Raw genomic sequence first — 329,759 nt, 5'->3', positions numbered from 1 at the left:
GTCGCGCCGACGCCGGACCCGCGGCTCCCCGCGGCCCTCTTCGTCGGCGCGGTGGGCCTCGACGCGGTCGACGGCGCGGTCGCCCGCCGCACCCGCGAGACGGTTCTCGGCGCGCGCCTCGACGGGGCCACCGACGCGCTGGCCGTCCTCGTCGGCGCCGCGGTCGCCGTCGCGCTCGGCGCGCTCCCCCCGTGGTACCTCCTCGCCGGCGGGGTCTGGTACGCTTACGCCGGGTCGCTGTGGCGGCGACGACGCGCCGGGGCGTCGGTGTACGAGCTCCCGCCGAGCCGAGTCCGGCCGTTCGTGGGCACCGCGCAGTTCGCCGTCGTCGCGCTCGCGCTCCTCCCGAGCGTCGGCCGCGGGGGCGGAATGGCCCTCCTGACCGCGTTCGCGGCGGTCGCGCTGGCGGCGCTCCTGGCGAGCTTCGCCCGCGACTGGGCGGCCGCGACGGGGCGGCTCGGCCGCGACGACCCGCCGATCGCGGCCGGCCGAGACGGCGAGTGAGGCGGTGAGCGAGCGGTCCGAACCGGGCGGTGGCGGGATCGCGGCGTCGAGGAGGGGACGGCGAGCCGCGGCCGCGCGTTACGACTCCCTGGAGAGCAGGACCGCGAGGACGGCGATCAACGCGATCTGCGCGACCTTGTCGACGGCGCCGTACACCCCGACGTCGGCCGGGAACGAGTACGTCCCGGTGACGAAGTTGATCACGTACCACAGGACGATCTGACCGCCGGTGAACGGGATCCCGACGGCGTACATCATCCGGCGCCGGTATCCGGCGACTATCGCCGCCACGCCCGCGCCGAAGCCCAGGGTTGCGACGAAGAAGGAGATTCCCAGCGCGCCCCCGACCTGAACCCCGAGAACGGCGTGGACGATCCCGGACACGGTCGCGGCGAGGATCCCGATCCAGTGGAGCGGGGTCAGCGATTCGACGTCGGCGCCCGCGTCGGAGTGTGCCATGGATACGCTACGCACGGCCTCCGCTGGCTTATGCTTACTCCCCGGCGGGCGCGACCGCGACGGGCGGCGCCGCTCGGTCGGGCGGTCGTCGCCGGCGGGGCTTTATGTTGGATCGGCCCGTGCGATCGGTAATGTCGACTCCTCTCGGTCGTCGGCCGCGGACGGGTGAGTCCGCGTGAGCGACGGCGCCGCCCACCGCGCGGTGGAGTTCACCGGCCCGGAGCGCGTCGAGGTCGTCCCGGTCGACGACCCAGCCCCGGCCCCCGACGAGGTGGTCGTCTCCGCGTCCGTCTCGGCGGTGAGCGCGGGGTCCGAGCTGCTCGCGTACCGCGGGGAGCTCGACCCAGAGACCGTCGCGGACGAGGAGCTCTCCTCACTCGACGGCGACCTCTCGTACCCGCTCCGCTACGGCTACGCGGTCGTCGGGCGGGTGGCCGCGGTCGGCGAGGCGGTCGACCCGTCGTGGCGCGACCGGACCGTCTTCGCGTTCAACCCCCACGAGAGCCGGTTCGCCGTCTCCCCGGACGCGCTCTTCCCGGTCCCGGACGGGATCGACCCGGAGACCGCGACGCTGTTCGCGAACGCGGAGACGGCCGTCACGCTGACGCTCGACGCGGCCCCCCGGCTCGGCGAGCGCGTTGCGGTGTTCGGGCAGGGCGTCGTGGGGCTGCTCACGACCGCCCTCCTGGCGCGGAGCGGCGCGGAGACCGTGGTCGCGGTCGAACCGAAGGACGGGCGGCGCGAGCTCGCGGCCGAGTTCGGCGCCGACGCCGTCGTCGACCCGACCCGACACGACGGGCGCGCCGGCGTCGTCGACGCCGTCCGCGACCGCACCGGGGGGGTCGACCTCGCGGTCGAGGTCTCGGGGCGGCCCGAGACGCTGGAGACGGCCGTCGAGACGACGCGGTTCGACGGCCGCGTCCTCGTGGGGTCGTGGTACGGCACAAAGCGCGCCGACCTCGGCTTCGGCGACCACTTCCACCGCGGGCGGGTCACCGTCCGGAGCAGCCAAGTCACGACCATCGCGCCGGAGCTCCGGGGTCGCTGGGACCGGGAGCGCCGCCGCGAGACCGCCTGGCGCCAGCTCCGGCGGCTCCACGGCGAACTGGACGTCACCGAGCGGCTCGTCACGGACCGCGTCCCGGTCGACCGCGCGCCGAGCGCGTACCGACGCCTCGCCGACGAGGGCGAACCGACCCTTCAGCTCCTCTTCACCTACCCATGTACGAACTGACCGTCTCCGAGACGTTCGTCGCACAGCACTACCTCACCGTCCCGAACCCGCCGGCCGGCGAGGCGGAGCTCCACTCGCACACCTTCACCGCGGAGGCGACGTTCCGCGGCCCGGAGCTCGGCGAGTACGGCTACTTGCTTGACATCGACCTCGCGCTCGACGCCCTGGCCGACGCGGCCGACCGCTACCGGGACGAGACGCTCAACGAGCACTTGGAGGGAAACCCCAGCGCCGAGCGGCTGGCCCGGGCGCTGTTCGACGACCTCGCGGCGGTGGACGCCCCGGCCGCGACCCGGCTGACCGTGACCGTCCGCGAGGACGACGCCGCGAGCGTCTCCTACGCCGGCGAACTGCGGTGACGCCGCGATGCGCGTCGCCCTCGTGCTGGCCGGCGACATCGAGTCCGAGTCCGGCGGCTTCTACTACGACCGGCGGCTCCGCGACCGCCTCCGCGAGCGCGGCCACGGCGTCGAGGTGGTCTCGCTGCCCCGGGGATCCTACCGGGAACGCCTCGCGCCGAACCTCCGGGCGGGCCGGCTCGCCGACCGCCTCGACGAGTTCGACGTGGTCGTCGAGGACGGGCTGGCGCACCCGTCCGTGCTGTGCGCCAACCGGCGGCTCGACGCGCCGACCGTCGCGCTCGTCCACATGATCGCGTGGCGTGCGCGGGCGGCGCAGGGGACGCCGGACGGCGAACGGGGAGCCCTCGACCGCGCGCGCTCGGCGCTCGAGCGCCGCGGAGTGGCGGCCGTCGAGCGCCGGTTCCTCCGCGGCGTCGACGCCGCGGTGTACAACGCCGAGACGACCCGCCGGAACGCGGCCGTGCTCGGTGGCCCGGCCAGGAGCGCGGTCGCCCCGCCGGCCGGCGACCGGTTCGACCCGGTGACCTCCGCGTCAGAGATCCGCGAGCGCGCCCGGTCCGGCTCGCTGGAGGTGACCTTCCTCGGGAACGTCGTCCCGCGGAAGGGGCTCGACGCGCTCGTCGACGGCCTCGCCCGGCTGGACGGTCGCGACGTGGACTGGCGGCTGACGGTCGTCGGGGACCGGACGGTCGCGCCGGCCCACGCCGAGGCCGTCGCGGAGTCGGTCGCCGCGGCCGGGATCGGCGACCGCGTCCGCTTCGCCGGGCGCCTCGACGACGAGGCGGTCGCGGCGCGGCTCCGCGAGAGCCACGTCCTGGCGGTGCCGTCGAGATACGAGCCGTTCGGCATGGTGTACCTGGAGGCGATGGGGTTCGGCTGCGTGCCGCTGGCGACGACCGCGGGCGGTGCGAGCGAGTTCGTCCGGGACGGCGAGTCGGGCGTCCTCGTGCCCCCGGGCGACCCGCGCGCCGTCGCCGCGGCCCTCCGCGACCTCGACGACCGCGACCGGCTGGCGGCCATGGGGACCGCCGCGCGCCGCGACTACGAGGCGCGGCCGGGGTGGCCCGAGACGCTCGACCGCGTCGTCGACTTCCTGGAGGGCGAGGCCGGACGACGAACGGAGATTCCGGATCGCGGAGGTGACGCCGCGTGACCGACCACGCGACGTACCTCGACGCGAAGCGCGCGCTCGACGACCGCTCGCTGAACCGGGCGGTCCTCGACCGCTTCGCCGCCGAACTCCCGCCCGAGCCAGAGGTGCTCGAAGTCGGCGCGGGCACGGCGACGATGGTCGAGCGCCTCGTCGACTGGGGCGTGATCGACGCCGGCCGGTGGGTCGCGGTCGACGCCCACGAGGCGGCCCTGTCCGCGGGCGAAGCGCGGATCGGCGACGCGGTCGGGGACGTGGCCGTCGAGTTCCGCGTCGCGGACGCCTTCGACTTCGCGAGCGAGGCGGCGGCCGCCGGCGAGCGGTTCGACGCGGTCGTCGGCTGCGCGTTCTTCGACGTGGTCGACGCCGCCCCGGCGGTCGACGCCCTCGGCGAGGTCGCCCCCGTCGCGTACGCGCCGATCACCTACGACGGCGAGACGCGGTTCGCGCCCCCGGACCCGGACGACGAGGCCGTCCTCGACCGCTATCACCGCCACATGCGGGAGTTCCGCCCCGGTGGCCCCGACGGGGCGGCGGCGCTGGCCCGGGAGGCGACAGCGATCGCCGAGGGGCCCTCGCCGTGGGAGATCGAACCACCCTACGAGTCCGGCGAGCGGACGGTCCTCGCGCACCTGCTTGACACGGTCGAGACGGCCGTCGGCGAGACCGGCTACGACGCGAGCGACTGGGCGGCCAGGCGCCGCCGGGCGCTCGACGACGGGCGCCTGCGCTACGAGGCCGCGAACCGCGACCTGCTGGTGCGGTTGGAGTGAGCGGCTCGGCGGTCCCGGTTCACGGCCCGAACGGCTCCCCCGGAACCGGGTCCGGGAGCCCCTCCAAGACCAGGGTCGTGTAGTGGAGGAACACCGCCAGCGCGGCGAGCGAGAGGAGCAGTAGGAACAGCAGGATCAGCCGCTCGTCGCTGCGGACGACCGCGGCGGTGTCCGCGAGGAACGTCCGGGCGCGACGACCGGTCATCGTCCGTCGTTGCGCTCGCGCGCGGTTAAAAGTAGCCGCCGGAGTTCGGGGTCGGCCGGCGCGTGCGGTCCTATCGCGCCGTCAGTCGTCCGACGGCGACGGGCGGGTGCGGCCGAGCGGCTCGCCGTCGACGGGCTCGTCCGGGTTCGCGTCCACGGCGGCCTCCGAGAGGCCGAGCTGCGCGTCGACGTCCACGTCCTCGCGCACGTGGACGGTCCCGCGGTGGACCGCGATGGCGTCCGCGAGGTGGAGCCGGACCGCGTCGAGCAGGACCTCGGCCTCGAGGGGCTGTCCCCGGCGCTTGATCTCGTCGACGTCGGCGCCCGGGGGCACGTCGAAGGCGCGCTGGGCGATGACCGGCCCCTGGTCGAGGTCGGTCGTGACGTAGTGGGCGGTGACGCCCGCGACCCGGACGCCGGCGTCCTTGGCCTGCCGGTACGCCTCCGCGCCGGGGAACGCCGGCAGCAGCGAGGGATGGACGTTGACGATCCGCCCCTCGTACCGGAAGACGACCTCGGGCGAGAGGATGCGCATGTACCGCGCCAAGGCGATGAGGTCCACGTCGTACTCGGCCAGCAGGTCGAGCAGGCGCTCCTCGTCGGTGTTGCCGTTGCCGTCGCCCACGTCGTAGAACGGCTTGTCGTAGCGCTCCGCGAGCGACCGGAGGTCGCCGCGGTTGCCGATGACGACCGGGATCTCGGCCTCGCTGTCCTCGGCCAGCTCGCCGCGCGCCTCCGCCTCCAACAGCGCCTCGGGCGCGTGGGTCTCCTTCGTGACGAGCAGCGCGACGCGCCGCGCGTCGCGGTCGCTCGGGAACCGGACCTGGATGTCGACGTCGAGCTCGCGGCCGAGCTCGGCGAGCGCGCGGCGGAGCTCGCCGCGCGATGTCTCCATCTCCGAGGTGTCGACGCGGGTCGTCATCCGGAAGACGCCCTCGCGGACCGCCTGGTCGAGGTCCTCGATGTTGATCCCGCGCTCGAACAGCAGGGAGGTGACCCGCGCGATGAGTCCGGTCTTGTCTCCTCCGACGACCGTGATTTCGGTCAGTTCGCGGGTCATGCGACGATCACCTCCGCGGGTTCGAGCGGCTGCATACACCCTCCCCAACAGCCGGAGGGGTTTGCCCCTTTCGCTCGGTGCCGTCCCTGCCTCCCGCACGAACGACCGCAACATATCCACGAATATGCGTATAAACGTCGTTCCAAAACGGTTTTTACACACGACTCCGCACCAACGGGTATGACCGCGTACACGGCGACGGTGACGGTCCGACTGAAGCGGGGCGTCCTCGACCCGGAGGCCGAGACGACCCAGCAGGCCCTCGAACGGCTCGGGTTCGAGCTGTCCGACCTCCGCTCGGCGGACCGCTTCGAGGTCGACCTCGACGCCGCCGACGCCGACGAGGCGGCCGACCGCGCCGGCGAGATGGCCGAGCGGCTGCTCGCGAACCCCACGATCCACGACTACGACGTGGCGGTCGCGGAGCGATGACGGTCGCCGTCTCCGGGACGACGCCGACCGTCACCGGCGCGACCGCCGGCGATGCGAGCGTCGCGGCCGCCCACGCGGGGTGGGCGGCGTGACGGTCGCCGTCGTCCAGTTCGGCGGCTCGAACTGCGACCGCGACGCCGTCCGCGCGCTCGACCACCTCGGCGTCGACGCCGAGCGCGTCTGGTACGACGACGGCCTCCCCGCCGACCCCGACGGGGTCGTCCTCCCCGGCGGGTTCTCCTACGGCGATTACCTCCGCGCCGGCGCGATGGCCGCCCGCGACCCGATCATGGAGGAGGTCCGCGCCGCCGCCGACGCCGGCGTCCCCGTGATCGGCATCTGTAACGGTGCGCAGATCGGCTCGGAGTCGGGGCTGACGCCCGGCGCGTTCACCACGAACGCCTCCGCGCGGTTCCAGTGCGAGCCGGTCCACCTGCGCGTCGAGCGCGCCGATACCCCCTGGACCGCCGCCTACGAGGAGGGACAGGTCATCGAGGTCCCCATCGCGCACGGCGAGGGGCGCTTCGAGATAAGCGAGGCGGCCCACGCCGACCTCGTCGCCGAGGACCGCGTCCTCTTCCGCTACTGCGACGCCGACGGGAACGTCACGGACGCCGCCAATCCGAACGGCTCGACCGACAACGTCGCCGGCGTCCTCGGCGAGCGCGAGACGGTCGCCGTGCTGATGCCCCACCCCGAGCGCGCCACGCTCCCGGACCTCGGCCGCAGCACCGACGGCGCCGGAATCCTGCGCGCGTTCGCCTGACCGGCCGCGACGACCGACCTTCTTCCCCCGACTTACCGCGCCCGCGCCGCCTCCCCGCTCGATTCGGTCTCGTGCGTCGGGCTCGACCCGGTCCCACTGGTCACCTCCCGCTCCAGTTCGCGCTCCAGCGCCTGCTCGAATTCCGCTTCCGTGAGATCGCCCTCCGCGTACCGTCGCTGAAGGCGCTCGACCGGATCCTCGTCGGGCTCGTTCTGCGTCGAGCCGTCGTCGGTCTCGTTCGCGAGCGCCCTGATTCCGACGACGCCCACGGCGAGCAGCGCCGCGACGGTGAGCAACGCGAGAAGCGGGAAGAGTAACATCCAGCCGCCCATCCCGCCCGCCATCCCCGAACCGGCCATGCCGCTCATCTGCGGTGCGACGGTGCCGAGAGCAGTCATGTGTTGTTATCACATTTCTATGAATAAATAGCTCCCGAACGTTCGCGGGTCGCGGGACCGCGGTCCGCCCCCGCGGTCGCCAGTCGAGACAACCGTTTGTCATATCCGAAAATAATATGAGTATATTTCTATAATACATTCTGTGAGATACCAATGTGTTCTCGCGGTGGCCGCGGTGGTCGTCCTCGCGGGCTGTGGCGGACTGGCCGGTGGCGACGAGGCCCCCGGAGCAGGGATCGAGACCGAGGGCGCCGCGAACGCGAGCGGCGTCGACACCGAACCCGAGGAAACCTTCCAAATCGACTCGTTCAACCCCACGTACCTGCTAGACTACAACGAGTCGCAGGCCGGGACCGTGCGGATCACGAACGTCGGAAGCGACGTCGACACCGGCACGGTGACAGTCACGTTCCGCGGCCGCGAACTGCTAAACGAGTCCGTCTCGCTGGAGCCCAACGAGTCCGTCGAGCGGTCGTTTCGCTCGGAGCCTCTCAGGCTGCCAGAGGGGGAGCACGAACTCGAAGCACGGATCGGCGATGAGAACGTGACGCGGAGCTTCTCGGTCGACGAACACCCGAGTCCGTACGGGAAGACGAACGTGAGCCTCTACGTCAACGACACGCGGGTCGACAGGAACATCACCGAAATCGTCCGGAACAGCACGGCTTTCTGGGAACGGAACGCCGAGGACACCGCCGGGTATCCGATCGAATTCCGATTCGTCGACAACAGGTCGGCGGCCGATCAAGCCCTCGTGTACCGAGACGTAACCGAATGTGGCGATATTACGAATCAGTCGCTCAACGGCTGTGCGAATCTCGCCACTGGGTACCGGGGGACAGTGTGGGGGTCCGTCCAGTACAACCTCTCGAATCCCGAACTCGAGTACACGACGACGCACGAACTTGGGCACATGCTCGGGCTCGACCACGACGATCCCCCGGATTACGTCATGAACATCAGCCGGATATCGTGGACCCCGAACACGACGAGGGTCGCGTTCCGCGACGCGGACGGCGGCGACCTCGACGCGCAGACGAAGCAGGAGGCCGTCGAGGCGCTCGACGAATTGACGCGGCGGGACGTCGACGCGATGTACGGGTTCCGCTGGCGGGAGGTTTCGAGCCCCGAGGAGGCCCACATCGTCATCGCCGGTAACGACAGCGTGTGTTCCCCGGGTTTCGAGAGCGCTGCCATCAACAACAGTAGCGTGCGTCCTTCGGACGCCGGGGGCGCGTCCTGTGTCGGGGAACTCGATTACGAGAATCAACTGACGATCGCGCTCGACGACCTCGACGCCGAAGTGGTCAGCTGGCACGTCGCACACCAGCTGGTGCCACTGACGTACCACGAAGCCCCGCCGGACCTCAAATCCGATACGGACCGTCGCGAGCGCGAGGACTGGCCCGGAAGTGTGTCTGACGACGACGCGACCGATGCGCTCGTCGGGGTGGCTCCCCCTCCGGCCCGCGCTTAGGTCCCCCTCTGGTGACAACAGCCCGTGCGAGACGCACGCCGTCGCCTCGGGATCCCACTCTCCGACTCCGTAGCGTTCCGACCGAGCCGTTTTCCCTGCCGACGCCGACCGTGACACTATGCGAGCGCGACACATCGACCACGTCAACCTTCGAATTCCCGAAGACGGCGCCGACGAGGCCCGCGAGTTCTACGGCGAGCAGCTCGGATTCGGCATCGAGGACGCGCTGTACGCGGCCGACGAGAAGCCGTTCTTCGACGTGCGGCTCTCGGCGACCGCCGTGATCCACCTCTGGCCGACCGACGAGTTCGAGGCGCCGACGAAGACGAACTACGACCACGTCGCGGTCGTCGTCGAGGAGTCGGCCGACGAGATCGAACGCGAGCTGGCGGACGCCGGCGTCGAGGTCGAGAAGAGCCTCGACTCGCCGCTCGGCGCGACCGGTGAAGCGGGCGCGGTGTACGTCAGGGACCCGTTCGGCTACCGGGTGGAACTGAAGTCGCGGGTGTGATAGCCCGGCGACGACGACCGATCGACCCTCGCCCCGAACCCGTTCGCCCCGCCGAGCAACCCTCGCCCCGACGCGGTCGTTTAAGACCCCCGAGCGACAGGGTCGCGTATGAGCGAACAGCAGCCGAGGTCCGACGACGACGAGCGGCGTCGTCGCCGGGCGGACGCGGACCGATTCGCCGGGAAGAAGGACGGAGACCTGCGCAGCCGCGAGGTGACGGAGGGGCCGGACAAGGCACCGCACCGCGCGATGTTCCGCGCGATGGGCTTCGACGACGAGGACCTCTCGTCGCCCATCGTCGGCGTCCCGAACCCCGCGGCCGACATCACGCCGTGTAACGTCCACCTCGACGACGTGGCCGACGCCGCGCTCGACGGCATCGACGCCGCGGGCGGGATGCCGATCGAGTTCGGAACGATCACCATTAGCGACGCAATCTCGATGGGGACGGAAGGGATGAAGGCGAGCCTCATCTCGCGGGAGGTCATCGCCGACTCCGTCGAGCTGGTCTCCTTCGGCGAGCGCATGGACGCGCTCGTGACCGTCGCGGGCTGCGACAAGAACCTCCCCGGGATGATGATGGCCGCGATCCGGACGGACCTGCCGAGCGTCTTCCTCTACGGCGGCTCGATCATGCCCGGGCAGCACGACGGCCGCGACGTGACGATCGTCCAGGTGTTCGAGGGCGTCGGCACGTACGCGCAGGGCGACATGGACGCCGACGAGCTCGACGACCTGGAACGCCACGCCTGCCCCGGCGCGGGCTCCTGCGGCGGGATGTTCACAGCGAACACCATGGCGTCGCTCTCGGAGGCGCTCGGGCTGGCGCCGCTCGGGTCGGCCTCGCCGCCCGCCGAGGACGAGGCGCGCTACGCGGTCGCCGAGCGCGCCGGCGAGCTGGCGATGGACTGTATCGAGAACGACCGCCGGCCCTCCGACATCCTCTCGCGGGAGTCGTTCGAGAACGCGATCGCGGCCCAGACCGCGATGGGCGGCTCGACGAACGCCGTCCTCCACCTGCTCGCCTTGGCGGGCGAGGCCGACGTGGACCTCTCGATCGAGGACTTCGACGAGATATCGCGGCGCACGCCGAAGATCGCGGACCTCCAGCCCGGCGGGACGCGCGTGATGAACGACCTCCACGAGATCGGCGGCGTGCCGGTCGTGCTCCGCCGCCTGCTGGAGGCGGACCTGCTCCACGGCGACGCGATGACGGTGACGGGCAACACCCTCGCCGAGGAGATCGCGGCGCTGGAGGAGCGCGGCGAGCTCCCGGGCGAGTCGGACATCGAGGCCGACTTCCTCTACCCCGTCGACGATCCGAAGGAGGAGGAGGGCGCGATCAAGATCCTCGACGGCAACCTCGCGCCGGACGGCTCGGTGCTGAAGGTGACCGGCGACGACGAGTTCTACCACGAAGGGCCGGCCCGCGTGTTCGAGAACGAGGAGGACGCGATGGAGTACGTCCAGTCCGGCGGGATCGAGTCCGGCGACGTGATCGTCATCCGCAACGAGGGCCCCCGCGGCGGCCCCGGGATGCGCGAGATGCTCGGCGTCACCGCCGCGGTCGTCGGCGCGGGCCACGAGGACGACGTGGCGCTGCTCACCGACGGCCGCTTCTCGGGCGGCACCCGCGGCCCGATGATCGGCCACGTCGCGCCCGAGGCCGCCGTCGGCGGCCCGATCGGCCTGATCGAGGACGGCGACCACGTCACCGTCGACATCCCCGAGCGCGACCTCACCGTCGACCTCTCCGACGAGGAGCTGGAGGCGCGCCGCGAGGCGTGGGACGCGCCCGAGCCGCCCTACGAGGGCGGCATCCTCGCGAAGTACGGCCGCGACTTCGCCTCGGCCGCCGACGGCGCGGTGACGAACCCGCGGCTCACGCGGGACTGATCGCGCCGCCGCCCACCGACCGCGCCGGGCCCTCCGTCAGCGGACGAGCACCACGGGCACCGGGGCGCGCTTGGAGACGGTCTCGGCGACGTTACCGACGAGGAACCGGCGCGTCGCACGCCCGCGGTCCGCGCCGTGGGCCCCGATCACGACCGTGTCGTACCCCTCCGCCCGGTCGACGATGTTCCGCGCCGGGTGGCCGACGCCGACGACCGTGTCGACCTCGCGGCCGCGGTCGGTCGCCAGTGCGCGGGCGCGCTCGAAGACGCCCTCCGCGCGCTCCGCGGCCGCCGCCTCGAAGTCGTCCGCGAGCGCGAGCGACGCGGCCTCGCCCATCATCATCGACGGCGCGCCGACGACGTGGACCACGGTGACGTCGGCGTCCGGGAAGTTCTCCAAGGCGTATTCGAGGGCCCGCTCGGCGTGGTCCGAGTCGTCCATCGGCACGAGGATGCGGTCTATCATACCCGATCTACGCCGCGCACCCTCCTAACTGCTCCCGTCAGCGCGGCGTCGTCAGGCGACTCCCGGCAAGAGGACGAAGAACGCGTACGCCAGCGCGGTCGACACCGACGGGCCGATAATCCACATCGAGACGTACTTCAGGACCGCCCGGGGGTTGAACAGGTCGCCCGCGTTCAACACCACCGCCGGCTCCGCCTCCCCGATCGGCGACGACTGCCGTCCCTCGGTGTCGCCGACGGTGATCGCGCCGGTGACGATCTCGTTGTCGCCGGTGTCGCGCGTGACCGCCTGCCGGACCGTGACCGGGCGCGTCGCCCGCCCCCAGCCGATGCCGACGATCGTCATCACCGTGCCCATGACGAGGCTGATCGGGATGCCGATCCACGAGAGGACCGTCGTGATCGTCGAGGCCGTGGTCATCACGAACAGCGCGGCGAGGAGCGGGATGTCGCTGAGCTCGCCGCCGACCGACTCCATCGTGCGGCGGGCGATCGTGAACCCGCCGAGCCCGATCGCGAGCGTCGCGAGCAGGATCGCGGTATCGTCGGGGAGGCCGCCGACGCCGCTGACGAGCGGCGCGGCGGCGTTCGGGACGTTGCTCGCACCGGCGCTGAACGCCATGTAACAGCCGATGACCAGGACGACGACCGTGCTGATCAGCTCCGAGTACGTCGTGTTGGGTCCGAGCGCGACCGTCGGCACGGCCCCGTCGCGGTCGAGTCTGAGCAGCGGGCCGGGCGACTTCTCGACGCGGACGCGCCGGTTCACGGCCGGGTAGACGTACCGACCGATGACGACGCCGATCCAGAAGCCGATGATCGGCGTCACGATCCACCAGGAGACGATCCGGGTGATCGTGGCGTAGTTGAGCGTGTCAGTCGCCAGCCCGAGCCCGGCGATGGCGCCCACGGTCGTCATCGAGGTCGGCACCGGGACGCCGAAGACGTTCGCGATGAGGATCCCGAGCCCGATGAAAAACAGGACGGCGACGCCGGCCGACAGCGAGAGTTCGGTCGTGATGATCCCGCCGCTGAGCGTGTCCATCACGTTCCGTCCCACCGTCCACCCGCCGAGGAACACGAACACCGTCATCAGCGCGGCCGCGGTCGTCTTCTTCAGGATGCCGGCGCCCACCGGCGGCCCCCACGCGATGCCGGTCGAGGAGCCGCCGATGTTGAAGCCGACGAACACCGAGGCGACGATACCGACAGCGAGCAGCGTCTCGACCATCTCCTGCCCCTACCGGCATCGGTGGCAAATACCTGTCGTCATCGGGAAAGCGGACGGCCGTGAGGCGGACGGCGAACCGCGAAAGAGAGGGACGAAGCGGACCCGCGGGAACCGGACTGCGGAGTCGAGCGGCGCGCTCCCGACCGGTGACGGAGCGCGGAGTGCGGCGCCGCTTACCGGCGCTCTCCCCCGTCGGTCCGGGCCGTCGTGACCGACTCGGCGCACCAGACGTTGCTCCGGCGACCCGCGCGGGACAGCTCCATCCGCACGACGGACCCGACCGGGAGGTCCGCGACCCGTTCGCGGGCGTCCTCGTCGGCGTAGTCGACGATGTGGAACGTCTCGTTGCGGGGATGGGCACGTACCGTGGTACATTCGTGATCGTTCTGTGCGGAAATGACGGTGTACGCGTTCGATTGTGACATCTTATCCCGTTATTGCTGGACACCTTACTTCAAGCCTCCGTATATTCACTACGGACGTGAGGGAAGTCGTAATATCGATATAAGGTCTTGAATTTCGACGGCGTTCGCCGAAGAGTGTCGATAATTCGCGGACGATCATTCCGATCACTTGATCACGAGTGACTCGGGCGACGACGGACCGTCGCGGGGGACGACCGGCGACTGACGAGGGCGGACCGCGAGCGCGCGGATCACCATACCTATCTCCGGCGACGGCGAAGGCCACCCATGGACCGAGGCGAGGGCCCGGAAGCCGAGACGACCGCCGAGGGCGTCGCGAGCGCGGCCGCGGAGACGGATCCGGACGCCGGCGGCGTGGCGCTGTTCGTCGACGGCCCGAACGTGCTGCGCGAGGAGTTCGACGTGGACTTAGACGACGTGCGACAGGCCGGCGAGGTGGAGGGGCCGCTGGTGACGACCCGACTGTACCTCGACGAGCACGCGACGCCGGGGCTGATCCAGGCCGCGGAGGCCCGCGGCTTCGAGGTCATCGTCACGAGCGGCGACGTGGACGTGAAGCTCGCGGTTGACGCCGCGCGGTTCGCGGCCGAGGGCCGGATGGAGACGCTCGCGATCGCCTCCCGCGACACGGACTTCAAGCCGGTCGTCGAGATCGCGAACGGCTACGGGATCCGGACGCTCGCCATCGCGCCCGGGGAGTTCGGCCGGTCGGACGCCCTCCGCAACGCGGCGAACGGCTCCGTGACCCTCGACGGCGACGAGGTCGACGCGACCGAGGCCGCGGACGATACGGGGAGCGAACCGACCTGGCACCGGTAGCGCCCGGGACTGATCGACGCCCGACTCACCGCCGCCGTTTCCACCGGATCCGTCCGAGCAACAGCGTCCCGATTCCCCCCGCGAGCCCCGCGGCGCCGACGAGGACGACGCCGGTCGCGACCCCGCCGTAGCGCGCGGCCGCCGCGTCGACGCCCACCCGTATCCAGCCGAGGTTCGGCACCGCGAACAGCGCCTTCCCGGCGATCCACTCGTCGGGGACGACGGGCGCGATGCCCGCGCTCTGGTCGTACAGCTCGTTCGCGTCGCCGTAGGTGACGTACCCGTCGTACGGCGCCGGGCACGTGGCCAGCTCCGCGCAGTCAGCGGCGAGGAGCGCCGGGTCGGCCCGCTCCGTCCAGTCCTCGCCGGCGTCGACCGCGAACGCCAACCGGTGGAACACCGGTCTCCCGTCCGCCCCCGGGACGGTGTAGACGACGACGTCGCCCGTCTCGCCGAGCCGCGCCGGCGCGTTCGGGTCGGCGGCGGTCGAGAGGTCGCCCCACGGCGCCCGGTCGGCCGCCGTCACGACGACGAGGTCGCCGCGCTCGACCCCGGGCGCCATGCTGCCGCTCTCGACCGCGACGAACGGCGGCCAGGTCCCGACGAGCGCGAACAGGAGGACCGCGGCGACGACCACGGCGACCGCGGGGGCGAGCGGACCGGGCCGGTCGGGGCGACGGCTGCTCACGCCGGAGTGAGGGGCCGGCGACCGCTTGAGGCTGTCGGCCGAGTCGACGACGGGCGCGACCGCGGCGGGGGGCGCCGCCGACGCGGACCGCCGATGTCACAAAGCCTTAGGTTCGTCCCGGAGAGGTGCGGGTATGACCGATCGCCTCCCTCCGCTCCACGAAGCCCACGACGAGCGCGGCGCCAAGTTCACCGACTTCGGCGGCTGGCAGATGCCCGTCGAGTTCGACTCGATCCGGACCGAACACGCCGCGGTCCGCGAGTCGGTCGGCGTCTTCGACGTGTCGCACATGGGCGAGATCGAGGTGTCCGGCCCGGACGCGACGGAGCTGCTGAACCGACTCACCACGAACGACGTGCGCGCGCTCGACCCCGGCGACTCGCAGTACGCCGCCATCACGGACGACGAGGGCGTGATGCTCGACGACACGGTCGTCTACCGGCTCCCCGACGGGACCGCAGCCGGCGAGGCGGCCGCGTCGCTCGCGGACCTCGACGCGACCCACGACGGCGACCTCGACGCCCCGAGCGGCGACCCCGCGTACCTCTTCGTGCCGAACGCCGGCCACGACGGGCAGATGTACGACCGCTGGACCGCGCACCGCGACGAGTGGGGCCTCGACGCGACCGTCGCGAACGCCACCGACGACTGGGCGATGCTCGCAGTTCAGGGCCCCGACGCGGCCGACGCGCTCGACGAGGCGACGCCGCGGGACCGGGTCGTCGGCCTCTCGAAGTTCGAGGCGGCGGTCGCGGCGGTGGCCGGCACGGAGTGCTGGGTCGCGCGCACCGGCTACACCGGCGAGGACGGCTTCGAAGTGATGTGTCCGGCCGACGCCGCCGAGTCCGTCTGGGCGGCGTTCGTCGACGGGCCGCTGGAGGCCCAGCCCTGCGGGCTCGGCGCCCGCGACACGCTCCGCACCGAGATGGGCTACCTGCTGTCCGGACAGGACTTCGACCCGGAGAGCGAGCCCCGGACGCCGTACGAGGCTCGGATCGGCTTCGTCGTCAAGCTCGACACGGAGTTCGTCGGGCGCGACGCCTTGGAGGCCCAGCAGGAGGAGGGAGTCGACGAGAAGTTCGTCGGCGTCCGCCTCCGCGAGCGCGGCGTCCCCCGGAACGGGTACGCCGTCACCGACGGCGACCTCACCCGCGTCGGGAAGCTCACCTCCGGGACGATGAGCCCGACGCTCGACGAGCCCATCGGCTTGGGCTACCTCCACGAGTCGTACGCCGACGCCGGCACCGAAGTGAGCGTCGTCGTGCGCGGCGACGAGAAGCGCGCCGAGGTCGTGATCCCGCCGTTCCTCGACCGCTGAACCTCCCCCGCGACCGCGCAGCAGTCGGCGACTACTCCCCGACCGGGTCCTTCCGCTTTTCGACGACCTCGACGTCCGAAATCCGCGTGTCGGGATACCCGCCGTCGGCGTCCTTCTCGGCGGCCTTCACCATGTCCCAGACGGTGTTGAGGCCGGTCGTGACGCCCTCCAGCGCCTCCATCTCGCAGCCCGTCTTGCCGGTGGTCTCGACCGCGACGGTGAGTTCGATCCGGTCGTCGCCGACCGCGAACTCGGTGTCGACGTTCGTGATCGGGATCTGGTGGCACATCGGGATCGTCTCCCAGGTGTGTTTCACGGCCTGAACCGCGCCGATACGGGCGGTCGCGAGCACGTCGCCCTTCTCGACCGCGTCGGCCTCGACCGCGTGGATCGTCTCCGGGGTCAGCCGGATCTCGCCGCAGGCGACCGCGCGGCGCCTGCTGTCGGGCTTCGCGCCCACGTCGACCATCTGGACGTCGCCCGCGTCGTCGGTGTGGGTCAGCGCGTCCGCGCCGGCGGGGTCCGCGCTCGCTCCGTCGCCCGCCGCGCCGTCGCCGGGTCCGTCGTCACTCATTACGCATCGCCTCCGGCAGCCGGTCGGGTAAGTCCGTCGCCACCAGGCCGGCGCCGTTCGCGTCGGCCGCTGCGTCCCCGGCGCGCCCGACGACGTACGCGCCGACCGCGGCCGCTCGGAACGGGTCCGCGACGGCCGCGAGCGCGCCGACCGTCCCCGCAAGCACGTCGCCGGTCCCGCCGACGGTCATCCCGGGGTTGCCGGTGCGGTTCAGCCGCAGGTCGTCGGCGTCGGCGATCACGTCGACCGCGCCCTTCACGAGCAGGACGTGGGCGAGGTCGGCGGCGAACTCCCGGACCAGTTCGGCTCGCTCGTCGGAGTCGGCCGCCGTCTCGCCGCCCATGTCGACCAGTTCGCCCTGATGCGGGGTACAGATCAGGTCGGCGTCCGTGTCGACCTCGGGGACGACCCGGAGCGCGTCGGCGTCGACGACCGCCCGCCCGTCGTAGGCCGTCAGGAACTCGCGGACGAACTCGCGGGTCCCGTCGCCGTCACCCAGTCCGGGACCGAGGACGACGGCGTCGTTCTCGGCCGCGAGCGACGCGACCCGGTCCGCGTGCGCCGGGCCGACCCGGTCGCCGGGGAGCGGCCGGACGATGAGGTTCGGCGAGAAGCCCTGGACCGCGTCCGCGACCGATTCCGGACACGCCACCCGCACGAGGTCCGCGCCCGCGCGGAGGGCGGCGAGCGCGGACAGCGTCGGCGCGCCGGTGTACGGGCCGCCGCCGACCACCAGCACCTCGCCGTTGTCGCCCTTGTGGGAGTCGGGGTCGCGGTCGAGGCCGAGGAGGTCCCCCGGGCCCGTGTACCGCTCCGCGGCGGCCGGGATCCCGATGTCGGCGACCGTGACCGCGGCGTCGAGCGCGGCCAGCCCGGGCTTCTCGTCGTGGAACGTCACCACGCGGTCGGCGTCGACGGCGACCGCGTCCGGTCCTCCCGTCGGGTCGCCCGTGTCGGCGTCGATCCCGGAGGGCACGTCGACCGCGATCACCGTCGCGTCGCTCGCGTTGATCGCGGCGGCCGCGGTCCGCTCCGGTTCGCGGAGCCCGCCGGATATCCCGGACCCGAGCATCGCGTCGACGATCACGTCGGGGTCGTCGCCGTCGGGCGCACCGAGGTCGAGATCGCGCGAGTCGGTTACCGTCTCCCGAGGAATCTCCGCGTTCTCGAGCGCCGCCCAGTTTTCCCGCGCGATGTCGGTCCGGATCGTCTCGGTGCGGCCGAGCAGGTGGACCCGGACGGCGTACCCCTTCAGGAACCGCGCCGCGACGAGGGCGTCGCCGCCGTTGTTCCCGCGGCCGCAGACGAGCGCGACGGTCGCGCCCGGGTCCGCGACGGCCCGCACCTCGCGGGCGACCGCGTTGCCGGACGACTCCATCAGCTGCTTGCGCGGCACGCCGAGCGCCGCCGCGTTGGCGTCGACGGCCGCCATGCGATCGGTCGGTATCATGGTCGGCGGTTCGGGCGCCCGGGGATTAAGCGAGTGGGGTCCGGCGGGGCGGGTCCGGCGGGCGGGCCCGGGGTGTTCGCCCGCGTCGCCCGCCCAGCCGAGTCGGCTCGGGAAATGAAAATGTTGAAGCGGTCCGGTAGTGAAGTCGGCGAATGACCGTGGTACTCGCAGTAGCCGTCGGCGCGGACGACGAGCCGAGCCCCGCCCCGACCGGCGCGTCCCCCGCCGGTCGGCCCCTCCGCGGCGGTTCCGGCCGCCGGCAACCCCCCAACCGTCAGACGCGACCATGAACATCGGCTTCTTCACCGACAGCTACTTCCCCGGTATCGACGGCGTCACCTACACCATCCAGTCGTGGCGCGACCGGCTCGAATCCCGGGGACACGACGTCTACGTGGTGTATCCGGAGAGCAGCCACGAGCCGGACGACCACGAGATTCCGGTGCCGTCGCTGCCGAACCCCTTCTACCGTCAGTACCGCCTCCCCACGTTCCGCCGCCTGTCGTCGCTCCCCGACCTCGACGTGGTCCACTGCCACGGCCCGGCGTCGACCGGGCTGATGGGCCTCCGGTACGCGAAGCGGTACGGCGCGACCTCCGTGTACACGCACCACACCCCCGTCGAGGACTACTTCGTCCAGGGGCTCAAGTCGGAGCGGCTCGCCTCGCTCGTCGGGCGGGCGTACGTCGCCTACGAGAACCGCTTCCTCAACGCGTTCGACTGCGTCACGGCCTCCACCTCGCGGATCCGACGGGACGTGGAGCCGTACCGGCTCCCGGTCGGGATCGAGATGGACCGGTTCCGGCCGCGAGAGAACGCCCGCGTGACCGCGACGGCGACCGACGGCGGGCCGACGGCCGTCGACGCGCCGGTCGTCGGGTACAGCGGCCGGATGACCCGCAAGAAGAACGTCGACGAGATCCTCCGGCTCGCGGACCGGCTGCCCGAGGTGCGGTTCGAACTCGTCGGCGAGGGGCCGGTCCGCGCGGATCTGGAGGCCGACGCGCCGGGGAACGTCCGGTTCCACGACTTCCTGCCGCGCGAGGATCTCCCCGACTTCTACGCCGCCCTCGACGTGTTCGTCACGGCGTCGACCTGCGACACGCTCGGGCTCTCGACGCTGGAGGCGAACGCCTGCGGCACGCCGGTCGCCGCCGCGGACGTGGCGCCGTTCGACGAGACGATCGGCCCCGAGAACGGGGCGCGCTTCGCATTCGGCGACCTCGACGACATGGAACGCGCGGTCCGCGACTGCCTCGACGGCGACCGGGACACCCGCGACGCGGTCGAGCGGTTCTCCGTGGAACAGACCGTCGACGAGCTCGAATCGATATACGGGGTGACGGCGTAGATGGGCGCGGACAACGTCGACGCCTTCCAGCGGTTCGTCTTCTCGGTGCCGCCCCTCCGGATCCAGGCGGCCGCGCTCGTCGTGCTCAGCGCCGTCTACGGGGTGGGCACGTTCGGGGGCATCTGGCTCTTCACGCCGTTCGCGCCGGACCCGTCTCGGATCGTCCCCGTCGCCGCCCTCATCTTCCTGATCCCGTTCGTGGTCGCGGCCGAGCTGTTCCCTCGCGTGCTCGACGGCTATCCGCGGTCGTGGAGCTACTTCCTCGCGCTCACCTCGCAGTTCGTCCTGTTCGTCTACGCGCTGGTTCTCTCCGGGGCGGACAACGTCGGGAACGCCTGGAGCATCATCTGGCTCAGCTTCATCACGCTGTACCTGATCAACATCCTGGTGCTCGTCGTCTCGACGGGGATCGACCGCTCCGACCGGATCCTGCTCGTCTCGCTCGCCGAGCCGGCGGCGCTCATCGCCGCCTTCTACGCGCTGGGCGGGAGCGAGCTCGGCTTCTCGACGTACCGGCACGTGTTCGCGTTCGCCTCGCTGCTCATCGCGGCGGGCTTCCTCGTGCTGGTCCTCGTCGTCGTCGACTACCTGATCAAGAGCAACACCGACGTCTCCGCGTTCGCGCTCACCTCCGGCCTCCTCCGGAACGACCGCGAGTCGCTCGACCTGGGGGTCGAGGCCCGCCCGGCCGTCGAGACGTTCGCCGTCGACAACGGGAGCCGGCTCACGGTGGCGGCCCCGTGGGTCCACCCCGGTCCGCTCGGCGGGTTCGGCGGCGGCCAGCTGAGCGGGAACCTGATCGAGGCGCTGAACGAGGGGCGCGGGGTCGACGGGACGGAACGCGCCGCGGCCCCGGCCGCGACCGACGGCGGCGCCGCGGCCGAGGACGCGGCCGGCTTCTTCTTCCACGTCCCGTGTACGCACAAGGAGGACCTCTCGAACCCCGCGGACGCGGAGCGGATCCTCGACGCGGTCGCGGACCCGGACCGGACCGAGCGCGTCTCGCGGCTCGTGACCGAGTCGTACGGCGAGCGGGACGGCTACGCGGACGTGCGGTTCCACGGCCGCCGGATCGGGGACAAGGAGGTAATCGTCCTCCACGGCGAGGGGATCGACGACTACGACACGGGCGTGTTCATGCGCGACGTCGACCACGACGAGGTGCTGTTGATCGACCAGCACCGACACGACATCCAGAACGGCCCCGACGTGGAGATCCAGTACGGCTCCGCGACGGCCGACCGCCTGAAGCGCGCGTTCGACGACTTCCGCGACCGGCTCGCTGACGCCGACCTCGTCGAGGACTACGCCGCCGGGTTCTCCGTGACGCGGACCGGCCAGGACGCGCTGGCGATGGTCGAGCGCGTCGACGGCCAGGAGGTCCTCTGGATCGGCGTCGACACCAACGGGCTCACCCCCGACGTGCGGGCGACCGCCGACGAGTACCGCGCGGAGTTCGACGCGGTGATCCCCTTCTCGACGGACACCCACGCGTCGATCCACGAGCTGGCGAACATGCGCGAGTCCGACATCGACGCCATCGAGGGCGCGGTCGACCGCGCCGTCGACGACGTCGCGCCCGCGACGGTCGGGTTCGAGAGCAACCGGACCGAGCCGGTGAAGCTCCTGAAGAACGACTACAACGGGCTCGTGTTCAGCGTCAACATCCTCATCCGCCTCACGCTCATCTCGCTGGTGATCCTGTACGCGCTGCTCGTGCTGTGGCTGTTCTTCTGAGCGGCGCGGCTTCGCGGGGGTCGGCGTGACTCGCCGCGCCGGCGCGGCGCTCGCTCTCAGTTCACCTGCCCGGAGAGCTCGGCGCCGGCCTTGAACTTGACCTCGTTCTTCGCCGCGCTCTCGGTCCGCTTGCCGGTCTGCGGGTTCCGCCCCGTCCTGGCGCTCCGCTTCGAGATGCTGAACGAGCCGAACGCCTCGCTCACCACGACCGTTCCCCCGCTCTGAAGGCCGTCGGCCGTCACGGTGACGAGCGCGTCCAGCAGCCGCGCCGCCTCGCGCGCCGCGAGCCCCTGGTCGGAGCTGCGCCCGGTGTCGCTCGCGACGGACTCGGCGTCGATCCGCACGTCGGCGTCGCGACACTTGGCGCTCGCCACGTCGCCGCGGCCGGGGTTGAGATCGAGCGCGGCCGCGAACGCCGGACACGGGTCGAACGTCACCGGCGAGCCGTCGCCGCCTCGGTCCGACCGCGGGTTTCGCCCGGTCCGAGCGCTGCGCTTCGAGATACTGAACCGCCCGAAGTCCTCGACCCGGGCGCTGTCTCCCCGCCGTAACGCGGCGGTGACCGCGCCGGTGATCGCGTCGAGCCCGCGGGCCGCGTCCCGCGGCGAGAGGCCGCTCTCGACCGCGATCGCTTCGACCAACTCTGGTCGCTTCGACGCCGCCACCCCGCCGCCGCCCGCCGCGACGCCGAGTCCGAGCGCGGCCGAGACGAGCGCCCCGCGCCGCAGGACGGTGCGCCGATCGATGCCGTTTTCCGTTGTTTTCCTCCCGTTCATGCCACTTATACGCCCTTTCAGGAGATAATGGTATCTGAGGGATCGGCCGGATCGTATCCGCGGCCTCGTGGACGGCCGTCTCCGCGTCCCCGCGAGCGAAAGTCAGCGGCGGCGATACGCTCGGGAGCGCGGCGTACGCGCTCGGCGCGTCGCTGCGGGGGCGAGGTGAGCGGTCCTGACGCGGTGCGCTACTCGAACGCCTTCACGCCCAGCGCGGACGCGGAGGCGCCCCCGATCACCATCGGCACCCAGTAGACGGCGCCGCGGAAGACGAGGACTGCGGCGGTGATCGCGGAGGCGGCGACGCCGGTCGTCGGGACGAGCAGGCCGACGAGCGCGGCCTCGATGCCGCCCAGCCCGCCGGGGAGCGGTGTCGCGCCCGCGACGTACGACAGCGGGACGACGAAGACCGGGATCACCGGCGAGATCGGGTGGCCGACCGCGGCGAACGCGGCGGTGAGCGCGGCGGCCTGGAAGAGCCAGCCGAGCAGCGAGAGCGCGACGATCCCGAGGAGGCGCGGCCGGTCGGTGCCGACGCGCTCGATGTCGGCGAAGAAGTTGCCGAGCCGGTCGGCGAGGCCGGCCTCTATCGTCTCGGCGTCGAAGCGGTCGAAGCGCCCGAGGAACGGGCCGACGGCGCCCGGGACGCGGTCGACGACCGCGACGCGGTAGCGCCAGACGAACGCGATGGCCGAGACGATGGCGGCGATCAGCGCGACCGCGCTCGCGACGGCGAACCCGACGCGGTCGCCGACCGCCGTGGTGGCCGCGTACGACCCGACGCCGAGGAACACGAGCGAGACGGAGGGGACGACGTTGAGCACGTCGACGCTCGCGATGCCGACGAGCCCCGTCTCGTACCGCGCCTCGCCCACCTTCGAGATGAGCGCCGCGGCGACCGGCTCGCCGCCCGCCTGGCCGAACGGGGTGACGTTGTTCGCGAAGGCGGCGCCGCTGTACACGAGGAACGCGGTCCGGACGGACATCTCGACGTCGAGGGCGCCCAGCACGGCGCGGAGCATGAGGCTCCAGGCCGCGAGCCAGCAGAGCCCGAGGCCGAGCGTCACGGCGACGAGGCCCGGGTCGGCGGCCGCGAGCGCGTCGACGATGCGGTCGACGCCGACGACGACGAAAAGCACCGCGAGGAGGAGGACGGCGCCGCCCGCACCGAGGATGAGCGCGCGCCGTTGTGGGCCGTCCATAGACTGGGTGGGGCGGTAGCGAACTTGAAACGTCTGCTTCGCGCCCGCCGGCGCGTGGCGTCTCTGAGCCCCGGCCACGCTCGCGGACCGCCGGTCCGGGGGCGAGAATGAGAATACATACGTACCGCCGGGCCGACGGCCCACCTAATGGAAGATCAGCGGTTCCTCGAGTCGGAGTGGGATTACTGTCTGGTGCTCGACGCGTGCCGGTACGACGTGTTCGCGGACGTGTACGACGAGTACCTCGACGGCACGCTCGAGAAGCGGCGCAGCGTCGGCTCGTCGACGCCCGAGTGGGCCTACCGCACGTTCACCGACGACCACGACATCGCGTACTTCTCCGGGAACCCCTTCATCAACGACCTGGGGATCCCGCTGAACGAGCTGAAGTGGGGCGCCAGCTGCGACTACGAGTGGACCGCCTCCGAGCACATCAGCGACATCCACGACGTGTGGAAGACCGACTGGGACGACGACCTCGGCACCGTCCCGCCGGAGGGGCTCGCTGACGCGTTCCACCGCAACCAAGACGCCGTCGAGCGCGCCGACCGCACCGTACTCCACTACATGCAGCCGCACGCGCCCTACCTCTCGCGCGGGAAGGGGCAGAAGCTCAAGCAGATCCAGAAGGGGATCAGAGAGCAGGGGGAAGCGGAGGAAAACGATGGGAGCGAGGACGACGGCGGGCTGCTCTCCTCGCTCAGCGACTCCGTCCGGCCGAAGATCGAGAGCCGGCTCGACGACAGCGAGTTCGCCCAGAAGGCGGGCCTGTGGCTCGAACTCGACCCGAAGGACCTCGTCAAGGACGGCACGCGCGTGACCGCGCTGTCGATGTACGAGGAGAACCTCCGGATCGCCTTAGAGAGCGTCTCGGAGCTCGTCGACGAGCTCGACGGCGACGTGGTCGTCACCGCCGACCACGGCGAGGCGTTCGGCGAGGAGGGCGTCTGGGAGCACCACATCGAGACGTACATCCCCGCGCTGATGGAGGTCCCGTGGCTGGAAGTCGAGTGAGCGACGGGGGTGGGGCCCGAGACGCGACCGCCGCGCGGCCGCGACCGTCGATCCGCCGATGAAGGTCAGCCACTACTTCGAGTTCGCGGAGCACGTCACCGGCGGCGTGGCGGCCTCGGTCGACCACCAGCGCAAGATGTTCGACCGGGTCGGCATCGACTACACGACGGAGCCGACGCTCGACGCCGACGTGCTCCACCTCAACCTGATGGGCCCGCGCTCGGTCTGGTACGCGCGCCGCGCCCGGAAGGCGGGCGTCCCCGTCGTCGCGCACACCCACGTCACCGCGGAGGACTTCGGCGACAGCTTCCGGTTCACGAACGCGCTCGCGCGGCCGCTGAGGCCGTACCTCCGGCGCGCGTACGGGCTCGCCGACCGGCTGATCTGCCCCTCCGAGTACAACCGAGCGGTGATCGAGGAGTACACCGACGCGCCGACGACCGTCGTCTCCAACGGCGTCGACCGCGGGAAGCTCGACGGGTTCGAGTCGCTTGAGGCCGAGTACCGCGACCGCTACGACCTGGACCCGCCGACGGTGTTCATGGTCGGCCACGTGATCAAGCGGAAGGGGTTAGAGACGTTCGTCGAGACGGCCCACCGGATGCCGGACGTCGACTTCGTCTGGTTCGGCCCCATCGACCGGTCGCTGAAGGGCCGCGAGACGAAGCGGCTCGTCGACGAGGCGCCCAGGAACTGTACGTTCACGGGGTTCGTCGACGACATCCGCGGCGCGTACGCCGCGGGCGACGTGTTCTGTTTCCCGACCCACGAGGAGAACGAGGGGATCGCGCTGCTGGAGGCGATGTCCGCCGGCAAGCCGCTCGTCGTGCGCGACATCGAGACGTTCTCGTGGCTGGACGACGGCGAGGAGTGCCTGAAGGTCGGCGACGCGGACGACGGGGCGCACGCCGCGGCCGACGCTCGCGGGGACAACGTCGAGGGGTTCGTCGAGGCCATCGACGCGCTCCGCGACGCCGACCGCCGGGCGGAACTCGGCGCGCGGGCCGCCGAGCGAAGCGAGGCCTTCTCGCTCGACGCGATCGCCGACCGCTACCGATCGCTGTACGCGGATCTGGTGTAAGCGGCCGCGAAGGGAACGGAATCGACCGTTCCCGGAAAATTGCGAAAACCGCAGTTGGTATGTCCGCCCGACGATTCCGTAGGGCCAAATGACTCGAGTGAGCGTTATCGGCTGCGGGAACATGGGGGGTGCCCTGCTCAGGGGGCTCGCCCGCGTTGATGGGTACCACCTGACGGCGATCGACCTCGATCCCGAGGCGCTCGCCGCGATCGAGGACGCCGTCGACGGGACGACCGAGGACGTGGCGGCGGCGCGCGACGCCGACATCGTCGTCCTCGCGGTGAAGCCGGACGTGGCGCCCGCGGTCCTCGACGACCTCGACCTCCGCGGGGACCAGCAGCTGGTGACGCTGGCGGCGGGGCTCCCCCGCGAGTTCGTCGCGGCGCGCACCGACGCCTCCGTCGTCCGGATCATGCCCAACCTCGCGGCGGAGACGGGGAACATGGCCGCGGCCGCGACGCACGAGGGGCTCACCGACGAGGTCCGCGCGATGCTCGACGCGGTCGGCGAGTTCGTCGAGGTCGACGAGTCGCTGATGCACGTCTCGACGGCGGTCAACGGCAGCGGTCCCGCGTTCGCGTTCTACCTGATCGACGCGATGAAGCAGGGCGGGATCGACAGCGGGCTCGACCCCGAACAGGCGGAGACGCTGGCCGCTCAGACCTTCAAGGGCGCGGCCGAGACGGTGCTGCGCGACGACCGCAGCGTCGACGAGCTCATCGACGCGGTCTGCTCGCCGAACGGCACGACGATAGAGGGGATGGACGTGCTGTGGGACAGCGAGGCCGACGCGGCGGTCGAGGACGCGGTCGCGGCCGCCGAGCGCCGGTCCCGGGAGCTCGCCGAGGCGTTCGACGATGGCTGAGGACGCGAGCGTGGAGCGGGTCGGCGCGACCGACGCCGACCGCGTCGCGGCCGCGCGACGGGAGGCCGCCGCGGCCGACCGCGTGATCGTCAAGGCCGGAACGAACTCCCTGACCGACGACGACTCGCGGCTGGACCGGGTGAAGCTGGACAAGCTGGTCGCGGACGTGATGGACCTCCGCGAGCGCGGCACCGAGGTCGTGCTGGTCTCCTCCGGGGCGGTCGGCGCCGGGACGGGGCGGCTCGACACGGGGCCCGAGTCGCGGGACGGCGTCGAGTCCATCGCGGAGAGCCAGGCGCTCTCGACCGTGGGCCAGGGCCTGCTGATGCGTCACTACACGCAGAGCTTCGAGCGGTTCGACCAGGACGTGGCGCAGATCCTCGTGACCGGGACCGACCTCGACGCGCCGGAGCGGTTCGACAACTTCACGAACACCGTCGAGACGCTGCTGTCGTGGGGCGTCGTCCCCGTCGTCAACGAGAACGACGCGGTCGCGACCGACGAGCTCCGGATCGGCGACAACGACATGCTGTCGGCGTCGATCGCGATCGGGCTCGACGCCGACCTCCTCGTGACGCTCACCGACGTGGACGGCGTCTACACCGGGAACCCGAAGCGCGACGGCGACGCGGAGCTGATCGAGGCCGTCGACGACGGCTACGAGCGGCTGCGGGAGATCGTCGGCGACGGCACGGAGACCGACTTCGGCGGCATCCGCACGAAGGTGGAGGGCGCCCACGACGTGAGCCGCCACGGGATCCCCGCGATCATCGCCGGGTCGGCCGAGCGCGACGTGTTAGCGCGGATCGCAGCGGGTAAGCCGACGGGCACGCTATTCGTGCCGGAGACGGGTGACGACGATGAGTGAGAGCCACACCACAGACGTGGAAGCGGACACCGACGAACTGGCCCGGCGGGCCGAGCGCGCCGCGCTGCGGCTCGCGAACGCCGACGAGGCGACCCGCGACGAGGCGCTCCGGTCGATAGCCGACGCGATCCGCGAGCGCGAATCGGAGATACTGGAGGCGAACGCGGTCGACGTGGAGGCGGCCGAGGCGATGCTCGCGGACGGCGAGTACACGCAGGCGCTGGTCGACCGCCTGAAGCTCGACGCGACGAAGGTCGAGGAGATCGCGTCGATGGTCGAGTCGGTCGCCGAACAGGACGACCCGCTCGGCGAGACGCTCGCGGCGCGCGAGCTCGACGAGGACCTCGAACTGTACCGTGTCGCGGTGCCGATCGGAGTCGTCGCGACGGTGTTCGAGTCGCGGCCCGACGCCCTGGTTCAGATCGCCGCGCTCGCGTTAAAGTCCGGGAACGCGGTCGTCCTCAAGGGCGGCAGCGAGGCCAGCGAGTCGAACCGCGTCCTCCACGAGACGATCATCGAGGCCACCCCCGACCTCCCCGACGGGTGGGCGGCCCACGTCGAGGCCCACGAGGAGGTCGACCGCCTCCTCGAACTCGACGACCGGGTCGACCTCGTGATGCCGCGCGGCTCCTCGGAGTTCGTCTCGTACATCCAGGAGAACACGCAGATCCCCGTGCTCGGTCACACCGAGGGTATCTGTCACGTGTACGTCGACGCCGACGCCGACCTGGAGATGGCGGAGGACGTTGCCTTCGACGCGAAGGTCCAGTACCCCGCCGTCTGTAACGCGGTCGAGACGCTGCTCGTCCACGAGGCAGTCGCCGACGCGTTCCTCCCGGACCTCGTCGCGCGCTACGAGGACGCCGGCGTGGAACTGCGCGGCGACGAGCGCACGCGCGAGGTCGTCGACGTCGACCCCGCGGCCGCCGACGACTGGGACACCGAGTACGGCGACCTCGAACTGTCGATCAAGGTCGTCGACGACGCCTACGACGCGATCGACCACGTCAACGACCACGGCTCGAAACACACGGAGTCGATCCTGACCGAGGACGCCGAGACGGCCGAGACGTTCATGACCGGCGTCGACGCCGCGAGCGTCTTCCACAACGCCTCGACCCGCTTCGCGGACGGCTACCGCTACGGCCTCGGCGCGGAGGTCGGCATCTCCACGGGGAAGATCCACGCCCGGGGTCCGGTCGGGCTTGAGGGGCTCACGACGTACAAGTACTACCTCGAAGGCGACGGCCATCTCGTCGCGAGCTACAGCGGCGAGGACGCGGTCCCGTTCACGCACCGCGAACTCGACGGCGCCGAGTGGACCCCCGGTCGCCTGTCGACGGAGTGACTCGCGAGTCGCGCTGACTCGCCTTCTCGTTTCGACTCACCCCCGGTAGACCGCGTCTCGCTTCTATTTTCCCGGGTTTCGCGGATCGAACTCGCTCGCGCGGTGCGCGGCAATTTTGTATAGCGGTATGCGATTTATTTGTGGCGTCCGCGACAGAAATCCGTCGTCGCTGTTCCGACACAACTGTCCGCGATCCGGCGAACTCCGGAATAATTACCCCCGCCGCTTCCGCATCGCCGTCCATGGTCGACTCCGACTGGGGCGACTGGCTGCCGCGCGCGGTCGCGGACGCCGACCCCGACACGGTGGCGCTGTGGTACCTGGGCTGTAACGGCTTCGCGATCAAGGGGAGCGAGGGGACGGTCCTCTGGATCGACCCCTACGTCGGCACGGGCGACCCGCCGCGGACGATTCGGATGATTCCGGTCCCGTTCGACCCCGCCGACGTCGAGGTCGCTGACGCGGTGCTTGCGACCCACGAGCACACGGACCACGTTCACGGGCCCTCGCAGGCGCCGATCCTGGAGAACACCGACGCGGACCTCGTGGCGCCCGACGACTCGCTCGCGGTCGCGCGCGAGGAGGAGCGGTGGACCGAGGAGTACGACGTGAGCGAGGCGGCGTTCACCGAGGTCACCGAGGGCGACGAACTGCGCGTCGGCGAGTTCACCGTTCACGTCGTCGAAACGCACGACGCGGACGCCACGCACCCGGTCGGCTACGTGATCGAACACGACGCGGGGACGGTGTTCCACGCCGGCGACAGCAAGCCCTCGCCGTCGTTCACGGGGCTCGCGGAGCGGTTCGACATCGACCTCGGAATCCTGGCGTTCGGTTCCGAGGGCACGATACCCGACAAGGAGACGGGGGAGCCGGTTCGGACGAAGTGGTACAGCGACGAGAACGAGGTCGCGACGGCGGCGAACGATCTCGGCCTCGACCGCCTGGTGCCGACCCACTGGGATATGTGGAAGGGGCTGACCGCCGACCCGACCGCGCTCCACGACCACGTGCGGAGCTACGAGTCGCCGGACCGGCTGGAGATAGTCGAGATCGGCGACCGGATCGACCTGTAAACGGGAGTCGAGCGGCCGTTTTCTCGACGTTTCGGTTATCAACCACGAAACGCGGCCCGTGGAATTTAAGCCCTTGCTCCGGGACGTGCGGGTATGAGCGAACGGACGGCGGAGGCGGCCACGACCGTCGACGAGGACGGCATCCGCGTCGAGAAATCCTTCACTGACGACGCGTTCCCCGTGCCTGCGGTGATGTACACCCTCTCTTCGCACCGCGAGGACCCCGTACGGGTGCGCATCGTCGACCGGATCCCGGAGTCGTTCCCGATGGACCGGGTCGGGTTCCACCCGGAGTACGAAAGCGAGAACTGGACGGCGTACAAGGACCACCGCGTGGAGTTCGAACGGGTGATAGACCCGGACGAGACCGTCGAGACGGTGTTCGGGATCCGCGACGAGGACCCCGACCTCGACGGGTTCCTCGGCACGCCGGTGATCGAACACGTCCCCGTCGGCGAGGAGATAGAGGACGTTCTCGGCGCCGGCGACACGGACGCGGTCCGCGAGGTGCTCTCCGGCGACCGCGCGACGCTCCCGGGAATGGCGGAGGACGACGAGCTGCTCCCGGACGACCCGGCCGAGGAACCCGCAGACGAGCCCGCATCCGAGGCCGAGGAGGACGACGCGGAGCCGACCGAGCCGCCGGAGGCAGACGCCGAACCGGAGGCCGACGCCGAGCCGGAAGCCGACGCGGCCGACGAAGCCGACGACGAGCCGGAGTCCGCGGCCCCCGAACCGCGGACCATCGAAGCGGGGACGGCCGCCGTGACGGCGCACGAGGGAGAGCCCGTCGGCGCAGCGGTGGCAGAGAGCGAGTCTGCCCCGGACGAGGAAGCCGAGCCGGCGGCCGACGACGTGCCCGAGGAAGCGCCCGAGGCGGACGACACGGACGCTGAGGAGCCTCACGAGGACGAGACGGACGAGGAGGGACCGGTCGAGGACGACGACGAGGCGGCGAGGCTGCCGGGCGAGGGCGGCCTCGCGGCGGCGCTCGCGGCCGAGATCCGCACCGGCGCGGCAGACGAGGAGGACATCGCGACCATCGAGGAGGCGTTCGAGGCCGACGTGCCGCGCAGCGTCGACGTGCGGATCGCCCGCCTCCAGTCGAGCGTGGCCGACATCGAGGCGTACGCCGACGCGCTCGCGGAGTTCATCGACGGCGAGGGCACGGCGCGGGAGATCCTCGACGGGATCGACGACCGCGTCGACGCCGTCGAGGCGGAGGTCGACGCCCTCGACGACCGCCTGGACGATGCCGACGACGAGCGCGAAACGCTCGCCTCCGACGTCTCGCGCGTCGACGCCGAAGTCGACGCCGCCACGGACGCGGTCGACGAGGTGGAGGACCGCGTGGACGCGGTGGCGGACGATGTCGAGACGGTCGAGAGCGACGTTCGGGCGGTCGAGGACGACGTCGCGGCCGTCGACGACAGCGTCGAATCGGTCCGGGGCGCCGTCTCGGCCGTCGAGAGCGACGTCGACGACCTCGCCGCCGACGTGGACCGGGTCGAGGGAGAGGCCGACGCCGTCGCGGAGTCGGTCGACGACCTGGGAGACGACGTGGAAACCCTCTACGAGGAGGTCGACAGGGCGGCCGAGCGCGCCGAGAACGCCGAGGAGACGGCCGAGAGCGCGGAGGACCTCGCCGCCGACGCGACGGAGCGCGTGGACGAGGTCGAGTCCGGGCTCGACCGCTTCGACGAGGAGTTCGACGACCTGTGGGACGACCTCGCGGAGGTCGACTCGCGGCTCACCGACATCGAGGACCGCCTCGGCGAGGACCTCGACGACGTGGCGGCCGAGATCGAGGAGATCAACGACCACCTGGACGAGCTCGACGAGTTCCGGACCAGGCTCAACGAGGCCTTCGGCCCGTAAGTCGGCCGCTGCCGACGCTGCGCCGTCTTTTTCGAAGGGCACGGCAGCGAGCCGTGGTCCCGGTTCAAAAACGCAACCCGTTTTACGCGCCCGGCCGCAGATCGCTCAATGACAGATCCGGTTCCGGTCGCGGTCCCGCGCAAGGGACGCCCGCTCGAAGCGGTGTTAGAGCGGATCGCGGCCGTCGCGGACGGCGACCGCCTCGACCGGCTCGCGGACGGCGTGAGCAACACGCTCCGGTACGAGAAGGCGGTCACGAAGGGCTCCGTCGACGCCGACGCGGGCCCGTACGAGCGGCTCGCCGAGTACTCGGACCCGGCGACCGCCGCCGAACCCGAGTTCACGCTGCTTCGCGACGACCGAAACGGGAAGCCGCGTCGGATCGTGTTCGACGCCGCGACGGTCGACCTGGGCGACGTGACGGTCAAACTCGTCGGCCGCGAGGAGCCGTTCCGCGCGCTCCGGACCCACGAGTTCGCGCTCGGATTCGACTCCGCGGACCTCGTCTTGGAGGAGGTGGTCGGCATCCGAGAGGGCGGCCTCGGCGACATCGCGGACATCAACGACCGCATCGACCCGGTCGACACCGACGTGCGCGTCGTGTCCGGCCTCGGAGACACCGTGTATCACACGCTGATGGGACGCGAGGACCGACGCGCGCCGAACACGACGTTCGACCGCGCGTACCTCGCCGACTACGAGGGCCTGCTGTGTATCTCGCCGCGGTACGAGCGCCTGGTCACCGCGGTGTTGGGCACCGACGCGCTCGACGGCGTGGAGTTCGTCTATCCCGACGCCGACGAGGAGGAGGAGGCGGCCATCGCTCGGGTGGGCCTCGGCGTCTACCTCACCGTCACCGGCTCGACGGCCCGCGAACACGGCCTCTCCGTCGGCGAGCACCTCTTCCCGAGCGAGACGGTCCTGATGCGTAACGCCGCCGAGACGGACGAATCGGTCTCTCGCGTGCTCGGGGCGTTCGAACGCGAACCGACCGACTCGGAGATACGGGTCTGAGTCCGGGTATGGTATAGCGGCATGAAATATACTCGTCGCGTCTGAACGGGGTCCGGCCACGTCGCGCTGGTCTCGGTCCGTGTTTTCGCACCGGCAGTGGCAGGAACTCCAGTCGATACGTCTCGGCGGTAACCCCTTGTCGACGAAGTCCGACCAGTTCGTGTCGTGTTCTTGAACGGTCCGACAGAATCGGGTAGCCGACTCCCTGGGCTGGCGTGTCCTAGTGCCCCCCGCATGGAAGTGATCATGGAAATTGTATATCCGGGGAAGTAGTACCACACACCTCAGATAGCAGTACTACAAAACAAGATATTTACTCAATAGCGGCGAGAACAGAGGACCACATACCGAGATAAAGTCACTTATCCGGAAATCTGGGATAGATTGAAGTTGAGAGCGCGAGAACGCTCGTTCCACAGATGGGGGGCGATCGACAGTCGGTGAAGACGTACGTGCCGACGGAGCAAAAAGAGATCTGGCGCGATCACGCCGACGAGCTCGACATGTCGCTGAGCGAGTTCGTCAGGACGATGGTACAGGCCGGACGCAGGGGCTTCGCGCCGAGCGAGTCGGCGACCGACGAGGAACCCGCTTCCGAGGGCTCCGACCCCGGGGGTCACGACCTCGAAAGGCGCGTCCGCGCGGCTCTCGAATCCGGGCCCCGATCGTGGGACGAACTGGTCCAGGCCGTGGTCGGTGACGTGGAGGACGAACTGGAGGCGACGCTCGACGATCTCCAAGATCGAAACCGGGTTCGATACAGCGGGCGTGACGGGGGGTACGTGTTGACCGATGAGTAGCGCGCGCGGGGCCCCCGAACCCGACGACCCGGTCGGATACTTCCTCGAGGACCTCACTTACCACGGCAAGACGGACCGGACCAGGGCGGCGTACGAGCGCGTCCTCCGCCGGTTCGAGGCGTTCCTCGACGGGACCGAACCGGCGTCGGCGACCCACCGCGACTGTATGGCGTTCGTCCACTCGCTGCGCGGCGACGTGGCCGACAGCACGGTCGCGACGTACGCCGCCTACCTCCACCGGTTTTACGGGTACATGACGGAGGTGGGCGCCTTCGACGGCAATCCGATGACGCTGGTGATGGAGGAGATGGACGAGACCGTCGACAAGGACCCTGCTCGGCGCGACGTCTCTATCCCGGCCATGCGGTCGTTCCTCGCCGGGATCCGCCACCCGCTCCATCGGGCGCTCGTGGTGACGCTTTTGAAGACCGGGATGCGGGTCGGCGAGCTCTGTAACCTCGACTTACGTGACCTCTCGGTCACGGATCCGGACTTGGAGGCCGCCTACGCGCTCGGAGACCGACCGGCGCTGTCGGGGCGCCCCGACTCCATCTACGTGACCGCGGAGGCGACCGTCGGCGAGGAGCTGAACGGTGAGGTGCGCACGGCCGCGAACAAGCGGAAGCGCGGGACAGTGATCCCCGTCGACGACGAGCTCCGACGGGCGCTGAAGGCGTGGCTCGCGGTTCGACCGGACTCGCCGTCGCCCGCGGAGCCGCTGTTCGTCGGCACCGCGGAGGGCTGGGGCGAGCGGCTGCGACCGCAGGCGGTCAGACACGTCGTCGAGCAGTACGCCCGCGAGGAAGGGTGGTATCGGACCGGCGGCGGCGCCGACGAGAACGTCACGCCCCACTACTTCAGACACTTCTTCACGACGCACCTCCGCGACAGGACCGGGGACCGCGGCGTGGTGAAGTACCTGCGCGGCGACGTCGCCGACGACGTGATCGATACCTACACTCACAACTGGGGCGATCAGGTGCGCGAGGTCTACGAGGCGAACGTCTACCAACTGCTCCCGTGACCGACTCGAATTCAGTCGGGTAAGAAGCGACACATTTTGTTCGAGAGCGAGTGAGTAAATCGTATGTCGCTATACCGAAATACCCCGGTCGATCTCGCTCAGGTCCAATGGACAAATCACCACTGTCGCGGCGGGTGATCACCAACGGAGCGGGAGGGGTAGCGGCGCTGGCGGCCGTTCCCTTTTCCTGCCGTACCGGCCTGCTCGGATATCGTGTCACTCATGTATCGTGAAGGCGGTGGGGAAACGACTATGGCGCTCCTCAGAGTGACCGCCCTCACCGGCCTCTCGGTTGCCGTCGGGTCGGCGGTCACAGCCCTCCTCTGTGTCGGGCCTCGACAGGTGTCCCACGCGACGAACGACCTCGGCCGCCGCGCTCGCGACATCGCGCCGTACCTCGCGGCGGCGCTGGGGTTACTGGCGGTCAAACAGCTTACCCAGGGATACCGGATCCGGATCTCCCGCGCGCTCGACTGGCGCATTACGGACGAGCTGTACGCTATCGAGGGAGAGTTCGTGGCCGCGCTCCAGCGCGCGACGCCGGACGCGACGCTCGAGCTCTTCTCGGCGGCGTACATGCTCGGGTTCGCGGTCCTGCTCGTCGCCGGACCGGTGGTGTACTTCCTCGCCGGGGACGGCGGACAGCGACACCTGAAGGAACTGCTCGTCGCCTACATGCTGAACTACGCGGTCGGGACGCTCTGTTACACGCTGTTCGTCGGCTACGGGCCGCGAAAGTACCTCGACTCGGTCGACGGGCTGCTGTATCAGTTCTACCCCGAGACGCAGGAGCTCACGGCCGCGGTCGCGTCGAACACGAACGTCTTCCCCTCGCTCCACGCCTCGCTCTCCGTGGCGGTGGCCGCCGTCGCGTGGCGCTCTCGTCGACGGTTCCCGCGTTGGGCCTGGATCGCCGGCGCCCTCGCCGCGACCGTCGTCTACTCGACGATGTACCTCGGGATCCACTGGGGGACCGACGTCGTCGCCGGCGTCGTCCTCGGCGTGGGTTCGGCGTCCGTCGGGGCGCGGATCGTGACTCGCGTCGAACGGCGGGCGGCCGGCGAAGCGCCCGATCCGGTCGACGGGCCGGCGTCAGAGCCGGAGCCGAAGCCGGGCGACGACTGATCGAGTCGCGAGATCGGGCTTCGTCGACCCGGCGGAGCGACGGGCGCGTCCCCTGAGCCGCGGCTCGTGAGACGTAACGAGCCGGAAGGAACCGGCGGGATCGGGTCGGCTGCCCGTTACTCCTCGTCGAGCAGGCTCTCGACGAGGTCCTCGGGATCGAACAGCGTGATGTCGTCGTACCCCTGTCCGGTACCTAAGAAGAGGATGGGCTTGCCGGTGACGTACGCGACCGAGATGGCGGCGCCGCCCGAGGAGTCGGCGTCGGCCTTCGTCAGGATGGCGCCGTCGATCGCCGCGGCGTCGTCGAACTCCTTCGCGCGGTTCACCGCGTCCTGGCCCGCGACCGCCTCGTCGACGAACAGCGTCATGTCCGGGTCGACGACGCGGTCGATCTTCTCCAGTTGGGCCATCAGGTCGTCGCTCGTGTGGAGCCGGCCCGCCGTGTCGCCGAGCACGACGTCGACGCCGTTCGCCTCGGCGTACTCGACGCCGTCGTAGATGACGGCCGCCGGGTCGCCGCCCTGGTCGTGGCTGATCAGGTCGCGGTCGAGCCGGTCGGCGTGTTCGCGGATCTGCTCGTTCGCTCCCGCGCGGTAGGTGTCGCCGTTCGCGAGGACCGAGGAGTAGCCGCGGTCGGCGAGCCACTCGGAGAGCTTCGCGATGCTCGTCGTCTTGCCCACGCCGTTGACGCCGGTGAAGACGATGGTGACCGGCTTGTCGGCCTCGGCGATGCGCTGCTCGAAGTCGAACTGGCCGACGGCGATCACGTCGAGCAGGGCGTCGTGGAGCGCCTCCTCGACGAGCTCGCCGGTCGTCTCGACCTGCTTGCGCGACTCCCCGAGCATGCTCTCGCGGACGCTGTCGAGGATCTGTTCGGCGACGCTCATCTCCACGTCGCTCTCGAGTAAGGCCATCTCGAGGTTCCACAGCGGCTCCTCTAAGTCCTCCTCCTCGATGATGATCCGGCCCGTCGCGAACGCCTTCGCGCGCTGGAAGGTGCTCGGCTCGTCGTCCGAGGCGTCGGCGTCGTCCGTCTCGCTCGCGTCCGCTTCGGACGCGTCACCGACGGCCGCCGCTCGGGCCTCGTCCGCGTCGGCGTCGCTCTCGGCGGTCGCCGCCTCGTCGTCGTCGGGCGCTTCCTCGGCCTCGGTCGACTCCTCGACGTCCTCGCGGAAGCCGGAGAGCTTGTCTTTCAGTCCGTCGAACACGGTCGGATCCCCGTCTTACTCCCCGTCGTCTTCCTGCGCCTGCTGCATCTGCTGCATCTGCTGTTGCTGCATCTGCTGTTGCATCTGCTGGGCCTGCTGTTCGAGCTCGTCGCTCTCGGACTCCAGCTCAGCGACCTCGTCTTCGGTCTCTTCGATGCGGTCGTCGAGCGCCTCCTGCTTGCTCCGGAGGACGTCGATGGCGTCGTCCTGCTCCTGCTCCGCGGAGTAGTTACCGCCGAGCGAGACGATGACCTCGTCGATATCCTGGACCTCGGCGCGGAGGTAGGCGCCGCCGCCGAGCGGGACCTGGACCGTCGAGCCCGTGTCGAGCGTCTCGATGGCCTCGATCGCGTCGTCGATGTCCGCCTTCTCCTCGCGGTAGTCGGCGATCTCGGCCTCGAGCGCCTCGATCTCCTCGTCGAGCGCCTGGATCTCCTGCGAGAGCTGCTGAAGCTGCTGTTGTCCGCCGCCCATCATGCCTCGGACACCTCCTCGATCTCGATCTGGGTGCGCTTGCGGTTGTGCTGGCTCCCGACCGTGGTGTAGATGCGCTCGCGGGCGAGGTCCTCGTTCTCCGCTTCGACGTCCTTCGTGAACGGCTGGTCGCCGTCTCGGCTCTGGAACCGTCCACTCACCGTGTAGGTACTCATGTTCCTCGATCCGGCAGGGACAGGGAAGTATCTTCCTAAAAGGGGACAGGCGACCACGACGGCGCTGACGGGCCGGAGCGGCCGCGAAAGCCGGGTCTCACCCCGTCAGATCCGCGAGTCGGAACCGAACGGCGGCGAGCGCGACGAGGGCGGTCGTCGCCGCGAGCAGGACCGCGGCGCCCGTCAGGTCGTACTCGCCCAACACGAGGACCGCGGAGGGGTCGTAGTGGGCGGTCGGGCTGAGGTCGCCGACCTCCGCGTAGTCGGTGCTCGCGACGACCGACTCGAACATGAACAGCGCGAACAATGCGCCGAGCGCGACCCGTTGGGCGATCCCCGGCCGCGAGGCGAGCGTCGACACGGCGATGCCGAGCGCGACGCAGGTCAGGTGGTACGGGACCGCGAGCGCGTGGACCGCGACGAGCCGCTCGACCGCGATCGTCTCCCCGACGGCGAGGACGCCGACGTACGCGACTACCGGGATCACGAGGTTCAGGAGCGCGACGAGCGGGACCAGTCCGAGGAACCGCCCGATCACCACGTCGCGGCGCGCGACCGGCGCGGAGAGCGTGAGGTCCATCCGGCCGGAGGCGACGTCGTCGGCGATGGTCCCGCCGGCGAGGTACGCCAGGTAGAGGCCGACGAGGAGCAGCCACGCGAACTGGTAGAACTCCACGGCGAGGAACCCCTCGATGGAGGAGATGGCGATGATCCCGAACGCCTCCTGGAACGCCGGCGGGAACGCCTCGACGTACGCGTCGAGGTCGATGCCGGCGGTGGTCAGCGACGGGAAGAAGGCCAAGAAGAGGAGCATGAACGCGGAGAGGAGGCCGGCCACCACGAGCGATCCGCGGGCGCGGCCGGCGGCGTCGTACCGCGCGATGGCGAGCCACGGCGCGGGGCGACCGCTCATCGGGCGTCACCCCCCGACTCCGCGGCGACGCCGGTCGGCGCGCCGTCGCCCGGCGCTTCGCCCGTTCCGCCGCTCCCGGTCGGTCCCGGCGCGTCGCCGTCGTAGAAGGTCATGAACGCCTCTTCGAGCGGCGCGTCGACCACGTCGAGGTCCCGGACGGTGTACCGCGAGAGCAGGTCGATCAGCGCGTCGTACTCGCCGGTCCAGGTGAACGACACCGCCTCGCCGACGCGGAGGTTCATGATCCCGCGGACCTCGAAGTCGCTCCGGTCGACGTCTTCCGCGACGCGGACGCGGACCTGTTTCCCGCCCCGTGAGCGGAGGTCCGAGACGGACTCAACCGCCACGAGGTGACCCTGCCGGAGGACGCCGACGCGGTCGCAGAGCGCGGCCACCTCGCCGAGGACGTGCGAGGAGAGGAGGACGCTCGCCCCGTCGTCGACGCGCTCGCGGACGAGGGCGGCGAACTCCTCCTGGAGGAGCGGGTCGAGCCCGGAGGTCGGCTCGTCGAGCAGCAGCAGGTCCGGGTCGTGCATGAACGCGGCCACCAGCGCCACCTTCTGCCGGTTCCCCCGAGAGAGGTCCCCGATCCGGCGCGACTCGTCGAGGCCGAACCGCTCGACGAGGTCTTCGCGGCTCGACTCCCCGCGAAGCGCCGCCTGGTGATCGAGGAACGCCGCCGCGGTGCGGTCGCGGTCGAGTCCCGGGTCGCCCGGGAGGAACCCGATGCGCTCGCGGGCGCGGCGCGACTCGACCGGGTCGGTCGCGTCGTGACCGAGCAGCGTGGCGCCGCCGCTCGTCGGCGAGAGGAACCCCAGCATGGTGCGGATCGCGGTCGTCTTCCCCGCCCCGTTCGGGCCGAGGAAACCGAACACCTCGCCGTCCTCGACGGCGAAGGACACGTCTTCGATCCCCCGGACGTCGCCGTAGTACTTGGAGAGGCCGCGGCACTCGATAGCGGGCATACCGACCGCAACACGGCTGCGGCTCTTAAATGTGGGAGTGCGACCGGAACGGAGGAGAACGGAGCGCGGGTCGGCTCAGTCGATGAAGGCGAGCGTCTCCTCGATGCGGCCCAGCTCGGGGCCGGTGGTGTCCTCGCCGACGACGTACCCCTCGTCGGTGGCGACGAGGCCGGAGCCGACGAGCGGCGCGCCGTAGTTGACGGTGCCGAGGTCGGCGCGCACGTCGAGCGCCTCCTCGACCGCCTGAAGCTCCGACTCGGTCGACTGGGGGTGACAGAGCACGCCCGTGTTGTTGGCGACCGCCGCGGTCCCGACAGTTCGCACGTCGCCGAGGTCGCCCCGCGTCACCGGGACGTCGAGGGCGTCGGCGACCGTCCGGACCGCCTCGCGCGAGAGGTCCGGGTGGACGTACGCGCCGGCGTCGTTCGCGAGGACGACGTTCCCGGCGGCGTTGATCTCGCCCGGGAGCTCCCGGACCGGAACGCCGGCGGCGTCGGCGATCCGGTCCTTCTCGCGCTCGGTCGCCCGCGCAGAGACGAGGACGCCGTTCTCGTTGCCCGTCGCGAGCGCGCCGACCGTGTTCGACCCGCCGACCGTCGTCGGCAGCGGCTCGGCGCCGAGCTCTGCCGCGAGGTCCTCGGCGAGCCCCTCGTCGACGTCCGGCCGGACCAGCAGGAGGTCGTCGACGGCGCGGGCGAACACGCCCACGTACGACGAGCCGGTGAAGGTCGCCCGTAACACGTTACTCCGCGTGTTCCGCCTCGACGACCGGCTCGCCGTCCTCGACGAACCGAGCCGCGCGGACCCGCACCGAGCTGGGCGGGTTCTGTCGCCCGTTCGCCCAGACGGCCTCGTTGACGGAGCCGTCGATGATCACGTCGCCCTCGTCGACGGAGAAGTGCTTCGCGAGGTGCTGCCGCGTGATCTTCATGGCGTAGTCGGCGCGCTGCTGGACGGGCTTGTCCTTGGCGTCGCGGAGCGGGACGGTGACGACGCGCTCCTCGAAGTCGTTCGTCGACATTTACTCGTCCAGGTCGTTCCGGCGCCAGTTGCGCCGCTTGGGGTTTCGCGTCACGTTCATGTCAGTCTTCATCATGACCCACGCGGGGACGCGGGTGTTCTGGCGCTCCGCCTTCGCCAGACGCTTCTTTTGAGCCTTCGACTTGTCTCCCATAGTGGCGCACACTTTCCGCGGAGCGCATAAAACCCCTTCCATACGGGGCCGCGCGGGGCCCGCGGGAGCCGGACCGAGGCCGGCGTCGCGACGGCTACAGTTCCCGCTCGGCGATCCCGGCGTAGATCCGGTAACAGCGGTCCAGCGCGTCGAGGCTCGCGCTCTCGGTGTCGGTGTGAGCCTCGCCGGGCTCGGAGGCGCCGCAGACTAAGCACTCGGTGCCGGCCTCCGCGAGCCACCCCGCGTCGGTCGCGTGCGGCTTGGTGACGTGTTCGGGCGCGTCGAGGCCGAGGTCGTCGTGGACCGCGCGGGCGACGTCGAGCGCGGCGTCCGCGAAGGCGGCGTCGCCGCAGGCCATCGGCGGGAGGTCCTGGTCGACGACGAGCTCGACCCCCGGGGTCGCGTCCGCCACGCCGGCGAGGTCGGCGCGGCCGCCCGGCACGGTCCGCTCGTCGACCGTCGCCTCGCAGCGCTCCGGGATCACGTTCCACGTCTCGCCGCCGTCGACTATCGTGACCGCGAGCGACCCCGACACGTCGTTGCCGAGGACCGTCGTCCGCGGGGCGTCGAGGTCGCGGACCGCGTCGATCGCGTCGCAGGCGCGGTAGATGGCGTTCTCCCCCGCCTCCGGCTCCGAGGCGTGCGCGGCCTCGCCGTGCGCGACGAGCCGCGAGCCGCGGCGCCCGCGGTGCGCGACGACCACGTCCGTGACGCCGGGCTTCGAGTAGTTCGTCGACCCCTCCGCGACGACCGCCCGGTCCGGCGCGAACCCGGCGTCGATGGCGTGTCTCGCGCCCTCGCCGCCGACCTCCTCCCCGACGAAGGAGGCGAGTATCAGCTCCCGGCCCGCGGGCGGCGTCGCGTCCCGGAAGGCGCACATTGCGGCCGCGACCGACCCCTTCATGTCGGCGGTCCCGCGGCCGTAGATCCGGCCGTCCCGGCGCTCGACGACGTAGTCGCCGTCGAGTCCGTCGCCGGTCGTCTGCTCGGGGGCGGGCGGGACCACGTCGTGGTGGCCGACCAGCGCGAGCGAGTCGGCGTCCGGATCGTCGGTCGCGCCCGTGGACGCGAGGACGTTACCGGCGTCGTCGCGCTCGACGGTTGCGTCCGTCTCCGCGCGCAGCCACTCCTCGACGGCGTCGCCGGCGGCGGTCTCGTCCTCGTGCGACGGGATCGAGACGAGCCGCTCGGTCAGGTCCGCGAGTTCGTCCATGCCACCAGTGGCGGCCGTCGCCGCTTAAGCGCGTCCCTCGCGGGCGCTCCGGGCGCCGGGTCGCGGCCTCACGTCGTGAACAGCTCGGTGTCGTCGGGCACCGCGAACAGCCCGAGCCGCACCCCGGCGTCGAGCCAGCCGTAGCCGTACGAGTACGACGCGAGCGCGTTCACCGGGTCGCCGTCGGCGCGGAAGTGGCGCCCGTCGTCGAGGTACGACTCGGCCATCTCGGTCACGTCGGCGGCGGCCTCGCCGAGCGGCGTGTCGGCCGGGGGCCGGGGCTCCGCGACCGCCAGCGCGTCCGCGAGCATCCGCTCGTAGCGGTCGGTCTTCTCCTCTAAGTCGGCGGCCATACGCGAGTGTCCCGGCGGGCGGACAAAAGCGGCCGGGTCGGGCGGGGGAAGAACGAGACGCTGGCGGGGTCGCCGGAGCGTTTACCTACCGCTCGTCCGTTGATCGATCCGAATGAACCCCCGCACTCGCCCTCCGGCGGGGAGCCGTTCGGCCCTCGCGCTCGTCGTCGCGACGAACCTGCTCCCGCTCGCCGGCGTGGTCGCCTTCGGCTGGCGCGTCGGCGAACTGCTCGCGGTGTACTGGATCGAGGTGGCCGTCCTCGTCCTCGCGCACGCCGCCGCCGCGATGTTCGCGGAGCGACCGATCGTCTTGGAGGACCGCTCGTTCTACATCACCGGGTACGACGAGGACGCCGAGCGCGACGAGGTGTGGGAGCGCGAGCCGGAGCCGACCCGCCTCGTCTCGTGGCTCCCGCCGATCTACCGGCGGAACTTCCGCGTCGTCCGCCGCTCGCTCGGGGTGTTCGCCTTCCTCCTGTTCCCGCTCGTGCCGGTCGGCTGGGACGCGCTCTCGTATTTCACGCCCACGGTCGCGCTCGCGACGCTCGGCGTCTGCGGCGCGCAGGTCGCGGAGGTCCGCCGGGAGTTCTTCGCCGAGCGCGCCTACGAGGAGCAGTCGCCGTACATGGTCGTCGAGGCCGCCCAGCGCGTCGTCTTCTTCTACTTCGTCATCGGCATGCTGACCGTCGTCCCGGTCACGTTCGGCATCTTCGTCGTCGAGGCCGCCCTCGCACCCGGACTGCTCGACCGCGTCGGCGACGCGTTCTGCGTCGGGGCCGTCCTCCTCCCGTACCTCCTTCCGATCACGCTCGCAAAGGCGGTCGTCGAGTGGGGGCGGCGACGGGCGTTCCGCGAGGACGACCCCGACGGCGTCGCGACGTGGTTCACCGGGGAAGATCCCAGGCGCGAGTGGAAGAAGGAGGAGGAGTCCGCCGGAGAGGGGTGACCGGCCGACGGGGCGCGGCGCCGAAGCGCAACGCGGATACGCGCGGCCGCGAAATGAGGGCGCATGTACGAGGCCGTTCACGCCGCCCCCGACGGGGAGGCGACCGCCGCCCGCCAGGCGGCGACCGCCGCGCGACACGGCTACGACGGGATCGTCGTCCGGTCGCGCGACGCGCTGGACCCGGCCGACGACGGCTCCGCCGCGGCCGGCGACGCGAGGGAGTCGGTCGGGACGGGCCGCGCCGAGAGCCCGGTCCGCGACCCGACCGCCATCGGCGAGAAGTACGGGATCGACGTGGTCGACGCGGCCGAGGTCGACGCCGACGACCCCACGAGCGCCTCCGGAGCGGTCGGGAACTACCGCTCGGACCGCACGGTGGTCTGCGTCGTCGGCGGCGACGACGCCCTGAACCGGTTCGCGGTCGAGCAGCCGCGCGTCGACGTGCTCGTCCGCCCCATGGCGGCCGGCGGCGACTTCAACCACGTCCTCGCGAAGGCGGCGCGCGACAACGGCGTCCACGTCGAGTTCGACTTCGGGCCGGCGCTCCGCGAGACCGGCGGGAAGCGGGTCCGAGCGCTCGCGGACCTCCGGAAGCTCCGCGAGATCGTCGGCCACTACGACGCGCCGTACGTCGTGAGCGCGAACGCCCGGTCGCACCTCGAACTCCGCGCGCCGCGCGAACTCGTCGCGGTCGGCGAGGCGATCGGGTTCGACGCCGAGGCCGTCCGCGAGGGGCTCCGGGCGTGGGGCGACCTCGTCGACCGCAACCGCGAGCGCCGCTCCGAGGGCTTCATAGAGCCGGGGGTCCGACGTGGCAGGTATGAAGAAGACGGTCGCTGAACACGCGGAGCGGTTCTCCGAGAAGGCCGCGGAGTACGACGACTCGAAGAGCGAGGAGTACCACGCCTGCGCGAGCCTCGTGATCGACCGCGCGGCGCCCGAGCCGGACGACGTGGTCCTCGACCTGGGCGCCGGCACCGGCGCCATCGCGCTCGCGGTCGCCGAGGACGCCGAGCGCGTCCTCGCCCGCGACATCAGCGAGGGGATGATGGACGAGGGGCGCCGGAAGGCCGACGAGCGCGGGCTCGACAACGTCGAGTTCGCGTACGGCGAGTTCCGCGATCCCGAGGTCGACCCGGAGCGGGGAGTCGACGTCGTCACCTCGAACTTCGCGCTCCACCACCTCGCGGACGACGAGAAGCGCGAGGCGATCCGGGTGATGGCGGAGACGGGCGCGCGCCGGATCGTCCTCGGCGACGTGGCGTTCTTCGAGGCGCCCGACCCCGACGAGCCGTTCTACAGCCCCGAGGTCGACGACCCCGCGACCGTCGGCACGCTCGTCGAGGCGTTCACGGCCGAGGGGTTCGCGGTGACCGCGGTCGAGCGCGTCCACGACCAGGTGGCGGTGATCGTCGCCGAGCGGATCCGGGAGCTCCCGGCGTGAGGGGCCCGCCGTGAAACACCTCCCGAAACACCTGCGGCCGCGGTGGCGCTACGTCGCGGTCGGCATCGAGTCGTGGGCGGGCGCCGAGGTCGGTCGGCGGGCGTTCCAGCGCGCGCTGTGGTACAGCGCCGGCAACCTCCTCGGCGACGCCGGCAGCGCCGACGCCGACCTCACGCTGCTGTCGTTCGACCACGCGGACGGGAGCGGCGAGGCCGTCGTCCGCGTCAGGCACGGCCACGTCGACGACGCTCGCGCCGCGATAGCCTGCGTGAGCGAGGTCGACGGCGAGCCGGTCGGGATCCTCGTCAGGGGGATTTCGGGGACGGTGCGTGCCTGTGAAGAAAGATATATGGGTCGCGCGACCGCCAGTTCGACACAGCGAGACGTCGCGTTCGAGGGCGCCGAGCGGACCGCGACCGTGCGCGGAGACGCGTGCGACGTGCGGACCGAGTCGGGTCGCGTCGGCGCGACGACGTTCGACACCGAGTGATATCATGCAGGGCCAATCCCAACAGCAGGCGTACGACCGCGGCATCACAATCTTCTCTCCGGACGGCCGACTCTACCAGGTCGAGTACGCCCGGGAGGCGGTGAAGCGAGGGACGGCGAGCGTCGGCGTCCGCGCCGAGGACGGCGTCGTCCTCGCGGCCGACAAGCGCGCCCGCTCCCCGCTCATGGAACCGGAAAGCATCGAGAAGCTCCACAAGGCCGACGACCACGTCGGCGTCGCGAGCGCCGGTCACGTCGCCGACGCGCGCCAGCTCATCGACTTCGCGCGGCGGCAGGCGCAGATCAACCAGCTCCGCTACGGCGAGCCCGTCGGCATCGAGACGCTGACGAAGAACATCACCGACCACATCCAGCAGTACACGCAGGTCGGCGGCGCGCGCCCGTTCGGCGTCGCGCTCATCGTCGGCGGCATCGAGGACGGCGAGCCGCGCCTCTTCGAGACCGACCCCTCGGGCACCCCCTACGAGTGGCAGGCGCTGTCGATCGGCTCGGACCGCAACGACCTCCGCGACTACCTCGAAGCGGAGTACGAGGAGGGCATCTCGACGGACGAGGCGGTCGGGCTCGCGCTCGACACCCTCGCGCAGTCGAACGACGGCGAGCTCTCCCCCGACGGCGTCGGCGTCGCGACGATCACCGTCGACGACCCCGAGTACGCCGAGCTGCCCGCCGACGAGGTCGAGGGGATCCTCGACGAGCGGGACCTCCTCGCGACCGACGAGGACGCGGCGGACGACGCCAAGAGCGACGAGGAGTAAGTCGTCGGCGCCGCGGGCGCGAGGGCCGGCGCGTCCCCGGCTCGACCGCCATCGGTCGGGAGAGTTATGCCGTCGGAGACTGACCGGAGACGCGTGCAGAAGACGGTACTCATCACCGGCTGTTCCTCGGGCATCGGCCGCGCCGCGGCGCACGCGTTCCTCGACGAGGGATGGACCGTGTACGCCACCGCGCGGAACCCGGCGGACGTCGAGGCGCTCGGCGAGGCGGGCTGTGAGCTCGCCACGCTCGACGTCACCGATCAGGACGACATCGACCGCGTCGTCGAGCGGATCTTAGACGAGGAGGGCGCGATCGACGCCCTGATCAACAACGCCGGCTACGGCCAGTTCGGCCCGGTCGAAGACGTCACCACGGACCGCGTCCACGACCAGTTCGACGTGAACGTGTACGGGCCGCATCGGCTGATCCGCGCGGTCCTCCCCGCGATGCGCCGCGAGCGCGACGGGACCATCGTCAACGTCTCGTCGGTCGCCGGCCGGGTGCCGATCCCCGGCGGCGGCGTGTACAGCGGCTCGAAGTTCGCTCTGGAGGCGATGTCGGACGCGCTCCGCAACGAGGTGGCCGACCTCGGCATCGACGTGGTCGTCGTCGAGCCCGGCCCCGTGAAGACGAACTTCTCCGAGCGCGCGGAGCGGGAGGCCGACCCCGAGGAGCGCGAGGGGATCGAGCGCACCGACGCCTACGAGGCGTTCTACGCGATGTTCGAGGACGCGAAGCTGATGGGCGGCGACGGCCCCGGCGCCGTGGAGCCGGAGCTCGTCGCGAACGCCATCTACGACGCCGCGAGCGCGACCCAGCCCCCCGCCCGGGTCCAACCCGGGACGGTCGCCCGCGTCGGCGTGCTCGCGCGGTTCGTCCCCGACGCGCTGCTCGACCGGGTGTACGCCCTCGTCAGGAACGTCACGTCGTAGACGGCCGCGCGTCCGTCACTCGCTACCCCCCGCGTCGACCGCGAACGGGCTCGCTCCCTCCCGCCAGTCCCAGCCCGGCAGCCGCGTCTGGAACCCCGCCGCGAGCGCTGCGTCGAGGTCGTCAGTGCCCGCGGTACCGGCGCCGGCCCGGTCCGTCTCGGCCGTCGCGTCTCGGTCCACGTGAACGTCGGCGACGTGGAACGTGGCCTGCGCGAGCAGCGAGAGCGGGCGCCCGCCGGCGATCGTCGCCGCCAGCTCGCGGCCCAGCACCTCGTCGACGACGAAGCCCGGGTAGTCGCCCTCGACGTCGAGGTCGCGTAAGAGCGCGACGCAGCCCGCGACGTTGACCGCGACCTCGCCGTCGGCGAAGACGGCGTCGACCTCGCGGCGGTACGCGTCCGGCGCGACCGCGTCCACCTCCGTCTCGAAGAGGCGACCGAGGCGGTCGCGGGTGTCGTTGAGTATCGGGACGACCACGTCGGCGCGGTCGCGGACCCAGGCGTGTTCGTCGCGGACCGTCTGCGGCGTGACGCGCATGGCCCGGCTTGGGCCGGCCGGGGCTTGCCCTTTGCGAAGGCTTTTATAACGGCGGGGCAGTACCGTGATCCAAGCGGGTTTTCGCTGGCTGTTCCCGCGTACGGAACCAGTACGGACAGTACTTCCACTATGCCTACCCCGTCACGGTCGATCGATCGGCGCCGAGTCGCCGCGCGACGCGATTCGACGACGACGGCGGCCCCGACGACCCGCAGTGAGATATGAGTCAAGTCGACAAGCAGCTCGATACGTTGAAATCAGAGATCGAACAGGAGATTCCGAACGACATCACGGTCACCGACGTGAAATACGAGGGGCCGGAGCTGGTCGTGTACACGCGCGACCCGAAGCGGTTCGCCGGCGACGGCGACCTCATCCGGCGGCTCGCCTCGAAGCTCCGCAAGCGGATCACGGTCCGACCGGACCCGAGCGCCCTCTCGCCGCCGGCGCGGGCCGAAGACCAGGTCCGCGAGGTGATCCCCGAGGAGGCCGGCGTCACGGACCTCGACTTCCACGAGGACACCGGCGAGGTCGTCATCGAGGCCGAGAAGCCCGGTATGGTGATCGGCCGCCGTGGCTCGACCCTCCGCGAGATCACCCAGGAGGTCGGCTGGACCCCCGAGGTCGTTCGGACGCCGCCGATCGAGTCCTCCACCGTCTCGAACGTCCGCGGCTTCCTGAAGAACGAGCGCGAGGAGCGCCGCGACATCCTCGAACGCGTCGGCCGGCAGATCCACCGCGAGGAGATGTCCGACGACGAGTGGGTCCGGATCACGACGCTCGGCTGCTGTCGCGAGGTCGGCCGCGCCGCCTTCATCCTCTCGACGCCCGAGACCCGGATCCTCATCGACTGCGGCGACAAGCCCGGCGCCGAGGGGGAGGTGCCGTACCTCCAGGTCCCCGAGGCGCTCGGCGCGGGCGCGGCGACCCTCGACGCGGTCGTGTTGACCCACGCCCACCTCGACCACTCGGCGCTGGTCCCGCTCCTCTTCAAGTACGGCTACGACGGCCCCATCTACACGACGGAGCCGACGCGCGACCTGATGGGCCTGCTCACGCTCGACTACCTCGACGTGGCGGCGAAGGACGGCCGGACGCCGCCGTACGAGTCGGCGCAGGTCCGCGACGCGATCAAACACACCATCCCGCTGGAGTACGGCGACGTGACCGACGTGGCGCCTGACGTGAAGCTCACGTTCCACAACGCGGGCCACATCCTCGGCAGCGCCGTCACCCACTTCCACATCGGCGACGGCCTCTACAACGTCGCCTTCTCCGGCGACATCCACTACGAGGACACGCGGCTGTTCAACGGTGCGGTCAACGACTTCCCGCGCGTGGAGACGCTCGTCTTAGAGTCCACCTACGGCGGCCGCAACGACTACCAGACCGACCAGGAGGACTCCGAGGAGGCGCTCAAGCGCGTCATCAACGAGACGTACGAGCAGGGCGGGAAGGTCGTCATCCCCGCCTTCGCCGTCGGGCGCTCGCAGGAGATCATGCTCGTCTTGGAGGAGGCGATGCGCGAGGGCGAGATCCCCGAGATGCCCGTCCACCTCGACGGGATGATCTGGGAGGCGACGGCGATCCACACCACCTACCCCGAGTACCTCCGCGACGACCTCCGCGACCGCATCTTCCATGAGGACGAGAACCCGTTCCTCGCCGACCAGTTCAACCACATCGACGGCGGCGAGGAGGAGCGGCAGGACGTCGCCGACGGCGACGAGTGTATCATCATCTCCACGTCGGGGATGATCGAGGGCGGGCCGATCATGTCGTGGCTCCGCCACATCGGCCCCGACCCGGACTCGAACCTCGTCTTCGTCGGCTACCAGGCGCAGGGGACGCTCGGCCGCCGGATCCAGAATGGCTGGGACGAGATCCCGGTCGACGGCTGGGGCGGCGGGAGCCGCGGCGACACGCTCACCCTGGAGATGGACACCGAGGTCGTCGACGGCTTCTCCGGCCACGCCGACCGGCAGGGGTTAGAGAACTTCGTGAAGACGATGAACCCGCGCCCGGAGAAGGTGCTGTGCGTCCACGGCGACGAGAGCTCGGTCCAGGACCTCTCGTCGTCGCTGTACCACGACTACAACATGCGGACGTTCGCGCCGAAGAACCTGGAGACGTTCCGGTTCAAGTAAGCGCGGTGGCGCGGGGCGCCCGTTTTCAGGCCACGATCAGCAGCGCGACGCCGACGAGCGATAGCCCCGCTCCGAGGACGCGGTTGAGCCTCACCGCCCACTCCTTCGGTTCGCTCTCGGACCCGGACCGTCGGCTGCCGATGGCGTCGATCCGTTCGCGGAGCTTCGCGGCTTCGAACGGCCAGATCGCGTGCGGGACCCCGACGACCACGAGGAGCAGCGCCGCGAGCGACTCCATGGGCCGATCAGCGAGACCCGCGTAATAGGTTTTCCGCGCGGCGGGGGGCGACCGGACCACTCCGGGACGGCCTCGTCCCGGTCTCGGTCGCCGCGGCTCAGTCGTCTCGCTGCTCCGTGGCGGCGGCCTCGTCAGGTGGCTCCGTGGCGTCGGCGTCACTGTCAAGGAACGTCGCCAGCGCGCCGGTGCGAGCGGTCCGCGAGCGCGCGTACGCCAGGTACCACGCGAGGCTTCCGAGGGTGATCCCGACCGCGCCGAGGATCGAGAGGCGCCCCATCTGAACGATCAGCACGGCGCCGCCGATCACGCCGAGTGCCTGTAGCACCGGGTACCCGGGAGACCGGAAGTCCGGGTCGTAGAAGTCCACGTCGGCCTCCCGGAAGACGATCACGGAGAGGTTCTCCAGCGAGAAGACGAGGATGAGGAAGGCGCTCGCCAGCTTCGCCAGGTCGACCACCGGGACGAACGCGATGAGCGCGAGCAGCAGCGCGCCGGTGACGAGGACGGCGTTCACCGGCGTGAGGAACCGGGGGTTGATCCGGCCGACGCGGGCGGGGATGAGCGAGTCGCGGCTCATCGCGAGCAGGAACCGAGAGGTCCCCAAGACGCCCGCGTTCGCCATGCTGGTGAGCGCGAGGACCGCGGTGACCGCGACGACGGTGACGCCGGCGCCGCCGAACACCCGCGCCGCGCTGTCGGCCATCGGCGTGAGGGAGGTCCCGCCGCCCGGACCGCCGGTGACGAGGGTCTCGCCCGGCACGACGCCGACGACGACGGCCACGACCGCCGTGTAGATGGCCATCATCACCCCGATGGAGACGAGCATCGCGAGCGGGATGTTCCGGTCCGGGTCGGCGATCTCCTCGGCGACGGACGCGACCTCGCCGATCCCCGCGTACGAGACGAACACGAAGGCGGCGGCGGTCGCGATCCCGCCGACGCCGTGGGTCGTGAACGGGACGTACTGCGCCGACTCCGCCGGCCGGATCCCGCCGACGACGTAGGCGCCGAGCACGAGCACGACGAAGGTGACGAGGACGCTCTGCACCTGCCCGCTCTTCTCCGTGCCGACGACGTTGAGCAGGATGACGACGACCCCGAGGACGAGCGCGACCGCCTTCACGAGGCCGACAGGGATGTTCACGAGCAACAGCAGGTAGGCGCCGAGGCCGACGAGCGCGAACGCGCTCTTGAACACGAGCGAGAACCAGACGCCGACGCCCGCGATCGTTCCGAACAGCGGACCCATCGCGCGGTCGATGTAGATGTAGGTCCCGCCGTCCTCGGGCATCGCCGTCGCCATCTCGGCCTTCGAGAGCGCGTTCGGGAGGACGATCAGACCGGCGATCAGGTACGCGAGGATGACCGCCGGGCCGGCCTTCTCGTAGCCGACCGCCGGGAGGACGAAGATGCCGCCGCCGATCATGGCGCCCATGCTCAGCGTCACCGCCGAATAGAGCCCGAGGTCCCGGCTCAGGTCCCCTTCACCCATTACATACCGCTTGGAATACCCACAGTTAATCCTTCGCTATCGGTAATACAGGACTCGCGGATTTCGGGGTCGATAACGCGGCGGACGGCGGCCGCTCACTCCCGCCGGTCGTCTGCGGTCCCGTTGTCGCTCGCGTCGACCTTTCCGTCGCGCCGGTCTCGCTCCCGCGCCTCGGGGTCGCGCTCGGCGGGGTCGCCGTGCCCGCCGCCGCCCGGCGTGCGGACCGAGACCGTCGTGCCGGCCGGGACGTCGACGGACGCCTTCGCCGCGACCGGCTCCCCGTCGATCAGGTTCTCGCCGAGCGCGCCGTCGTCGCCGCCGTCGAGCCCGCGCGGCGCGGTCCGGCGTCGCTCCGTCAGCAGCGAGACGGTCGCGTCCGCTTCGACGGTGAGGCTCCGCACGACGCCGAGGCCGCCCCGGTGCCGGCCGTCGCCGCCGCTCGACGGGCGGAGGGCGTAGCGCTCGACCCGGAGCGGATACGCCGCCTCCAGCGCCTCGACGGGGGTGTTGAGCGTGTTCGTCATCCCGACCTGGACGCCGTCCATCCCGTCCTTGCCCGGCCGGGCGCCGAAGCCGCCGGCGATGGTCTCGTAGTAGGTGAACTCGCCGGCGCGGTCGCCGATGATCAGGTTGTTCATCGTCCCCTGGCCGCCGGCCGGGACGACCTCAGGGACCGCCTCGGCGAGCGCCGCCAGCGTCACGTCGGTGACGCGCTGGCTCGTCTCGACGTTGCCGCCGACGACCGCGGCCGGCGGGCGCGGGTCGAGCAGCGACCCCTCGGGCGCCGATATCGACACCGGCTCGTAACAGCCGTGGTTCGGCGGGATCTCCGGGTCGGTGACCGCGCGGACCACGAAGTACACCGCGCTCTTCGCGACCGAGAACGGGGCGTTCAGGTTGCCGTCGACCTGGTCGGCGGTGCCGGCGAAGTCTACGTCGAGCGACGCGCCGTCGACGGTGACGGTCGCCTCGACTGGGATGTTCCCGTCGGTCACGCCGTCGCCTTCGAGCGCGTCACGGGCGCGATAGGTCCCGTCCGGGAGGTTCCGGATCTCGGCCTCGATCCGGTCGCGCGAGTAGTCGATGACGGCGTCGAACGCGTCGAGGAGCGCGTCGCCGTGCTCGTCGAGCAGCTCGCCGACCCGCTCCTCGGCGCGCGCGTTCGCGGCGCGCTGCGCCCGGAGGTCCGCCGCCCGCTCGTCCGGCGTGCGGACGTTGGCGAGGATCAGGTCGCGGACGGCCTCGTTCGGCTCGCCGCCGTCGACGAGCCGGACCGCCGGGAGCCGGAGCCCCTCCTCGTATATCTCCCGCGCGCCGGGCGGCATGCTGCCCGGCGCGCTCCCGCCCACGTCGGCGTGGTGCGCGCGCGACACCGCGTAGCCGACGACCTCGCCGCGGGGCGCGACCGTCGAGACGAGCGTCACGTCCGGGAGGTGGGTCCCGCCCGCGAACGGGTCGTTGACGACGAACACGTCGCCCGGCTTCGGGTCCTTCCCGAGGACGGCGTCGACGGCGTCCGGCATCGCCCCGAGGTGGACCGGGATGTGCTCGGCCTGCGCGACCATCCGGCCGTCGGCGTCGAACAGCGCCGTCGAGCAGTCCTGGCGCTCCTTGATGTTCGGCGAGTACGCCCCGCGGATCAGCACGTGGCCCATCTCGGCCGCGACGCTCTCAAGCTGGTTCCGGAGGATCTCCAGCGTGACCGGGTCGAGGTCGGCGCCCGTCACGCCTCGCTCACCTCCGCGACCAGCGCGCCGTCGCCGCGGAGCCGCACGCCCCACCCCGGCGGGACGACGACCGTGCTCTCCGGCCCCTCGACGACGACCGGCCCTTCGACGGCCTCGCCGAGCGGGAACCGCTCGCGGTCGTAGACCGGCGTCTCCCGGGCGCCGTCGGGGAACACCGCCTCCCGCGTCGTCCGCGGGCCGGGGTCCTCGGGCGCGTCGACGCCGACCGCCGGGGCCGTCCGCGGGACGGTCGCCGTCGCGCGGCAGTTCACCAGTTCGACCGGCTCGTCGGCGCGGTAGCCGTACGCCGACTCGTGGGCCGCCGCGAACCGCTCGCCGACCGCCGCGGGGTCGAACGGTCGGTCGACGTCGACGGTCAGTTCGAAGCTCTGTCCGGCGTAGCGGCAGTCCGCCGCGTACTCGACGCGCGCGGCCGCCGGGTCGCTGACCTCGTCCGACAGCCCCTCGGTCAGCTCCCCGTAGACGGCCTCGACCGCGTCGGGGTCGACCTCGGCGAGGGGGGCCTGCCGGGTCCGCACCGCGTCGCGGGTCTCGTCGGCCGCGAGCAGGCCGTACGCCGACAGGACGCCGGAGGCGCGCGGCACGACGACGCGCTCGACGTCGAGGGCGTCGGCGATCGCGACCGCGTGCATCGGGCCGGCGCCGCCGAACGCGACGAGGCCGAACCCGCGCGGGTCGTGGCCGCGTTCGACCGTGACGGAGCGGATCGCGCGGGTCATGTCGGCGTTCGCGACGCGGTGGACGCCGAGCGCGGCCGCGACCGGGCCGTCCATCCCCGCCTCGTCGGCGAGGTCGGCGAGCGCCTCGCGGGCGGCCGCCGCGTCGAGCGACAGGTCGCCGCCCAGGTCGGTGTCCGCGCCGACGTACCCCAACACGAGGTCCGCGTCGGTGACGGTCGGCTCCGTGCCCCCCTTCCCGTAGCAGGCCGGGCCGGGGTCCGCGCCCGCGGAGCGCGGGCCGATGCGGAGCGCGCCCCCGGCGTCGACCCACGCGATCGACCCGCCGCCGGCGCCCACTGTCTCGACGTCGACCATCGGGGTGCCGATCGGCCGGTCGGCGATCGTCGACTCCGTCGTCCGCTCGACCTCGCCGTCCCGGACGAGGCTCACGTCGCTGGAAGTGCCGCCCATGTCGAAGGTGATCAGCCCGTCGCGCTCGGCGTCGGTCGCGGCCGTCGCGCTCGCGCCCACGACCCCGGCGGCGGGCCCGGAGAGCACGGTCGTCACGGCGTTCCGCCTGACCGTCTCGGCGTCGGTGACGCCGCCGTTGGCCTGCATGATCCGCGGCTGGGGCAGCCCGAGGTCCCGCGCCCGTTCGGTGAGGCGGCCGACGTAGCCGTCGATCGCCGGGCGGACGTAGGCGTCGACGACCGTGGTGGAGGTGCGCTCGTACTCGCGGAACTCCGGCAGCACCTCGTTGGAGGCCGAGACGGGCGTGTCGAGCGCGTCGCGCAGCGCCTCGGCGAGGCGGTCCTCGTTCTCTGGGTGGGCGTAGGCGTGGAGCAGGCACACCGCGACGGACTCGACGTCGGCGTCGCGGAGGTCGGCGACGAGCGACTCGATTGCCGCGTCGTCGACCGGTCGCTCGATCCCGTCGACGGTCGCGCGCTCGGGGACCTCGAACCGGCGGCGCCGGGGAACGAGCGGCGTCGGCTTCTCGGCGTCGAGGTCGTACAGCGACGGCCGGGTCTGTCGCCCGATCTCCAGCACGTCGCGGAAGCCCTCGGTCGTCACGAGCGCGGTCCGCGCGCCGTCGCCCTCCAGGAGCGCGTTGACGGAGACGGTCATCGCGTGGGAGAACTCGGTCACGCTCTCGGGGTCGATCCCGGCCGCCTCGCAGGCCTTCTCGATGCCGGCCGCGACGCCCTCGCTCTGGTCGTCGGTGCTCGGCACCTTCGCGGTGACGAGTCGGTCGTCGAGCGCGAGCGCGACGTCGGTGAACGTCCCGCCGACGTCGACGCCGACGGCTCGCGCGCCCGTCGCCCGGCCGTCCGCAGTTCCGCCGCCCATCTACGACACCTCCGCGGCGTCGCGGAGCGTCCGGACGCCGAGCGGCGACGTGGCTCGGTCGCGTGGCATGGAGCCCCTTCGTTACCGGACGGACTTAAGACCGCCCCGTTCGACGGCCCGACGCTCTCGGTCCGCTCGCCACCCGGCGCTCGGGAATCGGGTTCCCGCGAGGCGACGAGCGCGCGAACATCTTCGGGAACAGGCGGAGGGCGGCGGGAATCCGTGATCCGTGTATGGGAGCAGTTCCGGGCGGTATCGACGCGGAGCGGGGCCCGCCGATGACGGTGCCGCTTCGGCACTTCCTGGTCGGGCTAGCCTTCCTCGGCGCCGCCCTGCTCGTCGGGATCGGTCTGCTCGTCAACGCGGTCCCGGGGCTCGGCGGCCTCGTCCACGTCCACCTACTGTTAGTCGGGTGGGTGTGCGTGACGATCATGGGCGCGATGACGCAGTTCGTCCCGGTGTGGTCCGGGACGACGCTCCACTCCCGGCGGCTGGCGAGCGCCCAGCTCGGCTTGGTCGCCGTCGGACTCGTCGGCTTCGCGACCGCGCTCGCGCTGGGGCGGCTCTCGTGGCTGGCCGGATTCGGGGCCGTCATGCTCGCCGGCTTCTGGGCGTTCGTCTACAACGTCGGGCGGACGCTCGCGACCGTCGACGACCTCGACGTGACCGAGCGCCACTTCGCCGTCGCGCTCGCCTGTTTCGTCGCCCTGACCGGGCTCGGCGTCCTGCTGGCTGCCGACCTCGGTTCCGGCCTTCTCACCGGGCTCGGGGTCTCACACGCCGGGGTCCGCGGCGCGCACATCACTCTCGCCGTCTTCGGCGCGGTGCTCACGACCGTCTACGGCGCCCTCTACCAGCTCGCCACGATGTTCACGCAGACGGAGCTCCGCGGGGTCGACCACCGGCTCCGCGCGGTCGAGGAGGTCGGCCACCCGGTCGGCGTCGCCGCGCTCGCGGGCGGGCGACTGCTCGGCGCGGCCGCGCTCGCCCGCGTCGGCGCCGCCTTCGTGCTGCTCGCCGCGCTGGCGTTCGCCGCCGTCCTCGCCCGCCGGCTCTTAGAGATGCGCGTCGAGCGGACCCCGATGCACACGCGGTACGCCGTCGTCGCGCTCGCGCTCGTCGGGTGGGCCGCGACGGCCGCGCCGGCGTGGCTCCGGTCGCCGCTCGCCGCCGAGACCGTCCTCGGCGGACCTGGCAGCGCGCCGCTGCTGCTTCTCGGCGCGGTCGCGTTCGTCGTCCTCGGCACGCTGTACCACGTCGTTCCCTTCGTCGTGTGGGTCGAGCGGTACAGCGACCGGCTCGGCTTCGAGGCGGTGCCGATGGTCGACGACCTCTACGACGACCGGCTCGCGGCCGCCGACGGCGCACTCCTGTCCACCGGTACCGCGCTCGTCGTCGGCGCCGACGTCGCCGCCGGCGCCTCGGGGACGGCACTCGCCGGCGCGGCCACGCGCCCCGCGCTCGTCGGGCTTTCGCTCGCGACGCTCGGGGTCGCGGTGTTCGCGACGAACGCCCTGCTGGTGATCCGCCGGCACAGCCCCGGGACGCTGGCCCGCGTCGCGCTCGGCCGGTTCGGGGCGCCGTTCGCGTCCGGGGGAACCGACGGCGGCGACGGGGATGGCGCTGGCGACGGGGACAGCCCGAGGGACGGCGACGGTCCGGGCGACGGCCCCGCGGCGGTGGAGTGACCGCCGCGGCGAGGCGAGCGCTTAAGCGACGCCGGAGCGAGCGCCACGTATGCGCATCGCGCTCATCGCACACGACGAGCTGAAAGACGAGATGGTCGCGTTCGTCGAGCGACACACCGGCGTCCTCGACGAGTGCGAACTGGTCACCACCGGGACGACTGGCAAGCGCATCGCGGAGGCGACCGGGCTCACCGTGAACCGACAGGCCTCGGGGCCGTACGGCGGCGACCTCCAGATCGGGGGGATGATCGCGGACGACCGGATCGACGGGGTCGTCTTCCTCCGCGATCCCCTGACCGCGCAGGCGCACGAGCCCGACATCTCGGCGCTGCTGCGGGTCTGCGACGTGAAGGACGTGCCGCTGGCGACGAACGTGGCGTCCGCGGAGCTGCTCGTCGAGGGACTCCTGGACGGCGATTCTCTCGACTGATACCGCGGACCGCGGTGCTTTAACCCGGGCGGCCGAAGGGGCGGGCGATGACGCGCCCGCGACGGACCCGCGCCCTCGCCCTCTCGCTGCTGCTGCTCGCCGCGAGCGTCGGCGTCGGCGTCGGCGCTGTCGCGGGCCAGCCCGCGGCGTCAGGGGCGGACGACCGCGCACCGGGGGCGACCGTCCAGTCGGTCGGGGGCGCGCCCGCAGACGGTCCGGCGACCGTCGGCACCGGTGCCGACGCGAACCGGAGTACGGCGCCGCCGATCACGCGCTGTTTCACCGGGCGGGGATACCCCATCTCGATCGGCGACGGCGGGAGCGGGGCGACGATGGAGACGGTGGTTCACCTCTCCGTGCTCACCGACCCCGCCGCGGGCAACGAGTTCGGCGTCGAGACCGCCGGGCGGCTCGACGGCGAGCCGATCGTGACACTCGCGGCGGGAGTTAGGCTGACCGGGCGGGAGGCGATCGCGAACGGCTTCGACCCGCTCGCGGCGTTCGACGTGCTGTACACCTACGAGATGCGGCTCCCGATGTTCGCCGGTGCGGTCGGCGACGCGGACTACGAGGACGACGGGTCGCCGATCGAGTCGAGCGCCGGCGCGGTCGCCTGCTGACCGGGCCTCACGAGCGCTCGACCGCGTCCGACGCCGCCGGCGGCCGAACGCCCCGGACCAGCCGCAACACGTCCTGACGGGTCGCCTCGAACCCGTCGCCGGTCGGGTAGGCGCCGCCGGCGAGCAGGTACTCGCCGGCCTCCCACACCGCCAGCAGCGCCTCCACCGGGACCCGCTCGCCGTCGACCGCGCAGCGCCCGTGGAACACGGTGAGCGTGGCGGGCGACGCCGCGGGGTCGTCGACGTCGAGGCGCCGCTCGTCGCGGCGCGCGAGGTCGCCGATGCGCCGGTCGGCGAGGCGGTCGCGGAAGCCCTCGCGGGCCCGGGACTCGACGAGCCGCGTCAGGGCGGGGTTCGGCCCGGTGTCGGGCGAGATGCGGAGTCGGCTCGCGAAGAAGAACGGCCGCGGGGGCGGGGTCTCGCGCTCGTACCGCGCCGTCCCCGCCGTGACCGAGACGGGGCCGGCCTCGAACGGGCGTTCCGTCGCCTCCGCGACGAGCGTCCAGCCCTCGAGGCGGTCGCGGGGGACGACGGGCGGCTCCATGGTCCCGCCTCTCTCCGGACGGGAATAAAACGGACGGGCGAGGAAGAGGCGAGCGGGCGGGCGCGTCGGTGCTCAGTGGTCGTCTTCGCGCCACTTGTGCTCGCACTCGGTACAGACGAAAAAGCGGGTCTCGGACTCGTCGGCCGCGCGGATCTGCTGCATGTACCAGTACGCCTGGTCGTTGTCGCACTCGGGACACTGGGCCGTCGTCGTCGGGAGCCCCTTGTCCTCGGCGTCGCTCACGTCGACGATCTCCGACTCCACCTGCGACTCGGTCGTCCACTCGTCGTCGCCCTCGTCGCGCCCGATCTCGTGGCCGCAGGAGTCGCACACCCAGTGGTCCTCGCCCTCGCCGGACTTCATCATGGATCCGCACTCGTCGCAGAACTTCATGCCCGAACCTACCGCGGATCGTATTTAAACGGCGGGATCGCGGGCGAGCGGCGGACGCGCCCGCGGGGCACCCGCGCCGCCGTCAGTCCGCGTCCACGTGGTCGGCGAGCGCGAAGCGGACGCGCTCCTCCTCGGGGCCCTTCGTCTCCCGGCCGGTGACGACGACCTCCCCGATGTCGGCGGTGTTCGCGACGTGGGTCCCCGCGCAGGCGGTGCGGTCGTACGGCTCGTCGTCCGCGTCCGCGCCCGCTATCTCGACGATCCGGAGCTCCTCGATCGAGTCGGGGAGGAGATCGATCCGCGTCCGGTCGGTGTCTAGCGTCGCCTCCGCGGTCTCGCGGTCCATCGTGTAGCTCGACACGGCTCGCCCGTCGGCGACGAGCTCGTTGAGCCGAGCCTCGATCCGGTCGAGGTCGGCGTCCGTGAACCGGTCGTACTCGGCGTCGAGGCGCGCCCGGTCGCGGTACAGCTGGTTGCCGGTCGTCGGCGCGTCGAACTCGTCGAGCAGCAGCGCCGACAGCAGGTGCTGTGCGGTGTGGTACCGCGAGTGCGCCGCGCGCCGGTCGGCGTCGACCTCGCAGGCGACCGCCGTCCCCGGTTCCGGGAGCGAGGCCGACTCGGTCGCGTCGTCCGCGCCGCCCGTGCCGCCGATCGGTTCGACCTCGTGGTACACCGTGTCTCGCATCTCGACGTCGACGACGCGCCAGCGAGCGCTCCCGTCGCCGTCGACGGCGCGAATCGTCCCGGTGTCGTGCGGCTGGCCGCCCCCGGTCGGGTAGAAGTGCGTCCGGTCGAGGACGATCCGGTGCGGGTCCGAGAGGACGCGCTCGACGGTCGCCTCGAACGTCGTCACCGCGTCGTCCGCGAGGTAGAGTCGCTCGGTCACGGGTCCGGGAAGGGGCGCCGGCGAGATATATCCCCGGTCCGACGCAGTCGCGGCCGACGCCCTCGGAGCGGAGCGAGCCGGGATACACGGCTATCGGGACTGATAGCCGGGAGTCCACGTTTATCAGCGCGGGCGGCCTACGGGCCCGCATGAACGGAGGCGAGCGCGGAGCGACCGCCCAGCGCGCCCAGAGCGAAGTGCTCGGGACGGTCCTCCTGTTGGGGCTGACGGTCGCCGTCGTCGGCACCACCGTCGCGCTCGGCGGCGCCGCGCTCGACGACTCGCAGGCGTCGGCGGACCTCCAGCGCGTCGAGGGCGCGATGACGCAGGTCGACTCGAAGGCCAGCCTCGTCGCGCACGGCGAGTCGCCCGCCCAGCGCGTCCGCCTGGACGTGGGCCGGAGCGCCGACTTCCGGGTCGACGGCGACGCGGGGTGGATGCGCATCGAGGTGACGACGAGCGAGAACCCGAACGCCACGAACAGGACCATCCCGCTCGGAGCGGTGACCTACGAGCGCGACGGCGAGACGATCGCGTACCAGGGCGGCGGCGTCTGGCGGTCGCGCGGCGGCGGCTCCGAGATGGTCTCGCCGCCGGAGTTCCACTACCGCGGGAGCGGCGGGACCGAGACGCTCACCCTCCCGCTCGTGACGATCGGGAACGGCTCCGCGCCGATCGGCGACGCGGTCCGCATCACCGACACGGGCGGCCGGTCCGAGCGGGTGTTCCCCTCGCCGAACGGCTCGAACCCGCTCCTCGGCGGCAACGTCACGATCACGGTCCAGAGCGACTACGCGGACGCGTGGGGACGCTTCTTCGAGACCCGGACGAGCGCGTCGGTGACCGACGTCAGCGACCGACGGGTGGAGGTCCGGCTCCGGACCACCACGGTCCATCCCACGCTGAGCGCCGGGGTCTCCGCGACGGGTCGATCGACGTTCGACACCGGGGGCATCGACGAGCTGTACGCCGACAGCTACGACTCGGGGCTCGGCTCCTACGACGACCAGTCGCCGAGCGACGGGGCGGTCATCCAGACGCGCGACCAGTTCCGGCTTACCGCGGGCGGGGGCGGTAACACCCAGTCGATCACGATCCGCGGGGACCTGATCGCCGAGTCCTACAACATCCCGCCCGGGCAGGAGGACAAGCTGAACGTCACCGGAGAGCGGCGCACGGAGACGGCGTTCGACGACGTGGCGTCGGTCGACGGCGCCATCAGCCAGCGGATCGAGGGCGTTCGGGACCGGGACCTCGCCGCGAACGGCGACTACCGCGGGGGCGACATCGACCTCTCCGGCACCCAGACGGAGGTGATAGAGAACGACACGTACGTCGACGGCGACGTATCGGTCGCCGACGGCGCGACCCTCACGGTCACCGACGGCGCGACGCTCCACGTCGCGGGCGGCCTGAGCGTCTCCGCGGACGCGGGCGGCGTCGACCTCGACACCGGCGGCGGCGAGGTCGAGGTGCTGGTCGAGGAGTCGACGACCGTCAGCGGTGACGCGACGGTCAGGGCGACGGGCGGCGGGCAGGCCACGATCTACGTCGACGACACGCTCGCCGTTCGGAACACCGCGTCGGTAACGAGCGCCGCCGACACGCGGTTGGAGGTACAAAACACCGCCGGGATCGACCTCGAAGACAGCGCCGTGGTCGCCGCCGACGAGGACGTGGCGGGGAACCTGTGGGTGTACTCCAGCGGGGACCGGATCGACGTGACGGCCGACGACACCGATCCCGTTCGGTTCGGCGGGGTGTTCTACGCGCCCCAGAGCACGACCGAGCTCGCCGGCAACATGACGATCAAGGGGTCGTTCACCTTCGAGCTCTTCGAGTTCGACGACGCCGAGATTGCGATCCACTACGACGAGTCGCTGGAGACCCAACAGCCGTTCGAGGGCGACTCGGTCCCCGTGGTGAGCCACCTCCACGTCTCCGTCCACGAGGTCGCCATCGAGTCCGAGTGACCCCGGCCCGCCGCCTCAGTCGGAGAAGTCGATCCGCGTCTCGGTGCGGTGGACGACGAACCGCTCGTAGTGGTCCGCGTCGAACGTCACCGTGAGGTCCGGCCCGCCGGCCGTCGACACCGAGACGTGGTCGTGTTCCGCCGCGAGCTCCGAGTAGTACCGCTCCCAGACCGTCGCCTGCGACGAGTTGATCGCCAGGGTGACGTTGTCGGTCGCCGCCCGGTCGTCGAGCGCGGCCTCCCGGGCGCCGAGCTGCCCGATCACCAGAACCGTTCGGTCGCCGCTCTCGGACTGCGCCGGCCCGCCGAGCCCGTACAGCGAGTAGACGACGGTGTCGCCGAGCAGGAGGTCGGGCTCGTTGAGCATGACCCCGTTATCCCCCCGCATGCGGAAGACGGCGCCGTTCTCGTACACGATGCGCGTGCCGCCGGCGCCGCGGTACGTGAGCGACCCGGTCTCGACTATCGTCCCGGGCGTCGCCGTGTGGTTGAGCCGGAACGTCGACTCCTGTTCTAACACCAGCTCGCCGCCGCCGAGCTGGATCTCGGTGGCCCGGCTCGGCACGCCGTCGCGGCTGACGTCGTCGAGGTTGTCCTGGAGCACGTCGAACGCGCGCTCGACGTTGTTGTCGCGCTCGGCGAGCTGCGCGTCTTCGAGCCCGCCCAGCCCGACGGTGAACGTGACCGCTATCGTCGACGTGATCAGCGCGAACACCAACACGAACCCGACCGTCTCGCTCACGCCGCGGTCGTCCGAGCCGAGACCGGCGACGGCGTCGCGGAGGCTCACGCCGCGCTCACCACCACTTCGCCGTCGGTTCCGGCGTCGGGGTCCCACCAGATCCGGAGGTCGCCGCCGTCGACGGTCGCGTTCCGGACCGCCACGTCCTCGCTCGATCGGAACGGGACCTCGACGACCGTGTCGCTCCGGTCGCTTTCGAGCGCGACCGTCCCCTCGGTGCCGTTCGCGCTCACTCGGATCCGATAGCTGGTCCCGGACACCCTGTCCGGGAGCGTCAGGGACCGGTTCACCGTGAGATCCCCTCGGGACGCCCCGCTCGCGACGAGCCTGTCGACGGTGCCGAGGTCGGCCGCGACGCGCTCGCCGACGACGGTGAGCTCCCCCTGCGCCGCGCGTTCGCGCTCCGACTCGACGAACGATCCCCCGGCGACGAACAGGCCGGAGAGCAGCAGGGTCGAGACGGCGAGCGTCATCACGTAGCCGACGGTGACCGACACCGCGCGGTCCGTCCCGCCAGGGCCGTCACGCATCGCGCTCACCCGGCGCGAGCCGGACCGTGTCGCCGTAGGTCAGCCCCGGCGTCCGGTGGAGGACTTCGACCTCGACGCTGTATATCCCCTCGACGACGTACGGGCGCGAGGAGTCGGTGAGGGGGGAGGTCCCGTCGCGCTCGTCGACGACGAGGTGGTACGTCCCCCGCGCCTCGGTGCCGTTCTCGTACCGGACGTCGTACGAGTCGTACGGCTCGCTCCCGTTCTGAACGCCCTCCGCCCAGACGAGTGCGGGGAACCGCTGGCCGTCCACCGTGCCGGCGGTCAGGTCGATCGTGACGTTCTCGCCCGAGTCGTGGAGGAAGGTCTCGGAGACGGTGTCGGTCTCGTTGCGCACCGTCACGTCGATGGCGTCGGCCGCGTCGTTCGACAGCGAGACCGACCAGTTCCCGCCCGCTCCGTCGGCCACGACGGTGAACGCGCCCGCTGCGCTGGTCGCGACGGACGTCGAGTCGACGGTCAGCCGGTAGTTGCGCGTTCGATTAACCCCGCCCGCGACGGTCCAGTCGGCGGTCGTCCCGTCCGGCGCCGTCATGTTGCGGAACCCGGCGTCGGTCTCGTTCTGCGCGATGAAGTGCCCCGAGTCGACGGTGGAGGCGTTCACGCGCACGTCGGCGACCACGCCGTCGCGCGCCCGGAGGCCCCCGACCGTCCGGCCGTAGCGCTCCGCGCTCGCGAGGAAGGGGGCCGTCGCGTTGGCCGAGCCGTTCCGGTGCTCGCGGTACAGGATCCCGGCGAGGTCCTCCACGGAGCCGTCGCGGAACTCGACCGCCTCCGCCCCGCCCGCGTCGACCCCGCGGGTCGCGAGGTTCTCGGTGTAGATGACGGTGTTCAACAGGAGGACGACCGCGACGAACAGGACAGCGAGGGTCAGCCCCGTGATCAGGATGATCTGCCCGCGGTCCTCGTCTGGGCTCTCCCCCACGTCGCGGCCGCGGCGCCCCCAGTCGGCGCGGTCGGGGGGCGTGCGCCCGGCGGACGCGCCGCTCTCGGTCGTCGCCCCCATCGTCGCGTCGCTCCGGTCGCCGCCGGAGCGCGTTCTCACATCTGCCATGCGGTGATGCGCACCTCCACGACCGTGTACAGCGTGTCGCCGGCGCCGACGGGCGCGGCGAAGTACCCGCCGGGGCCGTCGTCGGCGAGGACGTACTGGTCCGAGTCCCCGAAGCGGTCGTCGCCGTACAGCGCCACCCGCGTGCTCGCCGTCGCCGCGTTGTCGCTCGGCGACCCCATGTCGACCATCCGGGTCCGGTCGAGCCCCTCCCCGTCGGCGGCCGGGTAGTAGACGTCGACGTCGAACGCGATCCGCCTGTTGTCGAACGCCTCGCGGAGCTGCCCGTGGAGCGGGTGCGACGCGTTCGGGAGCCCGGTGTAGTACTCGTCGTCGGCGCCCACGAAGCCGTCGTCGTAGTACAGCAGCGCCGCCCTTAGCTCACCACTCGCCTCGGCGGTCGTCAGCACGTCCTGGGCCGCGATCGCCGCCTGATTCTCGACGTGCTGGTTCGACGTGCTCGCCGAGAGGGGCGTGACGGCCGTCGCCTGCGTCGCGAAGACGAGCCCGGCGACCAACAGCAGCGCCGCCGTGAACGCCTCTAAGGTGTGCGCCTGCCCTCGGTCGTCCGGGAGGTGTTCGACGAACATCGTCACCACACCCGCAGCGTGAGACGGTGCGTCTCTCGGCCGACGTCGTCCTCGGGGTCGACGTCGATGGCGACGATGCGACTCGCGGCCGCGACGCTCCGGTCGCGCGGCGGCGCGGGGCCGGCGCGCATCGGCACGGCGGCCCCGCCCGGGTCAAGCGTCCGAACGGTCCCGTTCCGCGTCACGGTGAGGTTGAGCCCCCGGAAGTCGTCGACGCCGAGCTCCGCGTGGAGGTCGTCGGCGTTGGCCGCCCAGTCGCAGCCGGACTCGGCGGCCGCCGTCGCCGGGTCCGTGCCGTCGAAGAACGCGAGGGTACACGCGTGCGACAGCGTCGCCGTCGAGCCCGCGCCGGCGAGCGACGACTCGGCGAGCCGCGCGGCGCCGCGCTCCGCGACGATGACGGTCGCCCCCTCGCCGACGGCGTACGGTTCGAGCAGCGACGGGACGAACGCGAAGGTGAACCCGACCGCGACGAGGAACACCGACATCCCGACGACGAAGTCGAGGACCGTCTGCGCGCGGTCAGCCGACATAGATCCACACCCCCAGCGCCAGCGTCATCAGGACCACGGCGTACTTGACGCCGGATATCAGCTCCGCGTCGCGGATGTAGCCGCTGATGAACCCGGAGAGGACCGCCTGGATCGTCACCGCGTGGAAGAACAGCATCGAGAGCACGTCGGGGTCGATGCTGCCGCCGCCGCCGAACCCGGCTCCGCCGGTGCTCCCGGCGCCGTCGCTCTGCGCGACCAGGTCGCCCATCACGTCGATGAACTGCGTCTGGAGGATGGCCATCACGCCGAGCAGCGTGACGTACGTCATCACGATGATCGCCACCTGCATCCGGGTCCGCGACTTCCGCTCGCGCTCGATGTCGTCCTGGTTCTCCGAGGCCTGCGCGGCCGTCGTGAGCACGTCCGTGATCTGCGAGGACGCCTCCTGCGCCTCGGTGATCAGCTTCACCGTCCGCGCGAGCCGCGGCACCGCGTAGGCGTTGTTGAACTCCACGAGGGCGTCCCGCAGGCTCATCCCGTAGTTCACCTTCGCGTGGATCACCTCGAACTCCTCGGCGAGCTTCCCGGTCGAGGTCTCCGAGACCGTGCGAACCGATTCGAGCAGCGTCTGGCCGGTGTCGTTCGCCGAGGAGAGCTTCCGGAGCGTCTCCGAGAGCTTCCCGGTCACCGCCCGCCGCGAGCGCTGGTGCCACTCGTAGAACACGCCGAGCGGGACCAGCACGACGTAGAGGGGCACGTAGACCCAGACGAACGCCGACCACACCGGGCGGGCGATCCAGCCGTCGACCGTCGTCGGCGCCGACCCGGCCGCGGCCGCGACGACGACCAGCGCGAGCGCCGCGGGCACGGTCAACGCGAGGGTGTACAGCGGGTTCTCGCGGAGGAAGAGGTGCGGCGCCGAGAGGATCTCCATCGTCTTGTGGGTCCCCTCGCGGTCGCGGATGCGGTCGAAGACGCCGAACGTCCCGACGAACGCCTCCACGAGCCCGAAGTGGAAGAGCCCCTCTTGGCTCGTCTGTCGGAGGCGCTCGCTGCCACCGTCGGGCTGGAGGTAGCCGTCGCCGGGGTCGTCCTGTTTCACCGTCGAGACCAGCACGAGGAAACCGACGCCGACCAGGGGGATGAGCAGGTACACCGTGACGTACAGCAGGCGGTCGTCGGCCTCGCCCATCATCCCCATGATGACGAGGATGATGATGAGCAGTAGCGGGAACAACGAGAGCGTCATGTACATCTCGCCGAACAGCTCCAGGGTCTCCAGGGTCATCTCGCGCTCCTGTTTCGACGTGCGGAGGTGCTTCTCCTTTTTGTCCTTCAGGAAGCCCTCCATGTCGCCGCCGGAGTTGACGATGGAGAGCATGTCGGCGAGGAACTGCGAGAGCTCGTCGGAGGGGGTCTCCATGGACTGCTGGCGGATGGCGTTCCGGTAGTCGGTGCCGAAGTACTCCGTCTCGTTGACGATGCTCTGGAACTCGCGGGACACCTCGCCGTAGGTGTCCTCCGCCGTCGCCATCGCGCGGAGGATCTCCAGCTGGTTCAGCCCGCCGACGGAGAGCGCGTACATGAACGACACCGAGTCCGCGAGCAGGAGGTTGATCTCCCGCTTCCGCGAGGAGGCGCGCGAGTACGGGACCGCGACGAGGCCGCCGAACCCGATCGCGAACCCGAGCGAGCCGAAGACGAGCCCGCTGAGGAGCACCGCGGTCGGCACGACGAGCGAGCGGAGCAGCTCCTGGATCGCCGTCGTCGGCGCCGGCACGCCGAGCGACAGCGTCGACGGGTCGATCAGCCCCAGCGAGAACACGCCGTAGCCGATCAGCGTGCCGAGCGCCCAGAGCAGCCCGCCGACCAGCAGGCCGACCGCCAGCGCCAGCGAGACGTACATCTCGACCTGGTCGGGCATCCGCGCCTCCGCGAGCTTGCGCTCCACGTCCGCGACGAAGTCGCCGTCGGGGTCGAACAGCAGCTCGAACACCGGGTAACACAGCTCCGCGAGTACGTTCGCGTCGACGCCGCCGTCGCCCGCGTCCACGTCGAGACTCACGGGACGGCCCTCACGAGGAACACGGCGTCACCCGTCCTCCGCGGGCTCGACGGCGTCGAACCCCCATTCGTCGATCTCGTCCGCCGATCCGTCGTCAGCCTCGTCGGGGTCGTCACCCTGCTCGGTCTCGTCGGCATCCTCCGCTTCAGCCGCTGTGTCTGCCGCGTCAGGCTCGTCCGGCGCGTCAACCACTTCCGGTTCGTCAGGCTCGTCCGGCCCGTCCATCTCGTCCGTGTCGAGCGCCTCGCCGTCGTCGGCCTCCGCGGAGGGCTCGCCCTCCACGGGCTCCGCGGCGCTGAATCCCTCGCTCACGTCGGGGGCCTCGTCGTCGCCGCGGGGCCCCGCGCCGGCGTCGGGCGGGGCACCGGGCTCGGAGGGGCCCGCGGGCGAGGAGAGCACGTCGACCCCCTCGTCGAACGGCTCGCCGAAGTCGATCCCGTCGAGGTCGCCCGAGCCGTCGCCGGCCGCCTCCGAGACCCCCTCGAAGTCGCCGTGCGCGGGCTCCGGCGACGGCGTTCCCGAGGGGCCCGCGCCCTCCGGCTCCGGGGGGACCCCGTCGTCGTTCCCGCCGTCGTCCGCGTCGGTCGCGCCGGGCGCCGGTTCGGGGCCGGCCGGCTCGTCGTACGCCGCGTCCGCCTCGCGGGCCGCCTCCGCGAGGGCCTCGTGGTCGCTCGCCGGGGCGGCCTCCACGTCGCCCGCGTGGTTCATCTCCAGGAGCGCGTCGGCGACGGAGTCGGGGACCTGCCCGCGGTACGTCTCGAAGAGGTCCTCGGCGGCGTCGAGTATCTCGGCGGCCTCCGCCTCGCCGTCCGCGTCCGGCGTCGGGCGGGGGACGAGCGCCTCCTTCTCGCGGTCGACGTTGATCAGGACCGACTCCATCTCGCGGAGGTCCTCCAGCGAGCGCTCCAGCTCCTCGTTGGCCATCAGCGCGAGCACCGTCTCCGGGTCGTTGATGAACGCCTGGAACGTCGCCGCCACCTGCGCGTAGCTGTTGAGCCCGCGGTCGATGAGGTAGGCCAAGACGACCCGGCGCTTCCGCAGCTCCTCGTCGAGGGTCGCCCGGCTCCAGCCGCGGTCGAACATGATGTCTTCGAGCGTGTTCGAGTCGCCCATCTGGAGGAACTCGTCCGTCTCCGCCTGCCACTGGAACACGTCCTGGACGTTGATCTCGTCGTTCTCGGCGTCGTAGTGATTGATCTCGGTGATCGACTTGTTCCGGCGAACCTTCTTGCCCTGTACCCTGGTCGAGGTCTGGATCGAGACCAGGTCGAGCGCGGTGAACATCGTCTTCGAGACGTTGATCGGGTCGGTGGTGAACCGCTTGAGCACCTCGCCGACGGAGTCGGCGTGGAACGTGGTGTAGGTGGTGTGACCGGTCGACATGACCTGGAACGCCGTCCGGCCCTCCTCGCCGCGGATCTCGCCCATCACGATGTAGTCGGGGCGCTGGCGGAGCGCGGCCTCCAGCAGGTCGAACTCGTCGATGTCGCCCTTGTCGTCGTCCGAGAAGGAGGGGCGCGTGACGGAGGCGATCCAGTTGCGCTGCGGGAGCTCGACCTCGCGGGTGTCCTCGATGGAGACGATCTTCGCGTTCGAGGGGATGAAAAGCGAGACCGCGTTCAGGCTCGTCGTCTTCCCGGAGGCGGTGCCGCCGGCGAAGATCAGGCTCTTGTGGTTCTCGATGGAGAGCCAGAGGAACGCCATCTCGTCGAGCGAGAACGTCTTCCAGTTGATGAGGTCGATCGGGGTGAAGGGGACGTCGTTGAACTGGCGGATCGTGTAGTTGGTCCCGTGGTCGGACACCTCGCGGCCGAGGGTGAGCTGGGCCCGGGACCCGTCCGGGAGCGTGGCGTCGACCTGCGGCCGGCGCTTCGAGATCCCCTTGCCGGAGCGCTGCGCGAGCTTCACCACGAAGTCGTCGAGCTCGTCGGTGCCGTGGTAGACGTTGGTGATGATCTGCTCGTACTCGGAGTGGTAGACGAAGACGGGGGAGTTGTACCCGTCACACGAGATGTCCTCGACGTTGATGTCGTACTTGATCGGGTCGATCCGCTCGTAGCCGACGAAGTCCCGCTTCAGGTAGTACAGGAGCTTCTCGACCTGGTGAGCGGACAGCGTGCGGGCGTCCTCCGCGAGCACAGCGGGCTCGGGCCGGGCGCTGATCTCCGGCGGGTCGTCGGGCTCCTCTGTCGGCGGCTCGTACCCGAGCGACTCCGCGATCCGCCCGGCGATCCCCTGCGTCGGGTCGATACCGAAGCGGTCGACGAGCGTGTCGGCGATGCCCCGCTCGTCCTCGTCGTCCTCGTAGAGCCCGTAGCGGTCGAGGAGCGTGCGCGCCTCCTCGACGATCACCTCCTCGCGGAACGCCTCGTCGCCGCCCGCGATCGACTCGTCGGCGTACTTGATCGACGTCCGGAGCTTCCCGGTGAGGAACTCCGTGAGGTCCGTCTCGATCTCGGTGCGGTACGGCTGGACGGCGTAGTACTTCGCCTCGTTCTCCTTCCGCGACCGGAAGACGATGACGAACGCGTACGGCTTGTTCACCCAGTAGCGCTCCTCCTCCCGGAAGTGGGTCTTCTTCTGCATCGGCACCGCCTTCTCCAGGTCGTACCGGTTCGTCAGCGTGGTGTGGCCCTCGTCGGTCGAGAAGAACGCGTCCTCGTCGACCTCCGGGTTCACGTCCACGGTCCGCTCGTCGACGAGGTCGGCGAGCTCGGCCGCGGCGTTCCCGCCGGCGCCGAGCAGCTCCTCGGTGCGGTCCGGGTCGAACCCGAGCGCCTCCGTCTTGTCCTCGTGGGTGAACTCCAGCGGGACCGGCTCGCCTTCCTCGTTCTCCTCGGTCGGCGGGTTCCCGTCCTCGTCCAAGAAGAACTCCTCGCGGTAGTTCTCCCACGTGTAGTACCCCTTCAACACCGGGACCGAGTACGGGTCGTAGCGGGCCGCGCACATGTCCCAGAGGATGTCGCCGACCGCGGCGGCCGCGCGGAACCGGTAGTCGGTCTCGCTCGGGTCGAACCCCAGCAGCGTCGCCGGGTCGAACTCGACCCGGTCCCACTCGTCGGGGGTCGGCGCGCGAGAGGGCACCGACTCGACGCCGTCGCCGGGCGCGACGACGACCCCCGAGACGCCCTCCCGACCGACCGGACGGTCGAAGACCGTCTCCGGGCCGGCGTCGGCGGGTTCGGCCGCCTCGGAGTCGGAATCTCCGCCGGCGTCCTCGTCGCCGTCGGCAGTCGGGGCATCGCTCTCCTTAGCGTCGTCTTCCGGGGCGTCTTCCGCGTCTTCCGGGGGCGCCGAGTCCGCGTCGCCATCGGCCTCATCCGCGTCGTCCGCTTCGTCTACATCGTTCGCCTCATCCGCGTCGGACTTCGTCTCGTCCGCGTCATCGGCCTCGTCCGTCTCTTCGCCGGCTCCGCCGCCGTCCGCTGTGTCGTCTTCGCGCTCGCCGGCCTCGACGGGGTCGGGCGTCGGCGGCGCCGCCACCCGCTCGCCGGTCGGCACGACGGCGGCGCCGCGCAGGACCACGGCGTCCGGGCCCACCACGAGCGTGCCCCGCTCCGGGGTGCCGTGGCCGGGGACCTCGGTCTCGCCGTCCGCCTCGAACGGCTCGTCGACGCCCGCCGCGCGGAGCACGTCGGTCGCACCGTTTGGGAGGTGGAGCGCGACGGCGTCCGCCGGGACCGCCGGCGCGTCCGGCACGTCGGCGTAGACGCGCTCCGCGGCCGCCTCGTGTCCCCGGTCCGTCAGCAGCGACCGCCACGTGTACCGATCGGTGACGACCGGGAAGCCCGCGCTCGTCTCGTCCCGCTCGGCGTCCTCCGAGCGGTCGAGCGATCCCTCTCGTAGGTCGTCGGGATCCGCCCGCGGCGCCGACTCGACCTCGCCCCCGTCCGCTTCGGTCGGGTCCGCGTCCGGGTCCGTTGCGTCGGACTCGGCCGCGTCGGACGCCGATCGATCGCCCTGGGGGGCGGATCGGTGGGCGGACCGCTCGGCGTCCTCGTTGGCCATAATCGCGAGAACGGTGCGTCCGTTGAAAAAGGTGTCTCGCTAAACACCGTGATTGATAATCGTCGGCGACGGGCGGATTTTAGGCCCCCGCGCACCGACCGGGTACCGTGTCACGCGCCGAACGGCTCCGACGGCTTCGACGGCTCCGCCGCCCGGCGGTCAGGCGGCGCGTCCGGGCGGCGATAGCGGCGGAGCTGCTCGGGCGTCCGCGGAGCCTCGCCGTCGTCTGCGCGTTCACCGCGTTCATGCTCGCGGTGGGGGTCGCGTACTACGCGCCGACCGCGGGCGAGGTGCCGGTCCCCCTCTGGCCGCTGTACGCCGACTCGGCGGTCGCTGTCGCGCTCGGCGGCGCCGTCCTCGCGAGCCTCGTCGCGACCGTTCGGCGCGGCGGCGATATCACCGCGGACGCACCGGCGTCGCGGCCGCTGGCGTACCTCCACACGCTCGCGTTCGTTTGGCTGGTCACGTTCGGCCTCTGGCCGCTGGTCTCGCTGAACCTCGCGTTCGGCGAGTACGTCGCCGCGCCCGACGCCTGGATCTACTACTGGGGCGTGATCGGCACGCACCTGCTGTTCGTGGGGCTCGCGCTGCTGTTCCCGGCGTTCGGCCGCACGACGCGCGGCGCGCTCGCGACGGCGCTGGCGCTCGGCGTCGCGAACGTCGTCCTCGACTACGGGCTCGGCTATCACCCGCCGCTCCTGTACGATCCCGGCCCGCTGCTGGCGGCCGCGACGCTGGCCATCGCGGTCGGAGCGGTCGCGCTCGCGGCGCGGTCCTTCCCGCGACTGAGCGAGGACACGGGCTGAGAGGCGGGCCGGACCGGAACGTCAAATAAGCGGACACCGATCGGCCGACATGGCCGAGGAATACGACAAACTGGTCCGAGACGAGATCCCGGAGATCATCGAGGCGGACGGCGGGCGAGCGCAGACGCACGTCGCCGGCGGGGACGAGTAGGCGGACCGGCTCGCCGCGAAGCTGGTCGAGGAGACCGCGGAGTACCGAGAGAGCCGCGATCCGCGGGAGCTGGCGGACGTGCTCGAAGTGGTCCACGCGCTCCGCGAACTGAACGGACTCTCCGCGGAGGAACTGGCGGAACTACGCGCGGAGAAGGCCGAGCGACGGGGGCGGTTCGACGAACGGATCGTCCTCGAACGGGTCGAAGAGTAGTCGCCCTCAATGCGTTACCGGCGGTCGCGACGGGATTCATGCGAGACTAACGCAGTGGGTCTCGCTTGGTTCGAGTCCCCGGACCGCTACTGCTCACTTCGTTCGCAGGTAGCGGGCACGGCGGGATCCACGCGAGCGAACGCAGTGAGCGAAGCGAAGTCACGGGCGCGACGGGATTCGAACCCGCGATCGAGAGGTTAGGAACCTCTCGCCCTGTCCGCTAGGCCACGCGCCCAGAACGGGTGGAGAAAACGGTACGGCGGGGATCGGTCGGCGTCGGGGCCGGCTTACGCGCTCGTTTCCTTCTCGGTCTCGGTCTCCAGCTCGTCGAGGTCGTCGTCCTCGTCGTCGAGCGTCGAGTCCGCGCTCTTGCCCTCTTGCATGTCTTTCAGCTCCTCTTCGACCTGTTCGCGGCCCTTCTTGAACTCACCCATCGCCTGGCCGGTCGACCGAGCGAGCTTCGGGATCTTGTTCGCCCCGAACAGCAGGACCAGCACGAGCAGGATTATGAGGAGCTCCGGCCCCGCCGGAATGCCGCCGATCAGTGGAATCGCACTTATCATCTCTGTCTCGCTGTAGCCCTGTGTCGATTATAGTCTTTTTGCCTCGTCGGGTCGTCGCGCGGCGCCTCGCACGGCGCGACGGGCCGAACGGACGGCGTCGCCGCTCGGGCGCCGATCGGCCGGCAGTGGTCGTCCGCACGCGAACGGACCGAGTCAGTCGGGGCGAGCGAGTTGCGCGAAGTACCAGTCGCCGTCGTAGCGGACGAGCGGGGCGACGCCGTCGCCAGTCGAGACGGCGTCGACGACGGCCGCGAACGGATCGGAGAGCGGCGGGGCCTCCGCGTACTCGGAGTCGATCGCCGCGTCGAGGACCGCGCGCTGGTCCTCGGTCGGGTTGTCGAGCGAACGGCCGCGCTCCTCGCCGACGGCCTCGCGGAAGCCGCGCTGCGACGAGGCGACGCGGTCGGCGCGGACGGCGACGGTCCGCACCTCGACCGACCGCTCCTCCTCGAACGAAAACCGGAGGAGTTCGCCGTCCCACGCGACCCGCTGACCGTCGTTCTCGGGGACGAAGCGGGAGCGCTCCCGCCGCTCGGCGGACGGGTACGCGAAGGTGACCTCGAACGGCGGGTAGTGTGGCGCGTGGACGAGCGACGCGTCGCCGAGCGCGTCGAGGACGGTGTCGCGGTCGTGGGCCGGCAGCTCCGCGAACGACGTGCTCTGCGGGGGACCGAACAGGAACGAGTCGAGGGCGTCGACCGCCACCGTGTACGCGTAGCCCGGCGCCGAGACGGATCGGACGGTCTCCGTCGCGATCCGGTAGTACTCGGGGTCGTCGGTGACGACGTACGGCGCCGAGACGTCGGGGCCGTAGTACCCGTCGACGGTGCCTTCCTCGCCGCCGATCGCGGTCCTGACGGCGGCCCGCCCCGCGTGCCCGACGGCGTCGACCGGGGTGCTGAACTCGTTCGAGACGCCGACCGGCGAGGCCTCGTCGAGTCGCAGCACCGTCCGCGAGCGACCGTCGTCCGCCGAATAGTCCGTGAGACAACCTGACAAGCCGGTCAGCGATGCGGTTGCGGTCAGCAGCGCCACTTGTCGACGGGAGGGGCCGCGTGGAGGGCGGGACATCGGCGGCCCTTCGTCGGGGGCGCACTTGATTCCGTCCCCGAGCACGGAACGCGTTGCCCGGGCTGCCGACTGGAGGCAGGCAGGAGGTGGGGAGTGCGGGATTCCGGCCCGGGTTCCGCCGTCGAAACGGTGATACGCCCGGCCGACGAGGTGCCGGTATGCCAGACGTCGGCGACGACGCCCCAGACTTCACCGGATCGCTCGTGGACGGCGACATCGCGCCGTTCGAACTCTCCGACCACCTCGGCGACGAGCCGGTCGTCCTCGCCTTCTTCCCGGCGGCCTTCTCGAACACCTGTACCGACGAGATGGAGGCGCTCCGCGACGGGTTCGACCGCGACGACTGTACGCTGTTCGGCGTGAGCACCGACCTCCCGCACGCGCTCGGCGCGTACCGGGCCCAGTACGACCTCCCGTTCGCGCTGGTCGGCGACCCCGACCACCGCGCGATCGAGGCGTACGACGTGATCGAGGACTTCGAGCACTACGGCGTCGAGACGGTCGCGCAGCGCGCCGTGTTCGTGATCGACGCGGACGGGACCGTGACGTACCGCTGGCTCGCGGACAACGCCGGACAGGAGCCGGACTACGACGAACTGGCCGCGGCGGTTGCGGACGCGAGCGCCTGACGGGCGCGACGCCCGGGTCGGCGCGGGCCTCGCTCAGGCCGGATCGCGGAGCGAGTCGAGCGCCTCGGGGTTCTCCATCGAGGAGAGGTCTCCCGGGTCCTCGCCGACGTACACCGACTCGATCGCGCGGCGGATGATCTTCCCCGACTGCGTCTTCGGGAAGGCGTCCACGAACAGCAGTTCACGCGGCCGGAACGGCTTGCCGTGTTCGTCGCCGACCAGCGCGCGGAGCTCCTCGCGGAGGTCGTCGCTCGGGTCGACGCCCGGTTCGAGCACGACGTACGCGACGACCGCGGTGCCGGTGGTGTCGTCGGGCACGCCGACCGCAGCCGCCTGGTTGACCGCGTCGTGGTCGATGAGGACGCCCTCTATCTCGGCCGGACCGACCTTCCGGCCCGCGACGTTCAGGGCGTCGTCGGCGCGGCCGTGGAGGAACCAGAAGCCGTCGTCGTCCTTCTGCGCGAAGTCGCCGTGGTCCCACAGGTCGGGCCACGTCGACCAGTACTCCTCGAGGTAGCGCTCGTCGCCCGACCACAGCGACTTCGTCATCGATGGGCAGGAGTCGCGCGCGACGAGGTAGCCGCGCTCGCCCGACTCCCTGACCGACTCGCCGGTCTCGTCGACGATATCGATGTCCATTCCGAGGCCGGGGCCGCCGAGCGTACAGGGCTTCAGCGGCTGGTTCGGCATCGGCATGAGGAAGCAGCCGCAGATCTCCGTGCCGCCGGAGATGTTGATTATCGGGCACTCGCCGCCGCCGACGGCGTCGTGGAACCACCGCCACGACTCGGGGTCCCACGGCTCGCCGGTAGAGCCCAAGATCCGGAGCGAGGAGAGGTCGTGGCCCTCGACCCACTCGTCGCCGTGTTTACGGAGCGCGCGGATCGCGGTCGGCGAGATGCCGAACTGCGTGATCGAATGCCGGTCGATCATCTCCCAGAAGCGGTCCGGCTCGGGGTGGTCGGGCGCGCCCTCGTACATCACCACCGTCCCGCCGAACGCGTGGTTGCCGATCAGCGTCCACGGGCCCATCATCCAGCCGATGTCGGAGACCCAGAAGAACCGGTCCGCGGGCTTCTGGTCGAAGCCGAAGTGGATCTCCTTCGCGCACTGCGTGAGGACGCCCGCGTGGGTGTGGACGATCCCCTTCGGAGTCCCCGTCGTCCCCGAGGAGTACAGCAGCATGGACTCCTGGTCGCTCGGGAGGTGCTTCGTCTCGTAGGTCCCCGGCTGCGAGCCGACCGCCTCGTCCCACGTCCGGTCGCGGTCGTCGTCCCACGGGACGGGATCGGCGTCGGTTCCGCCGTCACCGTCGCCGGCCGGCGTCGCCCCCAGCCTGTCGTACACGACCACCTCCTCGACCTGCCCGGCGTCGGCGATCGCGTCGTCCGCGGTCCCCTTCAGCCGGACCCCGTCGCCCCGTCGGTAGAACCCGTCGCCGGTGAACAGCACCGCGGGCTCCGCGTCGTCGATCCGCGTCGCGGTCGCCTCGCGGCCGAAGCCGGAGAAGATCGGGACGGCGACCGCGCCGACCTTCAGGCACCCGTAGAGGATCGAGACGACCTCGGGCACCATCGGCATGTAGAGGCCCACCGTGTCGCCCGTCTCGATCCCGGCCTCCGTCAGGTAGTTCGCGACGCGGTCGCTCTGCCGGCGGAGCTCGTGGAACGTGACCTCGCGGACGTCGCCCGGCTCGCCCTCCCAGATCAGCGCGACGCGGTTGCGGTTCGGGGAGTCGACCGCGGCGTGGCGGTCGACGACGTTGTGCGCGACGTTGATCTCCCCGCCGGGGTACCAGTCGGAGAACTGCGGGCCCTCCGCGTCGTCCCGAACGGCGTCGTAGTCGGCGTAGAAGTCGATGTCGAGGTAGTCGACGATCTCGTCCCAGAACCAGTCGACGCCGGACTCGAACTCGCCCGGGACCTCGGAGGTGGTGCGTTCGATGAGCGCCTCGTAGTCGTCGATCCCGTACTCCCGCATGAACGCGGCGACGTTCGTCGACTCGGCGAACGCCTCGCTCGGTTCGTGTACGACCTCGTCTATCCCCTCGTACTCGTCCATCTCGACCGGTGATTTTCGCGGCGACAGTAAGTAATTTTCCTGAAGGACTACCGCGGCTCGGCGCACTCGCCCGCGACCTCGACGGCCTCGGCGTCGACCGCGACGCGACCGTCGTACAGGGCGCAAGTGCCCGCGTCCCACGCGAGTCCGCCCTCCCAGTCGGTACCGGTCACCGCGGCCTCGTGTCGGCCCGCCGCGCCCACGGTGACCTCGAACGCGCGGGCGACCCCCGGCTCCACGCGGTCGGACTGCTCGGCGTAGGTCGACCCGTCGTCGCCAGCAACGACCACGTCCACGTCCACGGGAGCGTCGCCGTCGTTACGGACCGTGAGGTCGAGTCGGCTCGGCTCGGGATCGCCGAGACACCCGGCCGCCGCGCCGGCCAGCGCGCCGGCACTCGCGGCGAGGAGGCTCCGTCGTTCCATGCTAGCCGGTGGTCGGGGCGGGACTTCAACCCCGCACACCCCAGCGGTGTGAGTCCGCGAGGAGAAAGTCGGTGTCCGGCCCGCTATTCGTCGTCGCTCTCCCCGTCGTCACCTTCGTCGTCCGCGGCCGCGTGGACCGACTCGGGGACGATGTCGACGGAGGCGACCTCGTCGTCGGGGTCGAGGTTCATCACGATGACGCCCTTCGTGTTGCGGCTCACCGTCGATATCTCCTCGACGCGGGTCCGCATGATCTGCCCGGCGGCGCTCATCGCGACGAGGTGGTCGCCGTGGGTGACCGCCTCGATGGCGACAACCTCGCCGTTGCGGTCGCCGGTCTTGATGTCGACGAGGCCCTTCCCGTTCCGGGACTGCGGGCGGTACTCGTCGAGGTCGGAGCGCTTCCCGTACCCGTTCTCCGTGACGGTGAGCACCCAGTTGTGGTATTCGTCGTCGATGGCGGCGACGCCCGCGACGGCGTCGCCCTCGCGGAGGTCGATGCCGATCACGCCGCGGGCCGTGCGGCCCATCGCGCGGGCGTCCGACTCGTCGAAGCGGATCGCCATCCCGTCGCGGCTCCCGATGACGATGTCGCGCTCCCCGTCGGTCACCTCGACGTCGACCAGCTCGTCGCCGTCTTCCAGCCGGATCGCGCGGATCCCGGTCGAACGGATGTTGCCGAACTCCTCGACCGCGGTCCGCTTGATGTACCCGTCGCGGGTGACCATCGTGAGGAACTCGTCGTCGTCCAAGTCCTCCGTGTTGACCACCGACTCGATCTCCTCGCCGTCGTCCAGATCGAGGAGGTTGACCGCGGACTTCCCGCGGGCCGTGCGGGACATCTCCGGGATCTCGTAGGTCTTCAGCTCGTAGATCTGGCCGTGGTTCGTGAAGACGAGGAGGTAGTCGTGGGAGTTGGCCGCGAACACCGAGGAGACGCGGTCACCCTCCTTGAGCCCGGTGCCGATGATCCCCTTGCCGCCGCGGTTCTGCGCGCGGAACTCGTCGAGGGGCATCCGCTTGATGTAGTCGTCCTCGCTCATCACGACGACCTGCTCTTCTTCCGGGATCAGGTCCTCGTGGGTCACGTCGCCCGCGTCCTCGATGAAGCTCGTGCGGCGCTCGTCGTCGTACTCGGCCTTGATCGCCTGTAGCTCGTCGACGATCACCTGGTCGAGCTCGTCGGGGTCCGAGAGGATGGTCTCCAGCCGCTCGATACGGGCCTTGACTTCCTCGTACTCTTCCTCGATCTCGGCCGTCTCCATCGAGGTGAGCGAGCCGAGCTGCATCCGGACGATGTGGGCCGCCTGCGCCTCGGTGAAGTCGAACGTCGACTCCAGCGCGGCCTTCGCGGCGTCGCGGTCGTCGGAGTCCTGGATCGTCTCGACGACGTCGTCGACGTTGTCGAGCGCCTTCAGGCGCCCTTCGAGGATGTGCGCGCGGTCCTCGCGCTCGGCGAGCTCGTGCTCGGAGCGGCGGCGCACGACCTCGCGCCGGTGGTCGACGTAGTGTTCGAGCGTCTGCTTGAGGTCGAGCACCTGCGGCGAGCCGTCGACCAAGGCGAGGTTGATGACGCCGAACGTGCGTTCGAGGTGGCTCTCCAACAGCTGGTTTTTCACCACGTCCGCCATCGCGTCGCGCTTCAGTTCGACGACGATCCGGATCCCGTCGCGGTCGGACTCGTCGCGGAGGTCGCGGATGCCCTCGATGGCGCCCTCGTTGACATCCTCCGCGATGCGCTCGACGAGCCGCGACTTGTTCTGCTGGAAGGGGAGCTCGCTGATGACGATCCGGCCCTCCTCCTCGTGGACCTCGAACTCGGCGCGGACCCGGATCCGGCCGCGACCGGTCTTGTACGCCTTGTGGACCGCGTTCCGCCCGACGATGTTCGCGCCGGTCGGGAAGTCCGGCCCCTTGACGTGCTCCATCAGGTCCTCGACGCTCGCGTCGGGGGTCTCGATCAGCTCGACGGTGGCGTCGACCACCTCGCCGAGGTTGTGCGGCGGGATGTTCGTCGACATCCCGACGGCGATGCCCGACGAGCCGTTGACGAGCAGGTTCGGGAACGCGGCCGGGAGCACCTCGGGCTCTTCCAAGCGGTCGTCGTAGTTCGCCTGGAAGTCGACGGTGTCGCGCTCGATGTCCGCCATGAGCTCCTCGGCGATGGGGGACATCCGGGCCTCCGTGTACCGCATCGCGGCCGGCGGGTCGCCGTCGACCGAGCCGAAGTTCCCCTGCCCGTCGACGAGCGGGTAGCGCATCGAGAAGTCCTGGGCCATCCGCGCGAGCGTGTCGTAGATGGCGCTGTCGCCGTGCGGGTGGTAATCGCCCATCGTCTCGCCGACGACGGAGGAGGACTTGCGGTGCGCGGAGTTGCTCGTCACGCCCGCCTCGTTCATCGCGAAGAGGATGCGGCGGTGGACGGGCTTGAGCCCGTCGCGCACGTCGGGGAGCGCCCGTCCCGCGATGACGGACATCGCGTAGTCGATGTACGACTGCTCCATCTCGTCCTCGATGCGCGCGTTCGTCACCTGCGCGGCGCGTACGTCGCCGGGGTCGGCGTCTGGCGTCTCCGAGCTCATATGTCCACCCACTCCGCCTCGGTCGCGTGCTCCTTGATGAACTGCTTGCGCGGCTCGACCGCGTCACCCATCAGCACGTTGAACATCCGGTCCGCCGCGGCCGCGTCGTCGATGGTGATCCGCTTGAGCCGGCGGTTCTCCGGGTCCATCGTGGTGTCCCACAGCTGGTCGGGGTTCATCTCGCCGAGCCCCTTGAACCGCTGGACCTGCGTCGGGTTGCCGTCGCACTCCTCCTCGACGATGCGGTCGCGCTCCGCCTCCGTCATCGCGTCGTACGTGTTCCCGCGGTAGCGGACGCGGTACAGCGGCGGCTGGGCCGCGTACACGTAGCCGGCCTCCAGGAGGGGCTTCATGTGGCGGTACAGCAACGTGAGAAGCAGCGTCCGGATGTGGGCGCCGTCGACGTCGGCGTCCGTCATCAGGATGATCTTGTTGTACCGCACGTCGTCGATGTCGAACTCCTCGCCGATGCCGGCGCCGATCGCGGTGATCAGCGCGCGGATCTCGTCGTTCTCCAGAATGCGGTCGAGGCGGTGTTTCTCGACGTTGAGTATCTTCCCCTTCAGCGGGAGGATCGCCTGGTTCTCGCGGTTGCGCCCCTGCTTCGCCGAGCCCCCGGCGGAGTCGCCCTCGACGACGAACAGCTCCGCCTCCTCCGGGTCGCGGGTCTGACAGTCGGCGAGCTTCCCGGGTAAGGCGGTGGATTCGAGCGCCGACTTCCGGCGGGTGAGCTCCTCGGCCTTCTTCGCGGCCTTCCGAGCGCGCGCGGCCTCGGCGGCCTTGTGGACGACCTTCTCGGCCGTGTCCGGGTTCTCCTCGAAGAAGGTGCCGAGCTTCTCGTGGGTCGCGGACTCGACGACGCCGCGCACCTCGCTGTTGCCGAGCTTCGTCTTCGTCTGCCCCTCGAACTGCGGGTCGGGGTGTTTCACCGAGACGACCGCGGTGAGGCCCTCGCGCACGTCCTCCCCTTTGAGGTTCGCGTCGAGGTCGTCGACGAGGCCGTGCTCGTTGGCGTAGTCGTTGACCGTCCGGGTGAGCGCGGTCTTGAACCCGGTGAGGTGGGTGCCGCCCTCGCGTGTGTTGATGTTGTTCGCGAACGCGTGGACGGAGCCCTGGAGCTCCTCGGTCGCCTGCATCGCGACCTCGACGTGGACGCCGTCGGTCTCGTCCTCGAAGTAGATGACCTCCTCGTGGATCGGCGAGCGCGTCTCGTTGAGGTACGCGACGAACTCGCGGATCCCGCCGTCGTACTTGAACGTCTCCGCGGTGTCGTCGCGGTCGTCGACGAGCCGGATCTCGACGCCGGAGTTGAGGAAGGCGAGCTCGCGGAGCCGGTTCGCGAGCGTCGACGTCTGGAACTCCGTCGTCTCGAATATCTCCGCGTCGGGCCAGAACCGGATCTCCGTCCCGGTCGACTCGTCGCCGTCCATGTCGCGGACGCGCTCGAACCCGTCCTCCGCGGGCTCGCCCCCGGCGAACCGGTGGCGGAAGACGCCGCCGTCGCGCTTGACCTCGACCTCCAGACGCTCGGAGAGCGCGTTGACGACGCTGACGCCGACGCCGTGGAGCCCGCCCGAGACCTGGTACGACTTTGAGTCGAACTTCCCGCCGGCGTGGAGGACGGTCAGGATGACCTCCAGCGCGGGCCGGTCGTACTCCTCGTGTGTGTCGACCGGGATCCCGCGCCCGTCGTCGCTGACGGAGACGGAGCCGTCCTCGTGGATCCGCACCTCGATCTCCTCGCAGTACCCCGCGAGCGCCTCGTCGATGGAGTTGTCGACGACCTCGTAGACGAGGTGGTGGAGCCCTCGACCGTCCGTGGACCCGATGTACATCGCCGGTCGCTTACGGACGGCCTGTAGGCCCTCGAGGACCTGGATTTGGCCGGCTCCGTATTCACTCTGCTCTGACATAGGAACTTACTATCGCTAATCGCTGTCGGCTTATAAAGCCGGCGCACGCGCGCGGGCGTGAGCGGCGTCCTGGATGGACCGAGGAGACGCGATCGGCACCGCCGACGGACCGACGAGACGCGCCGGAGCGTGGGTAGTGTTCCCACAGTTACAAGCCGCGTCCCCGCGTACCGATCGCCGAATGCTACCGATCGCGGACTCCTTCGAACACGTTCACCGCGGCTGCGAGATCCGGTACGGACGGGGGCGAATCGCCGACCTCGGGGGCTGGCTCGCCGAGCGCGGCCTCGACGACGCCCTGGTCGTCTGCGGCTCGAACACGGGCGCGAACGACGCGCTGATGGACCCGATACGGGCCGGGCTCGGCGACCGGCTCGCCGGCGTCTTCGACGGGACGACCCCCGACAAGCGGGTCGAGACCGCCTACGACCTGCTGGACGCGCGCGAGGAGGCGGGCGCCGACGTGCTCGTCGCGGTCGGCGGCGGCGCGAGCCTCGACGTCGCGCGGCAGGCGACGCTGCTCGCCGCCGACGGCCGCGACCTCGACGACCTCCGCGCCGACGCGGAGGCGGGGCCGGACGCGCTCGGTGACCTCGCACCCGAGAGCGGTCCGGCGGTCCCGTTCGTCGTCGTGCCGACGACGTTCGCGGGCGCGGACGTCTCCACGGGCGGGTCGCTGGAGATCTTCTCCGCCGACGAGTCGCCGACCGGCCAGCCGGTGACCGTCAGCGGGAGCGGCGCGTGGCCGATCGCGGACGTGGCCGACCCGGCGCTGTTCGAGACGACGCCGACCTCGGTGCTGGCCGGGTCGGCGATGAACGGCTTCGACAAGGGGATCGAGACGCCGTACGCCCGCGACGCCGACCCGGTGAGCGACGCGGCCGCGGTCCACGGGCTCCGCCTCCTCTCGGACGCGCTGCCCCGCGTGGCCGGCGACCGACCGGGGGGCGAGGACGCGACGGACCGCGCGGTGGTCGGGTCGCTGCTCGTCCAACTGGACCGCAAGATCAGCGTGATCCACGCGTTTGGACACGGGTTCGCCCGCCGCTACGATGTCCAGCAGGGAGCGATCCACGCGGTCGTCGCGCCGCACGCGCTGGCGTACCTCTTCGACGAGGTCGACGCGAGCCGCCGGGCCCTCGCGGCCGGGCTCGGGGTCCCGACCGACGGGCGCGACGACGGCGCGATCGCCGAGGACGTGGTCGAGGCGGTCGCCGCGGTGCGCGACGCGCTCGACGTGCCGAGCAGGCTCCGAGACCTCCCCGAGACGGACGAGGCGGACCTCCCGGCGATCGCCGAGTTCGTCGCCGAGGACCCGCCGATGGAGCGCGCGCCGGCCGACCTCGACGCGACCGCGGCGGGGATCCTCGGCGTGTTGCGCGCGGCCTGGTAAGGAGGGGCCGCCTCAGTCGTCCGCCGCCGCGTACGTCTCCAGCGCCGTCAGCCGTCCGCCCGCCGCGTCGAACACGTCGACGAACGCGAACAGGACCTCGCCGTCGGCGTCGAGCAGCCGGCCGCGGACGGCCACGCCGGGGCCGGAGGGGTACACGCCGTCGACCGCGTGGGTCGTGTCGGTGTTCGGCCGCTCGTCGCGCATGAACGCGACGAAGCGCTCGCGCCCCTCGAAGGTGCGGTCGGGGCGCCGCTGGACGAAGTCCGGATCGAGTAGCGACGCCAGCCGGTCGTACTCGCCCGCGTCGAGCGCGTCGTAGTAGGCCCGCGCGAGGGCGGCCGGGTCCGAGGGCGTCGCCTCCGCTCGCTCCCCGCCCTCACGCCGCGAGGGCATGGAACTCCTCCGCCGAGGTCCGGGTCCCCTTCGAGATGATCACGTCGCCGCCCCTGAGGGTGGTGTCGATGTCGGGACCGACCAGCCAGCCGTCGTCCGGGCGCCGGATCGCGAGGACGCTCGTCGAGATGTCCGTCGCGGGCACGCCGTCGACGACCGCGGTCCCGTCGAGGTCGCTCCCCGCGCCGACCTCGGTCCGGGTGATGATCTCGTCGGACTCCTGGACCGCCATCTCCACGACCGGGTGGACGTCGAGGTCGCGGCGGACCCCCTCGGTGATCGCCAGCGCGGCGTCGGAGATCTCCTCGGTCGCGACGCCGAGGTGGATGAGCCCGCGCAGCGACACCGGGTCGTCCGCCTCGGCCGCGGCGCGGAGCGTCCACGCCTCGAAGCGCGACTGGAGCGCGTCGACCTCGACCTCGAGGTTGCTCACCTCCTCGGCCAGCTCCTCGTTGTCGAAGAGGACGGAGCCGTACGCGAGGTCGACCGCGAGCTCCGAGAGGTTCTTCATCAACACGATCGAGCCGACGGCGCGTTCGAGGTCGTCGATCCCCGGTTCGGCCTCGGGCTCCGGCTCGTACGGCTCGCCGCTCAGCTCGGGGACCACGTCCGCGACGCCGGCCTCGGGGCCGCGCAGCAGCGTCACGTCGCCCGCCTCCAGCCGGGTGGTCGGCCCGGGGTTGAGGATCCAGTCGTCGTCCCGCCGGACCGCGATGACGCGGACGCCGGTCTCCGATTCGAGGTCGATGTCGTCGAGCGTGCGGCCGGCGTACGCCGAGTCGGCCGCCGCGGTCGCGCGGACGAGCGTCTCGACGCCCGCCGAGAGCGCGCCCCGCATCGCGTCGGGGAGCCCGATCTCCTCGGTGACGATCTTGGCGATGTCGCCCGCGGCGTCGGCCACCTTGTCGGCGGCGGCGATGACGCCGAGGACCGGCGCGAGCGTCTCCGCCTCGCTCGGGTTCCGCGCCGCGAGCATCAGGCTCATCCGGGCGCGCAGCTGGAGCACGTCCATCCGGTGTTCCAGTTCGACGACCTCGTGTGCGACCGTCGGGCTCCCGTGGAGGACCGCCGAGTACGACAGGTCGATCAGGAGCTCCGCCGTGTCCTTCATCTCGACGAGCAGGTCCTTGACGCTCGTCGGCTCGTAGCGGACCGTGCGCCCGTCGAAGCGTCCCATGCGACTCCCTCTCCGGCGGCGAGTAAAAGGCTTGTTGCGGGGACGACGGGGCGGTCAGAGGACTTTCAGACCGCCTCAGAGCGCGTCGCCGGCGACGTACCCGGCGTCGGTCCCCGAGGCGTCCGGGTCGCCGCCGACCGGCGCGGCGAGGTCGACGAGCGCGAGCCACCCGAGGAGGCGGGCGGCGCGGTCGCGCCACGCGGCCTCCCAGTCGGGGTTGCGGGCCCTGTCGTGGCGCGGGACCCCGTCGCGGGTGGCCGCGAAGAGGTCGTCGGGCGTCAGGGCGGCCTCCGGGGAGGCGTCCCGCAGCGCGGCGAGCGCCTCCGGGGCGAGGAGGACCCCCTCGCGGAGCCCCTCGCGGACGCGCTCGGGGGTCGGCTCGGCGTCGGCACGGACGAACCCGCGCGGGGTCTCCTCGACCAGGTCGAGCGCGCGCAGGAAGGCCAGCCAGTCGTTGGCGGTCTGCCGGTCGGGGAGGTCGCGGCGCCGCCGGAGCCGCGCGCAGCAGTCGTCCGTGTCGCCCGGCACGAGCGGGACCGCCCGCTGGTACTCGCGGAGCGCGTCGAGGTCGGCCGGGGGGTCGGGGACCGGTTTGAGTCGCATCGATCGGCGTCGCGGGCGCTCAGCGGTAGCCGAACGACTCCGCGAGCAGTTCCTCGTCGGTCTCGCCGACGGTGTAGACGGGGCCGTCCACCACGTCGACGGTGACCTGCGCCGGGGCGAAGACGCTCTCGGGCACGTCGTAGAAGTCCCAGTCCGCGTCCTCGAACACCTCCACGAAGGGCGTCCCGTACTCCTCGCCGGCGGTCGAGACGATCTCGTCGAAGCGGTCGTCGTCGCGGGCGACCTGGAGGTGGACCTCGCCGCCGTACGCGAGCGCGTCGTTCGTCCGGCCCATCGCCTCCGTCTCGTCGCGGGTCGCGGGCGCGAGCGGCGCGGACCCCGAGGCGTGGAGCACGTCCGTGGGCTCGTAGCCGATCTCCAGCAGGCGGAAGACGGCGAGCTCGGCGGCGCGGGCCGCCGTGGTGACGGATCCGGCGGTCGAGCCGGTGGCGAACGCCGGGAGGAACACGCCGTCGGTGTCGACCTCGGCCAGCTCCGCGACCTGCTCGGCAACCGCCTCGTCGGGCAGCGCCGTCGACTCGACCGCCAGCGTGGCGAACTCCGAGGAGTCGTAGTAGCCGACGCGCTCGAACTCGGTCTCGCGGCCGACCAGCGCGCGGGCCGGCCCGGAGCCGAGCCCCTCGAAGCCGTCCTCGGTCGTGATCTCCCAGCCCGCCTTCTGCGAGCACAGCAGCGCGACGGCGGGGTGGTCGGTCGACAGCTCGACGTACTGGCGGGGCGCGCCCGCGAGCTCGCCCATCCGGGTCTGGAGGTTCGCCAGCCCGGCCGTCTGTATCTCCGCGAGCAGCAGTCCCGCCTCGACGCCGCCGGCCGCGTCGACACCGAAGTCGACGACCGTGGCGCCGTTGTCAAGCTCGTAGCCGACGACGTCCAGCTCGCCGGCGAAATCGAGCGCCTCGTCGACCAGCTCGATCGCGGTCCGGTTGATGCTCTCCATGTCCCGGCCTACTCGCTCACCGTTTAAGGCGTTTGGCTGTTCGGCTCGGGAACCTTCGTGACGCTGCGAGATGGTTCGCACAGCTGAAAGAGGCGGTGGCGCGTGCCTCCGAGTGGCCGCCGAAGGCGGCCGCGAGGAGCACGCGCGAGGGAGCCGGTGAGCGCTCGAAGAGCGCGAACCGCGAGGCTGGGGAGGAGTGAGGCTGCGGTACGGTCGCGGTCGGGCGGGACTCAAAGGGGCAGCCGGGAGGACGGCGCAGGCGATGTAAGCACCGCAGCGAGGGAGCGAACGAAGTGAGCGAGCGAGCGAGGCGCACAGCGAGCGTGCGCCGTCCTCCCGGCTGGGGCTTTGGAGGTGTTCACCGCCGAGTCGTGGTCATCAGTCCACAAGGAGACAACTACGTAGTCACCAGAAGCCGCCGTCGGAGTCGCTCGGTCCGCCGGCCTCGCCGGGGCCGGACGGGCCGCGGGGCCCGCTCGGGCGCGGGTCGGGGTTGATCGCGACGGGCTCAGACTCCGCTCGGGGGTCGACCTCGCGGCCCTCCTCGTAGCGGACGAACGAGAGGTAGAATGGCTCGCCGCAGCCGACGCCGTCCGCGTCCGGCTCCCGATACGGCTCGTCGCCGCCCACGTCGGTGCCGCGGACGCCGTCGTGGGGGTCCCAGTCGACGCCGTCGCTCTCGCCGCAGACGAACCGGACGCCGTCGGCCTCGACCGCGTCGTCCCCGTCGACGGCGTCCTCGTCGCCGTCCGCACCGCCGTCGTCTGCCTCCGCGTCGAACGGCTCCGTCGGCGCGACGTACGTCCACCCTTCCAGCGGGTACGGGGTCACCGACTTGTCCGCGAGGTACCCCTCGCGTTCGAGCGCGACGAGCGTCCCGCAGTGGGGACAGTAGTACGTGACCGGGTAGCTCATACCCCTCGTAGGGGAGCGACCGATAAACAGCCGTCGCCGCCGCGTCAGCTATTTGATCGTTCGGGGCGACGGATCGGTATCTCCTCCAACACCTCACGGGACGGCGCCGACGACGCGGGCGGATCAACCGACGCGGGCGAGACGACCGACGCGGACGCGGCGGAGCGCGCGCACGACGATTCGGGCGGCCTCGTCACCCGACGCCGACTCCTCTACGGCGTCGCGGGCGGGGTCGGGCTTCTCGGCGGCGGCGGCCTCTACGTCGCGAACGCGCTCGACGGCGACTTCGGCGGGTACGACGCGCCGGAGACGCAGCCGATGGTGTCGACGCGCGGGCGCCTCGACGCCGCCGAGCCGACCGAGCGCTCGGGGTCGTGGGGCTTCAACGGCGCCGACTCCGTGGTCCTGTACGTCCACGGGCTGGGCGCGGACGCCGAGTCGGCGCGCGACCAGGCGTACACCGCTCGGCTCGCGCTCGCCGCGGCGACGGGCGAGGAGTCGGGGACCGACGCGACGGCAGAGGGCGACGCCGCGGTCGACGAGGCCCGCCCGGTGATCGGCTACTCGTGGGCGTCGAACGTCGACTGGGGGCCGGCGAAGGAGACCGCCGACGCCAACGCCGCGCCGCTCGCGGACTGGCTGACGGCGTGGGCGGACGAGGACGGCCGGCCGGTCCACCTGTTCGCCCACTCGCTCGGCGCCCGCGTGACGGGGGCGACGCTCCGGGAGCTCGCGGCCCGCGGGCGGACGGGCGTCCTCGCCTCGGCGTCGCTGTTCGGCGGCGCGATCCCGGACGAGAGCGCCGCGGCGGACGGGCGGTACGGCGAGGCGATCGCGGCGCTCGACGCCCCCGTCTACAACTTCCACAGCCGGAACGACCGCGTGCTCGGCTGGGTGTACCGCGCGTCGGACCGGACCCGGGCGGTCGGCCACGGCGGGCTCCCGGCGTCGGCGACCGCGCCGGACGGCTACGTCGACGTCGACGTCACCGACCTGGTCGCGGACCACTACTCGTACGTCGAGCCGGAAGAGGGGTGCGTGCCGCGCGCGACCGACCGTCTCGGGCTCGAATAGTCGGCGCGCCGACGCGTCCCCGGAACCCCTTTTACGAGCGCGGTCGACCGTTGGGGCATGATCGACGAGACCGTCGCCGAGATCCGGGCGATGCGGACCCACAGCACGTCCGCGGTGGCCGTGAAGGCGACGCGGTCGCTCGCGGACCTGCTGGACCGCGAGTACGTGACCGTCGACGAGTTCGAGCGCGACCTCGAACACAACGCGGGCGTGCTGCGCCGCTCGAACCCCTCCCACGCGGCGCTCCACAACGCGATGCGCGAGGTCGAGCGCTCCATCGTCGGCGAGGCGACGAGCGTCGAGGGCGCGAAGCAGCTGCTGGAGGACGTGATCGCCCGCGTGGTCGACGACATCGAGACGGCCAAGGGGGAGGCGGCCGCCAACGCGGCCGAACACCTCGACGACGGCGACACGCTGCTGGTCCACGACTACTCGACGACCGTGCTCGAAGCCATCGAGGACGCCGCCCGCGACGGCGCCCACCTCACCGTCTACGTCACCGAGGCGCGCCCGCGGACGCTCGGGCGCAAGACCGCGCGCGTCCTCGCCGGGATGTCGCGCGTCGAGACGCGGATGGTCGTCGACAGCGCGATGGGCTACGCGCTCCGCGACTGCGACCGCGTCCTGCTGGGGATCACCTGTATCACCGGTGGGACCTACTACAACCGCATCGGCACGTTCCCGCTGGTCGTCACCGCCCGCGAGCTCGGCGTCCCCGTCACCGCGGTCGGCTCGGGCGCGAAGACCATCGAGGAGTTCCGGTTCGAGAACGAGTTCCGCGACGCCGTCGAGGTGATGCGCGAGCCCGTCGAGGACGTGGAGATCGAGAACCCGAGCTACGACGCCACGCCGATCGGGATGATCGACACCGTGATCACCGACGACGGCGTCCGGAACTGACCCCGGATCCGGGACAGAAACCGCCGTAACCCGGCCAACGCCGCCGACGAGACCAAAGCGCTTTGTGTGTGTACCGTGTTAACAGACCCAAATGACTGTTCAGCCGGGTTCGGCGGCGGTGTTCCAGATCCCCGATCGGGGACTGACGGAGGGGTGTTCGAGCGGCTGGTGCGAGCTGGGCGCGATCGCGACTGAGCCGGGAGTCGTCACGGCGGTCGCGCTCGTCGGGGTGCTCGCGCTGCTCGCGTTCGCGTACGTGCGCGACGCCGAGTCCGCCTGCCGTCGCGAGCGCCGCCGCGTCCTCGACGAGCGGGACGCGTTCGAGTCGTTCGCCGACCGCGTGGCGCAGATCGACGCCGTCTCCGTCGCGGCGGACGCGACGCCGACCGGGGTGCCGGCCGGCGCCCTCCGTCGGATCGACGGCGACGGCGGCGGCCCGCCGGGCGGGGGGCCGAGCGGCCGAAGCGTCACCCTCAGGCGGGTGATGGCCGCGTACCGCGACACGGTGCTGTCGCTGCCGCACTACCGGGCCGAGTACGACGAGACGCCCGCGGAGAGCCTGGCGGCCGAGCTCGGGCCCGACGCGGCGACCGCGCTGGCGACCGACGGCGCCCTGTCGAGCGGCGCACAGTCGGCGCTCGTCGACCGGAGCCGGCGCGCCGCGGACGCCCGCGAGCGGCTCGCCGACGCGATCAGCACGGAGATCGACGAACTGGACGACCGCGAGGCGGCGCTGTCGGCGATCGACCGCCGCCGCCGGTGCCTGGTCGGCCACCTGGACGGGATCCGGTCCGAGGGCGAGACCGGCGCGGCGATCGACGTCTGGAACCGGCTGACGGAGCTGGAACGGGAGTGCGACGAGCTCGCCGCCGACCGGCAGCGCTCGCTCGACGACCCGCCGCTGACCCCGGAGTCGCCGCTCGACGGCGAGAGCGACCACCCGTTCCACGACTACCTCTACGGCGCCGAGGACGGCCCTCGCTACCCGGTGTTGGCGCAGATCGCGGAGATGGCCGACGACGTCCGCGCGGACAGGGACCGCGTCGGCAGGCGCATCGCTGGCGGCAACTGACTGCCGCCCCTGTGAGGCGGATCGACGGCGGCGACTTACTGCCGCCCCGGCGAGGCGGATCGACGGCGGCGACTTACTGCCCCCCGGCGAGACGGATCGACGGCGGCGACTTACTGCCGACCCGGCGAGGCAGACCGACGGCGGCGACCGACGGCCGACGCGGGAGGCGACCGGCGCCGCGGCGAGAAACTACAAACTACCGGTTTGTTTATGATGGTAGGGTGGGACTGAGGGTGTATGAGTTGGCAAGCGGCGGAACGAGCGTTCACGGACGAGGCCATCGCCCGGGAGACGCTCCCCGAGATGTTCGAGCGCACCGCGGAGCGGCACGCGGACCGGATCGCTCAACGATATAAGGGCGGCACCTACGACCGGTCGCTCGTCGCCGCCGGGGTGGTTCCGCCGGCGCCGGCCGGCGACTACGCCGACCTGACGTACGCGGAGATGCGGGGGATCGTCCGGAACCTCGCGGCCGGGCTCCGCGAGCTGGGCGTCGACGGCGACACGCGGGTCGCGATGTACTCGCAGACCCGCATGGAGTGGGCCCAGACCGACTTCGCGGCGCTGGCCGCGGGCGCCGTCGTGACGACGGTGTACGCCTCGTCGTCGCCGAGCCAGCTGCGCTACCTGCTGGAGGACCCGGAGGCGACGGTCGTCGTCGCCGAGAACGGCGAGATGCTGGAAGACGTGCTCGCGGTGCGCGGCGACCTCGACCACGACCTCGACGCGATAGTGACCGTCGACGAGGTCGACGCCGACGCGGTCGAGGCCGACGACCTCGAAGACGTGTACGGCCTCGGCGAAGTCCACGAACTCGGCGCCGAGGCGTTCGACGAGGCGACCTACGAGGGGTGGGTCGACGCGGTCGAGATCGGCGACCTCGCCAGCCTGATCTACACCTCGGGGACCACCGGGAAGCCGAAGGGGGTCCGGCTGACGCACGCGAACTTCCGCGACAACGTCTCGCAGTGCTACCGGCGCTTCGCCGACCGGCCCGACCGCGACCCGTCGGTCCCCGGGATCTCCGCCGAGTCGACCACGCTCTCGTTCCTCCCGCTCGCGCACGTCTTCGAGCGGATGGCCGGCCACTACATGATGTTCGCCGCGGGCGCGACCGTCGCGTACGCCGAGAGCCCGGACACCCTCCGCGAGGACTTCGGGCTCGTGCGCCCGACGACGACGACCAGCGTCCCGCGCGTCTACGAGAAGCTGTACGACGCGATCCGCGAGCAGGCGAGCGAGTCGCCCGTCAAGGAGCGCATCTTCGAGTGGGCGGTCGACGTGGGGCGCGCCCACCACGAGGCCGACAATCCCGGCGCCCTGCTCGACGCCAAGCGGGTGATCGCCGACCGGCTCGTCTTCTCGTCGGTCCGCGAGGCGATCGGCGGCAACATCGAGTTCTTCATCTCGGGCGGCGGGTCGCTGTCGGCCGAGCTGTGCGCGCTGTACCACGCGATGGACCTCCCGATCCTGGAGGGGTACGGGCTGACCGAGACCTCGCCGGTCATCAGCGTCAACCCGCCCGAGGAGCCGAAGGTCGGCACCATCGGGCCGCCGGTGGTCGACACCGAGATAGCGATCGACGGCTCCGTCGTCGGCGAGGAGGTCGCCGACCTCGCCGGCGACGTCGGCGAGCTGCTCGTCCGCGGCCCGCAGGTGACCGACGGCTACTGGAACCGCCCGGACGCGACAGCGGAGGCGTTCGTCGACGCGGACGAGCTCCCACCCGACGCCGTGACCGCCGGGACCCCGGCCGACGAGCGCATCGGCGTCGACGGCGACGGGTCGGACGACGGGGGCGACGCGGAGGCCGCCGCGGAGCCGTGGTTCCGCACCGGCGACATCGTCCAGCTCCGCCCGGACGGGTACGTCGCCTTCCGCGAGCGCGCCAAGCAGCTGCTCGTGCTCTCGACCGGGAAGAACGTCGCCCCGGGGCCGATCGAGGACCGCTTCGCCGCCAACGAGTTCGTCGAGCAGTGCGTCGTCCTCGGCGACGGCCGGAAGTTCGTCTCGGCGCTCATCGTCCCGAACTTCGAGCGGGTGGCGGCGTGGGCCGACGAGAACGGGGTCGACCTCCCCGAGGACCGCGCGGCGGTCTGCCGCGACGACCGCGTCCGAGAGCGCATCCAGACGGAGGTCGACCGCGTGAACGAGGAGTTCGAGTCCTACGAGAAGATCAAGCAGTTCCGGCTCGTCGAAGAGGAGTTCACCGAGGCGAACGACCTGCTCACGCCGACGATGAAGAAGAAGCGGCGGAACATCTTAGACCGGTTCGCCGACGAGGTCGAGATGATCTACGACGACGGCTGATCTCGGCCGTCGCGCCCGCCCCGCTGGGAAACCCATAAGCCTCGTGGCGGAGTACGGGTCCCGATGGCCTCTCTCGTCACCCCCCGAGTCGGGTTCGGCGCGCTCGGCACGCTCTGTGCCGGGCTCGGCGTCGGTCACCTGGCGTTACAGGGGGGAGACGTGGGAGCGCTGCTCGAATCTGCGCTGATCGTCGGGCTCTCCGGGTTCGTCTTCTACACCGTGTACGACCTGCCGGACTGGGGGATATCCCCGCCGGGCCGGTGGCGAGCGGTCCGGATCGCCGCCCTCACCGCCCTCTCGTTCGCCTCGCTCGCGGGCGTCGTCTGGCTCATCTGGCTGCTCGACCACCACGCGTTCAAGCTCTCCTTCCTGATCGCGTTCGCCACGAGCCTCGGCGCGGCAGTCGGGTCCCGGGCGGGGCCGTACGCGGTGAAGGCCGACGAGCAGCTCGCCGAGGCGCAGGAGCTGGCGACCCTGCTCTCGATCAACGACCGCGTGCTGCGCCACAACATCCGGAACGAGCTGTCGGTCGCGCTCGGCTACCTCGACGGGATCGAGGACGTGGAGGACGACGCGGAAGTCGCGGAGCGCGCCGCGATCGTTCGCGAACACCTGTCGGAGCTCTCCGAGACGAGCGAGCGGACCCGCCGCATCGCGTCGATCTGGCGGACCGAGTCGCTCCAGTCGTTCGACCTCGTGCCCCTCGTTCGGGAGCGGGTCGACCGGGTGACCGCGGAGGACCCCGAGGCGGCGATCGAGACGGAGCTACCGGACCGGCGCATCGTCCGCGCACACCCGTCGCTGCCGCTCGCGTTCGAGGAGGCGCTCCGGAACGCGGTCGAGCACAACGGGGACGACGTGACCGTCACGGTGCGCGTGGGACGCGACGGCGACGCGACGACCCTCGTCGTCGCGGACACCGGGCGCGGGCTCCCCGCGACCGAGCGGGAGACGCTTCGGAACGCCGAGGAGACGCCGCTCGAACACACCGAGGGGCTCGGGCTGTGGCTGATCTACTGGACGGTGACGCGCGGCGGCGGGACGGTCGAGTTCGCGGAGAACGACCCGCGCGGGACCGTCGTCCGGATCCGGCTCCCGGACCGCCCCGAATCCGACGGCCCGAGCGGGCCCGTCCCGGAGGCCGCCGAGCTCAGGAGGCGAGCGAAACGGGCCGCGATGTGGGGGGACCCGGACGTCGCGGGCGCCGGGACGGCGGATCCCGAGGCGGACGAGTCCGCCTGAGTCCCGCATCGCCCGGTTAGAACGAGGTGGCTCCGACCCTCACGCGGACGAGGCCGTCGACTCGGGTCGGTCGTCCCGCTCGACGTCGCCGTCGACCGGGTCGCGCCCGGTCACCACGGGGTCGCCGAACGCGTACACCGTGTTGTGCCCGGTGACCTCGACCGTGACGAAGTCGCCGACCTCGACCCCGCGCTCGGCGGCGTTCTGGACGATGATCTGTCGGTAGGCGCCGTCGCGGCACTTCACGGAGTCGCCGGTTCCCTCCTCGACGACGAGGGCCTCGAACGTCTCGCCGACCATCGACTCGTACGCCTCGCCGACGACCTCCATCTTCAGCTCGGACATCGCCTTCGAGCGCTCCTTCTTGACCGTCCCGCCGAGCCCCTTCATGTCGGCGGCGTCGGTGCCGGGGCGCTTCGAGAAGCGGGTGACGTTGATCTTCTCTGGGCGGACCTCGGCCAGGAGGTCCATCGACAGCTCGTGGTCGGCCTCGTCCTCGGTGGGGAAGCCGACGATGAAGTCCGTCGAGAGCGTCCAGTGGTCGAGCCGGTCGTCGAACGTCGCGACGATCTCGCGGAACTTCTCCACCCGGTGTTGCCGGCGCATGTCCTCGAGCACGTCGTCGGAGCCGGACTGGACCGGCGCGTGGATGAAGTCGTACAGCTCCTCGTTCGCGGCGAACACGTCGGCCAGCTCCTCGTGGATTCCGTGGATGCCGCCGGGGTTCGCCATCCCCAGCCGGACCCGGAAGTCGCCGTCGATGTCGCAGATCCGGTCGAGCAGCTCCGGGAGCTTCCGCTCGCCGTCGTCCCAGCCGTAGACGGCCGTGTCCTGGCCGGTGACGCGGATCTCCTTCGCGCCGGCGTGAACGAGGGCGCGGGCCTTCTCGACGTTCTCCTCGACCGACGGCGAGTCGACGCGGCCGGTGGCGAACTTGGTGATACAGTACGAGCAGTTGCTCATACAGCCGCGCGCGATGGGGAGGATGCCGACGACGCCGTCGAGGACCGGCTCCGCGTCGGGGGTGACCGTCGGGCACTCCCCGTTGAGCACGTATTCGGGGACCTCGTCCCAGTGGAGGATCTCGGCGTCGACGTCCGCCTCGTCGAACAGGTCGCCCTGCGCGAGCGCCATACAGCCGGTGACGACGAGTTCGGCGGTCGTCTCGGCCAGCTCCTCCGCGCGCCGGAGCATGTTGCGCTCGGTCTTCTCGACGACGGTACAGGTGTTGAGGATGGCGACGTCCGCTTCGTCGGGGCCGTCGGCCGGTCGGTGCCCGCCGTCGCGGAGGGCACGCTCGATCTCCCGGCTCTCTCCCCGGTTCGAGCTACAGCCGTAGGTTTCGATGTGGTACGTCGCCATCGGAGTGCGCTCACTACCGGTCGCGGGGGCAAAAGCGCGACGGATCCGGGCGTCGGTTCGGCGGGGGTGCGGTGGCGGTGCGGCGTCGGTTCGGCCGCGGTGCGGACCGGGCTCAGTCCTCGGCGACCGCGGCGGCCGGGGCGTCGGCCTCGGTGGCGGAGTCGGCGGTCGCCTCGGGCTCGTCGACGGGGTCGCGCTCCGCGGGCGGCACGGCCTGGTAGACGGAGCGGCGGGCGTCGCGGGGGCACAGGCCCTCCTCGACGAGGCCGACCTCGGTGAGCTTCTCGACCGCGAACCGGACGGTGCGCGTCGAGAGGCGCGTCTCCTCGGCGAGGCCGGTCTGGTCGAACCGGCCCTCCGCGTCGAGCACGTAGTAGACCAGCTTGGCGCTCGGCGGGAGCGGTTCGAGCAGCTCGCGGGTTCCTTCGTCCATACGTTATATACAGTGGCGATTCGCGCATAACCGTGGCCCGCCTGTGCGCCGCCGGCGCACGGCAACCGGGTTTTTATATAGCGGTTTGGTTTCTGAACTCGAAGCGAGCGCCGTCGTCGCCCTCGATCGAGAGCTCCCAGCCGTGTGCGGCCGCTATCTCGCGCACGATCGCGAGGCCGAATCCGGTTCCACGCTCCGTGCTCGAGCTGCCGTACTTCGTCGCCTCCTCCGGGTCGATCCCGAACCCGTCCCCGTCGTCCGCGACGTAGAACCCGTCGGGGAGGGAGCCGACGGTCACGGTGAGTCCGTCGTCGCCCTCGGTGTCACTGTCCGAGCCGCGTTCCACGCTGTCGTCGGACTCCGTCCGACTGCTCGTGGAACCGTGTTCCACGCTGTCGCCGGACTCCGTCCGGCTGCCAGTCGAGCCGTGCTCGACGCTGTCGTCGGACTCCGTCCGACTGCTCGTGGAACCGTGTTCCACGCTGTTCGTGAACAGGTTCTCGAACAGGGTGCGGAGCCGCTCCGGGTCGGCCTCGACCGTCGACGCCGCCTCGGCCGCGTCGAGCGTCGCGTCCCCCGTGTCGACCGTGCGCCACGCGCGTTCGGCCGCCTCCTTCAGCGGGACGGACTCCAGTTCGTCGACCGTCCGGCCCTGCCGCGCCAGCGCGAGCAGGTCGTCTATCAGCTGGCTCATCCGCTCGTGGGCGTCCTCGACCCGGTCGAGTTCGCCGAGGACCGCCTCGTCGTCGGTCAGCGAGCGCGCCAGGTCGGTCCGGCCGGCGGCGACGTTGAGCGGGTTCCGGAGGTCGTGCGAGACCAGGCCGGCGAACTTCTCTAAGCGGTCGATCTCGCGCTGGAGCGCGGCGTCCCGGTCGCGGAGCTGTTCGGTCCGCTCGGCGTGATCCAGCGCGACGGTGACGTTCGCGGCGAGGACGCGCGCCAGCTGGAGGTCGCTCTCGTCGAAGAAGCCCGGTTCGCGCGACCCGAGGGGCATGACCCCGTGCTCGCCGAGGGGTACGACGAGGAGGCTCCGGAGGTCGCCGTACCCGACCGCGGTGTCGACCGCGTCGAGGTCGTCGACGACGATCGGCTGGCCGGACTCGAACGCCTCCCAGATCCGGCCGTCGCCCGGCCCGAACGGGGGTCGGTCGCCGAAGGCCGCCGTCGCCTCCTCGCTTATCGCCGTCGGGAGGAGCACGTTCGCCTCGGGGTCGTACAGCCGGACGCCGCTGTTCGGGAACTCGAGGATGTCGATGGCGGCGCGCGCGGCCACCGCGGCGATCTCCTCGCGGTCGTCGCCGCCGAACATCTCGCGGGTCGTCGCGTGGAGCCGGCGCAGCGTCCGCTCGACGTGTTTCTGATCGTCGATGTCGGCGTAGACGCTGTAGATGACGGTCTCGTCCGACTGCTTGACGGGGATCACGTGGAGGATGAAGTCGCGCATCCCGTCGGGGGTCCGGCGGCGCACTTCGAGCCGCGAGGGCTCGCCGCGGTCAAGCACCGCTTCCCGGTCGGGCGTGTCGGCGTCGTCCGGAATGATCGCCTCGCGGACCTCCTCGTACCCGCTGTCGGCGCCGTACCCGAACGTGTCTTCGAACGCGTCGTTCGCGGCGTCGAGGCGGCGCTCGCCCTCCCCGAGCGCGACGGTGCGCACCGCGGGGAGCGGGAGGTCGTGGAACAGCGCCGTCAGTCGGTCGCGCTCCCGGCGGAGCGCGGTCTCCGTCTCGATCTGCTCGATGGCGTTGGCCGCGTGGGACGCGAGCAGCTCCGCGAACTCCACGTCGCGGTCGTCGAACGCGGCGTAGCCGTTCGAGACCGCCTGTAACACCCCGTGGGAACCGATCGGGACGCTGATCGCCGACCGGATGTCGTCGGCGACCGGGTCGGCGACGTCCGAGCCCTCCCGTCGGTCGGCCCCGCCGGCGGTCCGTCCCGGGGAGGCGGGGTCCTCCAGTTCGTCGGGGTCCGCGGGGTCGACGCTGAGGTTGTCGACCACCATCGTCTCCTGCTCGGCGACCGTGGTCCCGACGACGCCCTCGCCGACGTCGAACGTCCGGACCTCGTCCTCGGTGACGCTGTCGGAGAGGACGGCGGGGACGACCCGGTCGCCGCGGCGGCGGGCGGTGACGCAGCGGTCGAACTCCAAGATGTCCTCGGCCGCGTCGACCGTGCGGTCGAACACCGTCCCGACGTCGCTCACGGATGCCAGCGCCGTCGCGAACTCGTGGATCGCCGTGACCTTCGCGTTCACGTCGCGGAGGTCGCGCTCCGCGCGCCGCCGGCCGAGCGCGTTCGCGACGCTGTTGGCGAGCATCTCGTAGCGGTCCTTGCCGGCGCCCTTCTGGAGGTAGTCGGTGACGCCGGCGGAGATGGCCTCGCTCGCTATCTCCTCGCTCCCCTTCCCGGTGAACAGCACGAAGGGGAGGCCGGGGTCGACCTCGCGGACCGCTTCGAGGAACGCCAGCCCGTCCTTTCCCGGCATGTCGAAGTCGCTGACGACGCAGTCGACGCGCTCGCTCCGGACGACGTCGAGCGCCGCCTCCGGGGACATCCGGGTAACCGTCTCGACGCCGTCCAAGAGGCGCTCCACGTGGGTGGCGGCGAGGTCCGCCGCGCCGGGTTCGTCGTCGACGAACAGGACGCGACTGCCGGCGTCGGTCGGTCCCGACGCGCCTGCGGCGGCCGAGTCGACGTCCGTCGGCGGGTCGTCGGGACCTGAATTCATATGCGTACGTGTTACACTACCAGTAATTTTAGCTTTCGCCCCGGCTACCGATACTGAAAATCGGACCGCTACCCGTCTCGAACGACAAAAACGAGGCAGTGAGGGTCGAGTCGTCCTTACAGGAAGTCCTCGACGTGGTCGGCGACCTCCTCGGGAGTGTCGCCGACGGGGACGCCGGCCTCGTTGAGCGCGTCGATCTTCGACTGCGCCGTGCCCGTCCCGGAGCCCGAGACGATGGCGCCCGCGTGGCCCATGCGCTTGCCCGGCGGCGCGGTGCGGCCGGCGATGAAGCCGGCGACCGGCGTGTCCATGTGCTCGCCGATGAACCTCGCCGCCTGCTCCTCGTCCTCCCCGCCGATCTCGCCGCACATCACGACGGCGTCGGTGTCGGGGTCGGCCTCGAACGCCTCGAGGGCGTCGACGAAGGAGGTGCCGATGATCGGGTCGCCGCCGATGCCGATGGCGGTCGACTGGCCGAGCCCGCGCTCGGTGAGGTTGTCGACGACCTGGTAGGTGAGCGTGCCGGAGCGGGAGACGAGCCCGACGTTACCCTCGGAGAAGATGTTCCCCGGCAGGATGCCGAGCTTCGCCTCGCCCGGCGTGATGATCCCCGGACAGTTCGGGCCGATGAGGCGTGTGTCGGTCTCGCCGAGGCGCTTGTTCACCTTCGCCATGTCCTGGGTCGGGATGCCCTCGGTGATCGCGACCGCGAGGTCGAGGTCGGTGTCGAGCGACTCGAAGACCGCGTCGGCGGCGAACGCCGGCGGCACGAAGATCACGGAGGCGTCCGCGTCCTCGGCCTCGACGGCCTCGTCCACGGTGTCGTAGACGGGGACGCCGTGGACCTCCTGGCCGCCCTTGCCGGGCACCGCGCCGGCGACGACGTTGGTGCCGTACTCGATCATCTGTCCGGCGTGGAACTTGCCCTCCCCGCCGGTGATCCCCTGGACCACCACTCTGGTGTCGTCGTCGACGAAAATGCTCATTGGGGCACCTCCTCGGCGTTCGCGACAGCGCGCTGGACCGCGTCCTCCAGCGTCTTCTCGACCTCGACGAGGTCGGTGTTCAGAATCTCCATCCCCTTCTCGGCGTTCGTCCCGGCGAGCCGGACGACCACCTTCTTCGGGATCTCGTCGAACTGTTCGAGGGCCTCGTTGATCCCCTTCGCGACCTCGTCGCCGCGGGTGATCCCGCCGAAGATGTTGAAGACGACCGCGTCGACGTTGTCGTCGGAGAACACCATGTCGAGCGCGTTCGCGACGCGCTCGGCCTTCGCCCCGCCGCCGATGTCGAGGAAGTTGGCGGGCGCGCCGCCGTAGTAGTCGACTAAGTCGAGCGTCGTCATCACGAGCCCGGCGCCGTTGCCGATGATCCCGACGTTCCCGGAGAGGCGGACGTAGTCGAGGCCGTACTCGCCGGCCTTGCGTTCGAGGTCGTCCTCGTAGGACTCCTCGGCCATGTCGGCGAGGTCGGGCTGGCGGAACAGCGCGTCCTCGTCGATGTTCATCACGGCGTCGGCCGCGATCACGTCGCGGTCGCTCGTGATCATGACGGGGTTGACCTCGATCTCGGAGGCGTCGTTCTCCTCGTAGAGCTCGTACAGCGTCGAGAGGATCGACGCCACGTCGAGCGCCACGTCGGCGTCGACGCCGGCCTCGTAGACGACCTTCCGGGCCTGGTACGGGTGGAGTCCGAACGCGGGGTCGACGTGTTCGCGCGCGATGGCGTCGGGGTTCTCCTCGGCGACCTCCTCGATGTTGACGCCGCCCTCGGTCGACACCATCAGGACCGGCTTGCCCTCGCCGCGGTCCATCGTGACGCCGACGTACAGCTCGTCGACGAAGTCGACGCCCGCCTCGACGAGGACCTGATCGACGGTGTAGCCCTTGAGGTCCATCCCGAGGATCTCGTCGGCGTACTGCTCGGCCTCCTCGCGGTCGGTCGCGATCTTGATCCCGCCGGCCTTGCCGCGGCCGCCCACGTGGACCTGCGCCTTGATCGCGGCCGGGTAGCCGATCTCGTCGACGGCGTCGAGCGCGTCCTCGACGCTCGTCGCGAGCCGGGAGTCCGGAACCGGGATCCCGGCGTCCGCGAAGAGAGACTTCGCTTGATACTCGTGAAGTTTCATCCGTGTGGGATCGGTACCGACACCGGCTTAAATGGTTCCGATTCGGCGCGAATCGCAGCGACCGCGGGACGGAGCGCGCCGGTCGCGGCGGGGTCGGCGGACGACGCGCCTTTTTGTCTCGCGGGCGCCTGCGACCCCCATGGATCCGGCCGATTTCCTCGACGGCGGCGCGGTCAGCGTGTCGGACGAGACGTACGCGGTCTGCCGGACCGACCGGGGACACCCGGACGCGTTCGCGACGGTCCGCGCGGACGGCGAGACGACGGTCGTCGTCGAGGAGGGCGATGTCGACGCGGTCGACGCGGACGCGGTCGAGCCCGGCTGGAGGCGCCTGACCTTCGAGATGGAGCTCCCCTTCGAGCTCGTCGGGTTCCTCGCGGCGGTCGCGACGGCGCTCGCCGAGGTCGACGTCTCGGTGTTCGTCATCTCGTCGTACGCGACGGACCACGTGTTCGTCGGAGACGAGGACCTGCCGGCCGCCGTGCGGCGGCTGGAGGCCCTGGGCTGCGAAATCGTCGACTGACGGGGAGGAAACGGAGGAGGCCTCTCGGGGGGACGCTCGACCCGGTCAGTCCTCGTCGCCGAGGATGACGCGGTGAGTCATCGCCTCGGGGTCGAGGACCTCGTCGGCCTCCTCCTCGGTGAGGTAGCCGGCCTCGACCGCGGCCTCGCGGACGCTCTTGCCCTCCTTTAGCGCCGTCTTCGCGACCGTACTGGCCTTGTCGTAGCCGATCGCGGGGTTGAGCGCCGTCGCCAGCGCCATCGACTGCTCGACGCGCTCGCGGGCGAACTCCTCGTTGGCCTCCAGCTTCCCGACGAAGCGCTCGCCGAACGTCTCGGCGACGTTCGAGAGCAGCTCCGCCGATTCGAGGAAGTTGTGCGCGATGACGGGCTTGTAGAGGTTCAGGTCGATCTCGCCGCGCGCGGCGCCCGCGGAGACGGCGGCGTCGTTGCCGACGACCTGCTTGTGGACCTGGTTGACCGACTCGGCGACGACCGGGTTGATCTTCCCGGGCATGATCGAGGAGCCGGGCTGGTTCTCGGGCTGCTCGATCTCGCCCAGGCCGTTCCGCGGCCCGGAGGCGAGGAGCCGGAGGTCGTTGGCCATCTTGTTGAGGCTGCCGGCGATCGTCTTGAGCGCGCCGTGGCCCTCAGCCATCGCGTCGTGGGCCGCCTGCGCCTCGAAGTGGTTCGCCGCCTCGCGGAACTCGGTCCCGGTCTCGTCGGAGATGTACTCCGCGGCGAGCTCCGGGAAGTCGGGGTGGGTGTTGAGCCCGGTCCCGACCGCGGTGCCGCCGAGGGCGAGCTCGCGGAGGTTCGACTGGACGCCCTCGGCGCGCTCGATGCCCTTCGCGACCTGCGTGCGGTAGCCGCCGAACTCCTGGCCGAGCCGGATCGGGGTGGCGTCCTGAAGGTGGGTTCGGCCGGTCTTGACGACGCCGTCGAACTCCGCCTCCTTCGCCTCCAGCTCGGCGTGAAGCGTCTCTAAGGCCGGCACGAGGTCCTTCTCGACCGCCTCCAGCGCGGCGACGTGCATCGCCGTGGGGATCACGTCGTTCGACGACTGGCCGTAGTTGACGTGGTCGTTGGGGTGGACGACGCGGTCGCCAATCTCCGCGCCCGCGATCTCGGCGGCGCGGTTGGCGATCACCTCGTTGGCGTTCATGTTCGAGGAGGTGCCGGAGCCGGTCTGGAACACGTCGACCGGGAACTGGTCGTCGTGGTCGCCCGCGATCACCTCGTCGGCGGCGGCGACGATCGCCTCCGCGGTGTCGTCCTCGATGAGCCCGAGGTCGCGGTTCGCCTGCGCGGCCGCCTTCTTCACGACGCCGAGCGCGCGGATGAACCGTCGACTCATCGGGATCCCCGAGACGGGGAAGTTCTCGACGGCGCGCTGGGTCTGTGCGCCCCAGTAGGCGTCCGCCGGCACCTGCATCTCGCCGAGGCTGTCCTCTTCCGTGCGGTAGTCGTCACCCATGCGCCGACCTTCCCGCGAGACGCTGTAAAAGGTACTGGAAGCCGGCAGCGCGCGGGATCGTGCGGACTGCTACCGAGGCAATTGCTACCGCGAGACGATGACGTAGCGAGGCGTTAACCCGAGCGAAAACGGCCGAAAATCGGCGCAAACGCTTCCGGCTTATATGCCGGTCCGTCCGCAACGGCCGGGCGCACATGAGCTCGAACGACTCAGCGATCGGAACGGCGCTCGACCGCGACACCGTCCGGTCGACGAGCAAGCTATTGATCGGCGCGCTGGCGATAGTCGGCGTCCTCGCGGTCGTCACACTGCTGCCGGGCGTCGACCGGCTCGTCCCGTTCGCGCCCGTGACGTTCGCCGCCGTCGCGACGGCGGTCGTCGCGCTCGCGGTGGCGGGCATCCTCCTGTACGCGGCGCCGAAGTTCGCGCTGCTGACGCGGCTGGCGCTGGGCGAACCGGAGTCGGAGGGTGACGCCCGATCGGACCGGATCGTCGAGAACGCGGGCGGTGTCGTCCACTGGCTCGTCGTCTTCGGGGCCGTCCTCGTCGCGTACCGCGGGCTCGCGGGCGTCGCGGTCCCCGTCCTGGACGGCGCCGCGTGGGCGTACGACGCCGCGTTCCTGTTCGTCGCGCTCGTTCCCGTGGTGTTCCTCGTCGCCCGCCTGACGGTCACGGTCGACCCGCTGGCCGAACTGGTCGCCGACCGCGTCGCGGGGGAGGCGGACGCCGACGCCGAGTCGGGCGCGAGGGACGCGGCGTCGACCCCGACGATGGGCGACGACGACGCGGAGGGCGGCGGCGACGCGGAGGACGGCGACGGCGGTCAGTAGGCGATGAGGACGACGGCGAGGACCGCGGCGCCGATGCCAGCGACGTCGCTGAGCGCCAGCGACTCGCCGAGCACGGCGACCCCGAGGACCGCCGCGACGACGAAGTACAGCGCGGTGACCGTGGTCGCGATCCCCGCGGCGCCGGCCTGGAGCGCGGCGTAGTACGCGACCGCACCGACGCCGGAGGCGACGCCGGCGAGCGCCGCGATGCCCAGCGCGGTCGGGTCATTCCCCAGGACGGTCGACCCGCGGTAGAGGACGTACAGGGAGGCGACGCCGATCCCGACGGCGTAAGAGACGATCATCGCCGCCTCCGGCGCCATCGACCGCGTGGCGACGTCGGCGAGCACCGCCCAGCACCCCCACGCGACGGCGCCGATGAGGGCGAGGCCGACGACGGCGTTCACGGGTCCATCCTCACTCGCTCCCGGCCGGGAGCAGCCCGGCCTCGGTGAGCTCGTCGTCGAGGGTCCCGTCGCCGTGTTCCGCGTACGCCTCGGGGGTGTACGTCTTGATCTCCAGGGCGTGGACGGACCGCGTCATGTGGTCGCCGACCGCGTCGTACACCAGCTGGTGCTGGTCGACGAGCGACTCCCCCTCGAAGGCGGGCGAGACGACGACGGCCGCGAAGTGGGCGTCCTCGTCCTCGTCGTCGTGGACCCGCGGCGCGGTCACGCTGGCGACCGCGTCCGGGAGGTGCTCCTCGATGAGGTCCGCGACGTCGTCGGGTGCGATGGTCATGGTCCCGCTCTGACGCGAACGGGCAAAAGTCGACCGGCCCGGTCCGACCGCGCTCGGGGCGAGAGACGGTGTCGGGGCGGCGTCGGGCCCGGTCGAGGCGTCAGGCCCGGTCGAGCCTGGAGAGCCCGTGCCAGATGGCGTCCACGAGTCGCGTCTCGGGGTCGCCGTCGCCGTCGGCGGCCGCCCAGCCGCGCGAGACCGCGTCCTCCAGCACCGCGAGCGAGTGGTTCTCGAAGTTGTTCATGCCGCGGAACGACTCCAGGGCCTCGCGGGCGTCGTCGCCGAACTCCGCGCTCGGCTCGCCGTCGTAGAAGCCGAGGTCGGCGAGCGCCGACTGGACCGCGACCGCGGTCTCCCCGGAGAGCTCGCGGGTCTCGTCTGGGGCCTCGCGTTCGAGGAGGGTCACGTCGTATATCTTGAACACGCGCTCCAACTCGTCGATCGGTCGCTCGTGGTCGTCGACGCGCACGTCGACCCAGCGGTCGTTCTTCCCGTCGTAGCCGCCCTCGGGCTTGGCGACGTACAGCGCCGCGGACTGCTCGCCGCGCTTGTCGCCGCCGGCCTCGTTGCCCGCGTGGAGTGCGGCGATGAGCCGCTCCGGGAGGCCGCCCTCGGTCTCCTCGAACGCCTCCGCCATCGCGTCGAGGGTGTCGGCGTTCTCTAAGATGTTCCCCTGGACCGTGTAGTGGTCGCCCTGCCGGTCGCCGGCGTGGTCGTGGCACTCGTCGCCGGTGAACGCGGCGGGCTCGTCGTCGGGGTCGACGCCGACGACGCCGACCTGTCGCGACGGCGCCTCGTCGTCGGCGGCCGTGAGCCGGTCGATCGCCTCGGCCGGAGCGCGGCCCTCGCGGAGGAGGTCGAGCCCGTCGGGGCCGTAGGCGACGTTCGCGAAGCTCTGGGTGGCCACCGCGCCCGCGTCCGCGCTGACGAACGGGACGACGGCGCCGACGCCGACGAACTTCGACTGGACCGCGACGCCGACCGCGTCGGTCTCGGGGTCGCGGGCGGCGATCGAGAAGGTCGAGGGTCGAGGTGGCATGCGGGACCGATCGACGGGCGCCGCCAGCATAAATCCGCCCGCCGCGCGACGGGGTGCGACCGCGGGCGCCCCGCCCGCCCTCACTCCGCCGGTTCGGCCCCGCTCACCGGCGCGGCCCCGGTCACGCGGATCCGGTCGGCCTCCACGTCCTCGTAGGTCGCGCCCCAGCCGCCGACGGTCCAGCGCGTTTCGCCGTCGTCGACGACCATGGAGGCGGTGCCCGTCAGCGCCATCACCGTGGGGGCGCTGTCCGCGTCGCCGTCGGCGTCCGAGAGGTGTTCGGCCTCGACGACCTCGCCGGAGAGGGTCACCGACCGGTCGCCGTCGGTCTCGCGCCCCTCGACCTCAACGTGGAGCGGCTCGTCGCCGCGGATCCGGTCGCGGTTCTCCAGCAGGAACTGCCGGATGTCGGCGTACCGCTTCGGGCCCGCCTCGTCGGCCTCGTACGCCACGGGCGAGGGGAGCCACATGAAAAGCAGGGAGTGCCAGAAGAAGACGTAGGTGAACGAGCGGTTACGGAGGATCAGCCCGTAGTCCTCGACCGCCGCGGGGTTGGGCGCGAACGCCGTGCGCCGGAGGTCGGAGGTGAGGACGAACGGGGCGGGGCGGGAGAGCCGATGGGCGACGGTCACGGCGCCCTCGAAGTCGTCGTCGTCGAGGGGGTCGTCCCCGTCTCGGGCGAGGATCGTGACGTTGACCGTGACGCCGCGGTCGCGGGCGTCGGAGAGGTCGCCCCGGAGCGCCTCGAACTGGTCGCGGGTGAGCGTCGCGTGGACCTGCGTGTCGGCGTCGCGGACGAACGTGCGGGCCGCCTCCAGCACCGTGTCGAACCGCTTGACGATGCTGACCGTCTGGGTGTCGAGGGTCGGTCGCTCGTAGCGCTCCTCGATCTCCTCGGCCGCCGACTCGAACGCGCTCGCCCGGTCCGTGAGCCCGGCGACGATGGTCTCGGGGTCGGTCGCGCGCGCCTGGAACGTCTCCTGTTCGTACAGCTCCACGTACCCGAGGTCGTCGAGGTCGCGGAGCACGTCGTAGATCCGCGCGTCCGGCACGTCGCTGGCCTGCGCGACCTCTGTCGCGGACGCGGTCCCCAGCTCAAGCAGCGTGACGTACGCGTTCGCCTGATAGTAAGAGAGATCGGCGGCCTGGAGCGTCTCCAGGAGTTCCTCGGTGTCCATGACGATCAATTAACTACTTCGGTGTATAAAAATCACCGAGTCCGAGACGCCCGGGCCGCGAGGCCCCCGGCGCCGACGACCGACCGGCGGCGAGCCGCTCACGCCACGTCGGGGTACGGGACGGGGCCGTCGAGGAGCGGGTCGTCGGTCGCCTCCATCCAGGCCTCCAGTTCGTCGCGAAGCCGGTCGAGGGCGTCGGCGTGGTCGGGGTCCGGGTCGCTTGCCTCGGCCGCCGCCTCGAAGGGCTTCTTGTCCGACGCGAGGTTCTCCGACTCCGCGGGGTCGGCCGCCAGGTCGTACAGCTCCTCGGTCGGGCGCTGCGGGACGTGGAACTCCTCGTGGACCTCCCGGCCCGAGGCCGTCGGCGCTACGTCCATCGGGACGAACACCCGCGGGAGCACGGAGAAGTTGCGGACGTACTTGTACCGCTCCGTCCGGACGACGCGGATCGGGTTGTACCGGTCGTGCCACGTCATCTCGGCGAAGACGCGGTCCCGGCCGTCGTGCGGCTCCCCGCGGAGCAGCGGCGCGAACGACTCGCCGGAGACGTCCGTCGGCGGGTCGACGCCGAGCAGGTCCAGCATCGTCGGTGCGAAGTCGACGTTGGTAACGAGCGCGTCGTGGACGGCGCCGCCCTCGACGACGCCCGGCTGGTGGACGAGGAGCGCGGTCTCGATGCCGGGGTCGTAACAGGTGCCCTTCGCGCGCGGCATCGCGAGCCCGTGGTCGGTCGTGAAGACGAACACCGTCTCCTCGGCCAGCCCGTGGTCGGCGAGCGACTCGCGGTAGCGGCCCACCGCCGGGTCGAGCACCTCCGAGATCACCGACCGGAGGTCGGCGACGTCCTCGCGGACGCCGGGCGCGTCCGGGAGGTACGGGAAGTCGTCGAGCGGGACTTCGTCGGGGTCGTACGCGTCGTACGTCTCGTCGGAGAGATACTCCCGGCGGAAGGGGCGGTGCGGTTCCTCGATCCCGACGGAGACGAAGAACGGCTCGTCGGCGTCCGCGCGCTCGGCGAAGAAGTCGTCGACGACGTCGACGAGATCGAGCGCACGCTTGGTCCCGCTGTCGACGTACTCGTAGCCGAGCCGCTCGGGGTCGTCCGGGACCTCGTGCTGGAAGCCGAGCAACGCCGTCTCGTAGCCCGCCTTCCGGAGGCGCTTCGGCAGCGTCTCCCACTCGTCGCCCAGCGCCCAGCCCATGTGCGCGAGCCCCATGACGCCGTTCTCGTGGGGGTAGTAGCCCGTCATCATGCTGGACCGGCTCGGCGAGCACTGCGGGGCCGAACAGAAGCTGTTCGCCAGCCGCGCGCCGTCGGCCGCGATCCGGTCGATGTTCGGCGTGTCGACGTCGGCCCCGTAACAGCCGAGGTGTTGACCGAGGTCGTGACAGTGAACGAGCACGAGATTCGGGCGGTTCGAGGCGGCGGAATCGGGGGCGGCTCCGTCCGTCATATCCCCCACTACCCCGCGATACGCCCATAAATAGCCGTGATCGCGTTCCGGGCCCGTTCGATTTTGGTTAGTAACTATAGCGGTAATTAATAAGCAAATTTGAAGTAAGTGGGACCAAAGAATCCGGACGACATGTCCGATGATCGATCCTGTACTACGCGGCGGGACGTACTGAAGACGACCGGCACCGCGTCGGTGCTCGGGAGCGTTGCGCTCGCGGGCTGTTCGGGCGACGGGGGCGGCGGCGACGGCGGGGACGGGTCCGACGGGTCGGACGGCTCCGACGGGGGCGACGGCGGAAGCGGGAGCGGCCTCGAAATCACGGGCGTCTGGTCGGGCGGCGAGCAGGAGTCGTTCAGCAAGGTGATGAGCTTCGTGGAGGAGGACACCGGGATGAGCATGGAGTACTTCCCGCGCGACACCGACAGCCTGCTCACCGGGACCCTCATGGACTACGAGTCCGGCGTCGCCTCCGCGGACATCGTCGTGATGCCCTCGCCGGCGCGGATCATCTCCGACGCGCAGAACGGCCACCTGGCGCCGGTCGGCGACGCCTGGAACGCGGACGACTTCGCGGTCGACCCCTCGCGGGTCACCGTCGACGGCGACGTGTACGCCGCGCCGTTCAAGATGGACCTCAAGCCGGGCTTCTGGTACCGGAAGTCGTTCTTCGACGAGCACGGCCTCTCCGAGCCCGAGAGCTGGGACGAGTTCATGACGCTGCTCGACGACATCGCCGCCATCGACGGCGTCGACGCGCCCATCGCCTCCGGGAACGGCACCGGGTGGCCGCTCAGCGACATCACCGAGGGCTTCTTCATGCGGCAGGAGGACGGCGCCTCCCTCCAGCAGGGGCTCATCAGCGGAGACGCCTCCTTCACGGACGACCGGGTCGCGGCGGCGTTCGACGAGATCAAGATGCTCCACGACGAGGGGTACTTCAGTCAGACCCGCGACTTCGGCGTCCAGTACGAGTACTTCTGGGACAACAGCCTCCCGCTGTACTTCATGGGCTCGTTCACGCCGGCGCAGGACGCGGTCGAGGACCCCTCGGACCTCGGCGTGTTCCGGCTGCCCGGCGTCGACGGCATCTCCTCGTCGGTCAACTGGTTCACGGTACCGAAGTACTCGGACAACGTCGACGCCGCGCGCGACGCGCTGAGCTCGTTCGTCTCCGCCGAGGGCCAGCAGGTCTGGGTCGAGGAGGGCGGCTTCATCGCGTCCAACACGCAGGTCCCGGACGACGCCTACGAGATCCAGGTGATGGCGAACCTGCCCGACCTCGCCGACGAGGTGACGGTCGTGCCGGACCTCGACGACGCGCTCGGGAACCCGTTCCAGCAGGAGTTCTGGTCGGTCCTCAAGGGCCTGTGGGCCACGCCCGACACGCCGACCGAGGACATCGTCGGGCCGCTCGACGACGCCCACGAGGAGACCCTTAGCAACTGACGATGGAGTCGCCCTCGACCGCGGACGACCGAGGCGACCGGCGCGGGTCGCTGGCGCGGATGTTCGACCCCGAGGAGCTCCGCCGACGGAACCTCGTCTCGCTCGGCATGGACGTGCTCATCCTCGCGACGACCGGCCTCCTCGCGATCCTGTTCACGATGGGCCTCTGGCCGGCGGTCATCGGCGCGGTCCCGATGGCTGCGCTGCTGTACTTCGGCTGGGCCTCCTCGAAGGCCTTCTTCGTCGCGCAGGCGCTCGCCGTCGCGGTCGCGCTGCTCGGCACCGTGACCGGCGTGCTGCCGTACTGAAGCGGCCGCGCCTCGCGGTCGGCGCGTCTCGCCGCGGACTCGGGTCGCCGCCGGGGCGACCGTATTTCTCGACCGTTCGTCAGAAGAGCGCCTCGCTCTCGTCGAGGACGCGCGCCGGGCCGCCGACCTCCCAGATGTCGGTGTCGATCCCGACCTCCGCGATCCGGCTCTCCACCTCGTCGGCGTGGGCCGCGGGCGTGTTCACGTACACCGACGCGCCGGTGTCCGTCGAGAAGTAGACCGGGACGCCCGACTCGCGCAGCTCGCGGACCGCGTTGAACACGGCGATCGTCTCGGGCTGCCAGTACACCCACCCCGCGGGCCCGGTCATCGTCGTGGCCGTCAGCGACAGCGAGTCGTGCTCGGCGGTCTCGAAGATCCGCTCGAAGGAGCCCGCGCGGAGCGCGTCGGTCATCTCGACGAGTTGGTCCTGGACGTGCGCGGTCCGCGCCTGCATCATGTGGCTCGCGGCGGCCTCGCGGTGCGCCTCCTCCGTCTCCTTGTACGCGGGGACGTGGGCGGCGACGATCCGGAGGTCCTCCTCGGGGTCGAAGCCGGCGTCGCTCACGCCCACGTCGAGCCGGTGCGAGCGGCAGTCCTCGTCGTTGAGCCCGGCGTCGAGCCGCGAGTACGCGCCCGTCACCGAGCGCGCCGCCGACGAGGAGCCGCGGCGGGCGACCGTGGAGACCTCGGGGAGCGTCATGTCGAGCCCGGCGGCCTCGGTCAGGGCGAGCGCGGCGGCCGCGAACCCGGACGACGAGGAGCCGAAGCCGATGTTCGACGGGAAGGAGTTCTCGCTCTCCAGCCGGACCGCGGCGTCGACCCCGGCCAGGTCGCGGACGTGGTCGACCACCATGTCGATGCGCTCGGCGGCGCGCCCGTCGACCGCCTCGCCGCCGATGACGTAGGTGTCCTCGCTCGCGTCCGGCTGCCACTCGACGGTGGTCGTCGTCGCGGTCGGGGCGGTACAGAGGCTGATGCTGTCGTGGTACGGGAGCCGAAGCTCCTCGTCGCGCATGCCGTGGTACTTCACGAGCCCCTGGATCGGGTGGGCTCGCGCGGTGGCCTTGCCGGTCATACCTCGGGAAGCGTCCGGCGGGGGATTAGTCGTTGCGATGGTCGCGTCGGAGCGTCGCCGCCCGCGTCTTTCGTCCCCGCGACGGGGACGAGATAGAGGGAACCCTTTTTGACGGGGCGGCGGGTACTCGGCGCCATGACCGAGTACACCGTCGAGTTCGTCGGCACCGGCGAGACGATCGAGGTGGCCGACACGGAGACGATCCTCAGCGCCTGCTTCGACGAGGGGATCGCTCAGGAGTACTCCTGCCGCGTCGGGATGTGTCTCGCCTGCTCGGCGGAGATCGTCGAGGGCGAGGTGACCCAGCCCGCGGCCCGCGGCCTCACCGACGACGAGGCCGAGGAGTACGCGCTCACCTGTATGGCCCGCCCGCAGTCGGACCTGAAGCTCGACCGCGGGAAGTACCCGCCGAGCATCGAGGACGACGCGGCGACCGCCGCGGGGGAGGGCGACGGCGCGGCCGCGGACGACGACTGAGCCGGCTCGGCGGCGCCGGTCGCGTCGCTACTCGTCGACCCGTTCGAAGCGGTGTCGCACCACGTCCGCGTCGTCGTCCCACTCGAAATTGCCGCCGTGCGCGCGGACCATCCGCTCTTTGTACGCCTCCAGCGAGGGCGACCCCTCGCGCTTCGCGTCTTCGTCGGTCATGTCGCCGAGCGTGCGCTCTGTGACCTCAGTCAGTTCGAAGGTCGCGCCGTCGACCTCGAAGGTGTCGCCCTCGTCGCCGTAGCGGTTCCCGCGGTGGAGCTGCGTCACGTCGCCGTCGAGCGCGCTCTGCTTCACGCGGTCGTTTGGGAGCAGGTCGGCCGGGTCGTTCTCGCTCATACGATCCAGTTCGGGCCGCGGCGGCTTATGATCGGCGGCGGTCGGCGCTCGACCCGCTCTCCGGGCCCGTGCGATCGGGGCGGCGTTACGGATATCGAAACGGTCGTCTCGGCGGTGCCCACGTCCGTGAATACCCGCGCTGCGGCCGGAGCCGAGGGATTCAAGATACTGCCGAGTCCCATCTCAGACGATGCGACAGGACCACCTCATCACCGCGACCCAGCTCTCGCGGGATGACATCGAGGCCGTGCTCGACCGGGCCCGAGCGGTCGCCGACGACCCCGCCGCCTACGCGGACCGGCACGCCGGTCGCGTGCTCGCGCTCTGTTTCTTCGAGCCCAGCACGCGGACGCGGATGAGCTTCGACAGCGCGGCGAAGCGCCTCGGGATGAACACCATCGACATGGGCGACGTCGACTCCTCGTCCGTCTCGAAGGGCGAGTCGCTGTCCGACACCGTCCGCGTCATCGAGGGGTACGCGGACGCCCTCGTCCTGCGCCACCCCAGCGAGGGCGCCGCGACGCTGGCCGGCGAGCGCGTGGACGTGCCCGTCGTCAACGCCGGCGACGGCGCTGGCCAGCACCCCTCCCAGACGCTGCTCGACCTCCACACGATCCGCGAGGACCACGGGCTCGACGACCTCACCATCGGGATCATGGGCGACCTGAAGTACGGGCGGACGGTCCACTCGCTGGCGGCCGCGCTCACGGAGTTCGACGCCAACCAGCACTTCATCAGCCCCGAGTCGCTGCGGCTCCCGCGGTCGGTCCGGTTCGACCTCCACGAGACGGGCGCGCAGATCCGCGAGCACGAGGACTTAGCGCCCGTCCTCGACGAGCTGGACGTGCTGTACGTCACCCGGATCCAGAAGGAGCGGTTCCCCGACGAGAACGAGTACCACCGCGTCGCCGGCGAGTATCAGATCGACGCCGAGACGCTCGACGCGGCCGACGACGACCTCACCGTCATGCATCCGCTCCCGCGCGTCGACGAGATCGCGCCCGACGTCGACGAGACCGAGCACGCGCGCTACTTCGAGCAGGCGCACAACGGCATTCCCGTGCGGATGGCGCTGTTGGACACCCTCTTAGAGAACGCGAACCACGACGGCGACGAGGGACTGGAGGTGGACCGATGAGCGACCACGAGCTCCGCGTCTCGAAGATCCGCGACGGCACCGTCATCGACCACGTTGAGGCCGGGCAGGCGCTGAACGTCCTCGCCATCCTCGGCATCGACGGCGCCGAGGGGTTCGGCGTCTCCGTCGGCATGAACGTCCCCTCGGACCGGCTCGGCCGCAAGGACATCGTGAAGGTCGAAGACCGGGAGCTGTCGCAGTCCGAGGTCGACGTGCTCTCGCTCATCGCGCCGGAGGCGACGATCAACATCGTCCGCGACTTCGAGGTGGTCGAGAAGAACCGCGTCACCCGACCCGACGGCGTGACCGGGGTGCTCTCCTGTCCGAACCGCAACTGTATCACGAACGCCGGCGAGCCGGTCGAGACGCGCTTCGACGTGGTCGCCGACGGCGTGCGCTGCGACTACTGCGCGACGATCCTCCGGTCCGACATCGCCGAGCACATCGACGTCTGAGACGCCGACCGGGGGTCGGCGTGCGGCCACCGTTCGCGATCGCTCCGGTAAGTTTTAGCGCCCGCCGCACGAACCGTGGGACATGAGCAAGAAAGCCAAGCTCGTCCTCGTGCTGTCGCTCGTCGCGCTCGCGTACTTCCTCTTCGCCGGCGACAAGCAGCCGGTCGAAGTCGAGTGACTTCTCTCACGACTAAAGTCGTGGGCTTCCCTCACTGAGGGTTAGCCCCACGTCTTCGGGAGAGTTCGCAGGTTCCATCTCACCGCTGGTTCCTTCGAGTACGACCTGCGTTTCGGGCTGAGCCACGACAGCCCCCGCCGTCGATAGCGGGCTCGTGATGTCCTTACCGACGGCTCGTTGCCCAATATTCGACGCCCCGTTTTTATCCGCGTTGTCATCCAACCCACAGTCGTGACACTCCAGACGCCCCTGTACCTCACGACTCGTGTTCTTCGATCCACACCGCCAGCACGTCACGGACGTATTGTGCTCCTTTACTGAGATACACTCGCGTCCATCGAGGTGGGCTTTGTATGTGAGAATATTCGCCATTTTCGCGTACGGCATCTTGTGGGTCTTATCGTTCACGTACCGCCCCTCATCATTGTCGACTCGCAACCCAGTCATATCACCGAACACGATGACGGCGTTGCGCTCCTGAGCGCGAGCGATCAGTTCGTTCGCCACCTGATACAACTCGTGTTCGACCGTTCTGGATTCCTTGTCACCGAGGCGCTCCATGACCTGCGCTCCGGAGCGCACCTTCCTCTTTCCGATGGATTTGCGGAGTTGCTTGTAGTGTTCGCGGACGCGACGGACTTCTGCGCCGTGGAACGTGGTGTCACGGTCAGAGAGGAACGTGCTGACGGCTATCCATTTCGCACCCATATCGACGGCGAGTACGTCGTCGTAGGCGTCTGCGACGGCCACAGACCGTTTACAGACGAGGTGGACGTACCACTCGCCGTCTCGCTGGACGAGTTCCGAATCGCGGATACACTCGTCGGTGAACAGATGCGTGTCTTTTTCGGGGACGCGAACGGGCACCCAGACGCTATCCCCGTGTTCCTTCTCGGGGTTGTAGACTGGGAGTTTGAACCACCACGACGAGAGAACAGTGTCTTCGTCGTGTTCGATGGTGATACAGTCGTTACGAAGGACGACGGGTTGGTCGGTGTCCGCTCGCGGGTTCTTGTTCGACCGGACTTTGCCCGCCTGTTGCTTGGTGGCGGAGTAGAGGTTCGCGTCGTCGTCACCGTGAACGGCGTCTTGAAACGCGGTGTACTCGCGTTCGACGAGGCGGGCTTTCCGCTCGGTGAGCGAGTGGAGTTTGACCCGTACCGTAGTGGTGACTTCTCGACGCATCGTCATCGTCCGGTCTGTGATTCGATGTACTCCTCGATGGCCTGGCTGGACACCTCGCCCGCGCTGGAGACGAAGTACGAGCGCGTCCACAGCGAGGGGAGGCCGAAGTCGAACTCCTCGCGGAGGTTCCGTGAGGTGTAGCCCTTGACCTGCTGAATGATTTTGTTCGGTGCGAGTTTCGGACTCCCCGTGATGAACAGGTGTACGTGGTCGGGTTGGATTGCCAGTTGGAGGATGTCGAGATCGAGCTCGTCGGCTTTCTCGCCGATGAGTTGGTCAAGACGGTTGGCAACCTCATCCGTCAGCACCGGCTTGCGGTACTTCGAACACCACACGAAGTGGTAGTGGAGGTTGCGTACCAATGTTCGCTCTCGACTGTACCCTCGTGGCATACGATTAGATAAATATCACTCTATATTAGGTCTTGTTCTTATATCAACGCTCGGTCGGCTATCGCGGATGGATTGTGTCATGTGTAGTCGGATTCATCTCACCACTGAAGTCGTGGGCTTTCTCCTCGAATTTCTGTAACGCGGCCGGACTCGCGCCCTCCTCGGGCCGTCTCGCGTACCGGACCGCACGAACCGCTGAGTCGCATCGCGATCGATCGCCGCGAGACCGTCCGTTTTTACCGACCAGCCACGTAGCCGAGGCCATGTACGGGGTCGTCACGCGCAACGCCGACGAGGTCGAGATGGAGCCGTTCGACCTCGGCTTCTACGAGGTGAAAGACGTCACGGGCCGGGCGGCCGAGCCGCTGCCGAACGCCGTGAACATGGTGTCGTGTTTCGGCGACAACGCCGCCGCGAGCGAGAACGAGGACCTCGTCCCGGTGGACGAGCGCGGCGAGCCGGCGACCCGCGACCGCGACTACTTCGACTGGGCGTACATCTGCCCGACGCACCCCGAGTACCGCGAGGGGCTGTTCGAGATCATCGCGGACTGCGCGGACGCGAACGGGGACGTGCGCCTCGACGACGTGGGGTTCCCCCGCGAGGGGTTCTGTCACTGCGACCGCTGCGAGCGCCTGTTCGCCGAGAGCGACCGCGACGACTTCGCCGACTGGCGCGCCGACGTGATCACCGAGTTCGTCGCCGAGGCGGCCGACCTCGTCCCCGGGCGGCTCCTGCTCACGCTGTACCCCGACCCCTACCCCGACCACCTCTACGAGCGCGCCGGCCTCGACCTCGACCGGCTCGCCGACCACGTCGACGAGTTCGTCGTCCCGCTGTACGACACCGAGTACGCGACGACCTACTGGCTGGAGACCATCGCCCGGGGGTTCCGCTCGCGGCTCGGCGGCGACTACGACCTCCACGGCGCGCCGCCGGAGACGCCGTTCTCGCTGGAGCTGTACGCCGTCGAGGTCGACGTCGACGACCTGATCCACGCCGCCGAGGTGGCCGAGACGTACGCGAAGGACGTGTTCTTCGGCTACGACGCGAACAACGCCGCCGCCGCGCTCCGCCGGAAGGACGCCGACTCGCGCGACGGCGAGGTCCACCGCCCGGAGTAAACGAGGGGTTATATACCCGGCCGGCCGAGGACTACTCGACCGGCCGCCGGCGTGCGACACCACCGGTCGTCTCGCGTTCGCGCGAGGCGGTCGCCTTTCAACGTCCGCGCCGTAGCGGCGGTCGCCCTACACCGCCGAGCCGCCGGCTCGTCGCTCGGACGGCCTCACCGGTCGACCTCGCCCATGATCGTGTCTAAGCTCCCCAGCGACGCGATCAGGTCCGGGATCGACTCGCCCTCGGCCATCTCGGGGAGCGCCTGGAGGTTCGAGAACGACGGGCCGCGGATCTTGAACCGGGCGGGCTCGTCTGTCCCGTCGGCGCGGATGTAAATTCCGAGTTCGCCCTTCGCGGCCTCGACCGCGCGGTAGACCTCCGTGTCGTCGTCCGGACGGATCGTCCGCGGCACGTTCGCCTGGACGGTCCGTTCGCCCTCGGGCCAGCCGTCGAGCAGGTCGACGCACTGCTCGACGATCTTCGCGGACTCCTCGACCTCCCGCATCCGGACGAGCAGGCGGCTGTAGTTGTCGCAGCCGTCCTCGGTCACCACGTCCCAGTCGAGCTCGTCGTAGTAGCCGTAGGGGTCGTCGCGGCGCAGGTCGTAGTCGACGCCCGAGCCCCGGAGGACCGGCCCGGTAGTCCCGTACTCCTTCGCGACCTCGGGCGGGAGCGTCCCGGTGTCGACCGTGCGGATCTGGAGGATCTCGTTCCGCGTCAGGAGGTCGTGGTACTCCTCGATCCGGCGCGGGAGCCCGTCGAGGTACTCGCGGACGCCCCGGAGGAACTCCTCGCGGGGCTCGGGGAGGTCCCACGCGACGCCGCCGAGCCGGAAGTAATTGAACATCAGCCGCTGGCCGGTCAGGTCCTCCAGCAGGTCCTGGACGCGCTCGCGCTCCTGGATGGCGTACATGAACGTCGCCGTGAAGTCGCCGATCACGTCGAGCGCGTACGCCCCCATCGCCAGCATGTGCGAGAGGACGCGACTGAGCTCCGCGGCCATGGTGCGGATCACCTGCGCGTACTCGGGCACCTCGATGTCCGCGAGGTCCTCGGCGACGCGCGCGTAGGCCCACTCGTTGAGCAGGCCGCCGCCGCCCCAGTCCCAGCGGTCCGGGTACGGCATGATCTGGTGGCGGTACGTCCCCGACTGGGCCATCTGCTCCTCGCACCGGTGGATGTAGCCGATGTCCGGCTCCACGCCGACCACGTCCTCGCCGTCGAGCGTCACCTGGAGGTGGAGGACGCCGTGGGTCGCGGGGTGATGCGGCCCGATGTTGAGGAGCATCGTGTCGCTCCCGGCCGCCGCCGAGGAGCCGGGCTCGATCGGCTCGTTCTCGGAGAGCGAGACGATCTGCGGCCGGTCTCTGTCGTAGTCCGCCGAGAGCGGGTGACCCTGCCACGTCTCCGGCAGGAGGATCCGGCGCAGGTCGGGGTGGTCGTCGTACTCGACGCCGACGAGGTCGTACGCCTCGCGCTCGTGCCAGTCCGCCGTGCGGAACACCGGCGCCGCCGACTCCGAGACCGGCTCGTCGCCGTCGGCGGGGACCACGACGCTGAGCTCCCGCGTGGGGTCGTCGTACGACCGCAAGTGGTAGATCGACTCGTAGCGGCCCTCGTACTCCTGTGCCGTGACGCAGGCGAGGTGGTCGTACCCCGCCTCGGACCGCAGCGCGGAGAGGGCCTCCTGAACGTCGTCGGGCCGGACCCTCGCGGCGGGGGCGTTCAGGTGCTCCTCTCGCGCCGTGACCAGCTCGCGGATCGGCCCGAACGGGCCGTCCGTCCCGTGCTCGCCGTCGCGCGGCAGCGCAGTCGACATACCCGAAGTGAGGCGGGCGCGCGACCCGAGGCTTCTGCCGGCTCCATGCGGGTATTTATAAGATCGGCGGCGGCAGTGTCCCGCGTGAAGTACCTGCGCCTCGAACTCCGGTACCCGCCGGCCCTCATCCATCCGATACACCGGCTGGTCGACGAGTCGGACGCCGTCGAGCGGGACGTGCTCCTCCACGGCAGCCTCTTCGACGAGACGGCCGACACGTTCCTGTTCTACGTCGAGGGCGACATCGACGTGTACGCAGACGCGCTGCGGTCCGTCGACCGCATCCGGGAGTTCGAGATCACCCGGATCGACGAGGCGGGCTACTACGTCTTCCTCACGCAGCGACGCGACGCGGTCGACGAGACGATGTTCGGGTCGCTCCGGCGGACCGGCGTCGTCGTCGTCCCGCCGATCGACTTCCGCCCGGACGGGGTCGCGAGGCTCACCGTCCTCGGGGACCAAGGGCCGCTTCGAGACGCGCTCGCCGGGCTCCCGGACCGGATCGACAGCGAGGTCCTCCGGATCGGGGAGTACGACTGGCGACAGCACCTCTTCGACCCGGAGCTGACGGACCGGCAGTTCGACGCGCTCGCGGCCGCCGTCGAGTGCGGCTACTACGAGTCACCGCGCGCGGCGTCCGTCGAGGACGTGGCCGACCGGATCGACGCCGCCCCGAGCACCGCGTCCGAGCACCTCCGGAAGGCCGAGTCGGCGATGATGAAGTCGTTCATCGACCTTCGCGACGTGGCCTGACCGGCGACGACGGCGAGGCGAGCGAGAAAGGGGTGGGCGGACAGACCCAGGTCGCGCCCGGCCGGCGCCGGCTCAGTGGACGGTCCGGTCGTCGCTCGTGTCGATTTCCTCGACCGGGTCGGCGTTGCCGAACTCGGGCGCGGGGCCGTCGCCCGGCGCCGCCCACTCGACCGCGTTCCGAAGGACCTGCCGAACGTCCTCGTCGTAGTATATCGGGTACGTCTCGTGGCCGGGCCGGAAGTAGAACACCTTCCCGCTCCCGCGGCGGTAACAGCAGCCGGACCGGAACGTCTCGCCGCCCTCGAACCAGGAGGTGAACACGAGCGTGTCGGGCGCGGGCACGTCGAACCGCTCGCCGTACATCTCGGTCTCCGCCAGCTCGACGTACTCGCCGATCCCGTCCACGATGGGATGCCCCGGTTCGATCGTCCACAGCCGCTCGCGCTCGGCGGCCTCGCGCCACTTCAGCGAGCAGCTGGTGCCCATCAGCCGCTTGAATATCTTCGAGTAGTGCGCGGAGTGGAGCGCGATCAGGCCCGTGCCGTCGAGGACGCGCTCGTGGACGCGGTCGACGACCTCGTCGCGCACCTCGTCGTGCGCGGCGTGGCCCCACCAGACGAGCACGTCGGTGTCGTCCAAGGCGGCCTCGGTGAGCCCGTGGTCCGGCCCCTCGTCGAGCGTCGCGGTGCGGACCTCGTGGCCGCCCTCGCGGAGTGCGTCCGCGACGACGGCGTGGATCCCGTCGGGGTACACGTCGGCGACGACGTCGCTCTCGCGCTCGTGTCGGTACTCGTTCCAGACCGTGACACGTGCCATACGCCGCGTGGACGCCGAACCGACTTGAGCGATCGGCCGCGGCGCGGAGCGCGGACCCGAAGGCACTTGTTCCCCGTCCGACAGGATGAGATATGGCCGGTCCCCGACAGTTGTACCGACGATTCGACGACTGGGCGCGTGGTCTCTCCAGGCTCCGCTACGCGCTCCTCACCGGCGCGTTCGCGACGGTGTCGGTCCTCGCGGTCGGCGTCCTGTTTAATACCTCCATGACATTTCAGGCGGTCACGATGGGCGTCACGATGGCCGCGCTCTACTACGCGTTCGACATGAACGCGAGATTCGACTGAGCGGCGGGAAAAGGGTCAGGCGGTCGCTTCGGCGTCCGCGAGCCGCTCGGCGAGGTACTCCGCGATGGAGACCTCCGCCTCCTCGACGAACCGCGCGAGCTCCTCGCCCTCGGGCGACTCGACGACGACGGTCGGGATCAGTTCGATCCCGTACTCCGCGACCAGTTCGCCCTCCTTGCCGTCCGGTCCCTTCGTCACCGGGAACGCCTCGATGCGGTCGTCCGGGACCCCGGCGGCCGCGAGCGCGGCGCCGAACTCGGGGAGCTGGCGCTGGCAGTCGCCGCACCAGTCGCCGCCCCACACCTTGAACACGTACTCCTCGGCCGCGAGCGCGTCGAGAACCGCGTCGTCGAACGCGTCCGCGTCGGCGTCGGCGGGCGCGAGCGTTTCGAGTGTCATTGCCCGACTGTAGGTCGCGGAGGCACGTAAACGGCGCGTCGGTGGCAATACGAGGTTTCGGTCTTCCCCGACCGGAACGTTTCGGCGTCTCGCCGTAAGGTCGATCTGACCGTTTATAACTCATCGGTCGTCACGAACGCCCCCGAAGCCCCAGCCCCTTCGAGTCCCGCCTCGCACAGGGACCGCACCTCACACCACCCCAGCCTCGCCGCTCACGCCCTGCGGGCGTTCGCGGCGTCCCTCGCGCGTGCTGCTCGGCCGCGAGGCGGCCTCGCAGGCACGCGCCACCGCGTCGGTGTCTTACGCCGGCCGCTCATTTATGAATAAAACCGGTCATTGCGGCCGACATCGATTGCCGCAGTCCGCGGGGCCTTTGCGTCGCGACCGCCTCCGTCCGGGTAATGGACGACGACATCCTGTCGACGCTCGGCTCGCCGCTGGTGCGGGTCGACGCGCCCGCGGGAACGACCGTGGCGGCGAAGGTCGAGTCCCGGAACCCGGGCGGCTCGGCGAAGGACCGCCCCGCGCTGTACATGATCGAGGCGGCCGAGTCGGCCGGCGAGATCGAGCCGGGCGACCGCATCGTCGAACCCACCTCGGGCAACACCGGCATCGGGCTGGCGATGGCCGGCGCGGCGCGCGGCTACGACGTCACGCTCGTGATCCCGGAGGGGAAGTCGATCGAGCGCCGACGGCTGATGAAGGCGTACGGCGCGACCGTCGAGCTCGTCGACGGCGACATCTCCGACGCCAAGGACCGCGCGGACGAGCTGGAGGCGGAGCCGAACACCGTTCAACTGCGGCAGTTCGAGAACCCCGCCAACCCCCGCGCGCACTACGAGACGACGGGCCCGGAGATCCTCGATCAGGTGGGCGATCGGACCGTCGACGCCCTCGTCGCCGGGGTCGGTACCGGCGGCACCCTCTCCGGGATCGGCCGTCGACTGCGGGAGGCGTTCCCGGACGTGCGCATCGACGCCGTCGAGCCCGCAGACAACGCCGTCCTCTCGGGCGACCCGCCGGGCGACGACCGCTTCCAGGGAATGGGTCCGGGGTTCGTCGCGCCGAACCTCGACGTCGACCTGATCGACGAGGTACACACGGTCGAACTCGCGGACGCGGAGGCCGAGTGCCGCCGGCTCGCCCGCGAGGAGGGAATCTTAGTCGGCCAGTCGTCCGGGGCCTCCAACCTCGCCGCGAAGGACGTCGCGGCCGAGCTCCGCGAGCGCGGCGCGTTCGCCGGCGAGGAGCCGCTCGTCGTCACCGTCTTCTGGGACAGCGGCGAGCGCTACCTGACCGCCGGCACCTTCGACGAGTGACCGACCCCGGTGTTGATTAGCGTCCGGCCCGCAGATCGCCCGTGAACCCGCGCACCGAACCGAACGAGTCGTCCGAGGGCGATCCGGTCGACGGCGATCCGGTCGACGGCGACCCGTCGAGTCCGTTCGGCGCCTCGGACCGCCGCTTCGACGGCCCCTGGCTGGCCGCGCTCGCGGCGACCGTCGCGGCGTGGACGCTGCTGTACGCGCTCGACTACGCGTTCCTGACGCCCGAGACGCCGCTCGGTGCGACCGTCGACTTCGCGCACGGCTACCTCCTCGCGCCGCTGGCGACCGCGACGCTGCTGCTCGACTCGCTCTCGCTCGCGGAGCGTCGCGTCGTCGACATGGGCGTGTTCAAGTGGGTCTACGCGCTCGTCGCCCTGCCCGCGCCGCCGGTCGCGGCCGTCTACTACGCGCACCGCGAGTGGCTGAAGCCCGCCGACGCGGACCTCCTCGGTGGGCCGTGATGCCGGCGGACGAGGCCGCCGCGGACGGCCCCGGCAGCGTCGCGTCGCTCGTCACCGCGCCGGAGGGCGGCGCGTCCCCCGTCCGCCGCGAGGCCGTCGAGATCCGTCCGGACGGCGTGGAGGGCGACCGCTACCGCGGCGGCGACGGCCACTTCCAGCTCGACGCCTGCGCGGTCACCCTCGTCGCCGCGTCGGCGCTCGCCGCGGTCCGGGAGGCGACCGGGGTCGACCTCCGCGACGGCCGCCACCGCCGGAACGTCGTCGTCGACGGGGTCGATCCCGGGATGGACTCGCTCCTCGGCGCGACCGTCGCCGTCGGCGACGCGCTCCTGCGGCCGACGCGGCGTCGACCCCCGTGCGCGCACTTGGAGGAGGTGGCCGGCGAGGAGGGGATCGCGGTGGCGCTCCGGAACCGCGGCGGGCTCTGCTGTGAGGTGGTCGAACCCGGTCGCGTCGCCGTCGGCGACGCGGTTCGGATCCGCGAGGCGGACCCGCGGACCGCCGGCGCGGCCATCGCGGAGCGGCTGCGGGAGGGCTCGCCGGGCGGACACGAGTGAGGTTCGTGTCGGCTCGCGCGGCTGTGCGTGCGAAACACACCCACGCTTCGGATTTTACTCGTTCGCCCCCCGAACGGGCGGTATGAACCGCACTCGTCGGTCGATGCTCGCCGGGATCGCTGCGGGCGGCGCCCTCGGCCTCCCCGGTTGCGTCGGCGGCGGTAGCGGACGCGAGCCCGGTGGGGACGAGGGCTCGGACGGCGGCGCGGCGAGCGACGGCGGCGGCCCGCCGCCGACCGTCGAGGCGGAGTACCACGTCGCCTACGAGGCGGACGCGCTAGTGTCGCGGTCCCTCGACGGCGGCGTGGGCAAAGACGGGATCCCCTCCGTCGACGATCCCTCCTTCCGGCCGATCGAGGAGGTGGACTTCGCGCGGGGCACGCCGGTGTTCGGCGTCGTTCGCGGCGGTGCGGCGAAGGCGTACCCCCGCCACCTGCTCGCGCATCACGAGATCGTCAACGACGTGGTCGGCGGCGAGCCGGTCGCGGTCACGTACTGTCCGCTGACCGGCACGGCGCAGGGGTTCCGCCGGGGCGACACGACCTTCGGCGTCTCCGGGCGGCTCGTCAACTCGAACCTGATCATGTACGACCGGGGGACCGACACCTGGTGGCCGCAGATGCTCGCCACGGGGATCGACGGCCCGCTGGCCGGGGAGACGCTCGACGAGTTCCGGGTCGCGTGGACGGCGGCCGAGGCGTGGGCCGACCGCCACCCGGACTCGCTCGTCATGACCGACGAGACCGGGTACGTCCGGCGGTACGAGAGCGACCCCTACGGCACGTACGCCCCGCTCGGCGGCTACTACGCGCAGGAGCGGACCGCGTTCCCGCCGCTCGCGTCGCCGGAAGAGGGGCATCCGAAGTCGGTCGTCATCGGGGCGCGGACGGCGGCGGGCGCCGTCGCGTTCGACAAGGCGACGCTGCTCGCGGAGCGCACGCTGACGGGGAGGGTCGGCGGGAGCGACGCGCGCGTCGTCGCCGTCGCCGACCCGGGGCTCGCGACCGGCCACGTCTACCGCAACCCCGAGGGGCTCTCCGTCGAGTCGGACGGCGACGGGTACCGCGTCGACGGCGAGGGCGGCGGGTTCGCCGCGGCCGACCTCCCGTTAGAGGAGATCCTCGCGTTCGACGCCATGTGGTTCGCGTGGGCCGGGTTCTACCCCGACACCGCGTTCGTCGGCGAGCACACGGGGGCGGGGGATGGCCGCTGAGGCCCCCGCGTCGGCCGAGTCGCCGGGCGCGCGGGTCGCCGGACTGCTGCGCCGGACCGGGTTCGCGGTCCGCGCGGCGCTCGGTCGACGCGACGGCCGGGCGACGGCGCTGGTCGCGGCGGGCGGGTACCTCCTCGCGTACCTCGTCGGACTCGGTCACCTTGGGCTCCGCGAGGGAGGGGCCGCGAGCGACGCCGGGCGGGCGGTCCCGACGGTCGACCTCGTCGTCGCGGGCGACCCGCTGGCGCTCGCGGCGCGGCGGGTCGCGCCGTTCCAGTACGAGCCCGTGGCGCTGCTGTCCGCCGGCCCGGTCGAGTACCTCTTCTCGCCGGTCAACGCGGGGCTCGGCGCGGCGCTGGCCGCGCTCGTGGGAGTCACGCTCGCGGTCTCGGTCGTCGCCTGGCGAGGGCCCGCGGCCTGTCGGATCGGCGCCGGCGCGGGGGCGGTCGCGGGAGTCCCCGGGCTGCTCTCCGGGTTCGCCTGCTGCGGCCCGACGCTCCTGCTCGTGATCGGGGTCCAGGCCTCCGCCGGGCTGCTCGCCGCGCTGCGGTGGTTCCTCCCGGTCTCGGTGGCCGGGCTCTGCGCCACGCTGCTGTGGGTCGGCAGCCGAGTCGACCCGGGCGCCGTCGAGTGAGGCGACCCCGCCCGACCGTCGGCGGTCGCCGCCGTCGACGCGGACCGCTGTCGAGGGCATGGGCCCGCCGTCGCGTTCGCTGGAATCGAAAGCGTTGACGCGGCCCGGGCCGACCACCCGAGCGTGACTGTCGGATGAACTGGCGGTACCGCCACTCGGTGCTGACGCTGTGTATGCTCGCGTTCTTCGTGACGTACTTCGCCCGGCTGGCGATCAGCCCGGTCGTCCCCCTGATCATCGACGACTTCGGGGTGTCGAACACCGCGGTGGGGGTCGCGCTCTCCGGCATGTGGTTCGCCTACGGGCTCTCGCAGTTCCCGAGCGGCATCCTCGCCGACCGGTACGGCGAGCGCCGCGTGATCCTCGTCGCCGTGGGCGGGACGGCCGCGACGAGCCTCCTGCTGGCCGTCGTGCCGGTCTTTCCCGCGTTCGTGCTGGCCGCGGTGCTGCTCGGACTCGCGGCGGGGCTCCACTACGCGGTGGCGACCACGCTGCTCTCGCGGACGTTCGACGACCTCGGCACCGCGGTCGGGATCCACTCGCTCGGCGGGCCGCTCGCGGGGCTGGTCGCGCCGGTGGCCGCGACGTGGGTGGGGTTCCGCTACGGCTGGCGGCCCGGCGTCGCGCTGGCCGCGCTCGTCGGCGTCCCCATCTTCGCCCTGTTCGCGCGCCGCGTCCGTCCGACCGAGCCGCGGCGCCCGGACCAGCCGATGGCCGAGCGGCTCCGGCTCGCGCCGCTGCTCGAACTGGTCGGGCGCCGCGAGGTCCTCGTCCCGCTCGCGGTGGCGACGCTGGGCACGTACGTCGCGCAGGGCGTCATCTCGTTCCTCCCGACGTTCCTCGTCGATCTCCGCGGGTACTCGCCCGCCTTCGCCGGCGGCGTCTTCTCGGCGTTCTTCGTCGTCCGCGCCGGCGCGCAGGTCGGGCTCGGGCGGCTCTCCGACCGGCTGGGCCGCGACGCGAGCATCGCCGCGGCCCTCCTCGGCGGGGCGCTCGGCCTCGGCGCGCTGGTCGCGCTCTCCGACCTCCTGCGGCTCCCGACCGCGATTGGGCTCCCGGCGCTCCCCGCGGTCGCGGGGCTCGGCGTCGCCGTCTTCCTCGCCGGCCTCGGGTCGAGCTTCTTCTCGGCCATCGACCCGCGGTTCATGGACGCGCTCGGCGACGCGGAGCGCGGCGCCGGGTTCGGCCTGATCCGGACCGTCTACACCGTCATCGGCTCGGCGGGCTCCGTCGGCGTCGGCCTCGTCGCGGACCTGCTCGGCTGGGCCGCGTCGTTCGCCGTCATCGCCGGCATGTCCGGGCTCGCGTTCCTCGTCATCTCCGCGAACGCGGTCGTCGGCGGGGGGCGGTGACGCGGCCGGGCGCCGGCCGCGGCCGCCTCGCTGCTCCCGCGGAGTACGCCGGCGAGGGCGCGGCGGTCAGCCGACGTACGCCCGCCTCGTCGTCCGCTCGCCGTCCGCGTCGTACACCGCGACGACCTCGCCCTCGTCGTCGAGCGCGGGCGCGCCGCGACCGAGGTAGTGGTCGGAGTCGGTGTCCGTGCCCGCGCCGACGTGGACCGTCAGCGTCTCGTCGGGGCCGAGCGTCGCGCTCGGGAGGTCGTCCCGCTGGCCGCCGAGGTCGAGGACGTAGCCGGTCAGGTCGACCGGTTCGTCGGCGAGGTTCCGGAGCGTCACGGACTCGTCGAGGGCGTCCCCGGCGCCGCCGCCCACCCCGCTGCCCGGGCCGGCGTCGACGGCGTCGATCACGAGCCCGTCCGGGGCCGCCTCGGCCGCGAACGCCGTCACGTCGGCGAGCGTGTAGCCCTCGGTGGGCGTCGGCTGCGGGAGGCTCGGTTCCCAGTCGTCCGGCGCGGCGTTCGGGTAGGCGGTCTCGTCGGCCTCGATCAGCCCGATAAGCGTCTCGGCGACGATGCGGCTGCCGACCGCGCCGAGGCGCTCGCCGTCCTGCTGGTGCTCCGCCTCGGCGAGCACGTAGTACCACAGCGGCGAGTCGGGGTCCGCGCCGCGGCCGTGCGCCCGCAGGGTCTTCATCATCGGCGAGTCCTCGCCGAACGCCTCGTTGCGGATCGGGTCGTACCCCATCCGCGCCGCCACGTCCTGGCCCGACGGGATGCCGAGCGCCTTCCCGCGCCGCAGGTTCCGGACGGCGAGCGAGGAGTCGCCGGAGATGGGCAGGTCGAACAGCGTCGGCGCGAGGAGTGGCTCCGTCTTCCGCGCCGGCTGGTAGTCGCCGTCGCCGGTGTCCAGCAGCCGCGACCAGTCGACGACGAGGTCGCTCGGGACGGGGCGGCCGCCGCGGAGGCTCCGGTCGTCGCCCGGGCCGGTGGGGAACAGCGGCACCTCGCCGACCTCGCCGTTGACGTCGAACGCGTTGGGGATCATGCTGTGCCCGAAGCGGTAGGCGGCGCCGCCGAACTCGACCGGGATGGCCGGCGTGCGTCCCGGCGGGAGGAAGAACTGCCGGCCGCGGTCCTCGATGTCGTCGAGGACGTACCGGTCGCAGATCCGCGGGAGGAAGTCGTGGCGCACGACCCACTGGTAGTGCCACCTGACGAGCCGCTGGGCGGCTTCGAGGACCGACTCGCCGTCCTCCACGAGGTCGGCGCCCGGGCCCCGGAGGTGGTCGACGACGCGGTTGTGGAAGTTCACGAACGCGAGCTGGAGCTGCGAGACGACGACGTTCTCGTCGTTGCGCGGGTCGCCGATCAGCGCGACCCCCTGCTCGTTGCGCTGGAGGTCGGTCCCCGGGAGCCCCGATAGCCCGCCGCCGTCCGCGGCGTCCGGCGCGCCCGCCTCGCCGGTGAGCAGCTTGCGCTCGTCGGTCTCGTGGTCGTAGAGGAACGGCGCCGCCTCCGCGTTCGTCCGGTACATCGAGTCGAGGTCGAGCGCCGGCGTCCGGAAGTTCCGGAGCGCGGCCGGGTCGTTCCGACGGTCGATGTCGGAGGTCGGGTCGAACGTGATGTCGTGGTCGACGAACTGCCCGAAGATGCCGTAGCCCGCGGGCGTCTCGGCGTCGCCGACCGGGTCGTCCGGCGACTCCATCATCGGGGCGTCGGCCTCGCCGCCGGTCCCGCCGAGCGTCCGGAGCAGGTCGTCGTCGCGCTCGTACGGGTCGAGCTCGGGGAACTGCGTGTGGAACCGGTGGCTCCTGATCGGGCCCGCGTCGGTACACGCCGCCTCGTTCATCCCGCGGTGTTCGGTCCCCCCGTGGATCGCGATGCTGTGCGCGTTCACCGTGAGGCGGAGGGCGCCCTCGTCGCCGTCGGGCCAATTTCGCCGCCGGATCGGCTCCTCGCTCCCCCCGCCGGCGGGGTTCCTGACGGTGAACGAGACCTCGTCGACGTCGACGCCCCCGTCCGGTTCGAGAACGAACCCCCCCCCGTCGTCGGTGGTCCAGTAGCCGATCCGGTCCCCGTCACCGCCCCGCCGTTCGCCGACCACGATCCGTCCCGCGAGCGGTCGGTCGTCCCCGTCGACGACGCGACAGCGTATCTTGCCAGTAGTACCCATGGTACGATAAACCAATCATCAGCGAGAAAAAATTTTCTAAATGAACTTTCAACCCGTTTAGCGGATCATGTTGCTGGTGGAGGCGTCGGGCGAGCGGCCGGACGGGGCGCGGTACCGCGTCGCGCGCGACCCGAACCTTCGAGTCGGCCCGCGACCAAGGCGAGGCGTGTACGACTACCACGCCCACACGAACTACTCGGACGGGGCGTTCCTGCGCTGGATGGTCGAGGCGGCCGCGGACGCCGGGCTCGACGGGATCGGGTTCGCCGATCACTGTAACGTCTCGCCGGACTCGACCGCGCGGCGCCACAAGCGCGCGTTCGGGTTCAACCTCGACCTGACCTACGAGCGGCGCCGCGAGGCGATCGAGGCGGTCCGCGACGAGGTCGCCGTCGACGTGTTCGACGCCGCCGAGATGGACTACGACCCCGCCCACGAGGGGGCTATCGCCGAGTTCCTCGACGACGCCGGCTTCGACTACGCGGTCGGGAGCGTCCACGACCTCGACGGCGCGAACGTCCACACGCGGTCCCACTTCGCGGACAAGCCGGAGTCGGAGCGGCGCGACCTAGTCGACCGCTACTTCGAGAAGCTGGTCGCGCTGATCGACTCGGAGCTGTTCGCGATCGCGGCGCACCCGGACCTGATCGAGCGCAATCCGCACCTCCGCGGGTTCGCGACCGAGGACCACTACGCCGCCGTCGCGGACGCCCTCCGGGACTCGCGGACCGTCCCCGAGGTCAACGCCGGCCGGCTGCTCGACGACTACGGCGAGTTCCACCCGGCGCCCGCGTTCCTCGACCGCCTCGTCGACGCCGGCGTCGACGTGACCGTGGGCACCGACAGCCACGCGCCGGACGAGATCGCGCCGCGCGTGCGAGAGGTCGAGGCGGAGCTCGACCGGCGCGGGCTTGAACCGGTCCAGCTCGACGAAATCGCGACGAGAAGGGCCTGACGCGATCGCCTATCGGGCCGAGCGGAGTCCAGATTCGTCGGGCGACCCCGCGCTGGTCGAGCCCACGGAGACTGGTGGGGTTCGGCTGCTGGATACCGAGAGCGACGGATACGGAGAGCGCATTCGTCGGATCGACGCAAGGCGGTCCGCAGACCTTCGGTGTGAGTTCAACGATCGAACAAGAACTAAGCAGCGCAGGGACGAACCGGATCCCGTGGCCCTCCTATCGTCTCTCACTCGGGATTTAACTGAACAGGACGGGCGGAAGATTGCGACGATCGTGTCGACGATGACCGTCGGACTCCCGGTCTATACAGCGCTCATGTCTCTCACCGGCGTAATCGATATTCCGACGACGGCCCGCTTCCTCGCGATCACGTCGCTCATCGGGTTCGCGATGTCACTGCTGATGATATTTGCCTATCTGTTGGGGAACAAGGTCACCGCCTGACGGAGTCAGGCGATCCTGACCGGGCTTACGCCGGATCGAACAGCGTCTCGCCCTCGACCATGTGCTCCTCGACGGTGTCCAGATCGAGCGTGAGACCGAGGCCCGGCTTCTCCGGCACCTCGATGTAGCCGTCCTCGATCACGTCCTCCTCGACGAGGTCCTCCCACCAGCCCAGCTCGTAGGAGTGGTACTCGATCGCGAGCGAGTTCGGGATGGAGGTGCCGACGTGGGCCGCCGCCATCGTCGCGATCGGCGAGGCGACGTTGTGCATCGCGACCGGGACGTAGTACTGGTTCGCCACGTCCGCGATCTTGCGGGTCTCGCGCATGCCGCCGACCTTCGGCAGGTCGGGCGCGACGATGTCGACCGCCTGGTTCTCGATGAGGCGGCGCAGCTCGGTGACGCGGTAGCGGTTCTCGCCGACCGTGATCGGCGTGGTCGTGCTCTTCGTGACCTCCTCCTGGACTTCGAGGTTCTCCGGCGGGACGGGGTCTTCGAGCCACCACACGTCGTAGTCCTCGATGGCGTCCGCGAGGCGCTTCGCGGAGCCGCCCGAGAACGTCCAGTGGCAGTCGAAGGAGACGTCCGCCTTGTCCTTCACGCGCTCGGTGACCTTCTCGACGATCTCCGCCTTGTGGCGGATCTCGCCGGGGCGGAGGTGGCGGTTCGCGCGGTCCTTCTCGAAGCCGCTCGGCACGTCGAGGTCGAACTTCAGCGCGTCGTAGCCCAGCTCGTCGACGACGCGCTCGGCCTCGTCCGCGCACGCCTCGGGGTCCGCCTCCTCCTCGGTGTGGCAGTCGCAGTAGACGCGCATCTGGTCGCGGTACTTCCCGCCGAGCAGCTGGTAGGCGGGCACGTCGAGGATCTTGCCGGCGAGGTCGTGGAGCGCGACCTCGATGCCGGAGATGGCCGTGACGGTGACGCCCTCGACGGAGCCCTCGCCGGACATCTTCTGGATGAGGTGCTCGTAGAGGCGGTCGATGTCGAGCGGGTTCTCGCCGACGACGAACGGCTTCATGCGCTCGATGAGCTCCGGGACGCCCGCGCCCCAGTACGCCTCGCCGGTGCCGACGACGCCCGCGTCGGTGTACACGCGGACGAGCGTCCACGGGAAGTTCCCGTCGACCATCGTCGTCTGAACGTCAGTGATCTCGACGTCGCGGCCGCCCCCGCGCGTCCCGGTGGTCCCCATCGTCTCGGCGGAGAGCTCTCGCATCGTGTACTCCGCGTTCGGGTCGTGGAGCGACTCGTAGTTTCGGCTCATACCGCGTGGGTTAATTCGGAACAGGGTAAACGTTTACCTTCCCCCGCCGTCCGCCCGAACAGGTGGCTTTTCATCCCCGTGCGCGCAATGGCACCCATGGTCGAAATCACTGATTCTCTCGCGTGTCTGTACACCGGACGGGTGGAGTCCCGCGGCGACGACTACGTCGTCACCGTCCCGGCCTCGGAGATCGAACACGGAAGCGTCAGCGTGGGCGAGACGTATCGGATCGCCGTCCTGGACCGCGCCGACTCGGCGGCGGAGTCGACGGACGACGCCGACGCCGCGTCCGTCCCCGAGCCGAACGGTGCGTCCGACGGGACGCCGTCCGACGACGGCCAGCGGCCCACCTCCCGGGGGGCCGCCGGCGCGGTCCAGCCGGACCCGCCCGTCTCGGAGGGGGAGGTACGGGACGTGACGATCGAGACGCTCGGCGACAAGGGCGACGGGATCGCGAAGATCGAACGCGGCTACGTCGTCATCGTCCCCGACGCGGAGCCCGGCGAGCAGCCGACCGTCGAGATCACGAGCGTCCGCGAGAACGTCTCGTTCGCGAACGTCGTCGACGAGTAGCGACCGGTCGGGTCACTGTGCCTCCCCGTCGTCGGGATGTATCCGTTCCGGGGGGGTGGCCCGCGAGAACAGCGACCGCAGGTTCGACGCCGAGAAGAACGAGGACGGCTCGTCCATGTGGACGCCGATCTCGCCCGACAGCGCCCGCAGCCCGACCCGCTGGACCGGTTCCGGGAGCGAGTAACACCGCCTGATCGCCTTCCCGAGCCGGATCTCCGTGGCCAGCTCCGCGCGCCACCCCGACTCGTAGTCCGCGAGCGTCGCCGGGTCCGCCGGGTCGATCGCCGCCGCGGCCACGTCGGCCGCGCGCATCCCGTAGAGGATGCCGCCGCCGGTGAACGGCTTCGTCTGCGCGGCGGCGTCGCCGATCAGGAAGCCGCGGTCGCTCGTCGTCCGCGACGGCGGGCCGATCGGAATCGCGCCCGAGCAGCGCCGGTCGGTCGTCGCGCCGTAGGCGTCCGTGAGCCGCTCGAACATCCCCGACACGTCCTCGCTCGGCGGCGCCGCGAGGCCGTACTCGACGCCCGCGTCGCCGCGGGGGATCCGCCACGCGAAGAACGTCGGTGCGGTGAGGTGGACGTCGACGTAGTCGCCCGCGTCCGCCGCGGGGTCGAACCCGAGGACACCGTGGAGCAGTTCGTCCGGCTCCGGGAGGTCGAGCGCGCGCCGGACCCTCGAGGTGGGGCCGTCGCAGCCGGCGACCATCCGGGCCTCGACGCGCTCCACGTCGCCCGCGGGCGTCCGAACGTCGACGGCGACCCGGTCGGCCCGCTCCTCCACGCCGACGACCGTGTGGTCCTCCCGGACATCGGCGCCCGCCTCGCGCGCGGCCTCGGCGAGGGCCCGGTCGAGCCCGACGCGGTCGATCACGTTGGAGACCGGCTCTCGCTTGTAGAACGGGTAGGCCCGCGACCCCGGACCGCCGACGTGGAAGCGGGCCCCGTACACCCGGTTCTGGAGGAGGTCGTCGCGGGCGCCGTCGGGGGCGTACTCCCACACGTCGTCGGAGACGTGCCCGGAGCAGGCGAGCGGCTCGCCGACCGACCCCTTCTCGAAGGCGACGACGTCGCGGCCGGCCTCGGCCGCGCGTCGGGCGAACCGCGACCCCGGCGGGCCCGCGCCGACGACGACGAAGTCGTACATGGTCGGGTCGTGGTGACGGGGGTAGTTAAGCGCGACGCGCCGACCCGGCGGGTCGCGGCGAGACGAGGGCCGAAGGGTCGGAACGGCCGCCTACTCGGACGACTCCCGCGTTTCCAGCCACGAGAGCGCCGCGTCGAGGTCCGTCCGCGGCGGCGAGCAGGTGAACCCCTCGCAGACGTAGGCGGTCGGCTCGCCGTCGACCGCGTCGCGGTCCGCCCAGATCGGCGGCGCCTCGGCCATGCCGAGGCGGTCGAGCCACTCGTCGAGGCCCGCGTCGGTCGCGGGTCGCGGCGCGACCAGCGCGCCCGGGAGGTACCGCTCGCCGAGCGTCTCGCGCCACTCGTCCGGGACCGCGTCGGCGGCGACGGTCACCTCGATCCCGCCGGTCTCGACCAGGTCGGCCGCCCGCACGAGGGAGGCGTGTTCGAGCGGGCTCCCGCGGATCCGGTCGGCGTGGGTCCGCACGACGCGCTCGGCGATCTCGCGGAACTCGCCGTCCGTCCGGAAGCCGTCGAGGAGCGCGAGCGTCTCGGCGGCGACGCCGAGGCTCGACGGCGTCGACCGGTCAGTGAACTCCTGCGGCCGCGCGATGAGGGGGCCGGCGTCGGCGGTCTCGTCGCCGGCGTCGCCGGAGCCGTCTCGCGCCTCGCCGTCGAGGTCGCGGGTGAAGTAGATCGTCCCGTCGGCGGCGTCGTGGAACTCGTCGACGAGCGCGTCGGCGAGGTCGAGGGCGAACCCGAGCGGCTCCGGGTCGCCGGTCGCCGCATACGTGTCGAGCGCGCCGCGAGCGAGGAACGCGTAGTCGTCGAGGTACCCCGGCCCGCGCACGTCGCCGTCGAGCCAGCGCCGGGCGAGCGCGCCGGTCTCGCGGTCGGCGTCGTAGAGCCGCTCGCGACAGAAGTCGAGCGCCTCGCGGGCGATCTCGGCGTACGGCTCGCCGAGTGCGTCCCCGGCCCGCGCGAACGCGGAGATCGCTCGCCCGTTCCACGAGGCCAGCACCTTCTCGTCGCGGGCGGGGCGCGGGCGCTCCTCGCGGGCGTCGAACAGCTCGGTTCGGGCGTCGGTCAGGACCTCTCGGACCTCCTTAGGCGACAGGTCGCGGTCGGCGGCCAGCTCCTCGACGGACGCGGCGACCGTCGGGACGGTCGTGCCGCGCTCGAAGTTGCCGCCGGGCCGGATCCCGTACCGCTCCTTGGCGAGCGACGCGGCCGGCTCGTCGAGGACGGCGTCGACCTCCTCGGGCGTCCACACGTAGAACGCGCCCTCGACGTCTCCTTCTCCGTCGTCGCCCCCGCGCCCCGCGGGCGGTCGGCTGCGCGCGTCGAGGGTGCTGAAGAAGCCGCCCCCCTCGTGGCGGAGTTCGCGGTCGAGGAACGCGAGCGACTCGCTCGCGACGCGGGCGTACGCCGGGTCGCCCGCGAGCCGGTAGCCGTCGAGGTAGACCATCGGCAGCTCGGCGTTGTCGTACAGCATCTTCTCGAAGTGCGGGACCGTCCACTCGCGGTCGACCGCGTAGCGGTGGAACCCGCCGCCGATCTGGTCGTACATGCCCCCGCGGGCCATCCCGTCGAGCGTGCCGGTCGCGGCCGACAGGAGCGCGTCGCGGCCGCGCCCGGCGTAGGCGCGCATGAGGAGGTCGATCCGCCCGGGCATCGGGAACTTCGCGCCGCCGCTCCCGAAGCCGCCGTGCTCCTCGTCGTAGCCGCGCAGCGCGGCCGCGGCGGCCGTGTCGAGTAAGTCCTCGCCCGCGGGCTGCCCGGCGTCCGCCCCGTTCGGATCGGCCGCGTCCGGCGTCGGCACCGACTCCAGCTCGTCGCGCGCGCTCTCGGCCCACTGGTCGGCGCGCCGCTTCATCTCCTCGCGCTGTTCCGGGTCGCTCCAGGAGTCGGCGATGCGCTCACAGAGGTCGCGGAAGCCGGGCTGGTTCCGCCGCGGCTCGGGCGGGAAGTAGGTCCCGACGTAGAACGGCTTCCCCTCCGGGGTACACCACGCCGACAGCGGCCACCCGCCGCCGCCGGTGACCAGCTGGCAGACGGTCATGAACGTGCTGTCGACGTCGGGGCGCTCCTCGCGGTCGACCTTGACCGGGACGAACGACTCGTTGACCACGCCCGCGACCGACTCGTCCTCGAAGCTCTCCTCGGCCATGACGTGACACCAGTGACACGAGGAGTAGCCGATGGAGACGAACACCGGAACGTCGTGCTCCTGAGCGCGCTCGAACGCCTCGTCGCCCCACGGCTGCCAGTTGACGGGGTTGTCGGCGTGTTGTTGGAGGTACGGGCTCGCCTCGCCGTCGAGGCGGTTCCGCTCGGTCGGCTGTGACATGGGCCCGATTCGGCCCGGCGGGGCAAAAGGCGTCCGCACCGGCGCGATTCCCGCTTCGAGCGCAGTTCTATCCACGTCCGCGCATATATCGAGCCCGATAGAGAGTAAGGTTTACACTACCGTGCGGACACCCGTCGGGCATGACGGAGACCGTACTCGTGGTGGGGGGCGGCGGGCGCGAACACGCGATCGCCCGCGCCGTGGCCGACGACTGCGCGCTGTACGCCTGCGCGAGCGTCCGGAACCCGGGGATCCGACGGTTGGCAGACGGGTTCGAGGCGATCGACGAGACCGATCCGGCCGCGGTCGCCGACTACGCGACCGAGGTCGGCGCGGACCTCGCGGTCATCGGTCCGGAGTCGGCGCTGGAGGCGGGGGTCGCTGACGCGCTCGACGACGCCGGCGTGTACGCCTTCGGCCCGCGGGCCGCGGAGGCGCGCTTGGAGACCGACAAGGCGTACCAGCGGGAGTTCATGGAGGAGCACGCGATCCCGGGCTGTCCGGACTACGCGGTGTTCGACGACACGGAGGCGGCCTGCGAGTACATCGACGAGTACGACGGCGACCTCGCGGTCAAGCCCGCCGGGCTCACCGGCGGGAAGGGCGTGAAGGTGATCGGCGACCAGGTGACGAGCGAGGAGGCCAAGGCGTACCTCCGCGACTCCGACTACGACCGCGTGGTGCTGGAGGAGCGGCTCGTCGGCGAGGAGTTCACGATCCAGGCGTTCGTCGCCGACGGCGACCTGCGGACGACGCCGGCGGTCCAGGACCACAAGCGCGCCTACGAGGGCGACGAGGGGCCCAACACCGGCGGGATGGGCTCGTACTCCGACACGGGGCCGTCGCTGCCGTTCATGCGCGAGGGCGACTACGAGGCCGCGGTCGAGGTGCTGGAGGCGGTCGTCGACGCGCTCCCCGAGTACAAGGGCGTCCTCTACGGCCAGTTCATGCTCACGGACGCGGGCCCGAAGGTCGTCGAGTTCAACGCGCGCTTCGGCGACCCGGAGGCGATGAACACGCTGCCCGTCCTCGACACGCCGTTCGTCGACGTGCTCGCCGCCGCGCGCGACGGCGACTCCCTCCCGGAGCTCTCCTTCTCCGGCGAGGCGACCGTCTGTAAGTACGCGGTGCCGGACGGCTACCCGACCGACCCCGACGCGGGCGCAGAGATCGCGGTCGACGAGGAGAGCGCCGGGGACGCGCTTCTCTACTACGCCAGCGTCGACGAGCGCGACGGCCGCCTGTACACGACCACGTCGCGCTCGTTCGCCGTCGTCGGCCGCGGCGACTCCGTCGCGGCCGCCGAGGCGCAGGCGGAGGACGCCCTGGCGGCCGCGGGCGACCGCGTCCGCATCCGCCACGACATCGGCACGGCCGACCTCGTTCAGCGCCGGATCGACCACATGGACGACCTCCGGAACTGACCGGGCGCGTCCCGACCGACGCCCCGGAGCGACCCTTTTATTCTCCCCGTCCGAACGGGACGACGTGACCGACGACGACGCGGCCGCGACGCGCGACGACACCGAGCCGGCACCCGGCGACCCGGACGCGAGGCCCGACGGCGCCGACGAGAGCCGGAGCGACCGCCTCGACCGATTCCCGACGCCGGGACCGCGGAACTCCCTGTGGTCGTGGCCGGACGCGAAGTCGCCGCTCGCGGTCGTCCGCAACTACGTCGTCATCGTCCTCGCGCGGATCTGTCCGAGCCTCCGGCTGAAGAACTGGCTGCTGCGGCGGATCGGCGTCACGGTCGGCGCCGGCGTCGCCTGGGGGTTGGAGTCGACGCCCGACGTGTTCTGGCCCGAGAGAATCCGCGTCGGCGACGACGCCGTCATCGGGTACGACGCCACGCTGTTGTGCCACGAGTTCCTCCACGAGGAGTACCGCCTCGGCGACGTGGTCGTCGAAGACGAGGCGATGGTCGGCGCCGGGGCGATAGTGCTGCCCGGCGTCACCGTCGGCGAGGGCGCGCGCGTCGCCGCGAACTCGCTCGTCGCCGAGGACGTGCCGCCGGGCGCGACCGTCGCGGGCGTGCCGGCGGAGGTCGTCTCGCGGGCGGAGACGGCCGCGAGCGACGACTGAGCCGACCGTCGGTTACGCCGCGCTATCGTCCGCGTCGGCGTCGTCGCTCTCGTCCGCGTCGTCGGCCGCGTCGGCCGCAGTCTCCTCGGCGTCGGTGATGTGCGCCTCGGTGCTCACGCGCGCCAGATCGACGCCGACCTCCTCGGCGACGGCGTCGAGGACGGCCCGCTGTTCGGCCATCTCGTTTTCGAGCGTCTTGACGCGCTCCGCGGTGTCTTTCACCGTCTCCTGCGTCTCGTCGACCTCGTCGCGGAGCTCGCTGATCTTCTTGTAGGTGCGCTCCGCGCGGTCGGCGAGGGTCTGGATCTTCTTTGCGGTGTCCCCGAATCCCATATCGACGGGTCGGCCCGGCGATACGTGTGCTTTTCCGTTCGACGCGACGCCCGCGCCGACGGTGGACTTTTGCCCGACTCGCCCGTGGTACGGGTATGAGCGTCGACCGGATCCTGTTGACCAACGACGACGGCGTCGACGCCGCGGGGCTGCGCGCGCTCTACGACGCGCTCGCGACCGAGTACGCGGTGACGGTCGTCGCGCCGGCCGACGACCAGTCGTCCGTCGGCCGGCGCCTCTCCGACGACGTCACGGTCGACGACCACGACCTGGGGTACGTGGTCGAGGGCACCCCCGTCGACTGCGTCGTCGCCGGCCTCGACGAACTCGTCCCGGAGGCGGACGCGGTCGTCGCGGGCTGCAACGAGGGGGCGAACCTCGGCGCCTACACGCTCGGCCGGTCGGGGACCGTCTCCGCGGCGGTCGAGGCCGCGTTCTTCGACGTGCCCGCGGTCGCGACCTCGATGTACGTGCCCGGCGGCGACGACTGGTGGAAGCGGGAGTTCGCGGCCGAGGACTTCGCGCACGCGGCCCGGGCGACGCGGTACCTCGTCGACGAGGCGGTCGACGCCGGCGTGTTCGAGCGGGCGGACTACCTCAACGTGAACGCGCCCATCGCGGACGAGGACCGCGCGCCGCTGCGGGTCACGACGCCCTCGACGTGGTACGGGATGCGCGCGGAGCGGAACGGGGACGGCCGGGTCGGGTTCTCGGACCCGATCTGGGGCCGGATGAACGACGGCGACGTGCCGGACCCCGTTGGGACCGACCGGCGCGCCGTCGTCGACGGCGAGGTGTCGGTCTCGCCGCTCTCCGTGCCGCACGCCGCGGCACCGAACGCCGGGCTCGACGACCTCGCCGACGCCTACGAATCGGCGGCCAAGTCCTGACTCGCCGCGGAAAACGGAGGAACGCGGGCTAGGTGCCGTCGCCGGTGCTGACGGTCACCTTCGCCTCGCTCAGCACGCGGTCGCCCATCTCGTAGCCGGGCTCGTACACCTCGTGGATCGCCCCCTCGGGGCGGTCGCTGTCGACGCGGAGCATCACCTGGTGGCGCGCCGGGTCGACCTCCTCGCCCGGCGCCGGCTCGATGGGTTCGACCCCCTCGTCGGCCAGCACGTCGTCGAACTTCTCCAGCGTCGACTCCACGCCGGGGCGGAGGTCGCTCCCCTCGTCCTGGTCGAGCGCGCGGAGGAGGTCGTTCCGGACGGGCGCGATCCGCTCGACGAGCGCCTCGGAGGCGCGCTCGCGTATCTCCTCCTGCTTCCTTTTCGCGCGCTCCTTGTAGTTGCTGAAGTCCGCCTTCACGCGGGCGAGCTTGCTCGTCAGCTCATCGACCTCCTCGTCGCGCTCGCGCAGCGCCTCGCGGGTCTCGGCGAGGTCGGCCTCCAGCGCCGCGACCTCGCGCGCGAGCGCCTCGTCGTGCTCGGCGACGGCCGCGGCGAGCGCCTCCTCGTCGTGACGGGCGTCCCCGTCGGCCGACTCTGCGGCCGCTTCCTCGGCGGTCGCCTCCGCCGTGCCGTTCGTCCGCGCCGCGTCGCCCGCCTCGTCCTCGGCGGACTCGACGTCGACGGCCTCGTCGTCGCTCATACCCGATCGAAGTCGGTCGGCGGGGATAAGCGTTCAGAAGCGCGGCGCCGCCGCTCCGGCGCGACGAGAGCGGCCTACCGCCGAGCCGACAGCGCCGTGACGACGCCGTTCGTCCAGCCGAACCCGTACTGGGGCTCGTACTCGCCGAGGTCGGTCGTCTCCCCGACGGTGCGCACGTCGTACTTCTCCGCCATGCGGCCGGTCTCCTCGAACGACCGCCGCGCGAGGCCGACCCAGCGGTCCGCTATCTCGTCGGCCAGGTCGTCGTGCCCGTACCGCCGCAGCCCGGTGACGGCCATCCAGTGGAGCGGGGCCCAGCCGCTGGGCGCGTCCCACTGCTCGCCCGTGGCTTCGAGCGTCGTCACGAGGCCGCCGGGGCGGAGGAAGTCCTCACGGAGCCGGTCGGCGACCGCGGCCGCCCGGTCGTCGGTCGCGGCGCCGGTGAAGAGCGGCGCGACCGCGGCGAGCGTGAGGCGGTCCGACGGTCGGCCGTCGACCCACGAGTGGTCGACGTAGAACCCCGCGTCCGCGTCCCAGCAGTACCGGTTGATCGCCGTCCGCCGGTCGGCGGCGAGGTCGGCGTACCGCTCGCCGGCCTCGGCGCGGCCGACCTTCGGGAGCCACTCCGCGAGGGCGGACTCCATCCCGAAGAGGACGGCGTTGAGGTCGACCGGCACCAGCTCGGTCGTCCGGATCGTGGTGAGGTCGTCCGCCGCGAGCCACCGGGAGCTGAAGTCCCAGCCCGACTCGCAGGCGGCCCGGACGTCGCGGAACAGGTCGGGCCGGTCGTCGACGGGGACCCGCTCGGCGAGCCGGCGGTCCTCGTGGTACGACTCCGGACGCGGGCGGGCGCGGTCGTCCCAGTACCGATTGAGGACGGTCCCGTCCGCGAGCCCGACGACGCGGCGGTGCGCCGCGGGACCGCTCTCCCGGCCGACGCGGTCGGCCCCGTCCATCCAGAACCCGTGTTCCGTCCGGAGCGCCTCGACGTGGGGCGCGACCGCGTCGAACCCCTCCGCGCGCTCCAACACGCGCAGCATGCGGTAGAACAGCGGGACCTGCGACCGGCTGTCGTAGTACGCCCGGTTGCCGAGGGGGACGAAGCCGAAGCGGTCGATCAGGGAGGCGATGTTCCCGACCATGCCGGCGATCAGGTCGGTCCGGTCGGCGGCCGCCAGCCCCTCCGCGGTGAAGTAGCTGTCCCAGTAGTACATCTCCCGGAAGCGACCGCCCGGGACGACGTGCGGGTTCGGGAGGGGAACGACCGTCGAGCCGGCCGCGTCGTCGTCGAACGTCCGGGTCAGGGCGCCCCACAGCGACGAGACGTGGTCCTCCATCGACCGCGACGCGGTGAGGTCCGGAGCGGCGGCGACCGGTTCCGGCAGCCGGAAGTGGTCCTCGACGAACGACGCCAGTTCGAATTCAGGCCGGTCGCGCGCGGACAGGTACCGTTCGAGAATCAGGTCGGGGGAGACGCGCGGCTCCGCGTCGACGAACCGCTTGTCGTCCTCGAAGAGGTCGCGACCCTGGACGGTGCGGAAGAGCTCGCCGGAGATCTGCGGAAAATTGGTGTAGTCGAAGAGACCGGAACTCATCTCCCCCACGTAGTGAAAGGATTGCTAAGTAATTATTGAATTAGCCGGACAGAGAACGGATAGCGGGTCCCTGCGGCAGTCCTCTTATCCATGGTCTATGATTAATTATAAGTGTAATAAATGAATACGGGCGGGTAGTCGATGACCCGCATTAGCATGCGATCGGTGAGCAAGTACTTCGACGGGGGTGACACGGTCGCGAACTACAAGCTGGACATGGAGGTGGACGACGGGGAGTTCGTGGTGTTCCTCGGGCCGTCCGGCTGCGGAAAGACGACCGCCCTCCGGATGATCGCGGGGTTAGAGGACCCGTCGGAGGGGGAGATCTACTTCGACGACGACCGGGTCGACGGGACCCCGCCCGCCGATCGCAACGTCGCGATGGTGTTCCAGAACTACGCGCTGTACCCCCACATGACCGTCCGGGAGAACATCGAGTACCCGCTGAAGGTCAGGGGCGTGCCGCCGGAAGAGCGGGACGAGCGGGTCGCCCAGGTCGCCGAGCTGCTCCACATCGAAGACCAGATGGAGAGCGACCCGGGCGAGATCTCCGGCGGGCAGCGCCAGCGGACCTCGCTCGCGCGGGCCATCGTCCGCGAGCCGTCGGTGTTCCTCCTCGACGAGCCGCTCAGTAACCTCGACGCGAAGCTCCGCTTGGAGATGCGCTCCGAGCTCAAGCGGATACAGAACGAGCTCGGGATCACGACGGTGTACGTGACGCACAACCAGGAGGAGGCGATGAGCATGGGCGACAAGATCGTCGTGTTGAACGACGGGACGATCCGGCAGGTCGCCGACCCCGAGGAACTGTACGAGCGGCCGCGGACCACCTGGGTCGCGAAGTTCATCGGGTCGCCGCCGATGAACCTCTTCGAGGGCGAGAACCGCGACGGCGCCGTCCAACTCGCCGAGGGCAACAGCCTCCCGATGCCGGCGGAGACGTCGTCACAGACCGTCTCGGTGGGCGTCCGGCCGGAGGACATCGACGTGTCGACCGCGGCGCCCGACACGGACTGGACGGTGCCGGGCACGGTGAAGACGGTCGAACCGCTCGGGGAGTACGTGCTGGTCAACGTCGAGGTGGGCGGCTCCGTGGTGAACGTGAAGGTCCCGACGACGGACGCGGCGGCGGGAGACGGCGTTCACCTCACGTTCGACCCGAGCGACGCGTACCTCTACGACGGGGACGGGGAGCTGGTGGCCTGATACCATGTCCGTCGAATCGTACCTGGAGGACCGGCTCGACCGGGACGTGGACGGGGAGAAGCTCACCGCGATCCTCGTGTTCATGCTCCCCGGGCTCACGCTGTTCGGCATCTTCTCCGTCGGGCCGATGCTGTACTCGGCGGTCGGGAGCTTCTTCACCTGGGACGGGTTCACGATCGGGCAGTTCGCCGGGTTCGAGACGTGGATCGCGACGTTCAACGACGACGCGATCATCAACTGGGACAACCTCCTCGCGCTCCAGTACCCGATGGGGGCGCTGCCGCAGAACATCATCTGGATGGTTGTCCACGTCCCGCTGAGCACGCTGCTCGGCCTCGGGCTCGCGCTGCTTTTCGCCGACCTGCGCGGGCGGAGCATCCTGCGCTCGATGGTGTTCCTCGCCTTCACGACGCCGACGGTCGTGATCGGGCTCGTCCTCCTGTTCGTCTACGACCCGCAGGCCGGCATCTTCAACGGGCTGCTCCGGTCGATCGGGCTGGAGTCGGTGGTCCGGAACTGGGTCCAGGAGCCGCAGATCGCGATCTACGCGCTGATCGCGGGCGGCGTCTGGGTCCAGACCGGGTTCAGCATGCTGTTGTACAGCTCCGCGCTCGCGGGGATCGACCCCGCGCTGCTGGAGTCCGCCCGCGTCGACGGCGCGGGGCGGTTCCGGCGGTTCAAGGACATCATCTGGCCGCTCGTCAAGCCCGTGACGGCGGTCGTGGTGATCATGAGCATGATCTGGGTGATCCGGATCTTCGCCATCGTCTACGCGGCCGGGGGGCCCTCGGGCGGTCCCGGCGGGGTGTTCTCCGTCCTCGGCTTAGAGGTGTACCAGGCGGCGTTCTCCGTCCCGATCGAGTACAGCAAGGCGATGGTCGTCGCGCTCATCGAACTGGTGATCGCGCTGCCGATGGCGTGGTACATCGCGTCAATGGACTGATCCACGATGACTGACACACACAACTCGGACGATCCGACCGACGCCGGCGACGAACCGGAGTCCGCCGCCGGCAGCGACCCGAAGACCGACGGCGGGCGCGTGTACCACGAGCCGCCGGAGACCGCACCGATCGCCGACCGACCCCTCCCCGAACGGGTCCGCGCGGCGGTCCCGAGCGGGCCGCGCGCCCTCCGGTACGTCGTCGCGATCGGGGTCGCGCTCCTGTGGCTCGTCCCGCTCGTCGGGCTGTTCATGGCCTCCGTCCGCCCGCTCGACCAGATCATCCAAGGCTGGTGGAACTTCGAGACGTTCACCGTCACCTTCGAAAACTACGCCCGCGCGTGGACGTTCCAGTCCGGGCCGATGCGGCAGGCGATGCTGAACACCGCGATCGTCACGGTCCCGTCCGTCCTCGCCGTGACGCTGCTCGGGACGATGGTGGCGTACCCGTTCGCCCGCTTCGACTTCCCGCTGAAGAAGTGGCTGTTCTTCCTGCTCATCGTGGTCATGGCGGCGCCGCCGGAGCTGGTGGCGATGGGCAACTACAACACGCTGCGGACGACCGGCCTGTTCGACACGTACATGGGGCTCATCCTGGTCCACATCGGCTGGGGGATGGGGTGGGTCGTCATGTTCCTCCGGAACTTCCTGCTGGGGCTCCCCGAGGAGCTGGAGGAGGCCGCCCGGATCGACGGCGCGTCGCGGTACCAGATATTCAAGTCGATCGTGTTGCCGTACTCCGCCCCGGCGCTCGTCTCGGTTGCGGTGATCCAGTTCACGTGGGTGTGGAACTCCTTCTTCTTCCCCCTCGTGTTCATGCGGTCCCGCGAGAACCAGCTCGCGCCGCAGGTGCTGCCGCTGATGAAGGGGCGCCTCCAGATCGACTGGGGGCTCGTCGCCGCCGGCTCGGTGCTGACGATGATCGTCCCCATCGTCCTGTTCGTCACGCTCCAGCGGTACTACAAGCAGGGGATGGTGGCCGCGGTCGCCGACTGATCCGGTGTCGCCGCTCCGTTTTCCGTCGCCGGACGAACGCGCTCTCTGCTCCGCGTCTCAGTCGTCCGGGTCCTCGCCGCGCGCCCGCTTGTACATCACGAGGGCCGCCTCGCGGCGCTCCGAGTGGTCGACGATCGGCGACGGGTACTCCGGCGCGGCGTTCGCGCGCTGGGTGGGCGACAGCTCGTGCCACTCGTGGATCAGGTCGGCGTCGAGCCCGCGGAGCTCGGGGACGTACTCCGTGATGTACTCCGCTTCCGGGTCGTAGCGCTCCCCCTGCGTCATCGGGTTGAAGATGCGGAAGTACGGCTGCGCGTCGGTCCCCGTCGAGGCCGCCCACTGCCAGCCGCCGTTGTCGTTGGCGGTGTCGTGGTCGGCGAGGTGCTCGCGGAAGTGGTCGTAGCCGTGCCGCCAGTCCGCGAGGAGGTCCTTCGTGAGGAAGGAGGCGACGATCATCCGAACCCGGTTGTGCATGAACGCCTCCTCGCGGAGCTGGCGCATCCCGGCGTCGACGATGGGGTACCCCGTCTCGCCGCGCTTCCACGCGGCGATCTCCTCGGGGTCGTCGCGCCACTCGATCCCCTCCTCGTACTCCTTGTAGTTCTCGGAGACCACCTCCGGGTTGTGGAAGAGGACCTGCGTGTAGAACTCCCGCCAGGCCAACTGCTGTTGGAACTCCTCGACCTGCTCCGGGGCGTCCTCGGGCCGCGAGTCGGACTCCGCCTCGGCCATCGCTTCCTCGGTGGCCGCGTACGCCTCGCGGACGCCGATCTCGCCGTACTTGAAGAACGCGGAGAGCCGCGAGGTCGCCTCTCGCGCCGGGTAGTCGCGCTCGGCCTCGTAGGCGAACACGGCCTCGTCGAGGAAGTCGTCGAGGCGCTCCCGGGCCGCTTCCGTCCCCGCGGGGCCGACCGCCGCGTCCGGTTCCGCGAAGCCGAGGTCCGCGGGCGTCGGGAGGTCGCCGACCGCCGCGCCGAGCGTCGCCGCCTCGCCGCCGTCGGCGACCGCGCCCGACGCGTCCGCCCCGTCGACGGCGTCGGCCGCGTCCGCGAGCCGATCGGTGTCAGCGAGGCCCGCCTCGGTCGGCGCCGGCGCCGGGTCCGCTTTCTCGCGGTCGGTCCACTTCTTCCAGTAGTAGCTGTACACGGAGTAGGGGTCGCCGGCGTTCGTCCGGATCGCGTCGGGGTCGTGGAGGACCGCGTCGTGGTGGGCCTCGCGCGCCACGTCGACCGCGTCGAGCGCGCGTCGCACGCCGGCGTCGCGCTCCCTGGCGAGCCCGGAGTAGTCGCGGTTCCAGACGACGCGGTCGGCGTCGAGCGCCGCCGCGAGCCGCGGAAGGACGGTCTCCGGGTCGCCGCGCGCGACGAGCAGGTCGCTCCCGCGCTCGCGGTAGTCGTCGCGCAGCGCGGCCAGCCCGTCGAGCAGGCGCCGCACGCGCACGTCGCTCGCGTGGTCGAGCACGTTCGGATCGAAGACGAACACGGGCGCTGCGGGGCCGCGGTCGGGGTCGTCGCCCGCCCCGCTCGCGGCCGCGAGCCCGACGTTGTCGGCGGCTCTGAGGTCCCGTCGGTGCCAGAACAGCTCCATGGGATCGACACGGGCGCGTCCACCGTGAAACCACCGGGACCGGTCGGGGGGCTGGGCCGGCAGCGGCCGGCGCTCCGGTCGCGCCCCGATCAGAGCTCCAGCCGCCCCGGAACGCTCACCCGGTCGAGCAGGAAGTAGCCGACGGTGAGCGAGAGGACGAGGACGCCGAGCGCCGCGGCCGCGAGCAGCGCCTCGTTACCCCCGCCGTAGTCTTCGAGCCGGAAGCTGATCACGCGCCGGGAGACGGCGATGATCGCGGCGCTCACGACGATGCGGAGGACCGGCTGGCCGCGCGCGTACGCCACGAGCGTCCGGTGGACCTCCACGATGATCAACAGGAGGAGGACGCTGTCGAGGAGCGCGACAACCTCGGCCGGGTCGGTGAAGTTCCCCGCGGCGAGGAGCCGGTACAGCGAGACGAACAGGTCGAACACGCCGATGAGGAACAGGAGCAGGAGGAAGTACGCCGCGCCGAGGACGAGCCACTCCATCGCCCGGGCCGCAGGGTCCGCGGCGTCGTCGAGGTCGAGCGCCATCGACGGAACGCTCGACGGCCGGAGGCAAGTCAGTTTGGGTCAGGCGTCCGCGTCGGTGCCCGTCAGCGATTCGAGCAGGCGGACGGCGGGTGCCTTCGCCAGCGGGTCGTTCCCGTTGCCGCAGTGGGGCGACTGGACGCAGGCCGGGCAGCCGCCCTCGCAGTCGCAGGTGTCGATGAGCCGCGCCGTCCGGGTCATCAGCTCCTCGATCCGGCGGTGCCCGCGGCGAGTGAGCCCGACGCCGCCCGGGTACCCGTCGTAGACGAACACGGCCGGCCCCTCGGTGTGGGGGTGGTGCGGCGTCGAGATGCCGCCGACGTCGGCGCGGTCGCAGAGCAGGTGGAACGGGAACAGCGAGATGATCCCGTGTTCGGCCGCGTGGATCCCGCCGTTGAACGCGTACTCGCCGCCCGGGATCGGTTCGCCGTCGTCGGGCGCCTCGCCGCCGTCGGCGCTGACCTCGGGATCGCCCGCGTCCTCGCCGTCGAGCGCGTCGCCGAGCCGCCGCATCTCGCGCTCGACGTCCCGGGGCACCGGGAAGTACAGCGCCTTCGTCCGCAGCGTCGTCTCCGGGAGGTCGAGCGTCGACTCGCCGAGGGACTCGCCCGTGGCGGCGTCCTTCCGGACGAACCCCGTAATCTGCTCGGTCACCGTCACGTCGGCGAAGCGGACCGGCACGTCCTCGCGCGCCGAGAGCGCGCGCTCGTCGAGGTCCTCGTTCACGACGATGTCCTTGTCCGACCGCACCTGCGTGTAGTAGTCGGCCCACGACTGCTGGAGCTCCGCCACGTCGCGGTCGAGGTCGAGGTCGACCACCTCGTAGGTGCGGCCCTGCTGGTGGTAGATGGCGCCGGGGTGGGCGTCGCGGAGCGCGTCGGCGAACCCGAGCGTGGCGACCGTCTCGCCGCTCGACCGCTCGATCAGCGATATCTCGCGCTCCTCGGCGGTGCGGAGGTTCACGGACTGCTGCGGGCTCGACCCCCCGGCGTGGACCCAGCGCGTCCCCTTGGCGGCCTCGCGACGGTTCAGGACGCCCTCGTCGGTGAGGTCGGCCACCACGCCCGGGAACGAGTCGCCGAAGAACCGCTCGTCCCCGGGCGAGAGCCAGTTCTCGTCGGCCGCGCAGGCGACGTGGCCGGGCATGAGCTGGCCGTTCTCCGGGTCGCAGATCGCGTCCTCGGGCGGCGCGTCGAAGAAGTCGCTCGGGTTCCGCATCAGGTACTGGTCGAGCTGGTCCTCGCCGCCGACCATCACCACGAGGGCGGGGTCGTCGCCGCGGCCGGCCCGGCCCGCGCGCTGGTGGGCCGACATCCGCGTGCCGGGGTAGCCGTCGAGGACGACCGCGTCGAGCCCGCCCACGTCGACGCCGAGTTCGAGGGCGCTCGTCGACCAGACGCCCCGCAGGTCGCCGGCGTGGAGGTCGGCCTCTATCTCCCGCCGCCGGTCGTCGGTGAGCGCCGCCTGGTACGCGCCGACCTTCCCGGCGAGGTCGCGCTCGCCCCGCTCCCGGAGGTCGCTCGCGCTGTCGGTCGCGTACTGCTCGGCGGTCTGTCGCGCCCGCGTGAACGCCAGGGTCTGCGCGCCCGCCGTCACGAGGTCGACGAACAGCCGCTTCGACTCGGTGTGGCTCGACTTCCGCCGGCCGCTCCCGCGCTCCTGCCAGTCGTCGTCGTACTCCGGCGGGTTCCACAGCACCCAGTCGCGCGGCCCGCGCCCGGAGGTGTCCTCGTCGACGAGGGCGATCCCCTCGGGGTCGCGGCCGGTGACCGTCGCGACGTGGTCGACTGGGTTGTTGATCGTCGCCGAGCAGCAGACGAACTGCGGCGACGAGCCGAACCGCTCGCAGGTCCGCGCGAGCCGCCGGAGGGTCAGCGCGACCTGCGACCCGAACACGCCGCGGTAGCTGTGGACCTCGTCGATCACGACGTACTCCAGCGACGAGAAGAACCAGTCCCAGAGGCGCCCGGCGTACGGCAGCAGCGCGTAGTGGAGCATGTCCGGGTTCGAGAGGAGCACCGTCGGCCGGCGGTCGCGCACGTCCCGCTTCTCCGACCGCGAGAGCCGCCCGGTGTAGGAGTCGACCGAGACGCGGCTGCCGAAGCCGAGGTCGGCCGCGAGGTCCGACAGCGACTCCTCCTGGTCGGCGATCAGCGCGTTCTGCGGCCCGAGGTAGAGCGTCCGCCCGCCGTGGTCCATCGCCGCCTCGAACGCGGGCACGGTGTACGCGAGCGACTTGCCGCTGGCCGTCTCGGTCGCGAGGACGACGTCGTCGCCGTCGCGGACGGCCCCGATCGCGTCGGCCTGGTGGCGGTAGAGCCGGTCGATCCCGCGGTCGGCGAGCGCGTCGGCGAGCCGGGGTTCGAGGTCCACGTCGCCGAACTCGGGCTCGCGCGCCGGGAGCCGCCGGTGGTCGGCGATCTGTCCCTCGTAGAAGGGGCGGTCCCGCAGCCACTCGATGGCGTCGTCCACGGTTACGGTACCCTGGGGTCGGCGGGGCCTAACGGTTGCGGTGACGGCGGTCCGGAGAGCGGGCCGGGCGGCCGCCTCGCCTCAGTCGTCAGCCGGAGATCGTCCGGGGCCGCCGTCACGGGGCGAGAGGTCGACCGCCGGCTCCGCGGGCCCCTGGCGGGCGAGCGGCGGCCAGCGGACCTCGGTCGCGATCGGCTCGTCGAGGTCGAGCTCCATCCGGAGGTCGCCGCGCCGCTCGGCGACCTCGAAGCCGACCGTCCGGTAGACGCTCCGCGCGACGCGGTTGCCGGTCTCGACGTGGAGTTCGAGCCCCTCGCGGCCGGCCGCGGCGGCGTTGGCGATCACGTGCCGACACAGCTCCGTCCCGACGCCGCGGTCCTGCGCGGCGGGGTGGACGAAGACCGCGAGCTCAGGGACCGCGGCGTCGGTCGGCGTGTACATCGCGTGGCCGAGCAGCTCGCCGTCCCGCTCTGCGACGACGTTGTTCGCCTCGCCGAGCATCGTCTCGACCCAGTCGGCGCAGCGCCGCCGGCTCACCGGCGGGAGGCCCTGCGCGCGGTGGGCGCGGTCGAACGCGTCGTACATCTCGGCGAGGAACGGCTCGTCTGCGTCTCTCGCCGGGCGGATCGTCCAGCGCGTGCCCTCCTTGTCGACGAACCGCGGACAGCGCGGGGGGCAGTGGGGCGTCCCCTCGCACTCGCTGCCGTCCCAGCCGTCGCAGACCGCGGTGGCGTCGTCGTTCATACGCGGGTATCGATCGTCTGGTAAGTTATATCGTGAGACCGGATCCCACGAGGTGGGAACGTCCGGGCGGCGCAATCACCGACGGAGGACGACGGTGATCGCGGTCCCGCCGGCCTCGCTCTCCTCGACGCGCAACTCGCCCCCGGAGCTGCGGACGATCCAACGGACCAACCAGATCCCCATACCGGTGCTGTGTGTGAGCTGCGTCTCGTCCGAGCGGGTCAACACCTCCCGCTCGTGCGCCGGGAGCCCCGGGCCGTCGTCCGCCACCGTGAGGAGCGCTCTGTCCCCTTCCTCCCGGACCGCCACGCGTACTTGGGGAGACGGTCCGCAGTGCTCGACCGCGTTCTCCAGCAGGTTGTCGAGCGCGTACGGGAGCAGTTCGTGGGCGACGGCCTCGACGGCGTCCGGTCCCCCGACGCTGAACGCGGCGTCGCCGACGGCGGTATCGAATTCGCGGACTCGATCGCGGGCGAGCGCCGACAGGTCGAATGTCGTCCGGCTCGCTTCGCCGTCGGACTCCTGAAGCCGCTCGGCGCGTCTGGCCGCGTCGCTCAGGTCGACGATCTCTGCGAGCCGCCGCTCCATCGCCGCCACGTGCGGGTCGTCGTCGGGTCGCTCGGCCGCGAGCGCTTCGAGGTGACCCAACACGACGTTCACGTCGTTGCGAATGTTGTGCCGCAACACACGGTTGAGCACGGTCAGTCGCTGTTCGCGGCGCTTCCGCTCTCCGACGTCGGTCGCGACGTACGTGGCGCCGGCGAAGTCGTCGTGTCGATCGCGGAGGGGGGCCGCCCAGAACCGGATGTCCACCAGCGAGCCGTCTCGGTGTGGGTGGCGTGTTTCGACTCCCGTGAGTCGCTCGCCCCGTTCGAGCCGCGAGAGGGAGTCGCCGAACGGCCCGCCCGCGTCCGCCTCCTTCGAGACGAGGCGACCGCCGAGCGCGTCCGACTCCGTCCAGCCGAACAGCCGCTCGGCGCCGTCGTTCCAGAGCTGGACCGCACCCTCTGCGTCGACGACGACGATGGCGACGGGCGCGACCTCGACGACGGAGACGAGCCGGTCGAAGAGGAACTCGATCGCGTCGGTGAGGACGACGGCACCCTCCCGGCGGCCGAGCTGCTCGTTGAGCACGGCGACGAGCTCCGTTATCAGCCGTTCAATCAGTTCGTCGCGACCCTCGGACGCGCTGGACTCGTACGCGCGTAACAGGCGCTTCCGGGCCTCGTCGTGCCCCTGTGTCTCCAACACGTCGAACAGGGCACCGACGAGCTGTTCCTCCTGTCGCCTCATTTTAGGCGGGCCTAAAACACAGTCGGGTAAGTGCGTTCCGAACTCGGCGCCGCCGCGCGAGTCACTCCCGGATCAGCACGATCCCTTCGCGGAACACAGCGTGGTTCGGGAGGACGTGCTCTTCCCCGTCCGTCTCGATGTGGGTGACGAAGAGGTCCACCTCCTGGACGACGCCGCGCTCGCCGGCGACCCGCACCTCGTCGCCGATGCCGTACGGCTGGCGGAGGAGGAGGAAGACGCCGGCCGCGGCCGAGGCGACCAAGTCCTTCGTCGCGAGCGCGGCGAACAGGACGACCGCGAACGCGTACGCCGCGAGCAGCACGATGAGCGCGAGCGTCTGGACGCCGACCTGGCCGAGCGCGATGAGCGTCGCGACGTACACGACGCTGTACTTCACGAGCGTCGGGAGCACGCCGAGCTCCGGGAGCTTGATTCCCCGGAGGCGCTCGGCGACGAGCAGCTCCGCCTTGTCGCCGACGACGATGCCGACGATGAACACGACCACGGCGACGAACAGCCGCGGGAGGAACGCGGCGACCCCCGACCAGAACTGTTCGAGGTAGTTCACGTCCGCGACGGTCAGGGCGACGATGACCGTGACGGCGAGGATGAAGTAGCTCGACAGCTGCGCCAGGATCCGCACCGTCGAGGTGTCGAACTCGCGGGCGGTCCGCTCGAAGGCGGTCCCCTCGATCACCTCGGGAACGCCGGCGCGCCGGAGGAGTCGGCGGTTGATCACGCCGGTGAGGTACGCCAGCACGAGCCCGAGCGCGAGCACTCCGAGCGCCAGCCAGATCCGGTACGGGACGTTCGCGACGAACTCGGGGACGGAGATCTGGGCCGCGGACATCGCTCAGTACTCCTCCGGATCGATCTCCAAGACGAGTTCGCCGGCCTTGAACGCCCGGACGAGCCCGTCCGACTCCGAGAGGACGATGGCGGTCGCGTTGGTGTCGCGGGTGATCGCGCCGCCCGCCATGTGGCGCGCGCCGAGCCCCTTCGGGATGTCGACCCCCTCGGCCGCGGGTTCGAGGTAGCGGTACGCCGAGACGATCTTCCCGGAGTCGGAGACGACGAACGCGCCGTCCAGCCGCGAGAACTCCTTGAGCATGACGTTCACGATGGGGTCGCCGACGTGGACGTGGCTCTTCTCGAAGGGGTTGTACGACAGCGGCCGCGACTTGTTCATCACCTTCCCCGCGTCGCCGACGACGAACAGCGCGCCGACCGGCTTGCCCTTCTGCCCCTTCTTGCCGAGTTCGATCGCGACCTCGAACACGTCGCGGATGACGCTCGGCTCGGCCCGGGAGTTGGCGAACAGGTCGTAGATGCCGGTGTGGATCCCCTCGTCGACGGTGACGCGGACGACCGCGTCCGAGCCCCCGTCGAACACCGACGCGACGCAGGCCACCTCGTCGCCCTCCGCGAGGAGGTCCGCGTCCATGGCGCCCTCGATGCCGAACCGGATCCGGTCTTTGACGTTGTCGAAGGGGAGCGGCAGTTCGACGAACGTCTCGGCGTCGACGTCGTTGTCGGGCGCGACGACGACGACCTCGGTCCCGTCGTCCGCGAACGGCTCGTAGAAGGAACTCGTCGGCGAGAACAGCAGGACCGCGTCCACGTCGGCGACGAGGTCCGCCAGGTGGTCGGTGAGCGAGGCCATTACCACGTCTGACACGAGGAATCCGTATAGTCGTTGCGTCGTGCGTGCGTCTGACGCAGGGGCGCGGTCGGCGTTGCTGCCCTCCCGGGTCACGTCCGCCGCCGGCGTCCGCGCCTGGACGCCGTTCGACGGCGTTTTAGGTCTCTGTCCGCGGTGGCACACGTGGAACCCAACGCCGTCCGAGACTCGTGGACGAACCGGGCGGGCGAATACTCACCGCGCTACTACGCGCACTACGGGCCGAACGAGACGAGCGAGCGGATCCGCGAGGCGCTGACAGCGCACCTCGACCGCGACGCGGCCGTCCTCGAACTGGGGTGCGGCTCGGGGCGGCACCTCGATCACCTCGCCGCCCACGGGTTCGACGACCTCTCGGGCGTCGACATCAACGCCGACGCGTTCGACGCGATGCGGGAGACCTACCCCGACCTGGCCGCCGACGGGACGTTCCACTGCGGCGCGATAGAGGACCTCGTCGGCGAGTTCGAGGACGGGGCGTTCGACGCCGTGTACTCGGTCGAGACGCTCCAACACCTCCACCCCGACGTCGAGTGGGTCTTCGAGGAGATCGCGCGGATCACCGACGAACTCCTCGTCACGGCCGAGATCGAGGAGCCGGCGGGCGAGGCGGAGGCGGCCGACCCGGACGTGAACTACGTCGACGACGAGACGCCGCTGTACTACCGGGACTGGGGCGAGGTGTTCACCTCCCTGGGGCTGATCGAGGTCGACGTGGTCCGCGGCGACAGGGACACCGCCCGGACCTTCCGCGTGACCGACTGACTCGCGCCGTTGGCGGTCCGATCGGTGCGGCTCGCGCGGCGGTTTGTCGAACGCGACGAGCCGCCCTCCCGCGCGACTTTTACCCGCGAGCCGACTACCCCGACCACATGGCGACTCGCGAGGCCCTCTGGGGGTACCGGAACCGGTTCGGCGACGCCTTCGGGCGCACCTACTTCCGGCGCTTCGGCCCCGGCGTCGTCTCCAGCCTCGGGATCGGGACGTACCTCGGCGATCCGACGCCCGCGGTCGACGACGCCGCCCGCGAGTCGATCGGACTGGCGCTCCGGTCGGGGGTGAACCACGTCGACACCGCGGCCAACTACCGCTGCGGGCGCGCCGAGCGCGTCGTCGGCGAGGCCCTCCGCGAGGCGCCCGTCGACCGCGAGTCGGTCGTCGTCGCGACGAAGGGCGGCTTCCTCCCGTTCGACGGCGAGCGTCCTCCGGACCCGAGCGCCTACGTCCGCGAGCGCTTCGTCGAGCCGGGGATCGTCGACCCGGGCGACCTCGCGAACGGCGCCCACGCGATGACGCCGGCGTACCTGGAGTGGTCGCTGGACCGCTCGCTCGACCGGCTCGGCCTCGACTCCGTCGACTGCTTCTACGTCCACAACCCCGAGACGCAACTCGCCGTGCGCTCGCGATCTGAGGTGTACGACGCCCTCGAAGCCGCCTTCGAGGCCCTCGAACGCCGGCGCGCCGCGGGCGACGTCGGCGCGTACGGCGTCGCGTCGTGGAGCGCCTTCCGCGTGCCGCAGGAGGCCGACGACTACCTCTCGCTCGCCGAGGTGCTCGCCCGCGCCGAGGCCGCCGGCGAGGCGGTCGGTCCCGACGACGGCCACGGGTTCGCGGCGGTCCAGCTGCCGTTCAACGTCGCGATGGCCGACGCGTTCACCCGGCGGAACCAGCCCGCGCCGTCCGGCGCCGACGCGGAGGGGCCGGTCTCGGCGCTCACGTTCGCTCACGAGGCCGGGCTCTCGGTGGTGACGAGCGCGAGTCTCGGGCAGGGCGACCTGGCGGTCGAGGGCGCGATCCCCGCCGACGTGGACGCGGCGCTCGCGGGGGAGACGCCGGCCCAGCGCGCGCTCAACTTCGCGCGGAGCGCCCCGGGCGTCACCGCCTCGCTCGTCGGGACGACCGACCCCGAGCACGTCCGCGAGAACGTCGCGGCCGGCACCTTCGACCCGCTCGGCGCGTCGGCGTTCGACGCCGTCTTCGAGTGAGGCGGCGGCGCGGGGGCGGATCCGGCGGCGGTCGCGCGCCACAAGACGTTTGTTCCGACCGGCGCAACCGGGTCGTATGTCCCCCACGCGACGAGCCCTCCTGAGTAGCGCCGCACTCGGCGCGGTCGGCGCGCTCGCCGGCTGCTTCGGCGGCGACCCGGCCGACGACTCCGACCCCGTCGCCCGGTCGTCGTCCGCCCCCGGAACCGACACGGACCCGACCGTGCTGAAGGTGCGGAACGACTGGCGGGAGCCGGTCCTCGTCGAGGCCGGAAGCGGCGGCGAGGACGGAACTGACGGCGGCGTCGCGCCGGACGACGACGCGAGCGGCGACGACGCCGACGGGCCCACCGGAGTCGGGAGAGAGCTCGTGACGACGGCCGGGCGGGCCGCCCGGATCCGGGCCGCGCCGGGCGTCGCCGACGAGGACCGGCGGCGGGTCCGCGCGTTCCTCGACGAGACCGACTACGACGCGGAGACGGTGTACGTCGCGCCGGCCGGCGTCCGCTCCTGCCAGCGGCTCGAAATCCACTCGGTGTCGTGGCGGCCGGGGCGGGTCGAGTACGAGTACTGTCGCGAGCTCAGACCGCCCGACGCGGCTTGCGAGGCCGGTACCAGGGTCACGCTGGCGCTGCTTTTCCGGCTCCCGGTCGTGCTCGACGAGCGGATCCGCGGCTCCGGCTCCAGCGGGCGGTCGCCGTGCCGGACGACCGACACCGAGTACTCGGTGATCGAGGGGAACGCGACCGTGCCCGGGAACGCCACCGCCACCGACGAGTGGGGTGACTTCTGATGGCCCGACGGCTCACCCGCCGCGGCGCGCTCGCCGCCGCCGGCGGAGTCGCGCTCGGCTCGCTCGCCGGCTGCCTCGGCGGCGGGAGCGACCCCCGGTTCTGGGACGACCCGCCGTCGCTCGACGTTGCGGCCGTCCCGCGGGAGTTCGACGGGTCGGTCCCCGAGCGTCCGCGGCTCGTTCCCGTCGACGTCGAGTCCGCGGTCGCGAGCGCGTTCGCGGACCGCGTCGACCGCCTCCTCTCGCCGATCCCCGAGCCGCTGACGGCGGAGACGCTCCCCAACGGCGAGTTCCGCGAGCAGATCGCGACCGAGCAGGCGGCGGCCCGCGAGGCGCTGCCGGGCCGGCCGGCGTCGCTGACGCCGCTGGAGGCGGCCGAGCGGTACGCGACGGCGCGCGAGCACGCCGCGACCGCCGTCGGCACGTGGGCGGCCGTGACCGTCGAGGGCGACCCGACCGCGGTGGCCCCGGACCTCGGAACGGTGCGCCGCCGAGCGTCCGAGACGCTGCGGGAACTCCCCGGTCCGGCCGCCGACCCGCTCGCTGCCGCCGCGGTGTACGGGCCGATGGAGCGGTGGTACGACGTGGCGCGCCGACGGACGCTCGTCGGCGGCGGCGTGGGGCCCGCCGACCGCGCGAACCCGCTTCGGACGGGGGACGCGATCGGCGAGGTCGAGCGCGTCCAGGCGCACGTGGAAGCGGGCCGGTACCTCCGCGACCGGTACGCGGCGTCGCTCGGCGATTCGGCGTCCGTGGCCGAGCCGCTTCGGCGCGAGATGAGCCGAATCGGCCGCGAGGTCGGCGACCGGCTCCGCGAGCTCCACGGCGAGGGTGTCGAGGACCTCCGACACAACCCGGGCACCGAGGCGTTCGTCGACGAGCGGGCGGTCGACCGCGGCGCGCCGAGCGACGCCCTGCTGTCGAGCGCCGTGTACCGGAGCTTCGACGGCATGTGGTTCGACCCGGTCGCGTTCGGCGACTACGTGCCCGACAACCCGGCGACCGGGCTGACCCGGACCGCGCTCGCGTGGACGCGGCTCCGTGCGCTCGACGCCGTGGCGTCGCGGGTCGAGGAGGGGGACGCGATGTTCCCCGACGACCCGGCGGCGATCGGGGACGCGCGAGAGGCGGCGGTCGAGTCGGCGTCGTCGCTCGCCGGGAGCGAGAACCCGCTCGCTCGGTGGCTGGCGACCGAGTTCCTCGCGCTGTTCGACGAGCCCGACGGCGCCGTCGCGGCGGCCGACCGGACCGTCCGGTCGACGGTCGAGGCGTACACGCGGTACCGGTGGATCGAGATCGTGACGGGCGAGGCGCTGGCGGTTGCGGCGTCGGTCGCGGACTTGTTCGACTCCTGAACGGCGGCGGGCGAGGAGAGAAAGTGGCGGTGGGGCGGGGACTCTGACGGCGGGTCGGCGTCTCGGGCGCGCGGCCTCAGCGGAGTTCCTTGTAGCGCGCGCCGCACTCCGGACAGATCCGGACCGAGAACACCTCGTCGGGGTCGTTCTCCTTCTTCAGGACCTGGTCGCAGTCGGCGCAGTTGAGCCGCTCGTAGGTGTCCTTGACGAGGTCCCCGTCGCGGAGCCCCTTGCGCGTGGATTTCATACCCGGGGTTTGTCGCCGGGGCGCATAAAAACCCTGTACGACATCGGTCTGACGACTTCGGCGAAACCGCGGGCTGGCGGGGCGGTACGGGCTCCCCCGCCGCGGTTGAATCCTCTCGGCGTCCGACCGGGCGCTTTCGCAACGCTTGTGTCCGGGCGCGCGGAATCGCCGCCGTGTCACGGACCAGGCTGTTCGGTTCGCTCTGCGCGCTGGTCTTCCTCGTCAACTTCGCCCGGGTCGTGTTCGCGCCCCTCGTGGGCGAGTTCATCGACGCGTTCGGGATCCGCGAGGGGACCGCCGGGCTCATCGTCACGCTCGCGTGGCTCGGCTCGGCCGCCCCGCGGCTCCCCGCCGGCTGGGCGCTCACGCGCTTCACGCGGCGCCGCGTGATCGTCGTCTCCGGCGCGATGCTGACCGCCGGCGCGCTCGGCGTCGCGCTCGCGCCGAGCGTGCTCGCGCTCATGGTCGCCGCCTTCGCGGTCGGGCTGGCCTCCGGCGTCTACTTCGTCGCCGCTAACCCGTTCATCTCGGAGCTGTTCCCCCAGCGCGTCGGTCGCGTGATGGGCGTCCACGGCATGGCCAGCCAGCTCTCCGCCGTCATCGCCGCGCCCGCCGTCACCGTCGCGCTGTGGTACGACTGGCGCTACGCCTTCTACGCGCTCGCGGTCGCCGCGGCCGCCAGCACGCTGCTGTTCGTCGCGCTCGCGAAGCGGACCGACCTCCCGGACGCGGGGGCCGGCGACACCGACTTCCTCGCGGCCGCCCGCGGCGAGTGGAAGCTGATCCTCGCCGGCGTCGTGCTGATGGGCCTCACGAGCTTCGTGTGGCAGGGCCTGTTCAACTTCTACGAGCTGTACATGATCGACAAGGGGCTCCCCCGGGCGACGGCCCGGAACCTCCTGACCGTGATCTTCGCCGCCGGGGTGCCCGCCTTCCTCGTCTCGGGCGACCTCGCGGACCGGCTCCCGCACGTGCCCTACCTGCTCGGCATCGTGGCCTCGTTCGTGGGGGGCGTCGTCCTCGTGGTCCTCGCGGAGGGGCTCGCAGCGGTGATCGCCGCGAGCGTCGTCGTCGGGTTCGCCATCCACATGCTGTTCCCGGCCGGCGACACGTACCTGCTGGCGTCGCTGCCGGACGAGTCGCGCGCGTCGGCGTACGCGATGTTCTCGGCCGGGATGATGTCCACGCAGGCGGCGGGCTCCTGGGTCGTCGGCGAGGCGATCGAGGCGGGCGCGGGGTACGACGCAGTCTTCCTCGCGCTCGCCGGCGGGCTGGCGCTCCTCGTCGCCGGGTACGCGGCCCTCTACCGCCTCGGGCGCGTCCCGGGCGGGGCGGCGGGTTCGACGCGGACGGTTTGACGCGGCGGCGCGGCCCCGCCGGCGACGAGACCGGAGCGCGAACCCCGTTCGAAGCGGCCGAACGGGTCGGGGGTACCGCACCTGTTTTGGGCGTCGCTCCCGTGTGATCGGTAAATGGAGTACGTTCAGGAGCGCGTGACGACCCTCCACGCGTTGACCGACCACCGGCCCGACGCCCCAACGGACCGCGCGGCGGTCGTCGTGCCGATGACCGAGCGCGAGTACGGGACGCTCGCGGCCGAGCGCGTGCTCTCGACGCTGGAGACCGTCGACCCCGCCCGGGTCATCGTCCCGCTGCGGGCGTCGGCCGACCGCGCCGGGCCATTCGCCGACTGGCTCGACGGCTTCGACCTCGACGTCGAGACGCTGTGGTGCGACGGCCCGCGGCTCGCGTCGCTGCTGGAGGCGCGCGGGCTCGACGGCGAGCGCGGCAAGGGCCGCGACGTGTGGCTCGCCCTCGGCCGCGCGCTCGACGAGGAGTTCGTCGTCGTCCACGACGCCGACACCAAGACCTACTCGCCCGCGTTCGTCAACCGCCTGCTGTTCCCGCTGGGGCGCGGCTACGCCTTCTCGAAGGGGTACTACGCCCGCGTCGAGGACGGCTCGCTGTACGGGCGGCTGTTCAGGCTGTTCTTCCGGCCGCTGGTCCGCGCGCTCGGCGACGCCGCGCCCGGGCGAGAGCCGGCCGTCCTGGAGTACCTCTCGGCGTTCCGCTACGCGCTCGCCGGGGAGTTCGCGGCGACGAGCGACCTCGTCTCGCGGCTCCGCGTCCAGCGCGGCTGGGGGCTGGAGGTCGGGACCCTCGGGGAGGCGTTCGGCCACGCCGGCTTCGCGGACAGCGCGCAGGTCGACCTCGGCCGCTACGAACACGACCACCGCTCCGTCGAGGGGCCGACCGGGCTCGCGGATATGAGCCGCGCGGTCGGCGAGGCGACGCTGCGCGCGGTCGAGGACGCGGGCGTCGACGTCGACTACGAGGGCCTCGCCGACCGGTACCGCGACGCGGCGGCGACGCTGGTCGACGGCTACGCCGCCGACGCCGCGTTCAACGGCCTCTCGTACGACGCCGCCGACGAGCGCTCGCAGGTGGCGACCTACGCCGAGGCGCTCGGCGAGCCCGGCCCCGACACGCGGCTCCCCGCGTGGCAGGACGCGCCGGTCGACCCCGACGAGGTCCGAGAGGCCGCCGAGGCGGACTTGGACGCGGTCCGCGGCGACGGCGCGGGGAGCGGCGGGGCCGACGCCGTCGGCGGCTCGGCGACCGACGACGGACACGCGGAGCCCGCGCCAGGGGAAGACTGACGATGGCGGACGCGAGCGGGCCGAGCGTCGCCGCGCGCGACGACCTCGCGGGCGTCGTCGACCTGTTCGGCTGGCTCACCCGGGCGGAGCTGTCGCGGGCGCTCTCCGAGCTGGCGTTCAAACAGCGGGCCGAGGTCGACGAGGGCGCCATCGACGCCGCCATCGACCTCGCGGTGGCCGAGTACGCGCTCGTGCCGGCGCCGAGCGGCGCGCTCTCCGGGGGCGGCGCGGACGACGTCGCGAACGGCGACGGGGGAGCGGGCGAGGAGGGGAACGACGGGTCGACCGCCCTCGCGGTCGGTCCGGCCGCGTTCCCGACGCTCCCGGCGGGCGCCGAGGACCTCCCGCACATCCTCGACGTGCCGGACCGCGACGTCGACCGCGAGGCGCTCGCGGACGCCGTGCTCGAACGGCTGCGGGAGGAGGCGGTCGAGGCGATAAACGCGGGCGACGACGACCGCCTGGAGACGCTGGCGGACGTGACCTACGACGTGGAGGCGTGGGCGCCGGTCGACGTGGACCCGGTCCGGACGCGGATCCTCGCCGAGGTCGACGAGTGACGGAGAGGGACCGCCCTACCCCGAGAACTCGGACTCGCTCACGCGGACGACGACGGTCTCCTCGACGTCGCGGAGGTCGTACTCGGGCGTCTCACCCTGTCGCCGACGGACGAAGAGGGGCTCGACCGGACGGCCGTCGACCAGCCCGAACACCTTCAGGCGCTGGTCGGTCTCCTCGGGCGGCACCTCGCCGTCGCGGACCTCGCGGGCGAGGTCGCGGGAGAGCCACTCGTCGGTCGCGACGGACGGCTCCAGGACGAGCGCCTCCGCGACGAAGCGGACGAGGTACCAGTCGAGGTCGTTGAGGAGCGAGACGGCGGCGCCGAGGCTCACGGTGTCGACGGCGACGCTGTTCTCGAACGGCTCCTCGATGTCGTAGGTGGCGAGCGCGTCGCGAGCCGTCTCGCGGGAGAGCAGCTCGTAGGAGAGCTCCACGTCGGGGTCGCCGAGGAGACACACCCGCGTCATGCCCGGGGTTCGGACCGGGCGGCGCAAATCCGTTGCGGTCGGCGACGCTACCAGGGGATCCGCTCGCGGTCCTTCCAGAGATGGCCCGCGGGGCTCCCCGGCGCGAAGCGCGCGAGCCAGACCGGCGTCTCCGCGCCCTTCGACGGGGTTCTCGGGGCCTCGTCGCCGCCCATGTCCGTCCGGACCCACCCCGGCGAGACGGCGTTCGCGATGAGGCCCCGATCGCCGTACTCCCCGTCGAGGTACGCGGTCAGCCCGCCCACGCCGACCTTCGAGAGCCGGTAGGCCGGGTAGCCGCCGCCCATCTGCCCCTCGGTGAACTGCCCCAGCCCGGACGAGAGGCTCACGACGCGACCGCCGGTTTCCTCCAACAGCAGCGGCAGCGCGTGCTTGGTCAGGACCACCGGCCCGCGGAGGTTGACGGCCGTCGTGCGGTCGAAGTCCGAGGGGTCCATCTCGTGGAGCGGCCCGGACCGGGGGAACACGCCCGCGTTGTTCACGAGGACATCGAGCGAGCCTTCCTCGCGCTCGATCCGGTCGACCGCGGCGCTGACCTCGTCGTCGTCGGTCACGTCCAGGCGGATCGCGCGCTGGTCCGCCGCGGTCACGTCGTCGGGGTCGCGCGCACCGGCGTAGACGGTCGCGCCCAGGTCTGCGAGTTCCGCGGCGATCTCGGCGCCGATCCCGCGCGTCGCGCCCGTGACGAGGGCCACGTCGTCGGTCAGGTCGGCCTTGAGGTCGACGTCGGTCGGGGTGTCGGCCATGGCGTTCGCTACGGCGCCTCGCCTGTAGAAACCCCGGGCCGACCGCCCTCAGAACGTCGAGACGTCGCCCTCGATGACGCTGCGGGTCACGTCCGTCACGTCGGCCAGCTCGCGGTCGACGATGGCGAGCACGTCGTCCTCGATGTCGCCCAGCGCGACCCCGTCCTCGGTGACGATCTGCGCGTCGGCGACGTGCGGCTCGTCGATCGGCCGACCGATCTGCGAGAGGAGTCGGACCTGGAGGTCGCGGATCCCGTCGACCTCGCTCGTGACCGACTCGGCGATGCGGGTGGAGAGCAGGTTGTATATCTTCCCGATGTGGTTGACGGGGTTCTTCCCGGAGGTCGCCTCCATCGACATCGGGCGGTTCGGGGTGATGAGCCCGTTGGCGCGGTTCCCGCGGCCGACCGAGCCGTCGTCGCCCTGCTCGGCGGAGGTGCCGGTGACGGTGAGGTAGACGGAGCCCTCGTCGTAGTCGTCGGCGGTGTTGACGTCGACGTTGACCTCGCGGTCGGTGTACTCGCGCGCGAGCTCGTCGACGTACTCGCGGACGGACGCGACCGCGTCGTCGTACTCGTCGAGCCCGTCGACGTACGCGTCGACCATCGCGGCGGCGACGGTGATGTCGATCCGGTCGCCCTCGCGTTTGCCCATGATCTTCACGTCGGGGCCGAGCTCGGGGTGGTCGTCGTGGTAGGTCGTGTTGAGCGCGCGCTCGGCCTCGTGGACGATGGTCTCCGTCTCGGTGAGCGGCGCGTGGCCGACGCCGAAGGAGGTGTCGTTGGCCATCGGGACCTCCTGCGTCTCCTCGCCGAAGACATCTTGGAGGTCGCCCGACCCCTCGCCGAGCTTCACGTCGACGACCACGTCGGTGCCGTACTCCAGCTCCGGGATCGCCTCGGCGAGGTAGTCGCGGGCGGCCGCGAGCGCGGTCGAGTCGACGGGCAGCTGCTCGCCGTCGTACTCCTTCGTGGCGCGGCCGACGATGAGGATGTAGATCGGCTCGACGACCTCGCCGCCGCCGAACGCGGGGGCCGCGCGGCCGGCGACGAGCTGGGTCTCGTCGGTGTTGTAGTGGAGGACTTTGCCGACGCGGTCGAGGTAGAGTTGCGAGAGCGCCCGCGAGACCGACTCCGCGACGCCGTCGCAGATCGAGTCGGGGTGACCGATCCCCTTTCGCTCGACGATTTCGACCTCCTGGTCCTCGACCGCCTGCCGGTCGAGGCGGCTGACCTGTATGTTCCGGTCCATTACCGCCGGATACTCCGCGGGCGACGGTATAACTTGCGGAAACTCTCCGTAGAGTTCGGATAACCTGAGGTAATTAGTGAAGCGGCTCCGGGGCCGCGCCTGCGAGCGAGCGTCCTCGGTTACTCAAGCGGGCGTTTGTGCTTCGCCAACCGCTTTCCCGTCGCCCCGACGAGGACCGGGTATGGAACACCTCACGGCGACTCGTCGCCGCCTCCTCGCCGCCGGCCTCGCGGGCGGGGTCGGCGCCGTCGCGGGCTGTCTCGGGACCGATGACGGCGCCGACCGGAGCGGCGGCGACGGTCCGGAGCTCGGACTCTCGCTCTCGCAGATCGACGGACCGCTTCGCGACCGGTACGTCCGCGACCGCGACGCCCCGGCCGACGCGTGGGACGAGGCGGCGCTCGACGCCGCGCTCGCCGGCGAGCCGTACACGACCCGCCATCGCAGGCCGTTCTTCGCGACCCCGGACGATCCGGCGTACGTGCTCGACGATGGGACCTATCACCGGCTCGGATCGGTCGTGGTCGGCGAGGTCGCAGAGGCGTATCCGGTCCTCAGACTCTACGCCGTCGACGACGGAGGGACGGCGACGGACAGCGACGGCGGATCGGCGGTCGACGGGGGCGAGGGCGGGGACCTCCCCGACGCCGACCGGCGCGCGGTCCGGATCGCCTACTTCGCCGCGCGAGCCCGCGGGAACGCGGGCGGGTACCCGGTCGGGCTGGTCGAGCGCGGCGGTTACGTGTACCGGTCAGAGGCGGCCCGGTCCGAGAGCGCGCTGCTCGACGAGGACGGCCCCGAGCGCGTCGCCTACTGAGAGACCACGTACCGAGTGGATATCGAGCGGGAGCGGTTCCACGAGGCCGTCTACCGGCCAACCGCCGAGCCCGTCGCGGAGCGCCCCGACCGGATGGAATCGATCCTCCGGGCGCGGCTCGTCGGGCCCAGGATAGACCCGGACGCGCTCTCCTCGGAAGCGAGGCGGATCGTCGACCGCGCGGCGGTCGAGGAGTACGGCGAGACGCACCCGTACTCCGACGCCTACGCGGAGCTGGTCCGCGCGCTCGACGCGCGCCACTTCCTCGACGGGGACGTGCGGAACGACGGCGGCGTCGGCGAGGGGCGGGAAGAGCTGATCCGCTACGGCGACGAGTACTACGAGCGCTACCTGCGGATCACGGGCGGGAAAGCGGAGTGACCGGTCGGCGCAGTCCGCCGCCGGCTCAGCGGACCGCCGCGTACGCCTCGGCCATCACGTCGAGCGCCTCGCGCAGCTCCGCCTCGTCGGTCGCGTACGAGATCCGCGCGTGGCCGGCGCCGCCCTCGCCGAACGCCTCGCCGGGGACGACGACCACGCCGCGGTCGATACACTCGTCGACGAATCCCTCGGGGACGCGAGGCATCGCGTAGAACGCGCCCTGCGGCGTCGGGCAGTCGATGCCGATGTCCTCGAAGCCGTCGAGGAGGATATCGCGGCGGTGCTCGAAGGAGGCGGTCATCTCGTCGACCACGCCGCGGTCGCCGCGCAGCGCGGCCTCGGCGGCGTACTGGGCCGGCGCCGAGGCGCACGCCTGCGCGTACTGATGGACGCGGAGCATGCGCTCGACGCGCTCGTCGGACCCGTACACCCAGCCGAGCCGCCAGCCGGTCATCGAGAACAGCTTCGAGGCGGAGTTGACGACCACGACGTTGTCAGTCTCCGCGAACTCCATCGGCGAGTGGTGCTCGCCGTCGAAGACGGTGTACTCGTACACCTCGTCGGAGATACAGAGCACGTCGTGCTCGTCCGCGATGCGCGCGAACTCGCGCACGTCTTCCTCGGAGGAGACGGCCCCGGTGGGGTTGCCGGGGGAGTTGACGACGAACGCCGCCGTGTCGTCGGTGATCGCGTCCTCGATCGCGGCGGGGTCGATGGTGAGGTCGTCGCGGAGCGGAACGGGAACCGGCTCGCCGCCCGTCAGCTTCGTCAAGGCGTCGTAGGAGACGAACCCGGGATCCGGGGTCAGCACCTCGTCGCCGGCGTCGACGTGGGCTTCGAGGGCGATATGAAGCGCCTCGCTGCCGCCCGCGGTCGCGATGACGTTACCCGGGTCGAGGTCGATCCCCTGGTCGGCGCGGTGCTTCTCGGCGATGGCCTCCCGCAGCGACCGCGTGCCCTTGTTCTCGGTGTAGGCGTCCGCCTTCCCGGACTCGATGGCGTCGACCGCGGCCCGCCGGGCGTGGTCCGGCGTCGGGAAGTCGGGCTGGCCCAGGCCGAGGTTGATCGCGTCGTCGCCGGCCGCCTCGAACACCTCGCGGATCCCGCTTATCGAGATCCGCTCGACCCTGTCGGAGAACGTCGTCATGTCAGTGTGGGCGCGCCGCCGAGAGTTAGTTCTTGCCACGTCGCCCGAACGCCAGGCCCCGACCCAACGCCGTCGAGTCACCAGCGCCGACGCTTCCAGACGGGGCGGCGCTCGCCCCGGCGGGCGTCGTCGCGGACCCGCCCGTCCGCGTCGGTCGGCAGCGCGAACCGGCCCTCCAGAACGTCCGGCACCTCCTCCGGCCGCGCTCGCAACAGCGCGTCGTGGACCGCGCGGAGCCGGAGCATCGGCCGTCCCGGCCCCATCGGCACCTTGACCGACTCGATCAGTCCCCGGTCGACGAGCGCCTGCCGGTCGCCGGTGAACTCCTGTGCCGGGGCGATCCCGACGCCGTCGGTCCCGACCCACGTCCGCAGGTCGCGGAAGAGGTGGTCGTGACGCGCCGCGAGCGCGACGAGGAGCGTCCGGTCAGTGATGTCCGTCGTCCGCCCGAACTCGCCGGGGTCGAGCGCCGCGAGCAGCGCCTCCAAGTCGTCGGCGAAGCGGTCGTCGAGGGCCTCTCGCGCGGCGGCGAGCAGCCGCGTCCGCGAGGGCATCCCGACCGTCTCGGGGGTCGCCGCGTCGAAGCGCGACGCGGCCGTCGCGCGGGCGCCGTCGACCGCCGCGGCGTCGCCGTCGACCGCGTCGGACCCGGCGTCGGCCGTCGTCGCGAGCGTCCGGTCCCCGCGAGGGCCGACGACGGCGTCGGCGCGATCCGGACTCGCGAACAGCGTCCCGCCCGTCCCGTGGCCGAGCGGGTCGCCGGTCCGGACCCGTATCTCGTCGGTCTCGACCGCCTCGGCGACGGCGCTTCCGAGGACGAGCGCGCGCGAGAGCGCGTCGACGACGCCGGGCCGGCACGCGACCCGCCACGGCGGGCCCGAGGAGCGCTCGCGAGCGGCCAGCACGGACGGGAGCAGCCGGATCGGCACGCCGACGGCGACGACCGCGGACCGACCGGCCAGCGCGGTCTCGACCGCCTCAGCGAGCGGGTCGTCGGGACGCGGCAGCACGTCCGACACCTCGGCTCCGTCGCCGGCGTCGTCGCCCGCCGGTTCGGACCCGACGCTCGCGGTCTCGGCGTCGTTCGCGGGGTCGGGCTCGGTCCCGGTCTCGGCGTCGTCGCCGGTCACACACGTCGTCACTGCCGCGATCCGAAAGAGCGTTGCGCCGGTGAGCGCGGGCGTCGGGGGGAAGGGGTCGCCGCGCCGGCGTCAGGGCGCCCGACCGAACACGAGGTAGCCCGTGTGCCCCACGCCCGCGGTGGAGGGGCGGGAGCCGCGGTCGGAGAAATCCATCTCGCGCTGGATCGTCTCCAGCGTCTCGACCTCGTCGAAGCCGGCCTCGCGCGCCGCGAGGGCCGCCTCGCGGGTCCCCTCGACGAACGGCGAGTAGACGGCGAGGCGGCCGCCGGGCGCGAGCAGGTCGTCCGCGCGCTCGACGACCGCCGGGGCGTCGCCCGTGTCGAGCGTGAGGGCGTCGAACGGCTCGCCGTCGGCGAGCGCGTCCAGCTCGTCCGTGAGGTCGCCGGTGCGGACCTCGACGCGGTCGGCGACGCCCGCCGTCCGCATGTTGTCGCGGGCGACCTCGGCGAACTCGGCGTCGACCTCGTAGGTGGTCACGTCCGCGCCGGCCCGGCCGAGGTACGCGGCGAGGATGCCGGTCCCGGTGCCGGCGTCGAGGACGCGGTCGCCGCCGGACGCGCCGGTGTGGCCCATCACGAGGCCCACGTCGCGCGGCATCATCGGCGCGCCGGTGCGTTCGAGGTGGTTGAACAGGTCGGGGCCGCGGAGCGCGCGGACCTCGAAGACGGTGCCGAGGTGGGTCTCGACCTCGTCGCCGGCCGCGACGTCCTCGGGAACCTCGATCACGCCGAGGTCGGTGCCGAACTCCTCGCCGGGCTCCAGCAGGTACTCGCGGTCCTCGTGGACGAGCAGGTACGCGGCGTCCGTCACTGCAGGTCGGAGATCGCTCGCGCGGGCTCGCCGTTGGCCGCCTCCAGCGCCTCGCGGGCGGCCTCCTTCGAGACGCCCGCCTGCTGGGCGACCAGCTTCACGTCCTCCTCGGGGATGCCGTCGTCGCCGTCGTCCGCGTCGTCGAGCGCCGGGTCGTCGCCGCCCTCGACGGCCGTCGCGCCGCCCGCGCCCGCGTCGGCGACCGACTCCGGCGAGCCGACGATCTGGTAGGTCTCCTGCCCCTGGGCGTCCATCTTGGTCACCTGGGCGCCGTCGAAGACGAGGTCGTCGCCGTCGGCCGTCTCGATGACGACCCGCTCGGCGTCGAGCTCCTCGACGTCGATCCCCATCTGTTTCATCATCTGTTTCATTTTACGTGGATCTATTGAATTACCTCCACCAAACATAAGTTGTGTTGCCTCCAACCGCGATACACGATGAGCGGCAATAAAACCACAGAGTATCTCCAACGCAGACGCGAGGAAATCGGGTCTGCGGACTATGACCCCGAGGTTCAGGAGGCAATCTTGGCCTTCCTCGACGCCTACAACCCCGACTCCCTCCGATTGGAGCCGCCGATACAGCAGGGCAAGGACCGTCGCGAACAGACACTCTCCGTCTCCAGCCGACTCTCGTACGCCTCAACACTTCATCGGACGGCAAAACACGTCGATCTCACCACCTGTACGGCAGCGGAGCTGAATCGGTTTGCGGATGCGCGTCTCCGTGGCGATCACGAGACGGTGGATTCGGACGGCCTCTCGCAAAACACCATCCACCAGAATCAGGTAGCATGGAGAGCATTTTACCGCTTCCACAAGAATCATCCCGAAGGTCACGAGGTGAACGTCGATCCCGACGACATCGTCCTCGTGGATCGGGACGACACGAAGGTGGACGAGCGGGATATGTTCGACACCGAGGAGATCGAGGCGATGCGGCGGGCGTGCGCGAACAAACGCGATCGGGCGCTGTTGGAGATGCTGATCTACACAGGACAACGACACAACGCCTTGCGGATGTTGACCCTCCGAGACGTGCGACCGAACGAAGGTGAAAGCGGGAAGTTGTATATTCCCGAAGGCGAGGGGATGAAAGGCGCCGAGGGGAAGCGGCCCCTGCTCGGCGCACAGAAGGCGGCGAGAGAGTGGAAACGCTCGCATCCGACAGGCGACCCCGACGATGCGTTCTTCACTCACATCTACGACTGGTCGGGGCACGACGACATCGAGCCAGGGGATCATCTCTCCAAACAGGCGTTCGGACGGATCACCAAGCGAATTGCGGACCGCGCAGGGGTGGAAAAGCCCTCCAACCCCCACCAGTTTCGTCACTACTTCGTGACGATGGCAATCTCAAAACACGGGATGAGCATGGACACGGTCCGTCATCTTATCGGCCATCAGGCTGGCTCTCGGGAGCTGGAACGCACCTACCAGCACCTCGTGGACGAAGACTACATCGAGAACGCGGAACTGGACGTGGGGATCCGTGATGAACGCGAGGAGTCGCTGACGCCTGCGACGTGTCCGCAATGTGATGAACCGTTAGAACCGCACTACGATGTCTGCCCATCGTGTCGGATGGTCTTTAGCCCGAAGGCAGACACCGCTCGTGACGAGGCGGAGTCTCAAATTGCCGAGGGAGCACTTCACGCCACAGATGAACGCGCGCAGAAAGAGGTACAAGAACTGATGGACGTGTTAGACGATCCCGAAGTTATCGGTCAACTGGCGAGGGCGTTAGAGGAACTTGGAGGCGATTCGTTCGAAGACGCGTTATCATCAAGGTAGATCAACATCCTCGCAAGGGGTGCTGCGGGATTGTCTCGTTCGATGATTCCTTCTGCTGCCCGACGCTGCTCGTCCGTCAGTTCGTATCTCGGTTTGCGTGACGACTGCGAAGCAGTCGTCTCCGACGACTGTCTCTCCGAGACTGTCGATGGTGTTGGGTTGTTAGTCATTCCGTTAGATCCTCCATTTCAAATCCTTCGGGTCTGTCCTCAGATCCACCGCCATCTTCCTTAGTCGGGTGAACCATTGAACGTGGGACGCTCGCTCGCTGTTCACCGACACGAAGACCGTGAACGAACGCCGCAGCCATCTGTGCCTCACGTCCTGTGAGATTCTTCAGTCGGTACGTCCCCTCTACTTCCATCGTTTCTGTCGGAGTATCGTTACTCATCGTATTCCCCACGGAACTTGTTTTTCAGATGGTTCGCGAAGCCCTCTCGCTGACGGAGCGAACTGGGCTGACGCTGTTCGTCACGGACCCGCTGACGGTAGCCCGCAAGATACATCTTAAACGCCTCTTGTTCGCGTTCGATCCGTTCGAGGACTGCGTCGATGTCTTCCTCGTTGAAGTCGTCAGGCAACGTGATCCACCCCCGCTACCTCGGTGTCGTTCGGTGCGACACCGTTCAGCTCCCGCATCGGGATCAGGCGGTGTTCGTTTGAGGGGTGGGGATCGAACCCGTAGTCAGCACCCACCGCAGCAACCACGCGCTGTTGGAGGACGTGGACCTCGCCGTTCTCTACGACTGTGTCTACGGAGATCCATGCGTCACTCATCTTTCTCACCTGTTTTGGTGTAGTAGACGTACACGGGGCTGGTCCCTTGCTCGGAGATGTACTCAATCTCCGCGTTGTCGGGGAGTGACACAGGGAAGCCGCCACGATCTCGGTGCTTACGGCTCTTTGTAACCTTCTTCCGATGTAGTTTAGTCATCCGCTGGAACACCCCCATCGGCTTCGTTGAGCATCTTTGCGGTTTCTGTGTCATCATAGACAGTGACAACGTACTCTGCGTGTGGGAACTGTAACAGCACCGTCTCGCCTTGGTTCTCTTGAAGCCAGTTCTCGTTGGGTTCTCGCGTGTAGTCACTCATGGATGTTAGTCAGCACTTGCGGGTGGCTTTCTCCAGACACCCTGTTTCGCTGTCGGTTCGTCGTCTGCTCGCTTTCGTTCAGCGGGCCACTCGTACTTCGGCGGGACGCCGTGATGGGGTTCCCATCGCAGATGGCTCTCCCACCGTCGAATCGGGATTCCACGGTCACGGAGCCGATCACGGAGCGTCCCTTGCGCCACGCCAAGTTCCGCAGCGACGTGCGGGAGCGCGAGGCCGTATCCCCAGTACAGTTCGTAGAGTCGGTGTTTGTCGAACTGCTGGTCGGGGTCGTCCACGAGGTATTTCGACCCGTCGGGATCATCGGGGAGATCCGCTGTCGGGTCTGCCGTCGAGGCAGGCGCGGACCGCTCCGTCGGCCACTCGTACTGTTTCGGGATCTCCGTCGGCTCACGCACCGTGTAGGCGCTGTACCGTGTTGGCATGGACGACGCCGCTATCGTCTCTTTCACGAAGCGTTTGCCAAGTCCTTCGCGTGCCGCGATTTGGGTGTGCGTCAGCCGTTTGCCCCAGTACAGGCGGTAGTAGTACCGCTTGTCCCGCATCGCGAACATGAACGCATCACGGTTCCCGTTCGCGGCAACAGGAATCCCATAGTCGCTGAACCACTTGCTGACGGTTCTGTCGTTCACGTCATAGCGGTCAGCGATGTCGTTGTGGGTTTCTCCGTAACCCCAGTACAGCTCGTAAAGCCGATGCTTCGACGGTTTACTCATTTTTCTCTATCTCTCTGTTTTCCAACTCACGGTCCAACATTTTCTCGTCTAACTCGGCCTGTTGTTCTAACTTCTTCATCTTCCGCTCGTGGCGGCGCCTGTGGATGTCTTCTATTAATAGTCCTACTGTTACGACAGTCACGGTAGCGACGACGGTGAGTGACCAACTAATCATCTAATACCCCCACTGAGGCTGTCCGTCGGCAAGCGTCAACGGCTCGTACTCGTCGGCAAACTCATCGTACGGCACCGACCGACGCTTTTGTCTTTTCAGTTTCATTGGTGAGGAAGTATTCTGCCGTCATCGTCTCTATCCCACGTAGAGAGGTGATCTCTCATGTGTTCCTCGGTGGTGAGTAACTCAATATTTTGAGTTCGATTGTCCCACGGTATCCGATTCTTGTGATGTACGTCCTTCTCGCGTAACTCATCTAAACCATGTTCCGCTACTGCGAGTAACCGATGAACCATCACATCGAACGAAGATCCTTGATGAGTCACTGACCACTTCTCATACCCGTGCTGAGTACGGAAATGTGGCGGTCTGTCTGCTGAAGCTGTGCGTACGGGAAGATCGTGCCTCCGCAACCAGTCCAACACAGAGTGTTCGCTTCCACACAAGCGATTACCAACTTCTTCGGCACTTAGACCCTTATCAACGTACAATTCTTTGAGCTTCTCTTTATCAGAGTATGGTTTAGGATTGATCCCGTGTTTTTCACACCAGCGATGTATCGTTCCCCTGCTCACACCACACTCATCAGCGACGCTAGGTACGTGATATTCGTGTTTCTCAAGCAACGATTCCAACTTCTGTTGATCTTTGTATGGTTTCTCACTTGTCATTTCAGTATCCCCATTTTGGTTGTCCATCTGCGAGGTACAACGGCTCGTACTCGTCGGCAAACTCATCGTACGGGACGTGCCTTCTCCGAGACCACTCACCGACGACGGTGAGATCCACGGTGCCATCATCGAGGCCGACGACGGTCCAGATTACGTCATCTACGTCGTCTTCTGCGGCCCCGAAGGAGCCGAAGGTGTCCTCGTCGTCCGCCTCTCGAACGTCTTGATGAAGGTGGACTCTCGTTCCATCCTCACATCGCAGCGTCGTCTTGCGCGTGACACGGTCGTCCGCGTCGTCCAAGTACTCACGATGCGGGACTTCGATCCCGATTCTCGCGAGCTGGTGGTTCGGGACAGGGATCCGCGAGAGCATGGCCTTCCGCGCTGCCGACGCCCCGTAGTCAGCCTTCCCCTTCAGTTTGGGGTCAAGGCTGTCGATCAGTTCCTCGTACCGCTGTTCGCGGGTCTGTCGTGGTTGTGTCGGTTGCTCTGTGGTACTCATAGCCTGCCACGAGGCAAGTTGAACTACCTCGCGACATCCCTCTGTTCGGGTTACACCTACAAAAACGTAAGGGTAAACAGACTGCTGGTACGATCCAACCACCAGCAAAAAATAATTGTTAGCGAGCGATGCTATGAGAAGTCTACCCACGACGGCGGATCCGTTCCGCGGTCTGTCGTTCTCTTTGAGGGCGACAGATTAGCCGAGGTTTCCTCGGCGTTGTCCGTGTTCTTCTCGTCGTGGAAGTCAGACACGCCTTGTTCTATTGCTGTTCGTTTTTCCTCCTCGTCGGTGAGTCCGTGGTCGTGGATCGCGTCACAGACCATCGAGCGTCCGACCTCGGCGTATTGGTTGGCGATCTCACGGATTGTGAGGCCGCGCTGACAGTACAACTCGTGGAGTCGGTCGCGGTCATCAACCACTCGCTCGGAGGGCTGATACCGCGATGGAACTGATTGGGTACTCATTGTTCGTAGTACGCAGCACGTTGGTTCGCAACAGCCTCGTTGAGATCGTAGAGTACCGCAGCGATAGTACTCTCGGGGTTGAACTGGTACGTCGTGTAGGTCTGTGACCCACGCGACGTTTCATGGGTTGTGACAATCCCGTAGTCAACGAGGGTGTCAATGTGGTTTCGCACCGTCGTGTGACCGACAGGTGCGACATCACTCATCTTGGAGATGGAATACTGCTCGTCGGGGTCCGCGGCGGCGAGGAACCACCCGATGAGACGTGCGCGTCCGTTCAACTCCATCAGATCAGGGAGCCGAACTTCGGTGACATCGTCGCTCACGTCGGGATCATCGGCGGGGACGTACTCTCCGTGGAACGATCGAAGAATCTGGACGGTTGGCGTCTCGGGGAGACGGTAGCGAGGCATCCGTGCGGATTCATCATCGGTGGAGGGTTCCAACAGCCCGAACGCGACCGCCTGGTCACGGACGTTCTGGAACGCCGTCGAGGAGACGCCAATCGCCTCCCGCAGCTCCTTCGCACGGAGCCACTCGGAGGGGATTTCTGTGCTGTCCAGTATCAGCCGCGTCAGCCCGTTGAAGGCTTTCCCGCGGAACAACGTGACAACGGGTAGTTCGTCAGGGTCAAACCCCATCTAACCACCCCTCACCACGCGGCACAGGCGTGAATCCAATACTATGTAAGGAGAGTTGAATATCGCGAGGAATCGCTTCGTACGCAGCCATATCGTCGTCGCCCGTCGAACTAACACCCATCAATCGTTCTCGTTCACCCAACCCTGCGATTGAGATAGGCGTAAACGACAACTCTCGCATCTCGAATACATCCCGATACGAGGGGTCGTCTTCATCGTCCTCGGCTTTGTACCCACGGACGATGAACGTTTCAGGGTCATCAACGGGGTACTCACAGACGATTGTCTCATACTCCCGCGAAGCGTTACTCCACTCTATCACGCGGAGATAATCTCCGCTTTCAGTCGTAACCGATCGGGTGCGTACTGACATCGTGTATGTACTGTGTTTGTGTGTCCGATATTTATAGACAAGGGCTTGGACGGCCAGTACGCGGTTAGTTGACACGGGATTGATGTGAAACAATCACCGTGGAAAATGAATTATCCGAGTGTTCACGAGTGCTTTCGAACGTACACGCGACACCCGTAGTGGCCTGTCTGTGAAATCGCTTGGACGGAACACCCGAGGTTCTCTATCGTATGGATCTCGTAGTCCATCCGCAGCAGCGATTTCTCGGTGATGATCTGGTGGGTCGTCTCGTTTCGTCGTGTCTCCTTAACACGGACCACCCACCCCACGTCAGCGAACCGTTCGGCCAGTTGCTCGGTTGAGGCCGTCGCCCCATCGGTCGTCTCGGTACTCATAGGCGGTCCTCGTACGGTTCGGGATCGGGGGCAGGCGTTGCCGCCCTCGGCATTTCCGCCTGTACGTCGATCGCGGTGAGTGGGGCCAGTTCATCAGGCCGTGGGAACCACCACGCCAGCACGTACACGTCTGCGTCGTGGTTCTTGTACTCCGCGGGGTGGTGTCGCGTCGCGCGACTCGTCTGCTCGGAGACAGTCCCCGTCATCTCGGCTTCGACAGCGAGGCCGTCGAGGACTTCATCATCGGCTAACTCGTCGCTGAACGAGGGGCCGTGACGGGACTCCGTGGTGATCTCGTCTACCTCGGTGATGTTTTTGTGGGCGTCGTACAGCGAGAAACCCTTGATCTCGTCGGGAACAGTACCAAAACAGTAGTCGTCGCGGGACTCGTACGCTTGGTACATCGCGTGTTTCGCGAGCTGTTCGGCGTTCAGACTAACGGTTTCGTCTGTCATGATCTACTGGACGTTCCGACTCCGAACGGTCACAAGCGCCTGTGAGAGCGATTGTGACAGAAAAAGAACGTCAGCGGCTACGCTGACGCTAGCAGCAGGACACCGATTGAGAGCGTCAATACGCCGAGCAGGACGTATCGCTTGTGGCCGTACAACGCTCCGTATGTCAACGCTGTGAGTCCGACGCCGAACAGTACACCGACAGCCGTTGCTGCGGTGTTCATTGTACCGTTGTTTCAGCGGGCTTGTAACTTATATTTCCGCAACTCGGACAGCCGTTGCCCATCGTCTCATCGGTCCAGAACCGAGTTATCTCACAGTCTCCGTCTCGACAGACTAACCGTAACGGATGGTTCCCCTTACAGTCGGCCTCACGTTTCACACCCATTAGGCACTCACCTGCTGTTTGTTCCGCGTCCACGTATCGTTCCCACACGTCGGACAGTCGTTCGCCCGAACGAGGTTGATGTGTACTCGGTATCCGCAATTAGTACAGAGTTGATGCCACTTGTCAATAATGTCTCCTCTACTTGGCATTATGAGTCCTCATTAACGTCGGCTGCTGTCTCGGTTGCCTCGGGGCCACGATACAGTCGTAGTGTGTGGATTTCAGTTTCCACCTCACCGCTGTACCCTGATGCTATTACTTCAACGTCTTCTTGTGCGCCACCTTGGGTCGTGTGTGCGATTTGTTCGACTCGCTGGCCGTCACAGTACACTTCTCCGATGTAGATGTGTTTTCGGCTCATAGGATGTGCTCTGCTGGTCGTCTGACCGACCAGCGAGCAAAAGAACGGAGGGAGACACGTTACGGGGTCTTGAGCGTGATTGTAACACTCCCCGAGGAGTGCGACAGGAAGTTCTGAACCACGTACACGTCGGTGTTGATTGCCCGTAGCACGTCATTGTACGACACAGCCACAGTCCCGCGAAGGCTTATCTCAAGCAGGTTGCCGAATCGGGCGACTTCAGGCTTCCGAATCACGGTGCTGTCGTGGTCACGGGCTTCGTCCATGATCGCCCGTGCCGTCGTACGGTCAGTCCCGTACAACGGGTCGGTGTGGCTGGTGTCTTTCACCGAAATTGCTCGGGCGGTCCCCTGCGGCTCGACAGACGGCTCGGTGTCAACGGACGGTTCCTCGGTCGTGACCGACGGGTCAACGTCGGCGGAGTCGGTTGCCTTCGACATAATAGCCTGCTACGCTAACGCGGTAGCACGCGGTCGCGTCCGCTTCACGAACGCGACAAGCTCTCGGGCGTCTGACCGCCGTTGAGCAAAAGAGAAAGAAATAGATTAGGACTCAATAGAAAGCGCAAGCGTCTGTGGTGGATCATCAAACTGTTCCTGTGGAACGTACACAGAAGTGAAATCAGCAACAACGCCGTTGTTTTCTTCTGCTTCGTACTTGGCGTAGTTTTTTGTCTCCTCCTCAAATTCTAAGACGGTGGTTGCTTCGTCCATAGGTAACTGACGCTCGGGCGTGTGACTGCCGTTGCGTCGAAAAGCAGCGGACGATTATGCCGCGTTCGTCGGGTGCGTCGGGTTACAGATACACACAGCCCAGTATTTCCCGCACGTCGGACAACGACCATTCAGCGGATCGTCCGTGTCTATCATAGACCGTCAACGCTCCCCGTCTCGCGCCACTCCTGTTGTTCTTCCTCGGTCAAGTTCTCGAACTGTGACTCCCAATGGATCGCCTGTTGTTCACGCTGTTGTTTGTTCATCAGTATGGGTACCGTTCGTGGTAATCCGCAAAAAGCGGTTCGACCACTTCGGTGTGGTACAGCCATTGCTCGAACGCACGGACAGGGAGAAGGATGTCCTGTCGCTTCCCCTTCTTGCCGCCGATGAACGCCTTGTGACCCGTCTGATAGTTCGCTTGAACCACCGTCTTTCGGGGGTTCTCCTCGACTATCTCAATGACGTTCATCTCACCGACAGGCTCGCCGTACATCCGATTCCCGAACGCGGTTAGTGGTCGGCCATAGTCCTCTTTCCACACGATCTCTGCGTCTCGCACGGCTTCTGTGAAGGCGTCGAGGTCTTTGGTGCGGATCTTCGTGCGAGGACCACTCGCACCCTTCACGGTGAACATTTTCTTCCAGTTGGTGTCGTTCATCTGGTCGAAACGGTCACGGAGCCGATCAATGGCGTCGGCGTCAAACAGGTTCTCACCCTCGTACTGATACCAGCGGTCGTGTCCGCGGTTCGTAATCTTTCGCTCGATGCGTCTCGGGAGCAGTAGTTCAGTCTGACTCATAGTCTGCCACGCTTACGCCGTGGCACGCGGTCGCGTCCGTTTCACGAACACGACAGTAACGCCAGGAACCCGAGTGAACGGGAACCTCGCAAACCGAAAAATGGTAGATAGATCAGTCGTCTGTGAACCCGACGTACACGCCGTTCGGAGACGAATTACCCTTGCCACGGATCATCACGATCTCAATATCGTCGTGTTCCGCGATGTTTTGTGGGATTCCTTTGTCCATTGAGGTCCGTCCGTGCGAAGTGACACGCACCCACGGCCCACCGAGTCCGCGATCGTAGTGGTGAACGTCACACGAAAATCCGACGACCTCCTCAACAGTCTCTTTCAGTTTCTCTTTTCGTGCGTCTCTGAACAGCGACGCTATCTCGTCGTTGGCTTCGGAGAGACGTGCTTGATTCTCTTTGGTTGCTGGTAGCGATACAGACTCACCGTGGTACTCAATCGTAACTTGACTCATAGGTACGTGCGGGCGGGCCGTTGAAGGCCGTTCCGCGAAAAAGTGCGAAGGGGGTCACTCCTCGCGGGGTTTCACTTCTACTGTCTCGTGACGACAGCCGACTCGCGAACACCGTCGTTTGAGTTGTGTCGCGTCGTACGTCTGTACGTCGAGTCCGTCAACCGAAAGGCCGATACACCGCAGCCGTACCTCGGTCATGTCGTGACCGAACAGCCAGCACAACGGGAAGAACATTAGAACGTGTACTCCTCGCTGTTACAGAGCGACCCCGAACTGTGGTCCGCAACCATCACCGTAAACTGCGTTTTCTCACCCTCCGCGACGAGATGGTCACTTTCCTCTGCGATTATCTTGGAGGGGTCAGATCCGTGCGTCTCACGAAAGTATTGACGCGCTGCGGCCTTCGCACGTCGCTTCGTCGTTGCGTTGATGTTCAACGTCGCGGTACCGTTGAACTTCCGTTCGTGAACCGATACCGTCTCGTCGTCTGTTTGATCTTGTGTACTCATATTGTTGCTACGCGGGCTATGACGCCGTTGTAGCGAAAGAAGGAGTGTGGGTGTTACTTCTCAACAATCACGTTGATTGTGTCGTTCCTGTCGCGGATCGTGACGGGTTGGTCGAATCCCTGAATCAGCCCGTTTATCTCACTCATTGCGTCGTCTGCGCGTTGCTCTTGTTCGTCTGAAAGGTCTGCGTCTTCCAGTACCTCGCTGATGAGGCTCAACTGTCCGACCAGCTCCTCGGCGTCGATGGCTCTAAGATCAGTCATTAGTCCATCGGCTTGTGCGTGTCGTACCCGTCTTCTCCGATCCACTTCGCCAGCCAGCACGGTAACGGCTCGACACGGAGGTTGTAGTGGTACGCTGGCATTACGTCGGCTTCAACATCTTCGCTGCGGGGGTACACGTCCGTCACCAGCGCTTCGCCGCGCTTCCGTATCGCGTCGTCAATTGGGCGGAGGAGTACCCCGTCGGGCTGTTGGTGGTACAGTTTCTTGGAAATGTGAACCGTAATCCCGTAGTCGTCACGGGTCACGGCTCGCCCGAGGCCGTTGCCCTCGTCTTGGGTGGGTAACGTTGGTTCCCACGGATCGACGGGTAGCTCTTGTGGCGCGAACGGTTCGTACAGTTCCGCGATCATCTCCTCGCGGGTGTTCTCGGGAACCGATCCCGTCTCAATCGCCATCTCGTAGGCGTATTGGTGGAGTTGTGACGGCTGTTCGTCTCGATACCTGTCGTTCATCGCTTTGGTTTGTGCGTTCATAGGCAGGCGAGAACCGCGTCTGACGGCGGTTCTCTCAAAAAGTGGGTGTGTGGTGTCACTCCGAAACGAGCGTGTAATCGTACTTGTCGTAGAACACGTCGTCGCGGAGTTTGTCGTCAACGTCCTTCCGCGGAGCGACGACCCCCGTGGTGGAATACACCGACATCCCCATCCCAGGTGACTTGTGAAGGTACGTCACTATCGTCGTCTTGTCCGTGACGTGGTACAGTCCGACCCAACATTGGGTTCGGGTATCGAACTTACTGGTTCGCTCTCGATCTTCGCGGTAGTAGCGGTGTTCGGACTCAACGGACTGAAGCCCGCGGAGCAGCCCGACGACACGGTGTACGTCGTCGTGTGTGAGATCGCTGTCGTCCCACTTCTCGGGGTTCTCGGTAAGCTGATCGATGAGATCACCGAACCCCCCTATCTCGGCGTCGTTGTGGGGGTACGGCTTGCCACAGATCACGTCCCAGACACCTGTGATCTGAATCGGGATCCCATCGGGACCGCGGGATCCGCCGTCGTCGTACCACTCCAGCGCGGAGCGGAGGTCGCGGACGCCTGTGATCGGTTCAACGTCTGTTAGCGGAGTTACGTTCGTACTCATAGTGGTGTGAGAACACCGTCTGACAGGTGTTCTCGCAAAAGAAAGGAGTGGGTGTTACGCGGCGATGGAAACCATTTCCTCCGCAACCAGCTCGGCTGTCTGTGAAACGTCGGTGCCTATCTCACGGTGCTGTGTTCCGTCACTCCGAGAGACAATAATCTCGTAAGCGTCTTGTGTCCACTCGTGATCGCTGCCTGGCTCTGTTTCACCTTCCTCGCGGAAACAGACCGAGATAAAGTCTGACGGGGATCCATCAACGTCACGGACAAACGCTGCTGTCTCCCCGACACGCGCTCCTGGACGCGTGGTTTCCCACTCACCGTGGTCAGGGTGAGACTGAAACAGCGCACCACTCATCCCGATTGCTTCACGGATTGATTCAACCAGTTCGTTCGGTGGGGTTTCGTCGGTCATAAGAGTGCCTGATAGCCGTCTGACGGGCGTACAGGCAAAGAGGTAGTGTGGCTCACTCGTCGGGGATGAACGGTGCGACGAGAACGTGTCCGTGTGGAACGTCGAACACGACAGGGTAGTGTGCGTAGTTCGGATGAACGTGTGCTCTGTCGTGTACCTCGTCGTGGTTCTCACCGAGCAGCTCCGCGAGCATATCCACGTACCACGTTTGGATCGTGTGTTCACTCTCGTCGGTACGGAACACCGTGAGGTCGCGCTTCTCGTCGCGGCAGTCCGACGTGTCGGGGTCGGCCCGAGCGTGGTCCGTATCCGTGACGGGTTCACACTCCGCGACTGGGATCCCGATGGGGAGTCTCACATCCTCGGGTGCGTACATGACACAGTTATCTTCTCCGACCGCGAGACGATCCGACGCCTGCTCGGCGTACTCTCCGAACGCCTCGTCGGGTTCTGTGTATCCGAACACGTCGTGAAAAGCCGAGCGGACGGCTGCGATACTGTCGAGTTTGGTGTCGGTTTGGGTACTCATAGTGTTCGGGGTCGGGTGTGATCCGTCACCCTGAAAAACCGAGGCGTGGGGTTACTCGTGCGGAGGAACGCGAGCAGCCGAGTAGTTCTCGGGACTGATCCACAGTCGCTCGCCGCCTTCCTCCCACTCCAGAAACAGCACTCCGCTATCTAAGACTTTGAATCGAGAGGGGAGGTACGTCGCCTCGGTTCCGCGATCGTTGATTGTTTCATCGTCGTCAATACCATCGAACGGCTCGGGGAGGTCGTATCCTGTTACGGTAACTTGTGGGTACGTCATAGTGGTAGTGGTCGGGGTGTGAATCCGTCCCACTAAAGAAAATCCGTGAGATTAGTCGTCGGTGAACTGTTCGGCGTTCTCATACAGCCACTCCGCGGAGTTAGCGGCGCGTTCAATCGCTTTTTCGGGGTGTCTACTGTCGTGATCCGACACCTCTTTGAGAATCGTTCCATCGGGTCGAGTAAGCACCGCCCGCGGAACGTGGTTCGTTCGTTGCTCTCCGTGCTGTTCGTAATCGTATGAGTGAACGACACCCGACACGTCGTATCCGTTCTCACTATCGAACACGTAGGCGGATCCTTCAACGTGACCGTCGTCGTTGATCCAAATGTCGTCGGTGAGAACGTCACTTTCAACGAGCGCGTCGTCGGTGCTGTCGTTGCTGTTGGCTTGTGTGCTCATAGTAACGCCAGGAACCCGAGTGAACGGGATCCTCGCAAAAGGTGGGCGGGCGGTGTCACTCGTCCAGTTCGACGGGGACGAACTGAACGAGCATATCCGCGCCGTATTTGCTGTCTTTCCACGTCGGCCCATTACGGAACGAGCGGTGTCCGTCGGGTTTCACGACACCGAACGGGTCGTCTGAACCCATCTTTTTCCGAAGGAACGACGCCACTTCGGACGCTTGAAGCCATCGTTCCTCGGCGTCTCGGCGCGGATCGAGTTTGAACCGCGAGGTGATCGTCTCACGGTACACGCCTGATAGTTCAAGCGTTACCGTCTCGTCGCTCGGAGTCACGACCTCAACCGTTGCCGCGTCGGACGGGTCGAGAACACGATCCCGAACGAACCACGTTTCACAGTCGTCGTCCGTACACTTCCGTAGCTCGCGGGTTCGAAGCCCGTCTCGCTCGCCGTACTCGAACGTTGCCGACGTGTTGCCACAACACGGACACTCGTCCGTGTCCGTCGTCGGCAGCACGTCGAACGCGGCTTCGGCGTCGTCCTCGTGGATTGTTACGTCGTCGTACCCCGCGAGCAGATCCGACGGCTGTGGATCGTCGGAGATATCATCTAAGAAGATCACCCCGTCGGCGTCGCTATCTGCGATTTTCCCGAAGCCGAGACCGTGGGTGTCACCGTCGGGACCGACGAGCGTCGGATAGTCGGTACCGAACAACGCCCGAATCCCTGTATGGAGAATTACCACACGGTATTCGGTGTCGTTGATAACGATCCGATCCCCGCGGGACACCTCTTGAAGCGCGGTGTACGTCTCGGGGGGTTCGGTGCTGTCGCTGGTTTGAGTTTGTGTGTTCATAGGGACGCCAGGAACCCGAGTGAACGGGATCCTCGCAAAGAATTGATCCACGACTTACGCGAGGTAGTGTTCGCGCATCTGCCGCGCGTAGAAGTCGTGAATCTCGTCGCACAGCGGTTCATTATTGACGTGAGTCGTGTGGTGGTCGCCACCCCACGACACCGACACGGTGCCACGAGAGGCGTTTAATTCGACGTGCGGACCACCGACACCGAGCACGAGAATCACGTTACTGATACTCGGCTCGCGGGATCCGAGCGACAGTTCTACTTTCACGTCCAGCGGATCTAACTCGTCCATACTGTCGGTATCTTCGATTCGTTCCGCCGTCTCGACCGCACGCTCGGCGGCCATGTTATCGGGGTGTTCCATAGTGGTACGGCGGATCCCGTGTGACGGGGATCCACCTGAAAAAGTGTGTATGATTAGTGTTGGATCGGGCGTTCCTCAATCCCAACACCGACAGGATGATCGTGGTTGTATGGGTGTTCATCGCCGTCTAACGCATTTACACAGTCGCCGTGGGATCCGCAGTGGTGTAACGTGTCTGTCTCATACGACGCGAGTACGACGCCTGTCCATGGCATTTTTTGCGTACTACCGTCCGTTAGCTCCGAGCGTTCGATAAGATCCATCTGAATCGCACAGTCTACACAGTATATCTCACCGTCGTGTGTGACACCCGTAACCCCGTCTACCGCGGGCGCTGTCGGGATGTTCTCACTACGCGGGAGATAATTACCGTAACTGTCGATCCAAACCATCGGATCCCCAAACGCGTCAGTTGGTGTATCGCTTTGGCTCATAGTGGTATGTCGGGAATCCACCGTGTGACGGGTGGATCCTCAAAAAGAGAGAACGCTTACAAGTCGTGCGTTAGCTCTCGTACTTTCCGTTCGGCTTGTTCACGACTGTGAAACACGCCGCGGTATTCGGTTCGCTGGTTTTGTGCGACTTCGACACGATAGCGGTACGTGTCGGTTAACGTCCGTTCGGCTTTGATTTCGTTTCGATCCCACACGTCAATGACGATCCCTCGCTCGGGATTGTGTAGTATTAGTGGATCCAACTCGACAACTCCAAAGCCAGGCGCTAACTCCTCGCGGTCGGGTTGTGGTTGTGTCGTACTCATAACAGCGGATCAGCTCCGAGCGAACGGATCCGATCCAAAAACGATACCCGAGAAAAGCGAAGGATCCCGACAACACAACTATGATACGGGAACGGCAGGGGATGGAACGCGGTTGTCGTTTTGGTAGTGTTGGTGTTTCGTAGTTTGTGGATCCGTCGGTGCGACCCGAGAGGATCCAAAAAGAGCAGTGTTTGTACTACACGGGGGCGCCAACGGCGAAGGATCCACAAACAGGACACTCCACGCCGTCAGGGTGTTCACGTAGTTCTGACTGTTCTAATTCCGTCTCACAGTATCCGCACGTAACTGTTTCACTCATAGTGTTGTGTGGATCGAGATCCGAGCGAACGGATCCGTCTCCAAAAAGAGCGTGTGTCGGTGTTACGCGACGTTTTCGATCACGCACGTCTTTGTGGTATCACCGACAAACTCGGCTCTCAGATCCCCGTAGATCCCCGCGGCTTCGGGGATCTCCTCGGCTAACGCGCCGTAGTTGGGATCCATCCCATTTTTCGGGATCACCCGAAACAGCAGTATCTCGGGGCGATCCAGCGATCCACACTTTCGCACGACGTGAATGTAACAGTTCTCGCGTTCGACCGACACGGGTTCTGTTGCCATTCCGTTCCACCAGGGTAGCGTGCGAACGGTATTCACGGCGGATTCAAGCGTTTCAGCGTCGTGTTCGGCGGTTTGTGTACTCATAGGTGTGTGTCGGGTCGGGATCCACCGTGTGACGGGCAGATCCTCAAAAAGAGCGTGTGTCGGGGTTAGTTCTCGAAAGCGCGGATCCAATCAGGATCGTCGCTTTCGGCGTCTTGAATCGCTGCCATTAGCACGGGATCGTAAATACGATCGTATTCACGATTCACGTCGTTGAACATTCGTCCGCCGCCGATACACTCGACGGCAACGATATTGTCGGGATCGTAGTCTAATTCGGCGGCGGCCTTTTCGCGGACGATCTCACCGTATTTACCTTCATACGACGGATCGTATAGCAACCGCTCGCCTTCGATCCGTAGCGTTTCATCGATCCACGCATCCCACGACTGATTTGAATCCGACTCCTCGTAAATGTGCGCGAGCGGGGACCATTCGCGGTCCCGCATCTCTCCCTCGCGGCGATCCATCTCCTCGCGGGTGATAGGGACCATAGTCGATCCCGTCGCGCCGTGGATCTGTTCGCCGTGGAATAGTTTATCCACGAAAACGAACTGTCGCCCGTCGCGGGCGAGGAGTCGATCCACGCGGATCGTCGTTTTGTCGTTTGACGTTTCGACAGTATCGGAGTTGCTACTGGTTGCTGCCATAGTTGTGTGTGACGGGTTTCACCCGTCGTTATCTTCCGACTGAAAACAGTCGGAATACTGTCGGGATCCCCCGAGCGAACGGGCGGATCCTCAAAATAGGGTCGCGTTTGGGTGGTTAATTGGTAAGCGTTACGTCGTCCGTCGCACCGTATTCACGTCCCTCTAAGGCGTCGTATGCGCCAGCATGGTAGGCGTCGTGAATCGCGTCAAGAACTTGGCGCGGATCCATCTGCTCGGCTTGAATCGGGCGATCCTCCGCGTCGCCAACAGGGACAACCGCGACCGTCTCGGGCGGATCCTGATAGGTTCCACCGACGTGATCGCGGAACCCTGCCATACACCGAAGGGTCGGGGCGGTGTTGTTAGCGTAATGCGCGGATTCTTTGAAGTGACTCACCGCTTCGGTGGGATCCTCAATAGCCTCGGGAGAGGCTTCGAAGTTTTCCCAACCGAGTTTATACGCTTCATCAAGTGCGTCCGCTTCGTGAACTACTGGGATAGTGTCGGACATAGTTGTGTGTCGGGATCCCCCGAGCGAACGGGCGGATCCTCAAAATAGGGCCGCGTTTGGGTGGTTATTATTTGAGTCTGACGGCGTAACGATCTAAGTATGGGGTACTCTTGTGGATCCCCCACACTTCGACGTATTCGCCGTTTTCAGTATCCACCCACAGGCAATTGTATGAATCTTCGAGCACGATACTCTCGCGGTCGTGCTCAACACCGATACTTTCGAGTATGTGATCGATCTCTCGCGGGTTTGTAACCAGCGAAAGGCGCGGTCGCTCCGAAGGTTGAAGGTTCGAAACCTTCGTTTCGTCGTGGATCTGGTTTCCGCGGTATTCCTTCGGATAGTTTGGCTCTTGTGTGCTCATAGTCGTGTGTCGGGATCTGCCGTATGCGGGCGTTTCCCTGAAAGTGGTATGTATCGGTGTTAGTTACTTCAAACTACTTTTTAGTCGTTTGTCGGTCGCTTCGATCCGTAAACGTCCGTCGCTCCGAACCTTCGGTTCGGGGAAGTTATGAGTTAGCAAACAGCTCCGAACGGTTCGGATCTCGTCTTGACTCCAAGAATCAGGGAAGTCTAAAACGACTTGTCCCGCGATTCCTGTAAATTCAGGGAAGTCCTTTCCGTGGACTTCCTTACTAAACCACCCTTCGGTTTGCTCTTTCCAATACTCGACGTTTTGAATCACCGTGTGTCGTGGCATAGTTGTGTGTCGCGGATCCACGTGCGACCGCGGATCCACCGAAACACACTATGTATGTAGCAACTTTTAGCATATCCATCATACGGATCCACACGTAAGCGGGGTTCAGTTCAATTAGTCTAATCGCGTAATTACCCTAATCAGGTAGTGACTTTCATACCTCTTAGGATCGTCCGTATCCACCTTTCGGCGGGATCCTACTTGATACGGTTTACACCGCCCGTATTCACGTATTCCCTGAGAGAATACGTTTAACGGCCTTTCGGTATGCCCCGACTTTCCTTTCATCCTGTGGTATTCACAGGGTAGAAACCAAAGCGGGGATCCGTCTGAATATGCGTTTAACTCATATCTGTTGCTACTATCCTAACCCCCTCATACGCCGCGAGACACACGATATTTAGTCGTTTCAATGCGGCGTATCCTAACGGTGGATCGTAGGGTTAGGTTGCTTACCAAATATGCCCGTTAACGTCGGTGGACCGTTTCCCGCGCGTTACTCCCTTCATACCCCCATACCGCAGGGATCTGGTTTCACGTCGCGGGCGGTTACCAGTTTACCGTCCGAACTTGGGCATACGTCCGTTTCACCCGTGCGTAACCCGTCGCACGTCGGGAGTTACCCCAGTTATATCGCCCGCCCGTCCCGAACCGTACGCCCCGCATATCTTGATACCGTGTCTGATTCTACATCAGTCGTGATTACTCGATATGCGGCGTATCGGACCGCCCATAGTTCGCTTTACCCCCGTGCGACGGGTGTATCAGGGTTCGGAGTTAGGTCATCACCCTGATATGCCGCCGTGGTAGTTCATGGTACGCCCCGCGCGGGCATTACCTATGGTTGAATCGGTGGATTAGGGAGGGGCAGACATTCGGGGATTGATGAACGGCCCCGAACCGCGCCGTATGGTAACGGCGGGCGTCCGTCGGCTTGTGTCGGTTTGGTTTGTGATTTCTTGTTATCGCTCGGGGCTTTTGCCCCGTCTTACTACACTCCTACTTTTCGGTGGCATATTAAAAAGGCTTGTGTAATGTTACGTAGGAATAGACTGTGAAATAAGATAAATGGGGTAGGGTAACAATGCTTGGTGGTAATATCGCACGGGTTACTCGCGATCGATCGGAGAATGAACGGGCGAGATAAGCACGCCCCAGGAACCGCGGGAGCACACACGGATCGAACCGACACACGAGATAGGCGCGACACACGGATAGGGACTTATTAACGGGCGATATGGGTGTTAAGGGGCGATATGCGGGTTAGCGGGTTACCCCCCCACTACCACCAGATACCCGACACACGACACACAGATACTACCAGTAGGACCACGCACGCACGCTAAGAGCGACACACGGACGCTAAGAGCGACACACGGACGCAGAGGCCCGACACACGGGCCTATGCGGGGGGGCAGCGGGGGATGGGACGGGGTTAATTAGCGACGGACGGGTGGTGTGGCACCAGGGGGGAGGACATCCCCGTTCACGCGCAGATTCCCGTACTGATGGGCCATCTCCGACCCGCTCGCAGCCGACACACCGCCGACTCGGACACACGGACTGGTCTGCTCTATGGAGATATACGCCACACGAATATCCCCCGCGGAACGGCGACGACCTGCCTCGACGGCGCGACAGCCCGCTCTGTTCGCGTTGCGGTACTATATCCGTTACCATTAATATCCTTCAGTTCTATTAGGAGGACGTGAGGAACGAACGGTGTCACGAAGTGACTCGTCCTCGCGTGGAACCCCGCCACACAGGGCCTCGTGGCAGGGGTAATCCGTTCTTTCAGATGACGTGGGGGCGGATACTCCCTGTGGTGTGACCACCGAGCAGCTCGCCCCCACGGATATTCCTTACAGTAATACCCCCACCACCAACCCCCCACGGGTCTGTCGTTCACAACGTGGGCGACAGGCCAAGTGGGGCTGCCGCCCCACGGGGTTTCTCACAACAGGGCAGATCCCGACACACCCTCGACGCTTGCTCACACAGCCACTCGGATTCACGTTAGGTAACCCAAGGTTATTTATATCTATAACCCAAACATACGGGTATGAGTCACACACGTGAAACCGAGGAACCGCCTGATGAGCAGTCCAGCGGACAGGATGATTCCGTGGCACAGCCACAGGACAGTCGGGTCCGCGAGGAGATCCGCGAGGAAATCCGCGTTGGCCCCATAGCCGCTTTCACGGAACGCCACGATGACACTCCCACACTCGATTTCTCGCCCGCCTCGACGGCGATAGACCCGTCCGACGCCAAACAGGACATGAGCGCAGGTGCCGCGGTGGGGCGATTCGACTACACGCCCAACGCCACCTACACCGACGAGAAGATCCCCGCGCAATCTGACGCTGCCGCGACGCTGAATCAGTTCAACCGCGAGCAGGACTCCAACAGCGACGAGGACATGGAGTCGCCCCGTCGTGAGACAGACCTTCACCGCGACATCGAGGCGTGGGGCGACCAGATTGGCCTGACCAACACGGAGGTCCGCGAGGCCATCGCGATTGTCCAAGCAACGCCCACGGGGGTGCGTCGCAACTTCGGGCTGGAAACCACCTGCCTCGGGGCGTTGACGATCGCGGCGAACCAGCCCACCCACGGCCCTCACACCGCGAAGTCCATCAGGCTCCGTGGGCCGTCGACGGACAATCCACAGCTCGTGGAGAACTACGAAGTGCTCAAACGCGACCTCGACGTGACCCAAGCGCGTGTTTCGGACTTTCGGACGTGGTACAGTCGCACCGACAACTGACGAACTGCCCCGATTCCCCTTTTAAGGCCCGCGAGGATAGCCGTCGGATTTCAGAATATTCCATGAGACACTCTCACACAGCCCCCTGAAATCAGGCGTTTCAGACCCCCCTTTATATAGGTCATACGTGATACTATACAATGAGAGAGGAGGAAGGGGGGAGTCCCCGACTGCGGCTGTTGCCCGTGAGTGAAACTCACAGGTTATTCTCGCAGTTGACTACTTGCCCTTCCACGACAACCCCTCCAACGACCCACCCCACAACGTGAGCGTTGGTAGAGGGTTGTCGAAAACGGATTGCTAAAAGGGTAGAACCTATTTTTACAGTTACTATACTGTAAGAGGAATAGTCCGATGTCACATACGTCACTCGCCCCTGCCAGTCGCCCGTACCGCAACGATCAGCCCACTACGGTTCGCTGGTATAGCGGCTATCGAGGCTACGGCGGACGCTACTTCTCCCCACGAGAAGATGGGTAACGACGAGGTCGATCCCGACGCCTGCGTCAGTTCCGAGGGAACTGACTCTAACGACGGCTCGGCTGTGCGAGCCGACGAGTACCCTGCTCGGTGTGACTGTACCGCCGAGGAGCTGGCGACGTTGAAGGAGTGGTTCGAATCCGACGATCACACCCTCGGGGAGAAGGTCCGTGGCGACTGGCCGCCCTCGGATGAACGTAACAACGTTTATCCGATCTTTTTTACACCAGACGACCTCTCGGACACCTACGAGGCGCTGTACGACAATAATCGACGTTACTCGCCGTTCTCAGGGAACAAGGAACCCGTGAGTCGCGGCGAGGACTCGATGGACGTGTGTAACGCGCCGTTGAGTCGCTGGCGTCGACGCTACCCGAACGTGCGGTTTTGCGGACAGACGGTATCACCTGGTGACACCTACTGTGGTGTTCACAAATCGAATCGAGGTGCGCTGATGAAAACTGCTGAAGAACAACTCCAGACGGGGCTATTCGCCCAAAGTCTCGATCACGTCTACGCGAAACTCGGCCCGTGGAAGCGGCTGTTCGGGTGGGGGTCGTTCGAATCGCTGATGGGCGAATCCACCTACGAGTTTGGCGTTGAGTACGAAACACGTTCCTTCGATTTCTCGGACGCCGATCTCGTCCCCGAGGACGCCGACGAGGACGGAACGTTAGACGTTCGGTGTGGTTATCCGACCCAACACACCGACCCCGCCCTCTCGCTGTACGCAGCAGCGATGATGGGGGTTCAGATGATCACGGTTCAGCCGCGGATCATGTACGAGAACCACGAGGAGGGCGAGCGGATGATGGAGTCGAAGACCATCGAGACGGCACAGCTCACGGCGCCACCCACGGAACACGACCCGTCCCCGCAGGAGTTTAAGACGCTGGAGACGTGGTCCGAACACCACCTGAATCTCCCGCTGTCGCGTCTCGTCACCGACCGTCCGAAACTGCTCGAACGCGGCGGTGTCGACACCGACGCCGAGGACAGTTCGGACGACGTAGACGCGGACAACATCGTCCTCGAACTTGAAGCCGAGGGCGATGACATCGAGACAGCAGACACCGACGGGACGGACCCCAACTTCGCTGCCTCCGACGACGAACTACTCACCGAATCCGAGAAGATCGAGCAGAAGACTTCCTAACAATGGGACTTCACTACTTTCATGGCGGCGCGGATCCCGAGGAAGTAGCATCGCTTGCTGACGGGGCAACCTTCGATCACGATCCCCCTGACGACATCCAAGACATCGTGGATGCTGCGGAGGAGAACGGCTACGGCATCAAGGGCGTTCTCCTTGAAGACCTTCCCGACGGCTAATCGAGCGTGAGTTTGTGTGTCCAGTCAGTCAATTGATCCAGCAGATGTGGGTCGGCTTCGCGTCTCGTATCGGACGAAGCGCGAGTTTTTCGTAGAACACAACCTCATCGCGGAGGGAGAGTATCCGTCTCGCGGTGAGATGCGCCGCCTCCACGAACGGCTTGCCCACACCGAGCGGCAGGCGCTTCAGTCTCGGCTGAACGAGCGGCTCACCGAGTTGGCCGAACTGATGGACGGCGAGCGGAAGACGTTCGATGAACCCGCCGTCAAACACGGCGACCTCGTTGCGGGCGTTCGAATTCCTGGTTTCCACGAGTAACGTCATTCGGCAGTTCGATATTACACTCATATTTCATACCGATGGGGATTCCAGAACTATCCGATGAGGTGGATGCGGAGACGCTCCAGCGCCTCCGCCATTCACCAAAACTCTGGATGCGGAATTTCCTCAGACACCCCGTTGATCCGTCGAAAGCGTACGACTTCAAGACGACCGACGGTGAACCACTTAGTCACCTGCTCCACGAGGATTCGTGGCTCTACCCCGAGAACTGGGCTGACGTTAACGTCCTGTTGCTCGCTCGTGGTGAACTGAAGTCGTTCTCAACGGGCGCTATCGCGACGTGGGCACACGACGCCTTTCCGCAGCTCCATACGTACTACATCGCCCCGTCGAACGGGCAGGTCTACGACTACATCGAACCGATCCGTGAGACGTACGTTGAGCAGGCGAACATGGAGTCGCGGCGGACGACGAACAAGAAGTCCGCACAGGTCTTCAAGACGTACCAGAAGGCCGATAACGGCGACGTGAACCCCGTCCTCGGGCGTTTCCAGACGGACTCGGGGTACTCCGAGGAGTCTGTTCGTGGGAAACACTCCCAACTCGGGATTACCGACGAGACACAAGACCTCAAGGAACGGGTCTTCAACGTCTTCCAGCCCGCGATCGACCTCCAACTCCCCGACGTTGACTACTTCCCGACCACGTTCTGTATCGGCACCCCGAAGGAAACGGGGTCGTTCTACCACGACCTGTGGGAACGGTCGGATAAACGGACGTGGAACGCCGAGACAGGGGAGTGGGACATCCAAGATGAGGTCGATCCGTACGAGCTGACGGCAGAGGACATCGCTGACCTTCCAGGCGAGATGGAGGTCGATGAAGGCGAGTCCTACACCGTCCATGCGTGGCACGTCGATTGGATCAACTCCCCGCTCCACTCCGCGTCCGACATCGCCCGTGCGAAACAGCAGATGGGCGAGATGGAGTTTGCCAACGAGGTTCTCGCGCAGTTCTACGAACCCGAAGACAACCTCCTGTCGGACAGCGACGTGCGTTCGACGTTCACGCCCGAGTACCACTTCCGCGAGGAACCGTACAACGAGGACTCAACGACGGTTGTCGTGGCTGACTGGGGCGGCGGGAAAGACCAGAACGCCTCGGACACCATCATCCTCGCAGTCGAGGAAGTCACCTACGAGAACGGTGAGACGGAGTACGTCGTCCTTGACTTGGCGTTCCTCGACACCGAACTTCGGAACCGCGAGCAGATCCGTGAGTACGAGCAACGGCTGATTCAGTACGACGCTGACATCGGCCTCGTGGACTACGGCTTCGGTCAGCAGGCGATGGAGTCGCTCCAACACGGCGATGACACCGTCGATTCCGCTGGTTACATGGACATCGTTTCGGCGGTTCACTACGGCCACGTCAAAGACAAGTCCGACATCAAGTGGACCACCGACGAGGACGGTAACAAGACCTTCTTCACCTGCGATAAGGCCCGTTCGGCCTCGATCATGGTCGAGTCGTTCCGTGACAACGAGTGGGTGATTCCGAAAGCAACGTCCGACACAACGGGTGTCTCCGTGGAAACCTCCGAGGACGACGGGGTTCGACTCATCGACCAACTCACCGCACCGTACAAGACGCTCTCCGAGGGGAACACGGGCAAAAAGCGCGTCTACATTGAGACACCTGGCAACCAGCGCGACGACGCCTTCGACGTGTTCACGTTCTGTGTTCTCGCTTTCAAGGAAATAAATGGAAGCGATGAAAGTGTGACCAGTTTTACTGGTAACAAACGAGCGGGACTCACATGAGCGACGGAAAACACAACGACCCCGAGTGGTTACGGACACAGTACGTTGAGAAGGAACGCTCGTGTACCGAGATAGCCGAGCGGTGTACTGTATCACGTTCTGCTGTCCATCGTGCCCTCCAACGTCACGATATAAAGACCCGAGATCAGGGTACATCTGATTTCGGGGACAAGAAGTATCACGATAAGGAGTGGCTCTCAGAGAAGTTCCATAGTGAGGGGCTTTCATACTCCGAGATTGCCGAGGTGTGTGGTGTTAGTAAGCAGACAATCTACAACACCGCAAAGAAACTCGGCTTAGATGCGAAAGGTGAACGTCCGTATCAAGACGCAGATTGGCTGCGCGAAGAATACCATTACAAAGGCAAAACACTCGGAAAAATCGCAGATGAGTGTGGGGTTTCAGAAGCCACGATAATAAAGTGGAAGAAAGAACACAATATACAGACCGATTATCCGACAGGTGAGGATCATCCAGACTACATCCCACCCGAGAAACGGGTAACAGATAGTTACGGACACAATTGGTGGGAACAGCGCCGCAAAGCGTTGGAGAGAGCGGATCACGCTTGTGAAAACCCCAACTGCGATGAAGACCGTGAATCGTTGGGGCGGAATCCTGACGTTCACCATATTATTCCGTACAAACACCACGACGAATACGACGGAATAAACGACTTAGATAATCTGGTTGTTCTCTGTCGCTCTTGTCATCACGAAGTAGAGCCGAAGTTCTTGCGAGAGATCCACGGTGATGACGAGAGCGTCATCAACTTTGCTGGTAGCAAACGCGCAGGAGCAGTCTAACGGCGAACTATGAGTGATGCGTTTAGCGATGTTCTCAACGACGAGGGGGAGAGTACGGAATTAGAAACGACCACGCCGACAGACGTGGATTCCTCCTCGGTGTTCAACGACGCCGTCCGCTCGGAACTTCAGGAAGAAGATCAGATGGCCGAGGACGCGGCCTACGAAGATCCCGAGACGGGCAAGCAGTCGGACAACGTTGACCCGCGGGCGCTGTTCGCGAACGCATCGGTCAACGAGCTGCGTTTTTACTACCGTCAGGGACCGTACGGTGGGACGGTAGTCGAAAAGCCCATCTACGACTCCTTCAAGTACGGCTTCGACATTGAGGCGACGGACCCCGACGTAGACTTAGACCAGAACAACCGTCGCGAACGCATCAAACAGTTCCTCCAGCAGTACAAGGAGGCGTACATCGACGCCAAGATCAAGGCGCGTCGGGACGGCCTTGCCCTCCTTCACTTCCAGTTCGCGGATGCTGCGGGGAGCGTCTCCGAGCCGATTCAACACACCCGCGGCGAGGGTAACGCCGTCACGTTCCAAGGGTTCCAGACGTACTCGTTGGACAACATCTCCGATGACCTCGCAGAGTCCACCGTCGCGGAACACACCGAGTACGACGACAACCAGATTTACGTCTCGGAAGGCGACGAGCACGGCGGCGTCGCAATCGTAGACGACATTGAGAGTCCTGACCACGGTGACGTTGTCGGCTACGGGATCGAACCGCGGCAGGACTCCGACGAAGTTGACCCCGTCTTCTTCCTCCACGAAGACCGCGTCCAGCACATCACCCATGGCGAACACGTCGACGGACGCCTCGGCAACAACGTCACGGGCAAACACGTCGGAGAATCGGTCCTGACGCCTGTGCTTCAGCCGCTCAAGGCGACGCACATGGGCTTTTGGGCCATCAAGAACATCCTCTATCGGTACTCGGCGCCGCTCCACGCAGTCGAGCCGCCCGAGTCGTGGGGGATGGATGAGTGGGACGAAGCAAGCGGGCAGATGAGCGACCTGTCCATGATGTCCGACGCCCTGCTCCCGCCTGGGTCGGAGCTGTCCGTTGCGGAGGGTGTCTCCGAGTTTGACCCCGAGCCGTTCTTCGCGGTACTCATCAACGCACTCTGTGCGGGAACCGAGTTTACCAAGTCCGTGCTGGAAGGCACGCAGACGGGGACCGTCTCGGGGTCCGAGACGGACGTGAAGAACTACTTCAACTTCGTAGAGCGGCTCCGAACGGGTGAGATTCAAGACGAGATGATGGCGGGCTACGAGAAAGTTGCCCGCCACGACCCGTCCACCGTTCCACAGGTTAGTGGTGGCTTCACGATCGACTGGGGGCCGCTGTTCAAGCCCACGGACATCGAGCGGGCCGAGGGGATGGTGTCCATCATCACCGCGGCGACCAACGGGATCAAAAACTACGTTCTCACGCCCTCGGAGGCCCGCGAGGTCATCGAAGCGGGGTGGGCGGAGTTTGACATGGACACCGACCTCGGGGAGTCGCTCACCGAGGCCGAGATGGACACGCTGGACCGCATCAACATGAACGAGGCGGGACAGGGGCTTCAGGACAACGAGCCGAACAACCGCACGGCACCCCAACAGGGCGGGTCCGAAGGCGGACGGCCCGAAGGCCCGTCTGACGCCTCACAGCCCCAGGCAGATAGCGAGGATGCGATGAAGCGGCTCATCGAGAACACGGATCTGACCCGTGAGGAAGCGTTCGAGGCCCTCAATGGATCATAATCCAACAGAGTGGGTTGTCGCTGACCCCGACACCACGCCGAGAAACGAGACGGATTACTGCTTCCCCGACGATTGGGGACTTCGAACACCCGAACAGAAAGACGAGTGGTTCTCCGCAGAGCGAGCGTACAGGCAGGCGATGCGGCAGGATACTACGATGGGAGAACGACTCCGTGACCAACACTCCCCGTCTGAATTTCGGGTTGATACATAATGAGTAGCCACCCTATCCCCGTCAACCGTGGAGTCTCCAAACCCGCGGATGACGGCGAGAACCTCGCAGAAGTGACCCTGTCTGGTGGCGATGCGTTCGGATCAACGACGACCGTCCGTGGTCCGTTCCCGTTGTCGATGGACGGATTCCATTGGCACTTCTACGCTACGTGTCGAGATCGCATCGCTGCGTACGTTTCTCAACGCACCGAACCACCGATAGAGGCTGTGGGCGTCACCGACGATGAACGGAGACTCCGTGGCCGTATTCGGCAACTCTCGGTAAACAACGACGCCATCACAGTGTACGTCGGCCCGCCAGCGTAGTTCGTCAGCCAGCGTTTTCAGACCATGAGACACTTTTTCACCGATACCACTACGGCCACCCTTCAGGTGGTCGGTGACAGCGTCGACGGCGATGTTTCCGCCGAGGGCGCAGACACCGTCCATCTGGACTCGCCGTGGAACGATTTCTTCGACACCGACGAGTACGTTCGGTTCCGTGCCACGGTCGCACAGCCCATCGTTCAGCCGTACTTCTACGATGGCGAGGTCAAGTATTTCGCGAAGGACGAGCAGGAACTTCGCGAGGCCCAAGCGCAGATCCAGAATCGTGCGTGGACGATGGGCCATCCCAAGGACGACCGCGTCACCGATTCCTCGGAGATCCGTGGCTTTTGGGACAGCCCCGAGTACAACGACGGCCAGCAGGCCGAACTGTATATCCCCGCGAACGACACCGACGCCGTCCGCTTCGCGATTCAGAACGACGAAGTTTCTATCGGCTTCAGCGGCGTCTTAGACTGGGTCGAAGATCCCGACGAGGAGACGCCGTCGATCACCACCGACGCTGGTGACACGGTGTATGCCGACGCCGTTCAGCGGAACATGGCATACGATCACATCGCCTCGGTGGAGAACGGGCGGTGTCCTCCTGAGAAGGGGTGTGGGCTTCATACTGACGATATTGGACATGGACACGTCGTAGACGCCGAACACGACATCACCGCGAAATACGACGAGGGTGACTGGCTCTCGTGGGGGTGGAGTGGTGGCGAAGCGACGGGTCGTGTTGAAACTGTCTCAACCTCGGAGCCGCTCTCGGTGAACGGCGGAGAGACAGTTCGTGATCCTACCGAGGAGGGCGAGGCTGCCTACAAACTCAAACACTGGGACAGCGGCTCGTTCGGCGACATGAAAGTTGCCTACGAGTCGAACCTGTCCTCGGCCTCCGAACCCGAGGGGTTCTCGGCCCAAGACGGGTATCATCGGGTTTCAGATGGAGTCCGAACCACCCGCACCGAGGAAGGCGGCGTTGTCTACCAGCACGATGAATCCTCCCCCTACGACGATGATTCCCACCAGTACGAGTCCCGCGACGCGGCTCGCGAAGCCGCCGCCGAGTTAGGCTGTGACGGCGCCCACAAACACGAGGGACCAGACGGCGAGACGTGGTATATGCCGTGCGGGTCGATGGACACCTTCGATCGCGTGACCGACGATGGCCACGACTACATGGATGCGTGTGGCTGTCCGCACGTCACAACCTTCGCGGATCTCGGTCGGACGTGTTCGGACGGCCCGTGTCGGTGTGGCCTTCACACCGTCGGTGACGCCGAGATCAACGGGACGACCATCGACCTGACGGTTCCCGATGGCGCCCAGTCCGCGGCGGAGGCGTTCCTCCAAGCGAAGGAAGACGGCCTCATCGGAAGTGACTGTGGGACGGGCGCAGGCACCACCTCGGCAGAGATGATTGCCGAAGGTGAGGTGACTGCGGATCGCCTCACCAGCAAGATCCACCCGTACCTTCAACGGGCCGATGAGTACATCACCCGTGACGACCACCCGACCGAGTGGCCCGATGAAGCGTGGGAGGACTGTGGTGACGCCCAGTACGCCTCGTGGGGGTGGACGACCCTTCGTGATTGGGCCGAGGATAAGGTCCAAGAAATCGAGGCGGCGATGGCAGACTCCGCCCACAACGACGCCTTGGTCCGCCCGTACGAAACGTGGGTCACGACTTCGCAGAGCGAAGTCGCTTCCCGAAGCGATTCTCCGCAGGAGAATCGTAAGCTTACCACAGACGCCGACATTGAGGGCGTCATCTCCTACGACGGACTGGCTGACGGCCAGTTAGACGAACCCGCTATCCCCAACGAGGGGTACGAAGACCACTACGTCTTCGCCGCGGACACCAAGAGCGACTCGTCGTACCCGCTGGTTGACGCCGACGGGGATCTGCGTCGTGGCAACGTCGCCGCGGCGTGGGAGGTGTACGGCCACGCTTCTGACGAGGCGCTGTTGCTCTCGGTTCTCGCACAGGCCAACGAACGCTTCGCGAACGCCGACGGATATTCGGCCCCGATAGATGCGGAGTCGCTTGAGGAAGCGATGGCGGACGGACAGACGGCTGCTGACCACGTCATCGCGACTGATAGCACCGATTCGATTTCAAACCCACTTCAGACATACATGAGTGACGGCAACAACGGCGGTGACGGTGGCGACGGCGGGATGCCTGACGACCCCACCGCCTTCTACGACGGCGAACCGACTGTTGAACAGCTCGCGGACGACTTCGGTACCGTTCAGATGCTCGTTGACGAGCGTGATGAACTGGAAAACGAAGTCAATGACCTAACCGACGAACTGCGTGAGCGCAAGCGCGGTGAAGCGGAGGCAAAGGCCGCGGAACTAACCGAGATGACGACGGTGTGGGGTGACGAAGACGAACTGCTCGAACAGTTCGAAGACGGCGAGATCACCCTTGACGACCTCGATGAGAAGATCGAGGCCGCCGAGGACATCGCCAGTTCCACCACGACCACTATCAACGACGACTCGGGTAGTGGCTCCGAGGAGTCCGAGTCGGGCATGGTCGCGGACCGTGCTCGCGAGGAAGGCGAGCGTGACTTCGACCGCACGCCGAACGGTCGCATCGACCTGTCCAGCCACTAACGACTTCTTTCACAGATAATGGCACTTCAGTACGTTTTCGACAACGTCGGTAACATCCTTCGCGAACGCACCGTCGCTGCTGGTGAAACCATCAGCGAAGGTGAGTTTGTCACCCTCGCGGGTGACGGCGAAGTGGCACAGTTCGATCCCGCGAACGACTCCGTTCCGTGGGGGATCGTCGTCCACAACCCGCGTGGTGACTCCATCGCGGAACACGACGAAGACTACACGACCTACGACCAGCTCTGGACCTACGAGGCTGGCGAGGATCTGTACGTCGCCCCGCTTCGGGAACTGGACACCGTCCTGCCTGAAGTGATCGATGAACAGACCAGTCCCGCTTCCACGGTCCCCGAGTTTAATCAGGACGATGTCGTCGGTATCGTGAAGCTCGGTAGCGGTGAAACGCGAATCGTCCCCGAAGGGTACACGTACGACGCCAACGACGACGGCACCGCTGAAACGTTCTCGGAGAGCGGCTCGGGGGACTTCGTGCCGCTTGGCCGTGTGGATCACGTCCCGACTGGCACCCGTATTCAGGAAACCTACGGCAAGCGGATTCACACCCGTCTGGACAACGACGTGTTCCCCGCGTAACTTTCGCAGATAGCAGTTTCTTATAGGTAATACCCAATAATGCCTGTTTCCACGACTAACAAGAAGGAAGCACAGAAGCTCGCCATCCCGCGGTCGGATGACGAGATGTTCAACCGCGAGGACTTCGACCAGAAGCAGCTCCGTTACGAGTTCGCTGGTCCTGTCGACATCGCACTCGATCAGGAGGAGATCAAGACCGAGGACATCGAGGTGCTGGACCCTGGCACGCTGAATATGCCAGTCGGTCCCGCTGGTGCCTTCGATGACTTCGGCTCCTCGGGTGGGATGGAGACGATTATGGTCGACGGGGACGAGTGGGAGACGTTCGTCTACGACAACGGCTTCCGCTGGCACCCCGACATGGACGACGTTGACAGCGTCGAACGTCAGCGTCGCGCCATCGAGGAGATGTTCCACTACCTCGGGGACATCAATTTCTTCCTCGGTATCGACGCCGACGGTGACGGAACCAACGAGTACCCTGGGATGTTCCAGTGGCTCCGTCAGAACGTCCCCGACATCCGCACGTTCGACTGCGAGGACTACGACGGTGACAGCGGTGACAAGGATCTTAGCTCGGTTCCCGAAGACCTGATCCGTGGTGAGGTGATGACCTCGGTCGCGGAGGACTTCGGTGGCTCCGCGCTGGACATGAACGCGGGCTTCGATCTGATGATCGGGTCGCCCCGTGCCATCCAGCAGTTCAAGGGGTACTCCGTCGGTGCGGACAGCGACCTCGAACGCGGGCCGACCTTTTGGGAGCGGCTCACCAGCGCCGACACCGTTCAGGAGGCGTTCAACCTCCCGTACAAGCTCCAGCCCGACTACCTCCCCGACGCCGCCGAGGACGACATCCCCGAGGACTTCCCGCGGTTCGATCTCATCGACATGGACACCGCTGTCAACCCGAGCGGCCTCCCGCAGATCGGGTACGACGAGGTGTTCCTGATCCCCGACGTGGATCTGTGGTTCGATGAGTACGTCGACCTCCGTGAGTCGGGGGCGCCCGCTCACTACGGTCCCGTCGAGGAAATGAGCGGTGCCGAGGGGCACGGCTACAAGTGGCGCTACGGACACCGTTGGGATCCCCTCAACAAGCACTCCGCGGCGACGGACGTAGTTCACCTGACCAATGTCAGTGCCTTATTTGGCGAACAGGCCTGACAAAATAATAATCAATAAGTAGCCCAAACCCGAAAATTGGCGTATGGCTGAGTCAGTAAGTTTGTCGTGTTCTGGATGCGGTGATACTTTTGAGAGAAAAGAGTACAACGTAGTAGATGCTGATGACTACTACTGTTCTCAAGAGTGCCGCCGCAAGGAAAGAGAACATGACTGTCCGTGGGATGATTGTTCATATACCAGCCACTCTCAGTTTGGCATAAAACAACATCACAAACGCACACACGGCGTCAGTCTTACTGAGGAAGAATTTCAGTGCGACTGGTGTGAAGAAACGTTCACACGCCAACGAAGCAAAGTAAGAAACTGGGATGGGACTTTCTGCTCTCCCGAGTGCCGTACTGAGTGGCTTGCTGATGAGTTGTCTGAACGCCGCATGGGTGAAGACAACCCAATGTTCGGACAGACAGGTGAGGAACACCACAACTGGCGTGGTGGATACGGGCAGAACTACGGAGAAGGATGGTTGGACGCCCGAAGACGAACACTTGAACGAGACAAGTACGAGTGTCAAGATTGTGGGATGGACAGACAATCCCACAAAGAAACATTCGGGTACGATTTAGAAGTCCATCATATTCAGCCATTTCGCACATTTTCGGACGCGGCTACTGCGAACCAGCTATCAAATCTAATCACACTATGTACGACGTGCCATCAAAAACGCGAGAATCGAACGGAATGAACGTCTCGACGCTGTTCGGAGAGCAGGCGTAACGAGTCACGGAGGGACACCCACATGACGATCCCGTGGGGGTTGCTTCAATCCAACCCGACGCTGGTTGTGTTGGTTCCGTTCGCGTGGCTGTTGTGGCAGTTTTACGCGCCACCCTTCATTGACCGACTCGTCGGCTACAAACCCGACAGTAACGAGCATCTCTACGACACCCGCGTCACGAAGCAACTTCGAACTATCTTCTCACAGGTGGATCGGGTTGACGAGCGAATCGACTCAATTGGTGAGGACGTAGAGCGTGTCGCGGACACCCAAGAGGATCTCGTCAACATCACCCTCGCACAGACACATCACATGAACGGCCACGACGGTGAGATAGACGTGTCCGCCGTCGAAGAACGCCTTCGGGATGATCGCGAGGACACCCCCGACGACTTCCTTGAAGAAACTTCAGACGAGAGTCGCTGGAAAGACGACGAGGAGCGTGATTCGTAATGCCAGCCAACGACGCTGACTTCGATATAACCTCAAACAGCGACCTGCGGGCTGCTGTTCGTGACGAAACACAGTATTCTGAGTCACACATCTCCGAAGAAGACCTCTCGGGGCTTGTTGATTCAGGAAAGCGTGTGTTGGCGCTACGCGCCGATGTGAGCGATTTCTACGGCGACCGTGGGCTGGCCGTCGCGCTGCTCGGAATCGTCTGTGCGAAGGCGAAAGGCGCCGTAGAGAACAGTCCTGTTCGGGTGGACAACGTCGGCCCCAACGACGTGACCTTCCGTACCTCTGATGGCTCCAGTCTTCAGTTGGGCCAGTACGAGGAGATGACCCAACTCGGGTTGTCGGAAGCAAGCGCCGTTGACGACGCGATCCAAGGGATCGAGTTTACCAACACCCACTTCAACGACGCCTACCGCACAGACCGCGCTGATCGACGGTATCCGTAACCCATGTTAGCCGTTGACTACCTGCTCTCGGAGACGAAGATCAACGAGGCGGACTGTACGGTCTACCGCACCGCAGGTGGGCGGTCGTACGACAGCAGCGACGAGCGTGTTGGTGAGACGGCAATATGGCTATTTGATGCGTCTGCGTCTTCGAACGTGGTCACTGAAGGGACCGAGGAGGAAACATCCTTCACGGGGCTGTTACGCCCATCTTGTGACCTCCAAGACGGCGTTCGCGTCGGAGACGAACTAACCTTCGACGGCCATCCCGAACGGCGCTACGAGGTGCGGACGAAAGTTGGGGTGCCAACGGAGTTAGATCCCGAGGTGTGGCAACTCGGGATCGAACGCGCTAACGACTAATGGCTCGTTCGTTTGGACAGGCGGCGAAGGACGTGCTCGAACTGCGAGACGATCTCGCAGACAAACACGACGAGGCAACCGAGGAGGGGATCGACACCCTCCAACGGAGCGTCCGCCGTCATCTACTTCGTCAAGACTCCGTCGCTCGGACGACGCTACTTCGCGATATTCTCACAGGGCGGACGGTGTCGCCCGACCTCGACACGATAACCTCCCGTGCTGTTCATCTGCCCGAGTGGGCGAAATACGTTGAGTACGGGACGGGTGAGCGAGGTGCGACCGATTCGGTCCGCGGCTCTATCCCCTACCCCGAGCCGTCTGGACTTCCACCGTTTGACCCCATCCTGACGTGGGTCATCGCGAAGAACATCACGTCACCGAAGTACGACTCAACGTACGCCTTGGCGTCCGCGATTCAGCGAACTATCGGTGAACAGGGGACGTTCGCGCATCCGTTCATCCGCCCCGCGTGGCGGAACGCTCGTGGGAAACGGAACATTGTGCGACTGAACAGACAGGCGATGCGGCGTGCCGTACGGAGGTTCTAACATCTCCCCATGAACGCAGACGAGCTGATCAACTGGCTCATTTCCGAGTCCGCGACCATCATCGGGAACGACTCGCGGGTGGACATTACCAACCCTGACGGCCACGTCGACATCGCAGACGCCTTCGATGAGACGACTTACCCGTTCGTCGGCCTCGTCCCCGTGGGGATGACACCGTTGTCGGGTGGCCTCGGCAACACAGAGGTCGTCCCGACCGACGTACACACCGACAACTCGGGGACCTTCACGGGCGTTGAAAAGACGCTTCGACGCGAGTTTGCCGTCGAAGTGACGCCCGTCACGGACGACGATGCGGCCACACGCGACCGCCTCACAGACGCGATTCAGTTCGGCTTTTCAGACCGTTCGGATCGCGACGCGGTTCCCGACGACATCACGGACTTTTCTGTCACCTCGGGGAGTCCAGGCGGACGGAGTGAGTCGTTCACACGGTCGAACGCGATAGAGGTGACGGGTGTGCTTCACACCAGCCGTGACGTGGATCTCCCCGCGGCAGAGACGGTGAAGTGGGAAATCACGTCCGAGGGGTCGGACGTGTCCAGCACAACGCAGTAGTCTTCGCTTTTCAATACGACATGACAATCAGTTACGATACGCTTGGCGGCTCTATCGACATCGAGCCGTCGGGGGCAGTCACCGCTGGCGATCTCAACCGTAGTGTTGCGATTGTCGGCTCGGCTGACACCACCGACGGCACGGCGAGTGTCGGTGAACCCGCCGCCGTGACGAGTGGTACCGAAGCCGTGTCCGCGTTCGGCACGGGAACCGAACTTGCGATTCAGTCGAAACTCGCGCTGGCGAACGGTGCGAGTACGGTGTACGGCGTCGCCGCTGAGACGACGGCACAGACTGAGGCTGTCACCGCGCAGTCCTCGGGGACGCTGTCGGGTGCGCCTATCGCGGACCCGCGGGTCACGGCGGAGAGTCTCTCCGTCACCGACGGCAACGGTGACACCGTTACCGTTGAGTACACGGACGTAGCACCGACGGCACCGTCTGACAGCAACACCGTCGAGGTAAATCCGACGACGGGGGGGTGGGCGGCCAGTTCCAGTGGTGACTACAACTTCGACTACGCCACGGTGGCATTTGACACCGCGATTAACGCCGCTGTCGGTGAGGCTGTTCGGTACGTCGCTGTCTGTACCGAGGCCGATACCCCCACGAACACGCTCGTAACGGCGCTCGGGGATCAGGCCGCGGACTTCCGCTTCAGTCGGGGGATCGTCGGAATCGGTGAGAACGTCCCTGGTAATCAGGCCGCGGACTATACCCCCGACACCGACGACTTCCGTCTCATCGAGGTCGCGCCGTCGTACGGAACGACCACCAACGGGAACGCCGCACGGCTCTGTGGTGCGATGGCAGGACTCGCCGCGAAACAGTCCATCGACGTGACGGGGTCGATCACCTACGACGAACTGATTGGCTTCGACTCGCTGGCCGTGGCGTACGCCCCATCGCAGGCACAGCAGTTCGACCGTGTCACCGCCGTCACGGATACCATGGAGATCGCAGAGGGGGTGACAACGGCGACGGAGTCCGCGTTTGCGGACATCTACAAGGCGGAGATCATCGACTACACTGTCGAGCAGATCCACGAGCGGATCACCGACTATCGCGGTGGGTCGAACGCAAACAGCGCCCGACAGAAGTTCCGTTCGCGGCTCAAGCGGACGCTATCGTCGCTGTCTGCGCCGAACGCACAGCCCCCGCTACTCGCAGACGGCGAGGGTGGTCGCCCGTACGCGCTGGACGTGAGTCTCGGTGATGCTGATACCGAAACTGGTGTCACCATCGGGATCGACCCCGCGCCGATTGCGAAACAGGTCAACATCAACGTCAGCGTCGGCCCGCTTCAGTTCAACGGCGTTGACGTGGACGCGTGAGGTGATACACGATGGGAGACAACGTAATTGACGACGCGCAGGTCATCTTCGAACTGGAAACCGACAACGACACCTTCGGAGCTGGCGGGCAGGAAGGACTCGTTATCCTCAACTCCGTCACCCTCTCGGTGAGCCGTGACACGAACGGCTACTCGGGCCTCGGCAACGAGGGCGAGGTCGCTGTCGGCTACGGGACGAAGACTGCTTCGATGGACACAGAACAGATGGTCAATCAGGAGGCCGCCGAACTGCTGGAAGACCTCTATCAGAACGATCGGACGCCCAACGAGGTGTCCGTTATCGCTGACGAGGTACTTGACGCCTCCGCGGCCAAGTTCGACTGGAACGAACTGGAACTTGGCTACGAGGACGGTGGCGACCAGCAGCTCTCCATCTCGGGCAAACTGCGCGGGCTGGAGATCGAGGCGTTGTAACGAGATGACCCCTCTGTTTGGGCGTCACCACTATATCCGTTACCATTAATATCCTTCAGTTCTATTAGGAGGACGTGAGGAACGAACGGTGTCACGGAGTGACTCGGAGTGTCCTCGCGTGGAACCGTTGACACAGGGCCTCGTCAGAAACGGATAGTAGCCGTCTGAACGGATAGGTCATTTCTACCAGCAGTCGCGGTGGTTCTCGCTTTTTCAAACGTTTTCGCAGTCGATTTTTCATACACAACAACCCATGACAGATCCAGCCTTCGTCGTCGCAAAACGGAAGACGGGTAACGCACGCAACTACCGCGGTGACGTGAACGTCTCGCTCGGTGATCAGACCGTGACGTTCAAACATCGCCTCCTCAACGAGACGGAGTTTCAAGAACTTCAACACGCCTTGGACACCGAGGAGATGGCCTCGGCTGACGAGCCTGAAGTTGATCCCGAGATGGGTGAAACGGAGGCCCAAGAACGGCTCTTGGAACTTCAGGAGAAGCCCGAACTGACCAGCGAGGAAGAACAGGAACTTCAGGAGTTGAGCGAGCAGGTCGCCTCCCAAACCAGTCGTATCAAGGACGCACTCGGTGAGGACGGCTTCGCGCTCCTGCGGCAGTTCGGGAAAGAGGTCATCAAACCCGACGATGAATCGGTTGACCACGTCTACGACCTCGTCAAGTCTGATCCCGCACAGGCGGCGGATCTGATGGGGATGGACCAGCTCCCGAGCGGTGGGACACTCACCAAAGACGAGGTCCGCGAGCACTTAGAAGACGAACTGGAACGGCTCGTCACGGGACAGCCCTACCCCATCAAGTTGAACGTCGGCCTTCAGGCGATGGCTGAGACGATCTCTGTGTTGGGAAACGGACTCCAAGAGTCGTAGACGAGGAGGGCTGGTACGACCCCGACGTTCACCACTCCAAGCGCCACGCCTACGCGAAAGAGAAGTACGGTGAGGACACCGTCATCGAGGCGTTTGCGAAATCACAGAAGGGGCGGGAAATGTGGGAAGCCCACCGCCATCTCGGCGTCTCAATCGTAGACTCACAGGCTGAGTGGACGCCGTTACAGAAGATGTTCCTCCAAGCCGCAGCCGACGAGTGGGGCAACGACGAGGACATCCCTGACCTCTCCTCGGTGAACGCCCCATCCAGTTCACGGCTCTGAAAGAGCCGTTTCAGACGGCAGTTCGCGCAGAACTGCCGAAACTCTCGCATCTAACAACGAGGTATTTCAATGGCTATTGCTGACGAGCGACTCGTCTTAGAGGCGAGCGTCGTTGACGATTTCACGGACACCCTTCTGGATCTTTCAGAGGGACTCGCAGAGATCGATCGGCTCGCCGCGAGCACGGTTGAGAACATCGAAGCCGACATCGAGATGTCGGAGTTCCGCCGTAAGGCGGCGGAGATAGAGAGTACGCTATCGGAGATTGACGACGATGTCGACATTGGGGCGGGTGTGGGCGGGCCGTCCGCTGGCGGTGCCGTCGCGGATGGGCCGTCGCCTGAAGCGTCGGCTGACGGCGGCGGTCCTGACACGTCCCTGCTCGACCCTGACCAGATACAGCGTGTCTCCGATGAATTTGGGAAAGCCTTCACTCCTGACGCACTCTTTGAGGATGGTGCGGGGCGTCGTGCCGCGGACTTCCTTGATGGTGACATCTCGGAGTTTTTAGACATCGACAAGGCGACAGAACTGGTCTTAGAGGGTGACTTAGACCCCGAGTTGATTACCGACTTCGAAGGCTTGGACGTGGACGAGTCGTTGGACGCGTTGAGTGAACTTCAGGAACTTGGCGTCACGTCGTTGCCGACGGATCTCTCGGACCAGTTCCGTAACTTGGAACTGAAGATGGGGGACTTCTTCCGCATCTTCGCGGCGCTGATTCCGCTCATCGCGATCTTCGTGGGGGCTATCCCTGCGGCGGTCAGCGGCCTCGTCGCACTCGGCGGGGCAGCCCTTGCTGCGGCAGGGGCGTTGGCTGGTGTCGCGGGGCTTGCCGTCCTCGGCGCAGCCCTTGACGCAGAGGGGAACGTCGAAACGGAACAACTCACCAATCGCATTGAAGAACTGTTCGACCAAGCGACAGCCGAGTTAGGCCCCGTCGTACAGCAGTACGCGCCGTTGCTCAACGACGCGTTTCGTACCGTTGAGGCCACGATTGCTGGAATCGCTGACGAGGCGGGTGTCTTCCGTCGCGTCGTCGGGGACGCTCGTGGTGCGTTACAGTACCTTGAGACTACGGTCCCTTCGGCGTTGCGAGACATCGTTCGGTTTGGGGACGCCGCTATGCCCATCCTCTCGGGGATTATCCGCGAGATGGGTAATATGGGAATCCTCCGTGCGTTTGCGGACCTGTTGGTGCGGACCATCCCACTCCTCTCGACGTTGACCGCCGAGATCGTTGGGATGATTCCCGCCGTCATCCAGCTCTCGGAAGGGTTCCTGATTACGGCGACTGGTCTGACGATGTTGCTCGGGGTGTTCTTCGACATCATCAACGTCGTTCCGTACGCAGGGCAGTTCATCGGTGTCCTCACGTCGCTGTTGCTCGGCCTCGTCTCCGTGACGGCGCTTTACACCGTTGCGACGAGTGGGGCGACGGCGGCTGTGTTGTCCTTCGGAAAGAGCATCCTTGCGGCAGCAGGCGCACTCATCGGGAAGTATACTGTAGGACTCCTCGCTGCGACGTACGGGCAGTACGGCTTCGCGGCTGCGGCGGCGGTTGCCGCGGCACAGGCCGCTGTGTTACTCGGGGTTCTCACGTTCGGCTTGGCGCCTGTCCTCGGGACGCTTTCGTCGGGCTTCACCGACCTGTCGGGGGATATTGACTCTGCGACAGAAAGCCTCCGTGCGTTCACGAATCAGGCAGGGAACGTCGGCGGGAGTGTCGGCGTGGACACGACTACGCCGTCGGGGATGTCCTCGACGGGCGGCTACGCCGACGCCAGTTCGATGACTGTCGTCGCACCCGACAAACAGACGGGTACCGCGATCGCGAATACCCTCTCGTTCGGCCAGCCCTCGGTGAACGATGACGTAGCCAATCGCATCCACAACCAGTAATGCCTGCGACCATTTCCATCACGAACCCGCCGAGCACCGACGGGGCGACGCAGACGCGGACAGTTACGGTGAGTCTGACCGCCCCCTCGCAGGCGAGTGCCTACGATGCGACCGTCGAACTGCGGATCGACGCCACGCAGAACGGCTCGTATCGGGAACTTGATGCTGTCACGACGAGCTACCAACGTGGGGAGTCGGTTACGCTCCCGTTCCAGCAGTTCATCGGCGCACAGCCGCCGTACGGACTCCGAGCGAAAGCGACGTTCACGCCCCCGAACGGTGACGCAGTCGTTGTCCGCGACACCATCGTCGTCGGTGGGGGGTCGGACGTACCCACACCTGATGAGTTATCAGCCGAGGATTTCGACGTAGACCCACAGACGGCAGCCGTCCGCGGGGGCGACGCGACGGACGTAACGCCCCGTATTGGGGATGTAGAACCCATCATCTTGGACGCGGAGTACCAGTTGCCGTGGGATCGGGATAACAACCAGACGGCGTGTGGACAGACGATCCAGAACCAGAACGGTGACTTCAACTGGCGGATCGTCCTCTCGGGTGTTGTCTCGCTCTCACAGTTAGACGCTATCCGTGCGATGCGTGGCGACGCCAGCGGCGTTGAAACGCGGACAGCGATGTTCGGGATTCGCGAGGTCAACTTCGACCAACTGAACGTGACACGCTCCGAGAACCCGAGCGTCATCAACATGGGCGGCGAGGTTGAACCCCTCTACGAGATCCAGTTACAGACGAAGGAGCTGAACGACCAGACGGACAACGGCCTGTTCGGAGGGAACTGATGGGACTGCCATACTCGTACGTCGGCCATGACTGCTCGGCGCCGCTTGGCGTCGTCGTTCACCGACGCAACGAGCCACCGATTCGGCTACCGATCGTAGACGACGGCCTCCGCTTCCACGAACGGAAGGTCGGGCCGACAGCCATCACGCGACGGGCCGAAGTCACAATCCCCATCGAAGACAACGCAGGCAACGAGTGGATCCAGTACGTCAACGCCTTCGAACCCACGTCGACGGAGGCCGACCGCGTTGTCGGTCCGACGACTTCGACAGGAATCCCTGTTGATGACCCCGTCCCGACGGAACCACAGATTCAACAGGCGGATGTAATCGGCCAGCCGATAGACGACAACGGTGAACCTACTGGCGAACGCGCCGTGTTGTTCCGTGGGTACACCGCCGCCGTCGGCTCGACCGAAGGGACGAATCGTGCTCGGTTCCGCATCCACGATCCGAAGGACTTTCTTTCGGTGATTGATGCTGGCGTTTCGTTTAAGAAAGCAACACCGACAGACATCCTTCGGTATATTTCTAAAACGTTCGCGGACAATCAGCCCGTTTTCGATAGTGTTACCGTAGACGCGGACGCGACAAGTGGGCGACCACTTGTTGAGCAGATCCTTGATGATTTCACACTCGGAGACGCACTAAAACAAGCGATTAGTGACGAAACTATCGAAGACGAATTAACGTTCTCTACGAATCGTGACAAACTCGTTGACGTTCTCTCCTTGGTGACGGATGTAACTGACGCTCGCGTATGGTTCGAACCCGATGGGAAAAGTGGGGTTGTGCTCCGTGCTGTCAACGCAGATAGCCAGCAGTATGATCTCACACCCGAGTCAGCAGGCACACCACGGGTCATCGCGAACAACTGTCTGTACGAGATGCGTCCATTCAACGCCCTCCGACTAAAAGGCGCGACGAAGAATCTCGCTACTGTTGGCCCGTTATCTGTTGAGTCACCGTTCAGCAGTTCATACCCCGAGGCTGTCGCAACGTACCCCCCGCTCGTTGAACGGTACGGGGGAGAACTGACAGAGTCAGACACCTCCAAGACAACAATCGCAGGGCGTTTGGAGACGGAGGCAAAGTCACAGCTCAAACAGGCACTTGACGAGGTTTCAGGTGGCTCAATGACGCTTTCGTTGGCCCCAATGGTCCGCCCATATGACCGTGTCAGCGCAACACCCGCGTGTTCAGGTGTCTCGGCAGATGTGAACCCCCTCCAGTACGAGGTTCAAGAAGCCACGCATCGGATCACGCCATCAAACAACAATCTCCCACAAACCGAGATCGAGGTATCCATCGCTATTGATCCCTCACAGATCGAGACACGATCCACGACCAGAGACACAGAGACGGGTGGAGAGCCGACAGATGATCCCGCTTACGAACAATACGACTGGACGACTGCTGCGTAGCCCACGGTTAGGATTCAGGGTGTGAGAGGCCATCCTCAATCATTTCTGCGACTGTCCAGAGCAGGACAGCGCCGATGACGGCTGTTGAGAACACCCCACCGACGACCAAGCCGACCCACCCGAGCGTTGCGAGGCCGAGGACAGCAATTGAGCAGATGACTGACGCTGCGAACACACGGAGCACCCACGTCTTCGTGTATTCACCCCACCGAAAGCGGGTCGCCGTTTCAAATGACATACGTATCGGTTCGCGTGTCCGAGTGAAAAATCCTCACGTTACAGATGGTTGACGAGACAGTACCACACGAACAGAGTGAGGCAGTCGCAGAGGCACAACAGGCGTACGCGTTCTTGGACATGGGGATCGTTACGTCAGCCCCCGATCAGACTGAAGACGGTGCTCACCATGTCACCGTCTCGGAAACACGAGTACCGAGTGACGCCCCCGTCCCCGTTATCCCACCGACACACGGCGACTACTACGTCCCGCCTGAAGGAACGCCCGTACTCCTTGCGTACACCGACGAGAACGAAGCCGTTGTCATCGGAAGTCCCCTGCCGCCCACCAACAGCGAGGACGTGACGGCGGGCGAGCGGATCGTCTCTCACCCCCTCTCGTCGGCGGCGGTGAAATTCTCGGATGACGGGACCGTCCAGGTTGTCGGGGATGATGGCACCGATGTTCAGATACAACCCGACGGTACGGTGGTTATCGACGGGGGGACGAACGGCGCAGTTACCGATGTGACGATTAGCGAGACGAACAGCAACGGTGGGGCAACGAGCCTCAACGTCATTCGGAACCCCGACGTAAAACTGTAATTTAGACAACATTCATGGCAGACGATAAGACTCGATACTTGGAAGCACAGACGCTTGACCGCGTGTTTAACAACGACCCGCCTGACGGAGCGCGGGATGGTGTGTACGTCGCACTCTGGACTGTTGAGCCGTCGAACACCCCCGACGCTGCGAACGAGGTTTCAGGCGATCAGTACAGCCCCGTCAACGTCACGGCGAGTGAGTGGACGCTGACAAACGCTGGATCGCCTCGGCAGTATGAGAACGACGTACTGATTGATTTCGGAAAACTCGACTCGACCGTTGACAAAACTGTCGCGGGCTTTGTGTTGTACGACGGTCCTGACCCCTCGACAGACAATCCGCTGTTTGCGAGTGGATTAGCGGGCGGCGCAAAGACCGTCGCAGCGGGTAACAAGTTCGAATTTGAGGCGGGGAACCTCACCATCTCGGAGGACTGACAAATGCCGTGGAAAGTTTTCGCTGAAGACGAAGGGACTGGCCTTCAGGATCAGTCGGATCACGACTACGGTGATGGTGCGAACTTCGGTGCTCACGTTCACTCACCGTACGACACGCAGTACGCACCATCGCCACCGACGCTTGACGTTGACTACACGGTTCCCGAGGTCACGCTCGGTGAGGCCCAGTACAAACTGAAGGCAACAGACGTGTCAAGTCGTACCCGTGACGGCGTTCAGACGACGTGGCCCGAAGCAACGTTCGTCGCCAAGGCCCCCCAGACCACAGTCTCGCTGACCGACAACACGGTCAATTACATCTACGTTGCTGTTGACCTCACGACGACGGGCGACGACGGTCAGTACGTCGTCAACACGACGGAGTCTGCGCCCGCAGAACCCTCGCTGAAGGTTGCTGAGATCGACACGAGTGCGGACACCGCGACAACCGTCAACACGACGACGGATGCGGAGCCGCAAGTCCGTGAACTGACTGTCGAAGACTGGGAGTCAGGGGCGCTGGACACTGATGTGTGGGAAGGTGATACAGGCCAGTTCAAAGTTCAGCCGACGACTGCCGAGAGTGGAGAATACGCGCTACAAGGTATCACAGACTCGAACCCTCAAGTCTTGGTGTCATCTCGCGGCCTGAAAAACTACCCACAACCTTCTGATACGTTCTCCGTCAGCATCCTGCTCACTTCGACAAGCGATAATCCAACAATACGGTTCTCCGCGAACGGTGCTAGTGGAGATTATAAGGACGTATCTGTTGAGGCAAGCTCTGATGTTCTTCAGTTCCACGAAACGGCGAGTGGTACATTCCGAAATATTACTGCTGTTGACGCTCCTGTTTCCTCACATCTCAATGAGTGGCTTGAGGTTGTTTTTGATTGGAAAGATGACGGTGGGGTGGACGCATACCTTTACGACAGCACAGGTAGTCTGCTCTCCGTAATTGAAAGTTCTCCTGAAGATTGGACGAATCCCACAGCAGCAAGGGGGGTTGGCTTTGTTGCTAATGGGAACAGCAGTTCGGAGATGTACTTTGACTCGGCTCATGTCAAGCGCCCCATCGAAGATTACCTCACGGAGACACAGAAGGGGACGACCGAGTTAGGCAACGAGGTCACGCCCTCGGGTGCGGTCCACACGGGTCCACAGGAGGCGCCGACGAACGCCCCCCGCGCCGAGTACGCGACGGCGCCCGTCACCGACGAGGCCACGCAGGGCGAGCAGTCGCTCCTCACGTTGCTCAAGTCGGGTGTGAACCCCGCGCTCTACATGGAGCGGACGTTCGACGGACAGGGTGGCGCGTACGGTCATCGACTTCAGGCTCCCCTCGGTCGTTTCGCCCGTGTAAACGCCGCTCTGAAACACCAGTACTCCACTTTCGCATATACGGATTGGGTATCGGGGAGCGGCGGTGGAACATACACATTGGGCCATACGAGCGACCGTCCTCGTCGGTTTATCGTAAGCCACGACGGGAGTGGTAACGATGTGCTAGGCGCGGTGTACCATCCAGCACTCGTATCCCATGATGTTCTCGGATCGTGGCGGATCACATTCAGAGATGTCTCGTTTACGGACAACGGAAATACAGCCGAGAACTACCTTCTAATTGGGGTTTCGGACGCAGACCCGACTGCTTCGCGTATCGACTCCACAGGCAACGCTGTCATCTACAGAGACTCGCTTGATGTCGACCGTGTCCTCACGGTGAATGGAGGGACTGCTTCGGACACGACAGGCCCTCAGGTGGACTGGTCATCCAACCACGATGTGACTCTGGAATTCGACGGATCTGAGGCTTCGCTATACATCGATGGTGAGTTCTGGGCGTCAGTTTCCGATAGCCCGAGAGGAGATATGCGTCCTGTAATACAACTAAGAGACGGAGGCGGTAACACGACTTCAGACACGGTAGAGGTTGAAGATGTAACGGTCGAACCCCTCCCAGAGGTGTTGAACTGATGGAATCAGTCAACTCCCGAAACGACGCTGCGAGTCGTGAGGTGCTAAACTAACATGACAACAATCAATCTCCAAGACGGCCTTGAGGCGTGGTACGAGTTTGACTCGGACTACTTCGATTCACAGCGGAACGTGATCGAAGACCAGAGTGGCTACGGCCGTCACGCCGAGGCGTCGGGTGGGCCGACCATCGGGGTGGATGGACCGAACGATTTCGAGGCTGCGAGTTTTGACGGGAGTGACGATGAGTTTTATTCAGTTGAAGAACCGTTTGATGATACAGGACCGTTTACCGCGTTTGCTATCTGGAAAAGTGTAGATGATAGTGCTGGTGGGGATATAGTAGGATATGGCAATCGGAATCAGTATGGTTGGTTTATGCGTGAAACTGATGGTGCCGTAAATTTAGAAATGACAACCCAAGAAGACGGTGGCTTTGATGCTGTATCTGTATCAGCACCAAACAATCAATGGAATGTCACCATAGCGAGATATAACGGAGAAATAAGAGATATCACAAACAACGATGGTTATACTTTCGATTCATTTGGGCGAACTATTGTGGATGGAACACCTCAACTAATAATTGGTAGGACTGAAGGTAGTTCCTTTGAGGCATTTAATGGAGATATTGCTGTTGCTGCTACTTGGTCCCGTGCCCTTTCTGACACCGAGATTGAGTACCTCAACAACGTTACCGCTCCACGGAGGTCGCGGCTATGAACGTTCATTACTGCGTGAGCGGGTCGGTTGAGTCGGACGACCCGACGTTCCTCGATGGCGTTGAAGCTGAACTGCCCGCACCAGATGAGGTCCGTCTCGCAAACGAGTTTACGAGTGAACGCACCGAGTTGGACGACGGGAGCGAACGGCTGTCGGCGCGGATGACCTTCGAACGAGGGCTACAGGGCAAGGCCGCAGCCGAGTACCTGTTTGAGAGAGTGCGTGAACACGATCTCTCGCAAGCGACGGCCCACTCGCTACGACTGTATCGGACGCCCGAAGGGGCTGTGACGCCGAGCGACGTTCGTGTGTGGTACGAGAATCATCCTGACGCACAGCCGACGGACGAGAGTGGTGAAGCGCACGTACCGTCGAACTGGAATCCTGACCACCATACTGTGAGGGAAGCCTAATGGGAGTCTTCAGAGACATCGGTAACAAGATTCAGTTGTATAACCCGCTGACTGGTGAGGCGTTCTTCTCGTACGATAAGCAAAACGACAAGTTAGACGCCGAAGGGAAGGATCTTGACAACGTCGGATCGCTCAGTACAGACGAAATAGATAGCAAAGACGCCACGATCCGAAACAGCAAGTACATCCGCGAGAACGTCGAGGACGGCTCGACCGCTGTCATCCAAGAAGTCAAAGACTCGGGAGGGACGGTCACCCAAGACAGCCGCACACAAATGACCAATAATGTCGATACGAACGCAACGACTATTCTAACGGTCGACAACGAGCCTATTGCCCTCCTGTGTGTTGTCTACGGCAAAGACGGGTCATCCAACCGATTTAATGATCTTGTGTTTGCCACGCGCAACTCCCCCCCCGACGTTATCTCATCTAATGATGATCTTGGGACTCCAGCGTCTCGCACATACTCAAACGATGGAGATGAGATACAATTGGCTATGGGATCGGGTACGTACACAGTCGGTGTTTCTGGATACGGTGTTTCTCCCTGACTGACGTTGTATCGGCTCTTTCACAGACACGCTATTGAAACAAACCCACCGCTGTAATGTCGAAGTTCCAACTGCTCGCGTATCAAGCCGTGGCTATCTTCGTCGGACTCGGCGTCTTTTTCGCCTTCCTGCTCGGTGCGGCAGTCACGCAGGGTGGTCGCCTCACGCTTGATATGACGTACTTCAACGAGATGTGGTTCGAGTATTGGATCATGTTCGTTTCAGTCGGCGTCATCCCGTGGGCGCTGTACTACGTTGACGACCGTGAGACATAACAACTGTATCTGGACATGAGCGAACGCGCAAACGTTGGGCAGGCAGCGATTGGCGAGATGGGGATTGGTGTCGATACGGTGTCCCCGACCGCATCTGCTCACGGCGAGACAGCCGTTTACGGCACCTCACTCTCCGTAACCGTTGGTGAGGGGGCAGTACACGGTACAACCACCGTGAACGGCACGCTGTTCCGTGTTTCTTCACGGATTCAGTTGACTGGCGTACAAAACAAATCTGTTCGGTTAGAGTAAGACGATGACAACGACAGGCCAAGAAATTCCCCCATCAAATGATGGGCCATACATCGCGGGCGACACCCTCCTCATCACGTTGTCTGTAACTGATGATAACGGTGATCCGATTGATCTATCAGCCGCAGACGTGGAGTTTGCTGTCGCCCCGTATCGAGGTGGTCCAACACTCATTGAGAAAACAGTCGGTGACGGTATCACAATTACTGATCCAGCGAACGGTGAAATCGAAATCCGTGTGAACGGTGTTGACACCAGCTCACTTGGCGCAGCCGACGGACGGGCGTACCCGTTCGACGTGGCTGTGATAGACGACACGGGTGATAGAAACACCGTTACGACGGGGACGTGGACAATCACCGCACCAGCACGAGAGGGATAGTTGATGAGTCTCGCAGCAATCGGTGAAGCTGAAATCGGTGGGTTCGCGATCGGTGACTACCGTGTCATCGAGGCAGGGAGTGTTGGTGGATCATCCACCGTCACAGGCGAGGCAACCGTTGTTACTGTTGCTAACGAAGACCTCCGTGGCGGCACCACAGCAACTGCTGTTGGAACCGAACGGCTCACCATTTCAGCCAGTGCTCACGGCGGGACGACTGTTGAGGGAGCTGTCACACTCCCGCGTCCTGTACGGACAGACGAGGGCGTCATTCGTGGCGAACGGACTGGTGTTCCAGAAGACACCGCGTATCCGTTCACGTTTGATTCAACGGGTGACATTCAAACTGTCTCGGGCGAGGACTTCTACGAGCAGCACGCGCTGTTGCTCGGAGCGGGGGTGTTAGAGACGGAAATTGGTGGCCCACTCACCGCAAACGATCGCACCGAGATAGCACACACCATCAAGCAAGCGTACGCTGAAAGCCCGTACTTCGAACGCCCGATCCGTGTCAACGTGGTTGAACAGGTTGACGATACACTCACCGTCCAGGCAACGTTTGGATCTCGTGAGGAGGTGCGGATTCCAATTTCACAACGTGATGTGGACACGATTCAGTTATGATTGAACGGTACCGTAACGACGATCCGCGTAGTGCCAACGAAATCGCAGCCGCAATCGAGGAAACACTTCAAACAATCCGTCCTGATGCGCCCGCGATTGAGGGAACGCAAAACTATGCGTTCATTCAGATGTACGCACAGACCCTCGCAGCGCAACAGGAACAGGCGTTATCCGAACTGTATAACGCGAGTTTCCTCACAGATGCCACGGGTGAGGAACTGACCAAGAAAGCCCGAGAAATCGGTGTTATACGCAACGACGCAACCGCTGCGACAGGTGTCGTCCGCTTCACTCGTGACTCCGCAGCCAGTAGTGATTACGTCATTCCTGAAGGGACTGTTGTTGGGACGGGGGGTGATGAGACAGTTCGGTTTGAAACAACGGAACAGACAACGATCGTATCGGGTGAGTCCGTCGCTGAGGCAAATGTCCGCTGTACTGACACGGGTGAGGTCGGGAACGTTGGGACCAACAGCATCACCACGCTCGTGAGTGGGGACGTAAGTGGTGTTGACACCGTCGAGAATCCCCAACCGACTGGTGATCCACAGTACACCCTCACCGACAACGAAACACTTCAGACGGTCGGGAAACCCCGCGAATCGGATGCTGCCCTCCGTGAGCGAGCGTTAGAGTCGACGGCGATTGGCGGAGCAGGCACCGCAGAAGCAGCGGCGCTGGCAATCGAAAACATCAGCGATGTCTACTCGGCGGACGTGTTCACCAATCGCTCGAACACCACCCAAGAGGGTGTTGACCCGTGGCACACAGAAATCCGTGTGTACGGCGGGGCTATTTCGGACATCGCAAATCGGCTGTACGAGGTACTCCCACTCGTCACGCTCAAAACGCTCCAAGGTGGTGCCAACGGAACGAAAGAACAGATCACGTTAGAGAAGTCTGATCTGTACGGTCCACTGTCGATCCCGATTACTCGACCGACCCAACAGACACTTTCAATTGAGATAGACGTTGTCCACGACGCCACGTACGGTGGGACTGATGCTGTCAAAGACCATATCGTGTCCTACGTCGGGGGGCAGACGACAGACGGAGATGTCGTCACGGGACTCGTCCAAGGTGAAGATGTCTTGCTCAACGAAGTGGAGTCCAGCGCCGAGTCGGTGGAGGGTGTTGCGTACGCGGATGTAACCTTGGTAGACGACAACAACGACGGCACCGACGACAGTACAACGGATTCAGACGGGGTACCGATCTACCCTGTCGACAACAGCACCGTTGCGACTGTTGCTGCTGGTGATATTACCGTCACAACCACGCAACGATGACCGACGTTACTACGTCAATAGCGACGCTGGCCGACAACTGGCCGTACTCATTTCAAGACCCGACCCGCAATACAGAACTACGGACGCTGTTATCGGCGTTCGTTGAAGATTTCCAACTCGTCAATCAGTCGATTACTGAACTTCACACGAACCAGTACATCGACACAGCGACAGGACAAGAGTTAGCGAACCTCGGGGCAGCCATTGGGCTGACGCGAGAGGATGGCGAGAGTGATGCGTCCTTTCGGTATCGGCTACAAGTGGGGATGGCTGTCGCTGCGTCAGATGGGACTGCGGCGGACATTGAATCCGTGATGGCTGTCGCGTTCGGGGAAGACGCGCTTGACAGCATTACGGTTGAAGTCGCTACTGACGCCCCTGAGTTGCTGTTCATCGTTGATCCACAACGGATCGACCAAGTCCCAATCTCAAAGGATCGGCTCGAACGTCGGCTCACCGAGGCCATGCCTGCTGGAACGGGGATTCAACTCATCGCTGACAACGACGTGTTCACCTTCCGTTCAGACGCGTCGAACGCCGAGGAGTACGAGGCTGGCTTCGGTGAGGGTGTCTGGTCGCGGTAGCCACTAAATTCGCACACCACGCGCATACGCAGTCCTCATGCGGTTTTGAACAACAGTACACTTCGATACGATGGCAGATTCGATTGACCATAGCCACGGCTCTACAGGCGCACAGCCCCCTGACGGACTCAACTTCGGGACAGGTGATTTCCCCGATCCCGAAATGTTCGACTGGTTTTGGAATCAGACAGTTACGGCTGTCAATAACCACGCCGACCAGCTCGACGCGATCGACGCCGATGCCGACGGGAAAGTAGATCAGGCCGAGGTCGCAGATTCCGCTACGTCGTACAAGGGCAACGACATTGATAGCGATGGTGACGGGAAGGTAGACGGCGCGGACCAAGCCGACAACGCAACGAACGTCAAGGGTAACGACATCGACAGCGATGGCGACGGGAAGGTCGATGCGGCGGACCAAGCCGATAACGCAACGAACGTCAAGGGCAACGACATTGACAGCGACGGCGACGGGAAGGTCGATGCGGCGGATCAGGCCGACGAGCTGACGATAACGCGAACCATCAGCAACGAGTACGTGGATAGGTCTGGTGGCGACTACGACACAGACGATGATGGCGTCTCATACGCAAGTGCGAGCATCCAAGAGTCACTTGGCCCCAACGAATCATTTGCCATCGAAAGTTACTCCGCGTCTGCCAGCATCTCTCACGACGGTAGCGACGCAAGAGACAGCGGCAACGTCTCTGTAACCGTCACGTTTGGTGGTAACGTCATCGCGTCTGCGTCTGATTCGTCCCCATACAATACATCTGTTTCAGTGAGCGATACAAAGCCACAACTGACCGCAAACGCTGGTGAAGACCTCGTGGTGGAAGGGGAAGCAGAGTGGACAGACATGAACCAAACTGACCCGTACATCTCCGAGGTTACCCTGAGCTACAAAGGGCGTGTTCTGCGAATCGAGTGATGAGTGTCTTTCATCGCATCCGAACGCTCGCAGCGGATAGACTCGCGTCTGTGTTGCCGTACACCGCCTACGAGGTGGACGAGGTTGAGTACCTCGGGTCGTACGATGCGTACGCCGACGAGACGGCGACGATGCTCCGCGATCAGGGGTATCACTACCAACTGTTCGCGGCGGAGAAACGTCGCGGTGAGGACGGTCCCACGGATCAGGGGTCGTACGCTCGGATCCCCGAGGAACACCCCGAGGCCGCCGAGAGGACCGCGCTTGCGGACACCACGCCACGGGAGTGTCAGTACCACGTTCATCTGTTCGAACGCGTTGACAACGACACAGGACGCGTTGTGACAGACCTGTACGGCCACTACGAGATTCACCCGTACCCACACACCCCGACGTGGGATCTCACCCGTCCATGGCCGCGTCACTACCGTCCAACGTGGGACACCAATGACGATCCACGCTCGGAGTGGACGTACCTTCGCGGGGTCCGTGATCCACGACTCGACGGAATCCTTCGTCCATAGCGCACAGCGTGGAAACCATCTACTGAACACCCGACATGAGCACTTCCAACGCCAACACCACACAGAAAGCATCGCTCGCTGACAAAGTTCTCGACAACGTCACCGACATCATCGCCTTGGTCGTCATCGGGGCGATCTTGCTGTACTTCGGTGAACCCTCCACCGAGACGTTGGCAGCGATTACCTCAATCGCACTCGGAAAGCGGTACTTGAAAGGCAAATGACGCACAATCTTTTTGTATCTGACACACGAAAATACACCTAATGGATACGTCCCAAGAACCGCAGTCACAGACTGCGGACGTTGAGAAGCCTGCTTCGCAGACATCTCAAGTCACACGGACACAAGTAGATCACGACGGTGACAGCATCCGTCTATACTACCTCCCAGGGTCCGATATTCCGCCGATGCCCTCCGTAACCACCATCGAGGAGCTACGGGTAGACCCCGAGAAGGACGAGGCGTTGAAGGGGTGGCGAGATCGCTACGACGGACAGAGCGGATGGGCGCGACCGTGGTGGAAAGATCAGCGAGAGTACAAACGCTACCGTGGCACCCTCATCCACTTCGTCGTCCTCGACGCCTTGGCCGATGCGTCGGGCGATACCCACTTCCACGAAGTCGGAGACAACGACTGGGGCTACGAGGAATACTACGCGGAATACTGCCTGAAGAAGTGGTCGAAGAAGGCCCCCTCGGCCAATACCGACGAAGTCCCGTACACGCCGCGGAACAATCAGTACGACGGCGAACACGCATGGGACAAGGCCGTCCGCGAGATGAAGTGGGCGGCGAAGGCGTTCAAAGAGCACATCATCGACACGGGCCACCTTGACCCCGACAACGTCGAAGCCGTCGAACAGTTCCTCTTTGACACCGAGTTTGGCTACGGTGGGCAGTTCGACCTGCTATACGAAGACGAGGAGGGTAACACCGTTCTCTCGGACATCAAGACCTCCTCGGCGGTGCGGTTCGACCACAAACTTCAGGGCGCGGCGTACAAACACGCCTTGGAGTCGACGGGTGACGTGTCGGTCGATCGCTGTGAGGTGATTCGGCTCTATCCCGACGACGAGGTCGTGGAGGTTAGTTCCTCCGAGGACTGGGACCGCTCTCTCCGTGGCCTTGAATACGAATTTTTAGGTCTTTGTGACCGCGCTGCCGTAGAGTACCAGGCGACGATTGACGAGGCGACCGAGGAGCTCATGGCATGAGCAGTACCCGTCCCGAGAGCGACAACGAGTTGGCGGGGGTCACGTCGCTCGCAGATGCGATTCGAACGGACGAACCCGAGGACACTCGCTCATGCCCCCACGAGACGTGTGAGGGATCACTATCGGTGCGGGATGACGACACGGTGTACTGTACGGCGTGTCGCTGTACGCCCGATGGGGTGTATCTCCCGCCCGAAGGGTACCCCTCACGCGGTCCAGACCGCCGTGTCGAATCGTGGAACCACGGCACGTACGCCAACTCCAAGCGTCCGCGACTCGCTGGCGGGTACGAACCCGTCTACGACGAAGACGAGGACCGACGCCCCAACGGTGTCGGGACGGAGTACACGTTCGACCTCAGTACCCTGTAACACAGGGCGAATCTCTTTTTAGAAGTAGTTTCGTTTTCTGTTACAACTGCCCGCGTAGTGGCAACACTATGTTACGTCTTCACCCGTCACAGGATCAACAGCGATTTCCTGACATTGGTACTCGGTAAGTCTATATACACATTTGTGATGATCGCCAATCCCGTAGTAGGTGTCAACGTTAGGCGCTAACTCTTGGGACGGGTATGCGTGATGCTGGAACCCGTGTGTCCGTTCAAACTCGTCGGGATCAATGCGTGTGATGTGGACGATGTCAAGGATAGCCACATTCTCCCAGTTGATTTCGGCAATCGCTTTTCGGATGTACCGTTCGAGCTGGTCGTTTGCTTCTTCGATGATCCGCTCGCGTTGTCGTTCTATGAGGTCGTTGACGCCTTTGAGTTGCGCCGTTTTCGCGAGGTCTGGTATGTCGCTCATGGATTCACCTGACGAGTGTACGCGCAGTCGGGACACACGTCGTAGACGTGGTTGCGGATCTTCAGCCACGCAAACTCTGTCGGTGGGCCGTCGAAAAACGTCTCCCCGTCGATCGTGACCTCGGTGGGGCGACCATCCTCATCGAAGGTCATCTCGACGCTGTCAAAGTCGTCTTCGGGGACATAGCGTACGTCTTTCGTCCCTGTCTCGTCACGAACCTCGTAGTACCTACCGACAGTCTTCCACTCGGAATCGTGGTGGCTACACGGCATTATTCGTAGGTTCTGTCGGACTGGTTGAGTTTGTGTCCGATAGCTGTCGCCCCACACGCTTCACACTCGATTGTGAAGTCGCCGTCGAGGTGGACGGTGATCTTCGTGGTCGTCGTCCGATGACACGACGGACACTTGAGGAAGTCCGCAGGGTTGTCTACGAGGTGTTCGTCGTATTCGGTCGTCGTCAGCGACGACGTACTGATAGACGAACCACGTTCGTCGTATTCAGTCATCCTTGATCTCCTCGTGAATCTTGACGGAAGCAAACGCTATGACGGCGAGGTAAACGAGGGCTATTGTCTCAAACCCGCCATCAAATATGTAGACGATGAGCGGTAGCAACATTACCACGGTGGCGACTGTGTCAGACGCTCTCTCGTCGTCAGTCATCGTCAAACACCCCGCTCCACGCACAGAACCCAGTACCAGCAAGCAGCGCCACAAAGAGCGGCCACACCGCTCCGAGGACGATGACAAGGATCGGGTCTGAACGGCGACTCTGTGCCTCCTCTACAGCCGCCACACCCATCACGAACATCCCGATTAGGCTGTACGCAACGCCACCGATGAGGAGGAGATTAGTCATCGGCGGGGACACCCCCTGTGTCAACGTCCCCGAACGGGTCACGATCCATCGGTAGGCGTAGCTCCTTGGCAACGACCTCCCCCTCGGGCGGGGACACCTGCGCGGAGTCCAGTTCGTCCGTTGCGGGTTTCACCATCGAGATGTTATCAGACGGCGTTGTCCGCGGTGACAGCGCCTCCAGTAGCGCCCGTTCGGCTTCCGAGGCCCGTACGTCTTTCACCTCGGCAAACGTCGCTGTGTCCACCTCACCGCTTGTGACGAGCCACGTTGCGAGCAGGCGGGCGTCGAGGACGATGGGAGCACGGTGGTCAAAGGAGATCACCACGACGGGTGTCGCCCAGTCAGGCGTTCCGTTGATGAACCGCAACAGTTCTTCGACGCCAGTCTCATCGTCTTCCGAGCCACCGAAGACGTAAGAACACCGTTTACCCGTCGCTGCCTGTCGCTTCTTCGCTTCGATGAGGTACAGGCCGTTCTGCCCTCGACGTTGGGCCTCGGGAGCAACCGCGACGACGATGTCACTCGATCCGATCGCAGAGTTACCCGAGTACCCCACAGTCGAGAGCCACACGTCGCGGGTAGTAGCCTCGGTTAGTTCGGCTGATAGACTGTGCTCGTATCGGCGGCCGTGTTGTTGTGTCATGGGAGGGTTCCAGGGGTTCCAGTTATCCACAATCCGACGAGCGTCACCGTCGTCCAGACGACGAGTGTGATGAGGAAGTACAGCGCCGCCTTCCCGCCAGTTCGCAGCCCACGGCGGATTGCCTCGGAGGGGAGCATTACAGTCCCCCTCCAACGCCTGCGGCCAGCGAGAGGATGAACCAGACGAGCCACAGGACGAACCCAACGATGAACGGGGCGCCGCCGAGGATCGACCAGTTCCAGTTCGTCCGCTTGAACGACGCCCACGCCTTCGCGTACTCGGAGTCGTAGTCCCACGGGTTCTGGATGCTATGACGCATCTTCCACGACCCATCGTAGACGCCGTACAGCGAGGCACCGAGGCCGAGGCCGAACCCGATGGCGAACGGCATCCACGGACGGGTGCTCGTGGCGAGGACACCGTCACCGACCGTCGTCACAATCGTCGGATCGCTAATGCTCACGGCAACTCACCCCCAAAAATCTTCGCGGAGAGCCAACCGATCAGGAAAACCCATAAGAACGGCCACAGCACCGTCAGAGCGATAATCCTCCAGAAGTACACGTTCTCGGCACGACGGTCTTCTACGAGGATCATCAGGAAGATGAACGTGAGTGCTGCGCCGACAACGTATCCGCCTGCGAGCCACGGGATCATGACGAACCACCAACCGTCTCGATGATGATCCCGACAGCCGTTGCGAGAGCGATGGGCCACAAGAGGATCACGCCCACCATGAACGCCGTCAGTTCCTCGTTGTGATCTGACATCATGTAGCCGTTGAACACGGCTGCGAGCAGTACCCCTGCGACGTACGTACCGATGAGTAACTCGTTCATGGAAGGACTCCCTCCGCACCGACGTAGTTGAAATCGTACTGGACGTTCCCGCCGTAGCACTTCTTACAGGCCACAGCACCGTACTCGCGAGCAATCGCCTCCGTCGTGAGGATCATGTCGTGGAGGCTCCCGAGCTTCTTCGGGTTGTGATACGTCAGCCACGACGTACCCACAGCGACACGACGATCCTCGGGGGCTGCCGTCGCTGTCTCGGTCCCTGAGATGTCCCCAACGACGCCTGCTGCCCACGGTGGGACAGTCACGTCACCAGTCGGGGCGTATTTCGGGTTACACGGATCGGGCGTTCGCTTCGCAGAACACCCGTCGTTGACGACGGCTTCGTTGTCGTCAAGTTCGGGCGTGTCCGTACTCACGCTGCTCCCACCCGTTCAAAGGCGTCAAGCGATTCCATGATGGTCGCCGTCGGAAGCCGTACCTTCGCCTGACCTGCGAAGATGTCCTCGACGCGGCCGTTCTGTCCCTTGAACGGGCCTTCAAGTCGGCACTCTACCCGTTGCCCGACCTGTATTCGGTCTGGTGTATCGGGGGTTGGATCAGAATCCATACACCCCTCTGTTTGGGTTGTAAGTATAAAAAGATTGGTGTAACTACTGGTGTCGACGGAGCTGGACTGTCAGCCCCGTGGCGACGACGTTGAGCAGACACGCAATCGTCGCAGCGAGATACGTCGGCCAGTATTCGAAGGGCCACCAGCCGACCCACGCACCGACGACGTGGAGGATCATCGCCGTGACGCAGACGACCCACGTAAACATCGACATCGTCGTGGTGAACGCCTGAACGTCATCCATACAATTCACTCACCTCGGAGAGCATTGAGGGCGTGTAGTAGATCGCTGCGAGGCTGTTTGGACAGAACAACGTGTGCTCTGGAGATTCGTAGTCCTCCCCACAGACGAAACACGTCGTGTTCACCCCTTCCAGTTCAGCCATTGTGTGCTACCACGCGACAATTGCCCTCCTCAACGCGAGGGACACAGTTCTCACAGACCCAGTACGTCTCGCCGTTCGGGGATGTCGCCTCGGTCAGCGTCGTGTAGACTTGGCAGTTTTGGCAATGGCCTTCAGTCATTGTTACCGATCCCCTCACAGTCTGCGGCTCTCACCGCATCGATCTGGAACCACACCTCGCCTGTAATGACATCGTACGATGAACTATCGGGAATCTCACCGTGGTCGGCATCGAACAGTCCGTCAGCGTCGGAGTTTATTTCGTACGCATCTTCGGGATCAGGACCGAGGTATTCATCGGGGCTGTCTGTCTGAAGGAACCACGCACAGAGCCGCTCGAACGTGCCTACGGGGAGCGTCATCGTCCGTGGTTCATCCCACGAAACATCGTACTCCGTTATCTTCACGTAGCGGAGATCACGACGTGTGATGTCCAGTTCCTCGGCAGCGTGGTTGAGTGCGTCAGCCAGCCCATCTTCGGGTTCCTCTATCTCCGCCTCAACGTGGTGGCCGACAACAGGCACGTCGCTGAAAGTATCCTCCTCGTCACTCATCGTTGTCTCCCTCGGGGATTGTGACCTCCCGAGCCTCCAGAATCGTGTACGTCTCGTCTAACGCCTCAACACGGAGTCGACGCTGCTCATCGTTGAGGTGAGAGGTGTCGGTGACGAAGCCAAACTGAACCATGTCCGTGTCGGGCGGCAGCTCCATCCCACCGAGGACATCTTCGACGTTCATTGGTAGTGACGGTCGCGATCAGGCCGTGGGGTGTACCACGGCGCGTCGACGTTGGTTCCTGGTTGGATCGGCTCCTCGATTAACTGCTGGCGGGTCTGTGTGTAACGTCCCCTCATCCGTTGATCACCAGCCACGCTGTGACGAGGAACACGAACGTCGTGAAGGCGACTGTGAACGCCGTCATCGCCGTTGGGAACTGGAAGTACAGCCAGTCGGTGAGATGGTTCGCGAGAAACGCATCCCACCACCCGACGTTTGCGAGTGAGGGGCGGACCTCGACGGCGGCTTCAGCAGCTCGACGCGACCACCACGAACCGATGGTACCCATCCCTGCTCCCGCAACACCTGCGCCGCCGTACCAGCCGAGCGTCTTCAGACGGCTCATTCGTCACCCCCGAAGTCGTTCGGGCCGTACGACACCATCTGCGAGTGGGCGTCCGACTTCCGCGCCGACTGCTGGAACTTCACGATTCCCTTCGGAATCTCCGCACGAACGGCGACGAGATTACCAGATTCGTCACGCTGGTACGACAATATCTCCGACGCCTCGACCGATAAGACCCATTTGACCAGCGTCGGGACGGAGGTGTGAACCCGTCCGTAACTGACATCATTTGGGAACGTCAGCGTCGTCTCCTTTTCGTCCGTCGCGAGTTTCGGGTCGCTCGCGATGGGCAGTTCTCGTAGTTCGGACTTCGAGAGGTCTGTTTCGCGCACACCCCTCTGTTCGTCTTGGCTCTATAAAAAAGTTAGGCCGCGAACCGCACGGACGACGCCTTACCGTCGGTCGGAGTTGATCTCGGTGTCGTCAACCACGACTTCGAGATCAGAACCAGTAGCGTCGATGTGGGCTTCAGACGGGTTCTCGTTTCCGAAGACATCCTCGGGTTCGTAGTGTGCGCCTTGGAAATCCTTGCGAGCGAAGTACCGCTGGAGGTCACGGCTTGTGTGTGGCATTTCCAGCGCGTCCCATGCGTCTGCTCGACTCTTGGCGCGGACAGGAATCGTCGCCGTCTGTCGCAGCTCAACCTGAACGGCGAAGACCTCGGTATCTTCTGCTTCGGTATTCTCGTCGGCGGTGCTTCCATCGTTGGCAGCGGTTTCGGCTTGTGCCATCGCACCCTGACGTTTGGGTGGCACGTATAAAAAAAGTTAGGTCAAGTGAGAAACGAAGACGACCTACGAGACAGCCGCAAGGAAGTGCGGCATCGAACGGAGGTCGTCTTCGTTGAGACAGATCACGTCGTTCCCGTGAACATCGGGGATGTAGTCGCTGATGACATCACCTGGACGGACACCAGCGATGTCGTCCGCGTCGACGGCGACAAACTGCGTGTCCTCGGGGCCACCCTCAACAGGCTTGGTGGCGTTGGCGGGGAAGACCATCGCCTGCTCGGTCACGTTCACAACCCGCCCGTCGATCTGGTCGGTGTCCTCGACTTCGAAAAACGCCGAGCGGTGGAGCTGCTCCGTCACAGAGTCCACCAGCGCGAACCAGATGAAGACAGGCTCATCTACCTCGTTGGTGAAGTTGACGTACTCGTTGAAGTGACGACGGTTACAGCGAGCGAACCACTCGGGGCTGGTCTTGACCTTCAGTTCGATGTAGGCGATCAGTTCACCGTCATCGTAGACGCGGAGGTCAGGACCGTCGCCGTACAGCACCTCGTCGGCGTGGCGGGCGTCGTCACCGTGGTCCTCGACGGTGAACCCGTGGGCTTGTAAGCGGGCGAGGAGGTGGCCCATCCCGATGTCGTGTGTTTCGTAACTCTCCGCGAGTGGTCTATCCCGAACTGCCATAACCTGTTCTTCAGTCAGCCCTGTTTCTTCTAACGTCACGACACCTCACCTCCGACGAAATACATTGAGACGCGGGGCATCTGACGCATTGCTGGTGTATTCGGTCGTGTCATTTAGTTGTAACCCCACCACGGTGAAACTGGTTTCACTTTCAGCATGGACACAGGTACTCGCACGCTACCCCTCTGTTCGTCTTGCCGCTATAAAAATCTACTGGCTATCAGAACGACGCAAGGCCAGTCTGCTCGTGGTTGTGACGGATTTCCGACCACGCACTCCCACCGAAGCGCGTCTCCAAGAGCGGCTTCAGCGGGTCAATGAGCGTCTTCTGGAGGTGACGGTCCCAGTCAATCGTCACGTCGGCAGGGATATTCGCGACGTTGTTCACCGCGATGGCGTCGACGGGGTCGCCGTCCTCGGCAGTCTGTGCTCGGTAGGTGGTCGCCATCCCCTCGCCCACGTCCTCGACGTAGACCAAGCGTGGCTTGTCACCCTGCTGGACGGTGACGCCGTCTATCTCGCGAGAGGCGTACTTCGCACCTCTATATAGCGGCGCAGGCGTCCGTGTGGCCGTCCCGTACTCCGCGAGGGGTTGGCCTATGCCCCCACGCTTCGCCACCCTGTCTACGTCCATCCGCCCGTTCGCGATGGCGTCTGCGTAGTCGCGAAGGGTCGGGAACAGGTTCTCACGAGCCGTTGAGTCCGAGTGACGGAGTTGCGCCGCGAACGCCCGCTGTGCCTGTTTCGTGATCGGCGCCACGTCTGACCGCTCGGCCTCCAATCCCGTGATTGATATTTCATCAACCTCGCCGTCATCGTCATTCCAGTTCTCCCATTGAATATATCGCTTCTTGCGGCCAACGTCGCCGTGGGGGAGCTGTTCTGCGGGGATGAAGACCTTCGGCGCGTACGATTCGATCTCGATCTCGCCGTGGTGGTGTTCGGGCGGGACACCAAACTCCTGTTGGAAGAAGTCGTCGTACCCTGGGCCGTTGAGTTGTTCGACGGCCTCCTCAACCAGTTCCATCGCTTCGTGACGAGTCGAGGCCGCGGGAACAGCAATCCCCACGCCGTCGGTGTCCCCCATCGCGGCGTACGCCTCGTAGCCCATCTCCGCGAGTTTGTCGATGACGTAGTCGCGAGAGAACTGGATCATCTTTCGGCCCGAGAGGGTAATCGCCTCGGCAATTCGCCAATCAAACAGCCGAAACGACGACTCCTCCGTGGCGAACCCCAACACGCCGTAGATCGAGTTGGTCACACGCTTCGTGGACCCGTACAGCGACGTACCGCGGTACTGGTTCTTCAGGTCGATCAGTTCCTCAACGCACTCCGTCAGAAAGCCCTTCTGGACATCGTGAGCGAGGAAGTAGACCTTCTCGTAGCGGGGACCAGCCCCGTCGTCACACGACCACTTCGTCGCAGGGGCGTGTGGGTCGTAGACGACCTTGTACTGACCGTCGGTGTACTGTTGCCACGGTTCTCCTTTGTCCAGATGTTTCACAGGACGAGTGTCGATGTACCCCCACACACAGTCGTCTTCGGTGTACTCACTCTCACGGAGATCATCCCGCGTCCCGATGGTTGTCTCAAGTGAGGCGTTCAAGGTGAGGATAAAGGATGGATACATCGAAGACACGTCGATATAGACGACGTTCTGATTGACACCCGCCGTTGGCGTCTCGACGTGAGCACCAAGGTACTTGTACTCCGCAGGCGGCCCGCCAGTCGGGAGACGGATTCCCTTCTGTCGGGCCTTGCGGAGCATATAGATGTCAATGAGGTCTTTGTTGTACTCCGCGTTATCGTAGGTCGCCCCAGTCACCTGCTGGAGCGACGCGAACACCGAGTCGTCGCTACGGCTACTCAATCTCGTTCACCACCAAATCTGCGACAACAGACCCATCCGAGTCACGGACAACTCTCACATCCTGCTGACGGATTAGGGCTACCGCGGCCCTCGGAATATAGTCTGAACGGTCGTATGAGTCACCTGCTTTCTCATCAACCACCCTAACAACCTTTTCACCTATCGGTCTGAACCACACCCGCCACCGATTATCCCATCCACCAGAAAGCCGTGAGGCTGTGTATAGTTCGTCCTCGCTTTCGATACGTGGTGGGTGACGTTCGACTTCAACGTCCATCACGGAGCCTCCATCGCCTCGGTATCAAGGTACTCTTGGCTCGCTTTCAACCCCGCCCGTGCCTGCGTATGAGCTGCTTCGTTGCGTCCTCGGTTCACACGACTGATCCGCCACTCATCGAAGCGTCCGAGGAAACTCATCAAGGCGTGACGGAAGTACGACTCGTAGTCGTCGCGGCAGACGTGGCGAACAGCAGTCACAAGCGACTGGTGATCGACGTGGCACAGGATGGCTGACTCGTCGTAATCAAGTGCCGCTCTGACCCCAGTAATCAGCGCACGGTACTCGCCACGGGCAGACCCCCACTCGATGTCGCGGTCGTCGTGTTCGGTGTTGAACACCCGTGATCCCATCTCTATGAGTCGTTCGGACCCACCCGTCGCTTTCGTGAGGACGTACCCACACGACACGACGGGGTGTTCGTAACTCACATCTGTTGCCAAGTGGAGCATTACGCCCCTATGTTTCGGTTGTGGATATAAAAAAGTGCGGCCTAAAGCAGCCCCTCGACAACCGAGGCCACAAGGTCCGCAGGGACAGCGTTTCCATTGAGTGCGTACTGCTCTCGCTTGTTCCCTTTGAACACGAACGTATCGGGGAACGTCTGAAGCCGCGCACACTCCCGAACGGTGAGCCGCCGCGGCTCCTCGTGGTGGACAGGTGGCGCGGACTTCCCCGCGACGAGGGTAAACGCGGGTTCATCGGGATACGCCCGTGCGTACGCAGGATGTTTCGCTTGTCCGTGCTCCGTCTCACGGAGTTTTTCCACCGTACTTTCTGCGTGATTGATTGACACGTGGTTGTCTACATCGTGATCGCTGTCTGGATCAGGGAGATCCCCGATGGCGGCCTCAACGCCGACGTACGGCTCTTGTTCAGTCATCAAGGACATCATCTCCGTACAGTTCTTTCAGCCGCCGCTCTGTCCGCTCACGATACGTCTGGTGACTCGTCCGCCCTCGACGGGGCGACGGGAGCTGTTCGGCGTCCGTCTGCTCGTGGGTACCGAGGACCGCCCCAACGACCGACGCTCCCAGTTCGGGCGGAACTGCGTTGCCGATCTGTTCGCGAGCAACCGTCGTCGCCTCGGGCAGATCAAACCCGTGTGGGAACGAGTGGAGCAGGGCCAGTTCCCGCGGAGCGAAGCGTCGTCCGTCCCAATGGAACGGCCCAGTCCGATACCCTGGACTTGCCAGCACCGACTTCACGGGTTTGTCGGGGTGGGCTTTGCGGAGGTAATCGGAGAACTTCGTCCGCCAGCCGAACTGTGGGTCGGGATGACCCATCTTCTCGGTGAAATACTGGTAGTTCATCCCCGCAGGGATCTCGTCCAGTAGTTCGGCAGTCTCCTCGTCGGGGTGCTGGAGATCCTCGTCGGACACGTCTACGGTATTGAGAACGTCACCCGCACCGACCCACGGTGATTTAGTCATCTGCCGTGACACCCGTCTGCGCGGACGTATCCACACTCGGTGCCTCGATCTCGCTGGCGGGGGCGTGCGTTGGTTCGGGGAACTGGGGTTCCGTGTCGGTATCTGTGCGCGTCCCGATGAAGAACACACGACGACGCTTCTGTGGGACGCCGTAGTCCGCGGCGTTCAACGTCATGTGTTCTACGTTGTACCCCGCCTGCTGGAAGTCCTCGTACAGCAGTTCGATGGTTTCACCGTCATCGATCGACTCGATCCCCGTGACGTTCTCCATCACGAACCAGTCGGGCTGGAAGTAGTCTACGTACTTAGCGTATCGGAAGACGAGATTGTTCCGCGGGTCGTCTTCGTTGCGGTCGTGGTTCGCCGTCGAGAAACCCTGACAGGGCGGCCCACCGACGATCCCGTCTACGTCTTCACGATAGATAGTCGTCTCTACGGCGAAGGTTGCGGGTTCCGTTTCCGCGAGGTTGTAGTTGTACGCAGGATGCTCAAAGTTCGCGGCGTACGTCTCAAGCGCCTGCTCGTCGTTGTCCACACCCGCGATTACGTTCGCGCCAGCTCGCTGGACGCCGAGGGTGAACCCCCCTGCGCCCGCAAATAAATCGAGTACGGAATCTTCGGACATTACACCCCTACGTTTGGGTTGCGAATATAAAAAAGTATGCCAGTACGTTACTGGCCGTTGAAGATCGGTACGTCAAACGGCGTGTGGTCCGCACACCACCGTACAAGTGGTTGTAGTTCGGGGTAACACTCCTCGGCGTTGAGGAACTGATTAACGAGAACCGTTATCAACCACGTCTCGTGGTGGGGTGGTCGGTGTTCGTATTCTAACTGCGCCCACACAGTTGTCGCCTCGTACGGAACTTCGTCGTACTCGTGCCACAGCGATTTGTGGATGACAGCAGCGAGAGCGTCGAAGAAGTCCTCGGTAAGATTGATAGAATCTCCGACTCCCTGATCTTGACTGAAGAACGTCGCCTGATCAAGCGTACTCGATGAGACGACGGGATACTCATCACCGTACTGATCGTTGATCCACAACTGGTATTCAACGTTCTCTCTGTACTCGGGGTTGAGGATGTAGAAACTGTATCGCTCTTGGAGATCCGATCGCCGCGTCGCAGCGTTGTCGGGCGGCGTCATCTCGGTATCCTGTTCGCGTTCGTCGTGGTAGAGCGTACGTCCGCTCATACCGCTGTATTTGGGTTGCGGATATAAAAATGTAAGCGTCAGATAATGCTGACGTTTTTCTGACTCTCGCGGTTAATCGCGACACACGCCTGAACGTCGCGAAGGCTGTACTCTGCGAACGTCGCAGGATCGTGTTTCCAGGCGTAGTCGATCGCTGGCTCGCCGTCCGTCTCACCGACCTCGGATTCTAAGTCGAGCTTCCCGACCGAGACGCCCTCGGCCTCGGCCACGTCCGCGAGCCGATAGGAGTCCAGTTCGTGAATCTGTGACTTCTGGTACAGCGACAACGAGTCAAGGAGCAGTCGCCCCTTGAACGAGGAGTTGATGAAGTTCCCGTCACCGTCCATCGGGTACACCTCCCCGAGCGGCGACGCATCGTAGACCGCGCCAATGCCGTTCAGCCGTGCGTAGTTGACGAGGTACGGATGGTCGAACCCCGAGGCGTTCCATCCTGTCAGCGCGTCCATGTCGCGATCTGTGACCCACTCAAAGAACTGTGCGACGGTGTCATGTGGGTTCTCGTAGATATATACGTCACATGGGTTGTCTTGCTCGTAGGAATCTATCTCGTCGTACGCAACACCGTCCCACGAGGGATGTGCGGTCAGCCACACGACGTACTCGTCGGTGTACGAATCGTGGGCCGTAATCGCCGTCACGGGGTTGTCCGCCCGCTCGGTTCCTTCCTGTGAAACGACTGGTGGGCCATCGCCACCTTGGGCGACCTCGATGTCGTACGTACAGACGCGCAGGGGCGGGACCGTCTCGGGTGTCTCGGAGCGTTCGACGTGGCGGACATCGCTCACAGGCAGCGCGTCTTGGACGGTGTATTCGGTGTCCGCAACGCTGTCTGGAACCTCGATCCATTGGGTGTCAGCCATGTCCACGAGGAAGCGAACAGGAAAGAGTACGTCCGCCTCGAACGGATCATAGAACAGCTCCCGAAGGTCGCCTACGTCCGACGGCTCGCGACAGACGACACGGACCATCGGCTCCCCGTCGATTGTCTGTTCGGGACGCCCCTGCCAGTCGGTCGTCTCGACTGCTTGGACGCGGTCGTCTTCTGCGACCTCCTCGGCCTTCTGGACCCACTCAGACTGACGGACCCCGAAGTACGGACGGTAGCCGACGATAGGGAGGTGGCGTCGCTCCCACGAGGCGTTGCGTCCGAAGACGTGGACGATGGGCGTCTTTTCCTTGTACCCGTCTTCTGCGACGGTGTACTCGGAGTCAATGACACGGAGATACATCAGATCGCCACCCCAACGATGAACGCGACACAGACACCGACGGTGAGTAGCGTCCCAACGACACCGATGAAGACACCGTCATCGAACCCGTCGTCGTACGCTTCCTTCTTGTTTGACCAACTCATTAGTCAGTCACTCCGTACGCACGGTCGCTGATGTCCACCGACGCCTCTGTTGCGAGCCAGCCCTCACCCGAGAGCCACACCTTCAGATCGTACGGGATCTCCCCAAAAATTGAGACGGCGGTGCCGAACGACGGACTCCCCGCGGACTCACCCGTCTCGGGTTCACGAAACTTCACACGGCCCTCACCGAACCAGACGTAGTTGGCGTTCGGGAGGATGTCCCCGTGGAACCACGATTTCACGTCGGTCGAGTCAGGCGTGAGCAGGAAGATCCGATCCACGTCGTCGTTGTGTTGGTACTGCTCAACTGCGTGTTCGACCCACTCGTCTTTCATCGAAAACGGTGGATTGACCCACACGTCACCAAACCACGGCCACTCGGTGCCGTCCATCCCGAGCGAGAGGTAGTAGTTCCACTCCCCGATACTGGTCCGTTCACCTGGACACGGGTCAACATCGAAGCCGCCGATGCGTTCTGCGATCCCCGAGTAAAGCCACTCGGGCGTCTGCCACACGTCTTTCTCGTTGAGTGACTGTAACGTTGGATTACCCATCGCAACCCTATGTTTGGGTTGTGGATATAAAAAAGTGGGCGCTACAATTCAGTAGCGAGGTCGGGGTTCGCGAGCACGAAGGCTAAGAACATGGCGTAGTTCGCCATCTCCTGTGCCGTCACGTCGGGGGTGTCCGAGACAGCGGCGTCTCCGTTTCCGTAGACGTTCTCGACCAGTCGCTCGTGTTTGTCTCCCATCCGCGTCAACAGGCCGAAGGCTTGTGAACGGGCAGGATCCTCGAACGGGGTCGCGGGCGTGTCTGCGAGTTTCCGCCCCGTGCGGAGGAACGACCACGAGTAGTCACGATTCTTGTTGACGACCTCCTGGAACGCTCCCTCGTACAGATCCGTCAGTTCGTTGATCGCCTTCTTGCCTTGGGTGTCCATGTCCGAGACATCGACCGCGACCTCCATGCGAATCGTGTCTCGTTCCATCATGGGGATCGTACTCATCTCATCCCAGTCGATCTCTGCGTTCTTGTCTTGGTAGTCCTCTGCCATCTCCGCGTACTCTTGTGCGTCAGGAGGAGAACGCGGGGTTTCTTCTAACGTCTCCACCCGCTCATCTCCGTCGAGAATATCTCGTCGGTCGTTTGTCGTATCAGCGCCGCCGTAGTCGTGTGTCGGTTCCGCACCAGCCGCGTTGCGTGGGGCGTCTCCCATGAGACACCCATACGTTCGGGCGGCAAATACAAAAAAGTAGGGTGTTCTTACTGCTCGTCTGCGACTACAAGCTGCGCCATCGCAGGCGGCGCAGCGTCGTCGTCGAGGGCGACCCACTCGTTGTGACGAAGCCGATCGAACGCCTCCTGAAGTTCCTTGCGTGCGTCGTCTACCGTGATGACACGGTCCTCGGTGAACTGCGAGCAGCTCCACAACTCATGGTCGGGGTCGAGGACTGTTCCCTCGGTGTCCGCGGCGTCAACTGTCTGCTCGCTGTCCACCGCGCCGACGTAGTGAGCCGCGGTGTGGTTGCCCGCGAACACCGCACCCTCGTTTTCACGGAGGTGTTCGAGCACCCATTGGTCCGACTGGCGTTCGGGTGGGCTGTCAGGCGATAAGGCCGCTGCGGACGGGTTTGTGTCCGCGTGAGGGGTACCCTCTGCGTCGTCAGACCCACCATCCTCATCACCGCTGAAATCATCAAGCGAGGAATCGCCATCACCGTCCCGCGGATCAACAGGCTCGGGTTTCCGTTCCTCCTCGTTTGGGTCTGGTCCCATCGCGGAGGTCAGGGTATCCTCATCCTTCGTCCCGCCCGAGAACTGTTCTTCGAAGTAGGCGTGTGTCTCCTTCGCGGGCTGGTCGCGAAGCGGATCCCACACGTCCGCGAACGGATCGTCTACGTCACACTCAACGCAGTCCTCGTTGAGATCGACGCCGTCCCGCTCGGCGTGCTTTGAGAGGTTCTCAATCCGCGGTGGCTGTAAGGCCCCGTCGTCGTGCTTCTGGTAAGCGTCCGCCTGGCCTTTCGGCCCCGCTGTGGACTTCCACCGTTGAAGGTAGTAGTCCTCGGCCAGTTCGTCCATCCGATCTTTCAGCGTCGAACGAGATGGGTGCGGGATGTCGTTGCCATCGAGCCACTCTTGGACCTTCGACACCGTCGTCCCGTCCTCGGAGGTCCGCGGTTCCGTCGCGTCGACAGCGTCGAGGATGTGTCGCTTCAGCGGCGTGAGTTGGTGTGTCGTAGACAAAAGCGACTCCAGACACATCATCACGTTCCACACGTCTTGCGGGGTCGCCACGTACTGCTCTATCGTCTCTGTCTCCGTGGAGTCCTCGTCTACGTACACCTCCGTCTCACGGGTGCGACGAGTGTGGTGGTTCGCGATCGCAGACGCCTTGATGAGATTGGAGATAATCCCGTACACGCGGTTCGTGTGGTCTTCGTCAATCGAGAAGACGGGTTCGACGCAGTACCACACCCACCTCGGGATGTAGGCTGCTGCGGCGCCGCTGCGAGCCGCGACGTACTCCTCACCATCCTCGTCTTCCTCGTAGGTGGTTTCCGTTGGGAGATCCGAGAGGTGGGTACGAAGGGCCGCCTTCACCTCGTGCGCGTCGTAGATGTACTCGTCGTCGTACTTGCTGGAGTCGATCTCCTCGTGACCAAACTCCTTGCGACCGATTGCCCGACGGGTGGTGCGGTCGTTTGAGAAGTACAGAATCAACGCTCTGTCTTCCAGCTCGTCGTTGATTCCACCCTTCTTGGAGGAGGGAGCGTACAACACCACCCACGGGTTCTGTTCAGCGGACACCTCGACGGGTTCGTACCCACCCACCGCGTCGGGGTTCTCAACGTTGCGGTCCTTCGCGTACCCACCGTCTTCGGGGTTCGAGGACTTCAGCACCTCCACGATAGCCGAGTCGATCTTGTCGTACTCGTCCAGCGGCGCGACGAGTGACAAGTCCCACTCGGGGGAGTCGAGGATGGCGTTCGAAGACGCATCCGTCTTCGTGTACTTGTCACGGTCAATGATCAGCGCCTCGGTCGTGTTTTTGGTGAGCGACTTCCCACTTCCAGGCTCCCCCTTCCCGATAACGTTGATGTGGAAGTCATCACCGTAGCCGTACCCCGACACCAACCCGAGCGTCATCAGCCAGCCTTCCTGCTCATGGCCGACGACGTTCCCGCGGAAATACTCAACAAACGCCTCTGCGACGTTGTCTGGTAACTCTATGTCATCATCTGTATCGTCTGTTACGTCGGAGAACGCACCTGCCATCGCTACCCCTCTGTTCGTGTGGTAAATATTTAAAGTCTTTGGCGACACGATACACAGACGGAAAGACGCCACCGCACCGAATCGTTACTGCCCGACCAACCGTTCCAGCCCGTCGCGGATCAGCGCCGAAAGCGTGTCGTACTCCGTCTGCTCGGCAGCGTCCTGAAGCATTGCGTAGACGACCTCCGAGGTGGTGAACGCGATAGATCGATCCTCGGGGTGGATCTCGTCGGGCAGCTCCTCGACTGGGAGAACCTCGTGGTGTTCGAACCGCTGTTCGCTGACCCAACTCGGCGGTGGAATCAGATACGACACATCGTAGTCATCCCGCGAGAACAGCACGTCACGGCTATCTATGAGGTGGGCGAGTTGGATGCGAAGCGCACGGTCTATCGCCGCGGACGCAGTCTGTAATCCCTCCGCTCGCCGTACTGTTTCAACGAGACGGGCGGAGTAATCGGTGGGGTCAGAGAGTTGTCCACGAGCGTAGCGTTTCGCTTGGAGATCCGTGTCTGTGACGAGACGGATGTCATCGGGCCACCACGGTTCAGAGACGTTGTCACTCATTACGTCTCTGTATGCGTGTCCGATATAAATGAGATGCGAAAAGAGGGTTAGACTTCAGACAGACTCTAACTCGTCCAGTTCGGGGATTTCCTTGTCGCTGGCAAACTCCTCGACCGACTGCCCCGTCTCCGAAGCGAGTCGCTGTGCCGTTTCAGTCACCTCCTTCGCACCGCGACGGAGGCACCCGAGACAGCGTCCGTGCGAGGTATGGATGTGTTCCTCGTCACATCTCTTACAGTATTCTTTCAGGGCCTCTGCGTCGATTTCAGCAGTACTCATCCTTGTGCTGGTCCAGCCACTCCTCGGCCTTCCGTTCGATCACCTTCTGTTTCGTCGGGTCGAGTGCGTCCGCCCGCATCTGCCCGCGGTACCGCGCCGCACGGTACGACGCCTTCGCGACCTGACGGACGAGTGCGTGGAGATGTTCGTCGGTGATCGCGTGAATATCTTCAGGAATCGACGGCGGACGCTCGGTTACAGTAAGCGTCTCGTCTCGGTGCGTCGTCACAGTTTCGTCACTCATCGTTGAACACCCACACAGCGGTGATCTCCATCCCGTTCTTCAGCGCCTCCGTCGGGGTGTCACCCAGTTCGTAGATCATCTGATACTCGGGTTTCACGACACGGCCAACGGCGCTGGCTCGCTGTGTCGAGCCAGCGTTAACGGCGGACGACTGTCCGCCGCCGTCGCTCGTCGGTTCCCCGAACTGGAAGTGGCCGTTGTACTCTACGAACTGGACAACACGGTGATCCTTGTACCGCTCACCGTCGCTTGCGGTGGCTCGCTCCGCCGAGCCACCGTTATCGACGGCGGCTTCGCTGCCGTCAACGTTCTCGGCTTCGATGGTCAGCGCATCACCCGCCTCGACATCGTTGAGCGCCTGTTCGATTGCGTCGCTGTCCGTCAGTTTCGTAGTGTCGTCAACAGTTTTCGTACTCATTGTTACTCGTTGATGTCCTCGTAGTCTTCTTCGGCGTTCTTCCGCCACTCCTCCTCGTCGTACTCTCCGACTTCGACGCCCGTAATCTGCGGAATTGCCAGCAGGGCCTCACGGATGCGTTCATGCGAGTCGTCGGAGTACATCATCCACAGATTCTCGTTCGGGTCAATCTGGACGACACCGTCATCGTCCACCTCACCGTCGATCCCAAACCCGATCGTTACGTCTTGTGGGTCGCCGTTGCTGTCGTATGTGACGCTGATTTCTCCCATCAGTTACTCCTTCATGCGGATGCTCACACGGACATCATCGCCCGTGGACAGGGCCAGTTCGTCGCGAACGTTGACGGGGACGCGGATGACCCCGTCCGTCGCGAGGGTGACGTGGAAGACGGCCGTGTTGACGTGGATCCAGTCGTCGCTGCGATCCACCACGTCGATCTTCACGGCGACGTGCGTCCCCCGCCCCGCCTGGTCATCGTTACAGCCGAGGCGTCGGCGGATGTCTTCGGTCGTGTAGAGTCGCCCCCGAGAGGCCACCGTCATCGGCTCGTTCTGGACGTTGCGCTCCGTCGGAGAGTGACGAAGCGCCTGCTGACGTTCAACGTCCGTCGCGGGGTCACTCGTCGCTCGACCACTACTTGCGGGACTACGCATCGTCTTCTTCCTCCATCTCGACTGCGGTGTGGGACTCATCCTCGTCACCCGTACAGTAGAGCGTGAGCTGGCCGTGAGCACCACCGCCGTTGTCAGCGATGATCGTGGCGCCACACTCGGGGCAGGCGAAGACGTAACTACCCATCGTCGTCCTCCGTCAACTCGTCTAATTCTGTCTTCAGCCACTCACCAGACTCCTTGCGAGCCTGTCGGTACGTTCTCGCGTCTTCGTCACCGAGTGCGGGATGGACAGACACACCCGCCCACATCTCCGCTAACTCGTAGAGCGGTTCTGCGGGAACCATCTCTCGGTCGTCCGTCTCGATGGCTTCCATCTCCACCTGAACGTCGGACGGTGACGGCGCGGGGAGGCCAAAATCAACAGCGCCGAGATCGACATCAGCGGCTCGCTCGGCAGCCTCTTTCAGTTCTTCGTTGAGTGCCTCCACATTGGTCTGAAGGCTCTCAATCGCCCCGCGTGCCGCTTCTACGTCCGCGTCAACGGCAACCGTCACAGACGCATCAGGGAACGCCGCAGACTCGTGTTCGTCGTCATCCAGATACTCGTCCAGCGCGTCCCGAAGGTCACGGGCGTCCGTCACGCAAGCAGCGAACTTTGGAACCCTGATGTGGACACGGTCGTTGGGGCGCTGGTGTACCTCTACCCCATCTTCATCGTAGACAAGGAGATCATCGTCCGTCTGTTTTCGCGGATCCTCATCAGCCGTATCCACGACACGGCTCTTTTCAGCCATCAGAGATCACCCCCGTACTTCCGCTCTAAGGTATCACACAACCCCATGATGGCTTCGGGGAGGTGCGGCGACACCTCGCACTCCTCTGCGTCGGGCATGACAGACGGCGCCCCACACGCCTTCCAGAGCGTGTACTGCTCGCCCGTCTCGTCGTCCGTGGCCGTAGTCTGTTCGACGGTGATCTCGTACCCCGTCGCCGCAAGCCGCTGGGCGGCGGCCTCCGCGTCGATCTCACTATCGGGATCTACGAGGCCGTCAACCACGATTTCTGCCTCATCGTCGGTCTGTTCTTCTCTCTCGCCAGTTTGTCTTTGGCTCATAGCAAATAACGTGAAAACCGCGCGTTCAACTACTGTACCGCGTGGTTCGGGACATCCGCCTATACGCGAGTTTTACCGTTCACTCGTGAACGGTCAAGCGCGTGTGTCATGCGGACACACGGGCGTCGATGATCTCGGTGATGTTGTCCTGATCGAGATCGAACCCGATGTCGGCGGTTCCCGCAGCGAACCGCTCGTCCCAGTCATCGAAGTCCGTGACCGAGTCGTATCCCTCGGAGTTGACCGCATCCACGGCGCTGTCCACGAACTGCTGTGCGTCGTCAGGGAGATCCTGATACGCCAGCACATCGCTGTCCGTGTCGTTGTCGGTTTCTCCGATCATCTCCGAGGCTTCCGCGACGCCGCCAGCGTTCTCGGGCGAGGCGTCGGCGCCGACAGCGTCGGCTTCCTCGACCCCGTCACCGTGGTCGTAGTAGAGGTTGCCAGCACGCGGGTACTCGGGCAGCGCGTACGCATCGTCCTCGGGACCGAGCGGCGCGAGGCCGATCAGCTCCCCGTCAACAATTTTGAAGACGTTGATGTCCACAGGCGACTGCGTGGTCGGCTCATCGTCACCGAACGTCCACGCGATCGCGCCCTGCTGATCCACCATGTCGGCCCGCAGCTCGGGGTAGCCGATGGCACGCGGCGCACCGTGGTCGGTGGCGTCGTACCCATCCTCACCGAGCATCGGCGGGGCTTCGATGATCCCCTCGGTCAGTTCACCCTCCTGCGTGTGCGCCCACTTGCCCGCGGTGTCAAGTTGCCCGAGCAGGTCAGCCGCACGGGAGGAACTGATGAGGAACTGGATGTACCGACTGTCGAACTGAATTTCCTCATCTTCATCGTCCTCGTCAACAGCGAGCCACTCGCTGTCATCGTCGGCGCGGTCGCCGTCGAACGCACCCATCCCGAGGCTGACACCGAGCGTCTCAACCGTCGGCGGATCAGTAGACCGATCCACGTCGTTGCGCTCCTCGTACGGCGAGAAGTCCGAGGTCGGATCCCCGAGTACACGGAGGTCACGGAAGTCGTTGTCCTCCGTCCACAGTTCGCCTTCGACCAGTTCGGGGCCTTCGACCGTGAGAATCACGTCGTTCCCGTAGTCACGCTCGCCACCCAGTTCGAGGTTGTTCTGTGCGTCGAGGAAGCCATCGCCCGTGTTGAACGGGGCCAGCCCGACGATGCGTTCGAACGTGATGAGACACTCGGGATGACCTTTGACTATCGGAGCATCATATTCTTCATAATCGTACGCCTGGTCTTCGGGGATCCCCGCGTCGTTGTCACGGAGATTGCCGCTCTGTGCTTCTGCCTTTGCGTCCTTCGCGCTGTCAAGCGAAATTCCACTCATGGTTAGTTGATCGGCAGGTACGGAACTGCCATCGCGTTCGGAAGCCGAAGCGCCAGTCGCGGTGTCGTGGGGTTCATCTCGTCTGTTGCCTCGTACCCCTACGTTTGGGTGGGAGATACAAAAAGGTGTTGTCTATCACAACGATGACACGCTCGGGGAGGTGCTCACACTACCGCGTCATACCCGAGACTAATATCCACACCAACGAGACTGCTGTGCGTGGAACGCACGAACTATCGGTTGTAACGGATAGGATATTGTTTCTTACGAGACCCTGTGAAGGGGGTTCCACGAGAGGACGAGCGTCTCATCCTTCGTCGTTCGTTCCTCACGTCCTACTAATACATCTGAAGGCTATTAATGGTTGGGTTATTATAACCCCAACACAAACAGACCCGTTCGGGAGCCGCACCGACGCGGTTGTGACGCAGCGACGATCAGAAAGTGTGTATTATTGAACGGGACGTGTGAGCAATCTGTTTCATCTTGCGCGGGTTCATGCCGCCGCCTCCGAACATGCCACTCGATTCGGCCGGACGACACAAAAAGGGTGTCGACACGGGCCGAAGCGGCGGCGTGCCGCGGGAGCGCGGTCGCGGCGAGGCCGGCGGAACGCCGCCCGCCCGAACCCGGCGAACCGGACCGAGACGACTGGGTTGATACGTGTCGCGCGCGAGGCGGTGGTATGTACCTCGCGGACCACACCTGGCCGGAGCTGGGCGACGCGCTCGCTCCCGGCTCCGTCGCGCTCGTCCCGCTCGGCTCGACCGAACAGCACGGCCCCCACCTCCCGCTCGCGACAGACCACCTGATCGCCGAGGCGCTCGCGACGGCGGCCGCCGAGCGGTCGGACGCGTTCCGAACGCCGACGATCAACGTCGGCGTCAGCCCGCACCACCGACAGTTCCCGGGGACGATGTGGGTCGACCCGCCGGAGTTCCGGGACTACGTCGAGTCGTTCTCGCGGAACCTCGCGTACCACGGGATCGACCGCGTGGTGTTCGTGAACGCCCACGGCGGCAACGTCCAGCACCTCCGCGAGGTCGGGCGTCGGCTCCACGAGGACGAGGTCGCCTACGCCGTCGAGTGGATGTGGGACGAGTCGATCCCGGAGCTGGTCGACGACCTGTTCGAACACAACGGTCCCCACGCCGGACCGAAGGAGACGGCGATGATCACTCACATCGCGCCCGACCTCGTCCGCGAGGACCGGCTCGAAGACGCCCGCGACGACGGCCTCGTCGACCTCGCGAGCGCGGAGACGACGGTCCACGGCGCCCGCACCTTCTACGACGCGGTCGACAACTCTTCGAACGGCGCGTTCGGCGACCCGACCGACGTGACGCCCGAGAAGGCGGAGCGCCTGTTCGAGGCGGCCGCGGACCAGCTCGTCCAGCTGGCGGAGTGGATCGGCGAGCGCGACGAGAGCGAGCTGTTCCCGGAGCCGCGCGTCGAAGGGGAGACGGCCTAAGCGTCGCAGGGCTCCCGGTCGCTCCCGTCGCCGAGGATCTCGTCCAGCGCGGCGTCGGCCGCGTCACGCCGGCCGTCGAGGACCGCGAACGCCTCGCCGCGGCGGCGTTCGAGCCAGCGGAGCAGCCGCGCCGCCCAGTCGAGCTTCCGCGCCTTCATCGGGTCGACCGCCGGATCGTCGAAGTCCCAGCCGGGGAAGACCAGCTCGCCGGCCCCCGCGTGGTCGGCGAGGAACGCGGCCCGGTCGCCGTCGGTGAACCCCCCGAGGTTCCGGACCGGACCGACGGGGGACGCCTGCGTCGTCGCCAGCGTCCACTCGTCGGCGAAGCGCGGGAGCCACTCGCGGACTGCGGGGACGTTGTCGCCGTGCGCGTGGGCGGCGACGGGGACGCCCTCGCGGGTCAGCGACGCCGCTGTCTCGGGGTTCTTGTCGAGGTCGGTCACCAGACAGTCGACGTCGACGCCGCGGTCGGCGAGCACGTCGGCCGCCGTGGAGGCGGCGACGACGACGTCGGCGTCGCGGGCGAGCGCGACCTCGTCGGCGAGGCACGGCGCCGCGCCCGCGACCGCGACCGTCTGCCCCTCCCAGTCGCCCAGGCGGTCGAGCGGGAACGGCGTCGCGAGGTCGGCGGCGAGGTCCCGGGCCCGCTCGTCGGCCGTCCGGTCGAACCCGAAGTCGGCGAGGATCGCCTCGTAGACGGGTTCGAAGGTCGCGAAGTTCACGGACGGGTCACTCCGCGTTCGGGGTCCCGTCTCGGTCCTGACCGGCGCCGCCGCTCGCCGGTCGAATTATGGTATGGGCCGGAGTGGCACAGAGTACCCCTACCCGCGTGCCCCTCCGGCGTCCGGTCGATCGGTTGTCTACACGAGGGCATAAACTTTCTCTTAACTGACGTTGGCGGCGATTCCGTCGAGCGCGGCGTCGAGCGCGTCGGAGACGCCGGAAACCGACTCTCTGACCGATTCGATCGCGTCCGGGGTCCCGATCAGGAGGCCGCGGCGGCGGTCCGCGAGGGCGTCCCCGGGAGATCCGCCGTTCGCGCGGTCGCCGGTCCCGCCGTCGGTCGTCGGGGGAGTGGTCGGGACGCCGGCCCGGTTCGGGTCGCCGAGCGCGAACGCCGCGGCGGTCGCGTCGCCGCCGACGGTCGCGGCGCGCAGGGCGCCGACCGCGGCGTCGCCGAGCCCGTCGAGCTCGTAGGTGCGGACGACCGCTGCCTCGGCCGGATCGCGCTCGCCGTCGGTCGCCCGCGGCGCGCCGATCCGGTCGAGGTGGCGCCCGGCCTCCCGGACCGTCGTCACGTCGAGCTCGGTGACCGCGACGGCGTCGTCGGCTCCGCCGGCGTAGCGGTCGCGGGCGAACTCGGCGCCGATCAGGGCGGCGTCGCGCGTCTCGGCCACGTCGTGCGTCCGGACCACGTGGGCGCCGCGCTCGACGGCCATCGACGTGGCGGCGAGCGAGACCGGGAGCGCCTCCTCGGTGCTGCGGCCGGCGACCGTCTTGAGGAAGCTCTTGCGGTTGATCGAGACGAGCAGGGGGCGGCCGTAGCCGCGGAACTCGCGCAGTCGGTGGAACGTCTCGCGGTCGTCCTCGTGGGTCTTCGCCTCGGACCAGCCGCCGAACGCGGGGTCGAGGATCGTCTTGTCGGTGAGGCCGTTCATCGAGAGGGCCTCGTAGATGTCGTCCACGTCCTCGATGGCGCCCGGGCGTTCGAGGTCCGGCGGCGAGGCCATCTTCGAGACCGCCACGTCGTGCTCGCGGCAGACGCGGGGCATCTCCGGGTCGGCGAACCCGCAGATGTCGTTGACCATGTCGAAGCCGCGCGAGAGCGCCTCGTCGGCGACCTCGTGGTAGCGCGTCTCGATCGACCAGACGGCGTCGCCCGAGGTCGATTCGAGGGTCTCGACGGCGGTGTCGAGCCGGTCGAGCTCCTGTTCGGCCGAGAGCACGTCGAGGTCCTTGTTGGCCGATTCGAGACCCACGTCGACGATGTCGGCGCCCTCGCCGATCAGCTCCTCGTCGACGTACGCGGCGGCCTCGCCGGGGTCGTCGTACACGCTGGGGTCGTACGGCGACTCCTCCGAGACGTTGAGCACGCCCATGATCCGGGGCGGGTGGTCGTCGCCGATCCCGAGTCCCGCGGCGTCCACGTTTCGCATACGATCACCACGGGCGCGAGCGACATAAACGGGGGGAATAGTCGGGGGAGACGAGGTGAGAAACGGGCGGAGCGCGAGGACGGACCGGCGGGCGAAGACGCGCCGCCGAACGAGCCGAGAATCCGTCCGCAGACGCCTCGATACGTGTCAGTGTGGGACATGAGGGCAGCCGTCGGATACGTCTTAATGCCGTTCGTCACCTATCCGAGATATGTACACGAAAACGGAGGACCGGCTGCTCGGTCTCGCCTCGGCCGCTCTCCTCGCGACGATAGGCGCGGAACTGCTCGGGAGTCAACTGCTCGTCACGGTCGGCGTGGGTGTCTTCGCCCTCGCCGTCGTGGCGCTTTTCGCGGTCATGAGCGTCGTGCTCGCGGTGGCCGTCGCCCGGACCACGGACCTGAACATGCTCGACGCGGCGGCGGCCGACCGACCCCGCTGAGACGCCCTCACAGGTCGAACGCCAGCGAGTCCCCCACTGACACGCCGTGCCGGTCGGTCCATTCGTACGGGACCTCCAGCACGTACTGCCCGGAGCCGGGATACCGCTGTTGCTCGCCGTCCTCGTTCGGGCCCGGCTCCGGCGCGTTGTGGATCTCGACGATTTTCCGGTCGCCGTCGACGTAGACGATGTCGATGCCGAAGTCCATCTCGCGCATCACGTAGGTGAGAGAATCTTTGGGGGCGTCGTAGACGAACAGCATGCCGCCGTCTTCGGGCAGCGACTCGGCGTCGCTGAGCCCGAGGAAGCGCTTGTCGCGGGTGTCAGCGAGCGCGGCCGTCACCGACCCGCGCTCCGCCCCGTCGGTCCCCTCGACGGTCACGGTCGTCGTCTCGTAGTCGGCGTAGGTGCCGGTGGGCCACGCGGACCCGTCTTCCCCGTCTCCGCTCTCGTCGTCGCCGGTCGACTCGTTTTCCCCGTCCGCGTCGCCGCCGCTCGCTCCGTCGCTCTCGCCGGGCGCGTCGCCGTTGTCCGCCGCGTCGCCCCCGCTCAGACAGCCCGCCGCGGCGCCGAGGGTCCCGGCCGCGGCCAGTCCGAGGAGTCGCCGCCGTCTCATGCCCGGAACGAGGGCGGCCGGGGATATAAGCGACCGCGTCGGCGGCGAGCGCGTGCGGACGCCGCGGCCCCGTCGCGGCGCAGCGACCGTCCGCGTGCCGGGAAGGACGCGCTTTTATCGCCGCCGGAGCGTAGCGTGAACATGGCGAAAGTGAGCATCGGCCTCCGCGGGTGGCGCTTCGAGGAGGACGAGATATTCAGCGACGACGAGGAGCTGAAGCCCCTCGACGAGATCCCGGAGGACCCGCGGGAGCGGCTCCTGCGGCTCGTCAGCCTCGTCGAGGAGCCCTGCGACGTCTGCTACCTCGACTACGGCGAGGCGGAGGTCCACCGCTGTAACGAGGCGGAGATCGTGTACGGCGAGCCGGAGGGCGAGGTCCTGCTCTGCCCCGAACACGAGCCCGACCTGCTCTACTGGTTCCGCGAGGAGGGCGGCAGCGAGCACAAGGGGTCGGTCGAGTTCGCCGACCGCTTCCACGAGTGGGTCGCCGCCGGCAACGGGGCCCCCGAGGGGTACGGCTCCGTCGAGCACGTCGAGGAGGACCCCGACGGGCTCCCGGACCTGCCCGACCAGCAGGAGGTCCAAGAGCGGATCGAAGAGGGGTTCGAGGGCGAGCGGATCGACATCCTCGAACTCGCCCGCGGCGAGGAGACCGACCGCGAGGAACTGACCGAGGAGGAGCTGGCGGAGTCCGACCTCGACCTCTCCACCGACTACCCGTCGGACCGATGAGCGGCGACGAGCGAGTGCCGGCGACGGGCGAGGACGAGGGGGCGGCGGAGCCGCCCGAGGCGTCCGACTCGGCGGACGACGCGGCGGCTCGGCGGAAGCCCGTGGTCGTCGTCGTCGAGCCCGAGACGCCGGGCAACGTCGGGACCATCGCGCGGGCCATGAAGAACTTCGGCCTCACCGACCTCAAGCTGGTCGACCCGCCGGAGCTGCGAGAGGACGGCGAGGCGTACGGCTTCGCCGGCCACGCCCGCGAGGACGTGCTGCCGAACGCGGACGAGGTCACCTTCGACGAGGTCGTCGCGAACTACCACACGGTCGGCACGACCGCGATCACCGGCGAGGACGACCGCAGCCACGAGCGCTTCCCGTTCAAGACGCCCGTCGAGCTCCGCGAGTCGCTGAAGACGGTCGACGCGCCGACCGCCATCGTCTTCGGCCGCGAAGGGCGCGGACTCAACAACGAGGAGCTCTCGCGGCTCGACGAAGTGTGTTCGATCCCGGCCGACGACGACTACCCCGTCCTCAACCTCGGGCAGGCCGCGACAGTCCTGCTGTACGAGCTGCGCGACCTCACGGTCGGCGAGACGCAGCTGCCCGACACCGAGGTCACGCGCGCGCCCGAGGCCGACGTGGAGCGCTTCCACGGGTTCTTCGAGGACTTCCTCGCGGCGACGGGGCAGCGCGACCACGTCCGCGAGAAGAACGCGCTGCTGATGCGCCGGCTGCTCGGCCGCGCGCACCCGACCGAACGCGAGATCCACACCCTGCTCGGCACCTTCCGCAAGGCGAACACGAAGCTGGAGCACGCGGACCACCTCGCGGCGAAGTACGACGAGCCGCCGTACCCGCGGGAGAAGTAGCCGTGTCCGACTCCGTTCTCGACGAGGACCTGCTGGCCGGCGTCCGCGACGTGTCGCCGCTCATCCTCGGGGTCGCGCCGTTCGCGCTCGTGGCCGGCATCGCCGCCGTCGACGCCGGGCTCGGCCTCGCCGAGGCGGTCGGGATGTCCGTGATCGTGTTCGCGGGCGCCTCGCAGCTGGCGGCGCTCGACCTGCTCGGCGAGAACGCGCCGCTCGCGGTCGTCGTCGGGACGGCCGTCGTGATCAACCTCCGGATGCTGATGTACTCGGCGTCCATCGCGCCGCACTTCGCCGACTACGGGCGCCGGCTCCGCGCAGGGCTCGCGTACCTCCTCACGGACCAGGCGTACGCGCTCTCGGTGGCCGAGTTCGGCGAGAACCCCGACCGGAGCCGGTGGCGCTACTACCTCGGCGCGGCCGCCTCGCTGTGGATCGTCTGGCAGATCGGCACCGTCGCGGGCGTCGTCCTCGGCGCCGGCGTCCCCGACGCGTGGGGGCTCACCTTCGCGGTGCCGCTCGTGTTCCTGGCGCTCCTCGTCCCGGCGATGAAGGACCGACCGACCACCGTCGCGGGCGTCGCCGGCGGCGCGGTCGCGGTCGTCGCGGCCGGGCTCCCGCTCAACCTCGGGCTGCTCGTCGGCGCGCTGTGCGGGATCGGCGCGGGGCTCGCAACGGAGGTCGCGGGCCAGTGACCGGCGGGGTCGGCGGGCTCGTCGCCTCCCCGCGGGCGTGGGTCGCCATCCTCGTCATCGGCGTGCTGACCTACGGGATCCGCCTCTCGTTCATCTACCTGTTCGGCCGGATCGACGGGGTCCCGACGCGCGTTCAGCGACCGCTCCGGTACGTCCCGCCCGCGGTCCTCGCGGCGCTCGTGCTCCCGGACCTGGTGACGCTGCGCCCGTCGGTGGCCGCGACCCTCCTCGACGAGCGGCTGATCGCCGGCGCCGTCGCCGGCGCCGTCGCGTGGCGGACCGAGAACGTCTTCGCGACCATCGCGACCGGGATGGGGACGCTGTGGCTGTTCCGGTTCGTCGTGTTCGCCTGAGGCTCGCGAGGCGCGCTCGGTGCGGTCATGTCGGCGTCGCGACGGCGTGACCGGCCACTATCGCCGACCGGAACGACGGTTCCGTCAGCGCTCGCGCTCCGTCGCTCGCTCCGCGGAGGGATCCCGAGAGGTCGCGTCGCCGCGGTCGACGGGGCGGTCGAACCGCGAGCCGCCGTCGTCGGCCTCGCGCTCGCGGGCGGCGGCGATCCGCTGGGCGGCGTCGGCGAGCGAGTCGAGCGCCGCGAACACCCGGTACGAGAGGTACGGGCCGACCGAGAGCACCGCGACGGCGATGATCCCGAGCAGGATCTGACCGACGATCAACAGAGAGTAGACGAGTACGAACAGGCTCACGGCGCCCAGAACCGTGCCGGCACGGGTGCGGAGGGCCTCGGACGGCGAGAGCGGGTCATGCGACATGGCCGGGGCTACCGGCGTGAGACACTTAAAAATGAACGCGGGTCGGCGGATGCGGCGCCGATCAGTCGTCGGCCGGGGCCGCGGAGTCGCCGGCGGAGACGCCGGTGCCGGGGCCGATGTCGATGCCGAGCTCCTCCAGCTTCTCGTCGGGGACGACCCCGTCGACCCAGTCGCGGGTCTCGTAGTACTCGGCCTTCAGCTGGTCGAGTTCGACGAGTTCGCCCTCGCTGGCGCCGGTGCCGGGAACGGCGTCCGGGTGGCCCTCGATGAACCGGTTCGGCAGCGTGTCGTCCGCGCCGTCGAAACCGGCGAGGTTGTTGTAGTAGCGTTCGAGGTTGTAGACGCGCTCGCCGGCCTCGAACAGCTCGTCCTCCGTGACGTCGCGGCCGGTGACGCCGTTGTACTGGAGGACGTACTCCTCGATCCCCTCCGCGAACGCGCTGAACTTACAGATGTCGAACGAGTCCGACACCGCGTGGAGGTCCTGGAAGGTGGCGGTGAGCTCGCCTTTGCCCTCCCACTCGTACGGGTCGACCTTCTCCGGGATCCCGAGGATCTCGGCGGCCGGCGTGTAGCCGCGCAGGTGGCAGGCGCCGCGGTTGGAGGTCGCGTACGCGATCCCCATGCCCTTCATACAGCGCGGGTCGTAGGCGGCCATCGTCTGCCCCTTGACGGAGAGCTTGTTGCCGTGCGCGTCCTTCGCGTCGGCGACGCGCTCGGGGCCCTCCGCGAGGAGGTCGCCGAGGTCCGACGAGCGGTGGCCGATCTCGTCGATGAGGTCGATCATCGTCTCGGAGTCGCCCCAGTCGAGGTGGCCGACGCCGTCGAGCTTGCCCTCCTCGCTCATCTCCATCGCCATCGCCATCATGTTGCCGGCCTCGATGGTGTCGATGCCGAGGTCGTTACAGCGCTGGAGCATGACCGCGATCTCGTCGCGGTCGGAGTGTCCCGAGTTCGGGCCGAGCGCCCACGCGGACTCGTACTCGTACGACTCCGTGCGGACGTTCATCTCCTGACCCTTGTGCGTGACGTTGACCTCGACCTCCTTCTTACACGCGACCGGACAGGAGTGACAGGTCGGCTCGTCGACGAGGATGTTCTCGCGGACGTTCTCGCCGGAGACGCGCTCCGCCTCGATGTCGACGCCCTCGCTCTCGTTGTACTCCTCGGTCGAGGTGTACTTCGCGTTCTTCGTCGGGAGCCCGTCCATCTCCTCGGTCGCGTTCATCAGGACGTTGGTCCCGTACATCGAGAGCCCGCCCTCGTTGGGCGCGGTCACGTCGGACTCGCGGATGACCTCCATCGCCTGCTGATACCCCTCCTGGAACGTCTCGGGGTCGGCGGGCTTGGGCATGTCCGTGCCCGACTTCACGACGACCGCCTTCACTTTCTTCGCGCCCATCACGGCGCCGGTGCCGCCGCGGCCCGAGGCGCGGTCGTCCTCGTTGATGACGCAGCCGTAGCGCACCTGGTTCTCGCCGCCCTGGCCGATCGCCATCACCGAGACGTCGCGGCCGACCTTGCCCTCGACCTCCTCGCCGAGCTGGTCGATCGTGTCGTGGACGCCCTGCCCCCAGAGGTGCGAGGCGTCGCGTACCTCCACGTCGCCGTCCTCGACGAACAGGTAGACGGGCTCGTCGCTCTCGCCGTCGAGCAGGATGCCGTCGAGCCCGGCCCACTTGAGCCGCGCTCCGGACCAGCCGCCGTGGTGCGAGTCGGTGACCGTCCCCGTCAGCGGGGACTTCGTCACCAGCGCGATCCGGCCGCTCATCACGGTCTGGGTGCCCGTCAGCGGGCCGGTCATGAACGCCAGTCGGTTCTCCGGTCCCAGCGGGTCCACGTCGGGCCCCTTGTCGAAGACGTACTTAACGCCGAGCCCGCGCGCGCCGATGTACTTCTCCGCGTCGTCGTCGTCGATCCCGCGGTAGCTGACCTCGCCACCGCCGAGATCGACCTGTGCCACACGGTCTCTGTAGCCGCCCATTTCAGTCATGTAATGCTCGTTCATTATAGACGGACCACAGCGTGTTAGGTGTTCACCTCGGGACGCAACCGGAACCAGTTACCAAACGGGAGGCGGCGGCGGCACGGTGCTTATGAATGGATCGAGCGTTCCCCGCGTGAATACTCGCGGACGGCGACGGGATGCGAACGTCTCCCACATTGCCGCGACCGCGTGGTGCGAACGACCGGTTTCGGTCGGTATCCCGCGTCAGACGCCGAATATCGCGATGCCGCAGGGCATAATTGCCGGCGAGACGAAGCGCGAGCGTGACCGGCCGAGGGAGAGAGACGACCGGACGCCGTCCGGGAGGGGTCGCGAGCCGTCTGAGAGCGGCCGGGCGCGACCGGACGAGGGCGCTCGGGTTCGCGCTAGCCGTGCTCGTCGCCTCCGTGGTTCCGGTCCCGGGGTCGTCGGGCGGTGGGGGGAGCGCGCTCGGCGGCGTCCTCGACGTCCTCCCCGCCGGGGTCGGCCTCACCGATCCGTTTCACCTCGTCGGCTACGCGGTCCTCGCCGCGCTGCTCGTGCCGGTGACGCGGGGGAATCGACTCGGACCGCTCCTCGCTGCCGGCGGCGCGGTCGCGTTCGGGTTGGGGATCGAACTCGTCCAGGCGCCGATCCCGTGGCGGTCGTTCGCGTGGCGAGACGCCGCGGTCAACGCGGTCGGCGCGGCCGTCGGGGCGGCTATCGCGGCGGCTCGCACTCGCGTGTCGGGGTCAGCGAGCGACCGCGACGGCGGGCGCTGAGCCCGCCCGCGTTCAGCGTCCCGGCGGGCTGGCGCGGCCGCGACCGCGGCGGCGCACGGTCGCAGCCACGTCGGCGTTCAACCGTGAGCGCTCGAAGTAGATCTGGTCGAACTCGCTCGACTCGTACTCGGCGTAGAGGTCGAGCGGAACCTCGTCGCCGTCGTCCGCGTCCTCGACCGCGTCCGCCAAGTCGCCGTCGTCGACGCGGACCATCAGGGTCGCCTCCTCGTCGTCGAAGACGACCTTCTCCGCGTCGAGGTGCTCGCCGTCCGGCGTCCACACGGCGACGGCGTCCTCGGCGACGGAGTCGACGTCGTCTGGCGCGTCGAACTGCGTGACCACCTTGCCGTTCCCGTCGACGGTGACCGACGCGTCGGGGAGGTCGCGGTCGACGCGCTGCATCCGGCCTTCGACGGTCGGAGCGATCGTCTCCCGCTCCTGTAGGTAGTTGACCACGGTCTCCGCCTGGAGCTCTCCCGTTTCCTCGGCCACGGGTTTGTCCGCCAGCGGGTAGCCGCTCCCGCCGTTTGCGATGAAGCTGTTGACTGCCACTTCGTACGTCTCCTCGAGGTCGAGCGGCTCGCCGTCAACGTACACGTCGCGGATCAGTTCGTCGGCGTCGTCGTGGGGGACCCACTCGAAGCGCAGGCCGCTGGTCTGCTGGGATATCTCCTCGCCGAAGTTCTGCCCAGTTTCGCTTTCCAGCGTGACGACCTGGCTCTCTAAGGTCTCGACGAGCTCCTCGCCGGTGAGCTCAAGCGAGATGACCGTGTTCGGGAACGGCAACGTGTTGAAGATGTCACCGCCGGTGATCTCGCCGGGCCCGTACACCGAGTCCGAGCGGATACCGCCCGCGTTCGTGATCGCGGCGTCGGCGTCGACGCGCTCGCGCATCGCGTCGGTGATCAGGTTACCGTAGCCGGTTTCGCGGTGGTAGTTCGCCCCGAACGTGGCGTTGAGCGGCGTCTCCGTCTCCACGACCGTCGAGTCCAGGCTCACCTCTCCGCGGTACTCGTTGATGATGTCGGACGCGGTCGGGTCCTTCTCGATGTCGTCGGTGACCTCGATCAGCTGCCCGTCGAACGAGGTGACCTCGCCGCCCTCGACCGTCAGCTCGATCTCGCTGAGGTAGCGGGCGCGGGCCCGAGCCTCTGAGACGATCGACCCGTCGACCTCCTCGGGCGGATAGAACTGCTCGTCGTCGCCGACGACGATCACGTCGATGTCGTCGTCCGCGTCGGCCTCCGCGAGGTCCTCGGCGTCACTGATGCCCGTGTGCGCGAGGGCGACGACGGCGTCGACGCCCTCCTCTTCCTTGAGCCGCTTCGCTTCGGCGGGGCCGGTTTCGGTGTAGTCTTCGAGTGTCAACCCTTCTTCGTTGAATTTGATGTTCGTCTTTCCGAACGTCGCGCCCTCGTCGACGAGTCCGATCAGGCCGACCTTGACACCGCCTCGCTCGACGATTCGGACGGACTCCGTCCCGTCGAACGCTTCGCCGGTCTCGCTGTCGACGAGGTTCGTCGCGAGCCACGGGAACTCGGAGTCGGCCGTCACGTCCGAGATGGGGTCGAGCCCGTAGTCGAACTCGTGGTTGCCGATCACGTCCGCGTCCGGGCCGACCTCGTTGAGCACGTCCACCGGCGCGCGCCACTGCGAGACCGGGCTCAGCGCGTGCGGCCCCACCTCGTCGCCGCCGCCGACCACGACGACGGGTCCGTCGGCCGCCGCCCGCCGCTGCTCGATGAGCGTCACCAGCCGCGGGAAGTTCTCGTCCTGCGCCGCCGCCGTCTGGATGTCGTTGTACGACAGGACGGTGAGAGTCGTCGCTCCCTCGCCGTCCGCGGCCGCCGCCGATCCGGAGACGAGCGACCCGCCGAGTACGATTCCACCCGCTCGCAGTACGTCACGCCGTCCGTAGTCACGGTCCCGTGACATCGATTTCTTCCACTTAGGGATGTTTATAAAATCTTTCTATGAAATAATATATATTTATCAGTCCGTCATGTTTGAGAATTCTTCGCAAACGATCGTCTCCGGCCGGCGGGCCGGGATCGACCCACGTCGTCTGACTCGCGGCCGATCCCGACCGCGGCGACGTGACTGATTCCGATGAGAGCGCGACATGGGCTGCGATGCGGGCGCGACGTGGCCCGCGATGACGACACCGCTTTACGCGCGCGACCGCTTCTCCCGGCAATGAGCCAGCCGAGCCCCGACGCGTACGAGCAGGGGCGCGGGATGGACGCGCACAACGCCGTGATGCGCGACATCCGCGCCGAGCGCTCGGAGACGTACGACCCGACGGAGCCGACCCGCGTGTGGATCGACGAGGACAACACGCCCGACGGCGTAGTGAACTCCCTCACGATCATCCTGAACACCGGCGGCTGCCGGTGGGCCCGCGCCGGCGGCTGTACGATGTGCGGCTACGTCGCCGAGTCGGTCGAGGGCGGCAGCGTCGCCCACGAGGACCTGATGACGCAGATCGACGCGTGCCTCGACCACGAGGCCGAGGAGGCCGAGGAGCCGGCGGAGCTGATCAAGATCTACACCTCCGGCTCCTTCCTCGACGAGCGCGAGGTGCCGGCCGAGACCCGGCGAGCCATCGCCGAGACGTTCGCGGACCGTGACCGGATCGTCGTCGAGTCGCTGCCGGACTTCGTCGAGCGCGAGAAGATCGCCGACTTCGCGGACCACGGCATCGCGACCGACGTGGCGGTCGGCCTGGAAACCGCGACCGACCGCGTCCGGCACGACTGCGTGAACAAGTACTTCGACTTCGCCGACTTCGAGGCCGCCTGCGCCGAGGCGGCCGCGGCCGACGACGAGTTCGACGCCGACGTGGGGATCAAGGCGTACCTCCTCATGAAGCCGCCCTTCCTCGCGGAGCCCGAGGCGGCCGCCGACATGATCGACTCGATCCGGCGGTGCGCCGACGTGGACGGCTGTCACACCGTCTCGATGAACCCGACGAACGTCCAGCGCTACACGATGGTCGACGAACTGTTCTTCGAGGGGGGCTACCGGCCGCCATGGCTCTGGTCGGTCGCGCACGTCCTCGAAGCGACCGCGGACGTCGACGCCATCGTCGTCTCCGACCCGGTCGGCCACGGCTCCGAACGCGGCGCGCACAACTGCGGCGAGTGCGACGACCGCGTCCAGACCGCGATCAAGGACTTCGACAAGCGGCAGGACCCGAGCGTCTTCGAGCAGGTGTCCTGCGAGTGCGAGGCCACGTGGGAGTACGTGATGGCCGAGGAGACGAGCTACAACATGCCCTTGGCGCGATAGCCTTCGACGGAAACGCGGTCCGGGGCGAGGCGTACCCCCGAGGCGTACCTCCGAGGCGTACCTCCGAGGCGTACCTCCGAGGCGGGCGACGAAACGCCCCGGAACGATGATGACAGTCGCCGATCAGTTATTTTCTAATCGGTGAAATGAACGATCTATTATCTCTGAAAGTGCGTGACAGTCACGTTTGTCACTCCCGATCATACTGAACGATCAGGTCGAACAAGACCCTTATATCTCCGGGTCCTACCGGACACCATGAACGCAGACGCCAGCGGTTCCCCGCCCTCCCGCGGGAAGTCGGTCCTCTTCTGTCCGGAGTGTCGCTTCGAGAGTCCCCTGTCAGAGGGGTGGCTCGTCGTCAGCGACGGCGACGAGCGCACGATCGTCTGTCCGGAGTGCGGCCACGTGGCCGACCACCGGGCGGAGCGGGCCGCGCCGACGCCGCAGCACGCGGACTGAGGGCATCCCACGCGCGGACCGAACCCCGTAGTTCTTCTTCCGATCGCGATTTTCTCTCGTCAGGGCGCTCGATCGGCGAGGACGGGTATTTCCGACAGCCGCTCCGCGTCGAGCGCGTCCCAGTCGATGCCGTCCGGGCGCGCGCACGGCGTGTCGGTCCGGATCGTCCGCTCGGGCGTCACGACGAGGTCGAGCGGTACGTCGTGCGCGTCGGGTTTCGGGAGGTCGGCGTCGGCGCCGACCGCCGACTCGGGGCCGTCGAGCACGGAGCACTCGTGAACGGTCGTCGCGACCGTCGTGTCGGCGTCGGCCGCGCCGAGTTCGCGGAGGACCGCCCACTCCAAGTCGCTGTACCCCTCGCCCTTGCCGATCCGAGCGCCGTCGGCGGTGACGCCGACGGAGCCGGCGACGATCAGGTCCACGTGCGCGACATCCTCGGGCGCAGTCGGCGTCCCGTACTCGCCGATCCCGGAGACGGTCGTCGCGTCGTCGATCTCCGCCGGCGGGATCTCTGCGGGGTCGAGCCGGAGGAACGGGTCCGGGTCGCGGAGCCGGGGCTGCGCGACGTAGACGGTCTTGCCGGCGCGGAGCGCGGCTCGGCGGACCGGGAGCTGCGGCGCGTCGGGGTTGGTCTTCAGCGTCGCGGCCGCCTCCCACGCCTCGGTTTCCGCGAGCCGCTCAGCCGCGGCGTCGGCGCCGGCGAAGTTCGGGATCCGGTCGTGCGGCGGGAACGGGAAGCGCGCGTGGTCGCCTGCGTCGAAGGCGTCCCACACCGCCTCGCGGACGGCCTGTTTGTCCATGCGCAAAGGACGCTCGGCCGCGACAAGTAAGCCCCGAACGCCGACCGAACTTTCGGTACCGACGACCGGGGTCGGGTCCGTCGGACCGGGAGGCGGGGAGCGCCCAGCCCCGGCGGAGCGGGGGTCAGTCGTCGTCGGCGGGCGACCGGTTGCCGGCCCGAACCGTGCGGGTCGCCGCCACGCCCTTCCGGTTCGCGTCGAACTCGGAGAGCACGTACACCAGGCCGGCGAGCGTCACCACGCCGATCGGGAGCAGCACCAGCGGCGTGATCCGGGTGGCGCCCCACACCGTCAGCAGCACCGCGGCCACGATCAGCACCGTCGTGGCGTAGTAGATCTGGGTGCGGACGTGATCGATGTGGTCGGCGCCGGTGAACGTCGACGAGAGGATCGTCGTATCGGAGATGGGCGAGCAGTGGTCGCCGAAGATGGCACCGCTGAACACGGTCCCGATCGCGACGGGGAGCAGCGCCGGCGTCGCGCCGCCGACGCTCCACGCCAGCGGGACCGCGATCGGAGTGACTATCGCCATCGTCCCCCACGAAGTGCCGGTCGAGAACGCGATGAACGCGGACGCCAGTAACACGACGACCGGGAGCAGCGTCGGCGAGACGAATTCCTCCGCGATGTTGGTGACGAAGACGCCGGTGCCCAGCGCGGTGGTGACGGTCCCGATCGTCCACGCCATCACGAGGATCGTGAGCGCGGTTAGCATCATTCCGAAGCCGTCGATCACGGTCTCCATCGCCTCGTCGAGGTCGGCGACCCCGCTCGCGATGCCGATGACGAGCGCGACGGCCACCATCATGAACGTCCCCCAGAGGAGCGCGTCGACGAACGCGGCGTTGCCGGAGATCTCGAACGGCCCCGCGCCGGGCTCTGACGCCTCGAGTCCGGTGTAGAACCCGCCGCCGACCACGGTCACCATCAGGGCGAGGGTCGGGAGCACGAAGTACCGGAGCTGCGGCGAGTCGGTCAGCACGTCGCCGAGGCTGTCCTCGGCGCTTTGCATCGGGATGGCCCCGTCGCGTAGGACCTTCCCCTCCGTCGCCGAGCGGTGCTCGGCGTCGAGCATCTCGCCGAAGTCCCGCTTGGAGAAGACGATTATCCCGACCATCACGACCGCTAACAGGCAGTACATGTTGAACGGGACGCTCTGGAGGAACAGCGCGAAGGCGCTGGGGACCTCACCGGCGTCGACGGAGACGCCCGCCGCCTCGTAGCCGTCGCGGATCATGCTCAGCTGGTACGCGACCCAGCTCGAGATACCGAACGTCGCGACCGGCGCGGCGGTCGAGTCGATCATGTACGCGAGCTTCTCCCGGGAGATGCTCACCTCGTCGGATATCTCCCGCATCGTGGTGCCGACGATCGCCGTGTTCGAGTAGTCGTCGAAGAACCAGATCATGCCGAAGATCCACGTCGCCGCGCCGACCTTCCGTTGGGAGTCGAGCCTGGAGGTCACCGCGTTCGCGAGGGCGTTCGCCCCACCGAGCCGCCAGATGAGCGCGACGCCCGCTCCGAGGAACAGCACGATCAGCATGATCTTCGCGTTGAACGTGCTCTCGCCGATCGAGGAGACGAGCCAGTCCAGCGTTTGGACCACGCCGTGGTTCGTCGTGTAGATCGCGGCCCCGGACCAGATCCCCAAGAACAGCGAGAGGACCGGTTTCCGCGTCACCATCGCGAGCACGATCGCTAACAGCGGCGGCACGAGGGAGACGGCGCCGAACGTCTCGGCTCCCGTCATACGTCTCCCCCCGATCGATCCCGGCCTGACGAGGGGGACGAGCGGCCCACCGCGGACGGCCGGAATCCTCGTCGCACGCGCTCGGAGGCGCCGGTACAGGCGTTCACCGGATTCGTCGAACCGATGCGACGGTCACGAGCCCTCGTCTGGAACACCATGTTACACACACTCACACTGGACAAAGGTATATAAAACCCATGGTAGTTTCATATTTCGTACTATATGTTTTCGAAATATGGTCATTCAATTCCCGTTCCGACTGTTTCGCTTCTCGAACGACGAGACGGCCGCGGGCGTGTCTCCCGAAAGACGATTCCTCTCGGGCCGGCGGCGCCCGTTCGCTCTCAGTCGCGACGCGTCAGAGACCGACGACGCGCCTTTTAACCCGTTCAGGCGCGCATCGTCGGGTATGTTCGAAGACCGGCCGGACCGCGACGCCGAGGTCGTCCTCGTTGGGCGCTCGAACGTCGGCAAGTCCACGCTGATGCGCGAGCTGACGGGCCACGACTTCTCGACGGGCGGCAAGCCGGGCGTCACCCGCCAGCCGAACCACTTCGACTGGGCCAGCGAGAGCTTCATGTTCACGGACCTCCCCGGATTCGGCTTCATGTCCGGCGTCGAGGAGGAGCACCGCGAGCAGATCAAGACGGACATCGTCCGCTACCTGGAGGACAACGCCGACTCGATCCTGGCCGGCGTCGTCGTGATGGACGGCAAGGCCGCGGTCGACATCATCGACCGACACGCCGAGCGCGGGAACGTCCCTCACGACGTGGAGATGTACGGCTTCTTGGAGGACGTGGGCGTCGAGCCCATCGTCGCCGTCAACAAGACCGACAAGATCGACGACCTCGACGAGCGGCTCGACGATATCTGCGACCGGCTCGGGCTGTTCCCGCCGTGGCAGCAGTGGTCCGACCGTGTGGCGCCCATCTGCGCGAAGCGCGGTGACATCGAGGCGTTGGAGGAGTGTCTCAGGACGCGCTTCCACGACCACAACCGCGACGACCTGCTGAAGTTCGTCTCGTAAGTTGTCGTTTGCGAAGGTGGATTTGATCGCTCCGTGCGTTCGAGTGGGTATTTATCGCTGACCCTGTTGAAATCCTCAGCAGATGATGTCCTCTTGGAGACGTGCTGGATACAGAGCGTGAGTGGTTCAGACGAAGAGGCAGGTGTCACCAAGTCACGCGACATCCGAGTGATTCTCGGCCGGTTTGAGTGGTCCGGCGGCCGGCCGGCTTCAGACCCATCGAATCCGTCCGAAAGCATTTATCGATCTGAAAGAGCATCGATATATGGAGCGACGGGCCCTCCTGACCTCTCTCGGTTGCGTCGGGACCGCTCCCCTCGCAGGTTGCCTCGCCGACCGATCTGTGAATCTAACTAACGCGCTCCCCCCGAATCGTGTCGTTGGGGAATGGTGGGACGCGGTCAGGAACCGCGACACCGAGCGGTTCCGCGACCTGTATCACCCCGACTCGCCGGAACGTGACGCATCCTACTGGACCAACGAAGACTGGTGGGAGTCGTTTCCGCCGGACGTTCTAGCGTCAAGCACTGTCGAGGAGCGTACCCTCGTAGCGGAATCCGACACCGAAGCAACTGTTCTCGACGAGTTCGCCACCCCTGCTGAAGAGGGCGACCGTCAACCGGCAGGGCTCACCCACAAACTCCGAGCCGAAGACGGCGACTGGCGGCTGTGGACGCACGAATCTCGGGAGTTCATCTATCCCGGTGACGCGCCTGACGAGCGACCAGCGGACGACCTGCCTGATGACTGCCCGACATCAACGCTCGCGGACTACAGCCCGCCCGACGAACTCTCTCGTGAGGCGGTCGGAACGTTTGTGATCGAGTATCACGAAACCTACGTACTCGATGAGATGTTTTCGCCCACTCACGAGGACGACTCGGTCAGCGGGAGTGTGACCTCCATCGACAGCCACGAGTACGGATACGTAGTTACCGTTGGGTGGGGTGGCGCCGATTACAGAGATGTTCCCGAGATAGAAGCCAAACCGACGACCGATCCGCCCGACTTTGATATCCCGTCGGTCGAAACTCTCGACAGCAAACTACTGCGAGAGTTCGCCAGAGAAGCCGCCGAGCGGAATGAGAGAGTAGAATCTAGTGGCGCTCCACACTCGGATCTGGAGCCGGTGCGCCACGAGTTCGAGTCGCTCCCAGGTACCGAAGACGGCCGATTTATCAGCGTTGACGGCACTCCCGTCACCATTCAGTTCGATATCCGCAGGACGCATGGAGATTATTTGTCGATGTCTACCCGCTACTACGTAGACTCACACGTCGTCCGACAAAGCGACGAGCACAGGGCCAGCGACGAGGACACGGACCCAAGGCAATTTCCTCTACTCGAATGTCAACCGTAGGCGGGGTTCTGAAGCCCCGTACGGCTGTAATCACAGGGCTGCCGACGAGCTGATCGCTCGTAGTACGGTGAAATACTACCGTACGGATCCTCTGTATCTCACACACCGATCCTATCAGTTCCGATGGGTTTCAACAGAGCCTCGCACCACCGCGGATCCGTTTATAAACACGCGACCTCGTCGGTCGACCGACTCGGGGCCCTTCAGAACTCGAAGCCGACCGCGTCGGCGCTCGGTCGGAGCGGGCTCTTCGGATACGGCGGCTCGGCGTCCGGGTCGTTGTAGGCCCGCGGCGCCACGTCGTTCGGTGCGTCGGGGTAACACAGCGCGGCGAGCGTCTGGATCGCGGTGCGGCCGCTCGCGAGTTCGAACTGCCCGCCGCCGTACAGCTGGATCCCCTCCTCCTCGCAGTAGGCGATCGTCTCGAACAGCGATTCGAGCGTGCCGAACCGCGAGGGCTTGACGTTACACCAGCCGGGCTCGACGGGGAGCGACTTCAGGCTCTCGACGCCGTCGATCGGATAGTCGAACGAGAGCCGGTCCGCCTGCGGCTGGACGAGCGCGCCCGTCGCGGGCGTGAATGCCGGGTCCTCCACGACCGCGGCCGGGAACGCCGCGAACACGTCGCGGTACAGCTCCGGGTCGGGCTCGACGTCCACCTCCGTCCCCTTGTACCACCCCTTCAGGTCGAGGACGCGCACGGCGTCCGTCTCGCGCAGCGTCTCGAAGGCCGATTCCGGCCACTCCGGAGTGGGATCGAGCTTGAACTCCAGTTCGGGGTCGCGCGCGAGCAGCGCCTCCACGCGGTCGGTCGACGGCGGGTCGCCGAGCCGCGTCGAGACGACGAAGCGGACCGGTTCGGGGTCCACGCCGAGGCGTTCGCCGAGCGACTCCCCGCGCTGGCGGAGGGCCAAGTCGAGCGCCGCGCTCTCGACCGCCCACCGGCGGTAGTTGCGGGACGTCTCGTTTGCGGGCTCGTGGCCGTGGAAGAGGTCGATCTCGTCGAGCCGGTCCGACAGCTCGTCGATGGTCCACTCCCCCTCGATGTCGATCGGGTCGGTGCCGGCGAGGGCGTCGTGGTCGGCCGTCTCGTAGGTCACGTCCTCTCCCCTGCCGACGACGCCGTCGCCGGAGAGTCGGTACTCCGTCGTCGTCCGCTCGAAGCCGCTCGTCGTGTTCGCCGCGTGGCGTCGCCGCGAGACCGACTCGATCGTGACCGTCAGATCCGCGATCCGCTCGTAGTGGCTCATACCCCGGTGGAGGTCGGCCGTCCACTTAAATCGGTGAGCGCGGGCGGGCTCGACGCTCCCCTACTGCGACGACGACCCGGAGTCGCCCGCGCGGCCTCGCAGCGTCGCGATCCGCGTGCCGAGCGTCCAGAACAGCGGGATCACTGTGAGAGCGACCGCGCCGGCGGCCGCGACCTGGAGGACGGTCGTCGTGAACCACGGCGCGCCGTCGGCGTACGGCAGCGAGGTGTGGGTCACCTCGCCGATCACGGGCACGAAGTAGTCCATCAACAGGTCGACGGTGTACCACGCGGTCGCGATCGCGACCGCCTTCAGCGGGAAGTCGGTGATTCGGTGGAGGACGAACGCCTGGGCCACCATCGCGAGGTGGCTGAAGAACAGGAAGGCGTACAGCGCCGGGCCGTTGACCGCGAGGAACTCCGGCCAGAAGACGACGAGGACGTACGGGGTCCACAGGCCGAGCTTGACGTTCCCGAAGAACGCCAGCGCGGCGAGCGTGTCGCTCGACCGGCCGAGCGCCCACGCGCCGAGCGCCAGCGCGATGAGCAGCGTCGCGCCGGGGCTGTCCGGGATGAAGATCCACATCTCGGTCGGGAGGGCCCGGAACTGGAACCGGTAGTACCAGAAGCCGAACGCGGTGCCGACGAGGTTGATGGCGACGATGACCCACGCGAACCGGAAGGCGACGTCCTCCAGCCGTTTCGGGAGCGGCGCGACCCACCGCGGCAGCGAGTCGCGGTCCGGCGGGTCGCGGCCGAGCGCGCCGACGATGTCCATACCGCCGGCTCGGACCGGTCGGGCAAAGCCGTGGCGGTCGCGGCGGGTGCGACCGGCGCACCCGAGCGGTGAATCACGAGCGCGTAACGAGTGCGGACCGAACGCGATGCGAGCGCGCCGCGAGCCCCCGTCGGACCCCGCCCGCGACGAAAAGGGCTATGGGCGCCCGGCGGGAAGGCGGGGGTATGCGCCCGCGAACGCTGCTCGCGCTGCTCCTCGTCGTCCCCCTCGTGGACGCGCTGTTCCTGATTGTGGTGGCGACGCGGCTCGGGTGGCCGGTGACGGTCGCCTTGGTCGTGTTGACGGCCGTCCTCGGGATGCTCCTGCTGCGCGCCGAAGGGCGCGCGACCCTCGCCCGCCTCCAACGGAAGGTCGCGCAGGGGAAGCCGCCGACCGACGAACTGCTCGACGGCGGACTGCTCATCGCCGCGGGCGCGTTCCTGCTCACGCCGGGGCTCGTCACCGACGCGGTCGGCTTCCTGCTCGCGCTCCCGCTCTCTCGGGTGCCGATCCGCGTGGCCCTGAAGAAGTACGTCGTCGTCCCGTACATCGAACGCGAGACGGACGGCTTCCTCTCGGGCAACGTCTACATCGGCGGCTTCCCCGACGACGGCGAGGGGGGCTTCACGATGGGCGGCGGCGGATTCCCCGGCGGCGGCCCGGACGGGTTCGACGGCGGCGATGCGGACGACGGGGGTGTCGGCGCGAACGCGGACCGCGGCGGCACGTCGGCGGACGATGACGACGTCGTCGACGTGGATTTCACCGTCGAAGAGGAGGAGCGGACGGGAACCGACTGACGGCGCGGGCGTCGAGACGCACCGTGAAACCGCCACACGGCGGGCGGCTCGCGAAAGGAAACCCTTAAAATCCTACCCGCGCAACGACTGAATGCGCTCACCTGGGCCAATAGCTCAGTCAGGTTGAGCGCTCGGCTGATAACCGGGAGGTCCACGGTTCAAATCCGTGTTGGCCCACCTTAATTGAATTCGGGCACCGCCCGAATGAATTGGTGGGCTGGGACTCCCCAGCCACCCAATTTCGTTGTCTCAACTCTCCATAGGCGCCGCCAAAGTATCCTGTCCGAGGGTAATATTAAGTCGGTAGTCCTCGCTATCCCCCGATACGCGTTAGCCGCAGTGGTGTCGGCGTGATGGTGCGCCGATCTCGGGATAGCCGGGGCAATTGCCTTCGGTGCGGCGCGCACGTGCCTGCGGACTTCCGCCGCGTTCACGGTGACGGGGAAGACCGTATACGCCGATGTCCCGATTGCGGTTCGTCAGTACGAACTTCCCAGGGATCGAACATATCCAGTATATTTCTCGGAAGACAGTGTAATGCCGATGCTGTTGAAATCCGTGAGATTAGGTTGAAAACTTATACAAGGGAATTCTCGGCGCGACCCGTAGCCCAGACGTGGACGTATTCATGATCCGCGGTCGATATGCTTTGGTTAGTGCGCTCGTCGCGTGAGGTGGATTAACCGGTTGTGTTACGGGTACCAGCCGTCATAGCTGTGGCCGACCTGCTGGGACTAGTTCAAATGGAACGGCTCAGTCACACCGGTCTGACGGGATTGAGATATTATATATGAGGGGATAGCGTGAATTTTCTGCCAAATCAGTCTCAAGATCGCTGGCGAGCGTGAGCGGCAGCTCAAAAGGAGTTTACTCAACAAATTACAGCAGATTGTTAAATAGAAAGCTGCGGTTCCAGAGTATTTCTACGGTGAACGAACGGTTATCGTGGTCTCGTAGATACTGTTACCGCTGGGGTCGTGAACTAGTCGTATATCAACATTCTGTCCGTCAGTGTAGGACTGTCCATTGTCGATATTCTCAAAGACAGCACTCGTTCCTGTCCGCCATGGATCGTTAACTGAGGTTGCGTTAGCAGAGACTGTACCCACACGGGTCCCATCAACGACTAACACGATCTGGCTGGGGTCGAGATCCCCACCTCCCGTCTTCGTCACATCAAAGTCAATGTTGCTACCGTTAAGTGCCGCATTATCCGTCGAGAACGATGCCTGCGGCGCGGTATCTCCTAACTGGTCGCCGAGTCCGAGAACGAACGTCCCGATGACCGCCGCCAGGATGACGGTAATCGCGACCATGAGGATGACGCCGATGACGGGACTCACTGCCCTGTCGTCCGCGTTGGATTGGTTGCTTGGTTTCATAGTTTGAACCCAGCGGCCACCGACGAACGAGAATTCGGAGACGTGAGCGCCGTCGACGACGCCTACCAGACTCCGGTCCCGTTCAGATCGGTTGCTGGTTACCGAAGATAAGACGGACCTGCCTTATGTACTTACTGGCACGAATATCAGGGGAGAAAATTAGATGACGAGGCCGAAAGTAGTCGACTCGGATACACGACACACGGAAGCCACGACTAAACCGCTCTCACGGAATTAGCGCAATCCCGTGTACTCGGACCCATATCGAAGGTCCACGATTATCGTCGCATTCGCGAGTACACCGACCGAGATCCGCGGCCGTCCGCCGTAACCAATCATTTGTACACCGCCCGTGAGAGGGGGGTATGGAGCAGCTGACGTGTTACGACTGCGGGGAGACGTACCCGTTCGGAGACGCGACCCGCTGTCGCTGCGGCGAACCGCTCTGGTTCGAGACCGACGCGGCGGCGTTCGACTGGCCGGACACGAGCGACGGGTCGCTCGGTCGAGAGACGCTCTGGCGATACGAGTCCGTGCTCCCCGCGACGGCACCGGCCGGGCTGGCCGCCGCCGCGGGCGGGACGCCGCTGTTCCGTGCGCCGTCGATCGAGTCGACGGGGGGTCCTCGGATCCACCTCAAGGTGGAAGGCGTCAATCCGACGGGGAGCTTCAAGGACCGCGGGACGGCCGTCGGTATCAGTCGGATCGACGGGCCGGTCGGGACGGTGTCGCACGGCAACATGGCGCTGAGCGTCGCCGCCCACGCCGCCGCGGCTGACCGTGAGGCGGTCATCCTCGTGGCCGAGGACACCCCCGACTCCCGGCTCGCGATGATCGCCCAACACGACCCGCACCTGTTCCGGGTCCACGGGGAGTACGGGCGGCTCTATCACGACACCCTCGAAGACGACCTCGGCGCCGCGTTCCTCAACTCGGACGCCCCGCTCCGGGTGGCCGGACAGAAGACCGTCGCGTACGAGATCTGCGAGGCGTTCGCCCCCGACGCCCCCGACGCGATCGTCTTACCGGTCAGCAGCGGCGGGCAGGCGAGCGGGGTCTGGAAGGCGCTCCGGGAACTGAACGCGGCGGGGCTACTCTCGGCGACGCCGCGGATCTACCTCGCGCAGGCCGCGCGCTGTGACCCGATCGCGCAGTCGTATCGGCGCGGGGCGTCGCGCGTCGAGCCGGTCACGGGAGAGCCGACGGCGGCCGTCTCGATCAACAACGCAGACCCGCCGAGCGGGAACCGGGCGCTGGCCGCCGTCGCGGAGACGGACGGCGGCGTCGTCTCCGTCCCCGAGGAGGCGATGCTCGCCGAGAGGGACCGCCTCGCCGCCGACGCCGGCGTCTCGGTCGAGCCGTCGTGCGCCGTGGCCACGGCCGCCGTGCGGGACCTCGCCGCGGCCGGCGAGTTCGGTCCCGACGACGACGTCGCCGTGATACTGACCGGCTCGGGGTACAAGTACGGGGAGAGCGACCCCGACATCTCGTCGGTTCGGGAGGTCGACCGGGCGGACGTCCCGGGCGCGGTCCGCGACGCGGTGTCGTAACTCGTCGGGTATCGGTCTCCTCCTCGCCGGCGTCTCGTCGGTGGTGTCGGCGAGGTCCCTGCCACCTCTGAGTACGCGCGGTTGAGCAGCAGCGCTCGGTCGGGGTGACCGCGACGTCGACGATGGAGAGCGTGTGACAGGCGAGAGCCGTGGGCGGGCGGTGAAAGCGGCCGCGGGAGGGAAAACGGCCGCGGGAGGAGGGGGCACACGGCGCGGCTCTCGTTTCGGAATCCCGGAACGATGCCGACCACAGGGATTTACACGCAGTTCTCCGTCGCCCGAGCTATGGACCCATTCGACCGCGGGGGGAGCTGTGCGAACGGCCACTACTTCGCGTCGCCGAAGCAGGCCGGGGACGGGACGTACTACTGCCCGAAGTGTAACGTCAAGAACGTCGCGCCGGGGACGGACGGCGTCGAGGACGGCGGGTGCTGCCGGAGGGGCCACTACTTCGAAGAGCCGACGCAGTTGGGTCACGGCGCGTTCGGCTGCCCGGCCTGCGAGTCGACCGACATCGAGCCGGCGACCGAGCCGTTCGACGACGGCGGCGTCTGCGAGAACGGCCACGAGTTCCGCGTGCCCGACCGGACCGACGACGGGGTCGCCCGCTGCCGCGAGTGCGGCACCCGCGAACTGGAGCCCAACTGACCGCTCGACGGGGGGAACGGCGGCGCTGAGGGCCACTACGCTTATGCGAAGCGAGTGAGTCGGTACCAACGATCATGAAGAAGCTGATCAACGACCCGGACGACGTCGTCGACGAGATGCTGGACGGGATGACGGCGGCGTATCCCGACCGCCTGCGACGCCTGCCGGACACGCAGGTGCTCGTTCGCGACGACGGGCCGGTCGACGGGAAGGTGGCGCTGGTGACCGGGGGCGGCAGCGGCCACGAACCGACCCACGCGGGGTACGTCGGCGACGGCATGCTCGACGGGGCGGCCGCGGGCGACGTGTTCTCCTCGCCGACGGCCGACGAGTTCGAGGAACTGATCGGCGCCTGCGACGCGGGCGACGGCGTCCTCGCGATCATCAAGAACTACGAGGGCGACGTGATGAACTTCGAGACCGCCATCGAACTCGCGGAGATGGAGGGCGCCGAGGTCGAGAGCGTCGTGGTGAACGACGACGTGGCCGTCGAGGACTCGCTGTACACCTCCGGGCGCCGCGGCGTCTGCGGGACGATCCTCGTCCACAAGGCCGCCGGCGCGAAGGCCGCACAGGGCGCCGACCTGAGCGAGGTCAAGCGCGTCGCCGAGAAGGTGATCGACAACGTCGGCACGATGGGCACCGCGCTCACCTCGTGTGTCACCCCCGAGAAGGGCGAGCCCACCTTCGATCTCGGCGACGACGAGATCGAACTCGGGATCGGGATCCACGGCGAGCCGGGCACGGAGCGCACGGACGCGATGTCGGCCGACGAGATCACCGAGCACCTGACCGAGGCGGTCCTCGACGATCTCGACCTCGACGAGGGACAGGAAGTGCTCACGATCGTCAACGGGATGGGCGCCACCCCGCAGATGGAGCTGTTCGTCGTCAACCGCCGGCTCCAGGAGCTCCTCGGTGAGCGCGGCCTGGAGACGTACGACGCGTGGGTCGGCGACTACATGACCTCGCTGGACATGGCCGGCGCGTCGATCACGGTGTGCGCGGTCGACGACGAGCTGAAGGAGCTGTTCGACGCGCCGGCCGACACCCCGGCGCTGACGAACAAATGAGCGACGACGGGGCGGCGGTCGTCGCGGCGGTCGAGGCGGTCGCCGAGCGCATCGAAGACGAACGCGACCACCTCACGCAGCTGGACTCCGCCATCGGTGACGCCGACCACGGTGGAAACATGGCGCGCGGGTGGGCCGAGGCGGCCGACGCCGCGCGCGACCTCGACGACCCGGACGCCGAGACCGTCGCGAAGACGGTCGGCAAGACGCTGATGAGCGAGGTCGGCGGCGCCTCAGGTCCGCTGTTCGGCGGGTCGCTCGTGTTCGCGGCGGGGGAGCTCGACGACGGGATCACTCCCGAGACGGCGGTCGCGTTCGCCGAGACGTACTTAGAGAAGGTAGAGGACCGCGGCGACGCGCGCGTCGGCGACCAGACGATGGTGGACGCGCTGACGCCCGCGGTCCACACGTTCAAGAAATCGATCGAGGTCGACGACCTGCCGCCGATCGACGCGCTCGCGAAGGCGGTCGACGCCGCCGAGCGCGGCGCCGCGTTCACCGTCCCGATCCGGGCCCGGAAGGGCCGCGCCTCCTACCTCGGCTGGCGCTCGGTCGGGCATCAGGACCCGGGCGCGACGAGCACCTTGTTCATCCTCGAAGAGCTGCTCGCGGTCGCCGCCGACCGGCTCGGCGTCGACGTTCCAGAGACGGACGCCGCCTCGCCGACGATCCCGGACGAGGACCCGGACGACACGGCGGGCGACTCACCCGACGCGGCCTCGGGGGACGACTGATGGTCGGGATCGTCGTCGTCTCGCACAGCGAGCGCGCCGCCGAGGGGATCGCGGAGATCGCGGCCGAGATGGCGGGCGACACCCGGATCGAACCGGTCGGCGGCGACGGGAATGGCGGGATCGGCACCGTCCCCGACGCGATCGAGGCGGCGATCGACGCCGCGGCCGGGTCCGAGGAGGAGGAGGAGAGTGACGCGGACGGCGTCGTCGTCCTCGTCGACCTCGGCAGTGCGGTGATGAACGCGGACGTGGCGGTCGAGTTGAGCGACGCAGAGGCGGTCATCGCGGACGCGCCCGTCCTCGAAGGCGCGGTCAACGCGGCGGTCGCGGCCACAGATCCGTCGGCCACGGTCGAGTCCGTGCGCGAGCAGGCGGAGGCAGCCCGGGACATCGAGAAGCTGTAGGAGCGGCGCCGCCCCGTTTTCCGGAGTCGGCTACGCGTCGCGCTCGCCGATCTCCAGCACGTCCAGCACCTCGCCGCGCGTCTCGCAGGCGAGCGCCTCGTTCGCGAGCGACGCCGCGGCGTCGGCGTCGACCTCGCGGACGCGCGCCTTCACCTCGGGCACCGTCACCGCGCTCATGCTGAGCTCGTCGAAGCCGAGTCCGACGAGCAGTTCCGTCAGCGCCGGGTCGCCGGCCATCTCGCCGCACATCCCGACCCAGGTGTCGCTCCCCTCGGCGGCCGCGGTCGTGCGGTCGAGCGCGCGCAGCACCGCCGGGTGGAGCGGGTCGTGATAGTCGGCGACGGCGTCGTTGCCGCGGTCGGCCGCCATCACGTACCCCGCGAGGTCGTTCGTCCCGACGCTCAGGAAGTCGAGCCGGTCGGCGAGGGCGTCGGCGAGGAACGCCGCCGCGGGCGTCTCGACCATCGCCCCCAGTTCCGGGACGGCGTGGTCGACCCCCTCGGTCGCGAGGTCGTCGGCGACCGACTCGACGGCGTCGACCGCGCGCTCGACTTCCTCGACCCGCGTGACAAGCGGGAACATGACGGCGAGCCTGTCGCCGTCCTCGGTCGCCGCGGCACGAAGCAGCGCGCGGATCTGCGTCTCGAAGAGGTCGGCGTGCTCGTCGAGCGACAGCCGGATCCCGCGCCGCCCGAGGAACGGGTTCGGCTCGTCGGGGAGGTCCAGGTACGGGACCGGCTTGTCGCCGCCGACGTCGAGCGTCCGGACGACGACGCGGTCGTCGGGGAACGCCGACAGCGCGGCCGTCACGGCCTCGTACTGCTCGTCCTCGGTCGGGGGCGACTCGCGGTCGACGAAGAGGAACTCGGTCCGGAACAGCCCGACCCCGTCCGCGCCGCGCTCGGCGGCCGGCGCCAGTTCGGCCTCGCCGCCCACGTTCGCGGCGACCTCAACGGCCCGGCCGTCGGCCGTTTCGACGCGCTCGGGGATCACCTCAGGGCCCGGTTCCCGCATCGCGTCGCGGCGGGCCTCGTCGGGGTTGACGACGACCTCGCCGGCCTCGCCGTCGACGAGGACCGTCTCCCCGTCTCCGATCGATTCGAGGGCGTCGTCGACGCCGACGACCGCGGGGACCGCGAGCGACCGCGCGATGATCGCGGCGTGGGAGGTCCGACCTCCCTCGACGGTCGCGATCCCGGCGACAGCGTCGGGGTCGAGCGCGGCGGTGTCGCTCGGGGTGAGCCGCTCAGCCAGCAGGATCGTCCCGTCCGGGAGGGCCGCGAGATCGGTCGCGGTCGACGCTTCCCCGTCTCCGGCGAGGAGTGCGCGGAGCAGCCGGTCGCGGACGTCGCGCAGGTCGTCGGCGCGCTCGGCCATCCGCCCCTCCATGTCCTCGAACTGCGCGACGGCCTCGTCGAACCGGTCCGCGACGGCGTGTTCCGCGGGCGTCCCCTCCCGGATCGCGGCCTCGACGTCCTCGATTATCGTCGGGTCGTCGAGGAAGCCCTCGTGGGCCTCGAACACCGCGGCCTCCTCCTCGCCGACGCGCTGGGCCGTCCGGTCGCGGGCGTCGCGGAGGGCCCCCCGAACGGCGTCGCGGGCCGCCCCGTACCGGTCCAGTTCCGACTCGGCGTCGACGGCGTCCGGGTCGGGGCGGTCGGGGAGCGACAGGTCGGCCTCGGGCCGGTACCAGCGCGCCGTCCCGACTCCCGCACGCGGCGTGCTTCCGACGCCGGCGAGCGTCCTCACGGGGCGTCCTCCGCGTCGCCGCCGTCGGTCCCCGCTTCGTCCGCCTCCTCGACCGGACTCGTGAGCAGGTCGCAGACGGCGTCCAGCGCCGCCTCCGCGTCGGGCCCATCGGCGACCACGCGGACCGACTCGCCGTGTTCGACGTTCAGGCCGCTGACGGAGAGCATGCTGTCGGCGCGGACGAGGCCGTCGTCGCCGTCGTCGGCGCGACCGATCGACACGTCGGCGTCGAATCGGTTCGCCGTCTGTACCAGCTTCGAGGCGGGTCGCGCGTGGAGGCCGGCCTCGGGTTCGACCGTGACGGTCCGTTCCATGGGGTGCGGTTGGACCCCGGCGGGTAATAGCTGATCGGGGGCGTCGAGGGCCCGGGCAGCGCGGGGCGACTACGGCGCCGCCTGCTTCGTCGAGACCAGTTCGATCACGTCGCGGTGGGAGAGCTCGCGGTCGGTCCCGACCTGTCGGCCGCTCCGGCAGTCGGTGCCGTGGAGCAGCCCCTCGCCGATGTCGGAGTGGATGTGGTACGCGAAGTCCTCCGTCGTGGAGCCCTCGGGGAGGATGAAGCAGTCGCGGAAGACCCCCTTCTCGTCTTTGCTCCCGTTGGCGGAGCCGGGGAAGACGGCGATACAGCCCAGCACGTCGAAGACGGCCGCTTCGAGCGCGCCCTGGACGCCCGTGCCGTCGTACTCGCCGGCGAAATCGGCGATCTGGTCGAGCCCGGCCGCCTGCTCGCCGGAGACGTCGCCGACGACCTCGAACTCGTCCTCGCCCGGCGTGTAGTCGACGACGCCCGCCTCGTCGGCGTTCTTCAGCGCCTTCTCGGCGTGGGCGCTCGCGGGGACGAAGGAGAGGTGGTCGTAGTCGGGGTCCGAAGTGATCTCCTCCCAGTTCGCCTGCGCCTCGGGCGTGTCCATCTTGTTGGCGGCGATCACCATCGGCTTCGTCCGCTTGCGGATCTCGCGGGCCAGTTCGACCCTGTCCGTCTCGTCCCACGTCTCGGGGTCGAGTTCGAGCCCCTGCGCGAGGATGGTCCGCTTCATTCGGTCCTTGTCCGTTCCGAACGCGGACATCTGCTCGGCGAGCTCCTCCTCGACGGCGGCGTCGGCGCCCTGGTACCGCGTCTCGTATTTCTCGAGGCCCTTCTCTAACACGTCGAGGTACCAGGCGTCGAGCTCCTCCTCTAAGAAGTCGATGTCCTCGCGGGGGTCGTGGCCCTCCGTCGCCTCGCCCTCGATGTCGGTCTTCCCCGAGAAGTCGACGACGTGGATCAGCACGTCGGTCTCGTTGAGGTCGGTGAGGAACTGGTTGCCGAGCCCGCGCCCCTCGTGGGCGCCCGGGACGAGCCCGGCCACGTCGACGAGCTTCACGGGGACGAACCGCGTCCCCTCGCGGCAGACGCCGACGCTCGGCGTACACGTCTCGTCGAACTCGGGGGCGGCGCAGTCGACGCGGACGTACGCCTCGCCGACGGTCGGGTCGATGGTGGTGAACGGGTACGCGCCCTCCGGCACGTCGTTCATGGTCGCGGCGTTGAAGAACGTCGACTTCCCCACCGAGGGCTTGCCGACGAGACCGATCCGGTAACTCATTACCGCCAGTCCGCGATCCGCGGTGAAAAGCGATGCGAGACGCGCCGTGGCGTGGGACGCGATGACGAGGGGCCGCGGCGTGCGAAGCGGTGAGGAGTGGCCGCGGCGTCCGAGACAGTGACCGGGCGCGAGAAGGCGGACCCCCGTCAGGCGTCGCCGTCGGACTGGCCCGGTTCCCCGAGCGCCTCGATGGGGAGGACGTTCTGGAGCGCGGCGTGCGCGTCGTCGGCGCTCTCGAACGTCTCCTGGTCGACGTCGGCGAGGAGGTCGCCGAGGTCGGCGTCGCCGTCGGCGAACAGCACCGTGGTCCCGGCGAACGCTTCGGCGAGGGCGTCTCGATCCGCGGGGTACGCGTGATCTTTGAGCGTCGGTTCGAGCCGTGAGAGGTGGATCTCGTCGGACATACCGTCCCCATCGACGGGACGGAACATAAACGCGCGCCCCGTCGCGGCCGAGGCGGAGACGAGGGCGAGAAACCGGCAAGAACCGCAAAGGGTTATCCGTCGTCGGCGATATGAGTCATGTGAACATGCCCCTATACGACCGGATCCTGGTCCCGACCGACGGCTCCTCGGAGGGGGAGCTGGCGGTGTGCCACGCGCTCGACCTCGCCGCGGTCCACGGGGCCTCGGTCCGCGCCATCTACGTGGTCGACACCGCGCGGTACGCCGGGATGCCGATGGAGACGACCTGGGAGGGCGTCGGCGACCTGCTGTACGACGACGGGGAAGCGGCGCTCGAAACGGTCCGCGAACTGGCCGCCGGCCGCGACGTGGACGTGGAGACGGCCGTCGTCGAGGGGTCGCCCAGCCGCGAGATCATCACCCACGCCGAGGAGGCGGGCTGCGACCTCGTCGTGATGGGGACCCACGGCCGCGGCGGCATCGACCGGCTGCTCCTCGGCAGCGTCGCGGAGAAGGTCGTCCGGGGATCGTCGGTCCCGGTGTTGACGGTGCGGATCGGCGACGGGGAGGAGCCGCCGAGCGCCGCCGAGTCGGCGACGGCGGGCGAGACGGCCGGGATCGACGCCGAGGGTGGGGTCTCGGACGCGACGGAGACCGGATAGCGGAGAAGACGCGCCCCGCGTCCACCCTCACTCCGCGTCGCGGAGGTGTTCGCAGTCGCCCGCGTGGACGCGCCGCCGGCCCTCGTCCGTGTCGATCACGAGCGCGCCCGGCTCGGCGACGTCGACGGCGGTGCCCTCCACGACGCCGTCGGCGGCCTCGACGCGGACCCGCCGCCCGAGCGTGCTCGCCCGCTCGCGCCACGCCGGGAGGACGCCGTCGAGCGCCTCGGGCGACGCGGTGAGTTCCGCGTAGCGTTCGAGCAGCGTCGCGGCGAACCGCCGCCGGTCGACCGGGGCGCCGCGCTCGGCCGACAGCGACGTCGCGCCCGCGGGCAGCGTCTCGGGGTCGAGGTTGGCGTTGACGCCGACGCCGACGACGAGCCAGCCCACGCGGTCGGCCTCGCCCTCCATCTCCGTGAGTATCCCCGCCAGCTTCCGGCCGCCGCGGCCGGTCGGGTCCGGATCGCCCCCGCCCTCGCCGTTCCCGTCGCCCGCGACCAGCACGTCGTTCGGCCACTTGATCCGCGCGTCGACGCCGGCCTGGCGGGCGGCGTCGGTCGTCGCGACCGCGGCCGCGAGCGTGAAGAGCGGCGCCCGCGCGGTCGGCACGTCGGGGCGGGTCAGGACCGACAGCCAGACGCCGCCGCTCGGCGCCACCCACTCGCGGTCGAGGCGCCCCCGGCTCCCCGTCTGCTCGTCGGCGAGCACCGCGACGTCCGCGGCGCCCCCTCCCGCGAGCTCGCGGGCCCGCTCGTTCGTCGACCCGACCCGGTCGTGGTACTCCACCGAGTAAGGAGCGTCGAGCCCGAACGCGATGCCCGCCCCGGAGTAGCCCGGGTCGTCGGGAGCGACGTAGCCGTCCGGCGTCGACTCCACCGCGAACCCCTCCTCGCGGAGCCCCTCGACCGCCTTCCAGACGGCCGCCCGGGAGACGTCGAGCGACTCGGCGAGGGCGGGCCCGGAGACCGGGCCGTCGTCCGCCGCCAGGGCGTCGAGTAGCGCGCGCCGCGTGTCCATACCTCCCGATCCGGCGGCCGCGCCGAAAGCCGTTCCGGGTCTCGAACGCCCCGTCGGGTCCACGACGCTTTGTGTCCGGCGCGCGAAGGACCCCCGATGACCGACGTGGACCGCGACGGCGAGGACCGAACGGAGTCCAGGAGGGAGACCGTGTCGCTCGTCGTCGTCGACGGCGACGAGCGCGTCGACCTCGACGTGGAGCGGGGGCGGAACCTCCGCCGGGTCCTGCTCGACGCCGGGCTGTCGCCGTACACGGCCGCGACCCGCCGCCTCAACTGCGGCGGGCGGGGACTGTGCGCCACCTGCGGAGTCCGCGTCCGGGAGGGACCGCCCGCCGACCACTGGCACGACCGGCTCGCCGACCGGTTCGGCTACCCCCGGCTCTCCTGTCAGATCGCGGTCGACCGGCCGATGACGGTCTCGCTCGTCGACAAGCGCGTGTGGGGCGGGCGGCGGTCCGAGGCGGGCGACGGAGAGTCGGACGGGAACTGACGCCGGACCCCACACCTCGTTTCCGGTGAAACGGCGAACGGTACCGCGTCGCACGGGCCGCCCGTCGAGGGGTTCCCGCGGGCCGTCGCGGGCGTTCCGCCCGGTCGTCGGGGACGTTCCGGACGGCCGTCGCGGCACAAAAGCCAAGTCCGCTGGCCCGAACGGTCGGGTATGCAACCCTCCAAGGAGCGCGAGTCGTCCGACGACGATCCGATGGACGACCTCGACGACCTCCTCGACGACGACCTCGCCGGCGGCGAGGGGGCGTCCGACGCCGATTCCGGCGGCGCCGCGAACGCCGAACCGAGCGCGGGGACCGCCGGCAGCGCCGGGGGGTCCGGCCGCGTCGGCGTCTCGGGCCGGTGGTTCTCGGCGAAGGCGTTCGGGCTCGCGCTCGTCACCGTCGCGGTCGGCGTGTTCGTCGGCGGGCTGATCCCCCTGATCGGGGGGACGATCGGGACCGCGGGCGGCGTCTTCCTCGCCGCGTTCCTCCTCGGCCTCGTGCTGTCGACGCGCCGCTACGTCGAGACGGGGATCGCCGGCGGCGCGGCGGGCGCGGCCAGCGCGGTGACGAGCGTCCTCGGCGTCGGCTTCCTGCCCATCGGGATCGACTACCTCTCGCAGTGGGGGCTCCCGCTGGTCGCGGTCGGCGGGGGCGTCGGGCTGGCGCTCGCGCTGCTCGGGCACTACTTCGGCCGCGACCTCCGCGCGGGGCTGAGCCGGGACATCGAGGAGTGAATTCCCGCTGACGGCGCGGAGGTTTTCCGCCGGTCGCTATCCCGTCAGGCGGTCGCCGCCGACGTAGTCGGCGATCTCCCGGCGCTCCAAGACGAGGAAGCCGGCGAGGATCGCGACGAACCCGACGAGGGCTTCGGCGTCGACGAGGTGGCCGAGCAGGAGCCAGCTGCCGACCGCGGCGACGACGGGCTCCGCGTAGCCGACGAGGTGGAGCTGCGACGGGCCGACCGCGTCGAGCAGCGCGAAGTACAGGAGGAACGCGACCACGCCGGACAGCACCGTCAGGTACGCGAGCGACGCGATCGACGTCTGGTTCCAGACGATCGCGGCGGGCGACTCCCCGATCGCGGCGGCGGCGACGAGGAGCTGGCCCGCCCCGATGACCATCGCCCACCCCTGAAGCGCGGCGATCGGCAGGTCGGTGCGGAGGGGTCGCAGCAGGACGGCGCCGAGCGAGAAGGCGACCGCGCCCGCGAGCGCGAGGCCGACGCCGACGACCGCCGCGCTGCCGAGCCCGGCCGCCGCCGGGTCGGCGACCACGACCACCCCGAGGACGCCGAGCGCGAACCCGCCTATCTCGACCGGACCGAGGCGCTCGTTCGGGAGGAGTGCGGCCGCGAAGACGGCCGTCAGGACCGGAGAGAGGCTCACGACGACCGCGGCGACCGCGCCGGAGATCCGGAGCTCGCCGAGGTAGAGGAGCCCGTGGTACGCCGCGATGACGAACGTGCCCGCGACGGCGACGCCGAGCCACTCGTCGCGGCCCCGGGGCGTCCACCGGTCCGCGGCGACCGCGGCGTAGCCGAGCACGACCGCGCCCGCGACGGCGTACCTGACCCCCGCGAACAGCAGCGGCGGGAAGTAGTGGAGGCCGGCCTCGATGGCGACGAAGGAGGTGCCCCACAGCGTCGCGAGGAGGAGGAACGCGGCCACGATCGCTTCCGGAGTAGAGAGGAAGTTTCTGAGATTCACTGACTATCCGTTCGAAATACGCGGTTATAGTTAAACTATACTCTCGAAACAGCCGATATCTGGGATGAAGAATCAGACATACGAATCAGATTCGATTCCTCGCCCGAGCCGCCACCGTATCTTAGAGCAGACTCCAACCCTGTCGGGCGACATATACAACCGATCGGGGGTCGATCCGGGTGTATGGACGAGCGCGACGTGCGGCTGCTGAAGGCCATCTCCGATCTCGGCACCGGGAGCCCCGAGCGGCTCCACGAGGAGACCGGGATCCCGGTGTCGACGATCCACTACCGGCTGAACAACCTGCGCGAGGACGGCGTCATCGAGAACGACCTGTACGACCTCGACCACGAGGCGCTCGGGCTCGGCGTCACCGTCATCGTCGAGGTGCTCGCGAGCTACGAGGGCCCCTACGAGGAGTTCGCCGAGGAGCTGCTGGCGGTCGAGGGCGTCACGGAGGCGTTCTTCACGATGGGCGAGACGGACTTCGTCGTCCTCGCTCGGCTCTCCTCGTCGGACACGGTCGAGCGGCTGATCAGCGACTTCGAGGCGATCCCGCAGGTCGAGCGGACGAACTCGACGTTCACCATCGCGACGCTCCGCGACGAGTCGCGCGCGCCGGCGACGTACGACCTCGACACGCTGATCGAGGAGCTGACGGACTGACGGCCCACTCGGACGGCGACAGCGGTCCCCCTACCGGCGCTCACTCGGACAGAATCGAGTTGCCGACCGAGCGCTCGACGAACAGCAGCGCCACGAGGCCGCCGATGATGATCGTGTACGACACCGCCGCGAACAGCGCGTCCTGCGTCGTCGAGTACTCCGTGGTGCGGAAGATGATCACCTTCCGGACCATCGCGATGACGCCGGTGTAGATCACCAGCCTGACGATCCGGCGCGTGTCGCTCTGCTCGATGTAGGCGACGACCGTCTCGTACACCTCGACGATGATGAGGAGCAGCAGCCCGGTCTCGATGAAGCCGATGACCGTGTTCGGGTCGGTGATCGCGCCGGTGGGGACCGACTCGGCAATCTGGATCGCGAGGTCGATCACGCCGATACCGAACAGCAGGGCGAAAAGCGCCGCCGCGGCCAGTTCGACGCCGTGAATGAACCAGTTCGTCACGTCCGAGACGCGGTCGCCGCGTGTCTTCGCGACGGCGGGGTCGGGCGTGCTCCCCGGCTCGGGCGAGTCGTCGGACGGGTCGGCCGCAGACGAGTCAGCCATCTGTAGTTCTCGGACGGAAACAGGCGCTCCCGCCACGTAAAGAACGGGCCTAACCGGCGACGAGCGCGCTACGTGCGCTTGCCGATCTCCTCGCGCAGCACGTCGGAGACGACCTCGCCGTCCGCCTTCCCGCGGAGCGCGCCCATGGCCTCGCCCATCAGCCCGGAGAACGCGCCCATCCCCTCGGCCTCGACCTGGTCGGCGTTGCGCTCGACGACCTCGACGACGGCTTCGCGCACCTCCGCCTCGCTCACGCCGGACAGCCCCGCCGCCTCGACCGCCTCGCTCGCCGTCAGGTCGGGGTCCTCGGCGAGCGTCGTCAGCACCTCGGGGACGCCCTCCTTCGCGAGGTCGCCGTCCTCGACGAGGTCGAACAGCGCGAGGAAGTGGTCGTCGGTGAGGTTCTCCACGGGCGCGCCGTCGCGCCGGATCTCCGTCGTCGTCGACTCAAGCGTCGACGCCGCGAAGGTCGGGTCGACGCCGCGCTCCACGGCCGCCTCGAACAGCGGGAACCGCTGGCCGAACGCGACCTGCTCGGCGAGGCCGGCGTCGAGGCCGAACTCCGCCTCGTACCGCTCGGCCTTCTCGTCGAGCAGTTCGGGGGTCTCCACGTCGGAGGGGTCCGGCTCGACCGGGGGCACGTCCGTCTCGGGGTACATGCGCGCGGCGCCCGGCAGCGGGCGGAGGTACCGGGTCGTGCCGTCGTCGTTCGCGCCGCGGGTCTCCTCCGGGACGCCCTCGATCGCGGTCTCGGCGCGGTCCGCGGCCGCCTCGATCGCGAGGTCGGCGGTCTCCGGGTCGGCCGCGACGATGGCGACCGCGTCGCCCTCGCCCGCGCCCACCGCGTCGCGCAGCGCGTCGACCTCCGCCTCGGTGACGCCGTACGCGGGCAGCTCGTCGGTGTGGAAGATGCCGCCGGCGCCGTGGCGCTTCGCGTGGTCGGACAGCTCCGTGCCGAGCCGGCGGTCCGTCTGGATCTCGCGGCCGACGAGGCCGTCGAAGCCGAACAGCGGGACTGCGGTCACCTTCCCGCCGTCGTCGAGCGCGCCGCGGATGACCCCGGACTCCGTGTCGGCGAAGACGTCGGTCACGTCGGCCACGTCGCCGACGCTCGCGTCGCGCTCGCGGAGCTCGTCGCGGATTTCGAGCAGCTCCGCCTGCCGCCCGACCTCGCCGCGGACGATGTCCTCGATCCCCTGGAGGTCCTGGACGCCCTTCACCTCGACGCGGGCGCCGTCCGCGATGGAGACGTTCACGTCCTGGCGGATCGTGCCGAGCCCGCGCTTGACCGCGCCCGTCGAGCGGAGCAGCATGCCGATGCGCTCGGCGGCCTGCCGGGCGCCCTCGGGGCTGCGGATGTCCGGGCCCGTCCCGATCTCGACGAGGGGGACGCCGAGGCGGTCGAGCGAGTAGACGACGCCGTCGTCGGTCTCCTCGACGCGCTTCGCGGACTCCTCTTCGAGCATGAGGTCGACGACCGACACGGAGCCGGACTCGGTCTCGATCTCGCCGTCCTGCCCGAGCAGGATCGAGCGCTGGAACCCGGAGGTGTTCGAGCCGTCGATGACGAGCTTCCGCATGACGTGCGCCTGGTCGACGACGGAGAGGTCGAGCAGGTCGGCGATCTGGAGCGCCACCGAGAGCGCCTCGCCGTCGACGCGCCGGGGCGGCTCGTCGTCCTCCTCGACGAGGCAGGTGGTGTCGTACGCGAGGTACGTGAACTCGCGGTCGACCCGGCTCTCCTCCATCGCCGCGTCGTCGAGTTCGCCCAGTTCGCTCTTCGTCGGGTGAAGCTGGCGGGTGATCGACCGGTCGGCCTCGTCCGGGTCGCGCTCGACGGTCGGGGAGTCACAGAACAGCTTCGTCTCCGTGTCGAGCTGCTGGTGGATCTCCAGCCCGGCGACGAGCCCCAGCTCCTCGTAGTCGTACTCGGGGGTCGCGTCCGTACTCATTACGCCTCACTCCGACGGCGCGCGACTAAAAGGGTGGCAGTTCGCGCGAGCGAGGAGAGTCGAGACCGCTGCGCGTGTTTATAACTGACTGAGCGGTGGCGCGTGCCTGCGAGCGGCCGCCGAAGACGGTCGCGAGGAGCACGCGCGAGGGAGTCGTTGGCTCCCGGAGCGAAGCGGAGGGTGCCAGCGACGAGGCTGGGGAGGCGTGAGGCTGCGGTGCTGGGTGGGACTCAAAGGGGCAGTCGCGAGGGCGAAGCACGACGACGCAAGCACCGCAAGGAGCGAGCGACTGAGGAGCACAGCGAGTCGCGCGAGTCCTCGCGGCTGGGGCTTTGGAGGAACCAGCGATCGATCTGAGACCGACGGCTCTGTTGAGATTCTCAAACGGCGACGTGGCCTCAGCGCCCGGGTGACTACAGAGCGCATAGTCAGCACGTAGTAAGGAGTCAACGAAAGGTGATGAGTAGTCAAACAGGCAGCAATTACTCAGTTGGAATCGATTGCTGACTCGAGATCGAAGGATCTAACATTACTTTCAGATATCGCTTGACTTCGTGGTTCGGTGTCGTGGACTCGCAGATGGCGGAACTCCTCCTCCCCGGATCTCGTACTGACCGTGGCACGACCGCCGAGGGTAAGTTCGTTGAAGTCGGCCCGTGTGGCCGCCACATTAACCGGGCCCTCATTTCCGCCAACCGGAGCTACGTTAACGAGATACCGAACGTCCCCGAACCGGTTTTTCAGGTTCTCATGGAGACTGTCGGAGACGGTAACGGTTCGGTCATCGAAAGCAGACCCGACGTATTCGGGATCATATTGCCCGTGGAGGACATTCTCCGAGCGTTCGAACAGCACGGTGAGTAGGTCGATTCTGGTCGCGTTCCCATCGGAAGCGGTCGCCTCGACATTGATTGATTTCACGAAAACACGTCCTGTCGTTGTGTCGACCGAACTGACGCAGCCTGCCACCCCGACAGCACCTACGACGCTCACTCCTGCGAGGAAATTCCGGCGGGAGGGCATATCTGGAACGTGTGACATACTGGGAAAATATCTTGTGCCTATTTTTCACAATATCCGGGGTGCGGACATGCGATCGTAGAAGCAATTCAGCCGCTCGTAAGGAGGCAGCTGAAGCTTTGAGGCTGTAACAGAAGCCGTTGCGTTACCGGTCACAAACGAGCAGAGACGTCACTCCTCGCGTAACGTCCGAAAGGAATTGTGCGTGGGTGCTGTCGTAGAGACAACACCGGCATCGTTGGGGGTGTGCCCCGAGCGATGCGTGGGACCGGATTTGAACCGGCGGACCTCTACAGGACAGCGCCCTCAACGCTGCGCCGTTGGCCTGGCTTGGCTACCCACGCTCGCGGTGTTCTGTCGCGTCTCCACCTACCTTTCCCCTGATTAAAAGCCCTTCCATTCGAGGGAGCCGTGCCGGAGTTTCGCAGACTGTCGGGCGACCCCCCGACTCGACGGGGCGACCGCAACCGGCACGGGTTTGGGGGTCGCGTCCCACCACACGGACATGACCGACTGGGCCCGCGAGAACGTCTCCGTCCTGACCGCCGTCGCCTCCGTCGTCGCCCTCGCGCTCGTGTTCGGCGCGGTGGGCGGCGTGATCCCGAGTTCGCTGCTGCCGCGCGCGAGCGACGCCGTCCTCGCCGCGATTCCGCACTTCAACGCCGCCGTCTCCCTCACCGCCATCGCGACGATCCTGCTCGGCTGGCGGGCGATCTCGCGGGGGAACGTCGAGCAGCACCGGAACTTCATGGTGACCTCCTTCGCGCTGTTCGCCGCGTTCCTCGGCGCGTACCTCTACCGGCTGATCCACGTCGGCACCACCGAGTTCCCCGGGCCGGAGCTCGTCTACTCGTACGTCTACCTCCCGTTCCTCGCGGTCCACATCCTGTTGGCCATCGTCTGCGTTCCGTTCGTCTTCCACGCGCTCTTCCTGGCCGCGACCCGTCCGTACGCGGACCTCTATCAGACCAGACACTCGCAGGTCGGGTTCGTCGGCGCCGTCCTCTGGCTGATCTCGTTCACGATGGGGATCGGCGTGTACCTGCTGCTGTACCACGTCTACTGATCGAAAGCGCGACGAGAAGATCGGGGGGCTACGCGTTCCGCTCGGCCTTCCGGTGGGCGGCGTAGAACAGCGGGACGAGCAGCGCGCCGGCGAAGCCGAAGCCGAGCGCCAGCGTCCCGATGTCGCTCGCGGAGAGTCCGCTCCCGCCGCCGGAGCCACCGCTTCCGGAACCGCCCTCTCCGCCGATGAGCTGGTCGTCGACGGAGCCGACCGCGACGGCGCCCTTCATGCCGACCGACTGATGCGGGCCGCAGGCGTAGCGGAACACGTCGCCGTCGCCGGCGTCGTCGAACGTGTACTCGAAGGTGGTCCCCTCCTCCGCCACCGCCGAGCCGCTGTCGAAGACGCCGTTCTCCTCGACGACGTTGTGGCCGCCGCCCCGGCCGGTCCACTCCCAGCGGACCGTCGTTCCCGGGTCGACGAGGATCGCGGGCGGGTCGAACAGGAGGCCGTTCTCGCCCGCGCCGACCGAGACGGTGACCTCGCTCTGCCCGCGGAGGTCGCGCGTCCCCTCGTAGTTGCCGACGTTCGAGAACCAGTCGCCGTAGCCGGCCGCGCCGCCCTCGCCGGAGTCGCCGTCGCCGCCCTCCGCCTGCGGGTCGACGAGGTCGTCGTCGACGGAGCCGACCGCGACGGCCCCCTTCATCCCGATGGACTGGTGCGGGCCGCAGTAGTAGTTGAACACGTCGCCGTCGCCGGCGTCGTCGAAGGTGTACTCGAAGGTGGTCCCCTCTTCGGAGACCGCCGACCCGCTGTCGAAGGTGCCGTCGTCCGCGACGACGTTGTGGCCGCCGCCCCGGCCGGTCCACTCCCAGACGACCGTCGTGCCCGGGTCGATCAGGATGGCGGCGGGACCGAACAGCAGGCCGTTCTCGCCCGCGCCGACCGAGACGGTGACCTCGCTCTGCCCGCGGTAGTCGTGGGTCCCGTCGTAGTTGCTCACGTCGTCGAGCCAGCCGTCGTACTGGGCGGCCGCGGTGCCGCTTCCGGCCGCGACGCCCGCGGCGACCGCCGCCCCGGCGGCCCCGGCGCGGAAGAACCCGCGGCGGCTCATCGACGCGGCGTCGCCCTCGGCAGCGTCGGCGTTCGGTGTCATACTCGCACGTCTAACCGTGAGCGTATTTAAGCCCCCGATACGTCCCGAGCGGTCGGACCGCCGCCGAACGTGTGCGGGGTCGCGTTCGAAAAGGCGCGGCTCGCGACCGGGCGTTCGAGGCGTGATCCGACCGTCGAGTTCGGCCGTCCGGAGTCGCTAATCGTCGGCCGGCGTCGGGTCGGACACCGGCGCGTCGACATCGCGGTCGGTCGCTTCGCCCTCCACGTCGAAGGGGTACTCGCCGGTGACGCAGCCGAGACACAGGTCGGCGCGGCTCTCGCCGAGCGCCTCCGCGACCGCGTCGATGGAGAGGTACGACAGCGAGTCGGCGCCGACCTCCTCGCGGATCTCCTCGGTCGAGGCGTCGGCCGCGATCAGCTCCTCCCGGGTCGCCATGTCGATGCCGAAGTAGCAGGGCGCGAGGATCGGCGGCGCGCCGATCCGGAGGTGAACCTCCTCGGCGCCCGCCTCGCGGACCAGCTCGACGAGCTGGGTCGAGGTCGTCCCGCGGACGATGGAGTCGTCGATGATGGTGACCGACTTCCCCTCCACCGTCGAGCGGATCGGGTTCAGCTTCAGCCGGACCGCGCGCTCTCGCTCGTCTTGGGTGGGCATGATGAACGTCCGGCCCACGTACCGGTTCTTCATCAGGCCCTCGGCGAACTCGACGCCGCCGTCGTCGGCCGCCCTGGACTCGCCGTCGGCGGTCGTCTCGGCCGCGGCGTCCGCGTAGCCGGAGGCGAACGCGCGCCCGGAGTCGGGCACGGGCATCACCACGTCGGACTCGACCGCGGACTCCTCCCAGAGCTTCCGACCGAGCTTGCGCCGGACCTCGTAGACCAGGTTCTCGTCGATGACCGAGTCGGGGCGGGCGAAGTAGACGTGTTCGAAGAAGCAGTGGGCGGTCGAGTCGCGTTCGACCAGCTGGTACGTGTCGTAGCCGGTGCCGTCGGGGTCGAGGACGACGAGTTCGCCCGGGCGCACGTCGCGGATCAGCTCGCCGTCGAGCGTGTCGATGGCGGCGGACTCGCTCGCGAGGACGTAGCCGCCGTCGATCTTTCCGAGACACAGCGGGCGGTTGCCGAGCGGGTCGCGGACGCCCAGCACGGTGTCGTCGTGGGTGATCGCCAGCGAGTAGGAGCCGTGGATGCGGTTCATCGTGTGCTTGACCGCCCGCACGAGGTCCTCTTCGAGGAGGTTCCGCGCGAGGTCGTGAGCGATCACCTCGGTGTCGCCGTCGGAGGTGAACGCGTGACCGGCCTCCGCGAGTTCCTCGCGCACCTCGTCGGCGTTGACGAGGTTGCCGTTGTGCGAGAGCCCGAGCGAGCCGGACTTGAACGAGACGGAGAACGGCTGCGCGCAGCTCTTGTCGAGGCTGCCGGCGGTCGGGTAGCGCACGTGGCCGATACCGGTGCCGCCCGACAGCGACGCGAGGTCCCCCTCCTCGAAGGCGTCGCCGACGAGGCCGCGCTCGACGTGGCTGTGCTGTTGGAACCCGTCGTGCGTGACGATCCCCGCCGACTCCTGCCCGCGGTGCTGGAGCGCGTACAGCGCGTAGTACAGCGGTCGCGCGGCCTCCCGGTCTTCGAGCGAGACGCCGACGACGCCGCACTTCTCCCGCGGTTCGTCGCCGCCGTAGTCCCCACCGGCGTTCATGTACGCGAGGGTGAGGCGGGCGGCGATAAAAATCCTCGTGTTCGTGGCGTATCCCCCCGCTTCTCACCTCTATTTATACACGATTATGGATAATTTCGGTGAGCGGTCCCCCGCGGTCGGGCGGTCCGACCGACGGGACTCACGCCGTCTCGCCGCTCCCGACGAACTCGTCGAGGCGCGCGAAGTACTCCTCTCTGGGCACCTGGTACGCCCCCCGGTAGTCCACGTCGCCGGAGACGAACCGCTCCGCGACGTCGACCGCGCCGGCCGCGCCCGCCTCCCGGCTCTCGTGGGTCTGCGTGACCGCCTCGATCTCGGGCTCCAAGAAGAGGACGACGTGCCACTCGTCGGTCGCGTACTGGCCCGACCCGGGCCGGGCGTTCCGGGCGCCGTTCGTCAGGTAGATCGTCGGGAGACACTCGTCGGGGAGGTCGCCGCTCCCGAAGACGTCGGGGCGGTAGACGAGGATCGCCCGCCCGCTGGGCTCCTCGTTCCACAGCCGCCAGCCGTCCGGCAGCGATTCGAAGGCCATGCGCCCCCTCGGTCGCGGAGGCTTGAAAACGTCGCGCTCGGGCCGACGCGGTGCCGCTCCGTCGGCGACGGGGGCGGGTCAACGACGGGCCTCGGTCGACGACTGGCCTCAGTCGACGATGTCCGACCCGCCCGGCGGCAGGAACTCCTGTAGCTGGTCGGCGCTCGCGACCTTCCGCACGAACGACTGGTCCGCGAACCGCTCTTTCAGGTTCCGGTAGGCCATCATCGCGGCGTCGTTCTGCGCGTACATCCCCGGCTCGAAGGTGACGTGCGCTGCCGCACGGTCGACGATCGCCGACGGCGGTCCCCCGATGGCGCGGGTGACCGGCTCGCACTGGACGCCGACCGCGATCCGGCAGGGAACGTCCTCGAAGTAGGTGCGGTCGCCGCGGATCACGAAGCTCCCCTTCTCGATGTACTCGCCGCTCTCGGGCGTCTTCGACACCTGGTCCGGCTCGACCATGTACGCGTCGCCCGCGCCGCGGCCGTCCTTCCAGTCCGACGAGTAGGAGACGGCGAACTGCGCGGCCTCGCGCAGGGTCTCCTCGGAGAAGTCGACGGGGTCGGCCGACTCCGACGGCCCCGACGCCTTCAGGATCGTCACCGGTCCGCCGTGCGCCTGCGTGTGGAAGAACCGGTCGTGCTTGCTCATGTACTTCTTCACCAGCTCCTCGTTCTGGTCGGCGTTCCGGCCGCCGATGACGAGGTACCCCGTGGAGGTGCGGAACCAGCGGAACCGCTCAAACCAGTCGTCCGGGCTGCGGATCGGGATCGACGACCGCGAGAGCCAGTCGGTCTCGTACTCCCCCTCGTCGGCGTCGCCCTCGTCGCCGTCGTCGCCGTCGCTCCCGTCGTCGGCCGCCTGCTGCTCCTCCCACTCCCGCTTCCGCTCCTTGACGGCCTCCAGCTCCTCGCGGGTCGACTCGATCGCCTCCTTGGCGCCCGCCTTCTTCTCCTCGACGCGCTTCGCCTCCCGGTAGAGCCGGTCGGCGTTGACCTCGACGCCCTCGCTGGCGTCGAGTTCGACCCGAGTCGTCCCGCCGTCGTCGCCCTCCTCGTCGAGCTCGACCGTCACGGTCCCCTCGCCGCCGTCGACGCCGACGACGGCCTGCGCGGCCTCGATCCCGCGCTCGGCGCCGGCGTCGAGCGTCGCCTCGATCTCGTCCCACGGCACCTCGTTCTCGCGGGCCTCGCGCACGGTCGAGATCACCTCGTCGACGAGGTCGTAGTTCGCGTACAGCAGCTCGGCGCGCTCGCGCTCGGCCTGCGCCTGCTCCTCGAACCCCTCAATCGCGCCCTTCTGCTGTTCGATGATCCGCTCCTGTTTGGCGATCTCCTCCTCGAAGTCCGGGCGGGAGGCGCCGGCGTCGGCGGGCGCCTCGCCGTCGTCGGTCGCCTCGCTCCCCAGCCGGTGGAAGTACTCGTCGACGGCGTCGTTGAACGAGTCGAAGCCGACGCTGGGGAGGTCCTCGTGCTCGGCGAGCGGGAACGGCGTCACGTCGACGACCCGGGGCTCGCCGCCGTCGCCGTCGGTCCCGTCGCCCTTGACCGACTCCTCGTACACGCGCGGGTCGACGTCGCCGGAGCGGAGCCGCTCGTCGATGCGTGCGAGCGCGTCGTGGAGCGCGCGGAGCTGGTCGTCGGTCGCCTCCTCGATCGGCGTCTCCTTCGGCACGCCGGCCCGCGTACACACCTCCTCGGCGTACAGGCCGCCGAGGTTGAGCTGCGTGGCGAGCGTGCGCACCACGTCGCTGTCCGACTCGCGCATGTGGCGCTCGAACCCGCCGTAGCTCACGTCGAGCGGGTTCAGCCGGGAGGCGGGGTACTCGTACTGCGAGCCGGGCGCCACGGTGCGGGACTTGAGCCGCACCGTCGACAGCGCCCCGATCACCTCGCCGGTCTCGTCGAGCGCGGCGACGTTCCCCTGGCCGAACAGCTCCGCGACGAGGGTGGTGTTCTGGTCCTCGCGCTCGAACTCGAAGGTGAGGATGCGGTCGAACTCGTACTGCTCGACGCCCGCGAAGTCCGCGCCGGACATGCGGTTCCGCAGCATCTTCGCGAAGTTCGGCGGACGGCCCGGCGCGTCCGCGACGTGGTTCGGGTCGGCGGCGTGCGCGCGCTTCACGTCGCCCACCTCGATCATGAGCTCGACGCGGCCGCGGTCGAAGTCGCGCAGCTTCAGCCGGAGCAGGTCGTCGTCGTAGAGGTACGCCTTGTCGACCTTCGCGCCCTCGTACCGATTGAGCTCGGTGACGAGCGCGGCGAGGTCGATGCTCGACAGCTCCCGCTTCTGGTCCATACCCAAGACAGACCGGCGGGCCGGAAAAAGGCGTGTCGTTGTCGGAGGCGAGCCGGCTCGGATCTCGCCCTCGCTACCGGACGATTTTCGCGGACGGTATGCTACATAAATTTTGTGAGAAAGTTATATATCTATTTAATCCGAGACACTGGAACATGCCTGACGTTACCAAGCGTGGCTTTCTCAAGGTGAGCGGATCGCTGATCGGGGGCATCGCGGCGGGCACGACGGTCACGGCCGCCCAGCAAACCGATCGGTTCATCGTCTCGACGGCAGGGAAGGCCGACCTGAGCGACCTGACGGTCGTTCACGAGATGCCCGGGATCGACTACGCGGTCGTCCGGGGCGACGAGTCCGACGTGAAGCGGTCGGTCAAGAGCTACGCGGCGGACGTACGGATCGAACTCGACTCGCCGGGCGTGAACGAGGAGGCGCCGACGCTGGACGCCTCGGACTACGAGGGGCAGCCGGGGGACTTCCTCCAGTGGGACAAAGACGACCTGGACGTTCCCGAGGCCCACGCGACGACCGAGGGCGAGGGGACGCGGGTCGCCGTGATCGACTCTGGCGTCCTCGAGACGCACCCGGACCTGGCGGGCCCGCTGAACCTCGACCTCTCCCGCAACTTCACCGACGACGGCGGCGACCACAATCCCGTGGGCGGCGACGACCACGGGACGCACGTCGCCGGGATCGTCGCCGCGGACAACGGCGGCGGGATCGGCGTCAACGGAACGGCCCCGAAGACCGACCTCGTCGACTGTCGGGTGTTCTCTGGGGAGGGCGCGTTGTTCGCTGATATCCTCGCGGCGGTCGTTTACAGCGCGAACATCGACGCCGATGTCGCGAATCTCTCCCTAGGAGCGTATCCGGTGCCGAGACAGGGGAACGGCCAGTTCTACGGGAAGGTCCTCAACAGCGCGATGACGTACGCGAACAAGGAGGGGACGCTGCTCGTCATCGCGGCGGGCAACGACAGCGCCGACCTCCAGCACGACAAGAACTTCATCAGCCTCCCGAACGAGGGCGCGCAGGCGGTGTCGGTCGCCTCGACGGGACCGATCGGTTACGGGTGGGACGCGGACGGTGACGGGGAGACGAGCGATCTGGTCGCCCCGGCCGAGAGCCCGGCGTTTTACACGAACTACGGGACGAACGCGATCACGCTCGCCGCACCGGGCGGTGATGCCGACTTGACCGCGATCGGTACCGGCGTTCCGTGGTTCAACGACCTCGTGTTCAACACCGTGTTCAGCTACGTTGACACGGACGGAGACGGCGAACCCGACACACAAGTCCCCGGATACGGCTGGAAGGCCGGGACCTCGATGGCGGCGCCGAACGTCGCGGGCGCGGCGGCCCTCGTCAAGTCGGCGAACCCCGACTACAGCGCGAACCAGGTCGAGGCCGCGCTGAAGAAGGCCGCCGAGGTGCCCGACGACTACGGGAAGGAGTACTACGGCGCGGGCTACCTGAACGTCGTCGACGCGCTCTGAAGTCGGTCGGCGGACGGGGTTTCCCGACTACAACCGCTTCGACACGTACGGGCCGTCCTGCCGGTAGCCGAGCTTATTGCGATAGTACTCGCGGGCGCCGATGCCGGAAATGACCGCGACCTTGTCGTAGCCGGCGTCGCGGGCGAGTTTCTCGGCGCGTTCGAGGAGCCGCGTGCCGTACCCCTGGTGCTGCCAGTCGCCGTCGCCGCCGATGCCGACCTCGTTGCCGTACACGTGGAGCTCGCGGACCAGGGCGGCGTCTTCGAGCTCCGGGCGGATCGGGTCGCTCTCGGTCCCGGGCGCGCCGGGCTGGCCGGGCGCGAACGAGGGGAACCGCAGCCGGCAGAAGCCGACGAGGAGGTCGCGGACCGGGTCCTCGAAGGAGATGAAGTGCTCCGTGCCGCCGCCGGCCTCGTAGGTGAGCACGTCGAGTTCCACGTCGTCCGGGTCCGGGTCGGCGTCGTTGTGCCCGACCTCGCGGGCGCGGATGTCGCGCTGGACGATCCCCTTCTCCTCGGCGCGCTGCGCCGCGAGCTGTCGGAGGTTCGACTTCTGGACGCCGGCGTCGATGAAGTCCGCGGGGATGTCGCGCTGGACGCGCTGGAGCCGCGTGTACTTCGGGATCTGGTCCATCACGTCGGCGACCAGGTCGGCCGCCTCCTCGCTGGTGAGCGGGTCGAAGTCGTCGCGGCGCCAGCGGTCGTACACGCGGGTCCCCTCGACGACGAGGGTGGGATAGATCTTCAGGTAGTCGGGCCGCCAGTCGGGGTTCTCGAACAGCTGGCGGAAGTCCTCTAAGCACATCTCGCGGGTCATCCCGGGCTGGCCGGGCATCATGTGGAACCCGACCTTGAACGCCGCGTCGCGGAGGCGCCGGTTCGCGTTGCGGGAGGCCTCGTTGCCGTGCCCGCGGTGCATCTCGCGGTTGATCCGCTCGTAGGTGGTCTGGACGCCGACCTCGACCTTCGTGCCGCCCAGGTCGAGCATGCGGTCGATCTGCTCGGGGTCGCACCAGTCCGGCTTCGTCTCGAACGTGGTCCCGATGTTGCGGATCGCGTTCGTCTCGTTCTCGGCGATCACGTCTTCGAGGTACTCGAACTCGGCGTCCTCCGGCGCGGGCGCGAACGACTCGCCCTCGGCGGGCTCCGGCTCCTCGTCGAGGTCGTAGTCGTTCATCGCCTGGAGCGCGCGCTTCACGAACCACTCCTGGTAGTCGTGCGAGCGCGCCGTCATCGTCCCGCCCATCAGGATGAGCTCAACCTTGTCGACGGGGTGGCCGATCTTCCGGAGCTGTTCGAGCCGGAGCGTGACCTGTCCGTACGGGTCGTAGTCGTTCTGTTCGCCGCGGGCCGCAGCGGGCTCGTGGCCGGTGTACGACTGCGCCGAGGAGAACTCGGAGGCCGGGCCGCCGGGGCAGTAGAGGCACTTCCCGTGCGGGCACAGCTTCGGCGAGGTCATGATCGCGACCGGGGAGACGCCGGAGGCGGTGCGGACGGGCTTGCGCTGGACCACCTCGATCACGTCGTCGCGCGCCTCGGCGGGGGCGTGGTCCAGTATCTCGGTGTTCTTCGGCACCTTCGGGGAGCCGAACTCCGAGCAGGCGTCGAGCTTGGCGCGTTCGAGGTCGTCGCGCTCGATCTCGCCCGCGAGGATGCGGTCGACGAGGTGTTCGCAGGTGCGGACGAACGCCTCCGAGTCGGTGCCGTCCCCGGAAGCGGCGTCGTCGGCGTCGCCCGCCGCGTCGGTACTCATTACCCCTCGATCGACGGGTTTCGGGGTTAAGCGTGTCGCACCCGTGCGCCGACTCGGCGTCAGGGGGCGCTCACCGCAGAGTATATTAATTAGTGGTATTACTTGGTAATTATGCCAGCGACACAGATCGAACGGGCGCGGAACGGCGAGGTCACGCCCGCCATGGAGCGCGTGGCAGCGCGGGAGAACCGCGAGCCGGAGTTCGTCCGCCGGGAGGTCGCCGAGGGGCGCGCGGTGATCCCGAACAACCACGCGCACGACTCGCTCGACCCGATGGTCATCGGGCGGGCGTTCGCCACGAAGGTCAACGCGAACATCGGGAACAGCGAGACGACGAGCGGCGTCGAGGAGGAGCTGGAGAAGCTCCACGCGGCGGTCCACTACGGCGCCGACACTGTCATGGACCTCTCGACGGGCGGGAAGCTCGACACGACCCGCGAGGCGAACGTCGCGCACTCGCCGGTGCCGATCGGGACGGTCCCGATCTACGAGGCGGTCAAGCGGGCCGAGTCCGCCGACGCGATCACTCACGAACTCCTCCTCGACGTCATCGAGAAACAGGCCGAGCAGGGCGTCGACTACATGACGATCCACGCGGGGATATTGATGGAACACCTGCCCCTGACTGACGGCCGGAAGACCGGAATCGTCTCGCGAGGTGGGTCGATCCTCGCGGAGTGGATGGAGGAGAACGGGATACAGAACCCGTTGTACGCGAAGTTCGAGGCGATCTGTGAGATCCTCGCCGAACACGACGTGACCGTCTCGCTCGGGGACGGCCTCCGGCCGGGGTGTCTCGCGGACGCGAGCGACGAGGCGCAGTTCGCCGAGCTCGACACCCTCGGCGAGCTCACGGGGACCGCGCGGGAGCGCGGCGTTCAGGTAATGGTCGAAGGTCCCGGTCACGTCCCGTTGGACGAAATCACCGAGAACGTCGAGCGGCAGCAGGCGGTGTGCGACGGTGCCCCGTTCTACGTCTTGGGCCCGCTGGTGACGGACGTTGCGCCGGGGTACGACCACATCACGAGCGCGATCGGCGCGACCGAGGCCGCGCGGGCCGGCGCGGCGATGCTGTGTTACGTGACGCCGAAAGAGCACCTCGGCCTGCCGGACGCGGACGACGTGCGGGACGGGCTCGCCGCGTATCGGATCGCGGCGCACGCGGCCGACGTGGCGAACGGCCGACCCGGCGCGCGCGACTGGGACGACGCGCTCTCGGAGGCGCGGTACGAGTTCGACTGGCGGCGGCAGTTCGAGCTCGCGCTCGACCCCGACCGCGCGCGGTCGTACCACGACCAGACGCTCCCCGAGGACAACTACAAGGAGGCGCGCTTCTGCTCGATGTGCGGCGCGGAGTTCTGCTCGATGCGGATCGATCAGGACGCGCGCGACGCGGACGGCGAGATGTCGTCGATAACGGAGTCGGAGGGGACGGACCTCGACGCGTCGGCGGCCGCGAGCGCGAACCGTCCGCCGGTCGGCACCCACGACACGAGCCGCGTCCCGGACCGAACCGAGGTCGACGGAGTGGCGTTCCCTTCGGAAGCCCCCGGCGACGACGACTGACGCGGTCGGACGCCCGACAGTCGGGCGACCCGCAGACGGAAGCCCGACTCGGACCGGTGACCGGAACCCGACCGGTTTTAGGCCGCCACCCGCGTAGCCGCGGCCGTGCTACGGAAGGACCTCCTGCGCGTCTCCCGGGCGGGCGGCGGCTACCGCCCGCAGTTCACGGGGCGCGAACACCGCCCGCTCGCGGCCCGCGTGCTCGGGACGTTCGAGTCGCACGTCGGCGAGCGCCGCGGCGACCTCGACGACGCGCTGGCGGACCTGGAGGCCGACGCGGCCGCGCGGAACGGCGACTTCAAGCTCGTCCGCGGGCTCGCGGCGCTCGTCGAGCGCGAGTGCGAGTTCGAGACGCGCGCGCCGGTCCCGCCGCGCCGCGTCCGGCGAGCGGCGTTCGAGGCGGCCGAGGCGGTCGGCGTCGCGAGCGAGGCGGACCGGGAGGTCGCGGTCGACCGCGCCGCGGACGCGCTGGGGATCGAGCCGGCCGACGTGGCGGCGTCGCTGTACGCCGACCGCGACGTCAACGAGGTCCTCGTCGACGCCGACGTGCGCTGGGACCCGGACGCCCTGCTGGAGCAGTACGATCTCTCCTTGGCCCAGACGGCGCTGTTCGACGCCACCGAGGTTCGGGTGCGGTCGAACGACCCGAAGCGGTTGGTCTCGGCGGTGAAGCGCCTGCGGCTGATGTACGAGGTCGAGCGGACGCCCCAGGGCCGCGAACTGGTCGTCACCGGCCCCGACGCGCTGTTCTCGCGGACGAGGCGGTACGGGACCGCCTTCGCGCGGCTGCTCCGGACGGTCGCGGAGTCGGCGGAGTGGTCGTTGGTGGCGACGATAGACGACCGCGGCCGCGAGCGCACGATGCGCCTCTCGGACGGCGACGTGACGGTGCCGGCCGTCGAGCCCGTCGCGGAGCCCGACTTCGACAGCGGGGTCGAGGCGGACTTCGCGGGCCGGTTCCGCGGGCTCGACCTCGACTGGACGCTCGTCCGCGAGCCGGAGCCGCTGGAGACGAGCGCGAGCGTCATGATCCCCGACTTCGCGTTCGACTACGCCCACGCCGACTTCCGGCTGTTCTTCGAGGTGATGGGCTTCTGGACCCCGGAGTACGTGGAGAAGAAGCTCGGACAGCTCGCGGACGTGGAGGACGTGGACCTGCTGGTCGCCGTCGACGAGAGCCTCGGCGTCGGCGAGGAGGTGGCCGCGCGCGACCACCGCGTCGTCACCTACTCCGGGACGGTGCGGGTGAAGGACGTCGTCGACGTGCTCCGCGAGTACGAGGCCGACTTCGCCGCGGACGCGGCCGCGGACCTCCCCGACGCGCTGTCGCCCGACGCGGACGTGGTCGGGCTCGACGACCTCGCGGACGAACGCGGAGTGAGCGTCGGCGCGATCGAGGGCAAGTCGTTCCCCGACCACGAGCGGATCGGGCGGACGCTCGTGCGGCCGGCGGTGCTGGAGGCGATCGGGAGAGAAATCGACGCCGGGATGGCGCTCTCCGAGGCCGAGTCGGTCCTCGACGAGTACGGCGTCGACGACGCGAGCGCCGCGCTCTCGCGGCTCGGCTACCGGGTCGAGTGGGAGGGCCTCGCCGGGGGGACCGTGCGGGAGAAAGAGTCGTGACGGCGGTCGGTCACTCCACGACCGGCAGGTCCGCGCGGCTCCCCTTCGGCACCACCGAACGCAGTTCGTCGTAGAGGTATAGCCCGACGCCGATGGGCACGCTCTCGCCCGCGACCTCGTGGGTCGCGATCAGGTAGCCCCAGTCGCCGTCCCACTCGGGCAGGTCCTGGTCGTCCCCGGCGGCGAAGGCGGCCGCCCGCTCCGGGCCGAGCTCGATCACGTTCTTCGTCGCGCGCGATCCGAACCGCGAGACCGCCCGCCCGGTCGGCTTCCAGTGCTCCTGTCGCGTCCGGAGGAACGTCATGCCGACCGCCTCGACCTCGCTGGGGTCGCTCGCCTCGCCGTTGAAGATCCAGATCTTCCCGGCCCCCTTCTCCCAGAAGGAGTACTCGGCGAAGGTGTCCCGACCGATCCCGAACCGCTCTTCCCACCAGTCGAGGACCTCCTCGCGGCTCGCGCGGCCCTCGACCGCGCGGTCGGCGGGGGTCTCCGGGAGCCGGTCGAACTGCTGCCCGTCGTTGGTGGGGGCTGCCGCCGACCCCTCGGCGTCGTCGCTCATGCGGCCACCTCGCCGCCGTCGGCGGCGGCGTCTCCGCTCTCGTCGTCCGTTCCGCCCACGCGCAGCTTCGCGCAGAAGAACCCGCCCGTGTCGTTGCGGTGGGGGTAGATGCGCTTCGCGCGCGTGACCGACTCGTCGTACGTCTCGCCGTCCCACTCGGTCACGCCGGGGTCGGTGTCGAGCGGGAGGTCGAAGTCGACCAGCTCGCAGTCCTCGCTCGCGAGGACGTGGTCGAGGACGGCCTCGTTCTCCTCGGGCGCGAACGTACACGTCGAGTAGACGACGACGCCGCCCGGGCGGGTCGCCTGGACCGCCCGCGCGAGGACGCCCTTCTGGATCCCCGCGACCGCGTGGACGTGGTCGAGCGTCCACTGGTCGAGCACGTCCGGGTTCTTGCGACAGGTGCCCTCACAGGAGCAGGGCGCGTCGACCAGCGCGCGGTCGAACTCGTCGAACGCGAGCGGCTTCGTCGAGAAGTTGCGGGCGTCCTGGTTCGTGACGACCGCGTTCGTGATCCCGAGGCGCTCGGCGTTGTGCCGGAGCGCGGAGAGCCGCCCGAGGTTGTTGTCGTTGGCGACGACGGTGCCCTCGTCGTCCATGGCGTCCGCGATCTGGGTCGTCTTGCTGCCGGGCGCCGCGCAGGCGTCCCAGACGCGCTCGCCCGGTTGCGGGTCGAGCGCGAGCCCAGGCAGCACGGACACCTCCTCCTGGCCGTGCGTCCAGCCGTGGACGTACGGCCAGTTGCCGCCGGGGTTCCCGTCCGGGAGCCGGAACAGGCCGTCGTGCCAGTCGACGGGCTCGTAGGCGACGCCCGCCTCGTCGAACGCCTCGCGGACGCGGGCCGGCGTCGCCGCGATGCCGTTCGTGCGCACGACCGAGGGGAGGGGCCGGTCGCACGCCGCCCGGAACGCGTCGACGTCGTCGACGAGCGGCTCGTAACGGTCGAGCGGATTCATAGCCCTCCTTTCGCGTCGGGGCGTTAGACGGTTTCGGGACTCGGGCGCGGAGACTCCTGCGGGACCCGCCCTGCGCCGCACCTTTAGGTCCGCCCCGGGCGTAGGGGGGCGCATGGCACGCATCTCCGTCCTCGACGACGGTCTCTCGCTGGACGCGCCCACCCTGATCGAGGGGTTCCCCGGCGTCGGCCTCGTCGGCAAGATAGCGACCGACCACCTGATCGACGTCCACGGCATGACCCACTACGCGAACGTCCACTGCGACGGGCTCCCGCCGGTGGCCGTCTACCACGAGTCCGAGACGGCCGCGACGACGCCGGTGCGGCTGTACGCGGACCCGGAGAACGACCTCGTCGCGCTCCGCAGCGACGTGCCCGTGAACCCGAACGCGGCGACGGAGGTCGCGGCGTGTCTCGGCTCGTGGTTCGACGAGGTCGACCTGTTCCCGGTGTTCCTGTCGGGGCTCGGCCGCGAGAAGGACGAGGCGCCGCCGGAGCTGTACGGGATCGCCACCGGCGACGGGGGCGAGGCGCTGGCGCGCGCCGAGGTGTCGGAGCCGTCGGAGTCCGGGCTCGTCTCCGGCCCCACGGGGGCGATGCTCGCGGCCGCGCTGGAACACGGCCGCGACGCGGTCGGCCTCGTCGTCGAGTCCGATCCGCAGTTCCCCGACCCGGAGGCGGCGCGGATACTCATCGCCGACGGCATCGACCCCATCGCCGGGATCGAGACGCCGACGGACGGGCTGGTCGAACAGGCGACCGAGATCCGGGACGCGAAACAACAGCTCGCCGAGCGGATGCGACAGGCGAACGAGGAGAGCTCGCAGGCCGAGCCGCTGAAGATGTTCCAGTAGGGGTTCGATCGGGCGGCTACCGACCGCCCGCGTCGCCGTCGTCGCCCTCCAGCTCGTCGAGGATCGGCCGGTACTTCAGCTGGACCTCGTCCCACTCCCGGTCGGGGTCGGAGTCGGAGACGATCCCGACGCCCGCGAACAGCGTGGCGCGCCGGCGGACCGCGACCGCAGAGCGGATCGCGACCGCGAACGCCCCGTTGCCCGCGGCGTCGATCCAGCCGACCGGGGCGGCGTACCAGCCGCGGTCGAACGGCTCGGTCTCGCGGATCGTCGCCAGCGCGCGGTCCGGCGGCAGCCCGCCGACCGCCGGCGTCGGGTGGAGCGCCTCGACAAGGTCGAGCACGTGGCGGTCCGCGTCCAGCTCGGCTGTGATCGGCGTGTGGAGGTGTTGGACCGTCGCGAGCCGGCGGACGCGACGCTCGCCCGCGGAGATGGACGCCGCGAACGGCTCCAACTGGTCCCGCACCGTCTCCGCGACCAGCTCGTGTTCGTGGACGTTCTTCTCGTCGTCGAGGAGCTCCCGCGCGAGCCACTCGTCCTCGCTCGGCGTCTCGCCGCGGCCGGTCGTCCCGGCGAGCGCGTCGGTCTCGACGGTGCGGCCGCGCAGCGAGACCAACCGCTCGGGCGTGGCGCCGAAGAAGGCGCTCTCGCCGGCCTCGGGCTCGAACCAGTAGCGGTGACAGTCGGGGTACTTCTCCGCGAGGCGTTCGAGCGTCGCCGCGCGCGGGAAGTCGGCCGCGAGGTCGGCCTCCAGCGCCTGGGCCAACACCACCTTCCGGAGGTCGCCGTCGCGGATCCGGTCGACCGCGGCGCCGACGCTCTCGCGCCACGCCTCGGGGCTCGTGGTCCGCCGGCTCTCGCTGATCCCGGGCCGGGGCGGCCGGTCGCCCCGGGAGTCGGCGTTGCCGTCGCCGCTCGGCGCCTCGCCGTCGCCGTCGAGGGCGGCGAACCGGTCGACCTCGCTCGCCAGCCGGTCTTCGACCGCGGAGACGTCGGCGTCCTCGCCGACCGCGTTGACCGTCAGCCACGCGCCGTTGTCCGCGACGGTAAGCTGGACGCGGGGGAGCACGAACCGGGCCTCCGGGAACGGCGCCCACGGGTCGCCGTCGCAGGCGCCCTCGTGGAAGGCGAACCCGCCGAAGACCCTGGGGCGGGCCGCCTCGGTGCCGGCGTGGACGTCGCCGGACTCGAACAGCTCGGTCGTCGCCTCGCGGATCGCCGCGAAGCGGTCGCCGCCGGCGGCGGTCAGCGTCGCCGCCGAGCCGCCGCCGATCACCAGCGCGTCGCCGGGCGCGCTCCAGGTCGTGCGCGGCGCCGGAAGCGCGTCGAACGCCGCCGCGAACGCCGGTTCGTCGATCGCCGTGGTCCGGCTGACCAGCGGCGGTGACGACCGTGGGCGCGCCCCTTTCATACGTACCGAGTCGGGGCCGTGGACCCTTTATCCTGACTATCGGGGCGGAACGGACGGGGGATGTCCGAGGGGCGAAGCGAGCGGGGCGACGGACGCCGCGCGATCAGCTGTAGCGCTCCTCGTTCCAGGGGTTCGCCGTGTCGCTGTACCCGCGCTTCTCCCAGTAGCCGAGCTCGGGCTCCGTGAGAAACTCCACGCCCGAGACCCACTTCGCGCCCTTGTACGCGTACTTGTGCGGCGTGACGACGCGGATCGGGCCGCCGTGGTCCGCCGGGAGGTCGTCGCCGTCGAAGCCGTACGCCAACTGGACGCCCGGCTCCGTACACTCGTCGAGCGGGAGGTCGGTCGTGTAGCCGTCCAGCGAGTGGAACATGACGTGTTCGGCGTCGTCGCGGACGCCCGCGAGGTCGGCGAGGTCGGCGAACGCGACGCCCGTGAACTCGCAGTCGAACTTGCTCCACCCCGTCACGCAGTGGAAGTCCTGTCGCTGGGTGACGGCCGGGAGGTCGCGGAACTCGTCGAGCGAGAACGAGCGGGGCTCCTCGACGGCGCCCCACACCTCGAGTTCGAACGTGTCCGGGTCCCACGACGGCGTGCCGCTCTTCGAGAGGACGGGGAAGCCGTCGGTCTCGCGCTGTCCCGGCGGGAGCCGGTCGTCGCCGTACTCGCGGTAGAGGTCGGTGAGGTCTTCGACGGCCTCGACGCCGGAGTCGGTCATGGGACCCGGTTCGGCCCGGACCGACGTATGGATGTCGCTCCCGGAGCCGGGCGGGCGGCCGAGTGCGGCGCGTTCGACGGGACCTCCTGTCGATAGGGGCGTGGACGCCGCGCGGCGTTCGCACAATTCCAAGGCGAATTTTGAGGACGGAAAATGAACTTTTGTGTCGTCGTTTTGCGTTTTCGTATCGCCGGATCTGCGACGCCAATTTTATATACGCCATCCCACAAGAGCCGGACAGCAAATGCCACGAGTGAAGATAACCGTGCCGGAGCATCTGGAGATGCAGATCGCCCAGATGGTCGAGGAGGGGGAGTTCCTCAACCGAGAGGAGGCGGTAGAGGAGCTGCTGTCGACTGGCATCAAGGCGTACAAGACGAGCGGCCCGCGAGACGACGACGACTCCAACGGATTCGAAGACGAGGGGATGATGGGCCACGAAGACGAGTACGTCTTCTGACCGAACGACTCTCCTCGACGGCGGTCCCCGCGGCGCGGAACCGTGCGTACCCCCCTCAACAACCCTTATAGGGCCCACATCCCGTATCCGTGGGTATGCACAAGGACGAGCTGCTCGAACTCCACGAACAGATGGTGACGATCATGGAGCACTTCCGCGCCCAGGAGTCGGTCGACGGATCGCTGTTCGACCCGTACGACGAGCTCGACGTCGACCCCTCGCACGTCCACAAGTCGAAGAGCGAGCACAAGCACGCCGTTTTCGTCCTCGGGAACGCCCTGGCGAACGCGATGAGCGAAGACGAGTTCTCGCCCGCCGGCCGCGTCGGCAAGCGGATGGAGGAGCTCGCCGACGACGCGGAGAACAAGATCTGAGGACCGTTTCCGGACCGTCGGCCCGACGAGTCCCGTTCCGGACTCCCCGCCTCCGCGCCGACGCCCGGACGCCGCTTCCGAGCGCCGTCCGTCGCCGCCGACCTCCGGCCGCGCTCCCGACCCCCGTATTGATGTGTGCGCGGCCCCGTCGAACCTGACATGGTCGCAGAGGCGCTGACGGCGGACGCCGTTCACCTCGCCGCAGGGGGCGTCGCGCTCGCCGTCGCGCTCGCCGTCGTGTACGCCGTCGACCGACCGAGCGGCGACTGGACGCGGGCGATCCGGTCCCGGCTCCTCCTCGGCGTCCCGTGGGGGACGCTGGTCGTGATGGTGGGCGTAATCGGGGTGTACCTGTTCGTCCAGTCCGGCCTCGACAACCCGAACCGGCCGGTCGTCATCCCGTTCCGGTCGTGGTCGTACTTCTACCCGGAGGGGCTCGTCTGGTCGAGCTTCGCACACGCGAGCCGCGGTCACATCACCGGCAACCTCCTGGCCGCGGTCGTCGCCGGCGGCCTCTCGGAGTACGCGTACGGCCACTTCCCCGACGGCCGCGAGGTCGGGGACGCGGACCGGCTCGCCGTCCGCCTCCGACGCCTGCCGAGTCGCGTGCGGGCGCTCCCGAGCCGAGCGCGGCGTCTCCCCGAGCGGATCCGAGCGATTCCGGGCCGGATCGCCGCCGTCGAGTCGCCCGCGGCGAACCCGTACGTCCGGGCGTTCCTGATCGTGCCCGGCGCCGCGGTCGCGTTCGGCCTCGTCTCCGCACTGTTCGCGCTGGGGCCGGTGATCGGCTTCTCGGTCGTGGTGTTCGCGTACTGGGGGTTCGCGCTCGTCTCGCGCCCGGTCGCCGCGGTCGTCGCCATGGCCGGAACGACGCTCGTCGGCGTCCTCTACGACGCCGTCCGGGTCCCGGTGGCGTTCGCGGAGGCGTCCCCCTCCTACGGCGTGCCGGGGTGGGCGAACGTCGCGATTCAGGGCCACGCGCTCGGGCTCATCGGCGGCGCGCTGGTCGCGGTCGTCCTGCTCCGGCGACGTAGCCGAGCCCGGGAAGACGGTGATCGCGGCGCCGACTCGGACGCGGCCGCGGGGCGGTGGCGGCACCACCCGGTCGCGACCGCCGACGGCGGTGGGGCCCGCACGGACGCGACGGAGCGGTCGGCGATCGTCGTCTTCGGTGCGCTGCTGCTGTTCGGCGCGTCGCGCCGGCTGTGGGCGGTGTACTGGTACCTCGGCAACGAGCGCTACGAGCTGTACCGCGCGGTCGGCGTCGGGCTGCTCGCCCTGCTCGCGGCGATAGTCGCCGTCGCGGCCGTCTCGCGGGACGAGCCCATCTGGCCGGCCCGGGCGGTCCCGGACCCCGAGACGATCCGGGGCGGGGTCCGGTCGGCGACGCCGGCGGCGGTCGGCCTCCTGCTGCTCGTCGCGGCGCTGGCCGTCGTCGCCGGGCCGGCCGTCGTCCCGAACCTCGTCGCGGTCGACGACGGCGAGCTCCCCGGCGACCCGGTCGAGGTGGAGGGGTATCAGGTGACGTACGCGGAGGACGTGGAGAACCGGCTCGTGGGCGTCGTCGACGTCGAGGCGTTCGGCCGGTCGACGTCGGTCAACACCTCGGGGGTGATCGTCAGCAACTCCGACCGCGAGATATGGACGACGGCCGTCTCGAAGGGGAACCTCGCGTTCTGGGGGTACCGCGCGGTCGACGTTGGCGGGACCGGCTGGCGCGAGACCGTGTGGGTCCAGCGTGTCGGCTGGGTGGCGGCGAACGGCGGGCCGACGTACCGGGTCGACGCGGTCCGGAACGAGACCCGGCGGACGCTGTTCACGAGCGAACCGGCGCGCGCCGAACCCCGGATCGACGGCCGCAACGTCGTCGTCGCGGCCGCGCGGGGAGGCTTCGAGCTGTCGGTGATCGGCGGCAGCGGCAACAACGTCACGGCGCCGCTCCCGGCGGCGAACGAGTCGGTGACGGTCCGGGGGATCACCCTCGTGCGCGAGGGGGACGTCCTGTTCGCGGAGCGCGGCGAGACGCGGGTCCGGATCGCGCAGCGGGAGCGGTACGAAGGGCGTCAGTAGTCGAGACCGGCGGTACCGGAGCGACGAGTCAGGGGCCTACGACCACTCGATCCGGTACACTTCGGTCTCGATGTCGCGCGCCGCGTCGGTGTGGTGGTCGAACTGCGCGTCGATCCGGAACTCGGCCGCGAACGCGTGGGTCACCTCGCCGCCCTCGTCGGCGGCGAACGCCTCGACGAACTCCCGGCTCCCGCCGTTGTGGACCGAGTAGGAGACGTCGGCGAGGTCGCTCGCGACCGCGAGGAACTCCCGGTCGGCGTTGCGGTTCCCGTCCTGCGCGCCGAACGGCGGGTTCATCACGACCGTCGCCGGCTCCGCGACGGCCAGCGGGGGGCGGGTGGCGTCGCCGCGGACCCAGTGGACCGGCGCGCTGGCGGCGACGCGACGCTCGTTGGCGCGGGCGGTCGCGAGCGCGCCGCCGTCGAGTTCGAGGCCGACGACGCGGGCGGGGCCGCGCAGCGCCGCGGCCAGCGCGAGCATCCCGGTCCCGGCGCCGAGGTCGATCACGGTCCGGCCGTCGACGTCGCCGTGGAGGTCGGCGAGGTGGACGACGTGGGCGGCCAGCTCCGGGGGTGTCGGGTACTGTTCCAGGGCGGCGTCCGGGCGCTCGAAGCCGGCGACGACGCCGAGCTTGGCCGCGAGCGACCGCTTCGTCGCCATCGGTCAGGCGGCGCCGTCGACGCGGACGAACTCGACGCCCTCGCGGTCGGCTCGCTCGGCGAGCGCCGCGAGCGCCGTGCGGGTCTCCTCGCACGGCTCCTCTTCGACGGTGACCTCGATCCGCCCGGCGCCGAGGAACGACGCCGCCCGGACGAGCCCGCGGAGGCGGTCGGCCTCCCGCTGGCGTTCGAGCGTGCTCTCGGCGTCGAACGCCGCCTCGGTCGCGACGGCGGCGGGCTGGTAGCCCCGGGCGGCGAGCCCCTGCTTGAGGTCGCGGAGGTGGTCGGGCGCGGTGCTGTCGAGGTCGGCGGCGTCGATGACGACCGGGTCGACATCCGCGGGGCGACAGCCGCGCAGCGTGCGTTCGATGCCGGACGAGGAGGTGGTGCTCATACACGCCTATTGGTATTGGTTATACAAAAACCTTTATAGATGTTTAGTGGTAATAACCAGAGATCAAGAGACGAGACCCGACGGCGACGAACGCATCGAGAAGGGCGTGCGAGCGTCTCCGAGCGCCGGAATTCGCTCGCAGTGGGGCCGCGATCTCGGGCCCTGAAATCCGGCGGGGAATTCGACCCCGAACCGCGGTCACGTTTCGTGCGTCGCGGCGGCGGACCGAGACGAGTCGCGACCCGAGCTGACCCGATCCCGTATTCCCGGATCCGTCGGCAAACGCGCTCTCCGAGCGGTTAACCGGGTGACCGAGCGCACACGGATCATCAGGATCGTTGATGGGGGTGGACAAGGTTTAAATGTGCGACTGACCACAAACCTTTTAATGGAACGTCCGAGTCGCCAGCGGCAACAGGAGCGGGACACGGAGCAGGAAACGGACGAATCGACGGTCTCCTGTCCGGAGTGTGACTCGGAGGACATCGTCACCGACGCCGACCAAGAACTCGTCTGCGAGGACTGCGGGCTCGTCTTGGACGAACGGAACATCGACCGCGGCCCGGAGTGGCGCGCGTTCAACCACAACGAGCGGCAGTCCAAGTCGCGCGTCGGCGCCCCCATCACGGAGACGATGCACGACAAGGGGCTGACGACGACCATCGACTGGAAGGACAAGGACGCCTACGGGCGGTCGCTCTCCTCGGAGAAGCGCTCGCAGATGCACCGCCTGCGGAAGTGGCAGGAGCGAATTCGGACCAAAGACGCGGGCGAGCGCAACCTCCAGTTCGCGCTCTCGGAGATCGACCGGATGGCCAGCGCGCTCGGCGTGCCGCGCTCGGTACGCGAGGTCGCCTCCGTCATCTATCGCCGCGCGCTCAACGAGGACCTCATCCGGGGGCGATCCATCGAGGGCGTCTCTACCGCCGCGCTGTACGCCGCCTGCCGACAGGAGGGGATCCCCCGCAGCCTCGACGAGGTCGCCGACGTCTCGCGGGTCCCGCAAAAGGAGATCGGCCGCACCTATCGTTACATCTCCCAGGAGCTCGGCCTGGAACTGAAGCCGGTCGACCCAAAGCAGTTCGTCCCGCGGTTCGCGTCCGCGCTCCAGCTCTCCGAGGAGGTCCAGTCGAAGGCGACCGAGATCATCGACGTCTCCGCGGAGCAGGGCCTCCTCTCCGGGAAGTCGCCCACCGGCTTCGCGGCGGCCGCCATCTACGCCGCGTCGCTGCTCTGTAACGAGAAGAAGACCCAGCGCGAGGTCGCCGACGTGGCGCAGGTCACCGAGGTCACCATCCGCAACCGGTATCAAGAGCAGATCGAAGCGATGGGGTTCCGGTAGGGACGGACGGCGCCGCCTCGGCGCTGCCGCGGATCGAGACAGTTGATCGGGTTTTTAATCGCTACCCGTCGAACCACGGGGTGAGATGTACTCAGAGATCCTCGTTCCGACGGACGGCAGCCCGGCGTCGGACGCCGCGATCGAACACGCGATCGACCTCGCGGACCGATACGACGCTCGCCTCCACGCGCTGTACGTCGTCGACGGCGCGGCGTACTCCAGCCTCGAGGCGGGCGCGGAGGTCGTCGTCGAGGCGCTCGAATCGGAGGGCGAGGAGGCGACGACCCGCGTCGCCGAGGCCGCCGCGGACGCCGGCGTCGAGTGCGTCACCAGCGTCACGTCCGGGACCGCCTACCGGTCGATACACAACTACGTCGACGACCACGGCATCGACGTCGTGGTGATGGGGACCCACGGGCGGAAGGGGATCGACCGCTACCTGCTCGGGAGCGTCACGGAGCGGGTCGTCCGCACGTCGGACGTACCGGTGTTGACCGTGCGACAGTCGGCGGATGAGTAGTCGCACCGCACTCGGCGGACGCGGGTGACACCGATGCGCGACTGGCTCTCCCACCGGGTGGTCTCGTCGCCGGACGACACCGCCCTGATCCGCGCCGAGGACGGCGAGGCGTGGAGCTACACCGACCTCGACCGGCTGGTCGCCGAGACGGCCGGTCGGCTCGTCGCGCACGGGCTCGGCGAGGGCGACCGGATCGGCGTGCTGACCCCACCGTACGTCGGCACCGTCGGCCTCGTCCACGCGACGATGCGGATCGGGGCGACGTTCGTCCCGCTCGGTCAGGAGCTGACCGCGCGCGAGATCGCCGCGCGGATCGACCGGACCGACCTCGACGCCGTGGTCTGCGCGGAGCCGACGGAGGCGACGGCGACCGACGCGACGGCGGAGATCGAAGGGGTCCCCGTCTACTCCGTCGACGACCCGACGAGCGCCGAGGTCACCGGGATCCACGATGTCGACCCGGCGGCGCTCGACCCGCCGGCGTGGTCGTTCGACGACCCGCTCTGCGTGCTGTTCACCTCGGGGACGACCGGCGAGCCCAAGCCCGTGCCGCTGACCGCTGGCAACGTGTACAGCTCGGCGGTCGCCTCGGCGTTCCGGCTGGGGGTCGAGGCCGACGACCGCTGGCTCGTGTCGCTGTCGCTCCACCACATGGGCGGGCTCGCGCCGGTGTATCGGTCGGTCATGTACGGGGCGACGCTCGTGTTGCGCGAGGGGTTCGACGCCGGCGGCACCGCCGACGACATCGACGCCTACGACGTGACCGGGGTCTCGCTCGTCCCGACGATGCTCAAGCGGATGCTCGACCGACGCGGGACGCTGTCGGACTCGCTCCGCGTGGTCCTGCTCGGGGGCGCGCCCGCGCCGGCGGAGCTGTTGGAGCGGTGTCGCGACTACTCGATCCCCGTCTACCCGACCTACGGGATGACCGAGGCGGCCTCGCAGATCACCACCGCGACGCCGCGACAGACCAGGGACCGGCTCGGGACGGTCGGTCGGCCCCTCTTCGGCACCGACGTGACGGTCGTCGGCGACGTCGGCGACCCGGTCGAGCCCGGCGAGACCGGCGAGGTCGTCGTCAGGGGACCGACGATCACGCCGGGGTACCTCGCCCAGCGCGACGGCGACGGGTCCGAGGCGGACGACGACGGCGACGCGGCGGCCCCCGACAACGTCGACCTGAACGGGATCGACCCCGCGGACATCGACCGGTCGGACTTCGGCCCCTACGGGCTCCACACCGGCGACGTGGGACGGTTCGACGAGGAGGGGTACCTCCACGTGCTCAACCGGGTCGACGACCGGATCATCACCGGCGGCGAGAACGTCGAACCCGGCGAGGTCGGGGACGTGCTCCGGGAGTACGCCGAGGTCGAGGACGTGGCGGTCGTCGGCCTCGACGACGAGGTGTGGGGCGAGCGCGTCGCGGCGCTCGTCGCCGTCGGCGACCGGTTCCCGAACGGGGCTGGTGCCACGGAAGACGCCGCGAACGCGGAGCCCGATCCGACGGAGACCGGCGTACCGGAGGAGGAGTCGGCCGACCTGGCCGACGACGCGACGGGCTCCGACGACGCGACGGGTTCCGACGACGCGACGCCGGTCGTCGGGGGCGAGGGCGTCGGTCCCGCACCGATCGACGAGGGCGCGTTCGTCGACCACGCTCGGGAGCGCCTCGCCGGCTTCAAGATCCCGAAGACGGTCGCGTACGTCGAGGAGCTCCCCCGGACCGTCTCCGGGACGGTCGACAGGGAGGCGACGCGGGCGCTCCTCCGGGAGCGCGGCACGGACCCCCGGAAGAGTACCGACGCGGACCTGGAGACGGCGGGGTTCAAGCCCGCGGACCCCGCCGAGCCGACCGAGCCGGCGGAAGCGGCGGCCCCGGACGGCGCGAGCGCCTCGGAGTCCGACGCCGAGCGCCCCGAGGAGGTCGACATCGCCGACGCCGAGGAGGTCGCGGCCGGACCGACGAGCGACGACGAGCCCGAGAGGGAGCCGGCGGAGACCGAGGGAGAGAACGGCGCGGACGCCGAGGAGTCGGGTGATGGGGACGCCGACCAGTCGGGCGATGCGGACGCGGCCGACGGCAGATAAACTCACCCGACGTTCTTCGTTGTTCCACCGACGTTTTGCCCGCGGAGCTCTGACGGGTCGTATGGAGCTGCTCGACGACAGCATCGTGCCGGAGCGCGCGCGAGAGGTCAAACAGGAGGCGCGGGAGTTCGCCGACGAGTACATCGCCCCGAACGCGGAGGCGTACTACGAGTCCGGCGAGTACCCGTGGGAAGTGCTCGAAGCGGGAATGGACGCCGGACTGGTCGCCCAAGACATCGGCGAGGAGTACGGCGGCAAGGGGTTCGACCTGGCGCAGGTGCTGGCCATCGCGGAGGAGTTCTACCGCGCCGACGCCGGCATCGCGCTCACCCTCCAGCTGGCCAGCTTCGGCGCGGAGATGGTCGAGGATTACGGGACCGAGGAACAGAAGGAGAAGTACCTCCGGCCCGTCGCCGAGAACGACCAGATCTCCGGGCTCGCGGTCTCCGAGCCGCAGACCGGCTCCGACCTGGCGGGCATGACGACGAAGGCCGAGAAGGTCGAGGGCGGGTACGAGCTGACCGGCGAGAAGTACTGGGTCGGCAACGCGGTCGAGGCCGACTGGCTGACCGTCTACGCGAAGACCGGCGAGAGCGACGACCGCTACTCCAACTACACGCTGTTCATCGTCGAGACCGACTCCGACGGCTACGAGGCCGAGCACATCCCCGAAAAGATGGGGATGCGCGCATCCAAGCAGGGCCACATCGTCTTCGATGACTGCTTCGTGCCCGAGGAGAACGTCGTCGGCAGCGAGGGCGGCGGCTTCTACGTGCTCGCCGACTTCTTCAACCACGGCCGCGTCATCGTCGGCGGTCACGGGCTCGGGCTCGCCGCCGCCGCCATCGAGGAGGCGGAGGCGTTCATCGACGAGCGCGAGGCGTTCGGCCGCACCATCGACGACTTCCAGGCCGTCCAGCACACCATCTCGGACATGCGGATCGGGTTCGAGTCGGCGCGGGCGCTCAACTGGCGCGCCTGCGAGAAGGTCGCGAACAACGAGGACGCCGGCTACTGGGCCGCGCTGGCGAAGACCAAGTCGACGGAGGTCGCCACCGACTGCGCCGAGAAGGGCATGAAGCTCCACGGCGGCCGCTCGATCCTGACCGAGCGCCGGATCGCCCGCGTCTACCGCGACGTGCGCATCCCGGTGATCTACGAGGGCGCCAACGACATCCAGCGCAACCTCATCTACCGGCAGTCGCGGTAGGCGGGTAGATCAGACGGTCGCCGCCAGCCGCCGCAGGGCCTCGCCGCCGCCCGTCGCGAGCGGGTCGCCGTGCCCGACGCAGGCGACCTCGAACGCCGGGGCGCGCTCGGCGAGCCCCCGGACGCTCGTCGCAACTTCGTCCGTGTCGTAGCTTATCAGCCAGCCGGAGGGTTCGAGGTCGCCGTTCGACGCCGAGACGAGGTCCCCGAGGAGCCCGACCCCGAGTTCCTCGCTGACGTACGCGACGTGGCCCGGCGTGTGGCCGGGCGTGTGGTACGCCGTGAACGACCCGATCCGCTCGCCGTCGCGAACGCCGACGACGTCGAGGTCGGCGCGGTCGGTGACGAGGCCGCCGAGCCGCTGGATCAGGCCCTTGTGGTTCCGTAGTGGCGGAGTGCGCGCTCCGCGGAGCAGCTGGGCGTCGAAGCCGTACGCGCGGACCGGCGCGTCGAGGTCGGGCGCGAGCGCCGCCAGCGTCCCGACGTGGTCGAGGTCGTAGTGCGTGAGCAGGACGCGGCCGACCTCCGAGACGGCGACGCCGGCCTCGTCGAGCCCGTCCCGGATCGCGGCCTCGTCCCACGGAGTCCCGGCGTCGACGAGCGTCGGCACGTCGTCGAAGACGAGGTACGCGTTGACGCCGCGACACTCGATCCGCCAGACGCCCTCGGCGATCTCGGTTGCCATGGCCTCCCGTACGGGAGCCGGAGGCAAGAGCGCTCGCGTGCCGGATCGCGCCGCGGTCGAGGGACGGCGGGGAAAATCTGGACGGCGAGAGAAGACATCGGGACGGCGGGGCCGCCGGGGCGGGCGACGAAAACGCCAAGGCGCCGGGGCGACACCACGGGGTATGCGACTGGAGGACTACTGGGGGATCGGCCCCAAGACGAGCGAGCGGCTCACCGAGGCGCTCGGGACCGAACGGGCCGTCGAGGCGATCGAGTCGGCCGACGTCCGCGCGCTCGTCGACGCCGGCCTCCACCGCGGCCGCGCGACCCGCATCCTCCGCCGGGCGAACGGCGAGGCCGGGATGGACGTCCTCGCGACGGGCGACGCGCGCTCGGTGTACGACGACCTCCTCGGGCTCGCGGCCGACGCGGCGCTGACCGCGCACGCGGCCGACCGGATCAGGGTGATGACCCCCCTCCTCGACCGCGACGCCGTCGAGCAGCGGTTAGACCGGGTCGTCGCCGCCCGCGACGCCTGGGAGGGCCTCGACGACGACGAGCGCGAGGCCGTCGCGGACGCCTTCGCCGCCTACGACGAGGCCGACGGCTCGGACCTCGCCGCGGTCGAGACCGCCGTCGCCCTCCGCGAGGCGGGGGTGACTGACGGCCCGTTCGCGGACGTGGGCGCGCTCGACGGCGACCGCCTGCGCGACGCCGCCGACGCGCTCGCCGACGTGCGGGGCTCGATCGACCCCGCCGGCGACCTCGACGGCGACGACATCGAGATCGCGGCGGGCGCCGACGCGGAGCTGGACCGGCTGCGCGAGCAGCTCTCGGCCGCGCGCGACCTCGCAGACTCCGCGTTCGACGTGCTCGAAACCGTCCGCGACGGGAGCCTCCGGGACTTCGAGGCGCTGGAGGCGGCGACGGTCGACCACGTCGCGCACGAGACCGGCGTCGAGCCGGCGACGGTCCGGTCGGCGGCGCCCGACGAGGCGCTCGACGCGGCCGACTTCGTCTCCGGGACGCTTCGCGACCTCGTCGGCGAACTGGAGGCCGCTGTCGACGAGCGCGAGGCCGCCGTCGCGGCCGACATCCGCGAGCGCCTCGGCGACGAGTCGGGCGCCGACGAGGACACCGCGGTCGCCCGCGCCGCGGCGGCGGTCTCGGACGCCGCGTTCCTGCTCTCTCTGGGGCGGTTCGCGGCCGAGAACGGCCACGTCCGCCCGACGCTCGTCGACGACGGCATCGCCGTGCGCGGGGCGCGGAACCCATTCCTCGGCGGCGACGTTCAACCGGTCTCGTACGGGGTCGGTTCGCACTCGCTCGCGGGCGAGGCGGGCGTCGCGAGCGCGGACGCGCCGCCGACGGGCGACCGCGTGAGCGTGCTCACCGGGGCGAACTCCGGCGGGAAGACGACGCTCTTGGAGACCCTCTGTGCGGTCGCGCTGCTCGCGTCGATGGGGCTGCCCGTGCCCGCCGACGCGGCCGAGGTCGGGACGTTCGACCGGATCGTCTTCCACCGCCGGCACGCATCCTTCAACGCCGGCGTGCTGGAGTCGACGCTGAAGTCGGTCGTCCCCCCGCTCGTCGCGGACGGCCGCACGCTCATGCTCGTCGACGAGTTCGAGGCGATCACGGAGCCGGGCCGCGCCGCCGACCTGCTGAACGGCCTCGTCACGCTCACGGTCGACCGCGGCGCGCTCGGCGTCTACGTCACGCACCTCGCGGAGGACCTGAGCCCGCTGCCCGACGCGGCCCGGATCGACGGCATCTTCGCGGAGGGGCTGACGAACGACTTAGAGCTCCGCGTCGACTACCAGCCGCGGTTCGAGACGGTCGGGAAGTCCACGCCGGAGTTCATCGTCTCGCGGCTGGTCGCGAACGCCGGCGACCGCGGGGTCCGCGCGGGCTTCGAACACCTCGCCGGCGCGGTCGGCGAGGAGGCGGTCCAGCGAACGCTCTCGGACGCCGAGTGGGCGGCGAACGATGACTGACGACGAGGGGGGCCGGGACCCGGGCCCCGATCGGATCCGGTCGGTGGCGGTCCACCGCGAGGACGTGGCGAACGCGCTCGAAGCGACGCTGCGGAGCGACCGCGAGGTCGTCCTCCGCGCGACGCCGCCCTTCTCCGGGCGGATGCGGGCCCGGCTCCACGCGCTCGACGCGGGAGGCGGCGACGGGGACGCGGACGCCGGCGACGGGGGCCCCGCGCCGCTCCACATCGACCCGCGGGCGCTGGTGGCCGACGCGCCGCCGTACCCCGAGGTCGACGACACGGCGGCGGAATACCCCGACGCGGACCTCGCGGCGCGGCGGAAGCGACACGCAGAGGCGGTCGAGGACTGGCGCGAAACGGTTCGCGAGCGCGTCGCCGAGACGGTTGAGATCGAGGTCGACGGCGAGACACGCATCGTCGACGTGACCGCCCTCGGGTAGAAGGGGTTCGTGAACCGCCGACCTGACCCGGCTGCGACGGGCTACAGGCGGAGCCGCTCGACGGCGGTCCCCGCCGTCTCGAAGTCGTCGTCGGTCGCGGCCGCGACCACGACGGTGTGCGCGTCGGTGTCCGCGTCGAGGTCGACCTCGAACGCGCCGTCGGCGTCGGGGGCGACGAGCCGGGACGCCTGCCGCGTGTGGACCGCCACGCGCGCCGCGTCAGTCTCCCCGGCGACGACGACCGAGTCCTCGACGAACTCGGCGGTGGCCGTCAGGTCGGGACCGGCCGGGCGGTCGGACTCGACGTAGCGGTCGCGGACGACGGTCGGCGTCTCGACCGGCTTGCCCGCGTCGACGCCGTGCGCCAGTCGGACGAAGCCGGCCATCGACCACGCGAGGGGGGTCGCCCCCCCGGTGCCCTCGCCGAACTCCCAGCCGTACTTCGTCGGGTGCTCGCGGTCCCACACCTGCTCGGGGAGCATCAACCCGGAGTTACCGAACCCGGCCATCGTCTCCAGCAGCGCCTCGGGTTCGAGCGCGTCCTCGTCGGTGCCGCCGAAGGCGTCGGGGCCGTCGCCGCGGGCGCGGAGCTCGTACTCCCCGCGCTCGCCGGTGAAGATGGGCCACAGGCGGCCACGGCCGTCGCCGGTCCCGGCCCACGGCGCGCCGGGGTCGCCGACCGCGATCTCGCCGTACGCGTCGCCGACGTAGCGGTACCAGGCGGCGCCGTGGGGAGTGTCGACGCGGATCGAGTCGTCGACGACGGCGACGGAGTTGCGGACGACCGGGTCGTCGGCGGGCTTGATCCCCAGCCGGACGAGTTCGAGGAAGCCGCCGTCGACGATCTCGCGCTCGTCGTACGTCGGGCCGTCGTTGGCGATGGTCCGAGGGCGGCCGGACTCGGGGTCGCCGTCGGCCGTGACCCGGAGGTAGTACGGGGTCCGGTCGTGGCGGTCGGTGCCGGTCGCGGTCGCGCACCAGTCCTCGACGCGGGCGGTCCAGTCGTCGGCGAGCGCGAGCCACGCGAGCGCGTCGGCGCGGAGCGACTCGGGCGACTCGGCCGCCCCGCTCCCCGCCTCGTCGGCTCCGTCGCGACGGTCGGCCTCGGCGAGCGCGAGCGCGGCGCCGCAGACGAGGCCCGCGATCTCGGCCGCGATGCTCGACGGCGAGTACCCCGCCTCCTCCTCCCAGCGCTCCTGGGCGGTCTCGGGGCCGTTCTCGGCGATGTAATCGAGCGATCGGGCGACCTGGTCGTAGGAGTAGTCGGCGTCGGCGAGCGTCACGCCGCGCTCGTACAGCTGCCAGGCCATCACGGAGGGGAAGCCGATGTTGTCCATCTGCTCGCCGCCCCACCGGGTCCGGCCGTCGATGTAGGTGTTCTGCGGGAGGAAGCCGTCGTCGTCCTGCTGGGTGTTGTAGAGGTACGCCAAGGCGTCGGCGCCGCGGCCGAGGTCGTCCATCTCGATCAGCGCCGTGAACACCTGGTAGAGGTCCCGCGACCAGACGAAGTTGTAGCCGTAGCCCCGGTCCTCGGCGGCGTACTCCGTCTCGCCCCACGGGACCGAGGGGCTCGCGATCCCCGCGCCGTCGTGGGCCTTGTCCTCGACGGCCGCGAGCGTCATCAGCGCGAAGCGGTACTGCGCCGCGAGGTCGGGGTCGTCCGCGACCGAGTCGGGGAGCTCGCGGTCCGCGAGCCACGAGCGCCACGTCTCGGCGTACGCGTCCGCGGCGTCGTCGAAGCCGCGCGCGAGCGCCCCCTCGGCCTCGCCCAGCGCGGCCGCGGTGTCGGCGTCCTCGGCGAACCCGAGCGCGACCGTGTCCGCGACGGTCTCGCCGCTGCCGACGAGGCCGGCCAGGACGACGTTGCCGACCGCCTCGGCCGACTCCTCGCCGCGCTCGCCGTCGCCGAACAGCGCGTCGGCCGCCTCGCCGCCGGCCGCGAGCGCGCTCGCCCAGTCGAACCCCGTGCCGCTCGCCAGCGCGAGGGCGGGGTCGAACGGCTCGCCCTCGTCGTCGACGAGCTTGCCCGCGTCGCGGTCGGGGTCGTCCTTGCGCGCGAGCAGGTGCGCGCCGCCGTTGCCGTCGACGCGCTGGGCGCGGTCGTTCGTGCCGACGTTGGCGATGGTGGCGTCGGCGAGCGCGTACACGTCGTACTCGCGGCTCCCCTCGAACCGCACGTCCGCGAGGATCGCCGTCCCGTCGGTGTCGACCGCGTACTCGACCCGGAGCGTCCAGGAGTGGCCGTGGCCGTCGCCGGTCTCGCGGATCCGCTGGACGTAGGCGAGCGCGTCGTCGGCCGCCGGCTCCGTCGTCCGCTCTATCGTCTCCGTCGCCGAGACGTGGCCCGTCTCGTCGAACGTGCGGATCGCGTACTCGGAGTCGGGGTCGGCGACGAGGAAGTCGAACGTGCGGACGTTCATCACGTCGATCCGCGGGAACCGCGCCTCGGTGAGCGCCCCCTCCGTGAGCGTGAACCACACCGGGACCGGGTCGTCGGCCTCGTAGTCGGCCGGCGTGCCGAGGCCGAACTTCCGGCCGGTCGTCCAGTGCGGCGCCGCCTCGGGGCCGCTCTCGCGGTCGTGCGGGACCGGGAGCTCGCCGTGGCTCGCGAGCGTCACCGTCGCGTCGATGCGGAGCGCGTGCGACCACGCGATGGGCGTCGCGCTGTCGAGGTCTCCGTCGTCGAACGCCTGCTCCGCGAACAACCCCGCCTCGTTGACGAAGGGTCCGTCCGGCTCGCAGAGCGCGTACAGGTCGCGGGCGTCCGCGAACAGCGGCCCGGCGGCCCCGCCGCGCTCGTCGACGACGCCCGCGAGCGTCGCCGCGGCCGTCGCGCCCCACAGCGTCGCGATGGACCACACCTTCGCGGCGCCCTGTTCGGCCGTGCGCCAGTCGTCGCCGGTGAACCTGACGAGCCCCTCGACAGAGGCGGTCTCGCGCCGGAGCGCGTCGACCGTCTGCCGGACGTGCGTGTTGACCCGGTCGAGGAAGCGGTCGAACTCCGTCGTCGCGACCGAGTCGACGCCGGCGGGCCCGGAGCCGTCGGTGGCGGCCGCGTCGCCGCCCGGCGCGGCCTCGTCGTCGAGCAGGGCGGCGTACTCGGCGGCCGCCGTGGCGAGCGCGAACGTGCTGGCGTCGGCGCGGGCGTCCTGCCCGTCGTCGCTGGCGCGCTGGAGGAACCGCTCCGCGTCGGGGTTCCAGCGCGCGTCGAGGCCCGATAGCGCCGCGTCGGCGGCGTCGGCGGCGTCGGCGCGGAGCCCCTCGTCGACCGGCGCGCGCGCCACGGCGGCGAACGCCCGGAGGTACTCGGCGCCGGTGTGGGTGAACCGACCGAGCGCGTTCTCCCAGCAGTTCTGACAGCGGCGCGGCAGCCCGTCGTCCTCGGTCGTCTCGAGGAGGAAGTCGACGGCGTCGGCGATCGTCTCGTCGATCCGGTCGCGCCACTCGGCGGGGAGGTCGGCCTCGCGGCGCAGCGTCGCGAGGAACGCGACGACCGTCGCGGGCTGGTCGAGCTGGTCGTTCGGGCCGGGTGTCGCGTTCGCGCCCTCGATCCGGGCGTTCGCCCAGCCGGGCGCGACCTTCCCCGAGTCGGCCCACACGCGGTGGGGCCACGAGCCGTCGGCGTCCTGCGTCCGGCAGAAGAAGCTCGCGGCCGCGAGCAGCTCCTCGTCGGCGTCGAGGCCGAGCTCCTCGCTCGCGTCGAGCAGCGCGGTCGACACCGTCGCCTCGTCGCGGAACCAGGTGTAGCCGTAGCCGCCCGAGGTGGAGTAGAAGGGGTCGAACTCGGGCGCGGCGATCCGCGCGCCGGACTCCGCGGTGAGCAGGTCGAGCGCGCGGAGGTCGCTCGCGATCACCGAGCGCCGGGGGGCGTCCTCGGGCACGTCCGGGCCGCGGCCGTCGGCGGCCTCGCGGAGGTCGTCGGCGTCGGGGTAGGCGGTCGCGATGTTCGACACCGCCTCGATCCGGCGCTGGCGGTCGATCCCGTCGGTGAGGGCGTCCTTCGCGTCGTCGCCGGTGTCGCGAGCGGCCCGGCGGTCGACGACGGCGCGGCCCGCGAGCGTGACGCGCTCGGTGCGCCCGTCGCGCTCGAACGGGGCGCGGACGACGACGTCCGGGGTGAGCCGGGAGTCCTCGCGGCGGTCGATCTCGCCGCGGTGCGGGAACCCGTCGCCGCCCTCGCCGAGTAGCTCGGGGATCGTCCGCAGGCGCTGGCCGTGGGCGTTCGAGAGGCCCGTCGAGGCCGTGAGGAAGTCGTGTTCGGTCCGGTGGTACACCTCGACGACGCCGCCGTCCCCGGGGCCGGCGCCGTCGTGGACCATGTTGCCGACGCGGCCCTCGACCATGTCGGGCGAGAACGCGTAGGCGGCGACGAGTTCGGCGTCTGCCGGGGGCGAGCCGCGCAGTTCGACGTGGGTGAGGTGGGTGTCGCTCACCACGAGGTCGAACTGGTGGATGGTGTAGCGGCCGGCGTCGTACTCCGTCTCGACGAGCGGGGTGTCGCCGTCGTAGTGCTGGCGGGTCGTCTCCAGGTCGTCGAACCAGCGGACGCCGCGCCCGGCGGTTATCCCCATCCGGAGGCGGTCGGCGCCGCCGACCTCGGAGAGGGAGTACGAACAGTCGTGGACGGTCCCGTCCGGCCCCACGTGGACCAGTCGGCCGTCGTCGCCGGTGAACGCGCCGGCGGTCATCGAGTGCTCCGCCGGGTAGCGCTCCCCGCGCCGACGTTCGTGCTCCGTAAGGGCGGTACGCAGTCGCATACCCGCCCTGCGCCTGCCGGAGTAAAAGCCTTGACGACCGCGGCGGGTAACCGCGCGGCGAGCGGCGCCGCGGCGCGGTCACCGCCACAAGAGCAACACCGAAGGCCCCGGGCGTCGATGGCCGTCACATGCACCACCCCGGACCCCCGCGCTTCCTCGCGACCGGCGAGCGGACGGAGCTTGCGCCGAGAGATCCGAACCCGGACGGCGCGTACGCGTGGCGCATCGCCGACGCGCCGCCCGACAGCGAGGCGACCGTCGGCGACGGCCCCGTGACCGGGTTCACGCCCGACGTTCCGGGGCGCTACCTGCTCGGCCTCGACGCCCCGGACGGCGACCACCTCCTCACCGTCCGCGCGTTCCCGGCGAGCTACGAGGGCGTCGACGTCGCGGGCGGGAGCGGGACCGCGATCCGCGACCGGGACGCGGACGACGCGCCGCGCGACTACGCCGCGCAGGGGCGACACGAGGGGGTCGGCCGACCGCGCGTGCGGGTCGACGCGAGCGTCGCGTTCGACGGGGACGCGGCTGGGGCGGGCGAACACGCCGGAGAGGCGGTGTTCACCGCGGTCCCCTCGCCGAACCCGGAATCCTCGCTCGACGCCGACGACCTGACCGTGACGTTCGTCGTCGACGACCGCGACGTGGCAGACGCGGTCGCGGCGGGCCGCACGAACCCGCGGGACGCGCTCCGCACGAGCGAGGACGGTCGCGAGCTCCGCGTACCCCTCGACGCGGTGCCGGACCGGCTCCGGGTACACGCCGTCGCGGTCGCGCGGGACCCGGGCGAGGACCCGCGCGTGAGCGTCGCCGACGCGGCGGCCGTCGAGCGCGCCGCGGGCGACCGGGCCGCGGCCGACGAGGCTGGGGGAAGCGAGGCCGTGCGGGTCCCGGACGCGCCCGACTTCGAGACGGTGCGGCTCAACGACCCGCCCGAGTGGACCCGCGAGGCCTCGGTCTACGAGGTGTTCGTCCGCACCTTCGCGGACGCCGACGAGGGCGAGGCGTTCGACGCCATCGCCGAGCGGATCCCGCGTATCGCCGACCTCGGCGTGGACACGCTGTGGCTCACCCCGGTCCTCGGCCACGACGGGAAGCCGCACGGCTACAACATCGTCGACTTCTTCGACACCGCCGAGGACCTCGGCGAGCGCGAGGACTTCGAGGCGCTCGTCGAGACCGCCCACGACCACGGGATGCGCGTGCTGTTCGACTTCGTCGCCAACCACACCGCGCGCGAGCACGAGTGGTTCCGGGACGCCTACCAGAACCCCGAGTCGCCGTACCGCGACCGCTACGAGTGGCAGGAGTCGGGCGAGCCGGGCACCTACTTCGACTGGGAGCTGATCGCGAACCTCAATCACGCGAACCTCGACGTGCGGCGGTTCCTGCTCGACGTGGTCGACGAGTGGGCGCCGCTCGTCGACGGGTTCCGCTGCGACATGGCGTGGGCGGTCCCCGACTCCTTCTGGCGGGAGCTCCGCGACCGCGTGAAAGACGTCGATCGGGAGTTCCTCCTGATGGACGAGACGATCCCGTACATCCCCGGCTTCCACGAGGGGATGTTCGACGTCCACTTCGACGCGACGCTGTACTTCCAGCTCCGGCAGATCGGACGGGGGGCGGCGCCCGCGGAGTCCGTCCTCGACGCGGTCGGCCAGCGCGCCGAGATCGGGTTCCCGGACCACGCCGAGTTCCTCCAGTACATCGAGAACCACGACGAGACGCGCTACCGCGTCGAGTGCGGCGACGCGGCCGCGGCCGCGGCGGGCGCGGCGATCATGACGCTGCCGGGCGTCCCGATGGTGTACGCCGGCCAGGAGATCGGGCAGCGCGGGCGCCGCGACGCGATCGCGTGGGACCACGCGCGCGAGGAGGTCCGCGAGCGCTACGAGCGCCTGCTCGCGGTCCGCCGGGACCACCCCGCGCTCGGGCCGGCCGGCGACCTCTCGCGCGTCGACTACCACGTCGCGAGCGGCGACCTCTCGGAGGAGCCGGTCGTCGCCAGCGGCGACGCCCACCCGGACGACGTGGTGGCGTTCCGACGGCGCGACGGCGACGACGACCTCGTCGTCGTCCTCAACTTCGCGCCGGTCGACGCGAGCGTCGCGGTCGACCTCGACCACGGGGAGCGCGACCTCGTCACCGGCGAGGACTGCCTCGTCGAGGACGGCGAGGGCACGGAGCGGATCCGCGTCGACGAGGTGGCGGTGGTTCCGGTCGCCGGGGAGTGAGCGGCTGCCCGGTCGCCGAGAAGTGAGCGGTCGCCCGGCCGCCGGGGAGTGAGCGGCCGCCCCGCCGCCGGTTCCGCCCCGGCAGTCGAACCCGGGCGCGACCCGGCCGGACGCAACGCTTGAGTCGGTGGGGATCGCAGGGGGCCGTATGCGATTCGACCGCTCCGACGCCGTCTTCTGTCACGTCACCTCGCTGCCGGGGGCGTACGGGATCGGCGACCTCGGCGAGGGCGCGCGCGACTTCCTCTCGTTCCTCGGCGACGCCGGCGTCGACCACTGGCAGATCTGTCCGTTCGGGCCGACGCTCTCCGTGGCCGGGGAGTCGCCGTACCAGTCGCCGTCGGCGTTCGCCGGCAACCCGCTGTTCGTCGACCCCGACGGGCTCGTCGCGGACGGGTGGCTCGACGAGGGCGACCTGACGCCGGTCCCCGACTTCCCGACCGACCGCGTCGACTACGACGCGGTCCGCGAGTACAAGCTCCCGCTGTTGCGGACCGCCTTCGACCGGTTCGAGGAGCGGGCGACGGAGGCGGACCGCGCGGCGCTCGACGAGTTCCGCGAGCGCGAGCTGTGGCTCGCCGACTACGCGCTGTTCCGCGCGCTCTCCGACGCGCGCCCGGAGGACGTCTGGACCGACTGGCCCGCGCCGCTGCGGACGCGAGACCCCGAGGCGCTGGCCGAGGCGCGCGACGAGCACGCCCGCGAGATCCGGTTCCGCGAGTTCGTCCAGTGGACGTTCGACCGCCAGTGGCGCGATCTGCGGGCGGTCGCGGCCGAGGAGGAGGTGTCTATCGTCGGCGACGTGCCCATCTACGTCGCGCTCGACTCCGCCGACGTGTGGGCGAGCCCGGAGGCGTTCCGACTCGACGAGGGGAACCGCCCGACTGCGGTCGCCGGCGTCCCGCCGAACGCGGGCGACGACGGGCAGCGGTGGGGGAACCCGCTGTACGACTGGGAGCACCTCGCCGAGTCGGGGTACGACTGGTGGCTCGACCGGTTCCGCCGGCTGTTCGAGCTCGCGGACGTGGCGCGGCTCGACCACTTCCTCGGGTTCGCGAAGTACTGGGCGATCCCGGCCGACAGCGACGACCCCGCGGACGGCGAGTGGCGCGACGGGCCGGGCCGGGACCTGTTCGAGACGGTGGAGCGCGAACTGGGCGAGGCCCCCTTCATCGCGGAGGACCTCGGGTTCGAGGAGCCGGCGATGGAGGAGCTGATGGCGGAGTTCGGCTTCCCCGGGATGCGCGTCCCGCAGTACGCCGACTGGTGCGCGGAGGGGAACCAGTACCAGCCGATGCACTACGGCGAGGGCGTCGTCGGCTACACCTCGACGCACGACACGGACACCTGGGTCGGCTACTTCGAGGACCTCCCGGCCGAGCAGCGCGACTGCTTCCGGTACAACGTCGGCTCCGACCCCGAGGAGCCGCCCGAGTGGGCGATCATCGACGCGGTGTGGGGGTCGGACGCGATCCTCGCGGTGACGACGCTCCAGGACCTGCTCGGGCTCGGCAGCGACGCGCGGTTCAACGAGCCCGGCACGCTGGCCGGCAACTGGGAGTGGCGCGTCGCCCGCGACGCGCTCGACGACGAGATAGCGGACCGGCTCTGGGAGCTGGGCGGGCGACACGTCCGGTAGCCCGTGACGGGGATCCTCCCCGACGCGCCGGTCGTCCACGTCCTCGTGATCGCCGCGGCGACCGGGCTGATCTGGGTCGGGAGCGGCTGGCTGGAGGAGGCCGCCGAGACCCTCGCCGGCTACTACGGGCTGCCGGCCGTCGTCCAGGGTTCGGTCGTGGTCGCGGTCGGGTCGAGCTTCCCGGAGCTCGTGAGCGTCCTCGTCACCGCCTTCACCGGCGTCTTCGACATGGGCGTCGGGGCGCTCGTCGGGTCGGCCATCTTCAACGTCCTCGTGATCCCCGCGGTCGCCGGCCTCGGGGCCGAGGAGGAGCTGGAGGCCAACCGGGCGATCGTGTACAAGGAGGCGCAGTTCTACATGCTCGCGGTCTCGGCGCTGGTCGTGACGTTCGCGCTCGCGGTCATCTACTTCCCGGTGTCGACGGATCCGATCGTCGGGGAGCTGCCGCGCTCGCTCGCGGTCATCCCCCTCGGGCTGTACGGGCTCTACCTGTTCATCCAGTACCAGGACGTGGACGACGCGGCGGCGGAGCGCGTGCGCGACGGGGTCGACCTCCGGCGGGAGTGGGCGAAGCTGGCGGCGGGCCTCGGGCTCATCGTCGTCACGGTCGAGCGGCTGGTCGCGTCGGTCGAGTCGCTCGGCGCGGCCTTCGGCGTCCCGGAGTTCCTCGCCGGCGTCACGGTCGTCGCGGCGGCGACGAGCCTGCCGGACGCGCTGGTGAGCGTCCGGACGGCGCGCGACGACCGCGGCGCGACGAGCCTCGGCAACGTCCTCGGCTCGAACACCTTCGACCTGCTGGTCGCGATCCCGCTCGGCGTGCTGATCGTCGGCGCGGTCGAGGTGAACTTCTCGACGGCGGTGCCGATGTTCGGCGTCCTGACGGCCGCGACCGTCCTGCTGTTCGTGACGCTTCGGATGGGACTCGCGCTCGGCGAGCGCGAGTCGTACGCGCTGCTCGCGGCCTACGCGCTGTTCGTCGCGTGGGTCGTCGCCGAGACGGTCGGAGCGACGAGCGTGCTGAAGGGCGTGTGAGGGCCGGCGCGGGCGGTCACGCTACGCGGTCGCCGGGAGGCGACGCTTCAGTAGGAGTTCCGGCCGATGATGAGGTACAGCAGGATACCGAGGATCGGCGCGAAGAACACCACGAGCGCCCAGAGCACGGGCGGATGATCGCTTCGCGACTGCGCGTCCGAGTACGTCCACACGATCATCGCCAGGTGAACGACGAGGAAGACGAGGCTGATCAGCAGGGCGATCCCGGCGGCCGCACCCTGGAGGAGCAACGGGGACATACCGCTCGGAACCAGAACGGCCCCCGACAAGTGCTTTCGGATCCGCGCCCGGCGAAACCGCTTTTCGCGTCGAGTGCGAACGTTCCGCATGGTGAACGCGCTGCGCGCGCTCGGCGCCGCGAGCGAGTGCCTCGGGGTCGTGCTCCTGCTCGCGTGGTGGCGAGTGGCCGGCGGCGAGGTCCGGGCCGCCCCGTTCGCGGTCGGCTTCGCGGCCGGCTACCTCTACCGGCACGCGCGGACGGTCGCGGGCTGTCGGCGGCTCCGGGGCGGCCCGGGGCGGACCGTCGGCGTCGCGCTGGCGTGGGGGGCGCTCGGGGTCGCCGTCGGGCGCTCGGTCGACGGCCCGGCGGCGAAGCGCTCGTTCGCCGCCGGCCTCGGAGCGGGGTCGGCCGGCTACTGGCTCGCGCGGCGGAACGAGTGACTGCGCGGCGCAGGCGGGGAACGGCGGCGCCGCCGAGCGCCCGGCCGGAGCCCGAACCGTTTTGATCCCGCGGCACCCGGTGCCGGTATGAACCTCCCAGTCGACGCGGACCGGCTCCGCGCGGACATCGAGGCGAACGCGGCGTTCGGCCGGGTCGAGACGGACGACCCCGACGCGCACGCGCGAACGAACCGAACGGGGACCGAGGCCAACCGGGAGGCCCGGGACCGGCTGGTCGCGCGCCTCCGCGACGCCGGCCTTGACGTGACCGTCGACGCCGTCGGGAACGTCCTCGGCACGTGGACCCCCGAGAGCGCCGACCCGGACGCCGCCCCGGTCGTCTCCGGGAGCCACCTCGACAGCGTCCCCGAGGGCGGCATCTTCGACGGGCCGCTCGGGGTGTACGCCGCGCTGGAGGCCGTCCGCGCGATGCGGGACGAGGGCGTCGAACCGGAGCGCCCGGTCGGGGTCGTGAGCTTCACCGAGGAGGAGGGTGGCACCTTCGGCAACGGCCTGCTGGGGTCGACCGTCGCGACCGGCGAGCTGGCGCTCGACGAGGCGCTCGCGCTGTCGGACGGCGACGGGGAGACGCTCGGCGAGGCGCTCGACCGGATCGGTTACCGCGGCGGGGACGCGGTCGACGCCGCCACGCCGACCGACGCGGAGGGCGCGCCGACGACGGTAGACCCCGCGTCGTGGGGGGCGTTCTACGAGCTCCACGTCGAGCAGGACACGACGCTGGAGGCTGCGGGCGCGGCGGCCGGCGTCGTGACGACGATCACCGGGATCACCCACTGCGAGGCGACGATCGACGGGGAGGCGAACCACGCGGGCGCGACCCCGATGGACGAGCGGACGGACGCGCTGGCGGCCGCCAGCGAGTTCGTGCTGGACGTCGAGCGCGCCGCGAACGAGGTCGTCGCGTCGTCGTCGCCCTCGGCCGTCGGCACGGTCGGGTCGCTGTCGGTCGCGCCGAACGCGACGAACGTGGTCCCCGGGCGCGTCGAGGCGGGCGTCGACGTGCGCGACGTGGAGGCCGAGTCGATGGAGGCGATCGTCGACGCCGCGCGCGACTCGCTGGCGCGGCTGGAGCGCGAGCGCGGGGTCGAGACCGCGTTCGACCGCCCGTTCGACGTGGCGCCGACGCCGATGAGCGACCGCCTCCGCGAGGCCGCCCACGAGACCGCCGACGCAGCGGGCCGGGAGGCGATCGATCTCCACTCCGGCGCCGCTCACGACGCGATGCGGGTCGCGCGCGTCACGGACGCGTCGCTGCTGTTCGCCCCGTCGCGCGACGGGATCTCGCACAACCCGCGCGAGTGGACCGACTGGGCCGACTGCGCCGCCGCGACCGAGGTGCTCGCCGGGGCGATGGCTCGCGTCGCCGTCGGCGACCGGTGACAGTCGCGGCCGAGGGAGACGCGCGGGACCGCGGGGGCACAACCGTTTTGCCGGTCGGCCGCGAGCGACGAGCGTGAGACGTCCACTCGGGTTCGCGTCGGTCGCGGTCGGACTGCTCGCCGGGATCGCCGGGACGGTCGCCGGCACGACCGACGCGCTCGCGACGTGGCCGCCGATCGGGGGGTACCCTGCTCCGGTGGTCGTGAGCCGGGCGCTGCTGGTCGTCGCCGTCGCGGGACTGGCGTACGGGAGCTACCTGCTCGCGGTCCGCGTGCTCACGCGGTCGGCCAGCAAGCGCCGGGCGCACAACGTCCGGAACCTGCTGCGGCTGGCGTTCGGGGTCGTCGGGACGGTGGCGACGCTCGCGGTGGCGACGGAGAACTGGCTCGGCCTCCTGTTCTCGCTCGGAGTCATCGGGTTCGCGGTCACCTTCGCGCTCCAGCAGCCGCTGCTGTCGCTGATCGCGTGGGTGTACATCGCCGTCAAGCAGCCGTTCGGCGTCGGCGACCGGGTCCGGATCGACGACGCGAAGGGCGACGTGATCGGCGTCGACTTCCTCGTGACGACGCTGTGGGAGATAAACGGGGAACTGGTGACGACGAACCAGCCCTCCGGGCGGGTGGTCACCGTCCCGAACAGCGTGGTCCTCTCGTCGAACGTCGTCAACTTCGGCGGCGGCGGGTCGCCGTACGTCTGGAACGAGGTCTCGGTTCAGGTCGCCTACGAGACGGACCTGGAGTTCGCGCGGTCGGTGATGATCGAGGAGGCGACCGACCTGGTCGGCGGGGAGATGGCGGAAGGCATCGCCGCCTACCGCGAGGCGCTCGCGGAGACGCCCGTCGAGCTGGAGGTCCACGACGGGCCGACGGTCAACGTCCGGCAGGAGGAGTCGTGGGTCGAGCTCCGGGTCCGGTACCTCACCCACCCGCGCCGCGGCCAGCGCGTGAAGAACCGCCTGTACGAGCGGATCCTCGACCGGTTCAACGACAGTCCGGACCGCGTCGCGTTCCCGGTGAGCCGCAACCGATAGGGGGCACCCCCCTTTCGGCTCGGACATATCGGCCACGGCGGTCGGGGAGTGAAGTATAAGTACGATCGCGCGGTTCGAGCGGCGGGACGGGCGTCGTCGCGATCGGGCCGCCCGGGGCGCCGTGACGGCCGTTTGCCCCCTCCAGAGGCGAATTTTGTCCTTCTCCGGCCGCCGCCAGCAGCGATATATTTATATTCTCTCGGCACTAACTACACGTTAACAGACTGGCGATTGCGGACCTCGCTGTATTTTCGTCGGGGGATCGTCGGAGCAAGCCCATGACAGAGACATACACCTACAGCGACGGCGGCACGGAACGAGACCGACTCGCGGACCGGGGCGACGCGTCCGCGACCGGCGAGCGCACCCGAACGAGGGACGCGGCGGGAGCGGAGTCGACGAGCGTCGACGAGCGCACGGAGGGCGAGCGCGAGCGGATCACCACCTGTCCGGAGTGCGACGGCCGGCTCGCCACGGACACGGAACACGGCGAGACGGTCTGCAGCGACTGCGGGCTCGTCGTCGAGGAGGACTCGGTCGACCGCGGCCCGGAGTGGCGCGCGTTCAACTCCGGCGAGCGCGACAGCAAGTCGCGGGTGGGCGCCCCCACGACGAACATGATGCACGACAAGGGGCTCTCGACGAACATCGGCTGGCAGGACAAAGACGCCTACGGCAAGTCGCTCACGGGGCGACAGCGGCGCCGGATGCAGCGGCTGCGGACCTGGAACGAGCGCTTCCGCACCCGCGACTCCAAGGAGCGCAACCTCAAGCAGGCGCTCGGCGAGATCGACCGCATGTCCAGCGCGCTGGGCCTCCCGGACACCGTCCGCGAGACCGCCTCGGTCATCTACCGCCGCGCGCTGAGCGAGAACCTGCTTCCGGGCCGTTCGATCGAGGGCGTCGCCACCGCGTCGCTGTACGCCGCCGCCCGGCAAGTGGGGAACCCCCGGAGCCTCGACGAGTTCACCGCGGTCTCCCGAGTCGAGAAGATGGAGCTCACCCGGACGTACCGCTACGTCATCCGCGAGCTCGGACTGCGCGTCCAGCCCGCGGACCCGACGAGTTACGTGCCCCGGTTCGTCTCGCGGCTCGACCTCTCCGAGGACACCGAGCGGCGCGCGCGCGAACTGCTCGACGACGCCGCGAACGCGGGGATCACCAGCGGCAAGTCGCCGGTCGGGCTCGCCGCGGCCGCCGTCTACGCCGCGGCGCTGCTGTCGAACGAGAAGGTGACCCAGAGCCAGGTGTCCGACGTCGCCGACGTCTCGGAGGTCACCATCCGGAACCGGTACAAGGAGCTGCTCGACGCGAGCGGCACCGTGAGCGCCTGAGCGGGCGACGACGATCGAACCGGCCGTGGGACCGGCCCGTCGAACCGACCGCGAGATCGACCCGCCGACAGTCGCGGATCGCCCGCCACACACGTTTTTAACGCGGCCGCCTGTACTGGGTGACATGGTTGACGCGTTCGTCAGACTCGTCTGTCCGGAGTGCGGCAAGGAGTGGCAGGACAACCCCGCCGAGCTTCAGGATCTGCGGTCCAACTTCAGCTGTTCGGCGTGTCACGCGACGCGCCGCCTGACGGAGTTCATGCGGACGGAACGCGACCTCGAGGCCGTCAAGCAGTTCCAGTAGCGCGCGCCGGCGACGACGACCGGCCCGCGACGCCGCGCCCTCCGATCGACGAGTGACCGACCCCCTAGCGACGCCCGTCGCTCGCGGGCCGGCGATCGCCGCGGACGGTCGTAAACGATCCTGATCGATCTATCGAGAATCCACTTCTCCGCGCCGCTACTCGCGAAATACGCGAACAGTATGGTAACGTGACTCAAGATAATAATATAAACCTCCGGTAGCAAAGGACTGGTACTCATGAAGAAGCAGGAGCTCATCCATCTTCACGGTCTCCTCGCGGAGGTACGAAAACAGTGCGAGTTCTGGGACGACGACGTCGACCTCGAAGCCTATGAAGAACTGGGCGTCAAGCCGACATCGATTCACAAGTCGAAGACCGACCACAAAGCCGCCGTTTTCAAGCTGACCGAGGGAATCACCGAGCCGATGGAGTCGTCCGAATCGGAGCCGCTGGCCCCGACGGCCGACTGAACCGTCTACTGCGCGCTACTCCTCGCCGACCGACCGTCCGCCGACTAGCGTCGCCGCCGTCCGTCGCACCGCGTCGTTCTCGCCCGCGGACCGTCGGTGCCGGAGACCGTTCTCGAGTCTCAGCGACCGTCAGCCGCCCCGTTCTCGTCGGGGTCGGACCCGTCGCCCGCCGACGCTGACGGCTCCTCGGCCGTCGGGGAGTCCTCCGGGCGGTCGCTCTCCTCGGGATCGATCTCGGTCACGGACAGCACTTTCAGCGGAATGTTACGGAGCCGCTTGCCGATCTCCTTGCGCGCGACGCGGCTGGCGTGTTCGTCGCGGTCGACGTTGAACACGTCCATCCGGAGTTCGAGGGCGACGAGCGCCTCGTCGGCCGCGACGAACGCCGGGTCGAGTTGCTCGCCGCTCGGCGACGTCCGCGTGCCGGTGTCGATCTCGACGTAGTTGAGGTCCGGATTGAGCATCTCGCCGGTCTTCGAGATGGCGATCCGGACCGCCTCGTCGGAGGTCTCCACGTCGTACACCGGGACCGCGGCCTCGACGACGACTCGACAGTCCATCACGTCCGAGCGTACCACGCGAACGAGTATCAAACTTCGGCCGGCCGCTTCTCGGCGGTCGACGCGGTCGGCGAGCGGGCGTCTCGCGGCCGCTCGTTCCTGCGGAGACGCCGGCCGCCCGCGGACGCGGGCCCGCCGCTCACTCCCCGCCGGCGCGGAGGTAGTAGAACACGTACGTCTGCGCGTAGCCGGCGAACTCGCCGCCGAACCGCTCGCGGATCGCCCGGGAGGTCGCCGCGTAGCTCCCGCGGTCGCAGTCGGGGTAGTACTCCTCGATTGTCGTGCGGATCCAGGTGTCGAGCGGCACCGCTTCGAGGAACCCCAGCGAGAACAACAGCACGCAGTCTGCGACCTTGTCCCCCACGCCGACGAACCGCGTGAGCGACTCCCGCGCCTCCTCGTAGGGGAGGTCGGCCGCCGCCAGCGGGTCGGCCTCGCCGCTCGCGACCATCTCCGCGGTGCGCTGGACGTACGGCGCCCGGTAGCCCAGGGAGAGGTCGCGGAGCTCCTCCTCGGTGCGCGCGGCCAGCTGATCCGGCGTCGGGAACGCTCGGTACGTCTCGTCGCCGAGCGCGACCGCGTCGCCGTACGTCTCCCGGAGCCGCCGCTGCATCCCGTGGATCCGCGCGACCCGCATCTGCGCCGAGCAGATGAAGGATATCAGACAGGGGAACACCGGGTCCCGGGTCAGCCGCATCCCCTCGTAGGCGTCGTAGGCCCGTTCCAGCAGCGGCAGGTCGGGCGTTGCGTCCAAGATCGCGTCGAGGTCGTCGTCGAGCCGGAGCAGGTGCGTCAACAGCGGCTCGGCGTCCGTCGACGCCTCCCATCGCAGCGTGCCGTCGTGGACGCCGCCCTCCTGTCTGACCCGGACGGCGACCCGTTCCTCCGTCACCCCGGGAATCGGGTCGACGACGGTCTCGTACCACGCGTCGCCGCCGTGGGCGTGAAGCTCGTCGTAGGTCTCGCCGTCCGCGCGGTTCCAGAGGTAGCTCTGTCCGCTCTCCAGGGTCGCCTGGAGATCGAACGGTCCAGCCAGGTCGCCGACGTCGATCGCCCCGCGTTCCATCGTCTCGTCTCACGCCGCCCGCGGACATGCGGGTTTCGGTCTCCGAACCGCCGCCGAGGACGGCTTTTTGTCCGCCCGCACCGTACCGCGGGTATGCCGACGTACAGGCGGACGACTCGGGTGCCGGCCCCGATCGAAGACGTGTGGGATTTTCACTCCACGGTCGACGGACTGCGAGAACTCACCCCGGACTGGATGCGTCTCCGCGTCGACGGCGTCGCGGGCCCGGACGGATCCCCCGACCCCGAGGTCCTCGTCGCGGGCTCGGAGATCGAGATGTCGGTCCGCCCGTTCGGGGCCGGACCGCGCCAGCGGTGGACCTCGCGGATCGCCGAGCGCGAGCCCGACGGCACGGCATCTCCGGAGCGCTCCGCCCGGTTCGTCGACGTGATGGAGGGCGGCCCGTTCCGACGGTGGGAACACACCCACGCGTTCTACGCCGACGGCGACGAGACGCTCCTCGTCGACACGGTCGCCTATCGGCTGCCGCTCGGCCCGCTGGGCGACGCGGTCGGGCCGATGGCGAAGGTGGGATTCGAGGGAATGTTCCGCGACCGGCACCGCCGGACCGTCGACCGGTTCACCGAGAACTGACCGAGTCGCGGGGACGCCGCCGACCAAGCGTTACGGCGTCGCGACCCGCGTCGCGTCCGCGTCGAAGGTGAGTTCGAAGACGGCGCCGTCGTCGTTCCTGACGTCGATGTCCCACTCGTGCGCCTCGACGATCCGGTCGACAATCGCCAGGCCGATGCCGGAGCTGTCGGCCGAGGAGACGCCCGAGTCGAACACCGTATCGGCGAGTTCAACAGGGATGCCGGGTCCGTCGTCGGCGACGTACATCCCGCCGACGTCGCCGCCGTCGGTGATCGGGCCGATCTCTATCGAGACCTCCGGGCCGCCGTGGTCGATCGCGTTCCGGAAGAGGTTCTCGAGCGCCTGCCGGAGTCGGCTCGGGTCCGCCTCGACGCGCCCGATCTCGTCGGCGATCGTGAGCGTCGCGTTGGGCGCGCGCACCGAGCCCCAGGCGTCCTCGGCGACGGCCGCGATCGGCACCGGCTCCGTGTCGCCGATCGCCTCGCCGCGGCGCGCGAGCATGAGCAGGTCGTCGATCAGCGTCTCCATGCGGTCGACCGCGCCGCTCATGGCGTCGTACCGCGACGGGGTAAGTTCGTCCTCGGAGAGCGACAGGTAGCCCGAGAGCACGTTCAACGGGTTCCGGAGGTCGTGCGAGACGACCGCGCTGAACTGTTCGAGCTGTTCCGCCTGTCTGCGGAGCGCCTCCCGGCGGTCGTTGCGCGCGATCGTGTGCGCGATCAGGTCGCCGAGGGTGCGGTACAGGCCCACCTCCTCGTCCGCCCAGACGCGGTAGTCGTCGGACTCGAACGCGACGATGCCGCTGAGCTCCCAGTCGACGACGAGGGGGACGTGGACCGTCGCCGGCGGCCCCGCGAGCCCCGCGTCGTCGTCGCCCTCGGAGTCGTCGGCGGCCGGGGCGGACCCGCGCGCGACGTTACCGAACGTCGACAGCAGGTCCGGATCCGGGAAGTCGTCGAACGGCCTCGGCGCCGGGTCGAACCCCTCGGGACACCAGTCGTAGGCGGGGACGAACTCGCCGTCCTCCTCGCGGTAACAGACGATCCGGTCGAGTTCGGCGTGTTCGCCGACGTTCTCCATCGTCCACTCGATCTTCGTGCCGACCTCGTCGGTGCGCGTGCTCATGAGCGTCGTCCCGGCGTCGAGCAACACCTCCGAGAGCCGGGCGACGCCGTCGTCCCCGAGCTTGACGCGGTCGGGGGTCATCTGACTCCGGATCCGCTCGGCGAGCGGGTCGACCGCGTCTTCTCCGGCGTGGCGACCGCGGTCGTCGGCCTCGACCACGTCGTCCACGTCGGCCGCCAACAGCGTTCGGATCGTCGCCGTCGACGCGTCCTCGACGAGCGCGATCACCGGCACGTGGGACGGGAGCGCGGCGAGTCCGTCCGCGACGCCGCCGTCCGTCGCGGCCGAGGCGGTGACGACGACTCCGCAGGTGCCTTCTAACGGCTCCTCGCCGTCTCGGTCGTCGCCGAAGTCATTGGGAGCGAGCGTCCGAAGTGACGGCCCGCCCGCGCCGTTCCACGCGGCCTCGACCGCACGGGCCACGCGTTCGCTGGCGCTCTCGTCGTCGCCAACGAACGCGACGACCGTTCGCCGGTCCATACCCGACCCACCCGTTCCGCGGTCTTGAACGTTTACCCCAAAATATCGGCGCTGAAAACGCTACGACGAGTTCGCCGTCGCGGTGACGTAGATACCCACGAGGACCACGCAGCCGCCGGCGACCGTCGCCGGAGTGGGCGTCTCCGACAGCAGCGCGGCCGCGAGCAGCGTCGCGCCGACCGGCTCGCCGAGCAGCGAGACGGAGACGACGCTCGACTCCAGGTGCGCGAGCGCCCAGTTGAGGACCGTGTGGCCGAGCAGCCCCGGCCCGACCGCGAGCCCGGCGAACAGGAGCCACTCCCGGGCGGGGTACCCCGTCAGCGGGTGGCCGGCGGCGAGCACGAACGCGAGCAGGACCACCACGCAGACGCCGTACACGACGGTGACGTAGGGGACCAACGAGATCCGCTGCCGCAGCGAGCGACCGGCCAAGACGTACCCCGCCGCGGCGACGGCACCGGCCAACGCCAACGCGTTGCCGTACAGCGGGCGCGGCCCGACCGCCACGCCCCCCAGGAAATCGCCGAGCGACATCGACGCCATCCCGGCCACGGCGACGGCGATGCCCGCGGCCATCCGCCGCGTGACGCGTTCGCGCAACAGCAGCCACGCGCCGACCGCGACGAACACCGGCTGCGCCTGGACGAGCGTCACGCTCGCGGCGACGCTCGTCCACCGGAGGCTCTCGAACCAGGCCGCGAAGTGGACCGCGAGCGCGACGCCGGACAGCACCGCGAACGCGAGGTCGCGCGACCGGATCCGGCCGAACTCCCCGCGGTACCGCCACGCCGCCACCGAGGCCAGCGGGAGGGTCGTGAACAGCACTCGGTAGAACGCGGCGACCGAGCTCGGCGCGTCGCTCAGGCGGACGAGGATCGCGCCCGCGCTCACCGCGACGACCGCCGCCGCGAGCCCCGCCTTCGGCGACACCGCTGGCTTCGAACTCATCGAGTTTCCGACCCTTCGAGCGGGGGGCGCTTACCGGTTTCGAGAGCCGAGCGTGCGGGCCGGCGCGGTCGCCGTCGCCGTCGCGTCCGCCGCCGAACCGACCCCGACGGTGATTTCACCCCCCGACGCGAACGACCGTCCATGTGTGCGGACACGTTCGGCGTCGGCATCCGCGTCGCCGAGACGGAGCTCCGAGTCGTCGTCGGCGTCCCCTCCGACATCGACGCCGGGTGGACCGATCCCGAGGCGTTCCAGTCGCTCGTCGCGGAGGCCGTCTGGGACCGGCTCGACAGACGACAGACGTTAGCCGCGGTCGACGCCCGGTACGACACCGGCGAGACCGCCGCCCTCGGGAGCGTGACGCTGGAGCCCGACGGCACCCTCGTGGAGACAGACCTCAGGCGCATCGCGGAAAACGACGAGCGGGTCGAAAACGACGGCTGACGCACCGAGCCGGGAGGCGATGTCTCACTCCTCGACGCCATCCGCTTCGAGCGCCGCGCCGATGGCCCACGTCCGATCCGGCCGGTACGCGGTGAGGTCGTACCGGGTCGGTCCCACCGTGTCCCCCCACGTTTCCAGCGCGCCGAGCGTGACCAACCCCGACAGGGTCGCCCCCAGCGTCCGCGGCGTCGTCTCCGGGTCGGTCAGCGCGGCGTGGACCTGCTTCGACTGCGGGTAGTTCCGGTCGCACGCCTCGATACCGCGCCTGGCCTCGGCCCAGTGACGACGGACGTACCCGAAGGTGGTGGGGTCGTCGCGCGAGAGCCGCTCGACCGCCGCCGTCGCGGCCGCGTCGGTGTCGACGACGGCCTCGACACGGGACAGCAGCTCGGCGGAGCACTCGGCGGAACAGCCGAGCAGGACGCGGTTCGCCTCGTCGGCGAAGCGCTCGCGGAGACGGTCCGCGAACGCGACCGCGGCGCCGACGCCCTCCCGCGCGGCGAGGGGCGCGAGGTCGTCGACCAACAGGTCGACCGTCCCCTCCGGAACGCCGTCGAAGTGATCGGCGACGGCGTCGAGCACGCGCTCGCTGTCGGCGTCACGGCCGAGCACCGTGTACGCGAGTCCGTTGTTCGGTACCACCTGCGTCGACGCGGCGGCCCCGCTCCGAGCGATGTCGTTCACGTCCACCGCCGCCTCCCGTGCCGGCGGCCCGGCCGCGGTTCGATCCCAACCCCTTCGCCACGCCTCGACGTCGGTTCCGAACAACACGGAGACGACGCGGTCCGAGACGACGCCGTCGCGGAGCGACGGCTCGTCGCCGCAGCACAGTCGAACCGCGTCGTCCGACCCGCCCATGATACCTTGACTTCAGCGACAGAAGTGATAAACTTACGGACGAAAGTATTAGTACTGATACGCTTCCGGCGAGACAATCTTCCACCCGACTCTCGAACGGCGCAGGGGCCGACGGAGGGTATCCTAGTCCGGCCGTCTCGATAGACGCGGGCTACACTATCGAGTCAGCGGTCGCCGAACCAGACGTGTCGCTGTCGCTCGTTGGATATGAAGAAAGCCCACGGACGCGCTGTCCGTGGGCTGTGATGGGAATGTTCCC

At 68.1% G+C, this 329,759-nt stretch carries 363 protein-coding genes, 3 tRNA genes and 2 pseudogenes; 164 read left to right on the top strand and 204 right to left on the bottom strand.

The window, feature by feature from the left end; genetic code table 11:
* The coding region (locus EXE44_RS06055) for a CDP-alcohol phosphatidyltransferase family protein (RefSeq protein WP_137716382.1) at positions 1–504 on the top strand (504 nt) is incomplete at its 5' end.
* A gap of 78 nt (positions 505–582) precedes the next feature.
* On the opposite strand, the gene EXE44_RS06050 is transcribed toward EXE44_RS06055, so the two are convergent.
* Positions 583–963 (bottom strand): hypothetical protein, encoded by a 381-nt coding sequence (locus EXE44_RS06050; protein WP_137716381.1) that lies wholly within the window; start codon positions 961–963, stop codon positions 583–585.
* A gap of 175 nt (positions 964–1,138) precedes the next feature.
* Between EXE44_RS06050 and EXE44_RS06045 the strand changes: the two genes are divergently transcribed.
* Genes EXE44_RS06045 through EXE44_RS06030 form a run of 4 tightly spaced genes read left to right on the top strand, consistent with a single transcriptional unit; the run spans position 1,139 to position 4,482 of the window.
* A complete protein-coding gene (locus tag EXE44_RS06045) occupies positions 1,139–2,197 on the top strand; it encodes a zinc-binding alcohol dehydrogenase (protein WP_137716380.1) in 1,059 nt (352 codons plus the stop codon).
* Positions 2,185–2,556 carry a 6-carboxytetrahydropterin synthase gene (locus EXE44_RS06040; protein ID WP_053771251.1) on the top strand — a complete coding sequence of 124 codons (372 nt, stop codon included), beginning with the start codon at positions 2,185–2,187 and terminating at the stop codon, positions 2,554–2,556. Before EXE44_RS06045 ends, EXE44_RS06040 begins: the two co-directional genes overlap by 13 nt.
* 7 nt (positions 2,557–2,563) lie before the next feature.
* On the top strand, positions 2,564–3,712 hold the full coding sequence (locus EXE44_RS06035) for a glycosyltransferase family 4 protein (protein ID WP_137716379.1): 1,149 nt from the start codon (positions 2,564–2,566) through the stop codon (positions 3,710–3,712).
* Positions 3,709–4,482: a class I SAM-dependent methyltransferase gene (locus tag EXE44_RS06030; protein ID WP_137716378.1), complete on the top strand. Its 774-nt coding sequence runs from the start codon at positions 3,709–3,711 to the stop codon at positions 4,480–4,482. The genes EXE44_RS06035 and EXE44_RS06030 overlap by 4 nt, the downstream gene beginning before the upstream one ends.
* 19 nt (positions 4,483–4,501) lie before the next feature.
* On the opposite strand, the gene EXE44_RS06025 is transcribed toward EXE44_RS06030, so the two are convergent.
* Entirely contained in the window at positions 4,502–4,687 is a 186-nt protein-coding gene (locus EXE44_RS06025) for a hypothetical protein (protein WP_137716377.1), read from the bottom strand.
* An 81-nt stretch (positions 4,688–4,768) separates the two neighbouring features.
* Positions 4,769–5,746, bottom strand: a complete 978-nt coding sequence (locus EXE44_RS06020) for a formyltransferase family protein (protein WP_121562395.1) — start codon at positions 5,744–5,746, stop codon at positions 4,769–4,771.
* 180 nt (positions 5,747–5,926) lie between these two features.
* On the opposite strand from EXE44_RS06020, the gene purS reads away from it, so the two are divergent.
* Entirely contained in the window at positions 5,927–6,178 is a 252-nt protein-coding gene (purS, locus tag EXE44_RS06015; RefSeq protein WP_121562396.1) for a phosphoribosylformylglycinamidine synthase subunit PurS, read from the top strand.
* 88 nt (positions 6,179–6,266) lie between these two features.
* Entirely contained in the window at positions 6,267–6,944 is a 678-nt protein-coding gene (gene purQ / locus EXE44_RS06010; protein WP_137716376.1) for a phosphoribosylformylglycinamidine synthase I, read from the top strand.
* Between the two features lie 32 nt (positions 6,945–6,976).
* Here the strand turns inward: purQ and EXE44_RS06005 are convergent, their stop codons facing one another.
* Positions 6,977–7,342: an SHOCT domain-containing protein gene (locus tag EXE44_RS06005; RefSeq protein WP_241991798.1), complete on the bottom strand. Its 366-nt coding sequence runs from the start codon at positions 7,340–7,342 to the stop codon at positions 6,977–6,979.
* A gap of 175 nt (positions 7,343–7,517) precedes the next feature.
* On the opposite strand from EXE44_RS06005, the gene EXE44_RS06000 reads away from it, so the two are divergent.
* The 3 genes from EXE44_RS06000 to ilvD all read left to right on the top strand — a co-directional run bounded on the left by EXE44_RS06000 (position 7,518) and on the right by ilvD (position 11,226).
* Entirely contained in the window at positions 7,518–8,819 is a 1,302-nt protein-coding gene (locus EXE44_RS06000) for a hypothetical protein (protein WP_137716375.1), read from the top strand.
* A gap of 118 nt (positions 8,820–8,937) precedes the next feature.
* Positions 8,938–9,330, top strand: a complete 393-nt coding sequence (locus EXE44_RS05995; RefSeq protein WP_137716374.1) for a VOC family protein — start codon at positions 8,938–8,940, stop codon at positions 9,328–9,330.
* 108 nt (positions 9,331–9,438) lie between these two features.
* Positions 9,439–11,226, top strand: a complete 1,788-nt coding sequence (ilvD, locus tag EXE44_RS05990; RefSeq protein WP_137716373.1) for a dihydroxy-acid dehydratase — start codon at positions 9,439–9,441, stop codon at positions 11,224–11,226.
* Between the two features lie 36 nt (positions 11,227–11,262).
* Here the strand turns inward: ilvD and EXE44_RS05985 are convergent, their stop codons facing one another.
* The 3 genes from EXE44_RS05985 to EXE44_RS05975 form a co-directional block, all read right to left on the bottom strand.
* Positions 11,263–11,691, bottom strand: a complete 429-nt coding sequence (locus EXE44_RS05985) for a universal stress protein (RefSeq protein ID WP_053771260.1) — start codon at positions 11,689–11,691, stop codon at positions 11,263–11,265.
* Positions 11,692–11,742: 51 nt separating this feature from the next.
* Complete coding sequence (locus tag EXE44_RS05980) at positions 11,743–12,921, bottom strand: inorganic phosphate transporter (protein ID WP_137716372.1); 1,179 nt, start codon at positions 12,919–12,921, stop codon at positions 11,743–11,745.
* Between the two features lie 173 nt (positions 12,922–13,094).
* A complete protein-coding gene (locus EXE44_RS05975) occupies positions 13,095–13,346 on the bottom strand; it encodes a hypothetical protein (protein ID WP_053771262.1) in 252 nt (83 codons plus the stop codon).
* A 267-nt stretch (positions 13,347–13,613) separates the two neighbouring features.
* Here EXE44_RS05975 and EXE44_RS05970 point away from each other — a divergent pair, with 267 nt between their 5' ends.
* Complete coding sequence (locus tag EXE44_RS05970; RefSeq protein ID WP_137716371.1) at positions 13,614–14,165, top strand: NYN domain-containing protein; 552 nt, start codon at positions 13,614–13,616, stop codon at positions 14,163–14,165.
* A gap of 25 nt (positions 14,166–14,190) precedes the next feature.
* Here EXE44_RS05970 and EXE44_RS05965 read toward each other — a convergent pair whose 3' ends face one another.
* The gene (locus tag EXE44_RS05965) at positions 14,191–14,853 is read right to left on the bottom strand and encodes a S26 family signal peptidase (RefSeq protein WP_137716370.1); all 663 of its coding nucleotides are present in this window, start codon (positions 14,851–14,853) and stop codon (positions 14,191–14,193) included.
* Between the two features lie 133 nt (positions 14,854–14,986).
* Here EXE44_RS05965 and EXE44_RS05960 point away from each other — a divergent pair, with 133 nt between their 5' ends.
* A complete protein-coding gene (locus tag EXE44_RS05960) occupies positions 14,987–16,171 on the top strand; it encodes a glycine cleavage system aminomethyltransferase GcvT (RefSeq protein ID WP_137716369.1) in 1,185 nt (394 codons plus the stop codon).
* A gap of 31 nt (positions 16,172–16,202) precedes the next feature.
* Here the strand turns inward: EXE44_RS05960 and moaC are convergent, their stop codons facing one another.
* Both moaC and EXE44_RS05950 read right to left on the bottom strand, forming a co-directional pair.
* Positions 16,203–16,745, bottom strand: a complete 543-nt coding sequence (gene moaC, locus EXE44_RS05955; protein ID WP_137716368.1) for a cyclic pyranopterin monophosphate synthase MoaC — start codon at positions 16,743–16,745, stop codon at positions 16,203–16,205.
* Positions 16,738–18,195 carry an NAD(P)H-hydrate dehydratase gene (locus EXE44_RS05950; protein ID WP_137716367.1) on the bottom strand — a complete coding sequence of 486 codons (1,458 nt, stop codon included), beginning with the start codon at positions 18,193–18,195 and terminating at the stop codon, positions 16,738–16,740. Before EXE44_RS05950 ends, moaC begins: the two co-directional genes overlap by 8 nt.
* Positions 18,196–18,481: 286 nt before the next feature.
* On the opposite strand from EXE44_RS05950, the gene EXE44_RS05945 reads away from it, so the two are divergent.
* The gene (locus tag EXE44_RS05945; RefSeq protein WP_137716366.1) at positions 18,482–19,546 is read left to right on the top strand and encodes a glycosyltransferase; all 1,065 of its coding nucleotides are present in this window, start codon (positions 18,482–18,484) and stop codon (positions 19,544–19,546) included.
* Entirely contained in the window at positions 19,547–21,283 is a 1,737-nt protein-coding gene (locus EXE44_RS05940) for a DUF2070 family protein (RefSeq protein WP_121562409.1), read from the top strand.
* A 56-nt stretch (positions 21,284–21,339) separates the two neighbouring features.
* Here the strand turns inward: EXE44_RS05940 and EXE44_RS05935 are convergent, their stop codons facing one another.
* Both EXE44_RS05935 and EXE44_RS05930 read right to left on the bottom strand, forming a co-directional pair.
* Entirely contained in the window at positions 21,340–22,059 is a 720-nt protein-coding gene (locus tag EXE44_RS05935) for an HU family DNA-binding protein (protein ID WP_137716365.1), read from the bottom strand.
* A 188-nt stretch (positions 22,060–22,247) separates the two neighbouring features.
* Positions 22,248–23,261: a lysylphosphatidylglycerol synthase transmembrane domain-containing protein gene (locus EXE44_RS05930; RefSeq protein WP_137716364.1), complete on the bottom strand. Its 1,014-nt coding sequence runs from the start codon at positions 23,259–23,261 to the stop codon at positions 22,248–22,250.
* 147 nt (positions 23,262–23,408) lie between these two features.
* Here EXE44_RS05930 and EXE44_RS05925 point away from each other — a divergent pair, with 147 nt between their 5' ends.
* From EXE44_RS05925 to EXE44_RS05875, 11 genes are all read left to right on the top strand, one after another.
* On the top strand, positions 23,409–24,275 hold the full coding sequence (locus EXE44_RS05925) for a hypothetical protein (protein WP_137716363.1): 867 nt from the start codon (positions 23,409–23,411) through the stop codon (positions 24,273–24,275).
* 58 nt (positions 24,276–24,333) lie between these two features.
* The gene (locus EXE44_RS05920; RefSeq protein WP_137716362.1) at positions 24,334–25,356 is read left to right on the top strand and encodes a glycosyltransferase family 4 protein; all 1,023 of its coding nucleotides are present in this window, start codon (positions 24,334–24,336) and stop codon (positions 25,354–25,356) included.
* Positions 25,357–25,444: 88 nt separating this feature from the next.
* Positions 25,445–26,221 carry a pyrroline-5-carboxylate reductase gene (gene proC / locus EXE44_RS05915; protein ID WP_137716361.1) on the top strand — a complete coding sequence of 259 codons (777 nt, stop codon included), beginning with the start codon at positions 25,445–25,447 and terminating at the stop codon, positions 26,219–26,221.
* Positions 26,214–27,089, top strand: a complete 876-nt coding sequence (proB, locus tag EXE44_RS05910) for a glutamate 5-kinase (RefSeq protein ID WP_137716360.1) — start codon at positions 26,214–26,216, stop codon at positions 27,087–27,089. The genes proC and proB overlap by 8 nt, the downstream gene beginning before the upstream one ends.
* Positions 27,082–28,437 carry a glutamate-5-semialdehyde dehydrogenase gene (locus tag EXE44_RS05905; RefSeq protein ID WP_199241185.1) on the top strand — a complete coding sequence of 452 codons (1,356 nt, stop codon included), beginning with the start codon at positions 27,082–27,084 and terminating at the stop codon, positions 28,435–28,437. Before proB ends, EXE44_RS05905 begins: the two co-directional genes overlap by 8 nt.
* A gap of 242 nt (positions 28,438–28,679) precedes the next feature.
* Complete coding sequence (locus tag EXE44_RS05900) at positions 28,680–29,513, top strand: MBL fold metallo-hydrolase (RefSeq protein ID WP_137716358.1); 834 nt, start codon at positions 28,680–28,682, stop codon at positions 29,511–29,513.
* A 93-nt stretch (positions 29,514–29,606) separates the two neighbouring features.
* Positions 29,607–31,391: an alanine-zipper protein gene (locus EXE44_RS05895; RefSeq protein ID WP_137716357.1), complete on the top strand. Its 1,785-nt coding sequence runs from the start codon at positions 29,607–29,609 to the stop codon at positions 31,389–31,391.
* A 108-nt stretch (positions 31,392–31,499) separates the two neighbouring features.
* Positions 31,500–32,405 (top strand): hypothetical protein, encoded by a 906-nt coding sequence (locus EXE44_RS05890; protein WP_137716356.1) that lies wholly within the window; start codon positions 31,500–31,502, stop codon positions 32,403–32,405.
* A gap of 419 nt (positions 32,406–32,824) precedes the next feature.
* Positions 32,825–33,205 (top strand): DUF5805 domain-containing protein, encoded by a 381-nt coding sequence (locus EXE44_RS05885; RefSeq protein ID WP_137716355.1) that lies wholly within the window; start codon positions 32,825–32,827, stop codon positions 33,203–33,205.
* The gene (locus tag EXE44_RS05880; RefSeq protein ID WP_137716354.1) at positions 33,198–34,229 is read left to right on the top strand and encodes a tyrosine-type recombinase/integrase; all 1,032 of its coding nucleotides are present in this window, start codon (positions 33,198–33,200) and stop codon (positions 34,227–34,229) included. Before EXE44_RS05885 ends, EXE44_RS05880 begins: the two co-directional genes overlap by 8 nt.
* A 252-nt stretch (positions 34,230–34,481) precedes the next feature.
* Positions 34,482–35,354, top strand: a complete 873-nt coding sequence (locus EXE44_RS05875) for a phosphatase PAP2 family protein (protein WP_199241184.1) — start codon at positions 34,482–34,484, stop codon at positions 35,352–35,354.
* Positions 35,355–35,470: 116 nt separating this feature from the next.
* Here EXE44_RS05875 and ftsY read toward each other — a convergent pair whose 3' ends face one another.
* From ftsY to EXE44_RS05825, 10 genes are all read right to left on the bottom strand, one after another.
* Positions 35,471–36,562, bottom strand: a complete 1,092-nt coding sequence (gene ftsY / locus EXE44_RS05870) for a signal recognition particle-docking protein FtsY (protein WP_137716352.1) — start codon at positions 36,560–36,562, stop codon at positions 35,471–35,473.
* Between the two features lie 15 nt (positions 36,563–36,577).
* Complete coding sequence (gene pfdA / locus EXE44_RS05865; protein ID WP_121564697.1) at positions 36,578–37,036, bottom strand: prefoldin subunit alpha; 459 nt, start codon at positions 37,034–37,036, stop codon at positions 36,578–36,580.
* The gene (rpl18a, locus tag EXE44_RS05860; protein ID WP_053771299.1) at positions 37,036–37,212 is read right to left on the bottom strand and encodes a 50S ribosomal protein L18Ae; all 177 of its coding nucleotides are present in this window, start codon (positions 37,210–37,212) and stop codon (positions 37,036–37,038) included. Before rpl18a ends, pfdA begins: the two co-directional genes overlap by 1 nt.
* A 97-nt stretch (positions 37,213–37,309) precedes the next feature.
* Positions 37,310–38,125 (bottom strand): ABC transporter permease, encoded by an 816-nt coding sequence (locus EXE44_RS05855; RefSeq protein ID WP_137716351.1) that lies wholly within the window; start codon positions 38,123–38,125, stop codon positions 37,310–37,312.
* Complete coding sequence (locus tag EXE44_RS05850; RefSeq protein ID WP_137716350.1) at positions 38,122–39,090, bottom strand: ABC transporter ATP-binding protein; 969 nt, start codon at positions 39,088–39,090, stop codon at positions 38,122–38,124. Before EXE44_RS05850 ends, EXE44_RS05855 begins: the two co-directional genes overlap by 4 nt.
* A 75-nt stretch (positions 39,091–39,165) precedes the next feature.
* On the bottom strand, positions 39,166–39,831 hold the full coding sequence (locus EXE44_RS05845; protein ID WP_137716349.1) for a translation initiation factor IF-6: 666 nt from the start codon (positions 39,829–39,831) through the stop codon (positions 39,166–39,168).
* 1 nt (position 39,832) lies between these two features.
* Positions 39,833–40,111, bottom strand: coding sequence for a 50S ribosomal protein L31e (locus EXE44_RS05840; RefSeq protein ID WP_053771303.1), 279 nt, complete (start codon positions 40,109–40,111; stop codon positions 39,833–39,835).
* A complete protein-coding gene (locus EXE44_RS05835; RefSeq protein ID WP_004050128.1) occupies positions 40,112–40,264 on the bottom strand; it encodes a 50S ribosomal protein L39e in 153 nt (50 codons plus the stop codon).
* Between the two features lie 94 nt (positions 40,265–40,358).
* On the bottom strand, positions 40,359–41,477 hold the full coding sequence (locus tag EXE44_RS05830; RefSeq protein WP_137716348.1) for a M20 family metallopeptidase: 1,119 nt from the start codon (positions 41,475–41,477) through the stop codon (positions 40,359–40,361).
* Positions 41,478–41,545: 68 nt separating this feature from the next.
* Complete coding sequence (locus EXE44_RS05825; protein ID WP_121564685.1) at positions 41,546–41,830, bottom strand: DUF357 domain-containing protein; 285 nt, start codon at positions 41,828–41,830, stop codon at positions 41,546–41,548.
* A 112-nt stretch (positions 41,831–41,942) separates the two neighbouring features.
* On the opposite strand from EXE44_RS05825, the gene EXE44_RS05820 reads away from it, so the two are divergent.
* The 6 genes from EXE44_RS05820 to EXE44_RS05795 all read left to right on the top strand — a co-directional run bounded on the left by EXE44_RS05820 (position 41,943) and on the right by EXE44_RS05795 (position 46,421).
* Entirely contained in the window at positions 41,943–42,776 is an 834-nt protein-coding gene (locus EXE44_RS05820) for a DUF6498-containing protein (protein ID WP_137716347.1), read from the top strand.
* Between the two features lie 63 nt (positions 42,777–42,839).
* Positions 42,840–43,616: an RNase P subunit p30 family protein gene (locus EXE44_RS05815; protein ID WP_137716346.1), complete on the top strand. Its 777-nt coding sequence runs from the start codon at positions 42,840–42,842 to the stop codon at positions 43,614–43,616.
* A complete protein-coding gene (locus EXE44_RS05810) occupies positions 43,597–44,220 on the top strand; it encodes a class I SAM-dependent methyltransferase (protein ID WP_137716345.1) in 624 nt (207 codons plus the stop codon). The genes EXE44_RS05815 and EXE44_RS05810 overlap by 20 nt, the downstream gene beginning before the upstream one ends.
* 10 nt (positions 44,221–44,230) lie before the next feature.
* The gene (locus tag EXE44_RS05805; protein WP_137716344.1) at positions 44,231–44,710 is read left to right on the top strand and encodes an Rpp14/Pop5 family protein; all 480 of its coding nucleotides are present in this window, start codon (positions 44,231–44,233) and stop codon (positions 44,708–44,710) included.
* 4 nt (positions 44,711–44,714) lie between these two features.
* Complete coding sequence (gene psmA / locus EXE44_RS05800) at positions 44,715–45,488, top strand: archaeal proteasome endopeptidase complex subunit alpha (RefSeq protein ID WP_137716343.1); 774 nt, start codon at positions 44,715–44,717, stop codon at positions 45,486–45,488.
* Between the two features lie 66 nt (positions 45,489–45,554).
* The gene (locus EXE44_RS05795; protein WP_137716342.1) at positions 45,555–46,421 is read left to right on the top strand and encodes an SDR family oxidoreductase; all 867 of its coding nucleotides are present in this window, start codon (positions 45,555–45,557) and stop codon (positions 46,419–46,421) included.
* A gap of 15 nt (positions 46,422–46,436) precedes the next feature.
* On the opposite strand, the gene EXE44_RS05790 is transcribed toward EXE44_RS05795, so the two are convergent.
* Positions 46,437–46,958 carry a hypothetical protein gene (locus EXE44_RS05790; RefSeq protein ID WP_137716341.1) on the bottom strand — a complete coding sequence of 174 codons (522 nt, stop codon included), beginning with the start codon at positions 46,956–46,958 and terminating at the stop codon, positions 46,437–46,439.
* A gap of 221 nt (positions 46,959–47,179) precedes the next feature.
* Between EXE44_RS05790 and EXE44_RS05785 the strand changes: the two genes are divergently transcribed.
* Positions 47,180–49,105: a beta-CASP ribonuclease aCPSF1 gene (locus tag EXE44_RS05785; protein ID WP_053771313.1), complete on the top strand. Its 1,926-nt coding sequence runs from the start codon at positions 47,180–47,182 to the stop codon at positions 49,103–49,105.
* 25 nt (positions 49,106–49,130) lie between these two features.
* Here the strand turns inward: EXE44_RS05785 and EXE44_RS05780 are convergent, their stop codons facing one another.
* The 4 genes from EXE44_RS05780 to EXE44_RS05765 form a co-directional block, all read right to left on the bottom strand.
* Positions 49,131–49,343 (bottom strand): hypothetical protein, encoded by a 213-nt coding sequence (locus EXE44_RS05780; protein ID WP_137716340.1) that lies wholly within the window; start codon positions 49,341–49,343, stop codon positions 49,131–49,133.
* Positions 49,344–49,440: 97 nt separating this feature from the next.
* Complete coding sequence (locus EXE44_RS05775) at positions 49,441–50,835, bottom strand: APC family permease (protein ID WP_137716339.1); 1,395 nt, start codon at positions 50,833–50,835, stop codon at positions 49,441–49,443.
* A gap of 95 nt (positions 50,836–50,930) precedes the next feature.
* Positions 50,931–52,562 carry a hydantoinase B/oxoprolinase family protein gene (locus EXE44_RS05770; RefSeq protein ID WP_137716338.1) on the bottom strand — a complete coding sequence of 544 codons (1,632 nt, stop codon included), beginning with the start codon at positions 52,560–52,562 and terminating at the stop codon, positions 50,931–50,933.
* Entirely contained in the window at positions 52,559–54,592 is a 2,034-nt protein-coding gene (locus EXE44_RS05765; RefSeq protein ID WP_137716337.1) for a hydantoinase/oxoprolinase family protein, read from the bottom strand. Before EXE44_RS05765 ends, EXE44_RS05770 begins: the two co-directional genes overlap by 4 nt.
* 278 nt (positions 54,593–54,870) lie before the next feature.
* Here EXE44_RS05765 and EXE44_RS05760 point away from each other — a divergent pair, with 278 nt between their 5' ends.
* From EXE44_RS05760 to EXE44_RS05750, 3 genes are read left to right on the top strand one after another with little or no spacing between them, the layout of a single operon-like run.
* Positions 54,871–56,280 (top strand): hypothetical protein, encoded by a 1,410-nt coding sequence (locus EXE44_RS05760; RefSeq protein WP_137716394.1) that lies wholly within the window; start codon positions 54,871–54,873, stop codon positions 56,278–56,280.
* Positions 56,281–56,329: 49 nt separating this feature from the next.
* Positions 56,330–56,710, top strand: a complete 381-nt coding sequence (locus EXE44_RS05755) for a methylglyoxal synthase (protein WP_137716336.1) — start codon at positions 56,330–56,332, stop codon at positions 56,708–56,710.
* A 47-nt stretch (positions 56,711–56,757) separates the two neighbouring features.
* Positions 56,758–57,330: a hypothetical protein gene (locus EXE44_RS05750; protein ID WP_137716335.1), complete on the top strand. Its 573-nt coding sequence runs from the start codon at positions 56,758–56,760 to the stop codon at positions 57,328–57,330.
* A gap of 7 nt (positions 57,331–57,337) precedes the next feature.
* On the opposite strand, the gene EXE44_RS05745 is transcribed toward EXE44_RS05750, so the two are convergent.
* The 3 genes from EXE44_RS05745 to EXE44_RS05735 form a co-directional block, all read right to left on the bottom strand.
* A complete protein-coding gene (locus tag EXE44_RS05745) occupies positions 57,338–57,874 on the bottom strand; it encodes a DUF6517 family protein (RefSeq protein WP_137716334.1) in 537 nt (178 codons plus the stop codon).
* Between the two features lie 72 nt (positions 57,875–57,946).
* Positions 57,947–58,267, bottom strand: coding sequence for a transcription factor S (locus EXE44_RS05740; protein WP_053771321.1), 321 nt, complete (start codon positions 58,265–58,267; stop codon positions 57,947–57,949).
* A gap of 82 nt (positions 58,268–58,349) precedes the next feature.
* Entirely contained in the window at positions 58,350–59,153 is an 804-nt protein-coding gene (locus tag EXE44_RS05735; protein WP_137716333.1) for an alanyl-tRNA editing protein, read from the bottom strand.
* Positions 59,154–59,302: 149 nt separating this feature from the next.
* On the opposite strand from EXE44_RS05735, the gene EXE44_RS05730 reads away from it, so the two are divergent.
* Positions 59,303–61,126, top strand: coding sequence for a hypothetical protein (locus tag EXE44_RS05730; protein ID WP_137716332.1), 1,824 nt, complete (start codon positions 59,303–59,305; stop codon positions 61,124–61,126).
* A 15-nt stretch (positions 61,127–61,141) separates the two neighbouring features.
* Here the strand turns inward: EXE44_RS05730 and EXE44_RS05725 are convergent, their stop codons facing one another.
* Genes EXE44_RS05725 through EXE44_RS05695 form a run of 7 tightly spaced genes read right to left on the bottom strand, consistent with a single transcriptional unit; the run spans position 61,142 to position 70,626 of the window.
* On the bottom strand, positions 61,142–61,915 hold the full coding sequence (locus EXE44_RS05725; RefSeq protein WP_137716331.1) for a hypothetical protein: 774 nt from the start codon (positions 61,913–61,915) through the stop codon (positions 61,142–61,144).
* Complete coding sequence (locus EXE44_RS05720) at positions 61,912–62,397, bottom strand: hypothetical protein (RefSeq protein WP_137716330.1); 486 nt, start codon at positions 62,395–62,397, stop codon at positions 61,912–61,914. The genes EXE44_RS05725 and EXE44_RS05720 overlap by 4 nt, the downstream gene beginning before the upstream one ends.
* Positions 62,390–63,472, bottom strand: coding sequence for a hypothetical protein (locus EXE44_RS05715; RefSeq protein WP_241991797.1), 1,083 nt, complete (start codon positions 63,470–63,472; stop codon positions 62,390–62,392). The genes EXE44_RS05720 and EXE44_RS05715 overlap by 8 nt, the downstream gene beginning before the upstream one ends.
* A complete protein-coding gene (locus EXE44_RS05710) occupies positions 63,460–64,059 on the bottom strand; it encodes a hypothetical protein (protein ID WP_137716329.1) in 600 nt (199 codons plus the stop codon). The genes EXE44_RS05715 and EXE44_RS05710 overlap by 13 nt, the downstream gene beginning before the upstream one ends.
* Before the next feature lie 2 nt (positions 64,060–64,061).
* A complete protein-coding gene (locus EXE44_RS05705; RefSeq protein WP_137716328.1) occupies positions 64,062–64,592 on the bottom strand; it encodes a hypothetical protein in 531 nt (176 codons plus the stop codon).
* Positions 64,582–66,618: a type II secretion system F family protein gene (locus EXE44_RS05700; protein ID WP_137716327.1), complete on the bottom strand. Its 2,037-nt coding sequence runs from the start codon at positions 66,616–66,618 to the stop codon at positions 64,582–64,584. The genes EXE44_RS05705 and EXE44_RS05700 overlap by 11 nt, the downstream gene beginning before the upstream one ends.
* 27 nt (positions 66,619–66,645) lie before the next feature.
* The gene (locus EXE44_RS05695) at positions 66,646–70,626 is read right to left on the bottom strand and encodes an ATPase, T2SS/T4P/T4SS family (protein ID WP_137716326.1); all 3,981 of its coding nucleotides are present in this window, start codon (positions 70,624–70,626) and stop codon (positions 66,646–66,648) included.
* Between the two features lie 107 nt (positions 70,627–70,733).
* On the opposite strand from EXE44_RS05695, the gene EXE44_RS05690 reads away from it, so the two are divergent.
* A complete protein-coding gene (locus EXE44_RS05690; RefSeq protein ID WP_137716325.1) occupies positions 70,734–71,432 on the top strand; it encodes a DUF1405 domain-containing protein in 699 nt (232 codons plus the stop codon).
* Positions 71,433–71,481: 49 nt separating this feature from the next.
* A pseudogene (locus tag EXE44_RS22050) lies at positions 71,482–71,796 on the top strand (hypothetical protein).
* 162 nt (positions 71,797–71,958) lie between these two features.
* On the opposite strand, the gene EXE44_RS05680 reads toward EXE44_RS22050, so the two are convergent.
* The 3 genes from EXE44_RS05680 to EXE44_RS05670 form a co-directional block, all read right to left on the bottom strand.
* Positions 71,959–72,031: transfer RNA gene (locus EXE44_RS05680), tRNA-Arg, on the bottom strand.
* 52 nt (positions 72,032–72,083) lie between these two features.
* Positions 72,084–72,359 (bottom strand): twin-arginine translocase TatA/TatE family subunit, encoded by a 276-nt coding sequence (locus EXE44_RS05675; RefSeq protein ID WP_137716324.1) that lies wholly within the window; start codon positions 72,357–72,359, stop codon positions 72,084–72,086.
* Between the two features lie 153 nt (positions 72,360–72,512).
* Positions 72,513–73,307, bottom strand: coding sequence for a hypothetical protein (locus EXE44_RS05670; protein WP_241991796.1), 795 nt, complete (start codon positions 73,305–73,307; stop codon positions 72,513–72,515).
* 281 nt (positions 73,308–73,588) lie between these two features.
* Here EXE44_RS05670 and EXE44_RS05665 point away from each other — a divergent pair, with 281 nt between their 5' ends.
* Positions 73,589–74,059 carry a redoxin domain-containing protein gene (locus tag EXE44_RS05665; RefSeq protein ID WP_137716322.1) on the top strand — a complete coding sequence of 157 codons (471 nt, stop codon included), beginning with the start codon at positions 73,589–73,591 and terminating at the stop codon, positions 74,057–74,059.
* Positions 74,060–74,092: 33 nt separating this feature from the next.
* Here EXE44_RS05665 and EXE44_RS05660 read toward each other — a convergent pair whose 3' ends face one another.
* The 4 genes from EXE44_RS05660 to gyrB all read right to left on the bottom strand — a co-directional run bounded on the left by EXE44_RS05660 (position 74,093) and on the right by gyrB (position 81,040).
* The gene (locus EXE44_RS05660) at positions 74,093–76,120 is read right to left on the bottom strand and encodes an AMP-binding protein (protein ID WP_137716321.1); all 2,028 of its coding nucleotides are present in this window, start codon (positions 76,118–76,120) and stop codon (positions 74,093–74,095) included.
* A gap of 47 nt (positions 76,121–76,167) precedes the next feature.
* Complete coding sequence (locus EXE44_RS05655; RefSeq protein ID WP_137716320.1) at positions 76,168–76,545, bottom strand: hypothetical protein; 378 nt, start codon at positions 76,543–76,545, stop codon at positions 76,168–76,170.
* 83 nt (positions 76,546–76,628) lie between these two features.
* Positions 76,629–79,127 carry a DNA gyrase subunit A gene (gene gyrA, locus EXE44_RS05650; protein ID WP_137716319.1) on the bottom strand — a complete coding sequence of 833 codons (2,499 nt, stop codon included), beginning with the start codon at positions 79,125–79,127 and terminating at the stop codon, positions 76,629–76,631.
* Positions 79,124–81,040: a DNA topoisomerase (ATP-hydrolyzing) subunit B gene (gene gyrB, locus EXE44_RS05645; RefSeq protein ID WP_137716318.1), complete on the bottom strand. Its 1,917-nt coding sequence runs from the start codon at positions 81,038–81,040 to the stop codon at positions 79,124–79,126. The genes gyrA and gyrB overlap by 4 nt, the downstream gene beginning before the upstream one ends.
* Positions 81,041–81,221: 181 nt before the next feature.
* On the opposite strand from gyrB, the gene EXE44_RS05640 reads away from it, so the two are divergent.
* Positions 81,222–82,433: an iron-containing alcohol dehydrogenase family protein gene (locus tag EXE44_RS05640; protein WP_137716317.1), complete on the top strand. Its 1,212-nt coding sequence runs from the start codon at positions 81,222–81,224 to the stop codon at positions 82,431–82,433.
* A 12-nt stretch (positions 82,434–82,445) separates the two neighbouring features.
* Here EXE44_RS05640 and EXE44_RS05635 read toward each other — a convergent pair whose 3' ends face one another.
* The 5 genes from EXE44_RS05635 to EXE44_RS05615 all read right to left on the bottom strand — a co-directional run bounded on the left by EXE44_RS05635 (position 82,446) and on the right by EXE44_RS05615 (position 86,479).
* Positions 82,446–82,826 carry a nuclear transport factor 2 family protein gene (locus tag EXE44_RS05635; RefSeq protein ID WP_137716316.1) on the bottom strand — a complete coding sequence of 127 codons (381 nt, stop codon included), beginning with the start codon at positions 82,824–82,826 and terminating at the stop codon, positions 82,446–82,448.
* Entirely contained in the window at positions 82,810–84,003 is a 1,194-nt protein-coding gene (locus EXE44_RS05630; RefSeq protein ID WP_137716315.1) for a potassium channel family protein, read from the bottom strand. Before EXE44_RS05630 ends, EXE44_RS05635 begins: the two co-directional genes overlap by 17 nt.
* Positions 84,004–84,078: 75 nt before the next feature.
* Positions 84,079–84,606: a hypothetical protein gene (locus EXE44_RS05625; protein WP_137716314.1), complete on the bottom strand. Its 528-nt coding sequence runs from the start codon at positions 84,604–84,606 to the stop codon at positions 84,079–84,081.
* Positions 84,607–84,625: 19 nt separating this feature from the next.
* On the bottom strand, positions 84,626–85,564 hold the full coding sequence (mch, locus tag EXE44_RS05620; RefSeq protein ID WP_137716313.1) for a methenyltetrahydromethanopterin cyclohydrolase: 939 nt from the start codon (positions 85,562–85,564) through the stop codon (positions 84,626–84,628).
* A gap of 405 nt (positions 85,565–85,969) precedes the next feature.
* Entirely contained in the window at positions 85,970–86,479 is a 510-nt protein-coding gene (locus EXE44_RS05615; protein WP_137716312.1) for a hypothetical protein, read from the bottom strand.
* A 318-nt stretch (positions 86,480–86,797) separates the two neighbouring features.
* Between EXE44_RS05615 and EXE44_RS05610 the strand changes: the two genes are divergently transcribed.
* The 5 genes from EXE44_RS05610 (at position 86,798) to EXE44_RS05590 (ending at position 93,077) form a co-directional block, all read left to right on the top strand.
* On the top strand, positions 86,798–87,553 hold the full coding sequence (locus EXE44_RS05610) for a DUF726 domain-containing protein (protein ID WP_137716392.1): 756 nt from the start codon (positions 86,798–86,800) through the stop codon (positions 87,551–87,553).
* 57 nt (positions 87,554–87,610) lie between these two features.
* Positions 87,611–88,453: a translation initiation factor eIF-2B gene (locus EXE44_RS05605; protein WP_121564616.1), complete on the top strand. Its 843-nt coding sequence runs from the start codon at positions 87,611–87,613 to the stop codon at positions 88,451–88,453.
* Positions 88,454–88,544: 91 nt separating this feature from the next.
* A complete protein-coding gene (locus EXE44_RS05600; RefSeq protein WP_137716311.1) occupies positions 88,545–89,525 on the top strand; it encodes a hypothetical protein in 981 nt (326 codons plus the stop codon).
* A gap of 237 nt (positions 89,526–89,762) precedes the next feature.
* Positions 89,763–91,835, top strand: a complete 2,073-nt coding sequence (locus tag EXE44_RS05595) for a long-chain fatty acid--CoA ligase (protein ID WP_137716310.1) — start codon at positions 89,763–89,765, stop codon at positions 91,833–91,835.
* Between the two features lie 63 nt (positions 91,836–91,898).
* The gene (locus EXE44_RS05590; RefSeq protein WP_137716309.1) at positions 91,899–93,077 is read left to right on the top strand and encodes a sensor histidine kinase KdpD; all 1,179 of its coding nucleotides are present in this window, start codon (positions 91,899–91,901) and stop codon (positions 93,075–93,077) included.
* A 39-nt stretch (positions 93,078–93,116) separates the two neighbouring features.
* Here the strand turns inward: EXE44_RS05590 and EXE44_RS05585 are convergent, their stop codons facing one another.
* The 5 genes from EXE44_RS05585 to sucC all read right to left on the bottom strand — a co-directional run bounded on the left by EXE44_RS05585 (position 93,117) and on the right by sucC (position 99,725).
* Positions 93,117–94,439, bottom strand: coding sequence for a tRNA (N(6)-L-threonylcarbamoyladenosine(37)-C(2))-methylthiotransferase (locus EXE44_RS05585; protein WP_137716308.1), 1,323 nt, complete (start codon positions 94,437–94,439; stop codon positions 93,117–93,119).
* A 112-nt stretch (positions 94,440–94,551) separates the two neighbouring features.
* The gene (locus tag EXE44_RS05580) at positions 94,552–94,872 is read right to left on the bottom strand and encodes an ArsR family transcriptional regulator (RefSeq protein WP_121564606.1); all 321 of its coding nucleotides are present in this window, start codon (positions 94,870–94,872) and stop codon (positions 94,552–94,554) included.
* A 73-nt stretch (positions 94,873–94,945) separates the two neighbouring features.
* Complete coding sequence (locus EXE44_RS05575) at positions 94,946–97,597, bottom strand: GAF domain-containing protein (protein ID WP_137716307.1); 2,652 nt, start codon at positions 97,595–97,597, stop codon at positions 94,946–94,948.
* A 116-nt stretch (positions 97,598–97,713) separates the two neighbouring features.
* The gene (gene sucD / locus EXE44_RS05570; RefSeq protein WP_137716306.1) at positions 97,714–98,583 is read right to left on the bottom strand and encodes a succinate--CoA ligase subunit alpha; all 870 of its coding nucleotides are present in this window, start codon (positions 98,581–98,583) and stop codon (positions 97,714–97,716) included.
* Positions 98,580–99,725: an ADP-forming succinate--CoA ligase subunit beta gene (gene sucC / locus EXE44_RS05565; protein WP_137716305.1), complete on the bottom strand. Its 1,146-nt coding sequence runs from the start codon at positions 99,723–99,725 to the stop codon at positions 98,580–98,582. The genes sucD and sucC overlap by 4 nt, the downstream gene beginning before the upstream one ends.
* A 139-nt stretch (positions 99,726–99,864) precedes the next feature.
* Here sucC and EXE44_RS05560 point away from each other — a divergent pair, with 139 nt between their 5' ends.
* Positions 99,865–100,248 carry an ACT domain-containing protein gene (locus EXE44_RS05560; protein WP_137716304.1) on the top strand — a complete coding sequence of 128 codons (384 nt, stop codon included), beginning with the start codon at positions 99,865–99,867 and terminating at the stop codon, positions 100,246–100,248.
* A gap of 45 nt (positions 100,249–100,293) precedes the next feature.
* On the opposite strand, the gene EXE44_RS05555 is transcribed toward EXE44_RS05560, so the two are convergent.
* Complete coding sequence (locus tag EXE44_RS05555) at positions 100,294–101,703, bottom strand: aspartate ammonia-lyase (protein WP_137716303.1); 1,410 nt, start codon at positions 101,701–101,703, stop codon at positions 100,294–100,296.
* Positions 101,704–101,897: 194 nt separating this feature from the next.
* Here EXE44_RS05555 and EXE44_RS05550 point away from each other — a divergent pair, with 194 nt between their 5' ends.
* The gene (locus EXE44_RS05550) at positions 101,898–102,533 is read left to right on the top strand and encodes a hypothetical protein (RefSeq protein WP_137716302.1); all 636 of its coding nucleotides are present in this window, start codon (positions 101,898–101,900) and stop codon (positions 102,531–102,533) included.
* On the opposite strand, the gene EXE44_RS05545 is transcribed toward EXE44_RS05550, so the two are convergent.
* From EXE44_RS05545 to EXE44_RS05525, 5 genes are all read right to left on the bottom strand, one after another.
* On the bottom strand, positions 102,527–102,940 hold the full coding sequence (locus EXE44_RS05545) for an EamA family transporter (protein WP_137716301.1): 414 nt from the start codon (positions 102,938–102,940) through the stop codon (positions 102,527–102,529). The genes EXE44_RS05550 and EXE44_RS05545 overlap by 7 nt on opposite strands.
* Before the next feature lie 10 nt (positions 102,941–102,950).
* Positions 102,951–103,274, bottom strand: a complete 324-nt coding sequence (locus EXE44_RS05540) for a BolA family protein (RefSeq protein ID WP_121564592.1) — start codon at positions 103,272–103,274, stop codon at positions 102,951–102,953.
* Positions 103,275–103,374: 100 nt separating this feature from the next.
* On the bottom strand, positions 103,375–104,313 hold the full coding sequence (locus EXE44_RS05535) for a DUF1028 domain-containing protein (protein WP_137716300.1): 939 nt from the start codon (positions 104,311–104,313) through the stop codon (positions 103,375–103,377).
* 80 nt (positions 104,314–104,393) lie between these two features.
* Complete coding sequence (locus EXE44_RS05530; RefSeq protein WP_137716299.1) at positions 104,394–105,491, bottom strand: TrmB family transcriptional regulator; 1,098 nt, start codon at positions 105,489–105,491, stop codon at positions 104,394–104,396.
* A gap of 98 nt (positions 105,492–105,589) precedes the next feature.
* On the bottom strand, positions 105,590–106,945 hold the full coding sequence (locus EXE44_RS05525) for a sulfatase (RefSeq protein WP_137716298.1): 1,356 nt from the start codon (positions 106,943–106,945) through the stop codon (positions 105,590–105,592).
* 195 nt (positions 106,946–107,140) lie between these two features.
* On the opposite strand from EXE44_RS05525, the gene EXE44_RS05520 reads away from it, so the two are divergent.
* Together EXE44_RS05520 and EXE44_RS05515 are read left to right on the top strand one after the other, a co-directional pair.
* Positions 107,141–108,394 (top strand): ABC transporter substrate-binding protein, encoded by a 1,254-nt coding sequence (locus EXE44_RS05520; RefSeq protein WP_137716391.1) that lies wholly within the window; start codon positions 107,141–107,143, stop codon positions 108,392–108,394.
* A 2-nt stretch (positions 108,395–108,396) separates the two neighbouring features.
* The gene (locus tag EXE44_RS05515) at positions 108,397–108,702 is read left to right on the top strand and encodes a hypothetical protein (protein ID WP_121564582.1); all 306 of its coding nucleotides are present in this window, start codon (positions 108,397–108,399) and stop codon (positions 108,700–108,702) included.
* Between the two features lie 79 nt (positions 108,703–108,781).
* Here EXE44_RS05515 and mvaD read toward each other — a convergent pair whose 3' ends face one another.
* Complete coding sequence (gene mvaD / locus EXE44_RS05510) at positions 108,782–109,780, bottom strand: phosphomevalonate decarboxylase MvaD (protein ID WP_137716297.1); 999 nt, start codon at positions 109,778–109,780, stop codon at positions 108,782–108,784.
* Positions 109,781–109,915: 135 nt separating this feature from the next.
* On the opposite strand from mvaD, the gene EXE44_RS05505 reads away from it, so the two are divergent.
* Positions 109,916–110,257 (top strand): 2Fe-2S iron-sulfur cluster-binding protein, encoded by a 342-nt coding sequence (locus EXE44_RS05505; RefSeq protein ID WP_137716296.1) that lies wholly within the window; start codon positions 109,916–109,918, stop codon positions 110,255–110,257.
* A 27-nt stretch (positions 110,258–110,284) separates the two neighbouring features.
* Here the strand turns inward: EXE44_RS05505 and EXE44_RS05500 are convergent, their stop codons facing one another.
* Positions 110,285–110,605: an ASCH domain-containing protein gene (locus EXE44_RS05500; RefSeq protein ID WP_137716295.1), complete on the bottom strand. Its 321-nt coding sequence runs from the start codon at positions 110,603–110,605 to the stop codon at positions 110,285–110,287.
* A 190-nt stretch (positions 110,606–110,795) separates the two neighbouring features.
* Here EXE44_RS05500 and pyrB point away from each other — a divergent pair, with 190 nt between their 5' ends.
* On the top strand, positions 110,796–111,743 hold the full coding sequence (pyrB, locus tag EXE44_RS05495; protein WP_121564575.1) for an aspartate carbamoyltransferase: 948 nt from the start codon (positions 110,796–110,798) through the stop codon (positions 111,741–111,743).
* Positions 111,740–112,198 (top strand): aspartate carbamoyltransferase regulatory subunit, encoded by a 459-nt coding sequence (gene pyrI, locus EXE44_RS05490; protein ID WP_137716294.1) that lies wholly within the window; start codon positions 111,740–111,742, stop codon positions 112,196–112,198. The genes pyrB and pyrI overlap by 4 nt, the downstream gene beginning before the upstream one ends.
* 190 nt (positions 112,199–112,388) lie before the next feature.
* Here pyrI and EXE44_RS05485 read toward each other — a convergent pair whose 3' ends face one another.
* Both EXE44_RS05485 and tnpA read right to left on the bottom strand, forming a co-directional pair.
* The gene (locus EXE44_RS05485) at positions 112,389–113,561 is read right to left on the bottom strand and encodes an RNA-guided endonuclease TnpB family protein (RefSeq protein WP_137716293.1); all 1,173 of its coding nucleotides are present in this window, start codon (positions 113,559–113,561) and stop codon (positions 112,389–112,391) included.
* Between the two features lie 2 nt (positions 113,562–113,563).
* Entirely contained in the window at positions 113,564–113,953 is a 390-nt protein-coding gene (gene tnpA, locus EXE44_RS05480) for an IS200/IS605 family transposase (protein WP_137716292.1), read from the bottom strand.
* Positions 113,954–114,216: 263 nt separating this feature from the next.
* Between tnpA and EXE44_RS05475 the strand changes: the two genes are divergently transcribed.
* Entirely contained in the window at positions 114,217–115,077 is an 861-nt protein-coding gene (locus EXE44_RS05475) for a hypothetical protein (protein ID WP_137716291.1), read from the top strand.
* 164 nt (positions 115,078–115,241) lie between these two features.
* On the opposite strand, the gene EXE44_RS05470 is transcribed toward EXE44_RS05475, so the two are convergent.
* Positions 115,242–116,891 (bottom strand): NADH-quinone oxidoreductase subunit D, encoded by a 1,650-nt coding sequence (locus EXE44_RS05470; protein ID WP_137716290.1) that lies wholly within the window; start codon positions 116,889–116,891, stop codon positions 115,242–115,244.
* A gap of 84 nt (positions 116,892–116,975) precedes the next feature.
* Here EXE44_RS05470 and EXE44_RS05465 point away from each other — a divergent pair, with 84 nt between their 5' ends.
* Positions 116,976–117,644, top strand: coding sequence for a helix-turn-helix domain-containing protein (locus EXE44_RS05465; protein WP_137716289.1), 669 nt, complete (start codon positions 116,976–116,978; stop codon positions 117,642–117,644).
* A gap of 72 nt (positions 117,645–117,716) precedes the next feature.
* Here the strand turns inward: EXE44_RS05465 and EXE44_RS05460 are convergent, their stop codons facing one another.
* Positions 117,717–118,460: a ThuA domain-containing protein gene (locus tag EXE44_RS05460; RefSeq protein ID WP_137716288.1), complete on the bottom strand. Its 744-nt coding sequence runs from the start codon at positions 118,458–118,460 to the stop codon at positions 117,717–117,719.
* Positions 118,461–118,552: 92 nt separating this feature from the next.
* On the opposite strand from EXE44_RS05460, the gene EXE44_RS05455 reads away from it, so the two are divergent.
* The gene (locus tag EXE44_RS05455) at positions 118,553–118,768 is read left to right on the top strand and encodes a hypothetical protein (protein WP_137716287.1); all 216 of its coding nucleotides are present in this window, start codon (positions 118,553–118,555) and stop codon (positions 118,766–118,768) included.
* Positions 118,769–118,783: 15 nt separating this feature from the next.
* On the opposite strand, the gene EXE44_RS05450 is transcribed toward EXE44_RS05455, so the two are convergent.
* A complete protein-coding gene (locus EXE44_RS05450) occupies positions 118,784–119,167 on the bottom strand; it encodes a thioredoxin (RefSeq protein ID WP_137716286.1) in 384 nt (127 codons plus the stop codon).
* 401 nt (positions 119,168–119,568) lie between these two features.
* Between EXE44_RS05450 and EXE44_RS05445 the strand changes: the two genes are divergently transcribed.
* From EXE44_RS05445 to EXE44_RS05420, 6 genes are all read left to right on the top strand, one after another.
* Complete coding sequence (locus EXE44_RS05445; protein WP_137716285.1) at positions 119,569–120,486, top strand: PLP-dependent cysteine synthase family protein; 918 nt, start codon at positions 119,569–119,571, stop codon at positions 120,484–120,486.
* A 41-nt stretch (positions 120,487–120,527) separates the two neighbouring features.
* Positions 120,528–120,956: a hypothetical protein gene (locus EXE44_RS05440; RefSeq protein WP_137716284.1), complete on the top strand. Its 429-nt coding sequence runs from the start codon at positions 120,528–120,530 to the stop codon at positions 120,954–120,956.
* A complete protein-coding gene (locus tag EXE44_RS05435) occupies positions 120,956–121,513 on the top strand; it encodes an MOSC domain-containing protein (RefSeq protein WP_137716283.1) in 558 nt (185 codons plus the stop codon). Before EXE44_RS05440 ends, EXE44_RS05435 begins: the two co-directional genes overlap by 1 nt.
* Positions 121,514–121,595: 82 nt before the next feature.
* Positions 121,596–122,726 (top strand): DUF3179 domain-containing protein, encoded by a 1,131-nt coding sequence (locus EXE44_RS05430; RefSeq protein ID WP_137716282.1) that lies wholly within the window; start codon positions 121,596–121,598, stop codon positions 122,724–122,726.
* A complete protein-coding gene (locus EXE44_RS05425) occupies positions 122,716–123,360 on the top strand; it encodes a hypothetical protein (RefSeq protein WP_137716281.1) in 645 nt (214 codons plus the stop codon). Before EXE44_RS05430 ends, EXE44_RS05425 begins: the two co-directional genes overlap by 11 nt.
* Before the next feature lie 134 nt (positions 123,361–123,494).
* Positions 123,495–124,712, top strand: a complete 1,218-nt coding sequence (locus tag EXE44_RS05420) for an MFS transporter (RefSeq protein ID WP_137716280.1) — start codon at positions 123,495–123,497, stop codon at positions 124,710–124,712.
* Positions 124,713–124,778: 66 nt separating this feature from the next.
* Here EXE44_RS05420 and EXE44_RS05415 read toward each other — a convergent pair whose 3' ends face one another.
* A complete protein-coding gene (locus tag EXE44_RS05415; protein WP_137716279.1) occupies positions 124,779–126,872 on the bottom strand; it encodes a peroxidase family protein in 2,094 nt (697 codons plus the stop codon).
* Between the two features lie 166 nt (positions 126,873–127,038).
* Between EXE44_RS05415 and EXE44_RS05410 the strand changes: the two genes are divergently transcribed.
* Positions 127,039–127,827, top strand: a complete 789-nt coding sequence (locus EXE44_RS05410) for a PHP domain-containing protein (protein WP_137716390.1) — start codon at positions 127,039–127,041, stop codon at positions 127,825–127,827.
* 214 nt (positions 127,828–128,041) lie between these two features.
* Positions 128,042–128,278, top strand: coding sequence for a hypothetical protein (locus EXE44_RS05405; RefSeq protein ID WP_137706989.1), 237 nt, complete (start codon positions 128,042–128,044; stop codon positions 128,276–128,278).
* A 25-nt stretch (positions 128,279–128,303) separates the two neighbouring features.
* On the opposite strand, the gene EXE44_RS05400 is transcribed toward EXE44_RS05405, so the two are convergent.
* The gene (locus tag EXE44_RS05400) at positions 128,304–129,542 is read right to left on the bottom strand and encodes a mandelate racemase/muconate lactonizing enzyme family protein (RefSeq protein WP_137716278.1); all 1,239 of its coding nucleotides are present in this window, start codon (positions 129,540–129,542) and stop codon (positions 128,304–128,306) included.
* Positions 129,543–129,638: 96 nt separating this feature from the next.
* Here EXE44_RS05400 and EXE44_RS05395 point away from each other — a divergent pair, with 96 nt between their 5' ends.
* Complete coding sequence (locus EXE44_RS05395; RefSeq protein ID WP_137716277.1) at positions 129,639–130,115, top strand: TRAM domain-containing protein; 477 nt, start codon at positions 129,639–129,641, stop codon at positions 130,113–130,115.
* A 12-nt stretch (positions 130,116–130,127) separates the two neighbouring features.
* Here EXE44_RS05395 and EXE44_RS05390 read toward each other — a convergent pair whose 3' ends face one another.
* Together EXE44_RS05390 and EXE44_RS05385 are read right to left on the bottom strand one after the other, a co-directional pair.
* Positions 130,128–131,258, bottom strand: a complete 1,131-nt coding sequence (locus EXE44_RS05390) for a geranylgeranyl reductase family protein (RefSeq protein WP_137716276.1) — start codon at positions 131,256–131,258, stop codon at positions 130,128–130,130.
* Positions 131,259–131,348: 90 nt separating this feature from the next.
* Positions 131,349–133,586: a thioredoxin domain-containing protein gene (locus tag EXE44_RS05385; RefSeq protein ID WP_137716275.1), complete on the bottom strand. Its 2,238-nt coding sequence runs from the start codon at positions 133,584–133,586 to the stop codon at positions 131,349–131,351.
* A 140-nt stretch (positions 133,587–133,726) separates the two neighbouring features.
* Here EXE44_RS05385 and purD point away from each other — a divergent pair, with 140 nt between their 5' ends.
* A complete protein-coding gene (gene purD / locus EXE44_RS05380) occupies positions 133,727–135,010 on the top strand; it encodes a phosphoribosylamine--glycine ligase (protein ID WP_137716274.1) in 1,284 nt (427 codons plus the stop codon).
* A gap of 64 nt (positions 135,011–135,074) precedes the next feature.
* Positions 135,075–135,671, top strand: coding sequence for a DapH/DapD/GlmU-related protein (locus EXE44_RS05375; protein ID WP_137716273.1), 597 nt, complete (start codon positions 135,075–135,077; stop codon positions 135,669–135,671).
* Positions 135,672–135,683: 12 nt separating this feature from the next.
* Here EXE44_RS05375 and EXE44_RS05370 read toward each other — a convergent pair whose 3' ends face one another.
* Entirely contained in the window at positions 135,684–136,004 is a 321-nt protein-coding gene (locus EXE44_RS05370; protein ID WP_137716272.1) for a DUF5798 family protein, read from the bottom strand.
* 95 nt (positions 136,005–136,099) lie between these two features.
* Between EXE44_RS05370 and surE the strand changes: the two genes are divergently transcribed.
* On the top strand, positions 136,100–136,894 hold the full coding sequence (gene surE / locus EXE44_RS05365; RefSeq protein WP_137716271.1) for a 5'/3'-nucleotidase SurE: 795 nt from the start codon (positions 136,100–136,102) through the stop codon (positions 136,892–136,894).
* A 28-nt stretch (positions 136,895–136,922) separates the two neighbouring features.
* Here the strand turns inward: surE and EXE44_RS05360 are convergent, their stop codons facing one another.
* Together EXE44_RS05360 and EXE44_RS05355 are read right to left on the bottom strand one after the other, a co-directional pair.
* The gene (locus EXE44_RS05360; RefSeq protein WP_137716270.1) at positions 136,923–137,594 is read right to left on the bottom strand and encodes a nucleotide exchange factor GrpE; all 672 of its coding nucleotides are present in this window, start codon (positions 137,592–137,594) and stop codon (positions 136,923–136,925) included.
* A gap of 74 nt (positions 137,595–137,668) precedes the next feature.
* Positions 137,669–139,189 (bottom strand): trehalase family glycosidase, encoded by a 1,521-nt coding sequence (locus EXE44_RS05355; RefSeq protein WP_137716269.1) that lies wholly within the window; start codon positions 139,187–139,189, stop codon positions 137,669–137,671.
* 156 nt (positions 139,190–139,345) lie between these two features.
* Between EXE44_RS05355 and EXE44_RS05350 the strand changes: the two genes are divergently transcribed.
* The 3 genes from EXE44_RS05350 to EXE44_RS05340 are packed head-to-tail and all read left to right on the top strand — an operon-like array spanning position 139,346 to position 142,334.
* Positions 139,346–140,395 carry an ABC transporter ATP-binding protein gene (locus tag EXE44_RS05350; RefSeq protein WP_137716389.1) on the top strand — a complete coding sequence of 350 codons (1,050 nt, stop codon included), beginning with the start codon at positions 139,346–139,348 and terminating at the stop codon, positions 140,393–140,395.
* 4 nt (positions 140,396–140,399) lie between these two features.
* A complete protein-coding gene (locus tag EXE44_RS05345) occupies positions 140,400–141,338 on the top strand; it encodes a carbohydrate ABC transporter permease (protein ID WP_137695016.1) in 939 nt (312 codons plus the stop codon).
* A 6-nt stretch (positions 141,339–141,344) separates the two neighbouring features.
* Entirely contained in the window at positions 141,345–142,334 is a 990-nt protein-coding gene (locus EXE44_RS05340; protein WP_137716268.1) for a carbohydrate ABC transporter permease, read from the top strand.
* Positions 142,335–142,391: 57 nt separating this feature from the next.
* Here the strand turns inward: EXE44_RS05340 and EXE44_RS05335 are convergent, their stop codons facing one another.
* The 7 genes from EXE44_RS05335 to dacZ form a co-directional block, all read right to left on the bottom strand.
* Positions 142,392–143,921, bottom strand: coding sequence for a deoxyribodipyrimidine photo-lyase (locus tag EXE44_RS05335; protein ID WP_137716267.1), 1,530 nt, complete (start codon positions 143,919–143,921; stop codon positions 142,392–142,394).
* Between the two features lie 89 nt (positions 143,922–144,010).
* The gene (locus EXE44_RS05330) at positions 144,011–144,457 is read right to left on the bottom strand and encodes a phosphate-starvation-inducible PsiE family protein (protein WP_137716266.1); all 447 of its coding nucleotides are present in this window, start codon (positions 144,455–144,457) and stop codon (positions 144,011–144,013) included.
* A 39-nt stretch (positions 144,458–144,496) separates the two neighbouring features.
* Entirely contained in the window at positions 144,497–146,926 is a 2,430-nt protein-coding gene (locus tag EXE44_RS05325) for a DEAD/DEAH box helicase (protein WP_137716265.1), read from the bottom strand.
* Between the two features lie 81 nt (positions 146,927–147,007).
* Positions 147,008–147,670, bottom strand: coding sequence for a GNAT family N-acetyltransferase (locus tag EXE44_RS05320; protein ID WP_137716264.1), 663 nt, complete (start codon positions 147,668–147,670; stop codon positions 147,008–147,010).
* 75 nt (positions 147,671–147,745) lie between these two features.
* Positions 147,746–148,963 (bottom strand): sensor histidine kinase, encoded by a 1,218-nt coding sequence (locus tag EXE44_RS05315; RefSeq protein WP_137716263.1) that lies wholly within the window; start codon positions 148,961–148,963, stop codon positions 147,746–147,748.
* Positions 148,964–149,024: 61 nt separating this feature from the next.
* Entirely contained in the window at positions 149,025–149,813 is a 789-nt protein-coding gene (locus EXE44_RS05310) for a mechanosensitive ion channel domain-containing protein (protein ID WP_137716262.1), read from the bottom strand.
* Between the two features lie 3 nt (positions 149,814–149,816).
* Positions 149,817–150,626, bottom strand: a complete 810-nt coding sequence (gene dacZ / locus EXE44_RS05305) for a diadenylate cyclase DacZ (protein ID WP_137716261.1) — start codon at positions 150,624–150,626, stop codon at positions 149,817–149,819.
* Positions 150,627–150,788: 162 nt separating this feature from the next.
* Here dacZ and EXE44_RS05300 point away from each other — a divergent pair, with 162 nt between their 5' ends.
* The 4 genes from EXE44_RS05300 (at position 150,789) to EXE44_RS05285 (ending at position 154,777) form a co-directional block, all read left to right on the top strand.
* Positions 150,789–151,409, top strand: a complete 621-nt coding sequence (locus EXE44_RS05300) for a bifunctional 2-polyprenyl-6-hydroxyphenol methylase/3-demethylubiquinol 3-O-methyltransferase UbiG (protein ID WP_137716260.1) — start codon at positions 150,789–150,791, stop codon at positions 151,407–151,409.
* Between the two features lie 107 nt (positions 151,410–151,516).
* Positions 151,517–152,629 (top strand): aldo/keto reductase, encoded by a 1,113-nt coding sequence (locus tag EXE44_RS05295; protein ID WP_137716259.1) that lies wholly within the window; start codon positions 151,517–151,519, stop codon positions 152,627–152,629.
* 76 nt (positions 152,630–152,705) lie between these two features.
* On the top strand, positions 152,706–153,422 hold the full coding sequence (locus tag EXE44_RS05290; RefSeq protein ID WP_137716258.1) for a hypothetical protein: 717 nt from the start codon (positions 152,706–152,708) through the stop codon (positions 153,420–153,422).
* On the top strand, positions 153,422–154,777 hold the full coding sequence (locus EXE44_RS05285; RefSeq protein ID WP_137716257.1) for a hypothetical protein: 1,356 nt from the start codon (positions 153,422–153,424) through the stop codon (positions 154,775–154,777). Before EXE44_RS05290 ends, EXE44_RS05285 begins: the two co-directional genes overlap by 1 nt.
* Before the next feature lie 76 nt (positions 154,778–154,853).
* Here the strand turns inward: EXE44_RS05285 and EXE44_RS20670 are convergent, their stop codons facing one another.
* Entirely contained in the window at positions 154,854–155,024 is a 171-nt protein-coding gene (locus tag EXE44_RS20670) for an HVO_0758 family zinc finger protein (protein WP_173230526.1), read from the bottom strand.
* Between the two features lie 173 nt (positions 155,025–155,197).
* Between EXE44_RS20670 and EXE44_RS05280 the strand changes: the two genes are divergently transcribed.
* The 3 genes from EXE44_RS05280 to EXE44_RS05270 all read left to right on the top strand — a co-directional run bounded on the left by EXE44_RS05280 (position 155,198) and on the right by EXE44_RS05270 (position 158,244).
* Complete coding sequence (locus EXE44_RS05280; protein ID WP_137716256.1) at positions 155,198–156,382, top strand: MFS transporter; 1,185 nt, start codon at positions 155,198–155,200, stop codon at positions 156,380–156,382.
* Between the two features lie 114 nt (positions 156,383–156,496).
* Positions 156,497–157,684, top strand: coding sequence for a glycosyl transferase family 2 (locus tag EXE44_RS05275; RefSeq protein ID WP_137716255.1), 1,188 nt, complete (start codon positions 156,497–156,499; stop codon positions 157,682–157,684).
* A gap of 2 nt (positions 157,685–157,686) precedes the next feature.
* Positions 157,687–158,244, top strand: coding sequence for a hypothetical protein (locus EXE44_RS05270; RefSeq protein ID WP_137716254.1), 558 nt, complete (start codon positions 157,687–157,689; stop codon positions 158,242–158,244).
* 15 nt (positions 158,245–158,259) lie between these two features.
* Here EXE44_RS05270 and EXE44_RS05265 read toward each other — a convergent pair whose 3' ends face one another.
* The 3 genes from EXE44_RS05265 to EXE44_RS05255 are packed head-to-tail and all read right to left on the bottom strand — an operon-like array spanning position 158,260 to position 160,727.
* Positions 158,260–158,712, bottom strand: coding sequence for a DUF5804 family protein (locus tag EXE44_RS05265; RefSeq protein ID WP_137716253.1), 453 nt, complete (start codon positions 158,710–158,712; stop codon positions 158,260–158,262).
* A 47-nt stretch (positions 158,713–158,759) separates the two neighbouring features.
* On the bottom strand, positions 158,760–159,476 hold the full coding sequence (locus EXE44_RS05260; RefSeq protein ID WP_137716252.1) for an SDR family NAD(P)-dependent oxidoreductase: 717 nt from the start codon (positions 159,474–159,476) through the stop codon (positions 158,760–158,762).
* 48 nt (positions 159,477–159,524) lie between these two features.
* Positions 159,525–160,727, bottom strand: coding sequence for a methionine adenosyltransferase (locus tag EXE44_RS05255; protein WP_137716251.1), 1,203 nt, complete (start codon positions 160,725–160,727; stop codon positions 159,525–159,527).
* A gap of 181 nt (positions 160,728–160,908) precedes the next feature.
* Here EXE44_RS05255 and EXE44_RS05250 point away from each other — a divergent pair.
* Positions 160,909–161,925: pseudogene (locus EXE44_RS05250) on the top strand (hypothetical protein).
* Between the two features lie 25 nt (positions 161,926–161,950).
* On the opposite strand, the gene EXE44_RS05245 reads toward EXE44_RS05250, so the two are convergent.
* The 4 genes from EXE44_RS05245 to EXE44_RS05230 all read right to left on the bottom strand — a co-directional run bounded on the left by EXE44_RS05245 (position 161,951) and on the right by EXE44_RS05230 (position 165,431).
* Positions 161,951–163,072, bottom strand: a complete 1,122-nt coding sequence (locus EXE44_RS05245) for a pyridoxal phosphate-dependent aminotransferase (RefSeq protein ID WP_137716250.1) — start codon at positions 163,070–163,072, stop codon at positions 161,951–161,953.
* A gap of 77 nt (positions 163,073–163,149) precedes the next feature.
* Positions 163,150–164,202 carry a DUF5821 family protein gene (locus tag EXE44_RS05240; protein ID WP_137716249.1) on the bottom strand — a complete coding sequence of 351 codons (1,053 nt, stop codon included), beginning with the start codon at positions 164,200–164,202 and terminating at the stop codon, positions 163,150–163,152.
* Between the two features lie 81 nt (positions 164,203–164,283).
* Positions 164,284–165,024: a tRNA (adenine-N1)-methyltransferase gene (locus EXE44_RS05235; RefSeq protein ID WP_121564490.1), complete on the bottom strand. Its 741-nt coding sequence runs from the start codon at positions 165,022–165,024 to the stop codon at positions 164,284–164,286.
* The gene (locus EXE44_RS05230) at positions 165,021–165,431 is read right to left on the bottom strand and encodes a nascent polypeptide-associated complex protein (RefSeq protein ID WP_137716248.1); all 411 of its coding nucleotides are present in this window, start codon (positions 165,429–165,431) and stop codon (positions 165,021–165,023) included. Before EXE44_RS05230 ends, EXE44_RS05235 begins: the two co-directional genes overlap by 4 nt.
* A gap of 30 nt (positions 165,432–165,461) precedes the next feature.
* Between EXE44_RS05230 and EXE44_RS05225 the strand changes: the two genes are divergently transcribed.
* Positions 165,462–166,817, top strand: a complete 1,356-nt coding sequence (locus EXE44_RS05225) for a tyrosine-type recombinase/integrase (RefSeq protein ID WP_137716247.1) — start codon at positions 165,462–165,464, stop codon at positions 166,815–166,817.
* Positions 166,818–166,983: 166 nt separating this feature from the next.
* Here the strand turns inward: EXE44_RS05225 and EXE44_RS21090 are convergent, their stop codons facing one another.
* The 31 genes from EXE44_RS21090 to EXE44_RS21080 form a co-directional block, all read right to left on the bottom strand.
* Positions 166,984–167,208 carry a hypothetical protein gene (locus tag EXE44_RS21090; protein WP_137706949.1) on the bottom strand — a complete coding sequence of 75 codons (225 nt, stop codon included), beginning with the start codon at positions 167,206–167,208 and terminating at the stop codon, positions 166,984–166,986.
* Positions 167,201–167,398, bottom strand: a complete 198-nt coding sequence (locus tag EXE44_RS05215; protein ID WP_137695089.1) for a hypothetical protein — start codon at positions 167,396–167,398, stop codon at positions 167,201–167,203. Before EXE44_RS05215 ends, EXE44_RS21090 begins: the two co-directional genes overlap by 8 nt.
* A complete protein-coding gene (locus EXE44_RS05210; RefSeq protein ID WP_137716246.1) occupies positions 167,391–167,594 on the bottom strand; it encodes a hypothetical protein in 204 nt (67 codons plus the stop codon). The genes EXE44_RS05215 and EXE44_RS05210 overlap by 8 nt, the downstream gene beginning before the upstream one ends.
* A gap of 149 nt (positions 167,595–167,743) precedes the next feature.
* Complete coding sequence (locus EXE44_RS20190) at positions 167,744–167,911, bottom strand: hypothetical protein (protein ID WP_158293442.1); 168 nt, start codon at positions 167,909–167,911, stop codon at positions 167,744–167,746.
* 5 nt (positions 167,912–167,916) lie between these two features.
* Positions 167,917–168,645 carry a hypothetical protein gene (locus tag EXE44_RS05205; RefSeq protein WP_137716245.1) on the bottom strand — a complete coding sequence of 243 codons (729 nt, stop codon included), beginning with the start codon at positions 168,643–168,645 and terminating at the stop codon, positions 167,917–167,919.
* 276 nt (positions 168,646–168,921) lie between these two features.
* The gene (locus EXE44_RS05200) at positions 168,922–169,116 is read right to left on the bottom strand and encodes an HNH endonuclease (protein ID WP_137695008.1); all 195 of its coding nucleotides are present in this window, start codon (positions 169,114–169,116) and stop codon (positions 168,922–168,924) included.
* A gap of 376 nt (positions 169,117–169,492) precedes the next feature.
* Complete coding sequence (locus EXE44_RS05195) at positions 169,493–169,993, bottom strand: hypothetical protein (RefSeq protein ID WP_137706905.1); 501 nt, start codon at positions 169,991–169,993, stop codon at positions 169,493–169,495.
* Between the two features lie 131 nt (positions 169,994–170,124).
* Complete coding sequence (locus EXE44_RS05190; RefSeq protein WP_137707015.1) at positions 170,125–170,415, bottom strand: hypothetical protein; 291 nt, start codon at positions 170,413–170,415, stop codon at positions 170,125–170,127.
* A 41-nt stretch (positions 170,416–170,456) separates the two neighbouring features.
* A complete protein-coding gene (locus EXE44_RS05185) occupies positions 170,457–171,101 on the bottom strand; it encodes a hypothetical protein (protein ID WP_137716244.1) in 645 nt (214 codons plus the stop codon).
* Positions 171,091–171,423: a hypothetical protein gene (locus EXE44_RS05180; protein ID WP_137706912.1), complete on the bottom strand. Its 333-nt coding sequence runs from the start codon at positions 171,421–171,423 to the stop codon at positions 171,091–171,093. Before EXE44_RS05180 ends, EXE44_RS05185 begins: the two co-directional genes overlap by 11 nt.
* Before the next feature lie 173 nt (positions 171,424–171,596).
* On the bottom strand, positions 171,597–171,848 hold the full coding sequence (locus EXE44_RS05175; RefSeq protein WP_137706913.1) for a hypothetical protein: 252 nt from the start codon (positions 171,846–171,848) through the stop codon (positions 171,597–171,599).
* Positions 171,845–172,303 carry a hypothetical protein gene (locus EXE44_RS05170; protein ID WP_137716243.1) on the bottom strand — a complete coding sequence of 153 codons (459 nt, stop codon included), beginning with the start codon at positions 172,301–172,303 and terminating at the stop codon, positions 171,845–171,847. Before EXE44_RS05170 ends, EXE44_RS05175 begins: the two co-directional genes overlap by 4 nt.
* A gap of 77 nt (positions 172,304–172,380) precedes the next feature.
* Complete coding sequence (locus tag EXE44_RS20185) at positions 172,381–172,527, bottom strand: hypothetical protein (protein ID WP_158293441.1); 147 nt, start codon at positions 172,525–172,527, stop codon at positions 172,381–172,383.
* 584 nt (positions 172,528–173,111) lie between these two features.
* The gene (locus EXE44_RS05165) at positions 173,112–173,492 is read right to left on the bottom strand and encodes a hypothetical protein (protein WP_137706907.1); all 381 of its coding nucleotides are present in this window, start codon (positions 173,490–173,492) and stop codon (positions 173,112–173,114) included.
* A gap of 105 nt (positions 173,493–173,597) precedes the next feature.
* Positions 173,598–173,765 (bottom strand): hypothetical protein, encoded by a 168-nt coding sequence (locus tag EXE44_RS20180; protein ID WP_158293440.1) that lies wholly within the window; start codon positions 173,763–173,765, stop codon positions 173,598–173,600.
* Between the two features lie 265 nt (positions 173,766–174,030).
* Positions 174,031–174,567: a hypothetical protein gene (locus tag EXE44_RS05160; protein WP_137716242.1), complete on the bottom strand. Its 537-nt coding sequence runs from the start codon at positions 174,565–174,567 to the stop codon at positions 174,031–174,033.
* 112 nt (positions 174,568–174,679) lie between these two features.
* Positions 174,680–175,033: a hypothetical protein gene (locus tag EXE44_RS05155; protein ID WP_137706943.1), complete on the bottom strand. Its 354-nt coding sequence runs from the start codon at positions 175,031–175,033 to the stop codon at positions 174,680–174,682.
* A gap of 233 nt (positions 175,034–175,266) precedes the next feature.
* Positions 175,267–175,542, bottom strand: coding sequence for a hypothetical protein (locus EXE44_RS21085; protein WP_137716241.1), 276 nt, complete (start codon positions 175,540–175,542; stop codon positions 175,267–175,269).
* 53 nt (positions 175,543–175,595) lie between these two features.
* Positions 175,596–175,805 (bottom strand): hypothetical protein, encoded by a 210-nt coding sequence (locus EXE44_RS05145; protein ID WP_137716240.1) that lies wholly within the window; start codon positions 175,803–175,805, stop codon positions 175,596–175,598.
* A complete protein-coding gene (locus EXE44_RS05140) occupies positions 175,805–176,299 on the bottom strand; it encodes a hypothetical protein (RefSeq protein ID WP_137716239.1) in 495 nt (164 codons plus the stop codon). The genes EXE44_RS05145 and EXE44_RS05140 overlap by 1 nt, the downstream gene beginning before the upstream one ends.
* A gap of 55 nt (positions 176,300–176,354) precedes the next feature.
* Positions 176,355–176,909, bottom strand: coding sequence for a hypothetical protein (locus EXE44_RS05135; protein WP_137706929.1), 555 nt, complete (start codon positions 176,907–176,909; stop codon positions 176,355–176,357).
* Positions 176,910–176,963: 54 nt separating this feature from the next.
* On the bottom strand, positions 176,964–177,323 hold the full coding sequence (locus EXE44_RS05130) for a hypothetical protein (RefSeq protein WP_137716238.1): 360 nt from the start codon (positions 177,321–177,323) through the stop codon (positions 176,964–176,966).
* Positions 177,324–177,375: 52 nt separating this feature from the next.
* Positions 177,376–177,852, bottom strand: a complete 477-nt coding sequence (locus EXE44_RS05125) for a hypothetical protein (RefSeq protein ID WP_137716237.1) — start codon at positions 177,850–177,852, stop codon at positions 177,376–177,378.
* A gap of 51 nt (positions 177,853–177,903) precedes the next feature.
* Positions 177,904–178,131 carry a hypothetical protein gene (locus tag EXE44_RS20175; RefSeq protein ID WP_158293439.1) on the bottom strand — a complete coding sequence of 76 codons (228 nt, stop codon included), beginning with the start codon at positions 178,129–178,131 and terminating at the stop codon, positions 177,904–177,906.
* A 51-nt stretch (positions 178,132–178,182) separates the two neighbouring features.
* A complete protein-coding gene (locus EXE44_RS05120) occupies positions 178,183–178,533 on the bottom strand; it encodes a hypothetical protein (protein WP_137716236.1) in 351 nt (116 codons plus the stop codon).
* Positions 178,534–178,588: 55 nt separating this feature from the next.
* Positions 178,589–179,392 (bottom strand): hypothetical protein, encoded by an 804-nt coding sequence (locus EXE44_RS05115; protein WP_137716235.1) that lies wholly within the window; start codon positions 179,390–179,392, stop codon positions 178,589–178,591.
* 54 nt (positions 179,393–179,446) lie between these two features.
* Complete coding sequence (locus EXE44_RS05110; protein ID WP_137716234.1) at positions 179,447–179,764, bottom strand: hypothetical protein; 318 nt, start codon at positions 179,762–179,764, stop codon at positions 179,447–179,449.
* A 1,141-nt stretch (positions 179,765–180,905) separates the two neighbouring features.
* Positions 180,906–181,229, bottom strand: coding sequence for a hypothetical protein (locus EXE44_RS05105; protein ID WP_137716233.1), 324 nt, complete (start codon positions 181,227–181,229; stop codon positions 180,906–180,908).
* A 65-nt stretch (positions 181,230–181,294) separates the two neighbouring features.
* Positions 181,295–181,837 carry a hypothetical protein gene (locus EXE44_RS05100; protein WP_137716232.1) on the bottom strand — a complete coding sequence of 181 codons (543 nt, stop codon included), beginning with the start codon at positions 181,835–181,837 and terminating at the stop codon, positions 181,295–181,297.
* Positions 181,838–181,952: 115 nt separating this feature from the next.
* A complete protein-coding gene (locus tag EXE44_RS05095) occupies positions 181,953–182,348 on the bottom strand; it encodes a hypothetical protein (RefSeq protein ID WP_137706868.1) in 396 nt (131 codons plus the stop codon).
* A gap of 67 nt (positions 182,349–182,415) precedes the next feature.
* Complete coding sequence (locus EXE44_RS21080; RefSeq protein ID WP_137716231.1) at positions 182,416–182,712, bottom strand: hypothetical protein; 297 nt, start codon at positions 182,710–182,712, stop codon at positions 182,416–182,418.
* Positions 182,713–185,110: 2,398 nt separating this feature from the next.
* Here EXE44_RS21080 and EXE44_RS05085 point away from each other — a divergent pair.
* The 3 genes from EXE44_RS05085 to EXE44_RS20170 all read left to right on the top strand — a co-directional run bounded on the left by EXE44_RS05085 (position 185,111) and on the right by EXE44_RS20170 (position 187,630).
* A complete protein-coding gene (locus EXE44_RS05085) occupies positions 185,111–185,818 on the top strand; it encodes a hypothetical protein (RefSeq protein WP_137716230.1) in 708 nt (235 codons plus the stop codon).
* A gap of 472 nt (positions 185,819–186,290) precedes the next feature.
* The gene (locus tag EXE44_RS05080) at positions 186,291–187,454 is read left to right on the top strand and encodes a hypothetical protein (RefSeq protein WP_137716229.1); all 1,164 of its coding nucleotides are present in this window, start codon (positions 186,291–186,293) and stop codon (positions 187,452–187,454) included.
* 2 nt (positions 187,455–187,456) lie between these two features.
* Positions 187,457–187,630, top strand: a complete 174-nt coding sequence (locus EXE44_RS20170; protein WP_158293438.1) for a hypothetical protein — start codon at positions 187,457–187,459, stop codon at positions 187,628–187,630.
* A 28-nt stretch (positions 187,631–187,658) separates the two neighbouring features.
* Here the strand turns inward: EXE44_RS20170 and EXE44_RS05075 are convergent, their stop codons facing one another.
* Positions 187,659–187,955 (bottom strand): hypothetical protein, encoded by a 297-nt coding sequence (locus EXE44_RS05075; RefSeq protein ID WP_137716228.1) that lies wholly within the window; start codon positions 187,953–187,955, stop codon positions 187,659–187,661.
* A gap of 35 nt (positions 187,956–187,990) precedes the next feature.
* Between EXE44_RS05075 and EXE44_RS05070 the strand changes: the two genes are divergently transcribed.
* From EXE44_RS05070 to EXE44_RS04980, 18 genes are all read left to right on the top strand, one after another.
* Entirely contained in the window at positions 187,991–189,736 is a 1,746-nt protein-coding gene (locus EXE44_RS05070; RefSeq protein ID WP_137716227.1) for a hypothetical protein, read from the top strand.
* Positions 189,733–190,542 (top strand): HNH endonuclease, encoded by an 810-nt coding sequence (locus EXE44_RS05065; protein ID WP_137706892.1) that lies wholly within the window; start codon positions 189,733–189,735, stop codon positions 190,540–190,542. The genes EXE44_RS05070 and EXE44_RS05065 overlap by 4 nt, the downstream gene beginning before the upstream one ends.
* Positions 190,543–190,551: 9 nt before the next feature.
* On the top strand, positions 190,552–192,294 hold the full coding sequence (locus tag EXE44_RS05060) for a DUF1073 domain-containing protein (RefSeq protein ID WP_137716226.1): 1,743 nt from the start codon (positions 190,552–190,554) through the stop codon (positions 192,292–192,294).
* A 606-nt stretch (positions 192,295–192,900) separates the two neighbouring features.
* Positions 192,901–195,468 carry a DUF2213 domain-containing protein gene (locus EXE44_RS05050; protein ID WP_158293437.1) on the top strand — a complete coding sequence of 856 codons (2,568 nt, stop codon included), beginning with the start codon at positions 192,901–192,903 and terminating at the stop codon, positions 195,466–195,468.
* A gap of 18 nt (positions 195,469–195,486) precedes the next feature.
* Entirely contained in the window at positions 195,487–196,065 is a 579-nt protein-coding gene (locus EXE44_RS05045) for a hypothetical protein (RefSeq protein WP_137716224.1), read from the top strand.
* A gap of 39 nt (positions 196,066–196,104) precedes the next feature.
* Complete coding sequence (locus tag EXE44_RS05040; RefSeq protein ID WP_137716223.1) at positions 196,105–197,229, top strand: hypothetical protein; 1,125 nt, start codon at positions 196,105–196,107, stop codon at positions 197,227–197,229.
* A 43-nt stretch (positions 197,230–197,272) separates the two neighbouring features.
* A complete protein-coding gene (locus EXE44_RS05035) occupies positions 197,273–197,932 on the top strand; it encodes an HNH endonuclease (protein WP_137716222.1) in 660 nt (219 codons plus the stop codon).
* 54 nt (positions 197,933–197,986) lie between these two features.
* Complete coding sequence (locus EXE44_RS05030; protein ID WP_137706882.1) at positions 197,987–198,418, top strand: hypothetical protein; 432 nt, start codon at positions 197,987–197,989, stop codon at positions 198,416–198,418.
* On the top strand, positions 198,418–198,870 hold the full coding sequence (locus tag EXE44_RS05025) for a hypothetical protein (RefSeq protein ID WP_137716221.1): 453 nt from the start codon (positions 198,418–198,420) through the stop codon (positions 198,868–198,870). The genes EXE44_RS05030 and EXE44_RS05025 overlap by 1 nt, the downstream gene beginning before the upstream one ends.
* Positions 198,871–198,873: 3 nt before the next feature.
* Positions 198,874–199,233: a hypothetical protein gene (locus tag EXE44_RS05020; protein WP_137706880.1), complete on the top strand. Its 360-nt coding sequence runs from the start codon at positions 198,874–198,876 to the stop codon at positions 199,231–199,233.
* 32 nt (positions 199,234–199,265) lie between these two features.
* Positions 199,266–199,781 (top strand): hypothetical protein, encoded by a 516-nt coding sequence (locus EXE44_RS05015; RefSeq protein WP_137716220.1) that lies wholly within the window; start codon positions 199,266–199,268, stop codon positions 199,779–199,781.
* Between the two features lie 9 nt (positions 199,782–199,790).
* Positions 199,791–200,357, top strand: a complete 567-nt coding sequence (locus EXE44_RS05010) for a hypothetical protein (RefSeq protein WP_137716219.1) — start codon at positions 199,791–199,793, stop codon at positions 200,355–200,357.
* Between the two features lie 20 nt (positions 200,358–200,377).
* Entirely contained in the window at positions 200,378–201,691 is a 1,314-nt protein-coding gene (locus EXE44_RS05005) for a hypothetical protein (RefSeq protein ID WP_137716218.1), read from the top strand.
* Positions 201,692–201,702: 11 nt separating this feature from the next.
* Positions 201,703–202,125, top strand: coding sequence for a hypothetical protein (locus EXE44_RS05000; protein ID WP_137716217.1), 423 nt, complete (start codon positions 201,703–201,705; stop codon positions 202,123–202,125).
* A 253-nt stretch (positions 202,126–202,378) separates the two neighbouring features.
* Positions 202,379–203,014 (top strand): hypothetical protein, encoded by a 636-nt coding sequence (locus EXE44_RS04995; protein WP_137694972.1) that lies wholly within the window; start codon positions 202,379–202,381, stop codon positions 203,012–203,014.
* A gap of 353 nt (positions 203,015–203,367) precedes the next feature.
* The gene (locus EXE44_RS04990) at positions 203,368–205,200 is read left to right on the top strand and encodes a hypothetical protein (protein WP_137716216.1); all 1,833 of its coding nucleotides are present in this window, start codon (positions 203,368–203,370) and stop codon (positions 205,198–205,200) included.
* A complete protein-coding gene (locus EXE44_RS04985) occupies positions 205,200–206,000 on the top strand; it encodes a hypothetical protein (RefSeq protein ID WP_137716215.1) in 801 nt (266 codons plus the stop codon). The genes EXE44_RS04990 and EXE44_RS04985 overlap by 1 nt, the downstream gene beginning before the upstream one ends.
* Positions 206,000–207,424, top strand: coding sequence for a hypothetical protein (locus EXE44_RS04980; protein ID WP_137716214.1), 1,425 nt, complete (start codon positions 206,000–206,002; stop codon positions 207,422–207,424). Before EXE44_RS04985 ends, EXE44_RS04980 begins: the two co-directional genes overlap by 1 nt.
* Positions 207,425–207,431: 7 nt before the next feature.
* On the opposite strand, the gene EXE44_RS04975 is transcribed toward EXE44_RS04980, so the two are convergent.
* On the bottom strand, positions 207,432–207,662 hold the full coding sequence (locus EXE44_RS04975; protein WP_137706934.1) for a hypothetical protein: 231 nt from the start codon (positions 207,660–207,662) through the stop codon (positions 207,432–207,434).
* A gap of 44 nt (positions 207,663–207,706) precedes the next feature.
* On the opposite strand from EXE44_RS04975, the gene EXE44_RS04970 reads away from it, so the two are divergent.
* The 17 genes from EXE44_RS04970 to EXE44_RS04890 all read left to right on the top strand — a co-directional run bounded on the left by EXE44_RS04970 (position 207,707) and on the right by EXE44_RS04890 (position 218,800).
* Positions 207,707–208,246 (top strand): hypothetical protein, encoded by a 540-nt coding sequence (locus tag EXE44_RS04970; protein WP_137716213.1) that lies wholly within the window; start codon positions 207,707–207,709, stop codon positions 208,244–208,246.
* A 14-nt stretch (positions 208,247–208,260) separates the two neighbouring features.
* On the top strand, positions 208,261–208,686 hold the full coding sequence (locus EXE44_RS04965) for a hypothetical protein (protein WP_137695023.1): 426 nt from the start codon (positions 208,261–208,263) through the stop codon (positions 208,684–208,686).
* Between the two features lie 3 nt (positions 208,687–208,689).
* The gene (locus EXE44_RS04960; RefSeq protein ID WP_137716212.1) at positions 208,690–210,663 is read left to right on the top strand and encodes a hypothetical protein; all 1,974 of its coding nucleotides are present in this window, start codon (positions 208,690–208,692) and stop codon (positions 210,661–210,663) included.
* Between the two features lie 54 nt (positions 210,664–210,717).
* Positions 210,718–211,386: a LamG-like jellyroll fold domain-containing protein gene (locus EXE44_RS04955; protein WP_137706861.1), complete on the top strand. Its 669-nt coding sequence runs from the start codon at positions 210,718–210,720 to the stop codon at positions 211,384–211,386.
* Positions 211,383–211,799 (top strand): hypothetical protein, encoded by a 417-nt coding sequence (locus EXE44_RS04950; protein ID WP_137706862.1) that lies wholly within the window; start codon positions 211,383–211,385, stop codon positions 211,797–211,799. The genes EXE44_RS04955 and EXE44_RS04950 overlap by 4 nt, the downstream gene beginning before the upstream one ends.
* Entirely contained in the window at positions 211,799–212,353 is a 555-nt protein-coding gene (locus tag EXE44_RS04945; RefSeq protein ID WP_137706863.1) for a hypothetical protein, read from the top strand. The genes EXE44_RS04950 and EXE44_RS04945 overlap by 1 nt, the downstream gene beginning before the upstream one ends.
* A gap of 56 nt (positions 212,354–212,409) precedes the next feature.
* Positions 212,410–212,628 carry a hypothetical protein gene (locus tag EXE44_RS04940; RefSeq protein ID WP_137694956.1) on the top strand — a complete coding sequence of 73 codons (219 nt, stop codon included), beginning with the start codon at positions 212,410–212,412 and terminating at the stop codon, positions 212,626–212,628.
* Between the two features lie 15 nt (positions 212,629–212,643).
* Positions 212,644–212,880: a hypothetical protein gene (locus tag EXE44_RS04935; protein WP_137694957.1), complete on the top strand. Its 237-nt coding sequence runs from the start codon at positions 212,644–212,646 to the stop codon at positions 212,878–212,880.
* A gap of 4 nt (positions 212,881–212,884) precedes the next feature.
* Positions 212,885–213,262 (top strand): hypothetical protein, encoded by a 378-nt coding sequence (locus EXE44_RS04930; RefSeq protein ID WP_137694958.1) that lies wholly within the window; start codon positions 212,885–212,887, stop codon positions 213,260–213,262.
* A gap of 3 nt (positions 213,263–213,265) precedes the next feature.
* A complete protein-coding gene (locus EXE44_RS04925) occupies positions 213,266–213,886 on the top strand; it encodes a hypothetical protein (RefSeq protein ID WP_137716211.1) in 621 nt (206 codons plus the stop codon).
* Positions 213,883–215,175 (top strand): baseplate J/gp47 family protein, encoded by a 1,293-nt coding sequence (locus EXE44_RS04920; protein WP_137706895.1) that lies wholly within the window; start codon positions 213,883–213,885, stop codon positions 215,173–215,175. Before EXE44_RS04925 ends, EXE44_RS04920 begins: the two co-directional genes overlap by 4 nt.
* Positions 215,172–215,759: a hypothetical protein gene (locus tag EXE44_RS04915; protein WP_137716210.1), complete on the top strand. Its 588-nt coding sequence runs from the start codon at positions 215,172–215,174 to the stop codon at positions 215,757–215,759. The genes EXE44_RS04920 and EXE44_RS04915 overlap by 4 nt, the downstream gene beginning before the upstream one ends.
* 70 nt (positions 215,760–215,829) lie before the next feature.
* On the top strand, positions 215,830–216,690 hold the full coding sequence (locus tag EXE44_RS04910) for a hypothetical protein (RefSeq protein ID WP_137716209.1): 861 nt from the start codon (positions 215,830–215,832) through the stop codon (positions 216,688–216,690).
* Positions 216,691–216,764: 74 nt separating this feature from the next.
* The gene (locus EXE44_RS04905) at positions 216,765–217,214 is read left to right on the top strand and encodes a hypothetical protein (RefSeq protein ID WP_137716208.1); all 450 of its coding nucleotides are present in this window, start codon (positions 216,765–216,767) and stop codon (positions 217,212–217,214) included.
* A gap of 35 nt (positions 217,215–217,249) precedes the next feature.
* Positions 217,250–217,438 (top strand): hypothetical protein, encoded by a 189-nt coding sequence (locus EXE44_RS04900; protein WP_137695005.1) that lies wholly within the window; start codon positions 217,250–217,252, stop codon positions 217,436–217,438.
* Between the two features lie 40 nt (positions 217,439–217,478).
* Entirely contained in the window at positions 217,479–218,429 is a 951-nt protein-coding gene (locus tag EXE44_RS04895; protein WP_137716207.1) for a hypothetical protein, read from the top strand.
* Positions 218,426–218,800: a hypothetical protein gene (locus EXE44_RS04890; protein WP_137716206.1), complete on the top strand. Its 375-nt coding sequence runs from the start codon at positions 218,426–218,428 to the stop codon at positions 218,798–218,800. The genes EXE44_RS04895 and EXE44_RS04890 overlap by 4 nt, the downstream gene beginning before the upstream one ends.
* Before the next feature lie 66 nt (positions 218,801–218,866).
* On the opposite strand, the gene EXE44_RS04885 is transcribed toward EXE44_RS04890, so the two are convergent.
* From EXE44_RS04885 to EXE44_RS04705, 42 genes are all read right to left on the bottom strand, one after another.
* Positions 218,867–219,235, bottom strand: a complete 369-nt coding sequence (locus tag EXE44_RS04885) for a hypothetical protein (protein ID WP_137716205.1) — start codon at positions 219,233–219,235, stop codon at positions 218,867–218,869.
* Positions 219,232–219,507 (bottom strand): hypothetical protein, encoded by a 276-nt coding sequence (locus EXE44_RS04880; RefSeq protein WP_137694990.1) that lies wholly within the window; start codon positions 219,505–219,507, stop codon positions 219,232–219,234. The genes EXE44_RS04885 and EXE44_RS04880 overlap by 4 nt, the downstream gene beginning before the upstream one ends.
* On the bottom strand, positions 219,507–219,743 hold the full coding sequence (locus tag EXE44_RS04875; RefSeq protein ID WP_137716204.1) for a hypothetical protein: 237 nt from the start codon (positions 219,741–219,743) through the stop codon (positions 219,507–219,509). Before EXE44_RS04875 ends, EXE44_RS04880 begins: the two co-directional genes overlap by 1 nt.
* Positions 219,736–219,900, bottom strand: coding sequence for a hypothetical protein (locus tag EXE44_RS20165; protein WP_158293433.1), 165 nt, complete (start codon positions 219,898–219,900; stop codon positions 219,736–219,738). The genes EXE44_RS04875 and EXE44_RS20165 overlap by 8 nt, the downstream gene beginning before the upstream one ends.
* Positions 219,893–220,096 (bottom strand): hypothetical protein, encoded by a 204-nt coding sequence (locus tag EXE44_RS04870; RefSeq protein ID WP_137694989.1) that lies wholly within the window; start codon positions 220,094–220,096, stop codon positions 219,893–219,895. Before EXE44_RS04870 ends, EXE44_RS20165 begins: the two co-directional genes overlap by 8 nt.
* Positions 220,089–220,739: a hypothetical protein gene (locus tag EXE44_RS04865; RefSeq protein ID WP_137716203.1), complete on the bottom strand. Its 651-nt coding sequence runs from the start codon at positions 220,737–220,739 to the stop codon at positions 220,089–220,091. Before EXE44_RS04865 ends, EXE44_RS04870 begins: the two co-directional genes overlap by 8 nt.
* Complete coding sequence (locus EXE44_RS20160) at positions 220,736–220,876, bottom strand: hypothetical protein (protein ID WP_158293432.1); 141 nt, start codon at positions 220,874–220,876, stop codon at positions 220,736–220,738. Before EXE44_RS20160 ends, EXE44_RS04865 begins: the two co-directional genes overlap by 4 nt.
* Complete coding sequence (locus EXE44_RS04860) at positions 220,876–221,202, bottom strand: hypothetical protein (RefSeq protein WP_137716202.1); 327 nt, start codon at positions 221,200–221,202, stop codon at positions 220,876–220,878. The genes EXE44_RS20160 and EXE44_RS04860 overlap by 1 nt, the downstream gene beginning before the upstream one ends.
* The gene (locus EXE44_RS04855) at positions 221,199–221,396 is read right to left on the bottom strand and encodes a hypothetical protein (protein ID WP_137695037.1); all 198 of its coding nucleotides are present in this window, start codon (positions 221,394–221,396) and stop codon (positions 221,199–221,201) included. The genes EXE44_RS04860 and EXE44_RS04855 overlap by 4 nt, the downstream gene beginning before the upstream one ends.
* Positions 221,393–221,578: a hypothetical protein gene (locus tag EXE44_RS04850; RefSeq protein WP_137716201.1), complete on the bottom strand. Its 186-nt coding sequence runs from the start codon at positions 221,576–221,578 to the stop codon at positions 221,393–221,395. Before EXE44_RS04850 ends, EXE44_RS04855 begins: the two co-directional genes overlap by 4 nt.
* Entirely contained in the window at positions 221,575–221,952 is a 378-nt protein-coding gene (locus EXE44_RS04845) for a hypothetical protein (RefSeq protein WP_137716200.1), read from the bottom strand. The genes EXE44_RS04850 and EXE44_RS04845 overlap by 4 nt, the downstream gene beginning before the upstream one ends.
* Positions 221,949–222,143 carry a hypothetical protein gene (locus EXE44_RS04840; RefSeq protein ID WP_137694965.1) on the bottom strand — a complete coding sequence of 65 codons (195 nt, stop codon included), beginning with the start codon at positions 222,141–222,143 and terminating at the stop codon, positions 221,949–221,951. The genes EXE44_RS04845 and EXE44_RS04840 overlap by 4 nt, the downstream gene beginning before the upstream one ends.
* A 43-nt stretch (positions 222,144–222,186) precedes the next feature.
* Positions 222,187–222,390 (bottom strand): hypothetical protein, encoded by a 204-nt coding sequence (locus EXE44_RS04835; protein ID WP_137694964.1) that lies wholly within the window; start codon positions 222,388–222,390, stop codon positions 222,187–222,189.
* Complete coding sequence (locus tag EXE44_RS20155; RefSeq protein WP_158293431.1) at positions 222,383–222,532, bottom strand: hypothetical protein; 150 nt, start codon at positions 222,530–222,532, stop codon at positions 222,383–222,385. Before EXE44_RS20155 ends, EXE44_RS04835 begins: the two co-directional genes overlap by 8 nt.
* 131 nt (positions 222,533–222,663) lie before the next feature.
* Positions 222,664–223,104, bottom strand: coding sequence for a hypothetical protein (locus tag EXE44_RS04830; protein WP_137694963.1), 441 nt, complete (start codon positions 223,102–223,104; stop codon positions 222,664–222,666).
* Positions 223,097–223,288 (bottom strand): hypothetical protein, encoded by a 192-nt coding sequence (locus EXE44_RS04825; RefSeq protein ID WP_137694962.1) that lies wholly within the window; start codon positions 223,286–223,288, stop codon positions 223,097–223,099. The genes EXE44_RS04830 and EXE44_RS04825 overlap by 8 nt, the downstream gene beginning before the upstream one ends.
* Positions 223,289–223,400: 112 nt before the next feature.
* Positions 223,401–223,673 (bottom strand): hypothetical protein, encoded by a 273-nt coding sequence (locus EXE44_RS04820; RefSeq protein WP_137716199.1) that lies wholly within the window; start codon positions 223,671–223,673, stop codon positions 223,401–223,403.
* Positions 223,670–224,005, bottom strand: coding sequence for a hypothetical protein (locus tag EXE44_RS04815; RefSeq protein WP_137716198.1), 336 nt, complete (start codon positions 224,003–224,005; stop codon positions 223,670–223,672). The genes EXE44_RS04820 and EXE44_RS04815 overlap by 4 nt, the downstream gene beginning before the upstream one ends.
* Before the next feature lie 60 nt (positions 224,006–224,065).
* On the bottom strand, positions 224,066–224,404 hold the full coding sequence (locus EXE44_RS04810) for a hypothetical protein (RefSeq protein WP_137716197.1): 339 nt from the start codon (positions 224,402–224,404) through the stop codon (positions 224,066–224,068).
* A gap of 63 nt (positions 224,405–224,467) precedes the next feature.
* Entirely contained in the window at positions 224,468–225,127 is a 660-nt protein-coding gene (locus tag EXE44_RS04805) for a hypothetical protein (protein WP_137716196.1), read from the bottom strand.
* Positions 225,128–225,308: 181 nt separating this feature from the next.
* The gene (locus EXE44_RS04800; RefSeq protein ID WP_137716195.1) at positions 225,309–226,934 is read right to left on the bottom strand and encodes a DNA polymerase domain-containing protein; all 1,626 of its coding nucleotides are present in this window, start codon (positions 226,932–226,934) and stop codon (positions 225,309–225,311) included.
* A gap of 16 nt (positions 226,935–226,950) precedes the next feature.
* Complete coding sequence (locus tag EXE44_RS04795; protein WP_137716194.1) at positions 226,951–227,235, bottom strand: hypothetical protein; 285 nt, start codon at positions 227,233–227,235, stop codon at positions 226,951–226,953.
* Positions 227,235–227,687 (bottom strand): reverse transcriptase-like protein, encoded by a 453-nt coding sequence (locus EXE44_RS04790; RefSeq protein ID WP_137716193.1) that lies wholly within the window; start codon positions 227,685–227,687, stop codon positions 227,235–227,237. The genes EXE44_RS04795 and EXE44_RS04790 overlap by 1 nt, the downstream gene beginning before the upstream one ends.
* Positions 227,688–227,728: 41 nt before the next feature.
* Positions 227,729–228,118, bottom strand: a complete 390-nt coding sequence (locus EXE44_RS04785) for a DNA cytosine methyltransferase (RefSeq protein ID WP_199233703.1) — start codon at positions 228,116–228,118, stop codon at positions 227,729–227,731.
* Positions 228,111–228,668: a DNA cytosine methyltransferase gene (locus tag EXE44_RS04780; protein ID WP_137716191.1), complete on the bottom strand. Its 558-nt coding sequence runs from the start codon at positions 228,666–228,668 to the stop codon at positions 228,111–228,113. Before EXE44_RS04780 ends, EXE44_RS04785 begins: the two co-directional genes overlap by 8 nt.
* Entirely contained in the window at positions 228,661–229,293 is a 633-nt protein-coding gene (locus EXE44_RS04775) for a DNA cytosine methyltransferase (protein ID WP_137716190.1), read from the bottom strand. Before EXE44_RS04775 ends, EXE44_RS04780 begins: the two co-directional genes overlap by 8 nt.
* Before the next feature lie 47 nt (positions 229,294–229,340).
* The gene (locus EXE44_RS04770) at positions 229,341–229,862 is read right to left on the bottom strand and encodes a hypothetical protein (protein WP_137716189.1); all 522 of its coding nucleotides are present in this window, start codon (positions 229,860–229,862) and stop codon (positions 229,341–229,343) included.
* A 38-nt stretch (positions 229,863–229,900) separates the two neighbouring features.
* On the bottom strand, positions 229,901–231,112 hold the full coding sequence (locus EXE44_RS04765) for a 3'-5' exonuclease (RefSeq protein WP_137716188.1): 1,212 nt from the start codon (positions 231,110–231,112) through the stop codon (positions 229,901–229,903).
* On the bottom strand, positions 231,112–231,237 hold the full coding sequence (locus EXE44_RS21890) for a hypothetical protein (protein WP_274595367.1): 126 nt from the start codon (positions 231,235–231,237) through the stop codon (positions 231,112–231,114). Before EXE44_RS21890 ends, EXE44_RS04765 begins: the two co-directional genes overlap by 1 nt.
* A complete protein-coding gene (locus EXE44_RS04760) occupies positions 231,237–231,791 on the bottom strand; it encodes a DNA N-6-adenine-methyltransferase (protein WP_137716187.1) in 555 nt (184 codons plus the stop codon). Before EXE44_RS04760 ends, EXE44_RS21890 begins: the two co-directional genes overlap by 1 nt.
* Positions 231,792–231,832: 41 nt before the next feature.
* On the bottom strand, positions 231,833–232,453 hold the full coding sequence (locus EXE44_RS04755) for a hypothetical protein (RefSeq protein ID WP_137716186.1): 621 nt from the start codon (positions 232,451–232,453) through the stop codon (positions 231,833–231,835).
* Between the two features lie 47 nt (positions 232,454–232,500).
* Entirely contained in the window at positions 232,501–234,516 is a 2,016-nt protein-coding gene (locus tag EXE44_RS04750; protein ID WP_137716185.1) for a hypothetical protein, read from the bottom strand.
* Between the two features lie 84 nt (positions 234,517–234,600).
* Positions 234,601–235,083 carry a hypothetical protein gene (locus EXE44_RS04745; protein ID WP_137716184.1) on the bottom strand — a complete coding sequence of 161 codons (483 nt, stop codon included), beginning with the start codon at positions 235,081–235,083 and terminating at the stop codon, positions 234,601–234,603.
* A gap of 54 nt (positions 235,084–235,137) precedes the next feature.
* Positions 235,138–235,362 (bottom strand): hypothetical protein, encoded by a 225-nt coding sequence (locus EXE44_RS04740; protein WP_137706924.1) that lies wholly within the window; start codon positions 235,360–235,362, stop codon positions 235,138–235,140.
* A complete protein-coding gene (locus EXE44_RS04735) occupies positions 235,349–235,606 on the bottom strand; it encodes a hypothetical protein (protein ID WP_137706925.1) in 258 nt (85 codons plus the stop codon). The genes EXE44_RS04740 and EXE44_RS04735 overlap by 14 nt, the downstream gene beginning before the upstream one ends.
* The gene (locus EXE44_RS04730; protein WP_137716183.1) at positions 235,599–236,024 is read right to left on the bottom strand and encodes a hypothetical protein; all 426 of its coding nucleotides are present in this window, start codon (positions 236,022–236,024) and stop codon (positions 235,599–235,601) included. The genes EXE44_RS04735 and EXE44_RS04730 overlap by 8 nt, the downstream gene beginning before the upstream one ends.
* A 2-nt stretch (positions 236,025–236,026) precedes the next feature.
* Positions 236,027–236,296, bottom strand: coding sequence for a hypothetical protein (locus EXE44_RS04725; protein WP_137695080.1), 270 nt, complete (start codon positions 236,294–236,296; stop codon positions 236,027–236,029).
* A gap of 3 nt (positions 236,297–236,299) precedes the next feature.
* Complete coding sequence (locus tag EXE44_RS04720; protein WP_137716182.1) at positions 236,300–236,680, bottom strand: hypothetical protein; 381 nt, start codon at positions 236,678–236,680, stop codon at positions 236,300–236,302.
* Entirely contained in the window at positions 236,673–236,825 is a 153-nt protein-coding gene (locus EXE44_RS20150; protein ID WP_158293429.1) for a hypothetical protein, read from the bottom strand. The genes EXE44_RS04720 and EXE44_RS20150 overlap by 8 nt, the downstream gene beginning before the upstream one ends.
* Entirely contained in the window at positions 236,818–237,435 is a 618-nt protein-coding gene (locus EXE44_RS04715) for a hypothetical protein (protein WP_137716181.1), read from the bottom strand. The genes EXE44_RS20150 and EXE44_RS04715 overlap by 8 nt, the downstream gene beginning before the upstream one ends.
* A complete protein-coding gene (locus tag EXE44_RS04710; protein WP_137716180.1) occupies positions 237,435–237,755 on the bottom strand; it encodes a hypothetical protein in 321 nt (106 codons plus the stop codon). The genes EXE44_RS04715 and EXE44_RS04710 overlap by 1 nt, the downstream gene beginning before the upstream one ends.
* Before the next feature lie 106 nt (positions 237,756–237,861).
* On the bottom strand, positions 237,862–239,109 hold the full coding sequence (locus EXE44_RS04705; RefSeq protein WP_137716179.1) for a hypothetical protein: 1,248 nt from the start codon (positions 239,107–239,109) through the stop codon (positions 237,862–237,864).
* Positions 239,110–239,794: 685 nt separating this feature from the next.
* Between EXE44_RS04705 and EXE44_RS04700 the strand changes: the two genes are divergently transcribed.
* Positions 239,795–240,580, top strand: coding sequence for a creatininase family protein (locus tag EXE44_RS04700; protein ID WP_137716178.1), 786 nt, complete (start codon positions 239,795–239,797; stop codon positions 240,578–240,580).
* On the opposite strand, the gene EXE44_RS04695 is transcribed toward EXE44_RS04700, so the two are convergent.
* On the bottom strand, positions 240,577–241,302 hold the full coding sequence (locus tag EXE44_RS04695) for a 6-hydroxymethylpterin diphosphokinase MptE-like protein (RefSeq protein ID WP_137716177.1): 726 nt from the start codon (positions 241,300–241,302) through the stop codon (positions 240,577–240,579). The genes EXE44_RS04700 and EXE44_RS04695 overlap by 4 nt on opposite strands.
* Positions 241,303–241,464: 162 nt before the next feature.
* Complete coding sequence (gene folP, locus EXE44_RS04690) at positions 241,465–242,736, bottom strand: dihydropteroate synthase (RefSeq protein WP_199241182.1); 1,272 nt, start codon at positions 242,734–242,736, stop codon at positions 241,465–241,467.
* A gap of 211 nt (positions 242,737–242,947) precedes the next feature.
* Between folP and EXE44_RS04685 the strand changes: the two genes are divergently transcribed.
* Positions 242,948–243,178, top strand: a complete 231-nt coding sequence (locus EXE44_RS04685) for a hypothetical protein (protein ID WP_121564482.1) — start codon at positions 242,948–242,950, stop codon at positions 243,176–243,178.
* Positions 243,179–243,185: 7 nt separating this feature from the next.
* Here the strand turns inward: EXE44_RS04685 and EXE44_RS04680 are convergent, their stop codons facing one another.
* Complete coding sequence (locus tag EXE44_RS04680; RefSeq protein ID WP_137716176.1) at positions 243,186–243,794, bottom strand: DUF192 domain-containing protein; 609 nt, start codon at positions 243,792–243,794, stop codon at positions 243,186–243,188.
* Between the two features lie 141 nt (positions 243,795–243,935).
* Here EXE44_RS04680 and EXE44_RS04675 point away from each other — a divergent pair, with 141 nt between their 5' ends.
* The 4 genes from EXE44_RS04675 to EXE44_RS04660 are packed head-to-tail and all read left to right on the top strand — an operon-like array spanning position 243,936 to position 246,431.
* On the top strand, positions 243,936–244,526 hold the full coding sequence (locus EXE44_RS04675; RefSeq protein WP_137716175.1) for a hypothetical protein: 591 nt from the start codon (positions 243,936–243,938) through the stop codon (positions 244,524–244,526).
* On the top strand, positions 244,523–245,386 hold the full coding sequence (locus EXE44_RS04670) for an RNA methyltransferase (protein ID WP_241991793.1): 864 nt from the start codon (positions 244,523–244,525) through the stop codon (positions 245,384–245,386). Before EXE44_RS04675 ends, EXE44_RS04670 begins: the two co-directional genes overlap by 4 nt.
* A gap of 2 nt (positions 245,387–245,388) precedes the next feature.
* Positions 245,389–246,078: an AzlC family ABC transporter permease gene (locus tag EXE44_RS04665; RefSeq protein ID WP_137716174.1), complete on the top strand. Its 690-nt coding sequence runs from the start codon at positions 245,389–245,391 to the stop codon at positions 246,076–246,078.
* A complete protein-coding gene (locus EXE44_RS04660; RefSeq protein ID WP_137716173.1) occupies positions 246,075–246,431 on the top strand; it encodes an AzlD domain-containing protein in 357 nt (118 codons plus the stop codon). The genes EXE44_RS04665 and EXE44_RS04660 overlap by 4 nt, the downstream gene beginning before the upstream one ends.
* Positions 246,432–246,515: 84 nt before the next feature.
* Here EXE44_RS04660 and EXE44_RS04655 read toward each other — a convergent pair whose 3' ends face one another.
* The gene (locus EXE44_RS04655) at positions 246,516–246,851 is read right to left on the bottom strand and encodes a hypothetical protein (RefSeq protein ID WP_137716172.1); all 336 of its coding nucleotides are present in this window, start codon (positions 246,849–246,851) and stop codon (positions 246,516–246,518) included.
* Between the two features lie 61 nt (positions 246,852–246,912).
* The gene (locus tag EXE44_RS04650; RefSeq protein ID WP_137716171.1) at positions 246,913–248,844 is read right to left on the bottom strand and encodes an aldehyde ferredoxin oxidoreductase family protein; all 1,932 of its coding nucleotides are present in this window, start codon (positions 248,842–248,844) and stop codon (positions 246,913–246,915) included.
* 386 nt (positions 248,845–249,230) lie between these two features.
* On the opposite strand from EXE44_RS04650, the gene EXE44_RS04645 reads away from it, so the two are divergent.
* Positions 249,231–249,599 carry a hypothetical protein gene (locus EXE44_RS04645; RefSeq protein WP_241991792.1) on the top strand — a complete coding sequence of 123 codons (369 nt, stop codon included), beginning with the start codon at positions 249,231–249,233 and terminating at the stop codon, positions 249,597–249,599.
* 12 nt (positions 249,600–249,611) lie between these two features.
* On the opposite strand, the gene EXE44_RS04640 is transcribed toward EXE44_RS04645, so the two are convergent.
* Complete coding sequence (locus EXE44_RS04640) at positions 249,612–251,534, bottom strand: bifunctional UDP-sugar hydrolase/5'-nucleotidase (protein ID WP_137716170.1); 1,923 nt, start codon at positions 251,532–251,534, stop codon at positions 249,612–249,614.
* Between the two features lie 261 nt (positions 251,535–251,795).
* Between EXE44_RS04640 and EXE44_RS04635 the strand changes: the two genes are divergently transcribed.
* Both EXE44_RS04635 and EXE44_RS04630 read left to right on the top strand, forming a co-directional pair.
* Entirely contained in the window at positions 251,796–252,890 is a 1,095-nt protein-coding gene (locus EXE44_RS04635; protein WP_137716169.1) for an archaeosine biosynthesis radical SAM protein RaSEA, read from the top strand.
* A 258-nt stretch (positions 252,891–253,148) separates the two neighbouring features.
* The gene (locus tag EXE44_RS04630) at positions 253,149–253,352 is read left to right on the top strand and encodes a hypothetical protein (RefSeq protein WP_137716168.1); all 204 of its coding nucleotides are present in this window, start codon (positions 253,149–253,151) and stop codon (positions 253,350–253,352) included.
* 59 nt (positions 253,353–253,411) lie between these two features.
* Here EXE44_RS04630 and EXE44_RS04625 read toward each other — a convergent pair whose 3' ends face one another.
* Both EXE44_RS04625 and EXE44_RS04620 read right to left on the bottom strand, forming a co-directional pair.
* Entirely contained in the window at positions 253,412–254,152 is a 741-nt protein-coding gene (locus tag EXE44_RS04625) for a 5-formyltetrahydrofolate cyclo-ligase (RefSeq protein WP_137716167.1), read from the bottom strand.
* A 124-nt stretch (positions 254,153–254,276) separates the two neighbouring features.
* A complete protein-coding gene (locus EXE44_RS04620; protein ID WP_137716166.1) occupies positions 254,277–255,902 on the bottom strand; it encodes a Na+/H+ antiporter NhaC family protein in 1,626 nt (541 codons plus the stop codon).
* A gap of 409 nt (positions 255,903–256,311) precedes the next feature.
* Here EXE44_RS04620 and engB point away from each other — a divergent pair, with 409 nt between their 5' ends.
* Positions 256,312–256,932: a GTP-binding protein EngB gene (engB, locus tag EXE44_RS04615; protein WP_137716165.1), complete on the top strand. Its 621-nt coding sequence runs from the start codon at positions 256,312–256,314 to the stop codon at positions 256,930–256,932.
* A gap of 265 nt (positions 256,933–257,197) precedes the next feature.
* Entirely contained in the window at positions 257,198–258,292 is a 1,095-nt protein-coding gene (locus tag EXE44_RS04610) for a nuclear transport factor 2 family protein (protein ID WP_137716164.1), read from the top strand.
* A gap of 203 nt (positions 258,293–258,495) precedes the next feature.
* Here the strand turns inward: EXE44_RS04610 and EXE44_RS04605 are convergent, their stop codons facing one another.
* Entirely contained in the window at positions 258,496–259,542 is a 1,047-nt protein-coding gene (locus EXE44_RS04605) for a hypothetical protein (protein WP_137716163.1), read from the bottom strand.
* Positions 259,543–259,602: 60 nt separating this feature from the next.
* Positions 259,603–260,319 carry a DUF1405 domain-containing protein gene (locus tag EXE44_RS04600; RefSeq protein ID WP_137716162.1) on the bottom strand — a complete coding sequence of 239 codons (717 nt, stop codon included), beginning with the start codon at positions 260,317–260,319 and terminating at the stop codon, positions 259,603–259,605.
* A gap of 185 nt (positions 260,320–260,504) precedes the next feature.
* On the opposite strand from EXE44_RS04600, the gene EXE44_RS04595 reads away from it, so the two are divergent.
* Positions 260,505–261,119, top strand: a complete 615-nt coding sequence (locus EXE44_RS04595; protein WP_137716161.1) for an FxsA family protein — start codon at positions 260,505–260,507, stop codon at positions 261,117–261,119.
* A gap of 103 nt (positions 261,120–261,222) precedes the next feature.
* Positions 261,223–261,296, top strand: a tRNA-Ile gene (locus tag EXE44_RS04590).
* A 746-nt stretch (positions 261,297–262,042) separates the two neighbouring features.
* Here the strand turns inward: EXE44_RS04590 and EXE44_RS04585 are convergent.
* A complete protein-coding gene (locus EXE44_RS04585) occupies positions 262,043–262,501 on the bottom strand; it encodes a type IV pilin (RefSeq protein WP_137706957.1) in 459 nt (152 codons plus the stop codon).
* 365 nt (positions 262,502–262,866) lie between these two features.
* Between EXE44_RS04585 and EXE44_RS04580 the strand changes: the two genes are divergently transcribed.
* The 5 genes from EXE44_RS04580 to EXE44_RS04560 all read left to right on the top strand — a co-directional run bounded on the left by EXE44_RS04580 (position 262,867) and on the right by EXE44_RS04560 (position 266,910).
* Positions 262,867–264,051, top strand: coding sequence for a pyridoxal-phosphate dependent enzyme (locus EXE44_RS04580; protein WP_137716160.1), 1,185 nt, complete (start codon positions 262,867–262,869; stop codon positions 264,049–264,051).
* Positions 264,052–264,336: 285 nt separating this feature from the next.
* Positions 264,337–264,699 (top strand): hypothetical protein, encoded by a 363-nt coding sequence (locus EXE44_RS04575; protein ID WP_137716159.1) that lies wholly within the window; start codon positions 264,337–264,339, stop codon positions 264,697–264,699.
* A gap of 74 nt (positions 264,700–264,773) precedes the next feature.
* Positions 264,774–265,772 carry a dihydroxyacetone kinase subunit DhaK gene (dhaK, locus tag EXE44_RS04570; protein ID WP_137716158.1) on the top strand — a complete coding sequence of 333 codons (999 nt, stop codon included), beginning with the start codon at positions 264,774–264,776 and terminating at the stop codon, positions 265,770–265,772.
* Entirely contained in the window at positions 265,769–266,506 is a 738-nt protein-coding gene (dhaL, locus tag EXE44_RS04565) for a dihydroxyacetone kinase subunit DhaL (RefSeq protein ID WP_137716157.1), read from the top strand. The genes dhaK and dhaL overlap by 4 nt, the downstream gene beginning before the upstream one ends.
* Entirely contained in the window at positions 266,506–266,910 is a 405-nt protein-coding gene (locus tag EXE44_RS04560) for a PTS mannose transporter subunit IID (RefSeq protein WP_137716156.1), read from the top strand. The genes dhaL and EXE44_RS04560 overlap by 1 nt, the downstream gene beginning before the upstream one ends.
* A 30-nt stretch (positions 266,911–266,940) precedes the next feature.
* Here the strand turns inward: EXE44_RS04560 and ptsP are convergent, their stop codons facing one another.
* From ptsP to EXE44_RS04540, 4 genes are all read right to left on the bottom strand, one after another.
* On the bottom strand, positions 266,941–268,659 hold the full coding sequence (ptsP, locus tag EXE44_RS04555; protein ID WP_137716155.1) for a phosphoenolpyruvate--protein phosphotransferase: 1,719 nt from the start codon (positions 268,657–268,659) through the stop codon (positions 266,941–266,943).
* Entirely contained in the window at positions 268,656–268,973 is a 318-nt protein-coding gene (locus EXE44_RS04550; protein ID WP_137716154.1) for an HPr family phosphocarrier protein, read from the bottom strand. Before EXE44_RS04550 ends, ptsP begins: the two co-directional genes overlap by 4 nt.
* Positions 268,974–269,042: 69 nt before the next feature.
* The gene (locus EXE44_RS04545) at positions 269,043–270,245 is read right to left on the bottom strand and encodes a redox-regulated ATPase YchF (RefSeq protein ID WP_137716153.1); all 1,203 of its coding nucleotides are present in this window, start codon (positions 270,243–270,245) and stop codon (positions 269,043–269,045) included.
* A 146-nt stretch (positions 270,246–270,391) separates the two neighbouring features.
* Entirely contained in the window at positions 270,392–270,649 is a 258-nt protein-coding gene (locus EXE44_RS04540; protein WP_137716152.1) for a hypothetical protein, read from the bottom strand.
* A gap of 125 nt (positions 270,650–270,774) precedes the next feature.
* Here EXE44_RS04540 and EXE44_RS04535 point away from each other — a divergent pair, with 125 nt between their 5' ends.
* Positions 270,775–271,311, top strand: coding sequence for a universal stress protein (locus EXE44_RS04535; RefSeq protein ID WP_137716151.1), 537 nt, complete (start codon positions 270,775–270,777; stop codon positions 271,309–271,311).
* 27 nt (positions 271,312–271,338) lie between these two features.
* Here EXE44_RS04535 and EXE44_RS04530 read toward each other — a convergent pair whose 3' ends face one another.
* Entirely contained in the window at positions 271,339–272,328 is a 990-nt protein-coding gene (locus tag EXE44_RS04530) for a biotin--[acetyl-CoA-carboxylase] ligase (protein WP_137716150.1), read from the bottom strand.
* Positions 272,329–272,424: 96 nt separating this feature from the next.
* Here EXE44_RS04530 and EXE44_RS04525 point away from each other — a divergent pair, with 96 nt between their 5' ends.
* Together EXE44_RS04525 and EXE44_RS04520 are read left to right on the top strand one after the other, a co-directional pair.
* Complete coding sequence (locus tag EXE44_RS04525; protein ID WP_137716149.1) at positions 272,425–272,820, top strand: 2Fe-2S iron-sulfur cluster-binding protein; 396 nt, start codon at positions 272,425–272,427, stop codon at positions 272,818–272,820.
* A gap of 171 nt (positions 272,821–272,991) precedes the next feature.
* On the top strand, positions 272,992–273,558 hold the full coding sequence (locus tag EXE44_RS04520) for a hypothetical protein (RefSeq protein ID WP_137716148.1): 567 nt from the start codon (positions 272,992–272,994) through the stop codon (positions 273,556–273,558).
* Positions 273,559–273,594: 36 nt separating this feature from the next.
* On the opposite strand, the gene EXE44_RS04515 is transcribed toward EXE44_RS04520, so the two are convergent.
* Positions 273,595–274,530: a DMT family transporter gene (locus EXE44_RS04515; protein WP_137716147.1), complete on the bottom strand. Its 936-nt coding sequence runs from the start codon at positions 274,528–274,530 to the stop codon at positions 273,595–273,597.
* Between the two features lie 183 nt (positions 274,531–274,713).
* On the opposite strand from EXE44_RS04515, the gene EXE44_RS04510 reads away from it, so the two are divergent.
* Positions 274,714–275,196, top strand: coding sequence for an Lrp/AsnC family transcriptional regulator (locus tag EXE44_RS04510; protein ID WP_137716146.1), 483 nt, complete (start codon positions 274,714–274,716; stop codon positions 275,194–275,196).
* A gap of 40 nt (positions 275,197–275,236) precedes the next feature.
* On the opposite strand, the gene EXE44_RS04505 is transcribed toward EXE44_RS04510, so the two are convergent.
* From EXE44_RS04505 to EXE44_RS04490, 4 genes are all read right to left on the bottom strand, one after another.
* Positions 275,237–275,761, bottom strand: coding sequence for a phosphate-starvation-inducible PsiE family protein (locus EXE44_RS04505; RefSeq protein WP_137716145.1), 525 nt, complete (start codon positions 275,759–275,761; stop codon positions 275,237–275,239).
* Between the two features lie 68 nt (positions 275,762–275,829).
* Positions 275,830–277,713, bottom strand: a complete 1,884-nt coding sequence (gatE, locus tag EXE44_RS04500) for a Glu-tRNA(Gln) amidotransferase subunit GatE (protein ID WP_137716144.1) — start codon at positions 277,711–277,713, stop codon at positions 275,830–275,832.
* A gap of 486 nt (positions 277,714–278,199) precedes the next feature.
* Positions 278,200–278,736 (bottom strand): twin-arginine translocation signal domain-containing protein, encoded by a 537-nt coding sequence (locus EXE44_RS04495; protein WP_158293428.1) that lies wholly within the window; start codon positions 278,734–278,736, stop codon positions 278,200–278,202.
* A 256-nt stretch (positions 278,737–278,992) separates the two neighbouring features.
* Positions 278,993–279,077: transfer RNA gene (locus tag EXE44_RS04490), tRNA-Leu, on the bottom strand.
* 161 nt (positions 279,078–279,238) lie between these two features.
* Here EXE44_RS04490 and EXE44_RS04485 point away from each other — a divergent pair.
* Complete coding sequence (locus tag EXE44_RS04485; RefSeq protein ID WP_137716142.1) at positions 279,239–279,799, top strand: DUF420 domain-containing protein; 561 nt, start codon at positions 279,239–279,241, stop codon at positions 279,797–279,799.
* A 28-nt stretch (positions 279,800–279,827) separates the two neighbouring features.
* Here the strand turns inward: EXE44_RS04485 and EXE44_RS04480 are convergent, their stop codons facing one another.
* The 4 genes from EXE44_RS04480 to rqcH all read right to left on the bottom strand — a co-directional run bounded on the left by EXE44_RS04480 (position 279,828) and on the right by rqcH (position 285,384).
* Complete coding sequence (locus tag EXE44_RS04480) at positions 279,828–280,895, bottom strand: halocyanin domain-containing protein (protein ID WP_137716141.1); 1,068 nt, start codon at positions 280,893–280,895, stop codon at positions 279,828–279,830.
* 156 nt (positions 280,896–281,051) lie between these two features.
* Complete coding sequence (gene purF, locus EXE44_RS04475) at positions 281,052–282,551, bottom strand: amidophosphoribosyltransferase (protein ID WP_137716140.1); 1,500 nt, start codon at positions 282,549–282,551, stop codon at positions 281,052–281,054.
* A 139-nt stretch (positions 282,552–282,690) separates the two neighbouring features.
* Positions 282,691–283,083: a DUF5820 family protein gene (locus EXE44_RS04470; protein ID WP_137716139.1), complete on the bottom strand. Its 393-nt coding sequence runs from the start codon at positions 283,081–283,083 to the stop codon at positions 282,691–282,693.
* A 108-nt stretch (positions 283,084–283,191) separates the two neighbouring features.
* Entirely contained in the window at positions 283,192–285,384 is a 2,193-nt protein-coding gene (rqcH, locus tag EXE44_RS04465) for a ribosome rescue protein RqcH (protein ID WP_137716138.1), read from the bottom strand.
* A 155-nt stretch (positions 285,385–285,539) separates the two neighbouring features.
* Here rqcH and EXE44_RS04460 point away from each other — a divergent pair, with 155 nt between their 5' ends.
* Positions 285,540–286,880, top strand: a complete 1,341-nt coding sequence (locus tag EXE44_RS04460) for a S8 family serine peptidase (RefSeq protein WP_199241181.1) — start codon at positions 285,540–285,542, stop codon at positions 286,878–286,880.
* 27 nt (positions 286,881–286,907) lie between these two features.
* Here the strand turns inward: EXE44_RS04460 and EXE44_RS04455 are convergent, their stop codons facing one another.
* On the bottom strand, positions 286,908–288,632 hold the full coding sequence (locus tag EXE44_RS04455) for a tRNA uridine(34) 5-carboxymethylaminomethyl modification radical SAM/GNAT enzyme Elp3 (RefSeq protein WP_137716137.1): 1,725 nt from the start codon (positions 288,630–288,632) through the stop codon (positions 286,908–286,910).
* Between the two features lie 111 nt (positions 288,633–288,743).
* Between EXE44_RS04455 and thiC the strand changes: the two genes are divergently transcribed.
* Together thiC and EXE44_RS04445 are read left to right on the top strand one after the other, a co-directional pair.
* Complete coding sequence (gene thiC / locus EXE44_RS04450; protein ID WP_137716136.1) at positions 288,744–290,198, top strand: phosphomethylpyrimidine synthase ThiC; 1,455 nt, start codon at positions 288,744–288,746, stop codon at positions 290,196–290,198.
* Between the two features lie 105 nt (positions 290,199–290,303).
* Entirely contained in the window at positions 290,304–291,821 is a 1,518-nt protein-coding gene (locus EXE44_RS04445; RefSeq protein WP_137716135.1) for a DUF790 family protein, read from the top strand.
* Positions 291,822–291,831: 10 nt separating this feature from the next.
* On the opposite strand, the gene EXE44_RS04440 is transcribed toward EXE44_RS04445, so the two are convergent.
* Both EXE44_RS04440 and EXE44_RS04435 read right to left on the bottom strand, forming a co-directional pair.
* A complete protein-coding gene (locus EXE44_RS04440; RefSeq protein ID WP_137716134.1) occupies positions 291,832–292,380 on the bottom strand; it encodes a hypothetical protein in 549 nt (182 codons plus the stop codon).
* Complete coding sequence (locus EXE44_RS04435; RefSeq protein WP_137716133.1) at positions 292,377–293,336, bottom strand: RsmB/NOP family class I SAM-dependent RNA methyltransferase; 960 nt, start codon at positions 293,334–293,336, stop codon at positions 292,377–292,379. The genes EXE44_RS04440 and EXE44_RS04435 overlap by 4 nt, the downstream gene beginning before the upstream one ends.
* Before the next feature lie 112 nt (positions 293,337–293,448).
* On the opposite strand from EXE44_RS04435, the gene EXE44_RS04430 reads away from it, so the two are divergent.
* Complete coding sequence (locus tag EXE44_RS04430; protein ID WP_137716132.1) at positions 293,449–294,189, top strand: proteasome assembly chaperone family protein; 741 nt, start codon at positions 293,449–293,451, stop codon at positions 294,187–294,189.
* Positions 294,190–294,205: 16 nt separating this feature from the next.
* Here EXE44_RS04430 and EXE44_RS04425 read toward each other — a convergent pair whose 3' ends face one another.
* Together EXE44_RS04425 and EXE44_RS04420 are read right to left on the bottom strand one after the other, a co-directional pair.
* The gene (locus EXE44_RS04425) at positions 294,206–295,600 is read right to left on the bottom strand and encodes an isochorismate synthase MenF (protein ID WP_137716131.1); all 1,395 of its coding nucleotides are present in this window, start codon (positions 295,598–295,600) and stop codon (positions 294,206–294,208) included.
* A 103-nt stretch (positions 295,601–295,703) separates the two neighbouring features.
* Positions 295,704–296,318, bottom strand: coding sequence for a sulfite oxidase-like oxidoreductase (locus EXE44_RS04420; RefSeq protein WP_137716130.1), 615 nt, complete (start codon positions 296,316–296,318; stop codon positions 295,704–295,706).
* A gap of 244 nt (positions 296,319–296,562) precedes the next feature.
* Between EXE44_RS04420 and EXE44_RS04415 the strand changes: the two genes are divergently transcribed.
* The 3 genes from EXE44_RS04415 to EXE44_RS04405 all read left to right on the top strand — a co-directional run bounded on the left by EXE44_RS04415 (position 296,563) and on the right by EXE44_RS04405 (position 299,222).
* Positions 296,563–296,778, top strand: coding sequence for a ribbon-helix-helix domain-containing protein (locus tag EXE44_RS04415; protein ID WP_004598554.1), 216 nt, complete (start codon positions 296,563–296,565; stop codon positions 296,776–296,778).
* 95 nt (positions 296,779–296,873) lie between these two features.
* Positions 296,874–297,152, top strand: coding sequence for a UPF0058 family protein (locus tag EXE44_RS04410; protein ID WP_053771458.1), 279 nt, complete (start codon positions 296,874–296,876; stop codon positions 297,150–297,152).
* A 159-nt stretch (positions 297,153–297,311) separates the two neighbouring features.
* The gene (locus EXE44_RS04405; protein ID WP_137716129.1) at positions 297,312–299,222 is read left to right on the top strand and encodes a rhomboid family intramembrane serine protease; all 1,911 of its coding nucleotides are present in this window, start codon (positions 297,312–297,314) and stop codon (positions 299,220–299,222) included.
* 36 nt (positions 299,223–299,258) lie between these two features.
* On the opposite strand, the gene EXE44_RS04400 is transcribed toward EXE44_RS04405, so the two are convergent.
* On the bottom strand, positions 299,259–299,882 hold the full coding sequence (locus EXE44_RS04400) for an METTL5 family protein (RefSeq protein WP_053771460.1): 624 nt from the start codon (positions 299,880–299,882) through the stop codon (positions 299,259–299,261).
* Positions 299,883–299,885: 3 nt separating this feature from the next.
* Positions 299,886–300,275 carry a hypothetical protein gene (locus EXE44_RS04395; RefSeq protein ID WP_137716128.1) on the bottom strand — a complete coding sequence of 130 codons (390 nt, stop codon included), beginning with the start codon at positions 300,273–300,275 and terminating at the stop codon, positions 299,886–299,888.
* A gap of 388 nt (positions 300,276–300,663) precedes the next feature.
* Here EXE44_RS04395 and EXE44_RS04390 point away from each other — a divergent pair, with 388 nt between their 5' ends.
* The 4 genes from EXE44_RS04390 (at position 300,664) to EXE44_RS04375 (ending at position 305,438) form a co-directional block, all read left to right on the top strand.
* Positions 300,664–301,617, top strand: coding sequence for a transcription initiation factor IIB family protein (locus EXE44_RS04390; RefSeq protein WP_053771462.1), 954 nt, complete (start codon positions 300,664–300,666; stop codon positions 301,615–301,617).
* An 85-nt stretch (positions 301,618–301,702) separates the two neighbouring features.
* Complete coding sequence (locus EXE44_RS04385; protein ID WP_137716127.1) at positions 301,703–302,137, top strand: universal stress protein; 435 nt, start codon at positions 301,703–301,705, stop codon at positions 302,135–302,137.
* A gap of 33 nt (positions 302,138–302,170) precedes the next feature.
* Positions 302,171–304,228 carry an AMP-binding protein gene (locus EXE44_RS04380; protein ID WP_137716126.1) on the top strand — a complete coding sequence of 686 codons (2,058 nt, stop codon included), beginning with the start codon at positions 302,171–302,173 and terminating at the stop codon, positions 304,226–304,228.
* 61 nt (positions 304,229–304,289) lie between these two features.
* A complete protein-coding gene (locus tag EXE44_RS04375) occupies positions 304,290–305,438 on the top strand; it encodes an acyl-CoA dehydrogenase family protein (protein WP_137716125.1) in 1,149 nt (382 codons plus the stop codon).
* 9 nt (positions 305,439–305,447) lie between these two features.
* Here EXE44_RS04375 and EXE44_RS04370 read toward each other — a convergent pair whose 3' ends face one another.
* Positions 305,448–306,122, bottom strand: a complete 675-nt coding sequence (locus tag EXE44_RS04370; protein WP_137716124.1) for an MBL fold metallo-hydrolase — start codon at positions 306,120–306,122, stop codon at positions 305,448–305,450.
* Between the two features lie 163 nt (positions 306,123–306,285).
* On the opposite strand from EXE44_RS04370, the gene EXE44_RS04365 reads away from it, so the two are divergent.
* Entirely contained in the window at positions 306,286–308,100 is a 1,815-nt protein-coding gene (locus EXE44_RS04365; RefSeq protein ID WP_137716123.1) for a DNA mismatch repair protein, read from the top strand.
* Positions 308,093–308,542 carry a hypothetical protein gene (locus EXE44_RS04360; protein ID WP_137716122.1) on the top strand — a complete coding sequence of 150 codons (450 nt, stop codon included), beginning with the start codon at positions 308,093–308,095 and terminating at the stop codon, positions 308,540–308,542. The genes EXE44_RS04365 and EXE44_RS04360 overlap by 8 nt, the downstream gene beginning before the upstream one ends.
* 41 nt (positions 308,543–308,583) lie before the next feature.
* On the opposite strand, the gene EXE44_RS04355 is transcribed toward EXE44_RS04360, so the two are convergent.
* Positions 308,584–313,299, bottom strand: coding sequence for a glycoside hydrolase family 15 protein (locus EXE44_RS04355; RefSeq protein ID WP_199241180.1), 4,716 nt, complete (start codon positions 313,297–313,299; stop codon positions 308,584–308,586).
* A gap of 128 nt (positions 313,300–313,427) precedes the next feature.
* Here EXE44_RS04355 and malA point away from each other — a divergent pair, with 128 nt between their 5' ends.
* The 3 genes from malA (at position 313,428) to EXE44_RS04340 (ending at position 318,204) form a co-directional block, all read left to right on the top strand.
* Positions 313,428–315,533: an alpha-amylase MalA gene (malA, locus tag EXE44_RS04350; RefSeq protein WP_137716121.1), complete on the top strand. Its 2,106-nt coding sequence runs from the start codon at positions 313,428–313,430 to the stop codon at positions 315,531–315,533.
* Positions 315,534–315,681: 148 nt separating this feature from the next.
* Positions 315,682–317,172 carry a 4-alpha-glucanotransferase gene (malQ, locus tag EXE44_RS04345; protein WP_137716120.1) on the top strand — a complete coding sequence of 497 codons (1,491 nt, stop codon included), beginning with the start codon at positions 315,682–315,684 and terminating at the stop codon, positions 317,170–317,172.
* 3 nt (positions 317,173–317,175) lie between these two features.
* Entirely contained in the window at positions 317,176–318,204 is a 1,029-nt protein-coding gene (locus tag EXE44_RS04340; protein WP_137716119.1) for a sodium:calcium antiporter, read from the top strand.
* A 47-nt stretch (positions 318,205–318,251) separates the two neighbouring features.
* Here EXE44_RS04340 and EXE44_RS04335 read toward each other — a convergent pair whose 3' ends face one another.
* Complete coding sequence (locus tag EXE44_RS04335) at positions 318,252–318,464, bottom strand: PLDc N-terminal domain-containing protein (RefSeq protein ID WP_137716118.1); 213 nt, start codon at positions 318,462–318,464, stop codon at positions 318,252–318,254.
* Positions 318,465–318,552: 88 nt separating this feature from the next.
* Between EXE44_RS04335 and EXE44_RS04330 the strand changes: the two genes are divergently transcribed.
* The 6 genes from EXE44_RS04330 to EXE44_RS04305 all read left to right on the top strand — a co-directional run bounded on the left by EXE44_RS04330 (position 318,553) and on the right by EXE44_RS04305 (position 323,425).
* Entirely contained in the window at positions 318,553–318,885 is a 333-nt protein-coding gene (locus EXE44_RS04330; protein ID WP_137716117.1) for a hypothetical protein, read from the top strand.
* An 87-nt stretch (positions 318,886–318,972) separates the two neighbouring features.
* Positions 318,973–320,286 (top strand): Zn-dependent hydrolase, encoded by a 1,314-nt coding sequence (locus tag EXE44_RS04325; protein ID WP_137716116.1) that lies wholly within the window; start codon positions 318,973–318,975, stop codon positions 320,284–320,286.
* Between the two features lie 73 nt (positions 320,287–320,359).
* Positions 320,360–321,316 carry a mechanosensitive ion channel family protein gene (locus tag EXE44_RS04320; protein ID WP_137716115.1) on the top strand — a complete coding sequence of 319 codons (957 nt, stop codon included), beginning with the start codon at positions 320,360–320,362 and terminating at the stop codon, positions 321,314–321,316.
* 278 nt (positions 321,317–321,594) lie between these two features.
* A complete protein-coding gene (locus EXE44_RS04315) occupies positions 321,595–322,650 on the top strand; it encodes a transcription initiation factor IIB family protein (protein ID WP_137716114.1) in 1,056 nt (351 codons plus the stop codon).
* Between the two features lie 124 nt (positions 322,651–322,774).
* On the top strand, positions 322,775–322,954 hold the full coding sequence (locus EXE44_RS04310; protein ID WP_096392845.1) for a hypothetical protein: 180 nt from the start codon (positions 322,775–322,777) through the stop codon (positions 322,952–322,954).
* A gap of 237 nt (positions 322,955–323,191) precedes the next feature.
* Positions 323,192–323,425, top strand: a complete 234-nt coding sequence (locus tag EXE44_RS04305) for a UPF0058 family protein (RefSeq protein ID WP_004598519.1) — start codon at positions 323,192–323,194, stop codon at positions 323,423–323,425.
* 119 nt (positions 323,426–323,544) lie between these two features.
* On the opposite strand, the gene EXE44_RS04300 is transcribed toward EXE44_RS04305, so the two are convergent.
* The gene (locus tag EXE44_RS04300; RefSeq protein WP_137716113.1) at positions 323,545–323,985 is read right to left on the bottom strand and encodes a DUF555 domain-containing protein; all 441 of its coding nucleotides are present in this window, start codon (positions 323,983–323,985) and stop codon (positions 323,545–323,547) included.
* 139 nt (positions 323,986–324,124) lie between these two features.
* A complete protein-coding gene (locus EXE44_RS04295) occupies positions 324,125–325,051 on the bottom strand; it encodes a DNA-3-methyladenine glycosylase (RefSeq protein ID WP_137716112.1) in 927 nt (308 codons plus the stop codon).
* A gap of 93 nt (positions 325,052–325,144) precedes the next feature.
* Between EXE44_RS04295 and EXE44_RS04290 the strand changes: the two genes are divergently transcribed.
* Positions 325,145–325,645 (top strand): SRPBCC family protein, encoded by a 501-nt coding sequence (locus EXE44_RS04290; RefSeq protein WP_137716111.1) that lies wholly within the window; start codon positions 325,145–325,147, stop codon positions 325,643–325,645.
* 30 nt (positions 325,646–325,675) lie between these two features.
* On the opposite strand, the gene EXE44_RS04285 is transcribed toward EXE44_RS04290, so the two are convergent.
* The gene (locus tag EXE44_RS04285; RefSeq protein ID WP_137716110.1) at positions 325,676–327,250 is read right to left on the bottom strand and encodes a HAMP domain-containing sensor histidine kinase; all 1,575 of its coding nucleotides are present in this window, start codon (positions 327,248–327,250) and stop codon (positions 325,676–325,678) included.
* Positions 327,251–327,310: 60 nt separating this feature from the next.
* Positions 327,311–328,198: a DMT family transporter gene (locus EXE44_RS04280; RefSeq protein WP_137716109.1), complete on the bottom strand. Its 888-nt coding sequence runs from the start codon at positions 328,196–328,198 to the stop codon at positions 327,311–327,313.
* A 141-nt stretch (positions 328,199–328,339) separates the two neighbouring features.
* Between EXE44_RS04280 and EXE44_RS04275 the strand changes: the two genes are divergently transcribed.
* The gene (locus EXE44_RS04275) at positions 328,340–328,642 is read left to right on the top strand and encodes a hypothetical protein (protein WP_137716108.1); all 303 of its coding nucleotides are present in this window, start codon (positions 328,340–328,342) and stop codon (positions 328,640–328,642) included.
* A 24-nt stretch (positions 328,643–328,666) separates the two neighbouring features.
* Here EXE44_RS04275 and EXE44_RS04270 read toward each other — a convergent pair whose 3' ends face one another.
* Entirely contained in the window at positions 328,667–329,500 is an 834-nt protein-coding gene (locus EXE44_RS04270) for a hypothetical protein (protein ID WP_241991791.1), read from the bottom strand.
* Between the last annotated feature and the right edge of the window lie 259 nt (positions 329,501–329,759).

Origin of the sequence: Halorubrum sp. SS7 (assembly GCF_005435055.1) — an archaeon.
In the GTDB taxonomy this organism is placed as follows: Archaea; Halobacteriota; Halobacteria; order Halobacteriales; family Haloferacaceae; genus Halorubrum; species Halorubrum salinarum.
The sequence above is the reverse complement of the archived record's forward strand: the minus strand, read 5'-3'. Positions and strand labels throughout refer to the sequence as shown.

Excerpts from the sequence above, each read along its gene's own strand:
- EXE44_RS05840 (WP_053771303.1), bottom strand. The coding sequence starts at position 40,111 with ATGTCGACGAACGACTTCGAGGAGCGCGTCGTCACCGTCCCGCTCCGC.
- EXE44_RS04295 (WP_137716112.1), bottom strand. The coding sequence starts at position 325,051 with ATGGAACGCGGGGCGATCGACGTCGGCGACCTGGCTGGACCGTTCGAT.
- EXE44_RS05185 (WP_137716244.1), bottom strand. The coding sequence starts at position 171,101 with ATGGGGTTTGACCCTGACGAACTACCCGTTGTCACGTTGTTCCGCGGG.
- EXE44_RS05130 (WP_137716238.1), bottom strand. The coding sequence starts at position 177,323 with ATGACCGACGAAACCCCACCGAACGAACTGGTTGAATCAATCCGTGAA.
- EXE44_RS05995 (WP_137716374.1), top strand. The coding sequence starts at position 8,938 with ATGCGAGCGCGACACATCGACCACGTCAACCTTCGAATTCCCGAAGAC.
- EXE44_RS05975 (WP_053771262.1), bottom strand. The coding sequence starts at position 13,346 with ATGTCACAATCGAACGCGTACACCGTCATTTCCGCACAGAACGATCAC.
- EXE44_RS05450 (WP_137716286.1), bottom strand. The coding sequence starts at position 119,167 with ATGACACTCGAAACGCTCGCGCCCGCCGACGCCGACGCGGACGCGTTC.
- rpl18a (WP_053771299.1), bottom strand. The coding sequence starts at position 37,212 with ATGAGTACCTACACGGTGAGTGGACGGTTCCAGAGCCGAGACGGCGAC.
- malQ (WP_137716120.1), top strand. The coding sequence starts at position 315,682 with ATGCGATTCGACCGCTCCGACGCCGTCTTCTGTCACGTCACCTCGCTG.
- EXE44_RS04325 (WP_137716116.1), top strand. The coding sequence starts at position 318,973 with ATGAACCTCCCAGTCGACGCGGACCGGCTCCGCGCGGACATCGAGGCG.
- EXE44_RS04870 (WP_137694989.1), bottom strand. The coding sequence starts at position 220,096 with ATGACTAATCTCCTCCTCATCGGTGGCGTTGCGTACAGCCTAATCGGG.
- EXE44_RS05595 (WP_137716310.1), top strand. The coding sequence starts at position 89,763 with ATGAGTTGGCAAGCGGCGGAACGAGCGTTCACGGACGAGGCCATCGCC.
- EXE44_RS05615 (WP_137716312.1), bottom strand. The coding sequence starts at position 86,479 with ATGAGCTACCCGGTCACGTACTACTGTCCCCACTGCGGGACGCTCGTC.
- EXE44_RS04560 (WP_137716156.1), top strand. The coding sequence starts at position 266,506 with ATGGTCGGGATCGTCGTCGTCTCGCACAGCGAGCGCGCCGCCGAGGGG.
- EXE44_RS04330 (WP_137716117.1), top strand. The coding sequence starts at position 318,553 with ATGGTGAACGCGCTGCGCGCGCTCGGCGCCGCGAGCGAGTGCCTCGGG.
- EXE44_RS05945 (WP_137716366.1), top strand. The coding sequence starts at position 18,482 with ATGAACATCGGCTTCTTCACCGACAGCTACTTCCCCGGTATCGACGGC.
- EXE44_RS05550 (WP_137716302.1), top strand. The coding sequence starts at position 101,898 with ATGAGCTCGAACGACTCAGCGATCGGAACGGCGCTCGACCGCGACACC.
- EXE44_RS21080 (WP_137716231.1), bottom strand. The coding sequence starts at position 182,712 with ATGAGCACACAAGAGCCAAACTATCCGAAGGAATACCGCGGAAACCAG.
- surE (WP_137716271.1), top strand. The coding sequence starts at position 136,100 with ATGAGCGTCGACCGGATCCTGTTGACCAACGACGACGGCGTCGACGCC.
- EXE44_RS04305 (WP_004598519.1), top strand. The coding sequence starts at position 323,192 with ATGAAGAAGCAGGAGCTCATCCATCTTCACGGTCTCCTCGCGGAGGTA.
- EXE44_RS05830 (WP_137716348.1), bottom strand. The coding sequence starts at position 41,477 with ATGGACGAACTCGCGGACCTGACCGAGCGGCTCGTCTCGATCCCGTCG.
- EXE44_RS05040 (WP_137716223.1), top strand. The coding sequence starts at position 196,105 with ATGCCTGTTTCCACGACTAACAAGAAGGAAGCACAGAAGCTCGCCATC.
- EXE44_RS05200 (WP_137695008.1), bottom strand. The coding sequence starts at position 169,116 with ATGGTTCATCGGTTACTCGCAGTAGCGGAACATGGTTTAGATGAGTTA.
- EXE44_RS04785 (WP_199233703.1), bottom strand. The coding sequence starts at position 228,118 with ATGACTGAACAAGAGCCGTACGTCGGCGTTGAGGCCGCCATCGGGGAT.
- EXE44_RS05505 (WP_137716296.1), top strand. The coding sequence starts at position 109,916 with ATGACCGAGTACACCGTCGAGTTCGTCGGCACCGGCGAGACGATCGAG.
- EXE44_RS05210 (WP_137716246.1), bottom strand. The coding sequence starts at position 167,594 with ATGAGTGACGCATGGATCTCCGTAGACACAGTCGTAGAGAACGGCGAG.
- EXE44_RS05590 (WP_137716309.1), top strand. The coding sequence starts at position 91,899 with ATGGCCTCTCTCGTCACCCCCCGAGTCGGGTTCGGCGCGCTCGGCACG.
- EXE44_RS04380 (WP_137716126.1), top strand. The coding sequence starts at position 302,171 with ATGCGCGACTGGCTCTCCCACCGGGTGGTCTCGTCGCCGGACGACACC.
- EXE44_RS05010 (WP_137716219.1), top strand. The coding sequence starts at position 199,791 with ATGAACGCAGACGAGCTGATCAACTGGCTCATTTCCGAGTCCGCGACC.
- EXE44_RS06040 (WP_053771251.1), top strand. The coding sequence starts at position 2,185 with ATGTACGAACTGACCGTCTCCGAGACGTTCGTCGCACAGCACTACCTC.
- EXE44_RS05950 (WP_137716367.1), bottom strand. The coding sequence starts at position 18,195 with ATGATACCGACCGATCGCATGGCGGCCGTCGACGCCAACGCGGCGGCG.
- EXE44_RS05875 (WP_199241184.1), top strand. The coding sequence starts at position 34,482 with ATGGCGCTCCTCAGAGTGACCGCCCTCACCGGCCTCTCGGTTGCCGTC.
- EXE44_RS04790 (WP_137716193.1), bottom strand. The coding sequence starts at position 227,687 with ATGCTCCACTTGGCAACAGATGTGAGTTACGAACACCCCGTCGTGTCG.
- EXE44_RS05710 (WP_137716329.1), bottom strand. The coding sequence starts at position 64,059 with ATGTTCGTCGAACACCTCCCGGACGACCGAGGGCAGGCGCACACCTTA.
- EXE44_RS05500 (WP_137716295.1), bottom strand. The coding sequence starts at position 110,605 with ATGAGCGAGAACGACCCGGCCGACCTGCTCCCAAACGACCGCGTGAAG.
- EXE44_RS05930 (WP_137716364.1), bottom strand. The coding sequence starts at position 23,261 with ATGGACGGCCCACAACGGCGCGCGCTCATCCTCGGTGCGGGCGGCGCC.
- purS (WP_121562396.1), top strand. The coding sequence starts at position 5,927 with ATGACCGCGTACACGGCGACGGTGACGGTCCGACTGAAGCGGGGCGTC.
- EXE44_RS04910 (WP_137716209.1), top strand. The coding sequence starts at position 215,830 with ATGGCAGATTCGATTGACCATAGCCACGGCTCTACAGGCGCACAGCCC.
- EXE44_RS20190 (WP_158293442.1), bottom strand. The coding sequence starts at position 167,911 with ATGAGTGACTACACGCGAGAACCCAACGAGAACTGGCTTCAAGAGAAC.
- EXE44_RS05745 (WP_137716334.1), bottom strand. The coding sequence starts at position 57,874 with ATGGAGCCGCCCGTCGTCCCCCGCGACCGCCTCGAGGGCTGGACGCTC.
- EXE44_RS05445 (WP_137716285.1), top strand. The coding sequence starts at position 119,569 with ATGGACGACGACATCCTGTCGACGCTCGGCTCGCCGCTGGTGCGGGTC.
- EXE44_RS04990 (WP_137716216.1), top strand. The coding sequence starts at position 203,368 with ATGGCTATTGCTGACGAGCGACTCGTCTTAGAGGCGAGCGTCGTTGAC.
- EXE44_RS05815 (WP_137716346.1), top strand. The coding sequence starts at position 42,840 with ATGTACGAGGCCGTTCACGCCGCCCCCGACGGGGAGGCGACCGCCGCC.
- EXE44_RS04540 (WP_137716152.1), bottom strand. The coding sequence starts at position 270,649 with ATGTCCGACGAGATCCACCTCTCACGGCTCGAACCGACGCTCAAAGAT.
- EXE44_RS05610 (WP_137716392.1), top strand. The coding sequence starts at position 86,798 with ATGGTGTCGACGCGCGGGCGCCTCGACGCCGCCGAGCCGACCGAGCGC.
- EXE44_RS05105 (WP_137716233.1), bottom strand. The coding sequence starts at position 181,229 with ATGAGTACACAAACCGCCGAACACGACGCTGAAACGCTTGAATCCGCC.
- EXE44_RS05535 (WP_137716300.1), bottom strand. The coding sequence starts at position 104,313 with ATGCCACCTCGACCCTCGACCTTCTCGATCGCCGCCCGCGACCCCGAG.
- EXE44_RS04455 (WP_137716137.1), bottom strand. The coding sequence starts at position 288,632 with ATGAGTACCGACGCGGCGGGCGACGCCGACGACGCCGCTTCCGGGGAC.
- EXE44_RS05390 (WP_137716276.1), bottom strand. The coding sequence starts at position 131,258 with ATGTACGACTTCGTCGTCGTCGGCGCGGGCCCGCCGGGGTCGCGGTTC.
- EXE44_RS04620 (WP_137716166.1), bottom strand. The coding sequence starts at position 255,902 with ATGACGGGAGCCGAGACGTTCGGCGCCGTCTCCCTCGTGCCGCCGCTG.
- EXE44_RS04995 (WP_137694972.1), top strand. The coding sequence starts at position 202,379 with ATGACAGATCCAGCCTTCGTCGTCGCAAAACGGAAGACGGGTAACGCA.
- EXE44_RS05835 (WP_004050128.1), bottom strand. The coding sequence starts at position 40,264 with ATGGGAGACAAGTCGAAGGCTCAAAAGAAGCGTCTGGCGAAGGCGGAG.
- EXE44_RS05900 (WP_137716358.1), top strand. The coding sequence starts at position 28,680 with ATGGTCGACTCCGACTGGGGCGACTGGCTGCCGCGCGCGGTCGCGGAC.
- EXE44_RS05730 (WP_137716332.1), top strand. The coding sequence starts at position 59,303 with ATGAACGGAGGCGAGCGCGGAGCGACCGCCCAGCGCGCCCAGAGCGAA.
- EXE44_RS05810 (WP_137716345.1), top strand. The coding sequence starts at position 43,597 with ATGAAGAAGACGGTCGCTGAACACGCGGAGCGGTTCTCCGAGAAGGCC.
- EXE44_RS04405 (WP_137716129.1), top strand. The coding sequence starts at position 297,312 with ATGGTCGCAGAGGCGCTGACGGCGGACGCCGTTCACCTCGCCGCAGGG.
- ilvD (WP_137716373.1), top strand. The coding sequence starts at position 9,439 with ATGAGCGAACAGCAGCCGAGGTCCGACGACGACGAGCGGCGTCGTCGC.
- dacZ (WP_137716261.1), bottom strand. The coding sequence starts at position 150,626 with ATGGCCTCGCTCACCGACCACCTGGCGGACCTCGTCGCCGACGTGGAC.
- EXE44_RS05230 (WP_137716248.1), bottom strand. The coding sequence starts at position 165,431 with ATGTTTGGTGGAGGTAATTCAATAGATCCACGTAAAATGAAACAGATG.
- EXE44_RS05580 (WP_121564606.1), bottom strand. The coding sequence starts at position 94,872 with ATGGACGAAGGAACCCGCGAGCTGCTCGAACCGCTCCCGCCGAGCGCC.
- EXE44_RS04945 (WP_137706863.1), top strand. The coding sequence starts at position 211,799 with ATGGGAGTCTTCAGAGACATCGGTAACAAGATTCAGTTGTATAACCCG.
- EXE44_RS05895 (WP_137716357.1), top strand. The coding sequence starts at position 29,607 with ATGAGCGAACGGACGGCGGAGGCGGCCACGACCGTCGACGAGGACGGC.
- EXE44_RS04920 (WP_137706895.1), top strand. The coding sequence starts at position 213,883 with ATGATTGAACGGTACCGTAACGACGATCCGCGTAGTGCCAACGAAATC.
- EXE44_RS04930 (WP_137694958.1), top strand. The coding sequence starts at position 212,885 with ATGACAACGACAGGCCAAGAAATTCCCCCATCAAATGATGGGCCATAC.
- EXE44_RS05765 (WP_137716337.1), bottom strand. The coding sequence starts at position 54,592 with ATGGGCGGCGGAACTGCGGACGGCCGGGCGACGGGCGCGCGAGCCGTC.
- EXE44_RS05655 (WP_137716320.1), bottom strand. The coding sequence starts at position 76,545 with ATGGAACGACGGAGCCTCCTCGCCGCGAGTGCCGGCGCGCTGGCCGGC.
- EXE44_RS05035 (WP_137716222.1), top strand. The coding sequence starts at position 197,273 with ATGGCTGAGTCAGTAAGTTTGTCGTGTTCTGGATGCGGTGATACTTTT.
- EXE44_RS20180 (WP_158293440.1), bottom strand. The coding sequence starts at position 173,765 with ATGGACGAAGCAACCACCGTCTTAGAATTTGAGGAGGAGACAAAAAAC.
- EXE44_RS04550 (WP_137716154.1), bottom strand. The coding sequence starts at position 268,973 with ATGGAACGGACCGTCACGGTCGAACCCGAGGCCGGCCTCCACGCGCGA.
- EXE44_RS04745 (WP_137716184.1), bottom strand. The coding sequence starts at position 235,083 with ATGAGTGACAACGTCTCTGAACCGTGGTGGCCCGATGACATCCGTCTC.
- EXE44_RS04605 (WP_137716163.1), bottom strand. The coding sequence starts at position 259,542 with ATGAGCCACTACGAGCGGATCGCGGATCTGACGGTCACGATCGAGTCG.
- EXE44_RS04835 (WP_137694964.1), bottom strand. The coding sequence starts at position 222,390 with ATGGATGACGTTCAGGCGTTCACCACGACGATGTCGATGTTTACGTGG.
- dhaL (WP_137716157.1), top strand. The coding sequence starts at position 265,769 with ATGAGCGACGACGGGGCGGCGGTCGTCGCGGCGGTCGAGGCGGTCGCC.
- EXE44_RS04600 (WP_137716162.1), bottom strand. The coding sequence starts at position 260,319 with ATGGACATCGTCGGCGCGCTCGGCCGCGACCCGCCGGACCGCGACTCG.
- rqcH (WP_137716138.1), bottom strand. The coding sequence starts at position 285,384 with ATGGACCAGAAGCGGGAGCTGTCGAGCATCGACCTCGCCGCGCTCGTC.
- EXE44_RS05905 (WP_199241185.1), top strand. The coding sequence starts at position 27,082 with ATGAGTGAGAGCCACACCACAGACGTGGAAGCGGACACCGACGAACTG.
- EXE44_RS04875 (WP_137716204.1), bottom strand. The coding sequence starts at position 219,743 with ATGACTGAATACGACGAACGTGGTTCGTCTATCAGTACGTCGTCGCTG.
- EXE44_RS04985 (WP_137716215.1), top strand. The coding sequence starts at position 205,200 with ATGCCTGCGACCATTTCCATCACGAACCCGCCGAGCACCGACGGGGCG.
- EXE44_RS20160 (WP_158293432.1), bottom strand. The coding sequence starts at position 220,876 with ATGCTCCCCTCCGAGGCAATCCGCCGTGGGCTGCGAACTGGCGGGAAG.
- EXE44_RS05345 (WP_137695016.1), top strand. The coding sequence starts at position 140,400 with ATGTCCGTCGAATCGTACCTGGAGGACCGGCTCGACCGGGACGTGGAC.
- purF (WP_137716140.1), bottom strand. The coding sequence starts at position 282,551 with ATGAACGCCGGTGGGGACTACGGCGGCGACGAACCGCGGGAGAAGTGC.
- EXE44_RS05005 (WP_137716218.1), top strand. The coding sequence starts at position 200,378 with ATGACAATCAGTTACGATACGCTTGGCGGCTCTATCGACATCGAGCCG.
- EXE44_RS05260 (WP_137716252.1), bottom strand. The coding sequence starts at position 159,476 with ATGGCCGACACCCCGACCGACGTCGACCTCAAGGCCGACCTGACCGAC.
- proC (WP_137716361.1), top strand. The coding sequence starts at position 25,445 with ATGACTCGAGTGAGCGTTATCGGCTGCGGGAACATGGGGGGTGCCCTG.
- EXE44_RS04270 (WP_241991791.1), bottom strand. The coding sequence starts at position 329,500 with ATGGGCGGGTCGGACGACGCGGTTCGACTGTGCTGCGGCGACGAGCCG.
- EXE44_RS04625 (WP_137716167.1), bottom strand. The coding sequence starts at position 254,152 with ATGGACAAACAGGCCGTCCGCGAGGCGGTGTGGGACGCCTTCGACGCA.
- purD (WP_137716274.1), top strand. The coding sequence starts at position 133,727 with ATGACGGAGACCGTACTCGTGGTGGGGGGCGGCGGGCGCGAACACGCG.
- EXE44_RS05335 (WP_137716267.1), bottom strand. The coding sequence starts at position 143,921 with ATGGAGCTGTTCTGGCACCGACGGGACCTCAGAGCCGCCGACAACGTC.
- EXE44_RS05555 (WP_137716303.1), bottom strand. The coding sequence starts at position 101,703 with ATGGGTGACGACTACCGCACGGAAGAGGACAGCCTCGGCGAGATGCAG.
- EXE44_RS04765 (WP_137716188.1), bottom strand. The coding sequence starts at position 231,112 with ATGTATCTCCGTGTCATTGACTCCGAGTACACCGTCGCAGAAGACGGG.
- EXE44_RS04460 (WP_199241181.1), top strand. The coding sequence starts at position 285,540 with ATGCCTGACGTTACCAAGCGTGGCTTTCTCAAGGTGAGCGGATCGCTG.
- EXE44_RS04890 (WP_137716206.1), top strand. The coding sequence starts at position 218,426 with ATGAGCAGTACCCGTCCCGAGAGCGACAACGAGTTGGCGGGGGTCACG.
- EXE44_RS04830 (WP_137694963.1), bottom strand. The coding sequence starts at position 223,104 with ATGAGTGACGAGGAGGATACTTTCAGCGACGTGCCTGTTGTCGGCCAC.
- EXE44_RS05000 (WP_137716217.1), top strand. The coding sequence starts at position 201,703 with ATGGGAGACAACGTAATTGACGACGCGCAGGTCATCTTCGAACTGGAA.
- EXE44_RS05225 (WP_137716247.1), top strand. The coding sequence starts at position 165,462 with ATGAGCGGCAATAAAACCACAGAGTATCTCCAACGCAGACGCGAGGAA.
- EXE44_RS04895 (WP_137716207.1), top strand. The coding sequence starts at position 217,479 with ATGGATACGTCCCAAGAACCGCAGTCACAGACTGCGGACGTTGAGAAG.
- EXE44_RS05475 (WP_137716291.1), top strand. The coding sequence starts at position 114,217 with ATGTACGGGGTCGTCACGCGCAACGCCGACGAGGTCGAGATGGAGCCG.
- EXE44_RS04915 (WP_137716210.1), top strand. The coding sequence starts at position 215,172 with ATGACCGACGTTACTACGTCAATAGCGACGCTGGCCGACAACTGGCCG.
- EXE44_RS04360 (WP_137716122.1), top strand. The coding sequence starts at position 308,093 with ATGACTGACGACGAGGGGGGCCGGGACCCGGGCCCCGATCGGATCCGG.
- EXE44_RS05295 (WP_137716259.1), top strand. The coding sequence starts at position 151,517 with ATGGCGACTCGCGAGGCCCTCTGGGGGTACCGGAACCGGTTCGGCGAC.
- EXE44_RS05310 (WP_137716262.1), bottom strand. The coding sequence starts at position 149,813 with ATGTCCGCGGCCCAGATCTCCGTCCCCGAGTTCGTCGCGAACGTCCCG.
- EXE44_RS05140 (WP_137716239.1), bottom strand. The coding sequence starts at position 176,299 with ATGAACGCACAAACCAAAGCGATGAACGACAGGTATCGAGACGAACAG.
- EXE44_RS04840 (WP_137694965.1), bottom strand. The coding sequence starts at position 222,143 with ATGGATTCTGATCCAACCCCCGATACACCAGACCGAATACAGGTCGGG.
- EXE44_RS05195 (WP_137706905.1), bottom strand. The coding sequence starts at position 169,993 with ATGAGTACCACAGAGCAACCGACACAACCACGACAGACCCGCGAACAG.
- EXE44_RS05155 (WP_137706943.1), bottom strand. The coding sequence starts at position 175,033 with ATGAGTCAAGTTACGATTGAGTACCACGGTGAGTCTGTATCGCTACCA.
- EXE44_RS05935 (WP_137716365.1), bottom strand. The coding sequence starts at position 22,059 with ATGAACGGGAGGAAAACAACGGAAAACGGCATCGATCGGCGCACCGTC.
- EXE44_RS21890 (WP_274595367.1), bottom strand. The coding sequence starts at position 231,237 with ATGAGTTGGTCAAACAAGAAGGAAGCGTACGACGACGGGTTCGATGAC.
- EXE44_RS04510 (WP_137716146.1), top strand. The coding sequence starts at position 274,714 with ATGGACGAGCGCGACGTGCGGCTGCTGAAGGCCATCTCCGATCTCGGC.
- EXE44_RS05360 (WP_137716270.1), bottom strand. The coding sequence starts at position 137,594 with ATGAGCGACGACGAGGCCGTCGACGTCGAGTCCGCCGAGGACGAGGCG.
- EXE44_RS05370 (WP_137716272.1), bottom strand. The coding sequence starts at position 136,004 with ATGGGATTCGGGGACACCGCAAAGAAGATCCAGACCCTCGCCGACCGC.
- EXE44_RS20150 (WP_158293429.1), bottom strand. The coding sequence starts at position 236,825 with ATGGGTAGTTACGTCTTCGCCTGCCCCGAGTGTGGCGCCACGATCATC.
- EXE44_RS04880 (WP_137694990.1), bottom strand. The coding sequence starts at position 219,507 with ATGCCGTGTAGCCACCACGATTCCGAGTGGAAGACTGTCGGTAGGTAC.
- thiC (WP_137716136.1), top strand. The coding sequence starts at position 288,744 with ATGCCAGCGACACAGATCGAACGGGCGCGGAACGGCGAGGTCACGCCC.
- EXE44_RS04885 (WP_137716205.1), bottom strand. The coding sequence starts at position 219,235 with ATGAGCGACATACCAGACCTCGCGAAAACGGCGCAACTCAAAGGCGTC.
- EXE44_RS04630 (WP_137716168.1), top strand. The coding sequence starts at position 253,149 with ATGAACGCAGACGCCAGCGGTTCCCCGCCCTCCCGCGGGAAGTCGGTC.
- gatE (WP_137716144.1), bottom strand. The coding sequence starts at position 277,713 with ATGAGTACGGACGCGACCCCCGAGTACGACTACGAGGAGCTGGGGCTC.
- EXE44_RS05515 (WP_121564582.1), top strand. The coding sequence starts at position 108,397 with ATGGAGTCGCCCTCGACCGCGGACGACCGAGGCGACCGGCGCGGGTCG.
- EXE44_RS05165 (WP_137706907.1), bottom strand. The coding sequence starts at position 173,492 with ATGTCGAAGGCAACCGACTCCGCCGACGTTGACCCGTCGGTCACGACC.
- gyrA (WP_137716319.1), bottom strand. The coding sequence starts at position 79,127 with ATGAGCTCGGAGACGCCAGACGCCGACCCCGGCGACGTACGCGCCGCG.
- EXE44_RS04650 (WP_137716171.1), bottom strand. The coding sequence starts at position 248,844 with ATGACTGAAATGGGCGGCTACAGAGACCGTGTGGCACAGGTCGATCTC.
- EXE44_RS05320 (WP_137716264.1), bottom strand. The coding sequence starts at position 147,670 with ATGAACGACGACGCCACCGCGGTCTGCGACGGCTGGGACGGCAGCGAG.
- EXE44_RS04425 (WP_137716131.1), bottom strand. The coding sequence starts at position 295,600 with ATGAAAGGGGCGCGCCCACGGTCGTCACCGCCGCTGGTCAGCCGGACC.
- EXE44_RS05075 (WP_137716228.1), bottom strand. The coding sequence starts at position 187,955 with ATGACGTTACTCGTGGAAACCAGGAATTCGAACGCCCGCAACGAGGTC.
- EXE44_RS05575 (WP_137716307.1), bottom strand. The coding sequence starts at position 97,597 with ATGAATTCAGGTCCCGACGACCCGCCGACGGACGTCGACTCGGCCGCC.
- EXE44_RS05065 (WP_137706892.1), top strand. The coding sequence starts at position 189,733 with ATGAGCGACGGAAAACACAACGACCCCGAGTGGTTACGGACACAGTAC.
- EXE44_RS05350 (WP_137716389.1), top strand. The coding sequence starts at position 139,346 with ATGCGATCGGTGAGCAAGTACTTCGACGGGGGTGACACGGTCGCGAAC.
- EXE44_RS05355 (WP_137716269.1), bottom strand. The coding sequence starts at position 139,189 with ATGAGTTCCGGTCTCTTCGACTACACCAATTTTCCGCAGATCTCCGGC.
- EXE44_RS04925 (WP_137716211.1), top strand. The coding sequence starts at position 213,266 with ATGAGTCTCGCAGCAATCGGTGAAGCTGAAATCGGTGGGTTCGCGATC.
- EXE44_RS04385 (WP_137716127.1), top strand. The coding sequence starts at position 301,703 with ATGTACTCAGAGATCCTCGTTCCGACGGACGGCAGCCCGGCGTCGGAC.
- EXE44_RS06005 (WP_241991798.1), bottom strand. The coding sequence starts at position 7,342 with ATGACTGCTCTCGGCACCGTCGCACCGCAGATGAGCGGCATGGCCGGT.
- pyrI (WP_137716294.1), top strand. The coding sequence starts at position 111,740 with ATGAGCGACCACGAGCTCCGCGTCTCGAAGATCCGCGACGGCACCGTC.
- EXE44_RS04700 (WP_137716178.1), top strand. The coding sequence starts at position 239,795 with ATGTACCTCGCGGACCACACCTGGCCGGAGCTGGGCGACGCGCTCGCT.
- EXE44_RS05110 (WP_137716234.1), bottom strand. The coding sequence starts at position 179,764 with ATGGAACACCCCGATAACATGGCCGCCGAGCGTGCGGTCGAGACGGCG.
- EXE44_RS04980 (WP_137716214.1), top strand. The coding sequence starts at position 206,000 with ATGGGACTGCCATACTCGTACGTCGGCCATGACTGCTCGGCGCCGCTT.
- EXE44_RS05285 (WP_137716257.1), top strand. The coding sequence starts at position 153,422 with ATGGCCCGACGGCTCACCCGCCGCGGCGCGCTCGCCGCCGCCGGCGGA.
- EXE44_RS05780 (WP_137716340.1), bottom strand. The coding sequence starts at position 49,343 with ATGGAGTCGCTCGCGGCGCTGCTCCTCGTGGTCGTCGGGGTCCCGCAC.
- EXE44_RS05400 (WP_137716278.1), bottom strand. The coding sequence starts at position 129,542 with ATGAGCCGAAACTACGAGTCGCTCCACGACCCGAACGCGGAGTACACG.
- EXE44_RS05385 (WP_137716275.1), bottom strand. The coding sequence starts at position 133,586 with ATGTCACAGCCGACCGAGCGGAACCGCCTCGACGGCGAGGCGAGCCCG.
- engB (WP_137716165.1), top strand. The coding sequence starts at position 256,312 with ATGTTCGAAGACCGGCCGGACCGCGACGCCGAGGTCGTCCTCGTTGGG.
- EXE44_RS05540 (WP_121564592.1), bottom strand. The coding sequence starts at position 103,274 with ATGACCATCGCACCCGACGACGTCGCGGACCTCATCGAGGAGCACCTC.
- EXE44_RS06020 (WP_121562395.1), bottom strand. The coding sequence starts at position 5,746 with ATGACCCGCGAACTGACCGAAATCACGGTCGTCGGAGGAGACAAGACC.
- EXE44_RS05025 (WP_137716221.1), top strand. The coding sequence starts at position 198,418 with ATGCCAGCCAACGACGCTGACTTCGATATAACCTCAAACAGCGACCTG.
- EXE44_RS05425 (WP_137716281.1), top strand. The coding sequence starts at position 122,716 with ATGGCCGCTGAGGCCCCCGCGTCGGCCGAGTCGCCGGGCGCGCGGGTC.
- EXE44_RS05340 (WP_137716268.1), top strand. The coding sequence starts at position 141,345 with ATGACTGACACACACAACTCGGACGATCCGACCGACGCCGGCGACGAA.
- EXE44_RS04595 (WP_137716161.1), top strand. The coding sequence starts at position 260,505 with ATGCGCCCGCGAACGCTGCTCGCGCTGCTCCTCGTCGTCCCCCTCGTG.
- EXE44_RS04640 (WP_137716170.1), bottom strand. The coding sequence starts at position 251,534 with ATGTCACGGGACCGTGACTACGGACGGCGTGACGTACTGCGAGCGGGT.
- EXE44_RS04900 (WP_137695005.1), top strand. The coding sequence starts at position 217,250 with ATGAGCACTTCCAACGCCAACACCACACAGAAAGCATCGCTCGCTGAC.
- EXE44_RS05855 (WP_137716351.1), bottom strand. The coding sequence starts at position 38,125 with ATGAGCGGTCGCCCCGCGCCGTGGCTCGCCATCGCGCGGTACGACGCC.
- EXE44_RS04710 (WP_137716180.1), bottom strand. The coding sequence starts at position 237,755 with ATGAGCCAAAGACAAACTGGCGAGAGAGAAGAACAGACCGACGATGAG.
- EXE44_RS04390 (WP_053771462.1), top strand. The coding sequence starts at position 300,664 with ATGGAACGTCCGAGTCGCCAGCGGCAACAGGAGCGGGACACGGAGCAG.
- EXE44_RS05715 (WP_241991797.1), bottom strand. The coding sequence starts at position 63,472 with ATGGCAGATGTGAGAACGCGCTCCGGCGGCGACCGGAGCGACGCGACG.
- EXE44_RS04725 (WP_137695080.1), bottom strand. The coding sequence starts at position 236,296 with ATGGGAGAAATCAGCGTCACATACGACAGCAACGGCGACCCACAAGAC.
- EXE44_RS05395 (WP_137716277.1), top strand. The coding sequence starts at position 129,639 with ATGGTCGAAATCACTGATTCTCTCGCGTGTCTGTACACCGGACGGGTG.
- EXE44_RS05635 (WP_137716316.1), bottom strand. The coding sequence starts at position 82,826 with ATGCCCTCGCGGCGTGAGGGCGGGGAGCGAGCGGAGGCGACGCCCTCG.
- EXE44_RS05665 (WP_137716322.1), top strand. The coding sequence starts at position 73,589 with ATGCCAGACGTCGGCGACGACGCCCCAGACTTCACCGGATCGCTCGTG.
- EXE44_RS04410 (WP_053771458.1), top strand. The coding sequence starts at position 296,874 with ATGCACAAGGACGAGCTGCTCGAACTCCACGAACAGATGGTGACGATC.
- EXE44_RS05695 (WP_137716326.1), bottom strand. The coding sequence starts at position 70,626 with ATGGCCAACGAGGACGCCGAGCGGTCCGCCCACCGATCCGCCCCCCAG.
- EXE44_RS04865 (WP_137716203.1), bottom strand. The coding sequence starts at position 220,739 with ATGACACAACAACACGGCCGCCGATACGAGCACAGTCTATCAGCCGAA.
- proB (WP_137716360.1), top strand. The coding sequence starts at position 26,214 with ATGGCTGAGGACGCGAGCGTGGAGCGGGTCGGCGCGACCGACGCCGAC.
- EXE44_RS21085 (WP_137716241.1), bottom strand. The coding sequence starts at position 175,542 with ATGAGTACACAAGATCAAACAGACGACGAGACGGTATCGGTTCACGAA.
- EXE44_RS05985 (WP_053771260.1), bottom strand. The coding sequence starts at position 11,691 with ATGATAGACCGCATCCTCGTGCCGATGGACGACTCGGACCACGCCGAG.
- EXE44_RS05145 (WP_137716240.1), bottom strand. The coding sequence starts at position 175,805 with ATGACTGATCTTAGAGCCATCGACGCCGAGGAGCTGGTCGGACAGTTG.
- EXE44_RS04770 (WP_137716189.1), bottom strand. The coding sequence starts at position 229,862 with ATGAGCGGACGTACGCTCTACCACGACGAACGCGAACAGGATACCGAG.
- EXE44_RS04780 (WP_137716191.1), bottom strand. The coding sequence starts at position 228,668 with ATGACTAAATCACCGTGGGTCGGTGCGGGTGACGTTCTCAATACCGTA.
- EXE44_RS05885 (WP_137716355.1), top strand. The coding sequence starts at position 32,825 with ATGGGGGGCGATCGACAGTCGGTGAAGACGTACGTGCCGACGGAGCAA.
- EXE44_RS05705 (WP_137716328.1), bottom strand. The coding sequence starts at position 64,592 with ATGTCGGCTGACCGCGCGCAGACGGTCCTCGACTTCGTCGTCGGGATG.
- EXE44_RS06035 (WP_137716379.1), top strand. The coding sequence starts at position 2,564 with ATGCGCGTCGCCCTCGTGCTGGCCGGCGACATCGAGTCCGAGTCCGGC.
- EXE44_RS04315 (WP_137716114.1), top strand. The coding sequence starts at position 321,595 with ATGACAGAGACATACACCTACAGCGACGGCGGCACGGAACGAGACCGA.
- EXE44_RS05525 (WP_137716298.1), bottom strand. The coding sequence starts at position 106,945 with ATGACGGACGGAGCCGCCCCCGATTCCGCCGCCTCGAACCGCCCGAAT.
- EXE44_RS05740 (WP_053771321.1), bottom strand. The coding sequence starts at position 58,267 with ATGAAGTTCTGCGACGAGTGCGGATCCATGATGAAGTCCGGCGAGGGC.
- EXE44_RS04960 (WP_137716212.1), top strand. The coding sequence starts at position 208,690 with ATGCCGTGGAAAGTTTTCGCTGAAGACGAAGGGACTGGCCTTCAGGAT.
- EXE44_RS04655 (WP_137716172.1), bottom strand. The coding sequence starts at position 246,851 with ATGTCGCATGACCCGCTCTCGCCGTCCGAGGCCCTCCGCACCCGTGCC.
- EXE44_RS04365 (WP_137716123.1), top strand. The coding sequence starts at position 306,286 with ATGCGACTGGAGGACTACTGGGGGATCGGCCCCAAGACGAGCGAGCGG.
- folP (WP_199241182.1), bottom strand. The coding sequence starts at position 242,736 with ATGCGAAACGTGGACGCCGCGGGACTCGGGATCGGCGACGACCACCCG.
- EXE44_RS05960 (WP_137716369.1), top strand. The coding sequence starts at position 14,987 with ATGACCGATCGCCTCCCTCCGCTCCACGAAGCCCACGACGAGCGCGGC.
- EXE44_RS05115 (WP_137716235.1), bottom strand. The coding sequence starts at position 179,392 with ATGAACACACAAACTCAAACCAGCGACAGCACCGAACCCCCCGAGACG.
- EXE44_RS05030 (WP_137706882.1), top strand. The coding sequence starts at position 197,987 with ATGACGATCCCGTGGGGGTTGCTTCAATCCAACCCGACGCTGGTTGTG.
- EXE44_RS04760 (WP_137716187.1), bottom strand. The coding sequence starts at position 231,791 with ATGGGTAATCCAACGTTACAGTCACTCAACGAGAAAGACGTGTGGCAG.
- EXE44_RS05790 (WP_137716341.1), bottom strand. The coding sequence starts at position 46,958 with ATGCGCGTCACGCCGCAGACGGTCCGCGACGAACACGCCTGGGTCCGC.
- EXE44_RS05600 (WP_137716311.1), top strand. The coding sequence starts at position 88,545 with ATGACTGTTCAGCCGGGTTCGGCGGCGGTGTTCCAGATCCCCGATCGG.
- sucC (WP_137716305.1), bottom strand. The coding sequence starts at position 99,725 with ATGAAACTTCACGAGTATCAAGCGAAGTCTCTCTTCGCGGACGCCGGG.
- EXE44_RS05270 (WP_137716254.1), top strand. The coding sequence starts at position 157,687 with ATGGCGGACGCGAGCGGGCCGAGCGTCGCCGCGCGCGACGACCTCGCG.
- mch (WP_137716313.1), bottom strand. The coding sequence starts at position 85,564 with ATGGAGAGCATCAACCGGACCGCGATCGAGCTGGTCGACGAGGCGCTC.
- EXE44_RS05175 (WP_137706913.1), bottom strand. The coding sequence starts at position 171,848 with ATGAGTACCGAGACGACCGATGGGGCGACGGCCTCAACCGAGCAACTG.
- EXE44_RS05470 (WP_137716290.1), bottom strand. The coding sequence starts at position 116,891 with ATGTCGACTGCGCTGCCGCGCGACGGCGAGCACGGGACGGACGGCCCG.
- EXE44_RS04395 (WP_137716128.1), bottom strand. The coding sequence starts at position 300,275 with ATGAGCACCACCTCCTCGTCCGGCATCGAACGCACGCTGCGCGGCTGT.
- gyrB (WP_137716318.1), bottom strand. The coding sequence starts at position 81,040 with ATGTCAGAGCAGAGTGAATACGGAGCCGGCCAAATCCAGGTCCTCGAG.
- EXE44_RS05970 (WP_137716371.1), top strand. The coding sequence starts at position 13,614 with ATGGACCGAGGCGAGGGCCCGGAAGCCGAGACGACCGCCGAGGGCGTC.
- mvaD (WP_137716297.1), bottom strand. The coding sequence starts at position 109,780 with ATGACCGGCAAGGCCACCGCGCGAGCCCACCCGATCCAGGGGCTCGTG.
- EXE44_RS04420 (WP_137716130.1), bottom strand. The coding sequence starts at position 296,318 with ATGACCGACTCCGGCGTCGAGGCCGTCGAAGACCTCACCGACCTCTAC.
- EXE44_RS05585 (WP_137716308.1), bottom strand. The coding sequence starts at position 94,439 with ATGGCGACGTACCACATCGAAACCTACGGCTGTAGCTCGAACCGGGGA.
- EXE44_RS04715 (WP_137716181.1), bottom strand. The coding sequence starts at position 237,435 with ATGGCTGAAAAGAGCCGTGTCGTGGATACGGCTGATGAGGATCCGCGA.
- EXE44_RS04855 (WP_137695037.1), bottom strand. The coding sequence starts at position 221,396 with ATGATCCCGTGGCTCGCAGGCGGATACGTTGTCGGCGCAGCACTCACG.
- EXE44_RS05060 (WP_137716226.1), top strand. The coding sequence starts at position 190,552 with ATGAGTGATGCGTTTAGCGATGTTCTCAACGACGAGGGGGAGAGTACG.
- EXE44_RS06050 (WP_137716381.1), bottom strand. The coding sequence starts at position 963 with ATGGCACACTCCGACGCGGGCGCCGACGTCGAATCGCTGACCCCGCTC.
- EXE44_RS05605 (WP_121564616.1), top strand. The coding sequence starts at position 87,611 with ATGATCGACGAGACCGTCGCCGAGATCCGGGCGATGCGGACCCACAGC.
- EXE44_RS05785 (WP_053771313.1), top strand. The coding sequence starts at position 47,180 with ATGAGTCAAGTCGACAAGCAGCTCGATACGTTGAAATCAGAGATCGAA.
- EXE44_RS05750 (WP_137716335.1), top strand. The coding sequence starts at position 56,758 with ATGACGCGCCCGCGACGGACCCGCGCCCTCGCCCTCTCGCTGCTGCTG.
- EXE44_RS05755 (WP_137716336.1), top strand. The coding sequence starts at position 56,330 with ATGCGCATCGCGCTCATCGCACACGACGAGCTGAAAGACGAGATGGTC.
- EXE44_RS20185 (WP_158293441.1), bottom strand. The coding sequence starts at position 172,527 with ATGAACACCGCAGCAACGGCTGTCGGTGTACTGTTCGGCGTCGGACTC.
- EXE44_RS04820 (WP_137716199.1), bottom strand. The coding sequence starts at position 223,673 with ATGAGCCGTCTGAAGACGCTCGGCTGGTACGGCGGCGCAGGTGTTGCG.
- malA (WP_137716121.1), top strand. The coding sequence starts at position 313,428 with ATGCACCACCCCGGACCCCCGCGCTTCCTCGCGACCGGCGAGCGGACG.
- EXE44_RS04335 (WP_137716118.1), bottom strand. The coding sequence starts at position 318,464 with ATGTCCCCGTTGCTCCTCCAGGGTGCGGCCGCCGGGATCGCCCTGCTG.
- EXE44_RS05125 (WP_137716237.1), bottom strand. The coding sequence starts at position 177,852 with ATGAGTACCCAAACCGACACCAAACTCGACAGTATCGCAGCCGTCCGC.
- EXE44_RS04825 (WP_137694962.1), bottom strand. The coding sequence starts at position 223,288 with ATGAACGTCGAAGATGTCCTCGGTGGGATGGAGCTGCCGCCCGACACG.
- EXE44_RS05275 (WP_137716255.1), top strand. The coding sequence starts at position 156,497 with ATGGAGTACGTTCAGGAGCGCGTGACGACCCTCCACGCGTTGACCGAC.
- EXE44_RS05640 (WP_137716317.1), top strand. The coding sequence starts at position 81,222 with ATGCTACCGATCGCGGACTCCTTCGAACACGTTCACCGCGGCTGCGAG.
- EXE44_RS05205 (WP_137716245.1), bottom strand. The coding sequence starts at position 168,645 with ATGAGTAAACCGTCGAAGCATCGGCTTTACGAGCTGTACTGGGGTTAC.
- EXE44_RS04635 (WP_137716169.1), top strand. The coding sequence starts at position 251,796 with ATGAGCCAGCCGAGCCCCGACGCGTACGAGCAGGGGCGCGGGATGGAC.
- EXE44_RS05485 (WP_137716293.1), bottom strand. The coding sequence starts at position 113,561 with ATGCGTCGAGAAGTCACCACTACGGTACGGGTCAAACTCCACTCGCTC.
- EXE44_RS04300 (WP_137716113.1), bottom strand. The coding sequence starts at position 323,985 with ATGGACTGTCGAGTCGTCGTCGAGGCCGCGGTCCCGGTGTACGACGTG.
- EXE44_RS05660 (WP_137716321.1), bottom strand. The coding sequence starts at position 76,120 with ATGGACGAGTACGAGGGGATAGACGAGGTCGTACACGAACCGAGCGAG.
- EXE44_RS05265 (WP_137716253.1), bottom strand. The coding sequence starts at position 158,712 with ATGACGCGGGTGTGTCTCCTCGGCGACCCCGACGTGGAGCTCTCCTAC.
- EXE44_RS04400 (WP_053771460.1), bottom strand. The coding sequence starts at position 299,882 with ATGGCGACGAAGCGGTCGCTCGCGGCCAAGCTCGGCGTCGTCGCCGGC.
- EXE44_RS04290 (WP_137716111.1), top strand. The coding sequence starts at position 325,145 with ATGCCGACGTACAGGCGGACGACTCGGGTGCCGGCCCCGATCGAAGAC.
- pfdA (WP_121564697.1), bottom strand. The coding sequence starts at position 37,036 with ATGGGCGGCGGACAACAGCAGCTTCAGCAGCTCTCGCAGGAGATCCAG.
- EXE44_RS04740 (WP_137706924.1), bottom strand. The coding sequence starts at position 235,362 with ATGAGTACTGCTGAAATCGACGCAGAGGCCCTGAAAGAATACTGTAAG.
- EXE44_RS20155 (WP_158293431.1), bottom strand. The coding sequence starts at position 222,532 with ATGGCTGAACTGGAAGGGGTGAACACGACGTGTTTCGTCTGTGGGGAG.
- tnpA (WP_137716292.1), bottom strand. The coding sequence starts at position 113,953 with ATGCCACGAGGGTACAGTCGAGAGCGAACATTGGTACGCAACCTCCAC.
- EXE44_RS04485 (WP_137716142.1), top strand. The coding sequence starts at position 279,239 with ATGACCGACTGGGCCCGCGAGAACGTCTCCGTCCTGACCGCCGTCGCC.
- EXE44_RS04730 (WP_137716183.1), bottom strand. The coding sequence starts at position 236,024 with ATGAGTACGAAAACTGTTGACGACACTACGAAACTGACGGACAGCGAC.
- EXE44_RS06025 (WP_137716377.1), bottom strand. The coding sequence starts at position 4,687 with ATGACCGGTCGTCGCGCCCGGACGTTCCTCGCGGACACCGCCGCGGTC.
- EXE44_RS04720 (WP_137716182.1), bottom strand. The coding sequence starts at position 236,680 with ATGCGTAGTCCCGCAAGTAGTGGTCGAGCGACGAGTGACCCCGCGACG.
- EXE44_RS04530 (WP_137716150.1), bottom strand. The coding sequence starts at position 272,328 with ATGGACACGCGGCGCGCGCTACTCGACGCCCTGGCGGCGGACGACGGC.
- EXE44_RS05135 (WP_137706929.1), bottom strand. The coding sequence starts at position 176,909 with ATGAGTACGAACGTAACTCCGCTAACAGACGTTGAACCGATCACAGGC.
- moaC (WP_137716368.1), bottom strand. The coding sequence starts at position 16,745 with ATGAGTGACGACGGACCCGGCGACGGCGCGGCGGGCGACGGAGCGAGC.
- EXE44_RS05625 (WP_137716314.1), bottom strand. The coding sequence starts at position 84,606 with ATGCGACTCAAACCGGTCCCCGACCCCCCGGCCGACCTCGACGCGCTC.
- EXE44_RS04670 (WP_241991793.1), top strand. The coding sequence starts at position 244,523 with ATGAGCGGCGACGAGCGAGTGCCGGCGACGGGCGAGGACGAGGGGGCG.
- EXE44_RS05080 (WP_137716229.1), top strand. The coding sequence starts at position 186,291 with ATGGGTAACGACGAGGTCGATCCCGACGCCTGCGTCAGTTCCGAGGGA.
- EXE44_RS04585 (WP_137706957.1), bottom strand. The coding sequence starts at position 262,501 with ATGAAACCAAGCAACCAATCCAACGCGGACGACAGGGCAGTGAGTCCC.
- EXE44_RS05085 (WP_137716230.1), top strand. The coding sequence starts at position 185,111 with ATGAGTCACACACGTGAAACCGAGGAACCGCCTGATGAGCAGTCCAGC.
- EXE44_RS05980 (WP_137716372.1), bottom strand. The coding sequence starts at position 12,921 with ATGGTCGAGACGCTGCTCGCTGTCGGTATCGTCGCCTCGGTGTTCGTC.
- EXE44_RS04735 (WP_137706925.1), bottom strand. The coding sequence starts at position 235,606 with ATGAGTGACGAAACTGTGACGACGCACCGAGACGAGACGCTTACTGTA.
- EXE44_RS04965 (WP_137695023.1), top strand. The coding sequence starts at position 208,261 with ATGGCAGACGATAAGACTCGATACTTGGAAGCACAGACGCTTGACCGC.
- EXE44_RS04480 (WP_137716141.1), bottom strand. The coding sequence starts at position 280,895 with ATGACACCGAACGCCGACGCTGCCGAGGGCGACGCCGCGTCGATGAGC.
- EXE44_RS04610 (WP_137716164.1), top strand. The coding sequence starts at position 257,198 with ATGGAGCGACGGGCCCTCCTGACCTCTCTCGGTTGCGTCGGGACCGCT.
- EXE44_RS05820 (WP_137716347.1), top strand. The coding sequence starts at position 41,943 with ATGAACCCCCGCACTCGCCCTCCGGCGGGGAGCCGTTCGGCCCTCGCG.
- EXE44_RS05430 (WP_137716282.1), top strand. The coding sequence starts at position 121,596 with ATGAACCGCACTCGTCGGTCGATGCTCGCCGGGATCGCTGCGGGCGGC.
- EXE44_RS05850 (WP_137716350.1), bottom strand. The coding sequence starts at position 39,090 with ATGCCCGCTATCGAGTGCCGCGGCCTCTCCAAGTACTACGGCGACGTC.
- EXE44_RS04440 (WP_137716134.1), bottom strand. The coding sequence starts at position 292,380 with ATGAGCGACGACGCCGAGGGGTCGGCGGCAGCCCCCACCAACGACGGG.
- EXE44_RS04940 (WP_137694956.1), top strand. The coding sequence starts at position 212,410 with ATGTCGAAGTTCCAACTGCTCGCGTATCAAGCCGTGGCTATCTTCGTC.
- EXE44_RS04430 (WP_137716132.1), top strand. The coding sequence starts at position 293,449 with ATGGCACGCATCTCCGTCCTCGACGACGGTCTCTCGCTGGACGCGCCC.
- EXE44_RS05330 (WP_137716266.1), bottom strand. The coding sequence starts at position 144,457 with ATGGCGCTCGACCTCGACGACGCCGCGGACCCTGCGGCCCGGGCGATG.
- EXE44_RS05020 (WP_137706880.1), top strand. The coding sequence starts at position 198,874 with ATGTTAGCCGTTGACTACCTGCTCTCGGAGACGAAGATCAACGAGGCG.
- EXE44_RS04415 (WP_004598554.1), top strand. The coding sequence starts at position 296,563 with ATGCCACGAGTGAAGATAACCGTGCCGGAGCATCTGGAGATGCAGATC.
- EXE44_RS04950 (WP_137706862.1), top strand. The coding sequence starts at position 211,383 with ATGAACGTTCATTACTGCGTGAGCGGGTCGGTTGAGTCGGACGACCCG.
- EXE44_RS04525 (WP_137716149.1), top strand. The coding sequence starts at position 272,425 with ATGACCGACGTGGACCGCGACGGCGAGGACCGAACGGAGTCCAGGAGG.
- EXE44_RS04975 (WP_137706934.1), bottom strand. The coding sequence starts at position 207,662 with ATGTCATTTGAAACGGCGACCCGCTTTCGGTGGGGTGAATACACGAAG.
- EXE44_RS05160 (WP_137716242.1), bottom strand. The coding sequence starts at position 174,567 with ATGAGTCAGACTGAACTACTGCTCCCGAGACGCATCGAGCGAAAGATT.
- EXE44_RS04370 (WP_137716124.1), bottom strand. The coding sequence starts at position 306,122 with ATGGCAACCGAGATCGCCGAGGGCGTCTGGCGGATCGAGTGTCGCGGC.
- EXE44_RS05925 (WP_137716363.1), top strand. The coding sequence starts at position 23,409 with ATGGAAGATCAGCGGTTCCTCGAGTCGGAGTGGGATTACTGTCTGGTG.
- EXE44_RS05100 (WP_137716232.1), bottom strand. The coding sequence starts at position 181,837 with ATGGCAGCAACCAGTAGCAACTCCGATACTGTCGAAACGTCAAACGAC.
- EXE44_RS05940 (WP_121562409.1), top strand. The coding sequence starts at position 19,547 with ATGGGCGCGGACAACGTCGACGCCTTCCAGCGGTTCGTCTTCTCGGTG.
- EXE44_RS04545 (WP_137716153.1), bottom strand. The coding sequence starts at position 270,245 with ATGAGTTACCGGATCGGTCTCGTCGGCAAGCCCTCGGTGGGGAAGTCG.
- EXE44_RS05560 (WP_137716304.1), top strand. The coding sequence starts at position 99,865 with ATGGATCCGGCCGATTTCCTCGACGGCGGCGCGGTCAGCGTGTCGGAC.
- EXE44_RS05255 (WP_137716251.1), bottom strand. The coding sequence starts at position 160,727 with ATGGACCGGAACATACAGGTCAGCCGCCTCGACCGGCAGGCGGTCGAG.
- EXE44_RS04280 (WP_137716109.1), bottom strand. The coding sequence starts at position 328,198 with ATGAGTTCGAAGCCAGCGGTGTCGCCGAAGGCGGGGCTCGCGGCGGCG.
- EXE44_RS04495 (WP_158293428.1), bottom strand. The coding sequence starts at position 278,736 with ATGCCCTCCCGCCGGAATTTCCTCGCAGGAGTGAGCGTCGTAGGTGCT.
- EXE44_RS05890 (WP_137716356.1), top strand. The coding sequence starts at position 31,500 with ATGACAGATCCGGTTCCGGTCGCGGTCCCGCGCAAGGGACGCCCGCTC.
- EXE44_RS05920 (WP_137716362.1), top strand. The coding sequence starts at position 24,334 with ATGAAGGTCAGCCACTACTTCGAGTTCGCGGAGCACGTCACCGGCGGC.
- EXE44_RS20165 (WP_158293433.1), bottom strand. The coding sequence starts at position 219,900 with ATGACTGACGACGAGAGAGCGTCTGACACAGTCGCCACCGTGGTAATG.
- dhaK (WP_137716158.1), top strand. The coding sequence starts at position 264,774 with ATGAAGAAGCTGATCAACGACCCGGACGACGTCGTCGACGAGATGCTG.
- EXE44_RS05420 (WP_137716280.1), top strand. The coding sequence starts at position 123,495 with ATGAACTGGCGGTACCGCCACTCGGTGCTGACGCTGTGTATGCTCGCG.
- EXE44_RS05720 (WP_137716330.1), bottom strand. The coding sequence starts at position 62,397 with ATGCGTGACGGCCCTGGCGGGACGGACCGCGCGGTGTCGGTCACCGTC.
- EXE44_RS21090 (WP_137706949.1), bottom strand. The coding sequence starts at position 167,208 with ATGAGTAACGATACTCCGACAGAAACGATGGAAGTAGAGGGGACGTAC.
- EXE44_RS04535 (WP_137716151.1), top strand. The coding sequence starts at position 270,775 with ATGCCCCTATACGACCGGATCCTGGTCCCGACCGACGGCTCCTCGGAG.
- EXE44_RS04850 (WP_137716201.1), bottom strand. The coding sequence starts at position 221,578 with ATGAACGAGTTACTCATCGGTACGTACGTCGCAGGGGTACTGCTCGCA.
- EXE44_RS05460 (WP_137716288.1), bottom strand. The coding sequence starts at position 118,460 with ATGGCACGTGTCACGGTCTGGAACGAGTACCGACACGAGCGCGAGAGC.
- EXE44_RS04505 (WP_137716145.1), bottom strand. The coding sequence starts at position 275,761 with ATGGCTGACTCGTCTGCGGCCGACCCGTCCGACGACTCGCCCGAGCCG.
- EXE44_RS04755 (WP_137716186.1), bottom strand. The coding sequence starts at position 232,453 with ATGGGAGACGCCCCACGCAACGCGGCTGGTGCGGAACCGACACACGAC.
- EXE44_RS05795 (WP_137716342.1), top strand. The coding sequence starts at position 45,555 with ATGCCGTCGGAGACTGACCGGAGACGCGTGCAGAAGACGGTACTCATC.
- EXE44_RS05630 (WP_137716315.1), bottom strand. The coding sequence starts at position 84,003 with ATGGGACGCTTCGACGGGCGCACGGTCCGCTACGAGCCGACGAGCGTC.
- EXE44_RS04795 (WP_137716194.1), bottom strand. The coding sequence starts at position 227,235 with ATGGACGTTGAAGTCGAACGTCACCCACCACGTATCGAAAGCGAGGAC.
- EXE44_RS05675 (WP_137716324.1), bottom strand. The coding sequence starts at position 72,359 with ATGATAAGTGCGATTCCACTGATCGGCGGCATTCCGGCGGGGCCGGAG.
- EXE44_RS04355 (WP_199241180.1), bottom strand. The coding sequence starts at position 313,299 with ATGCGACTGCGTACCGCCCTTACGGAGCACGAACGTCGGCGCGGGGAG.
- EXE44_RS05435 (WP_137716283.1), top strand. The coding sequence starts at position 120,956 with ATGCCGGCGGACGAGGCCGCCGCGGACGGCCCCGGCAGCGTCGCGTCG.
- EXE44_RS04470 (WP_137716139.1), bottom strand. The coding sequence starts at position 283,083 with ATGGCCTTCGAATCGCTGCCGGACGGCTGGCGGCTGTGGAACGAGGAG.
- EXE44_RS05880 (WP_137716354.1), top strand. The coding sequence starts at position 33,198 with ATGAGTAGCGCGCGCGGGGCCCCCGAACCCGACGACCCGGTCGGATAC.
- EXE44_RS05455 (WP_137716287.1), top strand. The coding sequence starts at position 118,553 with ATGGCCGGTCCCCGACAGTTGTACCGACGATTCGACGACTGGGCGCGT.
- EXE44_RS05760 (WP_137716394.1), top strand. The coding sequence starts at position 54,871 with ATGACGGTGCCGCTTCGGCACTTCCTGGTCGGGCTAGCCTTCCTCGGC.
- EXE44_RS04520 (WP_137716148.1), top strand. The coding sequence starts at position 272,992 with ATGCAACCCTCCAAGGAGCGCGAGTCGTCCGACGACGATCCGATGGAC.
- EXE44_RS05775 (WP_137716339.1), bottom strand. The coding sequence starts at position 50,835 with ATGGGTGAAGGGGACCTGAGCCGGGACCTCGGGCTCTATTCGGCGGTG.
- EXE44_RS20170 (WP_158293438.1), top strand. The coding sequence starts at position 187,457 with ATGGGACTTCACTACTTTCATGGCGGCGCGGATCCCGAGGAAGTAGCA.
- EXE44_RS04955 (WP_137706861.1), top strand. The coding sequence starts at position 210,718 with ATGACAACAATCAATCTCCAAGACGGCCTTGAGGCGTGGTACGAGTTT.
- EXE44_RS04935 (WP_137694957.1), top strand. The coding sequence starts at position 212,644 with ATGAGCGAACGCGCAAACGTTGGGCAGGCAGCGATTGGCGAGATGGGG.
- EXE44_RS05120 (WP_137716236.1), bottom strand. The coding sequence starts at position 178,533 with ATGAGCACACAAGCCAACAGCAACGACAGCACCGACGACGCGCTCGTT.
- EXE44_RS05415 (WP_137716279.1), bottom strand. The coding sequence starts at position 126,872 with ATGGGTACTACTGGCAAGATACGCTGTCGCGTCGTCGACGGGGACGAC.
- EXE44_RS05315 (WP_137716263.1), bottom strand. The coding sequence starts at position 148,963 with ATGAGGCGACAGGAGGAACAGCTCGTCGGTGCCCTGTTCGACGTGTTG.
- sucD (WP_137716306.1), bottom strand. The coding sequence starts at position 98,583 with ATGAGCATTTTCGTCGACGACGACACCAGAGTGGTGGTCCAGGGGATC.
- EXE44_RS04375 (WP_137716125.1), top strand. The coding sequence starts at position 304,290 with ATGGAGCTGCTCGACGACAGCATCGTGCCGGAGCGCGCGCGAGAGGTC.
- EXE44_RS05290 (WP_137716258.1), top strand. The coding sequence starts at position 152,706 with ATGTCCCCCACGCGACGAGCCCTCCTGAGTAGCGCCGCACTCGGCGCG.
- EXE44_RS04810 (WP_137716197.1), bottom strand. The coding sequence starts at position 224,404 with ATGGCACAAGCCGAAACCGCTGCCAACGATGGAAGCACCGCCGACGAG.
- EXE44_RS20670 (WP_173230526.1), bottom strand. The coding sequence starts at position 155,024 with ATGAAATCCACGCGCAAGGGGCTCCGCGACGGGGACCTCGTCAAGGAC.
- EXE44_RS04275 (WP_137716108.1), top strand. The coding sequence starts at position 328,340 with ATGTGTGCGGACACGTTCGGCGTCGGCATCCGCGTCGCCGAGACGGAG.
- EXE44_RS05070 (WP_137716227.1), top strand. The coding sequence starts at position 187,991 with ATGGGGATTCCAGAACTATCCGATGAGGTGGATGCGGAGACGCTCCAG.
- EXE44_RS04705 (WP_137716179.1), bottom strand. The coding sequence starts at position 239,109 with ATGAGTGGAATTTCGCTTGACAGCGCGAAGGACGCAAAGGCAGAAGCA.
- EXE44_RS05825 (WP_121564685.1), bottom strand. The coding sequence starts at position 41,830 with ATGGCCGCCGACTTAGAGGAGAAGACCGACCGCTACGAGCGGATGCTC.
- psmA (WP_137716343.1), top strand. The coding sequence starts at position 44,715 with ATGCAGGGCCAATCCCAACAGCAGGCGTACGACCGCGGCATCACAATC.
- EXE44_RS04970 (WP_137716213.1), top strand. The coding sequence starts at position 207,707 with ATGGTTGACGAGACAGTACCACACGAACAGAGTGAGGCAGTCGCAGAG.
- EXE44_RS05530 (WP_137716299.1), bottom strand. The coding sequence starts at position 105,491 with ATGGACACCGAGGAACTCCTGGAGACGCTCCAGGCCGCCGATCTCTCT.
- EXE44_RS04435 (WP_137716133.1), bottom strand. The coding sequence starts at position 293,336 with ATGAATCCGCTCGACCGTTACGAGCCGCTCGTCGACGACGTCGACGCG.
- EXE44_RS04680 (WP_137716176.1), bottom strand. The coding sequence starts at position 243,794 with ATGAGACGGCGGCGACTCCTCGGACTGGCCGCGGCCGGGACCCTCGGC.
- pyrB (WP_121564575.1), top strand. The coding sequence starts at position 110,796 with ATGCGACAGGACCACCTCATCACCGCGACCCAGCTCTCGCGGGATGAC.
- EXE44_RS04285 (WP_137716110.1), bottom strand. The coding sequence starts at position 327,250 with ATGGACCGGCGAACGGTCGTCGCGTTCGTTGGCGACGACGAGAGCGCC.
- EXE44_RS20175 (WP_158293439.1), bottom strand. The coding sequence starts at position 178,131 with ATGACGTACCCACAAGTTACCGTAACAGGATACGACCTCCCCGAGCCG.
- EXE44_RS05170 (WP_137716243.1), bottom strand. The coding sequence starts at position 172,303 with ATGACAGACGAAACCGTTAGTCTGAACGCCGAACAGCTCGCGAAACAC.
- EXE44_RS04580 (WP_137716160.1), top strand. The coding sequence starts at position 262,867 with ATGGAGCAGCTGACGTGTTACGACTGCGGGGAGACGTACCCGTTCGGA.
- EXE44_RS04310 (WP_096392845.1), top strand. The coding sequence starts at position 322,775 with ATGGTTGACGCGTTCGTCAGACTCGTCTGTCCGGAGTGCGGCAAGGAG.
- EXE44_RS05095 (WP_137706868.1), bottom strand. The coding sequence starts at position 182,348 with ATGTCCGACACTATCCCAGTAGTTCACGAAGCGGACGCACTTGATGAA.
- EXE44_RS05245 (WP_137716250.1), bottom strand. The coding sequence starts at position 163,072 with ATGACGACGTTCTCCGACAGGGTCGAGCGGATCTCGATAAGCGGGATC.
- EXE44_RS04675 (WP_137716175.1), top strand. The coding sequence starts at position 243,936 with ATGGCGAAAGTGAGCATCGGCCTCCGCGGGTGGCGCTTCGAGGAGGAC.
- EXE44_RS04685 (WP_121564482.1), top strand. The coding sequence starts at position 242,948 with ATGTACACGAAAACGGAGGACCGGCTGCTCGGTCTCGCCTCGGCCGCT.
- EXE44_RS04575 (WP_137716159.1), top strand. The coding sequence starts at position 264,337 with ATGGACCCATTCGACCGCGGGGGGAGCTGTGCGAACGGCCACTACTTC.
- EXE44_RS04775 (WP_137716190.1), bottom strand. The coding sequence starts at position 229,293 with ATGTCCGAAGATTCCGTACTCGATTTATTTGCGGGCGCAGGGGGGTTC.
- EXE44_RS04750 (WP_137716185.1), bottom strand. The coding sequence starts at position 234,516 with ATGGCAGGTGCGTTCTCCGACGTAACAGACGATACAGATGATGACATA.
- EXE44_RS05045 (WP_137716224.1), top strand. The coding sequence starts at position 195,487 with ATGGCACTTCAGTACGTTTTCGACAACGTCGGTAACATCCTTCGCGAA.